Origin of the sequence: Bacillus sp. ISL-35 (genome assembly GCF_018613355.1) — a bacterium.
Classification (GTDB): Bacteria; Bacillota; Bacilli; order Bacillales; family Cytobacillaceae; genus Mesobacillus.
Window position 1 is genome coordinate 1 of record NZ_JAGGQK010000006.1, and the last position, 399,468, is coordinate 399,468.

The 399,468-nt window shown below is 40.6% G+C and carries 397 protein-coding genes, 6 pseudogenes and 1 riboswitch; of the genes and pseudogenes, 300 read left to right on the forward strand and 103 right to left on the reverse strand.

Annotated features, from left to right (window positions below):
* Positions 1 to 409: 409 nt before the first annotated feature.
* Genes J7E38_RS09420 through J7E38_RS09435 form a run of 4 tightly spaced genes read right to left on the reverse strand, consistent with a single transcriptional unit; the run spans position 410 to position 5,037 of the window.
* Positions 410 to 805, reverse strand: a complete 396-nt coding sequence (locus tag J7E38_RS09420; RefSeq protein ID WP_214705493.1) for a hypothetical protein — start codon at positions 803 to 805, stop codon at positions 410 to 412.
* 3 nt (positions 806 to 808) lie between these two features.
* On the reverse strand, positions 809 to 2,203 hold the full coding sequence (locus tag J7E38_RS09425) for a sensor histidine kinase (RefSeq protein WP_214705494.1): 1,395 nt from the start codon (positions 2,201 to 2,203) through the stop codon (positions 809 to 811).
* A complete protein-coding gene (locus tag J7E38_RS09430; RefSeq protein ID WP_214705495.1) occupies positions 2,200 to 2,871 on the reverse strand; it encodes a response regulator transcription factor in 672 nt (223 codons plus the stop codon). Before J7E38_RS09430 ends, J7E38_RS09425 begins: the two co-directional genes overlap by 4 nt.
* Before the next feature lie 45 nt (positions 2,872 to 2,916).
* A complete protein-coding gene (locus tag J7E38_RS09435; RefSeq protein WP_214705496.1) occupies positions 2,917 to 5,037 on the reverse strand; it encodes an MMPL family transporter in 2,121 nt (706 codons plus the stop codon).
* Positions 5,038 to 5,470: 433 nt separating this feature from the next.
* On the opposite strand from J7E38_RS09435, the gene J7E38_RS09440 reads away from it, so the two are divergent.
* From J7E38_RS09440 to J7E38_RS09465, 6 genes are all read left to right on the forward strand, one after another.
* Positions 5,471 to 5,971, forward strand: a complete 501-nt coding sequence (locus J7E38_RS09440; RefSeq protein ID WP_214705497.1) for a PaaI family thioesterase — start codon at positions 5,471 to 5,473, stop codon at positions 5,969 to 5,971.
* Complete coding sequence (gene pcaC / locus J7E38_RS09445) at positions 5,968 to 6,348, forward strand: 4-carboxymuconolactone decarboxylase (RefSeq protein WP_214705498.1); 381 nt, start codon at positions 5,968 to 5,970, stop codon at positions 6,346 to 6,348. Before J7E38_RS09440 ends, pcaC begins: the two co-directional genes overlap by 4 nt.
* A gap of 164 nt (positions 6,349 to 6,512) precedes the next feature.
* Positions 6,513 to 7,187 carry a GntR family transcriptional regulator gene (locus tag J7E38_RS09450; protein ID WP_214705499.1) on the forward strand — a complete coding sequence of 225 codons (675 nt, stop codon included), beginning with the start codon at positions 6,513 to 6,515 and terminating at the stop codon, positions 7,185 to 7,187.
* Positions 7,184 to 8,026: a fumarate hydratase gene (locus J7E38_RS09455; RefSeq protein WP_214705500.1), complete on the forward strand. Its 843-nt coding sequence runs from the start codon at positions 7,184 to 7,186 to the stop codon at positions 8,024 to 8,026. The genes J7E38_RS09450 and J7E38_RS09455 overlap by 4 nt, the downstream gene beginning before the upstream one ends.
* A gap of 91 nt (positions 8,027 to 8,117) precedes the next feature.
* Positions 8,118 to 8,699 carry a FumA C-terminus/TtdB family hydratase beta subunit gene (locus tag J7E38_RS09460; protein ID WP_214705501.1) on the forward strand — a complete coding sequence of 194 codons (582 nt, stop codon included), beginning with the start codon at positions 8,118 to 8,120 and terminating at the stop codon, positions 8,697 to 8,699.
* A 2-nt stretch (positions 8,700 to 8,701) separates the two neighbouring features.
* Positions 8,702 to 9,769, forward strand: a complete 1,068-nt coding sequence (locus J7E38_RS09465) for a tartrate dehydrogenase (protein ID WP_285291720.1) — start codon at positions 8,702 to 8,704, stop codon at positions 9,767 to 9,769.
* 178 nt (positions 9,770 to 9,947) lie between these two features.
* On the opposite strand, the gene J7E38_RS09470 is transcribed toward J7E38_RS09465, so the two are convergent.
* Genes J7E38_RS09470 through J7E38_RS09480 form a run of 3 tightly spaced genes read right to left on the reverse strand, consistent with a single transcriptional unit; the run spans position 9,948 to position 12,041 of the window.
* Positions 9,948 to 10,985: a DctP family TRAP transporter solute-binding subunit gene (locus J7E38_RS09470; RefSeq protein WP_214705503.1), complete on the reverse strand. Its 1,038-nt coding sequence runs from the start codon at positions 10,983 to 10,985 to the stop codon at positions 9,948 to 9,950.
* Positions 10,912 to 11,886: an NAD(P)-dependent oxidoreductase gene (locus tag J7E38_RS09475; protein WP_214705504.1), complete on the reverse strand. Its 975-nt coding sequence runs from the start codon at positions 11,884 to 11,886 to the stop codon at positions 10,912 to 10,914. The genes J7E38_RS09470 and J7E38_RS09475 overlap by 74 nt, the downstream gene beginning before the upstream one ends.
* The gene (locus J7E38_RS09480) at positions 11,883 to 12,041 is read right to left on the reverse strand and encodes a hypothetical protein (protein WP_214705505.1); all 159 of its coding nucleotides are present in this window, start codon (positions 12,039 to 12,041) and stop codon (positions 11,883 to 11,885) included. The genes J7E38_RS09475 and J7E38_RS09480 overlap by 4 nt, the downstream gene beginning before the upstream one ends.
* Positions 12,042 to 12,262: 221 nt before the next feature.
* On the opposite strand from J7E38_RS09480, the gene J7E38_RS09485 reads away from it, so the two are divergent.
* The 21 genes from J7E38_RS09485 to J7E38_RS09585 all read left to right on the forward strand — a co-directional run bounded on the left by J7E38_RS09485 (position 12,263) and on the right by J7E38_RS09585 (position 34,475).
* Positions 12,263 to 12,814, forward strand: coding sequence for a TRAP transporter small permease (locus tag J7E38_RS09485; RefSeq protein WP_214705506.1), 552 nt, complete (start codon positions 12,263 to 12,265; stop codon positions 12,812 to 12,814).
* The gene (locus tag J7E38_RS09490) at positions 12,811 to 14,079 is read left to right on the forward strand and encodes a TRAP transporter large permease (RefSeq protein WP_214705507.1); all 1,269 of its coding nucleotides are present in this window, start codon (positions 12,811 to 12,813) and stop codon (positions 14,077 to 14,079) included. The genes J7E38_RS09485 and J7E38_RS09490 overlap by 4 nt, the downstream gene beginning before the upstream one ends.
* A gap of 35 nt (positions 14,080 to 14,114) precedes the next feature.
* Positions 14,115 to 14,759, forward strand: a complete 645-nt coding sequence (locus tag J7E38_RS09495; RefSeq protein ID WP_214705508.1) for a GntR family transcriptional regulator — start codon at positions 14,115 to 14,117, stop codon at positions 14,757 to 14,759.
* A 47-nt stretch (positions 14,760 to 14,806) separates the two neighbouring features.
* A complete protein-coding gene (locus J7E38_RS09500; RefSeq protein WP_214705509.1) occupies positions 14,807 to 15,667 on the forward strand; it encodes an HpcH/HpaI aldolase/citrate lyase family protein in 861 nt (286 codons plus the stop codon).
* Between the two features lie 20 nt (positions 15,668 to 15,687).
* Positions 15,688 to 17,040, forward strand: a complete 1,353-nt coding sequence (locus J7E38_RS09505) for an MmgE/PrpD family protein (RefSeq protein ID WP_214705510.1) — start codon at positions 15,688 to 15,690, stop codon at positions 17,038 to 17,040.
* Positions 17,007 to 18,527: an SLC13 family permease gene (locus tag J7E38_RS09510; RefSeq protein ID WP_483297167.1), complete on the forward strand. Its 1,521-nt coding sequence runs from the start codon at positions 17,007 to 17,009 to the stop codon at positions 18,525 to 18,527. The genes J7E38_RS09505 and J7E38_RS09510 overlap by 34 nt, the downstream gene beginning before the upstream one ends.
* 87 nt (positions 18,528 to 18,614) lie before the next feature.
* A complete protein-coding gene (locus tag J7E38_RS09515; protein ID WP_214705512.1) occupies positions 18,615 to 19,277 on the forward strand; it encodes a GntR family transcriptional regulator in 663 nt (220 codons plus the stop codon).
* A gap of 52 nt (positions 19,278 to 19,329) precedes the next feature.
* Positions 19,330 to 20,529, forward strand: coding sequence for an ATP-grasp domain-containing protein (locus J7E38_RS09520; RefSeq protein ID WP_214705513.1), 1,200 nt, complete (start codon positions 19,330 to 19,332; stop codon positions 20,527 to 20,529).
* Positions 20,530 to 21,447 (forward strand): succinate--CoA ligase subunit alpha, encoded by a 918-nt coding sequence (locus J7E38_RS09525; RefSeq protein WP_214705514.1) that lies wholly within the window; start codon positions 20,530 to 20,532, stop codon positions 21,445 to 21,447.
* Complete coding sequence (locus tag J7E38_RS09530; protein ID WP_214705515.1) at positions 21,444 to 22,805, forward strand: MmgE/PrpD family protein; 1,362 nt, start codon at positions 21,444 to 21,446, stop codon at positions 22,803 to 22,805. The genes J7E38_RS09525 and J7E38_RS09530 overlap by 4 nt, the downstream gene beginning before the upstream one ends.
* Positions 22,806 to 23,026: 221 nt before the next feature.
* Positions 23,027 to 24,616: an FAD-dependent oxidoreductase gene (locus J7E38_RS09535; protein ID WP_214705516.1), complete on the forward strand. Its 1,590-nt coding sequence runs from the start codon at positions 23,027 to 23,029 to the stop codon at positions 24,614 to 24,616.
* Positions 24,585 to 25,430 carry a fumarate hydratase gene (locus J7E38_RS09540; protein WP_214705517.1) on the forward strand — a complete coding sequence of 282 codons (846 nt, stop codon included), beginning with the start codon at positions 24,585 to 24,587 and terminating at the stop codon, positions 25,428 to 25,430. Before J7E38_RS09535 ends, J7E38_RS09540 begins: the two co-directional genes overlap by 32 nt.
* An 11-nt stretch (positions 25,431 to 25,441) precedes the next feature.
* Complete coding sequence (locus J7E38_RS09545; protein WP_214705518.1) at positions 25,442 to 26,008, forward strand: Fe-S-containing hydro-lyase; 567 nt, start codon at positions 25,442 to 25,444, stop codon at positions 26,006 to 26,008.
* 68 nt (positions 26,009 to 26,076) lie between these two features.
* Complete coding sequence (locus J7E38_RS09550; protein ID WP_214705519.1) at positions 26,077 to 26,466, forward strand: VOC family protein; 390 nt, start codon at positions 26,077 to 26,079, stop codon at positions 26,464 to 26,466.
* A gap of 373 nt (positions 26,467 to 26,839) precedes the next feature.
* Positions 26,840 to 27,760, forward strand: coding sequence for a hydroxymethylglutaryl-CoA lyase (locus J7E38_RS09555; protein ID WP_214705520.1), 921 nt, complete (start codon positions 26,840 to 26,842; stop codon positions 27,758 to 27,760).
* Positions 27,761 to 27,794: 34 nt separating this feature from the next.
* Positions 27,795 to 28,595 (forward strand): enoyl-CoA hydratase/isomerase family protein, encoded by an 801-nt coding sequence (locus J7E38_RS09560; protein ID WP_214705521.1) that lies wholly within the window; start codon positions 27,795 to 27,797, stop codon positions 28,593 to 28,595.
* Positions 28,596 to 28,640: 45 nt separating this feature from the next.
* Entirely contained in the window at positions 28,641 to 29,810 is a 1,170-nt protein-coding gene (locus tag J7E38_RS09565) for an acyl-CoA dehydrogenase family protein (protein ID WP_214705522.1), read from the forward strand.
* 63 nt (positions 29,811 to 29,873) lie between these two features.
* Positions 29,874 to 31,088, forward strand: coding sequence for a CaiB/BaiF CoA transferase family protein (locus J7E38_RS09570; RefSeq protein WP_214705523.1), 1,215 nt, complete (start codon positions 29,874 to 29,876; stop codon positions 31,086 to 31,088).
* Positions 31,089 to 31,365: 277 nt separating this feature from the next.
* Positions 31,366 to 32,577 (forward strand): CaiB/BaiF CoA transferase family protein, encoded by a 1,212-nt coding sequence (locus tag J7E38_RS09575; RefSeq protein ID WP_214705524.1) that lies wholly within the window; start codon positions 31,366 to 31,368, stop codon positions 32,575 to 32,577.
* Positions 32,578 to 32,693: 116 nt separating this feature from the next.
* Entirely contained in the window at positions 32,694 to 33,941 is a 1,248-nt protein-coding gene (locus J7E38_RS09580) for an MFS transporter (protein ID WP_214705525.1), read from the forward strand.
* 108 nt (positions 33,942 to 34,049) lie between these two features.
* Positions 34,050 to 34,475, forward strand: a complete 426-nt coding sequence (locus J7E38_RS09585; RefSeq protein ID WP_214705526.1) for a hypothetical protein — start codon at positions 34,050 to 34,052, stop codon at positions 34,473 to 34,475.
* Between the two features lie 452 nt (positions 34,476 to 34,927).
* Here the strand turns inward: J7E38_RS09585 and J7E38_RS09590 are convergent, their stop codons facing one another.
* Positions 34,928 to 35,278, reverse strand: coding sequence for a DUF2200 domain-containing protein (locus tag J7E38_RS09590; RefSeq protein WP_214705527.1), 351 nt, complete (start codon positions 35,276 to 35,278; stop codon positions 34,928 to 34,930).
* Positions 35,279 to 35,430: 152 nt separating this feature from the next.
* On the opposite strand from J7E38_RS09590, the gene J7E38_RS09595 reads away from it, so the two are divergent.
* The 4 genes from J7E38_RS09595 (at position 35,431) to trhA (ending at position 40,942) form a co-directional block, all read left to right on the forward strand.
* Entirely contained in the window at positions 35,431 to 35,703 is a 273-nt protein-coding gene (locus tag J7E38_RS09595; RefSeq protein ID WP_214705528.1) for a hypothetical protein, read from the forward strand.
* A 246-nt stretch (positions 35,704 to 35,949) separates the two neighbouring features.
* On the forward strand, positions 35,950 to 37,719 hold the full coding sequence (gene ggt / locus J7E38_RS09600) for a gamma-glutamyltransferase (protein ID WP_214705529.1): 1,770 nt from the start codon (positions 35,950 to 35,952) through the stop codon (positions 37,717 to 37,719).
* Positions 37,720 to 38,214: 495 nt separating this feature from the next.
* Entirely contained in the window at positions 38,215 to 40,119 is a 1,905-nt protein-coding gene (ltaS, locus tag J7E38_RS09605; RefSeq protein WP_214705869.1) for a lipoteichoic acid synthase, read from the forward strand.
* A 184-nt stretch (positions 40,120 to 40,303) separates the two neighbouring features.
* A complete protein-coding gene (trhA, locus tag J7E38_RS09610; RefSeq protein WP_214705530.1) occupies positions 40,304 to 40,942 on the forward strand; it encodes a PAQR family membrane homeostasis protein TrhA in 639 nt (212 codons plus the stop codon).
* 35 nt (positions 40,943 to 40,977) lie between these two features.
* Here the strand turns inward: trhA and J7E38_RS09615 are convergent, their stop codons facing one another.
* The 3 genes from J7E38_RS09615 to J7E38_RS09625 all read right to left on the reverse strand — a co-directional run bounded on the left by J7E38_RS09615 (position 40,978) and on the right by J7E38_RS09625 (position 42,954).
* On the reverse strand, positions 40,978 to 41,484 hold the full coding sequence (locus J7E38_RS09615; protein WP_214705531.1) for a PadR family transcriptional regulator: 507 nt from the start codon (positions 41,482 to 41,484) through the stop codon (positions 40,978 to 40,980).
* 90 nt (positions 41,485 to 41,574) lie between these two features.
* Positions 41,575 to 42,036 carry a GNAT family N-acetyltransferase gene (locus J7E38_RS09620; RefSeq protein ID WP_215038415.1) on the reverse strand — a complete coding sequence of 154 codons (462 nt, stop codon included), beginning with the start codon at positions 42,034 to 42,036 and terminating at the stop codon, positions 41,575 to 41,577.
* A 183-nt stretch (positions 42,037 to 42,219) separates the two neighbouring features.
* Complete coding sequence (locus tag J7E38_RS09625; RefSeq protein ID WP_214705532.1) at positions 42,220 to 42,954, reverse strand: SDR family NAD(P)-dependent oxidoreductase; 735 nt, start codon at positions 42,952 to 42,954, stop codon at positions 42,220 to 42,222.
* Between the two features lie 313 nt (positions 42,955 to 43,267).
* On the opposite strand from J7E38_RS09625, the gene J7E38_RS09630 reads away from it, so the two are divergent.
* The 3 genes from J7E38_RS09630 to J7E38_RS09640 are packed head-to-tail and all read left to right on the forward strand — an operon-like array spanning position 43,268 to position 45,575.
* On the forward strand, positions 43,268 to 43,525 hold the full coding sequence (locus J7E38_RS09630) for a hypothetical protein (RefSeq protein WP_214705533.1): 258 nt from the start codon (positions 43,268 to 43,270) through the stop codon (positions 43,523 to 43,525).
* A 35-nt stretch (positions 43,526 to 43,560) separates the two neighbouring features.
* The gene (locus J7E38_RS09635) at positions 43,561 to 44,487 is read left to right on the forward strand and encodes an ABC transporter ATP-binding protein (protein ID WP_214705534.1); all 927 of its coding nucleotides are present in this window, start codon (positions 43,561 to 43,563) and stop codon (positions 44,485 to 44,487) included.
* Positions 44,484 to 45,575: an ABC transporter permease gene (locus J7E38_RS09640; RefSeq protein WP_214705535.1), complete on the forward strand. Its 1,092-nt coding sequence runs from the start codon at positions 44,484 to 44,486 to the stop codon at positions 45,573 to 45,575. The genes J7E38_RS09635 and J7E38_RS09640 overlap by 4 nt, the downstream gene beginning before the upstream one ends.
* Positions 45,576 to 46,001: 426 nt before the next feature.
* Here J7E38_RS09640 and J7E38_RS09645 read toward each other — a convergent pair whose 3' ends face one another.
* On the reverse strand, positions 46,002 to 46,202 hold the full coding sequence (locus tag J7E38_RS09645; RefSeq protein WP_144475686.1) for a cold-shock protein: 201 nt from the start codon (positions 46,200 to 46,202) through the stop codon (positions 46,002 to 46,004).
* Positions 46,203 to 46,714: 512 nt separating this feature from the next.
* On the opposite strand from J7E38_RS09645, the gene J7E38_RS09650 reads away from it, so the two are divergent.
* From J7E38_RS09650 to J7E38_RS09705, 12 genes are all read left to right on the forward strand, one after another.
* The gene (locus tag J7E38_RS09650; protein ID WP_214705536.1) at positions 46,715 to 47,758 is read left to right on the forward strand and encodes an HNH endonuclease; all 1,044 of its coding nucleotides are present in this window, start codon (positions 46,715 to 46,717) and stop codon (positions 47,756 to 47,758) included.
* 484 nt (positions 47,759 to 48,242) lie between these two features.
* Complete coding sequence (locus J7E38_RS09655) at positions 48,243 to 48,569, forward strand: helix-turn-helix transcriptional regulator (RefSeq protein ID WP_214705537.1); 327 nt, start codon at positions 48,243 to 48,245, stop codon at positions 48,567 to 48,569.
* A gap of 22 nt (positions 48,570 to 48,591) precedes the next feature.
* A complete protein-coding gene (locus J7E38_RS09660; RefSeq protein ID WP_214705538.1) occupies positions 48,592 to 48,825 on the forward strand; it encodes a hypothetical protein in 234 nt (77 codons plus the stop codon).
* A gap of 384 nt (positions 48,826 to 49,209) precedes the next feature.
* The gene (locus J7E38_RS09665) at positions 49,210 to 49,437 is read left to right on the forward strand and encodes a helix-turn-helix domain-containing protein (RefSeq protein ID WP_214705539.1); all 228 of its coding nucleotides are present in this window, start codon (positions 49,210 to 49,212) and stop codon (positions 49,435 to 49,437) included.
* Positions 49,438 to 49,480: 43 nt separating this feature from the next.
* A complete protein-coding gene (locus J7E38_RS09670) occupies positions 49,481 to 50,581 on the forward strand; it encodes an HNH endonuclease (protein ID WP_214705540.1) in 1,101 nt (366 codons plus the stop codon).
* Between the two features lie 298 nt (positions 50,582 to 50,879).
* Positions 50,880 to 51,758, forward strand: a complete 879-nt coding sequence (locus J7E38_RS09675; RefSeq protein WP_214705541.1) for a DUF4007 family protein — start codon at positions 50,880 to 50,882, stop codon at positions 51,756 to 51,758.
* A complete protein-coding gene (locus J7E38_RS09680) occupies positions 51,755 to 55,192 on the forward strand; it encodes a hypothetical protein (RefSeq protein WP_214705542.1) in 3,438 nt (1,145 codons plus the stop codon). The genes J7E38_RS09675 and J7E38_RS09680 overlap by 4 nt, the downstream gene beginning before the upstream one ends.
* Before the next feature lie 14 nt (positions 55,193 to 55,206).
* Positions 55,207 to 56,004: a phosphoadenosine phosphosulfate reductase domain-containing protein gene (locus J7E38_RS09685; RefSeq protein WP_214705543.1), complete on the forward strand. Its 798-nt coding sequence runs from the start codon at positions 55,207 to 55,209 to the stop codon at positions 56,002 to 56,004.
* A 125-nt stretch (positions 56,005 to 56,129) separates the two neighbouring features.
* Entirely contained in the window at positions 56,130 to 57,749 is a 1,620-nt protein-coding gene (locus J7E38_RS09690) for a DEAD/DEAH box helicase (RefSeq protein ID WP_214705544.1), read from the forward strand.
* Entirely contained in the window at positions 57,746 to 59,566 is a 1,821-nt protein-coding gene (locus tag J7E38_RS09695; protein WP_214705545.1) for an ATP-binding protein, read from the forward strand. Before J7E38_RS09690 ends, J7E38_RS09695 begins: the two co-directional genes overlap by 4 nt.
* A gap of 16 nt (positions 59,567 to 59,582) precedes the next feature.
* Positions 59,583 to 60,488 (forward strand): phospholipase D family protein, encoded by a 906-nt coding sequence (locus J7E38_RS09700; protein ID WP_214705546.1) that lies wholly within the window; start codon positions 59,583 to 59,585, stop codon positions 60,486 to 60,488.
* A 75-nt stretch (positions 60,489 to 60,563) separates the two neighbouring features.
* Positions 60,564 to 62,693 (forward strand): DUF262 domain-containing protein, encoded by a 2,130-nt coding sequence (locus J7E38_RS09705; RefSeq protein WP_214705547.1) that lies wholly within the window; start codon positions 60,564 to 60,566, stop codon positions 62,691 to 62,693.
* Positions 62,694 to 62,841: 148 nt separating this feature from the next.
* Here the strand turns inward: J7E38_RS09705 and J7E38_RS09710 are convergent, their stop codons facing one another.
* Positions 62,842 to 63,222 carry a hypothetical protein gene (locus J7E38_RS09710; RefSeq protein WP_214705548.1) on the reverse strand — a complete coding sequence of 127 codons (381 nt, stop codon included), beginning with the start codon at positions 63,220 to 63,222 and terminating at the stop codon, positions 62,842 to 62,844.
* A gap of 197 nt (positions 63,223 to 63,419) precedes the next feature.
* Between J7E38_RS09710 and J7E38_RS09715 the strand changes: the two genes are divergently transcribed.
* The 5 genes and pseudogenes from J7E38_RS09715 to J7E38_RS09735 all read left to right on the forward strand — a co-directional run bounded on the left by J7E38_RS09715 (position 63,420) and on the right by J7E38_RS09735 (position 68,860).
* Complete coding sequence (locus J7E38_RS09715; protein ID WP_214705549.1) at positions 63,420 to 65,732, forward strand: HelD family protein; 2,313 nt, start codon at positions 63,420 to 63,422, stop codon at positions 65,730 to 65,732.
* A 754-nt stretch (positions 65,733 to 66,486) separates the two neighbouring features.
* On the forward strand, positions 66,487 to 66,819 hold the full coding sequence (locus tag J7E38_RS09720; protein ID WP_215038455.1) for a nucleoside triphosphate pyrophosphohydrolase: 333 nt from the start codon (positions 66,487 to 66,489) through the stop codon (positions 66,817 to 66,819).
* A gap of 26 nt (positions 66,820 to 66,845) precedes the next feature.
* Positions 66,846 to 67,328: a hypothetical protein gene (locus tag J7E38_RS09725; protein ID WP_214705551.1), complete on the forward strand. Its 483-nt coding sequence runs from the start codon at positions 66,846 to 66,848 to the stop codon at positions 67,326 to 67,328.
* 62 nt (positions 67,329 to 67,390) lie between these two features.
* Positions 67,391 to 67,948 (forward strand): hypothetical protein, encoded by a 558-nt coding sequence (locus tag J7E38_RS09730; protein WP_214705552.1) that lies wholly within the window; start codon positions 67,391 to 67,393, stop codon positions 67,946 to 67,948.
* Positions 67,949 to 68,080: 132 nt separating this feature from the next.
* Positions 68,081 to 68,860: pseudogene (locus J7E38_RS09735) on the forward strand (SDR family oxidoreductase).
* 105 nt (positions 68,861 to 68,965) lie between these two features.
* Here J7E38_RS09735 and J7E38_RS09740 read toward each other — a convergent pair.
* On the reverse strand, positions 68,966 to 69,505 hold the full coding sequence (locus J7E38_RS09740; protein ID WP_214705554.1) for an HXXEE domain-containing protein: 540 nt from the start codon (positions 69,503 to 69,505) through the stop codon (positions 68,966 to 68,968).
* A 90-nt stretch (positions 69,506 to 69,595) separates the two neighbouring features.
* Complete coding sequence (gene shc / locus J7E38_RS09745; protein WP_214705555.1) at positions 69,596 to 71,482, reverse strand: squalene--hopene cyclase; 1,887 nt, start codon at positions 71,480 to 71,482, stop codon at positions 69,596 to 69,598.
* A 105-nt stretch (positions 71,483 to 71,587) separates the two neighbouring features.
* Between shc and J7E38_RS09750 the strand changes: the two genes are divergently transcribed.
* The 7 genes from J7E38_RS09750 to J7E38_RS09780 all read left to right on the forward strand — a co-directional run bounded on the left by J7E38_RS09750 (position 71,588) and on the right by J7E38_RS09780 (position 78,602).
* Complete coding sequence (locus tag J7E38_RS09750; protein WP_215038417.1) at positions 71,588 to 72,730, forward strand: DUF2515 family protein; 1,143 nt, start codon at positions 71,588 to 71,590, stop codon at positions 72,728 to 72,730.
* Between the two features lie 405 nt (positions 72,731 to 73,135).
* Positions 73,136 to 73,516, forward strand: coding sequence for a VOC family protein (locus tag J7E38_RS09755; RefSeq protein ID WP_214705557.1), 381 nt, complete (start codon positions 73,136 to 73,138; stop codon positions 73,514 to 73,516).
* A 172-nt stretch (positions 73,517 to 73,688) separates the two neighbouring features.
* Positions 73,689 to 74,294, forward strand: coding sequence for an FMN-binding negative transcriptional regulator (locus J7E38_RS09760; protein WP_214705558.1), 606 nt, complete (start codon positions 73,689 to 73,691; stop codon positions 74,292 to 74,294).
* Positions 74,295 to 74,631: 337 nt separating this feature from the next.
* Positions 74,632 to 75,519: an N-acyl homoserine lactonase family protein gene (locus J7E38_RS09765; RefSeq protein ID WP_214705559.1), complete on the forward strand. Its 888-nt coding sequence runs from the start codon at positions 74,632 to 74,634 to the stop codon at positions 75,517 to 75,519.
* 328 nt (positions 75,520 to 75,847) lie between these two features.
* Complete coding sequence (locus J7E38_RS09770; RefSeq protein WP_214705560.1) at positions 75,848 to 76,843, forward strand: hypothetical protein; 996 nt, start codon at positions 75,848 to 75,850, stop codon at positions 76,841 to 76,843.
* A gap of 366 nt (positions 76,844 to 77,209) precedes the next feature.
* Positions 77,210 to 77,830 carry a spore protease YyaC gene (yyaC, locus tag J7E38_RS09775; RefSeq protein WP_214705561.1) on the forward strand — a complete coding sequence of 207 codons (621 nt, stop codon included), beginning with the start codon at positions 77,210 to 77,212 and terminating at the stop codon, positions 77,828 to 77,830.
* Between the two features lie 97 nt (positions 77,831 to 77,927).
* A complete protein-coding gene (locus J7E38_RS09780; protein WP_214705562.1) occupies positions 77,928 to 78,602 on the forward strand; it encodes a GntR family transcriptional regulator in 675 nt (224 codons plus the stop codon).
* A 213-nt stretch (positions 78,603 to 78,815) separates the two neighbouring features.
* Here J7E38_RS09780 and nadX read toward each other — a convergent pair whose 3' ends face one another.
* Positions 78,816 to 79,622 (reverse strand): aspartate dehydrogenase, encoded by an 807-nt coding sequence (nadX, locus tag J7E38_RS09785; RefSeq protein WP_214705563.1) that lies wholly within the window; start codon positions 79,620 to 79,622, stop codon positions 78,816 to 78,818.
* Between the two features lie 598 nt (positions 79,623 to 80,220).
* On the opposite strand from nadX, the gene J7E38_RS09790 reads away from it, so the two are divergent.
* Together J7E38_RS09790 and J7E38_RS09795 are read left to right on the forward strand one after the other, a co-directional pair.
* Complete coding sequence (locus J7E38_RS09790; RefSeq protein WP_214705564.1) at positions 80,221 to 81,666, forward strand: hypothetical protein; 1,446 nt, start codon at positions 80,221 to 80,223, stop codon at positions 81,664 to 81,666.
* Positions 81,667 to 81,772: 106 nt separating this feature from the next.
* Positions 81,773 to 82,459, forward strand: a complete 687-nt coding sequence (locus J7E38_RS09795) for an NAD(P)-binding domain-containing protein (RefSeq protein WP_214705565.1) — start codon at positions 81,773 to 81,775, stop codon at positions 82,457 to 82,459.
* A 116-nt stretch (positions 82,460 to 82,575) separates the two neighbouring features.
* On the opposite strand, the gene J7E38_RS09800 is transcribed toward J7E38_RS09795, so the two are convergent.
* Together J7E38_RS09800 and J7E38_RS09805 are read right to left on the reverse strand one after the other, a co-directional pair.
* Positions 82,576 to 83,958 (reverse strand): hypothetical protein, encoded by a 1,383-nt coding sequence (locus J7E38_RS09800; protein ID WP_214705566.1) that lies wholly within the window; start codon positions 83,956 to 83,958, stop codon positions 82,576 to 82,578.
* Between the two features lie 499 nt (positions 83,959 to 84,457).
* On the reverse strand, positions 84,458 to 84,793 hold the full coding sequence (locus J7E38_RS09805) for a hypothetical protein (RefSeq protein WP_214705567.1): 336 nt from the start codon (positions 84,791 to 84,793) through the stop codon (positions 84,458 to 84,460).
* Positions 84,794 to 85,234: 441 nt separating this feature from the next.
* Between J7E38_RS09805 and J7E38_RS09810 the strand changes: the two genes are divergently transcribed.
* The 10 genes from J7E38_RS09810 to J7E38_RS09855 all read left to right on the forward strand — a co-directional run bounded on the left by J7E38_RS09810 (position 85,235) and on the right by J7E38_RS09855 (position 93,116).
* The gene (locus J7E38_RS09810; RefSeq protein WP_214705568.1) at positions 85,235 to 85,567 is read left to right on the forward strand and encodes a 2Fe-2S iron-sulfur cluster-binding protein; all 333 of its coding nucleotides are present in this window, start codon (positions 85,235 to 85,237) and stop codon (positions 85,565 to 85,567) included.
* A 63-nt stretch (positions 85,568 to 85,630) separates the two neighbouring features.
* Positions 85,631 to 86,401 (forward strand): creatininase family protein, encoded by a 771-nt coding sequence (locus J7E38_RS09815; RefSeq protein WP_214705569.1) that lies wholly within the window; start codon positions 85,631 to 85,633, stop codon positions 86,399 to 86,401.
* A gap of 221 nt (positions 86,402 to 86,622) precedes the next feature.
* Positions 86,623 to 87,354, forward strand: a complete 732-nt coding sequence (locus J7E38_RS09820; protein WP_214705570.1) for an iron-containing redox enzyme family protein — start codon at positions 86,623 to 86,625, stop codon at positions 87,352 to 87,354.
* A gap of 206 nt (positions 87,355 to 87,560) precedes the next feature.
* Positions 87,561 to 89,033 (forward strand): aldehyde dehydrogenase family protein, encoded by a 1,473-nt coding sequence (locus J7E38_RS09825; RefSeq protein ID WP_215038420.1) that lies wholly within the window; start codon positions 87,561 to 87,563, stop codon positions 89,031 to 89,033.
* 21 nt (positions 89,034 to 89,054) lie between these two features.
* Complete coding sequence (locus J7E38_RS09830; protein WP_214705572.1) at positions 89,055 to 89,534, forward strand: GlcG/HbpS family heme-binding protein; 480 nt, start codon at positions 89,055 to 89,057, stop codon at positions 89,532 to 89,534.
* A 92-nt stretch (positions 89,535 to 89,626) separates the two neighbouring features.
* Entirely contained in the window at positions 89,627 to 90,223 is a 597-nt protein-coding gene (locus J7E38_RS09835; protein ID WP_214705573.1) for a chromate transporter, read from the forward strand.
* Entirely contained in the window at positions 90,220 to 90,750 is a 531-nt protein-coding gene (locus J7E38_RS09840; protein ID WP_214705574.1) for a chromate transporter, read from the forward strand. Before J7E38_RS09835 ends, J7E38_RS09840 begins: the two co-directional genes overlap by 4 nt.
* Before the next feature lie 39 nt (positions 90,751 to 90,789).
* On the forward strand, positions 90,790 to 91,476 hold the full coding sequence (locus tag J7E38_RS09845) for a GntR family transcriptional regulator (RefSeq protein WP_214705575.1): 687 nt from the start codon (positions 90,790 to 90,792) through the stop codon (positions 91,474 to 91,476).
* A gap of 301 nt (positions 91,477 to 91,777) precedes the next feature.
* The gene (locus tag J7E38_RS09850; RefSeq protein WP_214705576.1) at positions 91,778 to 92,128 is read left to right on the forward strand and encodes a 2Fe-2S iron-sulfur cluster-binding protein; all 351 of its coding nucleotides are present in this window, start codon (positions 91,778 to 91,780) and stop codon (positions 92,126 to 92,128) included.
* A 514-nt stretch (positions 92,129 to 92,642) separates the two neighbouring features.
* Positions 92,643 to 93,116 carry a RidA family protein gene (locus J7E38_RS09855; RefSeq protein ID WP_214705577.1) on the forward strand — a complete coding sequence of 158 codons (474 nt, stop codon included), beginning with the start codon at positions 92,643 to 92,645 and terminating at the stop codon, positions 93,114 to 93,116.
* A gap of 276 nt (positions 93,117 to 93,392) precedes the next feature.
* Here J7E38_RS09855 and J7E38_RS09860 read toward each other — a convergent pair whose 3' ends face one another.
* Positions 93,393 to 94,703, reverse strand: coding sequence for an acetamidase/formamidase family protein (locus J7E38_RS09860; protein ID WP_214705578.1), 1,311 nt, complete (start codon positions 94,701 to 94,703; stop codon positions 93,393 to 93,395).
* Positions 94,704 to 95,077: 374 nt separating this feature from the next.
* Between J7E38_RS09860 and J7E38_RS09865 the strand changes: the two genes are divergently transcribed.
* The 6 genes from J7E38_RS09865 (at position 95,078) to J7E38_RS09890 (ending at position 103,319) form a co-directional block, all read left to right on the forward strand.
* Positions 95,078 to 96,376, forward strand: coding sequence for an amidohydrolase (locus J7E38_RS09865; protein ID WP_214705579.1), 1,299 nt, complete (start codon positions 95,078 to 95,080; stop codon positions 96,374 to 96,376).
* 26 nt (positions 96,377 to 96,402) lie between these two features.
* Positions 96,403 to 97,830, forward strand: coding sequence for a M20 family metallopeptidase (locus J7E38_RS09870; protein ID WP_214705580.1), 1,428 nt, complete (start codon positions 96,403 to 96,405; stop codon positions 97,828 to 97,830).
* Between the two features lie 21 nt (positions 97,831 to 97,851).
* Entirely contained in the window at positions 97,852 to 99,372 is a 1,521-nt protein-coding gene (locus J7E38_RS09875; RefSeq protein WP_214705581.1) for an AbgT family transporter, read from the forward strand.
* 23 nt (positions 99,373 to 99,395) lie between these two features.
* Positions 99,396 to 100,670, forward strand: a complete 1,275-nt coding sequence (locus tag J7E38_RS09880) for a M20 family metallo-hydrolase (protein ID WP_214705582.1) — start codon at positions 99,396 to 99,398, stop codon at positions 100,668 to 100,670.
* A gap of 65 nt (positions 100,671 to 100,735) precedes the next feature.
* Positions 100,736 to 101,977 (forward strand): M20 family metallo-hydrolase, encoded by a 1,242-nt coding sequence (locus tag J7E38_RS09885; RefSeq protein ID WP_214705583.1) that lies wholly within the window; start codon positions 100,736 to 100,738, stop codon positions 101,975 to 101,977.
* Between the two features lie 31 nt (positions 101,978 to 102,008).
* Positions 102,009 to 103,319: a helix-turn-helix domain-containing protein gene (locus tag J7E38_RS09890; protein WP_214705584.1), complete on the forward strand. Its 1,311-nt coding sequence runs from the start codon at positions 102,009 to 102,011 to the stop codon at positions 103,317 to 103,319.
* 242 nt (positions 103,320 to 103,561) lie between these two features.
* On the opposite strand, the gene J7E38_RS09895 is transcribed toward J7E38_RS09890, so the two are convergent.
* Positions 103,562 to 103,786 carry a hypothetical protein gene (locus J7E38_RS09895; RefSeq protein WP_214705585.1) on the reverse strand — a complete coding sequence of 75 codons (225 nt, stop codon included), beginning with the start codon at positions 103,784 to 103,786 and terminating at the stop codon, positions 103,562 to 103,564.
* A gap of 441 nt (positions 103,787 to 104,227) precedes the next feature.
* On the opposite strand from J7E38_RS09895, the gene J7E38_RS09900 reads away from it, so the two are divergent.
* Complete coding sequence (locus J7E38_RS09900; RefSeq protein WP_214705586.1) at positions 104,228 to 105,643, forward strand: amino acid permease; 1,416 nt, start codon at positions 104,228 to 104,230, stop codon at positions 105,641 to 105,643.
* Between the two features lie 233 nt (positions 105,644 to 105,876).
* On the opposite strand, the gene J7E38_RS09905 is transcribed toward J7E38_RS09900, so the two are convergent.
* Entirely contained in the window at positions 105,877 to 106,416 is a 540-nt protein-coding gene (locus tag J7E38_RS09905; RefSeq protein WP_214705587.1) for an NUDIX hydrolase, read from the reverse strand.
* A gap of 110 nt (positions 106,417 to 106,526) precedes the next feature.
* On the opposite strand from J7E38_RS09905, the gene J7E38_RS09910 reads away from it, so the two are divergent.
* The gene (locus J7E38_RS09910; RefSeq protein WP_214705588.1) at positions 106,527 to 107,060 is read left to right on the forward strand and encodes a GNAT family N-acetyltransferase; all 534 of its coding nucleotides are present in this window, start codon (positions 106,527 to 106,529) and stop codon (positions 107,058 to 107,060) included.
* A gap of 55 nt (positions 107,061 to 107,115) precedes the next feature.
* On the opposite strand, the gene J7E38_RS09915 is transcribed toward J7E38_RS09910, so the two are convergent.
* The gene (locus J7E38_RS09915; RefSeq protein ID WP_215038422.1) at positions 107,116 to 108,033 is read right to left on the reverse strand and encodes an alpha/beta fold hydrolase; all 918 of its coding nucleotides are present in this window, start codon (positions 108,031 to 108,033) and stop codon (positions 107,116 to 107,118) included.
* 239 nt (positions 108,034 to 108,272) lie between these two features.
* Here J7E38_RS09915 and J7E38_RS09920 point away from each other — a divergent pair, with 239 nt between their 5' ends.
* From J7E38_RS09920 to J7E38_RS09950, 7 genes are all read left to right on the forward strand, one after another.
* Positions 108,273 to 108,485, forward strand: coding sequence for a helix-turn-helix transcriptional regulator (locus tag J7E38_RS09920; RefSeq protein ID WP_214705590.1), 213 nt, complete (start codon positions 108,273 to 108,275; stop codon positions 108,483 to 108,485).
* A complete protein-coding gene (locus J7E38_RS09925; protein ID WP_214705591.1) occupies positions 108,482 to 108,946 on the forward strand; it encodes a hypothetical protein in 465 nt (154 codons plus the stop codon). The genes J7E38_RS09920 and J7E38_RS09925 overlap by 4 nt, the downstream gene beginning before the upstream one ends.
* Before the next feature lie 378 nt (positions 108,947 to 109,324).
* Positions 109,325 to 109,777: an HIT family protein gene (locus J7E38_RS09930; RefSeq protein ID WP_214705592.1), complete on the forward strand. Its 453-nt coding sequence runs from the start codon at positions 109,325 to 109,327 to the stop codon at positions 109,775 to 109,777.
* The gene (locus J7E38_RS09935; RefSeq protein ID WP_214705593.1) at positions 109,770 to 110,585 is read left to right on the forward strand and encodes a PP2C family serine/threonine-protein phosphatase; all 816 of its coding nucleotides are present in this window, start codon (positions 109,770 to 109,772) and stop codon (positions 110,583 to 110,585) included. The genes J7E38_RS09930 and J7E38_RS09935 overlap by 8 nt, the downstream gene beginning before the upstream one ends.
* A gap of 125 nt (positions 110,586 to 110,710) precedes the next feature.
* The gene (locus J7E38_RS09940; RefSeq protein WP_214705594.1) at positions 110,711 to 111,187 is read left to right on the forward strand and encodes a glutathione peroxidase; all 477 of its coding nucleotides are present in this window, start codon (positions 110,711 to 110,713) and stop codon (positions 111,185 to 111,187) included.
* Between the two features lie 21 nt (positions 111,188 to 111,208).
* Positions 111,209 to 111,646: a MarR family winged helix-turn-helix transcriptional regulator gene (locus J7E38_RS09945; protein WP_214705595.1), complete on the forward strand. Its 438-nt coding sequence runs from the start codon at positions 111,209 to 111,211 to the stop codon at positions 111,644 to 111,646.
* A 161-nt stretch (positions 111,647 to 111,807) separates the two neighbouring features.
* Positions 111,808 to 112,206 (forward strand): cytidine deaminase, encoded by a 399-nt coding sequence (locus J7E38_RS09950; protein WP_214705872.1) that lies wholly within the window; start codon positions 111,808 to 111,810, stop codon positions 112,204 to 112,206.
* A 146-nt stretch (positions 112,207 to 112,352) separates the two neighbouring features.
* On the opposite strand, the gene J7E38_RS09955 is transcribed toward J7E38_RS09950, so the two are convergent.
* Positions 112,353 to 113,201 (reverse strand): STAS domain-containing protein, encoded by an 849-nt coding sequence (locus J7E38_RS09955; protein ID WP_214705596.1) that lies wholly within the window; start codon positions 113,199 to 113,201, stop codon positions 112,353 to 112,355.
* Positions 113,202 to 113,517: 316 nt separating this feature from the next.
* Between J7E38_RS09955 and J7E38_RS24300 the strand changes: the two are divergent.
* The 5 genes and pseudogenes from J7E38_RS24300 to helD form a co-directional block, all read left to right on the forward strand.
* Positions 113,518 to 113,669 (forward strand): annotated as a pseudogene (locus J7E38_RS24300) (enoyl-CoA hydratase); the annotation flags it as partial.
* Between the two features lie 165 nt (positions 113,670 to 113,834).
* The gene (locus tag J7E38_RS23870) at positions 113,835 to 114,002 is read left to right on the forward strand and encodes a hypothetical protein (protein ID WP_214705597.1); all 168 of its coding nucleotides are present in this window, start codon (positions 113,835 to 113,837) and stop codon (positions 114,000 to 114,002) included.
* 112 nt (positions 114,003 to 114,114) lie between these two features.
* Entirely contained in the window at positions 114,115 to 115,314 is a 1,200-nt protein-coding gene (locus J7E38_RS09965) for a DUF2812 domain-containing protein (protein ID WP_214705598.1), read from the forward strand.
* A 735-nt stretch (positions 115,315 to 116,049) separates the two neighbouring features.
* The gene (locus J7E38_RS09970) at positions 116,050 to 117,018 is read left to right on the forward strand and encodes an NAD(P)-dependent alcohol dehydrogenase (RefSeq protein ID WP_214705599.1); all 969 of its coding nucleotides are present in this window, start codon (positions 116,050 to 116,052) and stop codon (positions 117,016 to 117,018) included.
* Positions 117,019 to 117,354: 336 nt separating this feature from the next.
* A complete protein-coding gene (helD, locus tag J7E38_RS09975) occupies positions 117,355 to 119,700 on the forward strand; it encodes an RNA polymerase recycling motor HelD (RefSeq protein WP_214705600.1) in 2,346 nt (781 codons plus the stop codon).
* Positions 119,701 to 119,790: 90 nt separating this feature from the next.
* Here the strand turns inward: helD and J7E38_RS09980 are convergent, their stop codons facing one another.
* The gene (locus J7E38_RS09980; RefSeq protein ID WP_214705601.1) at positions 119,791 to 120,786 is read right to left on the reverse strand and encodes a DUF3231 family protein; all 996 of its coding nucleotides are present in this window, start codon (positions 120,784 to 120,786) and stop codon (positions 119,791 to 119,793) included.
* 233 nt (positions 120,787 to 121,019) lie between these two features.
* On the opposite strand from J7E38_RS09980, the gene J7E38_RS09985 reads away from it, so the two are divergent.
* Complete coding sequence (locus J7E38_RS09985; RefSeq protein WP_214705602.1) at positions 121,020 to 123,206, forward strand: PAS domain-containing protein; 2,187 nt, start codon at positions 121,020 to 121,022, stop codon at positions 123,204 to 123,206.
* A gap of 299 nt (positions 123,207 to 123,505) precedes the next feature.
* Here the strand turns inward: J7E38_RS09985 and J7E38_RS09990 are convergent, their stop codons facing one another.
* From J7E38_RS09990 to J7E38_RS10005, 4 genes are all read right to left on the reverse strand, one after another.
* On the reverse strand, positions 123,506 to 124,693 hold the full coding sequence (locus J7E38_RS09990; protein ID WP_214705603.1) for a Ger(x)C family spore germination protein: 1,188 nt from the start codon (positions 124,691 to 124,693) through the stop codon (positions 123,506 to 123,508).
* Between the two features lies 1 nt (position 124,694).
* Positions 124,695 to 126,119, reverse strand: coding sequence for a spore germination protein (locus J7E38_RS09995; protein WP_214705604.1), 1,425 nt, complete (start codon positions 126,117 to 126,119; stop codon positions 124,695 to 124,697).
* On the reverse strand, positions 126,106 to 127,164 hold the full coding sequence (locus J7E38_RS10000) for a GerAB/ArcD/ProY family transporter (protein ID WP_353049947.1): 1,059 nt from the start codon (positions 127,162 to 127,164) through the stop codon (positions 126,106 to 126,108). Before J7E38_RS10000 ends, J7E38_RS09995 begins: the two co-directional genes overlap by 14 nt.
* Before the next feature lie 953 nt (positions 127,165 to 128,117).
* A complete protein-coding gene (locus tag J7E38_RS10005) occupies positions 128,118 to 128,879 on the reverse strand; it encodes an MBL fold metallo-hydrolase (RefSeq protein WP_214705606.1) in 762 nt (253 codons plus the stop codon).
* Between the two features lie 127 nt (positions 128,880 to 129,006).
* On the opposite strand from J7E38_RS10005, the gene J7E38_RS10010 reads away from it, so the two are divergent.
* On the forward strand, positions 129,007 to 129,417 hold the full coding sequence (locus J7E38_RS10010; protein WP_214705607.1) for an Lrp/AsnC family transcriptional regulator: 411 nt from the start codon (positions 129,007 to 129,009) through the stop codon (positions 129,415 to 129,417).
* 152 nt (positions 129,418 to 129,569) lie between these two features.
* On the opposite strand, the gene J7E38_RS24080 is transcribed toward J7E38_RS10010, so the two are convergent.
* Positions 129,570 to 129,698, reverse strand: a complete 129-nt coding sequence (locus J7E38_RS24080; RefSeq protein WP_285291721.1) for a hypothetical protein — start codon at positions 129,696 to 129,698, stop codon at positions 129,570 to 129,572.
* Between the two features lie 214 nt (positions 129,699 to 129,912).
* Here J7E38_RS24080 and J7E38_RS10015 point away from each other — a divergent pair, with 214 nt between their 5' ends.
* The 3 genes from J7E38_RS10015 to J7E38_RS10025 all read left to right on the forward strand — a co-directional run bounded on the left by J7E38_RS10015 (position 129,913) and on the right by J7E38_RS10025 (position 132,029).
* Complete coding sequence (locus J7E38_RS10015; protein ID WP_214705608.1) at positions 129,913 to 130,476, forward strand: nucleotidyltransferase family protein; 564 nt, start codon at positions 129,913 to 129,915, stop codon at positions 130,474 to 130,476.
* A gap of 278 nt (positions 130,477 to 130,754) precedes the next feature.
* Positions 130,755 to 131,162, forward strand: coding sequence for a hypothetical protein (locus J7E38_RS10020; protein ID WP_214705609.1), 408 nt, complete (start codon positions 130,755 to 130,757; stop codon positions 131,160 to 131,162).
* Positions 131,163 to 131,789: 627 nt separating this feature from the next.
* A complete protein-coding gene (locus J7E38_RS10025) occupies positions 131,790 to 132,029 on the forward strand; it encodes a hypothetical protein (RefSeq protein ID WP_214705610.1) in 240 nt (79 codons plus the stop codon).
* Positions 132,030 to 132,117: 88 nt separating this feature from the next.
* On the opposite strand, the gene J7E38_RS10030 is transcribed toward J7E38_RS10025, so the two are convergent.
* Both J7E38_RS10030 and J7E38_RS10035 read right to left on the reverse strand, forming a co-directional pair.
* Positions 132,118 to 132,312, reverse strand: a complete 195-nt coding sequence (locus J7E38_RS10030) for a DUF4083 family protein (RefSeq protein ID WP_214705611.1) — start codon at positions 132,310 to 132,312, stop codon at positions 132,118 to 132,120.
* A gap of 487 nt (positions 132,313 to 132,799) precedes the next feature.
* A complete protein-coding gene (locus J7E38_RS10035) occupies positions 132,800 to 132,988 on the reverse strand; it encodes a hypothetical protein (protein WP_214705612.1) in 189 nt (62 codons plus the stop codon).
* A gap of 133 nt (positions 132,989 to 133,121) precedes the next feature.
* Between J7E38_RS10035 and J7E38_RS10040 the strand changes: the two genes are divergently transcribed.
* From J7E38_RS10040 to J7E38_RS10050, 3 genes are all read left to right on the forward strand, one after another.
* Positions 133,122 to 133,472 carry a nuclear transport factor 2 family protein gene (locus tag J7E38_RS10040; protein ID WP_214705613.1) on the forward strand — a complete coding sequence of 117 codons (351 nt, stop codon included), beginning with the start codon at positions 133,122 to 133,124 and terminating at the stop codon, positions 133,470 to 133,472.
* A gap of 339 nt (positions 133,473 to 133,811) precedes the next feature.
* Positions 133,812 to 135,128: a uracil/xanthine transporter gene (locus tag J7E38_RS10045; RefSeq protein ID WP_214705614.1), complete on the forward strand. Its 1,317-nt coding sequence runs from the start codon at positions 133,812 to 133,814 to the stop codon at positions 135,126 to 135,128.
* Positions 135,129 to 135,765: 637 nt separating this feature from the next.
* Positions 135,766 to 135,930 carry a hypothetical protein gene (locus tag J7E38_RS10050; protein WP_214705615.1) on the forward strand — a complete coding sequence of 55 codons (165 nt, stop codon included), beginning with the start codon at positions 135,766 to 135,768 and terminating at the stop codon, positions 135,928 to 135,930.
* A gap of 90 nt (positions 135,931 to 136,020) precedes the next feature.
* Here J7E38_RS10050 and J7E38_RS10055 read toward each other — a convergent pair whose 3' ends face one another.
* Positions 136,021 to 136,965, reverse strand: coding sequence for a DMT family transporter (locus J7E38_RS10055; RefSeq protein WP_214705616.1), 945 nt, complete (start codon positions 136,963 to 136,965; stop codon positions 136,021 to 136,023).
* A gap of 118 nt (positions 136,966 to 137,083) precedes the next feature.
* Between J7E38_RS10055 and J7E38_RS10060 the strand changes: the two genes are divergently transcribed.
* From J7E38_RS10060 to J7E38_RS10110, 11 genes are all read left to right on the forward strand, one after another.
* Entirely contained in the window at positions 137,084 to 137,983 is a 900-nt protein-coding gene (locus tag J7E38_RS10060; RefSeq protein ID WP_214705617.1) for an AraC family transcriptional regulator, read from the forward strand.
* Between the two features lie 187 nt (positions 137,984 to 138,170).
* The gene (locus J7E38_RS10065) at positions 138,171 to 139,034 is read left to right on the forward strand and encodes a phosphotransferase family protein (protein WP_214705618.1); all 864 of its coding nucleotides are present in this window, start codon (positions 138,171 to 138,173) and stop codon (positions 139,032 to 139,034) included.
* A 62-nt stretch (positions 139,035 to 139,096) separates the two neighbouring features.
* Positions 139,097 to 139,993: a phosphotransferase enzyme family protein gene (locus tag J7E38_RS10070; RefSeq protein ID WP_214705619.1), complete on the forward strand. Its 897-nt coding sequence runs from the start codon at positions 139,097 to 139,099 to the stop codon at positions 139,991 to 139,993.
* A gap of 145 nt (positions 139,994 to 140,138) precedes the next feature.
* A complete protein-coding gene (locus J7E38_RS10075; RefSeq protein ID WP_214705620.1) occupies positions 140,139 to 140,900 on the forward strand; it encodes an SDR family oxidoreductase in 762 nt (253 codons plus the stop codon).
* Between the two features lie 176 nt (positions 140,901 to 141,076).
* On the forward strand, positions 141,077 to 141,595 hold the full coding sequence (paiA, locus tag J7E38_RS10080) for a spermidine/spermine N(1)-acetyltransferase (RefSeq protein ID WP_214705621.1): 519 nt from the start codon (positions 141,077 to 141,079) through the stop codon (positions 141,593 to 141,595).
* Positions 141,596 to 141,618: 23 nt separating this feature from the next.
* Positions 141,619 to 142,494 carry a phosphotransferase family protein gene (locus J7E38_RS10085; RefSeq protein ID WP_214705622.1) on the forward strand — a complete coding sequence of 292 codons (876 nt, stop codon included), beginning with the start codon at positions 141,619 to 141,621 and terminating at the stop codon, positions 142,492 to 142,494.
* A gap of 845 nt (positions 142,495 to 143,339) precedes the next feature.
* Complete coding sequence (locus J7E38_RS10090; protein ID WP_215038459.1) at positions 143,340 to 144,506, forward strand: YeeE/YedE family protein; 1,167 nt, start codon at positions 143,340 to 143,342, stop codon at positions 144,504 to 144,506.
* Between the two features lie 141 nt (positions 144,507 to 144,647).
* The gene (locus tag J7E38_RS10095) at positions 144,648 to 145,163 is read left to right on the forward strand and encodes a YhcN/YlaJ family sporulation lipoprotein (RefSeq protein ID WP_214705624.1); all 516 of its coding nucleotides are present in this window, start codon (positions 144,648 to 144,650) and stop codon (positions 145,161 to 145,163) included.
* A gap of 184 nt (positions 145,164 to 145,347) precedes the next feature.
* A complete protein-coding gene (locus J7E38_RS10100; RefSeq protein WP_214705625.1) occupies positions 145,348 to 146,268 on the forward strand; it encodes a DMT family transporter in 921 nt (306 codons plus the stop codon).
* A gap of 15 nt (positions 146,269 to 146,283) precedes the next feature.
* Complete coding sequence (locus tag J7E38_RS10105; protein ID WP_214705626.1) at positions 146,284 to 147,159, forward strand: proline iminopeptidase-family hydrolase; 876 nt, start codon at positions 146,284 to 146,286, stop codon at positions 147,157 to 147,159.
* A gap of 74 nt (positions 147,160 to 147,233) precedes the next feature.
* The gene (locus J7E38_RS10110; protein WP_214705627.1) at positions 147,234 to 147,473 is read left to right on the forward strand and encodes a hypothetical protein; all 240 of its coding nucleotides are present in this window, start codon (positions 147,234 to 147,236) and stop codon (positions 147,471 to 147,473) included.
* Between the two features lie 31 nt (positions 147,474 to 147,504).
* Here the strand turns inward: J7E38_RS10110 and J7E38_RS10115 are convergent, their stop codons facing one another.
* Positions 147,505 to 148,029 (reverse strand): CBO0543 family protein, encoded by a 525-nt coding sequence (locus J7E38_RS10115; protein ID WP_214705628.1) that lies wholly within the window; start codon positions 148,027 to 148,029, stop codon positions 147,505 to 147,507.
* A 230-nt stretch (positions 148,030 to 148,259) separates the two neighbouring features.
* Between J7E38_RS10115 and J7E38_RS10120 the strand changes: the two genes are divergently transcribed.
* The gene (locus tag J7E38_RS10120) at positions 148,260 to 149,798 is read left to right on the forward strand and encodes a DUF4145 domain-containing protein (protein WP_214705629.1); all 1,539 of its coding nucleotides are present in this window, start codon (positions 148,260 to 148,262) and stop codon (positions 149,796 to 149,798) included.
* A 51-nt stretch (positions 149,799 to 149,849) separates the two neighbouring features.
* On the opposite strand, the gene J7E38_RS24085 is transcribed toward J7E38_RS10120, so the two are convergent.
* Positions 149,850 to 149,975 carry a hypothetical protein gene (locus J7E38_RS24085; RefSeq protein WP_285291722.1) on the reverse strand — a complete coding sequence of 42 codons (126 nt, stop codon included), beginning with the start codon at positions 149,973 to 149,975 and terminating at the stop codon, positions 149,850 to 149,852.
* 230 nt (positions 149,976 to 150,205) lie between these two features.
* Between J7E38_RS24085 and J7E38_RS10125 the strand changes: the two genes are divergently transcribed.
* The 10 genes and pseudogenes from J7E38_RS10125 (at position 150,206) to J7E38_RS10170 (ending at position 160,495) form a co-directional block, all read left to right on the forward strand.
* Entirely contained in the window at positions 150,206 to 150,352 is a 147-nt protein-coding gene (locus J7E38_RS10125) for a hypothetical protein (protein WP_214705630.1), read from the forward strand.
* A gap of 623 nt (positions 150,353 to 150,975) precedes the next feature.
* Positions 150,976 to 151,623 (forward strand): ArsR/SmtB family transcription factor, encoded by a 648-nt coding sequence (locus tag J7E38_RS10130; protein WP_214705631.1) that lies wholly within the window; start codon positions 150,976 to 150,978, stop codon positions 151,621 to 151,623.
* A 43-nt stretch (positions 151,624 to 151,666) separates the two neighbouring features.
* Positions 151,667 to 152,896, forward strand: coding sequence for an MFS transporter (locus tag J7E38_RS10135; RefSeq protein ID WP_214705632.1), 1,230 nt, complete (start codon positions 151,667 to 151,669; stop codon positions 152,894 to 152,896).
* 497 nt (positions 152,897 to 153,393) lie between these two features.
* On the forward strand, positions 153,394 to 155,199 hold the full coding sequence (locus tag J7E38_RS10140; RefSeq protein ID WP_214705633.1) for a S9 family peptidase: 1,806 nt from the start codon (positions 153,394 to 153,396) through the stop codon (positions 155,197 to 155,199).
* 199 nt (positions 155,200 to 155,398) lie between these two features.
* A complete protein-coding gene (locus tag J7E38_RS10145; RefSeq protein ID WP_214705634.1) occupies positions 155,399 to 156,211 on the forward strand; it encodes an aminoglycoside adenylyltransferase domain-containing protein in 813 nt (270 codons plus the stop codon).
* Between the two features lie 102 nt (positions 156,212 to 156,313).
* A complete protein-coding gene (locus tag J7E38_RS10150) occupies positions 156,314 to 157,285 on the forward strand; it encodes a sigma-70 family RNA polymerase sigma factor (RefSeq protein ID WP_214705635.1) in 972 nt (323 codons plus the stop codon).
* A gap of 61 nt (positions 157,286 to 157,346) precedes the next feature.
* Positions 157,347 to 157,871, forward strand: a pseudogene (locus J7E38_RS10155) (GNAT family N-acetyltransferase).
* A 234-nt stretch (positions 157,872 to 158,105) separates the two neighbouring features.
* Positions 158,106 to 158,888 (forward strand): aminoglycoside 6-adenylyltransferase, encoded by a 783-nt coding sequence (locus J7E38_RS10160; protein WP_214705636.1) that lies wholly within the window; start codon positions 158,106 to 158,108, stop codon positions 158,886 to 158,888.
* A 108-nt stretch (positions 158,889 to 158,996) separates the two neighbouring features.
* Positions 158,997 to 159,680: a type 1 glutamine amidotransferase domain-containing protein gene (locus J7E38_RS10165; protein ID WP_214705637.1), complete on the forward strand. Its 684-nt coding sequence runs from the start codon at positions 158,997 to 158,999 to the stop codon at positions 159,678 to 159,680.
* A 56-nt stretch (positions 159,681 to 159,736) separates the two neighbouring features.
* On the forward strand, positions 159,737 to 160,495 hold the full coding sequence (locus J7E38_RS10170) for an SDR family NAD(P)-dependent oxidoreductase (RefSeq protein WP_214705638.1): 759 nt from the start codon (positions 159,737 to 159,739) through the stop codon (positions 160,493 to 160,495).
* An 87-nt stretch (positions 160,496 to 160,582) separates the two neighbouring features.
* Here the strand turns inward: J7E38_RS10170 and J7E38_RS10175 are convergent, their stop codons facing one another.
* Positions 160,583 to 161,023 (reverse strand): cell wall hydrolase, encoded by a 441-nt coding sequence (locus tag J7E38_RS10175; RefSeq protein ID WP_214705639.1) that lies wholly within the window; start codon positions 161,021 to 161,023, stop codon positions 160,583 to 160,585.
* 781 nt (positions 161,024 to 161,804) lie between these two features.
* Positions 161,805 to 162,530, reverse strand: a complete 726-nt coding sequence (locus J7E38_RS10180) for a hypothetical protein (RefSeq protein WP_214705640.1) — start codon at positions 162,528 to 162,530, stop codon at positions 161,805 to 161,807.
* Positions 162,531 to 162,680: 150 nt separating this feature from the next.
* Between J7E38_RS10180 and J7E38_RS10185 the strand changes: the two genes are divergently transcribed.
* The 4 genes from J7E38_RS10185 to J7E38_RS10200 all read left to right on the forward strand — a co-directional run bounded on the left by J7E38_RS10185 (position 162,681) and on the right by J7E38_RS10200 (position 166,170).
* Complete coding sequence (locus tag J7E38_RS10185; RefSeq protein WP_214705641.1) at positions 162,681 to 163,121, forward strand: DUF4362 domain-containing protein; 441 nt, start codon at positions 162,681 to 162,683, stop codon at positions 163,119 to 163,121.
* A 40-nt stretch (positions 163,122 to 163,161) separates the two neighbouring features.
* Entirely contained in the window at positions 163,162 to 163,740 is a 579-nt protein-coding gene (locus J7E38_RS10190; protein WP_214705642.1) for an AAA family ATPase, read from the forward strand.
* The gene (locus tag J7E38_RS10195) at positions 163,737 to 164,219 is read left to right on the forward strand and encodes a hypothetical protein (RefSeq protein ID WP_214705643.1); all 483 of its coding nucleotides are present in this window, start codon (positions 163,737 to 163,739) and stop codon (positions 164,217 to 164,219) included. The genes J7E38_RS10190 and J7E38_RS10195 overlap by 4 nt, the downstream gene beginning before the upstream one ends.
* A 298-nt stretch (positions 164,220 to 164,517) precedes the next feature.
* On the forward strand, positions 164,518 to 166,170 hold the full coding sequence (locus tag J7E38_RS10200) for an FAD-binding dehydrogenase (protein WP_215038426.1): 1,653 nt from the start codon (positions 164,518 to 164,520) through the stop codon (positions 166,168 to 166,170).
* A 183-nt stretch (positions 166,171 to 166,353) separates the two neighbouring features.
* Here J7E38_RS10200 and J7E38_RS10205 read toward each other — a convergent pair whose 3' ends face one another.
* Entirely contained in the window at positions 166,354 to 167,190 is an 837-nt protein-coding gene (locus J7E38_RS10205) for a DUF1206 domain-containing protein (RefSeq protein WP_214705645.1), read from the reverse strand.
* 189 nt (positions 167,191 to 167,379) lie between these two features.
* Between J7E38_RS10205 and J7E38_RS10210 the strand changes: the two genes are divergently transcribed.
* The 8 genes from J7E38_RS10210 to J7E38_RS10245 all read left to right on the forward strand — a co-directional run bounded on the left by J7E38_RS10210 (position 167,380) and on the right by J7E38_RS10245 (position 174,518).
* Positions 167,380 to 167,586 carry a ChaB family protein gene (locus J7E38_RS10210; RefSeq protein WP_214705646.1) on the forward strand — a complete coding sequence of 69 codons (207 nt, stop codon included), beginning with the start codon at positions 167,380 to 167,382 and terminating at the stop codon, positions 167,584 to 167,586.
* Positions 167,587 to 167,726: 140 nt separating this feature from the next.
* A complete protein-coding gene (locus J7E38_RS10215) occupies positions 167,727 to 168,419 on the forward strand; it encodes a response regulator transcription factor (protein WP_214705647.1) in 693 nt (230 codons plus the stop codon).
* 1 nt (position 168,420) lies between these two features.
* On the forward strand, positions 168,421 to 169,425 hold the full coding sequence (locus J7E38_RS10220) for a sensor histidine kinase (protein WP_214705648.1): 1,005 nt from the start codon (positions 168,421 to 168,423) through the stop codon (positions 169,423 to 169,425).
* 171 nt (positions 169,426 to 169,596) lie between these two features.
* A complete protein-coding gene (locus tag J7E38_RS10225) occupies positions 169,597 to 170,361 on the forward strand; it encodes an ABC transporter ATP-binding protein (protein ID WP_214705649.1) in 765 nt (254 codons plus the stop codon).
* Positions 170,351 to 172,282: an ABC transporter permease gene (locus J7E38_RS10230; RefSeq protein WP_214705650.1), complete on the forward strand. Its 1,932-nt coding sequence runs from the start codon at positions 170,351 to 170,353 to the stop codon at positions 172,280 to 172,282. The genes J7E38_RS10225 and J7E38_RS10230 overlap by 11 nt, the downstream gene beginning before the upstream one ends.
* A 593-nt stretch (positions 172,283 to 172,875) precedes the next feature.
* Positions 172,876 to 173,613 carry a helix-turn-helix domain-containing protein gene (locus J7E38_RS10235; protein WP_214705651.1) on the forward strand — a complete coding sequence of 246 codons (738 nt, stop codon included), beginning with the start codon at positions 172,876 to 172,878 and terminating at the stop codon, positions 173,611 to 173,613.
* Between the two features lie 42 nt (positions 173,614 to 173,655).
* A complete protein-coding gene (locus J7E38_RS10240; RefSeq protein ID WP_214705652.1) occupies positions 173,656 to 174,033 on the forward strand; it encodes a VOC family protein in 378 nt (125 codons plus the stop codon).
* A complete protein-coding gene (locus J7E38_RS10245; RefSeq protein ID WP_214705653.1) occupies positions 174,033 to 174,518 on the forward strand; it encodes an SRPBCC family protein in 486 nt (161 codons plus the stop codon). The genes J7E38_RS10240 and J7E38_RS10245 overlap by 1 nt, the downstream gene beginning before the upstream one ends.
* A 46-nt stretch (positions 174,519 to 174,564) precedes the next feature.
* Here the strand turns inward: J7E38_RS10245 and J7E38_RS10250 are convergent.
* A pseudogene (locus tag J7E38_RS10250) lies at positions 174,565 to 174,894 on the reverse strand (redoxin domain-containing protein); the annotation flags it as partial.
* Between the two features lie 15 nt (positions 174,895 to 174,909).
* A complete protein-coding gene (locus tag J7E38_RS10255) occupies positions 174,910 to 175,086 on the reverse strand; it encodes a hypothetical protein (RefSeq protein ID WP_214705654.1) in 177 nt (58 codons plus the stop codon).
* Between the two features lie 194 nt (positions 175,087 to 175,280).
* Here J7E38_RS10255 and J7E38_RS10260 point away from each other — a divergent pair, with 194 nt between their 5' ends.
* The gene (locus tag J7E38_RS10260; RefSeq protein ID WP_214705655.1) at positions 175,281 to 176,063 is read left to right on the forward strand and encodes a manganese catalase family protein; all 783 of its coding nucleotides are present in this window, start codon (positions 175,281 to 175,283) and stop codon (positions 176,061 to 176,063) included.
* A 370-nt stretch (positions 176,064 to 176,433) separates the two neighbouring features.
* Here J7E38_RS10260 and J7E38_RS10265 read toward each other — a convergent pair whose 3' ends face one another.
* Positions 176,434 to 176,928, reverse strand: coding sequence for a J domain-containing protein (locus tag J7E38_RS10265; protein ID WP_214705657.1), 495 nt, complete (start codon positions 176,926 to 176,928; stop codon positions 176,434 to 176,436).
* A 129-nt stretch (positions 176,929 to 177,057) separates the two neighbouring features.
* Here J7E38_RS10265 and J7E38_RS10270 point away from each other — a divergent pair, with 129 nt between their 5' ends.
* The 3 genes from J7E38_RS10270 to J7E38_RS10280 all read left to right on the forward strand — a co-directional run bounded on the left by J7E38_RS10270 (position 177,058) and on the right by J7E38_RS10280 (position 179,219).
* The gene (locus J7E38_RS10270) at positions 177,058 to 177,582 is read left to right on the forward strand and encodes a DinB family protein (protein ID WP_214705658.1); all 525 of its coding nucleotides are present in this window, start codon (positions 177,058 to 177,060) and stop codon (positions 177,580 to 177,582) included.
* Between the two features lie 150 nt (positions 177,583 to 177,732).
* Positions 177,733 to 178,218, forward strand: a complete 486-nt coding sequence (locus tag J7E38_RS10275; RefSeq protein WP_214705659.1) for a DUF5662 family protein — start codon at positions 177,733 to 177,735, stop codon at positions 178,216 to 178,218.
* A 176-nt stretch (positions 178,219 to 178,394) separates the two neighbouring features.
* Entirely contained in the window at positions 178,395 to 179,219 is an 825-nt protein-coding gene (locus J7E38_RS10280; RefSeq protein WP_214705660.1) for a lipid II flippase Amj family protein, read from the forward strand.
* 162 nt (positions 179,220 to 179,381) lie between these two features.
* On the opposite strand, the gene J7E38_RS10285 is transcribed toward J7E38_RS10280, so the two are convergent.
* Entirely contained in the window at positions 179,382 to 180,317 is a 936-nt protein-coding gene (locus J7E38_RS10285) for an acetamidase/formamidase family protein (RefSeq protein ID WP_214705661.1), read from the reverse strand.
* A 12-nt stretch (positions 180,318 to 180,329) separates the two neighbouring features.
* A complete protein-coding gene (locus J7E38_RS10290) occupies positions 180,330 to 181,265 on the reverse strand; it encodes a DMT family transporter (protein ID WP_214705662.1) in 936 nt (311 codons plus the stop codon).
* A gap of 692 nt (positions 181,266 to 181,957) precedes the next feature.
* Here J7E38_RS10290 and J7E38_RS10295 point away from each other — a divergent pair.
* The 5 genes from J7E38_RS10295 (at position 181,958) to J7E38_RS10315 (ending at position 188,637) form a co-directional block, all read left to right on the forward strand.
* Positions 181,958 to 186,235: a S8 family peptidase gene (locus J7E38_RS10295; protein ID WP_214705663.1), complete on the forward strand. Its 4,278-nt coding sequence runs from the start codon at positions 181,958 to 181,960 to the stop codon at positions 186,233 to 186,235.
* 212 nt (positions 186,236 to 186,447) lie between these two features.
* A complete protein-coding gene (locus J7E38_RS10300; protein ID WP_214705664.1) occupies positions 186,448 to 187,107 on the forward strand; it encodes a hypothetical protein in 660 nt (219 codons plus the stop codon).
* A 319-nt stretch (positions 187,108 to 187,426) separates the two neighbouring features.
* Positions 187,427 to 187,756, forward strand: a complete 330-nt coding sequence (locus J7E38_RS10305; protein ID WP_251030281.1) for a hypothetical protein — start codon at positions 187,427 to 187,429, stop codon at positions 187,754 to 187,756.
* A gap of 91 nt (positions 187,757 to 187,847) precedes the next feature.
* Positions 187,848 to 188,195 (forward strand): hypothetical protein, encoded by a 348-nt coding sequence (locus J7E38_RS10310; protein WP_214705666.1) that lies wholly within the window; start codon positions 187,848 to 187,850, stop codon positions 188,193 to 188,195.
* An 85-nt stretch (positions 188,196 to 188,280) separates the two neighbouring features.
* Positions 188,281 to 188,637, forward strand: coding sequence for a hypothetical protein (locus tag J7E38_RS10315; protein ID WP_214705667.1), 357 nt, complete (start codon positions 188,281 to 188,283; stop codon positions 188,635 to 188,637).
* Between the two features lie 99 nt (positions 188,638 to 188,736).
* Here the strand turns inward: J7E38_RS10315 and J7E38_RS10320 are convergent, their stop codons facing one another.
* The 4 genes from J7E38_RS10320 to J7E38_RS10335 all read right to left on the reverse strand — a co-directional run bounded on the left by J7E38_RS10320 (position 188,737) and on the right by J7E38_RS10335 (position 194,884).
* The gene (locus J7E38_RS10320) at positions 188,737 to 190,380 is read right to left on the reverse strand and encodes a sensor domain-containing diguanylate cyclase (protein ID WP_214705668.1); all 1,644 of its coding nucleotides are present in this window, start codon (positions 190,378 to 190,380) and stop codon (positions 188,737 to 188,739) included.
* 316 nt (positions 190,381 to 190,696) lie between these two features.
* Positions 190,697 to 192,160, reverse strand: a complete 1,464-nt coding sequence (locus J7E38_RS10325) for a M20 family peptidase (RefSeq protein WP_214705669.1) — start codon at positions 192,158 to 192,160, stop codon at positions 190,697 to 190,699.
* A 61-nt stretch (positions 192,161 to 192,221) separates the two neighbouring features.
* Positions 192,222 to 193,496, reverse strand: coding sequence for an MFS transporter (locus J7E38_RS10330; RefSeq protein WP_214705670.1), 1,275 nt, complete (start codon positions 193,494 to 193,496; stop codon positions 192,222 to 192,224).
* 80 nt (positions 193,497 to 193,576) lie between these two features.
* A complete protein-coding gene (locus J7E38_RS10335; RefSeq protein ID WP_214705671.1) occupies positions 193,577 to 194,884 on the reverse strand; it encodes an alkaline phosphatase family protein in 1,308 nt (435 codons plus the stop codon).
* Between the two features lie 136 nt (positions 194,885 to 195,020).
* Here J7E38_RS10335 and J7E38_RS10340 point away from each other — a divergent pair, with 136 nt between their 5' ends.
* The 6 genes from J7E38_RS10340 to J7E38_RS10365 all read left to right on the forward strand — a co-directional run bounded on the left by J7E38_RS10340 (position 195,021) and on the right by J7E38_RS10365 (position 200,226).
* Positions 195,021 to 195,557: an HD domain-containing protein gene (locus J7E38_RS10340; protein ID WP_214705672.1), complete on the forward strand. Its 537-nt coding sequence runs from the start codon at positions 195,021 to 195,023 to the stop codon at positions 195,555 to 195,557.
* Positions 195,558 to 195,711: 154 nt separating this feature from the next.
* On the forward strand, positions 195,712 to 196,086 hold the full coding sequence (locus J7E38_RS10345; RefSeq protein WP_214705673.1) for a VOC family protein: 375 nt from the start codon (positions 195,712 to 195,714) through the stop codon (positions 196,084 to 196,086).
* Between the two features lie 94 nt (positions 196,087 to 196,180).
* Positions 196,181 to 196,396 (forward strand): hypothetical protein, encoded by a 216-nt coding sequence (locus tag J7E38_RS10350; protein ID WP_214705674.1) that lies wholly within the window; start codon positions 196,181 to 196,183, stop codon positions 196,394 to 196,396.
* A gap of 215 nt (positions 196,397 to 196,611) precedes the next feature.
* Positions 196,612 to 197,799 (forward strand): hypothetical protein, encoded by a 1,188-nt coding sequence (locus J7E38_RS10355; RefSeq protein WP_214705675.1) that lies wholly within the window; start codon positions 196,612 to 196,614, stop codon positions 197,797 to 197,799.
* A gap of 19 nt (positions 197,800 to 197,818) precedes the next feature.
* Positions 197,819 to 199,048, forward strand: a complete 1,230-nt coding sequence (locus J7E38_RS10360; protein ID WP_214705676.1) for a Zn-dependent hydrolase — start codon at positions 197,819 to 197,821, stop codon at positions 199,046 to 199,048.
* Positions 199,048 to 200,226, forward strand: coding sequence for an amidohydrolase (locus tag J7E38_RS10365; protein WP_215038432.1), 1,179 nt, complete (start codon positions 199,048 to 199,050; stop codon positions 200,224 to 200,226). The genes J7E38_RS10360 and J7E38_RS10365 overlap by 1 nt, the downstream gene beginning before the upstream one ends.
* Positions 200,227 to 200,266: 40 nt before the next feature.
* On the opposite strand, the gene J7E38_RS10370 is transcribed toward J7E38_RS10365, so the two are convergent.
* Positions 200,267 to 200,485 (reverse strand): hypothetical protein, encoded by a 219-nt coding sequence (locus tag J7E38_RS10370; RefSeq protein ID WP_214705678.1) that lies wholly within the window; start codon positions 200,483 to 200,485, stop codon positions 200,267 to 200,269.
* Positions 200,486 to 201,831: 1,346 nt separating this feature from the next.
* On the opposite strand from J7E38_RS10370, the gene J7E38_RS10375 reads away from it, so the two are divergent.
* The 3 genes from J7E38_RS10375 (at position 201,832) to J7E38_RS10385 (ending at position 204,888) form a co-directional block, all read left to right on the forward strand.
* Positions 201,832 to 203,265 (forward strand): glycoside hydrolase family 1 protein, encoded by a 1,434-nt coding sequence (locus tag J7E38_RS10375; RefSeq protein WP_214705679.1) that lies wholly within the window; start codon positions 201,832 to 201,834, stop codon positions 203,263 to 203,265.
* Positions 203,266 to 203,373: 108 nt separating this feature from the next.
* Positions 203,374 to 203,922: a GNAT family N-acetyltransferase gene (locus tag J7E38_RS10380; protein WP_214705680.1), complete on the forward strand. Its 549-nt coding sequence runs from the start codon at positions 203,374 to 203,376 to the stop codon at positions 203,920 to 203,922.
* Positions 203,923 to 203,949: 27 nt separating this feature from the next.
* On the forward strand, positions 203,950 to 204,888 hold the full coding sequence (locus J7E38_RS10385) for a GNAT family N-acetyltransferase (RefSeq protein ID WP_214705681.1): 939 nt from the start codon (positions 203,950 to 203,952) through the stop codon (positions 204,886 to 204,888).
* Positions 204,889 to 204,963: 75 nt separating this feature from the next.
* Here J7E38_RS10385 and J7E38_RS10390 read toward each other — a convergent pair whose 3' ends face one another.
* Positions 204,964 to 205,746 carry an SDR family oxidoreductase gene (locus J7E38_RS10390; RefSeq protein ID WP_214705682.1) on the reverse strand — a complete coding sequence of 261 codons (783 nt, stop codon included), beginning with the start codon at positions 205,744 to 205,746 and terminating at the stop codon, positions 204,964 to 204,966.
* Positions 205,747 to 205,958: 212 nt separating this feature from the next.
* Between J7E38_RS10390 and J7E38_RS23875 the strand changes: the two genes are divergently transcribed.
* From J7E38_RS23875 to J7E38_RS10400, 3 genes are all read left to right on the forward strand, one after another.
* Positions 205,959 to 206,105 (forward strand): hypothetical protein, encoded by a 147-nt coding sequence (locus tag J7E38_RS23875; RefSeq protein WP_214705683.1) that lies wholly within the window; start codon positions 205,959 to 205,961, stop codon positions 206,103 to 206,105.
* Between the two features lie 51 nt (positions 206,106 to 206,156).
* Positions 206,157 to 206,669: a DUF4230 domain-containing protein gene (locus J7E38_RS10395; RefSeq protein WP_214705684.1), complete on the forward strand. Its 513-nt coding sequence runs from the start codon at positions 206,157 to 206,159 to the stop codon at positions 206,667 to 206,669.
* 72 nt (positions 206,670 to 206,741) lie between these two features.
* On the forward strand, positions 206,742 to 207,362 hold the full coding sequence (locus J7E38_RS10400) for a lysozyme inhibitor LprI family protein (RefSeq protein ID WP_251030282.1): 621 nt from the start codon (positions 206,742 to 206,744) through the stop codon (positions 207,360 to 207,362).
* Between the two features lie 168 nt (positions 207,363 to 207,530).
* Here the strand turns inward: J7E38_RS10400 and J7E38_RS10405 are convergent, their stop codons facing one another.
* Positions 207,531 to 207,749, reverse strand: coding sequence for a helix-turn-helix domain-containing protein (locus J7E38_RS10405; protein ID WP_214705686.1), 219 nt, complete (start codon positions 207,747 to 207,749; stop codon positions 207,531 to 207,533).
* Between the two features lie 98 nt (positions 207,750 to 207,847).
* Between J7E38_RS10405 and J7E38_RS10410 the strand changes: the two genes are divergently transcribed.
* The 5 genes from J7E38_RS10410 to fdhD all read left to right on the forward strand — a co-directional run bounded on the left by J7E38_RS10410 (position 207,848) and on the right by fdhD (position 213,411).
* Positions 207,848 to 208,717, forward strand: a complete 870-nt coding sequence (locus J7E38_RS10410) for a formate/nitrite transporter family protein (RefSeq protein ID WP_214705687.1) — start codon at positions 207,848 to 207,850, stop codon at positions 208,715 to 208,717.
* Complete coding sequence (fdhF, locus tag J7E38_RS10415) at positions 208,710 to 211,691, forward strand: formate dehydrogenase subunit alpha (RefSeq protein ID WP_214705688.1); 2,982 nt, start codon at positions 208,710 to 208,712, stop codon at positions 211,689 to 211,691. Before J7E38_RS10410 ends, fdhF begins: the two co-directional genes overlap by 8 nt.
* Positions 211,666 to 212,163, forward strand: a complete 498-nt coding sequence (locus J7E38_RS10420; RefSeq protein WP_214705689.1) for a hypothetical protein — start codon at positions 211,666 to 211,668, stop codon at positions 212,161 to 212,163. The genes fdhF and J7E38_RS10420 overlap by 26 nt, the downstream gene beginning before the upstream one ends.
* 12 nt (positions 212,164 to 212,175) lie before the next feature.
* Positions 212,176 to 212,388, forward strand: coding sequence for a heavy-metal-associated domain-containing protein (locus J7E38_RS10425; RefSeq protein ID WP_214705690.1), 213 nt, complete (start codon positions 212,176 to 212,178; stop codon positions 212,386 to 212,388).
* 228 nt (positions 212,389 to 212,616) lie between these two features.
* Positions 212,617 to 213,411 carry a formate dehydrogenase accessory sulfurtransferase FdhD gene (gene fdhD, locus J7E38_RS10430; protein WP_215038467.1) on the forward strand — a complete coding sequence of 265 codons (795 nt, stop codon included), beginning with the start codon at positions 212,617 to 212,619 and terminating at the stop codon, positions 213,409 to 213,411.
* Positions 213,412 to 213,453: 42 nt separating this feature from the next.
* Here the strand turns inward: fdhD and J7E38_RS10435 are convergent, their stop codons facing one another.
* Positions 213,454 to 213,633, reverse strand: a complete 180-nt coding sequence (locus J7E38_RS10435) for an H-type small acid-soluble spore protein (protein ID WP_214705692.1) — start codon at positions 213,631 to 213,633, stop codon at positions 213,454 to 213,456.
* Between the two features lie 62 nt (positions 213,634 to 213,695).
* Between J7E38_RS10435 and J7E38_RS10440 the strand changes: the two genes are divergently transcribed.
* Positions 213,696 to 214,163 carry a GNAT family N-acetyltransferase gene (locus J7E38_RS10440; protein ID WP_215038434.1) on the forward strand — a complete coding sequence of 156 codons (468 nt, stop codon included), beginning with the start codon at positions 213,696 to 213,698 and terminating at the stop codon, positions 214,161 to 214,163.
* Positions 214,164 to 214,195: 32 nt separating this feature from the next.
* Here the strand turns inward: J7E38_RS10440 and J7E38_RS10445 are convergent, their stop codons facing one another.
* Positions 214,196 to 216,133 carry an alkaline phosphatase family protein gene (locus J7E38_RS10445; protein WP_214705694.1) on the reverse strand — a complete coding sequence of 646 codons (1,938 nt, stop codon included), beginning with the start codon at positions 216,131 to 216,133 and terminating at the stop codon, positions 214,196 to 214,198.
* Positions 216,134 to 216,580: 447 nt separating this feature from the next.
* Here J7E38_RS10445 and J7E38_RS10450 point away from each other — a divergent pair, with 447 nt between their 5' ends.
* The 3 genes from J7E38_RS10450 to J7E38_RS10460 all read left to right on the forward strand — a co-directional run bounded on the left by J7E38_RS10450 (position 216,581) and on the right by J7E38_RS10460 (position 219,506).
* A complete protein-coding gene (locus J7E38_RS10450) occupies positions 216,581 to 217,114 on the forward strand; it encodes a YdhK family protein (RefSeq protein ID WP_215038469.1) in 534 nt (177 codons plus the stop codon).
* 352 nt (positions 217,115 to 217,466) lie between these two features.
* Entirely contained in the window at positions 217,467 to 218,633 is a 1,167-nt protein-coding gene (locus tag J7E38_RS10455; RefSeq protein ID WP_214705696.1) for a TraB/GumN family protein, read from the forward strand.
* A gap of 252 nt (positions 218,634 to 218,885) precedes the next feature.
* A complete protein-coding gene (locus tag J7E38_RS10460; RefSeq protein ID WP_214705697.1) occupies positions 218,886 to 219,506 on the forward strand; it encodes a class I SAM-dependent methyltransferase in 621 nt (206 codons plus the stop codon).
* A 525-nt stretch (positions 219,507 to 220,031) separates the two neighbouring features.
* Here J7E38_RS10460 and J7E38_RS10465 read toward each other — a convergent pair.
* Together J7E38_RS10465 and J7E38_RS10470 are read right to left on the reverse strand one after the other, a co-directional pair.
* Positions 220,032 to 220,187 (reverse strand): hypothetical protein, encoded by a 156-nt coding sequence (locus tag J7E38_RS10465; protein ID WP_214705698.1) that lies wholly within the window; start codon positions 220,185 to 220,187, stop codon positions 220,032 to 220,034.
* 56 nt (positions 220,188 to 220,243) lie between these two features.
* Entirely contained in the window at positions 220,244 to 220,711 is a 468-nt protein-coding gene (locus tag J7E38_RS10470) for a hypothetical protein (RefSeq protein ID WP_214705699.1), read from the reverse strand.
* Between the two features lie 157 nt (positions 220,712 to 220,868).
* On the opposite strand from J7E38_RS10470, the gene J7E38_RS10475 reads away from it, so the two are divergent.
* Both J7E38_RS10475 and J7E38_RS10480 read left to right on the forward strand, forming a co-directional pair.
* Positions 220,869 to 221,681 carry a DUF2935 domain-containing protein gene (locus tag J7E38_RS10475; RefSeq protein ID WP_214705700.1) on the forward strand — a complete coding sequence of 271 codons (813 nt, stop codon included), beginning with the start codon at positions 220,869 to 220,871 and terminating at the stop codon, positions 221,679 to 221,681.
* Between the two features lie 145 nt (positions 221,682 to 221,826).
* The gene (locus J7E38_RS10480; protein WP_214705701.1) at positions 221,827 to 222,036 is read left to right on the forward strand and encodes a hypothetical protein; all 210 of its coding nucleotides are present in this window, start codon (positions 221,827 to 221,829) and stop codon (positions 222,034 to 222,036) included.
* A 102-nt stretch (positions 222,037 to 222,138) separates the two neighbouring features.
* On the opposite strand, the gene qoxD is transcribed toward J7E38_RS10480, so the two are convergent.
* The 4 genes from qoxD to qoxA are packed head-to-tail and all read right to left on the reverse strand — an operon-like array spanning position 222,139 to position 226,008.
* Positions 222,139 to 222,438, reverse strand: coding sequence for a cytochrome aa3 quinol oxidase subunit IV (gene qoxD / locus J7E38_RS10485; protein WP_214705702.1), 300 nt, complete (start codon positions 222,436 to 222,438; stop codon positions 222,139 to 222,141).
* 1 nt (position 222,439) lies between these two features.
* Positions 222,440 to 223,045 (reverse strand): cytochrome aa3 quinol oxidase subunit III, encoded by a 606-nt coding sequence (gene qoxC, locus J7E38_RS10490; RefSeq protein ID WP_144480928.1) that lies wholly within the window; start codon positions 223,043 to 223,045, stop codon positions 222,440 to 222,442.
* Positions 223,035 to 225,014 (reverse strand): cytochrome aa3 quinol oxidase subunit I, encoded by a 1,980-nt coding sequence (qoxB, locus tag J7E38_RS10495; RefSeq protein ID WP_215038436.1) that lies wholly within the window; start codon positions 225,012 to 225,014, stop codon positions 223,035 to 223,037. Before qoxB ends, qoxC begins: the two co-directional genes overlap by 11 nt.
* Positions 225,004 to 226,008: a cytochrome aa3 quinol oxidase subunit II gene (qoxA, locus tag J7E38_RS10500; RefSeq protein ID WP_214705704.1), complete on the reverse strand. Its 1,005-nt coding sequence runs from the start codon at positions 226,006 to 226,008 to the stop codon at positions 225,004 to 225,006. Before qoxA ends, qoxB begins: the two co-directional genes overlap by 11 nt.
* A gap of 565 nt (positions 226,009 to 226,573) precedes the next feature.
* Here qoxA and J7E38_RS10505 point away from each other — a divergent pair.
* The 7 genes from J7E38_RS10505 (at position 226,574) to J7E38_RS10535 (ending at position 232,081) form a co-directional block, all read left to right on the forward strand.
* The gene (locus tag J7E38_RS10505; protein WP_214705705.1) at positions 226,574 to 227,467 is read left to right on the forward strand and encodes an oxidoreductase; all 894 of its coding nucleotides are present in this window, start codon (positions 226,574 to 226,576) and stop codon (positions 227,465 to 227,467) included.
* A gap of 184 nt (positions 227,468 to 227,651) precedes the next feature.
* Positions 227,652 to 227,879: a hypothetical protein gene (locus J7E38_RS10510; RefSeq protein WP_214705706.1), complete on the forward strand. Its 228-nt coding sequence runs from the start codon at positions 227,652 to 227,654 to the stop codon at positions 227,877 to 227,879.
* 137 nt (positions 227,880 to 228,016) lie between these two features.
* Positions 228,017 to 230,620, forward strand: coding sequence for a bifunctional acetaldehyde-CoA/alcohol dehydrogenase (gene adhE / locus J7E38_RS10515; RefSeq protein ID WP_214705707.1), 2,604 nt, complete (start codon positions 228,017 to 228,019; stop codon positions 230,618 to 230,620).
* Positions 230,621 to 230,777: 157 nt separating this feature from the next.
* Positions 230,778 to 231,212: an Hsp20/alpha crystallin family protein gene (locus tag J7E38_RS10520; RefSeq protein ID WP_214705708.1), complete on the forward strand. Its 435-nt coding sequence runs from the start codon at positions 230,778 to 230,780 to the stop codon at positions 231,210 to 231,212.
* Positions 231,213 to 231,227: 15 nt separating this feature from the next.
* A complete protein-coding gene (locus tag J7E38_RS10525; RefSeq protein WP_214705709.1) occupies positions 231,228 to 231,431 on the forward strand; it encodes a hypothetical protein in 204 nt (67 codons plus the stop codon).
* Positions 231,424 to 231,777, forward strand: a complete 354-nt coding sequence (locus J7E38_RS10530; protein WP_214705710.1) for a hypothetical protein — start codon at positions 231,424 to 231,426, stop codon at positions 231,775 to 231,777. The genes J7E38_RS10525 and J7E38_RS10530 overlap by 8 nt, the downstream gene beginning before the upstream one ends.
* Entirely contained in the window at positions 231,752 to 232,081 is a 330-nt protein-coding gene (locus J7E38_RS10535; protein WP_214705711.1) for a hypothetical protein, read from the forward strand. The genes J7E38_RS10530 and J7E38_RS10535 overlap by 26 nt, the downstream gene beginning before the upstream one ends.
* A gap of 37 nt (positions 232,082 to 232,118) precedes the next feature.
* On the opposite strand, the gene J7E38_RS10540 is transcribed toward J7E38_RS10535, so the two are convergent.
* The 4 genes from J7E38_RS10540 to J7E38_RS10555 form a co-directional block, all read right to left on the reverse strand.
* Entirely contained in the window at positions 232,119 to 232,817 is a 699-nt protein-coding gene (locus J7E38_RS10540; RefSeq protein ID WP_214705712.1) for a DUF421 domain-containing protein, read from the reverse strand.
* 60 nt (positions 232,818 to 232,877) lie between these two features.
* Positions 232,878 to 233,093 carry a hypothetical protein gene (locus tag J7E38_RS10545; RefSeq protein ID WP_214705713.1) on the reverse strand — a complete coding sequence of 72 codons (216 nt, stop codon included), beginning with the start codon at positions 233,091 to 233,093 and terminating at the stop codon, positions 232,878 to 232,880.
* A 14-nt stretch (positions 233,094 to 233,107) separates the two neighbouring features.
* A complete protein-coding gene (locus J7E38_RS10550) occupies positions 233,108 to 233,353 on the reverse strand; it encodes a hypothetical protein (protein ID WP_214705714.1) in 246 nt (81 codons plus the stop codon).
* Between the two features lie 157 nt (positions 233,354 to 233,510).
* A complete protein-coding gene (locus tag J7E38_RS10555) occupies positions 233,511 to 233,711 on the reverse strand; it encodes a cold-shock protein (protein ID WP_044392209.1) in 201 nt (66 codons plus the stop codon).
* A gap of 318 nt (positions 233,712 to 234,029) precedes the next feature.
* Between J7E38_RS10555 and J7E38_RS10560 the strand changes: the two genes are divergently transcribed.
* Both J7E38_RS10560 and J7E38_RS24090 read left to right on the forward strand, forming a co-directional pair.
* The gene (locus J7E38_RS10560) at positions 234,030 to 234,212 is read left to right on the forward strand and encodes a hypothetical protein (protein ID WP_214705715.1); all 183 of its coding nucleotides are present in this window, start codon (positions 234,030 to 234,032) and stop codon (positions 234,210 to 234,212) included.
* A 19-nt stretch (positions 234,213 to 234,231) separates the two neighbouring features.
* Positions 234,232 to 234,357 carry a hypothetical protein gene (locus J7E38_RS24090; RefSeq protein ID WP_285291723.1) on the forward strand — a complete coding sequence of 42 codons (126 nt, stop codon included), beginning with the start codon at positions 234,232 to 234,234 and terminating at the stop codon, positions 234,355 to 234,357.
* Positions 234,358 to 234,444: 87 nt separating this feature from the next.
* Here J7E38_RS24090 and bioB read toward each other — a convergent pair whose 3' ends face one another.
* Together bioB and J7E38_RS10570 are read right to left on the reverse strand one after the other, a co-directional pair.
* Positions 234,445 to 235,443, reverse strand: a complete 999-nt coding sequence (bioB, locus tag J7E38_RS10565; protein ID WP_215038438.1) for a biotin synthase BioB — start codon at positions 235,441 to 235,443, stop codon at positions 234,445 to 234,447.
* A 21-nt stretch (positions 235,444 to 235,464) separates the two neighbouring features.
* Complete coding sequence (locus J7E38_RS10570) at positions 235,465 to 236,055, reverse strand: biotin transporter BioY (RefSeq protein ID WP_214705717.1); 591 nt, start codon at positions 236,053 to 236,055, stop codon at positions 235,465 to 235,467.
* Positions 236,056 to 236,234: 179 nt separating this feature from the next.
* Between J7E38_RS10570 and J7E38_RS10575 the strand changes: the two genes are divergently transcribed.
* Positions 236,235 to 237,002 (forward strand): NAD-dependent protein deacylase, encoded by a 768-nt coding sequence (locus J7E38_RS10575; protein WP_214705718.1) that lies wholly within the window; start codon positions 236,235 to 236,237, stop codon positions 237,000 to 237,002.
* 309 nt (positions 237,003 to 237,311) lie between these two features.
* Positions 237,312 to 237,539 (forward strand): annotated as a pseudogene (locus tag J7E38_RS23880) (transposase); the annotation flags it as partial.
* Positions 237,540 to 237,601: 62 nt separating this feature from the next.
* Here J7E38_RS23880 and J7E38_RS10585 read toward each other — a convergent pair.
* Positions 237,602 to 237,910, reverse strand: coding sequence for a hypothetical protein (locus J7E38_RS10585; protein WP_214705720.1), 309 nt, complete (start codon positions 237,908 to 237,910; stop codon positions 237,602 to 237,604).
* Positions 237,911 to 238,058: 148 nt separating this feature from the next.
* Here J7E38_RS10585 and J7E38_RS10590 point away from each other — a divergent pair, with 148 nt between their 5' ends.
* Together J7E38_RS10590 and J7E38_RS10595 are read left to right on the forward strand one after the other, a co-directional pair.
* Positions 238,059 to 239,024: an alpha/beta hydrolase gene (locus J7E38_RS10590; protein WP_214705721.1), complete on the forward strand. Its 966-nt coding sequence runs from the start codon at positions 238,059 to 238,061 to the stop codon at positions 239,022 to 239,024.
* Between the two features lie 155 nt (positions 239,025 to 239,179).
* Positions 239,180 to 239,629, forward strand: a complete 450-nt coding sequence (locus tag J7E38_RS10595) for an SRPBCC family protein (protein ID WP_214705722.1) — start codon at positions 239,180 to 239,182, stop codon at positions 239,627 to 239,629.
* Between the two features lie 40 nt (positions 239,630 to 239,669).
* On the opposite strand, the gene J7E38_RS10600 is transcribed toward J7E38_RS10595, so the two are convergent.
* Positions 239,670 to 239,972, reverse strand: a complete 303-nt coding sequence (locus tag J7E38_RS10600) for a hypothetical protein (RefSeq protein WP_214705723.1) — start codon at positions 239,970 to 239,972, stop codon at positions 239,670 to 239,672.
* Between the two features lie 121 nt (positions 239,973 to 240,093).
* Here J7E38_RS10600 and J7E38_RS10605 point away from each other — a divergent pair, with 121 nt between their 5' ends.
* Positions 240,094 to 240,807, forward strand: coding sequence for a DUF2161 domain-containing phosphodiesterase (locus J7E38_RS10605; RefSeq protein ID WP_214705724.1), 714 nt, complete (start codon positions 240,094 to 240,096; stop codon positions 240,805 to 240,807).
* A gap of 506 nt (positions 240,808 to 241,313) precedes the next feature.
* Here J7E38_RS10605 and J7E38_RS10610 read toward each other — a convergent pair.
* Complete coding sequence (locus J7E38_RS10610) at positions 241,314 to 242,180, reverse strand: TetR/AcrR family transcriptional regulator (RefSeq protein WP_214705725.1); 867 nt, start codon at positions 242,178 to 242,180, stop codon at positions 241,314 to 241,316.
* Between the two features lie 185 nt (positions 242,181 to 242,365).
* Here J7E38_RS10610 and J7E38_RS10615 point away from each other — a divergent pair, with 185 nt between their 5' ends.
* The 3 genes from J7E38_RS10615 to J7E38_RS10625 all read left to right on the forward strand — a co-directional run bounded on the left by J7E38_RS10615 (position 242,366) and on the right by J7E38_RS10625 (position 244,734).
* On the forward strand, positions 242,366 to 243,904 hold the full coding sequence (locus J7E38_RS10615) for a DHA2 family efflux MFS transporter permease subunit (RefSeq protein WP_214705726.1): 1,539 nt from the start codon (positions 242,366 to 242,368) through the stop codon (positions 243,902 to 243,904).
* A 72-nt stretch (positions 243,905 to 243,976) separates the two neighbouring features.
* On the forward strand, positions 243,977 to 244,315 hold the full coding sequence (locus J7E38_RS10620) for a nuclear transport factor 2 family protein (protein ID WP_214705727.1): 339 nt from the start codon (positions 243,977 to 243,979) through the stop codon (positions 244,313 to 244,315).
* 260 nt (positions 244,316 to 244,575) lie between these two features.
* The gene (locus J7E38_RS10625) at positions 244,576 to 244,734 is read left to right on the forward strand and encodes a hypothetical protein (protein WP_214705728.1); all 159 of its coding nucleotides are present in this window, start codon (positions 244,576 to 244,578) and stop codon (positions 244,732 to 244,734) included.
* A gap of 24 nt (positions 244,735 to 244,758) precedes the next feature.
* On the opposite strand, the gene J7E38_RS10630 is transcribed toward J7E38_RS10625, so the two are convergent.
* Positions 244,759 to 245,595, reverse strand: coding sequence for a GDSL-type esterase/lipase family protein (locus tag J7E38_RS10630; protein ID WP_214705729.1), 837 nt, complete (start codon positions 245,593 to 245,595; stop codon positions 244,759 to 244,761).
* Between the two features lie 245 nt (positions 245,596 to 245,840).
* Between J7E38_RS10630 and J7E38_RS10635 the strand changes: the two genes are divergently transcribed.
* Both J7E38_RS10635 and J7E38_RS10640 read left to right on the forward strand, forming a co-directional pair.
* Positions 245,841 to 247,208, forward strand: coding sequence for an MATE family efflux transporter (locus J7E38_RS10635; protein WP_214705730.1), 1,368 nt, complete (start codon positions 245,841 to 245,843; stop codon positions 247,206 to 247,208).
* Positions 247,209 to 247,311: 103 nt separating this feature from the next.
* The gene (locus J7E38_RS10640) at positions 247,312 to 247,833 is read left to right on the forward strand and encodes a DUF1572 family protein (protein WP_214705731.1); all 522 of its coding nucleotides are present in this window, start codon (positions 247,312 to 247,314) and stop codon (positions 247,831 to 247,833) included.
* A gap of 27 nt (positions 247,834 to 247,860) precedes the next feature.
* Here the strand turns inward: J7E38_RS10640 and J7E38_RS10645 are convergent, their stop codons facing one another.
* Entirely contained in the window at positions 247,861 to 248,289 is a 429-nt protein-coding gene (locus J7E38_RS10645) for a DUF4395 domain-containing protein (protein ID WP_214705732.1), read from the reverse strand.
* Positions 248,290 to 248,459: 170 nt separating this feature from the next.
* Between J7E38_RS10645 and J7E38_RS10650 the strand changes: the two genes are divergently transcribed.
* The gene (locus J7E38_RS10650) at positions 248,460 to 249,473 is read left to right on the forward strand and encodes a VanW family protein (protein WP_214705733.1); all 1,014 of its coding nucleotides are present in this window, start codon (positions 248,460 to 248,462) and stop codon (positions 249,471 to 249,473) included.
* A gap of 108 nt (positions 249,474 to 249,581) precedes the next feature.
* A complete protein-coding gene (locus J7E38_RS10655; RefSeq protein ID WP_214705734.1) occupies positions 249,582 to 249,731 on the forward strand; it encodes a hypothetical protein in 150 nt (49 codons plus the stop codon).
* A 402-nt stretch (positions 249,732 to 250,133) separates the two neighbouring features.
* Here J7E38_RS10655 and J7E38_RS10660 read toward each other — a convergent pair whose 3' ends face one another.
* From J7E38_RS10660 to J7E38_RS10695, 8 genes are all read right to left on the reverse strand, one after another.
* Complete coding sequence (locus J7E38_RS10660; RefSeq protein WP_214705735.1) at positions 250,134 to 250,352, reverse strand: hypothetical protein; 219 nt, start codon at positions 250,350 to 250,352, stop codon at positions 250,134 to 250,136.
* 64 nt (positions 250,353 to 250,416) lie between these two features.
* Positions 250,417 to 251,250, reverse strand: a complete 834-nt coding sequence (locus J7E38_RS10665; protein ID WP_214705736.1) for a hypothetical protein — start codon at positions 251,248 to 251,250, stop codon at positions 250,417 to 250,419.
* Positions 251,240 to 251,761, reverse strand: coding sequence for a sigma-70 family RNA polymerase sigma factor (locus tag J7E38_RS10670; RefSeq protein ID WP_214705737.1), 522 nt, complete (start codon positions 251,759 to 251,761; stop codon positions 251,240 to 251,242). Before J7E38_RS10670 ends, J7E38_RS10665 begins: the two co-directional genes overlap by 11 nt.
* Before the next feature lie 218 nt (positions 251,762 to 251,979).
* The gene (gene metH, locus J7E38_RS10675) at positions 251,980 to 255,432 is read right to left on the reverse strand and encodes a methionine synthase (protein ID WP_214705738.1); all 3,453 of its coding nucleotides are present in this window, start codon (positions 255,430 to 255,432) and stop codon (positions 251,980 to 251,982) included.
* Positions 255,413 to 257,275 (reverse strand): bifunctional homocysteine S-methyltransferase/methylenetetrahydrofolate reductase, encoded by a 1,863-nt coding sequence (locus J7E38_RS10680; RefSeq protein WP_214705739.1) that lies wholly within the window; start codon positions 257,273 to 257,275, stop codon positions 255,413 to 255,415. Before J7E38_RS10680 ends, metH begins: the two co-directional genes overlap by 20 nt.
* Positions 257,275 to 258,456, reverse strand: a complete 1,182-nt coding sequence (gene metC / locus J7E38_RS10685; RefSeq protein ID WP_214705740.1) for a cystathionine beta-lyase — start codon at positions 258,454 to 258,456, stop codon at positions 257,275 to 257,277. The genes J7E38_RS10680 and metC overlap by 1 nt, the downstream gene beginning before the upstream one ends.
* On the reverse strand, positions 258,453 to 259,568 hold the full coding sequence (locus J7E38_RS10690; RefSeq protein ID WP_215038440.1) for a methionine biosynthesis PLP-dependent protein: 1,116 nt from the start codon (positions 259,566 to 259,568) through the stop codon (positions 258,453 to 258,455). Before J7E38_RS10690 ends, metC begins: the two co-directional genes overlap by 4 nt.
* A gap of 152 nt (positions 259,569 to 259,720) precedes the next feature.
* Positions 259,721 to 259,831, reverse strand: a riboswitch (SAM riboswitch).
* Positions 259,832 to 260,238: 407 nt separating this feature from the next.
* Positions 260,239 to 261,870, reverse strand: a complete 1,632-nt coding sequence (locus J7E38_RS10695) for a M4 family metallopeptidase (protein ID WP_214705741.1) — start codon at positions 261,868 to 261,870, stop codon at positions 260,239 to 260,241.
* A gap of 285 nt (positions 261,871 to 262,155) precedes the next feature.
* Here J7E38_RS10695 and J7E38_RS10700 point away from each other — a divergent pair, with 285 nt between their 5' ends.
* The 5 genes from J7E38_RS10700 (at position 262,156) to J7E38_RS10720 (ending at position 267,120) form a co-directional block, all read left to right on the forward strand.
* Positions 262,156 to 263,898, forward strand: coding sequence for a carbon starvation CstA family protein (locus tag J7E38_RS10700; protein WP_214705742.1), 1,743 nt, complete (start codon positions 262,156 to 262,158; stop codon positions 263,896 to 263,898).
* A 56-nt stretch (positions 263,899 to 263,954) separates the two neighbouring features.
* Positions 263,955 to 264,218, forward strand: a complete 264-nt coding sequence (locus J7E38_RS10705) for a cory-CC-star protein (protein WP_214705743.1) — start codon at positions 263,955 to 263,957, stop codon at positions 264,216 to 264,218.
* Between the two features lie 11 nt (positions 264,219 to 264,229).
* On the forward strand, positions 264,230 to 265,195 hold the full coding sequence (locus tag J7E38_RS10710; protein WP_214705744.1) for an ArsA family ATPase: 966 nt from the start codon (positions 264,230 to 264,232) through the stop codon (positions 265,193 to 265,195).
* A 95-nt stretch (positions 265,196 to 265,290) separates the two neighbouring features.
* A complete protein-coding gene (locus J7E38_RS10715; protein ID WP_214705745.1) occupies positions 265,291 to 265,968 on the forward strand; it encodes a hypothetical protein in 678 nt (225 codons plus the stop codon).
* 90 nt (positions 265,969 to 266,058) lie between these two features.
* The gene (locus J7E38_RS10720) at positions 266,059 to 267,120 is read left to right on the forward strand and encodes a thermonuclease family protein (protein WP_214705746.1); all 1,062 of its coding nucleotides are present in this window, start codon (positions 266,059 to 266,061) and stop codon (positions 267,118 to 267,120) included.
* A gap of 142 nt (positions 267,121 to 267,262) precedes the next feature.
* Here J7E38_RS10720 and J7E38_RS10725 read toward each other — a convergent pair whose 3' ends face one another.
* Entirely contained in the window at positions 267,263 to 267,424 is a 162-nt protein-coding gene (locus J7E38_RS10725) for a hypothetical protein (RefSeq protein ID WP_214705747.1), read from the reverse strand.
* 130 nt (positions 267,425 to 267,554) lie between these two features.
* Here J7E38_RS10725 and J7E38_RS10730 point away from each other — a divergent pair, with 130 nt between their 5' ends.
* Positions 267,555 to 268,808, forward strand: coding sequence for an ATP-binding protein (locus J7E38_RS10730; RefSeq protein ID WP_214705748.1), 1,254 nt, complete (start codon positions 267,555 to 267,557; stop codon positions 268,806 to 268,808).
* 229 nt (positions 268,809 to 269,037) lie between these two features.
* The gene (locus J7E38_RS10735; protein ID WP_214705749.1) at positions 269,038 to 270,015 is read left to right on the forward strand and encodes a glycine-rich domain-containing protein; all 978 of its coding nucleotides are present in this window, start codon (positions 269,038 to 269,040) and stop codon (positions 270,013 to 270,015) included.
* A gap of 33 nt (positions 270,016 to 270,048) precedes the next feature.
* On the opposite strand, the gene J7E38_RS24095 is transcribed toward J7E38_RS10735, so the two are convergent.
* Positions 270,049 to 270,891 carry an STAS domain-containing protein gene (locus J7E38_RS24095; protein WP_215038442.1) on the reverse strand — a complete coding sequence of 281 codons (843 nt, stop codon included), beginning with the start codon at positions 270,889 to 270,891 and terminating at the stop codon, positions 270,049 to 270,051.
* Between the two features lie 255 nt (positions 270,892 to 271,146).
* On the opposite strand from J7E38_RS24095, the gene J7E38_RS10745 reads away from it, so the two are divergent.
* The 19 genes from J7E38_RS10745 (at position 271,147) to J7E38_RS10835 (ending at position 293,593) form a co-directional block, all read left to right on the forward strand.
* Positions 271,147 to 272,292 carry an exonuclease SbcCD subunit D gene (locus tag J7E38_RS10745; RefSeq protein WP_214705750.1) on the forward strand — a complete coding sequence of 382 codons (1,146 nt, stop codon included), beginning with the start codon at positions 271,147 to 271,149 and terminating at the stop codon, positions 272,290 to 272,292.
* Positions 272,289 to 275,426 (forward strand): AAA family ATPase, encoded by a 3,138-nt coding sequence (locus tag J7E38_RS10750; protein WP_214705751.1) that lies wholly within the window; start codon positions 272,289 to 272,291, stop codon positions 275,424 to 275,426. The genes J7E38_RS10745 and J7E38_RS10750 overlap by 4 nt, the downstream gene beginning before the upstream one ends.
* 126 nt (positions 275,427 to 275,552) lie before the next feature.
* Complete coding sequence (locus J7E38_RS10755; RefSeq protein WP_214705752.1) at positions 275,553 to 276,614, forward strand: DUF3900 domain-containing protein; 1,062 nt, start codon at positions 275,553 to 275,555, stop codon at positions 276,612 to 276,614.
* 137 nt (positions 276,615 to 276,751) lie between these two features.
* Entirely contained in the window at positions 276,752 to 277,252 is a 501-nt protein-coding gene (locus J7E38_RS10760; RefSeq protein WP_214705753.1) for an NUDIX hydrolase, read from the forward strand.
* Between the two features lie 14 nt (positions 277,253 to 277,266).
* Positions 277,267 to 278,046, forward strand: a complete 780-nt coding sequence (locus J7E38_RS10765; protein ID WP_214705754.1) for a class I SAM-dependent methyltransferase — start codon at positions 277,267 to 277,269, stop codon at positions 278,044 to 278,046.
* A gap of 147 nt (positions 278,047 to 278,193) precedes the next feature.
* Positions 278,194 to 278,946: an SDR family NAD(P)-dependent oxidoreductase gene (locus tag J7E38_RS10770; RefSeq protein WP_214705755.1), complete on the forward strand. Its 753-nt coding sequence runs from the start codon at positions 278,194 to 278,196 to the stop codon at positions 278,944 to 278,946.
* 28 nt (positions 278,947 to 278,974) lie between these two features.
* Positions 278,975 to 280,588, forward strand: a complete 1,614-nt coding sequence (locus J7E38_RS10775) for a long-chain-fatty-acid--CoA ligase (RefSeq protein WP_214705756.1) — start codon at positions 278,975 to 278,977, stop codon at positions 280,586 to 280,588.
* 82 nt (positions 280,589 to 280,670) lie between these two features.
* Positions 280,671 to 281,234 (forward strand): TetR-type transcription factor C-terminal domain-containing protein, encoded by a 564-nt coding sequence (locus J7E38_RS10780; RefSeq protein ID WP_214705757.1) that lies wholly within the window; start codon positions 280,671 to 280,673, stop codon positions 281,232 to 281,234.
* An 89-nt stretch (positions 281,235 to 281,323) separates the two neighbouring features.
* Positions 281,324 to 281,725, forward strand: a complete 402-nt coding sequence (locus J7E38_RS10785) for an acyl-CoA thioesterase (protein ID WP_214705758.1) — start codon at positions 281,324 to 281,326, stop codon at positions 281,723 to 281,725.
* Between the two features lie 44 nt (positions 281,726 to 281,769).
* Entirely contained in the window at positions 281,770 to 282,549 is a 780-nt protein-coding gene (locus J7E38_RS10790; RefSeq protein WP_214705759.1) for an SDR family NAD(P)-dependent oxidoreductase, read from the forward strand.
* A 22-nt stretch (positions 282,550 to 282,571) separates the two neighbouring features.
* Positions 282,572 to 283,363, forward strand: a complete 792-nt coding sequence (locus tag J7E38_RS10795; RefSeq protein ID WP_214705760.1) for an enoyl-CoA hydratase/isomerase family protein — start codon at positions 282,572 to 282,574, stop codon at positions 283,361 to 283,363.
* Between the two features lie 11 nt (positions 283,364 to 283,374).
* On the forward strand, positions 283,375 to 284,349 hold the full coding sequence (locus J7E38_RS10800; protein ID WP_215038444.1) for a quinone oxidoreductase family protein: 975 nt from the start codon (positions 283,375 to 283,377) through the stop codon (positions 284,347 to 284,349).
* Between the two features lie 16 nt (positions 284,350 to 284,365).
* The gene (locus tag J7E38_RS10805; RefSeq protein WP_214705762.1) at positions 284,366 to 285,364 is read left to right on the forward strand and encodes a phosphotriesterase family protein; all 999 of its coding nucleotides are present in this window, start codon (positions 284,366 to 284,368) and stop codon (positions 285,362 to 285,364) included.
* An 83-nt stretch (positions 285,365 to 285,447) separates the two neighbouring features.
* Positions 285,448 to 286,344 carry an MBL fold metallo-hydrolase gene (locus J7E38_RS10810; RefSeq protein WP_353049949.1) on the forward strand — a complete coding sequence of 299 codons (897 nt, stop codon included), beginning with the start codon at positions 285,448 to 285,450 and terminating at the stop codon, positions 286,342 to 286,344.
* 42 nt (positions 286,345 to 286,386) lie between these two features.
* Positions 286,387 to 287,904, forward strand: a complete 1,518-nt coding sequence (locus J7E38_RS10815; RefSeq protein ID WP_214705763.1) for a class I adenylate-forming enzyme family protein — start codon at positions 286,387 to 286,389, stop codon at positions 287,902 to 287,904.
* Between the two features lie 25 nt (positions 287,905 to 287,929).
* Positions 287,930 to 288,823: a R2-like ligand-binding oxidase gene (locus J7E38_RS10820; RefSeq protein WP_214705764.1), complete on the forward strand. Its 894-nt coding sequence runs from the start codon at positions 287,930 to 287,932 to the stop codon at positions 288,821 to 288,823.
* A gap of 576 nt (positions 288,824 to 289,399) precedes the next feature.
* Positions 289,400 to 290,929 carry an aldehyde dehydrogenase family protein gene (locus tag J7E38_RS10825; RefSeq protein ID WP_214705765.1) on the forward strand — a complete coding sequence of 510 codons (1,530 nt, stop codon included), beginning with the start codon at positions 289,400 to 289,402 and terminating at the stop codon, positions 290,927 to 290,929.
* A 29-nt stretch (positions 290,930 to 290,958) separates the two neighbouring features.
* The gene (locus J7E38_RS10830) at positions 290,959 to 292,173 is read left to right on the forward strand and encodes an iron-containing alcohol dehydrogenase (RefSeq protein WP_214705766.1); all 1,215 of its coding nucleotides are present in this window, start codon (positions 290,959 to 290,961) and stop codon (positions 292,171 to 292,173) included.
* Between the two features lie 205 nt (positions 292,174 to 292,378).
* Positions 292,379 to 293,593, forward strand: a complete 1,215-nt coding sequence (locus J7E38_RS10835) for an acyl-CoA dehydrogenase family protein (RefSeq protein WP_215038475.1) — start codon at positions 292,379 to 292,381, stop codon at positions 293,591 to 293,593.
* Between the two features lie 63 nt (positions 293,594 to 293,656).
* On the opposite strand, the gene J7E38_RS10840 is transcribed toward J7E38_RS10835, so the two are convergent.
* On the reverse strand, positions 293,657 to 294,706 hold the full coding sequence (locus J7E38_RS10840) for a M42 family metallopeptidase (protein WP_214705768.1): 1,050 nt from the start codon (positions 294,704 to 294,706) through the stop codon (positions 293,657 to 293,659).
* Between the two features lie 150 nt (positions 294,707 to 294,856).
* Between J7E38_RS10840 and J7E38_RS10845 the strand changes: the two genes are divergently transcribed.
* The 19 genes from J7E38_RS10845 to coaW all read left to right on the forward strand — a co-directional run bounded on the left by J7E38_RS10845 (position 294,857) and on the right by coaW (position 314,051).
* Positions 294,857 to 295,750 carry a superoxide dismutase gene (locus J7E38_RS10845; RefSeq protein ID WP_214705769.1) on the forward strand — a complete coding sequence of 298 codons (894 nt, stop codon included), beginning with the start codon at positions 294,857 to 294,859 and terminating at the stop codon, positions 295,748 to 295,750.
* Between the two features lie 148 nt (positions 295,751 to 295,898).
* Positions 295,899 to 296,144: a DUF3892 domain-containing protein gene (locus tag J7E38_RS10850; protein ID WP_483297168.1), complete on the forward strand. Its 246-nt coding sequence runs from the start codon at positions 295,899 to 295,901 to the stop codon at positions 296,142 to 296,144.
* 172 nt (positions 296,145 to 296,316) lie between these two features.
* Positions 296,317 to 297,492 (forward strand): acyl-CoA dehydrogenase family protein, encoded by a 1,176-nt coding sequence (locus J7E38_RS10855; protein WP_214705770.1) that lies wholly within the window; start codon positions 296,317 to 296,319, stop codon positions 297,490 to 297,492.
* A 46-nt stretch (positions 297,493 to 297,538) separates the two neighbouring features.
* On the forward strand, positions 297,539 to 298,303 hold the full coding sequence (locus J7E38_RS10860; protein ID WP_214705771.1) for a beta-ketoacyl-ACP reductase: 765 nt from the start codon (positions 297,539 to 297,541) through the stop codon (positions 298,301 to 298,303).
* A gap of 17 nt (positions 298,304 to 298,320) precedes the next feature.
* Positions 298,321 to 298,770: a MaoC family dehydratase N-terminal domain-containing protein gene (locus tag J7E38_RS10865; protein WP_214705772.1), complete on the forward strand. Its 450-nt coding sequence runs from the start codon at positions 298,321 to 298,323 to the stop codon at positions 298,768 to 298,770.
* Positions 298,767 to 299,174 carry a MaoC/PaaZ C-terminal domain-containing protein gene (locus J7E38_RS10870; protein ID WP_214705773.1) on the forward strand — a complete coding sequence of 136 codons (408 nt, stop codon included), beginning with the start codon at positions 298,767 to 298,769 and terminating at the stop codon, positions 299,172 to 299,174. The genes J7E38_RS10865 and J7E38_RS10870 overlap by 4 nt, the downstream gene beginning before the upstream one ends.
* Positions 299,175 to 299,420: 246 nt before the next feature.
* On the forward strand, positions 299,421 to 300,566 hold the full coding sequence (locus tag J7E38_RS10875) for an acyl-CoA dehydrogenase family protein (RefSeq protein ID WP_214705774.1): 1,146 nt from the start codon (positions 299,421 to 299,423) through the stop codon (positions 300,564 to 300,566).
* Positions 300,567 to 300,623: 57 nt separating this feature from the next.
* Positions 300,624 to 301,829, forward strand: a complete 1,206-nt coding sequence (locus J7E38_RS10880) for an acyl-CoA dehydrogenase (RefSeq protein WP_214705775.1) — start codon at positions 300,624 to 300,626, stop codon at positions 301,827 to 301,829.
* 12 nt (positions 301,830 to 301,841) lie between these two features.
* A complete protein-coding gene (locus J7E38_RS10885) occupies positions 301,842 to 302,615 on the forward strand; it encodes an SDR family oxidoreductase (RefSeq protein WP_214705776.1) in 774 nt (257 codons plus the stop codon).
* Positions 302,616 to 302,630: 15 nt separating this feature from the next.
* Positions 302,631 to 303,800 carry a thiolase family protein gene (locus J7E38_RS10890; RefSeq protein WP_214705777.1) on the forward strand — a complete coding sequence of 390 codons (1,170 nt, stop codon included), beginning with the start codon at positions 302,631 to 302,633 and terminating at the stop codon, positions 303,798 to 303,800.
* Between the two features lie 26 nt (positions 303,801 to 303,826).
* Positions 303,827 to 304,885, forward strand: coding sequence for a phosphotransferase family protein (locus J7E38_RS10895; RefSeq protein ID WP_214705778.1), 1,059 nt, complete (start codon positions 303,827 to 303,829; stop codon positions 304,883 to 304,885).
* Between the two features lie 5 nt (positions 304,886 to 304,890).
* A complete protein-coding gene (locus tag J7E38_RS10900) occupies positions 304,891 to 306,609 on the forward strand; it encodes an alpha/beta hydrolase fold domain-containing protein (RefSeq protein ID WP_214705779.1) in 1,719 nt (572 codons plus the stop codon).
* A 23-nt stretch (positions 306,610 to 306,632) separates the two neighbouring features.
* The gene (locus tag J7E38_RS10905; RefSeq protein WP_214705780.1) at positions 306,633 to 308,309 is read left to right on the forward strand and encodes a long-chain fatty acid--CoA ligase; all 1,677 of its coding nucleotides are present in this window, start codon (positions 306,633 to 306,635) and stop codon (positions 308,307 to 308,309) included.
* A gap of 44 nt (positions 308,310 to 308,353) precedes the next feature.
* A complete protein-coding gene (locus J7E38_RS10910) occupies positions 308,354 to 309,217 on the forward strand; it encodes a branched-chain amino acid ABC transporter permease (protein ID WP_214705781.1) in 864 nt (287 codons plus the stop codon).
* Positions 309,217 to 310,242: a branched-chain amino acid ABC transporter permease gene (locus tag J7E38_RS10915; RefSeq protein ID WP_214705782.1), complete on the forward strand. Its 1,026-nt coding sequence runs from the start codon at positions 309,217 to 309,219 to the stop codon at positions 310,240 to 310,242. Before J7E38_RS10910 ends, J7E38_RS10915 begins: the two co-directional genes overlap by 1 nt.
* Before the next feature lie 2 nt (positions 310,243 to 310,244).
* Positions 310,245 to 311,009, forward strand: a complete 765-nt coding sequence (locus J7E38_RS10920; protein ID WP_214705878.1) for an ABC transporter ATP-binding protein — start codon at positions 310,245 to 310,247, stop codon at positions 311,007 to 311,009.
* Entirely contained in the window at positions 311,002 to 311,709 is a 708-nt protein-coding gene (locus J7E38_RS10925; protein ID WP_214705783.1) for an ABC transporter ATP-binding protein, read from the forward strand. The genes J7E38_RS10920 and J7E38_RS10925 overlap by 8 nt, the downstream gene beginning before the upstream one ends.
* A gap of 91 nt (positions 311,710 to 311,800) precedes the next feature.
* Positions 311,801 to 313,000: an ABC transporter substrate-binding protein gene (locus J7E38_RS10930; RefSeq protein ID WP_214705784.1), complete on the forward strand. Its 1,200-nt coding sequence runs from the start codon at positions 311,801 to 311,803 to the stop codon at positions 312,998 to 313,000.
* Between the two features lie 244 nt (positions 313,001 to 313,244).
* Positions 313,245 to 314,051 (forward strand): type II pantothenate kinase, encoded by an 807-nt coding sequence (coaW, locus tag J7E38_RS10935; protein WP_214705785.1) that lies wholly within the window; start codon positions 313,245 to 313,247, stop codon positions 314,049 to 314,051.
* 44 nt (positions 314,052 to 314,095) lie between these two features.
* On the opposite strand, the gene J7E38_RS10940 is transcribed toward coaW, so the two are convergent.
* From J7E38_RS10940 to J7E38_RS10960, 5 genes are all read right to left on the reverse strand, one after another.
* Positions 314,096 to 315,118, reverse strand: a complete 1,023-nt coding sequence (locus tag J7E38_RS10940; RefSeq protein ID WP_214705786.1) for an LLM class flavin-dependent oxidoreductase — start codon at positions 315,116 to 315,118, stop codon at positions 314,096 to 314,098.
* 139 nt (positions 315,119 to 315,257) lie between these two features.
* Positions 315,258 to 316,577: an ammonium transporter gene (locus tag J7E38_RS10945; RefSeq protein WP_214705787.1), complete on the reverse strand. Its 1,320-nt coding sequence runs from the start codon at positions 316,575 to 316,577 to the stop codon at positions 315,258 to 315,260.
* A gap of 136 nt (positions 316,578 to 316,713) precedes the next feature.
* Entirely contained in the window at positions 316,714 to 317,037 is a 324-nt protein-coding gene (locus tag J7E38_RS10950) for a MerR family transcriptional regulator (RefSeq protein WP_214705879.1), read from the reverse strand.
* A gap of 77 nt (positions 317,038 to 317,114) precedes the next feature.
* The gene (locus J7E38_RS10955) at positions 317,115 to 317,261 is read right to left on the reverse strand and encodes a Fur-regulated basic protein FbpA (RefSeq protein WP_214705788.1); all 147 of its coding nucleotides are present in this window, start codon (positions 317,259 to 317,261) and stop codon (positions 317,115 to 317,117) included.
* A 13-nt stretch (positions 317,262 to 317,274) separates the two neighbouring features.
* The gene (locus J7E38_RS10960; RefSeq protein WP_214705789.1) at positions 317,275 to 317,418 is read right to left on the reverse strand and encodes a hypothetical protein; all 144 of its coding nucleotides are present in this window, start codon (positions 317,416 to 317,418) and stop codon (positions 317,275 to 317,277) included.
* Between the two features lie 177 nt (positions 317,419 to 317,595).
* On the opposite strand from J7E38_RS10960, the gene J7E38_RS10965 reads away from it, so the two are divergent.
* The 5 genes from J7E38_RS10965 (at position 317,596) to J7E38_RS10985 (ending at position 322,912) form a co-directional block, all read left to right on the forward strand.
* A complete protein-coding gene (locus J7E38_RS10965; protein ID WP_214705790.1) occupies positions 317,596 to 318,462 on the forward strand; it encodes a dimethylarginine dimethylaminohydrolase family protein in 867 nt (288 codons plus the stop codon).
* Between the two features lie 1,209 nt (positions 318,463 to 319,671).
* Complete coding sequence (locus J7E38_RS10970; RefSeq protein ID WP_214705791.1) at positions 319,672 to 321,132, forward strand: alanine/glycine:cation symporter family protein; 1,461 nt, start codon at positions 319,672 to 319,674, stop codon at positions 321,130 to 321,132.
* Positions 321,133 to 321,255: 123 nt separating this feature from the next.
* Positions 321,256 to 322,170, forward strand: a complete 915-nt coding sequence (locus J7E38_RS10975) for a CBASS cGAMP-activated phospholipase (RefSeq protein ID WP_214705792.1) — start codon at positions 321,256 to 321,258, stop codon at positions 322,168 to 322,170.
* A gap of 71 nt (positions 322,171 to 322,241) precedes the next feature.
* The gene (locus tag J7E38_RS10980) at positions 322,242 to 322,511 is read left to right on the forward strand and encodes a DUF1292 domain-containing protein (protein ID WP_214705793.1); all 270 of its coding nucleotides are present in this window, start codon (positions 322,242 to 322,244) and stop codon (positions 322,509 to 322,511) included.
* 131 nt (positions 322,512 to 322,642) lie between these two features.
* Positions 322,643 to 322,912: a hypothetical protein gene (locus tag J7E38_RS10985; protein ID WP_144481082.1), complete on the forward strand. Its 270-nt coding sequence runs from the start codon at positions 322,643 to 322,645 to the stop codon at positions 322,910 to 322,912.
* 32 nt (positions 322,913 to 322,944) lie between these two features.
* Here J7E38_RS10985 and J7E38_RS10990 read toward each other — a convergent pair whose 3' ends face one another.
* Both J7E38_RS10990 and J7E38_RS10995 read right to left on the reverse strand, forming a co-directional pair.
* The gene (locus J7E38_RS10990; protein ID WP_214705794.1) at positions 322,945 to 324,993 is read right to left on the reverse strand and encodes a metallophosphoesterase family protein; all 2,049 of its coding nucleotides are present in this window, start codon (positions 324,991 to 324,993) and stop codon (positions 322,945 to 322,947) included.
* A 100-nt stretch (positions 324,994 to 325,093) separates the two neighbouring features.
* Positions 325,094 to 326,239, reverse strand: a complete 1,146-nt coding sequence (locus tag J7E38_RS10995) for a glycoside hydrolase family 18 protein (protein WP_214705795.1) — start codon at positions 326,237 to 326,239, stop codon at positions 325,094 to 325,096.
* 161 nt (positions 326,240 to 326,400) lie between these two features.
* Between J7E38_RS10995 and J7E38_RS11000 the strand changes: the two genes are divergently transcribed.
* The 4 genes from J7E38_RS11000 to J7E38_RS11015 all read left to right on the forward strand — a co-directional run bounded on the left by J7E38_RS11000 (position 326,401) and on the right by J7E38_RS11015 (position 329,525).
* Positions 326,401 to 327,192: an alpha/beta fold hydrolase gene (locus tag J7E38_RS11000; protein ID WP_214705796.1), complete on the forward strand. Its 792-nt coding sequence runs from the start codon at positions 326,401 to 326,403 to the stop codon at positions 327,190 to 327,192.
* 71 nt (positions 327,193 to 327,263) lie between these two features.
* A complete protein-coding gene (locus tag J7E38_RS11005; protein WP_353049948.1) occupies positions 327,264 to 327,554 on the forward strand; it encodes a DUF3219 family protein in 291 nt (96 codons plus the stop codon).
* A 3-nt stretch (positions 327,555 to 327,557) separates the two neighbouring features.
* The gene (locus J7E38_RS11010) at positions 327,558 to 328,553 is read left to right on the forward strand and encodes an LLM class flavin-dependent oxidoreductase (RefSeq protein WP_214705798.1); all 996 of its coding nucleotides are present in this window, start codon (positions 327,558 to 327,560) and stop codon (positions 328,551 to 328,553) included.
* Positions 328,554 to 328,808: 255 nt separating this feature from the next.
* Positions 328,809 to 329,525, forward strand: coding sequence for a YebC/PmpR family DNA-binding transcriptional regulator (locus J7E38_RS11015; protein ID WP_214705799.1), 717 nt, complete (start codon positions 328,809 to 328,811; stop codon positions 329,523 to 329,525).
* Positions 329,526 to 329,572: 47 nt separating this feature from the next.
* Here J7E38_RS11015 and J7E38_RS11020 read toward each other — a convergent pair whose 3' ends face one another.
* Positions 329,573 to 329,899: an Mpo1-like protein gene (locus tag J7E38_RS11020; RefSeq protein ID WP_214705800.1), complete on the reverse strand. Its 327-nt coding sequence runs from the start codon at positions 329,897 to 329,899 to the stop codon at positions 329,573 to 329,575.
* Between the two features lie 163 nt (positions 329,900 to 330,062).
* Between J7E38_RS11020 and J7E38_RS11025 the strand changes: the two genes are divergently transcribed.
* A complete protein-coding gene (locus tag J7E38_RS11025; protein ID WP_214705801.1) occupies positions 330,063 to 331,304 on the forward strand; it encodes an erythromycin esterase family protein in 1,242 nt (413 codons plus the stop codon).
* 40 nt (positions 331,305 to 331,344) lie between these two features.
* Here J7E38_RS11025 and J7E38_RS11030 read toward each other — a convergent pair whose 3' ends face one another.
* Genes J7E38_RS11030 through J7E38_RS11040 form a run of 3 tightly spaced genes read right to left on the reverse strand, consistent with a single transcriptional unit; the run spans position 331,345 to position 333,089 of the window.
* Positions 331,345 to 332,481 (reverse strand): zinc-dependent alcohol dehydrogenase, encoded by a 1,137-nt coding sequence (locus J7E38_RS11030; RefSeq protein WP_214705802.1) that lies wholly within the window; start codon positions 332,479 to 332,481, stop codon positions 331,345 to 331,347.
* 15 nt (positions 332,482 to 332,496) lie between these two features.
* The gene (locus J7E38_RS11035) at positions 332,497 to 332,859 is read right to left on the reverse strand and encodes a spore coat protein (RefSeq protein WP_214705803.1); all 363 of its coding nucleotides are present in this window, start codon (positions 332,857 to 332,859) and stop codon (positions 332,497 to 332,499) included.
* Positions 332,859 to 333,089 (reverse strand): hypothetical protein, encoded by a 231-nt coding sequence (locus tag J7E38_RS11040; protein WP_214705804.1) that lies wholly within the window; start codon positions 333,087 to 333,089, stop codon positions 332,859 to 332,861. The genes J7E38_RS11035 and J7E38_RS11040 overlap by 1 nt, the downstream gene beginning before the upstream one ends.
* A 127-nt stretch (positions 333,090 to 333,216) precedes the next feature.
* On the opposite strand from J7E38_RS11040, the gene J7E38_RS11045 reads away from it, so the two are divergent.
* The 3 genes from J7E38_RS11045 to J7E38_RS11055 all read left to right on the forward strand — a co-directional run bounded on the left by J7E38_RS11045 (position 333,217) and on the right by J7E38_RS11055 (position 334,922).
* Positions 333,217 to 333,426, forward strand: a complete 210-nt coding sequence (locus J7E38_RS11045; protein WP_214705805.1) for a hypothetical protein — start codon at positions 333,217 to 333,219, stop codon at positions 333,424 to 333,426.
* The gene (locus tag J7E38_RS11050; protein WP_214705806.1) at positions 333,423 to 333,719 is read left to right on the forward strand and encodes a spore coat protein; all 297 of its coding nucleotides are present in this window, start codon (positions 333,423 to 333,425) and stop codon (positions 333,717 to 333,719) included. Before J7E38_RS11045 ends, J7E38_RS11050 begins: the two co-directional genes overlap by 4 nt.
* 153 nt (positions 333,720 to 333,872) lie before the next feature.
* Positions 333,873 to 334,922, forward strand: coding sequence for a mechanosensitive ion channel family protein (locus J7E38_RS11055; RefSeq protein WP_214705807.1), 1,050 nt, complete (start codon positions 333,873 to 333,875; stop codon positions 334,920 to 334,922).
* Between the two features lie 121 nt (positions 334,923 to 335,043).
* On the opposite strand, the gene J7E38_RS11060 is transcribed toward J7E38_RS11055, so the two are convergent.
* Positions 335,044 to 335,688 carry an SDR family oxidoreductase gene (locus tag J7E38_RS11060; protein WP_214705808.1) on the reverse strand — a complete coding sequence of 215 codons (645 nt, stop codon included), beginning with the start codon at positions 335,686 to 335,688 and terminating at the stop codon, positions 335,044 to 335,046.
* Positions 335,689 to 335,922: 234 nt separating this feature from the next.
* Between J7E38_RS11060 and J7E38_RS11065 the strand changes: the two genes are divergently transcribed.
* Positions 335,923 to 336,114 (forward strand): YbxH family protein, encoded by a 192-nt coding sequence (locus tag J7E38_RS11065; protein WP_214705809.1) that lies wholly within the window; start codon positions 335,923 to 335,925, stop codon positions 336,112 to 336,114.
* A gap of 83 nt (positions 336,115 to 336,197) precedes the next feature.
* Here the strand turns inward: J7E38_RS11065 and J7E38_RS11070 are convergent, their stop codons facing one another.
* The gene (locus J7E38_RS11070; RefSeq protein WP_214705810.1) at positions 336,198 to 337,439 is read right to left on the reverse strand and encodes a dicarboxylate/amino acid:cation symporter; all 1,242 of its coding nucleotides are present in this window, start codon (positions 337,437 to 337,439) and stop codon (positions 336,198 to 336,200) included.
* 205 nt (positions 337,440 to 337,644) lie between these two features.
* Here J7E38_RS11070 and J7E38_RS11075 point away from each other — a divergent pair, with 205 nt between their 5' ends.
* Entirely contained in the window at positions 337,645 to 338,205 is a 561-nt protein-coding gene (locus J7E38_RS11075) for a class I SAM-dependent methyltransferase (protein WP_214705811.1), read from the forward strand.
* Positions 338,206 to 338,276: 71 nt separating this feature from the next.
* On the opposite strand, the gene J7E38_RS11080 is transcribed toward J7E38_RS11075, so the two are convergent.
* A complete protein-coding gene (locus tag J7E38_RS11080) occupies positions 338,277 to 339,503 on the reverse strand; it encodes an MFS transporter (protein ID WP_214705812.1) in 1,227 nt (408 codons plus the stop codon).
* A gap of 223 nt (positions 339,504 to 339,726) precedes the next feature.
* Between J7E38_RS11080 and J7E38_RS11085 the strand changes: the two genes are divergently transcribed.
* On the forward strand, positions 339,727 to 340,686 hold the full coding sequence (locus J7E38_RS11085) for a nucleoside hydrolase (RefSeq protein ID WP_214705813.1): 960 nt from the start codon (positions 339,727 to 339,729) through the stop codon (positions 340,684 to 340,686).
* A gap of 45 nt (positions 340,687 to 340,731) precedes the next feature.
* Here the strand turns inward: J7E38_RS11085 and J7E38_RS11090 are convergent, their stop codons facing one another.
* Positions 340,732 to 341,952 carry an MFS transporter gene (locus tag J7E38_RS11090; protein WP_214705814.1) on the reverse strand — a complete coding sequence of 407 codons (1,221 nt, stop codon included), beginning with the start codon at positions 341,950 to 341,952 and terminating at the stop codon, positions 340,732 to 340,734.
* A 155-nt stretch (positions 341,953 to 342,107) separates the two neighbouring features.
* Here J7E38_RS11090 and J7E38_RS11095 point away from each other — a divergent pair, with 155 nt between their 5' ends.
* Positions 342,108 to 342,668: a flavin reductase family protein gene (locus J7E38_RS11095; RefSeq protein ID WP_214705815.1), complete on the forward strand. Its 561-nt coding sequence runs from the start codon at positions 342,108 to 342,110 to the stop codon at positions 342,666 to 342,668.
* A gap of 640 nt (positions 342,669 to 343,308) precedes the next feature.
* Here the strand turns inward: J7E38_RS11095 and J7E38_RS11100 are convergent.
* Both J7E38_RS11100 and J7E38_RS11105 read right to left on the reverse strand, forming a co-directional pair.
* Complete coding sequence (locus tag J7E38_RS11100) at positions 343,309 to 344,052, reverse strand: adenylate/guanylate cyclase domain-containing protein (RefSeq protein ID WP_192472081.1); 744 nt, start codon at positions 344,050 to 344,052, stop codon at positions 343,309 to 343,311.
* A gap of 14 nt (positions 344,053 to 344,066) precedes the next feature.
* Positions 344,067 to 344,597 (reverse strand): Pycsar system effector family protein, encoded by a 531-nt coding sequence (locus J7E38_RS11105; RefSeq protein WP_214705816.1) that lies wholly within the window; start codon positions 344,595 to 344,597, stop codon positions 344,067 to 344,069.
* A 298-nt stretch (positions 344,598 to 344,895) separates the two neighbouring features.
* Here J7E38_RS11105 and J7E38_RS11110 point away from each other — a divergent pair, with 298 nt between their 5' ends.
* From J7E38_RS11110 to J7E38_RS11135, 6 genes are all read left to right on the forward strand, one after another.
* Positions 344,896 to 345,078: a hypothetical protein gene (locus J7E38_RS11110; RefSeq protein ID WP_214705817.1), complete on the forward strand. Its 183-nt coding sequence runs from the start codon at positions 344,896 to 344,898 to the stop codon at positions 345,076 to 345,078.
* Positions 345,079 to 345,159: 81 nt separating this feature from the next.
* Positions 345,160 to 345,807: a hypothetical protein gene (locus J7E38_RS11115; RefSeq protein WP_214705818.1), complete on the forward strand. Its 648-nt coding sequence runs from the start codon at positions 345,160 to 345,162 to the stop codon at positions 345,805 to 345,807.
* On the forward strand, positions 345,789 to 347,771 hold the full coding sequence (locus J7E38_RS11120; RefSeq protein WP_214705819.1) for a hypothetical protein: 1,983 nt from the start codon (positions 345,789 to 345,791) through the stop codon (positions 347,769 to 347,771). The genes J7E38_RS11115 and J7E38_RS11120 overlap by 19 nt, the downstream gene beginning before the upstream one ends.
* Before the next feature lie 21 nt (positions 347,772 to 347,792).
* Positions 347,793 to 348,785, forward strand: coding sequence for an ATP-binding protein (locus J7E38_RS11125; RefSeq protein ID WP_214705820.1), 993 nt, complete (start codon positions 347,793 to 347,795; stop codon positions 348,783 to 348,785).
* Between the two features lie 35 nt (positions 348,786 to 348,820).
* Entirely contained in the window at positions 348,821 to 350,380 is a 1,560-nt protein-coding gene (locus J7E38_RS11130; protein WP_214705821.1) for a hypothetical protein, read from the forward strand.
* 93 nt (positions 350,381 to 350,473) lie between these two features.
* Entirely contained in the window at positions 350,474 to 351,868 is a 1,395-nt protein-coding gene (locus J7E38_RS11135; protein ID WP_214705822.1) for a hypothetical protein, read from the forward strand.
* Positions 351,869 to 351,899: 31 nt separating this feature from the next.
* On the opposite strand, the gene J7E38_RS11140 is transcribed toward J7E38_RS11135, so the two are convergent.
* Complete coding sequence (locus J7E38_RS11140) at positions 351,900 to 352,910, reverse strand: tyrosine-type recombinase/integrase (protein WP_214705823.1); 1,011 nt, start codon at positions 352,908 to 352,910, stop codon at positions 351,900 to 351,902.
* Positions 352,911 to 353,465: 555 nt separating this feature from the next.
* On the opposite strand from J7E38_RS11140, the gene J7E38_RS11145 reads away from it, so the two are divergent.
* From J7E38_RS11145 to J7E38_RS11155, 3 genes are all read left to right on the forward strand, one after another.
* Positions 353,466 to 354,578, forward strand: coding sequence for a YncE family protein (locus tag J7E38_RS11145; protein ID WP_214705824.1), 1,113 nt, complete (start codon positions 353,466 to 353,468; stop codon positions 354,576 to 354,578).
* 341 nt (positions 354,579 to 354,919) lie between these two features.
* Positions 354,920 to 355,456, forward strand: a complete 537-nt coding sequence (locus J7E38_RS11150; protein ID WP_214705825.1) for a hypothetical protein — start codon at positions 354,920 to 354,922, stop codon at positions 355,454 to 355,456.
* Positions 355,453 to 356,451, forward strand: coding sequence for a YVTN family beta-propeller repeat protein (locus J7E38_RS11155; protein ID WP_214705826.1), 999 nt, complete (start codon positions 355,453 to 355,455; stop codon positions 356,449 to 356,451). The genes J7E38_RS11150 and J7E38_RS11155 overlap by 4 nt, the downstream gene beginning before the upstream one ends.
* Positions 356,452 to 356,947: 496 nt before the next feature.
* Here the strand turns inward: J7E38_RS11155 and J7E38_RS11160 are convergent, their stop codons facing one another.
* The gene (locus J7E38_RS11160) at positions 356,948 to 358,564 is read right to left on the reverse strand and encodes a multicopper oxidase family protein (RefSeq protein WP_214705827.1); all 1,617 of its coding nucleotides are present in this window, start codon (positions 358,562 to 358,564) and stop codon (positions 356,948 to 356,950) included.
* Positions 358,565 to 358,772: 208 nt separating this feature from the next.
* Here J7E38_RS11160 and J7E38_RS11165 point away from each other — a divergent pair, with 208 nt between their 5' ends.
* The 12 genes from J7E38_RS11165 to J7E38_RS11220 all read left to right on the forward strand — a co-directional run bounded on the left by J7E38_RS11165 (position 358,773) and on the right by J7E38_RS11220 (position 370,599).
* Positions 358,773 to 359,246, forward strand: coding sequence for a QcrA and Rieske domain-containing protein (locus tag J7E38_RS11165; protein WP_214705828.1), 474 nt, complete (start codon positions 358,773 to 358,775; stop codon positions 359,244 to 359,246).
* Positions 359,247 to 359,678: 432 nt separating this feature from the next.
* Positions 359,679 to 360,329, forward strand: a complete 651-nt coding sequence (locus tag J7E38_RS11170; protein WP_214705829.1) for a ferric reductase-like transmembrane domain-containing protein — start codon at positions 359,679 to 359,681, stop codon at positions 360,327 to 360,329.
* A gap of 174 nt (positions 360,330 to 360,503) precedes the next feature.
* On the forward strand, positions 360,504 to 360,830 hold the full coding sequence (locus tag J7E38_RS11175; protein ID WP_214705830.1) for a four-helix bundle copper-binding protein: 327 nt from the start codon (positions 360,504 to 360,506) through the stop codon (positions 360,828 to 360,830).
* A gap of 167 nt (positions 360,831 to 360,997) precedes the next feature.
* Positions 360,998 to 362,152: a stage II sporulation protein P gene (gene spoIIP / locus J7E38_RS11180; protein WP_214705831.1), complete on the forward strand. Its 1,155-nt coding sequence runs from the start codon at positions 360,998 to 361,000 to the stop codon at positions 362,150 to 362,152.
* Between the two features lie 253 nt (positions 362,153 to 362,405).
* Positions 362,406 to 363,344, forward strand: a complete 939-nt coding sequence (locus J7E38_RS11185) for a F510_1955 family glycosylhydrolase (RefSeq protein WP_214705832.1) — start codon at positions 362,406 to 362,408, stop codon at positions 363,342 to 363,344.
* Positions 363,345 to 363,845: 501 nt separating this feature from the next.
* The gene (locus tag J7E38_RS11190; RefSeq protein ID WP_214705833.1) at positions 363,846 to 364,187 is read left to right on the forward strand and encodes a metal-sensitive transcriptional regulator; all 342 of its coding nucleotides are present in this window, start codon (positions 363,846 to 363,848) and stop codon (positions 364,185 to 364,187) included.
* A gap of 14 nt (positions 364,188 to 364,201) precedes the next feature.
* Positions 364,202 to 364,408 (forward strand): copper chaperone CopZ, encoded by a 207-nt coding sequence (gene copZ, locus J7E38_RS11195; protein ID WP_214705834.1) that lies wholly within the window; start codon positions 364,202 to 364,204, stop codon positions 364,406 to 364,408.
* A 127-nt stretch (positions 364,409 to 364,535) separates the two neighbouring features.
* Complete coding sequence (locus J7E38_RS11200) at positions 364,536 to 366,965, forward strand: heavy metal translocating P-type ATPase (RefSeq protein ID WP_214705835.1); 2,430 nt, start codon at positions 364,536 to 364,538, stop codon at positions 366,963 to 366,965.
* Between the two features lie 249 nt (positions 366,966 to 367,214).
* The gene (locus J7E38_RS11205) at positions 367,215 to 367,829 is read left to right on the forward strand and encodes a YdhK family protein (RefSeq protein ID WP_214705836.1); all 615 of its coding nucleotides are present in this window, start codon (positions 367,215 to 367,217) and stop codon (positions 367,827 to 367,829) included.
* A gap of 461 nt (positions 367,830 to 368,290) precedes the next feature.
* The gene (locus tag J7E38_RS11210; RefSeq protein WP_214705837.1) at positions 368,291 to 369,673 is read left to right on the forward strand and encodes a sensor histidine kinase; all 1,383 of its coding nucleotides are present in this window, start codon (positions 368,291 to 368,293) and stop codon (positions 369,671 to 369,673) included.
* Positions 369,670 to 370,344 carry a response regulator transcription factor gene (locus J7E38_RS11215; RefSeq protein WP_214705838.1) on the forward strand — a complete coding sequence of 225 codons (675 nt, stop codon included), beginning with the start codon at positions 369,670 to 369,672 and terminating at the stop codon, positions 370,342 to 370,344. Before J7E38_RS11210 ends, J7E38_RS11215 begins: the two co-directional genes overlap by 4 nt.
* A gap of 12 nt (positions 370,345 to 370,356) precedes the next feature.
* A complete protein-coding gene (locus J7E38_RS11220) occupies positions 370,357 to 370,599 on the forward strand; it encodes a hypothetical protein (RefSeq protein ID WP_214705839.1) in 243 nt (80 codons plus the stop codon).
* A 234-nt stretch (positions 370,600 to 370,833) separates the two neighbouring features.
* On the opposite strand, the gene J7E38_RS11225 is transcribed toward J7E38_RS11220, so the two are convergent.
* Complete coding sequence (locus J7E38_RS11225) at positions 370,834 to 371,775, reverse strand: plastocyanin/azurin family copper-binding protein (protein ID WP_214705840.1); 942 nt, start codon at positions 371,773 to 371,775, stop codon at positions 370,834 to 370,836.
* Positions 371,776 to 371,978: 203 nt separating this feature from the next.
* On the opposite strand from J7E38_RS11225, the gene J7E38_RS11230 reads away from it, so the two are divergent.
* The 20 genes from J7E38_RS11230 (at position 371,979) to J7E38_RS11325 (ending at position 388,474) form a co-directional block, all read left to right on the forward strand.
* A complete protein-coding gene (locus tag J7E38_RS11230) occupies positions 371,979 to 372,731 on the forward strand; it encodes a PIG-L deacetylase family protein (RefSeq protein WP_214705841.1) in 753 nt (250 codons plus the stop codon).
* 23 nt (positions 372,732 to 372,754) lie between these two features.
* Complete coding sequence (locus tag J7E38_RS11235; RefSeq protein ID WP_214705880.1) at positions 372,755 to 374,551, forward strand: ABC transporter substrate-binding protein; 1,797 nt, start codon at positions 372,755 to 372,757, stop codon at positions 374,549 to 374,551.
* 69 nt (positions 374,552 to 374,620) lie between these two features.
* On the forward strand, positions 374,621 to 375,598 hold the full coding sequence (locus tag J7E38_RS11240; RefSeq protein ID WP_214705842.1) for an ABC transporter permease: 978 nt from the start codon (positions 374,621 to 374,623) through the stop codon (positions 375,596 to 375,598).
* A complete protein-coding gene (locus J7E38_RS11245) occupies positions 375,591 to 376,448 on the forward strand; it encodes an ABC transporter permease (RefSeq protein ID WP_214705843.1) in 858 nt (285 codons plus the stop codon). The genes J7E38_RS11240 and J7E38_RS11245 overlap by 8 nt, the downstream gene beginning before the upstream one ends.
* A gap of 3 nt (positions 376,449 to 376,451) precedes the next feature.
* On the forward strand, positions 376,452 to 377,420 hold the full coding sequence (locus J7E38_RS11250) for an ABC transporter ATP-binding protein (RefSeq protein ID WP_214705844.1): 969 nt from the start codon (positions 376,452 to 376,454) through the stop codon (positions 377,418 to 377,420).
* Positions 377,413 to 378,417 (forward strand): oligopeptide/dipeptide ABC transporter ATP-binding protein, encoded by a 1,005-nt coding sequence (locus J7E38_RS11255; protein WP_214705845.1) that lies wholly within the window; start codon positions 377,413 to 377,415, stop codon positions 378,415 to 378,417. Before J7E38_RS11250 ends, J7E38_RS11255 begins: the two co-directional genes overlap by 8 nt.
* A gap of 17 nt (positions 378,418 to 378,434) precedes the next feature.
* Entirely contained in the window at positions 378,435 to 379,067 is a 633-nt protein-coding gene (locus J7E38_RS11260; RefSeq protein ID WP_251030283.1) for an NAD(P)/FAD-dependent oxidoreductase, read from the forward strand.
* Between the two features lie 12 nt (positions 379,068 to 379,079).
* Positions 379,080 to 379,418, forward strand: coding sequence for a metal-sensitive transcriptional regulator (locus tag J7E38_RS11265; RefSeq protein WP_214705847.1), 339 nt, complete (start codon positions 379,080 to 379,082; stop codon positions 379,416 to 379,418).
* Between the two features lie 29 nt (positions 379,419 to 379,447).
* Complete coding sequence (locus tag J7E38_RS11270) at positions 379,448 to 380,812, forward strand: MATE family efflux transporter (protein ID WP_214705848.1); 1,365 nt, start codon at positions 379,448 to 379,450, stop codon at positions 380,810 to 380,812.
* A gap of 243 nt (positions 380,813 to 381,055) precedes the next feature.
* Entirely contained in the window at positions 381,056 to 382,711 is a 1,656-nt protein-coding gene (locus J7E38_RS11275) for a peptide ABC transporter substrate-binding protein (protein ID WP_214705849.1), read from the forward strand.
* A 99-nt stretch (positions 382,712 to 382,810) separates the two neighbouring features.
* Positions 382,811 to 383,740 carry an ABC transporter permease gene (locus J7E38_RS11280; RefSeq protein WP_214705850.1) on the forward strand — a complete coding sequence of 310 codons (930 nt, stop codon included), beginning with the start codon at positions 382,811 to 382,813 and terminating at the stop codon, positions 383,738 to 383,740.
* Positions 383,741 to 383,743: 3 nt separating this feature from the next.
* On the forward strand, positions 383,744 to 384,661 hold the full coding sequence (locus tag J7E38_RS11285; RefSeq protein ID WP_214705881.1) for an ABC transporter permease: 918 nt from the start codon (positions 383,744 to 383,746) through the stop codon (positions 384,659 to 384,661).
* Between the two features lie 29 nt (positions 384,662 to 384,690).
* Positions 384,691 to 385,695 carry an ABC transporter ATP-binding protein gene (locus J7E38_RS11290; protein WP_214705851.1) on the forward strand — a complete coding sequence of 335 codons (1,005 nt, stop codon included), beginning with the start codon at positions 384,691 to 384,693 and terminating at the stop codon, positions 385,693 to 385,695.
* Between the two features lie 158 nt (positions 385,696 to 385,853).
* On the forward strand, positions 385,854 to 386,081 hold the full coding sequence (locus J7E38_RS11295) for a hypothetical protein (RefSeq protein WP_214705852.1): 228 nt from the start codon (positions 385,854 to 385,856) through the stop codon (positions 386,079 to 386,081).
* A 567-nt stretch (positions 386,082 to 386,648) separates the two neighbouring features.
* Positions 386,649 to 386,873 carry an SHOCT domain-containing protein gene (locus tag J7E38_RS11300; protein ID WP_214705853.1) on the forward strand — a complete coding sequence of 75 codons (225 nt, stop codon included), beginning with the start codon at positions 386,649 to 386,651 and terminating at the stop codon, positions 386,871 to 386,873.
* Between the two features lie 74 nt (positions 386,874 to 386,947).
* The gene (locus J7E38_RS11305; RefSeq protein ID WP_214705854.1) at positions 386,948 to 387,196 is read left to right on the forward strand and encodes an SHOCT domain-containing protein; all 249 of its coding nucleotides are present in this window, start codon (positions 386,948 to 386,950) and stop codon (positions 387,194 to 387,196) included.
* 46 nt (positions 387,197 to 387,242) lie between these two features.
* A complete protein-coding gene (locus J7E38_RS11310) occupies positions 387,243 to 387,677 on the forward strand; it encodes a hypothetical protein (RefSeq protein WP_214705855.1) in 435 nt (144 codons plus the stop codon).
* A 59-nt stretch (positions 387,678 to 387,736) separates the two neighbouring features.
* The gene (locus tag J7E38_RS11315; RefSeq protein WP_214705856.1) at positions 387,737 to 387,922 is read left to right on the forward strand and encodes an SHOCT domain-containing protein; all 186 of its coding nucleotides are present in this window, start codon (positions 387,737 to 387,739) and stop codon (positions 387,920 to 387,922) included.
* A gap of 19 nt (positions 387,923 to 387,941) precedes the next feature.
* Positions 387,942 to 388,226, forward strand: a complete 285-nt coding sequence (locus tag J7E38_RS11320) for an SHOCT domain-containing protein (protein WP_214705857.1) — start codon at positions 387,942 to 387,944, stop codon at positions 388,224 to 388,226.
* Between the two features lie 14 nt (positions 388,227 to 388,240).
* On the forward strand, positions 388,241 to 388,474 hold the full coding sequence (locus J7E38_RS11325) for an SHOCT domain-containing protein (protein WP_214705858.1): 234 nt from the start codon (positions 388,241 to 388,243) through the stop codon (positions 388,472 to 388,474).
* A gap of 51 nt (positions 388,475 to 388,525) precedes the next feature.
* Here the strand turns inward: J7E38_RS11325 and J7E38_RS11330 are convergent, their stop codons facing one another.
* Positions 388,526 to 388,891 carry a hypothetical protein gene (locus tag J7E38_RS11330; protein ID WP_214705859.1) on the reverse strand — a complete coding sequence of 122 codons (366 nt, stop codon included), beginning with the start codon at positions 388,889 to 388,891 and terminating at the stop codon, positions 388,526 to 388,528.
* A 118-nt stretch (positions 388,892 to 389,009) separates the two neighbouring features.
* On the opposite strand from J7E38_RS11330, the gene J7E38_RS11335 reads away from it, so the two are divergent.
* Positions 389,010 to 389,639 (forward strand): class I SAM-dependent methyltransferase, encoded by a 630-nt coding sequence (locus tag J7E38_RS11335; protein WP_215038449.1) that lies wholly within the window; start codon positions 389,010 to 389,012, stop codon positions 389,637 to 389,639.
* A gap of 255 nt (positions 389,640 to 389,894) precedes the next feature.
* Here J7E38_RS11335 and J7E38_RS11340 read toward each other — a convergent pair whose 3' ends face one another.
* Positions 389,895 to 390,176 carry an AbrB/MazE/SpoVT family DNA-binding domain-containing protein gene (locus J7E38_RS11340; RefSeq protein WP_214705861.1) on the reverse strand — a complete coding sequence of 94 codons (282 nt, stop codon included), beginning with the start codon at positions 390,174 to 390,176 and terminating at the stop codon, positions 389,895 to 389,897.
* Positions 390,177 to 390,569: 393 nt separating this feature from the next.
* Between J7E38_RS11340 and lgt the strand changes: the two genes are divergently transcribed.
* Positions 390,570 to 391,391 carry a prolipoprotein diacylglyceryl transferase gene (gene lgt / locus J7E38_RS11345; RefSeq protein WP_214705862.1) on the forward strand — a complete coding sequence of 274 codons (822 nt, stop codon included), beginning with the start codon at positions 390,570 to 390,572 and terminating at the stop codon, positions 391,389 to 391,391.
* Between the two features lie 589 nt (positions 391,392 to 391,980).
* Here the strand turns inward: lgt and J7E38_RS11350 are convergent.
* The gene (locus J7E38_RS11350) at positions 391,981 to 393,444 is read right to left on the reverse strand and encodes a multicopper oxidase family protein (protein ID WP_214705863.1); all 1,464 of its coding nucleotides are present in this window, start codon (positions 393,442 to 393,444) and stop codon (positions 391,981 to 391,983) included.
* Positions 393,445 to 393,712: 268 nt separating this feature from the next.
* Here J7E38_RS11350 and J7E38_RS11355 point away from each other — a divergent pair, with 268 nt between their 5' ends.
* From J7E38_RS11355 to J7E38_RS11375, 5 genes are all read left to right on the forward strand, one after another.
* Positions 393,713 to 393,922: an SHOCT domain-containing protein gene (locus tag J7E38_RS11355; RefSeq protein ID WP_192472122.1), complete on the forward strand. Its 210-nt coding sequence runs from the start codon at positions 393,713 to 393,715 to the stop codon at positions 393,920 to 393,922.
* Between the two features lie 74 nt (positions 393,923 to 393,996).
* Positions 393,997 to 394,239, forward strand: a complete 243-nt coding sequence (locus tag J7E38_RS11360) for an SHOCT domain-containing protein (RefSeq protein WP_214705864.1) — start codon at positions 393,997 to 393,999, stop codon at positions 394,237 to 394,239.
* Positions 394,240 to 394,266: 27 nt separating this feature from the next.
* The gene (locus J7E38_RS11365) at positions 394,267 to 394,734 is read left to right on the forward strand and encodes a hypothetical protein (protein WP_214705865.1); all 468 of its coding nucleotides are present in this window, start codon (positions 394,267 to 394,269) and stop codon (positions 394,732 to 394,734) included.
* Between the two features lie 27 nt (positions 394,735 to 394,761).
* Positions 394,762 to 394,947, forward strand: a complete 186-nt coding sequence (locus J7E38_RS11370; RefSeq protein WP_192472123.1) for an SHOCT domain-containing protein — start codon at positions 394,762 to 394,764, stop codon at positions 394,945 to 394,947.
* 25 nt (positions 394,948 to 394,972) lie between these two features.
* Complete coding sequence (locus J7E38_RS11375) at positions 394,973 to 395,257, forward strand: SHOCT domain-containing protein (protein WP_192472124.1); 285 nt, start codon at positions 394,973 to 394,975, stop codon at positions 395,255 to 395,257.
* Between the two features lie 160 nt (positions 395,258 to 395,417).
* On the opposite strand, the pseudogene J7E38_RS11380 reads toward J7E38_RS11375, so the two are convergent.
* Positions 395,418 to 395,891, reverse strand: a pseudogene (locus tag J7E38_RS11380) (multicopper oxidase domain-containing protein); the annotation flags it as partial.
* A gap of 189 nt (positions 395,892 to 396,080) precedes the next feature.
* Here J7E38_RS11380 and J7E38_RS11385 point away from each other — a divergent pair.
* The 5 genes from J7E38_RS11385 to J7E38_RS11405 all read left to right on the forward strand — a co-directional run bounded on the left by J7E38_RS11385 (position 396,081) and on the right by J7E38_RS11405 (position 399,277).
* Positions 396,081 to 396,332, forward strand: a complete 252-nt coding sequence (locus J7E38_RS11385; RefSeq protein WP_192472125.1) for an SHOCT domain-containing protein — start codon at positions 396,081 to 396,083, stop codon at positions 396,330 to 396,332.
* Positions 396,333 to 396,564: 232 nt separating this feature from the next.
* Entirely contained in the window at positions 396,565 to 396,825 is a 261-nt protein-coding gene (locus J7E38_RS11390) for a metal-sensing transcriptional repressor (RefSeq protein WP_214705867.1), read from the forward strand.
* Between the two features lie 163 nt (positions 396,826 to 396,988).
* The gene (locus J7E38_RS11395) at positions 396,989 to 397,489 is read left to right on the forward strand and encodes a QcrA and Rieske domain-containing protein (protein ID WP_192472127.1); all 501 of its coding nucleotides are present in this window, start codon (positions 396,989 to 396,991) and stop codon (positions 397,487 to 397,489) included.
* A 521-nt stretch (positions 397,490 to 398,010) separates the two neighbouring features.
* Positions 398,011 to 398,538 (forward strand): RNA polymerase sigma factor, encoded by a 528-nt coding sequence (locus J7E38_RS11400; protein WP_192472128.1) that lies wholly within the window; start codon positions 398,011 to 398,013, stop codon positions 398,536 to 398,538.
* On the forward strand, positions 398,522 to 399,277 hold the full coding sequence (locus J7E38_RS11405; protein ID WP_214705868.1) for a hypothetical protein: 756 nt from the start codon (positions 398,522 to 398,524) through the stop codon (positions 399,275 to 399,277). Before J7E38_RS11400 ends, J7E38_RS11405 begins: the two co-directional genes overlap by 17 nt.
* Positions 399,278 to 399,468 lie beyond the last annotated feature (191 nt).

The window sequence follows — 399,468 nt, forward strand, 5'->3', positions numbered from 1 at the left end:
AACCCTGTTATTTTGACAGGTTGGAAGTTGAAGAGACCAAAGCTGTCAAGAAAGCCCCGTTATTTTGACAGGTTGGAAGGAGAAGAGACCAAAGCTGTCAAGAAAGCCCCGTTATTTTGACAGGTTGGAAGGAGAAGAGACCAAAGCTGTCAAGAAAGCCCCATTATTTTGACAGGTTGGAAGTTGAAGAGACCAAAGCTGTCAAGAAAGCCCTGTTATTTTGACAGGTTGGAAGGAGAAGAGGCTAAAGCTGTCAAGAAAGTCCAGCTTTTTTGACAGGTTGGAAGTTGAAGAGACCAAAGCTGTCAAGAAAGCCCGGTAATTTTAAAAAAATGACCTACTCTGTATTTAGTAGGTCATTTTCTTATTAAGTGAATCTTTAAATTAGCGTATTTCCTAGCTTACCTTCCTAGTTTGCTGTCTTCTCAATAAAGAAGGTAACCACCACAAACAGGATAAAGGCCAGTAATAGCAATGATCCGCCGACGATGAACAGGACCATGACGAATGTTTCCCCCAGGTTGAATGGGTTGATGTTGTACATCCACATTCCGACTGTGAGTCCCAGTGCGCCGACCATGCCGGTGATGCTATGGATGGATACGAGTTTTTTATATTTTATTTGATAGTTTTTGTAAAAAATACCCCAGGCAAATACGGATAGCCAGCCGACTAGCAGGATGTGGGCGTGGATTGGGCGCATTGCATAGTCGCCGGCGCCTGCCATATGTGAGCCCATGAAGGTTCCTATTAGTCCAAAGATTGCTGCGAATCGTATTAGTCGAATACTCCAAGTTTGTTCCATTTTTTATTCCTCCGTCTGTTTTTCTATAGGGAGCTTTATGGTAAAAGTCGTACCTTTTTGTGTCTCGCTCTCCACTTCAATTTTTCCGTTGTGTAATTCAATAATATGTTTGACAATCGACAGGCCCAAACCGGTTCCATCTTTTTTGCGTGAGGCATCGACGCGGTAGAATCGTTCGAAAATCTTAGAGGACTGTTCCTGGCTCATTCCGATTCCGGTATCTTTAAATGTGATGTTGATGGCCGCGTCGGCTTGTGTAAGCTGGATAAAAATACTTCCTCCGGGTTGATTGTATTTAATCGCATTTGTCAGCAGATTGTCCCATACCGTCATCAAAAGTTCGGGATCAGCGAGAATCGGGGCAGGGGGTAGGTGGTAAGAGATTTCGATCTCCTTTTCCTCCAATCGCCATTGATGCCTTCTGACCGTTTCTTTGATTTGCGTATCAATCCGTGTCATTCCACGCTTCATCGGATACGATTTTTGATCAAGCGATGTAAGAAGCAGCAATTGTTTCGTTAGGTTGGACAGTCGCTTTGATTCCTGGTCGATGATTTCAACGTATTCACGGTGCTCGTCGTCGAGAGCCTGCGTTTTTAACAGCTCCGCGTATCCCTGGATATTCATCAACGGTGATTGAAAATCATGGGACACATTATTGATGAATGATTTTCGCGCTTCATCATTATGCTGCAATTGAATCTGCATCGTGCTGAAGCTCTCGGCAAGCTGGCCGATTTCATCCTTGCGATGGATGTTCAATGGGAAGTTGAAGTTTTCCCTTGTGATTTCCCTGGTAGCCTCTGTCAGCTTGGTGATTGGCTGAATCAGGTGTTTGGCAAACCAGATCACCCCGGTGATACTCACGATGGAAATCGCGACAAAGAACCAGGCGAAAATGACATGGACATCAGAGAATAACAATTTGTTATTGGGCCTCAGGTACAAGCCATAGTCCTCGTCAGCAATCGTGAAGGGGACGCCGACGGTATTTCCAAGCTGATTGGAAAAATGGCTCATCATCATCCAAGGTGAGCGTGAACTGTCCATTCCATGGTAGATTTCCTTCTCCTCCACAACCTTCATGGCCTCAGCTGGCAGGTTCTTTTTTGAAAATGGTTCGCCAAACTCAAACTCCTCGCCAGATTCACTGATAACATAGATTTGATAGCCCAGTTTACTGATTGAATCCAAATAAGCTGCAAAACTTAAGTGGGACGTCGAGTGCATTTGCTCCAAACTTGAGGCAACCTCTTCGGCAACCTTTACGTTCTGTGAGTCTATCCTCTCTCTTGTCGAAGTCATATAGACCCAGTTGGCAAGAATGAAGGCGATCACGATGCTGATCCCGAGGATGAGCAGGGTGGCGATGATGAACTTCCTATACAATGTCTTCATTTCATTTCCTCAAGTCTGTAACCAATTCCGCGGATCGTCTGGATTTCAACTGAAGCCTCATGCTTCTTCAGGCGTTCACGGATCCGATTGATATGGGTATTCAGCGTTTGTTCACTGCCTTCATAATCCGCTCCCCAAGCCTGCTCGATCAAAGACGCCCTGGGAGTTGTTTTATTCAGGCGAGATGCCAGGATACTGAGCAGCTCAAATTCCTTCAATGGAAACAGGATCGTCTCCTGATTGATTACAACTTCAAAGCTGTTCCGGTCAATCTTCATATTACCCGCCTGGATCAAAGAATCGACAGCACGCTGCATTCGCCGCAGGACAACCGCCACCCGGAATAAAAGCTCCTTCACTTCAAAAGGTTTTACAATATAATCCTCACTGCCTGAAAGGAACCCTTCTTCCTTATCGCTTAATTGACCCTTGGCGGTAAGGAGGATGACAGGGATTTTCCAATCATCAGTCAGGATTTTTGTCAGCTCGAAACCATTCATCCCGGGCATCATCACATCAACAATCGCAAGATCGACATTTTGCTTTTCCAATAAGGATAAAGCCTCTTCGGCATCATTGGCCCTGAAAACCTGGTATCCTTCCTGGGTCAAATGGATGGTCACGAGTCTCTGAATATTTATATCATCATCAACGACCAGGATTCTCATTGGTCATGCCTCCTTAAAAGAAAGGAGAGAGTTCTCTCCTTTTCCTTATTGAATCTCAGGACTGGTTTGTTTATCTTTTTCAAAGAATAGAATCAGTGCCGGTAAAAGCATGCCGCGAACAAGGAAAGTATCAATCAGGATCCCGACAGCGACCATGAATCCGAAGATGAACAGGTCAGCGATTGGCATCGTCGTCAGAGCAGCGAATGTAGCCGCCAATATGACGCCTGCTGATGAAATGACACCGCCCGTGTTGCGAATGGAAATTTCCAAAGCCTCTTTCACTTTGTGATTCTTCCGCTCCTCGATAAAACGGGAAGCCAGAATAATATTATAATCGATTCCCAGGGCCACAAGGAAGATAAAAGCATATACCGGCACACGTGTACTGATTGCATCATATCCGAATAGGGCATCGATCAGGAATACACCGAGGCCAAGTGCAGATACATACGAAAGCAGGATGGTGGCCATCATGTAAATGGACATTTTCACACTGCGTGTCAGGACAACGAGCAATCCTAGAATAAGTGCTGTTTCCAGCAGGACGATTTTGAGGATGTCACCGTTGTTGACTTCTCGCTCATCGACAAGCTTTGGGGTGATTCCGCTGAAATAAGCGTCAGCATCCAGCCCTAAATCTTCCAGCATTTCAGGGGCCTCGTCCGTTAGTTTTTCGATGTAGTCCATTGCTTCCACAGAGTATGGATTCATGTCGAGTGCAATGCTGAATTTGACCGCATCGCCATTTTCGGTTAATCCCTGTGGTCGAATCGAAGCGATTTGTTTTTCTTCATTCAGTTTTTCTGAGATTGTCTTTACAATTTCTTCAGTTAACTTACTGTCGCTTTCAATCAACAATGTAGTAGGGGCAAGTTCACCTTTATCATATCTCTGTTCCACTATTTCATAGCCAACTCGGGAAGGCAAATCTTCAGGGAAGCTTTTCACCATGTCGAATTCATACTCAAGATTGAAGACGTTCAGTGCAGATAGGACTAGCAAAATACCGACCACTCCGCCAGAAAGGCCAGGCTTGTTGACAACAAATTTGGCAACCGGACCCCAAACACCATGCTTGACCTCTGTTTCAACCCCATACTTAGGCACTTTAGGCCAGAAAGCCTTGCGTCCGAATAAAGTGAACAATGCAGGCACCAGCGTAATGGAAGCGAGCATGATGAAGAACATCGCTGTTCCGAAAATCGGAGCAAAGTTCTGATAATCACGGAAATCAGCGAACAGAAGTACAAGCATCGCAGCCAAGACGGTTCCGCCGGCAAAAAAGACAGGTTCGCCTGTTGCACGCATCGCATACTTCATCGCATCGAATTTATTTTCGTAATGGTTCAGCTCCTCGCGGAAACGTGAAAAGACAAATAAAGAATAGTCAATGACGGCTGCAAAAAGCAGGATACTCATGATTGATGTCGTTTGGTTATTGATCTCCAATCCTCCTGCTCCTAGAAGGGCAACACTCTGGTTCACAACCTGGTAGACGATCGCTGTGGCCAATAAAGGAATGATCGCAAGCAGAGGCGAACGATAAATGACAATCAGCAGGATCAGGATTATTCCAACCGTTGCCAGCAACAGCACGAAATCTGCCCGTTCAAATAGCTTAATGGTATCACCTGATATCCCTGCAGGACCAGTAATATAGAAAGAAGTCCTCTCAAGCTTGTCAGCGATACCTGTGCCGATTTCAGTTGCACGGTCATTGATCTCAGCATACTCATCATTGCCCAGACCCTGTTCCAATTCCATAGGGACAATCATCGTCGATTGATCTTCGGATATAAAACCGCTAAGCGCCTGTGGCGGAAGGGAACGGGTATCAACAATGTTTCTGATTCCTTCGATATCCTCAGAAATAATGCCATCAAGGATTTGATTCACTTCATCAAGATTAATGTCCCCTTTGTCATTATGAAAAACAAGAATACCCGGGGTACCCTGCTCATTCGGGAAGTAATCCTCCGTTTTATTTTGCGCGATAATCGATTTTGCATCATCAGGCAGAGATTGAAAGTTGTTCACTTTGTAATTGCCAAGCTGAGGGCCTGCACTTAAGCCAACCATCAACACCAGCCAGGCGATGATCGTAATCCACATCCCGCGTTTCGTTGAAACCCAGTCAGTGATCGAATAAAGCAATTTCTTCATGAATTATAGCCTCCTATGTTTGTTCCTGTAATCTAATCTAACTTCAGACTCGTTCCGGTAATTTTAGGGGTAGGGGAGACCAGAACGAGCACTGAACAATGAACATCATAAACTATGAAAATAAACACAACATCAACTTTCAGTTACATTTTTTCATTTAAAAGAGCAGAACCCAATAAATCAGAAAGTATAAAAGTATAAAGAATGTTCAATATTTTCTTCATGGAATCTGAGGAGCTATCTCAGTAAAACATACTTAATTCTTTAAGGTTTTCTTGGGAGGTAGATATCAAAATGAGTTTCCCGTAACAAAAAGGAGATGAGGAAATTGAAGATTGAATTTGCTTTTTAAAAATTCAGAAAAGTATAGACGTTTTTAATTGGATCCAGTATCCTAATAATATGGAGTAAAGAAAATTCTTAAGGAGGAGGGTTGAAAATTAAAACTATGGTAGCGGCCAGTGATCTTCATAAAGAAATTGAAAATCTTTCAAGCGTGCAAAAAGATCAGGTTTTCCATGTGATCAAGGCACTAAAAGGGTCAAAAAAAGAGCTGCATTATACAGGGAGACTTTTAGGGATAGGTTTTGAAGAAAATGGGGAAATGAGTATGGAATTGGGTATGCAGAATGCCAATACATATGACGTTGCTCAAGGTGGAGCCCTTTATACATTGGCAGACGTAGCCATAGGTTTTCACATAATGACCATGATACCAGAGGATACTCAAGTCTTCACCTTAGAATTGAAAATGAATTATGTAAGGCCAGGTAAAGGGAAAAAGCTGTATGCAAAGCCTTCAATCATCCATCTCGGGAAAAGTACAGTGGTTTCCGAGTGCATAGTAATTGATGAGAAAGCCGAGACAGTCGCAATTGCCTTAGGAACATTTTTTTTAAAACATAAAGGGCTATCAAAGGAGGAAATAAAATGAGTGTGAAATTTGACGAAGGTTTGCAAGTAAGGCGTGAAGTGTTAGGGGCTGAATATGTAGACAACTCAATCAAAAACGCAACAAGCTTTACAAAGCCTCTTCAGGAATTAGTTACCGAATATTGCTGGGGAGAGATTTGGACTAGAGAAGGTTTACCTAAAAAGACGAGAAGCATGATCAATTTAGCGATGTTGACTGCTTTAAATCGTCCGCATGAATTGAAGCTGCATTTACGTGGAGCCATTAATAATGGGGTCACAAAAGAAGAAATCCAGGAAATCTTTTTACAGACTGCTATTTATTGTGGAGTACCAGCCTCACTGGATAGTTTTAAAGCAGCCCGTGAAATATTTGAGGAAATGGGAATAGAAGAATAAAAAGAAAAAAGCTGTACTTCATTCTGTAAACACCATTCTAAAAATAAAGGTAGAATGGTGTTTTTTAAAACTAAAAGATATTGAATTTTTTGATAATTAATACTATTATAAATTTAAAGCTGTCGACAGCCGACAGATAATTAAGTGATGAAAGGAGGGAAAATGTGAATCAAATACCTCTTGAGAAAGCGCTTCCGTTTTACCTGCAAATTCAGCAAACGATAAAAGAGCGAATTTGGCAAGGAGAATATAAACCAGGGGACAGATTATTTGAGGCCCAGCTTGCAAAACAATTCTCTATTAGCCGCAGCCCTGTGCGAGAAGCGATCCGGACTTTAATTAATGAAGGTCTTTTGATTATGGATGAGAAATCTCAAATAACTGTATATAAGCCAACTTTGAAGGATGTTAAAGATATTTACGGCTGCAGGGTTGCCCTTGAATCAGCTGCTGTTGCTCTGGCAGCAGAGAGGGCTTCAGAGCGGCAAATAGAAGAACTGGGAAGAATTATTGCGGAAACAGAAGCAGCTGTTGAAAGCAATGAAAAGGAAGAAATCGTAAAGTGGAACGAAAAATTCCATGAACACATTATTTTAATAAGCGAAAACATAAGGTTGAAAAAACTGGTGGATGAGCTTCATTCATTAACCTATTATTATAGGCTCCTGAATATTGAAGGTAATGAACGCGGGGAAGTTATTTTAAAAGGGCATAAAGAAATATTCAACGCGATTAGAGAAAAAAATCCAGAAAAAGCAGTACTCAGTTTAAAGAAACATACGGAAGAGGATTTGAAAAATCTGATAAATCTGATTGAAGGAAAAGAGGGGAAAAAATGAGGATTGTTGATGCTGAGGTCTTAACTGAAAGTGTTGCTAAATTGTGCTGGGAAGCTTGTTACTACTTGCCGGATGATGTTCTTGCAGGTTTCAGACGTGCCGAAAAAACTGAAGCTTCGCCCATTGGCAAATCTATTCTCCAACAGCTGCTGGAAAATGCGGATGAAGCTAAAACAAACCACATGCCATATTGCCATGATACAGGAATGGCAGTTGTTTTTGTTGAAATCGGGCAGGATGTTCACATTACAGGTGGGGATTATCTTGAAAGCATCCAGGAAGGAGTGCGGACTGGTTACAGAGAAGGCTATTTAAGAAAATCTGTAGTAGGAGACCCTTTGCTGCGCGTTAACACGGGGGATAATACACCAGCTGTGGTACATACGGAAATTGTGCCAGGTGACAAAATCAAAATCACTGTACTGCCAAAAGGCGGGGGCAGTGAGAATATGAGTGCAATGAAATTTCTTCTTCCGGGAGAAGGGATTGAAGGTGTAAAGAAATTTGTCCTTCAGACGATTAAAGATGCTGGAGGAAAGGCATGCCCACCTGTAGTTGTAGGAGTGGGGATTGGCGGCAGTTTTGATAAAGTGACTTCTCTTGCAAAACACGCTGTATTAAGAGAAATCGGTGTTCACCATCCAGACCCGCATATTGCCGAACTGGAACAGGAATTGCTGGAAGCCATTAATGATACAGGGATTGGGCCTCAGGGACTTGGGGGAACGAGTACTGCCCTTTGGGTACCGATCGAAACATATGCATGTCATATTACGGCTTTGCCTGTTGCAGTTAATATTCAATGTCATGCTGCAAGAAAGAAAACAATCGTAATTTAAACAACGGCTATTATTGATGATTTTTGTCCGGGCAAATGACTTATGAAATTTAAAAGAAAATCTAAATGGAATCGAAAGGAGAGGAATCAAGGTGGCAGAATATAGGCTGCAAACCCCCATAACAAAAGAAGATATAAAAAAATTAAAAATCGGCGACTCGGTGCTTCTCACAGGAACGATTTACATGGCAAGGGACGCTGCACACAAAAGAATGGTCGAGCTGCTTGAGAATAATGAGCCGCTGCCTGTGGACCTAAAGGGAGAGACTATTTTTTATGCTGGACCTTGTCCTCCAAAACCTGGTCAGGTCATTGGGCCTGTCGCGCCGACAACTGCCTTCAGAATGGATCCTTACGCACCTGCAATGTATGAATATGGTGTTGTGGGGACGATTGGCAAAGGGCCGAGAAGAGACATGGTTAAAGAAGCTTGCAAGAAATATGGTGCAGTCTCATTTGCCGCAATTGGCGGTTTATCAACCATTTTAAGCAGAAGAGTTAAAGCAGTTCAAGTGGTTGCTTATGAGGATCTGGGACCTGAGGCAATAAGGCGGCTTGAAGTAGAAGATTTCCCTTTGCTCGTAGCATACGATTCATTCGGGGATGACCTCTATCAGCAAGAAATAGCAAAATATGAAAACTATAATGAAAAAGCAAACAAAGGAGCTGTTTAATGATGAAAAATTACGATATTGCGGTCATACCTGGCGATGGCATTGGTAAAGAAGTGGTCCCTGTAGCGTTAAAAGTTTTGGATACGGTTGCAGAGATTCATGGGGGACTAAAATTTAGTTATCAATCCTTTCCCTGGAGCAGTGATTATTATGTAGAACACGGTAAGATGATGCCAGAAGATGGATTAAATACACTTAAAAACTTTGATTCTATCTTTCTTGGAGCAATCGGAAACCCCGCTCTTGTACCTGACCATATTTCTCTTTGGGGCCTTTTAATCAAAATTAGAAGAGAATTTGAACAATCTATTAATATTCGTCCAGCAAAATATTTTAAAGGCTTAAAATCCCCTCTAGTCAATCCTAATGACTTTGACTTAATTGTAGTTAGAGAGAATAGTGAAGGCGAGTATAGTGAAGTTGGAGGCAGAATACACAAAGGTGAAGATGAGCTTGCCGTCCAAAATGCAATATTTACAAGAAAAGGGACAGAACGTGCGATGCACTATGCCTTTGAGCTTGCAAAGAAAAGAAGAGGTCATGTAACCTCTGCTACGAAATCAAATGGAATTTTCCATTCTATGCCTTTCTGGGATGAAGTTTTTAATGATGTTAAGAAAGACTACAAGGATGTACAAACGGCTGCCTACCATATTGATGCCCTTGCAGCATTTTTTGTAACCCGTCCACAAATATTCGATGTGATCGTGGCAAGCAATCTGTTTGGTGATATTTTAACTGACATAGGGGGAGCTATTATGGGGAGCATTGGTATAGCCCCTGCAGCCAATATAAACATTAACGGTAAATACCCATCTATGTTTGAGCCTGTTCATGGTTCTGCTCCTGATATCGTTGGTAAAGGAATCGCAAACCCGATTGGGCAAATATGGACCGCTAAAATGATGCTTGATCATTTCGGCGAAGAAGAGTTAGGCAAAAAGCTTCTTGATGTCATTGAGGATGTAACAGAGGACGGAATCAAAACATCTGATATTGGCGGAACATCATCAACAGAAGAGGTTGGAGATGAGATTTGCAGAAGGTTGAAGAAGGCAGTTTCTGTATAAATAAATGAAGTATTGAAAAATTCCAGCTCATCAGCTGGAATTTTTTTGTCCTTTTAAGCTGTTGAAAAGGGTACCCTTTATGATGATTGTTACGGTGTGCATATAAGGTGAAACGTATTTAAACAAAAATACAACCGCTGCAGCAATGGCAGCGGTTGTAGCGGGTAGTATAATATAATTATTTGCTTTCAGCGTCCTCAATAATATCTTTGCCGATTTTCTCTGCCCATTCGTTGTACACTGGCTCTAAAGCCTTCTTGAATTCTTCAATTTCTGCTTCTGAAAGCTCGTTGATTTCTACTTGACCATTTTCTTTAAGCTTTGCTAATGCGTCATCATTAAGCTGTTTCGCCGATTCTCTAGCAAGCTTTGTTCCTTCGTCAATACCCTTTTGAACAACGGCTTTTGTTTCTTCATTTAAGCCATCCCAGAACTTAGTGTTAGTTAGTAATGCGTAGTCAACGCGTGTATGGCCCATGATTGTCATGTACTTTTGAACTTCATCAAACTTTTTGGACTCAATGTTGCTAAATGTATTTTCCTGTCCATCGACAGTTCCTTGTTGAAGGGCTGTGTACAGTTCTCCAAATGGGATAGAAGCGGATCCAGCACCTACCTGATCATAAATGGCTTCAAGCAATTGTCCGCCTTGTGTACGGATTTTTAAACCTTTTAGATCCTCTGGCTTAGTGATTGGTTTTTTATCATTTGTCATGTGCTTGGCACCGTTTGGCCACATCGCCTGACCGAGAACACCATCTTTTTCTAATCGCTTAAAGATCTCTTGTCCTTTTTCTCCATCCCAGAAGGCATTAGCTGCTTCATCTGTTTCGAAAAGGAAAGGCATTGCTGGAATATTGAATCCAGGATCGTTACCAACAAGTTTAGACATATCAGGTAAAATAAACTGGACATTGTTTGCTACCAGGTTCTGATATTCATCTTTATCGCCAAATAAAGAGCTGTTTGGGTACACCTGAACTTTGATTTTACCACCGGATTCTTTTTCAATGACTTCTTTCATTTTGAGTGCACCCTGGTGCTTTGGTGTATTTTCGGCAACTACGTGGGAAATTTTAATTGTAAGTTCCTGAACCCCATCACTTTTTGTGCCGCCGCTTTTTCCTTCAGTTTTTTCGGAATTACCGCAGGCTGCCAGGGCGAAGGTTAGTACCAGAGTCAGTGCTGCCAGCAACAATTTTTTCATTTTCTTCATTTAAAATCCCCCTTTTTAATAAATAGGATGAGACAAATTTGTTTATTTCCGTATGGTCTGCTTCTTTATCCAGTGCATTGCTTGCTTCATTGTATTTTTGATATACCATCTCAGGCAGCGAGGTTGCAGCCCCTGAATCTTTAAACAACTGATTGGCCATGCCTATGTCCTTTTTAATTAGATCAAGGGAGAAGCCGGAGTCATAGGATTCAGTCAAAATAAAGTTTGGAAACTTATATTCAGTTGAACCGCTTCTGCCTGTACTCTGATTGAAAACATTAATAGCATGCTTAGGTTCTACTCCAAAACTCTCCAGTAATTGGACAGCCTCACAGGATGCTAAAAGGTGAGAGGCAGATAAGTAATTATTGATTGCTTTAATTAAGTGGCCGCTTCCTATAGGTCCAACATGGAAGATATTTGTCCCCATGGAACCTAGTAAACGCTTACAATTTTGAAAGTGATCAGCCGTTCCTCCAGCCATAATGGTTAAAGTCCCATCAACCGCTTTTTTGACTCCTCCACTGACAGGTGCATCGACAAAGTTGATATGATATTGTTTGAGCTTTTTGTTGTTCTCTCTTGTATCACTTGGATAGGAACTGCTCATGTCAATAATCATAAGTGGCTCATGATTTGCCCTGGCCCGGTGGGTCACATAAGAAATAATATCTTCTAATACTTTGTTAACGATCGCTGAAGAGGGCAGCATTAAAATAATGGAGTGAACATCGCTAATCCATTCTTCCAATTTTCCAGTGTTTCCGCCAGCAGCCCTGAACTCTATCAAGGCGTCCTCATTAACATCTGCTCCAAAAACATTATAATGATTTCTTAAAAGGTTTTTTGCCATTGGCAAGCCCATTTTACCGAGTCCAATAAAACCGACATTCCCGTTCATAGGAAAATATCTCCTTTAAACTCTTTATGTAATGAGCAATTGAAACTTTTAGTTACTGCAACGGAAGCAGTAATTTTCCCAGACTTATCAGCCCTATTGAATCCTTCACTGAGGATTCCTCTTTTTGTTGCCAAATTAAAAAAGTTTCCCTTCACTTTTCGACCTCCCATTTTGGATTTTGGATACAAAACAAATGTGACGTGGAGAAAACACAGGTTGTTGAAAACAGTATAACAAATCAACCGAATATTGTGAATACACAAAAAATAATAAAAAAATAAAAATTTTCTGTTTATTTTTATTTTAACATCTAGTATATTAAAAAATGATACTAGCATGGATTGGATACAATCCAAAAAAAAGGAGTTGAAGGGGTATGAAGCTCTTTAAATGGCTCGATCGCATCGAAGAAGGTGCGGCTGGCTTGCTGTTTATGGGAGGAGTCGCAGTAAGTTTGTATGGTGTATTTACAAGATATGTATTAAATGCACCAAAGGCATGGGTAACAGAAATTTTTGAATTTTTGCTGGTGTGGGCGATCTTTATTGGTTTTGGTATGGCGCTAAAAGACAATCGGCATATTCAAGTTGAACTTCTCTTTGACAAGCTGCCACCTGGTCTAAAAAAAATCGTTGCTGGTATTAGCAATATAATTGGTGCAGGATTTTCCTTCTACCTTGCTTATTCTTCCATAGAATTGATAACGCTTTCAAAAGAGCAGGGGATAACTACAATTGATGTAGGCATACCGCTATGGATTACTTATCTTGTACTTCCTATCGGGATGGGTTTACTGGGGATTTATTTCGTTGTTAAAGCATACCGGGCATTCAAGGGAGATAAACGGGAGATTACCGGAGAGCTAGAAACTCTTTATGAAGAGATGAAAGAATTAACTACAGAAGAGCAGAAGGAAGTGGGAGCATGAGTCCTGTCTTAGTGTTATTTTTGGTTTTCGCCGTTCTTTGTCTTATAAGAGTGCCAATTGCGGTTAGCCTGGGGCTTTCAAGTATAGTGGCTCTGTCTATGGTCGATTTTACGCTATATACAGTTATCCAAAAAATGTTTAACTCTTTAAACTCTGCAACTTTAATGGCGATTCCTGGATTCGTATTTGCAGGAATTATCATGTCAAAAGGCGGGATTTCATACCATCTTATTGAGGCGTTGAAATCCTGGGTAGGCCATATCCGCGGCGGGCTGGCTGTTGTTACGATCCTTGCTTGTATGATATTTGCAGCGATTTCCGGATCCAGTCCTGCAACAGCTGCAGCAATTGGAAGTATTATGATTCCGGGAATGGTTAAAGCAGGCTACAGCAAGCGATATGCTATGGGACTGGTTGCAGCATCAGGGACACTTGGGATTCTTATTCCTCCATCAATTCCATTAATTATTTATGCATCTGTGGCAGAAGAGTCTGTTGGCAAGCTGTTTGCTGCTGGTATCATCCCAGGTTTATTGCTGGGCGGAATTTTGTTGGTTTCGGCGATTATTAATGCAAGGATCAATAATTATGGTAAATTGCCTAAGGAGTCTATGGATGTTCGCTTGAAAAAGAATTATAAAGCAATCTGGGGTTTCCTTCTTCCGGTTATAATTCTTGGAGGAATTTATTCAGGTATTGTAACACCAACTGAAGCAGCTTTCGTTTCATGTTTCTATGGAATTATTGTTTCAGTATTTATTTATAAGGAAATGTCATTCCATAAATTTAGAGAAGTACTCAAGGAATCGATCAATATAACTTCTATGATTTTCCTGGTAATTGCTTCTGCGATGATTTTCGGGATGTTTTTAACAACTGAACAAGTTCCGCAAAGTTTTGCAACATGGATTGAAGCTAGTACTACAAATAAATGGATCTTTATGATTGGTGTCAATTTAATGTTCTTCGTACTGGGAATGTTCCTGGAAGCTGTAGCGATTATCCTGATCACACTTCCAATTTTGCTTCCGGTATTAGTAATGTTTGATATTAATATCATTCACTTTGCCATCATTATGACAATCAATATGGAGTTGGCCATGATTACACCTCCAGTCGGATTGAACCTGTTTGTTGTAAGCGGTATCACAAGGGAAAAAGTCGGGGAAGTGGTAAGAGGAGTTCTTCCTTTCTTTGCTCTAATGATATTAGCCCTTGTATTGGTCGTAATATTCCCGCAGATTTCGCTGTTTTTAGCGAAATAAATCTACACATTTACAACATGTCTGAGGAGTTTTCTATGAATCAAGTGAAAAATTTTCATACATTACAAGAAAAAGTGACAGATATGATAAGAGAATCAATTTTCACACAGGTGTATAAGCCTGGTGAAAGACTGATTCAGGATGAACTGGCATCAAGGTTTGGAGTGAGCAGGATGCCGGTTAGAGAAGCATTGCGTTGCCTGGAAAGAGAAGGACTGGTAGCGTTTCTTCCCCATAAAGGAGCCCAGGTAATCGGCTTCAGAAGGGAAGATATAGAAGAACTGTATTATTTGAGAGCTCTGCTGGAAGGCATAACTGTTCAAAAGTCGATGAATTTTCTTACTAAAAAAGACAGAACAGAACTGAGCCTTTTGGTTGAAAAAATGGATCATGATATTGAAAACAATGATCAGGATTCTTTTATCAGTCATAACCACCAGTTTCATCTGTTGCTCCAAAAGGGTTGCAATTGGAAAAAGATAAAACTGCTGACAAAAGAGTTTATCGAAGGATACCCGGCTCATGTTCCAAGTCTAATACCAAAAACAATGATTGTTTCAAACGAAGAGCATAAAAGAATGCTTCAAGCATTAGAATTAAAGGATCCGATCATGTTGAGGCAGCTTGTAGAAAATCACATCATGAGGGCAGGAAATGCGCTTACTCAAGTAATTGAGTAGGCAATTCCTTCAATATAATCGGATCCAATATCCATGGAGGAGAAAAAATGCCGCCAAAACGTTCGTACTTATTTGTTCCAGCTACATCAGAAAGAATGTTGGAGAAAGCTGTATCAAGCAATGCAGACAGTATCATATTTGATTTGGAAGATGCTGTGGCAATTAATGAAAAAGAGATTGCAAGAGAGCGGGCTAAAAACTATTTATTAAACCATCCAGCTGACAAAGATGTCTATATTCGAATCAATGATTTTACAACAGAGTATTGGAGAAAAGATGCAGTTAGCTCCGTTGTATCGGGAGCCAAGGGAATTATTGTCCCAAAAGCTGAAAGCGCAGCGAATATGAAAGTGATATGCCAATTAATCCTGGAAGAGTTAGAAAGAACGGGGAAATCTAATCTGCAATTTGAAGTATTGCCTTTAATTGAAACAGCACGAGGTGTTCATTTTGCTTATGAAATTGCTAACTCTCACCACTTAATCAAAAGACTTGTATTTGGATCTATTGATTATTCACTTGATGTTGATTGTGAATTGACAGATGGCGGTGAGGAGCTTTACTTTGCAAGGTCCCAGATTGTAAATGCCTCAAGGGCAGCAGGGATCGGAAGTCCGGTAGATGCAGTATATCCGGATCTTGCAAACGAAGAGGGTTTAAACAGGGAAGCAGTTCGAGCAAGAATTTCAGGATTTAAAGCGAAGCTGGCCATCCATCCAAAACAATTAAATGTAATTCACAATGTTTTCACTCCAGGAGAAAAAGAACTTGAAGAAGCCAGGGAGATCGTCACTGCCTTTGAGACGGCAGAGCAAAATGGCAGCGCCTCCATCTCCGTTCGCAATAAACTAGTTGATTACCCAGTATATAAAAAAGCCAAAAGCCTTTTACAGTATTCAGCATTATAGAAGAGGAGAGATTTAAGAAGATGGCAACAGAACAATTGGCTGTAAAAATCAAAAGTACAAGTTACGAACAAATCAGCAAAAATGCTGTTTACGAGGCAAAAAGAAGTCTATTAAACTGGCTTGGGGTTGCTATTGGTGCAGCCAACCACGAATCTATGGACAAAGTATTGAATGTTTCTAAATTAATGGAAAGCAGTCCTCAGGCAACCATTCTTGGCCGAAAAGAAAAAACTGATATGCTTTTCGCAGCATTACTAAATGGGATGTCATCCCATATATATGATTTTGATGATACGTTACTTGAAACGGTCCTTCATCCATCTTCGCCTGTATTTCCTGCTGTACTAGCTTTTAGTGAACATCAGAAAAAAACAGGAAAAGATGTTTTAGAAGCATTTATCATCGGTTGTGAAGTTCAGGCAAGGCTTGCCCTCGCTGTTTATCCGTCCCATTACTGGAGGGGCTGGCATATTACAGGGAGTGTTGGAGGAATAGGAGCAGCTTCTGCTTTAAGTAAGCTATTAGATCTAGATGAAGAAAGAACTTCATTTGCTATTGGAATTGCGGCAACAGACCCGACTGGATTGAGGGAAATGTTTGGCACGATGACAAAGCCATACCATCCGGGTAAAGCCGCAATGAATGGAATGCTTGCAGCACTCATTGCTGGAGAAGGATTTACAAGCTCAAAAAAAGCATTGGAAGCCGAACGAGGATTTATCCAGGTCTTATCAGAGGAAAACAAACTTGAGATCTTGACTGATAATTGGGGAGAAAAATGGGAAATCGAGAAAAACAGTTATAAACCATTTGCAAGCGGCATTGTAACTCATCCAGCAATTGATGCTATTATCACGATTCAGAAAACCCATAGCTTAAAGGCTGATGATGTCGAAGAAATACACATTTCCGGCCACCCGCTTGTTAAGGAACTGACCGGAAAAACAGACTTTACTACAGGGCTTGAAGGCAAATTCAGTGTATTCCACTGTGTAGCAGCAGGATTCTTTAACTTAAAAGCTGGAGTAAATGAGTTTACGGATGAATTCGTTAATAAACCGGAAGTTAAGGATTTAAGGTCTAAAATTAATTTAACAGTTGATGATCGGATCAAAGAAGATCAGGTTCATTTAACGGTGAAGCTAAAGGATGGCAGAGAATTAAGCCACTTTGTTGAGCATGCAATCGGCAGTATGGATCTGCCTATGACAGACAAGCAATTAATTGAAAAGTTTAAGGATGTAACTGGAGAGATCATTAGCGAAGAAACTCAGGATTTACTAATTGATATGGTTTACCGATTTGACGAACTTGAAGATTTGGACACATTCTTTCAGTTGTGCAGACCTGTCGAATCAGCCACCCGTATCTAAGCATAGGAAAGAAGGAGGGTATATTGAGCTTCCCCAACACAAAGGAAAAGACCAATATCTGGGCAAAAGGGTTTAAGGCAGTTTCAATTGATTCATCGAAAACCGTAACATTGTTATTGGGTGTTCTTCTTTCTTTTTCTGTATATGCAGTACTTCCAGGAAGCAGCGGCTCGGCAAAAATTATGCTTGCGCTATTAGTTTTAAGTGTTTTTTACTGGACGTTTGAACCCCTGCCAATCGGGGTTACCGCTATGCTGCTGCTTGTCTTAATGCTATTATTCAAAATCGTTGACATGGACATTATATTTAGCGGATTCTCTTCTCCGGCGATTTTTCTTATAATAGGCGGAATGATGCTTGCAAGGGGAGTCAATGATACTCCTCTTGCTAAAAGGCTGGCCTACTTAATTTTGGCAAAAAGGGCCGGCAATGCCAAAGGTTTATTGGCAAGTATTTTGATCATTCCGCAGCTTCAGGCGTTTTTTATTCCTGCTGTTGCTGTAAGATCAACACTTATCTTGCCTGTTGCGTTAATGGCCCTGGAGCATATAGGCGTAAAAAAAGATGGAAACCTGCGTAAAATGATACTGCTTGGTGTTGCATTTGGCGGTACAATCAGCGGAACAGTGGTTATGACCGCTGCCATTGGGAATATTTTAACCGTGGAGTTATTAAAGCAATTTCTCGGTATCCAGATTACATATTTACAATGGTTTATGTATTCGTTTCCTATATGGATTCTTTTAATACCAGCAGCGTGGTTTGTATTAATCAAAGCGTTTCCCTTGCCAAAAGAAAATGAAGAATTCTCTCATTTAAAAGAAGAAATGGACAAAGAGCTACAAGAGTTGGGACCCGTCAATGCAGATGAAAAAAAGTGTATAGCAATATTAATTTTGATCGTTTGCCTTTGGTTCACTGAACCTTTACATGGGCTTCACCCAAGCATCCCTACAATAATCGGTGTTGTTTTAATGGCTTTTCCGGGTGTAGGATGTTCAAAGTGGGAGAATATGGTGAAAATAAATTTTGATACGATTCTGATTATGGGTGTTACGTTATCGCTGGGTTATGCATTCAATCATTCAGGTGCAGCTGATCTGGTAGGAGCTAGCCTGAGTTCTGAGTGGATCATTGACTTGCTTCGTTCGCCAATTAGTGCCGTGATTTCTATATTAATCATCACTCAAATTTTGCATTTAGCTGTTGCTAATGTATCTACAGCTGTCGTAACACTCATTCCTATTTTTATAGGTCTTTCTGCAAAAGCTGGAGCGGACCCAATATTGATTTCTATTACAGCTTCACTTGCATGTCTGCACGGGTACATCCTGGTTGTTGAGGCAACATCCAATATCATCGTTCATAGTACAGGGCAAATCCAGCAAAAAGAATTTATCATACCCGGAATTTATATGACCTTTATCATGATGATCGTTACTATTCTAACTGCTGTAACCTGGTGGAATTGGATTGGTTTATTATAATAATACAAAAAGGTCAGAAAAGTGTAGACAATAAAATTTGGATCCGGTATCCTAAACCTAAAATAGGATGAGGAAAGGTATTGATTTATGTCTATGAATCTGGATTTGCGAATAGAAAATAGAGATACACTCCACTTAAAAGTTTGCAATGTCATTAGGGAAGCTATAATCAGAGGCGATTTTAAGCCGGGAGAAAGGTTAAAACAGTCCGATCTTGCAGAAAAAATGGGCGTCAGCCGAATGCCGATAAGAGAAGCCTTTAGAAAACTTGAATCAGAAGGGCTTATTATAATGGAGCCTCATAAAGGCGCAGTTGTAAAATCAATCAGCATTGAGGATATTAAGGAAATTTATGCCCTGAGATCAGAACTGGAAAAAATGGCTGTACATCAAAGTGTTAATCTTTTAACTGAAGAAGATATCGAACAGCTTTCTTTCCTTGTAAGTGAAATGGAAAATGCTAATGACGCAGACACTTTTGTTCAATATAACATTGATTTTCACCGGTTGCTGGTAAAAAGGTGCAAATGGGAGCGGCTCAATTCATTTATTGGTACCTTGTGGAATGGCCTTCCGCAACAAACACCGCACCTTTTAACTGGACAAATTGAAACTTCAAATTCAGAGCATAGAAAAATTTTAGAAGCTGTAATAAATAAAGACAATGAAACGGCAGCTAAATTAATTTCAGAACATATCTACCGTACTGGAGAAAAGTTGATAGAAAGCCTAAAGAATGAAGGGAAGTAGTTCCCTTTTTTTTATTAATTGTATCCAATATCCAAAAAGGAGGGTTTGAATAATGGGCAGAATGCTAGAAGATGCCAGTAAAACAATACTAAAAGAAAATGGAATTCCTGTACCTTGGCATTCAGTAATTACGAACAGTGAAGAAATTACGAAACAACATTTGAACAAGCCTTGTGTTTTGAAAGCACTTGTTCCAGTAGGGAAGAGAGGGAAGGCTGGAGCGATAAAGTTTGCAGAGACGGTAGAAGAGGCACAGAGAAAAGCGAATGAAATTCTCCAGATGACAGTTAGAAATTTCCCCGTAGAAAAAGTGCTCATTGAAGAAAAGGTAGATATCGATGAGGAGTGGTATGTATCCATTACAATTGATCCTCAAAAACAAATGCCTGTCATTATTGCGACAACTGAAGGCGGAATTGAAGTAGAAGAGTTGGTGAGAAATTCTCCTGAAAAGGTAGTTATTTATCATGTTGAACCATTTACTGAGCTACAGCCCTACCAGTCAAAAGAAATTTGGAGCAAGCTTGGAGTAACTGGAAAGCCATTGGTTAAAGCAACAGCGATTCTCTGCAATCTATATACTATTTTCTTTAAATACGACTGCTATATATTGGAGGTTAATCCTCTTGTTCTCACAAAGGATGAAAACATTGTAGCAGCTGCTTCTGTTATGGGGGTTGATGATTCAGCACTTTATCGGCAGCCGGAGCTTGGAGGTAAAGTGGAATCTGGCAGTGAACGTTCCTGGAGGCCCTTAACCAAGCTGGAGAAAGAAATGGTAAAAGTAAATGACGCTGACTATCGTGGGACAGCACGCTATACCGAAATGGATGGCGGTGAAATCGGGTTTATGTGCGGAGGGGGAGGAGGCAGCCTTCTTAGTTTTGATGCTCTTGTTCAATTAGGTGCTGCGCCGGCCAATTATACGGAAACAGGAGGAAACCCTCCTGAAGAAAAAGTAGCGGGGTTAACAAAAGGAATTCTCTCCAAAAAAGGAGTAAAGGGACTGTTCGTAGCCCATAACATCACCAATAATACGCAAATAGATGTTATGGCAAGGGGTATTGTTAAAGCCATTCAGGAACTGGGCGTGGACCCTAAAACATTCCCAATCGTTGTAAGGGAAGCAGGAGTCAATGATGAGGAAGGAAAGAGAATTTTCGAGGAAGCAGGTATTACCTACTTCGGTGAGGATTTGACGATTGAAGAAGCGGCAGCCGAGATGATTAAAAAGATGAAAGGGGTATCCTAAATGTCAATTCTAATCAATCAAAACACCAGAATGGCTGTCCAGGGAATTACAGGCAGGGAGGCTTCCATGATTGTCAGTCATACATTGGCCTATGGAACTAAGATCTTTGCAGGGATTACCCCGGGTAAAGGCGGCCAGAATGTGCAGGGGGTTCCTGTATACGATACGGTGAGTGAAGCCGTAAAAAAACATGGTATTAACGCATCCCTGGTTGTTGTCCCTCCTGCTTTTGCTTTGGACGCCGTTTTGGAAGCGATTTCAAATGGCATTAAGCTGATTGTCGTCACAACAGAAAACATTCCGCAACATGATGCCATAAAGCTGCTTTATGCGGCACGCAAAGAAAATGTAACGATTATCGGTCCTAATACTGTTGGCATGATTAATCCAAAGGATCGGATTAAAATGGGCTCGATTGGCGGTGACCGCCCTGAGAGATGTTTTGTCCCCGGAAACGTTGGTGTCATTTCAAGGAGCGGAGGGATGTCAGCAGAAACCTCCTGGATGGTTAAAAGAGCAGGTTTTGGAGTTACAACAAGTGTTGGTATTGGCGGCGATAGTTTAATAGGATCAAATATTAAAGATCTTCTTCTTCTTTTTGAGAAAGATGAGGAAACAGAAGCAGTGGTAACATTTTCGGAACCTGGTACAACATTTGAAGAAGATGCCGCTCAATTAGTAAAAGATGGTGGTTTTACAAAGCCGCTCATCTCTTTTGTTGCTGGCAAGTTTACAGAATCTATGCCGGAAGGGACAGTCTTTGGCCATGCGGGTGCAATGATTTCAGGAAATACAGGACGTCCGTCATTAAAGATGGAAGCACTTAAAGAGTCGGGAGCCCATGTGGTTGAGAAGTATGATGATATCATCAATGTTCTGCAAACTGTATTACGTTCAAAAGTAGGTGAGACGAAATGATATTATCGAAAAAATTGGCCGAGTATACAACAAAAGTAAAATATGAGGATTTGTCTGATGAAGTGATCGAATTTACCAAGCTATGCATTTTGGATTGGTTCGGCTCCGCACTCGCTGGAAAAGACGAAAAACCGATTCAATCCATATTGGAATTGGTCCAGGAGTGGGGAGGGAATGAACAAGCGACCCTTATTACAGGAGGGAAGTCTTCCATCGGAAATGCTTGCTTAGTTAACGCAGCCGCAAGTCATATAGTAGAACTTGATGATATTCATAAAGCTTCAATTATACATGCAGGCACCGTAGTAATCCCCGCAGCTGTTGCAGCAGCGGAAGCGGATAATTTAAGCGGAAAAGACTTAATTACAGCCATTGCTGTGGGATATGAGATTGCTTACAGAATCGGAGAAGCTGTATCTCCTTCCCACTATTATTACTGGCATAACACAGCAACATGCGGTACTTTCGGATCTGCAGCCGCAGTGGCAAAGCTCCTTAACCTGAATGTTGAGCAGACCATGTATGCACTCGGAAACGCAGGTACTCAAGCAGCAGGGTTATGGGAATTTATTGAGGATGGGGCTAACACAAAACAGCTTCATACGGCTAAAGCAGCTTATAATGGGGCTCTTGCCGCCTTGCTTGCAAAAAAAGATTTTACCTCTGCCTCCAGAATTTTGGAAGGCAGGAGAGGTTTTTTCAATGCTATGTCTAAAAAATATGATATAGAAAAAATTACTCGGAATCTTGGCCAGGAATTTAAAATTATGGAAAATAACTTCAAAATCCATGCTTCATGCCGGCACACGCATCCAGCAATGGATTGTGTCCAAACCATCATGAAGACCAACAGCCTCAGCCATGAAGAAATACAAAATATATCAATCCAGACCTATCAAACAGTTCTTAACATTACTGATAATCCTAACCCCAAGACAGTTTATGCCTCCAAATTTAGCAGCCAATTTTGCGCGGCTATGATTGCTATTAAAGGTTCCGCATCATTGACTGATTATAATCAAGAAATTTTACAAGACCCAGAGATTAGGAGACTGATGGAAAAAGTCAGTGTCTCAAATGACCCATATTATGATACAGCTTATCCAGAAAAATGGGGAGCAAAAGTAATCATAACAATGCACGATGGCAGAACATTCAGTGAAGCGACAGATTATCCAAAAGGTGATCCAGAAAAGCCAGCAGATAAGGAAGAGCTGATTCAAAAATTTAAGACCATGACCAAAGGAAAGGTATGGGATCCAGACGAACAAGTCCAGGCTGTACTACGGTTAGAGGAAATTGATGTTTCCGAATGGATTTCATTGGGATTGGGCGAAGAGTCGTACAAACAAATATAGTGATACCTCTTTCATCTAGAAAACTTGTTCTTCCCATACTTCATTCTCTAGAAGGCTTAATCCGCTATACCTTTTTATCAATGTTGAGGAAGGGATAGCAGCCTATTGCGGCAGTTCTCAAAATCGTTTAGAAGTCTCTCTAAAGAAAAATCCCTTTACAGCTGCGATTTCTGAGCGAATAAAGACGCAAATCTTTTTGCATTATGGAGCTGATTTAAAAAATGATTAAAGACCAATACAATTATGACGTTATCGTAATAGGTGGCGGGCAAGCAGCATTGGCAGCTGCCATTTCTGCAAAAGAACAAGGCGCTGCTGTGGCTCTCGTTACAAAAGGGAAAGCAGGATTTGGGGGATCATCGGTTATTTCGGACAGTGTCCATTCGGCGATTTTTTCGCCCGGTGATTCCCCGGAGCTGTTTTTCAACGACATAATAGAAGGAGGAAGGCATTTATCAGACAAAAGATTAGCAAGAGTATTAGCTGAAGAATGTACTGTAAGAGTGAACGAATTAGAAAGCAAATTTGGTATTCGCCTTGAAAGGGAACAAGTAATTATTACTCCAGGCCATTCCTTTCCAAGACGTGTATATGCAGGAAATGGGATCGGAAAAAATATTACAAAGCCACTGCGTGATTATGCCATTGAATCAGGAATTTTTTTTCATGAACAAACTGCTGTTGTCGACCTGTTAAAACATAATAATGAAGTAAAAGGTGTGCTTGTTCAAAAAGGCAAAGAGTTTCAAGTGATGTATTCACCTGCTGTTATATTGGCGACCGGCGGTTTTGGAGGACTCTATCAATCTTCTGATAATCCAAGGGATGTTTCTGGAGAAGGGATCGGCATGGCATGGAGACATGGAGCTATTCTTGTTGATATGGAGTTTGTACAGTTTTATCCATACCGTTTACAACAGCCGGCAAATATCGATGTAATGACAAAGGTTTTTGGAAAAGGCGCCTTTTTAACAAACGATAGAAATGAACGTTTTATGGAGAAGTTCCCTAAAAAGGAACTCGAAACACGGGATATTCTTAGTTACGCAATGTTTCAAGAACAGAAGGTCCTGCTTGATTTCTCCCTTGTGGATGAGAATGTGCTCAAGCATGACAGTCCACATTTGTATCGCCTGTTTGAAAAAGGATATACAGGAGAATGGGTTATGAGTCCTGTACAGCATTATTGTATGGGTGGAATCCAAACGGACGAATGGGGAAGGACTAATGTTTCCGGACTATATGCATGTGGAGAAGTAACAGGTGGGCTTCATGGGGCAAACCGTTTAGGTGGCGGGTCTTTAACTGAATCGCTAGTGTTTGGACATCGTGCAGGTAAAATGGCAGTACAAGAAAAATCGATGGACTTTAAGGCAGACTTAAAGGATTTCGGTGTAGAAGCTATATTAAGTACTCCGTCAACTGCAGACGGAACTCAAACACTCAAGAAGGTTAAAGAAATTATGTGGAATAAAGTTGGAATTGAAAGAAGCTCTCAGTCCTTAAAGGAAACTGCAGATGAATTAAATAATATCGCACTTAGTTTGGAGAATGAAAACAGCATTCAGGCCCTCCAATTACGTGACAAAGTTAGATCCGCATGGGCTTCTGCTTTTGCTGCTTCATCCAGGAAAGAGAGCCGTGGAGCACATAAGCTTCAGGATATTAAGGGTGAAAAAAAAGAATGGGTAGGCAAAAATCGAATTTACAATTCAATTATCGAATTTACTCCTGCTGCTTCTAAAGTTGAAACGCTTTTAAGAGGGGAAGGGAAGTTACATGAAAACAATTCATTATCAAGAAATTGTTGAACGGGTCGCACAAATATGCCAGGAAGCCAATTTTGATTTAGGCAAGGATGTAGTAGAGGCTTTTCAATCAGCCTTAAAAAATGAAACTTCAGAAACAGGAAAAGATATCCTCGAACAGTTGATTCTTAACGCAGATATCGCAAAAAGTGAAAGAGTTCCCATGTGCCAGGATACTGGAGTATCTGTATTTATCGTAGAACTTGGCCAGGATTGCCATATAACTGGAGGAAGCATATACGATGCCATAAATGAGGGAGTTAAAAAAGGATATGAGGAGGGCTATTTAAGGCATTCAATCGTAGATCATCCTATTACCCGAGAAAAAAGCAAAGGCTATAACACACCGTCCATTATCCATATTGAACTCGTCCCTGGCGATCAAATCATTATTCATATGTCTGCGAAAGGCGGAGGCAGTGAAAATATGAGCAGTCTAAAAATGCTAAAACCTGCAGACGGTCTCGAAGGTATTAAAAAGTATATCCTTGATACAGTTGCAAAAGCAGGGCCCAACGCATGCCCACCTCTAGTGGTAGGGGTTGGGATTGGAGGGAATTTTGAAAGATGTGCATACCTTGCAAAAAAATCATTATTCAGACCTATTGGACACCGCAGTGAACGACCAGAGCTTGCTCAATTAGAAAATGAATTAATGGAAGAAATCAATAAACTCGGCATAGGTCCTCAGGGTATGGGAGGAAATACTACAGCGCTTGATGTGAAAATTGAAATCGAGCCATGCCATATTGCTGCCTTGCCAGTCGCTGTAAATTTGAACTGCCATGCAAGCAGACATAAAGAAGTCAGGCTGTAGGAGGAAAGAATTTGTCAGCTTTAAAGGTTACTAGTCCGATAGATGAGAACACCTTGTTGAATTTAAAAGCAGGAGAGCGTGTATTAATCAGCGGCACCATTTATACCGCGAGAGATGCAGCACATAAAAGAATGTCAGAAGCCCTGGAAAGAGGTGAGGAGCTCCCCTTTGATATTAAGGGGCAAACCATCTATTATGTAGGGCCCACCCCTCCCAAGCCAGGACAGATCATTGGATCAGCAGGACCTACTACAAGTGGAAGAATGGATAAGTATACCCCATCATTGCTTGACCGCGGCCTTAAAGGGATGATAGGAAAAGGTTATCGCAGCGAGGCTGTCATCGAAAGTATGATGAAAAATAAAGCGGTATATTTTGCTGCCATAGGCGGTTCTGGTGCATTAATTGCCCGCTCCATCAAGATGATGGAAGTCCTTGCATATGAGGATTTGGGACCCGAAGCAATCTATAAATTATCTGTAGAGGATTTCCCTGCGGTGGTCATTATTGATAGTAATGGAACCGACTGGTATCAATTGGGGAAACAGCAATTTAACGAACAGAATACTAAACAGTAGTTCAAATTCCCGAATAATGAAATGCTTCCGGGGTTCTGTTTTTGTTTCAAAGATTGAGGAGGAAATTAATGAAAATAGAGGCGCTGGATCATCTCGTTCTAACAGTAGAAGATATAAAAAAAACTTGCGATTTTTATCATAAAGTATTAGGAATGCAGGTAATCACCTTTGGAGAAAACAGAAAAGCCCTTAAGTTTGGAAGTCAGAAGATCAATCTGCACGAAAAAGGAAAAGAGTTTGAACCAAAGGCCAGTAAACCAGTCCCTGGTTCTGCCGATTTATGTTTCATTACCAATATGGAACTAATTAAAGTGGAGGCACATTTTAAGAATTGCAATATTGCAATTGAAGAGGGTCCTGTAAAAAGGACAGGTGCGATTGGAGAAATCACATCAATTTATATTAAAGACCCTGACGGAAACCTTATTGAAATATCAAACTATAATAAATCTCAATAATTTATGAAAAAGATAGGATCGGGGTCGATCACTCATTCAGTACTATAACATAAGGAAGTTCCAGAAGTATGGGGTAGTACAAAGATGTAGAACTAATGGGATCGAATAGCTAATATTCGGTCTGTTTTTGTGGATTATGGTGAAATTAAGAGCGGTTTGAAAAAGAATACAAGATTTGCAACCTACAGTTATTTAAATAACTCAATTTTAAAATGAACAAGCATAAGTAAATGGCTTATATTTTCAGGTGAATATTTATAATGTTAAAAAGTATTAGAATATTCATAATAATTATTGAAATTGTAGATTGGATACAGTATCCTATTTATAAAGCGAAGGATTATTCCAAGAAATAACTGGGGGAATAAAGGCTATGAAGCTGGTTGAAGATGTGACAATTTATGAAGTTGGTCTTAGAGATGGTCTTCAGTTAGAGGGAAAGGTTTTAACAGTTCAGGAGAAAATGGAGATTTTTTCTTTATTGAGGGAGGCAAATGTTGCTGAAGTTGAATTTGGTTCCTTCGTCCATCCAAGGCTTGTACCACAGATGGCAAACACGGCAGAGTTTTATTCACATATTAAGCAATATGATGATATGAAACTAGTTGCGCTAATCCCTAATTTAAAGGGTCTTGAGATCGCTGAAGAAAATGGAGTGAAATCTGTAAATTATGTTATTTCGGCAAGCGATACCCACAATCAACAGAATGTTCGGCAGACAACTGAAGAATCACTAAATAAATTTAAGGTTTTATCGCAATTTGCTTCGGCACATAATATTACTTTAAATGTTACCGTTGGTACTTCGTTTGGTTGTCCCTTTGAGGGAACTGTTTCTGAAAAGCGCATCATGAATATCCTGGATTCTCTCCTCTTACATAACATCAAAAGAATTACACTCGCAGATACAACCGGAATGGCCAATCCAAAGCAAGTTTACAATTTAACAAAAGCAGTGATTGACGAGTGGCGGAATTTTGAATTCGGCTGCCATTTCCACAATACAAGAGGCATGGGTCTTTCAAACATCATTGCAGGATTGGAAGCAGGCATTAAGATATATGATGCATCTTTAGGCGGAATTGGCGGCTGTCCATTCGCTCCTGGAGCAACGGGTAATGTTTGTACGGAAGATGTAGTTCACATGCTTGAGGAAATGGGAGTAAAAACAACGATCGACCTTGATAAGTTGATTGATGCATCAAATAAAATGAAAGAAATACTGGGACATGATTTGCCGGGACAGGTCGCAAAAGCAGGAAAAAGTTCAAGATTATACCCGGTACAAAGTTAACTCTTGTACTACTTATAATGAAGGGATGAGTTGGATGTTACTGAAAACCTATGAAACTATAAAAGTGGAAAAGGCAGAGCAGCATAAGGGCATAACCTTTTTAACCTTGAACCGCCCTGAATCGATGAACGCCTTAAACACTAAAATGGCTTTGGAAATAATCGAGGCACTTGAAGAATTAAAATATGATGAAAATGTAAGGGTTCTCATTTTAACGGGTACAGGAACGAAGAGTTTTTGCGTAGGAGCGGATTTAAAAGAACGAAATGGAATGTCGCAAAAGGATTGGAAAAGGCAGCATGATTATTTCGAACAAGTAACCGAAAAAATTCGTGAATTCCCTTATCCAGTAATAGGAGCTGTAAATGGCTATGCTCTTGGAGGAGGTTTGGAAATTGCCTTAAGCTGTGATATTCGAACGGCAGCTCCACATGCAGCATTGGGGCTTCCTGAAGCGAAGTTGGGATTGATCCCTGGGATTGGAGGTACACAGCTTCTATCCCGCATTTTGCCTATAGGGCTGGCAAAAGAAATGCTTTTCACCGGGAAACGCATTACAGCAGAAGAAGGCAAGCAATTCGCATTGATCAACCATGTGTTCTCATCAGAAGCCCTTTTGGAGGAAACTGTTAAACTCGCAGAAACCATCGCGGCAAATGCACCGCTATCATTAAAATCTTTAAAGAGAGCTGTTAATAAAGGAACGGAGACAGACCTGGCAACGGGACTTGTCATTGAACTGGAGGCCTACTATAAGTGTGCTAATTCTGAAGACAGGTTGGAAGGCATTTATGCTTTCAATGAAAAACGCTCTCCTGAATGGAAAGGGAAGTAAAATTAGAACTCACCTATTATTATTTTAATTATGGAGGTAGTGGGAATGGCTAATACAAAAACAATGGAAAATACAGAGCATGAAATGATCAGAAAAAGCGTCCGAGCGTTATGTGAGCGCTTTCCTGAGGAATATTGGAGAGACACTGATGAAAGAGATGCCTACCCTACTGCGTTTGTTAAGGCTTTAACAGAAGAGGGCTGGCTTTCGGTTTTAATCCCGGAAGAGTATGGCGGAGCGGGTCTTGGAATGGTAGAAGCGGGAATTATTTTAGAAGAGATTAACCGTTCGGGTGGAAATGCCGGAGCCTGCCATGCTCAAATGTATACGATGGGTGCATTGCTTCGTCATGGAAATGAAGAGCAAAAGCAAAGGTTCTTGCCAAAGATCGCAAGCGGTGAGCTTCGATTGCAGGCCTTTGGCATAACTGAACCAACAGCCGGAAGCGACACAACGAGCATCCAGACATTTGCCGAGCGTAAAGGCGATAAGTATATAGTTCATGGCCAGAAAATCTGGACTTCACGTGCAGAGCATTCAGATCTAATGATGCTGCTTGCAAGAACGACTCCAAAAGATCAAGTGCAAAAGAAAACAGATGGTTTAAGTTTATTTATTCTAGATATGAAAGAGCAGGCAGACAAGATTGATATTCGTCCAATCGATACAATGATTAATCATGCAACAACAGAAGTTTTCTTTGAAGGAGCAGAAATTCCGGCAGAAAACCTGATTGGAGAAGAAGGCAAAGGTTTTAGATATGTATTGGGTGGTATGAATGCTGAACGGATCTTGATTGCCTCTGAATCAATTGGCGACGGTATGTACTTCATTGATAAGTCTGTTCAATATGCCAACGAACGTGTTGTTTTTAATCGGCCTATTGGTCAAAATCAGGGAGTGCAATTCCCAATCTCCAGATCTTATATGGATATTCAAGCAGCAAAATTAATGAGAGACAAAGCAGCTGAAATGTTTGACAATGGTGCAGATTGCGGAGCAGAAGCGAATATGGCGAAATATCTTGCTTCTGAGGCCACCTGGCGTGCAGCGAATGCAGCCATGGATACTTATGGAGGATATGGCTTTGCGAAGGAATATAATATCGAGCGTAAATTTAGAGAAGCGAGGTTGTTTATTGTAGCGCCTATTACCAATAACCTGGTTGTAAGCTACGTTGGACAGCATGTTCTGGGTTTACCGCGTTCATTCTAAAAATAAAACAAAGAGGACCATGTGAAATTGGTCCTCTTTTAAATAAGGAGGATACAACCAAAGATGGCAGGACCATTAAGCGGAATTACTGTGGTGGATATAACAACAAATATTTCTGGACCAAGCCTGACTATGATTCTTGCAGATTTAGGCGCAAATATTATCAAGGTTGAAAGGCCGGATATTGGGGACGATTCAAGAGGAATGGGTCCATTTTGGAAAGGGGAAGGAGTATATTTCCTTCATATTAACCGTAATAAAAATTCAATCGTTATTGATTTAAAGCAAGAAGAAGGACGAAAAATTATATATGACTTAGTAGAACAAGCAGATGTGTTTGTGGAGAACTTCCGTTACAATAAGGCGAAAAAAATGGGGCTGGGTTATGAGAAGTTAAAACAAATCAATCCTGCCATTGTCTATTGTTCCTTATCGGCCTATGGGCAAGAGGGACCATTGCGTGAAAGATCCGGCTATGATGCAATTGCTCAAGCCGATGCAGGAATTATAGGGATAAATGGAGCGGAGGGTTCAGAAATTGCCAGGGTGCCGATATCCGTTCTTGATCAAGGCAGTGCCATGTGGGGTGCGATAGGAATCATCTCGGCACTTTACCATAAAGAAAGAACAGGAGAGGGGCAATTAGTCACCACTTCTCTCTATGAAACTGGCGTTTTTTGGGTCGGATATCATATGCTCTCCTGGCTTGCAACAGGACAGGAACCAAAGAAAAACGGTGCTGGTCATACTGCTTTTGCCCCTTATGGAGCATTTTTTGCCAGTGATGCCCCGGTTATGATTGGTATATCCAATAACTCATTATTTAAACGCTTATGCCAGGTTCTAGGAAAAGAAGAATGGGTAACAGACGCCCGCTTTGAGACTAACCCGAAAAGGGTAGAACACCGGGAAAATTTAAGAGTTGCGATCGAAAATATTCTACAAGCAAAAAAGGCAGATGAATGGGTATCGTTATTGGCTGAGGCAGGGGTTCCAAGTTCAAAAGTAAAGAAAATCTCAGAAGTGGTACAAGATGAGCAAGCAGAAGCCGTAAATATGTGGAAAAGTGTCTCACATTCAGAAATTAAAGACTTCAAGCTCCCACGGCTTCCATTTGAATTAAGTGTTTCACCTGCAGAGATAAAACAAGCCCCTCCAAAACTAGGGGAGAATACGAAAAATATTTTATCTAAACTCGGTTATGACAATTCTAAAATTGAAGAGCTTTTAGCCCAAGGTACCATTCAAAACGATGGGCAGAAAGCAGAAACTCGTTAATCCGAAAAAAATCTCCTGAGTGCCAAGGAGATTTTTCTTTTATGGATTTTAATTATGGGTATTCTAAGCAGCTGTAAAAAAGCTTTCATATTAGCCGCTATGATACTACTAAAGCAATTTTGGTATTTGTAAATAAGCATTTTTTAGCAGATGTTCCTTTGGGCATATCGTAAAGCACTTTTGAGATCCTAGAAATTTATTGAATAATCGTTTGGTAAATTATAAGCTTTATTTAAAATGTCTGAATTTTTAATATTTTGAGTTTGGAGGGAATAAATTGACAGAAGAGCAAAATACGTCTTTACCACTTTCAGATATACGAGTGATCGAGCTGGGGACACTTTTAGCTGGTCCTTTTTCAGGAAGACTTCTAGGTGATTTTGGAGCGGAAGTAATTAAGGTTGAACCGCCAGGGAAATCGGACCCAATGAGGAATTGGGGGAAGTCTAAAGATGGTGTCGGTCTTTGGTGGCCCATTCAATCAAGGAACAAGAAATCCATTACACTTAATCTTAGAGTCGAAGAAGGCCAGGAAATTTTAAAGGAATTAGTTAAAAAGACGGACATTCTAATTGAAAACTTCAGACCTGGTACGATGGAGAAATGGAATCTATCATATGAAATTTTATCAGAAATAAACCCTAAATTAATTATGGTTCGTACCTCAGGTTTCGGCCAGACTGGTCCATACAAGAACAGGGCAGGTTTTGGCAGTGTTGGAGAAGCTATAGGTGGACTGCGCTATGTTACAGGATTTGATGATAGGCCGCCCTCAAGAGTTGGAGTTTCCATTGGTGACACATTGACTGCTTTATTTGCGACAATTGGCTGTCTCGTAGCACTCCATGAAAGAGACAGGTCTGGTAAAGGACAGATAGTAGATACAGCTTTATATGAATCCGTATTTTCTATAATGGAAAGTTTAATTCCAGATTACATGTTAGCAGGTTACATAAGAGAACGTATGGGAAATATCCTTCCTGGAATTGCACCTTCCAATATTTATTTTACTGGCGATAAAACGTATATAGTCATCGGTGCAAATGCGGACGGTGTTTTCCAAAGGTTATGTGAAGCAATGGATCAGCCGGATCTTGCTTTAGATTCGAGATTTGTGACACACAATGCACGAGGAGAAAACATGAAAGTTCTCGATTTGCTGATTGAGGAGTGGACGAAAAGCCTAACTGCAAAAGAGGCATTAAAAAGGTTGGATGAGAAAGGTGTCCCTTCAGCACTTATTTATTCCGCAAAAGATATCGTTGAAGATCCACATTATCAAGAACGTGAAATGATTATTAAAATGGATCACCCGCAACTGGGTGAATTCCCGATGCCTGGGGTTGTCCCTAAGTTAAGCAGGACACCAGGAAAGGTAAAGACAGTCGGAGCTGAAACAATGGGTAAACACAACGAAGAGGTTTATAGCGGACTGCTTAACTATGATGAAGTAAAAATAAATGAGCTGCGTGAGCGTAATGTAATCTAATCGATATAAATATTTGAGAGTGACTTTTAATTAAAAGCAGTGCGGTACTCCGTTTCAAAAGATAACTGAAAAACCTTCCATTCTATAATAGAATTATATAAAAAGAGATGATTTAATTGAATCAGTTATTAAAACATAAGTCCGTTGGAGTAGCAGAGCATTGGAGAATGCTATTATGGCTTCTTGCCGCTCAAATTATGGTTGCATTTATCGGCAGAAGCCTCGGTCCACTTGGAGTTTTAATCGGGATCGACCTATCCCTTTCAAAAGCACAAATCGGTCTTCTCCCATCTGCGTTATTTCTTGGGCAGTCCATCAGTTCAATTCCGGCAGGCTTTATAGTGGACCGAATTGGTTCCAGAAAGTTGTTATTAATTATTTCTATCTGTACTGGGTTTAGCTTCTTATTGATTACAATGGTCTCTCAATTTGCAGTAGTCATTGTATTGATCGTTATTGGCGGGCTGGGATATGGAGCCATGCATCCAGTGACGAATAGAGGGATTATATACTGGTTTTCGCTAAAGCAGCGGGGAACTGCAATGGGAATCAAACAAACTGGAATCACAGCAGGTGCTGCTTTAGCGAGTCTCTTGCTTTTGCCTGCTTCTGTAGCGTATGGCTGGAGGCCAGTCCTCTTTTTTGCCTGCTTGCTTCTTTTAATAGTCGGAATCTTAGCTTTTAAAGGTTATCGGGACTCTTTGGAAGCAGCACCGACGGGAAAGGGTTCAATTGGAAATCAATTCAAATCACTCATTCAGTTATTCCGGCATAAAGGGCTTCTTCTTGTAAGTCTTAGCGCCACAGGGCTGAATGGCTCACAGATGACCTTAACCACATATCTGGTTCTATTCGCACATGAGCATTTTAAATATTCAATAGTCATGTCAGGTATGCTGCTATTGATTTCTGAGTTAAGCGGTTCAGCTGGAAGGGTTGCTTGGGGAATCATAAGTGACAGAATTTTTAATGGAAAACGGACGATTATTTTAATTATAATAGCTATAATAACAGCCTTCTGCAGTATAATCGTGACCGTTTTACCGGTACAAACTCCTTTTATAATGCTTGCTCCGATTATCTCTTTATTTGGATTTGCAATCTCAGGGTTCAATGGAATCTGGATGAACTTGGCCTCTGAACTTGTTCCTAAAGAACTGGCTGGAATATCTAGTGGATTTACTATTTTATTTGGTTCTGCCGGAGTAGTGATCATGCCGCCTTTATTCGGTTATCTTATCGACAGAAGCGGCAGCTATGTGTATGGCTGGTTATTTATTAGCGGCTTGATGATGGTAGTTTTAATATTACTCTTTACTCTGAAAAAACAAAGCCATCCCGTTTCAGGTCTATCGAATTCATAATGAGGAGAAGGGGGTTAAACGTTTTAATCTTGGCGATCTTTTAACAAAGTATGTTCTGAAAAAGAATTGAAATTGCAGCAATGATTTTTTTCAAAAGGGGGAGCAGGAATGTTCATTAGGAAATTAATAACTGCATTGGGAGCTACACTGATGATGATCATCTTATTCTCTGTCCTTGAAGAATTTGCGGCGGGGCTGTTTATTGGGATGTACATCCTGCCAATAACCATCCTCTATGGAATTCCTTCTTCGTTTTTATCGGATTTTATTTTAAGGAGAACAGTTGGGGTAAAAAGAATGGCAGCTGCAGGGGTACTCCACGTTTTCCTGGGTGTATTGTTCATTGCCATCCCCACTTTCATCTTTGATACTGAATACGGAAGCTGGCTAACCGCTTTAAGGAATAACGGCTTCTTAGTTTTTACTGCTGCGGTTTCTGCTTTCATCTTCTGGTGCGTGGATGAGGCATTGAAAAGTAAGTGGTTTGCAGGCTTAAGAGATGGTTTTAAAAGGATTGGAAATTTGAGGATTTAGACAGAAGGATGGAAATGTGAATGAATATTATCAAAGAATTTTACCGAGATATAATATTTAGGCTGTTTAAAAACAGCCAAAGGGCGGAGGCTGGACAGAGTTTGCACCACTAAGGATTCTACCCGAATATATTGTTGATTCGGAAAAAGGGAAAGTAACTGGATTGGTAAAGCACAACGGGAAAGTTTACTTGACGGTAACGGTAAATGTTCCTAATCAAAAAGTTACGTCAAAGGGAAGCATTAGACGAATACATAAACAAACAAAACCTTTTAAAAAGCGTCATTACATAGAGATTATTAGAGTTGAGGCACAAACTATGATCAATCATAAAAAAAACGAATCCTGAGTGAAATACTGATAACTCATCAGCAGGAGAGATTTTGTTATACTCTGCTAAAAAGATTAAAAAACACACCGACCTTTTCTAATTAAGTCAATGTGTCTTGATATCATTTCCGCAAAATTTTCTCCATCGCTTTTCCCTTCGCCAATTCATCGATCAGCTTGTCCAGATAGCGAATTTCCCTCATGGTCGGTTCTTCGATTTCTTCCACTCGGACACCGCAGATGACACCTTTGATCAAAGTTCTTGAAGGATTGAGTTTCGGAGCTTCTTCAAAGAAGGTTTCAAAGTCTGTCTGTTTTTCAAGCTGTTCTTCAAATTCTTCCTGGCTATACCCGGTCATCCAACGAATGATTTCATCTACTTCTGTTTTTGTACGTCCCTTTCTCTCCGCCTTATTCACATAATGAGGATAGACACTAGCGACACTCATTGTATAGATCTTGTGTTTGCTCATGGCATGTTCTCCCTAGTCTGTTTTTCTTCATTATAATATGAAAGATATAGCGGTTCAAACGTGCTTTTTTATCACAGTTCAAAGGAAAATGGCTCAAGGGGAAGAATAGTAAAAGCATATAGTTTTGTAAAACGGAAAAGTGGGGTGGGTTGATGGCTGAGACTGAGCTTACCAGGAAGGGGAAAAAATACAAAAAATCTTTCTTCAGTGAAATCACTTTCTTACGATTACTTCGCTTTGTATTCTTTCTGACACTATCAATGTTTGTGGTATACATCTATTTTTTGTATCTCAGGGGAGATCTTCTGAAAACGATTCTTGGAATCTGGAGCAGCCATAAGAAGGGCATTATCTCCATTTCTATTATCCTGTTCTATTCAGTTAGTATCTATCAGCTCGGTGTTTGGAGAGGGAGAAGAAGGTAGGGGCAACTAAAAAATTTGTACCAAGTGAATTCCTAGTTTTTGTCGTGAATTTTAAATGCTAACTTGATTAGCGATCAGAAACCCTCATCCTTTTGTCCTAACCATCTCTATGCCTTAATTACCCCTTTAACAAAAGCAACTAGTAATATTGATTTAAAATTAAGAAAATTCGGTTAAATATTTGCTATTAATCCTTTCGTTCCCCTAACATTATATTGTAAACAAATTGGAACAGGAGGGAATCATATGAAAAAATTAATACGTACCGGGCTGTTTGCTTTGCTCAGTGTGTTATTGCTGGCCGGTACAATGCCTGCGACTGGATTAGCTAAAAAACCTCAGTTCAATTATGACCAGTACAGTCAGGTCGATGTTGGAAAGGATGGCATGGTTGCGACTGCCCACCCGCTTGCATCAGAGATTGGTGCTGAGGTACTTCGAAAAGGCGGGAACGCGATTGATGCTTCGGTTGCGATTCAGTTTGCCTTAAACGTAGTAGAACCGATGATGTCCGGAATCGGCGGCGGCGGTTTCATGATGGTTTATGATGGTAAAACAAAGGAAACCACCATCGTGAACAGCCGGGAGCGGGCTCCTGAAGGCGCGACTCCAGACATGTTCCTCGACGAAAATGGGAACCCGATTCCTTTTGGGGAACGCTCGACCGGTGGAACTGCAGTCGGAGTGCCAGGGACACTGAAAGGTCTTGAAACAGCGCTTGATATGTGGGGAACTCGTCCGCTCCAACAGCTGATTGGGCCTGCCGTCAAGCTGGCTGACAAAGGATTCCCGATTGATTCGGTCCTGGCAGAAGCGATTGCTGATAATCAGGAAAAGTTATCAAGATCAGCAGCAGGTAAGGTTTTCTTGCCAGACGGAAAGCCGCTGAAAGAGGGAGATGTCCTTGTTCAGGATGACCTGGCTAAAACGTTCAAGCTGATTCGTTCAAAAGGAACGGATGCACTGTATAAAGGAGAGATCGCAGAGGCGTTAGCCGGTGTAGTCCAGGATTTCGGAGGTTCGATGACTCCTGAGGATCTGGCAAAGTATGATGTAACGGTTGATGAGCCTGTTTGGGGAGACTATAAGGGCTACGAAATTGCCAGCATGCCTCCACCAAGCTCAGGAGGTGTCTTCCTCCTTCAAATGCTGAAAACATTGGACGGCTTCAACCTGTCCCAGTATGATGTCAACTCGACAGAAAAATATCATCTTCTAGCTGAAGCCATGCATCTTGCTTACGCTGACCGCGCGGCATACGCAGGAGATCCTGAATTCGTCAATGTTCCAGTGAATGGATTGCTACACCCTGATTACATCAAGGAACGCCAGGAGTTGATCAATGTTGATTCTGTCAATCAGAATCCAACAGCCGGTGATCCGTGGAAATATGAGAATTCAGAAGCCAACTATTCACAGACAAGCCAGCCAAATGACAGACAGTATGGAGAAACCACCCATTTTACTGTAGCGGATAAATGGGGGAATGTTGTCTCCTACACAACAACGATTGAACAAGTGTTTGGAACGGGCATCATGGTGCCTGGTTATGGTTTCATGCTGAACAATGAATTGACCGACTTTGATGCAGTCCCTGGTGGCGCCAATGAAGTTCAGCCAAACAAACGTCCATTAAGCAGCATGACACCAACGATAGTTTTTGAAAACGACGAACCAGTCCTGACGGTGGGCTCTCCGGGAGGACCGACGATAATTACCTCCGTGCTGCAAACCATCCTCCACGCCATCGAGTATGATATGGAGCTGAAGGAAGCAGTCGAACAGCCTAGAATCTACACCAACAATCTGAATTCGTACCGATTTGAAGAAGGTATCAGCACTGATACCATAAACGAACTGAATGCGATGGGCCATAAATTTGGTTCTAGTCCGACGACAATTGGCAATGTCCAAAGCATCTTGATCGACCGTGAAAACGGTACGTTTAAAGGTGTGGCAGACTCAAGCAGAAATGGCGCAGCAATTGGAGTCAATCTTAAAGGAAACCGAAAATAAGCATGAAAGGAAGGAGCGGGGTTTTCCGCTCCTTTTTTCTGCCTTTATAGGCTACGCCAAGGTGAGTCTAACTAGAAAAATCAATTTAATCCTTTTTTATTTTTAGTTCTGGTTTATTTTTATGTAAGAAGGGAATACATAAGCGGGGAATTTTCGTCTATATGTACAGGAGCCGTTTTTGAAGTTTAATGATCACCATTCAATTTTAACATTGCCAAATTTCTAAACTTTTGCCACCGCAGTCAGTAACTCCGATAAACATTTAATAGGAAAGAAATAAGCGATTACATAATATTACTTCTAAACTACTGGTTCGATTAGAAAATAATAGAAGGAAAAATTTACAGTCTTTTTATAGAATATTAAATAACTTTACATTAGCTTAAAAATCTTATAGAATGTTTGAATGGCTTGCATAATCTTAAAAGCTATTAAAACAGTAGACGGTAGAAAGAGGGGGAGAAAAAGGTGTTTAAAAAAATACAAAAAAACCACATGGGCCTTTTCCTTTTAGCTGTTGTCTTATTATGGGTGAAAACATATTTAGTACAACATTTAGAATTTAAACTAGGCTTGGATAATAATGTACAAGAATTTCTATTATTTTTGAATCCGTTAGGTTCTGTCATGTTATTCTTGGGATTTTCTTTGTTTTCAAGGAAAAGAAAATTCCTATGGCTCATTGTTTTTGACTTTATTTTGAGCTTCTTATTGTTTGCGAATGTTGTGTATTACCGATTCTTTAGTGATTTCATTACGATCCCAACGATTTCGCAGACACAAAACTTTGGGGATGTAAGCACGAGTGTGTCATCTCTGTTAAAACCGTATGACTTTTTATTTTTCCTGGACACGCTGATTGTATTGGCTGTTGGATTAATCTTCAAAAAAGAGCGTACGGGCGGAAGGGTAAACCATAGAAGTGTGGCGACAGTGTTTATCACCGCCATCCTAATCATGTCAGTGAACCTCGGTCTGGCAGAAAAAGATCGACCACAATTACTGACAAGAACATTCGACCGCAACTATATTGTTAAGTATTTGGGGATGTACAACTACACTATTTATGATGCTGTACAGAGTGTCAATGGCTCCATGAAACGCGCTATGGCAAGTACGGATGATTTAACTGAAATCCTCAATTACCAGAGAACACATTACGCAAAACCGAATCCGGAATATTTTGGTGCTGCAAAAGGAATGAACGTTGTATACTTCCACCTTGAATCAATGCAAAATTTCTTGATTGATTATAAACTTCACGGCGAAGAAGTAACGCCATTCTTGAACTCTTTAACTAGAGATGCAAATACCCTGTATTTTGATAACTTTTTCCATCAAACAGCTCAGGGGAAGACATCTGATGCTGAGTTCATCCTTGAGAATTCCCTATACGGTCTGCCGCAAGGGTCTGCCTTCTCTACTAAAGGAATGAACACGTATCAAGCTGCACCTGCGATCCTTGGCCAAAACGGATACAGTTCTGCTGTGTTCCACGGGAACAATGGATCGTTCTGGAACCGTGATGAAATTTATAAATCATTTGGCTATGAGAACTTCTTTGATTCAAGCTATTACAACTTGAATGAAGAGGACCTTGCAGAGTATGGGTTAATGGATAAGCCATTCCTAGAACAATCACAGCCAATGCTCGAATCATTGCCACAACCGTTTTATACAAAATTCATTACCGTATCCAACCATTTTCCTTATCATATGGATCAAGAAAAAACTACAATTGAACCTCATACAACTGGAGATGCATCCGTTGATTCATACTTCCAGACAGCGCGATATGCTGATGAGGCATTAAAAGAGTTCTTTGACTATCTAAAGGAAACCGGACTATATGATAACACCGTTGTTATCATGTACGGTGACCACTATGGCATTTCCGATAATCATAATAAGGCGATGGAGCAAGTATTAGGCAAAGAAATTACTCCATTCGAAAGTGCCGGCCTTCAGCGCGTACCGTTATTAATGCATGTACCTGGAGTCAAAGGTGGCACAATGCATGAATATGGAGGTCAAATTGATCTGATGCCGACTCTTATGCATTTATTGGGAATTGATACAAAGCCTTACCTGCAAATGGGTACAGACTTACTATCAGAAGAACACGATGAGCTAGTGCCGTTCCGAAATGGTGATTTCGTAAGTCCAACTGCCTCTTACATTAACGGTAAGTATTATGACTCAACAACCGGAACTGTGATCGAGGAAACAGAAGAGGCAAAACATCAGAAGGAAATCACAGAGACCATTCTGAATTACTCTGATAAGGTTGTAGAAGGTGACCTTTTACGTTTCTACACTCCTAATGGTTTTGTCCCGGTTGACCGTTCACAGTACAATTATAATAAGAAAAACGAACCGACCAGCAACAAAGCAAAATAAATACAGAAAAGCTGCCGAGCACCATAAGCCCGGCAGCTTTTTTGTATTAAAAGGACACCAAACGTACTTATCATGCTTCATATCCTTTCACCTATTAAAGCCATAAATGCTATACTTAGTATCGAATGAAAAAAGGAACGGATCAGCCTGACCGTTTGTCATTTAGAGCAAAGGAGTTAACGCAATGGCAAATGTACATATTTTTACGAAGAGAGAGGAAATCGCGAACGCGATCATCCATGGAATAGGCGGACTATTAAGCATTGCCGGACTCGTCATCCTGATTGTCTTTGCATCACTGTACGGAACTGCATGGCATGTCGTCAGTTTTACCTTATTCGGAGCGACAATGGTCCTGCTATATACATCTTCAACACTCGTCCATAGCTTTCCACCCGGCAAAGCAAAGGACTTCTTTGAAATCATGGACCACTCATCCATTTATTTCTTCATTGCCGGCACCTACACACCATTCCTATTCATCGCCGTTAAAGGGACATTAGGATGGACCTTATTCGGAATCGTCTGGGGTCTTTCCATCGCAGGAACAGTGTTCAAATCGCTGTTCGTCAAACGGTTCCTGCATACATCAACAGTGTTATATGTAGTAATGGGCTGGCTGATTGTATTTGCCTGGGGACCACTAACACAAAATGTCTCCTCACAAGGACTGTTATTCCTCGTGATCGGTGGAGTCCTATATACAGTAGGAGCCATCTTTTACGTCTGGCGCGGGTTCCATTACCACCATGCAATCTGGCATGTGTTTGTTTTAGCCGGATCGATCATGCACTTTTTTGCGGTTTTGAGTTTGTTGCCATAAGGGGAACGAAAAAGAGTTAGAGGACGATTTGTCTTCTAACTCTTTTTAATATTTTTCAAAAGGTCTTCAAACCATTTGATATAAAGTTCATTCGTTCCCTTGTAATGTCTGTGGATCAGTTGAGGAAGTTGTTCTGGATAGTCAGTCTGGATCGAGTTTTCTTCCTTTAGCTCGAGGATCCATTGTTGGATCATATTCTTTATTTCTTCAACATTTGATGAATGGATGAAAAGGGTGGCGGGATAAAGAGAGCGCGGTTCTTTCAGCCTTTGTTCAAATACGAGCTGAATCTCCCTGGACAGTTGAGTCTTTCCTTCATCCGTGATTTGGTAGACAGTCCTGTTCGGACGATTGTTGACTTGTTCTTCTTTTTCAGCTTTCACCCATTCATGCTTTTCAAGCTTTCTAATCGCATGATAGACGTTCCCATCCGTCACCGGGAAGAGATGGTCCCATTTATTTTCGATAATCGTCTTCTTCATTTCATATGGGTGATAGGATTTCTCCTGCAGTAATCCTAAAAGGACAATCTGGATGGACATGGTTTCACTTCTTTCGATTGGGCTAGAAATACAATATATCATGAAAGCTAAAAAAGGGACGCATAAATGGCTTCCCTTATAAGAAAGGCATTATAGTTTTAGCTTCAAACCTTCATGGGTTGCAGTAAAACCTAATTTTTCATAAAACCTCAATGCGTCTGGCCTTTGTTTATCCGTTGTCAGCTGCACTAAATGACAGTCCCGTTCTTCCGCTCGCTTAATGGCCCATTTAATCAGTTCAGTTCCTATACCCATTCCTCTGACTCGTGATGAGGTCCTGACTCCTTCAATAGTCGCTCTCCATCCGCCTTGATGGGTGATGTAGGGGGTAAAAGTAATTTGCTGTACGCCAATCACTTCATCTCCAACACAAGCAACAATTAATTCATTATTAGGGTCCGAGGAAATTGCCTTAAATGCGTCCAGATAACTTTGGGAAAGTGGCTGCAAAAAACGTTCACGCTGACTTCCTAAAAGATCATCAGCAAGCATTTCAACGATACAGTTTAAATCTTTTTCTTCAGCCATTCTAAACACCAATTTAGCATCCATTCTTATTCGCCTCATCTCATTCATCTATTTGCTTCTATGCTAACTGATTTATACACATAAGTGAATGGTGTAGTTTTAATGAGTTGTAATAAGATATTCTTATGTTAGCGGGGAAGCGGGGGAATAACTTAACAATGAAAACAGACTAAACCATATGGCTTAGTCTGTTAGATAAAGCACCTATTATTGTGCAGAAAAACCGCCGTCAATGACTAGTTCGGCACCAGTAATGTAAGCTGCATCATCAGAAGCCAGGAACAAGACGGCCCTTGCTACATCATCAGCTTGTCCAAGACGCTGCAATGGTGTAGCCATAATCAAGCGCTGCACAACCTCACTTGATTCTGACAAGTTTTCCGTCATTGGTGTTTGGATGACACCAGGGAATACAGTATTTACACGGATTCCGAATCTACCATATGCGGTGCTCGCAGCACGTGAAATGGATCGTACAGCACCTTTTGAAGCGGTATACGTATTCACGCCCAAACCAACCATAGCAGTATAGCTTGAAATATTCACAACAACACCGCTTTTTTGTTCCACCATATGTGGCAGCACGTGCTTCATGCCAGCAAACGGACCAAAACCATTAATGCGCATCATGAGGTCCCAATCTTCAATCGTTGTTTCATCCATTTCTTTTTCTGTCGCAATTCCCGCGTTATTAATCAGTATATCAATTCTGCCATGATCAGCAATGATTTCATCAACAGCCTTTTTCCAATCGTCCTCAGACATTACATTCAACAACTTGCCTTCAATCGAGTCATGCTGGCTGACCACATCAAGCAATTCTTTATTTATATCAGCCGCAATGACATAAGCGTCTTCTTCAACAAAAAGCTCAGACATTCTTTTCCCCATACCTGAAGCTCCACCTGTAATCAAAACGATTTTATTATCAAATTTCCCCATCATAATTCCTCCCTTTCCTGTGTTCACTCATATTATATTCGAATATATACTTTGTGCAAAGTAATATGTTTTTCATTTTTAGCATTTAGTTGGAGGGGATGGAAGAATATTCACTAAGAGATTTTGACAGTATTGTAGTAAGTAAGATTTTATTTTGTATAGTTTTGCAATAGTCAAACACAACAGTTCCGACTAGATAAATTAACCGATTCAAACATTAGATAGGGGAACAATTCTGCGATTCGAGAAAGGGATTGATTACCTGTTACTAGAATATGTATTAAGAATTAGTGAACAAGGAGCTGTCAGGAAGATGAAGCTATTTTTACAAGCCATCAGCGCTTCTGTTGTGATCCATTTCCTTTATTTTGCTGGTGTCATGTTTGTAGGCTATATAAAAACGAAAAACTATCAACCAGATGTTACGGGTGCCTGGGATCAGGTCGACCCACTACAAACACAAGTAGCATTTGGGTACAATGGTTCACCTTTTTTGTTTCTATTTACCTTCCTAGCAGTCGCGATGATTTCTGGAATGATTATATTTTCGTTTAAAAAAGTTGCTGAATAGTGCTAAATTTTTATAGATACCTTTGGAGGATTGCTATGCAAAATGACATCATCGTCGATGTAAAAGGAGTTAAAAAACGATATGGTTCTTTCACCGCTGTCAAAGGAGTATCCTTTCAGGTGAAAAGAGGAGAAATTTTCGGCCTGCTTGGTCCGAATGGAGCTGGCAAGACGACCACTATTGAAATGTTGGTGGGCCTCAGAAAGCCAGACGAGGGCACCGCAACACTATCAAGCTATGATGTAATAAAAGAAGTGAACAAAGTCAAAGAGGTGATTGGTGTACAGCTTCAGTCCACCTCCTTGTTTGAATTGTTAAAAGTAGAAGAAATTCTGCATTTGTATGGGAGCTTTTATCCGACACACGTGGACATTAATGGACTAATCGAAGATATGCTGCTGACAGAGAAGCGGAATGACAGAATTAAAGGACTATCAGGCGGGCAAAAGCAGCGACTTGCCATTGCACTTGCTCTGATCCACGACCCAGACATTGTATTCCTCGATGAGCCAACGACCGGGCTTGACCCGCAGGCAAGAAGGACCCTTTGGGACATCGTTCTCCGCTTGAAAGAGCGGGGAAAAACGATCATTCTCTCGACACATTATATGGACGAAGCCCATGTGCTTTGTGACCGCATCGGAATCATGGACCAGGGCGAGCTGATTGCTCTTGATACGCCAATGAATCTCGTGAAAAAACTGCAGTCTACAAGTACAGTGGAATTCCATTTGAGCAATCCACCAGAGCAAGGCTGGTTTTTGAAAATGGAGGGAGTGGAGGAAGTATCGATTAAAGACAACTTTGTCCAGTTATATACGGATGATGTTCAAGTCACCCTGACTTCCTTGATTCATGCATCAGAAGAACATCATTTCAAAATTGAGGATTTACAGACTCGATCAGCGACATTAGAGGATGTATTCATCCATATGACTGGAAGGAGCATCAGGGAATCATGAGGGCATATTGGCAATTAACACTGGCACAATTACGGATTTTTGCACGAAACAAGCAGGTCCTGTTTTTCACCTTACTTTTTCCGATCATTCTGATGCTGGCCCTTGGAACGTTTGCCGGTAATGACAGCAATCTATCCCTGTCAGTAGGGCTGATCGACCTCGATCAAACAAGTGCTTCAAAAGCCTTAACAGAACGCTTTTACAAAAATGAGGGGCTCGAGGCGAAAAAGTTCAAAAGTATCAAAGGTGGGAAAGAAGCCCTGAAAAATGGAGACATCCAGCTGTTCATGGAGATTCCAAAAGGATACGAAGCGAAACTAGAGAAGCAGAATGAGGCCTCGACACTTCCTGTTTATTATAATGAAAAAAACCTCACTACATCAGAACTCGGCCTCACTGTCGTGAACGGGATCATTGATCAATACAGCAAGGAGCTAACAGACTACAAGCCGGTAGTCACCGTTGAAAAAGTGGGAATCAAAGCGTTAACGATTCGTTATGTGGACTTCCTGGTTCCAGGAATCGTCGCAATGATGATCATGAGCAACAATATGAACGGTGTTGCTGGTCAAATCTCCGCCTGGCGTGAAAGAGGAATTTTGCGAAGAATGCAAGGGACGAGACTGAAAGCCTCCACCTTCATTGCCGCACAAATCACCGCCCGCCTGCTGCTGAATGGAACCCAGGCACTGCTCGTCGTCCTTATAGCTCATTTTATCTTTAGCATTCACGTCGCAGGTTCCTGGCTTGCCTTGATCTTCTTCATCATCCTTGGCGCATTAGCTTTCATGGCACTCGGTTTCATCATCGCCGGAATCGCGAAAAACCCGGAAAGCGCAGGACCAATTGCTGGTTTTATCACTTTCCCGATGCTGTTTCTTGGAGGAGTCTTCTTCCCGATTAACAATATGCCTGACATTATCCAGCCAATCGTGAAAATCCTGCCAATCGCCCATTTGAGTTCCGCATTGAGGGAGACGATGAACCTCGGAACACCATTCCACCAATTAGGGACAGAAACACTTGTCCTCGGCGGTTGGTTAATTGGCGGATTCATTGTCGCGAGTTATGTGTTTAAATGGGAGTAGAGGAGAGAGAGGGGAAATGAGTCCGACATCATTAAATAACAAGGCATCCGCTTGTCTCACTGAACTTTGAAAATCATCATTGCTTGGAAAAATAATATTTAAAGGTTTTGCGACAGTTAAGAAATTGCAGCTTTTTTTTATGTGGGTTTTATAATTTCAATAATAGAAATAATTCTATTCGCGAATGAAATACAAGAATCGTCCCTGTGGCTCTTCCTGTAGTAAAAAATAATTTAATAAAATCCGCCTATCGTCAATCGGGTATGTTATACTAGAAACAACCTTTTTATTTTTAAACCTTTTTACATTACCGGTTCCATCTCCCTGCTCAAATCTTGAGCAGGGTTTTTTATTGAGAATTATTTATTTTAGGAATATAAAAAACAGGCTCTATATATAGAGCCTGTTCGTATAAATGATTTAAGATTAAGCTTTTTGAACGTTAGCAGCTTGAGCTCCACGAGCACCTTGCTCAACGTCAAATGTAACTTTTTGACCTTCGTCTAAAGATTTGAAACCTTCACTTTGGATAGCTGAGAAGTGTACGAATACGTCGTCTCCACCTTCGCGCTCGATGAATCCGAAGCCTTTTTCTGCATTAAACCATTTAACTGTACCTGTTTCCATTTTTGTTGCCTCCTAGTGCGTTATCGCACAACGTATTACTATCCTTGCCCAAAGTGATCATCAAGACGAAAAGTTGATACTTATACTATCCTTTACACCGAACAAAAATAATTCTTATTCATCATAACAGGAAACGTAAGATAAAGCAAATCTTCTCAGCCTCAACATTACTAATACACTAGTAACGTTGACCATGCTAGGCTGCTGTAATGGTTCTTGAACGAATATATGCTTTGAACCAGGACGGATTAACATTTTTTTGTGGATTACCTTCTTAACATAAGTAGTAGGAAAGTTGAAGAAAGATTAATTTTAAAAAGCTATAAAAGAGAATAATTTAATATCTCTAAGTGAGAAGGGTCAAGCAGTTGGTTGGAACGGTTTCAGTTGATTTTTTTACGTTTGGTGCAGGTGCCATTACCACTATGCAATTGTGTGAGAAAAATTGTTTTTTTTAATTGAATTAAATGTAAAATAAAAGAATGTTGAAAATCTACTAGGGAGAGAATAAAATGGCTAGTTCAATTACTATTTTAAAGAATGATAAGCTTCTTTTTAAAGCAGAGAGTATTCAAGAAGCAGCAAGATATTTGGCAAAGAAACTTAATACTTCCAAAAATAAATACTATGACCATATAGAAAGAGGTTATGTTTATAATATTCCTTTTTATATTGATGAAGATGAGTATCGCTTTGTTGCACCTGAAAAAATTTCAGTTAAACGACGTAAAGAACTTGAGGAAACTGGTCATAAAAATGCTCGTCGCATTTGGTTAATACCAGCTAACCCAAATGATTATGATGTTGATGGAGCATTTGATTATTATGATACCATTGACTGGAAACGCTCCTATAACTACGAAAATGGCGATATTATTTTTATCTATGTCTCCGGTAATATTAAGAAAATTCGTTATAAGGTGGAAGTTATCGAAGGTTTAGTAACAGATGAAGATATTATTTATGATAATTCTTTTTGGATAGACGAAGAAAAATTCAAGCAATCACTAGAATACGATCGTGCACGCATTCGACTAATAGATGCAGTTGATACTCCTGATTTATCTCTTACTAGATTACGAGATAATGGCCTGAAAGGGAATATTCAAGGAGCTATGAAACTTAATGGAGAACTACTAGATTATATAATGTCCTTTTTTCAACATGATTTGACGGAAGGGTACTTCCCAGATGAAGTTCCTGAACCGCAAGAAGAAGGAAAGAGTAAAACCGTTACTGTAAATGTCTATGAGAGAAATCCAATCGCCCGTAAGCGTTGTATGAACCATTTTGGTGTCCATTGTCAGATTTGTAATATGAACTTCAAAGATATTTATGGGGAAGTTGGAAGAGATTTTATACATATCCATCACATTGTTCCACTTCATTTGATACAGCAGGATTATGTAGTGGACCCGGTAAAAGATTTGATCCCTGTTTGTCCTAATTGCCATGCAATGCTTCATCGGAAAGAAAATGGTGTCTACATGTCTGTCGAAGAGTTAAGAAAGCGAATTTCTGCTAATGAAATAAAGAATCACAAAATATTTTCTTAATCTTGGTGCAAGGAAGGTGGTAGGGTATGGAGTTTAAGGATTTTCTAAAAAAAGAATATAAGATTGGCGAAAATCAGCTAGAGATTATTGTCGGCCGTTTTAATGGAATAGTAGAAAGAGGAATTTATTAAGGGGAAAGTGAAATTACTTCTCGAATGAGAATGGATATAGAAAAGGAATTTCCTAACTCAGTAAATCACTACCGTCTTACCCTTGAAAGATACATGGAGTTTATGCAGAAAAATGCTTAAGCAGTGGATATGTTTACCGTGTAAAGTTTGAATTATTAACTGGTTCACCTAGACATAGTTATATCTCCCTTGCTTGTAAACTACATAAAAATAAATACACTAGCGACAGTTCAGTGACTGTCGCTTTTTACTATGAATTTTTTTTAAGTTGCATTAAGGAAACAAATGTCTAATTATATGCGTGTTCCGATTTAATCAATAGTTATCTAATGGTCTTAAAAAGGAGTTTTCCCTTGGATCACGAACAGACCAAACAGACCATTTTTGTAGGTAAGATTATTGAAAAGCTGCGAAGAGAACAACTACTAAATCAAGAAGATTTAGCTGACTTGAGCAATAAAGACCGCAGAACAATCAGCAATTTAGAACGAGATCAATATAAACCCTCACTGGAGACTTTCTTTAATTTGGCAGCTTCTTTAGAATTGAAACCAGATGAACTAATGAAAGTAATTTATGAAGTAAAAGAGAACCAAGAATTCTATAATGCAGCTCTCAAGGAAGTATTACAGAAGAAAGTTATTCTTAAAAAGAAACGGAATGCTAAAAATGACGAGTAAATAATAGGTTGGAGGAACCTAAATGTATTCAATAGAATATGTCGAGCGAAGGGTAAATAGGTTCACCAATGAATACAATGATGAAATTGAAATGGAAATCATTAAGTATACTAATCATTTTAAAGTAGTTGTGACAATATGCCAGGAAGAACCACCTTATTTGGATGCTATTGGAGTTGGAACGGATAGGTGGAGTGCGAGGAGAGCTGCTAGGAAGGCATTAAAAGATTTATATTTTAATGTATATAGGAGATGAAGAATCATTAACCATTACTTTAATAAAACTAATTAATACTTTATTGGATACCCATTAATAAATTGTGAAGCAGTGTAAAAATATATTCTTAGAAAATATTAGAACCTTATCCTTAATTGAAAAAGGAGATTTCAGAAGCGAGCTACCACTAAATGAGATGTTTTAATTCTCAAATGAAACAAAAGAGCTGTCTTACTGATTCTTCTAAATAAACCTTCTATAATCTTATAATGCAAAAATTCTTGAGTAAATACTCTGTATGTTAATAATAATGTTCTATTAAATATTTTTGAACCCCTATGTGGTCCGCATTTGCGTACCACATAGGGTTTTTTTATATGTTAATTTTCATCTGTAAACATATTTCGAAGAAAGAGAGATCCTATGAAGAGAAAAGTCAAAGTAAGAATCAACATTAAACGTCTAATTAGTGAGAGAAATATCTCTTTAAGAGAGCTATCTAGATTAACAGATATACGTCACCCCACACTCAGTGAATTGGCAAATAACAAAAGACAGAATATTAACTTTCAACATATTGAACGAATAGCAGAATCTCTCAGTATTACGGATATCAGGGAAATTATTGACCTGGATATATCTGAAAACTAGTCATTGTTTGGTTGGATTTATGATTGAAAAGGGGAGGACTTCTATGTCATTAAACAAATGGATAAATGAAATAATGATTGCTTTTAATAATCTTGGTGGAAAAGGAACCCTAGAAGAGATCTATAATGAAGTATCAAAAACGAAAAATATTGATTTAACCAGTTATACGGATTGGAAATCTCAAATACGAAAAAATCTCTATTTACATTCTAGCGATTGTGATATTTTTAAAGGTAAGCAAGGTGGAGAAGAAGATCTGTTTTATTCTGTTTCTGGGAAGGGTTCTGGAGTTTGGGGAATAAGAAATTCAATTACAGCACAATCTATTTACCCGTTTAAGGAGGGTAAAGAATATAAACGATCTGAGATTCATGATAGCCTAGGGGGGAACAGACAGCGAGGTATTTCTTCTTCGAGAGAAAATCCTATGATATTTATTTTTTCTGGAAGGGAAGGGAAAGCATATGGATATGAAGATGGTTGGCAAGATGAATCAATATATTTTTACACTGGTGAAGGCCAAGTTGGAAATCAGGAATTCAAAGAGGGAAATAAAGCTTTAAGAGATCATAAAGAAAACGGTAAGGATGTATATTTATTTGAAAAGAACCATAATTTGGGTCTTTATTCATTTAAAGGTCAATTAAGCCTTATTGATTACCATTTTGGTATTGGGCTAGATAAAAAAGGTGAAAGTAGACGAGTAATAATTTTTGAGTTCATTAAAATAGATAGAGTTAATATCGAAATAGATAATCTTGAAAGTGTTATTGAAACAAATGATATTCAAGAGCTTAGAGATATAGCAACAGAATCCTCTTCTTTAAATTCATATAGAATTCAGGAAAAGATACATATAGTGAGAAGACGTTCTGCTGCTATCAAGAAATATGCACTAGTTCGGGCAAATGGCATTTGTGAAGCCTGTAATACCGAAGCGCCATTTTATACAATTAAGGGCAAACCCTATTTAGAAGTACATCATTTATATAGATTATCTGATGGGGGAATGGACCATCCCGAAAACGTTGCAGCCGTTTGTCCTAACTGTCATAAAAGAGTGCATTTTAGTCATGATAGAATAGAATATAACAACGCTCTTATAAAAATAATAAATATAAAAGAGCGTAATTTTATGCAATAGACAATGAAGCAGATAATAGTTATTATTAGCTGCTTTTTTATTTATCTGAGTTAGTGGTTGAATATAAATTAAAAAAGTAACCTTTTCAAATATAATAAACACTTATATAATATTTAAAGAAGATTATTTCCTTTGAAAAATTCTAATATAATGGTATAATTTTTATTGGTAAAACATACGTTCGAATAAATGAATAAGGCCATAGAAAATTAACATCTAGCCAATCTAGATGTCTTATTTTTCAACATTTTGAATACTGGAGTTTGAGTTCCAGAAAAAATGTAAAGGAAGATGATAAATGGGTTACGGTCAACATCAAAGCTTTTATTTGAGAGATAGATGGTTAAATAAGGCTATTAAACATTTAATAGACGATAATAGGTTCTTTTATGATAAATCAGCTTTTGAAAAAATTGGATTAGGAAAAAACATGGTTCAATCATTAAGATTTTGGACAGTTGCAACTAAAGTTGTCGAGGAGACAATAAATCAAGATAGAAAAAAGACTTATAGCATAACAGAGTTTGGTGAAGTTTTATATAAATATGATAGATACATACAGTTAAATGATTCAGCTTCTATCATTCATTATCATCTTGCACGTGAAAAAGAGCCTAGTACAGTTTGGTATTGGTTTTTTAATATTTTAAGCAGCTCGGTTATAACAAAGGATGAACTTCTGGAACAGTTTATTAACTGGGTAAAAGTAAATGAAGAAAAGAGTGTTTCAGAGAAATCTTTAAAAAGAGACATTGATTGTTTAATTAACTTCTATACAGCAGGTCAAAGCGCAGATGATCCGGAGGAAGTTATTCAAAGCCCAATTAATAAAGTTAACCTTCTCGATGAAAAAAAAGGTAATATTTATAAATTAACTGGTGATATTGAATCGGTAGGGACTATTGCCTTAATGTATGTCTTACTTGATTTTAAAGAACGTGAACAAACTAATTCCATTACAGTTGAGGAAATATCTAATAAAATAGGACTTTGGGGAAATGTTTTCAACATGAATAGATCTTCAGTTATTGACGCATTAAATAAACTAACTAAACATCCTGTTTACCCAATTTCCTTCTCTAGAACAAATAATCTTGATACTATTAAGCTCCCGAATGTTACACCTATCGATTTCTTAAAATATGAATATAAAAAGAAAGTAGAGATATTAGTATGAGAGTAAGTAATGCAACCTTTAAATCAAGCGTTAATATAAAGTTTGACATAGGTAATAAGGATTATTTCAAAAGGTATTTACCTACCCCCTCTCATGCTGAATCGATTTTAGGCTTATTAAAAGGATTTAACCAAGCTAAAGGGAATCATTCACATATCATTATAGGACCATATGGGACCGGTAAATCTTTACTAGGAACAATAGTTGGGGGAATTGTCTCTGGAAACATTGATGATAAAACTTTTGAACTCCTTCTGAATAAGTTTAATAATGTCGACGACGAAATATTTAAAGAATTGAGTTTAGTAAAAGGTTTGAAGAAGAAATATCTTCCGGTTATATTAAACGGTTATGAAGGTAAATTTAGACACGCATTACTTTCCTCGATAATGTCAACTCTAAGTAGTAACGGAATAAATATTACTATCCCAGGAAAAATAGGTAAAATAATAGATATTATATATACTTGGGAGAATGATTATCCAAAAACGTATAAACAATTTTTGAATTTAATCAAACAAAGAGAGTTCGATATTGATTCGTGGAGGATGGAGATACTTACTCATAATAAAAATGAAATGGAATGGTTCTCCGAAGTTTTTCCTAGTCTTACTTCTGGTGCTTTTTTCTCGGTTGATTATCACGAGGATTTTATTGAACAGGTAAAATATATACTAAATGAACTGGAAACCATGGGAATAGGAATATTTATTATTTACGATGAGTTTGGAAGGTTTTTGCAAAATCTGGAGGTTCATGAAATCCATGAAACAATGCAGGATTTACAAGACCTTGCCGAATTATCGGATCACAAAACAAGCGATTTAACTCTCCTGTTAATTACACATAAGAATTTAAGGCAGTACTTTCTTAAATTTAACGATGATTATAAAAGCGAATTTCAAAGAATTGAAAAACGATTTAAGCAGTATCATATTGAAAGTGATAAGGCTACCTTTATTAGGTTGACCGACTCCCTTCTAAATACCAAAACAAAATCCTTAAATGAACAAGAAACAAAGCAACTTAAAAACGATTTGCGAAAATACCCTTTATTTCCAGAGTTAAATCAAGTAGAAATAGAAAATATTATTTTAAAAGGTATTTATCCAATACATCCAGTTTCTTTATATCTTTTGCCTATCTTATCAAACTTGTTTGGGCAAAATGAAAGAACTTTGTTTACCTTCTTAGAAAGCTCTGACCATGGAGGATTAATCCAACACATTAACATTTCTAAAGGGTATTACTACCCATATCAGTTATTTGATTATTTCATTTCTGATTTGGAAAACAGTCAAGAAAGTAAGCATTTAGCTTTATATAAAAAAATTGTAAATAAAACACCAGAAATAAACAACGAAGCAAACAAAGAAAAGATTAATTTGTTGAAATTTATGACATTATGGAATCTCTCAGGTCTTCAATCTAACTTTAAACTTACAAACGAGTTTATATCTTTTGCATTTAACAAACCAGAAGAAGATGTGAAAGAACTGCTAAAAAGCCTAGAGATTTTAAAAGCGATAAGATATAACAGGTCTTTGGGGTATTGGGAAATATTTGAAGGTAGTTCCTTTGAAATTGATAATTTGCTAAGTGATTACCTGGAGAAATCAAATATTTCAAGATTGAAAAAAATCAGTGTGATGGAAAGTGCTTTGCTAAAAAAGTTTTACTTGGCTAACGACTATAATGACAAAAAGAGTCTCACAAGATTTGCGTCGGTTAATTTAGTATTTAGTTCTGATATACTAAACGATGTATTTAACAGTGTAGAGGTTAGAAAACAAAAACAATCTGATGCTGTACTAAATTATGTGATTTTAGAATCCACTAACCATTATGAAAAGGTTATTAGAAAAATTAAAACCTTAAATGACCCCCATTCACTTTTTTGTGTGACTTCTTATACCTTTGAATTAATTGAAAAACAGGTAATAGATTATAATATAACTAAGGTAATGTTATCTGACACTGAACTTCTAAAAAAAGACAAAGATCTAAAAGCTGAAATTTTATTAAAGATGGATGATTTACTTTTTGAAATCAGTGAGTTTATGAAAGTGTATGAAAATTTCGATAGTAGTTTAGTTTGGATATTAAATTCAACCGAAACTAATATTGGAAATGAAATAGTAATGGGAAGAAAACTAAGTGATTTGATGTTTGAATTGTATCCTGATACTCCAGAAATTAGGAATGATTCTTTTAACAGAAGGCATATTAATACTGTTCAACTAAAAGCGTCCTTTAAAGTGATTAATCATATAATTAACTATAATAAGTACGAGAATATAAATATTGAAGGACATGGACCAGACTACTTAATTTATGCCACAGTATTTAAAAATAATAATCTGAAACTGGATCAATTAAGTAATATTAGTAATCCTTTTTATAGGAAAATGAGAGAAAGATTAATTGCACATATAGAGATGAATCATTCTGGAGATCTCAAAGATTTAGTTGAAATATTATCTGAAAAGCCTTTTGGGGTAAGAAGCCCTTTGATTCCAGTGTTACTAGTTTCTTTAATCAGGGATGTTTGGGACGATTTAATGTTTTATGGCAAGGGAATGTTTGTTGACAATATTGATGGTGAGATTCTTTCAAGTATGATCAACGAACCTGAGCATTACCAATACGTCTATTTTCAATTAGATGCAAAAGTTAACGGCTTACTTTCTTATATTGAGCATACATTTAGTACCTTTTATAAGGACCAAAACAATAAACCAAAAATAATCTCAGCAAACGAAGCTATGTTAAAATGGCTTAGAGCTTTACCTCGATTTACCCAAACTACACTTTTAATGGATGAAAAAGATATAACTCTTAAGGAGATTATTAAACTTGGGGAAGTTGATCCAAGGAAAGCAATAGAGAATCTTTACAATACTTATGCACACAGTATTGAAGAGATATCTGAAAGTGTTTTAGCCTTAAATAATTTTATTAATTATCAATCTAAAGAAATTGAAAATAAGGTTTTGAACCTAGTTGGTTGTGATAATTTTGAAACTTTGTTTTCATGGGCACAAAAAAGTCCAGTTTTTCAACAGAAAGAAAATAAACTAATAAGTTCAATTCTCTCAATAAATAATACGGACAATTGGATAAAAGAGCTTGTATATAATATGATAGGAATAGAGATTGAAAACTGGTCAGATAAAACGAAAGAAATGGTAGACGCACAGTTAATAAACGAATACAATAAATCACTTGGTACAGAGTCGTTAAGTGATAACCCCATTGTGCCATTAACTGTCGGTTCAAAAACAAAGGCTATAGAAAAAGTTGAATTAACGACCAAATCAAAAACCATTTATAGGAATCTACATGGTATTTTAGATAGGGGCGGACGTAATTTATCTCAAGATGAAATCGAGCATATAGTACTACGACTAGTTGAAGATTTTGTACTAAATTAAAGGTGGTTATGAAAGTGACACGTAAAAATGTACATGTTGCAATGTATAGCGGCGGGGCATCAAGTGCTTATGTTGCCTACCAAATGGTACAAAAATATGGAAAAGAAAACTGTATTCTGTTTTTTACAAATACATTGTGGGAAGATGAAGACAATTATAGATTTATGGATGAAGTTGCAGAATATATTGGTCTTGAAATAACAGAACGAATAGATGGAAGAACCCCAGAAGAAGTATTTTATGATTATAGATTTCTTGGAAATTCAAGGTTAGCTAAATGCTCCGAGGAACTCAAGGTTTATCAAACTATTACCTTCCTAGAAGATTTACGTGATGAGCAAAATTTGGAGCCTATACTATATTTTGGAATAGGTCCACACGAAAAACATCGTGCCATTAATTTAACTGAATTTTATAATCATCGACCTGTAGAACCAATTGAGACAAGGTTTCCTATGATTGATACCTTTAGTCAAGATATTAATGTCAAATCCATAATCGAAAATGAATGGGGAATAAAGTTACCCCGTATGTATAACCTAGGTTTTTCACATGCTAACTGTGGTGGACGTTGCGTAAGAGGTGGATTTCAACATTATGCACAGCTCTATAAAGTTTGGCCAGATAGATATTTAGAACAGGAAGAAATGGAAGAGAACTTTAGAAAACACTTTGATAAGAATGTTTCTATTTTAAAAAAAGACGGCGGACCATTTACTCTTAAAGAATATAGGAAACAATTGGAGAATGAAGGTGTAGAGAAGTTTCTTAAATCGCCAGACGATACTGTTCCTTGTGTTTGTACAGTTTAAAGACTCTTTAAAGAGTCTTTTTTTTTTTTTGTGATTCCATATAAATGTAAATTTGTTATAATTAAAATAATGTAAAATTAAAATGTATAAAAAGTAATTCTAATGTAATAAAGGGGTGAGAATTGGTGGAATTTAAAGATCTATTCTCAAGAGCCGATGAGGATACCTTACAAGAAATTCTTGGAGAAGATACAATTAGGATCCTAACTCAACTGGATGAAACTCGCTCTTATAATAAATATTTACGACAATTAATTATTGATCTGTATGGGCCTGAAGGGCTATTAATAAATAAAAAGTATCGATCTATCCTTTTTGATCTTTTAAGAGAAAATGAGGCAAATATACTTTCAAAATTATTGAACGTTAAAAGCTTTAAGTCCACAAAAGAGATGTATGATAAATTGAAGAGAAAATCCATTAGACGAGGTAGTGAGGAAGAAGAAAGGTTATTTAACTTTTTTAACGTAACAGTTCCAATAATAGAAGAAAAAATTTCAAAACCTAATTATGAATATATTTTCTCTAAATATCCTTTGTTTGGACACCAAAGAAAGGCTGCCAGATCTGTTAAGAATAAATTACGAAGCAAACCAAATAGAGTCTTATTGCATATGCCTACTGGTTCAGGTAAAACTAGAACTGCTATGAATATCATTGCAGAGCATTTTAGGGAAAATGAACCAACTCTTGTGGTTTGGTTAGCAACAAGTGAAGAGTTATGTGAGCAGGCTGTTGAAGAATTTCACAAAGCTTGGTCAGTCTTAGGTAATAGGGAAATTAGCGTATCTAGGTTTTGGGGCCCTTATGATCTTAATTTGGAATCACTGGTGGATGGATTTGTTGTTGCAGGGCTACCAAAGATAGTACGATCAGTTAGTAATTTTGGTGGAATTGATTTTATAAAATCTTTAGGTAAGAAGAGTTCCTTAGTCGTTATGGATGAAGCTCATCAAGCTATAGCACCGACATATAAATTAGTACTAGACTCTTTGTTTTACATAGGTACAGAAAACAAACTTTTGGGTTTAAGTGCCACACCAGGCCGAACATGGAATGATGTAGATGCGGATAAAGAACTAGCTGATTTTTTTTCCAAACAAAAAGTAAAATTAGAAGTTGAGGGATATCCAAATCCTGTTGAATATTTAACTAAGGAAGGCTATCTAGCCGAGGTTTCATATCACAATTTATTTTATAATAAAGGTACTATTAGTCCTACAGATTTAGAGAGTTTAAATCAAAATTTCGATATACCATTACAGGTCCTAAAGATGCTCGGGAAAGATGAACAAAGAAATTTGAAGTTAATATATGAAACTGAAAAGCTTTTAAAAAGACATGCTAGAATTATTCTCTTTGCTCCTAGCGTGGAGAGTTCCGATTTGCTAGCCTGTGTATTAAAGGCCCGCGGTCATTTGGCCTATTCAATTACCGGTGAAACGATTTCTTCACAGAGACAAAAGTATATTCAAGATTTCAAAAATGATGAAAATGTTCCTAAAATACTTTGTAATTATGGAGTTTTGACTACGGGTTTCGATGCTCCAAAGACCAGTGCAGCAGTAATTGGGAGACCGACACTTTCACTTGTATTATATAGTCAAATGGTTGGTAGGGCAATTAGAGGTGTAAAAGCTGGCGGAAATAGTAATGCTGAAGTTATAACAATAGTAGATAAAGAATTACCAGGGTTTAGATCAGTTACAGAAGCGTTTAATAATTGGGAGGATGTTTGGGAATGACATTAGTTAGTAATGAGCAATCTTATGTACCTGCACACTTAGCAATTGAGGCAATGAGAGATAATGGATATAAAAATACAGCATATGCAGTTGCCGAATTAATTGACAACAGTATTCAAGCAGATGCGAGCTTTGTGCAATTAATTTGTGGTGAAAGGGAAGAAGAGCTTGCAACAAGAAAAACTAAAAGAATTAATAAAATTGCAATTTTAGATAATGGCACAGGAATGAATGAAGAAGTGCTTAAAATGGCGCTTCAATTTGGGAATGGAACGCGATTAGGCAAAACAAATCGATCAGGAATTGGTAGATTTGGTATGGGGTTGCCTGCTTCTTCAATTTCACAATGTAAAAGGGTGGATGTTTGGAGTTGGCAGGATGGAGTTGAAAATGCCACTCATATTTACTTAGATATTGATGAAGTGAAAAAGGGTGAAAGGCAAACCATGCCAAATCCAGTAAAAATGGATATCCCTCAAATTTGGCACGAAGCTGGGGCAGAATTTGGGGAATCGGGTACCTTAGTAGTATGGTCTAAATTAGATAGGATGATGTGGAGTAAAGCGTCTACTTTAATCGATAATTCAGAAGCATTAATCGGCAGAATGTATAGGAAATTTATTAATCAAGGAATAACAAAAATTCAGATGTCTGCTTTTGATATTGAAACTCCGTATGAACTAACAATTGATAAATATGCCTTACCTAATGATCCCATTTATTTAATGAATGATACTAGCTGTCCTGAACCATTCAATAAGGAACCTATGTTTAATTCATTTGATGAGAGAACCTTTACAATAAACTTTGAAAACGAAATGCATGATGTTGTTGTAAAATTATCATATGCAAAAGAAGAAGCAAGATTAAAACCTAATGCAGGTGCAACGCAATATGGTAAACATGCAGCTAAAAATGTAGGGATTTCTATCGTAAGAGCAGGAAGAGAACTAGATATAGATCAAAGTCTGGTACTGCAATACGATCCCACAGAACGATGGTGGGGTGTGGAAGTCGAATTTCCTCCTAGTTTAGATGAATTGATGGGAGTAACAAATAATAAGCAGTCTGCTAGAAACTTTGCAGACATCATGAACATGGTAGACAAGGATAAGGATTTGGATTCACTTTTAAAATCCGGAAAATCATTTGATCAAGTAATTGCAGAATTAGAAGAAGAAGGAGATCCAAGAGCACCTTTATTAGAAATTGCTATATATATTAAAAATCAATTATCTTGTATTAGAGCACTATTAAAACAACAAACAAGCGGAATGAAAAGCAAGGAAAGATACACAAGTAAAAATAACGCTGAACAAACTGCAACAGATCTTACAAACCAAAGAAAAGATATGGGCTTTATTGGTACAAGTGATAAAGACGAGGAACATTCAACAGAAGAAAAGCAGACAGAAATTGAGGAAGAACTGGTTGATTCCGGTGTAGATGAAGATGTTGCTAAACAGTTAGCAGCAAATACTGTTTCAAATAACTTAAAATATTTATTTGCACCTAGCTCTTTAGAATCAGATGCTCTATTTACTGTACGACCAAGAGGTGGTGCAATAAATATTATTTTAAATACCCGTCATCCTGGTTATGAACATCTTGTTGAGGTCTTGGAGGATGAAGTTGAAAACTGTGAACAAAAAGAACTTGCAGAGAGATTAAATAAGGCTTCCGAAGGATTAAGACTACTCTTAATGGCATGGGCACGTTACGAAGATGAATTGCCGGATGGATTGATGAAAGAAAACGCTCAAAATGCTAGGAGCGATTGGGGTCGTGTAGCAAAAAGCTTTCTACGTAAATATTAAGTGAGTGAATTAAAATATGATTATTCATAATTCGGAAATTCTTGAAAAGTTAATATTAGAAACCATCTCTTCCAAAGAAGAGATCCTAATACTTTCAGCCTATATTAAACTAAATACTTTAAAAATGCTTGACCAAAAATTAGATCCCAATGTGAAACAAAAAAAAATTATGGTTAGGTTTCGGCTGAATGATCTTATAGTAGGAAGTAGTGATATTGAAATATATAATTATTGTAAGGAAAACAATTGGAGGCTCTATGTTGATACGGACTTGCACTCGAAAATTTATATATTTGATCGAAAAAAAGCTATAATAGGTAGTGCAAACCTAACTTCTTCTGGGATGCAAGTAAGTCAGCATAGTAATATAGAAAGTGCTGTATTTACAGAAGTGACAGGCGAAGAGGAAATGAAAATCAATAAGATGTTTGATGAGGCTGTTCTCCTAAATGATAAGATATATTCTAGTATGTTAAAGCAACTATCTAGAACGCCTAGAAATGGCGTTCTAGAAGAAAAGCTTGAGTGGAATGACGATTTAAAGAAACAACTAAAACCAAAAGAACACTTTCTCTGGATCTCGGACATGTTTTCTAGTGAGTCCCCGTTTAATTTGGACCAACACGATTTGGAATTATTGGAATTAGGAATTAGTCAGAAGAAAAGTCTTGAAAGCATTAAAGATTGTTTTATTAGGTCAAAACCATATAAGTGGTTAAAAAGTGTTATAAAAGAAGAAATATATTTTGGTGAATTAACTAGCAAACTTCATTCATCACTTATTGATGATTCTCGTGTTTTTAGAAAAGATGTAAAAGTATTACTTAGCAATTTGCTGAATTGGGTAACTGAATTAGAAATAGAGGAATTGATAATCGATCGTCCAAATTATTCTCAAAGAATTAGACACAGAAAATTTTAGATATTGTAGGAGCTATTCTTACAGTTGCACAAAATTAATGTTTCTAACTTTCTTAATTAGAAAGGGGATATATATTTGAAACTCAGAGAATTATTTGAAAAAAACGATGAAGGTAAGTTAATCCTTCCAGACTTTCAGCGTGATTTTGAATGGGCAAGGGAGAAACAAAAGAGCTTATTATCTTCATACATTACGCAGTTACCCGTAGGGAGTCTCTTAATATTAGAAGGAAAAAAAGAGGATTTTGCTGCAAAAAAATTATGTTTTCCAACATCGCTTAACTTAGAAGAGCGGAAAGAAGAATGTTTATATTTACTAGATGGACAACAAAGGATATCTAGTTTAAAGACCATTTTTTCTGATTATTATTCTGAAAATCAAAATTGGTTAGAAGTATGGGAAAAAATGTACTCCGACTTAAATAATAGATGGTTTATAAGAGTTGAACCTAAGAAAAATGAAACAGATATATTTGGTTGGAAAAATTTAAGCTTTGAGGGATTTAAGAAACAACTATTAGAACCATCTGAAGTAATAGACTTCATTGAGTTTAGAAGGATTTACAAAACAAAAACAAATGAATGGTATAATCCTGGATACTCCCAAAAAGATAGTAATGGAAACTCAATCAAAGGCAATAGACTTAAAGTTCATATAGCTAAAAAAGCTGCGGAAGCTAGCTTGATTCCACTTTATTCTATTTCAAATAAGAGTAGTGAAGGAGAAAAACCACTACATGAATATGTTATAGAACAGATAAAGAATAATCGAATCGAAGAGCTTAAAGCTGCAGTAAAAGATAATGAACTTGACCTGATAGATACTCTTGAACCAGTTGATCCAATGATTTCGGATTATATAGACGATGAAGACAAAGTTAGGGATGCTTGGTCAACACTTGGAGCAAAATGGACCGAAAAAGTAAATAAATATCTAAATGAACTCATAGATCAAGAAGTACCTATTATTCAGCTTCCTTCTGAAGAAATAAGTCGCGCGATTTCAATTTTTGAAAATATAAATGAGGGTGGAACAGATTTAAATACCTTTGATTTAATTGTTGCAAAGGCGGCTAGAGCTGGAGTTAGTGATGAGGGTTCTTTATCGCAAAGAATTCTGAAGAAACTTGAAGAGAACATTGAGCTTCCTGAATCTTTAACAACTGGAATTTTGGGCGATAAGCCAATTAAATTCAAAGCTACGAGTATGAAAACAATTGTTGATAATAAAATATCAAAGAGTTTTAAAGAAATGTATCTGAATTTACTATCAATATTCTCCCATCTTGAATATGGTACATTTGACGATTTGAAAGTAGATTTTATTAAAAGACATAAAATTTTACACTTGAATTTTGACCAAATTAATCAAAATACAGATATAGTTTTATCATCACTAATAAGGTCCTTAGCATTTTTAAATATAAGATTAGGGATAACTGATATTAATAAATTGTCTTATGAATTAATGATATTACCTATAGCTTATTTACTAAAAAACGATGATATATGGAATGATAAATCAAAGTTAGATAAAATCGAATATTGGTATTGGGCTTCGTTGTTTGGCGGTGCATACAGAGAAGGACAAAATTCCCAAAGTATAAAGGATATAAAGGGTTTATACTTATGGGTGAAATTAAATGAATCCAATAAGTTTAACTACTTATATGATAAAGTGTTAGAAGAAGAAGGTTATTCTAATAAAGAGGTATTGCTCCTTCAAGATGAAAATAACGACTTAAGATCAAGTGTTGCTTTAGGAATTTTACAATATATATTGAGTAAGCAACCAAAAGATTTCTTACCGAATAATCAAGAAGAACTTAAATTAAATGCTTGGGACATATCTGCTGGTAAGTTAATTCATAGCGGAGATAATACTATTGAATTAGAAGTACATGATCATCATATTATTCCTTTAGGTGATGCGACTACAATTGAAGAATCTTCAAAAAAAATTAGATCTAATAAAAAACATGTATTAAATAGCCCATTAAATCGAACTTATATATCATCTGTGGCTAACTTGAAAATCCGTGATAAATCTCCAGACAAATATCTTGAGTATGTTAATGAATCTTCTAAATGGGGCCATTGCTTACCGGAGCAAGAAATCTCTTCGAATTATGTTAATTATCTAAATGAAAGGTTCAAAGAACTCAGGAAAGAAATTAAAAAGGAATTAGAAGTACTCCAAGGATAAAAAAGTAAACACCAACTAATAATATAGTTGGTGTTTCTTTGATAATAAGGGAAACAGTAAAATGAAAACATTACCTAATAAAGTAATTTACGTATAGCGCTCAAGTTAGGGTGCAATTAGACATGTGTATATCTAATTAAAATTTTACTTAATATCCGAATTCCAAATCTTTTGGGTCTGGTTCAATTGTGTATACTACAAACCAATCATGTTCTTCTTTGTCAAGTTGTTCAATTTCAGTTTCGTCATTGTTAGCTTCTGCATCTCTTACCTTCCTACATATAAAATGAACAGTAAAATCCTCGCGAGCTAATAAAAGGGTTTCTTCTTCATCGTATTGGAGTACTAACGGAGTATTACAAACTTCACAATTTCCTATGTTATAATTACCGAACCCATTTTTAACATATAGTAAAAAGCAATCAGGGCAATAATTTTTTACTTCAGACCCAAACTTTTTAAATTCATCAGTCTTAATTAAATCTTTTTCTAAAATAACCTTATTACATTTACAACATTGATTTTCCATTTTTTTACCCCCTTATAAATTATTAAACTAATGATATTAGTTATTACTAATAGGTTCTATATTTAGATATTATATCAAAAAAGGGTTCTTAATTGTGACATTAAAAATAATTAGGACTAATCCAATTATTTCGTAATTTCTGCTATAATTTATAATTATAAATCATTTACTAAGGTTTTTTAGTGGGGGAAATTTACTTGGATCAAAGAGATATAAAGGAAGAACAAAAGATCCTGGATAGTACTATTGGAAAGATTAAGGATCAGACTTATTACGTTTGGGAGCTCCTTGAAAGAAAACGGGAGCAATTCAAAGAACATACCAATTCTACTGGAGATGAGGTATCATTTAGACGCGGAATCAACGATAATGAAATTTTAAGAAAAGCTATAAAAGAACCATACTTTGGGCGGTTTGATATAATTTCCAATGAAGAAGGAGAGGAAACATTCTATATTGGGAAGCATGGAGTTAGAGACAAAGATGAAAATGTTATAGTTGTGGATTGGAGAATGCCTATTGCCTCCGTGTATTATAATTTTACACCGGGAAAGGCTACACAAACCTATACTGTCGAGAATTCAAGATTAAGGAAAAAGCATATTTTTTCTGTTGAGGTTTTAAGAAAGAAAGAGTTTACCATAAAAGATCAAATAATCACTAAAATAATTCAACAAGGATCTAAAAATGATAGTCACTTAAATAAAACAATTACTGAAAAAGGTGAAGAGTTAGTAATTATTGATGGTTTTTTGAGAGAAATAATTGAAAGTAGTGAAACAACTGGATATTTAAAAGAAATTATCTCCACCATCCAAAAGGAACAGGATAAAGCAATTCGTCAGCCACTAGATCGGAATGTAATAGTGCAAGGGGTAGCTGGATCAGGTAAATCTTCTATTGCTCTACATAGATTATCTTATCTTCTATATAACAATAAACACATTAAGCCAGAGGATGTATTAATTTTAGGACCGTCACAACTTTTTATTAGTTCTGTAACGGAATTATTACCAGAGCTAAACTTAGAAGGAATTAAACAGGCTACATTTCAAAAATTAATTGTTGATGTTTTAAAGCCACATATTAAAGACAAGATAGATTTATCAATAAATAATTACTTTGAAGATGTATTGTTCAATAATGAAAAAAGTTCTGAAAGGCAAATAGTAGAATTTAAGGGAACAGAAAAATTATCTGTTATTTTGGATATTTTTGTTAATGAGTTAATTAGTCAATACGAAAAAAGAATTCAACCCATTATTTTATTTGATGAAAGATTAAATAGAGAGAATCTACTAGATATTTTTAATGGTTATAAATATCTTCCTTTTATTAAGAAAGTTGAAAAATTTCAACAACACATAGAAAAACACTTCACTGGGATTTTAGATAGTAAAATTGTAGATATAGAGAAACAATATGAATTTATTATTAACACATTCTTAAAAAACGGGGGACTAGACAACACTGCTTTATTGAAAATATCAGAGGATTTAAGATATGTATTAAATTATAAAGTGAAGAACTTACGGAATGAGTATAAACAAGCCTTAACTGCCTGGAAAACTACGACCCAAGCACCTAGCCTCCTAGGTATCTATAAGAGTATTTTAACATACGAAGTTTTGTATTCATTTGAAAATGAAGTAGGCACGGAAATCCCAAAACTTTTTAAGGGTTATAATTTAGATAGGATTACTTATTTTGACCTGGCTCCGCTTTTTTATATTTACTTATTGTTATATGATAAACCATTTCAATATTCTCATATTGTTGTTGATGAAGGGCAAGACCTTAGTTATATTCACTATTCTTCCTTGGCTAAAATAACAAAAACTATGACTGTACTAGGGGACACTGATCAGTCTATTTTCATGGGTTTTGGACAGGATAATTGGGAAACAATTAATGAATCTTTATTTGATTCTTATGACGATGCTATTTCGGAACTGAATACAAGTTACCGCTCCACAAAAGAAATTGTTAATGTAGCAAATACAGTTTTGAAAAATCAAAAAGGAGGTAGCTTAAGAGTCATAACTCCATTAAATAGGAGTGGTCCTCCAGTTACTATAGAAAAGGTCAACTCTGGAAAAGATCTGCTGGATCAAATAGTTTTCACAATAAAAGAATGGAAAAAAAAATATAAACGAATTGCAATAATCCATAAAACCGAGCAAAAGGCAAAACGCCTAGCTGACTTAATAAAACAGGAATATAAAGAAGATGTTATATATATAAATCCTGAGCAAGAAGTTACAAATAAACCTATATCAGTATTAGCATCATATTATAGTAAAGGAATGGAATTTGATGCTGTTATTCTTGCTAATGTAAACGAAGAAAGTTTTCCAAAAAACGAACTTCATGCGAGGCTGCTTTATGTAATGTTAACACGGGCCCAACAAGAGGTTAAGTTATTTTATCAGGACACTAATTCCTTGTTATTAAAGGGTTTGGTTGAAACACCAGTTGTTTCAAATTCAATTTATGATGATATTTTATAGTTAACTTTTTAAATCTCTAAAATAATTTATAAAAGGCAATTTCTTATTCTTAGAAATTGCCTTTTTATCGTGTGGTTTTGTGAGACCATGTTAAAGATTTCGAAGTCCTATATTGTTAGATTATAAAACAGTTAACTTTAAGAAAAGTTTTGAAGAGACTCTCCTTTTTCTATGAAGATATCACTTTTAAAATTCCCAATGGTATAATTTAACTAAAGTATATTCTGAATAGGGGGAAAAAGACATGGCATCTTTTACTGAGGAAAAATTTAATTTGCCGCGAAACTTAAGAGGCAGAAATATTCATTTAAATGTTATTCCAACTGTGTCCAACTTAAAGAATTTGATTAATAAATTGATTGTAGTTGATGGGGATGTAAGTAAATTAAAGCAATGGGAAAAAAGGAGTTATGCAGCTTATCAGATTAGTAAAATCAAAAGAGAAGTAATGAATGCACCAACAAAGGATAGCAGAACGAATCTTGTGAAACAACATATTTTATACCAGGATCCTAATGAATTAGGTGCAAGCTGTATTGATATTTATTTGGTTGCGTATGTTGCCGAAACCGTTAAACCAGGAAAACAAGCATTTGTAGATTATGTGGTGAATCACGGAATTACTGATAAGCCGAACTCGGCTCAGGCTATTTGGCAGGTAGGAAAAGGGGATGGCAACTACCTTGGAGTGTTAAATGAAGATGGTTCTGTACGGGATTGGGACTTTTTCAGGAAGTGGGTTAATGGTCTTAACATGGGCAAGTCAAAAGTGTATAACAAGTTAGTCCGAGACCGAATACCTGAAATCATTCATCAATCTGGAAAATCATTTAATACAATAAAACTACAACAAGAGGAATTTATCAAAGAGTTGAAAAATAAAGCATTTGAGGAACTGAACGAATACACAAATAGTGCTGGCAATCAAGAAGCAGGTGAAGAACTGGCGGATTTATTAGAAGTAATGCATTCGTTAGCAGAAGTACATGGATATACTTTTGATCAGATTGAGAAAATACGTCAACGGAAGGCAGAGGAAAAAGGCGGGTTTAGGGAAAGGATTTTTTTGATTGATGTTGAGGGGTAGATAAAGATAACTAGGGAGAACAGATGATGGATAAAAAGACTTTTAAGATAACCTTTAATAGATTGCTAGAAGCTTCTGTAGATGGAATATCAAATGAAGAAAAGATTAAGTATATGAAGAAATGGATTAGAGATCATGAGAAAATGGAAGAAAACACTATATCTGAATCCAATACGTTGCCTAACTCTATAATCGTTGAAAGTTCTGAGAAGATAGGTGAACTGGTAAGAACAAAATTAGCACGAATAATCAGGAATAACCTACTTAGTCCAGAAAAGGTGCGAGCTTTGCAAGATGCAAGACAATGTAAGAATTTATTTGATATAAATTATCCGATGTTTAAAAAGGTTACATATGACCGTCCCTTAATAGAACAAAGAACTGTGAATGGATATTTCCGTTTTTGGGCAAAGCCGGTTACTATACATAATGAGAAGTATCTTGTGTGTAATGATTGGTATGAGAGGAATAGAACAAAGTTCATAAATTGGGTGGAGGGTTTGAATTAATATATTCAGTGTTATTTCCTAACGATATTAAGCTGTTTAGTAGGAAAGCGGAACAGTTCTAAATGGCTGTTGTTATCAAAAGAAGTTCTTGGGGAGAAGTGAGGATGGTTTTTTTTAGAAGTATTTTTAAAGGTGTAGGCTACATATTTATATTTGGCTGGTTAATGGGATTCTTATTCAATTTCGTTTCAGCCATATCAGGATTCATCATTCAACCTGGGATGCCTGAAAATGCAAATAACTTAATATGGTCACTGGTGAGTATTCTGATTGTGCTGGTTTCATTTTTGATCAACCGAAAAATCGTCCTTGATGTAATTGGCTTTTGTTTGACTTTTGGCTTTATGGGATATCCTATTTTGCATGGCATGCTAGCTATGATTCCGACTTTTCTTTTGCTGTTTAAATTTGAGAATAACGGATGGATTCATGAAGTAATTATTGGATCTGTTCTAATCCTCGTCTTTATCTTTGTTGTAAGTCCTTTCTATCAAAAATTTGTCAAGTGGTATTTTAAAAAGAAAGAGAGATTACTGGAAAAGAAGGATACATTAGAACCTGTAACTCCTCCATCCAGTGGCAGAAACAAAAAGAAACGTAAAAAGAAAAAACTTAGTTAAAAAGAAGAAGAAATTTGATAACTGAGTATTTTTTATTTCCATGTATTATAATTCGCTAAAGTTATCAAGATTACTAGCAATGGGTTTGAGAACAAGCATAAGATACGTCTCTTTGTTCGAAGGAGGATAAAAATGACCAATCTAAAAGGCAAAATTGCAATAGTAACTGGCGCAAGCCGTTCAAAAGGAATAGGGGCTGCGATTTGTCGCTCACTTGCGAATGCTGGGGCAGATGTATTTTTTACACATTGGTCTCCATTTGATGAGGTTAGCGGAAATGGCTCAGACAAAGATTTTCCAAATAATTTATGTGAAGAGTTGAAGGATGTAGGAGTTAATGCTGCTCATATGGAGGTTGACTTGAGTAGGAGTGAATCACCTGGTCTTATCATGGACCGGGTTGAAGAAACCTTGGGGACACCTAGTATATTAGTGAACAATGCTACTTTTGAATCACCAGCTAATTTTCGTACTTTGAACAGAGAGATTCTGGACAAGCATTACAAAGTGAATAACAGTGGGACTTTAATGCTATCTATGGAATTTGCGAAAAGGTATGAAAAGGCATTTCCTGAGGGGAAGGATGGCCGAATCATTAATATGGTATCTAAAGGGCCTGACCCTAACAATCTGGCCTATATAGCGACTAAAGGTATGATCATCGCGATAACCGAGCCTTTATCAGTTGGATTAGCACCCATCGGTATCACTGTGAATTCTGTCGATCCTGGTCCCACTGATTCTGGTTGGATCAATGATTAATTAAGAGAACAGCTGCTGCCACTTTTTCCAACTGGAAGAATAGGTGTACCGGAAGATGCTGCTCGGTTAGTAACGTTCCTTGCCAGTGACGATTCTGGCTGGATTACTGGACAAACGATAAAATCTGAGGGTGGATTTTTGGGGAAATAGTTCTAGAATGCTATTATGAAAGATAATAACCTGATTTCTTGCTTATATACGAAGGAATCAGGTTACTTTATGTCCTCCTTGAATACATCGTGTTATTTTTATCCTTTATCGAATAAAATACCGCCCCAAAAGGTTCCCAACCAGGAAAACCAGGATCATGATCAAACTAACCGGAAGACTGGTGAAGATCAATTGCCAGTCCAACAGTCCAGATTCAGCTAAAAAATAATAGGTAACAAGACAGTAAGGTATTAGGAGGAACAGAGACGTTATGATGCCAGGTGTATAGGCCCTGAACTTGATGCTTTGAACGATATGCATGGATGCCTGCAAAACAAATAAATTAAGAATGGCTGTAAACAGAAGAAAACCTTCTCCGTTAGATGAAAACTTAGCGGTCATTACTGCAGTGAAGGAGATAATAAGTAAGATCCATGTAGCTGAAACAGCAAGCTCGGCAGCGGTGGAACCTAGCTTTTTCCTCATTCTTAATGTCGTCTCGACGAACTTGGTCTTCGGATATTTGTCTGCAGCCATGGAAGACTCAATGGTTATGATTTCTTCTAGGTCATGGAAAATAAAAATGATGGGAAATAACCAGATTAATGTTTTCAGGTCTAAAAAATGGTGGAGTGCCTCTAGCATCTTTTTTGCTACCTCCTTGTACTGTCATCTATTGTGAATTTTATGGGACAGGATTTAATAATATGCCAAAGGCAAATCAAGAGAGGTATGTTATTCACCAGTCAGGAGCTGTCCGCCAGCTAATTTTTGATAATGGGCCAGAGCTAACAATGGAAAGACATATTCATAACAATGGTAATTGATATAAAAAGCGCCTGCCATTCCTCTTCCTTTTGGGTAGGTCGTCGTCCACTCTTTTTCCTTTCGATCCACTAAAAAAGCTGCCCCTTTTTCAATCTCAGGCGTAACTTCAGTTGCTGCCGAAATCAGTGTGTCAAGAGCCCATGAGGTATGAGTGCGGGTACTTTCGCCCAGCGGCACATAACGATTTTTGATATCACTTTTACAGGATTCTCCCCATCCGCCGTCTGGATTCTGTATTGTCCTCAACCATGTTTGTGCCTTTTGAATAGCTGGATGCTTCGGGGAGACCCCAACTGCAATCATTCCCGTTACAGCCGCCCAAGTGCCATAAATATACACGCCCCAACGCCCAACCCAGGAACCATCTGGATTTTGATGCTTCAACAGCCAGCGAATACCATCTTTAATCATATTGTGGTGAAAATCCAGATTGGTATAGTTACCGAAGAACTCTAATGTTCTTCCCGTTAAATCAACCGTGGACGGATCGATCAATAAATCCTTTCCACCCTCTATCGGTAAGAAGGTCAATAATTTCTTATCTACATTCTTTTCGAATGCCGGCCAACCTCCATCATTGTTTTGCATGGAAGTGAGCCAGTTTACTCCGCGATCCCATGCCTGCCTGCAATCCACTTTCTCTGTAGCCAATGTACATATCGACCTTAGTGCAGCGGTTGTATCGTCAATATCTGGGTGGAAGGTGTTCAAGTCCGCGAATCCCCAGCCTCCTGGTAACAGGTCTGGTGCATGCATGGCCCAATCCCCGTATTTGAGATGCTGACGGGAGAGGATGTATTCATTTGCCTTTTGAACAGTGTTGGATGAATATGGAATACCGGATTCTTGCAGAGCATAATTAATTAATGTCGTATTCCAGACGGTCGCCGTCGTGTACTGGCAGTGAAGTTTTCCGTCAATCCGGGTGGCCATTGCTTTTAACCCTTGGACTGCACGAGTAATCACCGGATGTGTTTTATGATAGCCCCTGGCCATTAAGGCAAAAATCATCAGGGTAGTACAGCTGAAATAATTCAAGAAGGTGCCGTCGGGTTCGAATCGGTCCAGCATATATTTTTCGGCACGATATAATGCCAGCTCGCGAAGGTTTCCATGGGATTTCAAACTCTTTATCCCTTGTTCAACCCATTTAATCAGCGAGCGGGCATCTTCTTCTTGATCCTCTGTAAAAAAACGAACTTCTTTGTTTTGAAACAAATCGGAGAGAGTGGGCGATCGTGGGGTTAGCTTACGGAAATTCGTATTGGCGAGAATCAAAAAAGGGATAATGTTGGCCCTTCCGTATACGGATATGTCAAAAAGATTGATAGGGAAGGAGTCGGGTATAAGCATTACTTCAATATTAATGGGGAGGTGCGGCCACTCACATTGTCCTGTCAGGGCCAGCATGATTTTTAAAAACAAATGGACTTCCGAGGCACCTCCATTGTCCAAAATAAACTGCCTGGCTGCCTGGATTTTCGGATCTTTTTTATCCCGGTAACCAGAATAAAGAAGGGCATAATAAGCTTCCACAGTGGATGTCAGATCTCCTTTTTCCTGATCGTGAAACAACTTCCATGACCCATCTTCCTGCTGTTCTCCGGCAATCCGATCCACCAATTCTTTTATGAATTCTTCATCATCTATCTCCAATGTCCGTAATAAGATAATCATACTGCAGTCCGTTGCGATCCCGGTCTCGAATGGATATTGCCAAGCACCGTTTTCTGATTGGTCCTGGATCAACTGATCAACGATTCTGCTCATTTCCTTATATACGCGATGCCTCATTTAACCCATCCTCTCCCGAATATTCATCTTTGTATTCATATTCCTTGTGAAAAATGAATATGCATTCCTTTGATGGGAATGACTGAACCACTAAAATGAACTCTTATGAAGGATGATGCCTTCTTGCTGAACTCTTTATCAGATGTAAAAAAAGAATTAAAGAAAAAGGTGAAAAAGAAAACTTCCGGACTTCCCGATTTATCAGAAAAAGATAAAAGATGGATTCAAGTTATAAGAGAACAGACAAGAAAACTTAATCAAAACAATGTAACACGGACGCAAGCGTATTTTGATTTTTACCTTCAGCACCCTGAAATACAATGGGCATTTCTCGGTCATATGGTATCGCGAAACGTTGGATGGAACATGACGGATTTAAAAGGGGATTTGTTGACAAAGCTTTTGCCTGAAAGAGATCAGAAAGATTATTTTTCGTTTTTGGAACGCGGCAGCTGGCTGATTTTTCAAGATGTGTATCCTCAATTTTTGATCTATGACCTGAGTGTGAAGGGCAGAAAGGATATGTTCCATCTTTTACGGTATTTTCATGTTTCCACCTTTATGGAAACGATGTGGCGTTATTTTTGGAACAGTAGTGATCAAACTGCTCTGGCGATTGCGATGGTGATCAATGAACAAAGCTATTTGGAAAAAAGTTTGATTCAAAATCAGCATTATAAAAAAATCGTAACAGGTACGGTCAGTTTTAAGATGTATGAATTTTTAAGTCTCAATAACATTATTTTCCCCTACTGTTCAGGAGATAAAAGGGAGAAAGCTTTAATTACAGGCGCTATTTCACGGTATTTCACTTCACTCCACGAAAGGATACTAATCGGCAAAAAACTGTATTCCCTTCTTTTTGAACGTAAAGAAATCCTGGTTAAAGTCTTAAAATGGGCCCATGATCATCCTCACACCGGCTCAAGAAAAGATTATTGGCCTCATTTGTTTAATGATATAAATGAATCATTTCCCCGATCCCTTTATAAGCTGCGGGTCAAGAATTGCGAGTTGAGAAAAGGTGCCGAGCGGCTATACAGCCCGCCTTTGAAATACGCCTGGGCAGATAGCCCACATGAAGAGTCAGAGAGCGGAGATTGGTTTGAGGATTGGCGTGTCCTGGAATATTTTCATAAGGAAGTCAATTCGGATGGAGAGATTTTAACTAATTACTGCAAAACCATTGGAAAAATTGAACTTGCGGTTATGGCAAAGGAAGGACTTCTATTGCGAGAAGAAGAATAATACTTTATGAGCGGTGGCCCTGACACTATTTAAAAAGGCAATGTATTGATACAAGGCCATTCCTTTGGCGTGCAGCCACTTTGTTTAAAAACTGATTAATTTAATATTGATAAAAGAAACTATCTGTTTATTTTTTACAGTGGAAGAGGTTAAGAGTCTATGATAATTATTGGAATAGCAATAGTAATAACAATTTTTTCAATAGAAGTTCAGCTGAGGAAGTTGAATAAAACAAACCAACAGATCGTTGAATTATTAACTGAAATTAAGGATAAGGCATGATTATTTTTAACTACTGGTTTCCAGTTGGCTAAATGAAAATAAAACAGGGTCATTCCAGGAGGATTTTTACTTCCAACCAAGAATAGTAATTCAAATAATACTTTTAAAAGGAAGTGATGGCGTTTGCTTAGTAAAGTCGGTCAAATTATGTTGTATGTCAATAATCAGGATGAGGCAGTAAAATTCTGGACAGAAAAATTGGGCTTTTCTGTTATAGCAGAAGAGAACAATAATCAGGGATTCAGATGGATTGAAATAGCCCCAACACAAGGTGCAGAAACAAGTATAGTTTTACACAATAAGGATTTCGTTTCTAAAATGTCTCCTGGAGTAAATCTCGGCACTCCTTCTTTAATGTTTTATACAGAGAATCTTGAACAATTACACAGTGACTTATTGGATAAAAAAATTACAGTCGGAGAAATTGTAAATATGCCTTCTGGCAGAGTATTTAACTTTGCCGATCATGAAGAGAACTATTTTGCAGTAACGGAAAAAGGGTAATTACCTACACAATGAGTTGAGAGCTACTGATAGAGCTGCCAAATCTAGGTGGCTTTTTTCTTTTTTCGTAATGTAATAGGTCTTGCATGTGAGTATAGGCACGACCTATTTTTTTAAGATTACTAATCTTAGGCTTAGTAAAAATCAAAACAAATAAAGGGGAGAACATGCGATGTACATACCCAAACATTTTAAGATTGAGGATGACGAAAAGATTTATGAGTTCATTGAAAAGTATAATTTTGCAACATTATACTCGACTCATCTGGGAGAACCTTATGCTACACACCTGCCATTGATTCTAAAGAAAGATGAAAATGCGTTATATGGCCATTTTGCTCGCCCTAATGGTCAGTGGAAGGATATTGAGAAACAATCTGTTCTTGTGGTTTTCCAGGGTCCACATTGTTATATTTCACCTTCCTGGTATGAAATAACTGATGCCGTTCCAACCTGGAATTACGTGTCCATCCATATATATGGAAAGGTCGAGATCGTTGAAGATGAAAAAGTAATTTTTAATTCTTTGGATGAGATGGTCAATAAGTATGAAAAGCCAGATAGTCCTTACATTTTGAAAAATGTAGACTCCAAATATATTGAAGGAATGAGTAAGGGCATAGTTGCGTTTAAGATTGCCATTACTAAAATAGAGGCAAAGGCGAAGCTGAGTCAAAACCATCCAGCGGAAAGGCAAGAGTTAATTATTGAGAATTTAAATAGATCTTCGAACCAAAGTGATATAGAAGTAGCTTCACTTATGAAGAAGAACTGGTGAGATTACTTATCTGCCAACAAACTAAAACAGACAGGAACTCATCCTGTCTGTTTTTTACATATTTTTTTCATAAGGGTCTCTAAGTTTGTGTTAAAACAAATAATCCAGGTAACTGGCCCTTAAGAGTTGATCAAAAGTGCAAAGAGGTCGATATCACTTAAAAAATCGTGGTAAATGTTGCGAACCAATTCGGGACACCATAAGAATTCAATTAGAAAAAAATTGTTGATAGCACTGACCTAAAACGTCCAACGAGTCGAACGATAACATTAAAATTGTCCTCTATGTAATGAAGACATATGTTTAAATCCTAATTAAAATGAGGCGAATGAATAGCATGAAAAAGCTGATCTTTATTCTAACTCTAATTCTTTCCTTTCTTCTAGCAGGGAGCGCTTATGCTGTTAAGAAAAGTGACTACAGTATAAAGCTTATGGAGTATGGGGGTATCCAAAACTATCCGAAATCCGGATTGGTGTATGGTGCCCATAATCAAGGTACCACGTATCTGCCGTTCTTTTATATTTTGATACAGAATAAGGATCACAATATCCTTTTTGACGTAGGGTATCGAAATGATGCTGCAAAAGGCCAAAAGGATTGGTCCAAATTATTTGGAGGGACCAATATCGAAGCTCCAGCCCAGGTTTTGAAAAAAGTAAACTTAACTCCCAATGACATAGATATCGTTATTTTAAGCCATCTTCACTTTGACCATGCCGGGAATATTGATCAGTTTCCAAAAGCCCAGTTTTATGTACAAAAAGAGGAGCTGGATGGCTGGATGTCTTCACTGTCATTGCCTGACAAGGTACGTGAATGGGTTTGGCAGGCAACCGATCTGGACCATATAAATGATCTGTTGGACGTGGCTGCTGAAAATAGGCTGACGCTGATCGAAGAGGACAATTTTGAAGTAGCAGAAGGAGTAAAGGCTTATAAAGCAAAAGGTCATACATTCGGCACCCAAGCCATTACGGTTGAGACGAGGAATGGAACATATGTGCTTACCCAGGATGTTGCGTACACATACGAAAATGTTACTGACTATAAACCTATGGGACTTGGACTTGATAACATAGAACAACTCATGTCCATTCATAAAGTAAATAAATTGGTCGGAGAAAATGTAGACTTTATCATACCCGGACATGACATGGCTGTATTTGATAAATACCAAACAGAGCAAGTAGGCAAGAACCGCATAGTTACGGTTGTTAAGTAAAAGGAAGACCAGGTTGCAGGATACAATTGTATTTGGCATTTTTGGGCTGCTTTCTGTTCAGCTAAAACTTTAGAATTTTCTTCTTTCCATATTTCTTTCTGATCATTTTTAAATTTCCGAGACTCTAACTCCAAGTGGGTCAATAAACCGATAATCTTTTTTAATTAGTATATAAATAAGGACAGCATGTTTTTTAGAAATGGATTCTTGAGGACAATAGCTATGTTTCCCGCAGTATATATTTTTAATTGAAGTCCATACCTTTAAAATTTGTTATGAATAAAATATTGCGATTAACAAAATGGCAATTTTGAAGGGAGGTTAGTGTATGGCACATTTTATTAGTTACGAAAAACCTCCAAGCAAAGTAGCTCCGGCGCAAGCTAGTGACTTTGAAATCATATGTGAGGACAATTGCGGAATGACAACGTTTGAAGGGCCTCCAACCTTTACCCTCGTTCCACCTCTGGATTTATGTGTTTCCACTGTTACGTTTAATAATTGGCGTACAATCACTGATGGCAATGTTGCGAATTGGCCATCGCCCCGTACTGTGATCTATTGGCTCGAAGGCAATGAGCGGGATATGACCTTTAGTCCTGAAGTGTCTTCAATCAGTTTTTATTATTCGTCTTCAGTGCAGGTAACAATAGATGCTTTTGATACTGCTGGCAACCTGATTGCAAGATTAATAAAACCGGCAAACTTCAGGGAACCAGTATATGATGAATGGGATTTAGTCACAGTGGATGTAGGTACGAATGCGATCGCCAGACTTAGAATTATCGGTGGCTCTAATCAAACCGCAATAGATAATTTGCAGGTGTGCAGGCTCATTTGTCCTGTTGCCAATCCTCAGACATGCTGTAAGCAAATGATTGAACATAAGACTCAGCTTGTTCCGCCTGCTTTGATTGGTGATGAATTTACCCCTGTTACCTATACAAATGTGATAGAAGCAGCAGTTGAAGCTGTTTGTCCAGAGGAGGTCATGATTTGCGGAGTCCTTCGTAAAACAATTACCTATGATACGATTTTATTCAACCCCGAAACAGGAAGGGATGGCATCTTCACAGGCTACCAGGTCCAGGATGAGGTCCCATTTCAATGCATGATTAACCGTGAAGATGCAAATGCTGGCGATACCTTTTACATTTCAGGAGCTGCTATCCTTTGCAATGTATTTGCACGCACAGATAATATCGGGACGGTTCAGGACCCCAGAGAACCTGAAAATGATTTAGAAGTTGCCTGGTCATTTAAGGAGAAGGATATCGTGAAGGTTTGTGTGCGAAAGGGAACTGCACCTGTTCCTCCACAATAAAAGGGCAGGGGTGATTATAAAGAATACAGACTGTAAGCATTTTAGGCACACAGTCATGGCAAGTATCATTGTCGTGTGTTTAGGTCAGGTTATTCCAGTTAAAGGATGTACCTGACTTTTTGATTGTTTTGGAAAGCGCAGGGACGTACCTAATGCTTCTTTTACGAAAGTATAAACTAAACTAGTCTTAAGCTGAAGTGCGTGCAAAGATACAAAATATTAATATTTCCCTTTTTTGCATACATTGTTTACACTAAGGATAATTATCATACCGAGAATAGAAATACTGCAATAAAAGCGGTTATTACTTTACTATAAAGAATATTTTACATATATATCGTTACAGGAAAGGAGGAAAAACAGATAATGTGGCCTTTTCCAATAAACAAAAAAAGAAAAAAACTAGTGGATGCGGCTAGTTATATATCAGTAAAGGAAACGACGGAAGAAGCTGAAATTGAAAAAATGGTTTCCAAACTTGAAGATATCTTTTACAGTACTTCAAAGGAAATTGTTATATTATGCATTGGTTCTGACCGATCGACAGGAGATGCACTAGGTCCATTGGTTGGCAAACTTTTGAATGAACGGAATATTCCTTACCCTGTATATGGAACTCTTAAAGAGCCAGTCCATGCATTAAATATCAAGAAAGTCTTAAAAAAAATATATGAAACCCATCCTGATCCGTTTGTTTTCGGGATTGATGCTTGTCTGGGAGATGAGCGGCAAATTGGCTTTATATTAATTAGGGAAGGTCCATTTATTCCCGGGAATGCTGTCAATAGGGTTTTACCAAGTGTGGGGGATTACCATTTGAAGGCAATCGTCAATACTCTGGATCCTTTATCGCCTGTCCATTCCTTAAACAGTACTCGATTATACACTGTTTTAAAGCTGGCTGAGATTATCGGTGAAATTATAGAACGCGTGGCAGTAAATGACCAAATACCAAGAGGGAATGAAAAAAAGATAATAGTAACCTAAATCATATTTTTGGTTAAAACAACCAGGGGAATTGCTGTTCAGCAAATAGGTACGTTATAATTAGTATAAAGTATACCAAGGAGAAAGAGGGAAGTTAATGGGGAAAAATTGGACGGAAGATAATTTAATCTCTATTCGTGAGAGAGTTTATCTTCATATTAAGGATTTAATATTGGATGGTGAATTTAAAGCGGGAGACCGTCTGGTGGAACGGGAACTTGCTGAAAGGCTGAACATCAGCAGGACGCCAATTAGAGAAGCGCTTTTTCGCCTGGAATCTCAAGGGTTTGTCAAAACCGTACCCAGAAAAGGGGTTATCGTCGCTGATATTTCTGAAAAAGAGATAATAGAAGTATTCACAATCCTTTCTTCCCTTGAGGTTCTGGCTGCAAAACTGGCAGTGCAAAAGCTGGATGATGTGACGAAAAGTAACTTCTCAGCAAGCATTAAAAAGGTGGAAGATTACCTGAAGAATCCTGATGAGGATACTTCTGACCTTCATAGGGACCTGAATCAACTCCTTTACAGCTCGGCAAAAAATGTGAAGCTTTATGAAATGTTAAGCGGACTATCCGATTATATCCGGGCTTTTGCAAAGATTGGCCATAAAAACCCTGGCAGGGCGAAACAGTCTATGGAAGAGCATTTGAAAATCATGGAAGCTATTGTCAATAAAGAAATTGAAATGGCAGAATATTTGACAAAAATACATATTGAAAACTCAAAAAAAGCTTACATAGAAGCTATACAGCAAAACGAAAAGAAAGGTTAAGAAAGAGCGATCTGTCTCTTTCTTATTTTTTTTCAGGCTTTACCAACTCATTTATTTTATTCTTATTGTTAATTTACTGGTTTGAACTCCAAATACTAGAACGAATGCCAGGCAACCTTTTTTAATCAGTTCGATTAACAAATAGAGTGAGTGTCCGGAAATCGTGTTAATCACCTCAAAAAACTACATAGCTACTAAAATTACCCCAAGTGTTTATACTCCGATCACTAAAGGTGAGGTTATATTTTTCAAGACTTTTGCCACACTCATAGCTACAATAGGACTGGATTTAGGGTTGGTTTCATAGGGTACGTTTGAAACGGAAATCTCAGTTTCACCAAAATAGCCCTTTGCTTTAATAGTATGGGTATTTGTCTGAATGGTCGGATCAGCAAAAACTTGTACTTTTGTATTTTCAAAGCCGACTCCGGCAAGACTTAAAGCAGCTGAAACATTTACGCTTTGTGGGAATAATTTCGAGGACTCACGTGCGTTGCCTTCATAAATGCAAACTGGCTCGGTTAAAGTTGCTAAATCAACTTTTTCCTCTGCAATAGTGCCTGTCCAGCTTCTCGGGTGTTTCCTGGTTATAAGGGTGATTTCTTCAATTTCACCCAAAGCGCCGGCAGCGATTCGGTCCAGTCCGGCAATTGCTGCAGAAGGAATAAATATTTGCTGATTGTACTTTTGTGCTGTATCTTGAAGATTATCCAAGAAATCTGTTTCACCTAACGCCCCCACAGAAAGAACAATGAGGCTGCTGCCGCTTGCCAGTGCTTTTTCACCATACATTTGTAATGCTTGATGACCTGCTGCTTCAATGATAATATCTAAATCCCCATTAAAGAACTCTTCTACATCTGTAGTAAAACCAACAGTTTGCTGAGATGCCTTCATAGATTCTGTTTTTCTTCTTACTAATATGTTTTTTAAATTAATATTGCCAGCCTGTTTTCCCAATATTAATTCTGCAATGCTTTTTCCGAGCGTTCCGTAACCAATAATTCCAGCTTTTAGCATAATGTACACCCCTCATTATTTTTGATTGATCAGTTTTGTTTAGGCCTAGATATATTTAAACAGCATTTGGAGGCACCCTTATTTCTTTAGCGCAAAGAAATGACAGAAGATGGTATACAGAATACTATATACAAATATTAAATAGATTTTACCGAAGGGAAGATAAAAGTGCAAGGGATTTTTAAGAAAATAGTAAAACATCTAAATTTTCAAAATTGTTTGCATAATGTTTAATTTTAGTGTTATTATAGTTTACAAGGTATTAATAGGATTATAGGGAGGTGCTTCGGAGGGTAGGTATCACTTGTCTCGTAGAGTAAATAAATGCAAGATGAATCATTAATTTGTAGAGTAGTACATTCAAGAGTTAATTTTAGTAAGGGAACCTGGCTTTTTATCTAATTGGTATACAATCCACCAAATGCAATGTACTGTTTGGTAAGTTTTTCTTATTCTCCTGTCATTTCTTCTTTTATGGTAATGAGGTATACATAGACAGCTTTGCAGAGCATGATCAATGCCTCTATTGAAACCGCAAGATTAGATTCAAGAATCGGTCTTACTAAGTTATATTTCATACTTATATGGAGGGGAATATATGGAATTAACGTTAGCTCACTGGGTATATGCAATAGTTACTGTGTCTGTTATTGCCACGATGCTTTTTAGGAGAGGTGTTGTCCTGCCGGTTATTTTGGGCACTTTCTTAGTGGCAGTCATTTACAAAGGAAATTTGATATCAGGTTTCCAGGCTGTTTTTAATGCGAACCTCCTTGCTGCAAAAGAACTTTTTAGTATTTTCTTAATCATTTCCCTCATGATTGCCCTGCTTAATTCTTTGAAAGACCTGGGAGCTGATAAGAGGCTTATTGGTCCGATTGAAAAGATTATGGTAAACGGGCATATTTCGTACGTTGTTTTAATGATTACAACATATGTCATTTCACTATTTTTCTGGCCAACTCCTGCGGTTCCGCTTATATGTGCCTTACTAGTGCCTGCAGCTGTGCGTGCCGGCCTGCCGGTCATGACTTCTGCAATGGTCATTGTCATCGCTGGCCAGGGTATGGCCCTTTCTTCAGATTATATTATGCAAGTAGCGCCAATGCTAAGTGCGAAAGCAGCTGGCATTGATAAAGTAATGGTTGCTGATAAGACGTTAGTACTTTCATTGATTACTGGAGTAACTGCTCTTGCATATGTCTATTTTGCTCATAGGAAATTAATTGTAAAGAATGATAACACTGAATCTGAGATTAATAATGAACATGCAGCTTTTTTTGGGGTAGCTAATGAACTTGCTGCCACTGCTGAAGAAAGTGTTGAATCGATCCAGAGAAAAAACACATGGGGAAAGGTATTTGCCGTTTTAGTCCCATTATCCATGCTTGCTGTTATGGTTTATATGTTCCAGTCAAAATTAACTGGAGAAACAGGCTTTGAAGGAACAGATGGAGCTGCATTTATTGGAGGCGTTGCAACGCTTCTGTTGGTGCTTGCGACCATAGCATTTAACCGCATCCATGCTTTAGATAAGATAAGTGATCATTTGACAGAAGGTTTTGTGTTCGCGTTCAGGGCGATGGCACCGGTTATACCGATTGCAGGGTTCTTCTTTATGGGAAGTTCAGACTTCACAGGCACAATTTTATCATTAGATGAAAGCGCTGCCAAACCTGCGTTCTTGTTTGATATGATCCAGGCAGGTCAATCTTATATTCCTGAAAATGCGTTTATTGCAGGTTTTGGTATTTTAATTGTCGGCCTTATCACAGGATTGGACGGTTCAGGTTTTTCTGGTCTGCCGTTAACCGGTGCTTTATCTGGTGCATTGGCAAATGGCAGCGGCATCGATGCATCCACATTGGCAGCGATTGGACAAATGGGTGCCATTTGGGGAGGGGGAACGATTGTTGCATGGTCCTCTCTAGTGGCAGTAGCTGGTTTCTTGCAGCTTTCTCCGCTCGAATTGGCCAGGAAAAACTTTATCCCAGTTGTCGTCAGTTTATTCTTTGCAACTCTAATAGGAATATTGATCTGGTAAAATAATTTACACCTTGCTTGAAAATTGAGGGGTATCCTGTAAAGTTAGAAATAAACTAACTGAAGGGATGCCTTTTTTATAGTTTTAAAGGAGAGGGAGGGATCGAATGAAGAATCTCAAAGTTGGCTTGGCCGGCATTGGAAAATTGGGTTCTGCAATGATGGCGCATTGGAATGCAGAAAATATCCAAATAGGTGTCTATCATCCAAGCAGGACGAAGGCCGATCAATTTATTCAGCGTTTTCCAAACGGTTATTTATTAACGGAACAGGATTTGAGGGAGCTGGATATACTCATACTAGCTTTGCCGGCCGGCAAGATGATGCCCTTTATGGATAGCATAACAATCGATGGACTTTCTTCCTCGGTAATCTTTATCAATATGGCTACAGCTTTGCCTACTAAAATAGTGTACGAGAGATTCCCAGATTACAATGTTTATGGCATAAAATATATGGGTCATTCCAGAGATTTATTGGAGAAGGGAAATGGTTTGTTTATTACCGAGACGAACTTGCCAGATCAAGTAAGGGAACTATACGAACCATTGGGAAAAATAATTAAAGATCAGGAAGAAAGATTAGTCGAAATTAACAAACTGGCTACCTATTATGCCGTAAAAACAGCAGTAGAAATCGAAAAGGAATTCTCCAAAAAAGGCTATCCGCCTGCTTATTTAAAAAGGGCACTCACATCACTCGCACCTGAAGTCATCCGATCCTATAGCGAAGGGAATTTGGGTCATTTTGGACAGGAGATTGTGAGAGAAATAAGAGAAAAAGATGCTGATTAACGATATCAGCATCTTTTTTCCATGGAGTTAATAAATAATGTTAAAAGAACATTCTTCAAAATATTATGGTATTTCATTTTATCGGCCTTTTGGTCTGGCACCGTGGACCTCTCAATTTAATTTAACAGTCTTTCTAATAAGAACAAATAAAGCATGACACAAGCCACATAAACAGCTGCAAATGGTATGTTCCAGTTGGACACTTTATAGGAATTGACTTTAATAATGTTAGACATAAGGCCGAGTGTAGCATTATAAGGACCTACTAAAAAGGAGGAAACCGCTCCTGACAGCATCGCGACTGTCAGAAGATGCGGAGAGATTCCAATTGCATCCGGGTTTACGCCTTCAATCATTAAAGCGAGTGATACTGCAGGGTGAAGGCCCAAAAAGGCTAGTCCCAATGGAATGAGAGGCAGGATGATCAGAAAAACTTCTACTCCTGCAACGTTAATAAAAGCTGCAATCCAGCCATACAACTTTTCATTGAAATTGGAAAAATTTATAGCTGAAATAAAAAATCCGGTGGATAGAAAGATAAAGAACTGATCCTTCATGCTCATAGAAAAAGTTTTAAGGTGTTCAATAAGCTGATTGCCAAATTCTTTTCCTTTTTTCAGGAAAAGCGACCAGCTAAACGCAAATGGAATGACGATCAAGGAGACTAGAATTAAGAACGGCAATGAAAATTTAGTTTCTGCAAGGGAAACAATAAGATTAAAGATTGCTATTGCAGCCAGAATTTGAAAAACCCGTCCAGGCCGTCCAGCATAGCCAGTTTCCAGGGCTGCTGCCGTTTCATGTGCTGATTCACCTAAGGGCGGGATGACCATTGCTTGGGATTTGCGGGAACCAATAAACCAATCCAATCCTAATCCCAGCATACTTAACGGAATGACATAGGGAAGGATCGATCCCCAGCTTACTCCTGTCATTGTAATAACAATCCCGACAATTGGTGTAACGGGAGCCCATAATAAAGGCATTGCAAAGCCTCTTGAAATCGCCCTGCTCATAAACCGTTCCTTATTCCGTACAGGAAAGCTTCCCAGCGCTGGACGGATGGAATAGTAGGTCATAGGAAGGGTTGCAAGGTTCATAAAAATGCTAAAAAAGTAAGAGATACCGGAAGTCATCATATATAGTTGTCCGGAAGTCTTAACTTTTTTCTGAATAATCGCTTGTATCCCTTCGCCATATCTCCCAATCTTAATAGGAATCCCCAAGATAGGTATCAAGGTAAACATTGTAAGCAAGTCAAGCATAGGCCCAAAAGCAAAGAGATAATCTTGCCATTGTGAGCCGCTTGTCCAAAGCAGTAAAACCCCTAGACCAAGGAAGATACCCCCTAAGACTTGGACAAATCGCTTAGCAAGCCTGAATGTTAAAACAACTATAATGAAACATAAAATGGAGAGGAGTGGACCGATCTCCCATTCTGGTTTCAGAGTGGACAGCAAATATAGGCTAATTACAGATAAAAATAAAATTCTAAGCATATCAGACACCCTCGCAATAATTAAGAATCCTTCGTCTAATCATATTTCAAAATGCAATCCTTATCATTTTAAAAAGTGATTGTATACCAAAAATAAAATAACATAAGATAATTTCATGATTTAGCCATTATTTTATTAAAAATATGGTATTTGGTATACAATTATATTGTAAATAAGTAAAACTCGTTATATACTTATATTAATTAGAAAGATAAAAAAAGGAGGAAATGAAAATGTTCAACTTTCTATTTGGTTCAAAATATGCACTTGAAAAATCCGAAAGAAAATTAGCCCGATTAAGAAAGACATTAAAATTCTAACCAGACCGCCATCTTGGCGGTCTTTTTTTTGCCGGAGACCATTGAAAGTTCCTAGTTGACCCATTGCTATTGAAGCGGTTATTTCAGAAGGTGGTGTGCAAAAGCATTCTGTTCCTGAACAACAAACCCGGAAGAAGAGAAGCTTCCTCCGGGTTTAATGTCTACTTATTAACAGAAGGTTACACAGCTACTTCATCAGATTTAACAAGCTTAGAATGGATGGAGTCCTCACTGTTGCCTGATGCTTTTACAATCTCATCTAATTCCTCGCGTGCAGCCTCAATGGTTTCAAATCGCTCAAAGAATTTCACACCGATATGGTTAACATATTCTTTCCCTTCATATTCCTCAAACAATTGGATTTTCATATTCTCATCCAAAACCTCTGCGATCGTATATTTTGCCTTTAATTTATCGAAGAAATAAAAATGATAAGTTTCAACCGGCTTTAAGCCGTCATTTTCAAGAATCGTTTGGAAAGTATCCTTATTCGTTAATATAATGTATTTTGCCACATTTAACACTCCTTTAATATTTTTAGAATCTGCAAGAGCAGGTGAATAAAAGTCTCTTATAGTATGTAGGTTCCTGTATCTCCCCCATTCTGGAATATTGTATACCATAAGCTTACAAGTATTTTATAACAAGGAAAAGAAATGTTCAATGATATATTCTAAATTTTTTAATAATTCGGTTAAAGAAAGAATGAAAAATAGAATGATTAGATGTTAAACTGAGGTGCTGACTTCGCTGCAAAACTCACTGTGCGCTTGCTATCGTTAGCAAACTTTACCTACTAATGTTGCAGAGTAGCGAATCTTTCCCTTCCGAGATTCAAAATGAGCAGGCAGTTTATTATAGATAAAAAATAAAATCTTATTTGCCAATCTTCAAGAAAGGTTGTATACTCTTGTAAAGTATCTAAATTTTTAGAATAAACTGAAAGGGGAAATGATATGCCAAAGGTTACTCTTCATGTTGATGGGAAGAAAGTGGAACAGCAAGTAAAAGATAATGCTAATTTAGTAGTATTAGCAGGGATCCGCCAATTTCCAGAGTTAAAGTATGGGTGCGGAATGGGAAGGTGCACTAAATGCACTTGTGTAGTTATTAATGGGGGAGAAGATTTAGCGCCGCCAAATTGGAAAGAGGAAAAAATGTTAGGTGAGAAGGTAAATGAGGGCTACAGACTAACTTGCCAGTTAACGATTCAGAAGGATATTGAAATCTCCCAGGAAAATATATCTGTAAATCCGCCAAAGAAGACAACAGCGGCCATTACGAAATAGTTTTTTATTTTTTTAATTTTTTATTGGTATACAAAATACCTTTTGATAGTAGGTGCTTTTTAAATGAATTGTTATGATTTAACTAAAATGACTTGGAAAGAAGTAGAAGAGTCACTGCAAACCGTTGAATTGGCGATCATTCCAGTCGGTGCGCATGAACAGCATGGACCGCATATGGCTGAAAGCTGTGATGCAGTGCTTGCGGAAAAGATGGCAATAAAGCTGGGAGAAAAATTGTTTCCATATGCCATAGTTACTCCTGTTGTGAATATGGGTGTCTCCGAACATCATATGCATTTTCCAGGAACAATCGCCCTGCAGCCAGCTACTTTGATTGCTGTTTTGAAAGACATGGTTTCTTCATTAAAGCAGCACGGCATCAAGAAGTTTCTTTTCCTGAATTCACATGGCGGTAACCAATCCACTCTCAATCTGGCTGCCATGATGATTACAAAAGAACTGGACGTTGAAGTCTATTATGCAAAAACAACCGCATCAGCCAAAGAATCAATTGGAAAATATATCAAGTCTTCTCTTTTTGGCCACAGCTGTGAGCGGGAAGTTTCAGAAGCATTATACCTGGCTCCTGAATTGGTCAGAACCGGACTATTAGAAAAAGGCGATATTCGAGAAGATGGAAGGTGGAAGCAGCTGAGACCAGGCAAAGCCGTTCAGGGATTCTATTTCTATGAAGAAATGACCCAAAACGGGTGTATTGGAGATGGCAGACAGGGCACTCGGGAAATCGGCGAGCAAATTGTAGAAGAAGCTTTAACCAATCTTACAGAGGAACTTTCAGTGCTGCTTGATCTCAAAACTGAGCTGTTATATTAGGCTACGTATTGCGAAAGATTATTAAAATCTTTAAAAGATTCTAAAAATTGTGTTTACAAGCTAAAAATAATAGGTTATTATTCTATTAAGGTATACCAAAGACCAAAGAAGGAAATAAGAAAAGACTTTATATTTAGAATCACTCTTATTTTTTTAAAAGTTTTTGGTATACAAAATATCAAATGCCAAAAGTCTACATAAAATCAAGGAGGAGTTTATACATGTCAGAATTATTATCAAAAGATGAATTTCGAAAAGAACTAGAGGAAGCAATTAAAGGAAATCATAGCCAGAAAGCTCCATTTACAGTAGCTTGGGCTGAAGGGAAGCTTGAAAGAAAGCACTTTGCGAGATGGGCTGAAAACCATTACCACTATGTAGGGCCTTTCGCAGACTACTTAGCGTATATCTATCACAATACTCCGTCTGATCCTAAATTCGAAGCAGCAAAAGATTTCACACTTCAGAATATGTATGAAGAAGAAATCGCTGCTGATCGTCATACGGACTTACTGATTCGTTTTGCGGAAGCTTGCGGCACAACCCGCGAACGAGTAATCAATCCTGAAAACATGGCTCCCACAACATTAGGTCTGCAAAGCTGGTGTTACTCAGTGGCTGCTCGAGAAAACTTTGTTGTTGCCACAGCAGCTCTAGTGGTTGGCCTGGAGTCTCAGGTACCAGATATCTATCGTAAACAGACCCCTGCTCTTCGTGCACAATATGGATTCACAGATGAAGAAATTGAATTCTTCGACCTTCACATTGTATCCGATGAAATCCATGGGGAACGCGGCTACAAAATTGTTCTGGACCACGCAGACACTCCAGAACTTCAGCAGCGCTGCCTTGAAGTCGTCCGCACAGGTGCCAAAATGCGCCGCATGTACATGGATGGCCTTTGGAGAGAGTACCTTGAACAGGATTTGGGAGCTTTAGTAGAAGCTAAATAATTTAAGGAAAACTGGCTGAATCATAATGCTGAAGCGGAAATAAGCAAGCCAGGTTACCGGAGCTAAATAACCAAAAGACTCATTCAGTTTAAGAATTTACAATTTCAGGCCGTCACATTAAATCTTGTCAATCGAGGTCTAAGTGGCGGCTGTTTTATTAAATAGTGAATTTGGCACAGTAAAGTGAGAAATAAACAGAGAGTAAGGTGATAGTTTTGATTACAACGAAAGTAGAAACTTTCAATAACTATATTAACGGAGAATGGCAGGAATCAGTCAGCCAAAAGAAGTTTTATAGCGTAAACCCTGCAAACACAGAAGATGTAGTTGGTGTTTTTCAGGCATCGAATCAAACCGATGTAAAGCTGGCAATCGAAGCTGCAAACGAAGCATTTCCGGAATGGGCAAAAACAGCCCCATCCAAGCGTGCTGCCATTTTAAACAAAGCGGCTTCAATTCTGGAAGAGAATGCGGCCCAATATGCAGAAGAATTGTCAAGAGAAGAAGGAAAACATGTTAGTGATGCTAAAAATGAAGTGCTTAGATCGGCCCAGACGCTGCGCTATTATGCGGTTGAAGGACAAAGCTTCACAGGTGAAACCTTCCCGAATGATGACCCGAATATGAAGGTATCGACGGAAAGAGAACCCCTAGGGGTTGTGAGCGTGATTACACCTTGGAACTTTCCAATTTCCATTGCTGCCAGAAAAATTGCTCCTGCTTTAATTACAGGGAACACTGTTGTCTTTAAACCTTCTTCAGATACGCCACTAATAGCTGTCCGTCTTGTTGAAGCATTGCAGCAGGCTGGCATACCAAAAGGTGTCCTTAACTTTGTCACTGGAAGGGCATCTGATGTTGGCGACCCATTAGTCACTCATCCTGCTGTTAAAGCAGTTACTTTTACCGGTTCGACAGCAGCAGGGGAGGATATCCACAGAAAAACCCCATTCACTACCCGCACTCAAATGGAACTTGGCGGAAAAAATCCCCTCGTTGTCATGGATGATGCAGATTTAGACCTTGCTGCGACTTTAACCGTGAATGGCGGATTCTCACTGACAGGGCAAGCGTGTACGGGGACGAGCAGAGTCATCGTCATGAAAGAAGTAAAAGAAGCATATGTGCAAAAATTGATTGAGAAAACAAGCGCTCTGAAAATCGGCAACGGTTTTGAAGAGGGAGTTAAAATCGGTCCGCTTGCAAATGAAAAGCAATTAAAAAATGTCCTGAAGTACATTGAGTTCGGTAAAGAAGATGGAGCGGAACTTATATATGGAGGTGAACATTTATCCGCTGGTGCATATGAGAAAGGGTTCTTTGTAACGCCTGCTATTTTCACCAATGTAAAACCAGATCACCGCATTGCCCAAGAAGAAATATTTGGTCCGGTGATTGCCGTTATCGAAGTAGATACATATGAAGAAGCCATCGCAATTGCCAATGATGTCGACTATGGATTATCTGCTTCAATAGTTACCAATAATTTGAAAACGGCAAATAGGTTCACAAAAGACATTCAGGCAGGGACGGTAAAAGTGAACCGGACAACGACCGGCAACTTGATTAATGCACCGTTTGGAGGCATGAAGCAATCAAGCACGGCAACATTCCGTGAATCCGGCAGAGTGGGCCTTGAATTCTTCACGCAAGTCAAAACTGTTTATATTGGCTACTAATCAGATAGAAGGAGAATGAACATGAAAACAGCTCTTAAACTTGAATTAGAAGAAGCAAAATTAATGATTGAAGCAGCGAAGGAAAAATCAGCAGAAATTAACGTCCTTGAAACCATTGCAATTGTAGACGATGGTGGAAGTGTGATTGCACTTGAAAGAATGAACGGAGCAAGAATCACAGGTCCTGAAATTGCCATCGCTAAAGCTTATACAGCTTCTGGCCATAAACGTTCGACTCATTTATTTAATAAAGAACCAAACGGCCCGGCATTGCCAGGAAATGAAGCATTCGGCATCCAGCATATGCTAAATGGCAAGTTTGCTGTATTTGTTGGAGGTTTCCCAATAGTGGTAAACGGAGAAGTGGTTGGAGGGATCGGCATTAGCGGCGGGAATGGCGAACAAGATACGGCTGTTGGAACTGCTGCTTTAAAAGCTCTTCAGTCCTACTTGGAAAAAGACGGATACGAAGTCGTTACAGAAGCAGACATTAAAAAATAATAGAATAGGGCCTCATTCGCTAGATGGAAAGCGGAATGAGGTCCTTATTCAATCATAGGGACTTTAAAGAATGACTAAAGGGGGAGGATAGCATGAAACCTTATCTTGAATTGGCGATTGGATTTGCTCGCACCGGTGTGACAGGGTATGGAGGAGGGCCTTCGACCATACCGCTAATCGAATTTGAGGCAGTTAAAAAATACAAGTGGATGAATGAAGAAGAATTTGGGGAGATTTTAGCGTTGGCCAATACGATGCCCGGGCCTATTGCAACAAAAATGGCAGCTTATATTGGCTTTAAAGTAAAAGGAGGTCTAGGCGCTACCATAGCAATCCTTACGCATATCCTTCCATCTATCATTGCCATGATCGCCTTGCTAGGCGTGCTTTACTCGTTCCGCCAATCCCCAATCGTAAGCGGGATGGTCCAGGGTGTAACACCTGTAATCGGCTTTATGCTAGCGGAAATGGCTTACCGGTTTTTCCAGAAAGGCAGCAAGGGTCTGGGTATGACCAAAACACTTTTGCTCGCGGCGGTATCATTAATTTTTGTCCAGTTTATGGAATGGCATCCGGGAATATTGATTGCGGCTGTGCTGATTTCTGCTTTTTATATTGCCCATCGGAAAGAAAAAGCTGAAAAAAGTGTTAATAAAGAATTGTTTACTGTAAGGGAGAAAAGCTCATGATTTATTGGGATATATTCTGGTCATTTTTGATCGCGAATTTACTTGGCTACGGCGGCGGACCGGCAACTATACCGCTGATTCAGATTGAAGTGGTAAACAAAAATGGATGGATGACAATTTCTGAATTCGGCGATGTGCTTGCTATCGCCAATGCTTTGCCGGGACCCATAGCAACAAAAATGGCGGGCTTTATCGGCTACGAATTAGGTGGGGTTTTAGGAGCAGTTTTAGCTCTTGCAGCAACCATTCTTCCATCCGCTTTGGCAGTCATCTTGCTATTTAAGTTTGTGAACTTATTCAAAGACTCGCCTAAGGTAAAACTTATGACGAAGTCCGTGCAGCCGGTCATAGCTGTTCTACTGGCTGTTATGGCATATCAATTTTTTCTAACAGCTTTCGAAGACAGCGGAGCTCTTCATCTTATATTACTGGCAGTGGTAAGTTATTTAACATTAATAAGGTATAAGGTACATCCTTCTCTCGTTATATTTGGTGCATTGTTTTATGGAGGGATTTTCTTATCTTAATTTCAATCGGTCTATAAAAATATAATAGCAGGTGAAAAAATGGAGAAAACATGGGAGGAAAATCAACTTATATCCATACGCGAACATGCTTATCTGTACTTAAAAAGGCGCATTTTAGAAGGGGAGTACCAGGCTGGTGACCGTCTCGTTGAGAGAGAGCTGGCTGCCAAGCTGAACATAAGCCGTACCCCGATACGCGAGGCTTTGTTCCGGCTCGAATCACAAGGCTTTGTGAAAACCGTGCCTAGGAAAGGAGTTGTTATTTCTAATATTTCAGAAGATGAAGTATTGGAAGTATTTACGATTCTCTCTTCCCTGGAAGTCCTTGCTGTAAAATTGGCTGCAAAAAGAATGGATACAGACACACAAAAAGAATTGGACCGGAAAATCCAGGAACTGATGGAACTGGATGACCAGGCTGAAGAGAACTTTAATTCGGAGCATATTCAAATGAACAGGTTAATTAATAAAGCCTCTAAAAGCCCTAAATTATACGAACTTCTTTCCGGACTTATCGATTATATTCATATGGCTGCCAATATGGGCTATGAAACACCAGGCAGAAGGAAGGATTCATTAAAAGAACATATCGATATCATGAAGGCTCTGCGTGACAAAGATTCTGAAATAGCTGAGTACCTAATGAGGATTCATATTGAAAATTCAAAGAAAGCCTATATAGCTTATATGGAAGATATTAAAAAGAAGTTTAATAACTGGTCTTAAACGGGCAGTTACCAGGATTAGACTGTGTTCCATTGAATGGTAAGTAAAAAAGTATAAAGATAAGTTCAGGACCAAAGAGTGTTGTTCTTATATAGGAATTCTGGAAAGGATCAGTGCGAGCTTGGATTAGTAGATTGGAAGTCCTGATCATTGGAAATCAATCTTTTACTGTTAAATAGTAATAGGGATTTTTCTTTTGAAAACAAGCAAAACTTTAATTTTTTAAAAGTTTAATATTGTCTGAAAATTATTAATATGGTATATTGTATACCATAAAGATACAACAAGGAGGAATTCGATCATGCCAAACATCCATTTTGTTAACAGCAATAAGAAGCTAGAAGTGCCGGAGGATTCAAATATATTAAGAATGTCCCTTCGCTATGATGGAGAACTTCCAAACCGATGCGGCGGCGGAATTTGCGGAACATGTGTTTTTAAAGCAGAAGAAGGGTCGGAATACTTGGATAATGTCAAAATCCAGGAAAGAAGAAAGCTAGGGGAAGAGTGGCTCGAGAAAGGCTACCGGTTAGGTTGCCAGACATTTGTCACTAACGGTGATATCGCCATCTCCTGGGACGAGGAAGTAACCAGCCAGGTAAAGAAAAGAAAGCCGGATAAATTAAAGCCGACGGTATCTGCAAGCAAATAATCAAAAGATCTTCCATTTGTAATGGCCGTAACAAACCGAAATGATGTGACAAAAAAACCTTCCGTAAACATTGTTGCTTTTTAAACTTAGTTTAATTTGCAGAAGAGACTGGAGGGGGATTTGATTCTCTAAAGGAGATCGATTTCGTATCGTTGCAAAGCCTAGGAAGCAAATTGTATGTCCTGAAAGAGTAGAGGAATGTAGGAGACCCAAACGGCGAAGTCGAGGAACCCCGCCCCCAAGGTTCGCCATAGTACCTGTAGCGGGAATCAACGGAAGCAATAGAGTCGAAAAAACTAAAAGAAGGTGAAATCATGTGGGTTTGCAATAGCCATCTGAAAGAAGTCATCAAATTATTGAAAACGCCTCATATTCGAAAAGCTCCGTACGAAATAAAATGCTCGCTTTGTGAAAATCATGCTTTTGCCAAAGTTTATTATACTCACCGTTCCTACGAGTCCACCAAAAAGCTTTATTCTTCATTAAGACAAAGTGTTTCCCAGGAGGCTTAGCAATGGAAGGGGTGAAAAAGGGTATTGAAGAAAGGCTGAAAGAGTTAAATATCCAGCTGCCTGTTCTAGTTGATATCAAGATGCCGTTTCAACCGGGGGTTATCTCTGGAAATATGGTTTACCTATCCGGCCAAACGCCAAGAGTGAATGGTGTTCAGAAGTACTCTGGGACTCTTGGAGTTGACATTAGTATCGAGGAAGCACAAGAAGCAGCAAGAATCTGTACGCTAAATTTACTGGCAGCCCTAAAAGGAACCATTGGAGATTTAAATAAAGTAAAGAGAGTAGTCAAAATGGATGGATACGTTGCTGCGACCAGCGACTTTAAAGACCATCCTGCCGTTATCAATGTTGCATCAAATCTACTTAATGAAATTTTCGGTAAAGAAAATGGACATGCACGCAAAGCAGTAGGGATGGTTTCTCTCCCAGGAGGAGCCCCGGTAGAAATTGAAATGGTAGTTGAAATTAAATAGCTTACATTCTTTCATGGGCTGCTCTGTAATATGGGCAGTTTTTTATTTGTTCCCTTTCTGTCTATGACATGTTAAAGTCAATCGGCTTTCAGCTTCAGTCAGGCAGTTTTGAATGGCTGGTGTAAATAGCCTATCCTTTCTTATACACCTTAGAAAGGTGGTCGAACTAACCTTGGCAGACGAATTTAAGCTATTGTCTGATTAACAAGGTCGTATCTTCTCTTCAAACGTTCTTGAACTAAAACAGACAGGAAGTAATCCTGTCTGTTTTACATACTATTTTTCCAAAAGGTCACGATACTGATCTTTAATCAAATGCGTTAATCCCATTTGATCAATATAACTGGTTGGGGCAAGGAAGGTCACAGTGACGACTCCAGGGTGCCGGCCGATTTCGATAGAACCTGTAATGGTGGCTCTGTTCATGACCTCTGGAACAGTGATTCCGAATGCTTCGGCTGCACGCTGCAAGCCATTTTCGGTTGCTTCGTTCAAGTTGGCTCCGGTGCCGATAAAGGAGATTGGCAGAGATTCCTCCAACTTGCGGACACCCCATTGTCCGGCTACTTTTTGAGCGGTTGCCTTTTCTTTTTTTGTGATTGGTTTTGCCAGGTAAGGGAGGTCTTCACCCACAGGCAGCAGGATCGGTCCATCGATGTTCAATCCTTTTATGACGATGGTTTGAAGGGTGACAATACCTGAGACATCTGTTGTATGACCTGCAATCTCACCGTCTCCCTGCATCGCATGCATATCCCCGATATACACTCCGCCGCCTTCTACTTTTACAGGGCAAATCAGGATGGCGCCCTCGCGAACTCTATTAATGTCCATGTGGCCGTCTGTTCGGTCTTCAAGCTGTTCTCTGGTAATTCCATATTCGTGAGGGGCATCCACCAGGAATTGGCCAAAGTCACCAGCATTATGTGAATCAGGTAAGGCTCTGCCAGGCGTTGTCCCGAGCTGGCCAAGGAAAGGACGAAGCCTTGCGACTGTGCCGACCAAATCATGTGGGGCAAAAGCGACGATTGGGTTTTGTACGGAATTTTCCGGCGTGTTCATAAATTCGCGCCCTTGCTTTGCTGCTTCTTCTGCGGCTTGCTTATGTAAAGTGACACCCACCTGTCTGTTTGAGTCAAACGCGATTGTATAGCCATTTGTAAAAACAAAAGGGGTTACATCTGTACCACACTTGCTGCATCGAACCGATTCAGGGCCAGTGCCTACAACCTTCGTATCCGGATAAAGCTCTCCGCAACCCGGACATTTCACTGCGACAAAAGGATCGCCAACAAACCTTCCTTCAACCGGTGCATCGTTCCCAGAGGAAGTTCCCATGGAAGTGACCTGGATGGACTTTATGCGGATGGCAATCGCATCGCCGACCTCCGCGCCTTCAACAAATACCGGTTTGGTTACTTCATGTCCTCCACGGATGCAAGGTGTAATCATCGGTCCCCAGCATCCCGGCGTCGTGTTGGCAATGATATGCCCGCCATTTTTTACAGGACCGAGCATTTCTTGTGCAGGGTCAAGGATGCCATTGGTAAACTCATTCACATACACAGTTTGCTGCGCTTCTCTCATTGTAAATCACCCTTTCAAATTTTTGGTACAAAAGTTGTCTGAAGATGCCGCTGGTTTGGACACCTTTTCACCTGTGAGTACTAATTTAATTATAGTTGTATTTAAAGGGGGAGGCGAAGGAAATGAATTATATTTAGGGACGTATTTATTTTGTGAGAAAATTTAAAAGAGAGTAACAATAACTAATTCACGTAAAATTACCCAGTATTTTTCTTTAGCTCTAAATTGAATTTTCGAAATATTCGTGTATAATTACATTTAAGGTAATTAAACGGAAAATGTCCGTAATACCAGATTTATATATGGCAACTTTCCGTTTGTAGTCTATAATTGCCGGTTCATACATAAAATTTTTACAGAGAGGAGAGACATCAATGACAAGTAGTTTCGTAAAAGATTTAACTCCAAGATTAATTGAATGGCGACGTTCCTTACATGCCTTACCTGAACTGGGTTTTATGGAGTATATCACAACATACAGGATCGGGAAGGAGCTTGAAGCCCTTGGTTTTAAGCTGTTTGTCGGGAAGGAAGCGCTTGATGAGGAATCGCGTATGGGAGTTCCTCCGGAGAGTGATTTGATGGCGCATGAGTTGAAGGCACTTGACTGGGGAGTGGATGAGTCGTGGCTGGATAAAATGCGTGGGGGCAACACGGGATTGGTGGCTATATGGGATACAGCGAAAGAAGGGGACCATGTTGGTTTCCGCTTTGATATTGATGCTTTGCCGATTAATGAATCGCTGGATTCGAAGCATTTCCCGGCAAAACATCAATTCGTATCCAAGAAACAGAACGTCATGCATGCATGCGGACATGATGGACACACCAGTATCGGTATTGGAGTCGCCAATTATATTGCAAAGCATAATGATACCTTGCATGGCCGTTTTACCTTGCTATTTCAACCTGCCGAAGAAGGTGGACGCGGAGCTCGGGCGATGGTGGCTAAAGGCTGGCTTGATGATGTCGATTATTTCTATTCCGGGCACATCGGCATTCAAACTCTTCCGGTTGGAACGATTGCCGCTACGACACCAGGATTCCTTGCTTCAACGAAATACAATGCATATTTTAAAGGCGTTTCTTCCCATGCGGGGATGAATCCTGAGCTTGGCAAAAATGCGCTGCTGGCAGCTACTACTGCGGCCAATAACTTATATGCTATCCCCCGTCACCACGACGGTGTGACCCGGGTGAACGTTGGAAGATTAGTTGCTGGAAGCGGACGGAATATCATTCCAGAAAATAGTTACATGGAAATCGAAGTCCGTGGGGAAACAGTTGAAATTGCCGAATACATGGCTGAAAAAGCGACGAGGATTCTCCAGGCTGCAGCCGATATGCACGATGTAACCTGCACGATTGAACCGGTTGGCTTGACCGAAGTGGTTGTCTGCAATGAGGAGCTGATCCCGAAAATTACTGAATGGTGTGCAGAAAGCGATTATGTAAAAGAAGTATTGCCATCAGTGACTGTTTCTGGCTCTGAAGATGTCAGTCTGATGATGAACCGGGTTCAACAGCACGGCGGGCAGGCGACTTATATGCTTTTCGGGACAAAGCTTGACCATCCGCACCATCATCCTGAGTTTGATTTTCAAGAGGAGGTTCTGATGGTTGCGGTGGATACATTCATCTCGATCATTAATGGCGGCTCTAGAATTAATTGATAAATAGTTTTATTCAAGGAGGAGACATGAAAAACACCGATGTGAAAACGTATCTCGCCGAAAACAAAGAGACTTTTGAGAGAATCAGCAAGTATATTTATGATCATCCGGAAACTAGATTCGAAGAATACGAGTCAGCGGAGTATTTGGCATCTGAGTGTGAAAAAGCCGGTTTCTCTGTAGAAAGGAATGCAGGCGGTATAGAAACTGCATTTGTTGCTACTTTTGGAAGCGGTTTCCCGGTGATAGGGTTCCTTGGAGAATTTGATGCTCTTTCTGGTTTGGGACAGGAACCAGACAAAACAGGTTATGAGCCAACAGAAGTGAATGTTGGTCATGGCTGTGGCCATAACCTACTCGGAACTGGTGCTTTTGCCGCTGCATGCGCCGCTAAAAAGTACCTGGAAGATCATAACCTCTCCGGTACCGTGAAATTTTTCGGGTGTCCGGGGGAAGAAGGCGGTTCAGGAAAGACGTTCATGGTCAGGGAAGGCGTGTTTGACGGAGTAGATGCTGCGTTATCCTGGCATCCTTCCCCAGCAAACGCCATCATGAGCCTTTCCAGTCTGGCAAACTATCAGGTGTATTTCAGGCTTAAAGGAGTCTCCTCCCATGCTGCAAACTCACCGCATTTGGGCAGAAGCGCGCTGGATGCAGTCGAACTGATGAATGTGGGAGTTAATTATCTAAGAGAGCATATCGTTCCTGAAGCAAGAATTCATTATGCCGTTACCAACACTGGCGGCATTTCGCCAAATGTCGTACAGGCTGATGCAGAAGTGCTGTATCTGATCCGAGCTCCTAAAGTGCAGCAGGTGGATGGCATCTACAAACGTGTCTGCAAGATTGCAGAAGGTGCAGCATTGATGACAGAAACGGAGCTTTCCATTGAATTTGACAAGGCTTGTTCGAACTATATACCAAACCGTAGTCTTGAAAAAATCCTCCATGAAAGCCTAGTGGAAGCTGGTACTGAAGAACCCGCAGTAGAAGAAGTGACTTTTGCCAAAGAAATTTGGTCCACACTGTCAGACGGGGAAAAAGAGAGTTATTTGGACCTGTTAAAAGGGTTTGGATATGTTGGGAACGGAAGTGAATTCGAGGGGAAGTATCTCTCGGACAGCATCTCGCCGTATGAAGCATCCAATGAAATCCTTGCCGGCTCCACGGATGTCTCAGATGTCAGTTGGATTGTTCCCACTGCGCAATTGACCGTTGCGACTTCAGCATTGGGTACTCCGCTGCACACGTGGCAGATGACCACCCAGGGAATAAGCAGCTTTGCCCATAAAGGAATGCTTCGGGCAGCAAAATCAATGGCATTGACAGCGGTTCAATTGTTTGAGGATGAGGCAAAATTGAAGGCTGTTAAACAGGAATTCGATGAGTTCCGCAAAGCCAATCCTTATACATGTCCAATACCAAAAGACGTTAAGCCATCAACATTAAAATAAATTAAAAAGTGAGGCGAAAATATGGTTACAGAGAAGAAGAAAGCAAGCTTAGCCCAGCGATTTCTGAATGGAATTGAAAGAGTAGGGAACAAGCTTCCCGACCCGTTTATTTTATTTGCAATCCTTGCAGTGCTGGTCATCATTGCTTCAGCTATTTTCAGTGCCTTTGGTGCATCTGTCACACACCCGGGTACAGGAGAGGAGCTTGCAGTAAAAAACCTTGCTTCTGCTGAAGGCCTGAAGTATATTTTGACATCTATGCTGGATAATTTCACTGGTTTTGCGCCTCTTGGATTAGTATTATCGATGATGCTTGGTATTGGTCTTGCTGAAAAAGTCGGCATGCTTGATTATGCGATCAAGAGAACAATTCTGAAAGCACCTCCTGCACTGATCACATACACAGTTGTTTTTGTAGGTATTATGGGGAATATCGCTTCCGATGCAGCAATGGTTCTGATTCCCCCTCTAGCTGCAATGGTTTTCTACAAAGTTGGCCGGAATCCGATTGCCGGCTTGGCTGCAGGATACGCTTCAGCGGGTGCTGGTTTTACAGCGAATCTGTTGATTGCAGGAACAGACGCACTGCTAGCGGGCATATCCACAGAAGCTGCACAGATTATTGATGAGAATATTGTCGTAACACCAGTTGACAACTGGTATTTCAATATTGTATCCGTGTTTGTCCTTACAATCGTTGGCGGACTTATCACAACTAAATTCATTGAACCGCGCCTTGGTAAGTATAAAGGGGATGCAGTAGAGGAAGCACTTACAGAAGATCCTCCTAAAGCAGGTAAAGCTTTACGCAATGCCGCTATTGCTGGTGGGCTTTATATTGCGGTTATTCTAGCTGCGATTCTGTTGCCGAACAGTCCATTGACTAATGAGGATGGCGGCCTGGTTCCATCACCATTCCTCGATGGCATTATCCCGATTATTCTGTTCTTCTTTATCATTATCGGTACCGTCTATGGAATAACCGTTGGTAATATTAAGAGCAGTAAAGATGTTGCCAGCTTTATGGCTGAAGCGATGAAGGATCTTTCGTCTTATATTGTCCTAATATTCGCAATTTCACAGTTTATCGCATATTTTAGCTGGTCCAATATTGCAACATGGATTGCGGTCAACGGAGCGGAATTCCTGAAGGATATTGAGTTTACTGGAATAGGATTGATCATTGGCTATATTTTCTTTACCGCAGCATTGAACTTCCTGATCACTTCAGGTTCTGCAAAATGGGCACTAGAAGCTCCCGTATTCGTACCGATGTTCATGCAGCTTGGTTACCATCCAGCATTTACACAGGTAGCCTATCGAATTGCGGATTCATCAACAAACATCGTGACTCCATTAATGCCGTATATGGTCATCGTCCTGTCGTTCATGCAGAAGTATGATAAAAAAGCCGGTATTGGAACGTTTATTGCCTTGATGCTTCCATATTCTGTGATGTTCTTATTGACATGGATCATCATGATTTTAATCTTCTTCTTTTTTGAACTACCGTTTGGCCCTGGTATTACACCATTTCTTTAAGAAAAAAGGATGTGAAATATACAATGAACAATCTAGAAGAAAAATTAATAGAATGGCGTCGAGATTTCCATCGCCATCCTGAAACTGGATTTTTGGAAATGCGGACAGCTTCCATTGTTGCTTCAATTCTTGACAATCTTGGCTTTGAGCTTCAAGCGGGAAAAGACGTTATGTCGTCTGACCATTGTATGGGTAAGCCCGGAAAAGAGGAAACGGAAGCACATTATCAATGGTCACTTCAAAACGGAGCCAAAAAAGATTATATAGAGCCTTTTTCAGAGGGATATACAGGGATTGTCGCCACATGGGATACGAAAAAGGAAGGTCCAACGATTGCTTTCCGTATTGATATGGATGCTTTGGACATAAATGAATCTCAGGAGGAAAGCCACTTCCCGAAAAAAGAAGGGTTCCGGTCGACTCTTCCGTATAAGATGCATGCTTGTGGCCATGACGCCCATACAACAATCGGATTGGGACTGGCAACCTTGATAGCTGAGAATAAGGACAGTCTCAAAGGGAAAATCAAATTGATTTTCCAGGCAGCTGAGGAGGGAACCCGAGGAGCCCGCTCAATGGTTGAAGCGAATGTAGTCGATGATGTCGATTATTTTATCGCCTCCCATGTAGGAACCGGGGTTCCAGATGGACATTTTGTCGCTTCCAAAAATGGATTCCTGGCTACTTCGAAGCTTGACATCACTTTTAAGGGCGTAGCCTCACATGCTGGGGGAAACCCTGAACAGGGGAAAAACGCTTTGCTGGCAGCTGCGTCTGCAACACTTAATATTTATGCCATTCCTCGTCATTCTGAAGGTGCGACAAGAATCAATGTCGGTGAACTTCATGCAGGCTCTGGCAGAAACATCATCGCTGACCGTGCCTTTTTAAAGGTAGAAACCCGCGGGGAAAACACAGAGATCAATGAGTTTGTCAAAGCACAGGCGGAAGCAGTAATCGCCGGTTCTGCTCAAATGTACAGTGTAGAATATGAAATCCAAACCGTTGGTGAAGCAATTAGTGCCAAAGGTTCGAGAGAGCTAGCCAGTGTGCTACATGCTTGTGCCGAAGAATCACCATATATTCTGGAAAGTGTGTTTGAGGATAACTCACCTGCAGGTTCTGAAGATGCCACCTACTTTATTGAAAGAGTGCAGAAAAACGGCGGGCAGGCAACATACTGTATTTTCGGAACAGAGCTTGCGGCCGGCCATCATAATGAAAAGTTTGATATCAATGAAAAGACTTTGCTATCTGCTGTCCATGTTCTTTTTGAATCAATCCAGAAACTAAATTAACTCTTGGAGTGAGGCAGAGACATCTGCCTCATTTTCAATCTATTCATTTGAAGGGAGAAATGGCCATGAAGGATTGGCTTGAGAAGCATCTGTGCGAGTTGAATTTAACAGAAACAATGAATCGTCCGGAGGGTTTTTGTCGGCTAGGCTATACGGATGGAGAGTGGAAGGCGATTGATGTTTTTGTTTCGCTTGCTGAGACTCTGGGCTTGAACGTACATAGGGATAAAGCGGGGAATGCCATTGCCAGGTGGGAAACAGACGCGGGTGAATCTTTACCTGCAGTTGCTGTTGGTTCCCATCTGGATACCGTAAAAGACGGTGGTGGATATGATGGAGTTGCAGGTGTACTTTGCGGCCTTGCTGCTATTAAGAAGTTAAAAGAAGAAGAATTCAAGCCCGCTTTCCCAATTGAGGTGATTTGTTTTGCCTCCGAGGAATCATCGCGATTCGGCGTTTCGACAATTGGCAGCAAAGCGATGAGCGGGTTATTGAATAAGAAGGAACTCGAGAGTATTAAAGATGAGCATGGTATCACAATCCGCCAGGCAGTTGAAAGCATGGGACTTAAATGGGAGAAAATTGACCAGGCACATAGGACTGAGTCCGAACTGAAAAGTTTTATTGAGCTGCACATTGAACAAGGTACCAGGGTTGAGGACAATGGGGCAGAATTTGGTGTTGTTTCTGCGATCGCTTGCCCGATTCGCTTAAAAGTAACGATTACCGGGCAAATGGGGCATACGGGAACGACACCAATGGGGAAAAGAAAGGATGCACTTGTAGCAGCTGCGCCTTTGATAAGTTTTATCTCAGAAACAGCTGAGGCCCTGTCGGCTGCAAGTGAAGTCCCAATCGTTGCCACGGCCAGCACCATCGAACTAAAACCTAACGCCATGAATGTTATCCCAGGAACCTTACAACTTGGTGTGGATATCCGCAGTGTCGATGATCAGCTAAAAGAGAAAATGAAAGAGCATATTTACGATAAATGTATACAGCTTGAACAGTCATTTGGTGTTAAAATTGAAATGACTACTCTGGTAAATAATTCATCCGTCCAGTTAGATGAAATAGTGAGAAGTAAACTGCAGGCTGCTGGAGAATCTCTAGGCTATAAAGCTATGGTTCTCGAAAGCGGCGCAGGTCACGATGTGATGAACATGGCCGCTCAATGGCCATCCGGCTTGATTTTTATCAAGTGTCGAAACGGTTTAAGTCACCATCCTGAAGAATTTGCCTCACTTGATGATTTACAAATAGGTACAGACATTATCACACAATATTTTAAAAATGAAGCAGGTTAATAGCTGAAGAGAAAAAAAGTAGGTGTAAAAGATGAAAATCCGTGTCGGGTTAGTGGGCCCAGAAGACTCTGTTGGCCACATCCTTGCTTTAGGGCGGGAACATATTGATCTTGAAATGGTTCCGTATATTTATAAAGAAACAAAGGAGACAGAAATCATCATCCGTGACTATCAAGATGAAGTGGATTTTTGGTTTTTCTCCGGCCAGGCTCCATACTATTATGCACGCTCTAAAGGATTGATCCGGGAAGATAATGCTTATTTTCCGCCATTGTATGGTTCAAGCTTGCTAGGGACCCTCCTGGGAGCTCATTTAAAGGAAGGCGTTATACAGAATGCCAGCCTTGATACCATCAAACAATCAGAACTGGATACATTGACCAGTACATATTATTTGGGTGATATAAAAATACATTCTTTTTCCTATAACGAATACAAACCAGCCGAGGAAATCATCTCATTCCATAAAAAACTACATGATGAAGGTAAAATTGAAGTGGCTTTTACCTGTGTTCAGGAAGTTCATGACCGGCTGAAGGAAATGGGAATTCCTTGTTACCGAGTAATTCCTTCCCCAGTTGCCATCAAGCTGGTTCTGCAAAACTTGAAGGAGAGAGGACAATCCAACTGGTACAAACAGTCACAGATTGCGATTATTGGACTTGAGGTGATCCATTCAGCAAGTTCGCTGGATCAGCAGTATTTTAGTTACGAAATGAAGCGGCGTGAACTTGAGATCAAGCAGGTCATGCTTGATCATGCCGAAAAACTGCAAGGCTCATTCGTACAAATCGGCGATGGCTTGTTCTTTATCTATACGACCAGGGGCGAGATGGATATGCAGTTTCAAGAGTCCGCTATGTATTCCCTGATAGAAGAAGCAAAAGTCCACAGCAAATTAAAGCTCAGAATTGGGATAGGCTACGGATTGACCGCCTATGATGCGGAACAAAATGTGAGACTTGCCTTGCATTATGCCAGAGAAAAACAGACCCCATCTGTTGTCAGTGTTGATGAAAAGAAACAGATTAATGAGCACCGGTCAGAAACGGGAGAACTGAACATCTCCTATCAGCAGCGTAAATGGGGAGAAGACTGGGAAGAGCGCTTTAAAGAAGCCAGGATCAGCCCCGGGATCGTAAGCAAAATCGAGTATCTCTCAAGACATTACAAAAAAAATATTGTGACAGCACAAGAAGTCTCAAGATGGCTGAAAAGAACTGAACGCAATTCAAGGAGAATCATGGTCGAACTCGAACGTCTTGGCCTTGCCAAAGTCACGGGTGAAGAACAGCCAGGACAAAGAGGCAGACCACGGAAGGTTTATGAATTGTTGTTTTAACAGGAATGGTCTAAAGATAAAAATTAATTACTTATTGATATTCGGACTGCAGACAAACTTATCTGCAGTTTTTTATTTTCATGCTGAACTGTTTTTAGTGTAGCTATCTTTGAAACTTAAATGAAAGAGGCTGTATTTAATTCATTGGTTGTAAATTGCATTTGAGGGATAAAAGGTTTAAATGGTCTGGCAAGATTCTAAATTCAAAAGTATAGCAAAAAGAAAAGAGGCTATCAAAATAATCATTTTTGACAGCCTCTCATAAATCTTAACGCTTGTTTTTTCTTCAAAAGGAAAAAGACGATTCCTGCTATCAATGCAATGACGGCGACTGGAATGATATAAGGTTTTCCAGCATCTTTAATTCCAGCCCAGTTTTCGCCAAGGACTATTCCCAAATACAGAAAGAACATTGTCCATGGAATGACTGCAGCCACAGTATAAAGTGTGAACTTTACAAAAAACATTCTCGCAATTCCGGCTGGAAATCTTGCACGAAAATCTCCACTCCTAACTATATAACCGATTTTTTCATTAGAGTAGTTTTATGAAAATGATGTAAATAACATTATTTTATGTAGTATGAGTTTCGGATATTTTAACACTTTAATAAGGTAAAATTTTCTCTTTGACAACCTTGTAGATTCTTATGTATGATTACCTAGTCTTTTGCATATTTATCCTTTCTTGCATTTTTTCAGAGGGTAGAGGAGTGGATTAATTAGGGGAAGAGTAAATCATAGGAGATTAATCCTGATTTTTTTTATTCAATAAATCTGTCTAGTATAAAACGGGACATTTGCATGTAATATCACCAGGCAAATCACCATTAGATTGGTGTGTTTTTTATTTATCAGGGAATGCTGATAAATGAGTTCTTTTAATTACCTTTTAAGGAGAAGATCATCTTGGGTCAATCAAATAAATTAGGTGTGTGGATCCTGACAGCCCTGGTTGTCGGGAATATGGTAGGTTCGGGAATTTTCATGATTCCGCGTTCTCTTTCGGAGGCTGCAAGCCCACTGGGAGTTTTGCTTGGGTGGCTTCTGACTGGTTTTGGTGTTTTGATGACGGCATTGGTCTTTGGAAATTTGGCATTAAGAAAGCCTCATCTGACCGGCGGTCCGCAAATCTATGCAAAAGAATTGTTCCCCCGAGGGTCTCACGCAGGGACTTTATCAGGATTCATGGCCTCCTGGGGATACTGGATTGGTAATTTTGCCGGCAATATAGCCATCATCACTACATTCGCGAGCTATCTATCTACGTTTTTCCCTGTCTTAACCAGCCAGGCGGAGATGTTTACTGTTGGAAATAATGTAATCACAATCGGGAATTTAATGACTTTCATTGTTTGCACAATCCTCTTGTGGGGAACACACTTCATCATTTTGTCGGGAATGGAACATGCAGGTAAGCTGAATTTTGCTGCTACAGCTGCGAAGGTAATTGGCTTTTTCCTATTCATAATAATTGGATTATTTGCTTTCCAAAAATCGAACATTCTTCCTTTCTCTGCACCGCGCTTCGATGAATCAGGAAATACAATTGGACTGTATGGGCAGATTAATAGCGCAGCCATCACTACACTATGGGCATTCATTGGGGTTGAATCTGCTATCGTGTTTGCTTCAAGGGCAAAACGCCCAGCGGATGTAAAACGTGCTACAGTTCTTGGACTATTGATCGCTCTGGCGATTTACATTGGAATCAGCATGCTTGTCATGGGGATGCTTGACCAAAAGGCATTGATTGCTTCTGAAAAACCGCTGATTGACGCAATTGAAACCGTATTGGGTCCAGTTGGCGGCCAAATCCTCGCCATATTGGGACTGATCAGCCTTTTCGGTTCCACCATTGGTTGGGTATGGTTAAGTGCAGAGGTGCCGTACCAGGCGGCGAGACAAGGTCTATTTCTACCTTCATTTTTAAAGGAGAATAAGAAGGGGCTGCCGGCATATTCATTAGTCATAACAAATTTATTGGGACAGCTGTTTGTTTTCTCTACGATTTCCAATTCGATTTCAAATGCTTTTGATTTTATCATTTTTATTGCTACCTTAGCTTATTTAATTCCGTATTATATTTCTTCTGTATTCCAATTAAAGTTGGTGATTACTGGGGAGACCTACTCTAACCTTGCATCAAGGATTATCGATGGAATCATAGCATTCCTATCGACGATTTACTCGATCTGGGTAATTATTGCTGGGACTGCTGATATCAAGACTTTTACCTTTGGAGTCATCCTGCTAGCGAGCGGAATTGTTTTTTACAGTAAAGTAGCACCACAAAGATTAAAGACGAAAAAAGAATTAGCTTAATGACTGGAAGCCTGCCAGTGTGGCAGGTTCTTTTTGTATAAAAATCTTATCATGTGTTTGGAATGACAATCTGATACTTTCATTGACCTGTATACATTTCTTAACTTTTGATAGAAAGACAAATTCAATATCATTGAAATACACAAACTAAATTGCAAGCTTCCTTTAAATGCCGATCAATCTGTTTTTTTCGTCGGGTTTGATCGGTTAAAAAAGGCAAGCGAGCATGCCTTTTATATTTTTGAGTGGTAACAATCGGTTCGAAAAGCGCGCATTTCTCTTAAGTGTTTTAAAACAGATGTCTCCCGCTTCAACCAGCTGTTTTTCTCTAGTTTATTAATCAGTGTTTCATTTTGGGTAATGGCTTCCTCCAGGGAAACCCATTTTGCGGTGAATTCAAGTTTTGCTTCGTAATCATCTAGTTGCTGGGATTCTTTTTCATCTGTTTCCAATTCGCATAGGTAGTAATGGGATGTCATTTGAAATAATGTATGATCTTCATATTCATCCATTTTCCGTTCTATGATCGTCCCAACCTTGTCTTTAACCGTGCAATTTACATAACCGGTTTCTTCTCTCACTTCTCGCATTAGGCACTCTTCATGAGTTTCATTTTCATCCAGTCCGCCTCCGGGAAATTTGTAATCTCCTCTGTTGGATTGAACTAGTAGAATACGATTATTAGTCATAATGATGGCTCTGGTTGCGACTCGCTCGATGGTTCTCTCAAAACTTTTTAAATTAGGTTCGTTCATTGTCTGATTGAAGTTCATGTTTTCACCTTTTAATAGAATTTTATAGTGAAATATTTCCATTAATAGATTATCATATTTTTAACCAGATTTTGGCCTGTTCTTTCATTTCGTGTTTTAGGGGGGAAAGCATGTTCAGCTTTCAAGTGAGCGATTCTATTAGTCTAGAGTTATTGCAGCAGCATCAAGCGGAGGAAATCTTCCAGCTGATTGATGCCAATAGGGCGCATTTAAGAGAATGGTTACTTTGGGTGGATAAAAGAAAAACGGCTGAGGATATGGTTCCGGTCATTAAGTATTGGCTGGAGAACCTGGCGAATAATCAAGGGTTTGATGTGGCGATCAGGTACAATGCCGATCTTGTAGGCATGATTGGCGTTCAGTTTGATTGGGGAAATCGAACCGCAAGTATCGGTTATTTTCTTGCAAGGGACTGTGAAGGAAAAGGAATCATTACAACTAGTTTACAGAGTCTCATTCGTGAATTATTTGACCGGTATTCCATGAATCGAATTGAGATTCAGTGTGCCGCCAATAACGTAAAAAGTCAGAGAGTGCCTGAGAGATTAGGTTTTAAAAGGGAAGGAATCAAGAGGGCCGGGCAACTTGTTTATGATCATTTTGAAGACTTGATTATTTATAGCCTTCTGAAAAGTGAAGTCTAATCGAAAAGCAGCAAACAGAATCGCCCTGGTTTCTATCCAGGCGTTTCTGGTCCTATTAGCTCACCGACGTTTTAAGAATTTCATCCCAATGAGATAAATAGAGTAAATGTCCTGCTTGATCAATGAAATTATAAGTTGAATGAGAATACTTTTGGCGAAGGTAATTTGAAGTTTCTGAAGTCCATATTGTATCTGCGCCACCCTGCCATATATGTACTTTTCCATTAAAGGTTTTATTTTTTGGTGCATTTATTTTTTTGCACAATGCACGAGCATCGTAATATACTCCCTTGCCGCTATTACGGTAACCTTCTACTGTTCCTTTTATAATAGCCGGTTTTATGATCGGGTCATTTATCACTATTTTATCCTCTTCCACCATCTGTTTGACCGATTCCTGAATGACAGCATCCAGATTTTTGCTTACTTTTTTACTGAGACTTTTAAAATAAGACTTTGTCATAAAAGGGATATACCTGTTCATATTCCTGATCATTTTCCAATTGCCAGACAGAACTGCTTTGGTTTCACCACTATTAAGCGGTATAGCACTGCTGACCAGGTTCAGGGATGTAACTTTTTCTGGATATTTATCTGTGAAAACCTGACTGTATAGGCCGCCAGCAGACCAACCAATAAGGGAGGTCTTATCAATCGCATTTGCGAACATGAATTCATTTACCCAGTCCGCATAATCCTCCATGCTATAATCCAATTTTAATTCTGAATCTCCATAACCAGGACGATTAACAGCGAAAAATCGAATATTATATTGATCTAGTATGTTTGTATCAGGGTGAATAGCATGAACAGAGGAACCAAATCCATGGAAAAAGAACACCGTGTTTTGATTGTTATCCCCATACCCCATATATGATAATTTCCGATTATTTGATAAAGGAAAAAAAGATTCATAGTAATTTTGCATGATTTGAAAAACCTCACTTTTGTACTTTCCTTTATTATTCAACAAGGCAATTTAAATTCCTTTTTTAGCCATCTGCTTAGCAGAGCGAATTGGAGGACTCTTGAAGACTTGCTTTACAGAAAAAGTTTTGAAGAAAATGTATAGTGTACTTTACAAAATGTAAAGCACACTATACAATAAGGTTAATATAGGGAAATAAGGAATGATTTTTTTTAATCAGAATGTATAGTTGACTTTACAAAATGTATGCATTCAAGCTGTGTATGGTAGGGAGGGTGATGCCGATGGGGTTAACAAATCGTGTCAAAGAATTAAGAGCAAAACATCATTATACGCAAAATGATCTGGCAATGGAGGTTGACGTTACAAGGCAGACGATTGTTGCATTGGAGAAGGGAAGCTATATACCGTCATTATTGCTGGCCATGAAGATTGCGCGCACGTTCAAGTTGCCAATTGAAGAGATCTTTTATATGGAGGGGGAAGAAATACAATGAATCAAAAATTTCTAATGACAATCGGGATTTTCGTTTTATTTGGTTGGGCCATGATTGCTTTTTATTATGCGCAAATGGATTTTGCGGAAGTGATTAAAAATCCAGAGCCGCCATGGACAGTGACTATCAATGCAACTCCTGTTTTTGCAGCCCTGGTTTTCGGTGGAATCCTGACAGCCATCTTGTTCATGAAAAGCAAAAAGAAGAACAAATCAATTGCCAAGGCGCTTTTCCTGCCGCCAGAGTTTGAGGAAACAGATGAGCGAGAACAAGAGATTACAGCTAAAGCATGCAGGGCATCCTATGTAACGATGTGGTATGCCTTTCCAATCCTGACCGCTCTCATGCTTCTTTATCCGTTGATCTCCCAAACCGTTCCGTATTATCCAATCATAATCGTCATGCTGTATCCAATTGTCCAATCGATTGCTTATTTTCTTTCGTGGAGAAAGTATTATTGAATGGGAAAAATTAATCAAAGCAAACGGAATCTTTAGCGATTTCGTTTGCTTTTTCGTTTTATAGATAAAATGTTACTGTGTTACCATTTATCAGGATTCGGGACTCCAATATGGAAAATATCGCTCAGAATTTCCAGTTTGCGAATAAACGTATCGTTTTTGCGAATAAATGTATCGTTTTTTCGAACAAAAATAAATTTTAGCGAATAAAATGTTGGTCTTGGCCAAAGAAGGCTGACCCATATGATTATTCCTTTTAAAAGATAGCACGGAATCGTGGTCGCTCCATTCTTATGCTTGTATTCACCTAGAAAAATATACCAATCTACCACCGTTTATATTATACTTTTAGAAATATCAAAAAACGGGGTGGTTTCTTTGCGTGATTGTTTTATCTGCAATAAACACAGGGGCAATATTCAAACTTCGGGGATATCGATTTACGAGGATGAGTTGGTGTATGTTGGTCATATCGATCGAAATGGGAAGCCTAACTACTTGGGTCATATTATGATTGATTTAAAAAGACATGTTCCCACACTTGGAGAGATGAATATGGAGGAAGCGAAAGCGTTTGGGATGACGATGGCCAAAGTGAGTAAAGCTCTTATGGAGAGTGAGGGTGCTGAACATATTTATTCATTTGTTTCTGGGGATTCGGTGCCGCACCTTCATATGCACCTGGTAGCTCGATATCCAAACACACCTAAGGAGTTTTGGGGACCTAATGCTGTTTACGACTGGGAAGATGCACCTATGGGAAACAATGAAGAAGTTATTGCGCTTTGCAGACGCCTTAAAACGTATTTAGAGAATCATCCATATGAGTAATAATCGTCAAGAATTCAGCTGGGTAGGCAGCCAGGAAAATTTCATTGACCAGCCACATACTCTTCAGCTAGGTAAAGTTGTAATTGGGCGTTATGGCGGTAATTCAAGTGCTGGACAGTATAAGAATGAAGATGGGTGTTTGGTATGGATTGATGAGCAGCAGGATTGGGAGTTTGCGATGATCCTAGATGCACATAATACTTCCGAGAGCGCGGAGTTAATTATTGAACAATTTGCAGAAGAAGAACCTGATCTTAAACGTCTACTTTCTTTGCCGGCAAACCAGCAAACTTTTAAAAGGTTAGAAGAAAAGATTCTAAGTATCTTTCAAGCTGAAGAATTTTTATCATCCTGTCGGGAAGTTACCGGGGAGACTGCTTGTTTAATTGTAGCAAGGAAGGATAAGTATGTCTGGTGGTTCTCGGTTGGGGATTGTGTGCTGTATTTATTCCACCAGGATCTTACTGCTTTGGGCCAATATCAGGTCAATCAAAGACAATTTTATGAATGGATTGGACAGGTCAATACTTTCGATTCGCAAGTCCCTTGTTATAGTACTGGCATAAAGGAATTAAGAAAAGGGAAGAATCGTCTATTTCTGACAACTGATGGGTTGATTGAATGCCCAAATGAACCATTCACAGATCCTATTCGTATTTATGATTCTTTTTCAGAGTGCAAAAATGATGAAAAGAATATCCTTTCCATGTTGGAGAAGATTAAAAATCATAATGTTCGAGACAGTACAACGGTCCTTTCCTGGATTGTAGAAGTTGACAAGGAATGTACTATACCAAGTGATCAATGATATTCAAAGAAGCGCAGGGATGATCATCCTGTGCTTTTTTAATGAGTTAATCTTTGATTTGCCTTAAAATATCTGATACGATTTAATCGTACACGATTTAAATATTTATCGAGGAGGAAAAGTTAATGAAAACGGTATATGATTTTACGGTTAAAAAGGCAAATGGGGATTCTCAATCTTTACGAGACTTCGAAGGGAAGCCGATGCTCATTGTCAATACTGCTAGTAAGTGCGGTCTGACTCCTCAATTTGAAGGCCTTCAGGAACTTTATGACCAACACCATGAAAAAGGATTGGAAATTTTCGGTTTTCCTTGTGGACAGTTCAATAATCAGGAATACGACAATATTGAAGAGACGACTCAGTTTTGCCAGTTGAATTACGGTGTGACTTTTCCAATGTTTGCGAAAATCGATGTGAATGGCGCCAATACAGATCCGCTTTTTGCTTTTTTAAAAGAACAGAAAGGCGGCGTTCTGACGAAGGATATAAAATGGAATTTCACGAAATTCCTTGTTGACCGAAATGGACATGTGGTGAAACGGTATGCCCCAACGACTGAGCCTGAAAAAATTAAGAATGATCTTTCTGAATTACTTTAATCAGCATAAAGGGTGAGTCAAATGAAGGATTTACTAACATTGGAAAATCAGCTGTGCTTTGCAGTCTATGACGCAGGGAGCCAGTTTACCAAACTTTATACGAAAGCCCTGGATTCCTTCGGGCTCACCTATCCTCAATATCTGGCTTTATTAGCGCTTTGGGAGAAGGATGGGGTTACTGCTAAGGAACTGGGTGAAAGGTTGAACTTAGGCACAGGCACATTGACTCCGATGGTCAAAAGGATGGAAGCCAATGGCTGGCTAATGAGGGAGCGTTCGAATGAGGATGAAAGGAAGGTCTCTATAAGTCTTCTTTCTAAAGCCAAAGAACAAAAGGAAGCCATTGTGCAAAAGATTGCCGCTGAGTTGAAACTATGCAATATTGAGTTTGCAGAGTATGAGCAGCTAATGAAGTTATTAGGCGTATTGCGGGGGAAATTGAGCGCATATAATCGTTGAAGATGAACACGAAAATAAATTTCTTGTTGGATTAATTGATTCACCAAAAACTATATTGACAAAAAATTAGCAAAAGTATTATATTAGAAGTCCTGCCAACTATTTGTTGGCGTATAGGGGACTGTTAAAAGTTCATTCTTGTGGGAAAGGGAATGATGAAAATGAACAAAGAGCAATTAGTGGAAAGTGCACGCGAGACGAAAAAGAATGCCTATGTGCCTTATTCCAAATTTCCTGTTGGAGCAGCTTTGCTTCTGAAAGACGGCAGTGTCATTAACGGTGTGAACGTTGAAAACGTTTCATTCGGTGCGACGAACTGCGCTGAGAGAACAGCTATTTTTACGGCCGTGGCGAAGGGTTACAAAAAGGGTGATTTCCAGGCAATCGCAGTTGCAGGTGATACGGTGGATTTCCTGCCGCCTTGCAGCATTTGCAGACAAGTGATGGTTGAATTCTGTTCACCTGATATGCCAGTCTATTTGACAAATGACAAGCAAGAAATCCGGGAGCTGGCATTAAAAGAACTGTTGCCATATGCTTTTACAGATTTAGATATGTAATTATTGAATAGACAAGAGCATGTTTTGAGCAATCAAAATATGCTCTTTATTTTATATCTTCAAAACTATTAAATAGAGGAAGAGACGATTCGAGCCTATCACAAATGAAAAAGCAATTATAGAATCGTCCCGGGATCTAACTCATTTTATATAATGCTTACCTGTTTAAAGCCCAGATCTGATAAAGCGTTTTCAACAGAACTGTTGATTTCTGTTGGATTAAAATTTATGCCGGTCCGGTTAATGACATGGGCGATTGAAGGACGTACTCCTGTGATAATAATTTCTACACCTATTAATCTTAATGTTTTCACTATTTGAAAAAGAGAGTTTGCAACAACACTGTCCATGTTTGAGACTCCAGATAGATCCATTATGAAAAAGTTTAAATTCAGTCTAGTTGCTTCATTTAACGAAATCTCCATAATCCTGTGTGCACGTTCGTAATCAACTGATCCCCTCACTGCCAGGACGGCAATACCAGAAGAAATAGAAACAACTGGGACAGACAGCTCCTCAAGTTCTGTAAATGCCGATTTCATCTGGCCATTGTAATGCCGTTCATGCACCTCTCCAGTTATTCTGAAGACCGAATCAATAAGCTTGTCAAATCTGCTGGCTATTTCTACGATTGTTTTACAGGAAAATCGATTTTGCTCTAATTCCTCGGTGAATATTTCCCAAATGACCAGGCGGAAAAGGGATATGACTCTTAAAACCTGTGTTAAAGAAATACCATATCGAATGGTTAAATCTGCTACATCCTTTGCCCATTTGCCAACAGATTTAAAAACTTCTTCTTCATTTTTGTAGAGTGCTTCTCCTAAATAACCTATTAATTGTGATCGGTAATTCAAATATTCCGACTCCGGAATTGTGAATTTTTCAGAATGCTCTTTTGTAAATTCAAGGATATTTCTATTTAATAATCTCGCTAGTTCAACACGATTTTTAAAGATTTTTTTGCCTATGAATTCGAACTCTTCTTTCGACATTTCGCATCTCCTAAGGTTTGAATTCTTGAAAACCGGGTTTTCCTTTCTCGAAAAATGGATAGGGTTTACTGGTATGGATCTTTCTTGTGAAGAAAAATTAAAACAGTAGATGAAGAGGTTGAGATACGGTGATGCTCATGAGGATTTATGAAGATTTCAGAATGTTCCCTAACCCTAACATAAAGGTTCAGTAAAAGCGAGGAGTTAAACAAAAATAACTCTAAAAAATATCCTTCAAAACCTATAAGGGACAGTGAATTGGGTTCTTGACATTTATTCTATTCTGTCTATCATTCTCTCGTTTAATTTTGTCAGGTTTATCAGGCCCGTTTTTACGGGAGATACAATTGTCTGTCAGGTGAAAATAGAACAATATGAAAAGCAGGAAAATCTGCGTACCGCAATCGGGCAACCTTTTCATGTGTGAACCAAAATGAAAAGGAAGTATTGAAAGACATTATTTCCGGGGGTTATCCTTTAGCATTCCTGATTACTTTTAAGCATGGGTATTTTTCCTGTGCTTATTTTTATATACTGCTGGAAAATTTTGTTTTACTATTATTTTATATGATATATCGTCTTAGATAACATTTTTAAAAAGAGGAGCAAGCTATGGTGTATTCAGGAGGTCCAATGACGAAAGCGACGTATTTTGTCCTGCTCGCTTTAATTCGTCCCAATCATGGCTACCAGCTCATGCACGCAATTACAGAGGTCTCATGGCCGAGTGAATATGAGACCAGGGACATTGTGCGGAGTCCTTCCGCGGATGAAGAAGGACGGTCTGATTGCTTTGTCTGAGAATGATTGCAGGAGGATGACTTACGAAATGTCGCAGGAGGGCTGCGGAATGAGTATGATCAGCTGGAAGCGTTGATTCAGGACTGTTGGATCCTAAAGGAGATGAGGGAAATTGACTAGACCGGTTTATAAGATCCGCCCCAGTGTTTATTGGAGAATCGGAGAGCATGAATGCTGGTTTGCAGATATGGCGGCACAGGGACTCTTCTTAAAAAAAATGGGCATCCATTTTGCCAGGTTCGAAAAAGGTGAACCGCGGAGGATGAAATATAGAATCTATGTAACCGAGAAAAAGAAAATCCCTGCTGAACAAATTGAGATTTATGCTGAGAGTGGCTGGAATTTTCTCACCAGCTATGGGAATTTTCACGTCTTTTCATCACCAGAAGAGCTGAATGCCCCTGAACTTCATCCGGATCCTGCAGAGCAGGCTTATTTATTAAGGGGACTGGATAAAAAGCTGGCATGGAATGCAATTGGCGTGATTGTTTGCCTTGTTCTAATAATTGGCATGATGGCTTCAATTTGGTTTCTTGATGGCACACCTGCCTTCGCGATGGTAGAGGGTGCAGCCATCCAGCAGATGATTTTAATGCTTTTTATTGCTTATACTGCCTATCATTCACTTCGTGCAGCTTTTTCCATCCGAACATTGCGTAAAAAACTAGCAGAAGGTAAACCGATTGACCATAGAGCTCCATGGAAGAAAAAACATCGCACCCACACTACCGCTGCTTTTCTGTTTACAGTGTTAGCTGGTGCGAGTGCGGTTATTCCTTTCATGCAGCTGGTGAAAATGGATACCAAAACCTTGCCCGAAACAAGCCTGGACTTGCCGATTGTCAGATTGGCAGAAGTGGAGCAGAATCCCGATTTGGTTCGTTCCGAAATAGTTTATATGAGTGACAATGTCGATTGGGGAAATCGTTACTCGTACAAATGGAGTCCACTGGCACCCGTACAATATGAAACAGATGAATCTGGGCAGGTTCCCGGAAAGCTGTGGGACGATAAAAGTGGTGAGTATTCACCAGCGATCCATACACAGTTCTACAAGCTGACATTTGAAAACATGGCGGATGAGCTAGTTTCTGACTTGATCAAACGATACAAATATGAAAACACCCAGGACGAATATCGGAAGAAGAACCATCCCGACCTGGATTTGCTGGTTGTCCATGTAGAGAAAGACAAGAAAGAGGTATTTGCCTCAAGAGGTAATGTTGTTATGTATGTCCGGTATCATGGGGATGCTGAGTTAGGTACGGTTATAGAAAAGGTAGTTGAAAAGACACGTTTACTTCCAGATTAAAGATGTATGTAAGCATCCATCGCGGGTTGGTCAGATAAGTAGTTATAGGGATTAGTTATTTTGACAGGTTTTATGGTGGCGAGCGAAAAGCTGTCAAAAAACAGTTGTTATTTTGACAGGTTTGATGGCGTAGAGAGAAAAGCTGTCAAGAATCCGCGGTTATTTTGACAGGTTTGACTGTGTAGAGAGAAAAGCTGTCAAGAAACCATCGTTATTTTGACAGGTTTGATGGTGTAGAGAGAAAAGCTGTCAAGACTCCGCGGTTATTTTGACAGGTTTGATGGTGTAGAGAGAAAAGCTGTCAAGAATCCGTGGTTATTTTGACAGGTTTGATGGTGTAGAGAGAAAAGCTGTCAAGAAACCATCGTTATTTTGACAGGTTAGATGGTGTAGAGAGAAAAGCTGTCAAGAATCCGTGGTTATTTTGACAGGTTTGATGGTGTAGAGAGTAAAGTTGTCAAGAATCCGTGGTTATTTTGACAGGTTGAGAGTTGTTGAGCGAAAAGCTGTCAAAAAATCGTTGTTATTTTGACTGTCATCTTATCGAGCGTGATCCCTTAAGGATTAACGCTTATTTTTATTGAACATTTCTACTGAATTACCTAGCGGGGTAGCTAGGAAGATATACTCAAAAATATATTTCGATAAGTAAGTTATTTAAAATGTTATTTTCAATATAAATAAGTTTATAAAGAAGGGATGGGATTTAAATCGAATGGATTCGGAGGAAAATGAATGAAAGCCATCGTTTATGACAAATATGGTTCACCCGATGTTCTTCAGTTTGCAGAAGTCAATAAACCTATTCCTCAAGACAACCAGGTACTGGTAAAGATTCATGCTGCATCCTTAAATTATGGGAATTTAGTGCTTCTAAAAGGAGAGCCCTTCTTAGCGCGCTTCGCCTTTGGCCTTGTAAAACCAAAATACTCCATACCTGGAGGTGACATTGCAGGCCGTGTCGAAGCAGTTGGTAAAGATGTTAAACAGTTTGAGCTAGGTCAAGATGTATTTGGAGACCTCTCTCGTTGTGGCTGGGGAGGATTTGCTGAATATGTAGCTGTTCCCGAGAATGCACTGGCATTGAAACCGGTAAACACCACTTTTGAAGAAGCAGCCTCGGTACCTATGGCCGCAGTTACAGCCTTACAAGGTTTAAAAGATAAAGGCAAGATTCAGGCGGGACAAAAGGTGTTGATTAATGGTGCCTCCGGAGGTGTAGGAACTTTTGCCGTACAAATCGCCAAATCATTCGGAGCGAACGTAACTGGTGTTTGCAGTACGAGGAATTTAGAAATTCTGCGATCCATTGGTGCAGATCATGTCATTGATTATACGAAAGAGGATTTTACCGAAAAAGGACAGAAGTATGACTTGATTCTTGGGGTTAACGGACACCATCCGATTAATGCTTATAAGCGGTCATTGAATGAGGATGGAACTTTTGTACACGTTGGGGGTTCGGGGTCCCAAATGTTTCAAACAATGACCTTAGGATCCTGGTTCTCACTCACTGGAAAGAAAAATATGTCTAGCTTATTACAAAGGCAAAAGCAAAAAGATTTAATCTATATCAAAGAACTCCTTGAAGCCGGAAAAGTGAAGCCTGTCATTGATAGAACTTTTAAGTTGAGTGAAGTGAAAGAAGCTTTCGAGTATTTTGAACAAGGGCACGCTCAAGGAAAAGTAGTTATGACAATATGAAAATTTTGAATCGATGTAAAAGTGAATAGAATGAAGGGTGGCGATACTTAAGACAGTATCGTCTTTTTTGTTGGGAGATTCGTTCGGAAACAAGACTCGAGGCCAGTGAAGGGGAACAGAACAAGAAAAGAGCAGTATTTACGTTGTAGAACGTAAATGCTGCTCTTAATAAATAACAAAATCGTAAAACCCCATTGAAAATAGAAGGATCCTGTGATAAATTTATATAGATATGCATCGTTTTATTAAAATAAATTATAATTATCCCTATTTTAATTATACAATGCATTCGCTTTGTTAGTCAACTCTTTTATAAAAAAAATTAGGGGTGTTGCTATGAGTATGGAACTTCAGCGGGAGCAAAAGCGATTGAACGGGGTAATGGAGACGATCCGGAATGAAATCGGCAAAATGGAAAAAGAAACATCCAGGCTGAAAAACGAGGTCGTTCATATCCGTAAGCACTTTTGGGATGAGGTGAGAGTAAATACGGACACTTTTGATGATTTCCTGGAGACCATCATCGGCTTAAGACAGGAGGCACAAGCACTTTCTGTTAGCCAGAGTACCCATCGTCATTCATCCAAGCGTCTGGCCACTCTCCGCCGAATGCAGGAGATTCCATATTTCGGGCGGATTGATTTTACAGAAGAAGGTACTTCTGCACCGGAACACATCTATATTGGCATCTCCTCGCTTAGTGATGCTTCAGGTGAAGAGTTCCTGATTTACGACTGGAGGGCTCCCATCTCCAGTGTTTACTACGATTATCAGCCAGGACCAGCAATGTACCGAACACCCGGGGGGCCAATCGAGGGCAGTTTAGAGAAAAAGTGGCAATACTTGATCAGCGGGGGTGTTCTTCAATCTATGTTCGATACGAGCTTGACGATTGGAGACGAGATTTTGCAGCAGGTGCTAGGCAAAGGCACTGATAAGCATATGCATAATATAGTCGCGACGATTCAACAAGAGCAAAACAAGATTATCCGGCATGACCGCGGCAGGCTGCTCATCGTCCATGGTGCGGCTGGAAGCGGAAAAACTTCGGCCGCGATGCAGCGTATTGCTTATATGCTCTACAAGCACCGTGACCATTTGAATGCTGATCAAATTATTCTGTTCTCTCCGAATAAAATGTTCAGCAGTTATGTATCCAATGTTCTGCCTGAACTTGGAGAAGAGAATATGCAGCAGGCGACATTCCAGGAATATCTGGACCACCGCTTGAGTAAGGAATTTGATGTTGAAACTCCATATGAGCAGCTGGAATATGTTTTAACCGCAACGAATACCCCTTCTTACAGCTCGAGAATCCCCGGTATCCGATTCAAGGCTTCAGCCGATTTTTTCGAAGCAATTCAATCCTACAGGAAGTCACTTGAGTCTTCTGGAATGGTATTCAAGAGCATCAATTTTAGAGGAGAGCCCCTGGTAACCTCCCAACAAATAGCGGATAGATTTTATCATGGTGATGATTCTTCAAAGTTCCATAGCCGTCTTGATCAAGTGAAGGATTGGCTGTTGAAGCAAATTGCAGAAGCCGAAAAGCTTGAAAGGACTAAGCCTTGGGTGCAGGAGGAAATCGAGCTGCTTAGCGATGAAGAATACCATAAGGCATATACCTATTTAGCCCAAAAAAGGGGATATAAAGGAGAATCCATTCACGATTATGAGATCGAGGATGAAGCGTTGGCGCGTTTGGTCGTTCGCCGGAAGTTTCAACCATTGCGAAAACGGATTAAGGCATACCGCTTTGTTAACATCAAGGAAATATACAGGCAGCTATTTACCGATCACACGAAGATCAACCAGTTGAATGCTGGAGGAGTACCCGGGGAGTGGCCTGATACTTGCGCGTTAACTATAACTATACTCGACGAAGGAAAACTGTATTATGAGGACGCCACACCATATTTATTTTTAAAAGAACTGATATTTGGTTTTCAGACGAATAGTTCGATTAGACACATTGTGGTAGATGAAGCGCAGGATTATTCAGCTTTCCAATTCGAATTTTTAAAGCGTCTGTTCCCAGCTGCAAGGATGACTGTGTTAGGCGACTTTAATCAGGCGATCTTCGCACATGCCAGCGAAGTGGTTGATTTTCACCGACTGACCAACCTTTACGGACATGATGCTACAGAAGTGGTCAATATGGCGCGAAGCTACCGATCGACAAAACCGATTATTGAGTTTACACGAAGACTTGTTCCAAACGGCGAAAGAATCATTCCTTTTGAACGAGACGGGGAACGTCCGGTGCTGACTCAATTGGCCGATCACAAGGAACTGCACAGATACATTGCCTCCAAAGTTGGGGATTTGCGAGAAAAGGGTTACGACAGTATTGCCATTATCTGCAAATCTGCCGAGGAAAGTTTAAAGGCATTCAAATCGTTGTCCGGTATAGAAGGTATTAAACACATAGAAAGTGGTACGCTTGAGTATGAACAAGGAGTAGTCGTCATCCCTTCTTATCTGTCCAAGGGAATCGAATTCGATGCTGTCATCATATACGATGCATCGGCGGAAGTTTATGGAGAAGAGAGTCTGCGCAGAATCTTTTATACTGCATGCACCAGGGCCATGCATTATTTGCAGTTATTCAGTGTAGGGAAACCCAGCCCATTTTTAAGGGACGGTATACAGGAAGGCTTCATTCATACGGAATCTGTATGAAATTAGGGGATTGTCACATTTAAGGCAGAGGCTTTTAAAAAAACTGAAGAGGTTCTTTGAGCATTTGATCCTCTTCAGCTTTTTATTCCTTTATTTGCGTGTAATCATTTGTGGCGGCTCTTCCATCCAGCCATTTTTGATCATGATTTTCGCGCCTTTATGAGCGTACTCAAAAACATCTTTTGTAAAAATGCCCATTTTGGCAGGCAGGTCATTTCTTAAACTAAAAGCTGTTCCGAGAGAGTTGCTTCCCAATGAGAAGCTGCAAAACAGGCTTGTGCAATACATCATTAACTTGTCTGAAAATGGAGCCTCTGTAGATTTGGTCGCATTACCTCCAGCTGTTTGCGGGACAGGGAGGTCGTCCTGGATCATTAGCTCACTCAATTCTTTTACGATTCCTTTTGCGAGTTCAGCACCCTCAAAAAAGAATTTCTTTACCTCTTTGTCTTTTGCGGACTGGGCAAACCCCAAAATCATTTGCGTGCCTGTGAGATTTGATTCAATTCCTTTATGAATATGGGCAACCTCAACCGCATTGAAGGTCCTTTTTTGAGTGAACGGATTTATGGCACTAGCGCTTAGATAGTCTTTATCTTTAACAAACTCCACTGACTTTGGCATTGAAACGAAAGGGGTCCTGACAAGAAGCCCTTTCTCAAGCAAATACTGTGAACAAATCCTGAAATACTTCTGGGTAAGTGCTGTCAAATCTTCAAATAGGATATTGATATCTTCCCTGAACGTCATCGACAGATTCAAAGCATGAAGTCCCATGCTGATTTCCTTTAACAACCTGACGAACATGATGTCAAAGCCGTTATCATATAACTTTGGTACATCCTTATAAACGTCCTGTGATGTATAGCCAGTTGGGGTGACGGCGCCTTCCAGTTCATAAATGGCTGTGATCCTACTCACAAAAACCTCTAGTTCACTATGTAGACTTGTCATGATTTCCTTTGCTTTTTCATCATCGGCTTTCTCGATAAAGTATTCCAGCATCCGTAAAATCATCGTTTTTTCCTGATAGGTGAGCCATAACGACCCTAATTCGGAAGAGGTTATAGGAGCTTTTTCCGGCATGGTGAATCCTCCCTGAACATGTTTTTTTTAGAGTGTGCTGAAAAACCATTTTTGATTCCTTTATGTAAATAGATGTAAGTGATCAGTAAAGAAAAACATAACGCATATTACTCATTCATTGGTAAAAAATACACAAATCTCAATTCTAACAACCCTCTATTTTTTCAAACTGAAAAGTGGACGTCCTGCAAAGCAGTATTTAAAATATATGTATTAGATACAGGAGGTGTTACATGAAAACAGTAGTGAATGAGCCGTCACTTTTTGAACATATGTTCAAAAATTTAGCATTTCCGGTGCTGATATATGAAATTGCTGATGAAAATTTGAGGGAATATCGGATTTTTGAAGTGAATGAAGCTGCATGTACCTTATTGAAGTATTCCAAAGAAGAGTTACTTTCCAGAGAGGTTTTGTCTCTATACAGTCATTTAACGCCAAAAGCATTAGGGACTGTAAAGGAACTTCTATTTACGGATGGCAAAATTTGTACTGTACTTGACCTTCCTGATCGACATGAAAAGATGATTACGGTAGAAGTCAATGCTTCATTGATGAGTATTGGCAATCAATCATTTATTTTTTGTATGTTAAAAGAATTTTCAACCCGACACTGTCATCACGATGCACTTGAAGAAGAAAACCACTATTTGCGTACTGTGATTGACACGACACAGTCATTTGTATTAATTCTTGATAAAGATGGACGAATTAATAATTGGAACCAATACACAGAACGGATGTCAGGGTACAGCCTTGAAGAAGTACAGTACAAAAAGTTTTGGGACTTTTTTATCGATAATATGGAGAAACAGCGGATTGTTAAAAATTATTTATCCGGTAAAATTCCTACAGAATACGAAAATTTCTGGCGAATGAAAAATGGCGAAAAAAGATTTATCAAATGGAAGAGTAAAACGGTTGAAGATCCTGAAGGGAATATTCAATTTGTTTTAGCAACCGGTGTTGATATTACGGATACAGTTCTTTCTTTTAAGGAGTTGGAGAAAAGCAGGGAAAAATATAAAGCACTGGTCTCCTCGATGCAAGACATCGTCATTACGATTGACACCTCCTTCAAGATCACCAGTGTACATGGAAAATGGATTAAATCGAATGGTTTTAACAGTGAAGTCTTTGAAGGAAAATCGGTACATGATCTCTTTAACGATTCAAGGATCCAACAGGAAGTCCAAAGAGCTCTTTCAGGAAAAAGTGCAGAAATTGAATGGGATATAGAGATCAATGGTAAGAGCCATTATTTTCACAGTGTTTTGTCACCGATTATATTAAATAACAATGTGATTAAAGAGGTTGTCGGAGTTACTCGTGACATAACAGAAAAGAAAAACCTTGAGGAGCACCATAAGAGAATTTATGAAGCCTTAACAAGCGGAATGATTCTTCAGGACACAACCGGGAAAATTGTCTACGCGAATAAAAACGCAAGCGAAATATTGGGATATAGCGAACAAGTGCTAGTTAATATGACCTCTCTTAATGTGGAATGGGATGCCGAAAATGGTTCAGGAGATCCATTCAAGGGCGAGGAGCATCCTGCAATGAAAACGTTAGAGACTGGTGAAGAATTCAGTAATATTGAAATGTTTGTATTCAACCCTAGGAAGGATGAAAAAAGGTGGATCCTAGTTGACACCAGGGCAATTTATGAAGCGGGCAGCAGCAATAAAATAGAGTACGTCCTATCTACTTTCCATGATATTACAGAAAAAAAGGAAATGGATCAGATTATGCAGCAATCGCAAAAGCTTGCACTGATTGGCAGATTGGCTTCTGGAGTGGTTCATGAAATACGCAACCCTCTAACGAGTATCATGGGACTTCTGAAATTCGTGGAAGAAGGCCAGGATCAGAATAAGATTTTTGATTACCTTCCTGTCATGAAAATGGAATTGGAACAAATAAATAGGTTCACGAACGAGTTTATCGAACTTTCATATTCAAATGAATACAACTGGACCGTAGCGGATATTGACAGCATCATTCGATATTCAGTAAATTCACTGCAGTCGGAAATCGCTGATCACAATATTAAGACCCTTATTGAAAACAACTGTAATAAGAATCTACTGGTGAAATGCATTGAGCCCCACCTAAAGCTTCTGTTTATCAATCTGTTTAAAAACTCGATTGAGGCTATGCCTTACGGAGGAAGCCTGACGGCCAAAATGGAATGCATGGAAGATAAAGTCCTGGTAAGTGTCATCGATACAGGAAAGGGAATCAGTCCTGAACGGTTAAAACATCTTTGCGAGCCTTACTATTCCACCAAAGAAAAAGGGACAGGCCTGGGGTTAATGCGCAGTCTGAAGGTCGTCCATGATCATAATGGGAAAATCGATTTTTCTAGTGAAGAAGGGAAAGGAACGGTTGTCACAATCGAACTTCCTCTAAACTAATATGTAATGGGGACACATGCAGTTATATTACAATTGCCATAGTGTTTGTCTTGAATTGGAGCTCTTCTAAGCTGGAGGACTTTATTTTTTTGTTTAAAATCAAGAATGTTTCCCGGGTAATCATGTTGACCGGCTTAGAGAACCAAATAAATGAAGGATCTTCAATGAATGTGTGTTGTACTCCTGAAATACGGTGTCATGAAGCAGGCTTCTTCGATAGGGAATAAGCAATCTGGAAAAATTAAATCATCTACCTTGAAAACCAGGGCAGCCCTATACTCAGAGCTGCCTTAAGTTTCTTATCTGGAGTAGATTGATTTTTGTTCCCAGATGTTTGTCCGAGTTTTTAACTTATAGTTATAGGTTGAATGTAGGTTAATTGTGACTTTAATATTCCTGAGAGAGTTTTCCTCCAGATAAAGCGTATTCGGAGTGTTCTTTTTTATATAATCCAGGTAAGAGCCTTTGTGAATCCTGAACCATTCGATGCCCAGGCGGAGCACATCCGAATTAATAGTTAGCCCTTCCTTAAAGCTCTGATTTATTTCCTCATGAATGATTTCTTCTATTTCTTCTTTTATTTGCGTTTCTGATACGTTTTGAATGCTTTCGAGGATATCTGCATCCCCATTTACTGAAACTTCAAAAATAGGTTTATCTTTTTGCTGTACTAATTGAATATCCATTTTTGACGTTTTCACCCTCACGACAGTATGCGGATTTTCTTTTTCACCGAGGATATAGGTATTCTTCATAGGTGCATGTTCTCTCCATCTGATTCCCTTGATTTTATCAATAGATTTATAACCTTGATAGGTCTGGTTTTCATAAAAGTAAGCTCCTATAAAGGTTAAATTTTTATAGGATGTTTGATTTTCACTCCATTTATCCTCTAGCCCAATTGAAGGTATATAAGATGCTCCCACTGGTTCATAGAACTTAGAAATAAATTCCCTGTATGTAAAATGCTTCAGAAGACTTTCGGTATCTTCTTTCCTTGGTTTCAAGAGAATCGTGTAAAGTGGAGGATAAAAGAATAACCCATGGGTAGTGAAAATATCTGGAATAGATTCCTTTGTACCAAGGATAAAATTGGTTTGACGAAAAAAATCCAGCCTGCCAAGTTCTTGAGTGACTTTTAAAAATCTTGTTTGAAGAACTTCTTCAGATAACAAAATAGTCCGTACATGTCGCAGATATAATTGCGGCTGGGAACTTCTCTGCAATTCTGCAAGGATTTCACTCAAGGTTTTGCCGGAGCTTTTCCCAATCCAAATAGGAGAGGGTCCTGCAGGTTTTGCACTTTCTGTTTTGGCCACACCTGAAAAATCCAGGGCCATTGTATAAATAATGTAGTCATTTTTCTCTTTATCGAAGTCAATCCCGATGGCTACTACATAGGTGAAATCCTGGATATTTTGGCTTGCCCCACAGCTTGTTAAAATCGGGACCAACAGTACTATTGCAATTATTTTTAAAAGCCGCATTCTAATCCTCCTGTCGGGTTGGATCATTTGACCTTAAGGAAGCATCTCTTCTCGCCAGCATATTCCATGGCATTTTGAAAAAAGATACACCCAGTTTTGACAATGAAAATGGATAGGAGAAGGACAAATAGGGTACTCCATGGGATGTCAAAGTTGAAAAATAAGAAATAATCAACAGCGTTCCAACGACAATCCCGAAGATACCGAAAAAAGTACCTAATATTAGAATGACAATCCTTAGTAACGTTGCTGCGCCTCCTAGAGTGGGATTCACAAGGGTATAACCGCTGACGAAAACGATACCCCCAACAACCAGCATGGAAGGAGAAGTCAGACCAGAACGAATGGCTGCATCACCGACAATCAATCCGCCAAGAACCGAAACGGTTTGTCCGACTGAACGTGGCAGCCTCATTCCGGCCTCATGGAAAAGTTCGAAAAGAAAGAGCATAATGATCATTTCCATGGATGTAGAAAGTGGGATGCCTAATCGCGAAACACTGATAGTGGCAACCAGTTGAAAAGGGATTTGATCAATATTATGGGTGGTGAGAGCAACCCAAAATCCGGGTAAAAGGATGGAGATGAACAGCGAACTGAGACGCAGCAACCTCTCAAATGAGACATATAAATAATTTTGATTTAAATCCTCTGGCGATTTTATTAAGTTGGTAAGATGGACGGGGGCTATTGAAACTAATGGCTGTCCATCAATCATCAATGCATACCTTCCTTGGTTTAAGGCTTCAATAACATAATCAGGTCTGCCGCTATTATCGGATGTTGTCATGAGAGACCTGGGTTGATCTGCCAGCAATTTCTCTATTTGTTGAAGACTTGTCACTACATCCAAATCAAGATTTTGAATCTTGTTTTTTATATCATTCAACAACGGCTGATTGATAATGTCATCAATATAAATAAGTGCCATGTTCACATTGCTTCTTTTGCCTATAACAAACTTCTCCACTTTTAATTGATTGGATTTAAAACGCTTTCTGATCAGCGCCAGGTTGGTATTCAGATCTTCGATAAAGCCGTCTCTCGGGCCCTGTACTGATGGTTCGATTGAAGATTCTTCCGGGGTCCTAGAAGGAATTTTTGTTACACTGATTGCCAGTATGGTTTTCTCTAAAAAAATAAGAAGGCTTCCAGAGAGAAGTTTCAGCTGTATGTCAGCCAGGGGAGAATCAGACATATCGTTGACGAGAAATTCGTCCTTAATAAAATTTGTAAAATCCTGTACCTTGCCTTCAGCGTTTTTCAACTTTGGTAATATGACCTGGTCAATATAATTCACATCGGCAAGACTTACGAAATATGAAAGTTCAAGGGAGAAATGTGTGTACCTCTTTTGTGTGAAAACTAGGTCGTCACAATTTAAGAATTCTTCTTTTAGTTGGGTGATCAGATCACGACTTTTCAAGAGGCTTTTTCTCCTTTCTTTTTGATAAGTAGACAAAAAAGGTTAGTACAGTTGTAACAGTCACGACTAAAATTAAGCAGAATGGAAGGAAAAAAACGTATAGGAATTTATTGATGTCGTAAGTATCCAGCTTTAAAAAGGTAGTACCATAGATCATCAAAAATAAAAATGGCAGGAAAAATTTATTTTTCCGTTTATTTAAATATTGGTTGATGATATAAAGGAACAAACTAATGCGAAAGAAAGCTCCGCTTACCCACTGAAACATGGCAAGGAAATCCAACCTGGAGATAAACTCTCCAATCTTCAAAAGCTTCCATTCTTCATAAGCCGGAAAAGCAAAATTTCTCGCTTCAACAGGACCGAATTCCATAATAGCGGCTGACAGGGGGCCAACGGTTAAGCCAACTAAAACAAAACCCAACCAAAATATTTCCTTGAATTTAATTTTTTGCGTAAGATGATGCTGAATCAGAATGATGACAAAGATCTCGGTTAAGCCCGATAATGCATAGAAAACGCCTTTTAAAAAAGGAACATATCCATTCAGAAACAGCGGAAACAAGTATTCTATATCTTTTTGCGTGGTATTTACACTCATAATAAAAAATCCCAGCATTACGACCAGCGGTAAAACAATGGTTGACATGATGGCAAGTACCTTTAAAGTCCTGGTAGAAAGCCAGTAACATGATGTTAGTACTACCGCAGAAACAAGAAAACTGGGAGTGGTGGGAAGAAAATAAATCTCTGCCCAGTAAGACGTATCCAGGAATGTAATGCAAGCGTGCACAAAAAGAATGAACAATAATGGCAGCACAAACAGGGCAGCTAAAAACTTTCCATAACGGTTTTTAAGCCAGGTCGTGATCTTCTCCTGCTCAGTATTTTTAGTAATGTAATAAATCATCCATATAAATAGTAAAAAGGGGAAGAAAGAAGCCAAAACACTTAACCACGCATCCCTAGCTGCCGCTTCCAAAAGCATCGGAATGAGAATCACATGGTTAAATAGCCCCGTAGACAGGACCATGATAAAAAACACTTCTTTCGCCCTTAGAAGATTATAATTCAATCGAAATTCACCACCAGATTCATTCCCAACAGAGATATCGTTAGCAAAATGGGGGTTTTTTATGCAAGACTCTAAGGCTGTTCCAGATTCTTTCAAATTGAGGTAGTGGAGGGGGAAGAGTGTAGAAGCATAGGCGAGTTCGGATAGGTAGAGTGGAAAATGGCTAAAAGTTGTCTGAAGCGGAGGTGAGTTCGGTCAGGTTGAGTGGGAAATGCTGAAAAGCTGTCTGAAGTAGAGGTAACTTCGGACAGGTTGAGTGGGGAATGCTGAAAGGCTGTCTGAAGTAGGGGCAAGTTCGGACAGGTTGAGTAGGAAAAGGTGATAAGCTGTCCGAAATATGGGTGAGTTCGGACAGGTTGAGTGGGAAATAGTGAAAAGCTGTCTGAAGTAGGGGTGAGTTCGGACAGGTTGAGTGGGAAATAGAGAAAAGCTGTCCGAAGTAGGGGTAAGTTCGGACAGATCGAGTGGAAAATAGAGAAAAGCTGTCTGAAGTATAGGCGAGTTCGGACAGGTTTAGCTGAAAATCCTGAAAAGCTGTCCGAAGTAGGGCTTAGTTCGGACAGGTTCAGAGGAAAATAGTGAAAAGCTGTCTGAAGTAGGGGTAAGTTTGGACAGGTTGAGTGGAAAATAGTGAAAAGCTGTCTGAAGTAAGGGTGAGTTCGGACAGGTTTAGCTGTAAATGATGGAAAGCTGTCTGAAGTAGGGGTAACTTCGGACAAGTTCAGCGGGAAAATGCTGAAAAGCTGTCTGAAGTAGAGGTAACCTCGGACAAGTTGAGTGGGAAAAAGGGAAAGCTGTCTGAAGCAGGAGAGATTTCGGACAGCTTTAATGTAAAATAGCGATTAAGATTTCTGCCTGCTTCCTGAAAAAGAGTTTGGCCATAGGCAGGTTGAAAAGCAAAATGGTTTTGTCTGCTTACATTCTTAAAATGAGTATGACTCACCGTCATCCGGGACTAAAATATTTGAGGAGATTCCTTTCTCATTTGCGAAACTTTTTAATTCTTCTCTAGATAATGTCCAGTGGTTTACTGCTTCCATGTGAACAGCTATAATTTTTGCATTCGGTGCAGCTTTATAAACTTCATAGACATCCTCTTTTCCCATTACCAAAGATCCGCCCTCGTTGAATTGATTATCCCCGGCATTTACAACAATAATGGCTGGCTTGTGGGTATCAATTACATTTTGAACCTCGTCGTACCAGACTGTGTCCCCGGCAACATATAATGTTTTCTCTGATGAATGATTGAAAACCACGCCGCATACGAGTCCAAGAAGCTTGAGGATTTCTCCTCTTCCATGCTCGCCGTTGGTTTTAGTTAACTGGATGCCTTCGAATACTGTATTTTCTTTTAGAACCTCTACATTTTGGAATCCGGCATTTCGAATTTCTGACGCATCATCTTCGTTCTGGGAAAAAACTTTGATTTGTTTTGGCAATGCTTCCTTTGCAGCATCATCCCAGTGGTCAAGATGTAAATGCGTGACGATGACGGCATCGATGTCCTGGATGATTTGTTCAATGGATGCAGGCAAGCTTACCAGAGGATTATATTTGTCCTGTCTCGCTGAATTACGAAAAGGCGGGTAAGTCCCTTTTTCAGCTAACATAGGATCGATTAAAAACTTTTTGCCTGCGTACTCCACCACTATTGTGGCATTACGGATTTGTTGTATATTCATATTGTAGCTCCTTTTTTTAAAAATTCCTTCTAAGTAATGAATATTGTATATTAACCCAAATGACAGATACATAGATTAAATAAAGTCTTTTGCCATTTTCACTTTATTTTTGAAAGGAGTTAAATGAATGATGGACCATACTGATCGACTTATCCTGGATGAACTAACCAAGAATAGTCGGATAACGATGAAAGAATTAGGGGAGAAGGTCCATTTGACTGGACCCGCCGCTTCAGCAAGAGTGGCTAAATTAGAGGATAGCGGAATCATCGAGGGATACACGATTAATGTTAATCAAATAAAAATGGGGTATTCGATCCACGCAATTATACATATTTATACGAAAACTACAAATCATCAACCCTATTTGTCTTTTGTAAAGAAGCAAAATCCATATGTCATTAATAACTACAAAGTCAGTGGAGAAAGTTGCTATATCTTGGAAGCTAAGTTTCCATCCAATGAAAACTTAGATGGATTTTTGACTGACTTAAGCAACTATGTGGGCTATAAACTATCGATTGTTATTAATAAATAGATGAGGTAATTCGGCTAGTTTTTTAAATCTTTTATGTCAATCCACGATCAATACCGATGAACTCCTCATTAAAATGGAAGCGCAGGGATGGTACACTGCGCTTTTATGCCTTTAATGATTCAATCCAGATTCAAACTTATTGAGGATTTGAATTAACCTTTCCGTTCCTTTTCTAATTTTTCAATAAGAGATTCAACGGTTTTCATAATCGTTTCATTACTCACATCTCGACCTAGCACAGCACTTGCCCTTTTGATCAACTCTTCTTTATTAATACTCATATAATTTTCATTCCTCTTCTATCATATAAGGCACACAATTTATATTATCGGCATATTTTAACGGATGATTAACAGGAATTTTTGGGAAGAAGAGGGTAACTGCCATGATGTATGTAAGCAGCAGGTTATTTTGTTGTACCATTTTTATAAAGGAGTAGTATCCCTTACTCTATGGTAAAATAAGAATAAACGTTCGGTGTTTGGAGGAGAAAACATGTTAAAGAGTAAGGAAGATGTTATAGATATAATTCAGTCCGATGATAAAATGATGGAAATTATACATACTGCAAGCACTCTTGATTTGCCTGACTGGTGGATCTGTGCCGGATTTGTCCGGTCGAAAATTTGGGACACTTTACATGGCTTCGTGGAGCGAACATTGACACCGGATGTTGATGTGATATATTTTGATCCTTCAAATCTTGATGAAGATTACGAAAAAGCATTAGAAAAAAAGCTGGCAGCCCTATTGCCTGGCATTCCCTGGTCAGTAAAAAATCAAGCAAGGATGCATGTGGTGAATCAGATTCCACCGTATACATCCTCTGAAGATGCAATTTCCAAATTCCCTGAAACGGCAACAGCCCTCGGAGTGAAGCTGGATAGTGAAAATCAATTGGTACTTACAGCTCCTTGTGGTATAGAGGATGTACTAAATCTAGAGGTTAAGCCTACTCCATTTTTTACAGAAACAAGTGAACGGGTTGCCATTTATGAGCAACGGCTGGTTAAGAAAAATTGGAAAGATATTTGGCCTATGGTCAAAGTTCATAATTGAAAGCAGTGGCACTGTATGAAAAGCATCTCAATCGGCGTTACACAATTTCATCCTCAAACTTATTGTTTAGGTTGCCAAGTAATAGACGAGGTAAGGTAATTATATTTTTTCGGATGAGCTGCTTAAACAATTCAATGAAAACGGACAGATAGGTCTGATTTCAAAGGTAGCGGTCGCTCATTCTCCAATTGTTTGGTGGCTGTCTTATTTTTTCTGTTCGGACATGAGACAGAACTTCTAATTTGTTTTATACTAATATTCAAAGGAGGTGAGGGAAAATGGAAGCACAAATACTAGAAATTTTAGTAGGTATGCAAAAGGATCTTGTTGACGTAAAAAGTGATTTGAGGGATGTAAAAGCAGACGTAAGTGATTTAAAAGCTGATATGAGAAATGTAAAAGCAGACATGGGTGTTTTAAAAGCTGATATGACAAACGTAAAAGCAGATGTCATCAATCTAATAGGTAATGTGACGAATTTAGAAAATAAACTTGAAGTGGTTCAAGCCGATATCCAAGAGGTCAAGGCAACAGTTGACCGAATAGAAGCGGCACAAATTGAAGATGTCATCGGGATATTAAAAGTAAGTAAGAAGAAAACAGATTTTGAAGTTGACTATTTGGACAAGAGAATAACAGAAATGGACAAGCGTCTATTTGTTCTTGAAAAGAAGATACAAGAATAAGTCTCAATCTTAAGAGTTTCTTGTATTTATAAATTAAATCCATATCAATGGGATGATTCGTTTTTCGGTTATATTGATTCACTTCAAGATTTGTTTAACTCCTTCGTTATTAACCCTTATGCTAACGAATTATAAGTGCTTGTTTGTTTCAGTCATCCATGAATTTACGGTAATAAAACTCTGCTAAACAATACCTCTTATAAAATAATAAATACTCCTTTTTCTGTCACTTTTTTCTTTTGTTTAATTCACTTTTCTAAAATGAATTCCTCTATTAACCTGTACCCCTCATCTTGTATTGCATTTACAATGCTTGTGCTGTGGCGGATGGATGCTGCTGATTATGAGAGAATTATCTCAGAAGAGGATATTTCTTAACGCATTTCGAAACTGGGTAGTGTTAATCCCTTGATCTGGAAGGATATTATTTCTACGATGGCAGAAAAATAAAAAGCGGCCCAACAGGAAGCATTGTTGGACTTACTAATTGTTGATATAAAGATTATAGGGAATAAAGTTGGTTTCGAAAAACAACTAACCTGACCTGGCTTTGCAACCAATTTTTTCGTTTTAACTCAATAGTTCATACTAAAATAAAATTAAGAGTATTGAACGGGGGAACAATCTGTGGAAGAAATCTTAAAGCAAATTTTAAATGAGATAAAAGATATGCGTGTTGATATTAAAGATTTGAGACAAGGACAGAACAGGCTGGAAATTGGTCAGGAAAAGTTACAGAAGACTCTGTTCGATAGTATAGGGTTAAACATAGATAAAATTGTTGAGCATATTGATGATAAGACTGAAGCTTTAAACAAAAGAGTTTACAAAGTAGAGACAGAGATTGAACGGTTGAGTAGACAGTAAGGCTTCCTTGCTGTTTTTTTGTTTGTTTACAAAGTGAAGCAAAAAAGATCTCAACGATCAATACGAAGGTTGAGATGTTAAGGTATTGCTAAACTTTATTATTCTTTTCAAGTAAGTCAATGATTTTAACAAGTTTCTTTTCAATCTCATGGGTTTGGGTTCTTTTAGCAGAAGTATTTATTATAATTCTGCGAATAAAAAGCGTGAAGGAAACCACGAACAAGATTATTAGTACAATTACGATTCCAATGAAAAATAGTGAAGCAATATTTATGCCTTCCATAACGTGAGACCCACTTTCTGCTATAAATTTAGTCGAAGATGTATCAAATTTATTAACAAAAGCTATAATCTTGACAGGTTTTCGCTAAAACTCCGCAAAGCTGTCAAAAAAAGCTAGTAATCTTGACAGGTTTCCCCTGAAACCCTTAAAAGCTGTCAAAATAAGCTCATAATCTTGACAGGTTTTCGCTGAAACTCTTCAAAGCTGTCAAGAAAAGCTCGTAATCTTGACAGGTTGTCGCTGAAACCCCGCAAAGCTGTCAAGAAAAGCTCGTAATCTTGACAGGTTTTCGCTGAAAGTCCGCTAAGCTGTCAAAATAAGCTCATAATCTTGACAGGTTGTCGCTGAAACCCCGCAAAGCTGTCAAAATAAGCTCATAATCTTGACAGGTTTTCGCTGATACTCCGCTAAGCTGTCAAGAAAAGACCGAAACCCACATTATCAAAAAGAAATCTTCATACATAGCCTCAACTTGACGTCTAACCAGTTACTTCTGCAACTTCTCAGGGTTTTTAACTTTAATCGAAACCACTTCTCCACATTCCAGACAAACTGTATAGACTCTTTCGGATCCAATTGACATTTTTTTATCAACTGGCCGAAGGTTGATATAATCCATGGCTTGGACAAACGAATTTCCTCCACAGCTATGGCATTTCAATTCTGATTTGTTCATAAAGTTCCTCTCCCTTCAATATATTTCCTAATACGGTTCTAATATCGAAAAGGTTTCAACGTTCTATCCAAGAAGGAATTTGACTCCTTTATGTTGAATTAAAGTTCTATTCGTTTTAAAGGAGATATCATCTATGAACTTAAAAAATCACTTACAAGAGTTAGAGGAGAAATTGCTAACCCCTGAAGTCCGTTCATCAAAAACGGAACTGAAAAAATTACTAGCTGATGAGTTCTTTGAGTTTGGAAGTTCTGGAAGGGTGCTGTATAAGGATGAAGACTTTGAAGGTGGAATTGGTGTTATTAAAGTTAAATTGAGCAATTTCGAGATACATCCTTTATCGGATGAGATCGTGTTGGCAACATACCGAACTTTTAATGAGCAGACGAAGCAGTATGCCTTACGGAGTTCTATTTGGAAACTAAATGAGGGTAAATGGAAAATGGTTTTCCACCAGGGAACTAAAACGGGTCCATCATTGTAAGTTTTGGAATAGAAGTCTCTTTCCCTAGTAACTCAGTTAAACTTCTTGTTGAGTAAAAAGGAAAATTGTGTAATAATAAAATGGAAAAAATTTACTTGAATTTCTAAGAGGGGGACCGTGATTATGGATGATTTTACAAAGGAACTTAAAAGAATAACAAAAAAGTACCCAGTCCTGACAACTTTGCTCCTAACCCTATGGATTTGGTATGGCTCCTATCGTCTCGGCGTTAATATGGGAGAGTTCTTTGCTAATATTAAAAACTGAGCCTTGTTTCAGCAAGGCATTATGTTGAATGATCGCTTCAAAACTGATAATTGACATCTGAAAGGTGAGCGCATGGAGAATACATCATCGGTGAAAACAATCTTTGCGTCTATGCAATGGTTGTTTTTTATTTTTGCGAATACGGTTGTTGTTCCGGTTTCGATTGGAGCCGCCTTTGGACTGGATAGCGGGGAAATTGCCGCGATGCTGCGAAGTTCATTGATTTTTACAGGGGTGGCTTGCGTCCTGCAGGGAGCGTTTGGTCATCGTTTTCCATTAATGGAAGGTCATTCAGGATTGATGTGGGGACTGATCCTGAACTTGAGTTTGGCTGCGTCGTCTCTGGGGATGAGCCTTCCACAGATTGGCGGAGGCATTGCATCGGGAATTTTACTTGCCGGTACTGTTACCCTTGTGTTTGGGCTATTTCGGATTGTTTCCCATATACAAAAGATCTTCACGCCAATGGTGATGACTGTTTACTTGTTTCTCCTTACATTTCAGCTAATTCTTATATTTTTCAAAGGAATGTTAAAGGTATCTGAGGACGGAACGCTTGAGCTGCCAGTTACTTTATTTTCATTTGCGGTGGTCATTTTGGTTAGTTTAATGAAAATAAAAGGGAACGAGACTGTAGGGAATTTTTCCATCTTGATTGGTATGCTTCTGGGTTGGGTCATTTATGTCATCCTGTTTCCTTCTGAACAAGGGACGAGCAGCCAATCTTCAATGGAATTTACTTTTTTCCCGCTTGGAAAACCGAACCTGAATTATGGTATTATCGCAATCACTTTTATTGCCAGTGTCATTAATTTAAGCAATACGATCGCATCGGTCCAGGCAGCTTCCAAGCTTACTGGCGAAGACGCCTCGCAGTCCAGGTTAGATAGGTCGTATCTTTTAACAGGATCGTATTCGATTGGGGCTGCTATTTTGGGCCTTGTCCCTTATGCTCCGTTCACATCCTCAGTCGGATTTCTGGAGAGCACGCGGATTTTTGACAGGAAACCGTTCCTGATTGGCGGCGGGTTGATGGCCATACTGGGGATTATTCCCTTACTCGGTGCATTGCTGGCAACTTTGCCGATCACGGTGGGGAATGCTGTCCTATTTGTTGCCTATATTCAGCTATTTGGAACCTCCTTTAAAAGTTTAAACGGTTATATATTTGATTCTAAATCCATTTTCCGTCTCGCGGCGCCGGTATTGCTTGGACTGAGCATCATGAATCTGGATCCCGTGCTCTTTACCGTTTTCCCGGTGATTCTGCAGCCGCTTCTTTCAAATGGTTTTATCATGGGTGTTTTGTTATCCATAGTGTTGGAAACGTTTATACGATGGGATGAGAGGGAAGACCAACCGGTTAGCGGTACAACACCGAATGTATAACACTTTAATCAGAGAAGCCATGTGACGTTGAAAAACGAGAAAAGAAAACATGAGGTGTTTATTTGGGGGAGTTGTTATTCGGCAACGAGGAAATTTATATAATTGTTTATTGCTTTATTTTATTGTGGATCAATCTTGACTACCTAAAGGAATATAAAAAAATCAAAAACACTCTTAGTGATATTTCATCTGAAGAAGATCTGGAAATAAATCCAGAAAGCTTGTCTTTGGTATTCTTAGATTTATTATTTAATTTTTTCAGAAGATGGTTATTATACATCCTTGCCGTGTTAATCACCGGAAACGTATTTGTAGTGATTGTTTCAGTCCTTTTATTCTTCCTAGGGTTATACGATGTCTTATATAATTACAGTCTGGCAAAGTTAAAAAAATCAAATCTTAAGTTTTACCTGGCAGGCTTGGATACGATTTATGTTTCGATTTTTGTCTTTTATCTGTTTCTCTCATAAACAATTAACAAAAGGCATTGGCGTCCAATGCCTTTTGTTATGTCTGTTCCTTAATCGAACTCCATAGTTCCTTTTGAACGTGATTGGTATTCGGCGAATTTTAACAGTAAATAACTTAAGATTACGTAGTTTGGGTAATGGTATCCAAGAAAAAAAGGGGGGAAAATATGAATAGTCCATTAAGTGAATTACTTTTGTTAAGTGCTTTACTAGCTGCTCTTCTATCTTTTATCTTTGGGACTAAACTCGCTATGCTGTCTGGGGTTTTTATTAGCCGATGCAGTCTTGCTTCAATCAAAAAGGGAAGTGAAGGTGCGGGAAGGAGACAATAACTGAAGGGATTTTTAAAAACTCTATTGTTAGAGCAACTTAATCTGATAAAAAAAGGGCATTGCAAAGTTTGCAATGCCTTTACAGATCGTTCAACTAACTTTGAGGGGCTCATCGTTCATTGTAGGTTGATGATCTTTAGAAGTAGACTCTTTATTTAAAGCTAGTAAAAATATCATTCCAATGATGCAAAGTGTACCTAGCCATTGAAAGAGCCCAAAGGGTTCTTTCAACCAAAAGACTGTGGTGAGTACGGCGGCTAGTGGCTCCATGCTGCCTAGGAGGCTTGATTCTTTAGGCTGGAGGCTTTGCAGGCTTTCGATATAGAACCAAAACGCAATCATTGTTCCGAATATGATGACGAATATTAAATAAAGATAGGCTTCAAGATTTAGTGTTTCAAAGTCCATTTGCCAGGGTGGTTGAATGAAACTTAATGCAATACCACCGATGATCATGGCCCATCCGACGATCACAAGTGAATCGTATTGTTTCAGTAACGGAACGGCATAAAGGGTATAAAATGCTAAAGCTATGCCAGATAATACACCCCAAATAATAGCAGGTGCCGGCACTGACAATTGAGAAAATGAACCGTTCGTCAATAAGAAAAAACTCCCCACAAGCGCCAGGGAGACAGTCAGCACGTCTCGTCGTGTCAGGACCGTCTGTTTCCGGAAAAGTAAGTATACAATGATCATAACCGGCGCCAGATATTGTAAGAGTGTCGCTACAGCAGCATTTCCATGTTGAATGGAGGCCATATAGGTATATTGCACTCCCAGCATACCGAGTAACCCGAAAATCATTAAATGGGTTGCTGTCTTACGATTTTTCCAAACACCAAATATTTGGGAACGGTCTGCTCTGAAAAAATGAACTGCAAGAAGTAAAATACCTGCTATAAGTAATCTGGTCGTAACCAACCAATCTACATCGATCTGATATTCGTGAAAAAGCTTTTTTGCCACTGTTCCGCCGATTCCCCAAAATACCGCTCCTGTTATAACAAGAAAGATTCCCTTTCGTCTATTCATGTTTGATTTTCCACCTTTAATTATAAGAATAGTATATGATATTTTATATGATAAGTAGAAAAGGTCAGGAATAATACCTGAATCGAATGAAAAAGTATAAGAATATTGAGGTGGTAATATGCAGGTGAAAAATTTTATGGTGGATCAAAGTTTAAAAGAATTAACCGAGCATCGTACAGTTGAGCTGCCTATTGCTTGTTACGAAACAATCATTAACCAGAATATCAATGGGTATATACCACTTCATTGGCATGACGAATTTCAATTCGTACACGTTGTTAAAGGGGAAGCCGTTTTTCAAGTGAATGAAGTGAATATAAACGTAAAAGAAGGCGAGGGTCTTTTTATCAATAGTGGCCGGCTGCACATGACTAAAGATCTGAATGAGTCAGGCTGTGTCTATATTTGTTTAAATGTTACCCCTTCTTTTATGTTATCGCAGGAACTTTACACCACCTATGTGAACCCTTATATTCAAGCAACTAATCTACCATACTTTCTTCTGGACCCAAAGGAGGTCTGGGCGAAAAATATTTTGGAGGCTATTGTAAAAATCAATCAATTGATACAGGAAAAGTCACCATATTATGGGATCGACATCAGCAGCCAGCTAATGTTCATTTGGAAAAACCTAATTAAAAATGGTTTTTCATTAAAGTACGAAGAAACGGAAATCATCAAGGGCCAACGAATGAAGCAAATGCTAAATTGGATCCACGAACATTATCATGAAAAAATCTTATTAGAGGATATCGCACGAGCTGGTCAAATAAGCCGTTCTGAGTGTTGTCGATATTTTCAACGGGTTTTAAAGAAGTCACCTTTAAATTATGTGACCGATTATCGGATTCAAAAAAGCTTAATTTTATTGCAACAACCAGAATCCAACGTCACAGATGTTGCGTACCAAGTAGGATTTAACAGCACAAGTTATTTCATTGATAAATTCCGCAAATCGATGAACATGACCCCTTTGGCGTACAAAAAGCAGAAAGCCTCCAATTCATTTTTACAATAATAAAATCAGTAGTTATCATTTTTTTACGCCTCTATTTATTATTTTGAAGGGCTTTTCTGAAAATAAAAGAATTAAATAACATACTAGAATGTTAATAAAATGTTACATGCACGGAGAAACCGTTTGGCTGGTAGAGGCATATTTTCCGATCGTTAAATATATTTTAAGGAAAAAAAGGGGAAGTTTCATGTTAAATCGAGTCATACAGCATTTTGGATTGCAGATACAAGAATTAAACGAAGTTGAAGATTCGCATAGTTCAACAGTCTATAGAAGTAAATTGTCAAATGGAACAAATGTATTCTTGAAAATCCCTTATACAAAACTGAAATTTCAGCGTGAGTTAGAAGCCTATGAAATTTTAAAAGGACGTGTCTCCATTCCTGAAATGTTGGATTATTGGCATGGAGATGAAGAGTGCTCCGGTGCATTCTTATTATCTGAATTAAATGGGAAACCATTAACACGGGATGCTTCGCCTGAAGTGGCGTTTCAAGTCGGAGTTCTTCAGGCTGAGATGCACGCCATTCGGCCGCCTGCTGGAAAAAAGTTAACTGGCATACAAAATGAGTTTGCGAACTGGTCTGATTTTGTACAGCAGCAATTTTACAGTTTTGCTGAGGACGTTAAGGGTATTTTGGATCCGATATTATATGGTCAAGCCATTGATAGATTTGAGAAAATGAAGCAACAGCTGCCATCCCCGGATGGACCGAGTTTTGTACATATGGATTTTCGTCCAGCCAATATTATCGTTAATGGTAATACGGTCTCAGGAATGATTGATTTTGAAAGCGTACGGTATGGCTCGACTGAAGTTGATTTTACCAAACTATATAGAGATTTTTTACAATTTGATTCAACATTTTATAATGCTTTTCGAGAAGGTTATAACAGCATCAGACCATTAATTGATATGGAAATAGTCCTGCCTTTTTACCAATTCACCGATGCGTTCAACAGTATTGGCTGGTGTAAACGGAGGGGAATTGAAAAAAATACTGTGTTTCTTGAGGAAAATTTAGCAAGGTTAAAAAGCTTTTTACAATAAATCTGATAGCTCATTTTTTGCAAAATGTGAAAGGTGATTTCTCTTAAGAAGGCGGTAAATAAGTGTCGGAAAAAATAAGATTAATCGGCGGGTTTCATAATGAGGTGTATTATCTTAAGGATGAAAACAAAATCCTGAGAATATCGGAAGTTAATAAAACTGAACAGAGTATCCTTCAAGAACTTGAATGGATGGAGTTTTTGCAAAAAAACGGTATACGTATACCTTTGCCTGAAAAGAAATTAAGAAACTACAATGGCCGAATAACTACTTTCTTTGAATATATTGAAGGAAATCCCGTAGAGGTTAAAAATCAGGGGTTCTGGAATAGCAAGACGTTTGAAAAGTTGGGCAGGATACTCGGAAAGATGCATGCTTTATCAAAGAACTTTGAAGTGGCCGAGATACACCGTCCAGTTTGGACAAAAGACAAACCGGATGTTTTTTCTATAAAAAGTAATTTGGATCCTGGTTTGAAGAGGATTTATGATGATTTAATGGGGAAGCTGCTGTTTGATCCTGTTGCTGTGGATACCTACGGACTCATTCATAATGATTTCCATCAGGGCAACCTAATTGTCACCAATCAAGGGGATATCGTTGTTATCGATTTTGATGAATGTTCGTATAACTGGTTCGCCCAGGATGTAGCTGTATTCTTTTACCATGCATACTGGCAGCAGCAGTCCTTCAATGGGATGACAGATGATTTTTGCCAGGAGTTTTTGCATAGTTTCTTTGCTGGTTATCAGGCTGAAAACTTACTACATGAGATCACTATCAAGCAAATCCCAATTTTTCTTAAGCTAAGGGAAATTTACTTATACCAGCTATTTTTACAGAAGTGGGACTTGGACCAGCTAGAAGAATGGCAAAAATTTACCCTGGATAATCTGAAAAATGTAATAAAGAATCAGATGCCATATGCTGGTATCTTGGATTTTTCTGTTTATCTATAGATAATGTTGTGACGTGCAAATTTAAGGGTAGTGGAATATAAAAATGATTTGCTTTATATGAAACGAATGGAGATTCATGAATCAATAAGGAAACGTTTGTTAAACTTATTATGAGGGATTTAATCTTAAGCGAAAGAGGGATTTGATGAGACTATCTGGGAATACAATACTTATTACCGGCGGGGCCGCAGGGATCGGCTTTGCGTTTGCCGAGAGGTTCATAAAAGCAGGCAATAAAGTGATCATATGCGGCAGACGAGAGTCGAAGCTCCAGGAAGCCAAGGAGAAATATCCTGAACTGATCACACGTGTTTGTGATGTCACTAAAGAAACGGATCGAATTGCATTATTCGACTGGGTGACGAGCGAACACCCAGATGTGAATGTCCTTGTAAACAACGCAGGCATTCAGCAGCGCTACAATGTTCTTAAAACGAACGCAAAGGAAGATTGGAATTATTACAGTCAAGAAATTGCTTCCAACATAGAGGCCCCCTTTCATTTTTGCATGCTGTTTGGGCCACACTTTGCAATTAAAGATTATAGTGCGATCCTAAATGTATCATCTGGTTTAGCTTTTACACCAATGGCGATTGCGCCGATTTACTCGGCTACGAAAGCAGCTGTCCATTCATTTACGGTAAGCTTACGGCATCAGCTTGAAGATACATCCATTGAGGTCATCGAAGTTGCACCTCCGGCAGTTAATACCGATTTAGGCGGAGCAGGTCTACATAGCTTTGCCACTCCTGTAGATGAATTTGCCGGCGCAATTTTTAAAGGCCTTGAAGCAGGCGAAACTGAAATTGGTTATGCACGTTCTGAAAGTGCGAGAAAAATGTCACGAGATGAAATTGATGAGTCGGTAAGGACCATGTACGAAAATATGAAAAATACCATTCTATAATTTACAAAAAAGGTATGTTAGAGACGAGGCAAAAGGTCGCCAATAGATGGCGATCTTTTTTTCTGATCAGCAAATCTGAAGCAGGATTATTTTAAAAAATAAAGAATAAAAAGTAAGGATTGGCTAATGGGGATAGGAGAGAAGTTTCATGACAAGAAAAGGGGTTAGTGAAAAACATGACAATAGATATTATAAAGTGCACTATTGAAGATTTGCAAACACTTCAAGAAATTAGTTATCAAACATTTAATGAGACATTCAAAGATCAGAATTCACCCGAAAATATGACTGCCTATCTCGACAAGGCATTTAATTTAAATCAATTGGAAAATGAATTAAACAATGCTTCTTCGCAATTCTTTTTTGTTTATGTTAATGATGCAGTCGCTGGTTACTTAAAGGTCAATTCAGACGATGCACAGTCTGAAGAAATGGGTGGCGAATCGCTTGAAATAGAAAGAATTTATGTGAAGAATGAATTTAAAAAACAAGGTCTCGGAAAGTATCTGCTAAATAAAGCGGTTGAAATTGCGTTTGACACGGATAAGGAGAAAATCTGGCTCGGAGTATGGGAAAAGAATGAAAATGCTATCGCGTTCTATCGTAAAATGGGTTTTGTCCAAAGCGGTGCCCACTCTTTTTATATGGGCGATGAAGAGCAAATAGATTTGATCATGATTAAGACGCTGGATTAACTTTTATCAGGGAGCAGTATGTAATGAAAGATAAATTGATTGAAAACATTCAAAAGGAGTGTCCTGGGCTTTTCATTGAAGATTATTATTTAAATGAAATGGGCCAGAATAATGACGTCCTAGTTGTTAACGATTCGCTGGTGTTTAGATTTCCGAAATTTAAAAGCGGGATAATACAATTAAAACGAGAAGCGGAAATTTTAAAGTATATTAGCTCAACCGTTTCAGTATCAATTCCTAACCCTATTTACGATTCCCTTCATGAGCCAGAACCAGGGAAGGTCTTCACTGGGTATAAAAAAATTGAAGGTGAGCCGTTGTGGAGGAAAAGTCTATTAGAAATCAAGGATAAAGCGAAGGTTAGAGGCCTGGCCGCGCAACTGGTTGCTTTTCTAGCAGAAATCCATTCGATTCCCGGGGAAAAAGCAAGTCAGGAACTGAATCTTGAGGTTAACCATCCACAGGAGGAAATGTTCGAACTTTACGAGAAGATCCAACAAAAACTATTCCCTTTTATGAATGGTGATGCACGAGAGAAAGTATCAGAGTCGTTTATGGTTTTTCTAAAAGGAGAGGCACTTTCAAATGTAAAGGTAACACTCATACACGGTGACTTCGGAGCGTCCAACATCTTATGGAATTCAGATAGCGGTGAACTATCAGGAATCATCGATTTTGGCGGTTCTGGTGTGGGAGATCCGGCGTATGACTTTGCAGGCATACTTGCAAGCTATGGAGAAGAGATTTTTAATATGTGCATTGATCTATACCCAGGCGGTAAAAAAATAGCTGATCGCGTAAAATTTTATAAAAGTACATTCGCGTTGCAAGAAGCGCTGCATGGAGTCGAGAATAATGACGCGCAGGCTTTTGAAAACGGGATAAAGGGTTATAGATAGGTGGTTTTTAGACGCGAATTGTCTGAAGGAGAGCTAAGTTCGGTCAAAATAGAAGCTGAAGGCGCACAAATTGTCTGAAGTGGGACCATGTTCAGACAAACCGAAGCCAAAGCTGCTCAAAATGTCCGAAGCAGAGCCATGTTCGGACAAAATAGAAGCTGAAGGCGCACAAATTGTCTGAAGTGGGACCATGTTCAGATAAACCCGAACCCAAAGCTGCTCAAAATGTTCGAAGCAGGGCCAGGTTCGGACAAAACAAAAGCTGAAGGCGCACAAATTGTCTGAAGTGGGACCATGTTCAGACAAAAGAGAAGCCGCGGCTGCTCAAATTGTCCAAAGTAGCTCCAGGTTCGGACAAAACAAAAGCCCCATCCGCTCAAATTGTCCGAAGTAGCATCAGGTTCAGACAAAACAGAAGCCGAAATTGTTCAAACTGTCTGAAGTAGTTCCAGGTTCGGACAAAACAGAAGCCGAAACTGTTCAAGTTTTTCCGAAGTAGCTCCAGGTTCGGATAAAACAGAAACCGCATCCGCTCAAATTGTCCGAAGCAGAGCTATGTTCAGACAAAACTACAGCCGAATCCACTCACTTTCTCCGACCACCAAATTGTTCAGCCCTAAACTAAGGGTTGGTAGACTTTCCATATCCAAATAAAAACAATTTACATTATATAAATAATCCACTATAATTAGCTTCAGTAATCCCGACTAAACTTATAAGAAAAGGAAGTGTTTAGTTTGGCTCAAATAAATCTAAACAACAATGAAGCTAAACAATCTATAAATTTAAAGCTATCACAAACTACAGTAGTAACAAAGCTGAATCCAGTTCAGAAGCCGTTTGTGATGCTTGGTGTTTTGGCTTCTGTCATTATGCTCATCGCAATTTTAGCGGTGGCAAATGGGACGCAGGGTGTGTTGTTCATTATTGGTCTTGCGCTAGGTGCAACTCTTCTTCACGCCCGCTTTGGTTTTACATCGGCTTTCAGGAGGTTTGCATCTGTAGGGAATGGTCAGGGACTACAGGCACATATGCTCATGCTTGCCGTGGCATCCACGCTGTTTGCAATTATTTTAAGCACAGGTTTTAGTTTTACAGGCATTGAACCTAAGGGGTATGTCTCACCTGTGGGAGTAAGTGTTCTCGTTGGGGCATTCATGTTCGGTATAGGAATGCAGCTCGGTAATGGCTGTGCTTCAGGAACCCTTTATTCGCTTGGAGGAGGATCTTCTTCCATGATTCTTACTCTCTTATCATTTGTAGCAGGATCCACTCTTGGTGCGTACCATTTTTCATTCTGGATGGAAGATACGCCTGCACTTCCTCCAATTTCGCTAGCGACCTCTACTGGTCTGGGGTACGGCGGTGCACTGGCAGTCCAGCTTGTTCTATTTGCATTTATTTACTGGATTACACTGCAAATTGCTAAAAGAAGAAAAGCACCGGTGATGAAGGCTCTTCCAACCACTACTGGCTGGAAAAAGTTATTGCGCGGTTCATGGCCGCTTTTTGCTGCCGCTATTGTCTTGGCAGTTTTGAATGCTCTTACGCTCACAGTCCGGGGAACACCATGGGGAATCACTTCAGCTTTTGCTTTATGGGGTGGAAAAACTCTGATGGCCATGGGAATTGATGTCACGTCTTGGGGATATTTCGCGACAGATGCTAATATTGCTGCGCTTAACAATACAGTTCTTGCTGATTCCACGAGTGTCATGAACTTCGGAATCATTCTTGGCGCATTTATTTCAGCAGCTTCCCAGGGTAATTTTAAGCCTGGTAAAATAAAGCTAGGTGTTGCAGGAGCTTCCATTATTGGCGGTCTTTTGATGGGCTATGGAGCGAGATTGGCCTTTGGATGCAACATCGGTGCCTACTTCGGCGGAATTGCCAGCTTCAGTTTGCATGGCTGGGTATGGGCGATCATGGCTATGCTTGGAACGATGGTAGCTTTATTCATTCGCCCGCTATTCGGTTTGAAAAATCCAAAACCTAACGATTCGGTTTGCTAGTTTAGATGAATAAAGATTCCTTAAAGGCTCGGAGTATGATTCCGAGTCTTTTTTTGCACCCAAGCACCAGTTGAGGGTTTATACATATAAACGGATTGTTTGGAAACTCTATATTCGAATTAACAATTAGGAGGGAAAAACATGAAGTTTTTTCAAGGGTTAACAATCTTATTAGTCATTGCTTTAAGTTCTGGGTGTGCGATGAATAATGGAGCTAGAGAAGATGTCAGGGATGACAATAATACCAGGATACAAAATTACGATCAGACTGACAGAGGTGCGAGAATTCTTGATGATAATCTCAATGGCAATAATAATGATGTGCAAATGCGAGTTCACGATGATGTTAAAAACAAAATCGAGGATTTAAAGGAAGTTAGAAGAGCGCATGTTATTGTTACAGATAATAATGCATATGTAGCAGTTGTATTAAATAATGACGAAACTGGCAATATCAGAAAAGATCTCGAAAATAAAATTTCTGACAAAGTAAAATCCACCGATAAAAGTATCGATAATGTTTATGTTTCAAGTAACCCTGATTTTGTTGACCGTATGAGTGATTATGGCAATCAAATTCAAAATGGAAAACCGGTACTTGGCGTGTATGATCAATTCAAGGAAATGGTTCAACGAGTATTCCCGTCAGCTAGATAACTGTTTTTGAATGCGTTAATCTGAAAAGGATTAACGCTTTTTTGTGCATATCACTGGTCGTATAGTATAAGTTACAAACCAATCATCCAGCATTTTAGATCCGATGAAGCAGGTAATCTGAGGGTTTTGCAGAATAAATATAAATATATGCAGAAACAACCGTAGAAAAAGAGGAGGGAGAGATTTGCTGCAGAGAATTGGGAATGCGCCTTACTTTTTATTGGTCATCGCTGCTTTGTTCTGGGGCGGCAATGCGGTGGCCGGCAAGTTTCTCGCAGGTTCGCTTCCGCCTGTGACCATATCGTTCACTCGTTTGGCGATTGGGGTGCTGATTATGTCACCGGTGATCATCAGACTGTTTAAGCATGAAAGAGCTGCCTTCCGCGAGAACTTCAAGCTGCTTTTGTTCCTGGCGGTGACAGGTGTGATTGGCTTTAATTTGCTAATCTACTGGGCTGTCAATTATACAACTGCCATCAACGCGACGTTATTGAACAGCACGAGCCCTTTGTTCATTTTCCTTCTGTCAGCGTTGTTGTTCGGGGAGAAGATGGAGCTGAGGTACTGGGTGTCGATGGCGATTTCGATGCTTGGGGTCCTTGTTGTCATTACGCATGGTTCCTTTGAAAGGATGCTGTCCTTGCACTTTAATATTGGTGACCTGATTATGGTTCTGGCTGTAATCTTGTGGGCATTGTATTCGATTTATATTAAAAAGATTTCAGGAAAAATGCCTTCATTGGCGATTTTCGGATTTACACTGGCGATTGCTTTTTTGTTAATGATTCCTGCGGTGGCAATCGAACTGTTCATGGTCCCTGTGGGCAAGGTGGGACTTGAGGAATGGAGTGCGCTATTTTACATAGGAATATTCCCATCCATTTGTTCTTTTTTATTATGGAATCGCGGGGTTGTGCTAATTGGGCCGCCCAGGGCCTCGATATCATTGAATTTAATTCCGGTGTTTGGCACCGTGTTCGCATTCTTTGTTCTCGGTGAGGTGATATCTTTGCCGCAAATCCTTGGTGGTTGCCTTGTTTTTGCAGGGGTGTTCATCACTTCTTTTACCAAAAAGAAAACTGTACAATTAGCAGAGGAAGCATAGAAGGGGGTTTAGAAGATGTACGAAGAAGGGTTTGTGGAGGTTACCGGCGGAAGAGTCTGGTATGAAATTTACAATAAGGATGCCACGGGTACACCGGTTGTGATATTACACGGAGGACCAGGATCCTCGACTTATTCATTAAAAGGATTGAAGGCGCTTGGCAAGGATCGTCCAGTGGTGATGTACGATCAGCTTGGGTGTGGAAAGTCGGATCGGCCGGATGATCTTTCTCTATGGAAAATCAATCGGTTCGTTGAGGAATTGGGACAGATTCGCGAAGCATTGAAGCTTGACGAAGTACATATTCTTGGTCACTCCTGGGGAACGACGTTGGCAGCGGCATATGTGCTGACGAAACCCGTTGGCGTGAAGAGCGTGATTTTTTCAAGCCCGTGCTTGAGTGCTCCTATGTGGGAAGCGGACCAGAAGCGGAATATCGCCAAGCTGCCGGCCGAGGTTCAGGAGACGATATTGCGCTGTGAAGAAAGCGGCGAGACGGATTCCGAGGAATTCAGTGCCGCGATCAAGGTGTTCAATAAGGAATTTGTATACCGCGGTGAACCAGATTTGGAGTGGATTAAGGCTGGAGCTGGAATGAGGAATCCTGTTGTGTATGAAACGATGTGGGGACCTTCCGAATTCACGGTAAAAGGGAATCTTAAAACCTTCGATTGTACCCAGCAATTGGGTGAAATTGAGTGTTCCACACTTTATACATGCGGCTTTTTTGATGAGGCAACTCCAGAATCGACACAGTATTACGCCCAAATGACACCAGGTTCAGAATTCCATTTCTTTGAAAAAAGTGCCCATATGCCTTACATAGAGGAATCTGAAGAGTATTTGCGGGTAATTAGTGAGTTCCTTGAAAAAGTCGATCGCCAGGTGTGACTTTTGCTATACTCCCTCACGAATCCTTTGTGCTATGGTAATAGTGTTAATCAAGCATAAAGGAGTTTTTTTACATGAGCTGTGGATGTTCTCGATTGGAAGATGGCAAAGCAATTGTCGACCATGTGAAAAGCAAAGGAAAAGAAAAAATCAAGCCGCGCGTCGCACACCGAATTGCCTGCGAATGTGGCGAAATTTTCACGTTGGAAACGGTCATCACTAATTGCCCGAGGTGTGGCATGACATATGGCGTTACCCCATGCAGTTCCGGGGATATCAATAAAGTGAAGGCTGCTGGAATTCAATATGCTTAATAGTAAATCTCTCGAGAAATCGAGGGATTTTTTATGTCCGTTCAGATAGTACATCATCGTTTTCATTTTTTGCGAAATTGTTGAATTTATGATCCAATATAAGAATTCCCTTTATGCTTCCTTTAACCAACAAAAAAGTAAAGGAAAGAACCATAAAGGTAATATAGCTATTCCACCCTTTACGATATTCAACTAAACCAGTGTTCTTTTCAAGCCAATGCTCCAAAATCGTCATTGGTCCACTAAATAGCGGTACGCTTAATATAGACTTTAAGGTATTCATTTTGTTAGTGAATTGATTATACATCACACATGTTAAAGGAAACAGGACGTATAAAAAAACAATGTTGGAATCGAAAAATTTAGGGTAATAGCGATGTGGATATTTAACATATTTCCTTTTTATAACGGGACCGTCAAAAATGGTAGAGACCAAGGTCTTGATAAAATAAATAAGAACCCAATCCTTAAATTTATATTTTTTTCTCGACAAAAAGAAGATGCTTCCGAAAATGCCGAATAAGGTCAAGATATTTAATATGGTTCTGTCTTTCATGTGTCCGCCGCCTCCTGACCTATAAACTGCCCTGTTCATAAAAAAATATGTGGATAAAAACATTCCAAAACACGAGAATTGAATAACGTGTAGAAGTTTCAGGGCAATTTGTGAAAAATGTCGATTACTGTCTTGAATTAATGTCTTAACTGTTCCCAATTTCCGGATAAGCCTATCAAAAAAGAATTAATATGATAAAATCAGATGAGAATAAAATCAGGGAGCATAAAATGAATTCTAATACATATTTTTATCAATTTTTAGAGCCGCTTTCAAAGGAACTGGCATTGCTGGCCAAGGAACTGGAAAATAGTATTTTTTCTAGTCCAAGAACGATGCTGACACATTCACGGGTATTTATTGAAAATATTTTGCAGCAGGTGACTAAACAAGAGGGAATTTCTGAGGATGCCCGGACTGGTTTGAAAGAGAGGCTGGATTTGCTCAATGATCAGGGATATTTGATTCCTGAGATTCGAGATGCGCTGCACTTGGTTCGGAGACTGGGAAACCAGGCAGCGCATGACGCGCGGATGTTCCGCTATTCTGAAGCACTTTTATCATGGGAATCTTTGTACAGCATCGTCAAATGGTATGTCGAGGTGTACGGTCCCGTTGAAGTGGCGGTGCCTGAATATCAGGATCCTTCGCCCCAGGCAGAGAAGGTGTTCGATATGACAGAGCTTGAGATCAGGTTGAAGGGGTTAGAGGAGTTGTTGAAGAATCCACCCGTACAACTTGGTGAGACTCAGGCCATGGAAGAAGTGGCCGCGGCAGTTGCTGAGCCGATCGCAATTGAAGTTCAGGAGACACCGGGTTTTACACCAATCAGGACAATCACATACAAAGGAAAATCCCTTGAAATTCCTTATTTTCTGCGGGATGCATTCTTGTTGCCGCAGCGTTTTGATAAGTCTGAAACCTTTTTAATACGACTCGGTGCCGAGCAAGAGGCTCGAATCATGAGTGAGCTGCCAAGCAATCTTGAAGGTTTGCATAAAAATGTGAAACGTTACAGTGATAAAAACGATGAGCAGTTTTTCGAAGAGCTTGGAATTTTTATCGAAGAGGAGAAAGTACGAAGGAATTTGATACTGAAGCGCCAGGGTGAACTGTTTTTCTTTTACAAAGCGAATCACCTTGTCGTGACAGATGAGTTGAAAAAGGTTCAATTGACTGCTGAGGAATTCACGGGGATTCCCAGTTTGTTGAGGCAGTTGAATGAAGACCAGATTTACACCGTTGGTCAGCTGCCAATGGAGCTAGTCATTTTGGCTAAGTATGACAATGTCGGCGTTGGCACGGTTGAAAAACTGTATGAGCAGTTGAAGGCCAAAGTGGCTGAAAAATCAGGTCAACATGAGGGCGATTTTTCAACAGAGCGGAAAAGCTACAAAAAGTGGGATATGTTGTTTGTGAATGTAAAGCTTGGCGGCAGGGAGTCCACGATTGAGGGAAGCAGTGTGCCGGCAATTTTGAAGGAAGCATTGAAGTGGATGGAGGATAACCATCTTCCTCTGTATGATCTGGTTAGAGAGGGAATCATTCTCGGTTCAACCGATAACGGCAAACGTTATGCTATAGCCTTGCAGCCGATTCATCCGGACCAACGGCCATTCACACAGCTGCATACCTTTGAATCAAATATAACTGGAAACGTCTATTATTTGGAGACGAAAATCAATCCAAAATCTGGGCTTGAAACACTTGGGAAAATCCTTACACGGCTAGGTGCTGAGGTGGAGATTCCATTATTGAGTGGAGAATAGAAAGAGAAAATGCCGTGGCTTGGTGTATACCACGGCATTTTTGTGACTCGTTTACTTCCTCTTTTGCGCTTTCATCTTGTTCATTTCAAGTTCCGCAGCATATTCCTCCTGCGATTTCCCTTGCTTGAAACTCTCAGACTGGATTTTCTTGAACTTGTTATCGTTTTGGTTAGGCATGCCAACACCTCCTTTTAACATCAGTATTTTGTTCTAATGATGGAGGATTATTCTGTAATAAGGTCTCTGTCATATTTTCATGAACTCCGTTAAAACAACAAGTTAAATTTCTTATAATTCAATATAAACTTGCTATTCGGGAAATATTGAAAGCGCTTTACTTGTGAAACTATTCACAAGTATAATGATAGTGTAGATAAAACATAACTCATTTTCCGGGAGGAATTACAATGTTAGCTGACCTTATTTATGAATTCAAAAGCTGGTGGATTGGAGAATTGCCAAAGGTCGGACATGAGGAATTTAACAAAATTGAATCAAAGCATACTAGAGTTCATCACGATGAAGACATTTATGAAATTATTCGTGTGCATTAGATCGATCAATGGGAGCCTTCTTTTAAAAGGAGGCTCCTTATTTGTTTTTGCAGAAATAAAAGAGGCAACAGTTATTATGCGAAGTGTATACTACCAGTAACTTCATTATACTAAGCCCAATGATGATGAAATTATCATTAACAGTTTTAATTATTCAGGTAAGTAAAAATAGGGGCTTCATCATATTTTAACAACCCACGAAGCAGTGGGTTCTTCATCTAGAATTATAACTCGCTTTTCTTACTCCTCTTTTCGACTCTTTCTAGAATAGAAATCCCGATCACACCGACCCACACGAATACCAAAAACCAAAGAAAGTATTGGTCGATGAAACTTTTTCCTATCTTAAAAAAAGATAAAGTAATGGCTATGATTCCGATTGCACGTAAAATATTGAATATTCTTCTTAAATTTCGTTTCATATGATAATCTCCCCGAATCACTATTTCCATTATTATACATTATTTTCTTCTAATGGGTAAGTTTTTTCTATGTGAAATACTAATTTTGCAACCATTTTCGTTAGGAAAACTTTTTGCCTCAAGTTTAAGTCTTTACATAGGTCATTTTTTGATGTTACTATTCAACTAGTTAGTTGAATAGTTGAGTGTGGAGCGATATTAATGGAGCAAAGAGATTTCAAGGATTTTGTATATGGAGAATTTGCGCGGATTGGGAAAGCCATCTCCAGTCCAAAGCGAATCGAACTTTTGGATTTGTTGACACAAGGACCTAAGACGGTAGAAGCTTTGGCCACAAATACTAGCATGAGCATTGCAAATACCTCCAAGCATCTTCAGACCTTACTTGAGGCGAAGCTCGTCACTTTCTCGAAGGACAAAAACTATGTGATTTATCAGTTGGCGAGTCAACAGGTGTTAATGTTTGTACTGGCATTAAAGGGGACAGCAGAAGACCGCATTTCGGATATTAATATTCTGAGGGAAAGTCACATACTTCGAGATCAATCATTAAGTACGATTTCGTTTGAGGAGCTGGAAGAAAAATTAAATAGCGGCACTGTTACTTTATTGGATGTCAGGCCAGCTGACGAATTTAAGCATGGTCACTTGCCGCATGCCTTGTCAGTACCTATTTCTGAATTAGAGAGCCATCTTGACTCTCTGTCAAAGGATAAAGAAATTGTAGCATACTGCCGCGGACCCTATTGTGTCTATGCGACAGAAGCAGTGGAACGTTTAAAGGCCAGAGGATTCCGGGCAACTTTACTCGAAGCAGGTGTAAGTGAGTGGAAACAAATTCAACATTAGTGAGCAGGAACCGAGTTCTTCTGCCTTATAGGAGGTTAAATGAATGCAACCTAAAATAGGAATCAGGGAAAATAGGGTGCAATTTGTCCTGCTGGTCTTGACAAACCTTTTTGTCGGTTCGATGGTTGGGATTGAGCGCACGGTTCTTCCATTGTTAGGGGAGGAACAGTTCGGGTTGGCTTCTGCCAGCGCGGCACTCTCCTTTATTATCAGCTTTGGATTTTCCAAAGCGATCGTGAATTATTTTGCAGGCCAGATCGCTGACCGGCTTGGCAGAAAGAAAGTGTTGCTTTTAGGGTGGTCCATTGGTCTGTTTGTTCCGATTTTAATTATTTTTGCGCACGCCTGGTGGATGATCATAATGGCCAATATTCTCCTTGGCATTAATCAGGGCTTGGCATGGTCAATGACAGTAAATATGAAAATTGACATCTCAAAAGCTAACCAGCGCGGGACAGCTGTCGGAATGAATGAATTTGCCGGCTATTCTGGTGTAGCGATTATGGCGGCTGTTTCCGGATATATAGCCTCGTCCTATTCATTGAGACCGGAACCATTTTATATTGGAATCTTCATTGTCATTATCGGAATGTTGCTTTCCTTGATTGTGAGGGATACAAGTGAACATTTAAAGCTTCAGATTAAGAACAGTGGTGCTGGTGGTTTAGGGTCAGGTCGTTCAGCAAAAGAAGTTTTTGCACTCACTACCTGGGGGAACAAAAATCTTTCCACCATCAGCTTTGCTGGTCTCTCGACGAATCTAAAGGATGGCATGGCATGGGGCCTTTTCCCGATCTATTTTACTGCTGCTGGTTTATCGGTAGGGCAGATTGGAACGATTGTTGCAGTCTATCCAGCTGCATGGGGTATATTTCAACTTTTTACCGGAACATTAAGCGACAAGGTTGGAAGAAAAGTACTGATTACTTATGGCATGTGGACTCAAGCCGCAGCACTATGGTTGATTCTTGCTGCAAATCAATTTGGTTTATGGATCATCGGCGCACTTCTGCTGGGACTCGGTACTGCCATGGTATACCCAACACTGCAGGCGGCCATCAGTGATGTCGCCGAGCCGGATTGGCGCGCTTCTTCGATGGGAGTTTATCGCTTTTGGAGAGACAGCGGCTATGCATTCGGTGCATTAATGGCTGGAATCATTGCGGATTTGCTGGGTGTCAATTGGGCAATCGGATTGGTTGCTCTGCTGCCATTCACTGCAGGCCTGCTGGCAATAGTACGATTAAAAGAAACGATGAAAAAAGCGGCATAATTAGGTGAAGGAGTGACATGGAACAGGTGCAATATTTCTTAAATAACTGGGAATTATCGCAGTGAATTTCCAATTCGCAATAAAAAAGAAAAAGTCGCTATAAAAAGAAAAAAGTCGCTATAAAATCATAATTCTCGCTATATAAATGATTTTTTCGCTATATAAATATTTGTGGGCATTATTTTTATTTATAACCGGCGTTGAAAAAGCTTGCCAGGACATAAAAACCATCCCTTTTCCTTAATTATTTCTCGGGAAAGCGCAGGATTTGACTTTATTTTCGCTGTTTGTCGAGTTTTGGGCTATTTTAGGATTAGTAAATATACGTATCTACCTCCAGCTGATCACCGCTGGAGGTTTTTCTTTACAACATCAGCGAGAAGATTTTGCTTATTTCTGTCGATAGAAAAAATGAGTATTTTCCTAGACAGAAGTTAAATTTTTTGTTTAAGTTTTCAGTATAGATAGAAATTTCTAAAAGAATAGGGGTTGAGGAATTGATTCAGTTTAAGAAGCCAGATGTTGAGAATTTTTATCGTACGTTTAATGTTCAAGCTTTTACAGTAAGCCCTGATGAAAAACAATTGGTGTTCAGTACAAATTTAACAGGCAAGTATAATCTATGGGCAATGGATTTGCCGAACCAGTACCCGTATCCGCTGACGTTCATTGATCAAACTTGCCAGGCATTGCGCTATTCGAATGAAGGCGAGTTTTTGGTTGTTGGTTTTGACCAGGATGGCGATGAAAACGGGCAGCTTTATGCGCTTCCACCTGCAGGGGGCGAAATGGTGCCACTCCGTACGGCTGAAGGCCACCGCCATATGCTTCCGTTTTTATCAAAGGATGACCAGCGTCTCTACTATACTTCAACAAAAGGCAACCAGACCTACCTGAACATTTACCGTTATGATATTGAAAATGATGTGGAAGACATTGTGGTTGAGGGTGAAGGTGCTGCGTGTTTCTTAGTGGCTGTTGACGAAGACGAGAACCATTTTGCCTATATCAAGCAATATGCAAATACATACGCGCCGGGCTTTATTTTTCAGAATGGGCAATCGTATTCCCTGACTCCGGAAACGGATGAGCAATTTACTGTGGGTGAGGGAGTATTCGTTGGGAACGAGTACTATTTTGTCACAACTTTTGGTGAGGATTTTGATTATCTGGCAAAGTTCAATCTAGAGAGCCATGAATTTTCAAAGGTCCTTTCTATTGAAAAAGAAGAATTTGGTGCGATTCGATATGATGAGAGTTCCAATAGCCTTTATTTTGTTACATCAAAGGGTGTGGAAGATTATTTGTATCGATACAGTCTTGCTGACGGATCGTATGAAAATATGAATCTTCCTGCTTCGATCATCCAGGGCGGTACGGTTGCCAAAAGCGGTAATGTGTATATCTTAGCTGGGTCAGCGACAAAGCCAAACAATATATACATGATGGAAACGGGTAGTGATGAATGGAAGCAACTGACCAACCTTGCTGTTCCAGGTGTGAAGGAAGAAGACCTTGTAACTCCTAAAGTGATCACCTATCCATCCTATGATGGACTTGCAATGGAAGCATTATTTTTCAAAGCGAATGAGGACGTAAACAATGGCCACGTCATCCTTTGGCCGCATGGGGGGCCACAGGCAGCTGAAAGGAAATTTTTCCGGTCGATGTTCCAGTTCCTTGTCAACAGAGGATACAGTATTTTCGCACCGAATTTCCGCGGTTCAACCGGTTATGGACTGGCCTTCACAAAGATGGTCGAGGGAAATTGGGGAGAAGGACCACGCCTGGATAATATCGCCGGACTTGAATATCTTTACGAGAACGGATTTGCTGACAGAAATAAGACATTATTGATGGGTGGAAGTTTCGGCGGATATATGGCACTTCTGTTGCACGGACGCCATCCGGAATATTTCAAAGCTGTTGTTGATATCTTCGGGCCGTCGAACCTGTTCTCATTCATCGAATCAGTCCCAGAGCACTGGAAGCCAATAATGAACCAATGGGTAGGCGACCCGGTCAAGGACTTCGATAAATTGACAGAGTTCTCACCAATCACTTATCTGGACACCATGACAAAACCTATGCTAATCATTCAGGGCGCAAACGACCCTCGTGTTGTTAAGCAGGAATCCGACCAGATTGTTAAAGCACTTCAGGAAAAAGGCCGTGAAGTCAAATATCTCGTGCTGGAAGATGAAGGACATGGATTCTCAAAAAAAGAGAATGAAATCCTCGTGAACCGGACGATTCTTGAATTTTTTGATCAGTTTGTTGGGGAAAAGGTATTGGCGGAATAAGCTAGGAGAGAAGCTCGGAGTAAGCTATTCTTTTCTGATAAATAATGTTTAAGTAAATGGCGTGGGAATTTTCCACGCTTTTTTTTACTTGTGGAAGGGTTATCTGATTAGCATTGGAATTTTATGTTAAAATGTTAATGATAATATTTTTAGTTTAGAAAAGTAATTAATACAGATTTTTTTAAAAGGGGATTTATTGATGGGAATACCCAAAGTCGTGGATACAATTTTAACTGAATATATAAATCTATTTAATAAACATTTTCCTGGAACGATCGAAGGGTTATATGTACACGGTTCAATTGCCCTAAATGCATACGTCGAAGATTCAAGCGACATCGATTTTATCACAGTGACCAAAAGGCGTTTTACAGAAGAGGATTCAAAAGCTTTAACTTTTATACATACAACAATTGCAGATAAGTATCAAAAGCCGGAAATGGACGGAGTCTATGTACTTCCCGAGGATTTAGGAAAACTCCAAAATGAGGATAAATACGCCTATTATAACAATGGTGAACTTAGGTTCGGTGATTACTTTAATTTTAATCCGATAACCTGGTGGGTGTTAAAAAGAAATGGAATCACCATTTTAGGGGATGAGCTAGAAAATTTTCATTTTGACGTTCAACCTCAACAGTTATCTTCGTATGTACTTGGGAACATGAATACTTATTGGACAAATAGGATTAAAATGGCTGAAGCTTCAATGGACCAACTGGTAAATCTACCGAGCGAAAAAATAGATTTTGAAATAGAGTGGACTGTATTAGGGTTACTGCGCCAGCTCTATACGATAAAGGAATATGACGTTGTATCCAAGTTGGACGCTGGTGAGTATGGTTTAACCCAATCGCCAGTGGAATGGCACAATATAATAAAGGAAGCTATTAATATACGTAAAGGTATAAAGACAGAGATTTTTAGCACAGAGTTAGAGAAATTGGATCAAACAATAAGATTCTCAAAATTTCTCATTAAATACTGTAATAACAGCTTAGTCAAAAGTTAATGCCACTTTTAAAACATGGCATCGAAAAAACTTTTTCTGTATGCGTATAATTTCCCATGTCCCATTCGTTATACATAGTGAATGAATTAAAAGGAGGTACCTATGGGAAAATCAGACGAGAATAACATGTTAACCTTTACTGAGAAAAATCGGGAATTAAAGGTTGAGTTCAATCAAATGATTGAGGCATATAGAGAAGGGTTATGGAGGTATTGTCGCTATTTAACAGGATCACCGTGGGATGGCGAAGATCTCTTCCAGGAAACGATGGTCAAAGCATTTGGAAGTATCTATCAACGCTGGCATCCTACTAATCCAAAGTCTTATCTTTATAGAATAGCTACAACTACATGGATTGATCATTGCCGTAAACAAAAGCGTATTGTAGGCCATCTGGAAGAAAAGGATGTTGAGGTAGAATATAATACCGAAAGCTTTGATGCAGAAGAGGCTATAGAGTATCTATTAGCATTATTTAATCCACGTCAAATCGCGGTATTTCTCCTAAAAGAAGTTTTTACATTTACCGCAAATGAAGTCGCAGGGATGGTTAAAACAACACCAGGTGCTGTATATGCAACCGTAAGGAGAATGTACAAGCAACTGTCAGACAATCCTATTCAAGAAAAAACTAATCGTTTTCCTTCCTTAGATAAACCAGATAATAACACAATAATACAATCTTATTTAAAAGCATTAAATGAGGGAGACGTTGATAAAGTGTTAGAACTCATGAGTGAACAAGCACAAAATGAGGCTCCACTGGGATTTCAAGAATTTTCAAAACAAGAAATGCGATCTGGTTCTATGCGTTATGGACTTCCTGGCTTCCGAGCAGAGGAGCATTTGCTTTGGGGTAGAAATGTTATAGTGGTTTTTTCTGAAGCAGAAGATGGGACTAGGATGATTCATGATATACAGTATCAAGAGGTAGAGAACGATAAAATTGTGCTTCACAGAAGTTTTTATTTCTGCAAAGAATTTATATTTGCTGCCGCAGAAGAACTGAATGTTCCACCTCAATTAGAGAAACCTGTAGTCGATTGGAGACCTAAACCGAAAGTTGATAAATAAACATCTCTTTCTTTTATACAAATATTGTATAAATGGCTGTACCCGATTTGGAGGGTTAATATTGGAGTTCAGGACGGAAAGATTATTAATTAGACCTTTTAACAGTGAAGACTTGCAAGATGTTTTTGCCATTTATAAGGATGAGGATACATGTAAGTATCTTTTACATGATTAGTGGACAGAGGAAAATAAGTGGGAGAAATTTGATAAAAAATTAAAAAATAATACACTCACAAAAGGAACAATGTTAAGTTTAGCAGTAGTCAATGAAACTAAAGTAATTGGTGATTTATCTGTATGGTATACAAGTATGAAAGATTCGGTTGAGATTGGATATTGTTTTGCTAGTGAAGTCTCAGGAAAAGGCTATGCAACAGAAGCGGTGAGCAGCTTAGTCAGGTGGCTATTCAGTGAGTTTCAAGTGCATCGTATACAAGCCACTCTTGACGCAAGAAATAATTCATCCCAAAAATTATGTGAACGAATAGGGATGAGAAAAGAAGCTCATTTCAAAAAAGATTTTTGGAATAAGGGTGAATGGACCGATAGCATGGTGTATGGAATGTTGTTTTCAGATTTGAATTAGTAGAAATGTGTTAGAATTTTTTACGGCAGCATTCTTCCTATACACTCAATAATGAAGTAATGACAAGATGGCGTGATCAAACTGATGTCAGTTTGCACGTCATTTTTGTACCTCATTGAGCTCATCGAGTTTTGAAAAACCTTAAAATTAATATAGATGTGCTCCTTGGATATATAGGTAATTATGTTAAAATTGTATAAAATTTCATGTGAGTGAGCCAGGGAGGATAAGAGAATGTATAGTATCGAAGAGAGAAAAAGTTATTTTGATCGCACTATAAGAGAATTGGTATCTTCAAATTTAGTTGAGGGCATTGTTCAAATTGGCTCGGGAGTAATTGGGTATAACGATGAATACTCTGATATTGATTTAATGGTTGCTACAGACGAAATCGCAGACGCTGAAATCACGAGAGATTTTGTTCGTGAAACACTCTGCGACTTTGGTCCTATATATATTAAAAATAAGCAGTTCAGCAAAGATATTTTCCTGGTGATCGCAATCATGCATAACGGACTGGAATTTAACATTTCGATTGTTCCAAGAGAATTTTTATCGGTAAAATCACAGTTGTGGAAGGTGCTTGTCGATAAAACAGGATTGGTAACCGAGAAAATGAATGCGGAAAATGATCGTTTTTTAAGCAAACAAGTCAAATATAATGTAGGAATTGATGTACCGTTTGAGTTCTTTTATTGCGCGCGTTCTTTAGACAAAGAATTGAAGCGGAATAACCTCGTTTATGCACTGAAAATGCTAGAGGAAATGAGGGATTTGACCTTAATTGTACAGGCATTAAATGAAGATAAAAAACTTCATCAATTTAAGGCTTACAGCAGCTTGGACCCGAAATTCATAGAGAGTTATTTATCAACCTTTTCGGGAGAACCAACTGTTGAAAATATCAGGTCTTCCTCGGAAAAACTAACAAAGTTATTTATTAACACGGTGGAACAAAGTTTGATTTTTTCTATGGACTCAGTATTAGATGGTCTTTTACAAGTTCAATTTACGTAAACGCTCGGATATCCGGGCGTTTTTATTTTGAATGGAAATTTTTAAAAGAGTAATGGACACTTAAATAGGGAAAACAAACTCTGGAATCAAAAGAGGAGGTTTTTAAAAATGGCAAAAGTACTGGCAGTATTATCAAGTGGATATAAAGATGAAAAAAATAATTATGAAACTGGCTGGTGGGGTGAGGAATTATTCGCTCCGATGCAGATTCTGGAGGAAGCGGGACATCAGGTTGACATGGCATCCCCGCTTGGAGGCAAGCCTCAAATAGATAAGGTGAGTATAAGTAAGGATTATGATCCAAAAGGCATTTATAAAGAACTTTACGAATCTGGCAAAGCGGATCATACGATGAAGCTTTCTGATGTGAATCCAGATGAATATGATGTTGTGCTTGTGGTCGGCGGGCATGGTGCAATGTATGACCTTGCAAAGAATGAAGACTTGCATAATATCATGAACAAAATCCAAGATGCGGGCGGGATTGTTGCAGCAGAATGCCATGGTCCGGCACCACTTGTATTCGCCAAGCGTCCTAATGGGGAAAGCTTCATTGCAGCCAAAAAAGTAACCGGTTATCCAGACGAAATGGAGCCAGAAGGTTTATTGGACATCCTGCCTTTCAGTTTGGAACAGGAAATGAGAAAAATAAGCGAATATGACCAGGGTGACCTGGAAAAAACAGGGCATGCTGTATGGGCAGACGAGCAACTCGTTACAAGCCGCGATCCGTTTTCTTCAAAGTTGATGGGAGAAGAGCTAGTCAAGGCACTTGAAAAGAGAAAGAAATAACAGAATTTTTTAATGAAGAAATCGGCAAACTGTTACAAAAGGAGTGGATTGGAAAAATGGGAAATGAAAATAAAGTGGCCATAATCACTGGTGGCGGCAGTGGGCTAGGCCAGGCAACCGCCCTTAGGTTAGCTGAGGAAAAAGTAAATATTGCAGTCGTTGATATCAGTGAAAAAGGCGGGAACGAAACAGTCGAAATGCTAAAAGAGCGCGGTGTGGAAGCGATTTTCATCAAGGCTGATGTCTCTAAGCAAGAAGACGTGAAAAGATATGTCGATCAAACGGTTGAAACTTTCGGCAAGATCGATTACTTCTTTAATAATGCAGGAATTTCGGGAAGCGGTTCGTATTTTCTGGACTCTTCTATCGAAGAAATTCAGCAGATCGTCGGAATTAATCTTTTAGGAGCCCTTTATGGTGTCCGTTATGTTGGCGAGGTGATGTTAAAGAATGGCGGAGGGTCCATTGTAAACACTTCTTCAAGTGCAGGGGTGATTGGGCAGGACTCTGTTGTTACCTATTCTGCTACAAAGCATGGAATAGTTGGATTAACAAAGAGCATGGTCGCAGAGTACGGAAAAGATGGTCTGCGAGTGAATGCAATTGCCCCTGGGCCAACCGAGACTCCAATGGTCAAGGATTTTTATGAAGCAAATCCAGCCATGAAGGAAAATGCAACAAAAGGAATTCCGCAAAGACGTCTCGGCACGCCGGAAGAAGTTGCCGAACTGGTCACATTCCTGCTCACATCCAAAGCTGAGTATATCAATGGCGAAGTAATCAGGATTGATGGCGGGTTTACGAACACAAAATAATGAGGAAGCCGGGGGAAGGAATGTCTTTCCCGGCTTATTTTAGTTGCAGTTTACAAAACTCAACCCCCACATTATGTGGGGGCTTTGCTAACCGGTATAAACCCCTTCGCAGGTATTTGCCTTTGGTTCATAATAACAATGCTGTTTAAACTGTCCAGAAAAAGGCTGGTCATACCAAGTCGGCGGACATGGCGCGTACGGATTGAAATACCAGAGAGCAAACTTGGAAGGATGTTGACGCCAATAATCCAATGTTTGCTTTGCCAATCTTTTTTCAACACTCCTTGCTCTGTTATAAAAGACATTTCCCTTTTGCACAGCCTCAAACGAATAATTCCCACCCTGGATCTGGAAAATCACAGACCGGATAGAGCGTAAATCTTTAAAGTCAAGACAATTGGATACCAACCGATTGACAACGACATTGCCCACCATCAGCATTCCCAGCTGACCCTCACCCTCGGCTTCCGCCCTCATCATCCTTGCCACCAATGCAACATCACTGTCCGTATACTTGACCCTTGGCATTTTGATCACCTCTACAGAAATTATATTAGGAACAGCCTGTCATAATGTTAAAGGGTTCAGGATAGAAGGATAAATGGAATAAAAGAGGCATTTTATGTTGAGTTGCAGCAAGGCAGCAAATGACCCTTTGGTATTAGAATCTTTATGGTCTTAAGTCAGGCGAACATGTGACTGTAAAAAAAGAAAAAGAAATACTGTAACAGGCAAAACCGAGCTGCGACCGAAAATGGAGAAGTGAAGGAATACGGTCGGAGAAACTGTCGGGTTGCGACCGAAAAAGAAGAATAGAGGAAATACGGTTGGAGAAACTGCAGTGCTGTGACCGAAAATGAAGAATTGAAGGATATATGGTCCGAGCTTAACCAAAGCTGCGCCCAAAATTAGAGAGGTGAAAGAAGTACGGTCGCAGACAAAGCAAGGCTGCGACCGAAAAAGAAGAATAGAGGAAATACGATTGGAGAAACTGCAGTGCTGTGACCGAAAATGAAGAAGTGAAGGATATACGATCGGAGCTTAACCAAAGCTGCGCCCAAAATTAGAGAGGTGAAAGAAATACGGTCGCAGACAAAGCAAGGTTGCGACCGAAAATGAAAAATGGAAGAAATTACGGTCGCAGCCAGAGCCGAGCCTCGATCGAAATTGAAGTAGTAAAGGAATTACGGGTCACAAATAAAACCAAGCTAGCTGAACCACTTTTTGCAACAGTATTTATGCTTCTATTGAAGACCAAGTGAACTGTAAGCCACCTACAGCTGATATACGTAAAAATCACAAATCCCTGTCACTCAACCTCTTCATCTTTAAAAAGGGCAGGGTTTGCGGAGTTATTCAAGCTTTGTGTTGATGCCCAGAGGTTCCCTAGGAATCTCGGCATCATTTGCTGGGATGGCAGTCTGCCGTATCGTGTGAAATAAATGAATAGTTTCAAATAAGTGCGTGCATTACCTTTAAGGTGGATTTCTTTTGCGTAAAATTCGTTCTCTGTGACAGTCGCGAATGAGCGAGTTTCAAAGCCGGAGATGAAGCGAGTTCTTTCTCCTTTGTATTCATTCTCAATGAAATGAATTTTCTTTATGATCGTCGGGTCATCGGTGCCATCGTAATTGGCAAGCCGGGCCTGGTTAAAGGCAGAAACGGTATCAAGATCATCCACAAGTGATAACACATGGCCGTATGCTTTATCATGTCCCTCATAAAATGGTCTAATCTCCAGTTTTTCCATTATATCAACAAGTTCAAGATGCTCGTCTTTTAAATAGGGTGGACGAAAAATCTGCCTGGAGAGCTTCAATTCGTCTAGCGTATTGCATTCCATTGAACTGAAAAAGTACCATTGTCCCTGGTCATCGAGACAAACATCATAGGTTTGTCCGTCTTTTTTTAGAAGGTAATTCCTAAAGCGATTCTCTGTATCAAAAGTAAAATCCCGCTCCGAATCTTTTCCTGGCATGAATCCAAATGGTGCCTCGATTGGGACAGCGATTTCTGAGTATAACTTATTCTTCACTCTCAAACACACCTTTGCTTAGTAATCATACAATCAGATTACCCAATCACCTTCGGGGGAACACATTTAATTTCAATATTAGATACTCATAACGGAAAGGAAATGGTAATATTTAACTAAGTATCTTGGTTTTAAAGAAAGGGCGATAGCGTGAAAAAAATAGCGATGATTTTTATTCTTTTTATGGGTTCAGGCTGCCAGAAGGACGAACAAACTCTGCCTGAAATAAAAGAGATACCGCAAGATTATATTCAGTCGGAGGATGATGTGGTCGACATCCAAGGCGAGATGACAAACCTTGAAGTATTTTACTCTTTTTTGAATCGTGTCAAGCAAGGACAAAAAAGCGAAATCAGGGTAGTCACCCATACCACAGAGGGAGCCCCTATGCTACATGATTTGGTTTTTGACGGTGAAAACATTCAATCAACCTATGATTCTACAAGGGATGGATTCGGATATGGAAGTATTGAACAGTCCACATGCGAAAGGGTTGTTGAAAAAGTGCTAGGAGATCAAACTGAGTATGTGCTAGAAGGCTGTAACAACGGTGATGGAGAAAAAACGGTTCTCCTTGTCGAAAAAAAATAAAAAGCCTGGACACCCAAGCTTTCTGAAAGAGGGGCGCTGGATGAAAAGATTAGTTGTCATAACAGTTGGCAAAACCCATAGTGGTAAAACAACTTTTGCAAGGGATCTTGAGAAAGAGCTGTATCACTCCATTGTAATGGACCAGGACAGTCATGCCGAATTTATTAATACATATTATAAAAAACTCCAGCCGAAAGATGGCCCCAATACACTCAAACATGCAATTTCAAAACTGATTGTTCAATATACAATTGAGCACACGAATCATCATCTTATCATATGCAATTCTAATCGCAGTCGAAAAGGCCGGTCTTACCTGCTTGAAGAATTGTTTCCGCCAAGAAGTTTCACTCGCATCCTGGTCCACTTTGATATCCCAGACAATATTCTCGAAGAACGTATAGCACTAAGTCGACGCAGTAAAGATATTTTCCGCGGAAACTATTCCAGTTTTATGGACGTATTAGATAACCAGCGGGAAGATTCTTTAAAGGAGGATGTCATCGATCCAACGAAAGATGAAGCAGACTTTTTATATGTGATAAAAGATAGCAAAGATACCCAGACTGTTATTCAGAAAATTTTACATATTGCCAAAAGTGCGGGGGAGTACTTATGAAGAAAATTCTCATCTTTATGTTTCTCTTTTTACTGTCGGGTTGCGGCCCCCGATTGGATGGGAATGCTGAATTAGCTAAACAATATCTTGAAGATAAAGGGTACTCCATTAAGTCATATGAGGGGAAGCAATCATTCACTTTCCAAAAGGAGGATTTACTGAATAAACCTTACGATATGGTGTGGGCGGTCCAGCGAGTGAAACCGGATCCTTATATCGGAAAGGAAATAACACAGGAAGTATTCATTGTTAAGAATCATCCACTTGGCAAAATTTACGGACCTCAAATCGGTTTTTCCAGCAAAGTTGAAATACGTGTTTTTATTTTTAACGATGAAATTAGCGGTGGAACATCTTTTCCCATTGGAAAAGGTATAGCGGGGTCGCCATATTCTCTTGATGGACTTACAGTTGAAGAGTTTCTGGATGAGGAGTATGGAGAATGGCGGGCGAAGTGGGATGAAAAGTATGGGGACTAGTGAAAATAAGTGTTAGATCTCGTAAGTAGTTCTGGTGCTTTGAAGAAAGCAATTAGGATTAGTGTGGCGAAATAGGCTCAATTGATTTTCAACTTAAACAAAGCAGAAGAATAAATTAAACATTCTTCTGCTTTTTGTTTTGTTATTACTATTTCAAAATTAACTGTTGTAAAAAGAACTTTTCAATACTAAAACGTGTACCGGGAACTCATTATCTAGAAATATACCAAATCGAATCAAATATGATATATTACAATTATCAGAAAATTTAAAAGGTAAATGAGTGGGGGAAAGAAACGTGGATTTCGATGTAATTGTTGTCGGAGCAGGACTTGCCGGTCTTGTAGCTACAGCTGAAATGGCTGATGCGGGTAAAAAGGTCTTGCTTTTGGATCAGGAGCCGGAAGCGTCAATGGGTGGCCAGGCATTCTGGTCGTTTGGCGGATTGTTCCTGATTGATTCACCAGAACAGCGGCGGATGGGAATAAAAGATTCTAAGGAACTCGCATGGCAGGACTGGCTGGGAACCGCGGGGTTTGACCGGGAAGAAAATGAGGATTATTGGGGCAGAAAATGGGCTGAAGCCTACGTTGATTTTGCTGCGGGGGAAAAACGAGCCTGGTTAAAAGAAATGGGTGTCCGATTCTTCCCGGTTGTTGGCTGGGCGGAACGAGGCGGTTATCTCGCTGATGGACATGGAAACTCTGTGCCACGGTTTCATATCGTCTGGGGAACCGGTCCTGGCATTGTTGCCCCATTTGAACGTAGGGTTCGTGAACATATTAAAAACGGACTAGTAAAGTTTCTTCCACGCCACAGGGTAGATCAGCTTATCACAAATAGTGGGGCGGTTGTTGGGGTTAGCGGTTCCGTTCTTGTACAAAGTACAGCAGCTCGCGGAGAGGATAGCAGCAGGGAAGTAGTCGGCAGCTTTGAATATCGATCCCAGGCGGTACTGGTGACAAGCGGAGGGATTGGCGGCAACCTTGACTTGGTGCGTAAAAACTGGCCAAGCCGGCTTGGCGAACCTCCCAAGGAAATGGTTATAGGTGTACCTGCCCATGTTGACGGCAGGATGCTGGCAATTACGGAGGAAGCAGGAGGGCGCATCGTGAACCGCGATCGCATGTGGCACTACACTGAAGGACTTAAGAATTGGAATCCTATATGGAGCAACCATGGAATACGAATCCTTCCTGGACCATCCTCCATCTGGCTCGATGCGACAGGAAAACGGTTCCAGGCACCAAATTTTCCGGGTTTTGATACATTAGGAACCCTTGATGCAATCAAAAAGACTGGCTATGATTATTCCTGGTTTATTCTGACGCACAAGATTATTGAAAAGGAATTTGCGCTTTCAGGCTCAGAACAAAATCCTGATCTAACAGGAAAAAGCATTCGTAAAGTAATTGGAAGGGCGTTACAAAGTGTTCCAGCTCCAGTAAAAGCTTTTATGGAAAAAGGCGAAGATTTTATTGTTGCCGATAATTTGGCCGACCTAGTTTCAGGCATGAATAAACTAACAGGCGAAAACCTGTTGAATATGGAACATATTAAAGTACAAATTGAAGCAAGAGACCGTGAAATCGATAATACATTTACAAAGGACCTGCAAATAACCTCTATGCGCGGCGCGCGTAATTACCTTGGTGATAAATTAATCCGGGCGGCATCACCGCACAAACTCCTGGATCCCAAAAACGGCCCTTTAATTGCAGTCCGTTTGAATATCCTCAGCAGGAAAACCTTGGGAGGCTTACAAACAGATTTATCGGGAAAAGTCTTGAATTCTTCTGGAGATCCAATTCAAGGATTGTATGCTGCGGGTGAAGTTTCCGGATTTGGCGGCGGGGGAGTACATGGATATCGCTCACTTGAAGGAACTTTTTTGGGCGGCTGCCTTTTTACAGGCCGCGTAGCAGGTAGAGCGATTGCGTCAGAATTATAGTAACATCATATTTTAGGAATAAATAATCATAGTTTGTTCAAGAAATAAAACCTTTGTATGTCTGAACAAAAAGAGAACGCCAGGAGATTAAAGTCCTAGCGTTCTTTGGTTTGCTATTTGCATCGGTATGTTATCACTAATATTTTTGATCATTTCTCCAATTTTAATGAAATTCACTTTATCTCATCCAAAATTCATATGCTGATATCGCCCTCGAATAATTTGATAGATTCCGTATAATATCAGCCCAATGGCAACGATTGCGAGCATCACTTGGCCAAATGGCTGGTTTGCCAGCTCGGTTAAGGCACCGCCGAGTCCTTTGGATTCGTTTGGATTATTGGTGTATGCCGTACGGATGAAGAAAAATCCGACCATGCTCAGGACAATCCCTCTGGATATTAGCCCGATTTTGCCTGACACAACAGCAATTTTGCGTTCTTTATCATCCATTTCGTAGGTCTTGAATTTCGACATGAATTTTTCTTTTGTCCCGCTATACAGTTCATAAACTCCATAGCCAATAATAATCGCTCCTACTATGCCAACCAGCCATTCGCCAAATGGCTGTTCCATTAACTTTGCGGAAATCGCTTTCTCTGAATTGTCTCCGCCAGCGGAACCGGTGTTGCTGGCTAATTTGATTGCGCCGTAAGCTAGATTCGCATAAATCAACCCACTAATAAAATATCCTGTCCTTTTGACCAGCCCTTTAGGATCAGTCCCTTCATTTTCAGGGTCCTTTATCGCGATAATAAACTCCCATAAAATATAACCGATCAGGCCAATTCCAATAAACCATAGTGCAATTTCACCAAATGGGATTGCAGCGATTGATTGCAAGGCTCCCGATGTTCCCGTTGTATCTCCTTTTGGTCCAAATGCGGCCAGTGCAGCAAGTACTCCAACCATCCCATAAACTAGCCCCTTGGCAACAAAGCCGAAACGCCCAAATCGGCGCACCCACGGTTTCATTTCTCTAACTTTATTTCTAACTTCTGCAGTCGACGGTGAATTCATATAACGAACACTTCCTCTATTATTCTCTTATTACTTAAAATGTTCCCCCTTTAGGTTAAAAGGAAACCAGCGGCACTGTGGAATGGTTTACCTGAATTGTTTAGTCGCTGGTATGTAAAAGCAAATTGTTTTATTTTTTACAGTGAGGGAAAAAGAAAGCTAAATCCAGTAATTTAAGGAGGTATTCAAATGCCTTACAAATCTCTAAAAGAACTGCCAGATTCAGTGAAAGATAACCTGCCGCACCACGCGCAGGAAATCTTCAAGGAAGCTTTCAATTCAGCTTCAGAGCAATATGATGAAGAAGAAACAGCCTTTAAAGTCGCCTGGAGCGCGGTGAAAAATGATTATGAGAAGAATGATGATGGTGATTGGGTGAAGAAAGAAGAGGATTAGAAGTGACAAGTTCACTCAAATATATTAATCTATTGGGCAAAACTTGAATAGATAAGTTGGCGTATGCACTGGCATACGTCATTTTTTTATGGAAAAATCTGCTGATTTAATTATACTGAGGTAGTGAGAGGAGTTTTTTTATGTACAAAATCATGCTTATAGAGGATGACCCTCAGCTGTGTGAACTGATTAAGGAGAATTTGGAGCGATATGGCTATGAGGTATTGCTTCCTCAACATTTTGCCCGTATAGAAGAAGAGTTTTTGACGATCAAACCTGACTTGGTTTTATTGGATATTAATCTTCCATACTATGATGGTTATTTTTTATGCAGGAGTATCAGACAAAAATCGACTGTGCCCATTCTGATGATTTCGGCGCGCAGTCAGGAGATGGATCAAATTTTGGCGATTGAAATGGGAGCGGATGATTTTATCACAAAGCCATTTACATTCGATATGCTCCATTCCAAGGTCAAAGCGACCATTCGCAGAGTGTATGGGGAATATGCTGTCATTGACGAGAAAAACACATGTGTCGGTCGGCTTTGCCTGGTGGAGAAAACAATGACACTTGAATATAAGGAAATGAAGGTCGAGCTTTCCAAAAACATTTTTAAGCTGCTGAAAAAATTGATGGAGAATGAGAGTTCCTTTGTCTCCAGGGAAGAGTTGATTGAAGAAGTTTGGGATTCTGTTCGGTTTGTCGATGACAATACGTTAACCGTCAATATGACAAGAATCAAACAAACACTGTCAGAACTCGGCTTGAAGGATTTGATTAAAAGCAAAAGAGGAGTTGGATATATGCTTAAGTATCCAGCGGGTGAATGAAATGGTGAAAACTTTTTTAAAAGACCGGCTTCTCTTGATCCTGATATACATAATAAATCTAGTTAGTATACTATCGTTTTTTTATCTCAGTGTTCCGGAGGATACCGAGTTTCTCTATCCTTCGATGATTGGTCTTTTTTTACTGATTATTTATTTGACTATTGACTGGCTGCGATTTTATCCAGGGAACCGGGCTGTTGCCCGACAGTTAAGAAATGAAGATGAGGAAATCGTCGCCCATACGGAAGAACAGAAGGCATTTAAAAAGTTATTGGAAAAGACTGTGAGTGAGCACTCTAAAAAGTATAATGACCTAAAAGAACAAAATAAAGAGAGATATTATTTTCTTTCACACTGGATGCATCATTTAAAAACACCCGTTTCGGTGATTGAGTTGATAATCAGTAAAGAGAGAAAATCAGATGTACTCGATAAAATTCAAAATGAAAACAAACGGCTCCATTCCTCGATTGAACAAGGTCTGACGATGATCCGGATGGACAACTTTGAAAACGACTTTGAACTTAAGTCTGTTGACTTACTCGCCTCACTGCGCAAATTGATTAATGCGCGGAAAAGAGAATGGATTTACCAGAGCATTTTTCCATCAATCGAATTCGACGAGGAAGATGCGTTTATTATCACTGATCCAAAATGGAACGAGATCATGATTGAGCAGATTATTTCAAATGCGATCAAGTATTCCGGGCAGAAGGCCGGGAACACGAAGTTGGTTTTCCGGATAGAGAAACAGATAGAACATGTTCGGCTATCGATTATAGACGAGGGTGTCGGAATCCCAGATTATGATTTGGAGCGAGTCTTCCAGCCATTTTTCACGGGAGAAAACGGAAGAAAGCATCCAGATTCAACTGGAATCGGCTTATACCTTAGTAAAAATATCGCCGACCGATTAGGGGCAACCATTGAAATCCAGTCAACGCAGGATGAAGGAACCACCGTCAAAATCCAATGGTTGGCTGGCAAGAAACAAAATAGGCTTTGAATACCTTACAAAACTGTAAGGTATTTTTTAGCATCATCGATGGCTGTGGCCATTTGGGCGGATTATCATCAGGTTACAGGGATTTGGGATAAACTGATTCGGACAGAAACAATGATTAGTTTAAGGCCGAGGTAGTTTGACTCTAGATTTACCTTAATGGGGGGAAAAGAAATGCCTATTTTAGAAGCAAATACGATTGTAAAAGTGTACGGCGGTTCGAGTGTTGAAGGATCAACCAGAGCTCTTGACGGCGTCAGCCTTGCTGTGAACCAAGGAGAGTTTGTTGCCATCATGGGGCCGTCGGGCAGCGGTAAAACCACTTTGCTGAATATACTTAGCGGGATTGATAAACCCACATCAGGCGTGGTGTCCATTGCAGGTAAGGAATTAAGCAACATGTCTGGAGATGAGCTTGCGTTATTTCGCCGCAGGCAGCTTGGCTTTGTGTTCCAGGAGTTCAATCTGCTGGATAGTTTGACAGTTAAAGAGAATATCATGCTGCCAATGGTGCTTGAAAAGAAGTCAACAGCTGAAATGGAAACTAAAGCAAAGAGTCTGGCAGATCTTTTCGATATTCAATCGACATTGAATAAATATCCATACCAGATCTCGGGCGGGCAGCAGCAGCGAACAGCGGTGAGCCGGGCCCTTACGAATGAGCCAGCAATCATTTTTGCGGATGAACCGACGGGAAATCTTGATTCTAAAGCCTCCGCGGTAATCATGGAATCTTTTGAAAAAATTGTTGCAGAACTTGCGACGACCGTCTTGCTTGTGACGCATGATGTATTCGCAGCCAGCTACTGTCAAAAGGTTGTTTTTATCAAAGACGGTATGATTCATTCGAGCATTGTGAAAAAAGGGAGCAGAAAGGAGTTCCTGGACAGGATCATGGACCATCTTGCCGTTTTGGGAGGAAAAACTTATGACCTTTAATCAAGTAGTATGGAAGATGGCGAAGGTGAACTATAGAAAATATATCTTTTATTACCTGTGCAACAGCTTTGCGGTAATGTTTTTCTTTATGTTTTCAACTGTATACTTTAACAGGAGAGTGGAGGAGGGAAAACAAACGGAGAGCCTGCAGGATGCTTTGTCCATCCCAGGTGTCGCGCTAATTATCTTTACCGTCTTCTTTATCAGTTATGCTCATAATGTTTTCATGAAAAAGAGGCGAAGCGAGTTCGGGCTTTTCATGACTCTTGGGATGGCGAGGCGGGATATAAGCAAATTGCTAGTCCTGGAAAATGGGGTCATTGCCATCGCGTCGGTCTTTTCAGGGATATTAGCCGGAGCTGTGTTCTCGAGATTATTTTTCATGCTATTAATGAAGCTGATTGACTTGGAGGGAATTCCGTTCCATTTGTCTGGCAAAATGTTTGCATACTCCATCGGCGCATTTACGGCCGTCTTTTTACTGGCCGTTGGAAAATCATTGTTTCAAATGTTAAGAAGCAGCGTAATCCTCAGTATGAAAAGCAACAGGTTTGCAGAGTCAATCAAAATGAGAAGCCCACTCCTTGGAGCATTCGGCCTTCTGTTGCTGGTCGGTTCACTTCTGGTCCTTTATTTTACTTATCAGGATTCTTCGGGTGCATTCTTGCCACTTTGGACAATGGCAATGTTTTTAGGACTGTATATTTCTCTTAATCAGGCAACCAGTTTTCTGGTTAATCTGGCGAAAAGATTTCCCGGTTTTTATTATCGAAGACTGCTTTTCCTGAGCAATCTTGATTATAAATTCAAACAGCTGACTTCTATCGTTATGCTTGTGACAGTGATGATCATGATCACGATTTTTTATAGCACGCTCTTGTTGACTTTTTATAAGGCATCGGAAAAAGATGCTATTAACAATAATCCTTATGATGTGGCCTTTTTTCAGACAGAAACAAAGAATTCGATATCAGCCGGTGAACTCGGTAAGCTCTTTGATTTGGAAGAACATGAAACGATCCCAGTATTCAACTACTATGAAAAACTAGTGTATGTTGATGGATACCAAACCTATAATTTTATGTCATTAGATGATTTCAATAGGCTGACTTCTAATGAAAAGAAATTAACGGAAAATGAATATTTATTCTATTTAAACTCTGAACCAGAGTTTGCTCCTACAGAAACTGCGGAAAGTGTTGAGATTTCAATAGGAAATGACAAAAAAACTTTTAAGAAAAAAGATCAGGTAATTGAAAGAAACATCAATTTGCTTCCTAATGCGTACGAGTTCATTGTCGTTAACCCTGAAGTTTTCAGGAAATTAGGTGAGAGTTTTGAAGGGTATATTTTAAACCTTCAATTACTCAACGTGGAAGACTGGAAATCAAGTGGAGCTGCAGTGGAGCAGATAAAAGAACAATTAGCTGACGGAAATCAAGTAACTCCAAAAATCGAATACCCAGGCATCGAATCTGTCAGGGAAGAGGAATTGTTCAGAGTAGCATCCAAGGTGGGAGAATATGAAACCAATAAAACGACCAATGGAATGATGTTCTACGTCACTACATTCCTAAGTATTATGTTTTTTGTTGGAACGTTTGTCCTGCTGTATCTAAATCTATATTCCGAAGTTGAGACGGAAAAAGCCAAGTATCGAAAGTTGAATAAAATAGGGATGTCCGCAAAAGAAATAAAAGGGAATGTAACGAGAGAATTAGGTGCAATTTTCTTCGTCCCGACCTTGCTTGGAACGACGCTTGCCTTCCTGTACCTGGTAATCTTATCAACAGATGTAGGAGGAATCATGAAAAATCCGGATATTTTAATGCACTTCCTTCTAATCGCCGGAACATACCTGATTATTCAGGTAGGATCATTCTTTTATGCGAGGAAGAACATGTTAAAGCAGTTGCTGTAAAAGAAAATTGGGCACAAATAGAGCGGATTGGAGCCGTGATTTGTAAGAATATAGGAGGGTGAGGTCACCAATAGAGCGGATTGGAGCCGTGATTTGTAAGAATATAGGAGGGTGAGGTCACCAATAGAGCGGATTGGAGCCCTGATTTGTAAGAAAATAGGAGGATGAGGTCACCAATAAAGCATATTGGAGCTCTGATTTTTAAGAATATAGGAGAATTAGGTCACCAATAAAGTGTATTGGAGTCCTGATTTGTAAGATTATAGGAGAACGAGGTCACCAATATGACATATTGGAAATTCAATCTTCTCATGACGTGACATTCACCACCCGGAATATGCCGGAAAAATCAGGTGCGTTTCATTGTCCATCCGATTCCTCACAAATACTTAGTTGTTGGAGGGATAACGAAGGAGGAACAAAAATCTCAACTCTAAAAGTGAGTTGGGATTTTTCAGTTTATTTTTAAAAGGGTTTTTAAGTTAGTAAGCGAATAGATTAATGGGAAAACAATTTTTATATAGGGATAACGGTGGAATAAGGTGAGTCAACCAACTGAAAATATAAAAGCAGTCTCAAAAACAATTAAATATATGAAAGAAAATATCAACGAAGAGCTGACCTCTGAAAAATTGGCAGAAGTGGCGGGTTACAGTTCTTATCATTTCTCCCGGATTTTTAAGGATGTTACTGGAGTTTCTCCAAGGCATTACCTTTCTGCATTAAGAATTGAAGCGGGGAAGGAACAGTTGATTGATTCAGCCTCCGACTCCATTCTAAAAACTTTACTCAACATCGGTTTTCAAAGTTTAGGTACATTCAGTTCAAAATTTAAACAGTTTGTCGGCCAGTCACCCAAGCAATTTCAGAAGAATGCTGAGGAGCTTCACCGTTATATGAATAGCTTGGATGAATTTCCGAATGATCTTGTGGTAGATGTAAAGCTTCCGGCAGTGCGGTGTAAGGTTGAAGCTCCGGAAGATTTTAAAGGCCTTATTTTTGTCGGGCTGTTTCCCCGGCCGATTCCTGACCAGGCGCCTCTAGCGGGGGCTGCAATAAGAAATACCCAACGGGAGGTAACCTTTTATGGCCTTCCTCCAGGAACTTATTATGCGTTGGCAGCGGCGATTCCGTGGAGCCTGAATCCTCGTGATTATTTTTTGCTGAGAAAAAATTTGCGCGGGAAGGCTGAAGAATCTATTAAAATTTCATCCGAAACTGTAGCTGATGTATTTATAAAACTTAGGGATCCATTACCATATGATCCGCCAATCTTAATTAACCTTCCAAGTCTTTTATTTGAAAAAGATAGCAAACTAGAAGAAAAATAACGATTTGACTTGTGATAGTTTTATTACAAAGGAGTGATGATTATGTTAAACAAAGTATGTGTTTTGACAATTAAGGTTGTTGACATGGAGGCAGCTCTAGAATTCTATACAAAGAAGCTGGATTTTGAAGTGTCAAAGCATTATGGGGAAAATATCGTATCGCTGGTACATGATGAGATTCCGATTGTGTTGGAGAAGTCTGATGAAGAAAGCAATATAGCTGGCCAGAAGGTTTTGCTGGGCATTCTAACCGACAATATCGACGAGGATGTCCACCGCCTGCGGCAAAAGGGCGTCAAAGTGCTATTTGATGAATCAAGGCCGTGTCCGCCGGGGAGATACAATATCATTGAAGATCCATCAGGTAACCAATTGGAGCTTGTTGAGTTTTCCAATTTACATAAGGTGAGGAGAAATTGATGGAGAAATCTTTGGTAAATGTAAATAATGAAATTACCGTCAATTTGTCAATTGAACTAGTTTGGCATGCCTGGACAATATCTGATCGTGCTGCTCAGTGGTTTGCACCCGATACCAATATAGGCTCGAAAGTAGGCGGGCCGTATGAGCTTTATTTTGTTCCTGGCAATAAATCAGGAATGAATACAAAAGGATGCAAAATTCTCAAATTGGATCATTGTAAAGAGCTCGTTTTTGAATGGAAGGGACCAGATCAATTTAACTCGCTTATGAATAAGGCATATCCTTTGACCAAAGTAACCGTTAACTTCGAAAAAGTAAGAGACGATACAACTAAAGTGATTGTACTTCACACAGGTTTCAAGGAAGGAGATGCCTGGAACGAAGCAATACAGTGGCATGAAATGGCTTGGTCAGGCGTTTTGAAAAGCCTGAAAAGCGCCTTGGAAACAGGTGAAGGCGAACTTTGCTGCCAGCCGGAATAGTGAGTATAGCAAGAACCACCCGGATAGACCGGGTGGTTCTGTCTGCTTATTCGGAAGGTTTCTCGCCTTTTGCTATATCCGAAGCATAAGGAATGATTCCCTCCGCTTCGATACCGAATGTATCAATTTGCTGTGAATGGAGGACAGTGCCTTCTTTATCAAGTACAGCGAAACCACGAACAGCAATCGGAGACTCTGGATCAAGCAGGTTAACCTTTTTGATCAATTTCAGGTCCTTATCGGAAATAACCGGATATTCAAGTCCCAACTCTTCCTTCATTGCTTTGTGTTCTTTTACGGAAGATGCACTTACTGTGTAAATATTGCCAGGGAACTGGCTGAATGAATCTTTTCGGTTCTGCAGCTCGACCAGCTGCGATTTACAGAAGTCTCAACCAACCCCAGTAAAAAAGAAGACGAGTGCAGGCTCTTCCATATTCTCAAAAGAAACATCCTTCCCGTTTTCATCTGGAAGGGATAGCGTAGCAGACTCTGATTTTTCGTTAGAACAACCACTTATGAATGCTCCCGCGATGAAAAGCATCAGGATGAAAATTGACTTTCGCATGATGCACCTCCTTATGTATCTTCTCTAGTATATCGTTTTAAACTGAAATCTCATTATATCATTTATGGATAATTTGTATCGACTTCAAAATTTGATTTGTTTCAATTGAATAAAAAGTTAGAAAAGGCGGTTTATCCTCTATCTACTTGGGAATGTGTCTAAATGTACAAAAATAAGTTGATGGAGGATGAATCATGTATATCCACAAAAAAGAATTATTGTTCCCAGTCCAAGTCAAGAGCCCAAATCCTGCCCATGCCGCTGCGGTATTAGAACAATTTGGCGGTGCTAATGGTGAATTGAAAGCCTGTCTCCAATATTTTGCCCAAAGCTTTAGCACTCCTGATCCTGCAATCCGTGATTTACTAATGGACATTTCAACTGAGGAAATTTCGCATCTTGAAATGGTGGGGGAGTGTATCACTCAGTTAATGGGTGGACCAGATAAAGAGCAGAAGATGGAAGATATGGGTGCAGATGAACGGAAAATGTCTGGTGAAGGAAATATCTTATCTGATGCTAAAAACCAAATCAACAATATGATGCAGTTCAACTTTAATTCTACTGTTCAGAAAAGCATGATTCTCGATGGCCATGGACTTGATTTTGTGGATTCTTCAGGAACTCCTTTTACAGGGAATTTTATTAATAATGTTGGCGATCTCGTGGCCAACCTTCAATCAGATCTCGCAGCTGAACTTCGCGCCAAAAAGGTATACGAAGAATTATACCGCCATGTAGACGATCCAGGTGCGAGGGAGATGTTCCAATTCCTGATCGATCGTGAAGCTGCCCATGCGACACTATTCGAGGAAGCCATCATGCGTGCAAAAGAAATCGAAAATAAAAAAGCACATAAAACAGGCGACCATGTAAATATGTATTTTGACCTCTCACTTGGCGGCCTTGCCAAAAATGAATTCAGCTTTGCCAAACAAGCAAAGGTATTTGAAGGCCCAATCGAGCCAAAAAAATAAGTGTCCTTTCAGCCCTCTGAATCTACTTGATTTGGAGGGTATATTTGTCTTGCACTTTTTTTAGATTACAGAGCTGATAATCCTAAAAAAAAAACGCAGTGATGATTTAAACTTCTCGTAACTAGATTAAAAAAAGGAATTTTCAATGTTCCCATAGAAATGGTTATGTAAAACAAAGGGGTAAAGGAATAAACATGAAAAAAGGTAAAATACTGTTCTTATTCGGCCTGTTCTTATACATGTCAGGTATCTACTTGTCGACCATTTGGGTAGTGCCAGGTGCCGCTATTGGTGTATCCGGTGGACTATTAATGGGTGCTAGTACATATTATTTAGCAATGAAAAATTGATCTGCGAGTGCAAGATGGACTCATTTCAATTTCTCATATTGCTCTCTGAACACTTTAAAAAGCCTCTCATCGCCACCGCGGTCGGGATGGAGGGCTTTAAGGATTTTTTTGAATTCCTTTTTCAGCACTGAGGCGCTTGTGTCCCGCTTTAAACCAAGTAATTCTTCCAGTTGGGATGCATCGGTGCCAGCAGCTTCAATTTGTGCATTCAGCATTTTTTTCAATGTCCGCACTTTTGATTGTTCAATATGCAGTCGGGTATTTAATATTTCTAGTTCTTCATTAAGTTTTTGATTTTTTCGCTTGGACTTTTCCAATTCAGCATTTAATTCATTCTTCTGCTCCTGAACAATAAATTCAATCAGGTCATTCAGGTGGATTTTATATAATACATTTCTCCTCTGGGATCTTTCAGCTTTTAATTGTCCTTCTTGGATCCACAACATAATCTCATCCACTGTGGCATCGATTCCGAAAGAAGATAATTGTTCAGCCGCTTCTTTGATTGTCAGCATCTAGTTCACTCTCTTATCTTAAAAATTATCAGACAAATATATCTTACCATTGATTTTTTTCAGAAAAAGAACAACAGTATGACAATGTATTACATATAGTTAATGAAAAATAAAGGGGCTGGAGTAAAAATGGCATTTATCATGTCGGAAGTTATTGAAGTATTGGAACGGACACCAAGAGTATTAGAGCAATATTTAGTCGGATTATCAGATGGGCTGCTGCAATCCAATGAAGGAGAAGGGACATGGAACCCATCCCAGGTAATCGGCCATCTTATTGACGGTGAGAAGTATAATTGGATTCCCAGATTAGAGCTGATCTTAAGCAATTCAAGTGAAAAGAAATTCCCGGTATTCGATCGTTTTTCACACTTGCAACAGTATCATGATTGGTCAATCGAGGAAAAGATCAGGGAATTCGCGTCTTTACGGGGGGACAGCATTGAAAAACTAAAACTGTTGATCAACGATAATTCTCAGCTAGAAATGACTGGAATCCATCCGGAATATGGGGAAGTAAAAGCACTCGAATTGATTTCTACCTGGGCGGTTCATGATCTAACCCATATTTCACAAATAACCCGAGTGCTGGCAAAAAGATATGATGAAGCAGTAGGGCCATGGAAGAGTTATTTAGGTATCTTGCAAAGTTAAGTAAATAAACTGTTATTAAGCAGCCCGTTTCATAATTGATCGGGTTGCTTTTTTAATATGACCAGTCATCCTTCCTGAAAGTTTCAGGAAGGAAATGTAAAGACATAAACAGAATATAGAGATAAGATTAATAGATTGGCAGGTAATTAAATGCTGAAGGCGTATGTGAAGTACATGCTATACATTCTCGACCATAAAATAAATGTCCTGGTTGAATGCTGGATGGAGGGACTATTCATACAGGGAATCACCCACGATTTATCCAAATTCTCTCCTAAAGAGTTTTTTCCTTATGCCAGGAAGGTTTATTCTGGAAAAAGATTAAGTGAAGAAGAAGAAATAAGATGGCGTTATGCATGGCTGAATCACCAGCATAAAAATAAACATCACTGGGAGTATTGGGTGGTTGATCCGAATAAAAAACTGGCATTGCCAATGCCACGAAAGCACTTACTAGAAATGGTTTGTGATTGGCGTTCGTTTTCAAGAAAGTGGGGAAGGAAGGTGAAATTCTCGACTTTGGACCTTTCTGATAGGATTATTCTTCATCCAGATACAAGGAAAGAACTTGAAATGATTATGAGAAATAATAAGAAACCAGACAGTAAAGAAATTTTTCCAAAAAAGACAACCTGAATGAGAACTTGCAGTAATAACATTATTGCCATATTGAAGTATTGATTGCCTGCCTATTTAATGTGTTTTATCAGGCAAAGTCGATTATCGGGGGATAGCTTAGATCAATCAATGTTTTTTAGTCAACAAACCTAAATTATTATTGGAAAAATCATCTAAGCAAAGAAGGTAACTGAATGGAGTATTTAACTCAGGGATTATTATTTATAGGATTATTTATTTTTATCATCCATTCGATCGAGACATTAGCTTATGCTGTGAGGTTATCGGGTGCACGTGTAAAAATGATTGCTTCTGCTCTCTCACTTTTTAATATAATGGTGATCGTGTCAAGATTAGCAAATATGATGCAGCAGCCTTTTACTGGAAGTCTGATTGATAACGCTCCAAAAGAAAACACACTAGAATTTGTTGAAGCTCAATTCCGGATACTTATTGGTGCATCAACTCTTGGTACAGTATTTGGAATTATTCTGCTTCCTACTTTCGTAGCTTTATTTTCAAGAGCAATCATTCATTTATCGGAAGAAAAAGGTTCTGTGCCTTCCTTGATGAAGAGGCTTTTTTCTTTGCAATACATAAAACGAGGCATCACTCATTTTAGTCTTCCTAAATTTTCATATTTACAGGGAACCAAAATGAATGAAATTCCGGTAAGGCTCTTTTTTGTCAATATGATCATAACTGCGATTTATACGATAGGGGTTTTAGCTGCACTGTATGCAGCATTACTGGTACCTGAAAGAGCAGCTACAGCAATTATGGCATCAGGTTTAATAAACGGGATTGCAACGATTCTTCTGGTCATTTTTGTTGATCCAAAATTATCTGTTATAGCAGACGATGTTGTCAATCAAAGAGGGAGTTACAATACGCTTAAAGGTATGTCAATAATGATGGTAACCTCAAGATTGTTAGGAACAATACTTGCTCAAGGATTTTTCTTATGGGGAGCAAGATATATAGCTTGGTTTACAAAATTCATAGTGCTGTTTAGATAAAAAAGCAGGAATTGTGATTGATTGAATCACATTGAAAGTCCAACGACTATCATTTTTAATCTTGAATACTATTCACTAAAGAAGTGTTTACCATAAATTTTAAATAAAAAGCCTTGAAGCATTTAAAAATTCTGCTCCAAGGCAATATTACAAATCAATTTTTTATCTAATTGCCCCGTGCGGCAAAACGGCATGAACTCCTTTGACGCCGTTCACGACCTGGGTGACTCGTAAATCGACGGTCACGCTTGCTAATGCAAGGGCTTCTGTGCGCTCCATTCCATGAAGTTCACACAATAAGTCTACCATCTCATCGAGTGCCTGTGCGGCTGCAAGGTTTAGATCTTCATTGAAACCGAAAGTCAGCCAACCATCCGGGGTGTTGGCACGCGGCATCTTCAGTGAAAGATCATCCCTCAGTGACAGAGTGATATCGACCAAATCCATTGGACACTCGATTGCCGTGCCTGATAATTCACCGTCCCCCTGTGCGGCGTGGCCGTCACCGATGGAGAATAATGCTCCTTCAACAGAAATTGGCAGGTATAGGGTACTGCCTCTTTTTAACTCCTTGCAGTCGATGTTGCCGCCGCAGTAACGGGGAGGAGAGGTTCGATGAACGCCAGGTTCTGCAGGAGCGACGCCCATCAGTCCGATGAATGGGTTTAATGCAACATTGACTGGTCGGCCGCTTACCTCCGTTCTGGCAGTCATTGTGCTATGATTTAACTCCCAGTCTAGTCTGATTCTTTCGGATCCTGTGAGACCAACCGCGTCATTTTGCCAGCTTTTTTTGCCCCCGGCCCAGTTCGTCCCGTACCAGCCAGGCACGACATCGTTCAATTTCACTTCAAGCACCATTCCAGGCTTTGCCCCTTTTACTTCAATCGGCCCAACCATAGGGTGCAGGGGAGTTTCTTCTTTTACAGCAGAGTGGAAGAACTCTCTTTCGATTCCTTTGGATGCTGAATATCCCCATTCAATGTCTGGGGTCTGCATACGGATTGAGTCTCCAGAGTCAACTGTCATGATTGGTTTATATTCATTAGAGAAAGACCCGTGCAGATTTTCAGATTTTAAGACGATTTTATGTATCATGGTTTCATCTCCTTATGCAATTTCCTTTTTAACGATTTCAGCTTTTGGATTTCTTTTAAAAAGCCTTGGATTCGTTCCAATATAGACACCTGATAATACGAGTGCTGCTCCGGCTGCATGAGCGGCTGTGAAATTTTCGCCTAAAAATAAAGTGGCCATTATAACCGCAGATACCGGCATGACATTGATGAAAATTGATGCCTTGGCAGCGCCAATTTCTTTGATGCCGTTATAATACATGACGAATGAAACGACCGTGACCAACACGCTCATATGGATAATGGCAAACCATGTCGTACCTGATGCCTGCTGGACATCCTGCCATGATGTTTCAGTGAGAGCGAACGGTAGTAAAAAGAGTGTACCAAAAACGACTGCGTAGGTAGTGGACTCAACTGAACTGAACTTCTTCAGCACTATTTTCCCTACCACACTATAAAGCGCCCAGCTTACCACAGAACCCATCAAAACGAAATCAATTGGCTCGAAACCGAGTTGAATCAAGTTGATCAGATGTCCATCAGTAATGATAAAAATAGCACCTGAAAGGGCGATGGCCAATCCAATCACATTGTTGCGGGTGATCGTTTCTTTTAAGAACAAAGCCGATAAAAGCACGATCAACACCGGATTGGAGGCAATGAACAGAGAGCTTTTAATGACCGGTGCATGCTTGCTCGCCAGGAAAAAGAAGATGTTGTATAAGGCGATTCCCGTCAAGCCAAGAACAGCAAATAAAATATAATCCTTCAGGTTCGGTTTCTGGCGGTTTTTCTCCATCAAGAACATGAGAGGGATGAGGAGGATGGCAGCCCCGAAAAAACGAAAAAAGGCGACAGTCGCCGGTTCGAAGCTTTGTACTGCGTATTTTCCGGCAATGAAAGCACTGCCCCATGTTGATGTGGCAAAGGTCAACATGCCATAGGTAAGCCATAGTTTTTTGTTCATTCTAGTCCCTTCTTTATGTATGATTTAAATAGTATTGTAGCATCTTTTTCGAAAAGCGAAATAAAATTTTAGTAAGTTCTGAAACTTTTTTTGCAGATGAGGAGTCATACGCAGGAATGAAAAAGGAACATATGAACTCGAAGTTTGGATGTAATCCCTATTGGAACACTCTTTTAACCAGGGAATTACTTTTTCAATTAGAAATACGGCTGCAGAGGCATTAGCCCTCTGTTTTTTTATTCGTACAATTTATTTCTTTTTAGAAAATGGTACTAAATATGCCAATCGACATACCCTGCTGCGTTATAAATAGGTCTATACGAGTTACAAAGTAGGTTGCATAAAGTCGTAATTTAAACATTTTACCTAGAAATTAATATTGTCTTTAAGAAAAAGGAATCATTTTTCTGTCTATGCCACACCCAATAGGACGAAATCATACTGGAAATAATTAGAAAGTTTTAGTCGTAGACCGTAACTTTTTAGGATTACACTGAATTGGGCTTATTTTGAAAATTTCCCAAGACTAACTAATTATTCATTTACTGAATATTCAGTTTTATTTTCCGAATTTTCGACAAAATTCCAGGCCGCAAGAGGCTATGGTTGATTTAGCACCTATTTCACATAGAGTGTGCGACGAAAGGAGGGCAGGGAAGAATCCAAACGGAAAATACTTAGGAGGTAGAGGGATGAAACGTAAAAAAAGCCGAATATTATCCGTACTTCTATCAACTGCATTGGTCGTGCCATTGCTGCTTCAACCACAGATCCAGACAAATGCTGCTACAAAAGGAGTCAGTGTTTCTGCGAAGGAAGCAGTCCAAACTGCAAAGCAAAAAGTGAACAAAAAGCTTTATACCCAATTTGAAAAAGAGGATAAAGTAACCTTCTTGGTAAAAATGAAAGAGCAGGTTGACACGAACGCTGTCGCAAAAGAGGCAGCGAAAAAGGCCAGCCTGTCAAAAGCCACTCCTGCAAAAACAAAATTAATGAAGCGTTCCACGATTGTATCTGAGCTGAAAGCAAAGGCTCAGGAAACGCAATTCGATGTTCTTGAATACCTGAAGAAACAGGAAAAGAAAGGCGCGGCTAAGGGTGTTCATTCTTACCATGTAGTGAATGCAATTGCAGTAACAGCTACAGAAGAGGTAATGAATGAGCTTGCTGGTTTCGCTGAGGTTGATAAAATCCTTCCTAATGAAACAAGGCAGCTGTTCGTCCCTGAAAAATCAGCTGTAGCTGTTCAGGACCCTGCAGCTAAAACAAATTCGATTGAATGGAATATTGACCGTGTTGGAGCACCAGCTGTCTGGGATATGGGGATTGATGGCAGCGGGATCACCGTAGCTTCGATTGACACAGGTGTCCAATGGAATCACCCTGCGTTACAAGAGAAATATCGGGGCTATGACTCCGCCACCGGAGAAGTGTCGCATGCAGGTAACTGGTTTGATGCTGTTGCCGGCCAATCTGCGCCGTATGATGACCATGGACATGGGACGCACGTTACCGGCACAATGGTAGGGTCCGAGCCTAATGGTGGAAATGTCATCGGGGTAGCTCCAGGAGCAAAATGGATTGCTGTTAAAGCATTCACAGCCTCTGGCGGTACGGATGCTGACTTGCTGGAAGCTGGCGAATGGATTCTTGCACCAAACGGAAACCCGGAATTAGCACCGGATGTTGTCAACAACTCATGGGGCGGCGGACCAGGGTTGGATGAATGGTACCGCCCAATGGTTCAAGCGTGGAGAGCGGCTGAAATATTCCCAGAGTTCTCTGCCGGGAATACAACTTTCAGCAATCCAGGTGGTCCAGGTTCGGTTGCGAACCCTGCCAACTATCCGGAATCAGTCGCAACAGGTGCGACAGACATCAATAATAATTTGGGAAGCTTTTCACTTTTAGGACCGTCTCCATATGGTGAGATCAAGCCTGAACTGACGGCACCTGGAGTGAATATCCGCTCTTCTGTACCGGGAAGCGGGTATGAAGGCGGCTGGAATGGAACGTCAATGGCCGGGCCGCATGTTTCAGCGGCAATCGCATTATTGCTGCAGGCAAATTCTAGTTTGACTGTTGATGATCTGGAAGAGATTTTAATGACGACAGCCTTGCCTTTAACAGACAATGCTTATCCTGAATCACCGAATAATGGGTATGGTTCTGGATTGTTGAATGTTTTTGATGCCGTTTCCTCTGTTGTTTCTGGTCTGGGGAAATTAAAAGGGCAAGTTACAAAGGATGGAGACGACAGTGAAGCACCGGTGTTGGAGCATTCCCAACCTGCCACGGTTTTCGCAGGAATGCCACTGACTTTAGAGGCTTCAGCTGCCGACAACATCAGTGTAACAAATGTTGAAGTTGAATATCAATTAGAGGATGGATCTTGGTCATCTGTTTCCGCAGTACGGACGGGCGGTGACTATAAAAATGGAACGTATCAGGCCACTATTCCAGGTGACGCGATTTCTGGTAATGAATTTTCGTATAAATGGAAAGCAGTGGACTTTGGAGGTAATGAAACAGTAAGCGAATTTACTGTATCAGTTTTACCAGGAATAACTGTAGGCTATGAGCAGGACTTCGAAAATGATGCTTCCGGCTGGACCTCATATGGGGATGCAAATAGCTGGGAGTGGGGCACGCCGACAAGTGGTCCTGGCTCTGCTTTTTCAGGAGAGAAGGTTTATGGAACTGCTCTTGCTGGAACGTATCAAAGCCGGGCGAACATGTCACTGCAAATGCCGCCGATCGATTTGCCGGAAGGCAGCAGCTACCTTCAGTTCAAGCAATGGTATAACCTGGAGAGAAATTATGACTACGGGCATGTATTTGTCTCCACCGATGCAGTTAACTGGGTCCAAAAATTGCGTGTGAATAATCTATCGAATGGCTGGATTGATGGTGAAGTAGACTTAAGTGAATATGCCGGCCAAAGAATTTATGTCGCTTTCAATGTAACAACTGATGGCAGCGTAGTCAGGGATGGCTGGTATCTGGATGATGTAGCTTTATCTGATACTCCGCTTGCCGCGCCAGCTAAAGCAGATACAGTTTTAGATAAAGACGACACGAAGGCTAGTCTGAAAGAAGAGGTTGATCCAAACAAGATCCAAATGTTACTGCCTAAGCAGCAAAAGGCTGAAAGTTCAGCAAATCCGATGGCATTGCCTATGCAGGCTCAAGTGACAGTTGTTGAATCAGGCCGTTCTGTAAAAACAAATCCTGCAAATGGCAGTTATGAGCTGACACATGCTGCTGGAAGCTTTACTGTTCTGGCAGAAGCCTATGGTTTCCGTCCACAGACTCAAACAGTAGAAATTGAGCAGGATGGGGAAACAACGGCTAACTTCAACCTTGAGGAATTGCCAAAAGGAACAATAACTGGTTCCATCACCAACAAAGCAACTGGTGAGCCTGTTGAGGGTGCGACGGTTTACTTGTTGGAGGATGCGAATATTGCTCCTGTGGCAACAGATGAGAATGGACACTATTCGCTGACTGCATATGAAGGTGAATACACGTTAAAAGTGATTGCTCCGCATTTCTATAGTCAAGAGGCGTCCGTGACGCTTGATGGCGATGTCGAGCAAAACTTTGAGATCAAGCCGTTCATCGGTTATCCAGGTGAAATCGGCTATGATGATGGCAGCGCTGAAAATGCACGTGCATTCTATGACGCTGGCAATGGGTGGGCAGTGAAGATGTCATTGGCTGAGGGCAATGACAAAGCCTTAGTTACTGGCGGACTGTTCCGGTTCTGGGATGCAGAATGGCCGGTTCCTGGCGGTACGGATTTCAAAGTGGAAGTATACGATGCAAGTGGCACTGACGGTGCACCAGGCAAGAAACTGGCGGGACCAATCGACGCTACTGCATTGAGAAATGGCGAGTGGACACATGTTGATTTAAGCAGCCATGGCATCGTAGTAGAAGGAGATTTCTACCTGGTATATATCCAGGCTGGCGTCAACACAGCTTCACCAGGTTTGGCTACCGATGAAAACGGTGAGAATGCATTAAGAAGCTGGCAGCTGGTAGGTGGCGGCTGGTCACAATCTCCAGAAGATGAAGGAAACTATATGATCCGTGCAGTAGTTGATTATGAGGTGACAGCACCAAGCATCTCTTCTCCTGTAGATGGATCTTTTACAAAGGATGGTACTGTAAAAGTAGAAGGTTCGGCAGCGCCGAAAACAACCGTCCATATCTATAATGATGGTGAAGAGGTTGCAACCACAACTGCAACCGATAATGGTAATTATGCAGTTGATGTCGATCTCAATGAAGGTACGAATGTACTGACAGCCAAAGCATCGACAGAGCAAGGAATCACTGATGCATCAGAGCCAGTTACAGTAGTTTTTGATCCGAATGCACCTGAGTTGTCGATTTCCTCACCTGCAGATGGAAGCAAAATCAATAAAGAAACCGTTACGGTTACCGGAGCGATTGCTGATGCCAATCTGGGCACTGTTAAAGTTAACGGAACAGCAGCGAAGATTGATAACGGAACCTATTCAGCTAGGGTCATGTTGGATGAAGGGAAAAACGAAATCAAAGTGGTTGCAGAGGATAAGGCAGGAAACATAACTGAAGAATCTGTAAAAGTTGATGTGAAATACACTGCCCCTGTGATTTCAAATGTGAAACCGGAAGTGGATCAGACATTGAAAAAAGGCGAAAGTGTAAAGGTCGAATTCTCTAGTGAAGAGGACCTGGATGCGACGTTTCTCATTCATATGCCATTAACGAGCAATTCACTGACATCGAATGCAACAGAGCTCCCAATGCGTGAGGTGTCTCCAGGAAATTACGCAGGCTACTATACAGCGACTAAGGATGTCGTTGCAGATGGTGCCGTCATCGAAGTCAAGGCTGTTGACGCCTATGGCAATGAAACAAGAAAAACCGCAGAGGGCAAGCTGTTCATCAATGTGAAGAAGAAAAAGGGTAATAAATAGTATTTGTTTAAACAAGGAAGGGCCTTTCGCTTTATTGCGGAAAGGCTCTTTTTTATAAAAATAAAAACTGCGAATAAGAGAATAAGTACGTTTTATGCTGTTGTTCATGTATAACCGATTATTATGGTTGCGCAATGGAGACAAAAAGAAATTCTCCATATAAATTGGTGGAATAAGATGGTAATCTTATAAAAGAAGGAGTTGGAATCTCTATGGTTAAGAACAAAAAGTACTTAATACTTTCTATCATCTTTTTCTTTATTTCGATTGCACTGAATTTTCCATTCCCTCACGAATATCCTATTGGACAGGAAAAATCCATAGCTTTTAGATTTCCAATCACTACCATGGATGGAGTCAGTTATCTTGGAGTCACTGGCCTCGTATTGTTTATCATCAGTTTGTTTTTCCTCGTAAAATCGCTAGATCAATACCATGTGCGTATGGTTTTAATCGGAATGTTACTTGTCATTTTCCTGCCGATAGAGATGGTGAATGCCTACCAGAACACATTTGCCACAGGAATTTACGCAATCGAATATGACCGAGAGAGCAGCATCTGCGTGTTCGAGACGAAAAATGAAAAAACACTTACAGCCTACTGCCAGCTTCCATTTGAAAATCACAGCAATAAACCCGTCCGATTCAATATTGAGTTTTATGAAAAGTACTTGTTCGAAGATGACATGCCCATGCTTTCTTTATTGAATGAAGGAGGACCATATGAAGTCATTCTCCATGGAAAACAAAGAGAAACAGTCACCATTGAAGCTGAAATCGAGCTATCCCGGATAGGAGTCGATGCCATAAGCGGGGAATCAAGTAGGATTAATTTGAAGATTGTTGATGGAGAGAAGGTTAGGAAGCTATAAGAAGATAAGTGTTTTAAACTATACATTAATAAACTGTAAAAATTCGTTTCGAGATTCGTTAAGCACGCTTCTTTTTGCTTGATAAATTTCAATATGTGAGTAATCATCTATCTCCTAAACGAATAAGCTTTTAATTATTTCTAATTTTGAATAATCTCGAAGTTAGCTATTTGGCCGAAATAAAAATTAAATGGCTAGAGGAGGAAATCATATCAAAATAACAGTGAAATCAATAGTAGGTGGGTTGGTTTCAGGCATAGCACTCGGACTATTTCTGAAATTGATTCAATTCCTTACGAACCTAAAGGTATATACCTTATTGCTAAATGTAGATTACGTGCCAATCCTTAAAAACATACAATTACCGGAAATCATTGAATTCGGTTTGCATTTGGTCATTTCGATCATGCTTGCTTTTATTCTGAATTTGTACATAAAAAGGAAGAGACTTAGGAAAGAAGCCATTCATCGATTTGTATTGAGGGTAAGTTTAATCGTTGGTTTGCTGCTATATCCAACGACACTTCTTTCGGAACGGACACCATCAATTACCGATGCATATGCCTTTGTAATGTGGATGGCTGGGCACTGGATTTATGGAATCATATTAGCAAGAATTTTATCACATAAGGAAGGAGAGAGGGTTTGAAAAAGGAAATTGTTTTATCAGTCGAAATTTTAATTTCCTTTTATATGGAGTAGCCAAATGGAACGATTATCGTGAAAGGAATTTAACGGATTTGCTAGATTCAGCCCACATCGAAAAGGTTTATTTTAAGCATCTGCCGATGAAGGATGATATGGGGAATGATAATCGTCAAATAACAGATGAAGCTTCACTTCAAGAACTTATGAATTTCTTAAGTCAATATAAAGTGAAAAAAGTCGGCGGTCGCGATTTTGTCTCAGAATATCCCGATGAGCGATTTCAGTTTCAATTGGAGTATCGAGACCATAGCGTCACAATGCCTTCCTTAATTGAAAGGCATATTCTTTTACACGAAATGTCTCAGTATGAAACCACCAATGGACCTGTGGATCATGAATGGCTGATGGAGTTTTTAGAAGAAGTGGGAGAAGAAGCATAAAAAATGGTTGAGTATTCATTTATTTGAAACTTTTACTACAACTTAAACGTATTTCTTTCAAAACCTTATCTAACGGAGGTACCTCATGAAAAAGATGCTTATTGTATTCACAATGACTATGATCGCTTTTTTAACTGGCTGCAGTGAGGAAGAGCAGCAGTTAAAAGGATTGGTCTCGGATAAAGAAGGTATTTATGGATTATACGTTGTAGGGGATGAAGAAGTTGATGGATCAAAGCTAGCTAGTGAAGGCATTGATCCATCAAAAATTCATGTGATATATCATCCAAAATCCTTGGAAGTAGCTCAAGATTCATTTTCGAGTGCCGAAATTGAGAAATCACCGGCGTATGTAGTGATCGATCATAAGGGAATTGCCTTTAAAACCTATGATTATGATGAAATGGTAGAGTACTTGAAATCAAGGATAGCATCAAAATAATATAGAGTGACTCAAAACTTATGATGAGAAGGAAATGGTACATTTAAAATCGAAAATCCCTTTTGATAGGATAAACTGACGAAAATAAATGCCAGGAGGTTACGCTCCTGGCATTTGCTTTATTTGTGTATTCTGATGGAAGGTGAACTTATTTTTGCCTGCCTTTTTGGAAGCATAAAGTGCTTCATCTGCATAACTGATGACAGTAAACGGATCAATATCATGCTCTGGCCATACTGCCCCCCCGATACTGCATCCAACCGTAAGCTGTTCATCTGCGAGATGATAGGGACGGTTTATACTATTAATCAGTTTGGCTGAAATATTCGCAAGAATAAATTCCACTGATTCTGACGGTGTATCGAGCACGACAAGGAACTCATCACCGCCGAGCCTGAAAATCTTGTCAGCCATACGCGTACTATCTTTCAATCTTTTTGCTACTTCCTGGAGCAGCAAATCCCCGGTATGATGTCCATGAGTATCATTGATTTTCTTAAAACCGTCTAGATCCAAGTACAAAAACGACAGGGATTGATCTGCCAATTTCGCTTTTTTCATAAATTGGTCCAATGCGACACGGTTGCCCAGGCCCGTTAAAAGATCCTGGTGGGCGAGGGTTTCCATCTTTCCCAAATTGGACTCTGTCCGGATCAAAGAGTCAACGAGATCCCTAAGAGAACCGGAAAGGAGTTCAAGGTCTTTTATTCCTTTTATATAAGGAATAACCGCCTGATTCCCCATTCTAAGACTATGGGCAGCTTTTGAAATTTTCCTTAAAGGACTGGTAATGAATCCGGCAAGAAGCCAGCCAATGACTGCGAAGATGACAGCTGTGATGGTGCCCAGTTTAATGATGTATGATTTCAACTGTTCAACAGGGGCAAATGCATGATCTGTGGGGATGCGGATAATTACTTTCCAGCCAAGGCCAGCATAATCATAATGTCCGTCCCCGACTGCAAATCCAGTCAGATACTCTTTTCCATCGGGCCATTTTTCCACGATCCAGTTATTCTCACCCTTGGCCGCTTTTTGAACACTTTCAACATCTAGTACTTTTCCAGTCATTCCTTCTGGCCCCAACAGGACCGTGCCGTCCAAACCGCTCACAACAAAAACTTCCGCTCCGCTTAATTCATCCTTTAAAGGCTGGACAATCGCATCCTTTACCTGTTTTGACCATTCCCAGCTTAAATGTGCCGCCAACACACCAGTGAAGTTTCCATTTTTATCAGTCAAAGGCTTACTGATATCGACGAATTGCAAAGGTTCTCCATTTGGATTGGGCAGCAGGTTGGCGAGGAGGACAGCATTATGGACATCGCCTATAAATGTTCCTTTTCTTCCTTCCTGATAAACAGGGCGTTTAGATATATCAGCGCCAACCAGGATTTTGTCTGACGCAGCAACCACTGTCCCGGATGAGTTCGTCATTCCAATCCATGAAAATACATGAATGCTAGATTTTAATTGTTCCAATAATATTTGAGCTGATTGGAGATCTTCCTGTGATTTGATATCATCGATTTGGCTCAGGACTTCAACCTCTCCGATTCGAGACCACATGAATGAATCGAGCTTATCAGCCATAAGATAGGCGGTAGTGGACAGGCTGTTGCCAATCTCTCTCTTAATCGTTTCAGCTGAATGTCTGCTGATCGTGATACTCAACAGCATGGTAAGCGCAATGATGATGACACCAAAAAATAGAGCCATATAGGCTCGAAGGTTGATTTTCATATAAAGTATTTCCTTTCGTGCACATGCTAAAAATCTCTACTTGGTTATTTCGACATTTTTTGTAGAATCTTTAGTAGAAATAATTTCTATTTTTAACATCGGTGTCTTTTTAGCATTGCTCCAATCCCAGCAAAAACCAAAGCAGCAAAAGTAAACTTAACAATTGAAATCTGTTCAATCATGGGAGTATGGGTCGAACGGTCTGATGAAAAAATGGACCACCAGATGGGTTCTGAATAAAGGATGGATGCTCCCAGCCAAAAGAGGTAGATTACAAGAATTGAAACGATATAAAACTTCACAAAATACACCTTCCTTACTGTTGGTCGCTTTCCCGAATGATTTCCATATAGAAACGGATGGCATTCAGGTAGTTATCAATGCTGATATGCTCATTTGTCCCATGCATCCGGCTCAAATCCTCAGATGTCAAATTTACGGGAAGGAATCTATAGGTATTTTCAGAAATACTGTCATAATGCTTTGCATCGGATCCTGCGAACATGAGATAGGGAGCAATGACCGCGTCTTCATAAACATTACGGGCGCCTTGCTGGATGGTTTTGAATTGCCAGCTGTCAACAGACGAAACACCCGAAGCTTCAGAGCCTTCAACCGTCACTTTTATTTGGTCGTCATCTATCGTTTCTACAAAATATTTTCTAACTTCGTCCAGTGAATCTCCTGGCATAAGACGCAGGTTTATAATCGCTTCAGCTTTTTCAGGAAGGGCATTATATTGTTCTCCAGCCTGAAAAATCGTTGGCGCAATCGTTGTCCGGATCAAGGCTGCCGATGCAGGCTGCTGCAAAAGGATTCTTTCGATTACAGGCTCAAAAATGAGCTTATTCGCAAATACGTATTTCATTCCAAAGCTCATTTCCGGGGCGACGAATTCAAATAAGTCTTCGCCAGGGCCCTGTAGGTCTGCAGGGAATTGGGTTTCTTCCAGCTTAGAAATAGCGCTTGCAATCCTGCCGATATTCGTCCGATTTTTAGGCTGGGAAGAATGGCCGCCACTGCCTTCAATCGTAAGTTCTGCTGTTGCTGAGCCTTTCTCGGAGATACCAACAACACCTACAGGTTTATCTACACCCGGAACCATGTTTTGGACGATTGCTCCGCCTTCATCCAAAACAAAGTCAAATTTGATTCCTCTTTCACTCAAGGTGCTGACAATCTTGCTGGCACCTTCATCTCCGCCAATTTCCTCATCGAATCCAAACATGAGGTACACGTCTCGCTCAGGCTGATACCCTTCCGCCAGCAAATGCTCGGCAGCTTCGAGAATGCCGATTACGCCAATTTTGTCATCCAGTGTACCACGCCCCCAGATCTTATTGTCGGTAATGGTACCGCTGAAAGGGGGATGCTCCCAGTTTTCCTCCGTTCCTTTTAGAACAGGAACCACATCATAATGGCTGGTCAAGCCGACAGGGGTCTTCTCTGGGTTATAACCCTTCCATGTAAAAATAAGTGCGTAGTCATTCACCTTTTCAAGTTCAAGATTTTGATAGACTTTTGGGAAACTCTTTTCCAAAAAAGAAAGGAAAGAGTCAAACTCGTCCATATTCATCTTGCTTCGGTCCTGATAGGAGATGGTCTGGAAGTGAATGGCCTTTGAGAGAGTTTCAATCGCGCTGTCTTCATTAAGGGATCCCGTGAAAGAATCAGGTTCAGGCTGACGGGATTTCAAGGTGAGGGTTGTGGACATGGTGATGGCCGCGAATAAAAGGAGCAGGACGCCGAAAATAGTCAGGGATAACTTCAGCTTTTTCATAGATAACTAGAACACCTCCAATATTTTCAAAAAAAGCCTCCGGTTACCCAGAGGCTGATGGTCATGCAATTTCAGGTGCATGAGGTTGTTTTTCCGGTTCTGGTACGAACGCAAGAATGATCATGCCGATGACAAAGAGGATGACCAGGCTGAAAACGCCCATGCTCGAATTTCCTGTAAGCTGTGCTGTCAGACCGACCATGAGCGGACCCATGATCGAAGCGAATTTTCCAAAGATATTATAGAAACCGAAGAATTCATTTGCGTTCGCTTTCGGGACCAATTTTGCAAAATAGGATCGGCTTAGTGCCTGGATGCCACCCTGTGAGGTCGCAACAAGCATGGCCAGGATCCAGAAATCAGTCGTTGTTTCGAGGAAGTAGGCATAAATACAGACGAAAATATAAACAATGATTCCAACATAAAGCATTTTTTTACCGGTAAAACGCTCGGATAATTTACCAAACAAAATCGCGAAGGGCCAGGCGACAACCTGCGTAGCGAAAAGGATGATTAATAGATTGGTAGAACTGATACCAAGGTCTGTACCATATGCTGTCGACATGGTGATGATTGTTCCGACACCATCAATGTAAAAGAAATAGGCGAGTAAGAATAAAAATAATGCCCTGTATTTTCGGATTTCCTTAAAGGTTTTTCCTAGACGCTTAAAACTTTGCAAAACGATTTTTGGTTCACGTTCAATATAATGCTTTTGATGGACATTTTTGAACATGGGAATCGAGAAAAGTCCCCACCAAAGGGCAGTGATGATGAATGCAGTCTGGCTTGCCAGTGTCATGGAAATCGGCAATACCTTGGTCTGTGCGAGAATGATGATTGCGATACTGATGATGAAGGGAATCGTACTTCCGATGTATCCCATCCCATAACCGCGCGCTGACACTCTATCCATGCGTTCGTCGGTTGTTACATCTACGATAAACGCATCATAAAATACATTTGACCCGGTTGAACCCAGTACGGCCAAGGTGTATATAACAAGCAGCATCAGCCAGTTTCCGCTTGGCACAAAAGCCAGTCCAGCGGTAAATACGAGTCCCAGAGTGAAGAAAATCGTGAAAAATCGTTTCTTCATTCCTTTGTAATCGGCTATGGTCCCCAAAATCGGTCCGATCAAGGCGAGAATGAAGGTGGCGATGGCAATCGTATACCCAAGATAAGCCGTCGAATTAGACAGGCTTACACCAGCTTCGGTAGCAGAAGCTTTGTAAAAGAGCGGAAAAACAGCCGTCGAGATGATGATCGAATAAGCTGAGCTGGCCCAGTCATAGCGAATCCAGCTGCTCTCTTCCTTCGTAAAACCTTTCATCATTTTGCCCCCAGTTTATATTTTTTTAATTATGCTACTAAACATTTCGCTTCTGAATATCGAATAACCTTCATTTCCAAATTTTAAATATCCAGTATTCCTTCAATAACACGGCCGTCCGTATCACCGAGGTCAAGACCCAGCAGGCGGGAGAAGGTAGGACCTTCGTCTACAAGATGCATGGAACGAACTGAGATACCAGGCCGAATTCCTTTTCCTGCTGCAAAGAAAACAGTGTGATATCCCTCTTTTTCAGGGGAATAGCCATGACAGGCAAGCGTATATTTTTTACTTTTGGCATCCTGCTCGCTGACTTCTGCAATGTAGTCACCATCGATGGCCTCGCTAAAATAGAATCCTTTAGCAGCTTCTAGCATCCTGAATGCCGTTCCATCTGCTCCCATCATGTTCGCTTCCTGGCCTGTGATGATTTTTTCGATCCCGTTTGACTGTTCTTGGAGCAGCTGAGCTAAAAGCTCTGTTACGATGTTTTTTGTTTCGATATCGTTCTCATCATTCACATAGACGTATGCAGATCCGTCACAGCCTTTGCAGTATGCTTTCCAATCAATTACTTTGCCTGCACCATTTACCTGGATTAATCCCCGTTCTTTAAATAATACGTTTAATTTCACAACTTTAGACTCATCAAGGGCACTGTGGTCACCTAGAAGGACGAAGGTTGTATTTTCAAATATACCGGCTTTCTTGGTGGCCTCAATGATTTTCCCCAATCTTTGATCATGACGATGCAAAGCGTCCACGGCTTCTTTAGATGCAAAACCGTGCATATGCCGCTGGGAATCCAGGTCGACAAAGTGGATCAGCATAAGCTCGGGCTTCTTCGTTTTAATTGTTTCAACAGTGGATGCCAGTACGAAATCATCAAGTTCTGGCTGGCTGAGTCCATTACGGATATGGCCAAATTTAGAATTCATCTCCAGCTGATACCCTGGACTTCCATTGAATAAGGAAACCGGAATCTGGTGATGCCAGGGCCTGTTTGCGAAAATTTCAGGCATATTGTAGTCAATGTCGGCTTTTGCGGTTACAGGCCAAAGCAAGGCAGCTGTCTTCATTCCTGCCTTTCTCGCCTCATCAAAGAGGGTTGTCCCTCTGATATGGCGGCGATGCCAGTACCAGTCTGGTGAAGTCCTTCCCGGCTGGATGAATGTATTGTTCACGATGCCATGACGATTAGGGAAATTTCCTGTCACAATCGTTGCATGGCATGGATAGGTCACAGAAGGATATATTGTCTCTACTTTTGTGCAATATGAACTTTTTTCAATGAATGCTTTGAAATTCGGCAGCTCCCTGAGCAATGGCACATCATGCTCAGAAAGGCAGTCAAATGAGATGACGATTAGATGGTCTGTCAGTTTAGTCATAGCGCCCTCCAAATGATGTTTATATTCTAAATATAGCAGAAGAATCTGGAAAAAATAATCAGCTTTTCTCCTTTTGAAGGAATTTATCCATCAAGAAAGAAATAAATAGGTATCTGGAATTTTGGAGGAGTACATAATGGACCTGATCGATAAAGCATTGCAGATAGCATCCATGGCACATGAAGGCCAGTATCGGAAAAATACAAAAATCCCGTATATTTCTCATCCTGTTGCAGTAGGTATGATCCTTTTAGGAGCGGGTTATAGGAAGGAAATGGTTGCAGCCGGGATTCTTCATGATACTGTGGAAGACACCGATTTAAGCTTGGAGGATATTGAGCGAGAATTTGGAAAGGATATTGCTTTCCTGGTAGAAGGATGTTCAGAACCTGATAAATCTCTGTCCTGGGAAGAACGAAAGCAGCATACGATCGATTTTTTGAAAAATGCTCCTGAAGAGATCCGTGTGGTCGCTTGTGCTGACAAGCTCCACAATGTCCGATCGATCCGTCTTGATGCCGAAAAATCCGGAGAACAGGTGTGGAACAGATTCCGACGAGGCAAGGAGCAGCAGGAATGGTATTACAGGAATGTGATTGATAGTCTGGGAGAAGCTTCGAATTTCCCTCTTTTGGAACAATTGAAGATTGAAGTAGAGCAACTGTTCCAATAGGAAGAGTACATAAAAGCTAATTTTTCACTAACTGAAGATGCCGGTTTAGATAAGGATGACATTTTAGGCAGAAAGCACCCTAACAGACAATAAAAGGGCACCAATCATTAGATTTGACGAGAAGCCATTTCAGTAATAGAAAGGGGACATTATATTGAAATCACCAATTTTTAATAAAGTAAACAATGTATTCGTCCATGTTAGCAATCTGAAGGAATCCTCGGAGTGGTACTACAATCTGCTGGGAATTCCATTTGACCCTGAGAAGGTGGAATCACCTGTACATAATATCCCCGTTGCTTCTGAAACAGGATTAACTCTGGATGACCACACCTTTGACCCAGGCTTTCAGTTAAAGCCTTCCGAGCATGTTTTGTTTAACTTGCTGGTGGATAACGTGGATAAAGCTTATGAATTTGTTGTTTCAAATGGAATTCCTGTTGTTAAAGAAATTGAGCGGATCGGCAATTTCGCGTATTTCAACTTCAAGGACCCGGACGGAAATGTTCTGATGATCTGTAATTGTTAAGAGAATAAGAATTTCCTATTCTGCTATTATTTACCGGGATTCACTTCATACAACCACGGGTAAAGATAGTTAATCCAATTAAGGAGTGAGAAAAATGACGAAACTGAAACTGTCAAAAGAAGAGCTATTGGAGCAAATCCAAAATAGTCATGGCAACATAAGTATTTCGTCCATCTCCTCAACTGAAGAAGGGGAAGAGCTAATCGCCCTGGCCAAACATCTGGAATTAGAAGGCAGGATTGTATTAATGGAATATTGTCTGGATAAAAAGCCACTTTCTGTATCCCTAAAAACAAAAAAACCGGATTAACGAATAGATTTCAAAGGCGGACTGCTGAAAAGGCAGTTCGTCTTTTTTTTGTTCCTGGGCCTAATTGAGGAAAAAGCGTTAGTAACCGCTTCCTTTTAAATTTTCTCAAAATTATGATTGACTGAATATTATATCTATATTATTATCGTCCTAATAGTTTTTTTCTTTCGTAAGACGAAGCGTTGAAGCGAAAAAGAAAATGGAGGGGAATTATCATGTCTCAATTATTAGCTTTGGTTATCGTAGTATTCATCTTATTAGTCGGCGATTTGGTTGCTGTCAGGACTAAGGCATGGATCCCATCCATGTTCGTATCAGCTGTCTTGTTCCTGATTGGATACTGGACATTTTTCCCGAAAGAGATTGTCGCTCTCGCTGGAGTACCTTCCGCAGTAGCGGTAATGATGATGTATTTATTAATCACAAATATGGGCACCTTGCTTTCGATCCGCGAGTTGAAGAATCAGTGGAAAACGATTGTGATCGCCCTGTCAGGTATTTTGGGAATTGTCGCAGTACTTTTGAGTGTAGGTACGCTGATCTTCGGATTCCAGACAATGGTTGTGGCCATACCACCATTGGTTGGCGGAGTGGTTTCCGCTTTGATCATGTCTGAAGGAGCGAAGGAAGCCGGCCTTGCGTCACTGTCTGTTTTTGCGATTGTCATTTACGTCATGCAAGGATTCGCTGGTTATCCATTGACTTCGCTCGTTTTGAAAAAAGAAGGCAAGCGCCTATTGAAGCTTTATCGTGAGGGAGGCCTTGCATCCGCGGAAGTGGCCGCAACTGCTGAAGTGGCACCTCCAGTAGAGCTGAAGCTTTTCAAAAGTATGCCAGAAAAATATAACACCGACTTTTTTAAGTTTTTCAGATTGTCTGTTGTTGCTTACCTAGCTTATCTAACATCCACACTTTTGGCACCGGTTGTCTCAGTAAGCCCATTCGTCCTGGCACTATTATTTGGCGTCATCGCAACAAGCGTGGGATTCTTGGAAAAGCAGGTTCTGCAAAAGGCAAACGGCTTTGGTATTGCAATCCTTGTATTGATGCTATTCATTTTCGATGGATTGAAACAGGCAACACCTGGGATGCTGCTTGAAATTCTGGTACCGCTGATTGGTGCGATCGTCCTTGGGGTTGCCGGAATGTATATCTTCTCATTTGTTGTAGGCAAGATTTTAAAAGTAAGCAAAGAGATGGCTTTTGCCGTATCCCTTACAGCACTTTACGGATTCCCGGCTGATTATATCATCACGAACGAAGTCATCAATTCACTGACAGAAGATGAAAAAGAAAGAGAAGCACTCACAAGTCATATGCTTCCACCAATGCTAGTTGGCGGTTTCGTGACCGTTACAATCGTATCTGTTGTACTTGCAGGCATCTTCGTCGGATTCTTGTAAGAATTAGGAGGTAATTAGATTGCTAGAATTAAAGGAACGGATTGAAGAGCATATAGAACAAATCAGTCAGTACACAGCAACTCCTGGCAAAGGAACGACAAGGCTGACATACAGCAAGGAGGATCTGGAAACCCGCAACTATATAAAACAGAAAATGAAAGAGTCCGGACTCCAGGTGCGTGAGGATGGATTTGGCAATATATTCGGGAAACTGGAAGGAAAGCATGCTGACGCACCAAGTGTGATGATTGGTTCCCATTTTGACTCTGTCCCTCACGGCGGTTCCTATGATGGTCCCGCCGGAGTCGTTGCAGCACTCGAGGTAGCAGCACTTTTTGCTAAAAATGGCTTGAAACCCAAGTATCCTTTGGAAGTCGTTGCATTGGTGGAGGAAGAGGGCGCAAGGTTTGGCGGAGGTTTGATGGGATCGCGCGGTATCGTTGGTCTTCTTGACGAGGACGAATTTAAGTTGCTAAAAGATCAGAATGGTATCTCAACTATTGAAGCCATGACTGATATCGGACTAGATCCATCGCTTCCAAAGAAACGCGACCCAAAAACAATGAAAGCATTTCTGGAATTACATATCGAACAAGGACCTATTTTAGAAGAAAAAGAGATTCCTATTGGTGTTGTGGAGGCCATTGTTGGCCTGACACAATTGGAGGTAACCGTAAAAGGGCAGGCAGGCCATGCCGGAACTACCCCGATGGATCGCCGGGCTGATGCACTTGTTACAGCGAGCAAAATCATCAGCCAGCTGCCAGAACTCGCAAGTGAAGAAGGAGAAGGCACGGTCATCACGACTGGGCGTTTGAATGTCTATCCGAACGGCGCCAATGTCATCCCGGATCAGGTTGTATTTTCTGTGGACATACGGTCTGGAAAGGAAGAGCATGTCCTGAATGTCGTTGAAAAAACGAAAAATCTTGCAGCTTCGTTTATTGGAAATGGAATCAAAACCACGGTTGAGCAGCTATTGTATATCCAGCCAAAAGAATTGCATGAAGAAGTCCGCTCCCTTTTAAAAGAGAAAAGCGATGAGCTAGGTATTCCGTATTGTTCAATTAACAGCGGTGCTGGCCACGATGCAATGGTGTTATCCGATTTTACTGATGTTGGGATGCTGTTTATTCCAAGCAGGGCCGGACTCAGCCACTGTCCGGAAGAGTGGTCGGATTCAGAAGACATCGCAAGGGCCGTACAGATTTTTTACGAAACAGCGAAGACTTTAACGGAGGCGGAATGATGATTAATCAAAAATTGAAAGAAGCGTTTCAGGAATATAAAGATGAACTAACCGATTTGCGCAGGAAGCTCCACAGCGAGCCGGAACTTTCCTGGGAGGAATACAAAACGACTGATTTTGTCTGTGACTATCTTGATGAGCTAGGCATCTCGTATCGTCGTACTGAACCGACCGGTGTGATTGCTGAAATCAAGGGCGGAAAGCCTGGAAAAACGGTCGCCTTAAGAGGGGATATGGATGCCTTATCCGTCGAAGAGCTGATTAAGGACTTGCCATACACTTCAAAGGAAGAAGGAAAAATGCACGCCTGCGGCCATGATGCCCATACGGCGATGCTAATGATTGCGGCAAAAGCGCTTAATGGGATCAAGGAAGAGCTTCCAGGCAATGTCCGCTTATTATTCCAGCCGGCGGAGGAAGTCGCCCAGGGAGCTAAGGCACTTGTTGAACAAGGAGCAGTGGAAGGAGTCGACAACGTCTTCGGCATCCATATCTGGTCACAAATGCCGACCCATAAGGTCAGCTGCACACCAGGTCCATCCTTCGCTTCAGCCGATTTGTTCAAAGTTACATTTAAAGGGAAAGGCGGACACGGAGCGATGCCGCATGCATGCATTGATACCGCGATCGTCGCCTCATCATTTGTAATGAATGTGCAATCCGTGGTGTCAAGAACGATCGATCCTCAGCAGGGCGCTGTGTTGACTGTTGGAAAAATGGTCGTAGGCACCCGTTTCAATGTCATTGCCGAGAATGCCGTGATTGAGGGAACGGTACGCTGCTTTGACCCGGCTGTACGTGACCACATTGAGTCGCAGCTAACGCATTATGCAGAAAACGTCGCTGCGGTGTTTGGCGCTGCCGCAAATGTAGAATATACTCGCGGTACACAGGCGGTCATCAATGACGAAGAAAGTGCACAGCTTGTCCAGAAAGTGGCTGCAGAGGCATTCGGTGAGGATGTCATTTATCATGAAAAAACAACCATGGGCGGCGAGGATTTCAGCTTTTATCTTGATGAGGTGCCAGGCAGCTTTGCCCTGGTTGGCAGTGGCAATCCCGAAAAAGATACCGAGTGGGCCCACCATCATGGCAAATTCAATATCGATGAAGATGCATTGAGTACCGGTGCAGAACTTTACTCACAGTATGCATGGGCATATTTGAATAAAAACTAATAAAAGTGGAGATCCCTTACTGGGCTCTCCACTTTCATTGTTATCTCTTTTTCTTTTTACCCGGATCCGCAGCCACGTTTGGCTTTGCTTTCGATTCAAGGGCCAGCTGCACATGGTAGGTCTTCTCATCCACTGCCAGAACGCTGGTAACCTTCCCTTTGCGCCCCTTGATCCTCAGATCCTCCCCAACAGAAGGAACCTGCTGACGGAGCTGATTCAAAAGCTCATTCCTGTTTTCAAAAAAATGGACAACAAACATAGCAAATCACCTATTTTCTATAGTATTAGCTTTCCTATCACTAACATATTGGCGGGATACTAGGTTTAGAACAGATTAATAGTTGGATTTTTGGTAGGATTGAATTATTGCGCAGGGGGAAGAATTTAGATAGATATAGGTAGGAGTTCGGATGGGTTTTGAGATTGGAAGGGAAAAGCTGTCCGAAGTATGTTGAAGTTCGGACAGGTTTTGGGGTTGGAAGGGAAAAGCTGTCTGAAGTAGGCTCAAGTTCGGACAGGTTTTGGGGTTGGAAGCGTAAAGCTGTCCGAAGTAGGTGCAAGTTCGGACAGGTTTTGGGGTTGGAAGCGAAAAGTTGTCTGAAGTAGGCTCAAGTTCGGACAGCTTTTGGAGTTTGAAGGGAAAAGCTGTCCGAAGCAGGTGCAAGTTCGGACAGCTTTTGGGGTTAGTTGCGTTAAGCTGTCCGAAGTAGGTGCAAGTTCGGACAGGTTTCGGGGTTGGAAGGGACAAGCTGTCCGAAGTAGGCGGAAGTTCGGACAGGTTTTAGGCTTGGATGCGTTAAGCTGTCTGAAGTAGGTGCAAGTTCGGATAGATTTTAGGGTTGGATGCGTTAAGCTGTCCGAAGTGGGTGCAAGTTCGGACAGGTTTCGGGGTTGGAAGGGACAAGCTGTCCGAAGTAGGCGGAAGTTCGGACAGGTTTTAGGCTTGGATGCGTTAAGCTGTCTGAAGTAGGCGGAAGTTCGGACAGCTTTTGGACTTGGAAGCGTAAAGCTGTCCGAAGTAGGTGCAAGTTCGGACAGGTTTCGGGGTAGGATGCGTTAAGCTGTCCGAAGTAGGCGGAAGTTCGGACAGCTTTTGGACTTGAATGCGTAAAGCTGTCTGAAGTAGGCGGAAGTTCGGACAGCTTTTGGACTTGAATGCGTAAAGCTGTCTGAAGTAGGTGCAAGTTCGGATAGATTTTGGTGCTATAAGCGAAAAGCTGTCAAAATACACGTGTAATCTTGACAAGTTGAGGGCCAACAAGCCTAAAGCTGTCAAAATAAAGACGTATTCTTGACAGGTTGAGCGCCAACAAGCTTAAAGCTGTCAAAATAAACGTGTAATCTTGACAGGTTGAGCGCCAACAAGCCTAAAGCTGTCAAAATAAAGGCGTATTCTTGACAGGTTGAGGGCCAACAAGCCTAAAGCTGTCAAAATAAAGACGTTATCTTGACAGGTTGAGGGCAACCGAGCCTAAAGCTGTCAAAATAAAGGCGTATTCTTGACAGGTTGAGGGCCATCAAGCGAAAAGCTGTCAAAAATAAGTCCTATCACCGACCCTAATCTAGAAACCTAAATAACATAAATCATATCCGGAGGTTACGATCATGAAAACATACAAATTTCCTGAAGGTTTTTTATGGGGAGGTGCAACGGCTGCGAACCAGATTGAAGGGGGCTATCACGAAGGAAACAAGGGCCTTAACGTGGCTGATGTACTGCCTGGTGGAAAAGCAAGATACGATATTTTAACAAAACCGGGTTTTGATTTTGAAATAAAGCCGGATCAGTATTACCCGAACCATGAGGCAATTGACTTTTACCGTCGATATAAAGAAGACATTGCGATGTTTGCGGAAATGGGATTCAAGGCGTTTAGGATGTCGATCGCCTGGACGAGGATATTCCCAAATGGCGATGAGCAGGAGCCCAATGAGGAGGGGCTTGCGTTTTATGACCGGGTGCTCGATGAATTACATAAGTATGGGATTGAACCTGTCGTGACAATATCCCACTATGAAATGCCGCTCCATTTGGTAAAAGAATATGGTGGCTGGCGCAGCCGGGAAGTGGTCGCTTTATTTGAAAAATATGCCCGAACAATCCTAAACCGCTACAAAGACAAAGTGAAGTACTGGATGACCTTTAATGAAATCAACAGTGCTCTGGTGATGCCGATTAATGGTCTAGGCTTTTCGATTGAAAAAGAAGAAGATCGATACCAGCCTACGTTCCAGGCGTACCATCACCAGTTCGTGGCAAGCTCCCTTGCCGTAAAAGCATGCCGAGAAATCATCCCCGGTTCGCAAATCGGATGCATGATTCTGTTTGCGCCGGTTTACCCTTATGACAGCAATCCGGAAAACGTGCTGCACGCGTTACAGGAAGAGCAGATTTTCAATTATTTTTGCGGAGATGTCCAGGTTCGGGGAGAGTACCCTTCTTACATTAAACGCTACTTCAACGAACACAATATTGAACTTCAAATTGAAGAGGGTGACCTTGAGATCTTAAAAGAGGGAACCGTGGATTATGTGGGTTTTAGCTACTATATGTCACGTACCGAGAAGAAAGAGAAAGCAAACGAGGATTCTTCAGAAGGAAACATCATTGGAGGTGTACGTAATCCGTTCCTTGAAGTAAGCGACTGGGGATGGGAAATCGATCCGGTTGGCCTGCGTATCAGCTTAAACAAGCTGTACGACCGTTACCAGATCCCTCTTTTTGTAGTAGAGAATGGATTGGGTGCGTATGATCAGCTAGAAGAAGATGGTAGCATAAACGATGATTATCGAATCGACTATCTTCGCGAACACATCAAAGCGATGGGTGAAGCGATTGAAGATGGCGTTGATTTAATGGGATACACCAGCTGGGGATGCATTGACATGGTCAGCATGTCTACTGGCGAATTCTCGAAACGGTATGGCTATATCTACGTTGACAAACACGATGATGGCAGCGGTACACTTCAGCGGAAAAAGAAGAAATCCTTCTTCTGGTATAAAGATGTAATTAGTACAAACGGTGATAAATTATAGCTGTTTAAAAAGGCTGCAGACAAACGGCAGCCTTTTTTCTGGTATAAAAAGAAAAACGAGTGATTTGTCGAACAATACTTTGTTAGTAATACACAAGGAGGAACAACAATGTTTTTATACAAAATAGATGACCAATTATCATTAAAGCAGGCAGAATTGAATGACGCAGAACGACTGTTTGAATTAACCGAAAGTGGTCGGGAATATATGAAAGAATGGCTGCCATGGCTTGATTTTACAGTGACTGTGGATGATACAAGGGAGTTCGTCAAGGGCACGATGTTAGGTTATGCGGAAAACAGAAGCTTGACGACTGTGATTATATATAAAGGGGAAATAGTGGGTACGGCTGGATTTAACAGCATCAATTGGTCAAACAAAACAGCGTACATTGGCTATTGGCTCGGGCATGAATATCAGGGAAAAGGGATTATGACCCGAGTGGCCAAGGGATTGACTGACTATGCTTTTCAACATCTAAAGTTAAATAAGGTCGAAATTCGGGCAGCCGATGAAAATAAAAAGAGCAGGAGTATTCCCGAACGTTTAGGTTTTGTGAAAGAAGGAAGGCTCAGACAGGCAGAATGGTTATACGACCATTATGTGGATCACATTGTATATGGCGTTTTAGCTGATGAGTGGGATAAACATCAATAAGTTTAAGGGCAGGGGGTTGGAGAGTACATGGATTTGAAAATGGCAGCCTTAACGTCAGAAAATTTTTCAGAGATTGTTAGAGTGGAAAATCCTAGCCTTCCCAATAAAAATATCCTACAAATATATGAAAAGAAGGCGACTAGTGAAACCATTTTGAAAAATGTTGGAGTCATCACACCAAATGGCCAATTAGTTGGCTATGGAATGTTTGCAGCTGGACCATGGGATCCAATCTTGAAACCAGGATATGCAGAGGTTTCGATCAAAATCGATGATGAATGGCATGGAAAGAGAATCGAGGGTTGGATATTAAAAGAGATTGAGGAACTTGCCTTGAAAAATAAAACCAAAGTTCTTCAGACTCAAATCCAGGATATTAATGAAGCTGAACTTGAATGGGCCAGAAAGGAAGGCTTTGAGATTTCCGGCCATATTTTCGAATCGCAATTGGATCTTTCTATTATTAAAACAGATTCATATAGTTCCCTCATTAATGAATTGACATCTTCAGGAATTAAGTTTACTACTTTGGCTGACTATCCCCCGGACCCATCGATTCAAGAGCGATTTTGGGATTTGTGGTGGGAGCTGGCACAGGATGTTCCGGGCATGAGTGACAAGCCGCGCCCTGAAAATGAGCAAATGATCAATTTGACAAAGGATTATGATAAGAAGGGATTTATTCTGGCTGTGCAAGGTGGGGAGTGGGTGGCAATGTCCATGGTGCTTCAGGAAGCCGCGGGAACAGGGTATAACTCTATGACAGGCGTTCATCCTCAATACAGGGGGAGAGGCCTTGCAAAGGCAATTAAGGTTAAAGCAATTGAATATGCTTTACAAAATGGTATGAAGTTTCTCCGGACTAATAATGATTCAATAAATGAGCCTATGCTGGCTGTCAACCAGAGATTAGGTTATGAACAAAAGCCAGGTTTTTACATACTGACAAAACGATTAGACGATTAATGGTATAGGAGAGAGCTATACAAAAAAACACATGCTCAGGCAACACTTGCCCTGAGCACATGCATAAATGAATGGTCATAGAAGTGACTCAGCTCCGTCGATGTATACTTCTGTCCCGGTAATATGGGAGGAAAGATCGGAGGCCAGAAAAAATACGAGGTCGGCAACTTGTTCTGGTTTTCCGGCGTGTTCTTCCAATGGCTGGTTGCCTTTGGGATATTCGACCGGAATCTTGATTTTCTCCAGGTCATCTTCCTGCGGGAAGGTATTTTTGCCGATATTGGTTTCGATGGCCCCGGGACAGATAATGTTGACTCTGATTTTATACTGAGCCAGTTCCAGTGCTGCCATTTTGCCAAAGCCGGTCTGGCCGATTTTAGAGGTGCTATAGGCAGACATCCCGAAATTTTTGTAGATCCTGTTTCCGTTAATGGAGCTTGTGATGATGATACTGCCGCCATCCTTTTTCATATGGGGGATGGCATATTTCACGGTAAGAAAAGTTCCCTTGAGATTTGTGTTGATTGTTTCGTCCCAATCCTCAGGTGCCAGATCTTCAATTGGGGCAAGCACACCATTGATGCCTGCATTCGCAAAGACTATATCAACTTTTCCCCAGGCTTCTGCCACCTTATGAAAACTCTGCTCCACTTCTTCAGGTTTTGCTATATCACATTCAAGAATCATAGCGGTCCCACCGGATTCTTCAATAGAATCCTTCACGTTCTTTGCGTTATCCTCCTTGACATCAATCAAAGCAACCTTTGCACCAGCTGCTCCTAGTTTTAGTGCAGCTGCTCTGCCGATACCGGAGCTGGCCCCTGTGATAAAAGCGACTTTTCCATCTAATTCCCCCATATTTACTTCCTCCTTCAATTGTTTTCAATTATTTATAACTTTCCCCAATTTATTGGAAAATAAAACAGTGTAAACTAGTAATATGGGATTCTATGAAACTTTTGCCAAATCAAAACGTATGAAAAGATAACCTCCTAAAAGTCGGAGGTTTTTTAAACAACCGAAATTGTCGAAAGTCATCATAATTTGTAATGCTCCAGGAGGTTGGATAAGTGGACAAGCAGGAACATATCATTTCGAAAATGGATGAATTATTGGATGAAATCAGAGCTGGAAAGGCTGAAAGCGCAGCATCTATCGCCCTACAGCAAAGGTATATCCCGAAGAAAAGGCCTTTTATTAAAGTAATCGTTCTATAACTTTTTTTAGCAGCAGGCTTCGCTTCGGCGCTCTGGTATGTCAAAGGAAATATGAGCAAGGCAGAATCCACTGTCTATATTGAACAAGTTCACAGCCTGTCTGCATTGGCAACTGCGGAAGCTCACGTCAAGGTTGTCATCGAGCAGAAAGACAATGAAATATTCGGAGAGAAAATTCGCTTTAACCTGCCGGGGACAAAACGTGAAATTCTGCTGATTGTTCCAGCCACAGTAATTGCGGGAGTTGATTTGAAGGCTATCGACCAAAAAGACATGAAGGTCGATGAGGAGCGAAAAGTAATAGAAATACTATTGCCGAAAGCAACTTCCCTTCAGGATCCTTCCATAAAAATGGATCAGGTCAGAACCTTTTCGAATGAAGGACTATTGAGCGGCAAAATAGAGTGGGACGAAGGCTTTGATCTTGCTGCAGCAGCCCAGGAGCAACTTAAGCAGGAAGTAATGGATTCGGGAATCTTACAAAAGGCTGATAATAACGCTCAAATTGTTTTGAAGGAATTTTTTGGGCATATGGGCTATAAAACTGTCTTTAAGAGACGATAAAATTATTATGTAAATATCAGATATGATTCATCATAGATTGGATTTTTATAAAATTCTAATACGGATGAAAGGTTGTGTATTCAAATCAAAAATAACGGTATATTTTTTATTGTAATATTAACGTCCTTATTCGTTGTATTGGCCGCATGCGGTAATACCACTGACAAGACGAGTGGTGAATTGAATGAACAGTCACAAACTCAGAACTCAAATAAGATTCAAAATAATGAACCTCCAAATAATGATTCGGCAGGAACGGACAATTCAGATACAAATGTTAAAGTAGACTCCTCAAACAATGATGTTGATATCACCTCAACAAATCACCCTGACAGTCTGAAGGCTGAGTATCTTGAGAAATTAAATGCTACAAAAAAAGAAATTGTTGAGATGCGTGAAAATCCGATAGATGATACAACATTCGCTTCAAAAAAGGTAGAAGGCGATATCTACGATCTTCTGGATGACTTGATAAATGAGATCTATGAGGAGTTAATAGAACAACTTCCTTCAGAAGAGATGGACCAGCTGAGGAAAGAACAACGTGAATGGCTAACATACCGCGAACAGTCAGCAAAAGAGGCTTCTCTCAAATATAAAAACGGAACAATGGAGCAACTAGAATATGTGACAGTCGAGAATAATCTTACTGAGGAAAGATGCTTTGAATTAGTTGAAGTTTATATGAATTAACATCACATTACTTTTTGAATGTTTATTCTTGGAATCGGTTCTTTTATCGGCAGGGAGAGGGCGACTCAGCCTGAATGGTTAGATTAAAAACAAATAACCTCTTTACACAAACTCAGAGTAAAACAATACTCTGAGTTTTTTGTGTTGTTATTAAGATAAGTTTTTTGTTTACGGCAGCAAAAAGATATCATGATACGGCGGGCTGTCGAGTTTTGATTGTTTCAAATATCCTTCCTCTACCAATTCATTCAACCCTTTTTGTACTTCCTCTGGTTTCACACCGAATAGATCTGCAACCTTCACGGTTGAAATAGTCATGTATTTTGGTTTTTTTGCTGATGACTGAATCATAGTCTGGACACGGTGCAATAGTTGGTTTTTATCCATGAATCTTACCCCTTTTTTAAAATTTATTGCCATGATGCTAAATAATTTTCCCAGTAATGTAAATATTATTTAGGGAAATTAAAGGAGTTGAATGATCCGTGGCCTACCATCCACCTTACAAAATTGCACAATTGACAGTTGAGCATGGACAGAAGAAAGCGAATCTCCCTTTTTCAAGTGTGCTTGTATTGGGATTTCTCGGCGGGGCTTTCATTTCCCTTGGCTATCTGCTTGATATCCGGGTCATCGCCACTCTTCCTGAGGAATGGGGTTCGCTTAGCTCATTGATCGGTGCCGCTGTTTTTCCTGTAGGACTCATTTTGATCATCATTGCTGGCGGGGAACTGCTGACAGGGAATATGATGGCCGTTTCGATGGCTTATTTGTCGAGAAGGATTTCACTCGGTTTACTGTTGAAAAATTGGTTCTGGATTACTTTATTTAATTTTATTGGAGCTTTGTTTGTCGCTTACTTCTTCGGTCAGGTTGCAGAATTGACATCCTCTGGTCCTTATCTTGACAAAACGGTTGCGATTGCCGGCGGGAAGCTGGAGCATGGTTTCTTGTCATCACTCGTATCGGCTATTGGCTGCAATTGGCTAGTCGGCCTGGCTGTCTGGCTTGCATATGGAGCAGAGGACGTCGGCGGCAAAATCCTGGCAATCTGGTTTCCGATCATGGCGTTTGTTGCGATTGGATTTCAGCACGTTGTCGCCAATATGTTCGTCATTCCTGCAGCAATCTTCTCTGGCTACTACAGCTGGAATGATTTTATCGGGAACTTTATTCCGGTATTCATTGGAAACGCAATCGGGGGCGCTGTGTTTGTCTCCGTATTTTACTGGATTGCTTACCGAGGAACAATGGAAACGGGATCCCGGAAGGAAGCGAAGCGAAGGCCAAACCAGGCGGGCACAAACCGGCATGGATTAGTGAGAGCAGGATTAAGGAGGCAGGGAAATGAGTGATTCAAAATTCACGATTCAGATTAACGGCAAAGATTACAATGCCGTAGAAGGGCAGAAGATTTTAGAAGTTGCAAGGGCAGAAGATGTATTCATTCCTGGTATCTGTTACCATCCAGATCTGGGAACCATCCAGACATGCGATACTTGCTACGTGATGGTGGACGGGCAATTGACGCGGTCATGTACGATGAAGGCTGAGCCAGGGATGAAAGTCGATACCATGTCCGACCAGGTGAAGACCGCCCAATATGAGGCGATGTCAAGGATTCTTAAAAACCATGAACTGTATTGTACCGTTTGCGATAACAACAATGGAAACTGCACAATCCATAACACTGTAGAGGATATGGGCCTTGCCCATCAGAAATATCCATTTGAAGCGAAACCGTATCCGCCAGATAATTCCCATCCTTTTTATCGGTATGAGCCTGACCAGTGTATCCTCTGCGGCCGCTGTGTTGAGGCCTGCCAGGATCTGCAGGTGAATGAAACCCTCACGATTGACTGGAGTCGTGAAGTGCCAAGGGTCATATGGGACAATGATGTTCCGATAGATCAATCTTCTTGTGTTTCCTGCGGGCATTGCGTGAACGTATGTCCTTGTAACGCCCTTATGGAAAAATCAATGCTCGGGAATGCCGGTTTCCTGACAGGGATCGCTCCAAATATCCTTGCGCCAATGATTGATATGACAAAAGAGGTGGAACCGGGTTATCGTGAAATTTTTGCCGTATCCGAGGTCGAAGCGGCAATGAGGAAAGCGCGGATTAATCGGACTAAGACGGTCTGTACTTATTGCGGAGTCGGCTGCAGCTTCGAGGTTTGGACGAAGGACCGGGAAATTCTAAAAATCCAGACAAAGACAGAGGCACCGGTTAACGGTATCTCCACTTGTGTAAAAGGGAAATTCGGCTGGGACTTTGTAAACAGTGAAGAGCGCCTGACAAAGCCGCTCATCCGAAAAGGAGAAGAATTTGTTGAAGCAACATGGGATGAAGCTCTCTCCCTGATTGCCGAAAAACTCTCTGGAATCAAAGAGGAGCATGGTCCGGATGCAATCGGTTATATTGCTTCATCCAAATGCTCGAATGAGGAAAACTTCTTGTTCCAAAAATTTGCCCGGGGCATCATGGGGACAAATAATGTCGACAATTGCTCCAGATACTGTCAGTCTCCAGCGACAACTGGATTGATGCGGACTGTAGGACTTGGCGGGGATTCCGGTACGATGGAGGATATCATGGCATCCGAGCTTGTGATGGTAGTCGGCGCGAATCCAGCTGAATCACATCCTGTTTTGGCGACAAGGATCAAACGTGCCCACAAGCTCCATGGCCAGAAGCTCGTCGTTGTAGATTTAAGGGAGAATGAACTGGCAGAGCGTGCCGATTTATTTCTTCATCCAAAACCAGGATCAGATATCATCATGCTGAATGCCATTGCAAAATACTTCTTTGACCAGGGCTGGGAGGATGCGAGTTTCCTCGCTGAGCGAGTAAATGGTGTGGAAGAATTCAGGGCTTCGCTTGAAAAATACACACTTGATTATGCTGTTGAAAAAACCGGCCTCAGCATGGAACAGCTGCTTCGTCTTGCGGAAATGATCAAGGAAGCCAAATCTGTCTGCATCCTGTGGGCGATGGGTGTTACCCAGCATAAGGGCGCATCGGATACAAGCACGGCCATTTCCAATTTGCTGCTGGTAACTGGGAACTATGGACGGACCGGGACAGGAGCTTACCCATTGCGCGGCCATAACAATGTTCAGGGTGCCTGTGACTTTGGAACACTGCCGCCATGGATGCCTGGCTATGAGCCAGTGAACGATGAAGCAGTCCGGGCTAAGTATAAGGAAGCCTGGGGAGTAGACCTTCCTGAAAACCCTGGTTATGACAACCACCATATGGTGGAGGCCATCAACAAAGGGAAGATGAAAGCACTCTATTTGTTTGGCGAAGATATGGCCATCGTGGACGCCAACTCCAACTATGTCCATTCAACCTTTGAAAAACTGGATTTCTTTGTAGTCCAGGATATTTTCTTCAGCAAGACAGCCCAATTCGCAGATGTTGTGTTACCGGCTGCGCCAAGTCTTGAAAAAGATGGGACGTTTACGAACACCGAAAGACGGATTCAAAGGTTCTACAAAGTGTTTGAGCCTCTGGGAGATTCAAAACCTGACTGGCTGATCTTCCAGGAACTCGCGAATCGACTTGGTGCTGACTGGAACTATCAGCATCCTTCCGAAATCATGGACGAGGCAGCGAAGCTCGCGAACATATTTGCCGGAGTAAGCTATGAACGGCTTGAGGAGTGGGAGTCGCTTGTCTGGCCGGTAAACGCGGATGGAAAAGACACGCCTCTGTTATATACCGATAAATTTGGTTTCCCTGATGGAAAGGCAAGGCTCGTTCCTGTCGACTGGACCATACCGTTTGATCCAGGTGCGGATTTTGATCTTCATCTCAATAATGGACGCATACTTGAGCATTTCCATGAAGGCAATATGACACACAGAACCGAGGGACTTGTGCATAAAGTGCCTGATGTATGGCTCGAGATTTCACCTGAACTTGCAGCTGAACGAACTCTCGAGGATGGTGCACTTGTCGGTCTGACATCGCCTTATGGACATGTTGAGGTCCGTGTGATTGTAACCGACAGGGTAAAAGGACATGAATTGTATCTGCCGATGAATACGGCGGAGGATAACGAGGCTGTTAACAGGCTGACAAGCAGCTATCACGATATTGTTACCCATACTCCTGCCTATAAGGAAATGGGAGTTAAGATGGAAGTGCTCGAAACTTCAGGCGAGCCGCCGCTTCCGAAACATAACCACCGATATGGAAACAGGATTCCGCAGATCAGTGTGAAGGTAGAGGAAAAATGGCAGCGGGCTGACTATATACCGATTTCAGAGATAGATGACTTGAAGGAGGGATATTATGGCGAAAGCGATCAGGCAAATTAAAAGGCAGGTCCCGAATGAAACGGTAGAACGAGCCCAGGCTATGGAGGAAATCATGCAGGCTCTTGCTGACAATAAGGAAGCCGTCCTGTCGATGATTGAAATGGCCAAAGAACTTCATGAGGTTAAAGTCTTCGAGACGGCTGGATCATTATTGAAGCAGCGTAATGAGGTAGGAGTCATTGCCATGCAACAGGTCAATCAGCCAGCTGTGCATAATGTCATCAAAAGTGGTTTCGGCTTGTTCAAGTTTCTTGGCGGATTGCAGCCAGCCCAGCTTGATACTCTTTTGAATGGTGTCACTCTTGGATTGAAGCGAATGTCCGAAACTGGTGAAAAAGGGAAGAAGCAAAGTATCTGGAAAATGAGGATCAGGCTGCGCAGTCCGGCAATTCGGGCTGCGATGACCACGATGGTTGATTTTATGGAGGGAATGGGAGAGGCCTTCCTGAGAAGCAGAGAAAAACGTGAGTAGGGAGGAGTCGCTGTGCAGGAAAAGACGTTCAAAATCAGCAATTTAAATTCTGATGAAGATGCTGAGAAACTCACTGGAGCGATGCTCGAGGTCTGGGGAATTTCCCAGGCAGAAGCAAACACGCAACACAAAACCGTTTCGATCAAATTCGATGAAAGAATGTCTTCCCAGGAAGATTTTAAGCAGGCGGTGCGTGAAGCCGGATTTGACCTGACTAGTGAATAACTATATTAAAAGAGGTGACGAAGATGAGAATATGTGAAGTTTGCGGAAGAAAAGAAGGCTTTGAAGAACATCAAGAAGAGCTGTTCCAAGCTGTAAAGCTTCATGTTTGCGAAAGTTGCCGAGAGGATCGAAAGGCGCCGCCATTAGGAGACTGGGCATATTGATTATGAAGGAAAGTGCCAGGGAATATACCATGTGAAAATCCAGGTGAAACGAGGTGGCACAACGCTGGAACCAATTGAAGTGAAACGGGAAATCATTCGTTACGGGAAGGGTCTTGCCGAACGAGTTGAAGACAGTATCGTAACAGAACACCCTGTGACAATAAAAATCAATGGCGCAGAGTTTGCGACACTCGTTTGTTCGCCGGATTTTATCGAGGATCTTGTTATCGGTTTTTTAGCTTCGGAAGGCGTGATCCGTAAGTATGATGATTTAGAAGATATATGGATAGAAGAAAAATCAGGCACGGCACATGTAAAAACGAAAAAGGTCAATCCATATTACCTTAATTTCCAGGGTAAAAGATATATTACTTCCTGTTGTGGAGCAGGAAGGCAGGGATTTGTTTTTATAAATGATGCCCTGACTGCGAAAAAGATGGAACAGGTAAGGATAAAAATATCATCCCGGGACTGTTTTTCCTTGATGAAGGAAATGCAGGAATCGTCACAAGTGTTTCAAAACACGGGAGGAGTCCATAATGCGGCACTTTGCCAGTCAGGTAAAGTAGTGATTTCCAGGATGGACATTGGCAGACATAATGCTCTGGATAAAATTTATGGTCACTGCCTGAAAAACAGTATTCCACTTTCGGATAAGGTTCTTGCCTTCAGCGGAAGGATTTCTGCGGAAATCCTCCTCAAGGCATCCAAGATCGGCTGCGAAATTGTTTTATCGAAATCTGCTCCTACAGAACTTGCCTTAAAGCTTGCAGAGGATCTGGGCATTACTACGATCGGCTTTATTCGAGATGAGTCCCTTAATGTGTACACTGGACAGGAAAGGGTATTTCTTGAATAAACGTAATAGGTAAAAAGAAAAGGCTCTCCAAAGGGGAGCCTTTTATCCTTCATCCAAACCATCGATTGAAACAAGCTGTCTTTCTTCCTGGGTCCCTCTTGCCGAGATGACCGCCATACTTGAAGTAGCATCAATGCTTTCAATCCAAATCGGCACTCCGTGGTAGTGGACGGAGATTTCATCTTCAGCAGTGAGGATTTCTTTTACCCGTTGCAAATCCATGATTATCACCTCATACTTAAAATAACCATAGACAAAAACATGTATGTATAGGGGAGTATATGATGAAATTTGTGAAAAGCAGTCATGAGAAAATTTCTGTTGAGATGGAAATCATGAATTCGCATCCCGACTATAATTTGCTGGCGGATGGGAAGCGCTTATTAGATGAAAAAGATTTGCTGGAGGAACATCAAGAGGGACATAACCTCGAGAAAGAGCGCTATCTTATTGAAGTGGAAGGAAAATACATCGGTATCATAGATTTTATCATGAAAAATCCCAGGGACGGGAAGCCGTGGCTTGGATTGCTGATCATTCATAAAGCGTGGACAAGGCAATCATTGGCTGAAAAAGCTCTGTCCATGTATGAGGAAATGATGAAGAAAAGGGGTATACCTGAAGTTCGATTGGGATGTTTTGCTGGTAATCAGCCGGGTTTGTCATTTTGGAAAAAACAAGGGTTTAAACAGGTAAAACAAATAAAATTCCGTGACAAGCCGTTATGGATCATGGGGAAAAACATAGAATAAGGCGAATCAAGAGAGTCCTGATTCGCCTTATTTTATTCTGTAAGCTCTTCGATATCTTTTCCTTCAACATATGAAGGTGTTTCCAATCCAAGCAGATTGTAGATGGTCGGAGCGATATCTAAATTTGAGACGGAACCAATTTGCTTGCCATTGCTAATGTCTGGCCCCATGGCCATGAAGACAGCTTTCAGCTTCTCCCGATCAGGATCCCCGCCATGGGTTCCTAATTCAGATGTCGGTTTGACAATATGTGTAACACCCTTTCCCATAATATAACCTGGAGCCGCCATTAAGAGAACATCCCCGGCATTCCGTTCTTGTAAATTGCCTTTTTGAGGTATTTTCTTTATTTCCTGATATGGATGTGCTTTCGCATTTGTAAGGTAACCATACAAACTTTCTGTATTCTCTCTTAATCCATTGAAAGAAAGGTTGATGGTGCTGTCCCAAATTTCCTTAAGGTGATACTTTATGACTGGTCCATTCTCATTCCTGTCCACCTCAACTCCCTCGAAAGCTTGGATGATTTCAGTGCGAACCTGCTCATATTTTTCAGGAGGGACAATTCCATACTTTTCTCTTGATTTCAGATTGATGTAAACATGAGCAGCAGATCCACTCGGAATCGCAATTGCTTTGGATTTCTCGTAATCAATCTTTCCATCAGAATCAAGGACGAGAAGGTTATTGTCCTTCAACACTTTATTAGGTTCGATCGCCGAATGTGCGGGTTCCATTCCATGATCCGAAACGATGAACAGGTAGTCATTTTCATCGAGAGCTTTGACTGTTTTGCCTACTGTCTTATCAGCTGTCTTATACGCCCATCGAATGTATTCAGCGTTTTTCTTTGATTCATTCTTTGTAAAACCAGGTTGTCTTGGGTCTGTCAGTAAATACTTATGCTCCTGATGGTCAATTTGCGGAGCGTAGAACATCAGTAAATCAGGCTCAAACTCGTTTTTGATAAAAAGGGACACGTCAGTTACCCAGTTTGCAAATCTTTCTGATATTTGTTCATATTCTTTCCTTGATATCCAGCCCTCTTCAAGTGCACGGTCATCTTCCTGTGGTGGAAAGAAACCGAATTTTCCCCTGATTTGTTCTGAAAAACCTTGTGGTCCATCAATCAAACCAGATGTTACTGCTGATTGGTATATCACGGCCCCATTGTCCAGAGTTGGGTCCTCAGAAGTGATCTTAAACCAAAATCCTGCATTCTTGTTTTCTTGAACCCGCAGTTCTAGTGATCCCCAGCCCTTGGGTTTGACCGGGTTGTTTCTTTCGGCTTTTTGATCAGTGACCATGAATGAATCATAATTTTTTTCCTGGTCATTGGTTGAATCAACGGCTAGCACATGAACTTTTTGACTTTTACCGTCTTTGACTTTAATGTGAAAAGATGATTCCTTTAATGGGCTGTAACTCTCAGGAGGGTCACTCCACCCCGAAGCCTCCGTGAACTGAAGCTTCTCCTGTTTGCTAGGGGACCATGTATCTCCATAATAAATCGTGTAGTCTGCCTGTTTCCCGATGGCCGGATTGGCACCGGCAAAAGCGACCGTGGCCGTCGTTTTTCCCTGTTTCCTGGCTGATACCCATAACGGATCTACTTCAAGTTCACTCATAAAAGCATCCTTCTGGTTTGTCATTGCTGCATCTTTCTGCTGCCAGATATTGCTGACGATGGATGTTTTAAGAGGAGTCGCTCCTGTTGCGATCGCTGCGTGCGAAGGTGCCGTGAGAGAAGGACTTACGGTAGTGGAATATTTCGCGATAGTTCCATTTTTGACCACTTGTTCTATATTAGGCAGCTTGCCGTCTTTTACATAACTCCTTGTTAGGTCATTTCTCATGCCATCAAATGAAATCAGGACGACCTGCTTTTTGTTTTCTGCATTTGCATTTGTACCGCACATACCTGATAAAAAAATAATAAAGACGATGAATTTAAAGATTCTTGTTGTCATAAACTCTCCCTCGCTGATGTTATAGAAGGAATTTACCTTTTTTCCAGGCTTGTAAAACTTTTAGAAAATTAGTTCTTTAGTTTTTTGCTCTGTTATAGCCTAATTTTGTTTTACCTCCTCTTGATTGTAGTGGAAGGCGCGTAGACTCCTCCGAAAATGCTACCGCATTTCCTTCGTGCGTGGGCAGGTTCGAGGAAGCTAATAAATGTCCTGAGGCTCAGCGCCAGCCAGGAAGAATTGCCTTTTGAAAAAGCCGGCAGTTGGGCTTTTTCATTATTCTTCCAGCGGAAAGCGATGCACGGAACGAAAATCAACAGCATTGTTAAACAGAGCATTTTTTTAAGCGAAATCTTGCTTCCTCGATAAAATCTCCATATTTATTTGATATAAATTCTTATATAAAAAAAAGGAGGTATTTAAACAGTGAGTATACGTATCAAAGGACTAATGGTCATAGTTTCATTGTCGGCGGCACTATTTTTAACAGGGTGCACAGGGGAGGAAGATCAATCAGGAACGGGCGGTCACAGTGCTCATGAAAATATGGAGCATTCAGGTTCAGGAGAACTGCCTGAGGGTTTGAAAGTAGCGGAAAATCCAAAATTTGAATTGGGCAGCAAGGCTATCATCACCGCTGATCACATGCAAGGAATGGACGGAGCGGAAGCAACAATTGTTGGTGCTTATGACACAGTCGTCTACTCGCTGTCTTATGACCCGACAAATGGAGGCGAGCGAGTGGAGAACCATAAGTGGGTAATCCATGAAGAATTGAAGGACGCAGGTGAAAAGCCTTTGGAGCCAGGGGATAAAGCGATCATCAATACGGACCATATGGAGGGAATGAAAGGGGCAGAAGCAGTGATCGATTCAGCTGTTTCAACGACTGTTTACATGGTCGATTTCACGCCGACAGACGGATCGGATAGGGTAACGAATCACAAGTGGGTTACTGAAGACGAGCTGACTTCTGCTGAATAAGCTATGTTATTTCCAAAATATGCACGATTGTCCTTCCGGAAGTCTGGGTATATAACCTTTAAGAATGAGGAGGGATGACTCATGAATAAACTTATAAAAACTGCTATTAAATGGGGACCTGTCCTGTATCCAATCGTCAAGAAAATGATGGACAGCAGGAAATCTTCAAAACTGAAAAGCAGCTACTCAAAATAAGTCTTTCAGGAGGCCGCACATTGTCAGGTAATGAAGATGTGTGGCCTTTCTCTGTATACATAAATATTCTTTCTATTTGGACCTATTGTTCATGTTATAATAGTGGAATAAAATACATATAGTTGGCTTTCATTGGTCTCTTAAAAGGAAGGTATCTATGGTTGAGGATAATATAACGAGAATTGACATGAATGGCAAGGAATACATATTAATCGGGACTGCGCATGTATCAAGGCACAGTGCAGAGCAGGTGAAGGAAGTTATTGAGGCTGAGAGGCCGGATTCCGTATGTGTCGAACTGGACGAGCAGCGATACAAAACGATTACGGAAGGCTCCAAGTGGCAGGAAATGGATATTATCCAGGTCATTAAGGAAAAAAGGGCATCGCTGTTATTGATGAATCTGGCTATTTCATCCTTCCAAAATCGGATGGCCAAGGATCTTGGTATCAAAGCGGGTCAGGAAATGATCCAGGGGATTGAATCCGCAAAGGAAGTCGGAGCACGCCTTGTTCTTGCCGACCGTAATATCCAGATCACTTTTTCACGGATCTGGGGAAATCTGGGCTTGAAAGGAAAAGCCCTTCTGCTTAGCCAGATTATCACAAGCATCTTCAGCAAGGAGAGCATATCTGAGGAAGATCTTGAAAAGCTGAAGGAACAGGACACAATCAACGCGATGCTGAATGAGTTCACGGAAACTTTTCCTCGTTTGAAAAAGCCGTTGATCGATGAAAGAGATCAGTATTTAGCCCAAAAAATCAAGGATGCCCCAGGAGAAAAAATCGTCGCTGTCCTCGGTGCTGCCCACGTACCAGGCATCAAGGAACAGATTAAAAAAGAACATGACCTGAAAAAACTAAGGGAGGTTCCGCCAAAATCCAAATGGCCAAAAATCATAGGCTGGAGCATTCCTGTGTTTATTATGGCCATCATCATCTACACATTTGTAGCAAATCCGTCTGCGGGTTTTTCCCAGACAGTCAGTTGGATTTTATGGAATGGCAGCCTTTCTGCCCTGGGAGCAGCTATTGCCATGGGACACCCACTGACCATCCTGACGGCCTTTATAGCAGCCCCGATCACATCGTTGAACCCTTTGCTTGCAGCAGGCTGGTTTGCCGGTCTGACACAGGCGTATATCCGCAGGCCAAATGTGAAGGACTTTGAAACCCTTTCTGAAGATGTTTTTAGTGTAAAAGGATTCTGGGGAAACAAAGTCAGCCGGATTTTACTGATTGTTGTGCTCGCCAACCTGGGAAGCTCTTTCGGGACCTTCATTGGCGGTGCCGATGTCATCAGGGTATTCCTCGAAAATCTCTAGGAGCACTGAAGAGGATCATGAATACGAGTACAATGCTGTAAAAATAACGCCAATTAGCAGTTCATTTCGCTACAGAATTGAACTGCTTCTTTTTTTATTTTCGAAGGTCTTCAACTACCAAGTAAAAATGAATTAGCCATCCAATCACAGCATGGATAGCTAGCAAGACAAATCGTTGAAGAAGGAATAAAGAGTAGTGTAAGAGAATTAATAATTTATATAAATCTTATATCTAAAATAAGCTGGTGAATTATGAAGTTAATGGAGAGAATACAAGAATATATAGATAACCAGTACAGAACACCAAAAGGACTAATTGGTACTGTGATCGGTGAAAAAATGGTAAAGCAGCATAAGCCCGAAACATTATGGACCATTGAATTATTAAATATTCAACAGGGTGAAAGTGTTCTAGAACTTGGATGTGGTTCTGGTTATGCAATGAAACTTATTTTGGAACAAGATAAAACTAGAGTAGTTGGATTGGACCTGTCTCCAACTGTGATTCGGTCAGCTAAGATGCGAAATAAAAAAGCATTTATGGAAGAAAAAGCAGATTTTGTACAAGGAAATGTAAATTGTTTGCCTTTTCAAGATGAACAATTCGACAAAGTTTTTAGCATCCATACTATTTATTTTTGGGATGAATTATTTACTACAGTATCGGAAATATATAGAGTTTTAAAGCCTGATGGTCGCATTACACTGACCCTGTGTGATGGCAAAAACGATGTTATATGGGATGGAATAAGAAATATTATAGAAGAGCAATTAATCCCGATTATGAAGAACCAGGGCTTTTTAGAGGTAGAAGTAGTAAAAGGACCAAATTCAAGACAATATCATACTATTGCAGTTTTGGGCAAAAAGTAATTAAATAAACGAATTATCAATCAAATTCTTAAGGCATTGATCTTAAAAAAAGGCTGTTTTCGTAAAGATTGTTGTTAAAATCCTAAAGCCGATTTTTACGTGATAATAGCCCTTTTGTATGTCGTACTAAGTTTGCAAGCTCTTTTCTCAGCATAAGCGTTAATTGTGTGAATAATCTTAGGAAATTCAATCCTATTATTTAGGCAATAGCAACAAAGTTTGAGAAAAGAGCCTAAAAAAACAAAAAAAAATCATCCTCGATATCAGGATGAAAAAAACCGAATGTGCAGTTCAAAAAGTAAACCTATTTTGACTTTCGTGTATTGTTATTCTGATACTCAGCCTGGCGTTTTGCATCCTTCTTAAATTCTTCCATTGCCTTGCTGTAAAGTAAGCTCATTTTCCACACCTCCTATTTGCTTGTCATTCATATTACCTTCGTTCCCTGTGAAATGGGGAGTAAAACATGAAATTCCCACGTTGTAAAATAAAGTAAAAAGGCGCTCGGTAATGAGCGCCTTTCAGCTATTTTTTATTGATTTGCTTGCCGCTTTTTTTCTGGCTCTGTGATTTTGAATTTCCGACCTGGAATTCAGATCCTAATTCAATGTCATTCCTTTGATCATGCTTTTCGGTTTGTTCCCTTGTTTGATCCCTATTCTTCATTCCTTGCCTTGCCATCAATATCACCCCGCTTTCCTTGAATTAATCTTTGTATCTGTCCCCATTTTATACTTTTAGTTTGAGACTCCTCTGATCACTTTATCGTAGAAAACCTGGAATCCATATAAAACGAAGGTTTTGAATAAAAAGACGATGGATAACTGGAACTTTGTCAGCCGGACCAGGGTGACATAGCCGAATTTCTTAAAAAAATCCAAAACGTAATAAGTAAACAGTGAGTCAATCAGGATATTGACCAGCAAATATAAGTTGAACTTTTTATAGGTGTACTTCAAAATCCAAAAAGATCCGATGAAAAAAGGACCCCAAATCAACGGCAGTTCCGCAAGTACATTTGGTTTTATTTTAAAAGGAAACCACCACCATTTCCTTTTTTCCGCCAATCTTCCTTCGAACATTAAATAGATGCCCATAAACACTGTGCCAGGGAGAAATTTACGGATAGTTCTTTTATCAAGAAAGGGCAGTGAAAACCAAGGCAGTATGGCCATGATCACAATGTAGAGTTTTAAATTTTTCATAAGCCCTCCTTTTATAAGTAATATAATGTCTACTGCATTACTGTTATTATCTCTATTAAGGTCTAAATGATGAGTATCTATAAAAATTTATTAGCCGTTCATTCATTTCTTCTTATTTTAAACAGTATGTATTTAGAAGATAAAGGAGGAGATATGGATGATTTCTCTTTGGGATGAACATTCGTTTTGGCTGGAAATGCTGCAGGATCATGCCTATTTTGTCAGAGATGCATTATCGCCGGTTGAAAAAGAGTACGTACTTCAGGCAGAGCAGTATATTGAACTATACGCTGATTTGCTAAACAGGCTTCAGGGGATACCCCGAAATGCTGATTACGAAGACAGCCAGATGATTGATTTTGCAAGGATGGCATGGACGGTTGCAAAAAACTATTTTGATTTTGAAGGAACCCTGCAGGCGATGCGTATTGACAACCAGATCAATTTAAATCTTTCACCCACATACTTAAATGGAACTCTTAGTGAAAATCAGGAATATTTAAGGATATTACAGTACCTCGTACATGGGCAGGAGCCAGTCAGGCTTTCAATTGTCGAGCTTATGGACCTTTGGCTCGAGGATCAGCTCGGACATGCGGTGCTTTTTGAAAATTTGCTTGATCCAATAGAAGCAGGAGCCAATGCGGCAGCACAGGAATTTAAGAGAAGATATCAGTTGTACATCGTCCAGAACCATCATCTGAAAAATTATCTAAGGGTGAAAGAACCCGGCTTTGCAAGACAAAAGGCCTTTGTTTATGAAGTGGGGAAAACGACACTGGAAATGAATCAATTTATCAAGAATATGGTTGAAAGGTATAAAGAAGATACGCTGCTGAATAAATCTACCCTTCGATTCCTGGAGCACCATTTTCCTGAAACCTGTTATTTCCTGACGAATCTAAGTTACTTTGAGCCGAGGCTGAAGGGTGAAATCGGAAATTGTTCCCTTTCCAAACCGTCATTTTAGTGAGTTTAAATAAAAAGATGATTAGATTTTCAAGAAATATGAATTAATTGTGAAAAATAATAAGTTAATTGTGAACATTATGTGACATTTTTTCGTAAATTCTGTTAATATAAACAGTACATACGAAAAAGTGGGGGAATGAGAAGTGGGTAAACTTCTTATGTACTTTTATTTATTAGTTGGTATTTATTGTATTGTAAGCGGATTCCTTGCTGTTGTTTCACATGGGTTCCAGCATGCAGTCCTGTCATTATTCCTGGCGGTCTTCAATTTTGCGATGTTTTCCTTGTTCAAGAAAGAAGGGAAGCTGCCTCGGCTGCGTTTGATTAAAGGACATAAAAGCGAAATAGCATAGTTCCATCGATTTTTATCCATGGCTTGGACGCTACTGGCCAAAATATTGAAATCGATAAACAAAAAAACCAGGCTCCTAATTAAAGAGCCTGGTTTCGGTTTATTAATGCGAGTGTCCAGATGTCATGACCCAGATGGAGCCTGCCACTATGACGACTGCAATGAATGCTGAATAGATAATATTGATATTGTTGGTTACTTTATCATCGCCTTCATTGATGTGCATGAACATATATAGCTGGATACCGGCCTGGACAACTGCGAGTGTGCCGATGATCCACATAACTGCCTTCATCGAGAGAGAGCTTTGAAGGGCAATCCATGCTGCGCCGAAAGTCAATACGAGTGACATGAAGAATCCAATGACATGGCTGATTGGGAAGCCTTTAGATTGATTATCCATATTACATCACCAACCCTCTTAGATATACGAAAGTAAAGATGAAGATCCAGACTACATCAAGGAAGTGCCAGTACAGTCCAAAGATGAACGTCTTGCGGGCTGTCACAGGTGTCAAACCTCTTTGCAGCATCTGGATGATCAGCAGGATTGCCCAGCCGATCCCGATTGTGACGTGCAATCCGTGCGTTCCCAGCAGGACGAAGAAGCTGGACAGGAATGCGCTTGTTTGCATCGTTGCCCCTTCATGTACATAGTGCATGAATTCGCGGATCTCCATGAATAAGAATCCGCCGCCGAGCAATAATGTAAAGACTAGCCACATCAGCATGCCCTTGATATTGCTTCGGCGCATCTCGAAAATCGAAATGCCCATCGTAAAACTGCTTGTCAACAGCAGGAAGGTTTGAATTAACACGTCTTTTACGATAAAAATATCACTCTGTGTGGGACCTCCCGCATGGCGCTCACCGAGCACACCATACACGCCGAAAAGGGTAGCGAAAAGGACAATTTCTGCTCCAAGGAAGATCCAAAAGCCAAGGATATTCATCCTATTTTGTTCTGTCTGGTATTCAAGCGGCAAAGCGGCGTTGACTTTAGCTGACATGGTTCTTCACTCCTTTGTTCGCGCCTTTTCTCCATTTGCGTTCCGTTTCAGAAATTTCATCTTTGTGAACATGGAATCCTTCATCATAATCGAATGAACGGAAAGCCAATCCGGCAAAAATTCCAAGTGCGGCAATGCCGGCAGCAATTGTCCATTCAAATACAAGCAGGAACCCTGAGATTCCGAATACTGCACCCATATAAATCGGGATCCAGGTGTTGCTAGGCAAGTGGATTTCTTCAATCTCATCTTCATTCAAAGGCTGAATTTCATTGTTCTTTTTCATATGCCAGAAAGCATCAAGCTTTGTTACTTCCGGAAGGGAAGCAAAGTTATAATGCTGTACAGGTGTAGCAGTAGCCCATTCAAGTGTTCTTGCATCCCAAGGGTCATTGCCGATGTTGCGGTCTGCGTTACGGGCGCTCCAGTAAATATTGTAGACAAGTGCCGCAAAGCCGGCTGCAAGAATGATTGAACCTGCTGCAGAAAGCATCATCAATGGACCAAATCCTGTTTCGGCAGAATATGTGTACGCACGGCGGACCGCACCATCAAGTCCCAAGAAGAACATTGGCATGAATGTGACATTAAAGCCCACTACAAACAGCCAGAAATGCCATTTACCGATTTTTTCATTCAGCATATAGCCGAACATCTTAGGCCACCAGTAGTAAAGGCCGGCAAAGATCGGGAACACAACTCCAGGAATCAATACATAGTGGAAGTGTGCTACCAGGAACAATGTGTTGTGGTACTGGTAATCGGCTGCAGCCATAGCAAGCATGACGCCAGTCACACCGCCGATAACAAAGTTAGGAACGAATGCAAGTGCCCAGAGCATGGATGTCGTAAACTTGATCCGTCCTTTTCTCATGGTGAACAACCAGTTAAACACCTTCACTCCGGTCGGAATGGCAATCGCCATTGTTGTGATCGAGAAGAACGAGTTCACTGCAGCATTATTGCCCATTGTGAAGAAATGGTGAACCCAAACAAGCATACTCAAGACGGATATCATCACAATTGAGATGACCATTGATTTATAACCGTAAAGAGTTTTGCGGGCGAAAGTCGAGATAATATCTGATAACATCCCGAAAGCTGGCAGGACGACAATATAAACTTCAGGGTGTCCCCATAACCAGAACAGGTTTGCCCATAGCATATCCATGCCGCCGCCGGAAATCGTGAAGAAGTGTGTCCCGAATGTGCGGTCAAATGTCATCAATGCAAGCGCCACAGTAAAAATAGGGAAGCTGGCAACGATAATGATTGATGTAATGAATGATGTCCATGTGAACATTGGCATCTTCATCAAGGTCATGCCTTTAGTTCTCATTTTTAATACTGTGACAACGAAGTTAATACCTGTCATCAATGTACCTGCACCGGCAATTTGCAAGGCAACTGCATAGAAGTTATTCCCAATGCCCGGACTAAATTCTTTTCCGGCAAGAGGGAAGTAGGAAGTCCAGCCTGCATCGGGTGAACCACCGATAATGAATGAAATGTTAAAGAGCGCAGCACCACTTACAGTCAGCCAGAAGCTAAGTGCATTCAGTTGTGGAAAAGCGACGTCACGAGCGCCGATCTGCAATGGAACAGCAAAGTTCATGAGACCGATCAATAGCGGCATCGCCACAAAAAGGATCATGATGACACCGTGGGTCGTAAAGACTTCATTGTAATGTTGTGCATTCAGGAATTCGTTTTCCGGTACTGCCGTCTGGCCTTTCATCATCAATCCGTCAATTCCGCCACGGAAAAACATCACGACACCAAGCAGGATATACATGATCCCGATCTTCTTATGGTCAACGGTTGTCAGCCATTCAGTCCAAAGGTAATTCCATTTTTTAAAATAAGTGATTGCAGCTATGGCACCTACTAGTGTTAGAGCAATACCAATCTGTGATGCAAAAATCAGTGGATCGCCGGTTACGAAAAATTCATCCCATTTAATGCCCACTGTGCTCACCTCCGTGAGAATCCTCAGTTTCTGATTCTTTATGATTCATAGTTTCAGAGTCTTTACCGTCTTTATTTTTGTAATTATCCTTGTCCTCAAAGATCTTACCTGGCCATCCATGTCCTCTGTCATACATTTCAGGATTTGTGTAGTTCTTTGAGTGAGGATCGGAATGATCGACCCATTCAAGATGGGTATTTGAGAATGTCTTGCGGCCAAAGTGTGATGGCTCAAGCATTTTTTCATACTCTTCAAGAGTCATTTTTGGTGCTGTTTCTTTTACGTCCTTAATCCATTGGTCAAAATCTTCCTGTGTCTGGGAGAGGACTTCGAATTCCATTCCTGCATAGCCCTGGCCATTGAAGTTTGTATTTCGGCCTACATATGAGCCAGGATTGTCAGCGACAAGGTAGAGCTGAGTCTCGGCATGGGCCATAGAGTACTTTTGACCTCCGAGCGCAGGAATCCAAAAGCTCTGCATCGTTCCCGCTGAAGTCAGCTTAAAGTCGATCGGACGGTCTTCAGGGATGTTCACATAGTTGACTGTCTCGATCCCTTGTTCTGGATAGCTGAAAATCCATTTCCAGTCAGCAGAAGTAACATTAATGACAAGCGGTTCTTTATCTTCGTAGCCTTTAGGTATTTCATCTATTGCATAAATTGTTTTGACTGTTGGAATGGTCAAAGCAACGATAATCAAAATTGGAATCACTGTCCAAATAATCTCCAACACTGTGCTGCCGTGTTCTTCTGGTGGCTCATACTCCAAATTGTCTTTTCGCTCACGGTATTTCCAGACAATGAAAGCGAAAAGCCCGAATACAACCACTGTAACAAGCAGCATCAAAGCAATCGAAAAGTTGATTAACTCAAGAATTTGCCTTGCGATTGGTCCCTCTGGGTTGAATACCACCATATTGTTTTCACAGCCGCTAAGCAACAGCATAGCCATGATCGAGGTGAGGGAGACCAAAAAAAGTTTTGATTTCTTCATCACTGCAGCTCCTTTCAAATTTCAACATTGTTCATTTTATCACAAACTTATGTTCATTTGTTCACAATGTTGTCAAAAGTTAACCGAAAATGAACGGTAAGTTGTGGCAAAAAGGTGTGATAAATATCACACTGCTTTATTTGTAATCATTCTAACATGGAAATTGTTACGGATTTGAAGACAAATGTGAACAAATTATGAAAACAAAAAATGTCATATTAGTGAATTTCGTCATGCACATATTGACGAATAAAAGGTGGGCCTTATTGCAATTCCAGGCTAAATTCTATTTTTTATTTTACTTTTTAACGATTCTATATATATTTTTCTATTATTTCTCTCATCCTACTCACATAAACTAGCGACAATCTTTTAATGATCGTCTTGCTTGCAAGCTGTTTTTTATGTGCCAAAGCTCCCAAGCAGTAGGGTGCATTTTTTTCATATTATATATCTCCCATAATTCCATAGAATTTTCAGAGTGCAATTTCAATGGTTAATAAGCCCAATTATGGTACGATTAAAAAGACTGAGAACAGGTCTTAATCGGAGTAGAGGTGTAATCATGTTATTAGAGAATTTAACAGGAAAAACCGCCATCATCACTGGTGCAAACAGCGGGATAGGCTTTGAGGCAGCGAAGGATTTTTCTGCAAAAGGAGCATTTGTCATCCTGGCTGTTAGGAACATGGAAAAGGGTAAGGCAGCGGTCGAAGCTATCCTCCAGGGGAATCCCCAGGCAAAAATAAAACTTATGAAGCTTGATCTCGCAGACTTGCAAAGTGTTCGCGGTTTCACCAAGGACTTCGTGGAAGAATACGATTCTCTGGATCTTTTAATCAATAATGCCGGAGTCATGATTCCGCCTTATGGAAAGACTAAGGATGGATTTGAACTTCAGTTTGGCAGCAATCACCTTGGCCATTTTGCATTAACGGGGCTCCTGTTGCCGTTTTTAAAAACAACCCCTGGATCCCGTGTGGTGACTTTAAGCAGTATTGCCCATAGAGGAGCCAAAATAGACTTTGACAATTTAGATGGCTCAAAAGGATATAAGGCAATGAAGTTTTATGGACAGAGTAAGCTTGCCAACCTTTTATTTGCCAAAGAGTTGGATAACCGCTTCAAACAGCACGGACTGGAGTGTATCAGTGTTGCCTGCCATCCGGGGATTTCCAATACGAATCTATTCCATCTAGGGAAGGGCCAAACTCCCGCACTTCGGAAAGGGATGGTGAAATTCTTTACTCAACCTGCCGAGAAGGGAGCTATGCCCACCATTTTTGCTGCTACTGAAGAATGTCTGCAGGGCGGTGAATATATCGGTCCAGATGGTAGAGGGAACCGCAAGGGGAATCCAGCAATTGAAGTTCCAGCAGCAGGAGTGTACAACAAAGAGATCATGAAAAAACTATGGACTGTTTCTGAAGAATTAACAGATGTTAGATATACTTTTTAAAAGGCTCTATAATAGAGCCTTATTATTTTAAAATAGCAATAAAAATGTAAGCGTTATCATACTAACTGACAATGGTGTTGTTCACATTGGTAAATTATAGTTCAAATATTGTTCAATATTTCACATACTATTATTCTTTCAATATGATAATCTTTAATTAGAAAGAAAAAAAGGAGTGATCAAAATGATGTACTGCGAATTCAAACCATTCTCCACCGATACTGAGACTTATACACAGGAAATGCTTGAGGAGCTAATCGGTGATGAATTCGAAGCAATGATGTTCAAGGATGATGAGAAAATTCCAGCCTATATCTGGACAGTCAATTTTGTGGTCATAGTCAAAAGAAGTACAAAATTTCTAACAGACATCAGCTTTGAAAAGATCCCCAGGAATCCAGTTTGTGAGTGATTTTTTTTGAGACTATTTGTGAAATATTTCACAAGAAAACTTCTTTAGTTTTGTAAACACATAAACAAAGACTTCTGCAAAAAAAAAGGAATAGCAAATTGAACAATCATCCCAATGTTTTAAGGAGGTCCTGAAAAATGGGCACAGTTGAAAAAGTGGTTAAATCGCAACCTTCCGTTGCTGAAATGATTGATGGTTTAGTCGTGAAAGGCTTGAACGCCTTAGCAAAAATGCGTGAGCTGGACCAGGAAGCAGTCAACCGGATTGTGAAGGAAATGGCGCTGGCAGGACTTGACCAGCACATGCAACTCGCAAAGATGGCAGTCGAAGAAACAAAACGCGGAGTTTATGAAGACAAGATTATCAAGAACATGTTTGCTACTGAATATGTTTACCACAATATAAAGTACGATAAAACTGCTGGGATCATAGATGAAAATGAGCATGAAGGCATGATTACCATTGCGGAGCCTGTTGGAGTGATTGCCGGAGTGACACCTGTGACGAATCCAACCTCGACAACCATGTTCAAAGCCCTTATATCCATCAAAACACGCAACCCAATCATTTTCGCTTTCCATCCATCTGCTCAAAAATGCAGCAGTGAAGCGGCAAAAATTCTTCGCGATGCTGCCATTAAGGCAGGGGCTCCTGAAGACTGTGTGCAATGGATCGAACAGCCTTCACTTGAAGCCACTCAGGCATTGATGAATCATCCTAAAATATCGATGATTCTGGCTACTGGCGGCGCAGGGATGGTAAAGTCAGCATACAGCTCAGGAAAACCTGCACTGGGCGTGGGACCAGGCAATGTCCCTTGTTATATTGAACGGACAGCAAATGTGAAGAGGGCAGTCAATGATCTGATTTTATCCAAAACATTCGATAATGGAATGATTTGTGCTTCTGAACAGGCAGTCATCATTGACAAGGAAATCTATCACGATGTCAAATCTGAAATGATTGCGAACAGCTGCTACTTTTTAAATGAGGAAGAAAGGACAAAAATAGAGAAGCTGGTCATCAATGAACAATCTTGTGCCGTAAATGCTGACATCGTGGGCATGCCAGCACATAAAATTGCGGCAATGGCAGGTGTGGAGGTGCCGGATGATACAAAAATCCTTATTGCAGAGCTTAAAGGTGTCGGGCCGGAATTTCCACTATCACGCGAAAAATTAAGTCCTGTACTTGCTTGCTATAAAGTGAACGGAACGGAAGAAGGCCTGAAGCGTGCGGAAGAAATGCTGGAGTTCGGTGGCCTTGGCCATTCAGCTGTCATACACTCGACAAGCGATGAGGTAATTAAATCATTCGGCCTGCGAATGAAGGCGGGGCGTATAATTGTCAATGCCCCATCATCTCAAGGCGCAATCGGCGATATCTATAATGCCTACCTCCCATCCCTGACACTTGGCTGTGGCACATATGGAGGCAACTCCGTATCCACAAACGTCGGTGCCGCCAACCTGATCAATGTGAAAAAAGTAGCGAGAAGGAATGTGAATATGCAGTGGTTTAAAGTGCCTTCAAAGATCTATTTTGAGAAAAACTCGACACAATACCTGGCAAAAATGCCCAAAATATCGAAGGCCTTTATTGTCACAGATCCGGGAATGGTGAAGCTAGGTTATGTCGACCGAGTCCTATACCACTTAAGAAAGCGTCCGGATTATGTTCACTGTGAGATCTTCTCAGAAGTGGAACCAGATCCATCAATCGAAACCGTTATGAAGGGCGCTGATATGATGGCAAACTTCGAGCCGGATGTCATCATCGCACTTGGCGGCGGATCAGCAATGGACGCAGCAAAAGGGATGTGGCTGTTTTATGAGTACCCAGAAGCGGACTTCCATGGATTGAAACAAAAATTCCTGGATATTCGCAAACGGATAGTCAAATACCCCCACTTGGGACGGAAAGCCCAATTTGTGGCTATCCCAACAACATCGGGTACGGGTTCTGAAGTGACTTCCTTCTCGGTGATTACTGATAAAAAGGCGAACATTAAATATCCGCTCGCCGATTATGAGTTGACACCTGATGTGGCTATTATCGACCCGCAATTTGTCATGACAGTGCCAAAGCATATCACTGCAGATACCGGTATGGACGTTTTGACACATGCAATCGAAGCCTATGTCAGCTGCATGGCCAATGACTATACTGACGGCCTTGCAATCAAAGCAATCCAGTTAATATTTGAATATCTGCCAAGAGCCTACCGAAACGGACAGGATGAACTGGCCCGAGAGAAGGTGCACAATGCCTCCACGATTGCCGGAATGGCATTTGCCAATGCGTTCCTTGGAATTAACCACAGTCTTGCCCATAAGCTGGGAGCTGAATTCCATATTGCGCATGGCCGTGCAAACACTATTCTGATGCCGCATGTCATACGTTATAACGCAACCAAACCGAAAAAGTTCACAGCTTTCCCTAAATACGAAAGCTTTGTCGCAGACCAGCGTTATGCGGAAATCGCGCGGATTCTCGGCTTGCCTGCACGAACTATTGAAGAAGGAGTCGAAAGCCTTGTCCAGGCAATCATCAGGCTCGCGAGCGAAATGGAAATCCCGATGAGCATCGAAGCGAACGGAGTTGTCAAAGCTGAATTCGAATCGAAGGTCGATCAGCTTGCAGATCGTGCATTTGAGGACCAATGTACAACGGCTAACCCTAAACTTCCGCTGGTATCAGAGCTCGCCGAAATTTATCGTTCCGCTTTTAAGGGAATATAACGGATAGAAGGGTGGAACAACTTGTTCCATCCTTTTTGCAGTCATATTTTCCGTGGTTACAATTTGATGAACATCGTTGGGAGGATCTTTTCGAATAAGGTCTAATTTCCACTCTTTAAAATATATATACAGTAACTAATTATTGTCTGGAGGAAGTATGAGCCGAAGGAAAAGCGATCATTCAATGGCGGAAGCCAGGAGAATACTTGGTCAGGATTTTTTCGAAGCGGTTTCTGATATTCTTCCCCTTGTGGGACCGAGAATCGATATGTTCCAGGGTGAACATGAAGTGATAATCGTTGCCGAGTTACCCGGACTTGTAGCGAGGGAGGATGTGAATCTGTCTTTAGATGGATACAATTTATCCATTAAGGGAGAATTAAAGCGCCCTTATGTGTCAGATGAAGAAAAACTGTTGATTAACGAACGGGCTGGCGGACCATTCGAGAGAAATCTGAAAATCCCTCATGAGTGTAACCTTAATCATATTCAGGCTGACTTTTTAAATGGGCTTCTTTTTATCCGTATACCATATGTTCAACAGCATTCTACTCATAGTCGGGAGTCAATCCAAATCAACTTCCACAGCTGACCAGGAGATGATGATATGACCAAGATCCATTTCAAAAAAATAGACATAAATAATATCACAAATAGTTCCGGGCTGCATACTGGCGTCAACATTCAATATAACCGAAAAAAAAGAGCCAACATTGCTGAGGGATTTGGGAATATTAATGGAAAGTTGAACAAAATTTCAAAAAATGTTTCCGTTTCTGAACGAAAAAACGGTGATATCCCACATGGATAATCAGGCTCTTGTAAAAATGATTCAAAATCTCACTGAAAAAATTGACGCAATGCAGAAAAACGAGTTTCATATTCATATTGAAAAAGTCACCGTGGATCACCTTCAATTAGATGAGCTAGCCTATCATCTTGATAAAATAGATATAAAAGAACTCAGCGGTATGATGAACTTGGGGAATTCTTTTAGTCCAAATCTAGAAACTGTAAAATCCCAATCTAAAAGCCCACAATACAAAAATGAAAAAAATGATTCCAAGGAAAAGCCGAATAGTCATAGCAAGCCGCTGAAGAAGGATGAACCGGTTTTGAGTGTTAACATCAATGGAAAAGAAATCTTGTTGGACTGAAGGGGGCGGGAAAATGAAAACGCTGAGCCCTGCCTTTTATATAGGCTCGATTAAGATTGGGACTATACAGGATGCTTCTTGTGTTAATTTTGGCAACAGCTTTCCAATGGATTTTTCAAGCCAAAAAAGTCAAAAACAGGGTTTCGGGAGTATAAGTGGTGACAATAATGACATACATGATATTATATCAAGGCTTACTCAAAGAAATTTTGCTGAGATTTTCGGGGATGACGGGGAAACTGAGCAGCCAGAATGGCTGGAGGCTCTTTTGAAATCCCAGGAGGTAGAAATTGAACAAAAATGAAAAGGTCCTGCGCGATGATGAAGCGGGACCTCTTTTTTCAATGCAATAAATCATCTCTTTTATCGATATACAGATTTCCATCAGGCTGTACTTCCGCATAGAAGACATCATCCACTGACTGGACTCCAGCCAGCTGCAGCTGTTCATGAAGCCAGGTTTGATCCTTATTCATCTTGGCCAGGTTCTTAAGATTCATTTTTCCGTCCGCTACAAGCTCTGTAGATAGTGGAACAAAATTCCCTTGAGGCATCGCAATGTTCATGTCACTTTTCGTGACTGTTTGTTTATTATCTTTTTTCATGACCGACAATTTCCCGTCTGTTTCAAAGATGGCATATTCCACATCGTTCAAAGAAAATATGCTTTGCTGACGCAGTAAAGCTTGCAGTGAGTCTGTATCCAGCCGTGTTTGCCTTAAGGCATCCTCCATTATTTTTCCCTTTTTGATTACGATAACAGGATCACCCATTAGCAGCTTTCTTGCTTTTTTAGATTTTATATGAATAAAGTCGGTGAAAACCGTAAAAACAGCCCATCCAAGCAACGCAATAATTCCATTAAGTATGCTTACACTTGGATTTACGACCAGTGCGGCTGCTATTGACCCAAACGCAATGGCGGATACAAGGTTAAAGAAGGTCATCTGGCTGATTTCTTTTCGGCCAGACCACCTTGCCATCGAAAATAAGACAATAAAGCCAATTGCAATTCTTAGAATTAATTCTAACTGATTCAATTATAATCCCGCCTTTTTCGATTTTCTTGTAAATTATTTGCGTATGGGCGGGGGATTATTCTAGGTGACAGTTTTTATGACCTCAAATCCATTTTCATCCTTAACAATGCTCAAGTTCCGGAATAATTCATTTTGATCACCTGTGACCGTAAAACCGTTATTTGACTTTGAGGTTGTAACAAAATTCATATTAAAATTCGAACCAAAAAATACTCCTGAAGAACTGTTGATACTATTGACATTAATGATTCCAAAAGTAATTTTTATTGTATTCATGGCTTACCCTGCCATTAAAAAGCCTGGCCCTGGCTGGAAGGCTGGATATCCGGATCTGCATTAGGCTGGTCTATACCGTCATTATCACTGATCAAATCCAGGTTCCCAAAATAAACATTTCCCTGTCCGGTGCCGAAAATGCCGTTGTTTTGCTTGGTCGGTGAATTCCATCCTGTTTGGGTATTTCCTCCGATGAATACTCCGGCATTACTTTGCATAGAATTGACATTTATACAATTAAATAAAACACTATTAGCCATGTTTAATACCTCCCAAAAAGCAACCCTTTATTACATTTATTCTGTATGAATGGAATATGTGAATTTTACGCAGTTAATCGAAGGATCTTTGAAGGGGAGAGGGCAAAATAAAAAGAAGGTCCCTTAGGGAACCTTCTTCTTTTCAGCAAAACTAAAATTATAGTTTTGTTACGTTAGCAGCTTGTGGTCCGCGAGCGCCTTGCTCAACGTCGAAAGATACTTTTTGACCTTCGTCTAATGATTTGAAACCTTCAGATTGGATAGCAGAGAAGTGTACGAATACGTCGTCTCCACCTTCGCGCTCGATGAATCCAAAACCTTTTTCTGCGTTAAACCATTTTACTGTACCTTGTTCCATTACTGTTACCTCCTAGTGCAATTCGCACAAATGTTACTATCCTTGCCCAAAGTGATCATTAAGACGAAATAATTTCTATCCTTTACACCGAACAAAAATAATTCTATTTCATCATAACAGATACTGGAATCAATAGCAAACGCAAAAAAGAGATTTCGTCCTATTGTCCTAATTTCAGATAATGATTCTTTCATTCAACTTTCAGATAACCACTTTTTTCTATCTTTTGGAGGATGGAGGACGAATACTTGTTATTCAATTCAAGAGAATGTCACCCTGAAAATAACAAATAATAAACAGAAAAGGAGGGTGAGTATATTGGGAAAATGGAATGAAGAGGGAGCACCTAATAACAATTTGTCTGCAGGGACAATAGCAAGTTCCAAGCTTGTAGGAAAAGAAGGACTGGAAGCGCACGAGTTTTCGGAAGAACTTTCGGATGGGGGAGAGAGGAATAAAGCCATCGACGAACAATTAAAGCAACACCAGCCGGGAATGTAAACAAGAAAGGAAGACAGGAATGAAAAAAGAGAATCGATATATGGATAAAAGGGGAGACTTCACTGCACCTCCTGAGGGTGCGGCTGATTATCCTAAACGGCCGGAACACCAGAAGATCAATCAAAACAATAAAAAGAAGAAATGAATTGAAAAGATGCCTGGCTTTTAGGTGCCAGGCATCTTTCTTTTATTAATTTGAGAGTCGGTTTCAAAGCAACCTCTCTGGGCTGTTTTAAATTTCAACTCCATTTTTCTCTTTGTTAAATTCAATTTCAAATCCAAGGTCTTGAAGCATTTTATGGTCAGCAGTTGTATCTTGTCCTGCTGTTGTCAGATAATCGCCAACAAAGATTGAGTTGGCAGGATAGAGGCCTAAAGACTGTAAGCTTCTTAGGTTAACCTCTCGGCCGCCTGATATCCTGATTTCTTTTGACGGGTTAATGAATCGCATCAGGCATAGGACTTTTAGGCAGTAGCGCGGATTTAATTCATCCGTCCCTGCAAGCGGGGTACCCTCAATTGCATGGAGGAAATTAACCGGGATGGAATCGGCATCTAGAACCTTCAGGCTCCTGGCCATATCAACGACATCTATCTTTGATTCCCTCATTCCAATAATAACTCCAGAGCAAGGGGAAATTCCGCTGTTTTTAATTAGTTCAACCGTATTTACTCGATCCTGATATGTATGTGATGTGGTGATTGACTCATGATGACTTGCAGATGTATTAAGATTGTGATTATATCGATCCACACCAGCCGCTTTTAGCTTTTCTGCCTGGGATGGTTTAAGGATTCCCAGGCATGCGCATACTTTAAGGCCAAACTTCACTTTAATTTCCTGAACAGCTGAGGATACTGTATCAAGTTCTTTTTCGCTTGGCCCTCTGCCGCTGGCTACAATACAATAAGTACCTGCGTTGAGATTGTAAGCTTGTTCAGCACCCTGGAGGATGGTTTCTTTGTCCATCATTCGATACTTATCGATAGGGGCATTCGAGACGCTTGATTGCGCACAGTAACCGCAGTTTTCAGGGCATAGACCTGATTTTGTATTAATTATCATATTAAGCTTAACTTTATTGCCAAAATGATGGTGGCGAATTGTGTATGCAGCCTGGAGCAATTCCAGCAGTTCTTGGTCCGGACAATCCAGTATACTGATTGCTTCTTCATCCGTCAGTTCGCCGCCTTCAAGAACGCTAAAGGCTAACTTTTTCCAGTATGACATCATGGACCCCCTTTTGTTTTTTTAAGCCGCTTTTCTTAAATGTTTAAAGTTTGGCTTGGAAAGTACTGTTTTTTCCAGTCTGTGAGCCATCATACCAGCAAACACAGCAAGGATTATGTCTTTTGGAAGAGGAGCGACCATCCAAAGCCATGCCAATTTATAAGTAAATCCTTCTGGAGCAGCAGCCCAGAATTTATAGGCAAAATACATCCAGTTCGTTCCGAATACATAGTTGATCACGAGGCCAACCAGGGATGCGATGATGAAAGCAGAAAGTGTCCTATGCTTCTCAACCATTTTGCCTGCAACATAGGCTGTTAGAATGAATGATAGAATAAATCCAAAGGTTGGACTGATCACTGTAGAAAATCCTGCTCCAAACTTAGCAAATATAGGGACGCCTACCAATCCTACGAAGGCGTAGACAGTCATTGATATAGCTCCCAGCCTGCTTCCCAGGATAATCCCTGCTAAAATCGCAAAGAAGGTTTGAAGAGTGATTGGTACTCCGCCCACTACCATAAAAGGTACAAACGAAGTAATATTTGCCCCAATCGCCATAAGACCGACGAACATGGAAGCCAGAGTGAGATCAAGTGCTTTAAACTTCATGTTATTTGCTCTCCTTTTCTATAATCTAAATTCAGGATAAACTTTCTGAATTATTTATGTCAACCAAAAATTATTTAAGTTAACAATTATAATGAAAGCGAAACCAAACACTTTTGCCACTCAAGTATTTAATTTATAATTTAGATTATAAACTTCCAGAAATGACAGGGGATGGTATTATGGACACAATCCAATCATGTAGCGAAATAGTTGCCAATTCAAAAAATATTGTCGTATTGACAGGTGCTGGAATAAGTACAGAGTCTGGTATTAAAGACTTTCGTTCACGGACTGGAATCTATCATCATGCTCCGGAATATATCCTTTCAATCGATTATTTTCATGAGCAACCCAAGTCTTTTTATGAATTTGCTTTCTCCAATCTTTACCATCCGAATGCCTTGCCCAATAAAGGCCATCAAATTCTGGCAAAGTGGGAGCAGGAAGGGCGTATTGATTGGATCATCACTCAAAATATTGACGGACTGCATCAAAAAGCAGGAAGTAAGAAGGTTATAGAATTCCATGGGACGATGAAAACAGCAACTTGCCAAAATTGTGGCAAAAAGTATACTTCAGATGATTTGCTGATTAGGAAGCAAACTGATGAAAAGTTTTTTGTTTGCAGGGAATGTGAGGCTGATCAAGATTTTTCTCCTCTTATTAAACCAGATGTTGTTTTGTTTGGAGATGCAGGTGAATGGTTTACAGCTGGGGGATTTGAAAAAATTTTAAATAGAATCGCAGAAGCCGATTGTTTAGTCATTTTAGGCACAAGCCTAAAAGTAACACCGTTTTCAGCATTTCCTCAATATAAAAACAATGATACTCCTATGATCATCATCAATAAAGGGGACACACCATATGACTTTGCCCCTGACACTTTTGTCATCCGGGATTCCATTGGAAGAACCTTAAGTGAAATTGATAGCTATCTAAATAAATAAAAGGTGCACGATTTCTGATATGCTCCCCTTTAGGTAGACAGATTAAAAAATAAAAATCTGTTTATTTAAAGAGGAATATTTATTATGTCAAAAAGGGCCCATTTCCTCCAAAACAAAATCACAATCATAAAGGCATTGGAAAGTGGAAGTCACACCATTTCTGAGCTTGTATACACATATAAGGTAGCTAAAAGAGCAATCTATAATTGGGTATATAGATATGAAAAATACGGAGTGGATGGATTAAAAGAATCCACTACCTGTAGTTTTCAGTATACCCATCTCGGATTCAAACGAAGAATAGATGAAGCACAGATGACTCAAAGTATGTCCCGAGTCGGAAGATGTATTGACAATAGTCCAATGGAATCCTTTTGGGGATCACTGAAAAGCGAAAAGTATTACCTGGAGAAATATAAGACCTTTGAAGAACTATCTGCGGCGATTGATGAGTACATATACTTTTATAATCATGAACGTTACCAAAAAAGATTAAACGGCCTTAGCCCCCTAGAATTTAGGGCTAAAGCCGCTTAGATTGTTTATATTATTTACACTGTCTACTTGACGGGGAGCAGTTCATTCCCGTGCACCAACCTTTACCTTATTCGATTATTCATTTCCCGTTCAGGCAGCGGCCTGTCTATATCGATCTGTTTATCGGTTTCAATTGCCGGATTTTCGGATGGATCATCTTCGTAATCCTTAAATGCAGATTCTCCCATATCAAGTTCTCCTGGACTGAAGGCATTCACAGGGTATTCCTTCGTCCTTTTCTTCTCAACGTTATAGCCTGAAATCGAACTATTGACCTGGTTTTGTTTTTTTCCCTTAATGCCTTCGATGGATTCTATCTCTTCTTTCTCATTTTTATAAGATTTAAGGATATGCTTTTTCTCGATTTCCATACCGATCAGCCTCCTAACGGTTTTAATTACTTATACCCAATAAAATACTTGTCTTAACGTTTTGTATTTTTTGCCAGATGGGTCATTTTCATCTGTTAATCTGGTAAAATATTTTTAAAAGAAAAGTTGGGATAAAGGGGACGAAGAATTGAAGAAGAAAATCATTTGGACAATCAGCGGGGTGTTTTTAACCATAGTCATACTATTGATTGCTGCAGGTAATTATTTTTATGGTGTGGCGATTAACCGCAGCCATGATGCTGTGGACCTGCATGGAGGGGGCGAGAGTGTAACAGCTGCGACTCTTACAAGCGATGACGAGAAGCAGAGGAAACTTGAGGAGATTATGGAATGGACCGAAAAGCAGAAGTTTGAAATGGTTGAAATAGAATCCGAAGATGGTCTTAAGCTGAAAGCCCGTTTTTTAAAAAATGAAAAACCAGGATCCAAAGCTGTGATTCTTGCTCACGGTTATAAAGGGAACAGCGAACAAATGCCTGGCATAACAAAATATTATTATGAACAGGGTTACGATGTACTTAAACCGGATGCCCGTGGTCACGGGTTGAGTGAAGGGGATTATATAGGGTATGGCTGGCATGACCGCAAGGATTTGGTAAGATGGTCACAATATTTAGTTGATCAGAAGGAGGAGGATACTATCTTCCTGCACGGCTTCTCTATGGGTGCTGCAACAGTACTGATGGCCAGTGGCGAAAAGCTTCCTCAGCAGGTTAAAGGAATTATTGCTGACAGTGGCTATACAACAGTTCAAGAGGAGCTGAGCCATCAGCTGAAATACCTCTACAATCTACCCTCATTCCCGGTCATGCAGGTTACCAGCGCAGTAACGAAAATCAGGGCAGGCTATTCTTTTCCAGAAGCTTCAGCCATTGAAAGTATTAAAAAAAATCACCTTCCTCTATTCATTATTCACGGTGATCAGGATCAATTGGTCCCAACAGAAATGGGGAAGAGAATCTATGATAAAGCAAACAGCCCCAAGGAGCTATGGATTGTCCCTGGAGCAGGTCACACTGAGGCATATACCATTGCCGAGCAGGAATATCAGGACAAATTGAAGTCATTCTGGTCTTCAGCAATAGGAAATTAAATCGATGAAAAATAGTTGAAGTGAACACACCTATTAGTGGTGTGTTTTTTCATTTAATGTTTGATTTAGGCTCAATAAGGAACAAAGTATAAAAAACGTCAGAAGACATATATCTGGTAGAGGAGCAAATTTTTCACCGAAAAGGAGAGGGAGCAATGCCTGAAGGGAAACATGAAATTACAATTGATGTACCAATAGAAAATGTATGGGATTTCGTAAAGGATATGGATAACTGGGCCCCGTTATTGCCAGGGTATATCAGTCATGAAAAATTGAATGAAAAACAATCAATTTGGACCTTTAAGGAAACAGTTGGTGTTCTGAAGAAAAAAATCAGTTTGCAAGTCACCATTAAAGAATGGGTAGAGCCTAGCAGGGTTACATTCGACCTTAAAGGAATCAATGAAAACCTGTCAGGGAATGGTTATTTTAAGGCAGAGCCGATTGGGGTGAACAAGACGAGGATGACTGGATATCTAGAGATGACGGCAGAAGGAGCCCTAGCCCCGGTCATGAATGCGGTAATGAAAACTTCATTGCCAAAAAGCGGCCAGGAATTAACCACCGCAATCGCTGAGGAACTCGAGGGACGTAAAGCAATTTGACAGGTATAAAAACAGGGAGCCTCGCATCTTTGCAGGCTCCCTATTCAGTTTTTTCAATTCTTACCGGACCATCAATACGCCCGCTTTTATCGAAATAGACGATAACCTTGTCGCCGTTGCCAATAGTTTCTCCAGGCTGCACTTTTTCCTTTTTAAAATAAATGGTTTTACCGTTACCTTCCCCATAATAACCTGACGAATCAACCTTGTTGATTGTATATTCTTCTGTAAAATATTCATATTTAACTTCGTTCGAGCTTTTCCTGGCTTGGTCCATTTCGATATTCAGAAAAACCATCAGACCCAGAAGGAGTGTTAATAAAAATAAGACAAGACCTCTCATAACTTTTCCTCCAACACTTCATCACCAAACAGTATATGCCCATTGCTTGTCTAAATGACCTCTCACTTTATAAAGTTTGCTATAATTATAGGAAAACTGCAGGATGGACAGAGGTTGGAGCATGACTAAATTATTTGAAGCCGATTTATACGAGCCGATTCGGAAGCACTTCACAAAACAGGGGTACCGGGTTAATGGAGAGGTCCATGATTGTGATTTAACAGCATTAAAAGATGAAGAACTTATCATCGTGGAATTAAAGCTTATACTAAATATTGAACTGCTCCTTCAGGCAACGAGAAGGCTGCGCTTAACTGATATGGTGTACATAGCAATCCCAAAACCGAAGAGGATGTCCAGGAAACGCTGGAATGATGTTATTCACCTGGTAAAGAGGCTGGAAATCGGCCTGATTGTCGTTACGTTTGCCGGAAATCGGAAAACTGTTGAATTTAAGGTTCATCCCGAACCATTCAATCGCAAGGCAACCAAGAACCGGCGAAAAAAAGCAGCATTGATTAAGGAAATTGAGGGAAGAAGTGCTGACTTCAATGTCGGCGGCAGCAACAAAAGCAAGATCATGACCGCCTATAAAGAAAATTGCATCCAAATAGCCTGTTATCTTGAAAAACTTGGACAGATGTCACCAAAAGCACTCGTTGCCCTCGGTACAGGCGAAAAGACCCCATCAATCCTTCAGAAAAACTATTATAAATGGTTTGAAAGAGTTGAGAGAGGCATATACGTACTATCAGATCAGGGAAAGGCAGAACTCAAGGATTATCCTGAACTCGTAGCGTATTATTCAGCGACACTGGAAGAACCGGGTCAATGATATGTACCCAGATTGACGGGGAATCGCCAAAAGCGGACACATAAAACAAGGTATTTGCCCGGATTGACGGGGAATCGCCAAAACGGGGCACATAAAAGAAGGATATGTGCCCAGACTGACGAGGAATCAAAAAACGGGGCACATAAAGAAGAATATAAGCCTGGGCTGAAGCAGATCGCAAAAATGTATCACATAAAGAAAGATTTTAAAAAAATGCTCTGTTAAAGCTGAATGTGATTTTTAAACCCTGTTGATTGTAGTGGAAGGCGCGTAGACTCCTCCGAAAATGCTAACGCATTTCCATCGTGCGTGGGCTGATTCAGGAAGCTAATCAATGTCCTGCGGGCGCAGCTGGTCAGGTGAGACCCCGCAGGAGCAAAAGCGACGAGGAGGCTCAGCGCCTGGAACGAAAATCAACAGCCTTTTTTAACAGAGCCTAATTAAAAAAGCACGGACAGTAAATCAAATGTTGATTTCTGCCGTGCTTTTTTTGCTTTCAAAGTTCTTTATGCTTTTTCAAGCAAATGTTCGTCTATTAAACCCTGCAATTCCTTTATTTCTCGATCAAAATCAGCTGACATTGAGAAAAGGATACTATCGACTAAAAACTTTCTCGGTGCCTTGGAGCGAAGTTCTTCTTCAATAAAATTGAGCTTTAGGAGATGATCTTTATTTTCGCAATCAAGCTTTTTTAACCGAGAAATAACAGAATGGATTTTGGACCTCCAGTCGAGGGCTTCTCTATTTGAAACAGGAAGCCATGCATCAAGGAGTTCGGGAGACAGTAAGTATTCCTGAGACATCGTCACTTCCTCAATCAGGTTTAGAATTCGGGTTACACTAAAGCGAACAACGGGAAGCATGCTCGCCGAATCACCGTTGGCTTTACGATAAAACCGGACGTTTTGTATTAGAATCCCATTTAGCATGATAGCAGCGTCCAGAAGATATGGCCTGCAAAGATCATCAGTAATGTTTTCAAGCCGGTCTGAATACCATCGCAAAGTTTTCATTTGGCCTATTTCAATGAATTTCTTCAGTTCTTTATCTCCGGAAAAATAGACTTCCTCAAAAAGCGGGATGATTTTATTTTCCCTGTTGGCTGTCATCTGGAGCTCGATTTGCCTTATGAAAACTTCAGGATCACTTGGATCCTGACCAAGCAATAAGGCGTCCCGGGCCATTTCCATTTTCCTGAAAGCGGCCCTGAAGATTTCCATGAGCAGCTCATTTTTCGATAAAAAATAATTATAAAAGGTTCCTTTTGATATTCCGCTGTAATCAAGGATATCCTGAATAGAGGTGGAGTGGAATCCTTTTTCTATGAAAAGCTCGTGAGCTTTATCGATAACATTACGTTTTCTATCGTTCATTTCATCACCTTAACCCTTTTTGAACCGGTTGTATAAAAAATATACTACATTAAATTTTCGGACTTTACAAACCCTTTAATAACAGCGGTTTAAAAGTATTGCAAAAAATGGACCGATGGTATATGCTATTGTCTATGCAAACACATTGTTGACAAATTTGTGAACAATAGAGGGGGAAATTCAGAATGGAAAAAAACTTTCAAGCGCCCGAAAAACCGCAGTACGGTATTCTCGCGGTATTGATTGTCGGAGCTTTTATAGCATTTTTAAATAATACATTGCTTAATATAGCCTTGCCATCCATCATGGCAGACTTAAAAGTGGAGGCTACAACAGTACAGTGGCTGACAACAGGCTTCATGCTTGTCAGCGGAGTCATGATTCCGCTTAGTGCCTATTTGATTCAGAAGTACTCAGTAAGGCGTTTATTCTTAGTCGCAATGGGTTTATTCACTGCAGGTACTATTTTGGCTGGTGCAGCACATGTTTTCCCATTATTATTAGCAGGCAGGATGATCCAGGCATCAGGTACTGCCATCATGATGCCATTATTGATGAATGTCATGCTCGTCAGTTTCCCGATTGAAAAACGGGGAACTGCCATGGGTGTTTTTGGCCTGGTATTGATGTTCGCACCTGCAATTGGTCCAACACTTTCCGGCTGGCTAATAGAACATTACGACTGGAGAATGCTATTCCATTTTGTGACACCAATCGCAGCCTTGGTTTTATTGCTCGGCTTCATAATGCTTAAAGATAAAAAGGAAAAAGTAAATATGAATCTGGATGTCATTTCTCTTACATTATCCAGTATCGGTTTTGGCGGACTGCTGTATGGATTTAGCTCTGCGGGTTCAAAAGGCTGGGATAGTCCGAATGTTTACGTAACATTAACAATCGGTACTGTGTCATTGGTTACATTTATTCTTCGCCAGTTGAGACAAGATAATCCAATGCTTAATTTCAGGATTTATAAATACCCAATGTTCGCCTTATCATCAGCTATTTCGATGATTGTAACCATGGCGATGTTCTCAGCTATGCTTTTATTACCGATTTACGTGCAGACCATTAGGGGAATTTCTCCAATGGATGCTGGGTTGATGCTTTTGCCAGGAGCAATAATAATGGCAATCATGTCACCTATTACCGGACGTTTATTTGATAAATTCGGCGGACGTGCTCTGGCGATTATTGGTCTAACGATTACACTAGTAACGAGCTATTATTTCAGCCAGCTATCATTGGAAACAACGTATACCCAGTTGATCATTCTTTACACCCTTCGTATGTTCGGGATGTCAATGGTCAATATGCCAGTTTCCACAAATGGCTTAAACCAATTACCTGCAAAATATTATCCACATGGCACAGCTATGAATAATACGATGCAGCAGGTGTCAGGTGCAATTGGTACGGCGTTGTTGGTTACAGTAATGACTACGCGTGCAAAAAGTTATGGTACAGAGCTGGCAGCGAATGCTTTTAAACAGGCTGCTGCAGCAGGGAAAGCTGTAACTCCGGCTGCCAAGGCTGAAATGGAACAGCAAATTGCCATGCAGGCAATGCTGCATGGAATCAATGATGCCTTTTATGTGACAGTATTCCTTTCAGCCCTTGCGTTGGTGCTTGCTTTCTTTATCAAACGAGCAACTCAGGCAGAAGATACAATTGGCAAAAAAGCTCCTGCCAAGAAACACTCTCATAAATTAGCCAATAATTAAGATGAACCCCCTGGATGTCAGGGGGTTTTTTAGTATAATAATCTAAAATACGCTTGGGAAAGGATGGCTAGTATGAAAAAGACGCCCGAAATGCTCGCACAGCAACAACTTGATGCTTACAATAAACAAGATTTGGAAGAGTTTTTGTCGGTTTACAGCGATGATGTGCTAATAATGGAGTTTCCATCAAATGCTATCACCACAAACGGAATCGAAGAAATGAGGGTTCGCTACAAAAAGTTATTTGAGGACCATCCCAACAACCATGCTGAATTATTGGCAAGGATTGTACATGATAACAAGGTAGTCGATCATGAGCTTGTAACTGGCAGGGGGAACAGCGAACCCAAAAAAGCTGTTGCCATTTATGAAATGACTGAAGAGAAAATAGCGAAGGTTTGGTTTTTATAAACTATAACGGCAGAAATCATACCTGAAAAACGAGCCAGACGTTGTATGACTATGGGTCTGGCTTGTTATTCAAACCTGTTAAAGCAATCCATTTTCGGTATTGGTATCCCGTTATAATTTTTTATCTGCGAGGGAGTCTAATTGTTACAACCCTAAATTAATCTTTTTTAGGGTTTGGCAATCAGAGTCAGGCTGACGCGACGAAATTTATCGATTCAAAAAATATATAAAACAAAGAATGTTAAAGGAGGTGTCTGAAGATGATGAACATGAAGAAAGATTGGGAAGATCCAGATGATAAAAATGGAATCGCCCAATTATTTGGTCTCGATAAAGAAACGAGTCTGCAATCTGTCAATTTTGCTACAACAGAAAGTGTTCTGTTAAATGAACATTTTCAGGAAGATCCTCAAAAATAAAGAAAGCCAGGCATATAGCCCAGCTTATTTTTCGCGGTTTGCCAATACGGCATCCGCTTTATGCTGTTGTTGGAATTGTTCCAGCATCTGGTTTGAAATCGCTGTGTTCCCTAACGGATTGGGATGAACTCCGTCAGTGGACAGATATTGCAAATTCTCACTGTTGATGACGTTCGTTGTTTGGACCACGATGGAATATGGTGTTTCTTTTGCTGTTTCATAAATCATTAAATTCCATTTTGGAAGCAGTTTGTCTGCTAATGAGTAAAATTGATGATCAGTTGGCATTGGATTATACAGCTCAAGAAAAACAATAGTCGCTGCTGGATTCAATTCTTTGATTCGAGTGGTGATTTCGGTAAGATTTTTTGAAAATCCTCCTTGAAGACTGTCAAAAGACTTAAGTGCACTATAGATATCACTTTTCTTGACGAGTTTTAGGATGTCATTACCGCCTACGTTTAGGGTAATTAGATCCGCCTCTTTTATTTCCTCATCATATACTCCGTCCTGTACCAGCACGTTCAATCGTTCGCTGGTGATCCCTATAATTCCTTCATTTTGAGATATGACTTGTTTGCCGGTTTCAACACCAAGCTTGCTTGAAAATTGACTGATGAAATTTTCTTCTTCAGAAATTCGATACCCGCGGATGATTGAGTCCCCGAGCGCAAGATGGTTGATTGTACTGTCAGGTGATGTACGGTAATAATCTATATAAGTAAGCTTATTGGTTTTTTCAGTTACAGGAGCACTTTCCTGTTTCATCTTATTAAGCTGGTATTGGGGATAGTAAATCCATGCGGAAATAGACAAGGCAGAAATGAGAGATAAGAGCAGAAAGTACTTTATGATTTTCATGATGTTCACTCCTCGATATATGTCTATTGTATCAAGGATTTCGCAGAAAATAATTAGGGGGGTATTTCCATTTTTTAAAATAATAATAATATTTAGTTATCCAAAAAAAATCCCATCGAACTGGTTAGATTTTGTTATACTAGACAAGACTGCTTTGACTTGAAGTTTTACTGTCGCAAAGCCACTTATGCAGTCATATATAGGAAAAGAGACTTATATTACTACTATATTCAAGGAGTACACAGATGTACCAGACTTTTTCGACAAAAGAAAAAATAAAGCAGATTTTTGTCTTGCTGATCCCTATCCTGATTACGCAATTGGGGATGTTCTCAATGGTCTTTTTCAATACCATTATGTCAGGAAAATATAATTCCTCGGACCTGGCTGGTGTAGCGATTGGATCATCAATCTGGAGCCCTGTATTCACAGGCCTTAGCGGGATTCTGCTGGCGGTATCACCAATTGCAGCCCAGCGTTTTGGTGAAAAGAAGGGAAAAGAGGTAGCTTCCATACTGACACATGGAATATATTTAGCTTTTATCATCGCCATAATAGTTATTATCTTGGGTGTTTTTCTGCTAAATCCTATCTTATATGCAATGAATTTACCTGAAAGTGTACATGAAACGGCGTATCGGTACCTTGCAGGATTAGGTTACGGGATTATTCCCCTGTTTATTTTTAATGTCTTGCGGTCATTCATATATGCTCTTGGTAAAACAAGAGTGGTCATGTATATCCTGCTCATGTCCCTGCCAATCAACTTTTTCCTTAATTATGTCCTGATTTTTGGATATTGGGGCTTCCCGGAGCTTGGAGGTGCGGGTGCTGGTTATGCCACGTCCATTACCTATTATGTAATTGCTGCAATGACAGCCGTAGTCATTATCAAACAACAGCCATTTTCAGATTTTGTTGGGCTGGAATACTTCAAGGAATTTTCGGGAGAGAAAGTAAAAGAAATATTGAAAATCGGTGTTCCGATGGGTTTGTCCATCTTTTTTGAAACGAGCATGTTTGCTGTCGTCACGATATTAATCAGTAAGTTCAATATCACGACGATTGCAGCCTATCAATCGGCGTTGAATATTGTCTCATTTCTTTATATGATCCCGATGAGTATTTCGATGGCATTAACTGTATTGGTTGGGTTCGAAGTAGGTGCCCGCCGTTACAAGGATGCCAAAATATACAGCTGGCTGGGGATTTATTTGGCAGCGCTAATTGCTATTGGTGCAGGATTGCTTGTCGTGTTATTCCGTTATAAGGTGGCAGGTTTTTACTCAAATGAGCCCGCCGTTATTGCGTTAACCGGCCAATTTTTGATTTATGCGTTATTCTTTATGATTTCTGACGCCATTCAGGCTACTGCGCTGGCGGCCCTTCGTGGATATAAGGATGTGAATATATCCTTCGTCATCACGCTGATTGCCTACTGGCTCATCTGCCTGCCGGTAGGTTACCTGCTAGCACACAATACCGGTCTTGAAGCTTCCGGATATTGGGTTGGCCTTACGACGGGATTGCTGGCAGCCGGGATCTCTTTGTCACTAAGATTGATCTATATCCAAAAAAGAAGATTCGGTACCGATATGGCCGAGGCTGTTTAAAGAGGTTCCTTTTGGAATCTCTTTTTTATATTCCTTTATTTGGTACTTCCGAAGGAATTAATGGTCCTTGTGAGGAATATTTAAAACAAGGGAGGTGAATTTAATGGCATATTTAAAAATTGCTTATGAAAATTTCCAAAGTATTAAGAATCAAGCGGAAAGAGCCATGTCTCAATTGAGTATTGAACAGCTAATTTATTCTCCTAACAAAGAATCAAACAGCATAGCGATCATTGCCAAACATATGAGCGGTAACCTCAAATCAAGGTTTCGGGATTTCTTGACTACCGACGGCGAAAAACCCGACCGTGACCGGGATGGAGAATTCGAAGGCGCTTTTCACTCGAAAGAAGATTTACTCCATTCCTGGAATGAGGGCTGGTCTATCCTTTTTGAAACACTTTCAAAATTAACAGAAGACGATCTTACTTCAACGGTATATATAAGAAGTGAGCCACATAATGCCATGCAAGCCATCCAACGCCAAATTGTCCATCAGTCAAGTCATTCTGGACAAATTGTCTATCTGGCGAAGATGCTTAAAAATGACGAATGGGAAACACTCAGCATCCCAAGAGGAAAGTCACAGCAATTCAACAAAACCATGAATCAGGGGGAGAAATAAGAAAGAGAGACCAACAAGGGGTCTCTCTCAAGAGGTGGATGCGTGCTTTGCTTTGTATTTGCTCCATTGGAAACGAATGAAACAGCCGATGCAGAATCCAAGAATGGCTATAAATGCTGCCATTGCAACCATGATGGTGAAGAAGTAACCAAGCCCTGTATATCCACTCGCGAAAGAAACAAGGCCTCCTGCTAAACAAATGACAGCAATTTTTTGGTTGAACTGTTGCTGTTCCCAATCTTCAGGAATATATTTGGAAGAATCTTTTTTCAAAAAATGCCTGGCAGCCCTCATGACTGGGTTGTATCCAAATAATAATCCTGATAATCCTGCCGCTAATGGTAAACTCAATATCCATTCAAAACCTGTTAACCAGGCAGCAACCACACTAATGACGATGAACCATTGATTTGTCCTTACTAAAGGCTGAGGAACCGATTGTATTTTATCAGTCAAAACAAATCCGACCTTTCTTATTGGTTTATAAGTATTTTACCTTTTTTTATATGAAATGTTAAGCATAAGAAAAAAAATAATAAAACATCGCTGACCTTGAAATATGGAAAAGTATTCCTGAATATAATGGAATGCTGCATAAATTATATATAGGAATGATGGGGGAAGGTATGGGGCGATTTATTAAGGGTGTATGGATTTTAATTCTGGCAGCATGCATTGGAGTGTCTGGCTGTGCTCAACAGACTTCGACGAAGGATGAAACGGAACAGAAAGTTGTCGAGCCATCTGATGATCAAATAGCCGAAGAAGAAGAAGAAGAGGTACAAGAAGAACAGGAACCAGAAGTCGTTGAGCCAATTGTAGTGAATGTCATTGAACCCACAACACAAGAAGTTATCAAGTCGCTGACGCCAATTGAGTTGGGTTTTGGTACAGATGATGAAAAATATAGGTCCGAGCTGGAAAAGTGGGCGCGTGAACTGGCCCGAGGTACAGAAACGGATCCTGGTTTTGACAGACGAATGATTCCCGATAAGCTGGGGCCAGACGGCCAGGTAATCAAGGGGAGCCCACTCATTATTTTGGAAGAGGCGGAACTGGTAGAGAGCATCATTGAGGTTTCTGAAAAAGGAGGGACTGTCGAACTGCCGCTCTATGTGACGGCAAGCAGCTACGAATTGAATGATGCAGCCAGGCTCGATGAGGTCGTTGTCGGTAAATATACAACATTTTTTAATGCGGGTGTTGCCGGAAGGACAAAGAACATCGAGTTGTCAGCCAAGGCGATTAACAATGTCATTTTGGGAGTAGGGGATGTCTTTTCATTCAACACAACGGTCGGTCCGAGTGATGAAGCACATGGTTACCAGCCTGCAGAGGAAATAGTGAACAAAAAACTGGTAATGGGCATTGGGGGAGGAATCTGCCAGACTTCTTCAACCTTATTCAATGCGGTCGATGTTCTTGGGGTTGGATATGTAGAAAAACATCATCATTCGCTTTCAGTCGGTTATGTGCCAAAGGGAAGGGACGCCACTGTTTCATACGGAGGCAAGGATTTCAGGTTTGAAAACACAACTGGTGTGCCATTATTGTTAAAAGCAATTGTCAGCAAGGGCAGCCTCACTGTTGAAGTGAGAACTTCAAAAGACTATCAGCCCCAAATGAAAAAGGGAATCTAAGGGCTTAAAAATAATCCGTCATAAGACGTAGAAAGAATCAATCCAATGGTGAATGTTTCCATTTTCGCCTTCCTGTATTCTTGAATTAAGAATAGGGAGGCGGTTTAAATGGAAATGAATTATCTTGCATTAGAATATATTTGGAATTCAAAACAGGAAGAATTAAAGCGGAAAGCTAGCTTTAGAGAAACTTACCAGCTTTATTCAAAATCTAACCAGTTCGACTGTATCCGTGCAATAAGGAGGGAGAATAAATAAAAATAATTAAATACCTAATGTTTACGTCAGGTTTTGTGATTTTGCAGATCGTGATTGGGAAGTTCCAGCAATTTTTTGAGACTGTCGGAATGGAGACATTTAGACTCTATCCCTGGAGCTTCCTTTCTGTATTATTGTATTTTCCATTAGGTGTTTATCTTGGAATTCCGGGACTGCTTAAGGAAACCCAGCGTAACGGTAATTGGAAAGTAAATTGGCTGAAAATTCTCTTTCTGGTTCATTCCTTTCTCTTATCCAATCCCGGATTTTTTGGTAGATACCCATTTAACATTTAAGTTGGCAATGATTGGGGCAGGCTTCATCTTCATGAATAGTATTGAAAAAGAAAACAGCGGATGAGAAGACATCCGCTGTTTTTCCTTATTCATTCATTTGGAGATTTTATGAGGAACGTTTCTTTTCGTTTACATTCACCAACAGTCCACGCTTAATCCAATAATCCAGATGGTCAACAGGAAAGACACTTCGATTTTCAGCATTGTTCATTTGGATGATCACACTGCTTTCTGAAACCTCTAAAACCTTTAACCGGTCAGAGTTATACATATTCGGCATAAACCCATGCCTGATTTCAAACTCCATATTATGTTTATATTCCATTAAAAACCCTCCAGGATTTCTTTATGGATATAATATTTGCCAGAAACAGATGAATTATCCATTTTTAAAAACCATTATAATCATCTATGAATTTTTGCAGCTCAGCTGTTTTATTGCCATCTGCTTGATAGGAGTATCCAAATAATTTCCCTTTTCCGTCGTGATTAATGATCAAATCTAGATCATTGAGCAAATTTTGCAGATATACAAGTGATTGCTCCATTTCATCAGTAGGTTCTTTCCAATATTTATGGGCATCAAACTTGCTAACACCTTCTATATTGACTCCATCTAACCGTTTTCCTTGTTCTTCCTGGATGATTTGGGACAGGATATAGAGATTATTAAAATCTTTTTCAAGATCAGTGCCTTCTACCTTTATTATATTTAATCCATTCTGTAAAGCCATTGCCTCCAAATAATAATAGTACATTTCATCAAATCCACGCTCAATAAGTTTGGAGTCAGGAGCAGGACTTGTATGGATGGATCTATTTGCACTGGCGATATAATCCCTGGCATTCGTCGGCATGTCATATTTTGCACCTGGTTCCAGGACAGTAACATCCCTCCAGGCTTTTTCACTTGATTTTTGCGTGGATTGCTCATTTTCATTCACTATTTTTTCTGTTTCTCTTATTGTTTCTGTTGCAGATGAATCGGAAGAAGAAGTTTTGTCAGGCAGAAGATTATAATATGTAAAAGAACCAATAGAGAAAAAGAAAATCATTGTAGCCGCCACAGAAAGAAAAGGCCCCATTAAATTCCTGTTTTTCTTGTGAGAATCGTTATTCAATGCATGTTCTATTATCCTTTGTTTTTCTGTACTGCTCATCCGGCCATCCTTTAAGACAGTCTGATCCATGCTTGAACGCAAGTTTTTTAATTTATTCTCCATCCTGTTCAACTCCTTCGTACAATTTACGAAGCAATGATTTTGCACGCCTTAATCTTGTCTTCACCGTATCAATTTTTATATTGGTCATCTTGCTTATTTCTGTAATATTTAAATCCTCGTAATAGTATAAAATGATAACCTCACGATATTTTGCAGGTAAATTAAGCACATGAGTTGATAGTGTGTAGTCACCATTTTTTTCAATCACTTCATCCTCAGGTGACGCTTTAATTCCAGGAAGCAATGACCTTCCAAAATCAAAGGGAACAATTGATCGGTACCATCTGCTTTTTAAGTAATCCTTGCTTTTATTAACAGTAATTTTAAAAATCCAGGTTTTATATGAACTCTCACCACGGAATGAGTCAAGATTGTTATAACAGGAAATGAACACTTCCTGGGTAATATCTTCAGCAGCTTGCCAGCTTTTCACGTATGTATAAGCCAATCGTTTCACGCGTTCAGCATAGTCATTGACTAACGTCTCCAGTAACTCCTCGTAATGTATCATTCTATTGCCGGGCTCCAATATCCCACCTCAATTCAAGTTTGCTTATGTTTAGACGATTCAAGAGACGTTGAAGGTTCATTTTCCAGAAATAATACAAGATACAGATCGTATCAGGCAAATAAATAGTTTAAACGAGAGTTTCCTTTTTCGAGATTTTCTTTTAGCCCTTATTCCTAACATAAAAAAGCAAGAGGGAGGAACCCCTCTTGCAACTTCTGTTAATTCTTCAATACATTGAAATACCTTGCTTCTGGATGTGAAAATACAATCGCTGTGACAGATGCTTCGGGTTCCATCATGAATCCTTCGGTCAATTGAATGCCGATTTCCTCTGGTTTAAGCAGGTTGAACAGTTTCTTCTGGTCTTCTAGATCAGGACAGGCAGGATAGCCGAAGGAAAAACGCTGACCCTGATATTTGGCGGCAAATCGGTCTTTCATCGTCATATCCGGTGTATCGGGGAATCCCCAACGGTCGCGGATTTGTCGGTGAAGCAGCTCTGCAAAGCCTTCGGCGGTCTCAAGAGCCAGGGCTTGAAGGGCATGGCTTTCAAGGAAGTTACCTTTATGTTTCAACTCTTCTGCTGCCTGTCGAATTCCAGCACCTGCCGTTACCGCAAACATTCCGACATAATCTTTTTCACCATCTGTTACAGGCCGGACGAAATCCGCCAGGCAAAGTCCTGGAGAAACTTCTTGACGCGGGAACTCAAATGTTTCAATAATTTGGTCCTGCTGCTGAGGGTCGAAAATATAGAGTTTATCCCCTTCGGACTGAGCAGGGAAGAATTGATAAACAGCTGCTGGTTTGATCCATCCATTTGTTTTTGCCTCTTTTAACAACGATTGGACAACCTCTTGCAGCTTGACTGCCTTTTCATTTGATTCAGCGAGCAATTTTTCCACTTTCCCTTTCAAACCAAGGTGATGTCCCAACAGCATTTGTTGATTGATATAGGGCTCGATATGGGAAAGGGAGTAGGATTTAACGAGATGCCTATTCAAATCCTGTGGGATAAATACCGGTGCCTTTTCGATCACTTTTGGACGTTCAAGGACAGCGGTAGCAGATTTCCTGCCAGGTATGATAATTTCTTGCTTGTTTAATGCAGCTTCCTGCTTTTCTTTTTGTTCTTGCAACAAACCTTCATAGCCGTCTGGTTCCCTTAGTCGATTGGCGAGAGACAGACCGTTCATTGCATCTTTTGCATATAACACAAGTCCGTCATATTGCTGCGCGATTTTTGTATCAGTAAACTTCCTTGAAAGGGCTGCGCCTCCAACCATTATCGGAAGGTTGATACCTGCTTGCTTCATATCCTGTGCGGTGAGCACCATCTGCTGCGCAGATTTTACAAGCAGACCCGAAAGACCGACAATGTCTGGCTTTTCTTTTTTGATCGCCTCAATGAGCGCAGTCGGGGCAACCTTGATTCCAAGATCGACGACATCATAGCCATTGTTGCTGAGAATGATATCGACAAGGTTTTTTCCAATATCATGGACATCGCCTTTTACAGTAGCAAGAAGCACTTTACCCTTAGCAGCGGTTGTTTCATTTTTTTCCATATGCGGCTCCAGGTGAGAGACAGCCGCTTTCATGACCTCGGCGCTTTGAAGAACTTCCGCCACGATCAATTGATTATCATTGAACAGTCGGCCGACTTCTTTCATCCCGTCCATCAATGGACCGTTAATGATATCCAGCGGGGCAGGGTATGTTTCAAGTGCAATATCCAGATCAGGCAGAAGGCCTTCTTTCGTACCTTCGACCACATAGTAGGCCAGCCTTTCTTCAAGTGTCATATCAGGAAGGGTGCTTTTTGCTTCCTTCTTTTTATCCCGGTAAAAATCAGTAAAGTCAGCAAGTGTTTGATCTGTAGTATGGAACAATAAATCTTCAGCCATTTTTACTTCTTCTGGACTAATTGAAGCAAAACGCTCGAGCTTTTCCGTATTCACAATTGCATAGTCCAGGCCAGCCTGGGTGCAGTGATAAAGAAAGACAGAGTTCAATACTTCACGGCCCACAGGAGGAAGACCAAATGAAACATTGCTGATTCCAAGAATAGTTTGGGTCTCCGGAAACGTTTCCTTAATCATCCTGATGCCGTCGACAGTCGCTTTGGCTGAACCGATATATTGTTCATCCCCGGTACCGACCGGGAAGACAAGCGGATCAAATATCAAATCCTGCGGTGGAACCTTATATTTATTGACAAGCAGGTCATATGAACGTTTGGCAATCGCCAATTTTCTCTCAGCGGATACACCCATACCTTCTTCTTCAATCGTGCCGACCACCACTGCTGCACCATATTTGTGGATCAGTTCAGCAACTGCTTCAAAGCGATCCTCGCCATCTTCCAGATTGATGGAATTGATGATTGCCTTCCCCTGAGAATAGCTTAGCGCCTTTTCAATGACTGCATCATCAGTCGAATCGATTACCAGCGGAACCTTCACCTTTTTGACAACTTCCTTAATGAACTTTTCCATATCTTCTAGTTCATCCCTGTCAGGGTCCGCCAGGCAAATATCGATGACATGGGCTCCATTTTTAACCTGAGCTCTTGCAATTTCAGCTGCTTCTTCTATTTTCCCCTCGGAAATCAAGCGTTTGAATTTCCGCGAACCGATAACATTCGTCCGTTCACCAACCATGATCGGTCTTAAGGTTGGATCATCATAGATGAAAGGTTCGATTCCAGATACCATATGAAGCGGGTTTACTTCTGTCTGCCTTGGCGCCCGTTCTTTCATTTTTTCCGAAATCGCCTTTATATGGGCCGGAGTGGTACCGCAGCAGCCACCGACGATATTCAGCCAGCCTTGTGTGGCAAAATCGGAAAGTTTCTGTGCAAGAGTATCTGGAGTTTCATGATATTGACCTTCTTCATCCGGCAGTCCAGCGTTAGGATAACAGCTGACTGCGGACTGGGAGAGGGAAGACAAAGAGCGAAGGTGCTCTTGCATGAATTCAGGGCCTGTTGCACAGTTCAGCCCTATGGCAATGGGATTCATATGCTGAACCGAAATATAAAATGCTTCAATCGATTGGCCGGCTAGTGTAGTACCCATGGGTTCGATTGTGGCAGAAATCATGATCGGAAGTTCTTTGCCGCTTTGTTCGAAAGCGCGCTTGATACCGCTATATGCTGCTTTGACGTTTAGCAGATCCTGGCTGGTCTCAAGAAGCAGCATGTCCACCTTGCCATCGATCAAGCCGAGGGCCTGTTCTTCGTATGCTTTCGACATTTCCTCGAAAGTGGAACCCCCGGTAACACTCAATGTTTTCGTTGTGGGTCCCATCGAGCCAGCCACAAATCGGGGCTGGGAAGGAGAAGATCCCTCGTCTGCAACTGCCCTGGCGATCAATGCGGCTTTCTTGTTGATTTCATAAGCTTTATGGCCTAAACCGTATTCGTCAAGGACCAGGCTCGTGGCACCGAATGTATTGGTTTCTACGATATCTGCGCCAGCAGCGAAATATTCTCGATGTATATGTTCAATCACTTCGGGTGCAGTAAGATTCAGGATTTCATTACAGCCTTCGAATTCTTCACCGCCAAAGTCATCTGCGGAAAGATTAGCCTGCTGGAGCATTGTTCCCATTGCACCATCCATGATGAGGATTTTTTGCTTCATCTGCTCAATTAACAAAGTTGACATTTTGTTTCCTCCTCTTTAGAAGGCTGCTGTATTCATTGGCATATCCAGATAATTCGACACTCATTTCATAGTTCATGAAAGGGGTGATTAAATAGATCCCGTTAAATAGTTCTGCGGCAGCCTCGATCAAACCCTTCGTGATGGCAATGCCTTCTTTCTTGGATTGAAGGGGTTCATTATTGAATTTCGCCATCGTTTCGAGTATTTCCTGTGAAATCTTGATGCCAGGAACTTCATTATGGAGAAATTCTGCATTCCTGCTGCTCGTAAGCGGCATCAGTCCAATATAGACTGGTGTATCCAGATGCTTTGTGGCTTCATGGACTGCCAGAAGCATTTTTTCTGAGTAGACCGGCTGGGTAATGAAATAATCTGCACCAGCCTTGATTTTCTTTTCCATCCTCATGACAGCTTTATCAATGGAGCGCACATTTGGATTGAAGGCCGCTCCGATGGAAAAGGCGCCTTTTTGGCCTAAATCTTTGCCAGAGTAGGAGAGTCCTGAATTGAACTGTTTGATCATCTCGATCAATTCAAAGGAAGAAACATCAAAAACAGAAGAGGCTCCTGGAAAATCACCCACACGGGCGGGGTCTCCGGTAACTGCCAAGACATCATGAAGGCCAAGTGTGTGCAGCCCCATTAAATGTGACTGCAGCCCTATAATGTTCCGGTCCCTGCAAGTCAGGTGGACAAGCGGCCGCATTCCGATCTTTTCTTTTACCAAATGGCCGATGGCGGAATTTGAAATTCTTGGTGACGCAAGAGAATTATCCGCCAGTGTCAGGGCATCGATTCCAGTTTCTTTTAAAGCCTTCGCTCCTTCAAAAAAGCGGGTAGTATCAAGTTTCCGCGGAGAGTCCAGCTCGACGATCACCGAAGGGCGTTCTTTTACTAATTCATGCAGGGGAGCTTCTGGCCGTTTAACATCTACTGGAGCGACCACAACCCTGGCTTTTTTTGCCGAAATTTTCTTATCAATGACTGGCTGCAAACCCTTTAGCTCATCAGCTAATGCTTCAATATGTTCAGGGGTGGTTCCGCAACAGCCGCCGATTAGCCTGACGCCCTGGTCACGGAAGCTGCGGGCGGCTTTCCTGAAATATTCCGGGTCTCCCTCATAGTGGAACTTTCCATCCGTGTAGGATGGCAAACCAGCATTGGGATACGCTGATAGGAACGCTTTTGTCGGAAGCTCAATTTGTTCAAGGCTTGAAATCATATGGTGGGGACCTAATCTGCAATTAAGCCCGACAATATCAGCACCAAGCTCCTCCAGTCTATTGAAAACTTCCTGGAGAGGGGTCTGGTCCTGCATGATGCCTATTTCCTGAAGCGATACCTGGGCAATAATCGGCAAATCTGTTTCCTTTCTGGCAATTTCAAGTACTGTCTCTATTTCTTCCATATCGTAAAAGGTTTCAAGCAACAGTCCGTCCACGCCTTCAAGAAGCAGGCAATAGAGCTGTTCCCGGAAGCTCCTCCTGATCTCTTCGATGGGAATGGCTGACGGCCTGATTCCGCGATTGCCGCCCATAGTGCCGAGCACATAAGCTTCGCTGCCTGCAGCTCGACGGGCAAGCCGGACTGCTGCACTGTTTATTTCCTTCACCTGGTCTTCAAGTCCATATCTTTCAAGTTTTATATAATTGGCAGCATATGTATTCGTCTGGATCAGGTCGGCTCCGGCGTTCATATAGGCCTTATGGATTTTTACAATCGCTTCTGGCTGAGAGAGATTCAACTCTTCGAAACAGGTACCAGCTCCATAGGAATGGAGGAGGGTACCAATCGCACCATCAGCTATTAAAATTTCATTTTCCATACGTTTCAGGAAATTCATTATAATCCCTCCCTGTTAGCAGGTACCGCTTCAATCGCATATAAGGCCTGCTGAAAGTCCGAAATCAAGTCTTCGGCGTTTTCAAGTCCCACTGAAAGCCGGAGGAGACCATCACTGATTCCTCTTAGCTTGCGTTCTTCAAGAGGCATTGCTGCATGTGACATCTTTGCGGGATAGGAGAGGATGGACTCTACCGCCCCGAGGCTGACTGCAAAAACCGGTAACTTAACAGAATTAATAAATCCAGGAAGGAGGCCTTCGTTTGCAAACTCAAAAGAAAGGACAGCCCCAGGACCACCCGCCTGCTGAGCTTGAAGGTCCGACTGAGCATGACTTGCCAGGCCTGGGTAAAATACATTCTTGATTAAAGGCTGGCCTTTTAGAAATTGTGCAATCTTCCTTGCACTTTCCTGGGATTGGTCCATCCTTACAGATAATGTCTTCATTCCTCTCATCACCAGCCAGGCATCCTGGACACCGAGGACTGCGCCGAAGGAGTTCTGAAGGGAATATAGCTTGTTTGCCAATTTTTCATCCTTTACAACCGCCAGGCCAGCAACTGTGTCACTGTGGCCGGACAGAAACTTTGTGGCGCTATGAAGCACGATATCAGCTCCCAGATCCAGTGGCCGCTGGAGGTAGGGGGTCATGAAGGTATTGTCCACAAAAGTATAGGCTCCATGCTTTTTGGCAATTGAGCTAAGTGCACGGATATCCGTTATTTTTAATAAAGGGTTCGAAGGTGTTTCTGCATAGAGCAATGCGGTGTGAGGGCGGATCGCCTGTTCCACGGCATTTAGGTCTGTCATGTCCACAAATGTGTGTTCAATTCCAAAACGGTTCAGAACCTGAGTTACCATCCTGTATGTACCACCGTAAACATCCTCGGTAATCACTACATGGTCTCCCTGCGAAAGCAGCATAAAGGCAGTAGAAATCGCAGCCATACCCGATGAAAAAGCAAATCCCCTGACACCGCCCTCCAATTCTGCGATTATATCCTCTAGAGCTTCTCTGGTAGGGTTGAGGCTGCGGCTGTAATCATATTTTCCAAAGTGATCGATAGAAGACTGATGGAAGGTAGAAGCGTGCTGGATTGGAACACTTACTCCGCCAGTTGCAGGATCCACCTTATATTTATTATGGAGCAGCTGGGTTTCGAAGGTATATGGATGGCTCATTTAACTCCAGCCTCCTCAATCGCTTTCTTAAGTGCCGCTTGCAAATCATCAATCAAATCATCACAGTCCTCAATTCCGACAGAGAATCGCAACAGCCGGTCACAAACGCCGGTTTGTTCACGGACTTCAGCCGGAATATCAGCATGTGTCTGTGTAGCTGGGTAGGTAATGAAACTTTCAACGCCTCCAAGACTTTCTGCAAAAGTGATCGTGGAAAGACTTTTTAAAAACGGATTGACCATGGCAGGAGACTGGACGCGGAACGAAATCATTCCGCCTCTGCCGGGATAAAGGACATCCTTTACGGCTTCATGATTCTCCAAGAATTCAACCAGTGCCGTGGCATTCCGCTCATGCCGCTCCATCCTTAATGACAATGTCTTCATGCCGCGAAGGAGAAGCCAAGAATCGAACGGGCTTAACACCGCTCCGCCCCCATTATGATGGAGGAAAAGGGAATCACAGATTTTTTCGCCCCTGGCAACGATCAATCCTGCCAGCACATCATTATGGCCGCCAAGGTATTTCGTCGCACTGTGGATCACAATATCCGCACCTAGAGTCAATGGTTTTTGCAGAAGGGGAGTGTAGAAGGTATTATCCACGATCAGCAATATCTCGTTCTCTTTCGCTATTTGCGCGATCGCCTGGATATCAGCCTGTTCCATCAAAGGATTTGTCGGTGTTTCCACAAACAGCGCCTTCGTATTAGGATTGATGGCTGCTTTGATTTCATTTAAATTAGACATGTCTGCGTATGTACTAAGTAATCCCCATTTTTTGAAACCTTGCTCAAGAAGCCTGTAAGTACCTCCGTATAAATCTTTTGAGACAATCCATTCATCGCCAGACTGGAATAACGAGAGAACGGTCCAAATTGCCGCCATTCCGGAACTGCATGCATATCCCCGTGTGCCTTCTTCAAGATCGGCAATCGCCTTTTCCAAAATTTCGCGAGTTGGGTTGCCGGTACGGACATAATCGTAACCGCTGGACTGTCCAATCCCTTCATGACGATACGCTGTCGTTAAATAAATGGGAGGATTCACCGCACCAGTTGCAGATTCACTCCTATTGCCTAGCTGTGCTAACTTGGTATCAATTTTCACCAATATACTCACTCCTAATGATTGATTGGCAGGAGGCAATGTTTGTTTTAAAAATGATCGCTTTTAAACTAGTAACTCACAGAATAATTGCGAAAAATGAAAACTAAAAACAAAAAAGCCTTCTCAAGAAGAAGACTTTTAAAATATCAGCCAACTTCTTATCTGCCAAGTTTTTAAAAAACTTGCTGGAATTAGCACCTTTTCAACAAAGTTGATGGTTGCTGAAGCTTCATTGGGCCAGGACCCTCAGCTTCTCTCGATAAGATTACATAAATTGAATTATTAAATTTCTCTAAATATTAACGCTGTTATAGAAGATTGTCAATCATTTAATTAAAGCGGTGAAGTATTGGTGATTGAACTTACTGCAGAAGATAGCCGGACAAAGGCGTTTATCGATAATGGCGTGTGTCACAAAATAGGATTTTGATTTTGTACGAGAATCATGAGGGACAACAGGCCTCAAAAGGAGGGATTGCAGACCAAAAATTTAGGAATCCATAAAAGAGGGCACCAATAAAGGAGATTGGGGACCAAAAATCTAGGGATATTATAAAAAAGGTCACCAATGCAGCATTTGACCTTAATCGGAAAACAACGGTTTTTCAAAAGGGACCACATAAAAAGACTGGCTCTCCTCGAACAAGAGCCAGTCTGAATGAATATGAAGCTATTAGTTTATTCCCACTGCATCAAAAGCTTTATTGACTGCATCGACTTCTGGAGAAGTTGATCCGTACAGGTCTTTAGCAGCTTGTACAGCTCCAGCACGCGCCTGGCTGAAGTTCGTTGAAGATGTGTAATAGACCGTGTTTGCACGATAGAAGATTGCACCCAATTTTTCAGTACCGACTCCAGAAACCGTCACACCGTAATGTGTGCCGCCCTGGCTAAGAAGGTAGGCCGCTTTGTTGATGATTCCGCTGTTTGTGTGGACTCCGCCATTATCGGACGTTCCAGTATAACGCTTGGAGTAGTGATCTGGATCGCCGTATTTGGTCGGGTCGCTCATGGAGCGGAGTGCGTCACCAGTCTTGTTTGGTGTATAGATGTCTTCGCCGATTTCGAAATCAGGATTATTGTTGTCATGGAATTCAGCGAGTGTACCGAAGATATCCGAAATCGCTTCGTTCAGTGCGCCCGATTCATACTGGTAAACCAGATCCGAACTAAAATCTGTCACAGCGTGAGTCAATTCATGCGCGACAACATCAAGGCCTCCGGAAAGCGGGATGAAGGTAGTTCCATCGCCGTCACCATAAACCATTTGCTGCCCGTTCCAGAAAGCATTGTTGTAACTTCTGCTATAGTGAACAGTGGATTTCAGTGCTGCTCCTTTGTTGTCATACGAATTCCGGCCAAACTTGTTTTTATAGTAATCATAAGTCAGACCTGCATAGTAATGAGCATCCACTGCCGCACCATCATAGGATGCATTCAAATTATTATCGGCATCAGCCCAAAGGGTACCTGGAGTCCTTTGACGGTTTTGTGCATCGTAAGTGAATATACCATTTCCACGAGTATTGTCCTGTAGGTAATAAGAACCATTCGAAAGTAGAGTATTCAATGATTTCTGGTCGCCCAGCACCCCGACACCAGAACCAACAGTATTAGTACCGGTTAAAGAAGGATTGACTTTGCCGGCAGTATGAATGGCATTGTACTTATTAATGATTTCACCTGTTACCGCATTGATAAAGTACTGGTAATTGCCAGGTTCCGGACTGAGGAAGTTCAATGTCACATGGTAGGCATATACTGCCTGGTCCTCAGCAGGAAAAACAACCAATTCAGCAGATGGAGCTGCTTCGTAATCTGGTTTGAAGCCAAGATCTTTTTCAGCTGCTGCAATTGCATCTCTCTGTGACTTCTTATTTGAGGCCTTTACTAGCTTTTCGCCCAAGCCTTTGCTGACAGTACCGCTGAAGACTTGAAGCACTCCTGATTCATCCACTCGGGCAGCCTGGTCAGCTCCCCAGACAGGAACACCGTTAAATACTTGCTGAAGGCGGACTACATCTCCGCCAAGCTGATCTGTTTCCTGTGATTTGACTACGAAACTATCATTTGCACTGAGGTTATATTTTCCTTTTGAAGAATTTAAATATCCAAGAACAACATCCTTTGCTGCTTTTTCCGATGGATTAGTCAGATTGCCTGCAACAAATTCAGGTGATCCATGTGTTTTTGTGAATTTCTTGGCTGGAGAATCTGCTGATGGTGCTGCAAAGCCCGTAGCTGCAACCATTCCGCTCAATGCCAAGCTTGCTGTTAAACTTAATGATACGACTTTCTTCTTCAAATGAACTCCTCCTAAAATCGAATTCTAGCTAATAAAAATTAGTAGATTATCATAGTTATACTTTAGTTGTCTGAACATTTCAACAATGAAGTCTAAAAATGTCGAATCACCATGTTGGGAAAATTTTTTGGGGGGATAATTGGAATTTTTATTAAGCAACCTTACATTCATTAAATAATCATTTATCCTTTTTTTAAAAAGAAGTCAGAATTTATTGACTAATCAACTAATATATTTTTATTATTAAGTTGTAGTACCAACTCATAAAAAGGGAGGGTTAATTAAATGAATTCTTTATGGTTAGCTGTAATCGGAATGATTGTATTTGCGATTGGCTACCGCTTCTATTCTAAGTGGGTAGCTGAAAAGATTTACCGTCTTGATCCGAACTATGTGACACCGGCACACCAGTATTCAGATGGCGTGGACTTTGTTCCAACAAAGAAAATGATCCTTTGGGGACACCATTTTACGTCTGTAGCCGGGGCTGCACCAATTGTTGGGCCGGCAATCGCTGTGTACTGGGGCTGGCTTCCTGCATTCCTGTGGGTTACTTTAGGTACGGTCTTTGCAGCAGGTGTGCACGACTTTGGAACTCTGGTTCTTTCCGTCAGGAATAAGGGGCAATCAGTAGGTACAATCACAAACAAGCTGATTGGCAAACGTGCAAAAATCATGTTCTTATTCATTATTTTAATACTTGTTTTGATGGTCAACGCCGTTTTTGCATGGGTAATAGCGAACTTGTTTGTCAGCTTCCCAGCAAGCGTCCTGTCAATATTCCTGCAAATTCCGCTTGCAATCTGGATTGGCTACGCTGTTTATAAAAAGAAAAAAGGGATGCTTCTGCCTTCCTTGGTAGCGCTTGTCGTCATGTATGGAGCAGCCGTTCTTGCCAGTCGTGTACCAGTATTGCAAATCGATTTAGTGAAATACTTCGGCGGTGCCGATAATACCGTCATGTTCGGTTTAAGCGGCGTATCAATGGCATTCTTTGTATGGATCCTTGTACTGATGGTTTATGTATATATCGCTTCAACTCTGCCGGTTTGGAAGCTTCTCCAGCCTCGCGATTATATCAATTCACACCAGTTGGTTGTGGGCTTATTCATCCTATATGCAGGCCTTGTTTTCTTACAGCCTGATGTTACTGCTCCGGCAATGAATGCAGCGGCAACCGATGTTTCCTGGTTCCCGTTATTGTTCATTACCATTGCTTGCGGAGCCATTTCCGGATTCCATGGACTTGTTTCTTCAGGGACATCATCCAAGCAACTGGAAAAAGAAACTGACGCCCGCTTTGTTGGCTATGCAGGTGCAGTAGGTGAAGGTATTCTCGCTTTGATCGCCATTATTTCAGTTGTCACCGTCTTTGCAACTAAAGCTGACTTTAGTGCTGCATATTCAAGTTTTGCAGCTGCAAGCTCTGGAGGTCTTGGCAACTTCATCAATGGTGCTGCCCAGCTTGCGACTGGAATTTGGATTCCTGCAGACATCGCAAGGACTATCGTATCGATCATTGTGGTCAGCTTTGCTGCTACCACTCTTGATACTTCGGTAAGATTGATGCGTTACATCATTGCTGAAATTGGAAGTGAATATAATGTCCAGTCTTTGACTAATCCTCATGTAGCTACAACAGTTGCAGTTGTTTCCAGTGCGGCGCTAGTATTACTGCCAAAAGGTCCAAACGGGTTTGGTTCTGGTGGATATTTATTGTGGCCACTGTTCGGAACTAGTAATCAGCTTCTGGCGGGTGTCAGCCTGCTGCTTATTTCCATCTGGCTGAAGCGGCAGGGAAGAAACTATCTTGTCACCTTCATTCCTATGGTGTTCGTCTTCTTCATGACACTTTGGGCCATGATTCAGCAGGTAGTATTTCAGTGGTCTGGATATGGAAGCAGCGAGTTGAATATGCTGCTCTTTGGAATCGGCGGACTCATCCTGATCTTTGTATTCTGGATCATCCTCGAGGCAATTGCAGCCTTCAGCAGGAATAATCCTCCGCCATTAAGCAAGGAAATGTAATACACTGGAGGCCGGGCGACCGGTCTCTATTGTTATTTTTGCAAGGAGGTAATAGTATGGGGTTTTACGAACAATTCAAACGTGCCATCGCAGTGTATGATGAAATTCTCAAACTGCCGCACAGAACAGAGATTGCCAGGGAATTAAGAGACGAAGAGGATTTGTTTATGCTGCTTTGCTTTTCAGAAATGTTGGGACTGCCTAACCCGGCTTTTTACTATTCACTTGAACTTTATCCGGTCATCATTGAAAGATTCCATGATTGGCATCTGAGGGCAGGGATGGAGAAGTCCCCGTTTGATGGGATACGCTGCTGTTAGGAGGAGATTTTATGGATATGCTTGAGAAGAGAATTTATTTTATCGGCGGAAAAGGCGGGGTTGGCAAAAGCACAACGTCAGCGGCAATGGCGCTTTTTCTCGGTCAAAAAGGAAAAAAGGTCCTGCTTGTTTCAACGGATCCCGCCCATAATACCGGGGATTTATTCCACAAAAATTTTAGCGGCGGTAAAATTGAAAAAGCAACAAAGAATCTTGATGTACTGGAGATTGACTCGGAACAGGAATCAAGAAATTATATAAATGGGGTAAAAGGGAATCTAAAAGGACTTGTCAAAGCGACCATGCTGGACGAAGTGAACAGACAGATTGATATGGCTGCCGCTTCCCCTGGAGCAGAGGAAGCAGCATTGTTTGATAAAATCACCTCGCTGATTCTTGAGGAAATTGCAAACTATGATGCAATCGTATTCGATACAGCGCCAACAGGGCATACAATCAGGCTATTGACTCTCCCAGAATTGATGGGTGTTTGGATGGACGGGCTGTTGGAACGGCGGAAAAAAGTGAATGAGAATTATGCGCAGTGGATGAATGATGGTGAAATCAGCGAGGATCCATTATATGACAAGTTGAATGAACGGAAAAATCGCTTCAAGCGAGTCAGGGAACTCCTTCTTGATGAAACACAAACGGAATATATTTTTGTTTTGAACGCTGAACGGCTGCCAATTCTTGAAACTGGAAAGGCAATCGAAACCTTGCATCAGCATGGAATCCATGTGAATTCAATCGTTGTCAATAAAGTTATTCCTGAGGAAGCAGATGGCAGATTCATGGAACAAAGAAGAACAAACGAAAGATTGTATCTGGATGAAATCAAAGAGAAATTCGAACATAAGAAACAAATATTTCTTCCTCTCCTTGAACACGATATTTCATCCTTAGCCATTCTCGAACATATTTCTGCTCTTTTAGAGAAGCAAATTGAAACTTTATATATCCATCATAACCATTAACGTTTTCCCTTCCATTATTAGGGTTATATAACTACATGGATAATTATTGAAGTAAAAGGAGCAGAACAAATGCTGAAGAGAAAGGGGCGCGAAGTATGAGACGGATTTTTCCTGGGTCGATTGCATCATATAGCCAGTTCGGACATTTGAAAGTCCCGAAAAGCATTAAAAACGTTTGCCCTGTTTGTAAAGAGAAAGTGGAATTTGTCCTCAAATCGACTTATCAGAGCAGCAAACATGGTTTGATGACCGAAAGTGCCTGCCCTTCGTGTAAAAATAGTGTTCCGTTTATTATTATTACGAAAGAAAATGACACGCATCTTGATGTGTACATATATGATCCGCAGCGTGCGACAGACGCTTTAAGCCAAATCGAACATATCCCGGGCATGCCGGAAGAGTTAATCCGGGCTTATAAATCTGCCGTGAGCGTCTACCTGTCGAAAGAAAATTCGGCGACTGCTGTATTGGCAAAGAGAGTGCTGGAAAATGTATTAAAAAACTTTTTGGCAGACAAAGCGAATGCCCAGCCCCTTGACAAGCAGTTCGAAATACTGCCAGAACATATCAATTTAGTAAATTCTGTTACATCTTTAAGCCCTTTGATGGCATCAGACAAAGGGCTCCACCGGATGCTCGAGCTTGAAGCAGAGATGGATGATGAAATGGCAGAATTAGTTATGGATCTGCTGGAAAATTTAATTCAATACCTGTTTGTCTTACCAGGAAAAATAGAGATGACAAGAGAACAAATTCAAAAAAAATTGACTTGACTTGAGACAGCTTCCGGGTGAGGCTGTTTTTTTATATTCAACATCAGGACTATTTTGGTATATTAGGAGGGGTTAAAGGGAGGTGCAGCAGTGAACCACAACAAAACGATAAAAATGTTACTCGCCATCCTTATGGCATATTTTATTTTGCCAAATCTAGTTTCAGCCCATAATGGTTCTCGAGATGAACTTGGAGGTCATTTCCGTAATGCGGATTGCACGTATTTTCTTCATGAACCGACTTCACTGGCGAAAAGTGCTGCCAATATAGATGAACTGATCCGGCTGATCCAGGTCTATAGCAGTAATTCTGATTGTGCCGATGGATTGAGTGAAGGTAAAATCGAATTGGAGGGATATACTTTTCAGGGGGAAGGAAGTACAGCATCAAAACCACCTGAAGATTCGGTTCCTAAAGCACCGCTCGCAACTGGCAAATTGCAGCTTGGGAAAACGTATGAAGCAGAATTAAAAGAGTGTACAGATGGTGATACAGCAGTCTTTACTATCAACGGGAAAGACTATAAAACTCGTTTTCTTTACATAGACACACCTGAAAGCACAAGAACAAAGGAGCCATTTGGTCCTGAGGCCGCTCAGTATACCTGTTCCTTTTTAAAAAAGGGGGGAATTACACTAGAAACAGATGGCTCCAGCCTGTTCGATAAATACGATCGACTCCTTGCCTGGGTTTGGGTAGGTGACACGCTCCATCAGGAAGCAATCACAAAGGCAGGTCTCGTTGAAGACTTTTACGACTACGGCAACTATAAATACGAAAGCCGGATCTTGTCAGCAATGGAATTTGCAAAAGAAAACAGAAAAGGAATGTATGATGGACGAGGTAACACAACCCGTCCGAAAGATTCTGCAGACGATTCTCCAAAAGAAGACGAAGGGTCAAAAGATGCTGACGAGCTCGAATGTGGATTTTTAAGCGGCCTTTTGTTCGCGCTGTTCTTTTATCTGACAGTCCCATTGAATAAAGCCCTTGGAAAACGAACACTGATCGCCCACCGAATGTGGAGTGAAAAATGGTGGCTTAACCTATCGCTTGGAATTCTCTACGCATTTTTGTGCTACGTAACATTGTTTTTATTACTTGTAGAATTACTTCATCTTTTAAAGAGTAACAAGCGCAGACGGTCATGATGATAAAGAACTCAGGATTCCGAAAAAACTGTCCCTCATCGAGAGCATGATGGACAAAAATCTCCGGAATACTCGCAAAAATGTCCGTCAACGATAATGTTGACGGACATTTTAATAAACAAATCTTAAGCTCGAAAACTCATTATTTGATCTTATGATTCTGTGAAATTAGCATGTTCTCAATTTCCTCATTGGTTGGCGGTGTCTCTGGTTTCAAAAATTGGGTGAGTTTATCTATTTTTCTATGTAATCTTACGACATCGATCAAAATCAGCAACAGTAATACAAGTAATATCCAAGACATCGATACATCCCCCTTCTATAATTTCTAATATAAGGTAAAAATTGTGGAATGGATAGGCTAACATGGATAAAGTTTGCGCTGGACCCTGGTTTATAATACTATTTTAATGACTCTTTATGGTGGTGTTGCAGTGGAAATTACCAAGCATTTATTAATGAATCTTTCGCTTCTTCTTGTCCTGCTTTTTTTTACGCAGTTGATCATGGAGAGGCAAGTGAAAGAAGAAAGTCGTCAGAGGCTTCAATTAGTCTATTTCATAATTGCCATTTTTACATGTTATATTTTTTCGGTGCAGGTCCAGGATGGTATCCACTTTGACCTTCGCCAGGTGCCCATGATCCTGGGAAGTCTTTATGCTGGCCATAGCTTTTTGTTTGCGGGTTTAACCATATTGATGAGAGGACTTTTAGGCATTAATGACGGGTTTTGGATATCTGTCGCAGTATTTACCACTCTTGCTTTCATATTAAAATGGATGCATCCCTGGTTTAACAGGCTTACCATCAATCAGCGGGTCGGTGTATCAATTATTCTGACTGTCATGTCCTCGTTCGTTTTGATGCAAATGGTGACGGTGGTCAATCAACCAATCGGGCATCCTGAGGCCTGGCTCAGCTTTATTTTAATCCCGGCCCTTACAACTGGCCTGATCAGTTACTCAATTGAAACCATCAAACAAACATTGATTATTCGCCAGCGGCTTGCAAAGGCTGATAAAATTGAAGCTGTCAGCCATTTGAGTGCCGCAATTTCCCATGAAATCCGCAATCCTCTTACCACAGTAAAGGGATTCTTGCAGCTGCTCGGCGAACAGGATTATCCTGATGAAAAGAAAAAGGAATTTATCCATATTGCAGTCGAGGAACTGAATCGCGCAGAAGAAGTCATCAATGATTATCTTACTTTTGCCAGGCCTGCGTTTGAAAAGGTCGAAGAAATCGATATAGAAAAAGAATTGAATCAAGTACTTAATGTCTTAAATCCACTCGCTAATCTTAATGGAGTGGAAGTCAAGAAAAAATATACTTCAGGGCTGATCATTTCGGGGGACCGGTCAAAGTTTCAACAAGCATTCATCAATCTGGTGAAAAATGCCCTTGAGGCGATGCCGGATGGTGGAGAATTGACGTTGCAGACCTTCCGTACAGGGACTGTTGTCCATATTCTCGTCAGGGATACCGGGATCGGAATGACCAACGAACAGATTACCCGTCTTGGTGAGCCGTACTACACAACAAAAGGACAGCAAGGAACAGGTCTGGGAATGATGGTGACATTCAGCATCATTCGGGCAATGAAGGGGAAAGTCGAAATAAAAAGCCAGGTCGGCAAAGGGGCGACTTTTCATATCCGTTTTAATCATTTTGAGAATATGCCTGATTAGAGTAAACCAGCCGATTACGACAAGAACCAAGCAGATTTTCAACCAAGAATTATTCAGTCCCCAATGAAGTCTTCAAGCTTTACCCTTTCAAACTAAATCAACTCGAATGAAAAGCTCAGTCTTAAAGTCTGAGCTTTTCACATACAAAATTTACCTGATAATTTGAAACCTTTTCAATATGGCAATCGTATTATCGATAAAGCTAATTTGGAAGGTGAGGTGCTTTTGAATGGGAATTTTCCTTACAATTGTCGTCGGAGCAGGGATCCTAATGGCAATAGCGTTCTTCTCCACCGATAAAAGAAAAAAGAAAACTTTACTGAAAGAGAATATACCAGAGGATTTCGGTTTGCTAGAAGGGGTACCTGCAGAAAAACTTCTCCGTAAAATGGAAGCAGCACTGCCTTATGAGTATGTCAATCAAGTGAAAATCCGTTATTTAAGCGACCACCCGGAAATCACAGAAGATGAATTTGAGTGGCGGCTATTTGAATTAAAGAGGTATTTTATCCTCAATTCTGTTATGCATAACACACCGATGTTCAGCAGCAAAGTTGATGAGATCTGGCATGAAATGCTGATGTTCACGAAACAATATGAGTCATTCTCTGAGAAATATCTAGGCAAAATGCTACACCATACACCAAATCTTGAGCCTGAGCCAGCTCCACAGCAACGCGCTTTTTTTGACTGGGTGTTCTCCCAGTTATTCGAGATCACAGAGTACACCTGGCAGGCCTGGGGGGACTTTTTCCATTATCCATTGGATGCGGAAATGTTAAAAACCATAAATTCGCTAAGTGATGAACAACTGAAACAGCGATATTTCAAGGTAAATCCCGAAAATCAGGAGCTTGTCGATTATTTGGTCTCACAATTACGGACACAGATTGAAGAAGTCCATAAAATCTTCACATCCGATAAAAAAGGCAATTTTGAAAAGCCGGCTTTATATGGCGATATGTCAGGATTGAGTTTGATGATGGTTTTTTATTCTTATTTTTACTTTGAGGAATACTGGGACCATGCAGAGGAATATGCCTATATGAATCAATCACATGGAACTTCGGGTTGCAGTGCGGTATTTTGCGGATCAGGCGGTGTTCATGATTCACATGATAACGGAGGAGGAAACAACTGCTCAAGCAGCTGTTCCAGCAGTTGTTCCAGCAGTTGTTCCAGCTGCGGTGGAGGCTGCTCTTCCTGAAGGAAAAAGCCTGCCAGAAAAACTGGCAGGCTTTTAACGTTGAATGATTTTCCTGATGACATTCTGAAGATTTCCTTCGGTTGTAATATCCGAAAAGTTAATTCCGAGCTGCACCGCCGTTTGTGCCACTTCGGGCCGAATGCCTGTTACAATTGTTCGCACCCCAATCAGTTTCAAGGCGTCCATTAATTTAAAAATCTCATGGGCGACCATCGTATCGACCATGACAACTCCTGAAAGGTCGAGGATCAGTGATTTAATTTTGGCATCGATACTCTGAGAAAGCGTGGACTCCATTAATCCTTTTGCTCTGGTTGTGTCAATTTCTCCGATTAACGGAAGAAGGCCAACTTCTTTTGTAAGGGTTATGACAGGTGCACTTAACTCCTTGATCAAAGTTGCCTGGGAGGCAAGTCTGTTCATGAGAATTTCCATGAAAACGATAATAAAGGTTTCAAATACATAATCAAGTGTATAATTCAGCTTTTTTTCCCAGGTAAAGACATCATCCAATGTAATTTCCAGATCCGTTTCACTGACAAACTTTTGCACATACTCCCAATAGACGCGCCGGAATACACCTGAATTCCAGGCTACTTCCGTCAAGTCTGTTTTGGACTTAATCCGGTCTGAAGCAGTCTGGCTTGTCCAAGCCGAAATGGTCTCCTTCATCTCTTCCTCAGTCTGGTAAAGCGACTTAGCCACCAGGCGTACATAATTCGAGTTTTGTTCCTTTACCCTGTTCATGATTTCAGGCGGAGCATCTGCTGAGTAATCTGATCCTGTTATAATCCGCTGGCGTTTGAGCCAATCCTGGGTGAAGTCTGTCGCATGATCCACCAAAAACTGGTATAACGCTTCTGTTTTTTGATCCATTTCCATCCCTGCTTTATTGGTTATTGGATAACTCTATTCTTCAAGACTGCTTCCTAAAAGTCAAATTTCAATGTTTTTTACGGTGGAAGACGGTTTGATCATCTGATAAAATTAAATGAGAACACTAGTTCGCTATTGTTTCCTTAATTTGAGTGCGCATTAAATTTATGTGTTTGATATAATAATAACATTCAAAATTACGCAGTACAAAACAAGAGATATAGATAAGGAAATTTTATTAGGGGGAGGATGAACATGAAATTTATCCATACAGGTGACTGGCATCTTGGGAAGCTTGTCCATGGCATCTACATGACAGAAGACCAGCGGGAGGTATTGAATCAATTTGTTGATCTTGTTGCTGAGGAACAGCCTGACGCAGTTGTGATTGCCGGGGATTTATATGACAGATCGGTACCGCCGACTGATGCAGTGGAGCTTCTCGATGAAATTCTGTTCAGGATCAATGTTGAGTTGAACACGCCGGTCGTAGCGATAGCCGGGAACCACGACAGTGCAGAAAGGCTGTCATTCGGGAGCTCATGGTACCGCCATAATCATTTTTACCTTACCGGCAAATTGACGAATGATTTTAACCCTGTACATATCAACGGGGTCAATTTCCATCTGATTCCGTACGCTGAACCTGGTGTAGTCCGACACCTGCTTGGCGATTCTTCGATCCATTCTCATCAGGATGCGATGAAAGCAGTCATCGGTAAAATAGAAGAAAATATGAATCCGAACGAACCGAATGTTTTTGTCGGACATGCTTTCGTTCTTGGAGGGGATTCTTGTGATTCTGAACGGGCACTTTCAGTGGGCGGTTCTGGCTGTGTGACACAGGATTTATTTGATCCATTCTCTTTTACCGCGCTGGGTCACCTTCACAGTCCTGATGCGATAAAACATGACAAGGTCAAATATTCTGGATCACTCTTAAAATATTCATTTTCAGAGGCAAAACAGCGAAAGTCCGTCTCGATTGTCGAAATGAATGATAATGGCAGCTTCGAAATGAAGTATAAGAGTCTTAAACCGAAGCAGGATATGCGTGAGCTGGAAGGACATCTTGACCAGCTTTTGGATCCTTCTTTCTATGAAAAAGAAAACACCATGGATTATTTGAAAGTAACTTTGCTAGATGACGGTGCGATGATTGACCCAATGGGCAAGCTGCGTCAGGTCTTTCCTAATGTCCTGCATCTTGAACGGAAAATAGAATCCATCGACCAGAAGCATAGGCAGCACTTCACCTCCTTAAGGGAAGAAAAAAAATCTGAGCTTGAACTTTTTGAACAGTTTTACAAGGAAATGACGACAAGCGAATTCACTGAGGAAAAACAGAGTGTCATGACTGACGTGATTGGCAAAGTGTTAAAAGAGGAGGGGCAAAAATGAAACCTCTTAAACTGACGATGCAGGCTTTCGGTCCTTATGCCGGTTCGGAAACGATTGATTTTAAAGAGCTGGAAAATAGGACAATGTTTGTCATTTCGGGTAAAACTGGTGCAGGAAAGACAACAATATTCGATGGGATCAGTTATGCGATTTATGGAAAGGCAAGCGGGGAGGACAGGAATGGTCCTGACCTGCGCAGCCAATTCGCTGAAGATGATGTACTGACTGAGGTCTCCCTAGATTTTTCCCTGCGTCAAAAGACATACCGGATCACCAGGTCCCCGCAACAAGAAAGGAAAAAGAAGTCGGGGGAAGGAACAACCACAGTCGGAGCAAAGGCTGAGCTTTATCTGATCGACGGAAATGGGGAAATGCAGCTGCTGGCTTCAAATGTTCGTGAAGCAGATGAAAAAATAAAGGAAATCATGATCATTGACAGCAATCAATTCCGCCAGATCCTGATGATTCCGCAGGGAGAATTCCGGAAGCTCCTGACTTCTGACAGCAAAGAAAAGGAAGTCATCCTGCAAAGATTATTCCATACTGAAATTTATAAAAGGGTGGAAGAAAAATTAAAAGAAGAAGCAACACTCTTAAAAAAGACGGTAGAGGACCAGGTAGAAAAAAGGAACGCCCAGCTGCGGAGCATTAAAGCAGTTGAAAACGATGAACTCAAGGAACTGGTTGATGCAGGAAGTGTAAATGACACCCTTATTCTTCCGCTTTTGAAAAACGAGATCGACGCAATGGAGAGTAAGCTTCAGGAACTTGTGAAAGACCGTGAAAAGCTTCAAATAGACCGTGATCAAATGCAGCAGCGCTTATTCGAGGCCGAAGCTACTTTGAAACAGATCCAATCCCTTGAGACCTTGAAAACAGCAAAGGAAAAACTTGAATCCCAACAAGCCTTGTTTGCAGAAAAAGAAACGCAGGCTGTACTTGCCAAAAAAGCTGCCCTGCTAGATGCCCAGGAACAGCTTTGCCACAGCTTGAAGGCAGATTTCGATAGAATGACCTTCCAGGTCTCACAGATTACAGAGCGAATTGAACAGTTATCAGGGAAATTGAAAGAGGCTGAACATGAGCACCAAAGACAAATAGAACGGGAACCTGAAAGGAAAGCCGCAGCAGAACAAGTGAACCGGCTTGAGAATATAAGGGAAGAAGTCATGGCATTTGACAGTATTGATACCCAGGTAAAGGAAATGAAAGCATCCCTTGATTCCAAAAAACAGGACCGTGAAAAGGGCGAACATGCCCTGAAGACAGCAGAGGAGCGTCTAAAGGTTCTGCAGATGGAGAAGGAAGAGACGGAAAAGGCACAACTCACTTATCTTGAGAATGACCGGCAATTAGAAAAGCTGATTCGCGAGTTGGACAAGCTAATTAAATTTAAAAACCACACACAAAAAACGCATTTAGCACAAGCAAAATATGAAACAACCAAAGGGCGGCTTAACCAGGCTGTTTCCCATCATAATGATGGTAAAGCCGCAGCAGAAGAGCTGGAGGAAAGATGGCTGCATTCCCAGGCTGCCGTTTTGGCCGGGAAGCTGCAGGAAGGCAGTGCCTGCCCGGTGTGCGGTTCTGAACATCATCCTGCACCAGCACAAGCAAGTGATGGCTTCATCCCCACCGAAGAGGATTTAAAGGCTGCACGTGAGCAGGTTTCCCTTCTGGAGAAAGAAAAGAGCACTGTTGAAAAAGCTTTTATTGAAGCAGAAACAACTTTACGATCTTTAAACGCTAATGGCGATGAATTAATGACTGAAATCATCGGTTTCCATCCAGGCTTTGAAGCTGAACAGACTCCGGATGTCATCCTGATGACAGAGGGTGATATTGAAAAGCTGAAAAAGGAGCAGAGTCAACTTGCTATAAAGCAAAAAGGGCTTGAAAAAATCAAAGCAGAAATCAAGAGGTATGATGAAGGCAGAGGAAAACTGCAACAGCAATTGAAAGAGCTTGAAGACGGATTCCAAAAACTGATCATCGAGTATACCGAAAAGAAGACCACGCTGGAGAGAATGACAGAGAAAATCCCGGAACAAATTCGATCACTGCAAGCATTCGAAGCAAAGCTTCAATCTGCAGAACTGCAGCAGAAACAGCTTGACATGGAAATGGAGCAGGCCCGAAAGAACTTCCAGGATGCCAGGGAATTGCTAGGAACAGAGAAAGCCCGTCTTGAAGAAGCGGAAAAAAGATTGAAAGAAATCGATGCAAAGTTGGCCGAAGAACGGGTAACGTTTAAAAACAACATGGCAGCCCAGGGATTCGAAAATTACCAGGCATATCACCAGGCGAAGGTCCCTGAACAGGCAATCCTGCGCCTTGAAACGGAAGTAAGAAATTACCGTGAAGAAGTGAGATCTGTCAGGGACCGTTTTACAGAACTCTCGGAAATGTTGAAGGATGTTAAAAAGCCTGCTATGGAAACACTTCAAACCGGTTTCGCAGAACTGAATCTAAAGATTAAAGAAGCTGATGAGACATATCAGGATTTGAATCTCAAAAAACGCGATAACCAGTCTATTTTTAAACAGGTTGTCTCATTAAATGAACAAATGAAGCAGCTTGAGGAAAAATACAAACTGGTCGGCCATCTATATGAAATCTCCAAAGGACAGAACACATACAGAGTTACATTTGAACGCTTCGTCCTCGCTGCGTTCCTCGATGACATTCTTCGGGAGGCAAATGTCAGGCTGCATAAGATGACAAGCGGCCGATACAGATTATTGAGGAAAACGGACCGCTCAAAAGGTAATGTCCAGAGTGGCCTGGAACTGCTGGTGCTTGATGCTTACACTGGGCAGGAAAGGCATGTCAAGACCCTGTCTGGCGGTGAAAGCTTCAAAGCGGCACTCTCACTGGCACTTGGGCTTGCGGATGTGGTACAGAATTACGCTGGCGGAGTATCGCTTGAGACCATGTTCATTGATGAAGGGTTCGGAACGCTTGATCCAGAATCGCTCGATCAGGCGATCGAAGCCTTGATTGATATCCAGAGCAGCGGACGCCTTGTCGGTATCATATCTCACGTTCCGGAACTAAAAGAACGAATTGATGCACGACTGGAGGTTATCTCCACACAAACAGGAAGCAAAACTCAATTTGTGTTAATGAATTAACGGAGAATACAGCATCCTGAAATAGGTGCTGTATTTTCACGCTTAAAGGGAAATCTATAAAACTTAACAAAGTTAAAACATCTTTTGATAGAGAAATATCAAATATAGTCAGCAGGGAGATAGATCATGGAATTTGAAGTTCAATACCTTTCATTCTACGTTGTACAGGTAGAAGGCAAAGGCGATCAGGCAGATAAAAGGTATAAGCATTTCCAGACATTGAACGAGGAAGAGTATGAAAATAGTCCTTTAAAAGATTTCCTGGATGGTGAATTCTCAAAAATCGTCAAACGAAAGGTCGAAAGGCACCCCAAAACAGATGAAGTTCCGACAAAGATCGGCTACTTCATTGTTGAGGAAGGTCATGACCTGACCTCAAACCCAAACTATAATCTTTTTCACCGGGCCCGCTTTGCAGAATCAAAGGAGGATTTCCAGCAGGAGAGTGAGAAGTTCGCAATTGCCTATGTGGATACAAGTGCTGTCCGCGGAGGTGCATTCATTGTAGCCAGGGCAAAGCTTCGTAAATATTTTGATGACGCTTTTGTGTTCATCCTGAAATGTGATTTCGAACCGAAAGTAGCTTCTATTTCTGATGAATCTACCTTGATCCGTCAGGTTGAAATGGCCATTACGACGAAGAATATGAAGTCAATCCAGTATCCTTTTATGCCTGAGGAAGGCATGATCCAGGATAATGAATTGAAAATCAACCAGTCTTCTCATGCACGGTATTTTGAGGATTTCCTGAAATATGTAGAATATGGCCAGTCGATGCCCGAAATTGTGAAAACGCAAGTCATCGAGATGGTTCGCGGCCACATGGAGGAAACCTTCGAGCCGGAAAGTGAAGAGCGCGAACAGCTTGAAAACGCCATGGAAATCTGGGCTGCCAGCGAAAAAAGGGAGCTTCAGGAGCGATTTGAACCTGAACAAGTCATCGAGGCTGCCGCACAGCTAATCGAGCATACTCCTGAGCTCGAATTGAAAATGAAGCTTGATCATGTTTCGGTAAAAGGATTGCTTGCAGACTATGGTGACAGCATCCACCTGGCAAAACTAAATGGAAAATATGTCTTAATGATCGAAGCAGATACGGTTACATTTGAAAAAGGCTTTTCTCCAGTCGAATTTGCAAAACCGGATGAAATCGGTACAGTAGTGGAAAGAATCAGGCAAAAAGGCTAAATAAAAGTTCATAATTCAAGATTCATAGGGCATCGATAGATTTGATGCTCTTTATTTTATATTGTCAACCATTCCATTATATGGGTATACTTGGTAAGTAGGTTGATAGTATAAAAGTTAGTAAGAGGTGGCATAGATTGGTCTCTACATATGTGAATTGGGGAGAGTCGAAAGTAAAATTGACATGGAAAGAATCTGACGAGCTTCCACCGGTGAATCTCATCACCAGTGTCCACGGTTTTTGCTTTCTTGACAATAAGCTGCTGTTGGTAAAGCTTAAACACCGCGGCTGGGATATGACCGGCGGACATATAGAACCAGACGAGTCTCCCGAAGAGTGTTTCAAGCGTGAGACGCTGGAAGAGGCCTATGTGGCAGGAGACTGCAGCCTGCTGGGACATATGATTGTAGATCATAGTGAAAATCCTCAATGGAACGAAAAAAGTCCATATCCAAAGATTGGTTTCCAGGTTTTTTACTCAATGGACATTACCGAAGTCCATGATTTTGAAGCAGGATTTGAATCTACTGAAAGGATTTTTATCGATCACAATAGGGTCCAGGATTATTATCACGACTGGCATGAGCTATATGCACATATTTTAGGCTGTGCCAGAAAAAATACGAGATTAAGATAGTTAGGGTGAAATGTATGGATGCAATTAAACAAAACAGCCGTGCCTGGGATAAGAAGGTTGAAGAAGGAGCTGTTTATACCAAGGCAGTATCAAAAGAGGTGATTGAAAAGAGCCGGGCAGGCGATTGGCAGATCACAGTAACTACCGGTGAGCCCGTTCCGCGAGACTGGTTTCCAGATTCTCTGGCAGGATTAAAGATACTTTGTCTTGCTTCAGGCGGCGGACAGCAGGGGCCAGTTTTGGCAGCAGCTGGAGCTAATGTAACAGTTGTCGACATTTCTGCAAAGCAGCTGGAACAGGATGAATTCGTTGCAAAAAGAGATGGACTTAACCTGAAGACACTGCAATGCAGTATGACCGATCTTTCAGCCTTCAGTGATGAGGAGTTTGACCTCATCGTCCATCCTGTGGCCAATGTATTTGTAGAAGATGTAAGACAAGTCTGGAACGAAGCTTCAAGAGTGTTGAAAAACAAAGGGACGTTAATTTCTGGATTCACAAATCCGCTGTTATTCATCTTTGATGATGATGAAGACAGAAAAGGAAACCTGGTGGTTAAAAACAAAATACCAGGATCGACACTTGATCATTTGACCAATCAACAAAAAGAAGAATATATCAGATTAAATGAAACAGTAGAATTCTGGCATACATTAGAGGACCAAATACAAGGCCAGATTGATGCCGGCCTGGTGATAACCGGATTATACGAGGATGATTTCGGGGGCAGAAGGCCGCTGGATGAATTTATTAAGTGTTTTGTCGCTACCAAAGCAGTTAAACTAAATGTATAATTTCATTACTGCCGCCTTAGATCTTTTCTTAGGCGGTATTTATTTTTAGAATATTTAGACTAATAGTTGAATATTTCAATATAAACGTTATAATAAAGTTGAAAATACATACCGACCGGTTAGTAGATTGATATAAGGGGGAAGTTAATGAGATTAGCCAACAAAACAGCCATCATAACTGGTGGTGCCAGCGGAATTGGCCGAGCAGCCGCCATGGTCTTTGCAAGAGAAGGTGCGAAGGTTGCCATCGCAGACTTAAATGTAGAAGGTGGAAGGGAAACAGTAAAGCTGATTGAGCAGCAGGGTGGGAGAGCTTTTTTTTACGAAACCAATGTAAGCGATTCCAACCAGATGAAAAATCTTGTTTCTGCCACTGTGGATTATTTCGGACAACTGGATATCCTCTTTAATAATGCTGGCATCGGGCATCCTAATGTTAAAAGTGTCGATCTCGATGAAGAAGAATGGGATCGAATCATCGGTGTAAATCTTAAGGGTGTATTTCTTGGAATAAAACATGCTGTTCCTCATCTGAAAAAGGCTGGCGGCGGTGCAATCATCAATACATCAAGCTTGCTTGGGCTCAAAGGTCAGAAATATCTCGCTGCCTATAACGCATCGAAAGCAGGGGTGGTTCTGCTGACCAAAAATGCAGCACTGGAATACGGCCGTGACAACATTCGTGTAAATGCCATTGCACCAGGGGTCATCGATACTCAAATCATCCAAGGATGGAAGAATGATGAAAGAAAGTGGCCGATCATCTCGAGGGCAAATGCGCTGGGAAGAATCGGTACACCCGAAGAGGTTGCGAACGCGGTCCTGTTCCTTGCCTCTGATGAAGCATCTTTTATTACTGGTGCGACGTTGTCAGTCGACGGCGGTGGGCTGACATTTTAGCATATAATTTATGAATGGAGGAATAGAAATGAGCGAGAAAAACGTCTGGCTTTCCAAGTACCCTGACTCCATTGCAACCACTATCACTCTGCCTGAAAAATCTTTGCCGCAAATGCTTCGTGAATCTGCAGAAAAACACCCTCAAAACAATGCACTTTCGTTTTATGGCAGGAAGATCAGCTATCAACAATTATTACAAAATGCAACCCATTTTGCATCAGCTCTGCAGAACAGAGGTGTGGAACCTGGCGACAGGGTAGCGATCATGTTGCCAAACTGTCCTCAATATGTTATTTCCTACTATGGCATATTGACGGCCGGGGCAGTTGTTACTCAGGTTAACCCAATGTCTGTGGAACGTGAGCTGGAATACATCTTAAATGATTCCGGCGCAGAAACGATTGTTGTTTTTGATGCACTTTATCAAAAAGTAAAGAGTGTTCAGGCAACTACCAAATTAAAGAATATTATAGTCGCCAGCCTCCAGCCATCAGAGCATAATTTTGATCCTGACACAAGGTTTGAAGCTTTTCTATCAGAAAGCAGCGGCAGGACCTCAGTCGTGGATGTGAACCCTGCAGAGGATGTGGCTGTATTGCAATATACAGGCGGGACAACGGGTAGATCCATAGGTGCCATGCTGACCCACCAGAATCTGTTTGCCAATGTACTACAGTCACATGAATTTTTCAAGCATGATATTGAATTTGGAAAAGAACGTTCTTTGACTGTCATTCCATTATTCCATGTTTTTGGCATGACCGCTTGTATGAATCTGTCAATCTATACGGGAGCCGAGATTATTTTGCTGCCTCGGTTTGATCTGGAAGAGGTTCTTAATACGATTAAAAATGAGCAGCCGACGATGTTCCCAGGCGTGCCGACCATGTATGTTGCCATCACAAACCATCCAAAAGCCGAGGAGTATGGAATCGGCAGCATTGAAATATGCAACAGCGGCAGCGCACCCATGCCGGTTGAGCTCCTGCGGGAATTCGAAAGGAAAACGGGTTCGAAGATTCTTGAGGGCTACGGCCTTTCCGAGGCATCGCCGACAACACACTGCAATCCTAGCTTTGCCGAGAGGAAGCCAGGTAGTGTCGGAATCGGAATGCCATCGACAGAATACAAGGTCGTGGACCTGGCTTCAGGTACAGAAGAAGTACCTGTCGGGGAACTTGGGGAAGTCCTTATTAAAGGTCCACAGATTATGAAGGGTTATTGGAATATGCCCGAGGAAACAGCAAACACCTTGCGAGATGGCTGGTTATATACAGGAGATATCGCAAGAGTAGATGAAGATGGCTATCTGTATATCGTCGACCGGAAAAAAGACATGATTATTGCCAGCGGCTATAATATTTATCCTCGCGATATAGAGGAGGTACTCTATGAACATCCTGCGGTACAGGAGGCAGTAGTCATCGGGATTCCTGATGAGTATCGGGGTGAAGCGGTGAAGGCTGTCATCGTCCTGAAGGAAGGTAAGGAAGCGGATGATCGTGGGATCAAGGAGTTTTGCCGCAAGAACATGGTGGCCTATAAGGTGCCTAACGTGGTTGAATTCCGTGAACAGCTGCCAAAAACAAGTGTCGGCAAGATATTGCGCAGGGCTCTGAGAGAGGAAATGTTAAAAAGCTAATAACTCCATTGATCTAGAAGGAACAGGGGGTAAAATATGGTATAATTTTTGTGCAGACTAGTAGGAATGCGAGGACAGCAAAGTGAAAGAAAAAATAACCGAGTACAGCATAAAATTATTCGAAAAAAAGGGCTTCAGTGAAACATCCATCCAGGATATCGTGGATTCAATTGGAGTGACAAAAGGGTCTTTCTATTATTACTTTTCCAGCAAAGAAGAGCTTCTGATGGATATCCACCTGAGATATATAGACGAATTGCTCGGCCGTCAGGAACAGATATTGGCTGATCAATCGACAGGCAAACAAAAATTGTTCGATATCGTCTATATGCTGATCAGCAGCATTAAAACAAAAGGGGCATCAGCAAAAATCTTCTTCAGGGAGATGCGGCATTTAAGCGATGCCAGACTGGCGCAGATTATCGCCAAACGAGATGAATTCAGGCTGAACGCGGAACGGCTGATCCGTGAAGGAATCGAAAATGGTGAGTTCCGCAAGGATTTAAACCCGGTCATTGTTACGTTTGGGATTCTCGGTGCTGCTAACTGGAGTTATCAGTGGTTTAATCCTGATGGTAAGGTATCTGACAGGGAAGTAGCGGAGATATTTGTCGAAATGATCTTAAAGGGAATCGAGATCAACTGAAGAATAAAGTATGAAGGGGCTTGAAAAAAGCCTCTTCCCATACCTTTTACATACCAACCGGTCAGTAGGGAGAAAGTGAGGAGAAAAGGATGCAGGAAATTCAGGTCCAGGCTCGTTTTGGCGAGACGGATGCCTTAGGACATATCAACAATACGAGTTATTTTGTCTATCTTGAAGAGGCAAGAATCCGCTTTTTCGAATCATTGGGCTACACCATGGAATTGGATGAGTGGAAATTTATACTCGCATCAACCAAATGCGATTTTGTCAGCCAGGGATACTTTGACCAGCTTTTGACTGTGAAAACATATGTGTCAAGAATCGGGTCGAAAAGCTTCCAGCTTGAGCATGACATCGTCTGCTCGCAGACGAATGAGCTAATCGCAAAGGGAAATGCCATCATTGTGTATTACGATTTTAAAAATCAAAAGAGTGAAGTGTTGCCTGAATTGCTGAAAGAAGGATTAAAGAGCTATTTTTTACCCACTTAAAAAACTGAATATTTTGTATTTAATTCAAATCAGGAGGTGTCAGCTTGAGGTTTACAGAAACGGTAGCGCTTATTACAGGAGCCGGAAGCGGGATAGGAAAGGCAGCTGCTTCTAGACTCGCAGCAGAAGGTGCAAAAGTGATTTTGGTAGGAAGAACAAAATCAAAGCTAGAAGCAGCAGCTAAAGAAATAAACATTGCCCATAAACTCCCGAGAGCAGAAATTTTCCCTGCAGATGTGACCAATGAGGAAGACATCAGCGAATTAGCCGACTATGTCCAAGAACAATTTGGAGACTTGCACGTCCTCGTTAACAATGCGGGCGGCTCGGTCCATTCGAAAATCATGGACACATCGTCAAGCGACTGGGATTTTGTCCAAAATACGAATCTTAGAAGTGTATTTCTTGTATCAAAACTACTAGGCGGTTTCATGGCAGACAAGGCCAATCTGGAAGAAGGGAAGTTTCAAAGCCGGTCCATTGTAAATGTCGCCTCGTTATCGGGACACCAAGCCGGCGCTCATATTCCTCATTATAGTGCTGCAAAAGCCGGTGTCATCAATTTTACTAGAGCATTGGCTCTGGAATTATCTCCGTTCGGAATCAGGGTCAATTCTGTATCCCCTGGTTTTGTGGAAACACCTTTAACGGAGGAAGGCATGAAGAATGAACAATTTGTGAAGGCGATCAGGAAAAATACCGCGATGAAACGAGCTGGCAGGCCTGAAGAAATCGCAAGTGTCATCACTTTTCTTGCATCACAGGAAGCGTCCTATATGACGGGGTCAGATGTCCTGGTCGATGGCGGATGGTTAATTAAATAGATAATTCGAAAGGGTGAACGATATGACAGAAGTTAAAACAAGTGATCATTTAATTGTAAACAGTAGCGGCCCGGTCCTTTCATTGACGCTTAACAGGCCAGAGAGCCTGAATGCTTTCAGTCCGGAAATGATCCTCGGACTGACAGATGAAATCCGTAAGGCCCAAGAGGACCCCAATGTCAAAGTAATCGTGCTGTCTGGCTCTGGCCGATCCTTCAGTGCCGGGGGCGATGTGAAGACGATGGGACAGGCAAATGCCGTCGGCGTTTATGACCATATCGGCAAATTGAATGAATGTATTCTCACCATTAAGAATACTGAGAAGCCAATCATCGCTGCAGTACATGGTTTTGCTGCCGGCGCTGGCTTTAACCTCGCATTGGCATGTGATTTGATCATCGCTGCGGACGACAGCAAATTTGCCCTGAGCTTTTCCCAGGTAGGCCTGGTCTCCGATGGCGGCGGTTCCTATTTTGTCCCGAGACTGGTAGGGCCGCATCTGGCTAAACAATTTATGTTCACCGCAGAACCTATTCCAGCAGAACGCTTGTATCAGCTCGGAGTCATCAACTACCTGGTGCCATTGGAAAACCTTCAAGAGGAAACGTTAAAACTGGCCGGCAAGCTAGCCAATGGGCCAACACGGACGTATGGCATGATCAAGAAGCTGGTGGACCATTCAATGACCGCAACTTTAGAGGAAATCCTTGAGCAAGAGCGGATTACCCAGACGATGATGGTTTCAACAGAGGACCATCAAGAAGGAATCGCAGCATTTAAGGAAAAAAGGAAACCTAAATTTACAGGCAACTGAGGAGGATCATGATGAAAGCAATTCAATTCACAGAATACGGCGGACCAGAAGTACTGCAGACAGTCGAACTGGAACGGCCAATACCAAAAGGGCAACAAGTATTGATTGAAATCCATGCGATTGGCGTTAATTATGCTGACACTGCGAGAAGAGAAGGCCAGTATGTCGTACCTACTAAACTGCCATTTATTCCTGGAGCAGAAATTGCCGGTGTAGTAGTTGAAGCTGGGGAAACAGTAACGAATGTAAAGCCTGGTGACCGCGTTGTGACGCTGATTGAATCCGGAGGCTATGCAGAGTATGCCCTGGCCGACAGCCGCGGCCTGATCCCCATGCCGGACAATATGGAATTTGAGCAGGCAGCCGCACTGCCGCTGCAGGGATTGAGCGCCTATCACATTCTCAAAACGATGGGGCGCCTGGAAAAAGGTGAAACAGTTTTAGTCCATGCTGCAGCCGGAGGTGTTGGCACTCTTGCTGTCCAACTTGCCAAGCTATTAGGCGCTGGCAAAGTAATAGCAACCGCTAGCAATCAGGAGAAACTGGCGCTCGCAGCTGATATGGGAGCGGATGTTTTAATAAATTATACGGAACCGGGATGGGAAGAAAAGGTGCTGGAAGCGACCGGCGGCAAAGGGGTGGATGTCGCCCTGGAAATGGCTGGCGGCGAGATTTTCAATAAGACGCTGAAATGCCTTGCTACATTTGGCCGTCTTGTCATTTACGGCGTTGCAAGCGGAGAGCAGAGCAGGTTTTATCCATCATCTTTGATGGCCAGGAACCAATCTGTCATTGGTTTTTTCCTGCCGCAAATCATGAGAAAGCCGGCATTGATTCAATCAAGCATGGCAGAAATGCTCAGGTTTATATCTGAGGGGCATCTAAAGCTGACAATCGGTGGTGTTTACCCGCTCGGTCAGGCAGCAGAAGTCCACCGCCTTTTACAGTCCCGGAAAACGAAAGGAAAGCTGATTTTAAAACCTTAAAAAGGGGTGCAGCAGTATGGCAATGATCAATACGGTAACCGGTCCAATTCAAGCAGAACAATTGGGAAAAACTTTGATTCATGAACACTTTATCTTTGGCTATCCAGGCTTCCAGGGCGATGTGACGCTAGGTGCTTTCAATGAGGAGGCAGCTTTGGAAGAGGCAATCAACATTGCCAGGCATATACAGAGCTTCGGTGTCCAGACTGTCGTCGATCCGACACCAAATGAATGTGGCAGAAACCCGGAATTTTTAAAGAAAATATCTGAGGCGACCGGACTTAAGATCATCTGTGCAACAGGCTATTATTATGAAGGCGAAGGAGCAACACCCTATTTCAAATTCAGGCAGGCATTGGGTACAGCTGAAGAAGAAATCTACGAAATGTTCAAGAAAGAGCTTACCGAGGGCATTGCCGGTACTGGAATCAAGCCAGGAGTCATCAAATTGGCTTCAAGCAAAGACGAAATCACAGAATACGAAAAAATGTTCTTCCGTGCGGGTGCGCGTATCCAGCAGGAAACAGGAGCTGTGATCTTGACCCATACACAGGAAGGTACAATGGGTCCCGAACAGGTTCGACTATTGATGGAAAATGGAGCGGATCCAGGAAAAATCATCATTGGCCATATGTGCGGGAATACCGACCCTGAATACCACAAACAAGTGCTTGACAAGGGTGTCAGGATCGGCTTTGACCGCTTTGGAATCCAGGGGATGGTGGGAGCACCATTCGATCAGCAGCGTGTACAAACTCTTCTTGCTTTGCTTACTGCAGGTTATGAGAACCAGATCTTACTGGCCCATGATACTGTGAATATCTGGCTCGGCCGTCCTCCTGTTATGCCTGAACAGGCAGCAAAAATCATGGAGAACTGGCAGCCAGGCCACATTTTCACCAATATCCTGCCGCAGCTGAGGGAAAACGGTGTGTCCGAGACACAAATCGATAAGATGCTTGGCGGAAATGCAATTGGGTTATTCAAGGGATCTTCCGTAAAAGTAATTTCCTAGAATACTTTGATTCTATAAGAAAGGGGCGATGACCTATCCATAAAATCATACCACTTACTCTGGATTCGCCTTTTTCTGAAGGAATCGTTGTCGTATACGCGGTTCTGGGCGAAACAGCAACACTCATCGATACAGGCAATCCGGGTGAGAAATCCTTTTACCAGCTCAAATCACTTTTAAAAGAACATAAACTGGCATTTAGTGATTTTGATCATATGATTGTTACACATATGCACACGGACCATTCTGGCGGTGTCAGTCTGATTCAAGAGGAAGCCGGACTCCCGGTTTATGTACATGAGCTAGCCGAACCGGTGATCACCGGAGGCGAAACAGAGTTTAATAGACTAAACGATTTTTTTAATGATTTCATCAGACAGTGTGGAGCGGATCCTTCCGTTCATCAGCATGCCCGTAAATACAAAGAAGAAATCTGGCGTGATGTCCATTATATTAGCGAAGGGGAAGAAGTCTACATAGGAGGAAAACCTTACAAGGTCCTGCATGTTCCCGGCCATAGCCAGACGGATATCCTGCTGGTAAATGAACAAAAAGGAATTACCTTTGTTGGTGACCATATTATCCCAGAGCTTGCCGTTAATGCTTTTATTGAGCCTCCTCCGTCTGGAAAGAAAGAACGGCCTGCTCCATTGATCCAGTATAGGGATTCACTGCGTCGGTCCAGAGATCTCCAACTCGGAAAGTGTTACTCCGGACATGGAAAACCTTTTACGGGACATATTGAACTGATTGATAAAAGATTAGACCAACACGATACTCGCTGCCAGCAGATCCATCGACAGTTGAAGGAGCGGGATAAGAATGTTTATGAGATTTGCCAGGAAGTCTACCCGCATCTTAAAGGGGCGATTGTTTTTCTCGGACTCTCGCAAATCCAGGGGCATCTAGATTTGATGGAATCACGAAATGAGGTGATGAAAGAGAAACGAAACTCCATTTTTTATTATCGATTGCTGTAAAGTCGCTAGGCCTATCTTTCTTTTTGAAAAGGAGAGGGTTATATGAAGCTTGCAGAACTACTTGAAAACAATATCAGCGAATATGGTGAATACCCATTTATTTTTTATCAGGATCAGCAGTTTACCAATGTGGAAACAAAAAAATATGCTGACCAGATCGCAAATGGTCTTAGGAAGCTCGGCGTCGAAAATGGTGACAGGGTTGTCGTCTGTATGCCGAACAATCCAGAAGTGATTTTCTCCTATCAGGGAATTACAAGAAGCGGTGCCGTGATCGTCCCAATCATGTTCACCCTTCACCCAAAGGAAATCCAGTATATTATAAAAAATTGCCAGGCTAAAGTTGTGATTGCCTCTGCTTATACGGCAGAAAACATGAAGAAGGCCATCGCGGAGCTCGAAGTGAAACCGCTCCTTGTTGTAACTGATCTTCCAGGCAGCGATGAGATGGTCAATCTATATGATCTTATGTCGGTGAATTCAACTAACAACGAAGACAATGTCCATGAAAATGATACCGCTGTCATTTTATACACCTCGGGAACGACCGGAAATCCAAAAGGCGTTCTGTTGACCCACAAAAATCTCTACACCAATGCCGTTAACTCTGCAGCCCATAATGAAACCGACAGAGGCGTCACGATCGGCGTCCTCCCGTTAGCGCACGTATACGGCCTGACCATCTCGAATACGTGCTACATAACGGGAAGCTCTGTTGTCGTCTTCTCAAGATTTGATCCACAGGAAATTTTTAAAGCCATAGAGACATACAAAGTTCGATCCTTCTCAGCAGTGCCTGCCATGATTCATGCTTTGGTAGGAAGTCCACAGGCTGATCTATATGATACTTCCTCTCTGGAATGGATCGGTTCCGGCTCGGCACCATTGCCAATAGCACTGTTGAATGGCTTTCGGCAAAGATTTGGTGCGAAGGTATTGGAGGGCTATGGATTATCGGAAGCTGCCCCTATCGTGACCGCACATAATAAAAAAATCGCCATAAAGCCTGGCTCTGTTGGAATCCCGATTCCAGGGGTCCAGATAAAAATCATTAATGACGAGGGCAGCGAGGTGCCGACCGGAGAAGTTGGTGAACTGCTCGTTTCCGGTGACAACGTAACGCCCGGATATTATCAGAACAAAGAAGAAACAAACCGTGTCATTAAGGGGGGATGGCTGCATACTGGCGACATGGCGAGAGTTGATGAAGATGGATATCTTTTTATCGTCGACCGGAAAAAAGATCTGGTCATCAGGGGCGGTTTCAATATCTATCCCCGTGATATTGAGGAGCTTCTTAATGCACATGAATCTGTCTCGGAAGCGGCTGTCGTAGGCGTTCCTGATGAAAGGATGGGTGAGGAAATTGTTGCGTGTGTAGTGAAAAAACCGGAAGCCAATCCATCAGAGGAGGAACTGATTCAATACTGCCAGGATCACCTAGCCAGGAATAAGACACCAAAGAGGATTATTTTCATGGAATCCTTGCCACGCAATGGTGTCGGTAAAATTCTTAAAATTAGACTAAGAGAAGCTGCTGCAAATATCCATACACATTAAAACTGGTAATCAAGGAGGAATACAAATGGAGCAGAGAACGATTTTAACGACAAGCAAGCGGGGGCTGCAAGTGGATTCATTCCCGTTCCGCCTCTATCAAAAAGCGAAGAAGTTTGGAATCTGGAATCCTGCAGATATTGATTTTACCCAGGATCAAAAAGATTGGAAGCAGCTGAACACCGAACAGCAAAATGATATTCTACGGCTTATTTCGCAATTCCAGGCCGGTGAGGAAGCTGTCACACTCGACCTGCTGCCGCTGATCATGGCTATCGCCAAGGAAGGCAGGCTGGAGGAAGAGATGTTCCTAACAACCTTCCTGTTTGAAGAAGCCAAGCACACCGAGTTTTTCAGGCTTGTTCTGAACGCTTTGGGAGCAACAGACGACCTTTCAGGACACCATACTGAGACTTACAAAACGATATTTTATGAAATTTTGCCAACGACGATGGATCGCCTGCTGACTGACCAATCACCCGAAGCCATCGCCGAAGCAGCCACCGTCTATAACATGTTTGTTGAAGGAGTACTTGCCGAAACCGGCTATTATTCCTTCTATCAAAATCTCGAAACACTCGGCCTGATGCCAGGACTTCTTAAGGGAATCGGTAATTTGAAAAGGGACGAGTCAAGACATATCGGTTATGGAACCTTCCTGCTGCAAAGATTGATCTGTGAGCACCCGCATCTGTACGAATATGTTGAAGGAAAAATGCAAGAGCTGACTCCGCTCGCGATCCGCTTGAACCAGGAGGGCTTCCGTGACAAGGATGTGAGCACATTTGGAAACCAGATTGAAGATACAATGAACTTTACATTAAAACAGCTTTCAGTCCGGATGGAAATACTCTCGAGAGCAAGAGGGAAGCGGATCGAAGAGATTTATAGAGTATCTGAGACTGAAATGGGGGTTTTGTAAGGAAAACTTACTATGTTTTTTTAGGGATAAGCCATCAAATGACACAGTGGTGTCAGGTATTTCCGTAACTAATGAAACAAGCCATCTAAAAAACCTATAGGTGTCCTTAAAAACCGGTTACTGGTAAACCAAGTTTCCAATAATCCCTATTGGTGACGCGATAATCCAGTTACTGGTAAACAGAGGTTCCAATAAGCTCTATTGGTGACTCGATAATCCAGTTACTGGTAAACAGAGGTTCCAATAAGCTCTATTGGTAACCCGATAATCCAGTTACTGGTAAACGGAGGTTCCAATAAGCTCTATTGGTAACCCGATAATCCAGTTACTGGTAAACGGAGGTTCCAATAAGCTCTATTGGTAACCCGATAATCCAGTTACTGGTAAACCGAGGTTCCAATAAGCCCAATTGATGACCCGATAATCCAATTACTGGTAAACCGAGGTTCCAATACGCCCTATTGGTGACGCTATAATCAAGATTATGTTAAATAAGGACTCCAATAGGATCTTCTTCAATGATTTAGTAACTAGTTTTTTAATAAATTTATATAAACCCAATAAGGAGGGCGCAAAATGACTGTCAATGTCGATGTAAAAACATTTTCTTTATTCATTAATGGAAAGTGGGAGGCTGCGAGCAGCCAGGAAACATTTGATGTCTTTAATCCAGCTACCGGGGAATTAGTGGCACGAGTGGCAAAAGGAAATGCAACGGATGTGGACAGAGCAGTAGATGCGGCTAGGAAGGCTTTCGATGAAACCGACTGGAAGGATATGAAGCCGAAGGACAGATCGAAGGTGTTATACGCTATTTCTTATCAAATTGCTGCACATGCTGAAGAACTTGCTTACCTCGAAGCCATCAGCTCGGGCGGTACCATAAGGAGGATTGGGGCAAACGACATCCTGCAAATGGTTGATTTGTTCCAGACATTGGCCAAGTTTGTGGAAGAGTACCCATTTTCGGAAACGCTTCCAATTCCGCCGTTCCCTGGACCGGCTCACAATTTTATCTGGCGCGAGCCAATAGGCGTTTGCGCAGCAATCACACCATGGAATCTACCGATGATGATTGCGACTTGGAAAATCGCACCAGCCTTGGCGATGGGCAACACGATTGTGGTCAAGCCTGCGAGCTATACACCGTTATCGACGATGAAGCTAGCTGAAATCATTTCCCAGGTCGTGCCTCCAGGAGTCATAAACGTCGTCACTGGACCAGGTGCCGAAGTTGGTGAAACGCTGGCAAGCCATCCAAAGGTCGATAAGGTTGCTTTTACAGGGTCGACTGAAGTCGGACGCAAGGTAATGCAGCTAACTGCAGGGACGGTTAAAAATACAACACTCGAGCTAGGCGGGAAATCTCCAAACATCATCCTCGAGGATGCCGACTTAAGCATCGCACTGCCTGGAAGTTTATTTGGAGTGTTTTTGCATTCCGGGCAGCTTTGTGAATCAGGGACGAGGTTATTTGTGCCTGACCATTTACATGATGTGATTGTGGAAAACCTCGTAAAGCTGGCTGGCAAAATCAAGCTTGGCAATCCGCTTGATCCAGCTACTGATGTTGGTCCGATCATTTCACAGAAGCAAAAAGAAACCATCTTATCCTATATCGAAGCGGGCAAAGCAGAAGGTGCAACACTCGTATGCGGCGGACACGAACGAAAGGTGGCCGGCTGCGAAAATGGCCACTTCATCGAACCGACGATTTTCACGAATGTCACAAATGATATGAAAATCGCCCGTGAGGAAATCTTCGGACCGGTGCTGTCTGTTATTCGATACACCGATTTGGATGATGCAATCAGGATGGCGAATGATTCAATCTATGGGCTTGCTGCCGGAGTATGGACACAGGATGTCAATAAAGCATATGACGTCGCACGCAAGCTGCAGGCAGGAGTTGTCTGGATCAACGACTGGCATATGCTGCGCAATGATGCTCCGTTTGGCGGCTACAAACAAAGCGGAATCGGCCGCGAGATGGGTAAGCATTCACTTGATGCTTACACGCAGGTCAAGCATGTACACACTTCCATGGTACCAGAAGTTCATAAGCGTTCATGGTATGGCTTGCTGCTTTCCGACAGTGCTGAATAAAAAACTAAAATAATAATGAGGTGAAAAGGATGCAAAGTACAACATTATCGCAATTCTCGCTCCGCTCAGCGATCTACAGCGGTTCTAATTCAAGGGCAATGGTGCCCGATTTATTCAAGGGATTGGGCTCTAAAAGGGTGGTTCTTTTTAGCGACAGGGGCTTAGAAAAAGCAGGAGTAGTCGGAAAGGTTGCACAGATTTTTGAATTGACGACCAAAGGCACGGGTCCAGAATTAGCTGGTATCTATGTGGATATTGCTCAGGACGCAGAAAGCAGTTCAGTGAATGAGGCACTCCGATATGCAAGGGAAGTTGGTGCGGATGGCTTGCTGGCTGTCGGCGGAGGAAGCGTACTTGACACGGTCAAAGGCGTAAAATACGCCATGCATAAAGGCTTGACCGACATAAAGGAAGCCATACCTGGAGGCTTTTTATTTGAGCAGTTCCCGAAGGCAACCCATATTCCAATCCCGCACATCGCAGTGCCAACTACAGCGGGTACCGGTTCAGAAGTGTCGCCGATCGCGGTCATATACAATGAAGATATCCAAATGAAAGGAAATATTATCAATCCTTTCCTCAGCGCGGACATTGCCGTGCTGGATCCGGACCTTACTGTGGGGCTGCCACCGGCAATCACCGCGTTCACAGGATTCGACGCATTGACACACGCAATTGAAGCCTTCGCATCGCCAAACGCAACTGCACTGACAGATGCCCATGCATTGCACGCAATCAGGCTGATCGAAAAGAATCTGCCTGTAGCTGTATCTGAAGGTTCCAATGTTCATGCAAGAATGGAAATGCTGCAGGCGAGCTTAATGGGAATCACCGCGTTCAGCTTTGCGTTGAACGCGATTCCAGTCCATAACTTTGCACATGCCTATGGCGCACTCTTCAGGATTCCGCATGGCTTGGCGAATGCTGTTTTCCTTCCTGTAGTCATGGAATATGTACCAAGCCTGTACCTTCCGAAGGTAAAAGAACTGGCATCTGCTTTGCGTGTTACATTCAATGAACACGAGGACAATGAGACCGTGCTGGCAAAGGTCGTTGAAAAGATCCGGGTCCTTCAGCATAAAACAGGGTTGCCTTCAGATTTTGCACAGTACAGCCTAACAGAGGAAGACCTGGAGAGGGTTGCCGGAGCTGTAGCGAAAGACCCTGCGGCGGTTTCATTCCCGATGCCGAAGGAACTGATTCAGGCTGTCGGCCAGCAGGTTGTGCCGATCGGCGTAAAGTAAAGATACTAAAAAAAGGGGAATCCATCATTGGTTTCCCCTTTTTACAGAGGAAAGTATAATAAAAACGTCTAGCTTCAGCGCCCCTAGCCCCTCGAGTCGTTCAGTCCGACCAATAAAGCAAAGAACAACTTCACCGGTCGGCCCTCCAACTCTTGTCTTGGCTGAGCAAGGCGCTTACGCTTTTCTTAAGGAGTGATCATCAATGATGAATTTTGATTTTACAGATGAACAAGAGCTGTTAAAGAAAACGGTCAGGAATTTTGTTGACAGGGAAATCATGCCTTATATAAAAGAATGGGATGAAAAGCAGCATTTTGAGAGCAGTATTTTGACAAGGCTTGCGGATCTTGGCCTTATGGGAGTCTGCATACCGGAACAATATGGCGGCAGCGGGATGGATTATAATTCTTTGGCCATTGTTTGTGAGGAACTTGAGCGCGGGGATACTGCCTTCAGGACTGCAGTCTCCGTTCACACTGGCCTCAACAGTATGACTCTCCTGCAATGGGGAACTGAAGAGCAAAAACAAAAGTATTTAGTTCCTCAGTCAAAAGGGGAAAAGGTAGGGGCGTTCGGATTGACCGAGCCGAATGCAGGATCGGATGTAGCGGCTATGCAGACAAAAGCCACAAACGAGGGGGATTATTATATTTTGAATGGGTCGAAAACATGGATTTCATTATGTGATGTTGCTGACCATTTCCTCGTATTTGCGTATACCGATAAAAGTAAAAAACACCATGGCATTTCGGCCTTTATCGTTGAGAGGAACTGGGATGGCTTCTCCTCCAAGGCGATAAAAGGGAAGCTTGGGATCAGGGCGGGGAATACCGGTGAAATCTTTTTTGATCATGTAAAGGTTCCAAAACAAAACCTGCTTGGCAAGGAAGGTGACGGCTTTAAGATCGCAATGTCCGCCCTGGATAATGGCCGTTTCACGGTGGCCGCAGGTGCGTGCGGAACGATTATGGCAAGTCTTGAAGCAAGCTTGAAGTATTGTCATGAAAGAAGTACTTTCGGCAAGGAAATCGGCAGGCACCAGCTCGTCCAGCAGATGATCGCGAAGATGGAAGCTGGGCTCGTACAATCGCGCCTGCTTGTTTACCGGGCAGGCTGGCTAAAAAATCATGGCAAGCGGAATACCCGTGAAACCTCACTGGCCAAATGGCAGGCCTGCGATTATGCCTACGAAGCAGCAAATGATGCTGTGCAAATCCATGGTGCCTACGGTTTCTCAAACGAATATCCTGTCGAACGATATTTGCGGAACGCAAAAGCGCCAGTGATATATGAAGGAACGCGAGAAATCCATACGGTTATGCAAGCGGAATATGCGCTAGGCTATCGAGTTGATAAACCACTCTCGAATATGCTCCCGGAATGGCCTTTCGAGTCAGTATCGGAAGAAATCATGAAATGAGACACGTCATAACGATGAAAAAGGAGATGCGCTTCAATACCGAAGCGCATCTCCTTTTTACCATTATAAAACCATGTCAGATTGTACGTAGTGATAAAGCAGCTTAGCTGTATTTTCAATAGAATCCTTATGTGTTCGTTCAAATGCGTGTGATGAATCGATTCCGGGCCCAATCAGACCGTGGATGATATCATGTCCTGAACGGATTGCAGCTGAAGCGTCTGATCCGTAAAATGGATAAATATCGAGTTTGTAGCCGATACCATTGTCGATCGCCAGTTGTGTCAGCCTTTTACGAAGTTCATAATGATATGGGCCGCTCGCATCCTTTACACAAATGGAAACCGTGTATTCATCGGTAGATTGGCCATCGCCCATCGCACCCATATCCACCGCCAGGTACTCAACGGTTTCCGGCGTGATATTCGAATTGCCTCCATAACCGATTTCTTCATTATTGGAAATCAGGAAATGTGTCGTATATGGCAATTCAATGTTTTCGCTTTTGATTTGTTTGATTAGCTGAAGCAGGATCGCTACGCTTGCTTTATCATCCAGGTGACGTGATTTAATATATCCGGATGGTGGAAGCTGTACACGCGGATCAAATGAAACAAAGTCTCCAACCTCGATGCCAAGTGCTCTCACATCTTCAGCGTTATGGACTTTTTCATCGACGCGAACTTCCATGTTATCCTGGTTGCGCTCTGCTTTCCCGGCATCCTTATAGACATGTACGGAAGTCTGGTGCATCAAAATCGTTCCTGAGAACTTTTTGCCGCTGGACGTCTCAATCTCGCAATACTCACCTTCAATGGAGTTATACTTAAAACCGCCGATCAAATCAAGCTTTAGGCGTCCGCTTGGTTTGATTTCTTTTACAATGGCGCCAAGAGTATCGACGTGGGCAGTCAGCATTCTGTGGTTTTGCTGATCTTTACCAGGCAAGGTAGCAATCAAACCGCCCTTGCGATTCCTTTTTGTTTCTACCTGCAATTCCTTTAAATAATTTTCTACATATGTAATGACTTCGTTTGTATTACCTGAAGGACTCGGAATACTGACCAGTTCCTTTAACAGGTTCACTGTCTCATCCGTATTTGGATATGCCATAATGAAATTCCTCCCTAAAATAAATTCTCACATAATTCATATTATAAGCTTTTTTTCCGAAGCAAAGTACCATTTATCTTTAATTCCTGTAATCCCTAAACCAGTCTGGACATATTTTGATTATGGATGTAGTTTTGGGGAGGCGGTTAAATGAACGGGTATTGGTTTAGATATTCATTGCAGGAATGGTGCAGGGAAATGGAAGAGAAATGGGACTCCGTGAAAGCTCTGCTTAGAGAATCGGAAGATCAAGACTCGTTAATGCAATGGGAAGAAAACTTGTTCACCTTGAAAAAGAAAGCAGAAAGTAACGTGGATGAGGAAGATTTATATGCACAAGCGAGAAAATTATTTGACGAACTAACAAATTATGTGAATGGTCCTGAAATTGACCGCCAGCAAGCGCAACGACTGCAGCCGGTGCCAATAGGAGGCCACAAATTGCCGCCTTTGCCATATGGCTATAATGCGCTCGAGCCTGTAATCGATAGAGAAATCATGAGACTTCATCACTTAAAGCATCACCAAAGCTATGTAGATGGCTTGAACAAAGCAGAAAAAGAAATGCAGAAAGCCAGGCAAACCGGTGATTTTTCTTTGATCAAACATTTGGAAAGGGAAGCAGCTTTCCACGGATCAGGACACTATCTCCACACAATTTTCTGGAACATTATGATCCCGAATGGAGGAGGATCTCCAAAAGGACAGCTTGGCAAAGCAATCAATGATGCTTTCGGCAGCTTTGAGGGATTTAAAAGACATTTTACAGAAGCCGCTAAAAATGTCGAAGCTGTAGGCTGGGCCATTCTTGTCTGGTCCCCGCGTTCCCACCGCCTCGAAATCCTCCAGGCTGAAAAGCATCAAAACCTGACACAGTGGGATGTTGTTCCACTCCTCGTTTTGGATGTTTGGGAGCACGCCTACTATCTTCAATATAAAAACGAAAGAGCTAAATATGTTGAAAACTGGTGGAATGTCGTCAACTGGAAGGAAGTCGAGCAGCGTTTCAACAAGGCCAGAACATTAGCGTGGCAGCCATTTTAGAGGAGTGACTTAGTGTCACTTCTTTTTTTGTATAAATGCTTCCTTTTGGCAAAAACTAAACATATGTTCGGGAGGTGGTATTTTGGATAATAAAGATTTTAACCAAATCTACAATGAATACAAGGAGCAAAGCAAAGCACAGGCAGAAATCGAAGCAAACACTGGCCAGCCCGGGAAAGAGCAAATCGTGGCTGTCCGGAAAAATGATGACGGAGACCTGATCGCGTTCAAGACAGACAACGGCAGGGAACTGGATTATGTCACTGCCCTCAGTGAGGCTAAGGCTGGCAGGCTGGCCCATGTGGATGTATTCCATAAATACGGACGGGATATTCTTAGGAGTGAGCCAGACGGAATTAAAGAAAACAATCTCGATTATCTGCCCGATTTTTAGCAGGGAATTTTCCCTGCTATTTTTGTTTCATGCATAAAAAACTTGATTTTTCTGAAATTTCAATCTAAAATTAACATTAACATACCAACCGGTAGGTATGTGAAAAAGGGTAGTAACATACAATTTTAATAGAGATGCAGTTTAATAAGAAAAAGTTAGGGGAGTGACTTGAATGCATTTACGCCTTACAGAAGAACAAAAAATGGTACAGAAGACCATCCGCAGGTTCGTGGAAAAAGAACTGATCCCTCTGGAAAATGAGGTACTAAGGAATGAAAGAGAAGGTCGTCCAAGCCTTCCGCCTGGAAAATTAAAAGAGCTGCAATTAAAGGCAAAGGAAGCAGGCTTCTGGGGAATCAACACGCCGGAACAATATGGAGGTGCCGACCTAGGGCAGATGATGATGGCCATCGTTTTGATGGAAATTTCCAAAACCTTTGTTCCTTTCCAATTCGGTGGGTCAGCTGACAATATTCTTTACTACGGAAACGAAGAGCAGAAGCAAAAATATTTAATCCCAACCATCAATGGGGAGAAAAAGTCCTGCTTCGCCATGACAGAGCCAGGCGCAGGATCGGATACAAGAAATATTAAAATGACCGCAGTCAAGGATGGTAATGAATGGGTTTTGAATGGTGAAAAGACATTTATAACAGGCGGAAATGAAGCAGACTTTGTGATGGTCATTGCCATTACTGATAAAGAGAAGCACCGAGCAACCGGCCGTGATGGAGTGACCTGCTTTATCGTTGACCGGGATATGGGCTGGAAGTCAGAGTATATACATACGATGGGCGAGTGGGGTCCAGCCGGGCTTGTGTTTGATAATGTCCGCGTACCAGAAGAAAACATTCTTGGTGAAGTCGATGGCGGTTACAAATTGGGACTTGAATGGATTGGCTTTGCAAGATGGGTTGTTGGCGCAAGGGCAATCGGATCTGCCGAACGCCTGCTGCAAATGGCGATTGACTATTCAAAAGAACGCATCACCTTTGGCAAGCCGATTGCTGAAAGACAAGCCATCCAGTGGATGATTGCTGATTCGGCGGTAGAAATCGAAGCAGCAAGGTGGCTCGTACTGAACGCCGCCTATACGCTCGATGCAGGTGAAGATAACAGACATATGGCCTCGATGGCTAAATTGTACGGCTCCAATATGGGGAACAGGGTAGTTGACCGCGTCATGCAAATACATGGCGGTATGGGATACACAAGGGAATTGCCAATCGAGCGCTGGTACCGTGAAGCAAGGCTTTGGAGAATTTACGATGGAACAGATGAAATCCAGCGGATGATCATCGCGAGGGACCTGTTAAAAGGCCATGTGAAAATTGGCCAGTTTGTTTAATAAGTGAATTTGTAAGCGTTAACAGTTTACTAGATAGGGAGGAATCATGATGGGAAGATTTGATGGCCGAGTGGCTTTTGTAACAGGAGGAAGCCGGGGAATTGGAAAAGGGATTGTCCAGCTATTCGCGCAAGAAGGAGCTAAAGTAGCTTTTATTGATTTGAACGAGGAAGCTCTGGCTGAGACAACGAATGAACTACGTGAAAAGGGATATGAAGTCTACTCAAAGGTAGCGAATGTTACTGACGCAGAGCAAGTTGAACAGGCATTCAAAGAGGTGAAGGATCACTTCGGTTCTGTTGATATTCTAGTGAATAATGCTGGCGTCATTCGTGACAACCTTCTTTTCAAGATGACCGACTCTGACTGGCAAACGGTCATGGATGTCCACTTGAAGGGATCATTCAATGCAGCCAGGGCTGCCCAGAAGTACATGGTTGAACAGAAATATGGCCGAATCATCAATATTTCTTCGACTTCCGCACTTGGAAACCGAGGACAGGCAAACTATGCTGCAGCCAAGGCAGGGCTTCAGGGGTTCACCAAAACCCTGGCCATTGAGCTGGGGCGTTACGGCATAACCGCAAACTCCGTAGCTCCAGGGTTTATCGAAACGGAAATGACAAGAGAAACTGCAGCTCGAATTGGCATCCCTTTTGAGGATTTGATTAAACACAGTGTAGCGGGAATTCCTGTTGGTAGAAGCGGAAAACCGGAGGATATTGCCAATGCGGTCGCTTTCTTTGCGGATGAAAAATCATCCTTTGTAAATGGCCAGGTCATTTATGTCGCAGGCGGTCCCAAAAATTAACGCGAGGTGAAGGATCCATGTTCAAAGAGCATATTGGCAAGCAATCGAATAAAGTGAAAAATATAGTCGAACGCGGCGCAGTCAAAAAGTTCGCGGAAGCCATCGGGGATCTTCATCCCATTTTCGTGGACGAGGAAACGGGCAAAAACTCCAGATACAGCAGAAACATCGCGCCGCCAACGTTTCCGAGAGTATTTGACTATGGAACAATCGACGGATTGAACCTTCCAAATAAAGGCCTGATCCATGGTGAACAAACCTACCATTATGAGCGTCCCTTATTGGTAGGTGAAGAAATCACCTGCTACTCGGTAGTGAAAAATTACTTTGAAAAGAAAGGCACCCAGGGAGAAATGGGCTTCCTTGTATTAGAAAGCTTTGGTGAGGACGAGATGGGGCAGGTTGTTTTCACCTCTACACAAACAGTCATTATTACTGAAGCAGTAAGGAAGGTGCTGATTGGATGAGTAGATTAGCAGAATTGAAGATTGGTGAATCTCTTAAGGAAATCCAGCTGGATCCAGTGGATCGAATCACTTTGATTAAATATGCTGGCGCGTCCGGGGATTATAATCCGATTCATACAATAGACGAAGAAGCAAAGAAGGCGGGACTGCCGGGGATTATCGCACACGGAATGTGGACTATGGGCAACCTGGCGAAACTGTTCACTGATTTTTACGAGGAAGGTTTCATTCAAGACTACACAATCCGTTTCAAAGGAATGGTGTTCCTGAATGACGTTGTCACTCTTCAGGCAGAACTGGCAGAGGAAAATGAAAACAATCTCCGATTCCTCGTCCGAGCAGTCAACCAAAATGGTAATGAGGTCATTAAGGGAGATGTTTTGTACCAGCTGTATGCTTCTTGATACTAATTAAACCCGGCATAGAGTTGCTGGGTTTATTGCTATAGGTGGTGCAGCATATAGGAATATAAATCGATTTTAAGGAAAATAAGTTCATTTTTAAGGAATAAAAAGAAAAAGTCAGGAATAAATGATCAATTTTAAGGAATAAAATCAAAAATTCAGGAATATCAGCTGCCAATTGATTCAGCAAGATCTACTTTTGATGAAAAATTTATGTTTTTACCAGAAACGAGGTGACAAACACAGGTGAATTTCGACTTTGATGAGGATTTATTAGCATTAAAAAGCAATGTCCGTGATTTCATCCAGGGTGAAGTCGACCCTGTTGCGATGCAAATTGAAGAAGAAGATAGAATCCCTGAGCGGATCATCCAGCTTTCAAAGGAAATGGGGCTGTTTGGACTTAGCATCCCAGAAGAATACGAGGGACTCGGCATCGGCATGGTTGAAAAATGTGCCCTGTATGAGGAAATTGGCCAGACACACAACGGGTACACCACTTTAATAGGCGCTCATACCGGAATCGGCACGGTTGGCATTGTCGAAATGGGCGATGAGCAGCAAAAACGCAAATACTTGCCGGCGATGGCAAAGGGTGAAAAGATTGGCGCTTTCGCCCTCACTGAGCCTGATGCCGGTTCTAATGCGGCGAACCTTAAGACGACTGCGATCAGAAAAGGTGATAAATACGTCCTGAACGGTTTGAAGCATTATATTACAAATGCTGTCGAAGCAAGTGTTTTTACCGTAATGGCGGTAACGGACCCTGAAAAAGGTGCGAAAGGCATCACTTCCTTCATTGTTGAAAAGGACTTCCCGGGATTCAAGCTTGGCAAAGTCGAAAAAAAGATGGGACTTAAAGGTTCTCATTCAGCTGAATTGGTTTTCGAGGATTGCGAGGTCCCTGTTGAAAATGTGCTCGGAGAAGAAGGACAGGGTTATGTGAACGCCTTGAAAATACTTGCCAATGGAAGGGCGGGCCTTGCATCCCGCAATCTTGGGTCCTGCCAGAAGCTTCTCGATATGTCTGTTGCCTATGCAAAGGAAAGAATCCAGTTCGGTACACCAATAATCAAGCACCAGGCGGTCAGCCATATGCTTGCGGAAATGGCGGTTGAAATCGAAGCGCTCCGGTCACTTACATACCGAGTCGCCTGGATGGTGGATTCGGGCAAAAAGGTCATCAAGGAAGCGGCCATGCTGAAGCTTTATGGTTCTGAAGTGTATAACCGGGTTGCTGATAAAGCCGTTCAAATCCACGGCGGGCTCGGCTATATTTCTGATTATCCTGTGGAAAGATTTTTCCGGGATGCCAGGATTACAAGGATCTACGAAGGTACTTCCGAAATTCAGAAAAACATCATAGCAGCACAGCTGGAAAAAGAATATTAAATGCGGAACATACCTACTGTTTAGTATGTAAGAAACAAATTGGAAGAGGTGGAAAAAATGAATTTTGACCATACAGAGAAGGTCAAGGAATACCAGGCCAGGCTGACAGAGTTCATGGATGAATACATTTATCCGAATGAACAGGTGTATAAAGAACAAATTGACAAGAAGGACCCTTTCTCAAAAGTTCCACCGATCATGGAAGAGCTAAAGGCAAAGGCAAAAGAAAAAGGTCTTTGGAATCTGTTTTTGCCAGAGAGCGAATATGGTGAAGGACTGACCAACCTCGAATACGCTCCCCTTTGCGAAATCATGGGCAGGTCCAGCATCGCGCCAGAGGTGTTCAATTGCGCTGCACCAGATACCGGAAATATGGAGGTACTTGTCCGCTACGGAACTGAAGAGCAAAAGGAACAATGGCTGAAACCGCTTTTGGATGGTGAGATCCGATCCTGCTTCTCGATGACGGAGCCGGATGTAGCTTCATCTGATGCAACGAATATCCAGGCAAGCATCGTCCGAGATGGTGACGAGTATGTCATTAACGGGACAAAATGGTGGTCATCAGGTGCTGGCGATCCGCGCTGCAAGATTGCGATCGTGATGGGTAAAAATGACCCGAACGCTCCAAAGCATGAGCAGCAATCAATGATTCTCGTTCCGCTGGATAGCCCAGGAGTAACAATTAAGAGAATACTGCCAGTCTTTGGCTATGATCATGCTCCGCATGGCCATGCCGAAATAGAATACAAGAATGTCAGAGTACCTGCCTCCTATATGCTTTGGGATGAAGGGAAAGGCTTTGCGATTGCCCAGGGGCGTCTTGGCCCTGGCAGGATCCACCACTGCATGAGGACGATTGGAGCGGCTGAAAGGGCTCTTGAGGATATGTCAAAACGGGTCCTGGAAAGAACCTCTTTTGGCAAAAAACTTGCAGAGCAGGGTGTCATCCAGGAATGGATTGCGGAAGCACGAATCGATATTGAGCAGTCCAGACTGCTGACATTGAAAGCTGCCTACATGATGGATACGGTTGGAAACAAAGAAGCGAAGGCGGAAATTGCGATGATCAAGGTGGTCGCGCCAAATATGGCATTGAAAATCATTGACAGGGCAATCCAGGCTTTCGGCGCTGCCGGGGTAAGCGATGATACTACGCTCGCTGCTTCCTGGGCAAATATCCGAACACTAAGGTTGGCGGATGGACCGGATGAAGTGCACAAACGAGCAATCGCAAGGTATGAACTGAAAAAATATATGTAAGGGGGAGCAGCAATGCATGTATCAGAACTATTTTCACTAAAAGGAAAAGTAGCCATTGTCACCGGGGGCGGCCGCGGTCTCGGAGAACAGATCGCTGTAGGTTTTGCTGAAGCAGGAGCCAATGTTGTCGTCTGTTCGCGACGAGTCGAAGCATGTGAGGAAGTCAGCCATAAATTGAAGGAAATTGGTGTTGAATCTCTTGCTTTGAAATGTGACATCACGAACCCTGAGGACGTTAAAAATGTCGTCGATCAAACTGTTGAGAAATTCGGCCGGATCGATATCCTTGTCAATAACAGCGGCGCATCATGGGGGGCCCCGGCGGAAGAGATGCCGCTTGAGGCCTGGCAAAAGGTCATGAATGTCAATGTGACTGGAACATTCCTGATGTCCCAGACAGCCGGAAAAGTCATGCTTGAGCAAGGTGGAGGAAAAATCATCAATATTGCATCGGTGGCTGGATTGAAAGGGTCCAATCCAAAGGTGATGGATGCAATCGGCTATAACGCCAGCAAGGGAGCCGTGATCACTTTTACGAAAGACCTGGCAGTTAAATGGGGACCGCGCGGCATCTACGTCAATGCAATAGCGCCTGGATTCTTCCCGACCAAAATGTCAAAAGGGCTGCTGGAAAAAGGCGGTCAGGCAATCCTCGAAGGAACGCCACTAAGGAAATTCGGTTCTGATACTGACCTAAAGGGGGTCGCTGTATTCCTGGCGGCACCGGCTTCAGACTACATCACCGGAGACGTAGTCGTAGTGGATGGCGGGACACATGTACTTTAAAAGGGGGATACTGCTTTGAAAAGAGATGCTGTAATCGTTTCTGCTGTGAGGACGGCCATCGGCAGGCAGGGCGGAGCGCTCGCCTCGATCCCTGCCCATGTTTTTGGAGCTGAAGTCATAAAGGAAGCGATCAGGCGGGCGAATGTCCAGCCTGAAATGATCGCAGATGTGATCATGGGAAATGTCATCAGCGGCGGTGGGAATATTGCCCGGCTGACGGCCCTGCAAACAGGACTTTCACTCGAATTGCCCGGCCTGACGATCGACCGGCAGTGCGGATCGGGAGTCAACGCAGTCACTCTCGCTGCCCAGGCCATCAAGGCAGGTGATGGTGATGTCTATGTTGCAGGCGGGATTGAAAGCATGAGCCGTGCACCATACTTGATGGATAAACCCGAGAAACCATACAGCCCTGTTCCACCAAGCTTCAGGAAGTCCCGGCTGTCACCGGAGGAAATCGGCAATCCGCCAATGGGCATCACAGCAGAAAACCTTGCAGAAAAGTACTCAATTTCAAGAGAAGAACAGGATGAATTCGCGCTGGCAAGTCAGCAAAGAATGGCTGCCGCGATGGCTGAAGGACATTTTGACGAGCAAATCGTTCCAATCACGATTCCGGTCCGAAAAGGGGAGCCCATCGTTTTTAAAAAGGATGAACACCCAAGGCCGCAAACGACAATTGAAGCACTATCCAAGTTGCCGGCAGCATTTTTACAGGGAGGAACCGTTACAGCCGGCAGCAGTTCTGGCTTGAATGATGCTGCTGCTGCACTAGTCATAATGTCCAGAGAGAAAGCTCAGGAATTAGGTGTGAAACCAATGGCAGTCATCAAGGATCAGGCAATTGCCGGGGTCGACCCGAACATCATGGGCATCGGTCCTGTACCTGCGGTTAGAAAAGTACTTGAGAGATCTGGCCTCCAACTTGACGACATGGATCTGATTGAAATTAACGAGGCTTTCGCCGCCCAGGTGATTGCATGCGACCGGGAGCTTCATATGGATATGGAGAAGGTCAACGTGAATGGCGGTGCGATTGCACATGGCCATCCGCTGGGTGCCACCGGAGCGATTCTGATGACAAAAGCTGTCTATGAACTTGAAAGAAGAGGCGGGCGTTACGCATTGATCACGGCCTGCATCGGCGGTGGCCAGGGAATCGCAGCTATTATCGAACGCGAGTGAAATTTTCAAAAGGAGGAATGGCACTTATGGCTTCTGATACGATACCGATCAGGCAAGGAGAAGAACTGGATACGAGTGTTATCGAAAAGTACCTTAGGGAGCAATTGCCTGATCTTCCAGAGGGCCTTTTAACAATTGATCAATTCAGTTTCGGTAAATCAAATCTCACCTACCAGCTTAAAATCGGAGAATGGGAGGCGGTATTAAGGCGTCCGCCGCTCGGTCCTGTTGCGCCAAAAGCACATGATATGGAAAGGGAATACAAGATTCTTAAAGAAATCAGCCCACACTTTGCGGCTGCTCCGAAGCCCTATTTATTTGCTGATGAAAATGTCATCGGAAGTCCGTTTTTTGTGATGGAAAGAAAGCGCGGCATAGTCCTTGATACAGATTTTCCTGAAGGCATCTCACCGACTGGAGAAATGTGCAGATCCTTATCGGAAACGATGGTGGACCACCTTGTTGAGCTGCACAGTATCGATTATACGAAGACCAGGCTTACCGAAATGACGAAACCCGAAGGCTTCATGGAACGCCAGGTCATAGGCTGGATCCGCCGTTATGAGCGGGCGGAAACGGATATTGTCGATGGCGTGGAGCACTTGAAGCAATGGATGCTGAAGAATGTCTCGGAATCCAAAACGCCAGCGATCATTCATTACGATTATAAACTGAATAATTCCATGTTCAATGAGGCATTGACAGAGATGGTCGGCCTGTTTGACTGGGAGATGACGACTGTAGGTGACCCGCTGGCAGATCTGGGTGTGGCGATGAGCTACTGGATTCAACCGGACGATTCCGATCTGCTAAAAAGAGGGATGGGAAAGCCGCCAGTCACAGTGATACCAGGGTTTATGACCCGTGATGAATTCATGGAGCGGTATGCGAAGAAAAGCGGAAGGGACCTTGCGAACATGAATTTCTATCAAACATTCGCTTATTTCAAGCTTGCCGTTATTTGCCAGCAAATTTATTACAGGTGGAAAAAGGGCCAGACAAAGGATAGCCGGTTTGCGGATCTCGATGCATTTGTCAGCAGCCTGATTCAATATGCGTTATATACCGCAGAAAAGAAAGGGTGAAGGACATGATGAAGATTCACCTTTTGCTAAAAAAAGAAGACATCGACAAGCAAAAAATGGCCGACGACAAGATCGCTGTTGTCTTTGATGTTCTTCTGGCAACCTCCACCATCACGTCTGCCCTTGAATTCGGTGCCAAAGAAGTGATTCCGGTCCTTGATGGAAAGGATGCGGAAAAAGAAGCGGAAGGCAGGGAAAAAGATCGTTTCGTACTCGTCGGCGAGTATCAGGGGAAAACAATCGATGGGTTTCTGTCACCAAATCCACTGGAATTGAAAGAAAAAATCGAGGGGAAGTCCGTCATCCTGTCGACAACGAACGGAACCGTCGCGCTTAAAAATTCGGCGGATGCAAAGGCGGTTTATGCAGCGTCACTGATGAACTGTAAGGCAGTTGCCAATCATATTTTAAAAGATTATCAGGGAGAGACAATTGTCGTCGTCTGCTCGGGCTCCTCGAACGAGTTTAATGTCGAGGATTTCCATGGGGCGGGATGCTTCATTGACTGCCTTATTAAGGAATATGACAAGGAGTTTTTCCTGACCGATTCTGCTTATGCTGCGCACAGTTTCTACCATGCGCACAATCAAAACAGTGATGATATTTTAAAAGACTCCAGAGTTGGACGGATGCTTAGTAAACATGGATTTGATCCGGAAATCGAATTTGTCTCACAGCAAAGTATTTTTAATACGGTTCCTATGCTGATGGACAAAAAGAGAATCATAGACGTTTTAAATGACAACGCTTACAAAAAAGGAGAGGAACGTATGTCATTGAAGCCAGAAGTAAAAGCATTGCTTGAAGCATATGCCCAAAATCCAGTGCCGCCATTGGAGCAGCTCCCGCTTTCGGAAGCAAGGAAGGGTTTTGAACAGTCTGCAAAACTTATGAGTAAAGCTGAGCTGCTTTCAAACACAAAGGATCTTAAGATCCCAGGGTACAAGGATGAGATTAAGATAAGAATTTATACACCAGAGGGAGCAGCAGGAACCAAGCTTCCGGCAATGGTCTACTACCATGGAGGCGGCTGGGTGATCGGCAATATCGAAACACATGATGCCCTTTGCCACACATTATCCAATGAAGCTGGATGTATCGTAGTTTCCGTGGATTATAGTCTCGCACCTGAAAGTAAATTCCCGGTTGCAGTCGAAGATTCATATCTAGCTGCCAAATGGGTGTTTGAAAACGCTGATGAGTTGAACATCGATGAAAACTTTATCGCTGTGGCAGGAGATAGCGCAGGAGGAAACCTTGCAGCAGTCGTAAGCTACCTTGCTGTCCAGAGACAGACACCATCGATTGCATATCAGATGCTATTTTACCCGTCTACAGGCTTCGAATACACTCCATCCTATGAAAAGTACGGCGAAGGCTATTATTTGACTAAGTCAACCATGAATTGGTTCCGCGAACAATACTTAAACTCACCCGATGATACGCAAAATCCACTGGCCGCGCCAATGCTGATCCCAGATGACAAAACAGCTCTGTTGCCTCCTGCTTATATCCTGACAGCGGAGCTGGATCCATTATGTGATGGCGGAGAGCATTTTGCAGCGAAATTAAAGAATGCAGGTGTAGAGACCGAGTATATCTGCGCTCCCGGGATGCTCCATGGTTTCCTTGGGATGACCGAATATTTGCCAGATGGTAAGGAAGCAATCAAGGCTGCTGCGGAAGCCTTTAAAAAAAGAAGCGCTCTTAAGCCGGTTGAATAATAATCTTTAAGGAGGAATATACGATGCCTAATCGACACTTTGATCACTGGCCAAAAATCTCTAAATCTCTGACATTGCCGGAAACATCACTCTATGAAAATCTGAAAGTCAGTGCGGAGAGATACCCGGACCAAAGCGCCATCTATTACTACGGAAATGCCATTTCTTACAGAGAGCTTGATGAAGAAGTAAATTCGCTTGCTGGATTCCTTCAGCAGAAACTTGGGGTTTCAAAGGGTGACAGAGTGCTATTATTCATGCAAAATTCTCCTCAGTTCGTCATTGGATTCTATGCAATCTCACGTGCAGACGCAGTTGTCGTGCCAATCAATCCGATGCTGACGGCAGACGAATTGAGCTTTTACATCAAGGATTGTGAGATTACTTCGGCTTTGGTTGGACAGGAGCTTTATGACAAAGTGGAGCCGCTGATGGGTTCTACCCCATTACAGAATGTAGTGGTTGCCGCCTACTCTGATTACAAAGGGGAAAATTTTAACGGTGTCGTGCCTCCAGAGACAGAGGCAGCCAGGGCAGTTTACGAGCAGCCAGGACACTTCCATTGGAAAGAAGCTATTGCAGCACAATACGAGCCAAGGGCCCATATGTCAAAGGCAGATGATATTGTAGTGCTTCCGTATACTTCCGGGACAACCGGACTTCCAAAAGGCTGCATGCATACCAATCGGACCGTTCAGGCTAATACAATCGGTGCCTATCACTGGTCCAGCTCGACAACAAGTGCCGTTCACCTGACGACATTGCCATTATTCCATGTGACCGGGATGGTACACAGCATGCATATGCCGATTTTTTCCGGCAGCACGATGGTCCTTATGACGAGATGGAACCGCGAGGCAGCGGTCGAATTGATTAAATCCCAAGGGTGCACGCACTGGGTAGCTATCGCTACGATGATCGTCGATTTCCTGGCGAATCCAAAACTGGATCCAAAAGACATTGCCACTCTAACATCGATCTCCGGCGGTGGCGCAGCCCTTCCAGAGGCAGTGGGGGAAAAGCTGTTCAAATTGACCGGGCTGCGATTTGTAGAGGGATACGGACTTTCCGAAACAATTGCCCAGACCCATTTCAATCCGCCAGACCGCCCTAAAATGCAGTGCCTGGGCATTCCATCATTCGACGTCGATGCAAGAATTATTGAACCATCCACCGGAAAAGAACTTGGTCCTGGTGAAGCAGGAGAAATTGTCGTGAATGGCCCGCAGGTGATGGTCGGATATTACAATCGGGAGGATGAGAACAGAAGTTCCTTTATTGAAATTGATGGCAAGAAGTTTTTCCGGACAGGCGATATTGGCCGTTATGATGAAGAAGGCTACTATTTCATGGTCGACCGTGTTAAAAGGATGATCAATGCTTCTGGTTATAAGGTTTGGCCTACAGAGGTTGAATCTTACCTTTACAAGCATCCAGCCATCCAGCAGGCAGTTGTAGTAGGTATACCTGACCCAAGAAGAGGCGAATCGGTAAAAGCATTTGTCATTTTAAATGATGGGTATAAAGGCAAAATCAGCGAAGAAGAAATAATCGAATGGTCCAAACAGCATATGGCGGCATATAAGTACCCTCGCGAGGTAGAATTCAGGACACAATTCCCAATGACCAGCAGCGGCAAAATCCTGTGGCGGAAGCTTCAGGAGGAAGAGAGGGAAAAGGCTGAAAATCAGGTGAGGTAAAAAGACTCCGTCACGTCAGATATTAAATTTTAAGGAGGATCTTGATGGAGATTTTGGTTCAGCAGCTGTTCAATGGGCTTACCATTGGCAGTGTTTATGCTCTTGTCGCTCTTGGACTCACTCTTGTTTACGGTATCCTTCATATCCCGAATTTTGCCCATGGTGCTTTATACATGATGGGTGGATATATCACCTTGATGATGATGGTGCAATATGGCCTTCATTACTGGCTGGCCATTCTCGTTTCTGTCATCGCAGTCGGATTAATCGGCGTTCTTATGGAACGATTGGTCTTTCACCCATTAAGACATGCGCCGCCGATCCATGACAAAATCGCAGCAATCGGAATTCTATTATTCTTGGAAGCCTTCGCGCAATTCATCTGGGGCGCAGACTACCAAATGATGCCGACACCTTACGGCCAGGTCGTCCAGGTGTTCGGACTGACCTTCACGATGCAAAGATTGCTGATCATCATAGCGGCTATTGGTGTGATGGTACTGCTTTACCTGTTCCTAAAAAAGACGTTCACGGGTGCCACGATCATCGCGATGTCCCAGGACCGCGATGGAGCCAATCTTGTAGGAATCAATACAAACCGAGTGGCAATGCTGACATTCCTGATTTCCGGAGGGCTTGCTGCAATAGCCAGCTCTTTGGCAGCCCCTATTAATCTTGTTTTTCCCGGAATGGGCCAGCTGGTCATTTTAAAGGCCTTTGTCATCATCATCCTGGGCGGCATGGGCAGCATTCCTGGAGCGATTATTGGCGGCTATATTTTAGGTTTCAGCGAAAGTCTGGGGGCCACGTATATTTCTAACGATTACAAAGACATCATTGCATTCATCCTGCTGGTCATCATTTTAACAGTAAAACCAACCGGCCTGTTTGCCAAGGGGGGACACTGATGGCGAAGGTAATCAATAAACGTACTATGATTCTTGCACTCTTGTTATTTGCGATTGCCTTTCCATTCGTTTCGCAAAATGACTATATCATCCATGTGATGACTCTGTCGTTCATCTGGATGATCGGTGTCTATGGGCTTAACCTATTGGCGGGTTATACAGGTTATCTCTCGCTGGCGCATGCTGGATTCTTCGCGATCGGTGCGTATTCATTGGGCCTCCTGACGGTAAAGGCACAGATGAATTTCTGGCTTGCTTTTGTCTTGTCGCTTCTCATTACCTCTATTATTGGATTTTTAGTCGGTGTCATTGCGCTAAGGACGAAAGAACATTTCTTCGCCATCTATACCCTTTGTGTCGGGTATATCATCTATCTGGTCATTGATAAATGGGACAGTTTGACAGAAGGCGTCCGCGGATTGATCGGAATCCCTGCACCGGCAAATATCGGACCAATCTCATTCGAGTCATCCCTGTCACAATATTATCTTGTTTTGGCCATCTTGCTTCTCGTTATTCTGATAGTTTATCGAATCGTGCATTCCCTGACCGGAAGGACGTATATTGCGATTCGCAATAGCGAAGACCTTGCCCAGACTATCGGAATCTCAACAATGAAAAATAAATTGGAAGTTTTCGTACTTTCCACTTTTTTCGCCGGACTGTCAGGAGCGCTTTATGCATCATTCATCCGTTTCATCGGGCCTGATATTGGAAATATCGTCATTACGTTTGATTTGCTGACATACCTTCTGATCGGCGGAATAGGCACCTTATCCGGACCAATCGTTGGCACCTTTTTGGTGGTATGGATATCCCAGCAGCTGCAGTTCCTTCAGGATTACCGGATGCTCATTTTCGGACCTGCGCTGACTCTCCTGGTCATCTTTTACCCGAGGGGCATCACCGGGGCAATCGGCGGCTGGAGCTTAAAGCGCGCTGAAAAAAACCTTCATAAAGCTAAAATAAAAGATGGATATTCACAAAAATCAATCAGTGCAGACAACCAGGTGAAGGAGGGGTAAGGATGTTCCTGGAAACGAAGAATTTAACGAAGAAATTTGGCGGTTTGACTGCTGTTAATGATGTGGATTTTTCGATCGAAAAAGGAAAAATCAATGCGATCATTGGGCCGAATGGAGCTGGCAAGTCCACTTTTTTCAATCTGATCAGCGGCTTTCACCCTCCTACATCAGGCCATATTATTTTTAAAGGCCAGGACATTACAAATCTGCCATCAAATAAAATTGCGGAACTGGGGGTAGCGCGCACCTTTCAAACAACTAATCTGTTTGAACAATCCACTGTCTTTGACAATGTGATTGTCGGACATAGATTGAGGACAAAGTCCAATTTGCTCGATGCAGTGTTCAGGACGAAAAGATTAAAGAGGGAAGAAGAGAAATGCCGTGAAAAGGCTTTTGAAGTAATCGGATTCGCAGGATTGGAAAAAGTCGCAGACAAACTTGTTGGAAACCTCACGCAGGAAGAAAAGAAACGGACGGCATTTGCGCTGGCATTGGCAACAGATCCTGAAATCGTCTTCCTTGATGAGCCTGCAGCTGGAGTGAACCCTGATGAGACAGAAGGATTGGCTCAATTGATGAAAAAAATAGCCGATAAAGGGATTACTGTCTGTTTGATCGAGCACAAAATGCAAATGATCATGAAGCTCGCGGATAAAATAATGGTCCTCAATTACGGAGAAAAAATCGCTGAGGGCAATGCAGAAGAAATCAGGAATGATCCCACTGTAATCAAGGCCTACCTGGGAGGGAGCGCCAGTGCTTAAACTGCGAGATGTTAAAGTTAAATACGGAAGCTACACAGCTGTAAACAATGTGAACCTTGAAGTCTCCAAGGGGGAAATCGTTGTCCTGCTCGGTGCCAATGGTGCCGGAAAAAGTACAATTTTCAAGACAATCAGCGGATTGAATAAAATTTCTTCAGGTGACATCCTGTTTGAGGGAAAATCCCTTAACAAAACCACTCCCGATAAAATTGTACAGTCGGGAATTGCCCAGTGCGCGGAAGGCCGTAAGCTGTTTCCATCAATGACCATTCAGGAGAATTTAAAGATGGGCGCTTATGTCCACAGAAAGCATAGGAAAGAAATAAAGGAATCTCTGGATCATGTGTTTGAACTGTTTCCGATCCTGGAAGAGAAACAGCATGATATGGCGGGGTCACTCAGCGGGGGCCAGCAGCAGATGCTTGCTATTGGAAGGGCGTTGATGGCAAAGCCAAAATTAATGCTTCTTGATGAGCCATCCATCGGACTTGCACCACTGATTGTTGAGCAAATGTTTGATGTGATCCAGACCATCAATCGGGAGGGAACGACCATACTTCTGGCCGAACAAAATGCGAATGCTGCCTTGAAAATTGCAGATAAAGGCTATGTATTCGAAAACGGTTCTGTAGTCCTGGAAGGGACCTCTAATGAATTGTTTGCTAATGATGAAATAAAGAAGGCATATATCGGTGCCTAAAACTGCTTCTGTCTTTTGGGGAGGTGGTTGACGAGCGGTACAAACTTTAAAATCTGAATATTGAAAATTTACGATTCAAGGGGGAGAACGAATGAAGAAGTCCAAATTGTTGTTGGTCTTAAGTGTGATGTTTGCCTTGATTTTCAGTCTAGCCGCTTGCAACAGCTCAGAAAAAACAAATACAGGAGGAAAGGATTCTGAAGCAGCGTCTGGTGAAGGGACAATCAATATTGGATACACAGGACCATTGAGCGGACCTGCCGCGTTTTATGGAGAACGAACATTGAACGGTGTCCAGATGGCCACTGAGGAAATCAACAACGCCGGTGGAATCGAAGTAAATGGCAAGAAGTATAAATTTAATGTCGTTTCTCTGGACGACAAGTATTTGCCTAATGAAGCAGGTGCGAATGCGAAAAGACTCATGCAGGAAAATAAGACACCCATCATTTTTACTCCGCACAGCGGCGGTGTGGCTGCTTTGCAGGTGTTCAACCAGCAAGATAAATTCATAATTGGAGCATACACAAGTGAACCAAAGGTAACGGAAGTCGGAAATAAATTAACGGTCAGGATCCCTCCACGTTATGATGGCTATCTTGAGCCATTCACGAATTATACGATGAAGAAGTTCGGCAAAAAGATCGCATTCCTTCCAACTTCGTCACAGTATGGGAAGGACTGGGCTGAAAAGCTTCAGCCTCACTGGGAAAAAGCTGGTGGGGAAGTGGTGTACAATTCATCAATCGACTTTGCGAAGGATACAGATTTCTTTACGATCATCACCAATGCACTAAAGGAAAAACCAGACGTACTCTTTATCGGCGGGCCGTCTGAACCGACTGCAAAAGTTGCCAAGCAAGCTAGAGAACTTGGCTTCAAAGGTGGTTTTATCGTCATGGACCAGGCGAAGTTCGATGAGATGAAGAAGGTGACAGGTACGTATGACGTCCTAAACGGCGCAATCGGTGTCATGCCGCTCGTCAATTCCGAAAGTCCCGGCATTCCTGAGTTTGTCAAGAACTACAACGCAAAATACAAAGAGGACCCAGGCTCTGAGGCAGGCTTGAATTATATTGCCATGCATGTTTTTGCTGAAGCAATAAAAGCAGCAGGATCTGTCGATGATCCTGAAAAAATCATGGCCCATATGCAGGATGGGTTAGATAACCTGCCTGAGGACAAAAAAGTTTATGTGATACCAAAAATCGATCCAAATGGCGGATTTGAAGGTGAATTGATTGTAGCGGCAATTGAGGATGGAAAAGTCGTCCCAATAAAGGTTGATTAATCTGCTGTAAAAAAAAGCAGCAACTGTTCCTGAATATCCGGTTAGAGTAGAACCAAAGACTGGTTGCCGGTCAATCAGTCTTTACTTATTAAAAAGTTCAATTGCCAATTATTGAAGTGAGGCAAATAATGATCGAAGCGGCAGTTAATATGAACTGCCGTTTTTTCGTTGCTTTCTTGTTTCTCAAGAACATACAATAAGAAATAAGATATCGCCAGCACGGTCGCTGAAAGGAGTGTTTAGCATGAATAATAAGATTGGAATTGACGCGGGAGGATCACTTATCAAAATTGCATATGAAGAAAATGGGAGATTGCATTTCCGAAAACAGCCCAATTCAAAATTGGATGATGCCTTACAGTGGCTGAAAATCACTGCAACAAATAAGCCAATCTATTTGACAGGCGGAAAGGCAGGAACCATTAAAGCCAATTATTTTCCTGAGGCAAAGATGGTAGATGAATTTTCTGCTGTATGCGAAGGCAGCCGGCATTTGAAAATGAAGGAAGTAAGATCTGCCAGTGATTCTTACATACTGGTCAACATCGGGACAGGCACTTCCTGGTTTACAATTAACGGGGAACAGTATGACCGGGTTCTCGGCAGTGGAATTGGCGGCGGTACTTTTATGGGATTGGGTGAAATTTTGGCCGAAACCGAGGACTTTTCCGAACTGGTAAGTTTGGCTGCTGCCGGAGATAAGGGCAATGTTGACCTGCTCGTTAAGGATATCTATCATCCGGAAAAACCCCCGATTCATGGTGATTTGACAGCGAGCAATTTTGCGAAATCACAAGAGATTACTCCAAGTTCTCCTGCGGATAAAATCGCTTCCCTTAACAATATGATCGCAGAAACGTTAACTCTTCTCACTGTCCAGGCTGCCAATCTTCACAACATTAAACAGGTCGTATTTATCGGCAGTACTCTTGCAGGAAATACCCCCCTACGGGAACATTTGAAGTCTTATTGCAGCATGTCCGGAATTGATCCGGTTTATCTCGAAAATGGTGAGTTTAGCGGGGCGATTGGGGCAATGCTCACAAAATGACAAAAGAGGGGAAGCCACTTTGGCTCCTCCTCTTTTGTTGTACTTTATCTGTTTCCTTTAAAAACATCAGAGACAATTTCAAAGGATTTCAATCTGGCTTTGTGATCAAAAATTTGCGCATTGATGATCATTTCATCTGCCTGAGTTTCATCTAGGAATTCTTGAAGTTTTGTTTTAATCGTCTGCGGGCCGCCAACAATTGAGGAACCGATCCGGCTGTCCAGCAGCATCTTTTCATAATCGCTGACCTGGTTGTCAAAATCTTTTAGAGGCGGCAGCAGGGGACTTGGATTATTCCTGAAAAGATTCAGGAATTGCTGCTGCATAGATGTGGCCAAAAACTCTGCTTCCTCATCCGTTTCGGCTGCAATCACATTTACACCAACCATTGCATATGGCTGATCCAGTACATCTGAAGGCTTAAAACTCCTCCGGTATAGTTTGAGAGCTCCTAAAGTATTTTCCGGAGAAAAGTGGCTGGCGAATGAAAAAGGCAAGCCGAGTTGTCCTGCAAGCTGCGCACTATAGCCACTGGATCCCAACAGCCAGATTGGGATGTTCAATCCCTCACCTGGAATAGCGCGAACACTTCGAAATTGTGAATCAAGTTCCGGGTTAAAGTATGCGCGAAGTTCATCCAATTGCTCTGGAAAGTCCTGGCCATCACTGCGACGTTCACGCCTTAAAGCATAGGCTGTCACCTGGTCGGTTCCAGGGGCGCGTCCGAGTCCAAGGTCAATCCGGCCGGGGAAAAGGGATTCAAGGGTCCCGAATTGTTCTGCAATCACAAGCGGAGCATGGTTTGGCAGCATGATCCCGCCGGATCCTACCCTGATTGACGTTGTTCCTGCTGCCACATGACCGATGACTACCGAAGTCGCAGAACTGGCGATTCCTGGCATATTATGATGTTCTGCCAGCCAGTAGCGGCGATATCCCCATTGTTCCGCATGCCTGGCAAGATCGAGCGTGTTATTAAGTGCATCTGAAGCTGTGCCTCCTTGAATGATTGGAGCAAGATCAAGCACTGAAAATTTGATATCGTTTAAACGTTTGCCGTCCGTCATAAGTTCATCTTCCTTTATTGAATGATATTAACTTCCAGGATAGCTTTTATACTATTCCCAGCGTTTATACTATTCAATAGTACCAATAATCTTTCGGTAATCAAAATAAAATGGTTTGAATCAACAGTTTGCTTCGCAGTTAATTAATGGAAGGCCGCTGCGTTACAAGGGAAGGATTTTCGATCCTGTGCTTGCTGCCGGACTCCCTGATGGTTGCTTCGATATTGACAAATTCCGGATATCCATAATTACCATGTTCACTGATGTCCAGTCCAATATTTTCTTCCTCTTCTGTAACTCGCAAGCCATTCATCACCGTTTTCATTCCTAATAAAATGAGATAGGAAACAATAAAAGCAAAAGCACCCGAAACCAAAACTCCCAGAGCCTGCACACCCAGCTGCTCAAAACCTCCGCCATAAAATAAACCTGGTTTTCCGACTGTCGCCAGTTCTGGTGTTGCGAAGAAACCAGTCGATAAGGTACCCCAAACTCCTGCTGCCCCGTGTACAGAAAGCGCAAATATAGGGTCATCGATCTTTTTGCTTTCAAAAAACCTGATGCTGTAGAAGACGAGAATTCCGGCAACCAATCCAATCACAACTGCCGCCCAGGTATCGACAAAGGCGCAGGAAGCGGTGATTGCAACAAGGCCGGCAAGTGTTCCATTCAACATCATTGGGATATCAGCCTTTCCAAGTACGATCCATGAAATAGCAAGTGCAGCAACTGTACCAGCCGCGGCTGCCAGATTCGTGTTCAGTGCCACGAATCCGAAAAAAGCACCATCCACCGAAACCGTGCTGCCTGCATTGAAACCAAACCAGCCTACCCATAGGAAGAGTACACTCAAGGCGGTGAATACTAGGTTATGTCCTTCAATCTTATTAGCCGTACCATCTGAATTGTATTTGCCTATACGAGGCTTCAATAGGAGTGTTGCTGCCAGTGCAGCCATAGCCCCTGTAAGGTGAACGACTGTCGAACCGGCGAAATCCTGTTTCCCATGCTCAGCAAGCCAGCCGCCGCCCCAAATCCAGTGAGCAATGAACGGATAAACCAGTACCGAGAATAAAACTGCGAAAACAACATATACAGATAATTTCGCTCTTTCAGCAAAGCCGCCAAAAGCGATCGTGATTGAAATTCCCGCGAAAGCCAATTGGAATAGGAAGAAGACGGATCCTGAAAGGCCAAGCCCTTCAACATCATACCCTGAATAAAAGAAATCCGAGAATCCTAAAATCGAATTACCTTCACCGAAAATCAATCCATATCCAACAGCCCAGAAAACAATGGAGGAGATGCCGAATGTTAAAATCGTTTTACCAGCGATATGTCCAGCATTTTTCATCCTTGTTGAACCCGTTTCCAGTAAAATGAAACCCCCAATCATCAAAATAACCAATACTGCAGAAATCATGACCCATAAACTATTCAATAAAAAACCAGTATCCATTTGCTCAACTCCCTTTTATTTGTTGATGTTTTATGTATTTTGTCATTTAATTCTGATTGAAACCACAATTATGTAAGATAACCTCACACGTTTTTTAAGACAAAAGAAAAAACCTTCTTTTACGAAGGTTCCGCAATCATTTTTTTCGTATCCCGAAGTGGGCATTTATTTGTCCCTGGATCATTTTCTTATGTTCTTCTGCTTCATTTCGTTTCTTTTGTTTAACCATTTCCTGCCTGATTTCATACGTCTGAACGCCGTCTTCAATTTTATTGGCGATCTCCACTAATAGTTCTACATCTGCGAAGGAATATCTTCTGCTTCCCCCTGGAGTTCGATAAGGAAAAACTAATTTTCTTTCTTCATAATATCGTATTTGCCGTTCAGTAAGTCCAGTCAGTTCACTAACAATCCCGATTGTGATAACCTTTTTATCTTTATAAGAAGAATCGGCAGCCAGGAGGATCACCACGCTTCATTATTTTATGTTATATTTTCTCACACGAAAAGTCGTTTTGTAAATCAAAAAAATTCCGACTAATACCCATTTATTAAATTTTTAAGTTCTGTCAGTGTTAATTTCCTTAATTCATTTTCACTTTCTTTTGAAAGCCCTGTTTTGATCAAATGCTGGATATAATGGTCTTTAAGTTTATCAACAGCTGTCCTTAGATGTAATGACACAGAGAAGCCCCCCTTAAAAATAGTCATTTTGAACTTCACGCAGGATTTCCAAAGCCCGGATGCCTTCTTTTTTCAAAAGCTGCTCATACAATTCATCTCGAAAAAGATCAATCATGACAATCAATTGCGCTAAACCCATTTCCCTCTGTCTGTCCATAGAAATCTCCTCATTTCCTTTACGTAGATTTAATTTGGTTCATCTTAACGAATAACTTTTGTGCAGTCATCAAGTTGGGAAGGATATCTGACAGGGATTTTTAGCCGCAGAAGTAATGAATTACGAGAGAACCGGAAAACCTATAATGATGATTTGTCCACAAGGAGGAGTTAACTGATGGAACAGAATATGCAGCCCGAAAATAGAGGGTATATCATAAATGAATATGATGTACTTAAGAAAGTCATTCTTTGCCAGCCACAATATATGACCATCCGAGATGTTATTAATGAAACTCAAAAACATTTTAAGGATGAAGGCATACATATCGATGTTGCATTGCAGCAGCATCATGAATTTGTGAAAACCTTGAAAAATTACGGAGTTGAGGTCATCCTGCTCCCATACCATAAAAAATTTCCGGAGCAAGTCTTCACAAGGGACATCGGTTTTACCCTTGGTGAAACCATTTTTGTAGCAGATATGGCCAGCGATGTCCGAAAAGGCGAGGAGGATGTCTTGAAACAGTGGCTGGAGGATGAAGAGATTTCCTATTATAATCTGCTGGGTGATCAGATTGAGGGCGGCGATGTAGTCATTGACCAGGATACCGTCTATGTGGGCTTGAGCAACCGGACCAACCAGCAGGCAGCTGGCCACCTGCAGGGATTGCTCCCGAACTTAAACGTGCGAGCTATTCCCTTCAAAGCTGAGTACCTACATCTTGACTGTGTGTTCAATGTAGTCTCACCTGAAGTTGCTTTGATTTATCGTCCCGCATTGACAGACGAAGATATTCAATTATTTAGCTCCCGTTATGATTTGATTGATGTCAGCGAAGAGGAACAATTCACTCTTGGGACCAATGTGCTGAGCATCGGAAACAAACGGATCCTCAGTCTGCCTGTGAATAAAGGAGTGAATGAGCAGCTTAGAAGTAAAGGATTCGAAATAATCGAAGTCGATATTACAGAGATTATTAAATCGGGAGGCTCGTTCCGCTGCTGCTCATTGCCGATTTTACGCGAGAGGAATGTGCAATAGTTACTTATCCCTTATGATAAGAGAAAAATCATACTGAAGCAGGTGACTACAGTCGCTTGCTTTTTTCTTTTAAAAAGGTACTTCAGGCCAATGGGGTGCTCGGAGGCGAAGAGATGGCAGAACCCCCGGTGGCTTCGGACAGCTTTGGTGGCCGCAGACGAAAAGCTGTCCGAATACGTGATAACTTCGGACAGCTTTGGTAACCGCAGATGAAAAGTTGTCCGAACTTGAAGCTACTTCGGACAGATTTGGTGTTCGCAGACGAAAAGTTGTCCGAACTCAAGGCTACTTCGGACAGCTTTGGTGGCCGCAGACGAAAAGCTGTCCGAACACGAGGCTACTTCGGACAGCTTTGGTACTGGCAGGCGAAAAGTTGTCCGAACTTGGAGCTACTTCAGACAGCTTTGGTGCCCGCAGGCGAAAAGCTGTCCGAACTCAAGGCTACTTCGGACAGCATTGGTGCTCGCAGGCGAAAAGTTGTCCGAACTCAAGGCTACTTCGGACAGCTTTGGTGGCCGCAGACGAAAAGCTGTCCGAACACGAGGCTACTTCGGACAGCTTTGGTACCCGCAGATGAAAAGCTGTCCGAACTCAAGGCTACTTCGGACAGCTTTGGTACCCGCAGATGAAAAGTTGTCCGAACTTGAAGCTACTTCGGAAAGATTTGGTCTTCGCAGACGAAAAGTTGTCCGAACTCAAGGCTACTTGGGACAGCTTTGGTGGCCGCAGAAGAAAAGCTGTCCGAACACGAGGCTACTTCGGACAGCTTTGGTACTCGCAGACGAAAAGCTGTCCGAACTTGGAGCTACTTCGGACAGCTTTGGTGCCCGCAGACCAAAAGTTGTCCGAACTCAAGACTACTTCATACAGTTTTAATATTCACTGACAAAAAGTTGTCCGAACCGGGAGCTAACTCGGACAATTTTGGTACTCTAAGACAAAAAGGAGTCCGAACCCCAAGCCTACTTCGGACAGCTCACACCCTTACATACGAAAAACCAGCATAATAAAAGTCTGCTGACCTAAAACTCGAACTGCTGTCTCCTCAAAGCTTGCTTCATATTTGAACCTGCAAACATTGTCGAAATCTGTTTTTATAACAGTTGAATAAAATGTTTGCTGTTAAACATCAGTTTTTGATTGTCCTTTGGGCTTAATTATCTTATAATTCAAAATAGAAAGAAATCAAACAAGCAAAGGGGGATTCATTTGGAAGCTTTTGTTTCTTGGCTCAATGGGATTTTGTGGAGCAACCCGGTCATTTATATCATTCTGGGAATTGGCCTGGTGTTTTCGATCCTGACACGTTTTTTACAGGTAAGACTTTTGAAGGACATGGTTACTCTCATGTTCAAAGGGAGAAGTTCCGATGCGGGCGTTTCATCTTTTCAGGCCTTATCTATCGCTTTATCCGGCCGTGTAGGAACTGGTAACATCGCTGGTACTGCCACTGCGATTGCAATGGGAGGACCTGGTGCGGTTTTCTGGATGTGGGCAATTGCGTTTATCGGGGCGAGCAGCGCATTTGTTGAATCAACATTAGCCCAGATTTATAAGGTTAAGCAAGATGGTCTTTATCGAGGCGGTCCTGCTTATTACATTGAGAAAGGTCTAGGCATCAGATGGTTTGCGATTGCATTTTCTGTTGCGGCATTGCTGGCAATGGCCCTTTTAATGCCGGGGATTCAATCAAACTCGATTGCACTTGGCCTTGAGAATGCTTTTGGTGTAAGCAAATCAGTTTCTGGTTTGGTTATCATCGCTCTTTTGGGCTTTATCATTTTCGGCGGTGTTAAAAGAATCGCAACGGTTGCCCAATATACTGTTCCATTTATGGCTGTAGGGTACATTCTTGTTGCTCTTATCATTATTGGAATGAATATCACTGAAGTTCCTGCCGTTTTCGCTTTGATTTTCAAAAGTGCTTTCGGTGCCGACTCTATGTTTGGTGGTATCTTGGGAAGTGCGATTGCGTGGGGTGTAAAACGCGGAATTTATTCCAATGAAGCAGGGCAGGGTACAGGTCCTCACGCAGCTGCTGCAGCTGAGGTTTCACACCCGGCTAAACAAGGTCTTGTCCAGGCATTTTCTGTTTATATCGATACTCTATTCGTTTGTTCCGCTACTGCATTCATGATCCTGTTCACAGGTATGTTCAATACTGTAGGAGCTGACGGTTCGTTTATCGTTGAAAACTTGAAAGGTGTAGAGGCAGGTCCAGGATATACACAAGCTGCTGTGGACGCGGTTCTTCCTGGATTCGGCGCAGAATTTGTTGCTGTTGCCCTTTTCTTCTTCGCTTTCACAACAATCATGGCCTATTATTATATGGCCGAGACAAACATCGCTTATCTTCTCAGAGGAAGAAATGGTAAGGTTCCGATGTTTGCCCTTAAAGTCGTCATTCTTGGAGCAACTTTCTACGGTGCTGTGAAAGAAGCGTCTCTTGCATGGGCGCTGGGAGATGCTGGTCTCGGATTGATGGTATGGCTAAATCTTATTGCCATCGTCCTGCTTGCGAAGCCGGCACTGATTGCTTTGAAGGATTACGAGGAACAGAGGAAGCAAGGTATTGATCCGGTCTTCAATTCCAAAAAGCTCGGAATTAAGAACGCTGAGTACTGGGAAGAAGAGTATTCCTTCAACCATGAAAAAGAAAAAGTATCATAATACTGATTTACTTGAAGAGCTGCCTGGTCAAAGGCAGCTCTTCTTTCAGTCTATCCGGTTTATTCATATTGTTTTCGTGGAATGGGAAGGATGATAGTATCAAGGACGTAGCGGGGGAATATCATGAAGTTGTTATGCATCGACGGTGGCGGTATTAGAGGTGTTTTCCCTATTGCCATCCTGAAGGCGATTGAAGAAGAATTCGGCAAGCCTGTAGGCCAGCTGTTCGATGTGATTTCAGGCACCAGTACAGGGGCTATCATTGCCGCTTCAGTTGCTTTGAATACATCGATGGGGGAGTTGATGGAAAGGTACGAGATTTATGGGGAAAAGATTTTTGTCAAAAAATCAAAGGTAGGCTTTTTTAAAAGTGTATACAGTGACCGCTATTTGAGGAGGCTGTTGATGCATGCATTCAAAGACATCACCCTTGGCGATATCAAAAAGCCTTTATTGATTCCTGCTGTTGATATCACCCATGGAAAACCCTATGTCCATCGAACAGACTTTGGTTATTCATCAGAAAATGAACTTTCAATCAAGCTATGGGATGCTGTACTTTCATCCTGTTCTGCGCCTATCTATTTTCCTCCCAACAATGTAAACAATCAATATTTATCGATCGATGGGGGATTATGGGCCAATAATCCATCACTGGTTTGTGTGACGGAGGCTTTGCACCATTTTAAAATCGATCTGGAAGAAATCCATATTCTCTCGATCGGGACAGGCCAGCAGAACATCGACTTTACGATGGAGGAGGATAAATACTGGGGAATCCGTCAGTGGCTGCCATTCCATTTTCCATCTTTAAAAATAACCCCCAAGCTGTTGGATTTGGCAATGGACTTATCCTCTGAATCCGTTTCATACCACTGCAGGCTTTTGCTGCGTGAACATTATCTCCGTTTGAATACGGAATTGTCGGAGGAAGTGCCTTTTGACGATTTTACTTATACGGCAAAATTAAAAGAATTGGGAAAACAGGTGTTTAAGTCAAACAAAGGACAAATCAAAGCCTTTCTTTCTGAGAGTTAGACCATTTGTTTTACAGAATAAGCCACTCTTCATTGGGTACACTATTTTTACAATTTACGGGAGGAACAACAATGGAAAAAATTGAAGTTGGAGAAGTTTTTACAATCAGCGACGAAAGCAATATGGACCAGGAGGTAGAAGTAATCGGGACGTTGAACATTGATGGTTCTGACTACGCAGCTGTAAGCTTTGTTGACGACCTGCAAACAGAATCTGATGAAGACATTGATATATTTTTTCTCAAGGTCGACGAAGAGGGAGATTTTTCTGCCATCGAATCTGATGAAGAATTCGAAAAGGTATCTGCAGCTTTTGATGAAATGATAAATGAAGAAGAATAGAAGGGAGGAGGGGAGGTTAAACTCCTCTCCTTTTTTGGTATATATACATAGGATGTATATTCGTAAAAAAGTGGTAAATAGAAGGAAATCATTCGCTTCTGTCGAATTGATTTTTAAAGGAGTTGATACAATTGGATAGCGTCATCCTCGTAACCTTTAAAATCAAGGGAATCCCGATTCCTATTAAAATAGCTTCTACTAATGAACCAAGCAGAGAGCAAATCCTCAAGAAAATCACTGATTTGGCTAAAGGCTATGATTTATCTGGCGAAATTCAATTCAAAAAGCTTCTAAAAGAGCACGGCCACAAAATGTATATATATGAAATCGGTGATAAAAAATGCATGGTGCTGGTAGAGAGGCTTGAGAAGATAAAAGAGTTTGAAGAGATAGGTTCATAGCACGCTAATACGATCGGTTTTTCAATAAAATTTTAATTATTCGTTTTCGGTTCTGCAGCCATAAGCAAGGTATTCTCAAGTACCGAATTATCAAAATGAAGGTAGCCGATCGAGTTTTTTGTTTCGGCAATGCTGCCGTCCGAAAATGAGTAGTAGTTAATCGTTTCTTCCCATAGCTTTTGCTTCGGGATTCCTGTTTTATCCTTGGTAAGGCTCAGGCTGTAGGTCTCGCTGCAGCTGCGGTACAGGGAGTGTTCCTTTCGTTTTTGAGCATTGAGCCACAGCACCGACTTCATTAATAACCCCCACACCCCCGTAAAACTTTCATTATGGATGGGGCTGCTCGTGAACTGGCAGATAGAATGCTTTTTACCATCGTTAAGCTCGACTTCTGATTTTACCGCTGAGGAGAAGTGGACATCTCCTGACAGCAATATGACGTAACTTGGGTCCCAGCTGGAAACTTGAGAAAGGAAGGTATGGAATCCTTTGCCGTTATATTTCCAACCATCAAAATCAAATGATGTCTGGACAGGGAAGCCTAAAACTTTGAATGGAAATACATATTTATGGAGGAAGGATTCGATCAGGCCCATTCCGTAAACAGGGGTTGGGGAGACAATATTCAAAGGAGTATGCTTATTCCACCCGCTCTTTAGGAGTTTTTCGGTCGTGCTTTGCCAGCCTTTTTCAGAAATCAGCAAAGGTGTCCTTGTTGTCTCCTCTATCAAAATTCCAAGCTTAACCGGTTTTGGCCTTGGATCGAAGTCACGCTGTGTACGCGTATCCAGGAAAACGGTTTTAGGAACAGTAGGAGCAATGAAGTGCCATGAATGATAGTCCCATAAAAAATCCAGCCCTTCTTTAAAATCCCCTGATTCCAGGTTACCAGGCCCGAGATAGTTTTCGATTTTATTACGGAAAGAGGTGTCAAAGTTTTCAGGGTCGTTGCCCCAGCCCTGGAACAGCCAATAAGCCGCCAATCCGTTGCCAATGATATATTTGCCCAGCGGTGAGTTTCTGACCGTCTCCGTCCATTTTTCGGATATATTCCAATCATCCGTTAAATCATGGTCATCAAAGATCATATAGGTTGGTATGTTTGCCATCAATCGTCTGGTCGCTGTTATCGTAACAATGAATTCCCTGATGTGTTCCGTTTGTTCCTCATATCTTGCTTCCAGTCTGGAAAGCTCCTTTTCCCGCTTTTTCGGTTCAGACTCGAATTTCAAGTGCAACTGTTTGTTCTCAATTAATTGCCTGAAAGATTGGATGAGATCGTTTTCCTGTATGAATTCCCAGATTTCCGGGCTCCAGCTGATTAAATACATTGCTGCATATTCTCCGAATGTGATCAAATGGTTATCACCTTTTCCGGTTGAAAAGTTAGCCAGATGTTCAATCAGGAATTGCCGTGCGTTTACCCTAGTAAGCCGGGAATGCAATACTTCAGGAACCAATTTAGATAAGCTACTGAAATCGCGATGACCGATTAATTCGGATGAAAGTACCGATAGAATCGGGAATAGCGGGTCCCCGACATCATCGGCATAGATCTGGTCACCCATAAAAAATAATCCATTGGGCCTTTGTGAATGATCCAGATGTTTTTCCTCCACAAGGGAGTCTGCTGCAATCAAGGCATCACCCCCAACGCCATGGGGCTTTCGGCAGGAGCCATAAAGCAAATTTGTCGGAACGCTATCATCATCGATATAAAATGCTGGATACTTCAGATTCCCATATACAATAGATCGGTTATGTTCCTTGGTGAGAAGGCCATAGCTTCCCAAATCCCGTACCACCACGCCTTTTTTAAAAAATAAATTATAGCCAAGGAGGGTGCAGGAAGGGAATGGAGCCTTGTTTGGTGAAATCTTAATCAGGTAAATATATAATTGCTCGCCGGCTTTGAAACTTTTTGTCTCAGTATTGATTTCTAAAGGGATATAGGTATCCTCATCGATTTGAAATAATTGAGCGTCCATCTTCACATGGCGGCTCAAAGTAATCCAAATGTAAATGGATGTCGGTTCAACCCTCCTGAGGATTGGGCCGGATAAAATAAAAGGTAACTTCATCGCTTCCACCACCGTTCAGTTCTTTACTGCTACCTTATTCAAGCAGGTTCAGAACGGTGTCCAACAGCCTAAAGCAAAAAAAGCCCGTTAAAGGCTTTTTTCACTTACTTGTATAATAACGAGCGTCTTGGTTCTCTTTTAATGCATTAGCAATCAGTTTGGCGGCACTCTGATTTCCCGGGGCGTCAAGTCCCGCTTCCCAGAGCATCATACCGCCTATCTGCTCAGAAAGCGCAAGTTCTGTTTTCTTTTTCAAAGTAGAATGGCCATTATAATGGTATGTGGTTCCATTGATATTGACCCGATCCTTGCCCGCATTCTCAAGGGCATGACCAAGAAGGGATTCATACGAGATTTGCTTTGCCGAAGGGTCCTCAGGCTGTGCATAAAGAGGGACACCAAGGACAAGTTTTTCTCTCGAAAATCCGTGTGAATCAAATAAAGATGTCCAATAGTTTACTATATTTGCGGAATAGGAAAACGGTGATAGATTCGCTGCGTTGTACTCTCCATCCCACTGACCATCGTATGCCATCAAATTGACATGGTCAAAGTATTTAAACATCTCAGGCTCAAAAACAACAGAGTGAATTTCAGTCCCTGTTACGCTGTGCACCTTGGCATTTACAGCGATTGATAGTTCTTTGCCCATTGGTTGCAGCTGTTCACTCAATTCTTTAGAAAACTCAGCCAGATATTGGGCATCATCTGCTGACCTGGGATGCTCGAAATCGATGTCAATCCCATCGAGATTCTCCCTTTCTGCAATACTAACAAGCTCGTGGACTAGTTTTTTTCTTGAAGCAGAATTCGAGATGGCCGCCTTAAAATAATCATATGATTCTCCGCCATTAATATGGTACCAGCCGCCGATTGCCAGGATGACTTTTGTATCGTGCTTCCTGGCATTGTCCACGATTGCCCTCAGATTTTTGATTGCCTGGTCTCCATTTAATAAAATCATGCCATCAGCAGTTGGGTGCGCAAACGAAAATATAACATGGGTCAGGCTTTGGTAATCAATTTCAGCTGGATTACGGAAGTCCTGGACATATCCAATCAATACCTTTGAGTCCTGTCTTTTCTCAGGTACTTTCTTCAAAGGAGATGATTTTGCAGATAATGAGGCAGGCGTACTGGAGCCTGCCTCATCGTTATGTGGTTTATTGGCAAACAATGCGCCTGTTAAAAAGCCCCCTGTGAAGGTTAGCAAGATAATTAATATGGGCAGGATACGTTTTCTCATATAGGAATCCTCCTAAGTTTAGTCAACTCCAAAATTGTAACAGAGAAAGTGTCAATAGAGCTGTGGTAATATCAGGCTAAATACATAAATATCAAACCTATAGATTAGTAAATGTGTTTCAGGGAATAAACTAATTAGTATAAAAGATTGGAGCGAATGGGATGAATACACAAAAAATAAAGGAAGCAGACACAGAAATCAGTTTTTATGATGAAGGCAATGGAAAACCGATCGTCCTTATACATGGTTTTGCCGGCGGGAAAGAATATTGGGATAAAATCCTTCCTGATCTGGCCAAAGAGAACAGAGTGATTGCCCTGGATCTCCCTGGACATGGTGGAACCGGCATGGGGAAGGAAGGTTATTCAATTGAGGATATGGCACGCTTCATAAAAGACTTTCTTGATCAATTAGGGATTGAGAATGTGACTATGTTTGGCCATTCACTGGGCGGCTATATTACTCTGGCATTTGCCGAGCTTTATCCTCAATATTTAAACGGGTTTTCACTGGTCCATTCCACGGCAAACGCGGACACTGACGAAGCTAAAAAAGGCAGGGACACGAATTCCGGGAAGATACAGGAGGAGGGTCCGGGTACATTTATCGAGGGACTTTCCAAAAAGCTCTTTTCTCCTGAAAACCTCGAGTTGAATATGGATGAAATTACAGATACGGTCAAAATCGGTCTTAAGACTTCTGTGAAGGGACTTGTCAGTGCAATGTCTGCTATGAAAAACAGGCTGGACCGGAATTATGTGCTCCAAGAGACTGAGCTTCCGGTGCTCCTGGTCGCTGGTGAACTCGACCAAATCGTCCCACCAGAGAAAACATTTACGGTTGATAAACCAAATATCCACAAATACATTATCAAAAACAGCGGACATATGAGCATGTATGAACAGCCCAAGGATCTGTTGAGGGCAATGAACGAATTCCTTGCCAAACTGTAAATGCCTATCAGCCTGTCCATTTAGGTCAGGCTTCATTTTTTCTAAACACCAAAATGGATGAATAGCAGGGAGTGTTGGTATTGGTTAAAGAAATCGTCTTAGATGGCTATCCTATCGAGATCATTAAATTTGAATATTCCCGTGAGCGTGGACCGCTTTTAGTCTCAGTTGAATTTCCGGTGACGAGTGAAAGCTACCATGATGTGACTACCTTATTGTATAAGGGTGAATTTGATGTAACTATTTCAGGTTACCCACCCTTTCGAGGAAAAGTTGTGCAATACTCTACTTCGGTTACAAACCTGTATGAAAGTGGGCAGGTGGGTCAATTCAAATTAGCATTGATCGAGGTGAAAAACTAAACCATGAAATTAAGCATTCTTGACCAGGCACCGGTCTCAAGTAACCAGACAGCCAGAGAAGCATTGGAGCAATCCGTCCTGCTTGCACAGGCAGCAGAGACATATGGATATACACGCTACTGGATTGCTGAGCATCATGATTTGCCAGGGTTGGCCTGTCCGGCACCCGAAGTAATGCTCCCTTATATAGGTGCTAGGACAAACAGGATCCGGATTGGTTCCGGCGCTGTTCTGCTGCCTCATTATAAACCGTATAAGGTGGCGGAAATATACAACATGATGGCAACCCTATTCCCGGACCGGATGGATATTGGGATTGGCCGTGCACCAGGCGGCTCAGCAGAAGTAACAAATGCGTTATCTGACCATTTCCTCAAGAGTGTATGGAAAATGCCTGAAACATTGAAGGATTTACTTCATTTTATCCATAATGATCACCCTGCTGGAAGCGAATCAGCTAAAATCAAGGCTGCGCCCCTTCCAGAAATCCCTCCCGAACCGTGGCTTTTGGGGACGAGCAAGAAAAGTGCGCTGCTGGCTGCGGAGCATGGCATGGCCTACGCATTTGGGATGTTTATGAGCGACAAGGATGCTATGGAAATTTTCAATCTCTATAAAGATTCTTTTCAGCCAGGGAGCATTCAAGCACCCAAAACACTCTTAGCTGTTTCGGTGATATGTGCTGAGACGACCGAACAAGCGGAAGAGATTGCTTTAAGTTCACTGTGCTGGAGTATGCAGAGGAAAAATGGGGAGGGACTAAGTGGAGTGCCATCCATTGCTGAAGCAAAAGAGTTCAATCTCTCATCCAGCGAAAAGGAAGAGCTAAGAATGATGCGGGAAAAGATGATCATCGGAGATCCTGCTGATGTAAAGGAAAGGCTGCTCGAATTACAGAACCAAACGAAAACAGATGAAATCATGATCATAACCATTACATATTCACCACAGGACCGTCTCAATTCCTATAAATTAATTGCAGAAGAATTATTACAATGATTGCCTTTTTATAGAGATTGTTCTCACGAAATCCAGTGGTTCATAGTGTACTGGTCTCAATAATTCAGGATGAACTGCACTTTCGAAATCATTCATGAGTATATTTTCTAAAATCCCTCCAGGCAGCAGAGGATTGTTTTCTATTAACAAATTGCCTTTTTAAGGTATAATATTATTTGTGAAATGCTGCATGGCTTTTATTCTAGTATCTTTAGCTTGCAGTTAACTGATATAACTTGAAAGAGAGTGGGATATATGGGTCGTAAATGGAACAACATCAAAGAAAAGAAAGCGTCCAAGGATGCGAATACCAGCAGGGTTTATTCTAAATTCGCATTGGAAATTTATGTTGCAGCCAGGCAGGGGGAGCCAAATCCGGAATCAAACCAGGCTCTGAAATTCGTCCTTGAGAGAGCGAAAACATATAATGTACCAAGAGTCATTATTGACCGCGCTATTGATAAAGCCAAGGGCGGAGGAGAGGAAAGCTATGCTGAGCTTCGTTACGAAGGCTTTGGCCCTAGCGGTTCAATGATCATTGTTGACGCACTTACAAACAACGTAAACCGTACGGCTTCGAACGTGCGCGCTGCCTTTGGCAAGAACGGCGGCAACATGGGAGTAGCCGGATCCGTTTCCTACATGTTCGATAAAACAGCAGTAATCGGTTTTGAAGGAAAATCAGCCGATGAAGCACTGGAAATTTTGATGGAAGCTGATGTCGATGCACGTGATATCCTTGAGGAAGAAGATTCAGTCATTATCTATGGTGAACCTGAACAATTCCACGCTATCCAGGAAGCCTTCAGAAATGCCGGTATTACAGATTTTACGGTTGCCGAATTGACGATGCTTCCACAAAATGAAGTCGCCCTTGATCCGGAATCACAAGACCAATTCGAGAAGCTTGTAGATGCTTTGGAAGATTTAGAGGATGTCCAGCAGGTCTATCATAACGTTGATTTGGCTTAATACAAACAACCCATTCCGTTAATGGAATGGGTTGTTTTTGTGTAAAATCATCCTGCCATTTTATATTTATCAAGTTCCTCAGCCAGTTTACCAAATAAAATTAACCGGTACATGCGAAAATCAGCACGCAGAGACCAGACAGGATGACCAAATGTAGCCGGCTTGTTGCCTTCAATAAAGAAATGGCTGAACCACGCGAAAGAGTAGGCGGTTAAAGGTGCCAGCAAAATCAGCCACAAATTCATTGTAAAAAGTGCCGCTAAGACAAATACAAAAACGAAACTTGTCCCGACAAAGTGCCAACTTCTTGTTGAGGCTTTACTGTGTTGTGATAAATAGAATGGCCAGAACTCTTCATAATTTTTAAACTCCATCTTAAACCTCCCAAAAATAGTTACTAATATATTTCTATCTCCGAATGAAAATCCCTCTAAATTTATTGATTCTGATTTCTTGGAGAAACTACGGGTAAATTATAAAGGTGATGATAATGGTCTTTAGCCAGAAGTAGATTACCCAAAGAAGTGGAGGTTCTGCATGGACAAAAACAAAATGCTTGTTCAATCTATTGAAGAACACGCAGTAAGAATTGATGCATATGATGACCTGGACACGATTGTAAACGCTGCGGCAAACAAAAGATATGTTCTGCTGGGGGAAGCTTCTCACGGAACTTCCGAGTTTTATACGATGAGGGCTGAACTCAGCAAAAGGTTAATAAAAGACTACGGCTTTTCGTTCATTGCAGTGGAAGGTGACTGGCCTTCATGTTTCACCGTAAATCAATATATAAAAGGGTACAGCAAAGCAGACGCTTATACAGCTTTAAAAGATTTTGACCGCTGGCCATCCTGGATGTGGGCGAATGAAGAGATCCTTGAGCTTGTGAAGTGGTTAAAAACCTACAACGAAACAGCAAAAAGTAAAACAGGCTTTTATGGCCTTGATGTCTATAGTTTGTGGGAATCCATGGAAGAGATTATCAGGCAGCTTGAAAATATTTCTCCGGCTGATGTCGAATCGGCAAAGCAGGCCTTTTCCTGCTTTGAACCATTTGAACGACGCGGGGAAAACTATGCAATTTCATCAGCTTATTATGGAGAAGATTGTACTGAAGAGGTCATCAAAGTACTTATTGACCTCCAGAAGAAACGCAAGCATTATCCAAAGGAGCAAGAAGGAGACTTAAACCTTGAAGTCAACAGCCTTGTCATGCTAGATGCCGAGCGTTATTACAGGGCCATGGCCAGAGGCGGAGCAGAGGATTGGAATATTCGTGATACCCATATGGTCACCGCATTGGAAAAAGTGATGGATGCCCATGGGGAAGATGCAAAAGCCATCATCTGGGAGCATAACACACATATTGGAGATGCACGGGCAACAGATATGGCGGAGGAAGGGATGGTTAACGTTGGGCAAATTCTGCGCGAGAAATATGGGGAACAGGTTTATGCCATAGGCTTCGGGACTCATCATGGCACAGTGATTGCCTCTGATCAATGGGGAGGAACAGTCGAGGTGATGGATGTGCCACTTGCTGAGGCTGGCAGCTGGGAGGATGCATTACATCAGGCAGGTGAATTCGATAAATATATATTATTCAACAAGAAAAATGAAGAGGCATTTAGCAATGTAGTCGGGCATCGTGCGATTGGAGTTGTCTATGATCCCGATCTGGAACACTTAGGCAACTACGTGCCATCCCGAATCGCTCAAAGATATGATGCCTTTATTTTTATAAATCAGACATCCGCTTTGATACCGCTATTTAAATAAACACAAAAACGTCCCCTTAGTGGAGACGTTTTTTAATGTGCTAAGGTTTAAGGACGACTTTGATGCAGCCATCTGTCCTGGTGTCGAAAATTTGATAGCCATGTTTTGCCTGATCCAGTGGGAGTACATGTGTAATGACATCACTTAAATCCATCTTTCGATTAGAAACAATGTCATAAAGAAAAGACATATATGGGATGACTGGGGCCTGTCCCATTTTCAAATCAACATTCCGCTGGAAAATATCGCCCAAGGGAAATGCATTGTACCTGCCTCCATATACACCAGTAATTTGAATCGTACCAGCCTTGCGCACAGCTTGTGAAGCGATCACCAGGCCGCCCATCGCACCTCCATGCAGCTTCAAGCCTGTAGCCAGGTATTCAAGGGGTGACATTTTTCCGCTCATGCCGGTGCAATCAATTACGATGTCAGCACCGCCCTTGGTGATTTCTTTCAAATATTCGCCGGTATTCTGATGTTCCTCTATATTGACTGTTTCCACTTTATTGGTCTTTTTCGCATGTTCCAGGCGATAGTTCAAATGATCGACAGCAATGACACGCTTTGCCCCTTTGTACCATGCAAACTTTTGTGCCAGCAAGCCAACTGGACCGCAGCCTAGAATCACAACTGTATCGCCGGATTTGACTCCTGCGTGATCGACGCTCCACAAAGCTGTTGAAGCCGCATCTGCCAGCAGGACCAGTTTTTCATCCTCGACTTCACAGTTTTCAGGTATTTTAAAAGGTGTGAAATTACCGTATGGAACACGCATGTATTCAGCCTGGCCGCCTGCATAGCCACCAGTTGTTTCTGAGTAGCCAAAAAATCCGCCCATTTCCCCATGAGGATTTGAATTATCACACTGTGAAGTGATGTCATTCTTACAATACCAGCATTCACCGCAGCTGACGTTGAAAGGAATGATTACCCTGTCACCTTTCTTTAGTTTTTCCACTCCAGGTCCCACTTCCTCGACTACACCCATTGGCTCATGGCCAATCACATAGTCAGTAGGAAGGTTGGGGATCATCTGATGAAGCAGGTGCAAATCGGAGCCGCAAATTGCCGAAGCAGTTACTTTTATGATAATGTCGTCCGAATTCTTTATTTGAGGGTCTTTTACATTTTTGACTTCTACATTCTTGCTGCCTTGATACGTAACGGCTTTCATATCATCTTGCCTCCTTTATTTATTTGGTGTCGCGAACATTCCAAGCCGGTCCGTGTCAATTGGGAATAGCTCCATCTTTCCAATACTCACTGCCATGTCTGCAGACTTCAAATCCAATTCAACTTGTTTCCCAACATCATGAGGATAAAGCCAGCCCTTTTCCATCATTAAATCCGAAAGTTCGGCATGGAGGTCAATGGCCTGTTCCATCTGTTTATATAAAGCCTCACGCAAGTCTCCATTGGCTGCTTCTGTCAAAGCAATACCGTAAGTATGTATCCCCGTTTTTATCCATAGAAGAAAATCAAGCGCAAAGGATGCATCTGCCATCTCGGGCATGTGCTCTGCACCCTGCGGATCTAGATAATCCATTTCCATTATTGGTCACCTTCTTTCGTCATTGGTTTTGTTCTTGCGCCTTCATAAAAGACCTTTAATTCATCAATTGCAGCAATCGATTGTTGCACATCTTTTTCCATGAGAGCCTTCAAGTCATTATCAAAACAAAGACCCTGCATTAATTTGGATTTTAGGACACTAATCGTTTTATAATTCAATATTTCATGGGCTTCCATTGTTTCGTGGAATGCAAGTGTATCTTTTTCCATAAAAATCACCTCCAGAATGAACATAGTTAATTTTCCAATAAGGGCAGCCGTTTATACAGCAGGGTGGAATAATGCTTTATTTTTAAAGGAAATATAAAGAGAAACGTTATTATTAGGAGAGATACCAATGACCAAATATCTGGGTATACACGAAACTCTCGAATTGCTTGAGGTATTGACATTCAAAACGGTCTCCTTGACCAAAGCCACCACAATGGGCTTACTTGTGAAAGATGTGAGACTGAAAGAAATCCTGACAAATGAAGTGACTGCATCGACTGCGCACATTGATCGCATGAAGGAGCTTTTGACCAGGAGGGAGGAGAATCGGGTATGACAAACATTTTGCATAATCTGGCTGGAATGGCAGGGATGACGGACCAGGTAATCGCAGCAGATTATTTGATTTCAATTAAATCAGCAATACGCAACCTATCTTTTGCGATCACAGAAACGGCCACCCCCGAATTAAGAGATGCTTTCCGTGAACAGTTAAGGTCCGCTGTAGAAAACCATGAAAACATCACCAACTATTTGATTGAAACTGGATTTTATCATCCAAACGACCTCAGTGAACAAATCAGAGTGGATCTGGATACTGCTGATATTGCTTTAAATCTTGCTGATTAAAATTCCAGAAGTTAAGGCTGCCGATTCAAAAAGAGGAGGCAGTCTTTTTGGATGAATGCGCAAGTACCTGAGGGCCAATACTTTAAACCCTGTACGTTTAATCCACTTGATTTTCAGGAATAGACAGATATATTGAAATGACAGGTGGTATTCATGATCGACACTTTTATCAGGGACATCTCGCGTGAGGAAATCATCAGACTTGCTGTTATTCTGGTGATCATCATCGTATTCAATTGGGGCATCAAAAAGGCGGCCCAGTTCTCTGCGGCAAAAAAATCGCGTTTTTTTCAAAAAGCATTGCCGATCATCGATTCTATGGCAGACTGGATCACTTTTTATGGCATCATCATTTTGTTATTGCTGACAATACCTAAAACTGAATGGCTTTTTTATACCATATACACTAACGGTGAAGTAGATGTAACTATCTTGCTGATCGTCATAGCCTTCCTCATCGTGTCGCTTGCGCACAGACTGGTTAAGCTATTCAATAAGTATATCCTTTCATCCGTTTATGACTATTATGGAGTGGACAGGGGCCTAGGCTATACATTTAATCAAATCATCTATTATATCGTGATGTTTGCAGCACTTGCTATAAGCCTTACAAGTGTAGGCATCAATCTGACTGCCATTGGTGCTGTATTTGGTGTGCTTGGCATAGGTATTGGATTTGGGATGAGAAATGTTGCAGGCAACTTTGTATCCGGGATCATTATATTATTTGAAAGGCCGATTGAAGTTGGAGAAATCATTCAAATCAATGATAAAGTAGGTCGTGTCGAAAAAATACGCTTAAGGTCCACGGTGATCCGCACGGCCAAAGAAGGGACATTGATCGTTCCTAATCAGTATTTTATCGAACAAATCATCAAAAACCGGACGAGTGCCCGGATGATGGCCCAGGTTCAGATCAGTGTGGCTTATGGGACAGATACCCATCAAGTGCAGACTCTCCTCGAGGAGGCCGTAAAGAAAATCAAGGAGAGGGAGAAGGGAATACTGGATCAGCCAGAACCTGATATCCGTTTTATTGACTTCCAAAGCAAGGCCCTGGAATTTCTGATTGAAATCCCGGTTGCGAATTTTGAAATCAAAGAAAAAATTGAAAGTAAATTACGCCATATGATTGCAGCAATTTTCATAGAAAATGAGATCCAGCTGCCGAGTATGACGTTTCAGGTGATTGAAAGTAACTGATTTTTAAATTAAACAGCCATCGGAGCAGGAAACAAAATGTAGAAATGAAAATGTAAGTAGAAGAGGATATAGTCCGCAAAAAAAGAGTTTACCAGGCTGGTAAACTCTTTTTCTTTTCCTTTTATAGAGTTTTTAGCGCTTCTGCCACATCTTTATCACCGGAAATTAAATCGAAGGATTTCCTGAATGTGTGTTCTTCATTCAAGCATGCCAGGATCGTTCTTGCTACATCATTTCTTGGGATTGTGCCTCTTTCCAGATTGTCAGCAACCTTTATTTTGCCGGTTCCTGCTTCATTCAGTAATCCGCCCGGCCTGATGATAGTATAATTCAAGTTGCTCTGCAGTAATGCACGGTCTGCATAATGCTTTGCAACGTAATAAGGTTTAATGGCTTCAGACCAATTTTCCCGTTTGTGTGCTTGCAGGGCACTGACCATGATAAACCTGTCGACTCCGGCCTGTTCTGCAGCTTCAACTGTCTTAACGGCACCATCCAGATCGACCAGGAGAGTTTTATCCAAACCTGTATGTCCACCTGAACCAGCCGCGAACACAACCGCATCGCAGCCTTTTGCTGCAGAAGCGATATCCTCCACAGTACCTTCCAGACTGGCGATTGCTGTTTCCACGCCTTTTTGTTCAAACTCCTTCGTCTGTTCAGGTTTTCTAAGCATTGCTCTAACTTCATGTTCTTTACTTTCTTTAAGAAGCCCGACTAGCTGTTTGCCAATCTGCCCATTTGCACCTACGACAAGTACTTTCATCAAGTTACCTCCTTGAAAAATTAGAAATAGTGTTAGCTTAATCATCGCCTGGCAAAAGCATCAGTTCTTAATTGATGGCATTACAGACGTATAAGTCCACATCTATATAATCTACCCTTTAATCAGGAATGTAAAAGAATTGAGTACCCCTAAGATGGTGAAGGATAAATAAGAGGTATTATCACTAGACAATGGGGAATACAAAGAAGGAAACGAAGCAGGAGGGATATTAAGATGGGTGCAATAGAGCGCAGTGGCTATGTATTTGAACCTGAATATAGTGTGATCAGTCAGGATGGAGCTATTCATGTTTACCATAAAGGGGAGTTTATCGAGGAGATTAAATTTTCTTTTGAGGGTGAAAAACCTGAACCAGATAAGATCGAGAAGTTAGTTGATGATTATTGTGACAGACATGAACTATGAGGGAGCAACCAAAGTTATAAGAGTTTCAAAATAAAAACAGCTGCCCGAAATCAATCGAGCAGCTGTTTCAGTACAGTTTGCAATTATGCTGTTACATTCTCCTCCATTTCAACCTCTCCAAATGTCTCTCCTTCAGAGCGGGCAACATACACAGCACAGGCAGCATCTCCAGTAATATTCACTGCTGTCCTGCACATATCAAGAAGGCGGTCAACCCCAAGAACTAATGCGATTGCTTCAACTGGCAAACCTACTGATGTTAATACCATAGACAACATGATCAATCCTACTCCAGGGACACCAGCTGTGCCGATGCTTGCAAGCGTTGCAGTCAAGATAACTGTCAATAGCTGGCCTAATCCTAATTCTGCACCATAGACCTGTGCTATAAAGATCGTAGCAACACCTTGCATGATTGCCGTACCATCCATATTGATAGTCGCACCTAGCGGCTGTACGAACCCACTGACACTCTTAGAAACTTTGAGGTTATTTTGCAAGGTTTTCATTGAGATCGGCAGGGTTGCCGCACTGCTTGAAGTACTGAAGGCAACAATCATAGCAGGGGAGAACTCTTTAAAGAATTTCACAGGATTCAATTTTCCAAGCATAGATACAGCCGATCCATAAACGATGACCATATGAAGCAACAGTACAAACAGTACGACAAACATGTATTTACCCATCGCGGCTATTGCCTCTAATCCCTGGCTGCCAATTGCTGTCGCAATCAAACCAAAAGCTCCATAAGGGGCAAATTTCATGACTGCCTGAACCAAATACATCATCACATCGTTTGCCTGTTCAACCAGCCTGATTAACCCGGCAGCTTTTTCGCCGATTCTAGCTATGCCAAAACCAATGATAATCGAGAACGCAATTACCTGAAGCATAGAGCCCTCGACCATGGCACCTAGAGGATTGGCTGGAATAATATTTAACAAAGTTTCAATCACCGGCGGCGCTTCGGCTGCTTCAAAGTTTGCGCCATCCAATTGGAAGCTGCCTGAGCCAGGTTGAACAAGAAGAGCCATTCCAATCGCCAAAACCAATGCAATACCGGTTGTGATTAAAAAGAAAGCAATGGTTTTGCCGCCGATTCTGCCAAGCTTTTTCGGATCACTGATTCCCGCTGTCCCCAGTATCAGTGAGACAATGACAATCGGGACAACAAGCATCTTAATCAAATTGACAAATATCTTTCCGAGAGGCACAAATACATAACTGTTGACGGTGTCAAAGGCTCCTGGCATGGCCAGGTTAAAAATAAGGCCAACAATGATACCAAGCCCCATACCATAAAGGATTTTGCGAGTTAGTGACATTTCATCTCCTCCTAAAAAGATATAAAATGAAAGCGCTTACTAAAATAACTGATAATTATAAATATTTAGTTATATTTAAAATATGCCTCAAAACGACTTATTTACCAATGTGTTTTCTGTATATTTTAAAAATAAAACCATATAAGAGAACTGTTTTATTATGGTATATTCGTGATAACTCCAGTTTAAGAAGGAAGGGATATGATTGGATTCTCAAGAAAAATGGAATTTAAAATACAAGGATCGATTGACTAAAAAGATACAACCAGAACCAAATACTAGGTTACTGATGCAGTCAGGCTATTTGAACGGTGGGGAAGCACTCGACATTGCGTGTGGCCTTGGCGGCAATAGCTATTATCTTGCAGAGATCGGTTATGAAGTGACAGCAATTGATATTTCGGATGTGGCTGTTGACTATGTTCAAGAGCAGGCAGCAGGTAAAAAGCTGAATATTACCGTTAAAAATGCTGATCTTACAAAAGAAACACCGGTTTTAACAGGCCGGAAATATGAATTGGCGGTGCTGACTTACTATTTAGATCGTTCATTGTTTCCACTGATGAAGGAAGTAATCAAAGCAGATGGATATTTGTTCATGGAAACCTTTTTTCAAAATGGAGCTTCAGGAAACCAGAATGTTTCGAATCGATACAAACTGGAATCGAATGAATTGCTGAAAGAATTCGGTGACTGGAGAGTTCTCTATTTCGAGGAAAATGAACAGGAAGGACGTCAGACAATTTTTTGCCAGAATCAGCGATAGATTTTAACTTTATAGAAAGAAAAAGCAGAACCAAATCAATCCTCTGTTTCTGCTTTTTCAAAGAAATACAGTTAAATAGTTTCTGCTATAACTCTACGTTCCAGTTTCAAAGCAACAAACAAGAAAGAGAACGCTGCAGCCATCCTGAATAGCGAAATTAGATTCATAGCTGTAGCCATGCCCATGCCATTAAGAAGCATGACACCCATTTGCGGAGCAATGAATCCGACGATTGAAAGCAGGAAGTTATAATTGGCAATATAGTTCGTCCGGCCTTTTTCTGGTGATGCCTTAAGGAGCTGGTTGAATAATAGCAGGTTTGTTCCAGATACAAACAAGCCAATCCACAGATTGATTAAAGTTAGGTAAACAAGATTACTTGAAAGTATGGTTAAAGCAGGAGCTGTTGCCATACCTGCTGCGGCGATGAATAATACAAAGCTGTTTCCCCGCCGGTCTGCTGCATTCGCCCACCATTTTATACTGATAATTTGTGCAAGCTGATTCGTGACAGAAAATAGGCTTAACCATAAAGCAGTCGCGTTTGCCTCTTTAATTTGATAGATACTGAATAGTGACCATGCCATCTGTGCAGTAAAATTGAATAGTAACGCGGATATAACGAATGCTAAAAAAGGTTTATGTTTAAAGAGATGAAGTGAAAACTTCTTTCTTTTTTCTTCTACAATCTCTTCATTTTTTCTTCTTTCAGGCTCCTTGTGTTTTATAAGAAAATATACCTCTGCTGCCGCAAACAGAAAGGCAGCAATAAACAATACCTGGTATGGAAAAGCATGACCTTTATCAAACTGTTGCAGAAACACTCCTGTACTAAAAGTTACAGCCATAGCGGCAATCGTATTGTATCTATTTCGTGAGCTGAAAAATTCTCCTCTTCGCTTTTCGGGTACCAGATCACCGATCATGGACTGCCACGACAAACCTGATAAAGCACCTGGGAAGTTAAGCAGAGCGATCAGGATCACCAGCGCCCATGCTGCAAACGGAGTCCCGAGAAATGGAACGAAAAGAATCAAGCTGAATAGCAGGCGGGTAACGAATGTTGAAATGACCGCAAAGTTCTTTTTACTTTGTACACGATTCAGCCAAATGGCCCCTGGAATCAATGCAAGCATTCCTATAATTGAAGGAAGGGAGACAATCAGCCCGATCTGCTGGTTTGTGGCTCCGAGAACACTAATGGCGAATAAAGGAATATACCCGTTGACCATATTGGTAGCTGCGGTGGAAGCAAGTCCGTTATAAATGCTCCACTTTTCATTTTCGTAAAATCTCAATCTATTTTTTCCCCTCTCAAAAAAATCACACGAGATGGATTGTACGATTTTGCTTCTCAATAGGCAAGAGAAGCAAGTAAAAACAGTACAATCAGCATACCTTCTCAATAAAGAACAAAGCTCCATTTTCTAACGAAATTCAAGCCTAATTCAAAAAGAGAATGAAACACTGAAGGGTTAGAATATAATAAAACAATGTCAATGAAAAAGAGGGAGGGGAGCCATGTACAATATCCTTTTGTTCACGGATTCCGGGGTGGATGATTCTCTGGCCCTGATGTATGCCTTGCTGCATCCGCAGCTGAATGTTGTAGGTGTCGTAACCGGTTATGGAAACATCACAAAAGAACAGGCAATTAATAATACAGCCTATTTATTGCAGCTGGGAGGGAGAGAGGAAATACCGATCATCGCTGGCGCATCAGGCCCCTTATCCGGTGAACTGGCAACCTTTTATCCAGAAATCCACGGCCCTGAAGGTCTTGGGCCAATCAGGCCGCCAGAGGATTTTGGAGAGGTAGAGGTATTTGATATTGATAAGATCCTCGATCTTGTGAATGAGTACCCAGATAATCTAGTGATTGTCGGTGTCGGAAGGCAAACGGAACTGGCCATCCCATTTATCCTGTATGGAGAGGATGCCTTCAAAACTGTTAACGCCTTTTATATCATGGGAGGAGCATTCCTCGTTCCCGGAAATGTCACAGCAGAAGCTGAAGCGAATTTTTATGCAGATCCGATTGCAGCCAATCAGGTCCTGGAAAAGGCAAGAAATGTTTTTCTTCATCCGCTGAACATTACCAATAAAGCCATTATCCCGCCAGCTGTAATCGACTACCTTGCAGAGAACAGCCAGTCTCCTTTCAAAGATCTGATCAAACCTGTATATGATTATTACTTTGAAGCATACAAAGAAAATGTACCTGGCATCCAGGGAGCGCCGTTGCATGATGTGATCACTTTAAGCGCTCTCGTGAATAGAAACCTGGTCAAATATCTGCCAAGAAGGGTAACCGTCGAATTGTTCGGCCGCGCGAAAGGGAAAAGCATGGCAGACTTCAGACCGAAACCAGAGCCTGAACCGGAAGAGGAACTGGATTGGATCGGCATGGAGGCAGACATACCGGCTTTTATCGAAGATTTCACCCTTATTTTCATGGGTAGTAAAACAACTAAAGCATAAACGAAAAGAACTCCCTCAGAGTAAAAGGGAGTTCTTTGTGATGGATCATAAGCTTTGTTTTACTTCTTTATACTTTCTTGTGTTGGCATTTGAAACGAGGATCACAATAATACTAGAGGTAATCAATGTTCCATGGAAAATCCAGACCATTTTTGCCAATGAAAGAGCCTCTAGCAGGATAGGTGCAACCACAAATCCCAGCGCAAATCCCAGTGACTTTAATAGCATGCCAACTCCAAATATTCTGCCTCTAATATAATTATCCGTTTTCTGAAGAATGGTAGCATGCAGGGTGGTGAAGCATGCATCAAAGATTCCCGTAAAGAAAGCAAACAATAAGACAATCCAAATATTTATATTCGAGAGAAACGTTATAAAACCAGCTGACATCAGGATGGCTGAAACAAAATAGGTACGATACAAGTGCTTTCCATTGATAAAATTCATCCTTGGCAAGAGAAGGGTGGCCAATACAGAGCCTATTCCCCAGACGCCCCAGATCAATCCGTATATCAAGCTTTGTTTGCTCGTATCGATAGCGTCAGCCAACAAAGGAATTCCCAGGTTATGTGAGGCACCGGCGAATGACCCGACGAGAAAAATGATGTTTATGTATAACAACATCGGCACAGACAGAATGAAAGAATATACTTCTTTTAAGTCTTTGCCAATCTGGGATACTTTTTCTTTCACTCCAGACGTTATAAGATTTGTTCCGACAGCTGCAGTTGTTTGCCATTTGATTTTGATCAGAACGGCTGCTGATAACAAGTAGGTGGCTGCGTCGATGATCAAGGTAACCTGGTATCCAAGAAAATCAGTAATCACCCCAGCACCAATGAACCCAAAAACGAGACTAATCGATGTCAATCTTGAAATCAGCGCATTAGTTTCGAGGACCTTATCCTGGCCAAATATTTGCGGAATTTCAGCACTGTAGCTTACAGCAAAAAAACTGCTTGTCAAACCGATCAGGAAGCATACAATCAGGATCATCACTGGATTAGGAAAGGGAATTAAGCTAAGGATGATGACTGCGCGAAAAATATCGGTCCAAATCATGATTTTCCTGCGGTCAAAACGGTCTGCGAGGACACCGGAAAATAAGCTTGATAAGACTCCGCCCAAGGTACGGAACGCCATTGTCGCAGCAAGCCAGCCAGGACTTCCGGTCGCAATATACATTAAAACATTGATTGCAATTAAATCCATAAAAGTACCGAGATCGGAAAATGCTTTTACATAAAGAAATACTTTGCGGTTCATAAGAAGTCTCCCTTAATTCTGTGGTGGTATAGTCACTCTGTTTTATTTTAAAGATTTCGAATTTACTTCGCAATACGAAATTTCAGTTTTTTGTTATAATATGAATAAATCTGACATTGGAATCTCTAAAATCATATACAGAGAGGAATTAAATAATGATCCAAAGAGTCAATCAAACCGTGATGCATAGTTATCCAGGAATGGTGGCCCTTGTAACGGTTAGTCATGAAGGCGAAAAGAATATTATGGCAGCCGGCTGGCACACCTATATTTCCTATGACCCGCCAATTTATGGCGTAGCAATCGGCCGTGAACGTCATACATATCAATTAGTTAAAGAGGCAGGTACATTCGCAATTAACTTTGTCCCATTTGAAAACGCAGCAATCATTCAGCAAGTGGGTGTATATTCAGGATCCGAAATCGACAAATTCGAGAAAGCGAATATCCTATTTGAACAGGGCTTATCAACAAACTCACCTATCCTGAGTGACGCATACATAGCATACGAATGTGAAATCATTGACCGGAATAGCTATGGTGACCATGACTTGTTTGTTGCCAATATCGTAGAATTTTACAAAGATCAAGATCAGTTTCTTGAAAATGGTTTGCCGAATCTCAAGAAATTATCGATTCCGCTTTATCTGGGAAGATCTCAATATACGAGTGTGAATGATAAAAGTGAACTTATAGCACATAAAGTTGAGGAATAGTGAGCAGTATAATCAGGATAAAATGTCAGCATGGATTATTTTATCCTGATTACTTTAAGAAGGGTGAGATGTACGTTGAAGAGAATCGTCCTACATTTGAATATAAGGAAAACGCTTAGAAAACAAGATTCTTTTTGTTATGTAGGTATATTCTCTTCACTTTTTTATTGAAGAGAATATACCTACATATAATTAAAATGAAGAGAAAGTTCCAACATAATTAACATAAGCATTCCGATAAAGGAGGGAATGGTAGCAATGAATTAAAAACTGACCTTTAGGTTATTACTTTTCCACGAATTATTAATAGGTGGACATTGGTAAAAAATTTTATAAAGAATGCACTTGTAGTCTAAACTTACCTTCTAAAGGAAAAGAACTATTAACAAAAAACCAATGATTTTTCATCTGTAAAAGTCGTATTATTATTTGTTAAGCTATTTTCTTTATTTAATAGGCCTGGTTGGTTAAATTCGAATTAAAAATCAGGTTACAATTTTTCTCGAAATCGGGGAAACTAATAAGTATAACAATAATTTTTATGATTACTTAAAAAAGCCTAAATCAATTACGGGTTTAGGCTCAGAGTAAGTTTTTTAATGAGGTTTATTTTAGTTATGTATAAACTAACAAGAAAATTTTATAATACACTCCACCTATAATTTGTGAAATAAAAAGTTTCCTGTTTACCATTGTAAGTGAAGCTCTCGGAATTCCACATGTTTATTTTTTCGTCGACTCCAAAAATATTTTTCCGGGTGTGAAATTTTACATTGTCATTTAGATTGTGATATACATACCTAGAAATACAAATATGATTAGGAGCTTTAGCCAAGTCACTTAGTCTTACAGCTTTATTCACTGCATTACCTGCCCAAAAAAGACCTTTATTATTTAAGTCTCCACCAATACCAATTTTAGTACATAATATTTTTCCATCGTCTAAACCGATTCCAAAATCTATTGCCGAATATTTACTTAACAGCTTATTAATGCCACTTTCTTCATGGGATATCATATACTTCATTTGCATTGCTGCTTGAACAGCACTACTTAATGTATTTTTTGAAGTTCCTGGAAAGTAGACTAACATACTGTCCCCATTAAAACTCCGTACAGAACCTCCTAATGCATGAGCAAGGGTGGTAATTGTATGGAAATAAGCCATGTGAATTTTTGCAACTGTTGATTTATTATGATTGTTTAATATTCCTGTTGAACCTCGCATGTCTATATGTAGAACCGTTGCTTCAAATTTAACTCCTTTGTTACCGAAAGTTAACTTTTTATCATCTATATCTGGAACATAGTCGACATCTTCTACGACGAAATTTGTATCCATTATTTCCTTAACTTTTTTCGTAATGCTATCTTTTTTTCCCATTGTTATACCTCTTTTCAAACAATATAAGAAAGTAAAATAAAAAACAAAAGTATTATACCTGTTAGAAGCAAATGATTAGTCGTTTTAGCGAAATAAACTGTTTTCTTATCCAGAATTTTTGACACTTCAAACACTTGTCCTAAAAGATCCACTGTTAAAGCATCCTCATCCATGCTCTTATACTGATCAATTAATTGTTCCTTTCCAATTTTAGAAATATGATAATAATAAAATAATGAAGATTCACCAGTCTGATAATGTTTAGCAGTTCGAGGTTTTAAAATTAAAACAATAATTATATAGAATTGGTAGGTAATAAATAATACCAACGCTAAACCGGTTATAAGTGTTAGGAAAGAAAGGATTTTCTCGTTTAAGCCATTAATTTCATTTATATTTACAAAGCTTAATTTTTTTGAAAATTCTATAAAAGCAGTTAGAAGAAATCCATATAATACGAGTAACGCACCAGCTTTTTGATCAATAAATTTTATTAAGTCTTGTATGTTTTTAAAGTTTTCGAAAATCATCTCACGTTTATCCATTTTAATATCACCTTCTTTACTGTTGGTTTGTAATTATTTCCAATGAACAATATAATTCTACCATAAAATAAATTGTTAAAGTACACTCTAACTCAAACGAGAATATCTGTTTAACTACAAAAATTTAACAAAGCTTTTATACGTAAAATTGTTATAGAAATTGAAAAAAATTTATTCAACCGATTTTCTTAACGTCTACCTCAGGGAAGGCGTTTTTTTAATAAAAAACTAGTAATGACTTATAATTTTTGAAATACGTGGATAACATGACAATACACAGTAAAGGGAGTGATAAATTATGAAATTCATAGAAATCAAATTAACCAAACATTCTATTTATCTAACAGAAGAAGAAATTCGTAGGTTACTATCAAACCAACCAGAAGTATATACAGAAGGTATTAAAAGAGGGAAGGCCTTCAAAAGAAGCAACCAATTGAAGGAACGAATAAAAAACAAACACAATGAGGAAATAAATTGAGTATTTCCCATTACTTTATATATTCATAGATATTTCAAATTAGAGTAAGCTATATGTAATTTATGAATCGAGGTGTGACAAGTGTATGAACCGCATCCTATAAAGAGGAACAGCTCTTTTTATAAGAATTATTGGGAGGCCTATAGTCCTAAATTAAAACGTGATGTCTGCTATCTTGGACAAGCGAATTATGAATTATGGCTGCTGATTGAAATAAATCATGAAATAATATCATTTTGTGAACGTCCTTTAGTGATATCGGGTGTTTTTAATAAGAAAAAAATCGAAGTAATTCCTAACTTCTGGCTAAAATACAAAAATGGCCAGGAAAGCCTTGTAATAATTGAAGCAAGCAAAAGTGAGAAACAAAAAAGAGAAATTACCTTTTTAGCAGAATGGTGCAAGAATAATAACAGACAATTAGAAGTAAAAGAGTATTCTTATCTATTAAAAAATCAACTATTAATAAATAATGCAAAGCGGATAATCCCTTATCTCTCTAACTCTTATCCCTTAGATATAGATATACATAAAGTTAGTAAATGTCTATCTTTTGAGAAAAGGACAATTAAAACGATTCTTAATGAATTAAAGGACTCGATTACTGAGCAAAGAATCATAGTCGCTCTTTATAACTTAATATTCACTAACAAAATAGCATCCAATTTACACTTAAAACCATTAAATATAAATACGGAGGTGTGGCTCCATTGTCCAGAAGACGAATAACAGAATCATACGACAACGAATTATTAAATACAGCCAATTGGCCAAGGGCAAATTTGAATGTCATGACCGATCAAGATTTGGAGACTTATAAAAAAAGAAAAAAAGCTGTAGAGATGTTTATAAAAGGTGATTCTCTTAATGAAATAAAGATAGAGACTGGCATAGATAGGAAAGAAATTAATAGTTTTTTCAAGAAGTGCTTGTATGAAGATAAGTTTGGAATAATTTATGGATTTAATGCATTAATACCTGGAAAGACAATCAAACAATATAACAGAAAAGAGTTACCAAACTCTACATCAAAGAAGCACTATAATCAGCAGTCTGGAGCGTTTAGACTTTTGTTAAAAACCTATCCAGTATTACAAGAATTGATTGATACTTTATTTTTTAAAAATAAGAATAAGTCTCTAACCGACCCTGTTATGAAAAAAAACATAATACATAAAAGGTTTATTGAGAAATGTAGAGAGCAAGGATTAAAAGCGCCTTTTGATTACCCCTTTAACACTAAAGAGTTAGCAAAAAGATCTTTATATAGCTACCTACAGAAATTAGAAGAAGCTAAAATGTCTGAGGTAAGCTATAGATACAACAATGAAACTGAACATAATAATAATATAAATAGTCACTTTAATGAACAAGCACCTACCCACTTAAAACCATACGAAAGGGTCCAATTTGATGGACACAAAATTGACCTATCCCTTTCATTAACTTTCGAAACACCTTCTGGCGATGAAGTTACTAAGGTTTTAGATCGAATTTGGTTATTAGTGATCATGGATGTAGCTTCAAGAGCAGTTCTTGGATATTACATATCATTAAATAAAGAGTACAATTCAAACGATGTTCTGCAATGTGTGAAAAAATCAATAGAGCCTTGGAAGCCTCTTAACTTAACTATTCCTGGATTAAAATATCCACCTAATGGAGGACTACCATCAGGACTTATAAAAGAATCAATGTGGGCTTTGTGGGATGAATTTTATTATGACAATGCTAAAGCCAATTTATCCATCATAGTAAGGGACAGAGTAAAAAGAATCATAAACTGCAGAGTAAACGCTGGCCCAATCAAATCCCCAACCAAAAGGTCTTTGATAGAGAGATTTTTTGGAATACTTGAGGAAAATGGTTATCACCGACTACCAAATACAACAGGCAGCAATCCTAAGGATCCTAGAAGAAATAACCCAGAAAAACAAGCTCTTAAAATTAAGATGAATATAAACGACCTTGAAGAATTAACAGATGTGTTAATTGCTGATTATAATTCTACACCTAATGAAGGAACAAGTTATTCAACGCCATTAGAAGCATTACAACACAGAATAAATAAAGACCCAATTATACGCCAACTTCAGGAAGAGGAGCGAGACAATATTCCATTTTTATGTGTTGAAGCTAAACGGAAAGTAAAGGGAAGTATAGAGCAGGGAAGAAGACCGTATATTCAGTTTGAAAACGTAAGATATACAAATGAACTTTTACTTAGGTCCCCAGGCTTAATAGGAAAAACACTGGATTTAGTTATAAATATTGATGATGTAAGGTTTTTAACTGCATATTTACCAGATGGTTCAGAACTAGGAAAATTAGTAGGAAGCGGTTATTGGGGGAAAACAAAGCATAGCTTGGCTTTAAGGAAAGAGATTTTTAGTTTGAGAAATAAAAAACTCATTCACTTTACCACAAAAAATGACCCTATTAAGGCTTTTCAACAGTATTTAAAAGAAAAAGCAATCACACATAAAAGATATAGAAATAAATTAAATTCATTAGAAAAAACTTTAGCAAATGAACAAGAAGTAGCCAAAAACATACCAGATACATCCGAGAGGGAAGAGGTTAATACGTCCAAATTAAACAATGTAAGTCCCATTAAAATAAATACTAAAGACACGATGCCAATTGTTGAATTAGAAAATAAAAAAAGATTAAAGAGAACATTAACCTTCTAATGAATTGTCGAGGTAATAATTATGGAACAAGCAAATCAAATTCAAGTTTCTCAGAACTTAGGTCGTCCAATAATATCAAAAGGCAGTCATCCGATCGAAACAGGTAGATATTTGCTGGCAACAAACGAAATCCAAAAATTGTACCTTAAAATACAGCAGTGTTTAAATAACCGTTTTCCTGGTGCCATAATATATGGTCGTCCGAGACTTGGTAAAACAAGAGCAATAAAGTATCTGACTCATATACTTCCCAATGAATTTGATGGTTTACCTATTTATTTTATCACTTGTCGGAAGTATAAAAACCCTAATGAAGCTGTTTTTTTTGAGGATCTTTTAATCGATGTTGGACATGGAACTCCTTTTTCTGGGAAGGCAAATGTTAAACGACAAAGATTGCTAAAATTTCTAATTCAAGAAGCTGAAGTCTCTAGACAAAAACGAATAGTACTTTTCATAGATGATGCGCAAAGATTACACGAAATACAGTATGGATGGCTGATGGATATTAATAACGAGTTGGATAGATTTGGCGTCTCTTTAACGGTTTTTTTAGTAGGTCAACAAGAGTTACTCGATCAGAGGTCTGTATTTCTTGAATTAGGACAAGCTCAAATAATTGGCAGGTTTATGGTACAACAACATAAATTTGAGGGAGTATGTAATCGCTCAGATATGTATGAATGCCTACTAGGTTACGATGAAGATTGTGAATTCCCTTCAAATAGTGGAGTAAGCTTTACTAAATATTATTTTCCTGAAGCGTTTGTAAATGGATTTAGATTGGCAAATTACACAGATGAGTTGATGGAAATTTATACAGAAATGAGAAGAGAAGCTGGACTAAGTTCTCGATTTGAAATCCCTATGCAATATTTAACTTTAGCCATAGAATTTGCCTTAAAGAAATATGGTGTTGAAGGTGAGGATTTGAACTCTATTTCAAAAACTCAATGGATCGATGCCATTAAATACTCAAGTTATATAGAATCTGAATTATATAGTGCTATCTAATTATATTAGACTGCGTTAAAAGGGTTGAAATTATTTTGAATCGCATACATCTAGAACCTTCAGAAACACTAAGCTCAAGGTTGACATGGGATATTAAGTGGATAGCCGATTTTGAATCACCTTGGGGCATTATTGAAAAAATCAAGCATGCAAACTTAATTCCCTCAAAAGAGTTTTTAAAAATATGTGGAACAGAACATGTTAAGGGATTAAAATCAAATATTGGTTGGAATCACCGGGAGTTATTAACCTTAAAAGGAATTGATGATAATCAATTTAAACATTATTTCGGTTTTTCTATAAAAGAATATAATAATAATCTTATTGATATGCTTTGCAAACCACTTTTTGATGGAAAGACAAATATAAATAAATACTTTCATAGCAGCCTTTATATTTGTCCAACTTGTATTAGAAAAGGATATCATAGTGTTTTTCATCAACTTAGGATTATTGACGAATGTCCTTTTCATGGTCAAAAACTTATTCAGGCTTGTGAACGTTGTAGCAGATGGTACCGAAATGACTTTGGTTATGAAATAACCAATAAAGCTACTCTTCCATTTCACTGTAATTGTGGGAATGGATATTTAGAAGTGAATGACGAGCTATTCCCTGACTGGTATAGCCCGAGAATGGAAGATATAAAATCAATAGAATTAAAAAGATGGATAACTTTAAATGAAGAAGAGTTAAAAGTGTTACAAGGAACCTATTTTTTACAACATAAAGATTTTCCTTTGCAAAATAACCTTTTGAAAAAAATGATAACTTTAATTTCTGACATACCGCATTTTAATAAGGGTAGGATGGTATCTAATGGTTCAATATCTTATTCAAAAATTAAGGAAAATATGGATCCATTATTACTTCTCGATAGATTTCCCTATAGAAATCCCCATTTAAATGTTATAGATGATATATTTTTATCCACCAGGCAAACGGTAAAAGCTATCAGTAGGAAAATTCGTAAAGAGGTCTATAAAAATCACCGAAGCTGCCTAAAGCGAATGAAGAATCATCTTAGAGTGAGGGAAGAGGATGATTCCTTTTTTTGCCCAATAGCTTTCGCTTACCTAGAAAACAGGAAAAATTTACAAGGTTTTAATGAACTAACAAGTGTTGATAATCGATATTCCTATGAAGACAGATTAAATGACGAAGGATTCGATGTTGCAAATAGAATTGATAGAAACTTAATTCTGGCTATGACAAAAGATTTGATTCGATCAGATAATTTTAATTTTAATGTACCTAAATTAGAGTGGGTTATTAATAGAGTAATTGCCCATTTATATTCACACCATTTTATTAGTTTGCTTAACTCTTTACCTACCATAAATAGAGAAAATGGTAGTATTAATTACACTAAATATACAAATTTAAATCAAATCTTAATAGTAAATTCCAGGTTAGACAACTGTGATAAGATTTATTGGGTGGATTATTTACCTGATTATAGTAAATTAATTACAAAATATAGTGAACTTTGTCCGAATAAAAGTGTGAAACAAAGAAGAATTAAAGTTTCTGAAAATAGTTATAACCCAAGGAAACTAGCAATAGAGAAATTGGATTCAAGAAGAAAAAATTAAATATATTTTATGCTGCTGGGAAATTTTTTAGCAGCTTTTTGTATTTCTTCACTTCTGACTGTCAATAATGATAGTGAGGGGGGTAGGAACATAATGGGTTCAATTATAATAACTAATAAGGATATAAAGAAAAAATCTTTATTAAACTGGAATAATAGCTGGATTAATAAGTTTGAATCAATTTGGAGTATATTTGAAAAAATAAAGCTAGCAAACAATATTAGCAATAAAGAAATTTTACATCTGTTCGCAAGTGATAAAATTGCTCCAGCTAACAATCGCTCAATATTTTTTTCTAAATTTAATTCAGAGCCGAATATATTAATTGGTTATGATCTCTATAAACATCAATTGAACATAGTCAAATTACTTTCTACTGGACGACCAATTGATAATTTCCATCTTGAAAAGTTGTTTAGAAAGGAAGTTACAACTTGCAAAACATGTATAGAGTTTAATTATCATAGCATATTCCATCAATTTAAACTCTTAAGTTACTGCCCTTTTCATAAAATACCTTTGGCTATCACTAACTATAAAAAGAATATTATAGTTGATGATTCTCTTAATAGTAATTTTCAACTTGAAGCGTTAAATATAGATGTAGAAACAAACGAAAAAGTTCATTTGTTTATTAATGCTAAAAAGAAATGGCAAACAGTAAACACAAAAAATTTTCAGTTAAGCTGTGGTATTACAAAAGAATTAATTGAAAATGAATCAAATAAAGGAAATATAATTCTTTATTTTGATCCAGGTGTATTCATTGTCAGAGAGGCTGCTTTAGAGAAGTATAACTACATTTTATTTAATAAATATAATGAGAATATTGGTAAAGAAGAGTTACTTACTTTCAGTAGTCCAAAAGCAATTAATAATGAGGAGAAATTCAGTTTTACTGAAAACGACTTTAAAATACTCTATTTATCTACTCTAAAAACCTTTCATTCAATTGTAAGGCACCTAAAAACTACCTTATTATTTAAACACAAACAATGTATAGAATTGAATATTAGGAAACATCCAGTTAAGCCAAAGTGTCCATACTCTAACGCTTACGTTCATTGGAGAAAATTTATTGAGGGGCTTAGTAATATTTCTGAAGTAGACAAAAAAAGACCAATGATTCATGATTCTTACCTTAATTTTAAAGTTTATTGCTACCAAGAACATAGTTTTTTTGAAAGACTTTTTTATACAACGATATCCTCTATTGATGAAAAATATAGAACGCGCAAATTAGTTTTGTGGTTAATTAATAAAATATATGGGATAGTTATTACTAACTATTTCTATTGTTGGTTAGAGCACTTTCAGCAAAGTGAAATAAATGAGAATACTTATTATTATTGTCCTCTAGAGTTTGATTACATACCAACTTTTATAGTTGAAATAAATAAGGAACAAAAAGATTCTGTTAACTTTCACCTTTGGAAACATAACAAAAGTAAGTTTATCTTACCTAAAGTTAACAAACCAAATACCTAAAAGGCATTTGGTTTGTTTTGAGTATTATAATTTAGTCCGTTTTGATTCTTGTTAATATGTCTAATATTCTCGCATCAGAATTACCTAGTAGACTTAATAAGGTTAATGCATCTTTATTACGGTTCCAATGTTGTACCGCAAAAGATTGTCTAAGTTGTTGGGGACTCATACTTTTTGAGAATGAATTTGTATATTTCTCAACTATTAGTTGAATGCTTCGAATTGAAAGGGGTGTGTAACTTCCTAAATATTTTCTCCCAAATAAGGGTTTACTCTCATTTAAAAAACTTTCTTTTATCAATTTTGAATAGTGAACTTTTAAGTGAGTCAAAGCTGTTAGTGAAATTGGTACTAAGATTTTTCCTCCTTTTCTTCTAACTATTATTATTTTTTCCTCCCACTTTATATCATTTTCCTTTAACGAAGCTACTTCTGCTGCACGTAAGCCAGATTCTAAAATCAAACTGACAATTGTTATATCTCTATTTTTATTTCTTTGAAAAGATGTTCGTTGCCGTCCTGAAATATTTTCTCTTTCGTAATCATTTATCATATAGTCTAATAAATCCTTTGTTTTACTTCCGGATAATATATTGGTTGAAATTTCATTAGCTAATGTTTGCTTCGTTTTTTTTCTCAAAGGAATATTGTTCATAACATTTCTGTTAAAATAACTCTCCCCATCTTCATCTTCATATTCTACTGTAAGATATACAAATAATGATCGCAGGGATGAAATTTTTCGGTTAAGTGTATTATCCGAATGTTTCTTTTCTAACTCTAGCCAATTTAGGTATTCTTGAACTTCATTCTTACTCAACTTTTCTAAATCGTATAAAGTAACAGATTCAGTGGTGCTAGACATAATTATTCCTTGTTCACAATTCCACTTTAAAAAGTGATGGATTTCCAGCGCATATCCATAGACTGTATCAATCGAGCGTTTATTTTTAATTTTCACATCTAAGAACTCATTAACAAACCAGGGAAGTTGGCCCTTTATATTTTCAATGGTTTTTAATTTACCTTCATGTAAATTCATTATGCTTTTCTCCCGAATTATTTCAGTTTTAAATAAAAAAAGATTAAACGTGTAATTAGTCTACTATAGAAATTAACTAAAAATAATATCTAAAAATGTTCCAATTATTTGGGCCCATTTTCGGGTTCGTTCTTCTCTAGTTAGTCTTTAAAATACTTGATGCTCATTATTTTGTACCCACACACATTTACCTTTAAAAAGGCATCATTTCTAGGAACCAACTACACCCCATCAAAATATTTCTATATAATTATCTCAGCTTATCCATAGCTCCTTAAAAATAAAGGTAGTTCCAATAATCTGAATAACTTCTGTTATTGAGCTAGTTGATAATATTTGGTGAGGATTAGGAGCTCAAGCGTTAATGAAAGCCATGCTTTACGAAGTCTATAACGGTAGAAATTGTATATTGTAGATTAAAATATTGCAGTAAATATGAATTTCAAGAAATTGTTAAAATGTTTCTTGATATTTTTCTTTTTGTGATGTGCATCACATTTCCGATAGGAGAACCCGGTTATGCTATCGGTGTAATCACATTAAGGGGGAATTCAGATGAAGCGAAGATCTTATTTTAGCGGAGTAAGTTTAGTGATAGCAGCAGGTATCTTTCTTGCCGGGTGTGGCAGTGAGTTGACAAAGGATAGTAAGGAAACAGTCGTTAAGGAAAAGCAGCAAGTCGAAGAGAAATCTCAACAAGCATCAAAAAAAGCCCAGCAAGACAAGTTTTATTTTACAGCCAATGAAGGTGGAACAATCAGCAAGGTAAATGCTTTGAACAATGAGGTTGTTAAAACGATTCAAGCAGATGGGGTTGTCCATAATATTCAAGTGTCACCCGATGGAAAGACAGTTGCTGCTACGATCGTCCCGAGCATGGGGGCTCACGGAGGTAACGAGCATGATGATGGAGGACATGAAATGAAAATGAACGGTTCTGCACTTTTTTACGATACCGAAACGGATGAGTTACTGAAAGAAGTAGAAGTCGGTAGCCACCCAGCCCATGTTGTGTATACAGAGGATGGAAAATACGCCCTTGTCACAAACAATGAGGATAATAATGTTTCCGTTATTGATACTGAAGACTACACTGTGGTCAATACAATAGGAACAGGGAAAGGCCCGCATGGCTTCAGGATATCAAGCGACAGCAAGCATGCTTATATAGCGAACATGGGCGAGGATTCCGTCAGTGTCATTAATCTCGAATCAATGAAAGAAGATCGCAAAATACAGGTAGGTGCCGCTCCGGTCACGACAGGAATAAGCGCTGATGGGAAGACAATGGTAACAACGCTCAATGCTGAAAATGCTCTGGCAATTGTTGATCTTGAAAGTGGAAACATAGAGAAGGTAGGAGTCGGTATTGGCCCGGCTCAGGTATATCTTGATGCTAATGATCAATTTGCCTACGTGGCCAATCAGGGAACAGAGAGTAATCCTTCTAATAGCATAACGATTGTTGATTTAAAATCAAAAGCAGCTATATCTACGATTGAAACCGGTAAAGGAGCACATGGTGTGGTGCTGAGTGAGGACAATAATACTGCGTACGTAACCAATATGTTCGAAAATACGGTAAGCATAATAGACCTTGTAACGAAAGAAGTAAAACAAACGATTCAAGTTGGAGAAGTCCCAAATGGAATCACGATCATGAAGTAATGGATGGATGCCGCGCCTCTTATCTTGGAGGGCGGCTTCTTGCATAAATTAATACAATTATTCGTCACATAAACTCGATTGTTTCTACACATTTGATTTATAGAATCATAATGAAAAAAAGGTTCCCCTCAGTAAAGGAGGCTTTGTAAACCATGAACCAAGTAACACTGACTGAAGATGCAAGTAAAATAATCAGGGAGATGATTGAAGCATTTGGTGAGAATTGCATAAAATGAAATTCACAAACGCAGAAAATGATTGGGTGGCATTAATGAATTATAAACAAGAAGTCACGAGATGCAAGGAAGAATATTACGATAGGTCAATTGGGGAGAAGAAGAATGTACAAGTATAAAAAAATCGTGCTGGTGGCAGCAATAGTTGTGTTATTTGGAGGTTCAGTTTATATGATATCAGCCTTTGACAAAAATGCACAGTCTGTAACCCCTTCCATCGCTGAACAGGTGAAGGGGAAAAAAGAGGTGGCTGGATTGAATCAAAAAGATGACAGCCTTACAAGAACTGATAGCCAAGGAGCTGTTGCCGTAAAAGCCACAATTATCCCGGATCAAAGCAATACCAAACAACTGGAGTTTGAGTTAGTGTTGAATACGCACTCGATCGATCTATCAAAATACAATATCACTAAAGCCTCCAAGATTGTTTTTGATGAAAGTGAAGAAAGCCAAGAATTCATATGGAAAGCATCGTCAGAGGATTCTCATCATATGAGCGGAATATTAACTTGGGCTGGACAAACGACTGTTGACTTCAAAGAGGTGAGCCTTAAATTGGAGCAAATAGATAATGTACCAGTGAGAACGTTTAGCTGGACAAGTGAGGAAATTTACCAGTCCGACAAGGGGGGAGAACGGTGAATAAGAATCGGTTAATGGTATCGGGGGCAGCTATATTACTGCTGCTCTCCATTATTTACATAATAGGAATAAAGAATATTGACACAATGGTTGCCTATATTCCTAATGTCGATGAAGGGACTATTTCTGTAATTGATACTAAAAAAGATAAGATCTTGAGAACACTTAAAGTAGACAATGTGCTGTCTGACGGGATCGAGTCTAGTAAAGATGGCAAATGGATTTATGCTGGGAATTATAGTCGCGGAGAGCTATTGGTTATTGATTCTAAAACAGGGGAAATAGTAAAGAGAATTGACACAGGCAAAAACCTTCATGGCATTGATATGACTCCGGATGGGAAGTACTTGTACCTGGCGAGCGGGGACTTTAAGGCAGGAAAAGAATTCAACTATATAACTGTTGTAGCAACGAACAGCCATAAAGTGGTCGCAGAAATCCCTACTACATCGAAAAGCCCGTCACATATCGATTTTAGCCGCGATGGAAGCCTGGCTTATGTCGCGAATATCCTTTCAAATGACATTACATTGATTAGCACGGAAACATTTAAAATCATCGCTACAATCCCAGTCGGCACCATCCCTAATGAGGTTGAGCCTTCAGCTGATGATAAGTTTCTTTACGTAGCTAATGTTACAGATGGTACAGTATCTGTTATTGACTTAATAAACAGGAAAGAAATAGAAACAATAAAATCAGGAGAAGGGACACACGGTTTAGCTCTGTCGGCTGATGGTAAGTTTCTGTTTGCATCCAACCGGATGTCAAATGATCTCATTAAAGTTGAATTGGATTCTAATGAACTTAAGGGGAAAGTATTGACTGGGAAAACCGCAAATCATGTCTCATTAGTGCCAGGAACAGATAAACTCTATGTGACTAACAAGGATTCTAATGATTTAACGGTGGTAGATGCTAATACAATGAAAATTCTTTCAAAAATAAATCTTGGTAAGACTCCGCATGAAATCAGCTTTGCAATTGCAAAGTAATAGAAAAAACCTTTAGCTAGAGTTGAATCCTTTATTTATTCTGTCAAGGGCCACTACGCAGAAATAAACCAAAATCTCTTTTGACTACAGCCTTTATATCATAACAATCCCTGCCAAGATAAAGGGGATTTTAAATCCCTTCCTCGCCAGAACAACAACTGCATTCAGCTCAGTTTCTGTTGTAGGGGTTATGCTATTAAAGGGGGCTAGCCTGATAGCCAACGCAATTTGACTTCGACTGCCGGAAAGTGGCTGGAAAACTTCAGTTTTTCGTATAGAAAGAGGCCAATATCAACGACTCCGGTAAGTTTAGAAGAAGTTGCGAGGACTTAATCTAGTTAGGTTGCAACTAGAGAGGAAATCGGAAAAACACATTGGGGAAAGGCTATATATACCGCTTGAAGAAGGGACTGAAAGTAAAAAAGGAAGCCAGGTAGGCTTCCTCTTTGAAATCAGTTTCTTATTCTACATTTTAATGCTCTAACGGAAGAGGTTATTATTCAGGTTTATTATTAGCATCAGGATCTGGAGTGAAGTTTACTTTAAACCCATCATATTTAACCATATTCACCATTCCTGCAGTGGCATGATGCAAATCGTGACAATGGAATAGCCAGTTACCAGGATTATCTGCTTTAAATGCAACAACATATTCATCACCAGGTTTTAAATTAATCGTATCTTTCATGATTGGAGCACCTTCTACAGGTTTTCCATTTTTGCTAAGAACCTGGAAGAAGTGACCATGCAAGTGCATAGGATGGTCATCCATCATAGAATTGTTGGTCAGTGTTACTTTAACAAGATCGCCTTCCTTGACATTTATGCTATCAGTTTCTGGGAAAGTTTTGCCGTTAATCGTATAGGCCATTTCTTTGCCATCCATCGCTGTGTTTAAATCCATTTTATATTCAGTATCATATTTTTGATCCAGTGAGAATTTACCCTTTTCAGGACCCCCATAATTCATAAAGGAAAATTCAGGTAAATTTTCAGACTGGTTAGATTTGTCAGACGAATTAGTAGAGTTTTCATATTGAATTTTTGTCTTCATTCCACTTGATCCTTCCATATCTCCGTGGCACTCTATGAACCATTCTCCGGGGTTATTTGCTGTAAACTCAATGTCATATCTCTCACCTGGTGCTATAGCAATCACTTGATTGTTTATTTCTTTTGGTTCATTTAGTTCTTGTCCGTCAATTGCTGCGACTTTAAAGTCATGGCCATGCAGGTGGATTTTATGAGACATATACCCTACATTGACAAGACGAATTCTGACCTTTTCTCCTTCTTTGACCTTTAATGGTTCAATGCTGTTACCGCTTTTGCCATTTATCGTAAAGATATCGTAAGCACTCATATCATGGCCCATTTCTTCCATTCCATCCATGCTATCATTCTCATTTGACCCCATATCGCCGTGATCCATGCCACCTGAATCAGTTTCTTTATCACTGTCCTTGTCTGAACCCATATTACCGTGGTCCATTCCTTCCATGCTGGACTTACCTTCTGCAGGGTTGCTCATCCACTCGTCAAGCATAAGGGTATAATCACGATCATAAGACTTATCATTTGGTTCTACAATAAATGAACCGTAAAGCCCTTTATCCATTTGTTCAACAGCATTTTGATGGGTATGGTACATATACGTTCCTGGATCTTCAGGGATAAATTCATATGTGAAGCTTTCACCTGGCTGGACTGCATTTTGTGTCACACCAGGGATGCCATCCATTTCATTTGGCACTGTAATTCCATGCCAGTGTATAGAGATTGGTTCATTCAGTTCATTTTTAAGATTGATTTTTAATTTCTCTCCTTGCTTTACCCGAATTTGGGAGCCGGGTACAGAGCCATTGAAAGTAAGTGCTTTTACGCTAACATCCTCATTTAGCTGGTGCTTGGCTTCTTTGGCAATAATATTTATTTTATTGCCAGTAAGTGTTTCAGTAACGTTTGCTGTTTGTAGACCTTCTATATTTTCTTTTACTTCAGAGCTAGGTTCTTCTTCCATGTTTTTATGATCCATTTCACTCATACTGCTACTGGAACAGGCAGCAATAAAAAGGGTGGAAAAAATGAGAATTGAAAGTAACTTTAATTTCATAGCTGTATACCTCCAGAAATTTTTTAAGGAAATCATAATACAAATAAATGCAGAAATTATGGATGAAAAATTCATTTCTTTTTTTGAAAAGGTTATTAGGGCAAGACTTACCATGAAAATTTTGAATAGGTATTTTTTTAGTAATCAATAATAAGAAATTTCTGCAAAAAGTAATGTTAAGATTGGTCCTAAATAGGAGGTGGCGAATATGAATAGTTTGAATAGGAGAACATTTATAGCTAAAACGCTCAAAGGGACTGCAGGAGTAATGGCCATTTCAATTCTTCCGCTTGGGTTAACAGCATGCAACAATAAGACAAGGGTAGATACAAGTTCAATGGCCAGCCTTGGGCCTATCAGTGAATTGGAAAAGGGTGAATTCCCTAAGAAAGTACCTTATAAAACAACCGTACAAGATGCATGGGTTGAACAGAAGATGGAAGGCTTTGTATACGTCAATAAAAATAAAAATGAGGACTCTTTAATAATTATGTCGCCTGTATGTACACACCTAGGGTGTATTGCTGGGAATGCAGAGCAGGACATGAAAGAAGAAGGAGTAGCGTTTTATTGTCCTTGTCATGGAGGAGAATATGACGAATTTGGTGTGAATATTGGAGGACCCCCTCCCAGGCCACTGGATATTTTTAAGCGTTTGTCCAGGATGGCATTGTCTATATAGCTATTTTAAGTCCGACCAAACGGAATTAATCTATAATGAATTGAAGTCTTATTTCATGTTGTTCTAATAAAAAAAAGAGCGAAAACAAGAAGATATCCAGTGTCCTATTATTTTTGATTTGGTCCATGATTGTGGGAGTGGTAGGCTTATTGAGTATATTATTTAGGTAAAGCTGATTTAGAGTTGAAAGTAGTTTTGTGTTTAAGATAAACAAAGTTTTCGGAAAGGAATCTTTATTGGAAGTTAAAAGCCCTGCTTTAAACATGGGCTTTTTAATTTTCTTTTGTTTGGTTGCTTGTACCAGAGTGTGTATATGCTTGTCTAAAACTTAAGGTTATAGAAAGAGGGCGTTTTTTTCTCATATTTTCTTGCGCATCCTCATTCAATTTAATTCATTATAGAGGACCGTTAATTTAGAAAGGAATAATTTTTATGAACTTATTTATGAGGCACATGATTGTTGGATTGACAAGCAGTATTCTAGTCTACCTATTCTTAATTAGCCGATCTGAATGGAATTCCATGCATGCTTGGAATAGAGCTTATGCTGATGTATCGCTTATCCTTCTCTTCATAACCATTTTGATCGGTCCATTAAGTAAATTGAATAACCTATTTATTCGCTTTTTATCATGGAGAAGGGAGTTAGGGATTTGGTGTTCCAACATGGCTTTACTACACGTTTATGTACTATTACAGGGATGGTTTTACTGGGAACCGATAAGACTAATCATTGGCGTTAACCAAGAAACTGGCCAGCTTTCGTTTGATCCGGGTTTCACCCTCGCCAACCTAGTTGGTGCTATGGGATTAGCTTACTTATTTCTGCTTGCTTTAATATCAAATAATTATGCAATAAAAGTATTAGGGAGAAGGAGTTGGGACTACCTCCAAAAGAAAAGTGGGACACTTTATATTCTAGTAGTATTGCACACTGCATTTTTTCTCTTCTTTTTTAGATTAGGCAGTTATAATTGGGTACAAAAGCCTTTTTTGGTAACCGTAACAGTTATTTTCATGCTGCAATGGGCTGTTTTTATTCGAAGCGTCTACCAAAGCAAAAATAGAAGGAAAATAGAATAGAGTTCTATTGGGGATTATTGGATATAACTTGCTTTGTGATTGTATCATCACTTTATTTATAAATCGGAGCGTTAATGCGAGCATCTTGAAAAATATGCATTTTATATGCAGTTTATTTACTTAATGCAAGGGTAACCTATCAAATGAAAGGAAAAAAACAGAAAGGGAGATTACATGTATAACCAAACTTATGAACAGTGTATTCAGGCTTGCCTTGAATGTATGGAGGCTTGTAATGTTTGCTATGATGCGTGTTTCCATGAAGAAGACTTAAAAATGATGGCAGAATGTATAAGAATGGATCGGGAATGCGCAGACATTTGTGCTTTCGCTGCCAAATCTATGCAATCAAACAGTCCTTTTGTAAAACAGATCTGCCAGTTATGTGCTGATATTTGCCAGGCTTGCGGAAACGAATGCAAGAAGCATTCACATGAACACTGTCAAAAATGTGCTGAGGCTTGCTTTAAATGTGCAGAAGCATGCCGGCAAATGGTATAGTAACCAAAAAACAGACACTTGGTGTCTGTTTTTTGTCTTCAAGATGTCTGAATTCCGACATGCCGGCAAAGCCCTTACCCTAAAAGTCTACATGGAAATCTAGTCTATTATTCTATTTCCGGTCATATAAATCGAGTAAGTTGATAGTTATAGAACGGAGTGAGCAAATGAACAAAAGACATCAAAATACTATATTTTTAATAAGAGTTCACAAGATTTATTTCGCGCTTTTTTTCTTAATTATTAGTATTATATTTTTCATTAATTTTCTTGATTTTAAAGAAAAAATAAATTCTTCCTTTATTACAGCTACTAGCGAAAAGGTACATACTAATATCATCCTAAGTCTCATGGCAACTGAAATAGGCTCGCTTAGATCACTTATTAATGAACAAGAAACACCCTCTATCTCCCGAGCAGTATTTCTCACTCTTACAAATATTTGGCCAGAAGACACAAGAACATTTCTTGGTCAAGAAATTCCGGGTTTTTCCAACTTTAATACCGAAATTGCTATCGCAGGAATTGGGACCGATCTTACCACAATGCCAATGGAATCTGCTCCCCCGTTAGAAGTGCTTTTGAAAGAGAAAGAAATGGCAGAACAGGAGCTAGGCGAAAAAAATGTTTCAGAAGAAAAAAGGATTTCGCCTGTCCTTAAAACCGGAAAGGATGTGGCATATATTTATCATTCCCACAGCTGGGAAGCTTTTTTGCCCTCGTTGCCTGGAAAGAAGACCGCAAATGAAGCTGTAAGTTTAAATGAAAGTAAAAACATAATAGCAGTGGGGAAAAAGTTAAGAGATGAATTAATGAAAAAAGGCATTGGAGCAAGCCACAGCACGTCCAATGTTACAGAGGAATTAAAAAAGAAAAATTGGAATTACAATGATTCATATACGCTTTCAAGAGAGACAGTAAAAGAGGTAATGGCACAAGAATCATCTATTGGTTATCTTATTGATATTCACAGGGATTCCCAACCTAAAAAGCTTACAACTACAATGATCAACGGAAAACCATTTGCAAGATTATTTTTTATAGTGGGAAGGGAAAACAAAAACTATGAAAGTAATCTTGCCTTAGCCAAAGAATTGAATAAAATGTTAGAAGAGAAATTCCCAGGAATCAGCAGAGGTGTTTTTGTAAAGACAAAAGATGATGGGAATGGAGTATATAATCAAGACCTTTCCAGCCAATCGATGCTGCTTGAGTTTGGAGGAATAGAGAATAATAGCATTGAATTGGATCATTCTATTAAAGCATTTGCAGAAGTTTTCAGTGAATATTATTGGGAAGCTGAGGAAGTAAACGGGAATTGATTGTTTTAGTTTTGGCGAATTTTCTAATAGAGTCTTTATTTCTATCAACTCATGAAATTCTTATTTTTATAACAGAATACAAGTTCGAAATACAAGTTCGAAACCCACTTCTTCGAAGTATGCCTATCTTCCTCTTGTTAAATCACTAATTATCCTCAAACCATATATCAATATGGTGCTTCATAAAAAATGCACAGATTTATGGGATATTAGTGACAAAAGTAAAGGGATAATAGATTTCAGGAGGGAAACGATGTCTAAAAAGAAAAAACAAAACAAAGAGCAAAAGTTTGGCTTAGGCTGGCTCTTTCTAGTGGTAATGGGGTTATTCGTAGTTTTAATTCTTCTTCCTAATAACGGAGGAAATAAAATGACATTTACTGATTTGCATGGACTGAGCTATTCACAAGATGGAGAAGAATTAGTTGCAGCAGTCCATGATGGTTTAAAAGTATATTCTAATGGATCATGGTCAATACCAGAAGGACCAAAAAATGATTACATGGGTTATTCACCAGTTAAGAATGGATTTTATAGTAGTGGACACCCAGCACCAAATTCTGATCTTCGAAATCCCTTAGGAATTGTAAAAAGCAAGGATAATGGAGAGACGGTGGATGTAGTTGATTTGCATGGGGAGGCAGATTTTCATGCATTGTCCGTAGGGTACGAAACAGAAGAAATCTATGTTTTTGCATCTGAACCTAATTCCAAAATGAAAGAACAAGGATTTTACTACTCAAATAATCAGGGAGAAACCTGGAATTCAATGAATATGCAGGGGATATCGGGCTCTCCTTTAGTAATGTCTGCACACCCTTCCAGAAATGGAACATTCGCGATTGGTACAGATCAGGGCCTCTATCTATCTGAGAACTATGGAGATTCGTTTGAGCAGATAGTAACAGATTTTAGTGTGAGTGCTGCTGTATTTTCAGATGATGATACAATAATTGCAGGAACAAATAATGGTGACAAGCGAATCTTAAAAATTAATATTAATGATAGTAGTTTCAGTAATTTAAATATGCCCCAAAACTTTGAGGGGAATATCTTGTATATTGCCGTAAACCGTGAAAACAAAAAAGAACTCTCATTTGCAACCGACCTACTAAATGTATATACAAGTAGTGATAGTGGGAAAACATGGGAAGAAATTGTTGAAGAAGGTACCAGTAGGAAGTCAGGATAAAAGTGATCTTAAATAGAAATGTAACCTGTTATAGGAAATTATATAAAATTGAATGAAGTATACCGTCAAAAGAGTGAAGCATGACCTAAAAGCCATCCCTGTATAAATAATCGAGGGATGGCTTTTCCTAAATTCTCCGTAATAGTGCCAATCATTCATTTTCTTTATGTCCCGTAATAGAACAATAAACCCGGTTATGCAGATCTGTAGAAGACATTCCAGTGTTTTTAGATGGCAACCATGTTTAAGAAATGGATTCGCAGAATCAAGTATTCAACTTCCTAAATATCTTAATGACACTAAAATGATAAACCCCTTTTTTGTACAAAATGATACATAGGTAGTAGACAGGCAATGCCAACAAAGCAAACTGGAAATCAACTACAATGCTTCTCTTCTTTCGCGTTCACATTAATTACATATTTTTCAAAAAATAAATTTATTTATATTTACATAGGGTACTGGGGTATAGTATATTAATTGTAGAAGGGGGGAAGCTAAATGCAACCTGAAATAAAAACGAATACTTTAATCGCTGATGAAGTAAATTGTTACGCGTTTGAAAGAAAAAGTCATCACTCGGATAAAGTGAAAAACTCACTTGTGGTTCGACTAAACAGAATAGAAGGTCAAATACGTGGCATAAAAGGGTTAATCGAAAGAGACACTTATTGTGATGATGTCATTACACAGATATCTGCAACCCAATCTGCGTTGAACAGCGTGGCAAAAGTTCTTTTAGAAGGACATTTAAAGGGATGCGTAGTGGACCGCCTGGAGCAAGGAGATTTCGATGTAATAGATGAAGTACTCGTTACTATTCATAAGTTAATAAAAAAGTAAAGGAGCTGTTAGAAATGGAAAAGGTAACATTAAATGTAGTAGGTATGTCGTGTGGACATTGTGTCAAAGCGATTGAAGGTAGTGTAGGAGAATTATCTGGAGTTTCAAATGTTAAAGTTCATCTAGAAAGCGGAAAAGTCGATGTTGAATACAGCCCAACGAAAGTTTCCCTGGATAAGATTAAGGAAACTATTGATGATCAAGGTTATGATGTGAATTAATTATGAAGTAGGGTGTGCTTAATGGGACACCCTTTCTTTTAATAACATGTATACCTTGTATGGGTATATAACCAATCTTGAAAATATAGTATTTATCCTCATTTCCAGCTAAAAAGGAGGAAGAAAAATGGGTGAGAAATCAATAGCAAAGACTCAAACTGATCTTTCAGAAGAAAACGTTACATTGAGTATCACTGGAATGACATGTGCTGCGTGTGCGACACGCATCGAGAAAAACATTGCCAAAGTTCCAGGTGTACAAAAGGCTAATGTGAACCTCGCTACTGAGAAAGCTTCTGTTATATATGATCCTGCTGTTGCTTCTGTTAATGATGTCATTGCGAAAATAAAAAAGACGGGCTATGGAGTTCAGGAGGAAAAAGTCCAACTCGATATCATTGGAATGACATGTGCATCATGTTCAACTCGTGTTGAAAAAGGCTTGAAAAAGGTTGAAGGAGTTACTAGCGCAGCTGTCAATTTAGCAACTGAAAAAGCAATTATCGAATATATTCCTGGCAACACAAATATCGAGCAAATAATGGCGGCTGTAAAAAAAGTCGGCTACGATGCCAGGGTAGTAGGCGATAGTAATGATGATTATGAGCGTAGCGCAAGGGAAAAGGAATACAAAACCCAGGTCAGAAAATTCACTGTAGGGGCAATCCTATCTGTGTTTTTCTTAATTCAAATGATATCGGATTTTGCGATGGAATATGGAAATGGGATGTTTTTTCATATGAGTCCATGGGTTCAATTCCTTCTTGCTACTCCAGTTCAATTCTATGTAGGAGGCCATTATTACCGTGATGCCTTCAACGCGGTTCGTGGGGGCAGTGCAAACATGGCAGTTTTAGTTGTACTGGGAACTTCAGCCGCATATTTTTACAGTTTAATTGTCACGATATTAGGAACAGGGCAATTTTTGTATTATGAAGCAGCTGCCATTGTTATGACCTTAATTGTTTTGGGGAAATTGCTTGAAACAAGGGCAAAAGGGCAAACATCTGAAGCAATTAAAACGCTCATGGGACTTCAAGCAAAAACAGCAAAGGTCCTACGAAATGGAGAAGAACTTGATATTCCACTAGAAGAGGTTCAAACAGGTGACATGATTTTTGTTCGAGCAGGAGAAAAGGTTCCAGTAGATGGAGAAATAATCGAGGGAAATACTACGGTTGATGAATCCATGCTTACCGGTGAAAGTATGCCTGTTACAAAAGGAAAAGGCGACACAGTTATTGGAGCAACTGTAAATAAACACGGGGCGTTTACCTTTAAAGCGACCAAAGTTGGTAAGGATACTGCGTTAGCTCAAATTATCAAACTTGTCGAAGAAGCTCAGGGCTCAAAAGCCCCTATTCAGAAACTTGCCGATAAAATATCTGGAATCTTTGTCCCGATTGTCATACTAATTGCATTGGGAACTTTTGCTATAACTTATTTCCTTGCAGGATTTACACCTGCCCTTGTAAGCACTATTGCCGTGCTGGTTATTGCATGTCCTTGTGCATTAGGCCTGGCTACACCAACTGCAGTAATGGTTGGTACTGGAAAAGGTGCTGAAAATGGTCTCCTTATTAAAGGAGCTGAACATCTTCAAACAGCACAGCGGGTAACTACTGTAGTACTGGATAAGACCGGTACCATAACTAAGGGAGAACCAGATGTTACGAATATCATCGCATTTGGGGAATATAGTGAAGATGAATTATTGCAATTGGCTGCTTCAGCTGAAAAAGGATCAGAGCATCCACTTGGTGAAGCAATTATTAATGGAGCAAAAGAAAAGGACCTTCCACTTCAGGATGCTCAAAACTTTAATGCCATCCCAGGACATGGAATTCAAGTGGACATCAATGATCAAAAGGTATTTATAGGGAATAAAAAGTTAATGCACAAAAATAGTATTGATATTGATATTGCATTAAATCGAATGGAAAAACTTGAAGGAGAAGGGAAAACTGCTATGTTAATAGCAGTTAATGACAACCTTGCCGGTATAATCGCAGTTGCTGATACAGTAAAGGAAACATCAGCGAAAGCAATTAAACACCTTAAAAATATGGGCATAGAAGTTATTATGATAACTGGCGATAATAAATTGACAGCCGAGGCTATTGCCAAGCAGGTGGGGGTTGATCGGGTACTTGCCGAAGTACTCCCGGAAGACAAATCAGCCGAGGTAGAAAAGTTAAAGCAGGAAGGAAAAATTGTAGCCATGGTCGGGGATGGTATCAATGATGCACCAGCACTAGCTGCTGCGCATGTTGGTATAGCCATTGGAACAGGTACAGATGTTGCAATGGAAGCTGCGGATATCACCTTAATGCGAGGTGATTTAATGGGAATAGTTGATACAATTAGCCTATCCAAATCTACAATGAGAAAAATCAAACAAAATCTTTTCTGGGCATTTGCGTATAATGTTATATTGATACCGGTAGCAGCAATTGGCCTTTTAAACCCAATTCTCGCTGGAGGAGCTATGGCTTTCAGTTCTGTTTCAGTAGTTGGGAATACACTGTTTTTACGAAAGTGGAAACCTATACGCTAGAAATGGTCTATAAAAAGTTCAAGAAATGGGAGTGACTCTCTGAGTCATTCTCGTTTGTACCCTTGACTATGAAAAAACCATACTGATTAATAATTTTTAAAGTATTGCCTTCTATGCAGTTTTATATTAATAATTTTGAGTTTCAGATAAATGTTTGCAGATGGGGAATAAATAATTAAGGGAAGTAATGTGTCTAAAAAACTAATTCAGGGTAAGATAATCTAAAATGACAAAGGAGGAGTTTGTTGAATGTTAAGAATTAATACAAGAAGAGCTATGCTATTTGTATTGCTTACATCTCTTTTATTAATGCTGGGGGCATGCGCAAATACAAATGAAGAAAAAAAAGAAAGTAAGGGGACTAACAATACAGAAGAGACCCAAGATAAGATGGATGAAGATATGGAAGATATGGATCATGGCAATATGGATATGTCCGGTTCGGGTGAAGTTCCTGAAGGTTTAAAAGAGGCGGCTTCACCAGCTTATGAAGTTGGGAGCAAAGCAATTATTGAATCCGATCATATGCCTGGTATGAAAGGTGCGGAATCAACTATTGTAGGGGCATATGACACAACGGTTTATACTGTTTCATATACTCCGACTACCGGGGGAGAAAGAGTGGAAGATCATAAATGGGTGATTCATGAAGAGTTAGAGGGAGTCGGACAAGAAACAGTTAAACCTGGATCAGAAGTTACTATAAATGCTGAACATATGGAGGGAATGGACGGGGCAACTGCCGAAATTGATTCTGCTGAACAAACAACAGTGTACATGGTTGATTTCACACTGACTACAAATGGTGAAGAAGTAAAAAATCATAAATGGGTAACAGAGGAAGAACTATCACCGATTGACTAAAACAACTTAAAAATAACAGGGTGTCAGGTAAGTCATATTTTAGACTTTCTGAACACCCTTTTTTATATGATTATTTTTCGAGTTACCCTTTGTAAATAAAAGGCCGTTATATAAGATAATTGAGATGTTCTTTCTTCTATTTTGGTTCTTCTAAATACTGCCTCAATTCTTGCTACAATTCTGCCTCACTAGATCGTTTTAAAGGAAACAGAGAGTGGAAAAAAATAATTGGTTATCAGTTGCTAAATTATTAAAATGCTTTAGCCATTGAACTTTAGTCTTGAAGAAACAATACTTTATGACTTGTCTGAGTTGATTCTTGAATCAACTTGAATCAGGAACGACGTCTGATAATCTAGGATTATCAGATTTCTCCACATTTTCTTGATTTTTTTAATCTATTATATAATGAGTAATACAAATAAAATGAAGTAGTTATTGAGTTAGGGTGAGAATTTTATATGCCTTCTAGGTTGAAGAATATATCTTTTAAATTGGGCCTTTTGTTCAGTGGGATATTTGTCTGCTTCCTTCTACTGCTTGGTTTGGTCCTCTATGGTGTTTTCACAAATGTCTTGATTGATTATATTAAGCAGGATGTCCTCACGCGTGGAAACAATCATGCCCGTATTTTAGAAGAAAACTTCGACCGGGCAACGATTGGCCATGTGGTTGAAATGGAACAGGGAGTCACAACTGAGGTGCTTATTGTAGATTCCGAAAACAATATCATCGCTGCTTCAAAAGACCCCGACAATGACATGAAGAAGCATCTTGGAGAAAACAGGAAAAAAAGCAGTTATATTCTAGAAGATGATTGGAGGGACCATCGCTATATCATCTCAGTCTCTGTTATTGGCGATCAAGAAGGGTATGTTTACATGTACTATCCTTCAAACATCCTCCGAGAAATCGTCTTTGTCATGAATGCCCTTATCACAATAGCCAGTATTGGGATTATCCTCCTGGCTTTCGGGCTTATCGGTATTTTGTCAAAAAAACTGACCAGCCCATTGCTCGCAATGAAGGAAGCCACTTCTAAAATGTCCTTGGGAAAGTATATGCAAACGATTCCTGTCAAAGGCGAGGATGAAGTAGCCCAACTTGGCATATCTATCCAGAAGTTGGGTGAACAACTTCAATACTTTGAAGATAGCAGGAATGAATTCCTGGCTGCTGTATCCCATGAACTTCGGACTCCCTTGACATACATCAAGGGGTACAGTGATGTGTTGAAAAAAGGAATGGCAAGTAGCGACGAAGAAAAAGAGGAGTACTTATCAATCATAAATAAAGAGGCACAGCGGCTATCCATCATGATTAATGACCTGTTTGAAATGAGCAAGCTTCAGGTGGGGAAATTCGAACTGGATAAAAGGCCGGTCAACCTAAATGAGCTAATTAATAAAACAGCTACGAACCTAAGACCTGAAGTGGTAAAAAAAGGACTGAAGATCACTCTTGTACTTGAGGACGGACTATCAAAAACAAAAGTAGATAAAGAGAGAATGGAGCAGGTTTTCTACAACCTTCTTGAAAATGCGGTGAAATACAGCACTGAAGGCGAAATTACCATTCGATCCTCGACCAAAAAGGACCTTGTTGTTGTAGAAATCTGTGATACTGGGGAAGGAATACCTGAGCCTGAACTTTCCCGAATTTGGGATAGATTTTACCGGGTGGAACGATCAAGGGGAAGGAAAACTGGAGGAACAGGTCTTGGACTCTATGTGGTGAAGCAAATTATCGAAGCCCATGGTGGACAGATTCAGGTTAACAGTAAACTGAATGAAGGAACTGTTTTTACCATCTACTTAAAAACTTCCAAGGAGAGAGTCGAATGAACAAAATATTGATTGTTGACGACGAGGCACAAATGAGAAAGCTGGTTAAACTTTATCTGCTTCAGGAAGGCTATCAGGTGGAGGAAGCAGAGGACGGACAGGAGGCAATTGATATGCTTCGAAAGGATGACTACGATTTGATGATCCTGGATGTAATGATGCCTATGATGGACGGGTGGGAGACAATACAGCATGTGCGCAAAATGTCTGACTTGCCGATTATCATGCTTACTGCTAAGGGTACTGTCCAGGACAAAGTTACGGGCTTATCAACAGGGGCGGATGATTACGTTGTCAAACCTTTTGATGAAGCAGAGCTGCTAGTAAGGGTCAAAGCACTCCTAAGGAGGACCGGCCATTCCAATTCTGGAGAGAACATCTTGAAGTATCAGGGGATGGTTATTGACCTCATCTCGAGGGAAGCAATTTATGAAGGGATGAGAATCAACCTGACACAGACTGAATTCGACATTCTCGTTGCACTAATCGAGCACAGGGGAAAAGTCTTATCAAGAGAACAACTTGTGGATTTGATATGGGGAATTGAATTCATGGGTGAGGACCGGACTGTGGATTCGCATATTAAGAACCTTCGTGAAAAGTTGCAAAAAGCTGGAGTGGATAAGTCTATTGTTAAGACAGTTTGGGGTATTGGATATAAAATGGAATAGTGGTGATGAAAAATGAAGCGTTTATTGCCGATTATCATAATGACATTTGCCACCATAACAGGTTTGTTTTTCCTGTTTTTCGTAGTCAGAATGATATGGTTCCCGCCAAATTCCATGGGGATGATGATGGGAAGGCAAATGATGTACCATCATATGCGTTTCTGGTTCGGTCAGGCTTTTTGGCTGTTCCTTATATTGCTTGGAATCGGATTATTGCTGTGGATGGTGATCAACCGCATTAATCGAAAAAAATAAGTAGTCATAACCCTTTTATGCCTTCCTTGTTCCCTTCAAGAACAAGGAAGGCTGTTTTATTTTCTATAGCAGTGGCCCTTAGTGTATCAGCCAATAAGTAAATTCCATATTTATTAATTTCAATTTAGGCATGAGGCAAAGAATTTTGGTATCGCATCAACGGGTCAAACCGCATTTATCAATATTTAGTGAGATCAAGTTCTTATATTCATAATTGAAAATGAATTAACTTACTTACTCAACTACGATAATCCCGACCATTCCATTCTCTCTATGCCCTGGCAGGGAACAATAAAACTCATATGTACCAGTTTCAGTAGGAGTAAAAGAAATGTTGCCCTCCTCATGTGGACTAGCATGTAAATGTAGTCCATCTCCATGTGAATCATGTGAACCATGGGATGAGATGTTTTCCTGGTCGGTATTAGGCAATGTCGGCATTTTTACTATCACGATATCATGCTCAATGGAGTCGTGATTAGTAAAGGTAAGAAAGACTTTTTTGTTTTTTGACAAATTGATTTTACTTGGAGAATAGGAAAAATTTGAGGGATTAACTTGAATAGTTATTCGGTTTAATTGCTCATCCTTGTCATCAGTAGGAATTTGGGAATGATTCTCATGTATTGGTGATTCTTTTGAAATAACCGACTCTTTATTTAATTGATTGCCAAAATAAAAGTATCCTACTAAAACAATGAATGAAAGGATAGGCTTTAAAAGCCAACTGGTAAAAACCCCAGTATCTTTGGTTGCTTTTTGTTGGGAAAGAATCAAATACAGGAATAAGGTAGAGACAGTAATAGTCAAAAATATATTTAGAAGAGAAACTGCTTGAATTCTTGAAATCATTTCACCAAGCATTGCACCCATCATTCCGCCCATCATTCCAGCCATAGATCCCTCAATAACCGGGAGTATCCCAAATGCAAACCCTGCAGCAACACCTACCGAAACTCCAATCAATACGGAAATAAGAGAAGAAAGGAATAAATCTCCTTGATATATAAACCCGAAAAGAATCCCAGAGGTTACACCAATATTCATTGATATAGCCATAGATATAACCATAGATGCCATACTTTTCATCTTTGTTCTATATTGATATGAAAGTATGATGGAAATCAGAGTCACAAGTAAAAGCGTGCCTACAACAAAATAGTGAAATTCGTTCATTCATATTCGACCTCCTTTAATTGGTACATCATATGTCACTCGAAGACAAGCCATTCTAAAAAAATGAATTCTATTCAAGAATAATTATTCAAATATTCTAAATTTTTAGTATTTACAAAAGATTAATATGGTAGTAAGATTATTTTTAATTACTCCATGAATATACCGTAGCGGGGTAAAGTACTTATGAGGAGGGAAAATTAATGGCAAAAGGACAGAAAGTTTTATTTCTTGGGGTCTATGGAATGGAAGTTGTGGAGTGCGGAGGTGCACTTGCTAAGAACGTTCTAAATGGTGGGGAATCATTTGCATCTATCATGCTGTGCCGAGAAACTAGCCAACCACAGGTTAGGAATGCAGCAGAAATACTTGGAGTAAAGGATATTACATTTCTGAATTTCCAGTATGGCACCGTTGATTTAAGCGTTGAATCCAAGAAAAAAATTATAAAAATTATCAGAGAGGTTAAACCTGACATCATTATTACCCAAGATCCCGAACATTCCTTTCACGATTTGGACCCCGACCGTCGTCCGGCAATGACTTTGCTTCTCGAGTCCATCGCCCTTTCTAGCAGAGATTTTGCTTTAGATGAACTTCCAGGATTAGAACCTCATCCGATTCCAACTATTTACTACATGACACCGCACCATCCTAATACTGTCGTTGACATTACAGAAGTATGGGAGAAAAAAGAACGTGCAATGGATATGCTTGAAAGTCAATTGGAATTCAGTGGCATGCATTTTGATGAAATGCTTGATCAGAAAGCAGCTGAAATTCTGTATCCAGGATTCTCAAAATTAACCAACTTTCAGGAAAAGGGAAGAGCTATACATCAAGTTCTAGATAAGGCTGTTCATGTTTATCATGGCCTTGCCACCCATGGTCATTTCGCTCTTGCGGAAGCCTATCGTAGAGAAGGGAATTTCCACTTGCAAGAATTAATGGTTTAACAAAATATAAGGGGGTTGGAAAAATGAGGAAGTTAATATCACTTATTATTATTGCTCTTTTTGTTTTTTCTTCTGCAGGAAACAGTCTTGCTAAATCAGGAGTAGAATCACTAAAAATTGGAATTCTTAGTGATGAAAGCACGTTAAACCCTTATACTTATCAAACCGGTTATCCAGGTCTTGACTTGGTTAGCCTGCTGTATGACACTCTATTGCAACTAGACAAGGATAACAAACCAGTGCCGTGGCTTGTAAAAGAGTACAACGTCAGTGATGACGGACTGGAGTACAGTTTTAAATTGAACGATAATATAAAATGGCATGATGGAGAAATGCTTACCTCTGATGATGTTAAGTTTACTGTAGATTATTTTATTAAATATCCTAAATCAAGATTTACCAATCCTCTTAAAAACGTTGCCTCATTAACTGTTGAAAATGAAACTGACTTTACAATGACTCTTTCAAAACCCGATCCAAACTTTATTATTCAGCCTCTTGCGGATGTACCAATATTACCAGAGCATATTTGGTCAAAAATCTCAGCTCCTGACAGTGAAACCAATGCAATAGGAAGTGGGCCATACATTTTAAGTGAACATAAGGCTGATCAATATTATAAAATGACCGCCAACAAGGACTATTTTAAAGAAGCTCCTCCTATTCAAGAAATCATATTTCCAATCATCAAAGATACTACAGCACTTTACAATGCATTGAAGTCTGGGGAAATTGATGCAATCTCATCAAATATTTCTCCGGAGCTTGTTAGCCAATTCGAGTCTAACCCCTCATTAAAGATTTCACGTGGTGCAGGATTCAGCACCACATTATTCCAGCTAAATTCTGAAAAATATCCTATGACAGAAAAGCCTTTCAGACAGGCAATTGATCTTGCAATAGATAAAAAAAGTTTGGTTGATATCGTGCTTTTAGGATTTGCAGAAGTCGGCAGCCCGGGTTTTATTCATCCGTCATCACCTTCATACAATAGTGAAGTAAAAACTTCTTACGATCCCGAAAAAGCAAAGAAAATCCTTGATGATGCTGGTTTCAAGGATACAAATGGGGACGGTTTCAGGGAAGACCAAAAAGGAAAAGAAATAAATTTCACAACACTAGTCCACTCTAACAATCCAATTAGAATCCGTGTTGCAGAACTGATTTCTGAAGCTATAAATGAGATAGGCATCAAAAATTCTGTAAAAGCCATGGAAGACACAACCATTATTAGTTTAATGTGGCCTGACTACGATGTTAGCAAGGGAAGAAACTTTGATATGGGAGTATTCGGCTGGTCAAACACGATGCAGCTTTTCCCTGATCGGATAGTCGAGTTGTTTTATTCAGATCCTGCAATTGGTGCTGTAAATATCGGTGGTTATAAAAACAAAGAATTTGATGCTCTGTCGGACCAACTAAGAGCGACATTTGATGAGACGGAACGACAAGAGCTTATTAATGATCTGCAATTAATGGTAGCAGATGAAGCACCAATTATTACTCTCTATTATCAGGAAATCGTCAATGCATATAACCCTGAAAAATATGATGGTTTTGTTTTCCAAACAGGAAAAGGGATAATCAATAAGTTGTCATTTGTCTCTGGGGAAAGAAGTGAAGATGCTGCTGGGAATAACAGTAATTCCGGTGGGGAAAGTAAATCTTCTGATGAAAAAACGTCTAATGACAGCAATTCAGTAAAAGAAAATAATAACGGGATTATAATTTTTGGCGTACTTATCGTAATAGCAGCTATAGTTTTCTTCTTATTAAAAAGGAAAAAGAAGACGAACGATAAGGATGATTTTGATTTTTAAGGAATAAAGGATCTATCCCGTAAAAATTTTTACGGGATTTTTTCCTAAACTGGCAGGAGGTGCAGAATAATGGGGAAATTTATGGCAGGCAAGCTTTTGCAATACACAATTGTTATCTTCCTAATGCTGACATTGAACTTTCTTCTGCCTAGGCTTATGCCAGGCAATCCCCTCGTATTTTTGGCAGGTGAGGATGTTGGATTAATGTCCAGCGCTGAGAAAGAAGCAATCTTGGAAAAGCATGGACTTAATGATTCCATATTTGAACAATACGTAACTTATATAAAAAATATTCTGACAGGAGAATTCGGTTTCTCCTATCAGCAAAAAAGACCGATTTCAGAGATTATTATGGAGCGCTTACCTTGGACAATGCTTCTAACAGGGCTCGGTCTTGTCCTCTCAACCATTCTAGGAGTAATGTTTGGAGCCATTTCAGCCTGGCGCAGAGGGACTAAAACTGATGCGAATTTATTGACAGTTTTTATGTTTCTAAGTGCAATGCCTTCCTTCTGGGTCGGTATGATTTTAGTTTCTATTTTTTCAGCTCAATTAGGATGGCTCCCTGTTTTCGGAGCTGAAAGTGCCTGGTCGAACTATTCGGGTATGGATAGATTCATTGATATTAGTAAACACCTTATATTACCGTTAACAACTCTTATATTAATCTCAGTAACAAGCACCTTCATGATTATGAGATATTCGATGCTAAATGTTCTTGGGGAAGACTATATTATGATGGCCAAAGCAAAGGGCGTAAAAGAAAAAGTTATTAAGTATAAGCATGCCATGAGAAACGCTTTGCTTCCGGTGGCTACTGTATTTATGCTTAGTTTAGGGTTTACCTTGGGCGGGGCAACTGTAATAGAAACGGTCTTTGCATACCCGGGTGTAGGACGATTAATGTTTGAATCAGTCCTAAGCAGAGATTACCCACTGATTCAGGCGACATTCCTGATTATTACCTTCAGTGTTGTCATTGCCAATTTCTTGGCGGATTTACTTTATCCTTTACTTGATCCGAAGGTGGGAAGCCGAAATGGGTAATAAAAAATGGAGAAAGTATTGGCATGTACTTACATCTAATAATATCGGTATAGTCGGATTAGGACTTTTAATTATATTTTTGGCGATAGCTGTTTTCGCTCCTTTACTTGCACCATTTGACCCGACTGAACGTGTGGGAACACCATTTACGAAACCTAACAGTCAATTTCTCCTGGGTACCAATGACGTAGGACAGGATATTTTAAGTGAATTGCTGTATGGGACTAGAATTTCATTATTAATTGGTGTCCTTGCTGCCTTTATTTCAATTCTTCTTGGATGCCTTATCGGTGTAATATCAGGGTATTACGGCGGAAAAGTAGATGCTCTTTTAATGAGATTAGTAGACCTTGTTCTTGTTATCCCGTTTTTGCCTCTTATGATTTTATTGGCAGCCTTTATAGGTCCAAGTTTTTGGAATATCATTTTGGTTATAAGCTTAATTTCTTGGGCGAGCCCAGCAAGGGTTATAAGATCACAGGTATTAACGCTAAAAACAAAAGGGTATGTCGAAGCCGCCAAATCAATCGGCACAAATATTAAGGTCATATTAGGCCGGCATATTTTGCCTGGTGTTATCCCAATTGCACTTTCCCAATTTGTATTAGCAGCAAGTCATTCTATTTTAATTGAAGCATCCTTAAGCTTTTTGGGTTTAGGAGACCCTTTTACTAAGAGCTGGGGAACGATTTTATATTATGCCCAGGCAAGGGGAGCGTTCTTGACGGATGCATGGGTCTGGTGGATACTTCCTCCTGGCTTACTCATCACCACACTGGTAATAGGATTTGCTTTTACTGGCTATTCATTGGAAGAAGTTATGAATCCGCGACTGAGAAGGGGGCGTTAACATATGTCTGCTGTATTAACTGTAGAAAATCTCTCCACTTTCTTTAAAACCGAAAAGGGGATTGCCCGTGCTGTAGAAAACGTTTCATTCTCTGTTGAAGAGGGAGAAATGCTTGGACTGATTGGAGAGTCGGGATGCGGGAAAACGACCGTTGCCCAATCGATTCTAAGATTAATAGAGTTTCCCGGAAAAGTAGTGGCTGGAAGTGTTCATTTAAATGGTAGGGATTTGCTTAAAGCCTCCGATTCTGAATTAGGTTCTTTAAGATGGAAGGATCTTTCTGTCATACCTCAAAGTGCGATGAATGCACTAAATCCCGTTTATACAATAGGCGATCAAATTATGGAGGCCATTTTGCTCCATGAAAGAGTAAGCAAAAGAGAAGCACTGGCACGGACGAAGACCCTACTTGAGCTTGTCGGAATCGATGGTGACCGATGGAAAAGCTATCCGCATGAATTCAGCGGAGGGATGAAGCAGCGCGTTGCCATTGCCATGTCACTTGCTTGTTCTCCCAAACTGGTAATTTCCGACGAATCAACGACAGGACTAGATGTATTAACCCAGGCACAGGTGATAGCATTAATTAAAAACCTTCAGAGAAAGATGGATTTATCAGTAATCCTCATTTCACACGATTTGCCGATGGTCACTGCTATTTGCGACAAAATTGCAATCATGTATGCAGGGAAAATTGTTGAGCTTGCCTCAACAGAGGATATATTGAATGATACAAGACATCCTTATTCAAAGGCATTATTACAAGCGACTCCTGACCTGTCCGATCCTGATCGGGAAGTGATTTCGATACCAGGCAGTGTCCCTAATCTAGTAAACATTCCACAATGTTGCAGGTTTCATACGCGATGTGCGTTTGCTTTTGACCGCTGCAGAAAAGAAACACCTGAGTTCAGGGAAGTAAAGCCCGGCCACTTTTCCGCATGCTTTCTTGAGGAGGAGGAAAATGGATAATTCAATTTTACTGAAGGTAAGAGATTTGAAGAAAACGTTTGTGAAAAAGACTGGATCGATTTTAAACCGGAAATTGCAAAATGTTTACGCCGTCCATAATGTTAGCTTTGAGATTAAAAAAGGGGAAATTCTAGGGATCATCGGGGAAAGCGGCTGTGGAAAAACCACAACAGCACGAATGGTGATGCGCCTGATGAAGGAAACCAGCGGGGAAATCCTTTTTGAAGGAAGAGATTTATGCAAATTAACAGATTCAGAGACAAACAGGTTAAGAAGTAAAATGCAAATGATCTTTCAGGATCCATATGATACTCTCAATCCTGGGATGACAATAATGGACATTTTAATGGAACCAATCAATGCCCACGAAAAACACCTCCCACATGATGAGAAAGTTCGAAGGGTGAAAGAGGCGATTGAATCAATTGAGCTGAGGCCCGCTGAAGACTATATGGAGAGGTTTCCACACCAGCTGAGTGGCGGGCAGAGGCAAAGGATTGCTATTGCAAGAGCTGTGATTCTGGAACCACTATTTATTGCAGCTGATGAACCTACTTCTATGCTTGATGTTTCTGTCCGAGCAGGTATTTTAAACCTCCTTCTCGAACTTAAGAAGAAAATGGGCCTAACCATGATGCTGATTACACATGACCTATCGACAGCAAGTTATATGTGTGACCGAATTGCAGTCATGTACCAGGGGAAAATCATCGAGGTCGGGCCTACCAAGAAAATCATCCAGTCGCCTTCACATCCTTACACAAAGGCCCTAGTTTCGGTAGTAAAAGATCTTAATTACTTTATTCAAAATCGAGAAAAGTTAATTCTAGATGGTGAAGTGGATGCAACCGAAGAGACAGCAGGATGCCCATTTGTAAAAAGATGTCCATACCAGGAGGATATTTGTAGTAGTGAAATGCCTAAACAGGAATCTCTAGGCGCGGGCCATGCAGTATCTTGTCACTGCCATAGTAATCTACTTGAAAAAACTTCTTAGGAAAGGGAGTTTTGAAATTGAATAACGAAAAGAAAATAAAAGTCGCTGTTAATGGCGGCGTTGATTTCGGGTCCAAACTGACTGCTAACCAGCTTCGTATACTTGCAAAATATATGGAAGACGACCAGGAGCTTGAGCTTACAACCTTCCAGCAGCTTTATATTGACATTCCTGAAAGTAAAAAGGATGAAATTATTACGAATTTTGAGTCGGTTGGGTTACACTGCTACCCAGTCGGCAATTTTGTAAAGAGCCTTAGAACCTGCAACTTTTGTAAAGGTGCAGAGGAAGAGGGAATGCCGGTCGCAATCGAACTTAATAAGAGAATTGCCGGAAAACCTGTTCCGTTTACCCTTAAACCAGCATACACCGGCTGTCCTGTGGGCTGTGGAGAGCCTTTGGTTAATGATATTGGAGTTATGAAAATAAATGGGAATCAATATAATCTTTATATTGGCGGGAAAACAAAAGGAGAGGATGCCGAGGCAGGAAGCTTATTTAAGGAAAATCTAAATCCTGAAGAACTTTATACTACAGTCGAAGAAATTATTAGGGTATATGGGGAAAAAGGGAAGAAACGAGAGCCTTTCCATAAATTTTTAAAGAGATTCGGAAAGGAAGAGCTAATTGAAAATATAAGTCAGGTATAAGGGGGAATGGACATGGGTGCAGAGGCGGCTAATGAACAAGTATTGCCACCAACTGGTTGCTCTACAAATCATCGAAAGAGCCATCATTCAGAAAAAATAAAAAAGAACCTTGATTCAAGGCTAAATCGGATTGAAGGACAAATCCGCGGGGTTAAAAGATTAATTGAAAATGATACCTACTGTGACGATGTGATCACTCAATTATCCGCCATCCAATCTGCTTTAAACAGCGTGGCAAGTCTTCTTCTTGAAGGACATTTAAAAAGCTGCGTCCTTGAAAGGATAAATGAAGGAGACACGGAAGTCATTGATGAGGTCCTAGTTACCTTCCAGAGGTTGCTGAAAAAGTAATAGAGAAAGAAAACCGGGAGGGATTTTCGGTGGCTCAACCAGAGACCGCGGGTAAACAAAGTACGAAACAAAAGATTAGTATCATCTTAGCTTTAGCTATTCCAGCTATGGTTGAGAATACCTTGCAAATGGTGGTCGGTTTTGTGGATACCCTGTTTGTTGCCAGACTCGGTTTAAACGAAGTGACAGCTGTTGGGATAGCGAATGCGGTTTTAGCCGTTTATATTGCAATTTTTATGGCAATAGGGGTGGGAACTTCTTCGCTAATTGCTAGGAGCATCGGATCAGGCGACATCGAAAAAGCAAAATCGATTGCCAGGCAATCCACTTTTATTTCTATTTTGGCGGGAATGATCTTCGGTATCATTTCCGTTTTTTTTAGTGAACCGTTGCTTAAAATGATGGGAGCAGAATCAGATGTTTTAAGAGATGGGTCCATATATTTACAGATTGTTGGAATTCCGTCCGTCTTTATTTCATTGATGTTCAATTTTGGCAGCATACTAAGGGCTGCTGGGGATACAAAAACACCTATGAAAGTAAGCTGGTGGATCAATTTAATTCATATTGGTCTAGATTATGTCCTGATTTTTGGCTTATTTAAGTTGGATGGATTTGGTGTAGCTGGAGCAGCTTGGGCAACTGTCATTGTAAGGCTTTTGGGGTCAGCTGCGTTGTATCATCATATAAAAAAATCTCCGGTTTCTTTTTCTTTCTCTGGCGAATCTTCCAAAGGAGATTCATTTGCTATCTTAACATTATCTGCCCCTGCAGCAATTGAGAGATTAATTATGCGTCTTGGCCAGGTGGTTTATTTTGGCCTGATCGTGAAAATAGGGGCAGAAACGTATGCTGCCCACACAATTGCAGGGAATATTGAAACATTTTCATATATGCCGGGTTACGGTCTTGCAATAGCAGCCACCACCCTTGTTGGCCAAAGGATCGGTGCTAGACAGTATAGGGAGGCATATGAATTTGGTTTTTTAACTACGGGATTAGCGATTGGATTTATGTCATTAATTGGCTTGGTGTTGTTCTTTTTATCTCCATGGTTTGCTTCCTGGTTTACTACAGACCTACATGCTAGAGGCATGGTTGTAACCGCGCTGAAAATTGATGCTTTTGCACAGCCTGCATTGGCAGTGGGTTTAGTTTTAGCAGGTGCACTTCAGGGGGCCGGCGATACAAAAAGTCCGATGTACAGCACCGCACTTGGTATGTGGGTGATTAGGATAATCGGAGTTTATATTTTTGGAATACTTTTTGGCATGGGGATAGCTGGAATATGGATTTCAATCGCGATTGATTTATATGCAAGGGGAGCTTTTTTGTTTTATCAATTTAAAAAACACTTTAAAAAAATAGAAGAAAAAAACTTAGGGGTTAACTGAATCAATTATTATAAGCTTATTTATTGCTGTATGTATTAATCTACATTTCTAATTTTAAAAATTCTAATTATATTTTCTTGGCCATCCTTTAATGGTTATTAAAAGTTATTTTAATGCAGCACCCACATATACTATAGAGGGGTAACGTATATCGAGAACGCTAGGAGGTTTTGCTTATAGATATCAAGAGGTTTACTTGGATTGATGAGGTTTCGGGTCTAAAACATAATAGGGGGAAACACAATGCTTAATTTTGGGAAACGCTTATCATTTTTCAGCTTACTTTGTGTACTGATATTAGTATTTAGTGCCTGTAACAATAGTCAAGTCAATACTCCTGCTAATAAAGAAAAGAATGAAGAAAAAACAAGCAGTTCTAATAAACAGCAAGTTATTACAGTCAATGCGTTAAGTGAACCGCCTAGTCTTGAACCAGCACTGATTGATAACCAGACTGCAGGGGATATTTCAAATCAATTATTCGAGGGTTTGGTCCGATTGGACAAAGAAGGAAACATAGTTCCTGGTGTTGCAGAAAAGTGGGACATTTCTGATGACGGAACTGTTTATACTTTCTATTTTAATAAGAATGCTAAGTGGTCAAATGGTGACCCTGTGACTGCTAAGGATTTTGTCTATTCGTGGGAGAAGGTTTTACGTCCAGAAGTAGCTTCACCTCTTGGAAGTAACTTGTTCTTTATTAAAAATGGAGCAGCATACAATGAAGGATCATTAAAGGATCCAGCACAGCTGGGAGTTAAGGCTATTGATGAGTATACACTGGAGGTTACTTTAGAAAAACCTACTTCCTTTTTCTTAGGTTTAACTGCTTTCTTTACATTATTACCTGTCCATGAAAAAACGGATAAAGCAAATCCAGAGTGGGCTTCTGAAGCTGAAACCTTTGTTTCTAACGGACCTTTTAAAATTGAGAGTTGGAAACACGGCCAAGAATTAATTATGGTTCCAAATGAAAATTATTGGGGCAAGGATGTAGTTAAGCTTGAAAAGTTAAAGTGGGTAATGGTGAATGAACAAAATACTGAATATGCTATGTACCAATCGAACGAGCTCGATTTTTCTGCCAATATCCCAAATTCAATAAGAAGTAAATTAATCGCTTCAGGTGAAGCAAAAACAGCGCCAAGCGCAAGTTTAGCTTATATAAGATTTAATCATGAGGATCAAATTTTTAAAAATGAAAAAATCCGTAAAGCATTAGGTCTTGCCCTTGATAGAAAACTTTTGGTCGAAAAAGTGACACAGGGAGGAGAAGTTCCCGCTCTTGGTTTAATACCATTAGGATTGAGCAGTGGTGCAGGAGAATTCAGGGAATTAGCTGGAGACTCCTTGTTTAAGGATAATGATTTAGACACAGCAAAACAACTTCTGAAAGAAGGACTCGAAGAACTGGGACTTTCTACATTGCCTAAAATTAATCTGCTTTTTTATACAGACGATACTTACAATAAACTTTCTCAAGCAATGCAGGAAATGTGGAAGAAAAACTTAGGAATTGATACAGAGCTCCAAACGATGGAACGTAAGGTATTTGTTCAAAATGTTCAAGCTGGTGAGTACCAATTAGCTTTGTACAGTACTGGCGCAGACTATGATGATGCAAGCAATTTAATGGGACAATTCATGAGTGGGGATGTCTATAACTATAGCAACATTTCTATTCCTGATTACGATCAATTAATGGAAAAAGCAGAAGCGGAATTGAACCTGGAGAAGCGAGCGGGGTATTTGGTCGAAGCTGAAAAGGTTCTAATAGACCAAATGGCAATTTCTCCACTTTATTACCGTACAAAAGTTTACTTGCAAAAGGACTATATCGAAGGAGTCTATCAGTATACAATCCAGGCAATTGATTTCCGGGAGGCAAGTGTTAAGTAGTAAAAATGGTGGCGCGCTAAGCGGCTAGAATGCTAAAAGAGTGTACAATAAGTACACTTTTTCAGTTGTTTTTGCCTAAAATCATTAAGGAGGGGGAATATGCGGCAATTTATTACCAGGAGAATTATTAGTGTTATCTTAACTTTATTTGTCATTATTTCGCTTACCTTTTTATTGATGTACGCAATACCCGGTGATCCTTTTACAAGTGAAAATCGTATTCCAGAGCAGGTAGTTGAAAACTTAAAAGAGCATTATGGACTTAATGATCCCTTGTTAATACAATATTTTAAATATCTAAAGGGAGCATTATTGATGGACTTTGGTCCTTCAATCAAATGGGATAACCAGACAGTTAACCAATTAATTGCTAACGGATTTCCTGTTTCGGCCATGATAGGTATTCAAGCCATTCTTATAGCTGCATTCTTTGGTATCGTTTTAGGTATTCTCGCAGCTTTTCGTCACAATAGTGCAATTGACTATTTTTCGATGATTATTGCCATACTTGGCCTTTCCGTCCCTAGCTTCATTTTTGCTACAATATTAATCAATTTTTTTGCTATAAAGCTGCAATGGTTCCCTGTCGCAACATGGGGTACATGGAAACACTCCGTTTTGCCAAGCATTGCTCTTGCTGTTACACCGATGGCTTATATTGCACGACTTACTAGATCAAGTATTTTAGAAGTACTTTCGATGGATTATATTCAAACTGCCATGGCTAAAGGAGTGACTGGTTTCAGATTTATTTTTAAGCATGTACTTCGTAATGCAATGATTCCAGTTGTAACAATACTTGGTCCCATTACAGCTACAGTATTGACTGGAAGCTTTGTCATAGAACAAATCTTCGGTATTCCAGGCTTGGGGAAATATTTTGTTGAGGGCATCACTGATAGAGATTATCCATTAATTTTGGGAACGACTGTTTTTTATAGTGCTATATTAATATTCTTTATTATATTAGTCGACCTTGCATACGTTCTGATCGATCCAAGAATAAAACTTATCAAAAGGAGGGGATAGATGATGCAGCAAGTGCCAGACGATCTTTTTGTTCTAAAGAAAAAAAACAAAGAAGAAAAGGCCGATAGTAAACCTAGTGAATCGTTTTGGATAGATGCGATAAGCATACTGAGACAAAACAAGCTTGCTATGACTGGACTTGCCATTAATATTGGTTTGATCGTAATGGCAATTATAGGTCCAATGCTGGTTCCCTATTCGTATTCAGATCAAAATCTGTTAAATTCCAATCTCCCTCCATCATTTGATTATTGGTTTGGAACGGATGATTTAGGTAGAGATTTATTTTCCAGGACCTGGGTAGGAGCAAGAATTTCCCTTTTTATTGGTATAACAGCAGTAGTTTTGGATTTGATAATCGGAATTATATGGGGAGGAATCGCAGCATATAAAGGCGGAAAAACTGATGAAGTGATGATGAGAATCGTAGATATACTTTATGGACTGCCTCATTTGCTGGTGACGATTTTATTGATGGTCGTATTAAAGCCTGGATTACTCACTATTATAATTGCCATGGCTGCAACGGGATGGATTGGAATGGCGCGTCTAGTTCGCGGTGAAATACTGAGATTGAAAGAATCTGAATTTGTAATGGCATCCCAAGTATTAGGAGGGAGTTTTTTTCGGGTCTTGTTTAAGCACCTTATTCCAAATGCTATGGGCCCTATAATAGTGAGCATGACATTATCTGTTCCTGGTGCAATTTTTGCGGAAGCCACTTTAAGCTTTCTTGGACTAGGTGTTCCTGTACCGCTTGCGAGCTGGGGAACGATGACATCAGAAGGTCTCGTCACCTTATTAACAGGTGAAATATGGAGGCTATTTTTTCCCGCATTATTTATTTCATTAACGATGTTTTCATTTAATGTATTGGGTGATGGTCTGAGGGATGCGCTGGATCCGAAATTCAGAAAATAACTCTTTTACTCAATGAAAGGGTGATAAATTTGAAAAGATTACTAGAAGTTAATGACCTGCAGGTTCATTTTCATTCAAAAAAACAGAATATCTACGCTGTTCGTGGGGTTTCCTTTCACGTGAACAAGGGGGAAGTCCTCGCAATTGTCGGAGAATCCGGGTCAGGGAAATCAGTTACTGCTAAAAGTATTATGAAACTGCTTCCTGAGAAAACATGTTCCATCCCATCAGGGTCCATTTTATTTAATGGGGAAGAAATCACAACAATGAAGAAAAAACAGCTTTCCAAAATCCGTGGGGCAAAGATCGGTATGGTATTCCAGGATCCCATGACTTCCTTAAACCCGACAATGAAGGTGGGTGACCAAATTGCTGAGGGGCTAATCGTTCATAAAGGCTATAGTAAAAAGTTAGCTCATGAAAAGGCAATTGAAATCATTAGTCTAGTTGGAATCCCAGATCCTATATATTGTTGTACAACCTATCCTCATCAACTAAGTGGAGGAATGAGGCAGCGAGTTGCCATTGCAATGGCTTTGATTTGCGAACCTGATCTGTTAATTGCTGACGAGCCAACAACAGCTCTTGACGTTACTATCCAGGCACAGATTTTGGATTTATTAAAAGACCTGCAGGAGAAAATGGGTATGGCGATCATTCTGATTACGCATGATTTAGGGGTGGTTGCAAGGTTTTCAGATAGAGTGAATATCATGTATGCCGGTAAAATAGTCGAAAGTGGAACGAAAAACGAAATTTTTTATAATCCAAAACACCCCTATACGATTGGATTGCTAGAATCAGTTCCTCATCTTGATTTAGAAAAAAACCAACAATTAACCGTGATTGAAGGGACTCCCCCAGACTTGCATGATCCTCCAAAAGGTTGCGCTTTTACTTCCCGATGTCCGTTTGCAATGGAGGTATGTGATTTGTATCAACCTAATAAAACCATCCTATCAAGTACACATCATTCTGTTTGTTGGTTGATGGACCAAAGAGCGCCAAAAGTAGTTGAAATTCAATTTCAGTGAGTTTATCTAGGGTGAATATTAACGGAATATTCGAACATTAAGCCTTATTTCCATTAACCGTCTGGCCTACATTCCACGAGGAGGGTACAGAAACTCCATTTTTTCTACAGAATTAAACATTAATATCAAAGTAGATTGAAAATGAGAGGGTTGATGATATGTTTATAAAACTGGAGAAAAGCGGCGAAATGGTTTTTGGGCTGTTAGCAGGGGAAATGTTCCTAGACGGTGAATGTGGGAGCTGGAGTGAGGGAGCTGGAGTCTTTTTATGGGAGCCATTTGGGAAAGATCCGGCAATCGCTGTATTTGAGAATAATGGTTCCTATAAATGCTATAAAGTACTAGAACAAGTAGACTTCAAGGAAATTATCCTGGCAGAAAAATAAGCGATGAAGGCGAGATTGGTTTTTAAGTGGTCTCGCTTTTTTTGATTTCAAGCAGCAGGAAAGAAAAATGGTTAATGTAGATTTATAAGCTCAAGGTGATAACAGGCTTGTATTCTAACCATTAATGTGATTTGGCAAAACTCGACCAGCCTATTATATATTGGGCTTTTCTTTCAACGCTCCCGGTGATGGGGAAAGGAGTTCAAAATAAATCATTTAAATGAAGAAGGATATATTTTACTAAATCAATTACAAGTATTATCCACCACTTCCTCGAAATACTCATGCAGATGATAATCCGTGGATAGATACAAATGTGCAAAGAAGGATAGAGTGACGGCTAACAGGGAGGTTGATTATATCCCAGTAGCGGTCATTTTTTTTACATAAAGAAAGTATTCAGTTACTCCAATAGCAGCGGGAATAGTGAGGACAATAAATAGAATTGATTCAATCTCCTATATTTGATGTTATTTATAATTTTTTCACTCTACATACTTTCTTCATGATTCGCTTTTATATTTAAAGCATAGAAACAAACATCATAATCAGAAAGGAGGGATTAGCATGATGGGACCTGGTTTTGCAGCAGCTGGCTGTGGACCGATTGGCTTACTTATTGGTTTGCTGTTGATTGGTCTCCTGATCTACTTGTTGAAGAACAGGAAGAAATCAGATGGGTCGAATCTGCCTGATTCTAGTAAAGCAATGGAACAATTGAAGATGCGGCTGGCACAAGGGGACATCACCCCGGAAGAGTACCAAAAGATGAAAGACATTGTTTCAAAATAACAGTTTTCTTTCATACTTTCTACAAATTTTTAAAGGAGAATGAAAGTATAAAGAAATGGAAAGGAGAGAAGGAAATGATGATGGGACCTGGGTATGGTAACTTTGGAGGCTTCGGGATGGGAGGTGGATCCTTGATGATGATAATAGTTTTCCTGGCAGTCGGCTATCTGCTGTATCTGGCTTTCAACCAGAATGGAAGGAGTGAACAAACGCTTCCACTCCAGGCAGTGAACAATCAAGCAATTGATCTTGCCAAGGGCAGGTTGGCAAGAGGAGAAATCACTGTCGAAGAATTCGAAAAAATGAAAGCAAACCTTTTATAAAAAGTTTTAAAAAACCTTATAAAAATAAAAAATAGGAGTGTTTACTATGATGAAAAAGACAATTATTACTGGCGCATTAGCAGCAGCCCTTATCGCAACAGGAGGTACAGGATTGTATATGGCATCCGCGAAGGAAAATGCAGTTAATCCTGCTGATTTTATGAAGGAGCAGGGAATTGATTTCAAAAATATGGCTAACATCATGGGTGAGGGCAACTTTGAAAATATGCAGGAGTTCATGGGTGAACAGGGTGTTAATATCGATGAGATGAATCAAATGATGGAATCAGGAGATTTTGATGATATGCAAAAATTCATGGATGAGCAGAATATCAACTTTGGACAAATGAAGCCATATATGCAGGAAATGCATCCTGATTTGAGCACTAAAGATCTTGAGGATATGTATAAAGGGATGCATGGCACGGGTGGCTCATCTAACAGCCGGAATTTCCAGGGTATGGGGAACATGGGCTTATAAAATCTTACCGAGGGCCGGATTTTCGGCCCTTAATACCAAAATTCAGGAGGAATGGAACAATGTTTACGCTGTTGATCTTGGCAATAGGTTTTTACCTTTACAAAACAGGCGATTTACAAAAATTCTTTAGGAAGATGGGTACTCACGTTCCAGATCATAACTCAGCCAGACAAATCATTGATTTGAGGTATGCTGCAGGCAAGATTACCGAAGAAGAATACGTTAAACTGAAAAATCTCATTTAATATAAAGGAGTAATGACAAATGATGAACGGTCACATGGGTTCTTTTATAAATGGATATGGATATAGCGGTCCATCCGGCTTCACCCAGTTTGGAATGATGCCATATTTTAACTCGTCTACTTTAATTTTCCTTGTTCTAATTGCAATTGGAGTATATTTTCTGATGAAAAACCAGTCTTTATCCAAGGCGAATTCTGGGAGTATCAAATCAATAGAAGCCGAAGAAATGGCAAAGTTAAGATACGCAAGAGGAGAGATCACCTTAGAAGAATTCCAGCAAATTTTGTTAACGATTAAATCGTAATAGAGGTGAATGAAGTGATTACTCTTATATTAGCAACCATAGTCTTCTATTATTTATTGAGGACTGGAGATCTGTTCAGACTGATCAAGATGACAAGGAAGCTGATTGTTGATCTTATGTACTCTTTCAAAAAGCAGAAGCAAGATTCAATACAAAAGGCATCTCCTGCTGAAACCCTGAAACTTCGTTATGTCAAAGGCGAAATTTCTCAAAGTGAATATGAAATGATTTCTAAAAACCTATTCTAAAAGAAAGCTGCCAAACGGCAGCTTTCTTTTCATCAGTTTTAATGACTGTTTTTAGAAAAGCGAAACAAATCCCCAACCTGCTGTTGCAAACAGAGTGATGAGTCCTAGTGTCAGGCCAATTAGTTGTCGGTTTCCCTTTTTCTGTTGATTTAAATATTCTTTGTAATCGATCTCCCCGCTAGCAAACTTGAGTCCGATTTCATCTGGCTCAATTCGGTACAGATTACCACCCTTATCAGCCAGTACGATTTTTGAAATCACTCCGTGGTTCTCAGCTGGAAAGGGTTGGCCTGCTTCAATGGCAAATCTGCCTTCCCCGATCAATTCAATATGCAACGGGCGATATATTGTGAACTGAACGATTTGTTCCGCGATATGGTATGATATTTGGTCGATATTATGATGAGAAACACACATTTTTTTCACCTCACTAAAATTATATTATAAAGGTTCAAAAAAGGAACTAGAAATATCTTTATTCATTCTTTGTGCACAGTTTGCCAGTATAATGGTCACTAATCCGTAATCAGAGAGGATGGTTTCATTGAATCAGGAATTAAATGAGAAAATAAAAAAAAGATACAACCGAGTTTCAAAAATTTATGACACAATGGATAAGATGATTCGTGAAGATTGGAGGAGGGACCTACTGGCTGGCGCTTATGGTGATGTACTGGAAGCAGGGGTAGGGACTGGGGCGAATCTATCTTATTATCCGAGTAGTATTAAATCCCTGATTGGAGTGGATTTCAGCAGCGATATGTTAAAGTATGCAAAACAGAAAGCTTCTCAGCTTAATGCGCCTTATAAAATGGAACTAATAGAGGGAGACATCCAGGAACTGCCCTTTCCGGACAACAGCTTTGATACGGTAGTATCTACCTGTGTGTTTTGCTCTGTACCAGACCCGGTTGTGGGTCTAGGAGAACTGAGAAGAGTTTGCAAATCGGACGGACAGATTCTCATGCTTGAGCATATGAGAAGCGAAAACCAGGCGGCAGGACTTGTAATGGATTTACTGAATCCAGTAACAGTGCGAATGTGGGGAGCAAATATAAACCGGGAGACAATGGCAAACATTAAATCAGCAGGATTGTCAGTTGTTGGCGAAGAAAGACTAATGGGGTCAATAATGAGAAGACTGTTACTTTCTCCAAATAAATAGATCTATGTAACAAAAAACGGTTCAAGAACAGAACCGTTTTTTTGTTTGGTGTTTCTAATTTTTTTCGACTTATTCTCAATTGACTATTTGTGTTAGGAAAGCGAAATTCACCAATAAATAGGATATGCCATTCCTGCTAAAAGGTAAGCATAGTATAGAACATGACAGTAGAATTGTCATTTCTGTGTCTGTCGAGGTTGAATCTGAAGTATTATTCCTTTTAATATACGTTAGTGTTTCAGCGTGGACCTACAATCAAATTTTCTTAAGGCGGATTTTGTTGTTGGAGTTCACTTCCATTTCCAGGAGATTTTCTCCTTCCCAGTTTAGCAGTTTACGTAGTTCACAGGGTATCGTTAAGTTACCATTATATAGTGTTGCCTGATTTAAGTATTTATCTTCGTGGTCTTTCTCAATCACGATAGTGTCTTTTTCGTTATAAATATAAAGCACGTGACCATCTTCAATTCCGAGTTCTTGTGTCACTTTCTTCGGTATGATGATTTGGCCATTATTATAAAGTTTCCTGATTAGCATAACTTCTCACTCCAATTAAGGATTTCCACTCTGTGATTTTTACAAAGTTTTATTAACCTATGGTATCGAATAAATGAGAAGAAAGTATGCAGGAAGTTGATGCATATAAAAAATTCCGGTATTTATTAAGGAAAGTTTATTTAAAGTTGAGAAGAATGATTAAATATCCATAGTTATTGCACAAAGATCCTCTAACATGTAGGTGGTTACTTCTTAACCCCCTCGAAGAAACGGTCCGCATACAGCCGTTTCTTCATTTATAATCAGCTAGCAATATTCTATATTTCCAGCTAATGCCGATTAAGGGAAAAACAATGTTCTTTGTTCCCCTCCATACAAAATCCATAAATACAAGGTATGATGACAGAGAATGACATAGAAGAGGTGAAATAGATGGGAAACTTTGAACCAATTAATCGAATAGCATTGGAATTAGGCCCTATCACTATTTATTGGTACGGCATAATTATCGGCTTTGGGATTTTCTTAGGATGGTTACTCGCTACAAAAGAAGCAAAAAGAAGAGGGTTGCAACAGGATGTCTTTTCAGATTTGCTTCTTTGGGCGATTCCAATTTCTCTCCTTAGTGCTCGGTTATATTACGTATTATTCAAACTAGATTACTATTTGGATAATCCAGGACAGATTCTAGCAATCTGGGAAGGCGGCATCGCCATCCATGGAGGATTGATCGGTGCGGTAGCAACCTCGATAGTGTATGCACGAAAAAAAGAAATTTCTTTCTGGCAGCTCGCTGACATAGCTGCTCCTAGTATTATTCTCGGGCAGGCCATTGGTCGATGGGGAAACTTCATGAACCAGGAAGCGCATGGAACAGAGGTGACAAGAACCTTTCTTGAAGATTTAATGCTTCCAGACTGGATTATTAACCAGATGTATATAGATGGAGCGTATTACCACCCAACCTTTTTGTATGAATCTTTATGGAATCTTTCAGGTTTTTTTGTACTCCTTGCCATCAGAAAGTTCGGAGTCAAGCGGGGAGAAGTTTTCCTTTCTTATCTCATTTGGTATTCAGTAGGCAGGTTTTTTGTGGAGGGATTGAGGACAGACAGTCTAATGGTAACTGATGAACTAAGAATTGCACAGGTCATTTCCCTGGCTTTAATTGGTCTTTCTTTGTTCCTCATCTGGTATCTAAGGCAAAAGCGATTGGCAAACCGGTTTTACAAAGAAGGTATGAATGACAAATAACTTTCCCATTTAACCTCGGACCTTCTAAGAAGATCCGAGGTTTTGTATATTGTTATTTATTCTTTTTATACTGTCAGCCTATTAAAAGGTAATTTACCAAGGGAATGTAGACTTCCGTTCGATATCATTTCAAATTAGCTGAATTCAATTCACTAACATTACTTTTTTAGCTTTGATTACTCGATATCCTAGTTGTTCCGCGAACTTAACCATCAATTTATTATGATAATCCAGGGTCTCATCCTCTATTTGGGCACTTTTCCAACTATCCTCCAAAAGAAATTCATCATTTAGCATAATCTCCAATTCCTCATGAATTGAACGACTTTTTATAATTTCTAGCTGCTCAAACCCACAGTTTTTAATTAAGGGAATCCATTCCAACTCAGTTGGCAATAATGAACAGCCATAAAAACTTTTAATGATTAATTCATCGGTTTCATTTATATTGCTTACCTTGTTAATTTTGGGAAGCTTACGATTTTCCTACCCTCGATTTTAGGTTAGCGGGAGAATGATCTCTTTACACAACATCTGAAAAAGGCACAGTAACCCTTGAGATTAACTGCGCCTTATTCAAGACCGAATTTTATTCCACTTTAAATTGGCCCATCATACCTGCATCTTCATGTTCAAGGATATGACAGTGGTACATGAAGATTCCAGGATACTTGAAAGTAGCAATCGCCCTGACCTTCTCCCCTGGATACACTAGGATAGTGTCCTTCCAGCCGGATTCATTTGCTGGAGGCTGTTTGCCGTCTCGGTCAAGAATTTGGAATTGTACTCCATGAGCATGGAATGGATGGGCCATTCCCCCCATCATCCCAGTACTTTCATTGGAGATTTCCCAGATTTCTGTAGTATTTAAGGTTAAATATTCATCCATCCGGTCCATATCCATTTGTTTGCCATTTATATTGACATTGCTTCCCATTCCTTGGAAAATAAATTTTCTAGTTTTTACTACCTTTGATGAATCTATTCTTTCAATTATTGCAAGTTGGTTTGGTATATTAAAGTCTTTTTGTTTTTTACCAGTTACCATAAATTTCATGAATTCAGTACCTTGATTTGTTAGTTCGATCGTACCGCCATCTTTAAACATTGAGAAATCCACTATGATTTCAGCTCTTTCCCCTGGGCTGAGCACTAGTTTTGTCATCTCAACAGGCTGTTCAAGCAACCCCCCATCGCTAGCTACTTGATAGAAGTTTTGGTTATTGCTAAAAAGCAATTCATAAATCCTGGCATTTGATCCGTTCAGCAAACGAAAGCGCATTTTGCCTCTTGGTACCTCAAGATAAGGGTTAACAGCTCCGTTAACAAGAATGGTTCCTCCCTGAAGGCCCATCATAACGTCATGCATGCCCAGTCTATATTCAAACCTTCCATTTGCGTCCAGCTTCTTATCCTGGATCACAAGCGGAATGTCGTTGACGCCATACTCATTTGGGAGGTTCAGATTATCTGAAAAATCATCATCTACATAAAACAAACCAGCGAGTCCTTTATAAACTTGCTCTCCAGTTTTATGGAGCAAGTGCGGATGAAACCATAATGTTGAAGCAGGCTGTGTGACCGTAAACTTTGGATTCCAGGTTTCACCTGGCCTAATCCGTGAGTGAGGACCACCATCGTTTTCCCCGTCTACTTCAAGCCCGTGCCAGTGGACTGTTGTCTCTTCATTGAGGTTGTTTTTGACTTTTATCGAAACCTCATCACCCTTTCTGACTCTAATGACAGGGCCGAGATAATTTCCATTGTAACCATAAGTGTCTGTCTCTTTCCCCTTGATAAATTCTGTTTTAGCTATTTGAGCTGAAAGCTGAAACTCGGCTTTACTTGGGATCGAACTCATATTTTTAAGGAGCGGAGGAACAGGTAAAGGAGTGCCGCCGCTGAATGGAACTCCACTACTATCATTTCCATTCATCATTTCATTGTTATTAAAAATTTTATTTACTCCAACAGGAACAAGAGAAATAGCTGCTAATCCTGCGGCTCCCTTTAAGGAATAAGAGAGAAATTTTCTTCTATTGTATTTATCCATTAAAGCTGTACCTCCTTATCAAATTCCACTGAATTTTAAATCGGTGGGGGGTATTTTTGTATTTTAATATGAATATATGCAAAAAGTATGTAGAGTTAATTACTATGTATTCTGATAATTGATCACTCCGGTTTTTCGCAGGGTAACTGTGGTGAACTGCTTTTTTGTTTTCTACATATTTTCTACATGATTTGCTTTTATATTTTATGCATAGAAACAAACAACTCATCATGAAAGGAAGGAGGGATTCCGATGTGGGGACCGGGTTTTGCATCTGCTGGCTGCGGACCGATTGTGGTTTATCGGTTTGCTGCTGGCTGGCTTCCTGAGCTACTTGCTGATGATAAACAAGAAGGGACCGGATCAGACAATTCGTTCTGATTCCAGTGAAGCGATGGAACAATTGAAAACGAGGCTTGCACAAGGGGAAATCACCCTGGAAGAGTACCAGAAAATGAAGGAAACACTCTTAAAATAATCGCTTTACCTCCATACTTCTACATCTTTCTGATAGAGAATGAAAGTATAAAGAAATGGAAAGGAGAGAAGGAAATGATGATGGGACCAGGTTACTTTGGAGGCTTTGGGATGGGAGGTGGATCACTGATGATGCTAGTTGTGTTCCTGGCAATCGGCTATCTATTATATCTTGCATTCAACCAGAACAGAGGAAACAGCCAAACGCTTAGCCGTCAGTCGATGAGCAGTGAAGCACTTGAGCTCGCCAAGGGCAAATTGGCCCGAGGTGAAATCACTGTCGAGGAATTCGAACAAATTAAAACAAACTTACTATAAAAACGTTAAATAAGGAGTGTTTTTACAATGATGAAAAAGACAATCATTACCGGAGCATTGGCAGCTGCCCTGATCGCGACGGGAGGCACGGGGCTTTATATGGCATCAGCGAAGGAAAACCCTGCAGGGCCTTTCGTTTATATGAAGCAGCAAGGAATTAATTTTAGCAATATGTCCAGCATCATGGGTGAGGGCAACTTTGAAGACATGCAGAAGTTCATGGGAGAACAGGGTGTCGATCTTGAAGAAATGAACCAGATGATGGAATCTGGGAATTTTGAGGATATGCAAAAATACATGGATGAGCAGAATATCAACTTTGGGCAGATGAGGCCATATATGCAGGAAATGCACCCGGAATTGAGCAATCAGGATATCGAGGAAATGTATAAAGGCATGCATGGGACGGAGGAGCGGCCAATAGCCGGAATTTCCAGGGCATGGGAACTACAGGACTATAAACATACAGGCCGGTCTGATCCGGCCTCCAATTAAAAAATTTGAGGGAGGAGGAATGGAACGATGTTTGCGCTATTGCTCCTGGCAATCGGTTTTTACCTGTACAAGACAGGCGATTTGCAAAAATTCTTTGGAAAATCGGATTCGCAGTATACAGGAGATGATCAAGCAAGAAAGATTATTGATCTAAGGTATGCTGCCGGAAAAATTTCTGAAGAAGAGTATGCTAAACTGAAAAACCTAATTTAATAATAGTAGGAAGGAGTAGATGATCATGATGGGCGGACATATGGGTTCTTTTGTAAATGGTTATGGGTTCAATGGTCATTCCGGCTACAGTCAGTTTGGAATGATGCCATATTTCAACTTCACGACACTGATTTTCCTTTCGCTGATTGCAGTTGGAGTCTATCTTTTTTTCAAAAACCGGACAGCCACCAATCCAAATCCGGGGAATACCCAGGCAATTGAAGCGGAAGAAATGGCAAAGCTGAGATACGCCAGAGGGGAAATCACCTTTGAGGAATTCCAGCAAATATTGAGAACCATCCGATCCTGATAGAGACGATATGAAGCGATAAACCTTGTATTAATGGCCATAATACTTGTTATATTTCAAGAGGTAGAATGATTGTCAGAAAGAATGGATTCTCCTGATAAATAGTCTTTTCAAAATAAAAAACGGTTTAAATCTGAACCGTTTTTTTGTATGGTGAGTTTTATTCTGGCTTCTTTCCTGCGCTGTCATCCGGTGTAAAGGATGGATTGAATCCTTCATATTTAAAAGATTGATCATTCCTGAAGAAGCATGGTGAAGGTCGTGGCAGTGGAACAGCCAGTTTCCGGGATTGTCGGCTGCAAATGCTACTACATATTCATCACCCGGTTTAAGATTGAATGTATCCTTGATAATCGGCGAAGCCTCCACTGGTTTTTCATTTTTGCTTAATACCTGGAAAAAATGGCCGTGCAGGTACATTGGATGGTCATTCATCAATGAGTTGTTGACTAGTTTAACCAGTACTTTATCGCATTTTTTCACGTTGATGTTGTCAGTAATAGGGAATGATTTGCCGTTGAGGGTAAAAACCATTCCCTCAGTGTTCAAATCCATGGTGTACTCAAGGTCGTACTTCTGGTAGTGTGAACTTGCTTTTTGCTTCGGTTCCGTACACCGGAAGATTTCCTGCTGGTCTGATTTAGTAACGAAACTAAAACTAAAATGGTTAGTGATTTATGACATAGAAAAAGTGGTTGATGGCATCGTCTTAAAACACTACTTAATAACGAATAATTAAGTAATCAACTTTCAATTCTACGATTAACTTTATACCCATACGGGATTAGTTAGAGTAGATCAGGAAAGGAGTGTAGTGTAGTTTATGATGAATGGTGGCGGACCCGGTAATGGGATGGGAACAGGATTTTTTGGTCCAGGAATAATGGGAATACTGCTGGTTATTATAGTCATTGCGGTTATTGCTGTGGCCATTGTGTTTTTTAAGAACAAGTCAAATCATAATACAGCCAACACTGACGGCAATAACTCACTGGGGACATTGAAAGAAAGACTTGCGAGAGGAGAAATTTCAGAAGAAGAGTACGATCGTTTAAAACAAAAATTAGAGCAGTAACAGATTTCTTGGATGGTGCGTCTTAGGATCCTCTCCTCACCGTCTCACACCTGAAGGCTACCCTCTGAACGAAAAGCAACAAGCACGGAAATATACTGTCTTAAGCGGCACGAGCCGCTTTTTTTATTTTTAATCTTTACCAATACTCATCAGTGGAAAATTCCTCAGTCTCAACAAAATCTCCATACCTTTTATTTATAATGATATTTAATTTACAGTAGGAGGGGACGGCATGTTGTATAACAAAGAAATAGTAAATCGACTTAAGAGAATTGAGGGCCAAATCAGGGGGATTAGTAAAATGATGGAAGCAGAAAAAGCATGTGCTGATGTTGTGAACCAATTGTCCTCTATTCGAAGTTCCACAGGTAGAGCAATAGCCTATATTGTCGCAAACGAACTCCAAAATTCTCTCACAAAGGACAAAAACTCCATAAAGGAAGAGTATAGTGCAGTAGATGATGCTGTAAATATGTTAGTAAAAAGTTCATAGATTTCTGCACAATTGGAAATCAATCAGTGAAATGATAAACTTACACTCCTTTTGTCAGGGGTGCATTCGCTTAGATAAAGACGACATTAGTATAAATTTCTCAGTCATAATCTTTGTGAAATTATTTGGTATTGTTTGATCAAAAACATGGAGGTGGAAATACATGTTGAATCGCCGGAAGTTTTTGGGGAAGTCTCTAAAAGGGACAGCAGGGATTTTGGCCCTTTCCTTCATGCCAGCAGGTTTAAGTGCCTGTAGTAAAGAGGAAAGCAATATTGACACCAGTTCTATGGCAAGTATTGGTCCTTTAAACGAATTGGAGAAAGGACCTTATCCAAAGAAAGTTTCTTATAAAGTAACAGTCCAGGATGGGTGGACAGAACAAAATCTGGAGGGTTTTGTTTATTTGAACAAAACGAAGGAAAATGAATTTTTAATTATGTCTCCAGTATGTACTCATCTAGGTTGCATCGCAGGTGAAGCGGAAGAAAGTAAAGTAACGGAAGGAATTGAATTCTATTGTCCTTGTCATGGAGGAGAATACGACGAACATGGAATTAATATTGGAGGACCACCGCCAAGGCCGTTGGACGTTTTTGAAGGATTTGTTAAGGATAACGAAGTTTATATTCCAATATTAAGTCCGACTAAAAGAACTAAATAAAAACCCTTTATTTTTTTATTTACGGTTTACTTCCGAGGTGCAAACAAGTAAATAACAAGGCAAATCGCACGGGTATTAACATTGAAATTCACCGTGCGAATTTTCTTATTAAATCAATGGTTTTTAATATATTTATTTAAAATCGCCCATCAATTCTCAGGTCATTTCTCAATGTGGAAATAATTATTGGAGGGTATGTGATTTTGTTGTGATTTGGTAAGTGGAATGTATGGAAATTGTGAAGGTGTTTGGATATTTATGTTAAAATTGAAATAAGACTAACGAAGACTTTGTGAAATAATGTACTTAAAGTAACGGGCAGTAATGTTGAAGAAGGATTGACATCGTAAGGAGTCGAATATTATCGGTATCATTATATTTAAGAAGGAGTTGCTATGCCAGCTCCTTCTTTTTGCTATAGAGGCCGTTAAAAAAATATAAAAAAAATAATAAAATAAACCAAAACCTTTTTCTAACCTACACGTCTAAGATTTAAGTGAATTAACAAGGAGAGAAATTAGATGGCTGACTACAGGGAAGAGGATATTCATGAGTGGTACAATCTGTATCATCAAACAATTTTTAAATTTATTTTTATGCTTACAAAAGATTATCAGCAAGCTGAGGATTTAACTCAGGAAACATTTTTTAAGGCCTATAAATATCATCATACTTTCAAAGGAGATTCTAGCGAAAAAACATGGTTGTTCAGTATCGCTCATAATGTGACTGTTGACCACATGAGAAAACAAAAGCCAATTCGCTTTTTTAAAGAGTTATTCCAACCTCAAATTGACATTAAACTATTGCCAGAAAATGTGGTCCAGCTTAAAGAAAGTTCAAAGGAAATTCACGAAGCACTAAGGGCACTTAAACAATCCCATCGGGAAGTTATCATCCTTAGAAAGATCAAGGGTTTTTCAATTACCGAAACAGCAGAAATATTGAATTGTTCGGAAAGTAAAGTTAAGTCCACATTGCATCGTGGAATGTTAGCTTTGGAAAAAAGATTAATTAAGGAGTCGGGGTTAAATGAACATACAAAGTGAATTGAACACTTATAATCGTGCTCTTCAGAAAGTAGAATATGATTTGGAATGGAGTCAGGAGCAAGCCGATTTAGTAAGGAGAAAACTGGAGAGGCAAATTTATAAGGAAAAGATTAAATCTCGAGCTTTCAAGATTTTCGGTTACGTATCATCTATAAGTATCACTTTTTCTCTTCTTTTTTTGCTAATTATTCAATTGGGGAATGAAGATTCATTTGTCTCAGGAATGCTATCAAATAAAGAAAAGCTGTATACAATGGAAGTGATTAACGGGAAAGAGACACCGATTTTAACCGAAAAAGGGATGGAATATGTCGTTTATCCAATGGATGCCTACAAGGAGATTAATACTATCTCAGGAGAACCACTTCTTGCAGTATCTGTTGAAAATATAGGTAGTAAAGAACAAGTATTTACACAGGCCTTTTACCCGACTTCAGAAGGAAGGTTTATTTCCGTACATTATACAAAGAATGAAACGGGATCAGTTGAAGAAAGGAGTAAGTATTTCTTTCCCGAACATCCCCTCTACGGAACAAAAGTCACAGAAATAAATGTTTCAGGTCAACGGGCATTTCTACATGAACCTACAACAGAATATGGATCAGCTGCGTTATATATCGTTACCAAAAATTATGTATACTATATGACTAATCAGGGGTTGTTGAATAAAAAGCAGGGTGATTCTGAAGAGTTAGTCAGACTTGCCAACTTGTTTAACTTTGAGGTTGAAAGATAAAGGTTACATTTTAGTATTTATTATCTGCTTAAATAATTGCCGATGCATTGGAGTATAAATTAATTCTGTGAGTTAACAGGACTATAAAAGTTTGTGAACCATTATAATTTAAGGTAAGGGTGCTTTGATCCAAGAAGGATTAAGGCACCTTTTTGTTGAATTTCTTATTGAGCTCCCTCAGTTAAATAAGA

Bases quoted from the DNA above. Each gene is read 5' to 3' on its own strand.
- J7E38_RS09420 (WP_214705493.1), bottom strand. From the start codon at position 805: ATGGAACAAACTTGGAGTATTCGACTAATACGATTCGCAGCAATCTTT.
- J7E38_RS09425 (WP_214705494.1), bottom strand. From the start codon at position 2,203: ATGAAGACATTGTATAGGAAGTTCATCATCGCCACCCTGCTCATCCTC.
- J7E38_RS09430 (WP_214705495.1), bottom strand. From the start codon at position 2,871: ATGAGAATCCTGGTCGTTGATGATGATATAAATATTCAGAGACTCGTG.
- J7E38_RS09435 (WP_214705496.1), bottom strand. From the start codon at position 5,037: ATGAAGAAATTGCTTTATTCGATCACTGACTGGGTTTCAACGAAACGC.
- pcaC (WP_214705498.1), top strand. From the start codon at position 5,968: ATGAGTGTGAAATTTGACGAAGGTTTGCAAGTAAGGCGTGAAGTGTTA.
- J7E38_RS09455 (WP_214705500.1), top strand. From the start codon at position 7,184: ATGAGGATTGTTGATGCTGAGGTCTTAACTGAAAGTGTTGCTAAATTG.
- J7E38_RS09465 (WP_285291720.1), top strand. From the start codon at position 8,702: ATGAAAAATTACGATATTGCGGTCATACCTGGCGATGGCATTGGTAAA.
- J7E38_RS09470 (WP_214705503.1), bottom strand. From the start codon at position 10,985: ATGAAGAAAATGAAAAAATTGTTGCTGGCAGCACTGACTCTGGTACTA.
- J7E38_RS09475 (WP_214705504.1), bottom strand. From the start codon at position 11,886: ATGAACGGGAATGTCGGTTTTATTGGACTCGGTAAAATGGGCTTGCCA.
- J7E38_RS09485 (WP_214705506.1), top strand. From the start codon at position 12,263: ATGAAGCTCTTTAAATGGCTCGATCGCATCGAAGAAGGTGCGGCTGGC.
- J7E38_RS09490 (WP_214705507.1), top strand. From the start codon at position 12,811: ATGAGTCCTGTCTTAGTGTTATTTTTGGTTTTCGCCGTTCTTTGTCTT.
- J7E38_RS09495 (WP_214705508.1), top strand. From the start codon at position 14,115: ATGAATCAAGTGAAAAATTTTCATACATTACAAGAAAAAGTGACAGAT.
- J7E38_RS09500 (WP_214705509.1), top strand. From the start codon at position 14,807: ATGCCGCCAAAACGTTCGTACTTATTTGTTCCAGCTACATCAGAAAGA.
- J7E38_RS09505 (WP_214705510.1), top strand. From the start codon at position 15,688: ATGGCAACAGAACAATTGGCTGTAAAAATCAAAAGTACAAGTTACGAA.
- J7E38_RS09515 (WP_214705512.1), top strand. From the start codon at position 18,615: ATGTCTATGAATCTGGATTTGCGAATAGAAAATAGAGATACACTCCAC.
- J7E38_RS09520 (WP_214705513.1), top strand. From the start codon at position 19,330: ATGGGCAGAATGCTAGAAGATGCCAGTAAAACAATACTAAAAGAAAAT.
- J7E38_RS09525 (WP_214705514.1), top strand. From the start codon at position 20,530: ATGTCAATTCTAATCAATCAAAACACCAGAATGGCTGTCCAGGGAATT.
- J7E38_RS09530 (WP_214705515.1), top strand. From the start codon at position 21,444: ATGATATTATCGAAAAAATTGGCCGAGTATACAACAAAAGTAAAATAT.
- J7E38_RS09535 (WP_214705516.1), top strand. From the start codon at position 23,027: ATGATTAAAGACCAATACAATTATGACGTTATCGTAATAGGTGGCGGG.
- J7E38_RS09540 (WP_214705517.1), top strand. From the start codon at position 24,585: ATGAAAACAATTCATTATCAAGAAATTGTTGAACGGGTCGCACAAATA.
- J7E38_RS09550 (WP_214705519.1), top strand. From the start codon at position 26,077: ATGAAAATAGAGGCGCTGGATCATCTCGTTCTAACAGTAGAAGATATA.
- J7E38_RS09555 (WP_214705520.1), top strand. From the start codon at position 26,840: ATGAAGCTGGTTGAAGATGTGACAATTTATGAAGTTGGTCTTAGAGAT.
- J7E38_RS09560 (WP_214705521.1), top strand. From the start codon at position 27,795: ATGTTACTGAAAACCTATGAAACTATAAAAGTGGAAAAGGCAGAGCAG.
- J7E38_RS09565 (WP_214705522.1), top strand. From the start codon at position 28,641: ATGGCTAATACAAAAACAATGGAAAATACAGAGCATGAAATGATCAGA.
- J7E38_RS09570 (WP_214705523.1), top strand. From the start codon at position 29,874: ATGGCAGGACCATTAAGCGGAATTACTGTGGTGGATATAACAACAAAT.
- J7E38_RS09585 (WP_214705526.1), top strand. From the start codon at position 34,050: ATGTTCATTAGGAAATTAATAACTGCATTGGGAGCTACACTGATGATG.
- J7E38_RS09590 (WP_214705527.1), bottom strand. From the start codon at position 35,278: ATGAGCAAACACAAGATCTATACAATGAGTGTCGCTAGTGTCTATCCT.
- J7E38_RS09595 (WP_214705528.1), top strand. From the start codon at position 35,431: ATGGCTGAGACTGAGCTTACCAGGAAGGGGAAAAAATACAAAAAATCT.
- ggt (WP_214705529.1), top strand. From the start codon at position 35,950: ATGAAAAAATTAATACGTACCGGGCTGTTTGCTTTGCTCAGTGTGTTA.
- ltaS (WP_214705869.1), top strand. From the start codon at position 38,215: ATGGGCCTTTTCCTTTTAGCTGTTGTCTTATTATGGGTGAAAACATAT.
- trhA (WP_214705530.1), top strand. From the start codon at position 40,304: ATGGCAAATGTACATATTTTTACGAAGAGAGAGGAAATCGCGAACGCG.
- J7E38_RS09615 (WP_214705531.1), bottom strand. From the start codon at position 41,484: ATGTCCATCCAGATTGTCCTTTTAGGATTACTGCAGGAGAAATCCTAT.
- J7E38_RS09620 (WP_215038415.1), bottom strand. From the start codon at position 42,036: ATGGATGCTAAATTGGTGTTTAGAATGGCTGAAGAAAAAGATTTAAAC.
- J7E38_RS09625 (WP_214705532.1), bottom strand. From the start codon at position 42,954: ATGGGGAAATTTGATAATAAAATCGTTTTGATTACAGGTGGAGCTTCA.
- J7E38_RS09630 (WP_214705533.1), top strand. From the start codon at position 43,268: ATGAAGCTATTTTTACAAGCCATCAGCGCTTCTGTTGTGATCCATTTC.
- J7E38_RS09635 (WP_214705534.1), top strand. From the start codon at position 43,561: ATGCAAAATGACATCATCGTCGATGTAAAAGGAGTTAAAAAACGATAT.
- J7E38_RS09640 (WP_214705535.1), top strand. From the start codon at position 44,484: ATGAGGGCATATTGGCAATTAACACTGGCACAATTACGGATTTTTGCA.
- J7E38_RS09645 (WP_144475686.1), bottom strand. From the start codon at position 46,202: ATGGAAACAGGTACAGTTAAATGGTTTAATGCAGAAAAAGGCTTCGGA.
- J7E38_RS09650 (WP_214705536.1), top strand. From the start codon at position 46,715: ATGGCTAGTTCAATTACTATTTTAAAGAATGATAAGCTTCTTTTTAAA.
- J7E38_RS09660 (WP_214705538.1), top strand. From the start codon at position 48,592: ATGTATTCAATAGAATATGTCGAGCGAAGGGTAAATAGGTTCACCAAT.
- J7E38_RS09665 (WP_214705539.1), top strand. From the start codon at position 49,210: ATGAAGAGAAAAGTCAAAGTAAGAATCAACATTAAACGTCTAATTAGT.
- J7E38_RS09670 (WP_214705540.1), top strand. From the start codon at position 49,481: ATGTCATTAAACAAATGGATAAATGAAATAATGATTGCTTTTAATAAT.
- J7E38_RS09675 (WP_214705541.1), top strand. From the start codon at position 50,880: ATGGGTTACGGTCAACATCAAAGCTTTTATTTGAGAGATAGATGGTTA.
- J7E38_RS09680 (WP_214705542.1), top strand. From the start codon at position 51,755: ATGAGAGTAAGTAATGCAACCTTTAAATCAAGCGTTAATATAAAGTTT.
- J7E38_RS09695 (WP_214705545.1), top strand. From the start codon at position 57,746: ATGACATTAGTTAGTAATGAGCAATCTTATGTACCTGCACACTTAGCA.
- J7E38_RS09700 (WP_214705546.1), top strand. From the start codon at position 59,583: ATGATTATTCATAATTCGGAAATTCTTGAAAAGTTAATATTAGAAACC.
- J7E38_RS09710 (WP_214705548.1), bottom strand. From the start codon at position 63,222: ATGGAAAATCAATGTTGTAAATGTAATAAGGTTATTTTAGAAAAAGAT.
- J7E38_RS09720 (WP_215038455.1), top strand. From the start codon at position 66,487: ATGGGCAAGTCAAAAGTGTATAACAAGTTAGTCCGAGACCGAATACCT.
- J7E38_RS09725 (WP_214705551.1), top strand. From the start codon at position 66,846: ATGGATAAAAAGACTTTTAAGATAACCTTTAATAGATTGCTAGAAGCT.
- J7E38_RS09730 (WP_214705552.1), top strand. From the start codon at position 67,391: ATGGCTGTTGTTATCAAAAGAAGTTCTTGGGGAGAAGTGAGGATGGTT.
- J7E38_RS09740 (WP_214705554.1), bottom strand. From the start codon at position 69,505: ATGCTAGAGGCACTCCACCATTTTTTAGACCTGAAAACATTAATCTGG.
- shc (WP_214705555.1), bottom strand. From the start codon at position 71,482: ATGAGGCATCGCGTATATAAGGAAATGAGCAGAATCGTTGATCAGTTG.
- J7E38_RS09750 (WP_215038417.1), top strand. From the start codon at position 71,588: ATGAAGGATGATGCCTTCTTGCTGAACTCTTTATCAGATGTAAAAAAA.
- J7E38_RS09760 (WP_214705558.1), top strand. From the start codon at position 73,689: ATGTACATACCCAAACATTTTAAGATTGAGGATGACGAAAAGATTTAT.
- J7E38_RS09765 (WP_214705559.1), top strand. From the start codon at position 74,632: ATGAAAAAGCTGATCTTTATTCTAACTCTAATTCTTTCCTTTCTTCTA.
- J7E38_RS09770 (WP_214705560.1), top strand. From the start codon at position 75,848: ATGGCACATTTTATTAGTTACGAAAAACCTCCAAGCAAAGTAGCTCCG.
- yyaC (WP_214705561.1), top strand. From the start codon at position 77,210: ATGTGGCCTTTTCCAATAAACAAAAAAAGAAAAAAACTAGTGGATGCG.
- J7E38_RS09780 (WP_214705562.1), top strand. From the start codon at position 77,928: ATGGGGAAAAATTGGACGGAAGATAATTTAATCTCTATTCGTGAGAGA.
- nadX (WP_214705563.1), bottom strand. From the start codon at position 79,622: ATGCTAAAAGCTGGAATTATTGGTTACGGAACGCTCGGAAAAAGCATT.
- J7E38_RS09790 (WP_214705564.1), top strand. From the start codon at position 80,221: ATGGAATTAACGTTAGCTCACTGGGTATATGCAATAGTTACTGTGTCT.
- J7E38_RS09795 (WP_214705565.1), top strand. From the start codon at position 81,773: ATGAAGAATCTCAAAGTTGGCTTGGCCGGCATTGGAAAATTGGGTTCT.
- J7E38_RS09800 (WP_214705566.1), bottom strand. From the start codon at position 83,958: ATGCTTAGAATTTTATTTTTATCTGTAATTAGCCTATATTTGCTGTCC.
- J7E38_RS09810 (WP_214705568.1), top strand. From the start codon at position 85,235: ATGCCAAAGGTTACTCTTCATGTTGATGGGAAGAAAGTGGAACAGCAA.
- J7E38_RS09815 (WP_214705569.1), top strand. From the start codon at position 85,631: ATGAATTGTTATGATTTAACTAAAATGACTTGGAAAGAAGTAGAAGAG.
- J7E38_RS09820 (WP_214705570.1), top strand. From the start codon at position 86,623: ATGTCAGAATTATTATCAAAAGATGAATTTCGAAAAGAACTAGAGGAA.
- J7E38_RS09830 (WP_214705572.1), top strand. From the start codon at position 89,055: ATGAAAACAGCTCTTAAACTTGAATTAGAAGAAGCAAAATTAATGATT.
- J7E38_RS09835 (WP_214705573.1), top strand. From the start codon at position 89,627: ATGAAACCTTATCTTGAATTGGCGATTGGATTTGCTCGCACCGGTGTG.
- J7E38_RS09840 (WP_214705574.1), top strand. From the start codon at position 90,220: ATGATTTATTGGGATATATTCTGGTCATTTTTGATCGCGAATTTACTT.
- J7E38_RS09845 (WP_214705575.1), top strand. From the start codon at position 90,790: ATGGAGAAAACATGGGAGGAAAATCAACTTATATCCATACGCGAACAT.
- J7E38_RS09850 (WP_214705576.1), top strand. From the start codon at position 91,778: ATGCCAAACATCCATTTTGTTAACAGCAATAAGAAGCTAGAAGTGCCG.
- J7E38_RS09855 (WP_214705577.1), top strand. From the start codon at position 92,643: ATGGAAGGGGTGAAAAAGGGTATTGAAGAAAGGCTGAAAGAGTTAAAT.
- J7E38_RS09860 (WP_214705578.1), bottom strand. From the start codon at position 94,703: ATGAGAGAAGCGCAGCAAACTGTGTATGTGAATGAGTTTACCAATGGC.
- J7E38_RS09865 (WP_214705579.1), top strand. From the start codon at position 95,078: ATGACAAGTAGTTTCGTAAAAGATTTAACTCCAAGATTAATTGAATGG.
- J7E38_RS09870 (WP_214705580.1), top strand. From the start codon at position 96,403: ATGAAAAACACCGATGTGAAAACGTATCTCGCCGAAAACAAAGAGACT.
- J7E38_RS09875 (WP_214705581.1), top strand. From the start codon at position 97,852: ATGGTTACAGAGAAGAAGAAAGCAAGCTTAGCCCAGCGATTTCTGAAT.
- J7E38_RS09880 (WP_214705582.1), top strand. From the start codon at position 99,396: ATGAACAATCTAGAAGAAAAATTAATAGAATGGCGTCGAGATTTCCAT.
- J7E38_RS09885 (WP_214705583.1), top strand. From the start codon at position 100,736: ATGAAGGATTGGCTTGAGAAGCATCTGTGCGAGTTGAATTTAACAGAA.
- J7E38_RS09890 (WP_214705584.1), top strand. From the start codon at position 102,009: ATGAAAATCCGTGTCGGGTTAGTGGGCCCAGAAGACTCTGTTGGCCAC.
- J7E38_RS09895 (WP_214705585.1), bottom strand. From the start codon at position 103,786: ATGTTTTTTGTAAAGTTCACACTTTATACTGTGGCTGCAGTCATTCCA.
- J7E38_RS09905 (WP_214705587.1), bottom strand. From the start codon at position 106,416: ATGAACTTCAATCAGACAATGAACGAACCTAATTTAAAAAGTTTTGAG.
- J7E38_RS09910 (WP_214705588.1), top strand. From the start codon at position 106,527: ATGTTCAGCTTTCAAGTGAGCGATTCTATTAGTCTAGAGTTATTGCAG.
- J7E38_RS09920 (WP_214705590.1), top strand. From the start codon at position 108,273: ATGGGGTTAACAAATCGTGTCAAAGAATTAAGAGCAAAACATCATTAT.
- J7E38_RS09925 (WP_214705591.1), top strand. From the start codon at position 108,482: ATGAATCAAAAATTTCTAATGACAATCGGGATTTTCGTTTTATTTGGT.
- J7E38_RS09935 (WP_214705593.1), top strand. From the start codon at position 109,770: ATGAGTAATAATCGTCAAGAATTCAGCTGGGTAGGCAGCCAGGAAAAT.
- J7E38_RS09940 (WP_214705594.1), top strand. From the start codon at position 110,711: ATGAAAACGGTATATGATTTTACGGTTAAAAAGGCAAATGGGGATTCT.
- J7E38_RS09945 (WP_214705595.1), top strand. From the start codon at position 111,209: ATGAAGGATTTACTAACATTGGAAAATCAGCTGTGCTTTGCAGTCTAT.
- J7E38_RS09950 (WP_214705872.1), top strand. From the start codon at position 111,808: ATGAACAAAGAGCAATTAGTGGAAAGTGCACGCGAGACGAAAAAGAAT.
- J7E38_RS09955 (WP_214705596.1), bottom strand. From the start codon at position 113,201: ATGTCGAAAGAAGAGTTCGAATTCATAGGCAAAAAAATCTTTAAAAAT.
- J7E38_RS23870 (WP_214705597.1), top strand. From the start codon at position 113,835: ATGACGAAAGCGACGTATTTTGTCCTGCTCGCTTTAATTCGTCCCAAT.
- J7E38_RS09970 (WP_214705599.1), top strand. From the start codon at position 116,050: ATGAAAGCCATCGTTTATGACAAATATGGTTCACCCGATGTTCTTCAG.
- helD (WP_214705600.1), top strand. From the start codon at position 117,355: ATGAGTATGGAACTTCAGCGGGAGCAAAAGCGATTGAACGGGGTAATG.
- J7E38_RS09980 (WP_214705601.1), bottom strand. From the start codon at position 120,786: ATGCCGGAAAAAGCTCCTATAACCTCTTCCGAATTAGGGTCGTTATGG.
- J7E38_RS09985 (WP_214705602.1), top strand. From the start codon at position 121,020: ATGAAAACAGTAGTGAATGAGCCGTCACTTTTTGAACATATGTTCAAA.
- J7E38_RS09990 (WP_214705603.1), bottom strand. From the start codon at position 124,693: ATGCGGCTTTTAAAAATAATTGCAATAGTACTGTTGGTCCCGATTTTA.
- J7E38_RS10005 (WP_214705606.1), bottom strand. From the start codon at position 128,879: ATGAATATACAACAAATCCGTAATGCCACAATAGTGGTGGAGTACGCA.
- J7E38_RS10010 (WP_214705607.1), top strand. From the start codon at position 129,007: ATGATGGACCATACTGATCGACTTATCCTGGATGAACTAACCAAGAAT.
- J7E38_RS24080 (WP_285291721.1), bottom strand. From the start codon at position 129,698: ATGAGTATTAATAAAGAAGAGTTGATCAAAAGGGCAAGTGCTGTGCTA.
- J7E38_RS10015 (WP_214705608.1), top strand. From the start codon at position 129,913: ATGTTAAAGAGTAAGGAAGATGTTATAGATATAATTCAGTCCGATGAT.
- J7E38_RS10020 (WP_214705609.1), top strand. From the start codon at position 130,755: ATGGAAGCACAAATACTAGAAATTTTAGTAGGTATGCAAAAGGATCTT.
- J7E38_RS10030 (WP_214705611.1), bottom strand. From the start codon at position 132,312: ATGGAAGGCATAAATATTGCTTCACTATTTTTCATTGGAATCGTAATT.
- J7E38_RS10035 (WP_214705612.1), bottom strand. From the start codon at position 132,988: ATGAACAAATCAGAATTGAAATGCCATAGCTGTGGAGGAAATTCGTTT.
- J7E38_RS10040 (WP_214705613.1), top strand. From the start codon at position 133,122: ATGAACTTAAAAAATCACTTACAAGAGTTAGAGGAGAAATTGCTAACC.
- J7E38_RS10045 (WP_214705614.1), top strand. From the start codon at position 133,812: ATGGAGAATACATCATCGGTGAAAACAATCTTTGCGTCTATGCAATGG.
- J7E38_RS10050 (WP_214705615.1), top strand. From the start codon at position 135,766: ATGAATAGTCCATTAAGTGAATTACTTTTGTTAAGTGCTTTACTAGCT.
- J7E38_RS10055 (WP_214705616.1), bottom strand. From the start codon at position 136,965: ATGAATAGACGAAAGGGAATCTTTCTTGTTATAACAGGAGCGGTATTT.
- J7E38_RS10060 (WP_214705617.1), top strand. From the start codon at position 137,084: ATGCAGGTGAAAAATTTTATGGTGGATCAAAGTTTAAAAGAATTAACC.
- J7E38_RS10065 (WP_214705618.1), top strand. From the start codon at position 138,171: ATGTTAAATCGAGTCATACAGCATTTTGGATTGCAGATACAAGAATTA.
- J7E38_RS10075 (WP_214705620.1), top strand. From the start codon at position 140,139: ATGAGACTATCTGGGAATACAATACTTATTACCGGCGGGGCCGCAGGG.
- paiA (WP_214705621.1), top strand. From the start codon at position 141,077: ATGACAATAGATATTATAAAGTGCACTATTGAAGATTTGCAAACACTT.
- J7E38_RS10085 (WP_214705622.1), top strand. From the start codon at position 141,619: ATGAAAGATAAATTGATTGAAAACATTCAAAAGGAGTGTCCTGGGCTT.
- J7E38_RS10090 (WP_215038459.1), top strand. From the start codon at position 143,340: ATGCTTGGTGTTTTGGCTTCTGTCATTATGCTCATCGCAATTTTAGCG.
- J7E38_RS10095 (WP_214705624.1), top strand. From the start codon at position 144,648: ATGAAGTTTTTTCAAGGGTTAACAATCTTATTAGTCATTGCTTTAAGT.
- J7E38_RS10105 (WP_214705626.1), top strand. From the start codon at position 146,284: ATGTACGAAGAAGGGTTTGTGGAGGTTACCGGCGGAAGAGTCTGGTAT.
- J7E38_RS10110 (WP_214705627.1), top strand. From the start codon at position 147,234: ATGAGCTGTGGATGTTCTCGATTGGAAGATGGCAAAGCAATTGTCGAC.
- J7E38_RS10115 (WP_214705628.1), bottom strand. From the start codon at position 148,029: ATGAAAGACAGAACCATATTAAATATCTTGACCTTATTCGGCATTTTC.
- J7E38_RS10120 (WP_214705629.1), top strand. From the start codon at position 148,260: ATGAATTCTAATACATATTTTTATCAATTTTTAGAGCCGCTTTCAAAG.
- J7E38_RS24085 (WP_285291722.1), bottom strand. From the start codon at position 149,975: ATGCCTAACCAAAACGATAACAAGTTCAAGAAAATCCAGTCTGAGAGT.
- J7E38_RS10125 (WP_214705630.1), top strand. From the start codon at position 150,206: ATGTTAGCTGACCTTATTTATGAATTCAAAAGCTGGTGGATTGGAGAA.
- J7E38_RS10130 (WP_214705631.1), top strand. From the start codon at position 150,976: ATGGAGCAAAGAGATTTCAAGGATTTTGTATATGGAGAATTTGCGCGG.
- J7E38_RS10135 (WP_214705632.1), top strand. From the start codon at position 151,667: ATGCAACCTAAAATAGGAATCAGGGAAAATAGGGTGCAATTTGTCCTG.
- J7E38_RS10145 (WP_214705634.1), top strand. From the start codon at position 155,399: ATGGGAATACCCAAAGTCGTGGATACAATTTTAACTGAATATATAAAT.
- J7E38_RS10150 (WP_214705635.1), top strand. From the start codon at position 156,314: ATGGGAAAATCAGACGAGAATAACATGTTAACCTTTACTGAGAAAAAT.
- J7E38_RS10160 (WP_214705636.1), top strand. From the start codon at position 158,106: ATGTATAGTATCGAAGAGAGAAAAAGTTATTTTGATCGCACTATAAGA.
- J7E38_RS10165 (WP_214705637.1), top strand. From the start codon at position 158,997: ATGGCAAAAGTACTGGCAGTATTATCAAGTGGATATAAAGATGAAAAA.
- J7E38_RS10170 (WP_214705638.1), top strand. From the start codon at position 159,737: ATGGGAAATGAAAATAAAGTGGCCATAATCACTGGTGGCGGCAGTGGG.
- J7E38_RS10175 (WP_214705639.1), bottom strand. From the start codon at position 161,023: ATGCCAAGGGTCAAGTATACGGACAGTGATGTTGCATTGGTGGCAAGG.
- J7E38_RS10190 (WP_214705642.1), top strand. From the start codon at position 163,162: ATGAAAAGATTAGTTGTCATAACAGTTGGCAAAACCCATAGTGGTAAA.
- J7E38_RS10195 (WP_214705643.1), top strand. From the start codon at position 163,737: ATGAAGAAAATTCTCATCTTTATGTTTCTCTTTTTACTGTCGGGTTGC.
- J7E38_RS10205 (WP_214705645.1), bottom strand. From the start codon at position 167,190: ATGAATTCACCGTCGACTGCAGAAGTTAGAAATAAAGTTAGAGAAATG.
- J7E38_RS10210 (WP_214705646.1), top strand. From the start codon at position 167,380: ATGCCTTACAAATCTCTAAAAGAACTGCCAGATTCAGTGAAAGATAAC.
- J7E38_RS10215 (WP_214705647.1), top strand. From the start codon at position 167,727: ATGTACAAAATCATGCTTATAGAGGATGACCCTCAGCTGTGTGAACTG.
- J7E38_RS10220 (WP_214705648.1), top strand. From the start codon at position 168,421: ATGGTGAAAACTTTTTTAAAAGACCGGCTTCTCTTGATCCTGATATAC.
- J7E38_RS10225 (WP_214705649.1), top strand. From the start codon at position 169,597: ATGCCTATTTTAGAAGCAAATACGATTGTAAAAGTGTACGGCGGTTCG.
- J7E38_RS10230 (WP_214705650.1), top strand. From the start codon at position 170,351: ATGACCTTTAATCAAGTAGTATGGAAGATGGCGAAGGTGAACTATAGA.
- J7E38_RS10235 (WP_214705651.1), top strand. From the start codon at position 172,876: ATGAAAGAAAATATCAACGAAGAGCTGACCTCTGAAAAATTGGCAGAA.
- J7E38_RS10240 (WP_214705652.1), top strand. From the start codon at position 173,656: ATGTTAAACAAAGTATGTGTTTTGACAATTAAGGTTGTTGACATGGAG.
- J7E38_RS10245 (WP_214705653.1), top strand. From the start codon at position 174,033: ATGGAGAAATCTTTGGTAAATGTAAATAATGAAATTACCGTCAATTTG.
- J7E38_RS10255 (WP_214705654.1), bottom strand. From the start codon at position 175,086: ATGCGAAAGTCAATTTTCATCCTGATGCTTTTCATCGCGGGAGCATTC.
- J7E38_RS10260 (WP_214705655.1), top strand. From the start codon at position 175,281: ATGTATATCCACAAAAAAGAATTATTGTTCCCAGTCCAAGTCAAGAGC.
- J7E38_RS10265 (WP_214705657.1), bottom strand. From the start codon at position 176,928: ATGCTGACAATCAAAGAAGCGGCTGAACAATTATCTTCTTTCGGAATC.
- J7E38_RS10270 (WP_214705658.1), top strand. From the start codon at position 177,058: ATGGCATTTATCATGTCGGAAGTTATTGAAGTATTGGAACGGACACCA.
- J7E38_RS10275 (WP_214705659.1), top strand. From the start codon at position 177,733: ATGCTGAAGGCGTATGTGAAGTACATGCTATACATTCTCGACCATAAA.
- J7E38_RS10280 (WP_214705660.1), top strand. From the start codon at position 178,395: ATGGAGTATTTAACTCAGGGATTATTATTTATAGGATTATTTATTTTT.
- J7E38_RS10285 (WP_214705661.1), bottom strand. From the start codon at position 180,317: ATGATACATAAAATCGTCTTAAAATCTGAAAATCTGCACGGGTCTTTC.
- J7E38_RS10290 (WP_214705662.1), bottom strand. From the start codon at position 181,265: ATGAACAAAAAACTATGGCTTACCTATGGCATGTTGACCTTTGCCACA.
- J7E38_RS10295 (WP_214705663.1), top strand. From the start codon at position 181,958: ATGAAACGTAAAAAAAGCCGAATATTATCCGTACTTCTATCAACTGCA.
- J7E38_RS10300 (WP_214705664.1), top strand. From the start codon at position 186,448: ATGGTTAAGAACAAAAAGTACTTAATACTTTCTATCATCTTTTTCTTT.
- J7E38_RS10315 (WP_214705667.1), top strand. From the start codon at position 188,281: ATGAAAAAGATGCTTATTGTATTCACAATGACTATGATCGCTTTTTTA.
- J7E38_RS10320 (WP_214705668.1), bottom strand. From the start codon at position 190,380: ATGAAAATCAACCTTCGAGCCTATATGGCTCTATTTTTTGGTGTCATC.
- J7E38_RS10325 (WP_214705669.1), bottom strand. From the start codon at position 192,160: ATGAAAAAGCTGAAGTTATCCCTGACTATTTTCGGCGTCCTGCTCCTT.
- J7E38_RS10330 (WP_214705670.1), bottom strand. From the start codon at position 193,496: ATGATGAAAGGTTTTACGAAGGAAGAGAGCAGCTGGATTCGCTATGAC.
- J7E38_RS10335 (WP_214705671.1), bottom strand. From the start codon at position 194,884: ATGACTAAACTGACAGACCATCTAATCGTCATCTCATTTGACTGCCTT.
- J7E38_RS10340 (WP_214705672.1), top strand. From the start codon at position 195,021: ATGGACCTGATCGATAAAGCATTGCAGATAGCATCCATGGCACATGAA.
- J7E38_RS10350 (WP_214705674.1), top strand. From the start codon at position 196,181: ATGACGAAACTGAAACTGTCAAAAGAAGAGCTATTGGAGCAAATCCAA.
- J7E38_RS10355 (WP_214705675.1), top strand. From the start codon at position 196,612: ATGTCTCAATTATTAGCTTTGGTTATCGTAGTATTCATCTTATTAGTC.
- J7E38_RS10365 (WP_215038432.1), top strand. From the start codon at position 199,048: ATGATTAATCAAAAATTGAAAGAAGCGTTTCAGGAATATAAAGATGAA.
- J7E38_RS10370 (WP_214705678.1), bottom strand. From the start codon at position 200,485: ATGTTTGTTGTCCATTTTTTTGAAAACAGGAATGAGCTTTTGAATCAG.
- J7E38_RS10375 (WP_214705679.1), top strand. From the start codon at position 201,832: ATGAAAACATACAAATTTCCTGAAGGTTTTTTATGGGGAGGTGCAACG.
- J7E38_RS10380 (WP_214705680.1), top strand. From the start codon at position 203,374: ATGTTTTTATACAAAATAGATGACCAATTATCATTAAAGCAGGCAGAA.
- J7E38_RS10385 (WP_214705681.1), top strand. From the start codon at position 203,950: ATGGATTTGAAAATGGCAGCCTTAACGTCAGAAAATTTTTCAGAGATT.
- J7E38_RS10390 (WP_214705682.1), bottom strand. From the start codon at position 205,746: ATGGGGGAATTAGATGGAAAAGTCGCTTTTATCACAGGGGCCAGCTCC.
- J7E38_RS10395 (WP_214705684.1), top strand. From the start codon at position 206,157: ATGAGCAAGGCAGAATCCACTGTCTATATTGAACAAGTTCACAGCCTG.
- J7E38_RS10405 (WP_214705686.1), bottom strand. From the start codon at position 207,749: ATGGATAAAAACCAACTATTGCACCGTGTCCAGACTATGATTCAGTCA.
- fdhF (WP_214705688.1), top strand. From the start codon at position 208,710: ATGAGTGATTCAAAATTCACGATTCAGATTAACGGCAAAGATTACAAT.
- J7E38_RS10420 (WP_214705689.1), top strand. From the start codon at position 211,666: ATGGCGAAAGCGATCAGGCAAATTAAAAGGCAGGTCCCGAATGAAACG.
- J7E38_RS10435 (WP_214705692.1), bottom strand. From the start codon at position 213,633: ATGGATTTGCAACGGGTAAAAGAAATCCTCACTGCTGAAGATGAAATC.
- J7E38_RS10440 (WP_215038434.1), top strand. From the start codon at position 213,696: ATGAAATTTGTGAAAAGCAGTCATGAGAAAATTTCTGTTGAGATGGAA.
- J7E38_RS10445 (WP_214705694.1), bottom strand. From the start codon at position 216,133: ATGACAACAAGAATCTTTAAATTCATCGTCTTTATTATTTTTTTATCA.
- J7E38_RS10450 (WP_215038469.1), top strand. From the start codon at position 216,581: ATGGTCATAGTTTCATTGTCGGCGGCACTATTTTTAACAGGGTGCACA.
- J7E38_RS10455 (WP_214705696.1), top strand. From the start codon at position 217,467: ATGGTTGAGGATAATATAACGAGAATTGACATGAATGGCAAGGAATAC.
- J7E38_RS10460 (WP_214705697.1), top strand. From the start codon at position 218,886: ATGAAGTTAATGGAGAGAATACAAGAATATATAGATAACCAGTACAGA.
- J7E38_RS10465 (WP_214705698.1), bottom strand. From the start codon at position 220,187: ATGGCAAGGCAAGGAATGAAGAATAGGGATCAAACAAGGGAACAAACC.
- J7E38_RS10470 (WP_214705699.1), bottom strand. From the start codon at position 220,711: ATGAAAAATTTAAAACTCTACATTGTGATCATGGCCATACTGCCTTGG.
- J7E38_RS10475 (WP_214705700.1), top strand. From the start codon at position 220,869: ATGATTTCTCTTTGGGATGAACATTCGTTTTGGCTGGAAATGCTGCAG.
- qoxD (WP_214705702.1), bottom strand. From the start codon at position 222,438: ATGGATAATCAATCTAAAGGCTTCCCAATCAGCCATGTCATTGGATTC.
- qoxC (WP_144480928.1), bottom strand. From the start codon at position 223,045: ATGTCAGCTAAAGTCAACGCCGCTTTGCCGCTTGAATACCAGACAGAA.
- qoxA (WP_214705704.1), bottom strand. From the start codon at position 226,008: ATGAAGAAATCAAAACTTTTTTTGGTCTCCCTCACCTCGATCATGGCT.
- J7E38_RS10505 (WP_214705705.1), top strand. From the start codon at position 226,574: ATGTTATTAGAGAATTTAACAGGAAAAACCGCCATCATCACTGGTGCA.
- J7E38_RS10510 (WP_214705706.1), top strand. From the start codon at position 227,652: ATGATGTACTGCGAATTCAAACCATTCTCCACCGATACTGAGACTTAT.
- adhE (WP_214705707.1), top strand. From the start codon at position 228,017: ATGGGCACAGTTGAAAAAGTGGTTAAATCGCAACCTTCCGTTGCTGAA.
- J7E38_RS10520 (WP_214705708.1), top strand. From the start codon at position 230,778: ATGAGCCGAAGGAAAAGCGATCATTCAATGGCGGAAGCCAGGAGAATA.
- J7E38_RS10525 (WP_214705709.1), top strand. From the start codon at position 231,228: ATGACCAAGATCCATTTCAAAAAAATAGACATAAATAATATCACAAAT.
- J7E38_RS10530 (WP_214705710.1), top strand. From the start codon at position 231,424: ATGGATAATCAGGCTCTTGTAAAAATGATTCAAAATCTCACTGAAAAA.
- J7E38_RS10535 (WP_214705711.1), top strand. From the start codon at position 231,752: ATGGAAAAGAAATCTTGTTGGACTGAAGGGGGCGGGAAAATGAAAACG.
- J7E38_RS10545 (WP_214705713.1), bottom strand. From the start codon at position 233,093: ATGAATACAATAAAAATTACTTTTGGAATCATTAATGTCAATAGTATC.
- J7E38_RS10550 (WP_214705714.1), bottom strand. From the start codon at position 233,353: ATGGCTAATAGTGTTTTATTTAATTGTATAAATGTCAATTCTATGCAA.
- J7E38_RS10555 (WP_044392209.1), bottom strand. From the start codon at position 233,711: ATGGAACAAGGTACAGTAAAATGGTTTAACGCAGAAAAAGGTTTTGGA.
- J7E38_RS24090 (WP_285291723.1), top strand. From the start codon at position 234,232: ATGAAAAAAGAGAATCGATATATGGATAAAAGGGGAGACTTCACTGCA.
- bioB (WP_215038438.1), bottom strand. From the start codon at position 235,443: ATGTCATACTGGAAAAAGTTAGCCTTTAGCGTTCTTGAAGGCGGCGAA.
- J7E38_RS10570 (WP_214705717.1), bottom strand. From the start codon at position 236,055: ATGAAGTTTAAAGCACTTGATCTCACTCTGGCTTCCATGTTCGTCGGT.
- J7E38_RS10575 (WP_214705718.1), top strand. From the start codon at position 236,235: ATGGACACAATCCAATCATGTAGCGAAATAGTTGCCAATTCAAAAAAT.
- J7E38_RS10585 (WP_214705720.1), bottom strand. From the start codon at position 237,910: ATGGAAATCGAGAAAAAGCATATCCTTAAATCTTATAAAAATGAGAAA.
- J7E38_RS10595 (WP_214705722.1), top strand. From the start codon at position 239,180: ATGCCTGAAGGGAAACATGAAATTACAATTGATGTACCAATAGAAAAT.
- J7E38_RS10600 (WP_214705723.1), bottom strand. From the start codon at position 239,972: ATGAGAGGTCTTGTCTTATTTTTATTAACACTCCTTCTGGGTCTGATG.
- J7E38_RS10605 (WP_214705724.1), top strand. From the start codon at position 240,094: ATGACTAAATTATTTGAAGCCGATTTATACGAGCCGATTCGGAAGCAC.
- J7E38_RS10610 (WP_214705725.1), bottom strand. From the start codon at position 242,180: ATGAACGATAGAAAACGTAATGTTATCGATAAAGCTCACGAGCTTTTC.
- J7E38_RS10615 (WP_214705726.1), top strand. From the start codon at position 242,366: ATGGAAAAAAACTTTCAAGCGCCCGAAAAACCGCAGTACGGTATTCTC.
- J7E38_RS10620 (WP_214705727.1), top strand. From the start codon at position 243,977: ATGAAAAAGACGCCCGAAATGCTCGCACAGCAACAACTTGATGCTTAC.
- J7E38_RS10625 (WP_214705728.1), top strand. From the start codon at position 244,576: ATGATGAACATGAAGAAAGATTGGGAAGATCCAGATGATAAAAATGGA.
- J7E38_RS10630 (WP_214705729.1), bottom strand. From the start codon at position 245,595: ATGAAAATCATAAAGTACTTTCTGCTCTTATCTCTCATTTCTGCCTTG.
- J7E38_RS10635 (WP_214705730.1), top strand. From the start codon at position 245,841: ATGTACCAGACTTTTTCGACAAAAGAAAAAATAAAGCAGATTTTTGTC.
- J7E38_RS10640 (WP_214705731.1), top strand. From the start codon at position 247,312: ATGGCATATTTAAAAATTGCTTATGAAAATTTCCAAAGTATTAAGAAT.
- J7E38_RS10650 (WP_214705733.1), top strand. From the start codon at position 248,460: ATGGGGCGATTTATTAAGGGTGTATGGATTTTAATTCTGGCAGCATGC.
- J7E38_RS10655 (WP_214705734.1), top strand. From the start codon at position 249,582: ATGGAAATGAATTATCTTGCATTAGAATATATTTGGAATTCAAAACAG.
- J7E38_RS10660 (WP_214705735.1), bottom strand. From the start codon at position 250,352: ATGGAATATAAACATAATATGGAGTTTGAAATCAGGCATGGGTTTATG.
- J7E38_RS10665 (WP_214705736.1), bottom strand. From the start codon at position 251,250: ATGGAGAATAAATTAAAAAACTTGCGTTCAAGCATGGATCAGACTGTC.
- J7E38_RS10670 (WP_214705737.1), bottom strand. From the start codon at position 251,761: ATGATACATTACGAGGAGTTACTGGAGACGTTAGTCAATGACTATGCT.
- metH (WP_214705738.1), bottom strand. From the start codon at position 255,432: ATGTCAACTTTGTTAATTGAGCAGATGAAGCAAAAAATCCTCATCATG.
- J7E38_RS10680 (WP_214705739.1), bottom strand. From the start codon at position 257,275: ATGAATTTCCTGAAACGTATGGAAAATGAAATTTTAATAGCTGATGGT.
- metC (WP_214705740.1), bottom strand. From the start codon at position 258,456: ATGAGCCATCCATATACCTTCGAAACCCAGCTGCTCCATAATAAATAT.
- J7E38_RS10700 (WP_214705742.1), top strand. From the start codon at position 262,156: ATGAATTCTTTATGGTTAGCTGTAATCGGAATGATTGTATTTGCGATT.
- J7E38_RS10705 (WP_214705743.1), top strand. From the start codon at position 263,955: ATGGGGTTTTACGAACAATTCAAACGTGCCATCGCAGTGTATGATGAA.
- J7E38_RS10710 (WP_214705744.1), top strand. From the start codon at position 264,230: ATGGATATGCTTGAGAAGAGAATTTATTTTATCGGCGGAAAAGGCGGG.
- J7E38_RS10715 (WP_214705745.1), top strand. From the start codon at position 265,291: ATGAGACGGATTTTTCCTGGGTCGATTGCATCATATAGCCAGTTCGGA.
- J7E38_RS10725 (WP_214705747.1), bottom strand. From the start codon at position 267,424: ATGTCTTGGATATTACTTGTATTACTGTTGCTGATTTTGATCGATGTC.
- J7E38_RS10735 (WP_214705749.1), top strand. From the start codon at position 269,038: ATGGGAATTTTCCTTACAATTGTCGTCGGAGCAGGGATCCTAATGGCA.
- J7E38_RS24095 (WP_215038442.1), bottom strand. From the start codon at position 270,891: ATGGATCAAAAAACAGAAGCGTTATACCAGTTTTTGGTGGATCATGCG.
- J7E38_RS10745 (WP_214705750.1), top strand. From the start codon at position 271,147: ATGAAATTTATCCATACAGGTGACTGGCATCTTGGGAAGCTTGTCCAT.
- J7E38_RS10750 (WP_214705751.1), top strand. From the start codon at position 272,289: ATGAAACCTCTTAAACTGACGATGCAGGCTTTCGGTCCTTATGCCGGT.
- J7E38_RS10755 (WP_214705752.1), top strand. From the start codon at position 275,553: ATGGAATTTGAAGTTCAATACCTTTCATTCTACGTTGTACAGGTAGAA.
- J7E38_RS10765 (WP_214705754.1), top strand. From the start codon at position 277,267: ATGGATGCAATTAAACAAAACAGCCGTGCCTGGGATAAGAAGGTTGAA.
- J7E38_RS10770 (WP_214705755.1), top strand. From the start codon at position 278,194: ATGAGATTAGCCAACAAAACAGCCATCATAACTGGTGGTGCCAGCGGA.
- J7E38_RS10775 (WP_214705756.1), top strand. From the start codon at position 278,975: ATGAGCGAGAAAAACGTCTGGCTTTCCAAGTACCCTGACTCCATTGCA.
- J7E38_RS10785 (WP_214705758.1), top strand. From the start codon at position 281,324: ATGCAGGAAATTCAGGTCCAGGCTCGTTTTGGCGAGACGGATGCCTTA.
- J7E38_RS10795 (WP_214705760.1), top strand. From the start codon at position 282,572: ATGACAGAAGTTAAAACAAGTGATCATTTAATTGTAAACAGTAGCGGC.
- J7E38_RS10800 (WP_215038444.1), top strand. From the start codon at position 283,375: ATGAAAGCAATTCAATTCACAGAATACGGCGGACCAGAAGTACTGCAG.
- J7E38_RS10805 (WP_214705762.1), top strand. From the start codon at position 284,366: ATGGCAATGATCAATACGGTAACCGGTCCAATTCAAGCAGAACAATTG.
- J7E38_RS10815 (WP_214705763.1), top strand. From the start codon at position 286,387: ATGAAGCTTGCAGAACTACTTGAAAACAATATCAGCGAATATGGTGAA.
- J7E38_RS10820 (WP_214705764.1), top strand. From the start codon at position 287,930: ATGGAGCAGAGAACGATTTTAACGACAAGCAAGCGGGGGCTGCAAGTG.
- J7E38_RS10825 (WP_214705765.1), top strand. From the start codon at position 289,400: ATGACTGTCAATGTCGATGTAAAAACATTTTCTTTATTCATTAATGGA.
- J7E38_RS10830 (WP_214705766.1), top strand. From the start codon at position 290,959: ATGCAAAGTACAACATTATCGCAATTCTCGCTCCGCTCAGCGATCTAC.
- J7E38_RS10835 (WP_215038475.1), top strand. From the start codon at position 292,379: ATGAATTTTGATTTTACAGATGAACAAGAGCTGTTAAAGAAAACGGTC.
- J7E38_RS10840 (WP_214705768.1), bottom strand. From the start codon at position 294,706: ATGGCATATCCAAATACGGATGAGACAGTGAACCTGTTAAAGGAACTG.
- J7E38_RS10845 (WP_214705769.1), top strand. From the start codon at position 294,857: ATGAACGGGTATTGGTTTAGATATTCATTGCAGGAATGGTGCAGGGAA.
- J7E38_RS10855 (WP_214705770.1), top strand. From the start codon at position 296,317: ATGCATTTACGCCTTACAGAAGAACAAAAAATGGTACAGAAGACCATC.
- J7E38_RS10860 (WP_214705771.1), top strand. From the start codon at position 297,539: ATGATGGGAAGATTTGATGGCCGAGTGGCTTTTGTAACAGGAGGAAGC.
- J7E38_RS10865 (WP_214705772.1), top strand. From the start codon at position 298,321: ATGTTCAAAGAGCATATTGGCAAGCAATCGAATAAAGTGAAAAATATA.
- J7E38_RS10870 (WP_214705773.1), top strand. From the start codon at position 298,767: ATGAGTAGATTAGCAGAATTGAAGATTGGTGAATCTCTTAAGGAAATC.
- J7E38_RS10880 (WP_214705775.1), top strand. From the start codon at position 300,624: ATGAATTTTGACCATACAGAGAAGGTCAAGGAATACCAGGCCAGGCTG.
- J7E38_RS10885 (WP_214705776.1), top strand. From the start codon at position 301,842: ATGCATGTATCAGAACTATTTTCACTAAAAGGAAAAGTAGCCATTGTC.
- J7E38_RS10895 (WP_214705778.1), top strand. From the start codon at position 303,827: ATGGCTTCTGATACGATACCGATCAGGCAAGGAGAAGAACTGGATACG.
- J7E38_RS10900 (WP_214705779.1), top strand. From the start codon at position 304,891: ATGATGAAGATTCACCTTTTGCTAAAAAAAGAAGACATCGACAAGCAA.
- J7E38_RS10905 (WP_214705780.1), top strand. From the start codon at position 306,633: ATGCCTAATCGACACTTTGATCACTGGCCAAAAATCTCTAAATCTCTG.
- J7E38_RS10910 (WP_214705781.1), top strand. From the start codon at position 308,354: ATGGAGATTTTGGTTCAGCAGCTGTTCAATGGGCTTACCATTGGCAGT.
- J7E38_RS10915 (WP_214705782.1), top strand. From the start codon at position 309,217: ATGGCGAAGGTAATCAATAAACGTACTATGATTCTTGCACTCTTGTTA.
- J7E38_RS10920 (WP_214705878.1), top strand. From the start codon at position 310,245: ATGTTCCTGGAAACGAAGAATTTAACGAAGAAATTTGGCGGTTTGACT.
- J7E38_RS10930 (WP_214705784.1), top strand. From the start codon at position 311,801: ATGAAGAAGTCCAAATTGTTGTTGGTCTTAAGTGTGATGTTTGCCTTG.
- coaW (WP_214705785.1), top strand. From the start codon at position 313,245: ATGAATAATAAGATTGGAATTGACGCGGGAGGATCACTTATCAAAATT.
- J7E38_RS10940 (WP_214705786.1), bottom strand. From the start codon at position 315,118: ATGACGGACGGCAAACGTTTAAACGATATCAAATTTTCAGTGCTTGAT.
- J7E38_RS10945 (WP_214705787.1), bottom strand. From the start codon at position 316,577: ATGGATACTGGTTTTTTATTGAATAGTTTATGGGTCATGATTTCTGCA.
- J7E38_RS10960 (WP_214705789.1), bottom strand. From the start codon at position 317,418: ATGGACAGACAGAGGGAAATGGGTTTAGCGCAATTGATTGTCATGATT.
- J7E38_RS10965 (WP_214705790.1), top strand. From the start codon at position 317,596: ATGGAACAGAATATGCAGCCCGAAAATAGAGGGTATATCATAAATGAA.
- J7E38_RS10975 (WP_214705792.1), top strand. From the start codon at position 321,256: ATGAAGTTGTTATGCATCGACGGTGGCGGTATTAGAGGTGTTTTCCCT.
- J7E38_RS10980 (WP_214705793.1), top strand. From the start codon at position 322,242: ATGGAAAAAATTGAAGTTGGAGAAGTTTTTACAATCAGCGACGAAAGC.
- J7E38_RS10990 (WP_214705794.1), bottom strand. From the start codon at position 324,993: ATGAAGTTACCTTTTATTTTATCCGGCCCAATCCTCAGGAGGGTTGAA.
- J7E38_RS10995 (WP_214705795.1), bottom strand. From the start codon at position 326,239: ATGAGAAAACGTATCCTGCCCATATTAATTATCTTGCTAACCTTCACA.
- J7E38_RS11000 (WP_214705796.1), top strand. From the start codon at position 326,401: ATGAATACACAAAAAATAAAGGAAGCAGACACAGAAATCAGTTTTTAT.
- J7E38_RS11010 (WP_214705798.1), top strand. From the start codon at position 327,558: ATGAAATTAAGCATTCTTGACCAGGCACCGGTCTCAAGTAACCAGACA.
- J7E38_RS11015 (WP_214705799.1), top strand. From the start codon at position 328,809: ATGGGTCGTAAATGGAACAACATCAAAGAAAAGAAAGCGTCCAAGGAT.
- J7E38_RS11020 (WP_214705800.1), bottom strand. From the start codon at position 329,899: ATGGAGTTTAAAAATTATGAAGAGTTCTGGCCATTCTATTTATCACAA.
- J7E38_RS11025 (WP_214705801.1), top strand. From the start codon at position 330,063: ATGGACAAAAACAAAATGCTTGTTCAATCTATTGAAGAACACGCAGTA.
- J7E38_RS11030 (WP_214705802.1), bottom strand. From the start codon at position 332,481: ATGAAAGCCGTTACGTATCAAGGCAGCAAGAATGTAGAAGTCAAAAAT.
- J7E38_RS11035 (WP_214705803.1), bottom strand. From the start codon at position 332,859: ATGGAAATGGATTATCTAGATCCGCAGGGTGCAGAGCACATGCCCGAG.
- J7E38_RS11040 (WP_214705804.1), bottom strand. From the start codon at position 333,089: ATGGAAAAAGATACACTTGCATTCCACGAAACAATGGAAGCCCATGAA.
- J7E38_RS11045 (WP_214705805.1), top strand. From the start codon at position 333,217: ATGACCAAATATCTGGGTATACACGAAACTCTCGAATTGCTTGAGGTA.
- J7E38_RS11050 (WP_214705806.1), top strand. From the start codon at position 333,423: ATGACAAACATTTTGCATAATCTGGCTGGAATGGCAGGGATGACGGAC.
- J7E38_RS11055 (WP_214705807.1), top strand. From the start codon at position 333,873: ATGATCGACACTTTTATCAGGGACATCTCGCGTGAGGAAATCATCAGA.
- J7E38_RS11060 (WP_214705808.1), bottom strand. From the start codon at position 335,688: ATGAAAGTACTTGTCGTAGGTGCAAATGGGCAGATTGGCAAACAGCTA.
- J7E38_RS11065 (WP_214705809.1), top strand. From the start codon at position 335,923: ATGGGTGCAATAGAGCGCAGTGGCTATGTATTTGAACCTGAATATAGT.
- J7E38_RS11070 (WP_214705810.1), bottom strand. From the start codon at position 337,439: ATGTCACTAACTCGCAAAATCCTTTATGGTATGGGGCTTGGTATCATT.
- J7E38_RS11085 (WP_214705813.1), top strand. From the start codon at position 339,727: ATGTACAATATCCTTTTGTTCACGGATTCCGGGGTGGATGATTCTCTG.
- J7E38_RS11090 (WP_214705814.1), bottom strand. From the start codon at position 341,952: ATGAACCGCAAAGTATTTCTTTATGTAAAAGCATTTTCCGATCTCGGT.
- J7E38_RS11095 (WP_214705815.1), top strand. From the start codon at position 342,108: ATGATCCAAAGAGTCAATCAAACCGTGATGCATAGTTATCCAGGAATG.
- J7E38_RS11100 (WP_192472081.1), bottom strand. From the start codon at position 344,052: ATGGGAAAAAAAGATAGCATTACGAAAAAAGTTAAGGAAATAATGGAT.
- J7E38_RS11105 (WP_214705816.1), bottom strand. From the start codon at position 344,597: ATGGATAAACGTGAGATGATTTTCGAAAACTTTAAAAACATACAAGAC.
- J7E38_RS11110 (WP_214705817.1), top strand. From the start codon at position 344,896: ATGAAATTCATAGAAATCAAATTAACCAAACATTCTATTTATCTAACA.
- J7E38_RS11125 (WP_214705820.1), top strand. From the start codon at position 347,793: ATGGAACAAGCAAATCAAATTCAAGTTTCTCAGAACTTAGGTCGTCCA.
- J7E38_RS11135 (WP_214705822.1), top strand. From the start codon at position 350,474: ATGGGTTCAATTATAATAACTAATAAGGATATAAAGAAAAAATCTTTA.
- J7E38_RS11140 (WP_214705823.1), bottom strand. From the start codon at position 352,910: ATGAATTTACATGAAGGTAAATTAAAAACCATTGAAAATATAAAGGGC.
- J7E38_RS11145 (WP_214705824.1), top strand. From the start codon at position 353,466: ATGAAGCGAAGATCTTATTTTAGCGGAGTAAGTTTAGTGATAGCAGCA.
- J7E38_RS11150 (WP_214705825.1), top strand. From the start codon at position 354,920: ATGTACAAGTATAAAAAAATCGTGCTGGTGGCAGCAATAGTTGTGTTA.
- J7E38_RS11160 (WP_214705827.1), bottom strand. From the start codon at position 358,564: ATGAAATTAAAGTTACTTTCAATTCTCATTTTTTCCACCCTTTTTATT.
- J7E38_RS11165 (WP_214705828.1), top strand. From the start codon at position 358,773: ATGAATAGTTTGAATAGGAGAACATTTATAGCTAAAACGCTCAAAGGG.
- J7E38_RS11170 (WP_214705829.1), top strand. From the start codon at position 359,679: ATGAACTTATTTATGAGGCACATGATTGTTGGATTGACAAGCAGTATT.
- J7E38_RS11175 (WP_214705830.1), top strand. From the start codon at position 360,504: ATGTATAACCAAACTTATGAACAGTGTATTCAGGCTTGCCTTGAATGT.
- spoIIP (WP_214705831.1), top strand. From the start codon at position 360,998: ATGAACAAAAGACATCAAAATACTATATTTTTAATAAGAGTTCACAAG.
- J7E38_RS11185 (WP_214705832.1), top strand. From the start codon at position 362,406: ATGTCTAAAAAGAAAAAACAAAACAAAGAGCAAAAGTTTGGCTTAGGC.
- J7E38_RS11190 (WP_214705833.1), top strand. From the start codon at position 363,846: ATGCAACCTGAAATAAAAACGAATACTTTAATCGCTGATGAAGTAAAT.
- copZ (WP_214705834.1), top strand. From the start codon at position 364,202: ATGGAAAAGGTAACATTAAATGTAGTAGGTATGTCGTGTGGACATTGT.
- J7E38_RS11200 (WP_214705835.1), top strand. From the start codon at position 364,536: ATGGGTGAGAAATCAATAGCAAAGACTCAAACTGATCTTTCAGAAGAA.
- J7E38_RS11205 (WP_214705836.1), top strand. From the start codon at position 367,215: ATGTTAAGAATTAATACAAGAAGAGCTATGCTATTTGTATTGCTTACA.
- J7E38_RS11210 (WP_214705837.1), top strand. From the start codon at position 368,291: ATGCCTTCTAGGTTGAAGAATATATCTTTTAAATTGGGCCTTTTGTTC.
- J7E38_RS11215 (WP_214705838.1), top strand. From the start codon at position 369,670: ATGAACAAAATATTGATTGTTGACGACGAGGCACAAATGAGAAAGCTG.
- J7E38_RS11220 (WP_214705839.1), top strand. From the start codon at position 370,357: ATGAAGCGTTTATTGCCGATTATCATAATGACATTTGCCACCATAACA.
- J7E38_RS11225 (WP_214705840.1), bottom strand. From the start codon at position 371,775: ATGAACGAATTTCACTATTTTGTTGTAGGCACGCTTTTACTTGTGACT.
- J7E38_RS11230 (WP_214705841.1), top strand. From the start codon at position 371,979: ATGGCAAAAGGACAGAAAGTTTTATTTCTTGGGGTCTATGGAATGGAA.
- J7E38_RS11235 (WP_214705880.1), top strand. From the start codon at position 372,755: ATGAGGAAGTTAATATCACTTATTATTATTGCTCTTTTTGTTTTTTCT.
- J7E38_RS11240 (WP_214705842.1), top strand. From the start codon at position 374,621: ATGGGGAAATTTATGGCAGGCAAGCTTTTGCAATACACAATTGTTATC.
- J7E38_RS11245 (WP_214705843.1), top strand. From the start codon at position 375,591: ATGGGTAATAAAAAATGGAGAAAGTATTGGCATGTACTTACATCTAAT.
- J7E38_RS11250 (WP_214705844.1), top strand. From the start codon at position 376,452: ATGTCTGCTGTATTAACTGTAGAAAATCTCTCCACTTTCTTTAAAACC.
- J7E38_RS11255 (WP_214705845.1), top strand. From the start codon at position 377,413: ATGGATAATTCAATTTTACTGAAGGTAAGAGATTTGAAGAAAACGTTT.
- J7E38_RS11265 (WP_214705847.1), top strand. From the start codon at position 379,080: ATGGGTGCAGAGGCGGCTAATGAACAAGTATTGCCACCAACTGGTTGC.
- J7E38_RS11275 (WP_214705849.1), top strand. From the start codon at position 381,056: ATGCTTAATTTTGGGAAACGCTTATCATTTTTCAGCTTACTTTGTGTA.
- J7E38_RS11280 (WP_214705850.1), top strand. From the start codon at position 382,811: ATGCGGCAATTTATTACCAGGAGAATTATTAGTGTTATCTTAACTTTA.
- J7E38_RS11285 (WP_214705881.1), top strand. From the start codon at position 383,744: ATGCAGCAAGTGCCAGACGATCTTTTTGTTCTAAAGAAAAAAAACAAA.
- J7E38_RS11295 (WP_214705852.1), top strand. From the start codon at position 385,854: ATGTTTATAAAACTGGAGAAAAGCGGCGAAATGGTTTTTGGGCTGTTA.
- J7E38_RS11300 (WP_214705853.1), top strand. From the start codon at position 386,649: ATGATGGGACCTGGTTTTGCAGCAGCTGGCTGTGGACCGATTGGCTTA.
- J7E38_RS11305 (WP_214705854.1), top strand. From the start codon at position 386,948: ATGATGATGGGACCTGGGTATGGTAACTTTGGAGGCTTCGGGATGGGA.
- J7E38_RS11310 (WP_214705855.1), top strand. From the start codon at position 387,243: ATGATGAAAAAGACAATTATTACTGGCGCATTAGCAGCAGCCCTTATC.
- J7E38_RS11315 (WP_214705856.1), top strand. From the start codon at position 387,737: ATGTTTACGCTGTTGATCTTGGCAATAGGTTTTTACCTTTACAAAACA.
- J7E38_RS11320 (WP_214705857.1), top strand. From the start codon at position 387,942: ATGATGAACGGTCACATGGGTTCTTTTATAAATGGATATGGATATAGC.
- J7E38_RS11330 (WP_214705859.1), bottom strand. From the start codon at position 388,891: ATGTGTGTTTCTCATCATAATATCGACCAAATATCATACCATATCGCG.
- J7E38_RS11335 (WP_215038449.1), top strand. From the start codon at position 389,010: ATGGTTTCATTGAATCAGGAATTAAATGAGAAAATAAAAAAAAGATAC.
- J7E38_RS11340 (WP_214705861.1), bottom strand. From the start codon at position 390,176: ATGCTAATCAGGAAACTTTATAATAATGGCCAAATCATCATACCGAAG.
- lgt (WP_214705862.1), top strand. From the start codon at position 390,570: ATGGGAAACTTTGAACCAATTAATCGAATAGCATTGGAATTAGGCCCT.
- J7E38_RS11350 (WP_214705863.1), bottom strand. From the start codon at position 393,444: ATGGATAAATACAATAGAAGAAAATTTCTCTCTTATTCCTTAAAGGGA.
- J7E38_RS11360 (WP_214705864.1), top strand. From the start codon at position 393,997: ATGATGATGGGACCAGGTTACTTTGGAGGCTTTGGGATGGGAGGTGGA.
- J7E38_RS11365 (WP_214705865.1), top strand. From the start codon at position 394,267: ATGATGAAAAAGACAATCATTACCGGAGCATTGGCAGCTGCCCTGATC.
- J7E38_RS11370 (WP_192472123.1), top strand. From the start codon at position 394,762: ATGTTTGCGCTATTGCTCCTGGCAATCGGTTTTTACCTGTACAAGACA.
- J7E38_RS11375 (WP_192472124.1), top strand. From the start codon at position 394,973: ATGATGGGCGGACATATGGGTTCTTTTGTAAATGGTTATGGGTTCAAT.
- J7E38_RS11385 (WP_192472125.1), top strand. From the start codon at position 396,081: ATGATGAATGGTGGCGGACCCGGTAATGGGATGGGAACAGGATTTTTT.
- J7E38_RS11390 (WP_214705867.1), top strand. From the start codon at position 396,565: ATGTTGTATAACAAAGAAATAGTAAATCGACTTAAGAGAATTGAGGGC.
- J7E38_RS11395 (WP_192472127.1), top strand. From the start codon at position 396,989: ATGTTGAATCGCCGGAAGTTTTTGGGGAAGTCTCTAAAAGGGACAGCA.
- J7E38_RS11400 (WP_192472128.1), top strand. From the start codon at position 398,011: ATGGCTGACTACAGGGAAGAGGATATTCATGAGTGGTACAATCTGTAT.
- J7E38_RS11405 (WP_214705868.1), top strand. From the start codon at position 398,522: ATGAACATACAAAGTGAATTGAACACTTATAATCGTGCTCTTCAGAAA.